This window comes from Methanofollis tationis (genome assembly GCF_013377755.1).
Classification (GTDB): domain Archaea; phylum Halobacteriota; class Methanomicrobia; order Methanomicrobiales; family Methanofollaceae; genus Methanofollis; species Methanofollis tationis.
In genome coordinates this window covers 334,419-783,113 of sequence record NZ_JABXWR010000001.1, presented here as the reverse complement: position 1 = coordinate 783,113, position 448,695 = coordinate 334,419, and the positions used below count along the sequence as shown (strand labels likewise).

Here is a 448,695-nt window from a genome sequence, read left to right as displayed (position 1 = left end):
CCCGAACGCCCTAGGATACCAGGCTACCCCACGACCCCTTACTGGTATGGATTGACGTCGTCTACAGTCTCCTTGTGTGTGAGTAGCATCCGCCTGCAGCAGTAGCGTTTTAAACCGAGATCGTCGAGGATCTCTTTTGGATCCTCGCCGGCTTCCCGACGCCGTTTGAACGCCTCCCATGCAGGGGAGATCACTTTGCCGCATGTAACGCATCGAACCGGGATCATATCTCGATTTACCTCTCTGTAATCTCTCTGTCTTAACGGTACGATTTCTGGAACTTCTTGCGTGCACCGCGGCCGTGCGGCTTCTTCGCTTCCTTCTGACGAGAATCGTTCACCAGGAGGGTGCGGTCATAGGTGATGAAGACGTCCTTGACCCTTGGATCGTTATGCCACTTCAGGATGCCGCGGGCGAGTGCGGTCCTGACGGCCTCGGCCTGTCCCATATAACCGCCGCCATTCACCTCGATCGCAATGTCCACGCCGTCAACCGAACCCGGAACAAGGAGCAGGGGCTCGGAGACCTTCATGCGGGCGAGTTCGGTGCCGTAGACCTCGAGAGGGACGGAGTTGATGCGGATCCGTCCTTTCCCTTCCTTCAGGGTCGCCCGTGCGATTGCGGTCTTTCTTTTTCCACTAGTATTTACGACCTTTACCATCTCTCTTCACCTCTAGAACCTGGATCCGAGTTTTGTGCTGATCTCACCAAGGGTTACGAACCTGGGGTTGTTCAGCCTATCGATCCCTGCCTTCTCGATGGTTTCGAACGCTTTGCCCTGGAATTCAAAGGGCACGCCGACGTAGACCTTCACATTCCTGAATGCATCCGCGCCGCGCTGGCGTTTGTACGGGAGCATGCCGCGAATTGTCCGCTTCAGAATGTGGTCGGGTCTTCTCGGGAAGAAGGGGCCGCCCTCAACAGAGCCGCGTGCCCGCTTCGTCTGGTAGTGCTCGATCACCATGGCACGGCGCCCTGAGACGATTGCCTTCTCGGCGTTTAAGATTGCGAACTCTTCGCCCTGAAGTGAGCGCTTTGCGACGTTGCTTGCAAGCCGACCGAGCAGCAATCCCTCAGCATCAATTATCGTCACCATGATCTCACCTCAGTATCCTCACACCCGAGCCCTTCGGGTTTGCTGCCACCAGTTCTTCAATGGTCAGGCAGCTGCCCTCAAGACCGGTGATCTTGATGATCGCAGACTCCGAGAAGTTCAGTGCGGCGACCGATACTTTCTGGTCGAGCACGCCACTTCCGAGCACCTTGCCGGGCACAATGACGGTCTCTCCGTCCTGTGCGTAGCGGTTGATCTTTCCGATGTTCACCTCAGCATAATTGTTGCTGGGTGCTTCCAGACTTTGTGCGATGACCCGCCATATCTTTGCATCGTTCTCGCGAGCGGTATCCTTCAGCATCGCGATGAGGTTGGAGAGACGGGGGTTCGTCTTCTGGTTTGTCCTCTTTGCCATCTAATTCACTCCGGCTATCTCGCTCAACGTATCAGCCAGATCCGTTGATTGATTCCTGATGTATTCCAGTCCTTTCTCTATGATCGTCGGAACAGGCAGCGAACCGTCGCTTTCCACGACAAATATGAACCGTGAGGTGTCGGAGCCGATTGATATCGCAGGCTCCAGGCCTATGCCGGTGGTCAGGCATGCCTTCTCACAGAGCTTGCAGAGCGAGCACTCCTCAAGTTTCCCATCGACTATCCGGGCTTTGCGGCCTTTGAGTTCGAGCACGCCGCGCGGGCATTCATCGATACACATGCCGCAGGCGTCACAGTTCTCCGTGATGGTGATGACCGGGTAGGTCTTGTAACCGCAGGCAGTGACGGCCTGCCACTTTGCGTGTTCTGTGCCTGTGTTCAGGACGGCGCGCGCTTCGAGAACGACTTTCTGACCCTCGAAGAGTTTGACGATAGGAATATCGTCGTGGACCGGTCTGGTTTCGGGGTCGTCTGATATGAGGTCGCCTGAATAGACGATCCCCGGCCCCTCGACGCTCATGGTGAAGGTCACCGAGCAGAGGGGACAGCCCGCGCCTTCGCACGAGCATCTGTCCTGTTTTACGAAACGGGTCAGGTCGGTCTTTATCGGGATGAGTCCGAGCCTGTGTGCCAGAATCTCATCGAAGAGTACGCTGGAGTTGTCATAGATCCTCAGGTCTTCGATGGCAAGCGTCGGCACCTCGCCGATCATGGCGCGGCGCAGGGTGTTGGCGAACGCTGGCGTGGCTCCGGAAAGCACGAAACGTGCGGAGTCGCTGTCAATTCTGGCGAATTCGATCTGCATCAGACTCTCCTTCCACGTCTCCCGCCCTTCTGGCGAATTGAGTCATGGGGGACCGGGGTGACATCCTCGATCTTACCGATGCGCATGCCTGCGCGGGAAAGGGCGCGGATTGCTGCCTGGGCGCCGGGGCCGGGGCTGCGCTGTTTGCCCTGTCCGGGAGCGCGGACCTTGACGTGGAGCCCTGAGATCCCCTTTTCTCTGGCCGCGTTGGCGACGTTGATCGCCATCTGCATGGCTGCATAGGGTGAGCTCTCGTTGCGGTCCTGCTTGACGACCATACCGCCGCTGCTCTTGGTGATTGTCTCAGCCCCGGAGAGGTCGGTGACGGTGATGATGGTGTTGTTGAACGAGGCAAAGATGTGTGCCACGCCCCATTTCTCCTTCTCTGCTGCCATGATTATCTCCCGGTGATCCTGGTGCGCTCAGCGTGCGATACGGTGGCGAGTGGCGAGTGGCCGTAGTAGCCGATGCTGCCCTCTTCGCTCTTTGGAACGAGATAGCCGGGGATGTTGACGCGGCGGCCGTTCAGGGCGATGTGCCCGTGGGTAATGAGCTGACGGGCCTGCTTTGGCGAGCGGGCGAGGCCTTTGCGGTAGACAAGGGTCTGGAGTCGGCGCTCGAGTTCCTGCTGGACCTTCAGGGCGAGGATGTCGTCGATATCGACGTCGCCGCTTTCTGAAACGAGGCCGTAGCGGGCGAGGTGGTTGATCAACTGCTCCCTCTTTGCTTCGGCACGCTTCGGGTCGGTGCCCGCGGACTCAAGGGCGAGGATCTCACGGGTGGCCTTACGGTACTTGCGGAGCACGCTCTCGGCTTTCCAGAGCTCGCGCTTGTTCCGGAGACCGTACTCGATAACGATCTTTACCTCGTCCTCCATGCGCGTTTTTTCGAACCGGCGCTTGGGGGTTGAGTATTGCTTATGGTTTTTTCCTGGATATCCCATGGTCTCACCGCTGCAATCAGTTCTTCTTCCTCTTCACGCCGACGGTCGTTCCCGTTCTGCCGGTGGACTTGGTGCGCTGACCGCGAACCTTCTGGCCGGTCTCATGACGAATGCCGCTGTAGGAACGGACCTTACGCATGATGTTGATATCCTCGTCGAGGGTCATCGGGACCTCACTTGCAAGGAGGTGCCTGGACTTGCCCGAGTAGATGTCTATTGGCCGGTTCAGCATCCAGGTGGGGACGCTTTCAGCATAGTTTTCGACCGCTGCGCGGATCCGCTCGATCTCCTCGTCTGACATTTTGCCGAGGATGGCGTGGGAATTTACGCTGGCCTGCTCTGCGATAATCTTCGCAGCGTGCCGTCCTACTCCCGTGATGCCGGTGAGGGCGATCTGCACCTGCTTGGTGCCGTCAAGGTCGGTTTCTCTAACCCGGACGAAATACTTGATCTCTTCTTCCTGATCCATCCAATCTCCTCATTAGATGTGGTCAAAGCGCTGAGGGAGGGATTTGAACCCTCGAGTCCCAGGGGGACACAGGTTTAGCAAACCTGCGCCATACCAGGCTTGGCTACCTCAACCGATAATGTTCGCATCCATTGACACTCGCAACGCACAGCGCTGCTCCATGAATGATGTTCTACTCTATATGTGGGAATCTGTAATAAGGGTTGTGGTCAGCCCTTGAAGGGCTGTGCCCGTTCCAGTCCGCTCCCGATCAGCGCCGACGTGACGATGGGCAGGGCGATGGTGGCGTCGCAGAAACACTGGACCTGCCTTGTCCGTGGCGATTCCTTGCCCCATGAGATCGCCTCTTCAAAGGTGCACCCGGAGAGTCCGCCCCAGTGCGGGGCGTCGGTGGTGTACTGAACGGCATAGGCATGCCCGCCGAGGTCGAGGTCGTGCATCGAGGCGATCACCTGCGTCTGCTGGATGAAGTTTTTCGGCACCCCTCCGCCGACATAGATGACCCCGGTCTTTTTCGAGTTCTCGACGATCCGCGTCAACTCGTCGGCGTCGGCGATCTGGTCGATGCCGATATCGACGCCCCTGCGACGGGCCACGGTCAGGGCGATGCCGATGGATGAGTCGCAGAGGGCGGGAACGAAGATCGGCACGCCCATGGCGGCGGCTGTGGCGGTGATCGATCGCCCTTCCGGGGCTTTTTCCGTGATAAAGCCTGCGAGCCTGCGTATGAACTCGGCCGAAGAGGCGTGGAAGGGTGCGATCGTCCCGGCGAAATCTGCGACCCGCCAGTCCACGCTCCTGAACTCTTCTTCGTATGCAAAAACATCGTAGATGCGGTCGATCCCTTTTGTATACAGGGCAGCGTCATCGACGACATGGTGGCCGGCATAATGGCGGATGCCCAGGTGTTCGACGATGTCGTGGAAGATGTTTGCGCCGGTGGAGACGATCGCATCCACGTAGCGCCGGCGTACGATCTCGATGATGCACTCCTGCATGCCGGCCGGGATCATGGCGCCTGAGAGGCCGAGCAGGATGGTGCACCCGGGGTCCTGGACCATCTCAGACCATATTTTTACGGATTCCCCGAGTTTTCTCCCCTGAAATCCGCTCTCGCTCATTTCGCCAAGGAGGGACGATACGTCGTTTGTCGGCATGACCGATCGGCGTGGGTTCATATGCATGACTCTCCTCCCGATAGTTATCTGGGCTGAGATGTGATTAATTGACTGGTCTGGTTTATTGTGCGGGTGGGCGTGTTTTTTCGGTCAGGGCGGGGCAGCGCCTGGCCTGTTCTTTCGGTTTTGCCGGACACTCCCTGGATGGTAATACTGGCGTGGGAATAGTCGTCGGGGCACTTTGCATTACAGTGAACTACCGCGCCCTGAAGGGCGGGGCTTCCTGCTTCATGGACAACACGTGCATCACAGAGATGTGATGGAGAGGTATCGTCTCCACAGGCTCAAAGGGCTGTTCCATCCCCACGCGGTGAATATTCACCGCTGCGTTGTAATCTCGATCGGCAACAAACCCACAGTATGGAGAATTTCGAACAACCCCACCTCACCCAAAGTACTTTATAGTCCCGGATCGACCTTTTTCCCATGAGCACGTTTACCAATTTCGCGATCCACCACGAATATGCCAGCCTTGCAGCTCTGGGTGATCGGCTGGGTGAGGTCAGCGGTCTGATCGACTGGGATGCCTTCCGCCCTCTCCTTGCTGACCTCTACACCAACGCCGAGGGGCGAGGCGGCCGTCCGAACTATGACGTCGTTCTGATGATCCGGCTGCTGGTGCTTCAGCAGTGGTATGGCCTGTCTGACCCCGAACTGGAGCGTCAGGCGACCGACCGGATCTCGTTCCGTCACTTCCTGGGATATCCGGAAACCATTCCGGATCGGTCGACGGTCTGGCTGTTCCGGGAACGCTTGGCGCAAACCGGGAAGGATACCGCGATCTGGGATGAGTTCCAGCGGCAACTCGAAGTACAAGGGCTCGCCATCAAACGCGGTGTCATGCAGGACGCGACGTTCATCACCGCCGATCCCGGGCATGCTCCTGCCGGCACGCCCCGGGGAGATCAGGCAGAGACGCGGCGCAGCCGCGACGGCACCTGGGCCAAGAAGGGCTCGAAGTCACAGTTCGGGTACAAACTTCACATCCTGCTCGACAAGGACAGTCAGCTGATCCGCCGGATTGAGACCACCACGGCGTCACTCCATGACAGCAGGATCGATCTCTCCCGGGAAGGTGAGACGGTCTATCGCGATAAAGGCTATTTTGGGGTGAAACCGCAGGCATCTATGGACAAGACCATGCACCGGGCCGTTCGCAACCATCCCCTCTCCATCAAGGAGAACCGGCGGAACAAGGCCATCAGCAGAACACGATCGCTGGTGGAACGACCGTTTGCCGTGATCAAGCGGGTGTTCCATGCAGGCCACCTCATGGTCACGACGGTTGCCAGAGTGCACGTCAAGAACATCTTCTCCTGCATGAATTTCAACTTCAGGCAACTTCTTACCCTCAAAGCGCAAGCTGCCGAGCGATAGCTCTCGAGAAAATCCAAAAAACCCTCTAAATGCAGGGGTTCAGGAAGGAAACGGCTGAACAGCGAGGGGAAGAGGGCAGTCGGGAGCGAGTATCTGATGGCAGGGAGGAGTTAATCGCAATTCTCTATGGACATTCGTGGACTCTCTCGGAGAGCGTCTTTTTCACGATGCTACCACAGTTTGAGCACATCTGCGACGTATTCCGGGGATCAACTTTGACGAGTTTCGTACCAGCACTTTCAGCCTTGTACGAAAGATAAGAATAGAATCGACCCCACGAAGCATCATGGATGCTCCTGTGCAATCCTGTAGCGTTGCCTTTCTCCTTCAGACTTTTGATATTCAGGTCTTCGACGCAGATCGCCGCATAGGTATCAACATACTGACGGGAGAGTTTGTGCAGGAAATCTTTTTTCTGGTTCGTGATATGATCATAGACCTTCTCCAGCCTGCTTTTTGCCTTCTTCCAGTTCTGTGAAAATCGCTTCTTTCGGGCAATGCTCTGCTGTAACTTTCTGATCTGGTTCAGCGAGTGCTCATAGAACCTTGGATTCTCAATCACCGCACCCTCGCTATCGACGGCAAACGAGTTCAGACCGACATCGATCCCGACAGACCGTCCTTCCCGCTTTGACGCGGAAGCCTCCTGCTCTGCCTGAATGATCACGTACCATCCATCACCGGAACGAGTGATCAGAACACCCTTCACCTTTCCCGTGTATGGTCGGTGCATCGTGAACGGAATTGCCCCGATCTTTGAGAACGTGATCGTGCTCTGTTCGCGGTCGATCTTGAACCCGGACTGGTTGTAGTTGAGCGTCCGGTATCGGAATGCACTCTTGAACCTGAGTTTGCCGATTTTCCGTCCTCTCCTCTTCGTCTGCGAGAGTGCAGCGATGTTACTCCAGAGGGTATAGTTCACCATCTGAAGCACCCTGGAATACACGCTCTTCAGAGACGGATTCTCATCCTTCAGCGTGACGATCCGCGCCTGCATTCCTCGCATCGTCGGGGAGATCCCACCCTCCCTTGCTGTGGTGCATTCTTCGAGGAGTTTGTTGTAGAGCCACCTACAGGTATCAAGTGTCTCGTGCAATCGTGTTTCCACGGTTGCATCCGGATACGCCCGATACTTGTAGGAAATGATCATTCACTTCTCCAATTGAGAATCGACGTACTCTTTCAGGGCGTCAAGGCTTACCTACCCCGATGTTGCAAGGAAATATGACGGAGACCACAAGGAATCTCCCCACAGTAAATTCTTTGTTGCAGGAAACTCCTGCCGCAGTCTCCGCGCTGATACCCCCTTGATCACATTGACAACATTGACGAGGTTGGTTTTTGGAGTCGCCTTGAAGAGAAGATGATAGTGATCTTCGGCGGGCTCATGAGCAACAACCTCTATACCCAACTCGTCAGATAGGTTCCACACAATATCTTTCAGACGTTCCCGAATATCGTCAGAATACATCGCTTTCCGGCGATACTTCACTACTATCACTAGATGATAGTAGAGAGCAAAGACTGAATGCGCTGACCTATCAAGTTTATACTTCATGTTGGGTATTCCATAATACGTCACCCAATAAGATCTATCTATCGCAAGGAAAAAGGGCGGCTCCGTTTTCATCCCCGGCCTGAAGACCGGGGACTTCCCGCTCCGCCCCCTTTACCCCCGCAAGTTAAAAAAAGTTAAATTAGTCTGTTTTCTCACATCGCTTTGATCAGCGACGACCTGGTGATGATGCCGGCGATCTTTCCGTTGCCGCTGGCGACCGGGAGGGAACTGATCTTCTTTGCGATCATCAGGTCGATGATCTCGGCGAGCGGTTTCTCTGCATCGACCGAGATCAGCGGGGTCGACATGATGTCGCGGACGATGAGGTTTCTGATCCGGTGATCCTGGTGCTTCCCTTCGACCACCTCGCGGAAGGCCCGCATGGATCTGGCAACATCGGTTTCGGTGACAATCCCGACCGCACCGTTATCGGCAGCGACGATGAAGCGGGAGATCCCCTCGTCGACCATCCTGCGGCGGAGGTGAACCACTCTCTCCTCGGCGTTGATGGTGTATGCCGGTTCCATAACATCTTTTACCGCCGCTGACGGCTGCATGATCTTCAGCAGGTCACCATAGGTGACCTGGCCGATCAAATTGTGCTCCTGATCGAAGACCACAACGATCTTTGCGTGCTGGAGGAGGTCGGGAAGGATCTCGACGCCCTGATCCGGGTAGGCCGCGGTAAATTCTTCTGAGACACTGTTTGAAACATGGATCTGTGTCGGCGGCATGTCGGCGTTCCTCTTTTTGCCGAGCGTCTCCGCTATCGCCTGTCTGGAGATGGTGCCGACGACCGCCCCGTTGTCGGTGACGATCAGGGGGTCGATGTTCTCGGAGAGCATTTTGTCGAGGGCGTCGGTGATTGGTGCAGACTTTGAGATGGTGAGGGGTTTTGCCATCACGTCTCTGATATAGATGTACATCTCTTCGCTCATTTTGCCACTTCCTGTAAGATGTTGTCTCTCTTTACGATCCCGAGGATCTCGGATCCTCGCGCGATGACCATACTGTTGATGTGGTGGTCGATCATCATCTTCACCGCTGCTGCGGCGGTGGTCTCGGGGCCGGTGGTCACGACAGGATGGGTCATTACGTCTTCGGCGACCGCAGAGACCTCCAGAATATATCTGAATGACTTCCTGCCGCCAGATGTTTCTTTTCTCAGCATTTTAATATCTTTTTCGGGTATCTCTCCGGCTTCGTTTGCATACTCGTAAAAGGCGAGGTTTGTTTCGGTGATGATTCCGGCGAGCGTTCCGTCATTGTTGACGACGATCAGTTTTCCTCCGCTCTCAGAGAAGAGATCGACGACGTGGTCAAGCGAATGATACCGGCTGACCGTGATCGCCTCCTCCATGAGGGCGGTGACCGGGACGTCGAGTTTTTGAACCGATGCTGACCTCAGGATGTCTGATTTCGTAACGATGCCGATCACTTCGTCGCTGTTGACGACGGGGATGCCGCTGATCATCCGGTCGAGCATGAGGGCAGCGAGATCCCTGATGCTCGTCTCGGGGTCCACGACAATCGGGGCCGGCGTCATCAGTAAGGAAACAGGGATGCGGTCGATTGGCCGTCTCCGCCAGACCGGATCGGTATTTCTGAGGCGGTAGGCAAGATCCTTCTTGGTAATGATGCCGGCAAGGCGGTCTCCCTCCATCACCAGGACGCGCGAGATCTTGTGCTTGATCATCTGGTTTCTCGCATACGCAACGGTGTCTTCAGGCGCTACCACTCTGACCGGTGATGACATCACATCCTCTGCTTTCATCTGTATCACTTCCCGGAAAATGCTTTCACAAGGTCAAATTCGGTTACCAGGCCGATCAGTCTCCCGTCTTCGATGACCGGAAGCGCACCGACCTTCCTCTGCAGCATCTTCAGTGCTGCATCGTTGATATTTGCGTCAGGGACGGTGGTGATGAGTTCTCCTGACGTGAGGCTCCTCACCGGGAGGGCCATTACCTCGGCAACGTCGCCGGTCGAGAGGCGCTTGAACACTTCGCCGGTGCCGAGATACTTCATGATATCCGATGCCGAAACGATCCCGTAGAGGACGTCGTCCATGACCAGAGGGAGACGCCTGAACCCGTGCGTGATCATCTCCCGCGTCACCGTTCCGATCGGTGCCTCCGGGCCGGTGACCCGCAGCCCCGTGCTCATGATCTCTTCGACCATGATATCGGTCTCTTCAGTGGCAAGCGCCTTCATCACGTCCCGCTCGGTGACGATCCCGGTGAGGACTTCCTCCTCGTCAACGATGGGCAGGCCGCCAATCTTTTTTGTGACGATGATCTCGGTGACGTCGGCGATCGATGCGGTGTGCGGGATGGTCGTCACCCGCTGGGTCATGATCTCTCTGACACTCTCGTTGATGGCTGCAAGCAGGTTGCCGTTGTGCTTGACCCTGACCAGATTGAAATGATCGCCGCCGCCCAGGAAGTCAATGCTGTCCCGTGCCGTGACGATGCCGAGGAGCCGTTTTGTCCCTGCGTCGGTGATCGGAAGCCGGCGGAAGCCGTACTCGGTCATCGTCTCGATGGCGCTGATGATGCTCATCGTCGGCGGTACCGATATGACCTCACGCGTGGCGATCGCCATCACCTCGCCTTCGGACTCGACGATTCTGGACTTGAACTCGATCGGGCCGCGGTCAAGTTTGCCGGGCATTTTCAGGAGCTTGTCTCCCTGTTTCATATTCTGGTTGTTCTTATGCATACCATCATTCCTTTGTATGAAGCCCGTTCAGCACGCCATGTCTGTCGATCATTCCAACAAGGAGATCGCCGTCGACTACAGGCAGCTGGGAAAGATCGTGGCTGACCATCAGCTCTGCAGCGGCGCTGATGCTCTCGTCCTTTTCGATGGTGATGACCGGTGTCGTCATGACGCTTTCGACCGGCACTTTCCCCCCGCTCTCCAGGCTCTTTCTCACCCTTCCGTTATTTAAGATATCCCTCCGTGACAGCATTCCGATCAGGCTCTTTTCTTTTATGACTGCAAAGGCCGAAATGCCGGTTTCTATCATTTTCGAATATATCTTGCCCAGATTGTCCTCTGCATTGCATACCGGCGGCCGGTTCTCCATGCAGTCTCTGACCATTCCCCGCAGGTCCTCACGCGTGCAGAGGATCGGGAAGATCTCTGAGAGCAGGACGCCGCCGAGCACATGGTTTTCATCGTCGACGACGACGGCGATGTCGGTATTTTTCTCCATGATCGCCTGTGATACGGCGATCAGCGATGCGCCGGGCGGCACGGTTGAGCCCGCTCTGACAAAGCCTTTGATGAGGATGTCGGACTTTGTATCAGTGACCCGCAGGGCATCGGTTATGTCGATGTAGCCGACATACCGTCCCTTTGGATCGGTGACCGCGATTTCGCGAAATATGTCGTCCCGTAGCACCTGGCGTGCCCGGGTCATGTGTTCGTCTGTGGTAAGGACGGGGATCCTCACCATTACGTCTTCGGCCCTTTTCATCTCAAACGCTCCTCCTCCCTGCATTCTTTACACAGCATGACCGCGTCCATAGGAGTAAGGTCATCGCTCATCTTTCCACACCGGTCGCAGATGCCCATGGCATAGTTTTCCTCCCGGTTGATGACGATGAGATCCGACATGATTTCGTTGAGTTCGTTTGCAACGCCGAGAAGATCTCTGACCGTGACCATGCCCAGGACTTTCCCGTTCTCAACCACCGGAAGTCTGCGCACCCGGTGTTTGATCATCATCTGTGCCGCCTCCCCCACGGTTTTGTCCAACTCGATGGTGATGAGGGGAGTGCTCATGATGTCTCTGACATAGACCGAGCTCGGTTTGAGATCCCGTGCAACGACCTTGCAGTTCATATCCTGTTCGGAAACGATGCCAATGGGTACGTTCCCCGAAAGGACGATGCAGCTCCCGACTTCATCTCGGCACATGTGAGCCGCGGCTTTTGCGACCGTTGCTTCAGCCTCGATGGTGGTAGGGTTGACCCTCATCACTTCCTTCAGCGGAACCCTGGTTTCTACGTACATTGTTTCTCGTGTGCCGGACATGAGTTCACCCCAAGAGGGTCGCTTTACTCCGGATTTAATCCAGATACCTCTACCTATGAGATTCCCCTATAAAAGAATACTGTAGGAAATTCATGAATTCCTGCCTGTATGCGCCGGGGTTATATCCGGGACAATATGGGGGAGTATTTATACCGGGTGGGGCAATCTTCTACTGAGTAGCTGTATACTCTGGAATAGGGGATGAACGATGAATTTTCTGGTTCGGGCAAGACAACGGGTATCTACATTTCTCAATGCGTTTTTTAGAAGAAAGCGGTCAAGAATTGGTATTTATGGTCCTCCCAATGCTGGTAAGACCACACTTGCCAATAGGATCGTGAGGGACTGGACCGGCGACGCCGTCGGTCCGGTTTCCGAGATTCCGCATGAGACGCGGCGGGCCCGAAGGAAGGAAGACATCACGATCACGGGCACGAACGGCAGCTCGGTGATCATCGATATCGTCGATACACCCGGCGTGACGACGAAGATCGATTACAACGAGTTCCTCGAGTACGGCCTTGAGAAGGAGGAGGCGATCAAGCGGGCACGGGAGGCGACTGAGGGTGTCGCCGAGGCGATGCACTGGCTCCGCGATGATATCGACGGCGTCATCTACATGCTCGACTCCACCCAGGATCCCTTCATGCAGGTCAATATTATGATGATCGGGATCATCGAGAGCCGGAAACTCCCGGTGATCATCGTTGCCAACAAGATTGACCTCCCTGACGCCACCCCTCAGCGCATCAGGAGCGCCTTCCCGCAGCACCCGGTGATCCCTATATCTGGGATGGAGGGGAGCAATGTTGAGCAGCTCTACGAGAAGATGACCGAGATGTTTGGGTGAACAGGATGATCCAGGGAGTTCAGATCGATTTCCTCTCGGCAGAACGGCTTGATCGGCTGACCATGATGGAGAAGATCAGGCTGATCCTCGACGATGTGCGTTCAGGCACCATTGTCGTGCTTGAGAAGGGGCTGTTGCCCGAGGAGCAGAGCAAACTCATCGAGCTGACGATGATGGAGATCAAGCCTGACGGCTTTTCCGGGATCGAGCTGGAGACCTATCCTGCAAAGGGCGGAAACGAAGGGTTTGGCGGTTTACTTTCACGTCTGATCGGGAAAAAGTCCGAGTCGCGGCTGACGGTGATCGGGCCTGCAAACCAGCTCAAGACCCTCAAGAAGGACCAGGATCTGATCAGTGCCTGGGTTTCGTCACGGTGAGAGGCAATGCCGCATAAGTGCACCAGATGTGGAAGAGAGTTCGAGGACGGTTCGACCGGGATCCTGAAGGGCTGCCCGAGCTGCGGGGGGAAGAAGTTCCTCTACATCAGGGAATCGACGCGGCACGAGGATGTGCTCGAGGAGAAGACGATCGAGGAGATCGCCGAGGAGACCGGTGAGGAGGAACTCGAGGTCAGGGAGGAGGAGGAGGCCCCGAAGCGTGTCGAGTGCTATGACCGCGTCGAGTCGATCCGTATCGTCGGGCCTGGTTCGTATGAACTGAACATCGAGAAACTCGCACAGAGCGAGGAGATGGTCGTCAGCCTGGGCAGAGAGGGGAAATATATGGTGGATATCCTCTCGATGCATAAAAAGGACAATAAAAAGTCTTCGAAGAAGTAGTGATCCCCTTTTTCCCCTCTCGTCCTAATTTTTTTATGTTGGTACCGCTATAGTGTAACCTGTTATCCTCTGGCAGTGCCCTTCTTCGTACGGGGGCGCTGCTGGCATGCCCGGTCAATAGGTCTTACCCCCCCTTCTGGAATTTGAGGGACCCGGGTTTAAGAGGAGGTGAAAATAGGATGAAACTGCGATACCTGACAGGCGTCGACCAGATCGATGCATTGAGCCCTGAAGAGAAGATCATGCTGCAGAAGGTGGAGGAGAAATTCGCTTTCCGCTCGAACGATTATTATGTTTCCCTCATCGATTGGGACGATCCGGCCGACCCAATCAGGCGGATCGCCGTGCCTGACCCGATGGAGCTGGAGGAGTCGGGTGTCCTTGACCCCTCCAGGGAGTCGAACTATACGGTTGCTCCGGGTCTCCAGCACAAGTACCGGGAGACCGCCCTCTTACTGGTATCGGACATGTGCGGGACGTTCTGCCGCTTCTGCTTCAGAAAACGCCTGTTCATGGACCGGGGCGCCGAGGTGACGCGGGACGTCACAGAAGAGATCGAGTATATCAGGCATCACCCCGAGATCACGAATGTGCTCCTGACCGGCGGGGATCCCCTGATCATGGCGACCGCGAAGCTCGAACCGATCGTGGCGGCGATCAGGGGGATCGAGCATGTGGGGATCATCAGGATCGGGTCGAAGATGCCGGCCTTCAACCCGTACCGGGTCCTGGACGATCCCTCTCTGTCCGAGATGATCAGGAAATACTCGACGCCCGAGAAGCGGATCTACATCATGGCGCAGTTCAACCACCCGCGTGAGCTCACGCCGCAGGCGGTGGAGGCGCTCGGCCTCCTGCTCTCTGCGGGTGCGATCGTGGTGAACCAGACGCCCATCCTGCGCGGGGTGAACGACGATCCGGCGGTGCTCGCCGATCTGTTCAGGAAACTCTCGTTCATCGGGGTGCCGCCGTACTATGTCTTCCAGTGCCGCCCGACCCTGGGGAACCGGATGTTCCAGGTGCCGGTGGAGGAGAGTTATGCGATCATCGAGGCGGCGAAGGCGCAGGTCTCGGGGCTCGCGAAGAGGGCGCGGTTTGTGATCTCCCATGCGACCGGGAAGATCGAGGTCGCCGGCCTCACCGACGAGTATGTCTTCTTCAAGTACCATCAGGCGGCCGATCCTGAGAAGATCGGGACGTTCATGGCCTTCAGGCGGAACCCTGATGCCCTGTGGTTCGACGATTATACCGAATCGGTGGTCGATGTGCCAGTGCCGCCCGAGATCGGGGAGGCGTCGGGGTGATCCGTCTCCTCTTTCCGTCGGGGGATGGGTGAGTCGATATTCCGCAACCAATTTTTTTCTATGAGTAGTATTTTTGGTCTTCTGCCCAGGGCATCCTCAAAATATTCTAAACCCTCACGCTCTCAACGTGAAGAGAAGATATAAAGAATGGCGAAGTTCGCCTCTGTCCGGGGGCTCGTACCCCCCGGACCCCTGCACCGCGAATTGCCCCGGATCTGCGGGGGACGGCCGGGCGGTGTGGTTGCGATGGCACTTTTGCACCTCGTTTGCACCGAAGTTGCACCGAAAAAGTGCAAAGATCGGGAACGGAGGATCGAGCCCGGACTGTATATTCTAAAGAGAAGAGAGAGATCTCTCTCTCTCCTATAATAGTAGTTTGCACCAGAAAAGAGAAACACACACCCCACCCGATCCCCCCGGGTCTGCGGGGGGGTGTGTGTGCGATCCGTGCCAGAGTGCACATGGCCGGGAATATGGGGGTTATCGGGGCGGGATCGAGTATCCATCCCCTATGGGTCGTCCGTTTGTTTGCACTTCCGAAGTGCACGCCAGTGCAAACAGGTGCACAGGTGCACATGTGCCGCTGATCCTCCCGGGCGTTCTGGACCACCAGGAGTTTTCGCGGGCGATGACCGATCTCTGGCGCTGTACCTGGTGTGGGGAGGGGGGCGGGGTGATCCCCATGGATCCCCTGCAGACGCCGGCGACGATGTCGCGGCCGTTTGAGACTCATGAGAATTTCGAACAACCCCACCTCACCCAAAGTACTTTATAGTCCCGGATCGACCTTTTTCCCATGAGCACGTTTACCAATTTCGCGATCCACCACGAATATGCCAGCCTTGCAGCTCTGGGTGATCGGCTGGGTGAGGTCAGCGGTCTGATCGACTGGGATGCCTTCCGCCCTCTCCTTGCTGACCTCTACACCAACGCCGAGGGGCGAGGCGGCCGTCCGAACTATGACGTCGTTCTGATGATCCGGCTGCTGGTGCTTCAGCAGTGGTATGGCCTGTCTGACCCCGAACTGGAGCGTCAGGCGACCGACCGGATCTCGTTCCGTCACTTCCTGGGATATCCGGAAACCATTCCGGATCGGTCGACGGTCTGGCTGTTCCGGGAACGCTTGGCGCAAACCGGGAAGGATACCGCGATCTGGGATGAGTTCCAGCGGCAACTCGAAGTACAAGGGCTCGCCATCAAACGCGGTGTCATGCAGGACGCGACGTTCATCACCGCCGATCCCGGGCATGCTCCTGCCGGCACGCCCCGGGGAGATCAGGCAGAGACGCGGCGCAGCCGCGACGGCACCTGGGCCAAGAAGGGCTCGAAGTCACAGTTCGGGTACAAACTTCACATCCTGCTCGACAAGGACAGTCAGCTGATCCGCCGGATTGAGACCACCACGGCGTCACTCCATGACAGCAGGATCGATCTCTCCCGGGAAGGTGAGACGGTCTATCGCGATAAAGGCTATTTTGGGGTGAAACCGCAGGCATCTATGGACAAGACCATGCACCGGGCCGTTCGCAACCATCCCCTCTCCATCAAGGAGAACCGGCGGAACAAGGCCATCAGCAGAACACGATCGCTGGTGGAACGACCGTTTGCCGTGATCAAGCGGGTGTTCCATGCAGGCCACCTCATGGTCACGACGGTTGCCAGAGTGCACGTCAAGAACATCTTCTCCTGCATGAATTTCAACTTCAGGCAACTTCTTACCCTCAAAGCGCAAGCTGCCGAGCGATAGCTCTCGAGAAAATCCAAAAAACCCTCTAAATGCAGGGGTTCAGGAAGGAAACGGCTGAACAGCGAGGGGAAGAGGGCAGTCGGGAGCGAGTATCTGATGGCAGGGAGGAGTTAATCGCAATTCTCTGCCGTTTATCTATTATGGCCAGGGCGTGGCCGATTATTATGACGATTTCCTTGAGCGCCTGATGTCGCGCCTCGCACTGGAAGGGACCGAGATCACCGGCGAGCAGCGACAGGACGGGAAGACGACGATGGACGTGCGCCACACCGGAGAGGGGGGGAAACTGGAAGTGACGGTGTCAGGGAAGAACGTAAAGGTCGCCTATACCGTCGCCCGGGAGAAAAAAGAGGTCGGCAGGGGCGTGATGGGCGCTATTGCCGGGGCAGGCGTCGGGAGCATCCTCGGCGGGATCCTGAGACGGGACACCGGCGAGATCGGGGACCGGATCGGAGACGCCCTTGGCGGCGCGGCGGCCGGAGGGGCCTACGGCGCATACGGCGGATGGGAGGAGTCGAGAGAAGACCGGACGGCGTTTGCAGCCCTTCTTGCATCCTGCGTCAAAGAGGTCGAGGACGAACTCCAGGAGATCATGCGTGCGCAGGAGGAGGCGAGAGAAGCACTGAGGGAGCGGGGGCGGCAGAAAAAAGCCGAAGACGACGGGAAAGAGGAGGAAGCCCGCGGCGAACTCGAAGACGTCCTCGGCGACCTGCTCGCCGTGCAGGAGGAGATCGACCTCCTGGAGAGCGAGGGGCAGGAGGTGGGCCGGGCAAAGAACCGTGCCGAACGCGCCGAGAAACTCTATCACGAGGCCGAAGACGCCTGTGACGAGGGGAAATATACCGCGGTGCGGACGAAACTCAGGGCGGCACGGGCGATGATCGACGCCGCCCGCGAGATGCTCGATGCGTGAGATGCCCGGCGCTGCTGAGCGGCGCCCTCAGCCTCGTCACCCCTACAGGGTCGATCCGCACAGACGGGGGTGAAACCCCGGGTGCGTGATAGTGGGAGGGCGAGGTTAACGAAAAAAGGCGCCCAGGTCCGGTTGAGCGATGAAATCAGGGGAGAGAAAAAAAGATTATCTGTTTTTGATCGTCTTTTTTGCTGCCTCGGCGACCTCGTTGATCGCCCGCTCCAGTTCAGCACCTGCGGCGCGAGCCTTCTTCTCGATATGCTCCCGGCCCTCCTTCGTCCCGAACAGGTTCCTGCCGAGCACGACCACGTCGTCGATCGCCTTCTTCACGGACTTCGAGGCTTCTCTGGCGAGTTCCTCGACCTGGGGCGCACTCTGCTCCTCTTCAGGCGCTTCGTTCTCTGCCCCGGATGCGCTCTCCTCTTCCACCGGCTCGGGGTCCAGAACCCAGCGCCCCTTCTCATAGTGTCCCTTCTCGTCGGTCATAGCAATCAGAGATTTTCCATCCTGAGAGGATAAATATCCTTTTGTTGCCCGGGATATCATGAAATCGAGAGAGAATCTGGCACCGGGAAAAGGGAAGGGGAGGCCCTCACTGGATATTTGCAAGCCTTCCCTTGATCTCCTCAAGGCTGCAGTGCTTCAACTCCATCATGGCCGAGAGCACGGCGTCGGAGAAGACGAGGGCAGTCATCTCAAAGAGGGTGCCGAAGGGGGCAAAGGCGGGAGCAACAGACCGATATTGCCCGGTGAGCTGGCGGACCTCATACCTGCCCGGCATCCCGCCGATCCGCGGGGCGTGGTTTCCGAGGTTCACGGTGCAGTTCGCCATCCGTCCTATCCTTGAGGCGGGCGTGGCAGTGATCAGGCAGATCCGCCCGCCGATCTCCCTCACCATCTCGCAGTAATCGACGATCGAGTTCGTCTCGCCCGAGCCTGAGAAGGCGACAAGGGTATCGCCCTCCTGCAGCGCCGGGGTGATCGTCTCGCCGACCACAAACGACTCCACCCCGAGATGCCGCAGACGCATGGCAAACGCCCGTGCAACAAGCCCGGACCTTCCGGCGCCGGCGACATAGACGCGCCGGGCTACAAGGAGTTCGTCGACGAATGCCGCGGCGTCGTCCCCGTTTAAGGAGCGGGCGGCCTCACCGATCCGCTCGGCCATCATTTCCATGAGGTCGACAATGCTGTAACAGGCTGGTTGCTGCATCGCAAGATCGGTTGAACGTTCAGGTTCATCAGGGTGCCGGTCGATCAGGCGCCGATCTCCCTGATGATGGACAAACGCCATTCTGTGCGGTGCAATCCGACAGTCGTCCAGTACGCCTCTTTTCGCACGACCGTCCCGTAACCTGCGGCATAGAACGAGTACGTCGTATGGCCAGAACGGTTCTCTGCATACTTGCGGGCGGCATCGAGCACCTCAGGGAAGTCGGCATACAGGGTATCGTTGAGCGTCTCTTTCCCGATCTCTCCGGGGTCTGCGTCATACAGCACCAGACCGCCGGGCTGAAGGGCCATCACCGTATACGGGGTGCCGGCAACCGCGGGCTCCGCATATCTCCTGACGAGCACCTCCGGCTGGAAGGCAAGGCTCACCGCCCCTATGACCTCGCCGTCTGAGGAGAAGACCGGGTGCTCGATCGTCGCCGCATACCCGCCCTCCCTGAGGGCGAAGAGGTCTGACATCACCGGGGCCTCCCGGGTGAAGACCTCCTGCACCACCGCCTGGTCGCTGAGGTCTGCGCCGGCGAGTTCATCGATATAAGGCTGCACCGCGGCGACCGTCCCGTTCCTGGCGATCACCGTGGCGGTGATCACCGAAGGGTCGGTTTCGAGGGCCTCTGAGAGGAGGGCATCGACATCAGGGCCGGCAAGACCGGTCTGGCTCAGGTTTGCGGCGGTCATTTCAGCAGACCGATCGATCGCCGTCAGGGCGCCGTTGATCTCCCCCTGCATCGAGTCAAGGATCACGGTCATTTCGGAATCGGCAGCGGGCGAGTGCACGCACCCGGCAAAGACAGCGCAGCATGCGGCAAGCGCGAGAAGCGGCATCCATTTCATGGGGATGTATCTGGCCCCCTTTCAGGATATGCATTGCGCACCCCTCACTCCTTCTCCCAGACCACCACACCGTCGTAGGCGATCCTTCTTATCCGGTGGTACGGCACCGTCACCGCCCGCTCCTCCCTGAGGACGTCAAAAAAGCCGGGTCCGAGCCGCACAATCTCCCCGCCGCCGACCGAAGAGAGATCGCCCGGCGCGCCGCGGTCCACGTAGGTGACCAGCACCCGGGAGAACTCGAAGGCCGGGTCGTGCCGGTAGCGCAGAAGGAGTGCCTGGCTCGTCCTCACGCCCTCACCTGCGGGGGCCGCGGGGATAAACCTGACGGCGGTCAGACCGGCACGGCGTACCGCTTCTCCAGGTAGTTTGCGGCGATGGTGGTGAAGGTGACGAGCACCAGATAGACCGCGCCGACCACCATGAAGGTCTCGGTGAAGGTGAAATATTTGGTGGCGACGAGTTTTCCGGCCCCGGTGAGCTCCACGACCGTGATCATGTAGGCAAGGGAAGAGTACTTGATCAGGTAGATGAACTCGTTTGTCATCCCGGGGATCGCACGGCGGAGGGCCTGCGGCAGGAGGATGTACCTGATACCCTGGTTGCGGGTCATGCCGAGGGCAAAGGCGGCGGTCATCTGCCCCTCCTTGATCGAGAGGAGGGCGCCCCTGATATATTCGGAGTTATACGCCCCGTTGCAGAAGATAAAACCGATCGCCGCCGCCTCAAAGGGTGAGAACCTGACCCCGACGGCCGGAAGACCGAAGTAGAGGATGAAAAGCAGGAGAAGCAGGGGGCAACCCTTGACAAAGGTGACAAATGCCCGGGCCGTAAAGGAGAGCGGACGGCTGCCGTAGGTGCGCCCCACCGCCAGTCCGGCCCCGAGAAGAAAGCCGAACGGGGCCGAGACCGCGATCAGGGCCAGCGTCAGCACGAGTCCGTCGGCAAGGGCCGGAACAAGAACCTGTATGATAAATGCGACCTGATCCATTCTCCACCATCACCGGTTATATATCCCTGAATTTCCCCACGAATTTCCTCGTCCGCTCGAAGGCCGGGCTCGCCGGGATCTCCGAGGGGGGTCCTCTCTCCACGATCAGCCCGTGCTCCATGAACAGCACCTCGCTCGCCGCCGAAAGGGCAAACCCCATCTCGTGCGTCACCACCAGCATCGTCATCCCCTCGTTCGAGAGTTTCTTCATCACCTCGAGCACCTCGCGCGTCAGCTCGGGGTCGAGCGCAGAGGTCGGTTCGTCGAAGAGGATCACGTCAGGGTCCATCGCAAGCGCACGGGCGATCGAGACCCGCTGCGCCTGACCGCCGGAGAGTTCGGCAGGGTAATGGTCGGCCCAGTCCTCCATCCCGACCTGCCGCAACTCATACAGCGCCTTTTCACGGGCGGCCTTCGGATCCATCCGCTTCACCTTCAGCAGGGCGACCTCGACGTTCCGCACCGCCGTCAGGTGATCGAAGAGATAGAAGTTCTGGAAGACCATACCCATGCGCTGCCGGAAATAATTGATACGGGAACCCGAGTTCGTCACCTCCTCACCGTGCAGGAAGACGCGGCCCTGGTCTGGGACCGTCAGCTGGTTGATGCACCGCAGGAGGGTGCTCTTCCCGGTGCCCGAGGGGCCGATGAACACCTTTGTCTCACCTTTGCGCACAGAAAAAGAGACACCGCGGAGCACCTCACGGTCGCCATACGCCTTGTGGATATCTTCGACCCGCAGGATTTCCATCGGTCTACAGACCCCCCTGCCCGAACCCCGGGATGCTGATCCGCTGCTCGATATAGTGCAGGGCCCTCATCCCTGCGTAATTGAGGACGATATAGAGACAGGCTGCAGCCAGATAGAGCGGCATGGTCACATAGGTCTGCGCCACGATCTGGGTCGTCCTGGTCAGGATCTCGGCCACCCCGATCGCATAGCAGATCGCCGTGTCGGTCAGCACCGTGGGGTACTCGTTCGACCAGCCAGGCAGGGCGATCCTGACCGCCTGGGGCAGGATGATATATCTGATCGCCTGAAACCGGGTCATGCCCAGGGACCGCGCCGCGGTCATCTGCCCCTCGCTGATCGACTGGATCGCCCCCCTGAAGATCTGCGACTGGTAGGCGGCGCCTCTCAGGCCGAGCACGACGACGGCGACGAAAAAGGGGGGAAGGTCGCCCATGCCGAGCTGGGGGAAGATGCCGAAGAAGAAGAGAAACAGGAGGACGAGCACGGGAAGGCCGCGGAAAAACCAGACATACACCCCGATCAGACTTCTGACCGGTTTTGAACCGTATATCTGGCCCAGGGCCATCGGAAGGCCGAAGAGAAGCCCGAGGCCGAGGGAGGCGGCGACAAGACCGAGGGTGGCGACGATACCTGAGAAGAGGTAAGGGAACCATTCCACCAGGATTGATGTGATCTCCATGTTTCAGATCCTATACAAATACACCCATGCAGCCTTCCCCTCTGACAGGGATGGTGCAAATAATCTTAATGCTCACACATTTTAAAAATAGTTTGGGTTTTTGCCCGGCAGAGCGGCAGGGCGCTCATGCAAGGTTGTACTTTTCGAGAAGCTCCTGCCAGTACGGGTCCTTCATGAGTTCGTCAAGACCGGTGTTGATCTTTTCGTGCAGTTCAACATCGTCCTTGCGCATCGCAACACCGTACTCCTCACCGGTATTGATCTCGCCAATGATGTGGATGGGCTTGCCTTCGATCGCTGCAAGGTGCGACGGGCGGTCATAGATGGACGCCTCGATCCGCTTGTTCTGGAGATCGGTGATGACCAGCGGGAAGTTGTCGTAGAGCTTTAAGGTGTCTTTCGGCATGGTCCCGTTCGCGATCAGGTTCTCTTCGACCCAGATCTGACCGGTCGTCCCTCTCTGGGCTCCGATGACGACCGTTCCGGCCATGATGTCTGCCATCGTGATCGCAGAGTCATTGTGGACGGCGACACTCTGGTTGATCCGCAGGTACGGCATCGAGAAGGTGACCTGCTCGGCCCGCTCAGGGGTGATGGTCATGCCTGAGTAGACCATGTCGATCTTTTTCGCGTTGAGCGACGGGATCATAGAGTCCCAGTCCATCGGCTGGATCTTCACCTCAAAACCCATCTTCTCCGCGATCCATTTCACCGACTCGACATCGAAACCGGTGACGCTTCCGTCAGTCTCGATGTAGGAGTAGGGCGCGTAGTTGCCGTCGACACCAACGATGTAGACCTTCGTTCCGGTCACATCTGTCTGATCATTGCCTGTACAGCCGGCGATGCCGACGACCAGCACGATCATGCATCCAAGGAGAACACCAACACTTTTCGCATTCATTCGTGTGTAATTAAGCACAAGGTTAATTTAATTTTTATGACTTGAACCCGGGAGGGCGCTGATGCCAGCGTAGAGCGACATAAAGATGAGAATTGCGATTAACTCCTCCCTGCCATCAGATACTCGCTCCCGACTGCCCTCTTCCCCTCGCTGTTCAGCCGTTTCCTTCCTGAACCCCTGCATTTAGAGGGTTTTTTGGATTTTCTCGAGAGCTATCGCTCGGCAGCTTGCGCTTTGAGGGTAAGAAGTTGCCTGAAGTTGAAATTCATGCAGGAGAAGATGTTCTTGACGTGCACTCTGGCAACCGTCGTGACCATGAGGTGGCCTGCATGGAACACCCGCTTGATCACGGCAAACGGTCGTTCCACCAGCGATCGTGTTCTGCTGATGGCCTTGTTCCGCCGGTTCTCCTTGATGGAGAGGGGATGGTTGCGAACGGCCCGGTGCATGGTCTTGTCCATAGATGCCTGCGGTTTCACCCCAAAATAGCCTTTATCGCGATAGACCGTCTCACCTTCCCGGGAGAGATCGATCCTGCTGTCATGGAGTGACGCCGTGGTGGTCTCAATCCGGCGGATCAGCTGACTGTCCTTGTCGAGCAGGATGTGAAGTTTGTACCCGAACTGTGACTTCGAGCCCTTCTTGGCCCAGGTGCCGTCGCGGCTGCGCCGCGTCTCTGCCTGATCTCCCCGGGGCGTGCCGGCAGGAGCATGCCCGGGATCGGCGGTGATGAACGTCGCGTCCTGCATGACACCGCGTTTGATGGCGAGCCCTTGTACTTCGAGTTGCCGCTGGAACTCATCCCAGATCGCGGTATCCTTCCCGGTTTGCGCCAAGCGTTCCCGGAACAGCCAGACCGTCGACCGATCCGGAATGGTTTCCGGATATCCCAGGAAGTGACGGAACGAGATCCGGTCGGTCGCCTGACGCTCCAGTTCGGGGTCAGACAGGCCATACCACTGCTGAAGCACCAGCAGCCGGATCATCAGAACGACGTCATAGTTCGGACGGCCGCCTCGCCCCTCGGCGTTGGTGTAGAGGTCAGCAAGGAGAGGGCGGAAGGCATCCCAGTCGATCAGACCGCTGACCTCACCCAGCCGATCACCCAGAGCTGCAAGGCTGGCATATTCGTGGTGGATCGCGAAATTGGTAAACGTGCTCATGGGAAAAAGGTCGATCCGGGACTATAAAGTACTTTGGGTGAGGTGGGGTTGTTCGAAATTCTCAGATATATTTTTTGGATGGTTGAGTAGTGGGGGACCTGATCAAGCTGAAGGATCTCTTTGACTCCGTCCATTAGATCGATGAGCTCAACGGTCGAGCGATAGTCAGTGCGAAGAGCTTCACGAAAGAGAAGAATAGCCATGAGTTGATGCTGAGTATACATTTTCCGGGAGTATTTGCAGGAATAAAGAGGCAGATGGGAAGATCGGAGTACTGAACAGATGCTTTCGATAAGGTTGATATACCGGTTCGTTGACACTATCTCTGCTCCTTGGTGTTGGTTTGGTCATTAACTCAAGGAGCAACGATTCTTATAGATCTTTGCTTTAGCGCGGAACCGGACTACTGGAGGGTTTCAACGAAGCCATATTTTTTTCAAATTATCTTACTTCATCATACTCTTGTTTCAGCAGGACATTAGAGGCAAATGACATAGAATGCCAGGCTTCATCAAAAATAAGACACAGATATCGGCTTTGTTGAGACCCTCATACCGAGTTTGATGTATTTCCTGTAATCGCAGGGAGGGGGTGCGGATCCCCCGCCTTCCCCATCACCCCCGGACCCCAATTGCGATGGGCCCCGGGAAGAGCGAGCAGGACGCCCGGGGGGGAGCGGGCCGTATCCCCACCTATCCTGTGCGGGGGTCCGGGGGCAGCAGTCCCCCGGTTCAAGCATACCAGAATAGGATCTCTACAAAACCGAAAAATCATCTCTTCGTCCCACCTTTCGCAGGAGCCCATCCACTTCCCCTAATTATCAAACCGCAAGATCCTTGTACTTTCAGGAAAAACCTCTCCTGTGCCCTCCTCTGCTGACTTCATCGAAGGCTCCAACATCTCGATCGGCCATCTCGGGCTCGTTGCCGGTGCCTTCGACACCCTCGGCATCGCCCCGGTTATCGACCGTGCCATCCCCAAAACGCGGCAGCATCATCTCACCCATGGAGATATCGTCAAGGCCATGGTGCTCAACGGTCTCGGGTTCGTCGAACGGCGCCTCTATCTCTATCCGGCATTCTTCTCGGATATCGCCATTGAACGTCTTCTTGGCGAAGGCGTGACCACCGCGCATCTTAACGATGACGTCCTGGGCCGGACGCTCGACGCGATCGCCTTATTTGGCCCGACCGAACTCTTCAACCAAATCGTCGCGGAGTGCCTGCTTGCCAGCGATTACGGTACGCACTGCATCCACGTCGATACCACCGCGTTCAGCGTCAGCGGCGACTATGACGTTGATTTCGATTCCCGTGACATGAATATCACCTACGGCCGTCCAAAGGACGGCCGGTGGGACCTCAAACAGTTCGTTCTCGGGATGGCAACCGATCAGCATGGCATTCCCCTCTTCGTGCAGACGTTCTCCGGGAACGAGTCGGATAAGAAAACGCTGATGGCGATCATCACCCAGCTCACCGAAAACCTGCAGCATCCGGGCAAGGTCTACCATATCGCTGACGCAGCGTTCTATACCGCCGAGAATCTCACCACCCTCGGCACCCATACCTTCTGGATCAGTCGGGTTCCGGCGACCCTGAACGAGGTCAAGGAGCTTGTTGCCGCAGAGGACCTCGCCCTGCAGCCGTGCGCGGACGAGCGCTACCAATATGCGGAGCATACATCCGAATATGCCGGCATCCCTCAGAAGTGGGTGGTATATCACTCGGCACCGATGCAGGAACGGCAGGAGAAGACGTTTGAAAAACGGCTGGAAAAAGAGAAGAAACAGGCAGAAACGTCGCTGCGGAAACTCGGTGCACGGGAGTTCGCCTGCGAACCGGACGCCCGCATGGCCGCCGAGAAGTGGCTGCAGGAGCACCAACAATTCTGCTTCAGCTCTCTGGACATCAGGACGATCACCCGGAAGAAAGAGAAGAAACCGGGTAGGCCGAAGGCAGATGAGCCGGTGGAGTTGGCCTATACGGTCGTTGCAGAGATTGAGCACGACCCCCGTGCTGTTGAAGAGAAGCGGCAGAAACTCGGGAGGTTTATCCTGGCGACGAATGACCGGGATCTCTCTCCCGATGAACTCCTGACGAACTACAAGGAGCAGGGCGCGGTGGAGCGGGGGTTCCGGTTTCTCAAGGATCCCTCGTTCAGGGTGGCGGAGATCTTTCTGAAGAAGCCGTCCAGGATCCAGGCACTGGCGATGATCATGGTGCTCTGCCTGTTCATCTATGCGATGACAGAGTTTCGGCTGCGCAGGGAACTGCAGAACGCCAGCGAAACGGTGACCGGACAGACGAAGAAGCAGACCCAGAACCCAACCCTGAAATGGACCTTCTTCCTCTTTCGGGGAGTCAGGGAACTGAGGTTTGGGGCAATAGATGGGGTAAAAGTGCTTGTTACCAATATGACCCCGGAATTGTGGAAGATACTCCGGTTGCTTGGGAAGGAGTATGAAAATTACTACTCATGAAAAAAGTGGTGCGGAATGTGGGGTTAATGCTTCCCGCATCGCAAAAAATACTGCATGTTCGCCTGCTCTGCAGCAGGTGTACGCGGGGTGGTAATCTGAAAAAAATATTCATGGTTCTTGGCGTTCTGACCCTTCTGATCGTCCCGGCGGCCTCGGGAGAAGAAATGGCCGGCCCTCTCTGGAGCATTGCCGTCGGCGGGGGTGTGACATCGACAGCAGTGACGACAGACGGCAGCCTGACCGTCGCGGGAACCCGTGATGCAGGAAGCGTCAGGATCTTTGACGAGAACGGCACTGAGGTCTGGAACTATCCGACCGGATGCCCGGTCTATCAGGTCTCGATATCGGGCGACGGCCGTTTTGTCGCCGCCGCATCTGATAAAGTCCGCCTTTTTGACAGAAACGGACAGATCATATCAAACTTTGATACGGGTTTTTTTGCCTACAGCACCGCCCTCTCTGCCGATGGAAACTATCTTGCCGCCGGGTATGACGACAGCACGATCGCCCTCTATACCGCAGGAGGTCAGGAGTTCTGGACCGCGGAACTCGACGACGATGCCGTTTCCCTGTCGCTCTCATCGGACGGGTCGTACCTGGCCGCCGGGTCCAAGGACGAGCGCCTGTATTTCTTCGACAACCGGGGCGTCCCCCTCTGGTCGTACGAGACCGGAAAGACGGTGATGGGGGTCTCGGTCTCACCTGAAGGCGAGTATGTGGCGGCCGGTTCGCTCGACAAGGTGATCTACTTCCTCGATCAGGAGGGTGTCCTGCTCTGGCGCTACATCGTCGGCGAGCGGGTATTCGATGTCTCGGTATCGGCCGGGGGCAAGTATGTGGCGGCCGCCGCCGGCACCGGCCTGCTCCTCCTGGACCGGGAGGGGAACCTGGTCTGGCGCTATGACGCCGGGAACACCGTCCAGGGAGCGGCGATCACCCCGGACGGGAGGAGGATCGCCCTCGGCGTCGGTTCCGGCGCCCCGGCCGTTCATTTCCTTGAGGGAGCAGATGTGCCTGACCTGGCAGAAGGTTCTGAATCTCCGGACGCCTGGAGCCTGAGGGCCGCCTCTGATCCCTATCTCATGCGGGCGTTTATCATGGCCGATACCGGCGAGGTCCCGACCATCGCCCACGACTTCGACGGCGTTTCGATCGCCGGGATCGTGCGTGAAGAGGCCGACCCGGCGACGCCGGTCACGGTTCGGCTGACCGTCGGGCCCGAGTGGACGGCCGCACACGGCGGTCAGGAGGGCGTGGTGATCGTGGCGGCACGCCCGGACTCCCTCGACAGCGTCCCCTCTCTGGTCGAGACGATCCCCACCTCGTTTGTCGGCTACGACCCCGAAGGCCGCCTGGTCTTTGAGGGTAGGTCCCCCTATGCCCTGACGGCCTACGGGATCATTGCGGCGTCTGAAAAGGAGGAGGGGAGGACGCCGGGCGGCGGCCTCGTTCCCCTGATCACCGGAGACGGTATTTTCCGTCTTCCTCTGCCACAAACCCCTCCGCGATCAGCTTCTGGAGGATAGCCCCTCCTTTTTCCGGCTCCACCCCCGCCTCCCTGAAGAGGGAGCGGGGATCGTGGCGGCCTTTTTCAAGAAGGATCCTGAGCACCTTCCCCCGGATCTGCCGGTCAGATCCCTCGAACTTCGTCTGCTTTGCATAGGAGGCGCTCCGCCGGTTCGGGTTTGGATACCGTTTCTTGAGCATCGTCCCGTAGTCCATCATGCCCCAGTAAAACTCTCTCGGGTGCTTCTGGTCGAGGGTCATCGCCACAAGCGGGAGGATCTCGGCGTCGGTGACGTCCGTGCTGTCCCTGAAGAAGAAGTGGATGCAGACGCGGCGGATGTTCGTCTCGATGAAGACCGTCGGGGCGTTGAAGGCGAAGGCGGCGATGGAGGAGGCCGTGGCCCGTCCGATGCCGGGCAGGGTCTGGAGGTCCGCGACGGTGCGGGGGAGTGCGCCGCCAAAGATATCGACGACCATCTCTGCCGCCTTCCTGAGGGAGAGCGCCCTCCTGTTGTAGCCCATGCCCTGCCATACCGCCAGGAGGTCTTCTGTCCTGGCCGCCGCAAGCGAGGCAAAGTCAGGGAACCGCTCGATGAAGAGGGGATACTTCACCTGCACCCTTTCCACCTGTGTCTGCTGGAGCATCACCTCTGACACAAAAATATGATAGGGATTCTCCGTCTCCCGCCATGCCATCTGCCGTCCATGATGCCCAAAATAGTGGCAGATCACCTGGCGGAGGGCGGCACAGGCCTCAGGGCCCCGCCCGTGCACCGCAAGCGCCCGCTCGAACTGCCTGATGTAGTCGGCATGCGTATCAGAAAACGGCATGGTACCCTCCCTCATGATCAGGGCAGAGCGCTGTAAAATAGGTTGAGGTGGCCGCATGCCCGGACTCTGGGGAAACTTATATATGCTGGACTGTTGCCAGTCTCTCTGCCCGTACGGGGGGATTGTCATATGGACATGGAAGAGTACAAACAGATCATTGAGCAGGCGATCGACAAAGAGGTCGAAGCCTATGTGTTTTATCAGTCGGTCCATGAAAAAGTGAAAGACCCAAATGTTAAGAAAATCTTTCAGGAACTTGCCGAGGAAGAGAAAAGCCACAGAAAACTGCTCGAAGACTCTCTCGCAGGCGGAGCAAAGAAGCTGAAATTCAATGAGGCCAGGGATTACAAGGTCTCGGAGACGATCGAGAGACCAAAACCGACCGTCAACATGAAGCCGATCGAGGGGATCGAGCTCGCGATAAAGCGGGAAGAGGACGCCATGGAAATGTACGAGCAGTTCGCCGACCTCTGCATCGACGCCGACCAGAGAAATGTCTTTCTGGAACTGGCGAAGATGGAGCGGGCCCACAAGGCGCAGCTTGAAGATCTCTATACCGAGATGGCCTTCCCCGAGTCCTGGTAGAGTTCCGGGGGATTCCTGCATTCATTTTTTCTCAGCCAGGCGGGAACGCCTGCACATAAAGGTCAGCGTCAAACTTTCTCTTCAGCCCGTTCGCATTCATGTACCGGATTTTTCCGAAGATTGCACGCTCTTTCCACGGACGGTCGTGCTTCCCGAAGCACCATGCGACGCCGGCATAACCGTTCGGGTCCCGCCCGTCGATCTCGTAGCGGTTGTTCAGGGAGAGCGCCGCCCTGTATGCGTCTTCGGGCGTCTCCGACCATTCCAGGATCTTTTTTCCCCAGTACATTCGCATGTAGCCGTGCATTTTGCCGGTGACCACCATCTGCCGCTGGGCCGCATTCCAGTAGGGGTCATGGGTCCGCCCCTCTTCAAGCTCCCGGGGTGTGTAGATGTACTCCCTGCGGTCGCGGGCATGCTCTGCGAGAGTTTTTTTTGCCCACTGCGGCAACCCCTCGTAGGTGTCATATCCGGGATTGTACCTGACTAAATTCACCGCAAGCTCCCGGCGGACGATCACCTCCTCAAGATAGGCCCGGGCCGCCGGCATCCCGGTCGCCCTGACGGCGAGGGCGATCTCCACCGGGGATATCTGCCCAAAATGGAGATACGGGCTCATATCTGAGAGCACATCCCTGTTTGGATCGTTTCGCCCGTCTTCATACGCGGAGAGGCGCTCGGAGCAGAAGATCCCCAGGTGACGGCGTGCCTCTGCCGTCCCGCCGCCAAACATGCCTGCAGGGACGCTTCCGTCGACGAGAAGGCGATCGACCGCCGGCACGCCTGCATCCGCAACATCGTCTGGCTGGAGAGGCACCCGCACCCGCCGCTCTTTCACCGGGACGAGGAAGCGATCGAGGTGGCGCAGGATCTTCGGCCTGAACGTCGCCGCCGACCACTCCTCCTTCCCCGACGCCACCTCCACCGGGACGACGACACCGGATTCGACGGTGATGACCGGGCAGGTGACCGCCGCTGCAACCCGCTCCCGCCACGCATTGAGGTGGCGAAGGTAACCGCGGTCGGTGACGACCAGGCAGGCCGCCTCGCCGAACGCCGCCGCCACCTCGTACGGCGGCCCCTCGCGTACGAAGAAGGGGATGCCCCGCACCTTCAGGTCCTCGCCGGTCTCCCGGAGACCTTCGAGCATGAACGCAAAGGAACGGCGGTTCGCCTCGGGATACGAGACGTCCAGGCCGAAGCAGACATAAACCGGCTTATTGATGCTGTTCGCCCGTTCGATGGCATATTCGAGCGCAGGGTTTTCCCCCGCCCGCTGCGAGGATTGCATCCAGTAGAGCACGTAATCCCCTGCAACGGCCTCGCGGCCGTTTCCGGCGCTGATGCGTTCGGGCTGGACCATGCTCCTCACTCTGGCGCCTGCGCACAAAAAGTGTCCGGCCCTGAGCGACCGCCATCAGATCTCGCTGTCCCTCACCCGCAGGGAGAGGAGGAGCGTGGCGAGAGATAGGACCGAGATCGCCGCGAACACGAGGTGGAACGCCTCCGTCGAGGGCATCGCCGCCGTCCACCCGGGCACATTCACCGCAAAACTGGTGAGGAATGCGCCGGCGATCACCGGCCCGGTCATTCCGCCGATGTTCTGCGAGGTGTGGTAGACCGCTGTCCACGCCCCGGTATCGGCTGCATCCGCCGCCCTGATGACGATGATCGTGTTGCCGGTGAGGGTGACCGACATGCCGGCGTTGAAGAGGACTCCGGCAATCACCAGGACTGCAACCGATGGGCTGGCGAAGAGATAGAGGAGGGCGCCGACGAGAAGGAGGGCCGATCCCAGGACCATCGCCGGGCGCACCCCCCACCTGCCGATCATCGCCCCGGTCGCAGGGCCCGAGATCATATCGGCGACCGAGCCCGGCATCAGGATCAGCCCGACAGCCAGTGCCGGGAGGCCGAGGCCGGTCGGGCTCTCGATCAGGTAGGGGAGGGTCTGGATGAGCATGAAGGTCGCCATGACGACGATGAGCCCGATCACGAGGGCGATGAGCACCGGAAGTTTTTGCACCATGGAGAGGTCGAGCATCGGCTCCTCGGCCACGGCCTCGACCCGTACGAAGAGTGCGCCGAACACGGCCGTCATGAGGAGGAGGAGCAGAATGCCCGGTGACGACCATCCCGCAGTCCCTCCCATGGTGAGGGCGAGGACGAAGGAGAGGAGGGTGAGCGTGAAGGCCGCCATCCCGGCACGGTCGATCGGTGCGCCTGCCCTGGGCGGGGAGGGGATGATCACGATCGCCGTCAGCGCCAGGAGGATGAATACGGCCGGTGCGACGAGGTGGAAGGTCATCCGCCAGCCATACAGCCCGACGATCCAGGATCCGACAAAGATCCCGAGGAGGGTCCCGGCCCCGAACATGGCGGCGATCGTCCCGACGGCGACCGGCACCCGCTCGGGCGGGAACTGCTCCCTGATCAGGGCATAACAGAGGGGAAACATCCCGAGGCCGGTGCCCTGGAGGGCCCGGAAGAGGAGGAGGCTTCCGATGTCGGTGGCCCACCCGCTGGCGACGACGCCGGCGGCGTAGATGGCGATGCAGATGAGCATCATCCGTTTCTTCCCGAAGATGTCGCCGCATTTACCGATGACCGGCGTGATGATCGCCCCGACGAGGAGGACGGCCGTGAGGATCAGGGAGGTCCAGACGCCCGAGATCCCGAATTCCTCCTGGATCAGGGGGAGGGCCGGCGTGAGCATTGCCTCGGTGAACATGACGGTGACGACGACGGCGCTCAGGACGACGAGGGCGCAGAGGTGGTAGCGTGGGTCTGTTACATTGAAGGGGGATTTCACGGTATCTGCCTGTTCAGGTTCTCTATTCTTTTCTGCTCTTCTCGAGCATCAGTGTGACGGCTCCCGGCAAAAAAGGGGGGCCGGAGGTTATAACCCCGCGTGGAGCGCCCAGACATTTGTCCGGGTTCGGCGCATCTCTGGGCGGCAGGACTGCAGGCCCTCGAGAGGTGCGGCGCATGGTCCGGGATGGGCGGCAGAGCGCCCCGGATTCACGCGTTTTCCGCCTGTTTTCACAGCATGTACGCCTGTTCTTCACCATACATCCGACCAAAACCCTTCGAACCCGCAATGGCGACCTGAAAATCCACAGGAATCGATGTTATTTCCACTCTATTCTCCCCGCAAAGGCCATACTATCCAGATCTGTAACGCGGCCCAAAACATCGGATCTTGATCACGCTACATCTGAAATAACGCTTAAAGGGGCCACATTTATCCGCGGAGGAGGAGTGGGGATGGCGCCTCCCCCGTCAGCCAGAGCCCGGACGATGAGGAGGATCGCTTCGGCCAGACCGGGGCAGAGCACGCCGTTCAGCCCACCGCGTCACCACAGCGATTGCAGAACGGTGCCGGCCCTTCTGGCGCGCATGCACCCCGGAGATCGCCCCGACGAAGCGGCGGACCGAGGGGTTTATCTCTTTGCGTGCTGATGTCGTGTTGGCGGTCCTCCCTGAACTTGTGTTGGCGCACGATTCAATCCGGGGGCTGCCGTTCATCAGGCCGATGCCTGGCATTTCTGTAACCCCTTGTTCTCTATCTTCACGCTCTCTGTGCCATCCTTGATCCGCGTCCGCCAGACCGGCTTTCAGATAGGGCCGGGCATGCGGTCGAATATCTCCAGAGATAATCCTCTCAGGGTCTGTTTTCTCCTGTGCAGGCCGCTGCTCGTCAGAAGATGGTTGGGGAGGACGGGCGACACTGCACCGGGAGAGAGGAGGAGTCCGGATGTTATAATGGCGAGCAGCGCTGGGAGAATAAGGCAAAATTATAGTATTATGGGCCCTGGTCAACTACCCCGCCCTGAAGGGCGGGGCTTGAGACTCTATCTTATCGATAGTTCTCGTATGGGTGGCTGACCGCACCCCTGCACCTCTAAGGTATACCTATAGGTGCGTGCTCTGGATTCGATGTTTTGAGCACCGATCAGATCGGCATGAAGCGAATGCCCACAACATTCGCAGACAAACGACCTTCCATTCCGATTGTTCTTGCTGATATGGTTGCACCGGGGACAGGTCTGCGAGGTATAGGCCGGATCGAGATAGATCGTCGATATACCCTTCTCTCGTGCCTTGTACTCGATGAACGTCTGGAGTTCAAAGAACGCCCAGGAATGATGGGTGTATCGCTGCTTCTTCGAGGTCTGTGTCCGATCTCTGATCCCGGAGAGATCCTCCAGCCCGATCACATCCACGTTGTTCTGAACGGCAAAAGAAACGATCTCCTTCGAGACGCGGTGGTTCATATCAGTCATCAGCCGTCTCTCCCGGCCAGAAAGATGCTTCAGCATCCTCTTTGCCGACCGGGTGCCCTTAGACTGTAACCGTTTCCGCATGGTAGAATAGATGTTTCGGAGATCCTTTGCTTTCCCGCCACAGAAGAACCGACATTTCCTGTCGGTCGTCGATGCAACGGCAAGGAAGTTCTGGCCGATATCCACACCCATGAAAGTCGAAGACTTCGTGACCTCGCGGGTTTCTGTCTCCCTCTCGCAACAGAGGTGGAAGTAGTATGTGCCGTCGTGATGTTTTACCAGTTTTGACGCTCCAAACTTCCATGTTCCGTCGAGATACTGCTCCATGTGAGGGTATCGGAAGAACCGATACCTTCTCCGGCCTTCGAGAGTTGTAAGGCCGATCTCGTCTCCGTCGAGGGAGAAGTCCCGCCCGAAGGAGAAGGTCATGGAGGTGGGAGCGTACATGATCTGTTGCCACACCGTCTTTTTCGCCCTGACCTGCTCCTGAAGTGTCCGGTAGGTTCCCGTGACCTGCCTGACGACATTGCAGGACATCTGGGACTTGAGGCCGATCTCTTCCCGGAGAGCGGAATAGACGATCTTCTGGAGGGCGGCAGAACCCTTCGGTTTCCCGAGATTGTACACGACCGCAGAGACGTAGTTCATCCCATCAGTGTAGGTCTGCACCGTCTGATCAAGGGGATCAGGGTCAGAGCAGTCCATCTTGAGGATGATCGTCTTTGTGGTGAGCACAGAGGCCTATTTCACTCAACAGTATTTAGCGTTGTGCTTGTGAACCGCAATTCCTCCCCGGCCTGAAGTCCGGGGACTCCTTGCGGAGTTAGTTGAAACCATCTGATAGACTGATCCCGGGATATAGCAAAGATCTATGAGAATCGTTGCTCCTTGAGTTAATGACCTAATCAACACCAGGGAGCACAGATAGAGTCAACGAACCGCTATATCAACACCCTTCAGCTTCAGCAGGTAGACGAGCTTCTGGGCGATGAACCGGTGCTCGAACCGGTCCTTATCCATCCGGAACCCTGCTTCTATCGTTCACAGGCATCACCTTCGCAGCCCGGGAGTTTGCAGAGCCAGCCCCGGACACGCCGCCACTCAAGAAGTCCTTCCGGGGTGATCGCATAGAGTTCGAGGTCCTTCCCCTCAAGCGTCACTTTCTCGGAGCGGAGGTACCCCATCTCAACGAGTTTCTTGAGGTTTGCATAGAGCACGCCGTCGCTCAGGTTCAGCGCGGCCTCGAGCTGCCGTGCAGTGGCCCGTCCTCGCCGAGATCGGAGAGCGCCCAGAGTATCTCCAGGCGCACACGGGAGATGAGGGTGCTGTTCACATCCTGAGATTCTTCCACGATTGCTATCAGATCATCCGGCATAGGCGACTTTCAACTTTGAGTAGATGTTGGAGCGGGAGGTGATACATGGTTCGAGCGGCGATGCCCCCGGCACCACGCTGGAGTTCGGGCTGCCGGTGACACCTGATCCAATCAGTGATATGGTCGGCGGACCCATCATCTGCGCAGTGCGAGACGATGGCCAGAACTGAAATATATCCTGTTATTCGGTGCTCTTCGGGCGCCGCTGCATTCGATCGCCCTCCGGGGCGTCTCGATCTCATAGCGCTCTTCACAGGGCTCACACCGGTGCACAGACAGAAGGACGAACCATGCAACACCTCTCATCTGATCCCCCTGCCCCCTATGAAGGCGATCGGCCCGAGGGAGCACCGACACACCATGGAGATGATGCAGGTATGAAAACAATCTCCCGCAATGCAGAGCAGAAGACGGTACTCGCCGAGACCCTCACAGCCACCCGCTGGACCGAGACCGGGCAGGTCCGCGTGATCGCAGGGGCAGGAGCATGCTGATACCCGTTGACCTCCCTGATCGCCAGCGGATCTGGATCGACCTGGCCGTCTCGTGCGAGGTTCATGCCGACTCTCAACATACCCTCGCAAAATACATCCTGAAATACGCCCACGTCCGGGGGACCTATACCGACGAGCAGGTCTCGAGCATGGTCAGGCGCTCGTTTGCCGGCATGATTCACAATGGCGTGCCGCGCGATGAGGCGCTCCAGGAGATCTCAGAGGCGTACGGGATCTCGCCGGCGTCTGTGAGGGCTCTCATCGGAGACGCCGCCGGGGAACCGACCGCCACATCCTTCTAACCCTCTTTTTTGTGACTGATGTATGTACCCGACACCCCGGCGCGGCCTCATCGGCATGGCAGGTAAGGCCCGCAGGCATGGCAGGTAACCGGCGCGATGCAGACGGAAACCGCCGTACAGAGGCGCGACAATCAGTGAACCGGGAAAAACGCGTATCTCCTCATGAGACCACTATCGCAATCAGAAAGTGGCGGGCACAATGGTGATCTGGACCCTCGAAAGATGCGGCAGATCACGAATGCGCGATCTCGAAGGAAAAAACCGTTCTCTTCAAAATTCGAACTCAAAAAAACTCCACAAAAGATGCTGCGAGGGGGCTTTCAAATAGAATGTTTGAAATCCAACAATGTTTTTATAAAGGATAGGTCAACGGAGATCTATGGCAAAAGGAGTACGGACAGGAACATCGTTCCATAAGTCTGATGCAACCTATCTCAGGAACACCCAGGAGATGATTGCACGGAAGACACATAACGGCGAGATTACACCGCAGGATGCGGGTCTTCTCAGGGAGTATCTCGCCGAGATCACCGCCGAGAGCGGAATAAGCGCCGTACGCCAGTACAAGATCGCCATCCAGATCGTCGGTCTCCGCCGTTTCCTCCCACCGTTTGCCGGGGCGACCGCTGGCGACCTGTATACCGCCGTCAACAAGATCAGGGCCGCCACCGGAGAAGACAGTGCACCCCTCTTCAAGCAGAACACGGTCTCCGATATGGTCCGGTTTCTCCGCCGTTTTTATCTCTGGATGATCGAGAACGGCTATAGCGCCATTCCTGAAGCGAAGGTGAAGAAGATCAAACCGCCGGCCTATCAGCGGATGACCAAGACCGCCGAGGAACTCCTGACCGAGGACGAGATCAGGGCAATGCTTGAGGCGGCCCGCACCCCGAAAGACCGGGCGCTGCTTGCCACCCTCTATGAGTCGGGCTGCCGGATCGGCGAACTCGGCACGCTCACCTGGGGACAGGTGAAGTTCACCAACTGGAATGTCACCCTGAATGTGGACGGCAAGACCCAGAAACCGCGATATGTCCCTCTTGTCATTGCCCGCCCGTATCTTGCCGCATGGAAGGCAGCGTATCCGAAGAAAATTACCCCGGAAGCACACGTCTTCCTGACCGCAACCACCCAGCAGCCCCTGCAATATGCAGGCGTTGTCAAGCAGTTCAGGGTCATCGCACAACGGGCCGGGGTCAAGAAGCATATCAATCCCCATCTCTTCAGACATTCCAGGATCACGCACCTGATCCAGCAGGGGATGCCTGAGTCGGTGATCAAACTGATGATGTGGGGGAGTCTCAACACCGGTATGTTCCAGACCTATGCCCATCTCACCAACCGGGATATCGACACGGCCATGGCCAAGCTCACCGGTGTGACGACCGAGGAGGAAGAGAGGAGCGTGGCTCTGGAGGCCAAACAGTGCCCGCGGTGCCACTCGGTAAACGGCCCGACCTATCACTTCTGTGCGACCTGCGGACTTGCGCTGGACCAGGACGCAGAGATTGAACTGAGGGGGGCACAGGAGGCCACCGACGAGTATTATATCAAAAAGATCCTGACCAATCCTGCCATGCTCGAAAAACTGACCAGAACCTTGCAGAATATTACAGAGGCATCGGGGTCGACGAGGACCTGAACCTCTCCCCTATTTGAGAACGTGACATTTTTTCTGGATAAATTTCTGGCAGTAGACCTTCTCACCCCAACAGGGGAGCGCGGTGCCCCCTGGAGAACGCCGGGGTTCTTCAGAGGAATATTCAAGCCGCTTATTTTGCTTCGATCGTGATAATGGCCATTTTAATGTGACATTATGGACTTTTGTTTATATGCTGCTCCCTCCGACTCTCCCTTGATGACCCAGAAAGAAGACAACTCATCATCCAGAGGATGGAACCATGAATCTGGCGGAGAAGCCTGCCTGTATGACGTGAACAGAAGGATCGGGGACGGCCCCCTACACCTTCTTTCAGGGAGAGGAGTGAGGGCATGAAACCGGTTAAAACGCTGAGGAGGGACGTCTTCGACCAGCTCCCTACGATCAACAAGGCAGTGGCCCTTGTCATGGTAGAAAAAGGGGATTTGAGGCTGATCGATGAGCCAGAATATTTCAAAGGGTATAGACAGGGTGATGGAGCATCCTGATGGGGTGCTGGAGGTTCAGCGATATCATTCGCTCGATGCAAACATCGTCGTCCTCGTATCAGTCTGCCTTTAATGTTTGGGTTCGGTATATCGGGATCCCTATTCGTGGATCGTCTCGGTCTGAAGGTGGGGGCAATTGACCAATGATCCTGTCAATGCCGCATAAGCAAAGACCATCAAAACTTTTCTGACAGGGTGCGTCCTTTTCCTGTGAGCCGATATTTTTGCTTGCTGCTCTGTGGTTTATCGGGGAGCGTCATTTCGATCAGGTTTTCCCGGAGGGACGGCAGCAGATAGGCTTTCCTGAAGTGTTCTTTGTCCTTCAGACCGAGAGCGTCCTGAAGATCCTGCCGCGACATTTCTCCCTCAAGGACACCGAGCATCTTTCTGACTTCCGGGGTGACTTCCGGGGTGACTTCCGGGGTGACTTCCGGGGTGACTTCCGGGGTGACTTCCGGGGCATAGAAGGTTAATGTGACACCACGATCGTCTTCCGACCACTTCGGCGGAGGTAAACCGCGTTCGTCACAGGCCTTCCTGATCATCACACTGCCACGGCCTATCATCTCCATTAATCCTCGCAGATAAAGCACATGGGCAATGTCCGGATTGCGCAGCACCGAGATATGCCCGGACATGAGGTTATCGGGCGTCACACCTTCAGGAAACCTGCCGGCGTTCCTGATCTCCAGACGGTCCGGATAGATGTGAATGCTAATCCCCCCGGAAAAATCGCTGTAATCCCGGTGGACAAACGCATTTACCAACCCTTCCCTGATCGCGGCTATAGGGTAGAGAGGCTCGTCCTGCCGGTTCAGGCTCTCCCTGTCAAAACGTGAGATTGTGGGTGTATTTCGTTGAATAAAACGGTAAACTTCCTCTAAAACCGGTACCAGTGGGCCTTCATAGGATTTCAGATCCCGGTACGTGTCATCTGCCCTGTTTGTCGTAAAACAGGCAGCACGGACCCGTACCTGCGGATAACGCATGGCTGGATTGGCTCCAAAAAGGACATCGCCGCCATTGGTCAGGCGCCCATAGCGACACACTCCGAGGTCTTCAAGAACCCTGATCGGATTTTTGCTCTCTCTAAACTGGAGCCTGGCCCTTTCGGTCACTGCATTCACGGTGGAGCGGACTTCATCTTCATCCATATCCTCCTTCATGTCTGCAGAAGAAAAACGGCGCTCCCATCGTTCGGGTTCCACCTGTTTCCGGAGCACCATATCGCGGATCGTATCGATATCGGCTTTTTTTGTGGTCTGACCGTCACGGATATAGATCACATGCTCAAAGGCGTACGGTAGATCTTTGCCGGCCGGCACCTCGACGATCAGCACCCTCTTTTCTCCGACCGGATGGACCTGAACAGATACCAGTGCCCCAGGAGAAACACCGTGGAGCAGTCCTTGTTCGAGATTCTTCGCTACAGTATCGGCGTCGTCGATGCCGATGATATCCCCCCTGCCATTCACACCACAGACGAGAGAGCCACCGGACGTATTGAGAAAACCGCAGACCACAGAACCGACGACCTCAAGATCCTGGCACTCCGGCAGAAATTCAATGCTCTGGTCATCTCCAGGCAGCAGAGCCTCATCTATATTCTCCGGTTTCATAGCCGCCCTCCCCTGTCCTGGATGATTCGAGAAACACGGGCACTATCTCGTAAGTTCTCGTGCACAAACGCCTCGACTTCCTGATAGCGAGAGAACTGTGCCATAGCGAAAAGAGCAGCGTCATCATCAGAACCGAACTTCTGGACCCAGTTCCCCTGTCGGTCCTGCAGGGGTTTCTGAGAGAGAATGGCCTCTTCGTACATGTCAATGACACGGAGATCATCCAGGATCTGGTTTTTCTCCAGTGAAAGTTTTTCTCGGCCGCTCTCTCCTTTATAACCCAGATGGTTCAGCAGCGATCTGGCGAAAATTACATGATCATGGGCCAGAAGCCAGCGCGGTTTATTGAGTTCGATGGCTTTTCTCAGTTCAAGGTGGGTGATGGAAAGTCCGTCTGCATCTTTTCCACTACCGTAATGAGGGGTGATCAATCCGAGAAAGAGGTCGCAGTTTGTTACCCCCGCTATACAATTCTCAAACGCTGAGTGTTGTGAAAAGACCGGCATGGTTCCCTTGTGCGACATCCAGACTTCATACCCGAATTCAGTTAAAAGCGTGTAGATCCGGTCCAGAAGCTCTTCGATGCCATAGACTGTAGATGAAACCATGATCGTGAGTTTTTTGTTGCTCTTCATCTTTCCTCAGTTGAGTCCTGCTCTGATCGATCCAGTTCGGAGAAAGAAAATTAAAGCCTTTCTGAAATTTCCCTGATCATTCGGCCACGTCACGAACATATCCGATGTCTAACCCCCCGGGCAGACTTTTTTCTGGTTATAATGATGATGCCTTGCCTGGTTTTCAAGCGAGACAGTTCTTTGAGCAGATTTTCTCCTCTGTTGTGATTGCCAGGAAATACTTACTGAACACCCAATCGATGACTTCTTTATTCGATTTGATGGATATAATCTCGCTCAGCCTCTCTTTAGACTTGTCGGTTCGACTGAAACAGTTCTATGACCTCACCGTATGATTCGGCAGTGGTGGCACCTATCATGATCCGAGCCAGGCCCTGACATCTTCTCGCTTCTGCCGCTCAAGCCGATCCCGTTCCTTTCCCACCCCTTCAAACCTGATCCCGATCCTGGTCCTCCCCGACGCCGACCTCTCCTCGGTGAGAATATGGTTGACCGGGAAGAACTCTCTCACTTCTGTACCGATATTATGTCCCGAGCAGATGATCTGGACGTTGTTGCGCTCAAGGATCGACCCGATCTTCTCCCAGAGATAATGTGCCCCCGTCGAACCGAAGGGATTGTCGACAATAAGCACCTTTGCGGTCTTCATATCATACCGGTCGACGACGACCTCCCGGATCGCGGACATGATGACCACGAGGAAGATGATATACATCGTATTCTCCTGACCTTCGGAGGCCTTGATCTGGTCCCACTCCTGTAAGGGGTGAGAGGCTATGTCGATCTTGCGTATCTTGACGGTGAGCTGCCCCATGTCCAGCACCCTGCCCACCAGCTGGTCGGGCATGAGCGCTTTTTCCAGTTGTTCCCGCCCGCCCCTATATACCCTCCCGTTCACCCCTTCACCATGAGACATCCCTCCCTTATGAGCGACCAGACGCTCTTTCGCGACCCGGCGATCTTCGAGACCACCCACCTCCCCGAGGTCTTCAACTACCGCGACGCCCAGATGAACGACCTCGCCTTCGCCCTGCGGCCGGCCGTCCAGGGCTTTTCGCCGTTGAACACCGTGCTCCGGGGGCCGCCGGGCACGGGCAAGACCACCGCCGTGCGCCGGATCTTTGCCGAGGTGCGGGAGGTGACGCAGCGGGTCGTGCCGGTGCTCGTCTCCTGCCAGACCGAACGGGCGCCCAACACGATCTACAGCCAGATCTTTTTCGCCGTCTTCGGCCATATGCCGCCCAGGTCAGGGGTTGCGAACGAGCGGATCCTGGAGAAGGTCGCCCTGCGCCTGATCGAGCGCAAGGCGGCGCTCGTGGTCTGCCTGGACGACGCCCACTACCTGATCCCGGACGGGACGCTGAACCGTGTGCTCTCGGCGATCCTCAGGATGTACGAGGCGTGGCCGGGCACCCACACCGGGGTGTTTCTGACGATATCCGACCTGGCGACCGATTTCTCCCGCACGCTCAACCCGGCGACGCTCTCGGTGCTCCACGCCGCGAACGTCTATTTCATGCCCTATGGAGCGGCGGAGATCCGGGAGATCCTCCTCGACCGGATCAGGATGGGGCTGTACCCGGGGGTGGTGCCGCCGGCGGCGCTGGAGTATCTGGTGGAGCGGACATATGCCTGCGGCGATCTCCGGATGGGTCTGGACCTGGTGAGGCGGGCGGCCACGACGGCCGAGCGGGAGGCGCGGACCGAGGTGACGGTGGGGGACCTGGCGGCGGCGTTCGAGGTCTCCCGGCACCTGGAGGTGGCGACGGTGGTGCGCACGCTCTCTTCGAGTGAGCGGGCGGTGCTCGATGCGGTGCTGGCGGCCTGGGTGGAGGGCGATGGGCCGGCGACGGCGGGGGCGGTGTATAAGCGTCTCGGCGAGAGGGAGCGGATCAGTTATTCGACGTTCCATGAGCGGCTGGGGAAGCTGGAGTTTCTCAGGCTGCTGGACCTGAAGGTGCGGCATGAGAAGGGGCGGACGCGGGAGATTTTTGTGCGGGAGGGAGTGGAGGAGGTGCTCCAGGTCCCGGCAGGTTCATCGGGGGCGTCGTTGAAATGTGCTGCAGGAGTGTGCGACGATGAAAAATGTCGATATGAAGGTGGAGGGGGATAGGCTGGTGATCACGGTCGATCTCGCGCAGGAGTTCGGGGTGTCGAAGACCGGGAAGTCGATCACGATCGCCTCGACTGAGGGGAATGTGTCGGTGCCGGGGCATGAGGAGATCACGATCGGGGTGAATGTGTACCGGAAGAAGTGAAGGTGCCTTTTTTTACGGGGCGGGGGAGCCATTATTTCTCTCCCTCTGCGGCAATCACCGCCCGGCCCTTCGCCGTCAGCCGGTACTTCTGGGTCGGGCTGGTGGGCGCATCCGGCCGGGTCATCCCGGCGAATCCCGCCCGTATTGCCGGCTGCAGATAATCATACAGGAACGTGGGCCGATGGCTCAGGCCAGGACAGTGCATGGCCTCCTGCCGCCCCAGTGGCCCCGACGTGAGGCAGAGGAGGAACCGCCTGACCTGTTCGGTTACTTGTTCGGTTACTTGTTCGGTGGCTCCCCTGGCGGCGTCGATGGTGAGGGGCTCTGCCAGATACACGGTGAAAAAACTATGAAAAATGCCGGTTCAGTGCCGGGCCAGGAGGTCAGGCGCTTTCCTGTGCCTCTGCATCGAGCAGTTCGAGGGCGGTCCGTTCGGTTGGGGTGAGGCCTCTATTATGGGGCAGGGGAGCCCTCACTCGATCACCTCCGGGTGACCGCCCCTGGCCAGACTGATGCGCCGGATCCTGCCCTCTTCGCGCATTCTGGCGATCTGCTTTTCAACCGCTCTCCGGGAGATACCCAGCCTTTCTGCCACTTCTCTGGCCGGCAGTCCGGGCTCGGCCTTGAGCAGATCAATAATTTTCTCCGAACTTTTCTCCGAACCTTCCCCCTCCCTCCGGTGCACCGTGGCGGTGAAGAGGCGGGCAGAGCTCATTTCGTACTCGTTTGATGGAGCGAGAGGCTCTTCTCCTCTATGTCCTCATTTCCTGATCTCAGATGTGCAGAACAATACCGAAAACGGCATTAATCGTGAAGAGATAACAGACCATGTCCTGATCCCCGATTTCATGGAGACTGCACATGAAACACCTCTCGGCATATGAACTGGAATATCTCGAACACCCGGAGCGTTTCACCTATGACCATTTCAGGGAGCAGACGCTCGACCCCCATCCCCTCCCGGTCGCCCTCAGTCTGGCCGATGAGGAGCTCCTCAACCATTACGATAACGAATACCACCACCGCAATTTTCATCGCACCCTCTTCTTTCCCAGGCTCGACACCGCCGGGCCCGACTACCAGCTCCTGGAGGATTATGTCGCAGAGACTGCTGCTGCCGTGCTCTCAGAGCGGGTCATCGAGGGATCTGACGCAGACTACGCCTGGGGAGAATTCTCCGGGTTCAGAAAACACCTGGTCACCGCCCTCCACACCTACCCCGAGATCCAGAAGGTCCAGATCCTCAAGAAGATCGCCGTGAAGATCGCGTTGCCGCCCTCACCGATCGACGAGAGCGCCCGGCTCTTCTCGGTGGGGAGTTCGCTCTTTGCGATGGAGTTCTACCTCGGCCTGAAGAACGCAAAAAAGTGGGGCGATTACCTCGGCGCCTGGCCCCCATCCGACGAGGGCCTCCGCGAGATCGCCGGGACGCCCGAGGTCCTGCTCTCACTCTGGAAGCACCAGGTCCAGGCCCGCGACCGCTGGCTCGGTGCCGGGGGGAAAGGGGTGCTGGAGATGGCAACGGCGACCGGTAAGACCCTGGTCGGTCTTGCCACGGCTTATCATCTCTTCAGAGTCCACCGCGCCCTGCGGGTGCTGGTGCTCTGCCATTCGCGGGCGATCCTGAACCAGTGGCGGCGGGAGGCGATCGAGAAACTGGGGTTTCTGGGAGACCCGGACGAGGAGTATACGGTGCCGGTCTCGTATAAGGGGAAGTTTGAGATCTCGTTCAACACCTTCCAGATGGTGATGAGGGATCCGGGACAGTACAGCACCGACCTCCTCATCGTCGACGAGGTCCACCACGGGGCCGGGCCGCAGTTTCGGAATGCGCTGACCGTTCCCTGCAAATGGAAGATGGGACTCTCGGCGACGGTGGAGGGGCGCGGGCGGACCGATGTCCTGGACGGGTGCCTCGGGAGGACGGTCTATACCTATACGCTGGCCGATGCACGGCGGGACGGGATCATCCCGGAGTTCAACCTTGTGGTCCACAAGACGTTCTTGGATATCATGGAGGAGGAGGAGTTCGCCTCGATCACCGAGAGCATCAGGAAACTCCTGAACTACATCAACGCCACCCAGAAAGAACAGATCAGGGTATTGTCGAGGAACCGGTTTGAGCGGTTTGAGAGCCTCTCTGACTTTGTCCGCCTGATGACCGATCTCCGGTACCGCAGCGTGGAGATCCCGGACGAGTGGCTCCAGATGATCGGCCTGATCAACAAACGCCGGTGGGTGATCCACCGGTCGTCGCCGAAACTCGAGGAGGCGATCAGGCTGGCGCGGAACCTGGGCGGGGCGAAGAAGTGCGTGCTCTTTGCGATGGATATTGCGACCTGCGAGCGGGTCTATGAGCGTCTCTCCGGGACGGTGCCGGCCTTCATCGTCCATTCGAAATTGAAGGACGGGGAGGCGAAGCACGCCCTCCAGGCCTTCAGGGCGGCGAGGACCGGCGTGCTGATCGCCCCGCGGATGCTCGACGAGGGTATCGATATTCCGGACGCGGAGGTCGGGATCAACGTGGCTTCGTCGAAGACGAAACTCCAGCTGATCCAGCGCCTGGGCAGGATCCTGCGGAACCGGCCGGGGAAAAAGCCGGTCTTCCACCACTTCGTGGCCGTTCCCCGCAATTATATTGTCTCGGAGGACTCGTTTACCTACCAGAACGATCTCGCATGGATCACCGATGTGGCCCTGAAGATGGGGATCCCGATCACCGAAGAGGCGGCCGATGAGCCCGAGGTCTTCTCTGCCTTTGAACAGGCGTCCGAGGAGGCGGTCCGGACATATTATGCCGGCCATGAGGGCATGGCGACCGATGACTTCGGCGTGATCAAGGTGAGGAATATCGTCGAATCGATCCTGCCCGAGGCGCGGGCGCGGCTGGTCGGCCTGCTGGAGGGGATGACCGGCCCCCTGACCGATGAGGGGTGGGCGCGGGTGCTGAGGTCGGCGTACAGGGATGAGCAGATGGTGGAGGTGCCGAGCCAGCGCTGGCTGCTGGTCATCGCCGGGAGGGAACCGGCGGCGATCAGGGAGTTGATCCTGCGGTATGGGGGGGATAGTGCCAGGGAGGGAGAAGTGAGGAGAAGTTCCCGGCCCGGTGCAGGTGACGATCCAGATGAGATGCCGGGCCTGGCGACCGAGGACTTCGGCGAGATCAAGGTCAGGAATATCGTCGAATCGATCCTGCCTGAGGTGCGGGCGCGGCTGCTCAGTTTCCTGGAGGGGATGAGACCACCGCTCACCGATGAGGGGTGGGCGAGAGTGCTGAGGTCGGCGTACGGGAATGAGCAGATGATGGAGGTGCCGAGCCAGCGCTGGCTGCTGGCCATCGGTGGGAGGGAGCCGGCGGTGATCAGGGGGTTGATCCTGCGGTGTGGGGGGGATAGTGCCGGGGAGAGAGAAGTGAGTGGAAGACCCCGGCCCGGTGCAGGTGGCGATCCAGATGAGATGCCGGAGTCGATGGGTCAGAGCAGAGTTGAGCAGTTGATCGTATTACTGAAAGAAAACACATCTCCGAAGGATCGGGGCAGGATCGTCCAGCTCCTTGTCAAGGAAGGACCCGAGGCAATCGATCCCCTGATCGCCCTGTTAAAAAATAAAGACCCGGGGGTCCGTGAGCGGGCGATCGAGGCGCTTGGTCTGATCCGGTATCGACGGGTGACAGAGGTGCTGCTTCCCTGTCTCAAAGACCCGGCGGCAGGGGTTCGGAAAAAGGCGGCATGGGCCCTGGGTCTCCTCAGGGACACACATGCCCGGAGCGATCTGATGAAACTGAGGCGGCGTGAACCCGATCCTGAAGTGAAGAAGGAGATGGATCGGGCGCTGGGGAGGTTGCAAAGCCCTTACTCTGCTTTCCGGGGTCGGTGATCTCGAGGATCGTGATCCAGGCTTCCAGAAAGATAATGATCTTTTGATCCGATCCACCCTTCCAGAAACCCTCCAGTGTACCGGCTGCGGTCAGGAGGCGGGCATGCCATCGCTGAAAAAAGGAATGATTTCGGGTTATGGTCACTGATACAGCAGTTCAGAGAGGGCGTTGATCCATCTGTCCTCTTCATCCCGGTATGATATGGCAAAGACCGTGTAGCCCATCAGGTCCAGTCGGTCCCTCTTTTTCTCATCGTCGCGTCTCTGAGCGTCTGTGTCATGGTCAGGGCCGTCGACAAAGATCGCGATGGTGTGCCCGCTGCTTCTGTAGATAAAATCTGGGCGGGCGACGATCTCATCGCCTTCTGCGATGGGCTCCTGCCCGCCATCAGGAAGGGGAAGGCCTGCCTCGTATATCTTCTCCAGAATCTCTCTCTCAAAGGAGGATTCACAGGTAGCAAGGAGTTTCTCAAGCGCGGCCTTCGTCGAAGGGGAGGAGTCGGCGACACGGCGGACATCTGCGGTCAAGATCCTGCGGAGGAGGGGGAGCACAAGTTTTCTGTCGAACTTGTCATGGTCGTACTGGTTGTAGTAGTTGCACAGGCATTCATAGCATGCCCGATCGCATTTTTTCTCGTCGTATTCATGGAGGATGGTCAGCGCCTGCCTGATTACCTCGTGGAAGGCGGAGCGGTTGAAGATCGATTCGAGAATCCCTGCCCCGCCTTCTGAGGTCTCATAAATGATGATGCTGGACTTTGTTCTGTCCCCGGGATCGGGCATCAGGAAGTAGCGCACCTCGTCCATATCGACATTCATGCTGATCTGGACGCCTTCGATGATCGCCTGCGCGAGTGTGGCAAAGAAGGAGGTGTACAACTCTTTATCAAGAGGGTTGCCCTCGCTGTCAGGAGGGACCGGCACATCGATTTTGATCACGTCATGCCGGGTGTCGGTGTAGAGAACGATGTTTCTGATGATGTTCTCCTCTGTGCCGCGTCTCCAGCACCGCTTCGTCTCGTTCGTTGAGTCCAGGTGTTCTTGCACGCCGTTTTTCCCGAAAATCCAGCGGTTGCAGGCAGTGCAGAGTGTAAATCCAGATACAGGCTCGTCCCTGTCTGAGGGTATGGGGCCATGGTTGACGCTGATGATCTTGCCTGCATGGTCATAGGAGATGCAGATCAGGGGGGCTTCGAGATCCCCGGCCGCGAAGAACTGGCGGGTTGTTGAGGGCGTGTAGTGGCGGGTGACCTGATAGCCGAGGCGCTGGCGCTCCTCCTCGTCGCTGGTGATCATCGAGCGCGACTCTGCAAGCTGGTCGGGCATCTCGATGGCGGCGTGGTTGGGGTCCACGTGCTCGAGCGAGGAGCCGCAACTTCTGCAGGCGCCCCCGGTCATGGCGATCTCGCGCTCATCGAGGTAGACCGCTGAGCAGGACGGACAGATGAGGATCGAACTCATCGCGGGCTGGTTGTTCTCGGTTCTCAGCCGCGGGGTTCTGATGGAGTACCGGTTCCCGCTGAAGTATACACTGTTTCCAGGGGCGTATTCAACCAGGGCGATGTTCCGGTCTCTCTTCAGTTCTGCTTCTTCTGCTCCGAATATACCCTTATAGTTGATAGCGAGAGATGTGACCTGGGTGGGGAAGCCATAGTTTGGAAGGAAACCCTGTGAGGCGAGGTAGCGGTAGGTTGTGAAGTCTCCGCCACCGTTTCTCATGTTATCGAGTTTTCTCTCGATGGAGGCCCGTCTCCGTTGGTACGCCCCCCGCTGCCTGTCGGTGATCCGCCCTCTCTGCATGAACATGTTGATCTCTTCATGTTCGCGGAGCAGCGCCGAATATTCGCTCCTGAAGAGATTGAATGCGCCATCGAATGAGATGATGAACGAATCGACGGTCCGTGTGATGAACGGGGTGTCGAGCCATTCGAGGGACTGCATCTCTTCTGCCAGGACGTTTTCCACGGCGGTGAGGATGCGGTCTCTGTGTGTTTCGACCATCTCAGACAGACGGGTCTTGCTGAGGTTTTCGGTGTCGGCGGGGGTGTCGGCGTCCTGGAACATCGGGAGGTTTTCTTTCTCGAAATCGAGGATGCCATCGATCTTCTGCGGGATTTTGAGGGTGATGATCTCAAGGATGAGGGCGTGGATATGGGCCTGGATCAGCATCCGGTTGTCCATCAGGAAACGAGGTGGAGATATTTTTCCCGAGATCATCTTGGCCGGGTAGCGGTAGAAGTACTGGTCGTGCGGGCCGCGGTGGGATCCAACGCCACAGAAGGTGAGGATCATGGATGCCTGTGATTTTCGGCCGGCACGCCCGGCGCGTTGCGCATAGTTGGAGGGAGAGGGCGGGACGTTTCTCAGGTAGACCGCTGAGAGGGTGCCGATGTCGATCCCGAGTTCCATTGTGGGGGTGCATACGATCACGTTGAGGTTGTTGTTCTGATCCCTGAAGCGTGTCTCCAGTTTTTTCCGGGTTTCCCCGTCGATCTGGCCACTGTGCTCCTCGGCGTGGAGCGGGACCGCCTCGCGGAATGGCCGTGTGTATTCGATCCCGAAGTAGTTTTCAGAGAGGTCGCGGGTGATGAGGTCGGTGCAGTTGGGGTTTATGCAGAGGTTGAGTTCGTTGAAGTGGTGTACCTGACCGCATTTCCGGCAGACGTTTGCCTGTTGAGGGTCTGCAAGGTTGAGGTCGATGATCTCCGGGTTGATCATGGTTATTGTGCCGGTCCAGTGGATTTTCTCTTTTTTCAACCCTTTTTCGTTGCAGAGTGTTTCTTCAACGAGCGAGATGATCTGCTGCGCCTCTTCGGTGTTGTCGATTTTCAGCGCTTTTTTTGTCCATTTGACCAGTGAGCCGCCGGGGTGACTGAGGCGGTAGACGGTGGCGTAGGGTGTGTTTCTGCTGGCGTCGTCGCTGTAACCGGTCGGGCGCGTCGAGAGGAGTTCGTTGTGGAAGAGGATGTCCGGGTTGAGGAAACGTTCTATGCTCTCGGCGAATTCGTAGGGACGTGTGAAGAAATCGGATGAGATCGCAAGATTGTGGCGCATGATGTCCAGGAAGCCCCTGAGGTAGTCTTCCCGCTGTTCTGCGAGGATCGAGGAGAGGGCGGGGTTCGTCTCCCAGAGGGAGGTGTCGGCGGCGATCTCGTTCAGACCGGCGTAGGTTACCTTGAGGAGCCCGACGTCCTCGAGGTTCGGCTGGTTTTTCTGCCGGGTTGAGCCCATCTCGAGGAGGGTGTTCATCAGGAGGTATTTCCGGTATATGGGTTCGGCCCGGGAGTTTCTCCGCATCCTGCCCGAACCGGGATCGTTCTCAAAGGCAGGCAGCGCTCCGTCTGAATGGTGTCTGGAGAGGGTGTTGAAGATCTCGTCCCCTGCTTCGAGGAGGGGGAGGGGACCGCCGGTCTCTTTGAGGGTGTGGTAGAGACCTCTTCTGAAGTGGATCCGCTTCTGGATGTTGTTCATGTGGGCGGCCTGGAGGGCGGTGTCCTGCCGGTTGTCTGAGAAGGCGATGACTTTCTGCTCGGATTCAGGGAGGGTTGTGAGCATGTTTGAGACGAGGATGTCGGTGGCGGTCGATCGCCCGACGGTGCCGAAGGAGAAGAGTTTGTTGAACTCTCGCCGCGTTCTCAGGTCATAGGAGACACCGCAGCCTTCGCCTGGACAGAAGCGGAAGGGCATGGGGATGAGGGTGACGCGGATCTTCTCGGCGCAGAGGCAGGGGTCGTTCTTTTCCCCGTCGATATAGAGGGTGTTGCAGTCAGGGCAGTAGGTGCCGGTTCTGGGGGTGACGAAGGTGCGGTATCTCTCCTTTACCTCACCGGATTTGTCACACCACCATTCAGGCGGGGCTGCTCTGTCTTCCCCGAACTCCCCTTTGTAGAGGTAGAGGGCTTCACCTTCGCTTGCAGGGGTGTCGAGGTCGCGCGGTCTGAGCGTGTTGTCGGGGAGGAGTTCGACCGAGTAGTATTCCTGGCCGCATGCCCGGCAGAATACCATGGGAAAGGTGATACGGGTTCTGTCTCTCTCTGCACACCGCGGGCAGGTGACTTCGCCGGCGTCGTGGAGGTGCGGGCCGTCGCGGGAGAGGCAGGTCTTGATCTCTCTGCCCTGGGAGAAGTACATGTGGACCTTCGGGATGAAGCGTTTCTGGAGGGTGTTGCCGACGGGGATCTCACCGTACATGCCCATGATGAAGGCGGCCATGATCTCACGCGCTGCCTCTTCGTAGGTGGCGTTCTGCCGGACCTCGGCGCGGTAGGTGCGGATCAGGTCGGGGATGCTCCTGGGTTCTTCGGCGAGCTGGTCTTCGATGAACTGGATGGTCCGCTGGGAGCCGAGGGTTTCACCGAGGTATGCGGGGGATGGGTTGCCGATCCCGAGGGGTTCGCCGGTGAGGTCTTCAGCGAGGTCTTTGAGGTACGCGGGGTTCAGGTCGTGTACCCGGTCGAAGGTTTCGGGGACCAGGACGCGGTCAGGGAGTTTGCTGCCGGTGCCGCGGGGGGGGCGGAGAAAGGTCTCGGCGATGACGGCGGTGCGGTCGAAGGGTTCGCCGAAGAGTTTTGCGGCGAAGAGGGCGATGGCTTCGCCTGATTTTTCGCCTTCGCCTTCGCGTACGGTTGCACTGGTGCCGATGCACCTGAGGGTGCCGGCGGTGCCTGTGTGCTCTTTGAGACGCCTGATCAGGTATGCGGTGTCGGCGCCTTTTTTGCCGGTGTAGGTGTGGATCTCGTCGAGGACGAGGTATTTGAGGATGCCGAGGTTCTCTTCGGGGAAGAGGATTTTGTCCTCGAACCGGGTGAGAATGTACTCGAGCATCACGTAGTTGGTGATCAGGATGTCTGGCGGGGAGCGTTTGATCTCTTCGCGGGAGATGAGTTCGCTGTCGTAGGGGGCTGTCCTGCCGGTGCGTTCACGGTAGGAGATGAGGGCTTCGTCGCGGGTGTGCGGGGTGTCGCCGGTGTATATGGCGATCTTCAGGCCAGAGCCCCTGAGTCTGAGGGCGAGGTCGTCGTACTGGGAGTTGGCGAGGGCGTTCATCGGGTAGACGAAGATCGCTTTTATGCCGGTGAGGCCCTGGTCCTGCATCGTAAGGGCGGTGGAGACGACGGGGATGGAGAAGCAGAAGGATTTGCCAGATCCGGTGCCCGAGGTGATGACGGTGTTCTGCCCTTTGATGATCGAGCGGATGGCATCGCTCTGGTGGCGGTAGAGGTGGACGGGAGGGGCGTCAGGGTCTTCGGGGTCTCTGGAGAAGCAGCGCGGGGTGGCGGGGTGGATGATCTCTTCCCTGACGAGGGTCTCGAAGGTGTCGCCGGGGGCGTACCTGCGGGCCAGTTCGATGTATGGACCTTTATAGAGGAGGGAGCCTTCTGTGATCCGTTCGTCGATCCAGTCTTTGATGACGGGATTTTTGAATTTCTGGAATGAACTGACAAATGTGCGGTATGCCCAGGAGATGGTATCCAGGGCCTGCATCGGGTCGAATCTGGAAGGGGTCATGGAAGATAGATAATGGTTATTGTTCTATACGATAAGGGTTCTGAATAATGCCGTGATTATATGGCAAATGGATGACCTGTTCTAAAAAATAGGGTTATTTTTTGCTGCTCTTTGCAGCCGAGGACATCGCCCTGGACTTGAAGCCCTGGTTGGTGCCGCTCCGGTCGGCCGAGGACTGGATCCGGCTTGCCGCACCGGGGGTCATGGAGCCTTTCTTTCCCATCTGTTCACCTCCTTTATTGAGGGTTGGGGGGAGGTGCCGGTAATGGTACCCTGAAATAGTTTCAAAAAGTTGCAAATATATCTGTTCCGGGGTACCATTTCCGCCTTCGGCCCTGAGCATCTTCTGCGCAAATTCGCCGTGGGGTGTCAGGCGGTACTGTTTTGCCTTTTTGCTCTTATCGCAGAACGACTCTTCGATAAGCCCCCAGTCGATGAGTTGCTGGAGGATCCTGGTGATGGTCCCGCGGTTCGGGGTCCGTTTCGTCTTTTCGTCGCCAGGGAGACGGGAGGGTTTGTATTTAAATGCCCTGGCAAAATTCTGGCGGGTCATCCATTCGCCCGGGGCGACGGAGAGTGTTTGGAGGGCTTCAGGGTAGTTGGGGTTCCTCCTGATCTCGTCGAGATGCATCTGTGGGATGAGGATCTGCTCGATCTGGTCGTTTCTCGGCGTCAGGTAGACCTGCGCGTCGAGCCAGAGCGCCATGATGAAGAGGGAGAGGGAGAGCATCTTTGTCCCGCCGCTCAGGTTGAAGGAGATGCGCGCCGCCGGGTATTGGCGGGTGACGGTGAGGACGGCGTCACGGATCGCGTTGATCCGGGTGTCTTCTGTCCTGATCTCGCTGAAGGCGATGTTCATCGAGTCGCAGATCGCCTGTACTCCCTGGATCGCCTCCCTGATCTGGGGCTTTACCGTCTTCATATGCACCTGGTCTCCCTGGAGGTCGTGATAGACGCTCTCCTCCACAACGACGACGGCGTGGGTGATCTCTTTCAGGTTTTTGATGCAGGCTGGAAATGTTTCGTGGATGTGCTCCCCTGCGCTGATGAAGAGGAGGTGCGGTGCGGGCATATCCAGAAAATGCACAGGCGGAGATAAATTGTTTCCGATTTTTGAAACAATTTCGGATTACCCTGATGGTTTTCCTGATAGAACCACAGTATATGCTCGCGCCGTCTACGATCCGGTCTGTGAACTGGCATCTGATCTCTGCCTGCAACTATTCGTGCAGGTTCTGTTTTGCGCGGAACCTGGGGGAAACACCGGTCTCTTTCTCTGAAGGAGAGAGGATCCTCACCCGTCTTGCCGATGCAGGGATGGAGAAGATCAATTTTGCCGGGGGGGAACCGCTTCTCCATCCGCGGCTCTTTGATTACTGCCGCGCCGCCCATGACCTGGGGATGACCGTCTCGATCACGACGAACGGGTCGCGGCTGACACCGGAACAGGTCAGGATGGAGAGGGGGTATATCGACTGGATCGCCCTCTCGGTGGATTCGGCCTCTGAGGAGACCGAGGTGCGCCTGGGCCGCGGAGACGGTCGGCACGTCGGTCACTGCATTCGTCTCTCGGATGCGATCAGGGAGGCCGGGATCAGGCTGAAGATCAATACGACGGTCACCGCCCTCTCCCGGGAGGAAGATATGACCGGGTTCATCAGGAGGACCGATCCCGACCGCTGGAAGGTGTTGCAGATGCTCCATATCAGGGGGGAGAACGACGGGGCGGTGGCCGATCTCTCGGTGACCGACGCGGAGTTCAGGGCTTTTGCCGACCGTCATACTGGTGTCGTCCTGCGCGGCGGTGTCCTGCCGGTGTTTGAGTCCTCGGCGATGATCGAGGGGTCGTATTTCATGGTCACACCGGGTGGCCGCGTGAAGACCGATACCGGGCGGGTGATCAGGAAATATTCCCTGGATGAGGTGCTTGAGTCCGGGGTTTCGGCATATGTTGACGAGGGGCAGTACCTCGGGAGGGGAGGGGTGTATGCGTGGTGATGATGATTTTTGAGTTATCCTGGATTTTAAAGCATATGAGATCCTTTTTTTCGTATCAGGAGGTTTATTCGATTACTTTATGAGAACAGACGTTGTTGATGAAGATATGACGATCAATATATCTCCGGTCCGTGATTTTCTCTGGGAGTCGTATGCTGTCCGGGCGGACAGGGAGTTTCTCTGTTCGGTGCAGGATCTCTCGCATGAGGAGAAGCGCGACCGGTTCATCGATCATGCCCTGGATAACCTGATGCTGGTGAGACTGAAGCGCGATCCAGGGTTCGCGCAGTACGTGCTCGAGAGAGTGCAGGAGAGTCCTGCTGTCCTGGAGCGTGTCAGGCAGACGATTCTCCTGATCTTTGGTGAGACGGCAGAAATCGCGTATTCTGATCCGGATTTGCCCGGACCAAAGGGTCTGGTTGAGGTGATGGAGAGGGCCGTTGAAAACGGGGGAAATCCCCTTGAAGAGGTCATGCAGTTTTCTCAGGATCCTTCCACGGTCTCCAGTTATACCAGTGACCGTATCAGGCGGGAGAGGGAAAGCAAGCTCAGATACCTGCAGGCATGGCTTGAAGTGGCGGAGGGGAAGATCGAGAACGATCTTGAGATCCTTGCAATCCGCAGACAGATGAGTGATCAGGGGAGCGGACTTTACTACGGTCCAGGTATGGGTGTGGACGATACGCTCTTTCCGGCGGCGGGATTTACGGCCGACATTTTCTATGCAGCACACAGGTTCGTGGTGCAGAACCTCAGGTTCAAGGGGAGATTTTCTGCATCCGGGGACCCGCAGTTGCCTGATATGTCCCTGATGGAGTGTGTCGGTCTGAACCTGCCGTTCCAGGCTACCCTTGAGAGAGCGCTGTTCGGGAGGAGCGTCGTTGATCCTCATCCGGACATTGAAGCGGCCCGCGAACTCTGGAAGTTTGAGGCGGACAGCGCCACGATCGCGGCATATGAATGGTTTCTGTCCCTGTCACGCGATGAGAAGGTCAGGGTTCTCAACGGCAATTACCCGTTTTCTATCGGTGAGCAGTACCTCTCTGACCTTACGCAATGCTCTCCTGAGGCGCATCTTCACCACCTAAAGATGACCCAGTTGTTTTATGCCGGGTTCTACGAGCACGCGGCAAAGGTCGGGGAATATCTCTTCTCGCGTGAGAAGAAGGGGGAGGAGAAGTATGTTCTCGCTGACGGCATTGCGACGGCGTACCGAGAATACGAGGACTACCGTTCTGCCCTGAAATGGTACGAGATTGCGCTGAAACTGACAAAAAAACTGGAGCCCGGGATGCGCCAGCACAAGGAGTTTGTCGAGCGGAAGAACTGCGCGGAGATGCGGCATCATGTCAGCGGCAGCGACTGGTTCAGGCGGGAGGTTGCCAGGATCGCCGCCGATGCCGGACGCTTTCCGGCAGAGTTCAGGAGCTCGATCGAGTACAATCTTGCAGAGGCATGTCGGCGGACCGGCGAGTATGCCCTCGAATACGAGCACCTGAACGGGTATGTCGAACTGGTCAGTCCAGAGGACCCGCACCTCACCGTCGCCCTTGCGAGGCTTGGTCTCCTGACCCGGACGATGGATGAACCGGACTTCCGGACGGTCCGCGGGATCGATCTGGAAGAGCGGAAAGAGAAGTATAAGCGGAGGCTGAAAACCGCAGCACTGTCGTATCAATACGCGGATGCACTCCGCTGGATCGATCGCACTCTCGAAATATATCCCATACCCGTCCTCTACTCGGAGAAGTCCACCCTCTGCAGGCATTTCGACAGGAGCGCGGAGGCGATCGATCTCCTGCAGAAGGCTGCGGAGTTGTCCCGTGAGGGTTCATATACAAAGGTATTCTCCTGGATCTCCCTTGCCCTGCTGAAGGCCAGGGAGTCCGGGGATGTTGACGGCGATGTTACGGAGGCGATCCGCCGGGCCCTCAGGTCCACTCCTGCAGAGGATAAGGCCGGGCCCGATAACGGCTATATCGGCATCATCCAGCCGATCATCTACGAGACGGTGGGATGGGGCGACCCGGAGCTTCTGGCGCGGTTCTGGGAGGTATTCGAGGGAGAGTTTATCTCTCTGGGCCTGCCGGGAGATCCGGCCCGGTTTATCGGGGAGGCATATCTCCAGAATAGCCTGAGCGAGGAGGCGAGGGTCTGGCTCCAGAGGGCCGCCGGGCGTGCGGGTGCCGGGCCGGAGCGGGCGGCGGTCTCCTCCATGGTCGCCGCGTCGTATCTTGCCGACGGGGATCCCCGGGAGGCGTGCGAGTGGTATGCCCGCGCGGCGGAGGATGACCCGGCGTCGGCGCTGGCATATGCAGGGATGGCGCAGTGTCATGCCGCCCTGATGGAGTACGAAAGGGCGCGTGCGGATCTCAAGAGGGCGTCTGAACTCGATCCCGGAAACGCAGATTACCAGAGGATGGAGGAGGAGGTCGCCGGACTCGCCGCCCATGTGATCACCCTGCCGCGGATCAATTCCGAGGAGGTGCGGTCGGTCTTCAGGACCGGCGACTGGCTGCTGTACAGCGTGTTTACCGGGCCTGAACGGGCGTCCTATGATATCGGGCCGGTGGTGGTCCAGTACGGGAAAGGGGTGGAGAAGATGCTGTACGAGGAGGTCCTCCACCCGGTGCGGGAGCGGATCCGGCAGGACGCACGGTTCTGCCCGGCGCCGGGGTCAGGGGTTGAGGGGCGTTTCTGGAATGGGTTGAAGGAGGAGAAGATCCAGCCGCTGCCGTTCACGCTGAAGGCGGTGCTCGGAAATGCGGAGAAATCGCTCTCTCTGGGGCAGTGGGCAAACCTGGTCTCTGATATCAAAAAAACAGATTGCAACCCGGTGACCCGGGCGTTCAGGGACCTGATGGAGGAGAGGGGATATTCAGAGGGGGTGATCGGGCGGATCGGCGGTCTCTGCAGGACGCTCTCGCTGGAGCGGAACGGGGCCGCCCATATCTCGTTCTATAGCAGGGACGAGGTGATGGAGAAGAGGGGGGAAATGGTGGGAGTGATCAATGAGGTGATCGGGATCCTGTCGAACGCTCGGGATCTCCAGGGTTCAGGGGAAAAATAGATCTTTTTTTGGGCCTGGGTTTTCCGGGTCCTGCTGTTCTGCCGGTGAGGATCTATGAGAAGTCTGCAAGAGTGGTCGGTCTTGAGATATGGTGCTGCTTCTGCGTGAAGTAGTGGAGGAGATCGAGGGGTGATTCGATGGATGTTGCGGAGATGGAGATCAGCGCGGTATGCCCGGCCATCGCTTCGGCGTTTGCGGGATCGGGTTTTACGGAGTAGAGTGGTTTTCCCTGTTTCCGTGCAATTTCAGCCTGCCTGATGGACCCGCCAGATTTGCCGGTCTCGATCACGATGACAGCATCGGAGAGCGCACTTGTGATCCGGTTTCTCTCGATATACCGCCCTTTGTGCATTTTTGCGAGGTCGGTCACCTCGCTCACGAGGGAGCCTGAGGTGACGATCCGCTGCGAGAGTTCCTGGTTCTCTTTTGGTATGATGTGGATGAGGTCTCCGGGGAGGACGGCGATCGTTTCGCCGCCGCAGTCCAGTGCTGCGGCGTGGGCATGGGCGTCTGTTCCGCGGGCGAGTCCGCTCACGATCACGTAGCCGCGGGAGACGAAGAACTCCACGATCTCCCCGGTCTTTTCGATGCTTTCCGGGCTGATGTTTCGTGTGCCCACAATGGCGACAGCGGGTTTTGAGAGGGGATATCCGCTCCCTTTCTCAAAGATCATGAAGGGGGGGTCGTTGAGGTCGAGGAGTTTTTTTGGGTAGTTGGGGTCGTACACCGGGAGGATACGGATGCCGCTCTGCTGGTAGTTCCTGATGATGTCGATGTAGAAGTCGAGCAGGCCGCGGGTGCGGATCTCTATTGCCTTCTGGAGGAGCGGGGCAGGGAGATCGGGATGCGCTGCGGTTGTGTCTGCGCCGCTCTCAAAAAAATCAGTATAGAAGGTATGGAGGGTGGTGCGGTCGCTGAAGCGCCTGACGTACTCTCGCTTTTTTAAGGCGTGGACGTCGTTGAGGCAGGCGAGGAGCGCCAGTTCCTGTACGGTGGTATCACCCATTGTATCTCCTTAATACTCTCAGATGCTCCCTGGTGACCATTCTGCCGAGGACGAGCGACCAGATCTCGCCGGCGCCGTGGGCCCGGAGTACGCGTGCGCACTCCCGTTTTGTTACCATATTGATGCAGGTGTCATCGATGAGAAGGACCGACTCACCATTAAAGGTTTGGGTACAGCCGATTTTTCCTCTGATCTCCTCTTCTTTCTCATGGAGATCGTGGATCTCGTGCAACGGGCGGTAGGGTTCTGTTTTGTAGAGGACGTCCAGATATGGTTTGTTGTAGCGTCTGGAGATGCCTTCTGCAAGGAGGGCGGAGGGGTTGTATTCTCCATCACCTGATCCCCGCATGACCGGGATGACGAGGTCGAGGTCCTGCAGTTCGGGATACTGGTGGTCCATGGCGTGGTACAGGCATTCCAGAAGGTGCGGGATGAAGGCGGGGTCGGTTTTTGCCCGGCGGATCTCGTTGCTGAGCGTGTCGTCGGGAAACTCATTGTGATACAGGTATTTCCCGAATGCCCTGACCCGGACCGGCGGGTCGGATCTGTCGGGGTCACTGTTGCATGCGCCGCAATAGGGGTGGGATCTGGCGAAGGCGTCCGGGATGGGGTTGCCGCAGACCTCACAATGGGGAGGGTAGAGGATCTCCAGGTCTTTCCCGTCCGAGCGTCTGAATATCTTTTCCATGTGATTTACCTCTCTGACGATGGAGCACTGAACCGGCCCCTGATGTACTCGACAGTCTCGCGCACCGAGAGTTTCCGCGACGACGCTGTCCCGCGGACCCAGAACTCCTCGTCGCCGTTGTTCGTCACGTACACGGGGTCGTCGGCAGGCCTGACCTCCACCGCCCAGTACCTCTTCCCGTCGCCGTCGAGGGGGTGGACGGTCACCTGCGGGAGGTGGGCGTTGCCGAGGTAGGTCCGGACCAGGTCGTCGAAGCGGAGGCGGAGGCCGTCCTCGTTCTGCCGTCTGGAGAGGGAGATGTCGCCGTCGAGGCCGACGATCCCGCTGCTGTCGTCGAGGCCGAGGAAGAGCACGCCGCCGCGGGTGTTCATGAAGGAGGCGAGGGTGCGGGCGATGGTGTGCTCCAGCGCCTTGTTCCGCCGCCCGGTGGCCGCGTCCCATGACATCGAGGTCTTGAACTCGACCCCCTCGTTCTCGCCGCCCCGGATCAGCGCCGCCCAGTCGGGTGCGCCGTCCCTCTCCGGGAGATCGGCACGCAACACCCGCACGAACTCGCCGGCGAGGGCGTCGTACTTCTGGAGGATCACCTCCTTTGTGCGGTAGCGCCCGTAGGCGGCCTCGTCCTTGCGCCGCACGATCGGGAAGGTCTCCATGATGTAGTCGGCATCCTCCCGCGAGATCCCGTAGAGGTGGAAGTACAGGGCGTCGAGGTCGCACCGCAGGTCGAACCGCCGCTCCTCGTCCCAGACAAAGGGGGTCGGCCTGCCGTCCTTCCCGACCGGGTTTGCCGGGAACCACCTGTTCCAGGTCTCTACGCCGACCTCGGCGAGGACGTCGGAGGCGAAGGCTTCGAGGTCCCAGGCGGTGTAGGTGAGTTCGACGACGCGGGGGGCGATGAAGTCGGTGAGGGCGGGTGTGTAGGTGGAGGGGGGGAGGACGGGGAGTTGTTTGAAAATAAAATAGGTTAGATGTGTTCCACCCATTTTCAATCTTATACAATAGTCATATGATGGGCAATTAAAATTCGAGATTATCAATAGAATAAGTGTTGGGGGTATACTTGATAGGATGATTAGGGGAGATGTATTCCCAACACCAGAATAGGGAATGATTGAGTATACACCTGTTCTTTCATTCGTTGAGTTTGTTATATCTCTAAAACCAATATACCACTTGAAATCTTCGTTAATTTCTCGAACTGATATTTCACTCACCCAATACCATGGCATCACAATAAAATTCGGATCAGCATGTTGTTCAGTAGTAGGCGTCGGAATATGCGTATTCCCCCGGTCATCAACTCCTTCAAACGTCCCAAACCGATGATCATACTGATGGAACATCTTCGCCTCATACAGCGGCAGCCACACCTCATCCCCCTTCACAAACCGGTTCCCCTCAAGCACGAACCCCGCCTCCTCCATCTCCTCCCGCGTCCTGAAGAGGTGGGAGTCGTTGGACATATGGAACATCGCCTGAAACGAAACATCCCATAGGTTGCCGGCGTCCCCCTTCGCCTCGTCCACGAGCACCGGCACCCGGCGGTAGACCGCCTTCGTGATCTCCGCGTCCCGCTTCGACCTGAAGATCGGGCAGTTCTTCGTGTTCGGGTTGATCAGCCCGATCTCCTCGGGCGTGAGGGTGAAGTGCCGGTCGTCGTCGTGGAGGTCCTCGATCCGGTGGAGGAAGAAGGCGAGGTCGAAGGCGCCCGCCCCCGCCTCGCTCCCGGCCATCGTGAGCAGGCAGAACTTCATCCTGCTGTCGATCGGGAAGAGTTTCTGCCGGTTCTCGAAGTCGTAGAGGCTCACGAGCGACGCCGACTCCACCAGGTCGCCGAAGAAGGGGGCGGTCGTGGCGTCGGTGGCGATCCCGGTCGGCACGATGATCCCGGCCCGGCCGCGGGGTGCGATCACCCGGCGGGCGAGTTCGGAAAAGACCGTATAGGTGTTGATGTCCCCCCGCCCGGTCAGCGGGAAACGCCCCGACGTCCGGATGAACAGGCTCTCGCGCTCGCTCGCACGCGTGGCGTCCAGGAACTCGGCGTGCAGCGCCGGGTTCGCCTTCTTCAGCGCCGTGATCATCCGGTTCCGCTCGGCGGCGTTCCTGGCCCCGGCCACAGCGGGATCGCGGAAGGCAAAGAACTCCTTCTCCTGGATCTTGATCCGCTCCCACGGCGGGTTCCCGAGCACGCAGTCGAACCCCCCGTCGGCGAAGACCTCGGGGAAGGCGATATGCCAGTGGAAGAAACGGTGCCTGGCGGCGATCCGCTCCACCCCGGCACGCGTCGCCGGGTCGAGCCCCTCCCCCCCGTGCGCCAGCGCCATCCGCACCGTCTCGGTCGTCGGCGCCGTCCCCGCATGCTCAGCATCCATCGGCCAGAAAAAGGCCGCGCACCAGCAGTCCGCCGCCAGGCGGTCGCGTGCCACCCGGTCCGAACAGACAAGGCGCTCGTACGCCTCCCGCTTCCTCGCCACCGCCGCCGGGTCGTCCTCAGCCGACTCAGCAAGGGCGGCAAACTGCCTCACGCACGCCTCAGGGATCCCCGGCGGTTCAGAGAAGGCGGCAAACGTCCTGTTCGTCCGCTGCTCCTTGTTCGCCCGCTTCACCTCTCTTGCGGCATCCCGCGACTCCCCCTCCGCCGGCGTGTAGGCCTCGTCCGGCACACCGTCCGCCACCAGATCCGGCGTCGCCCCGACGAGCGAATTGCCGCACCTGACATGGTGGTCCAGGAACGAGAGCGGCCGGTCGGCCACCAGCGCGTTGATCCAGAGCGAGACCTTCGCCAGCTCCACCGCCATCGGGTTTAAGTCCACGCCATAGATGCAGTGCGAGAGCACGTCCCGCCTGGCCGCATGCACCTCAGCCGCTGCCGGCAGTTCAGTCCCGCTCCGCACCTTTGCCAGTTCCCTCCCCAGCCGGTTCGCCGCCGCGATCAGGAATGCCCCGCTCCCGCACGCCGGATCACAGACCCGGATCGAGAGCAAAGCCCGCTCCCGCGCTGCAGGCTCCGGCCCGGCCCGCGAAAGCCGGTCGGCGATCACCGGGTCCAGCGCGCTCCTCACCAGCTCCGCGATCAGGTCCGGGTTCGTATAATACGACCCCGTCGTCTTCCGCTCCGACCCCCGCGGGTCCAGCATAAACACGCCCGGCCGATACTCCCGGCCCTCCACCTCCTCAAACCCCGCCGTGATCCGCGGCGTGTAGTCGAGCAGACTCTCGTAGATCGCCCCGATCTCCTCCACCGAAAGATCGGCGTAACTGATCCGCTGGCGGCCGTACGCCCCGTTCCGACGCCTCCCCTGCCCCCCGTTCTCAGGCTGCGTCCAGGTCAGCGCCCTGATCGCATTCATCAGGGCCGTATTCCGGCAGCGTACACCCTTCAGGAACCGCTCATTCCCCCGCGAGAACAGCACCCCGTCAAAGGCGTTCACCCCCAGCGCCGGCACGCCCTCCTCCATCATCCTGAAGGTCACGCACAGCCCCTCCCAGAGATCGGTGTGCCGGTCGTCCCGCTCTGCAAACGCATCCACCCGCTCCCGCAGGGACGTAACCGAATACTCCTCCAGGAACAGGCTCCCATGCTCCCCGCCGCCGAGCACCCCGCGCTGCTCAGCAAAGAGCATAAAGATGATCCGGTACACCACCGCCAGGATCTCCTGGTAATACGCCCGGCACGCCGCATCGTCGCCCCGCAACCGCTCGATCAGCGCCCCGTCCAGGAACCCGTTCCCCAGTTCCTCGATCGCCAGGACCACATTCTCCCGGAGGCTTTCCCCGATCCGCTCGCCAGCCTGGCGGCTCACCTCATAATACTCCTCCAGCGGCTCCTTCCCACTCGCCGGACTCCGGGCAAACCTGCTCGCATGGCAGAACCGGTACAGAGCGAGAAACTCCGGAAAACTCCGGTTCAGGAAAATCCCTTCGAGATCGAACTCCACATACCCAGGCACCGTCGTGTGGTGATAATCCCGCAGGATCCGGATCACCGTCTCGTTCATCAGCATCGCCCAGGTAGCGTCATGCCGGTTCAGGCAGTCCTGCAGGGCGTCCTGCGGCGACGGCTCACCCCGCGACGGGCGGACATCCGGGTCCGCACCCGGCGGCAGGATATGGATCACCGGCGGCCTCGCTATACCCTGCCGGGCAAACCAGCCGCGGTGAGAGAAGCGGTACTTCAACCTGTCGCTGATCACGATCTGCCGGTTCGTCGAGACCGGGTCAAACCCCAGCGCCTTCAGCACCGGTCTCTGCCAGAGACGGCGTGCATCCTCCGCACTCACCCTCCCGGCATGGATATCCCGGTACTTCTCATCGAACCTCCCCCGCAGATCGTCCCAGACCTCACGCACCCGCCTCAGGAACTCCTTCTCATCCTGCGGGGCGGCATCCTCCTCCTCCCAGGGACTCACAAAGGTCTCGGGCCGTGCATACTCAAACCCGTGATCCTCGTCCTCCATCAGCGAAACAAAATGCGAGGTAATAATCCCGCCCGAGACCCGGACAAAGGACTGCTCCTCTCTCCTCATCTCCGCACCCCCGCCGCAGGCACCGGCTCAAGCAACCGCAGTGAGATCAGGTCATGGGACGCAACCGAGACCTCCGCTGCACCGGCCAGCCACGCCGCATCCGGGCACACCGCCGCCAGCTGCTCCTTCAGCGCCTCACGTTCAGCCACCAGCTCCTGCCGCCGTCTCTCCACCCGCTCGGCAAACACCGGCCGCCACATCTCCTCCGCAAGCGCCCGTCTCAGATGGCCCTTCACGCTCCCCTCTCGTCCGGCAGGCAGGGGCACCTTCTCCACCCGGTCCAGCGCCGCAGTCTCCTCCTCACCCGGATACGTCCCGGTCACCAGATCGCACGCCACCGGCACAATCTCCTCGATCACCGACGGCCTCACCCCTCTCACAGTATACCGCACAAGGAAATGGTACAGCGCCGTCACATGACTCACATCAGGCGTCGCCGCCACGCACGCCCGCCCGTACACCTTCGTCTCCGGCGAGAATACATCCCTCTTCACCAGTTCGATCAGACGGCGCACCACCGGATGCGCCGTATTCAACTGCTCGATCCCCGGTTCCTGCAGGGCAATACGCTCGTCAAACGTCGCTTTCTCGATCACCGCAGGCATTCCCGGCACCACCAGTTCATCAGAAAGAACAATACGCAGCGTATGGTTCCGGTCTCGGTTCTCCGTCACCGTACAGCCGTACCGGGAAAACCCGACCAGAACAAACTGTCGGAAATCCTCCTGTGTCCCTAGCACCTCCTCGGAGACCCGCATCCTCGCCCGAACATCCGCAAGGTCGATCGCCGTCTGGCCGTAGAAACTCTCGTTCTTGATCCTCTCTACCGTCTCATCAGAGAACGGATCGGCACGCGGCCCCGCCGGCCTATCAGACGAAAACGAATCAAACAGGGTCCGCTGCGTCGGCGGCAGGTCCACCACAAGCCCCATATCCCCGATAAGCGAGATCACATCCGCCTCATCCCCGAAGAACGCCGGCGAAAACCCATAATCCTCCCGGATCTTCTGCGCCTTCTCGTACAGCACCTTCAGGATCTTCACATCCAGCGTCTCGCGCATCACAAACGTCCTGATATGCACCTCACGCTCAGGCTGGCCGTACCGGTCCACCCTCCCGTTCCGCTGCTCGAGACGGTTCGGGTTCCACGGAAGCTCATAGTGGATGACCTGATTCGCCATATGCTGCAGGTTCACGCCCTCGCTGATACAGTCGGTCGCGACCAGGACCCCCTTCTCCGCCTCGATAAATTTGTCCATCACCTCGCGCCGGCTTTTATCGTTCAGGTCCCCGTACACCCTAAAAATATCCGACGGCGCAACAGCCTTCAGCCTTCTCGGGATCTCATCCGCAAGATAATCCAGCGTATCCTTATACCGGGTAAAGATCAGCACCTTCCGCGGCCCGAACTGCCCGCGCATCGCACGGTCCAGATACCCGTCCTTCTTCGTCAGTTCTCTGAGTTTGCTATCCTTCGCCGGCGTCACACCCCGCGCGTGATCGATCAGGACCCGGAGACGCTCAGCCTCCGCCTCCAGCGCCGTCAGGCTCCCGTAGATCACCCGCTCGACCCGCTCCGACGCCTCCTCCTCGGAGAGATCCTCGGCGCCCTCTTCATCCAGCGTGACCGCCTTCGCCTCCGCCTCAGAGATCGCCTGCTCCGAACCGGCATCCTTCTCCGCGATCTTCTCTTCAATACGCTTCAACCGGTTCGAGAGCGACTTCCTCAACGCATAGGGCGACGAAAGCCCGCGGCGGTGCAGGTGCAGCACCACCCAGCGCGCCATCGTCCTGACCGTGAACCGGTCGTCCTTCTGCGCCAGTTCCAGCAACCCGGTCCCGTAATCCCCGAGTTCCTCCATGATCGTCCGCTCCTCCGGGAATGCAATATCCACCAGGACCTCTTTCTGGTCGCGTTTCGGGAACGGGTTCTCTTCGACCGCATGGACAGAGAACCACTCGACCACGTCCTTCCGGCGCCGCTGGCAGACATGATATCTCGCCGCCGCCCGATCAATCACCGGCTCCTGCACCGGCCCGCTCACAATACCCACATCAAGCATCGCAAGAAGACTGGCAAACGTATCGGTGTAGCCGTTGTGCGGTGTCGCTGTCAGCAGCAGCAGGTGATTCGCCTTCCCCGCGATCTCCCGCGCCAGCGTATAGCGGAGCATCGAAACACTCTCTTTCTGACCGGTCTGGTGCGGTTTTGCGGCAAGATGCGCCTCGTCGATGATCACGCAGTCCCACTCTGCACTGAGGGCAAAAGGCCGGATACGTTCGGACTTGATATAATCGATCGAGGTAATGACGCACGGATAATATTCCCAGGGGTTCATCCCCGGCGGGATGTTCTTTTCCAGACCCCGCAGGTGCACCGACGAGAAGATCTTTGCATCAAGCCTGAAAAAGTAGCGGAGGGCGTCCTGCCACTGCTCACGAAGGTTCTGAGGGCAAATAACCAGTATTCTCGATGCCAGTTTCCTGGCCCTGAGTTCGGAGACGATAAGCCCTGCCTCGATCGTCTTGCCGAGCCCGACATCATCGGCGATCAGCATCCGGACCCGTGCACCCTGGTTCAGCGCCATAATCACAGGTGCAAGCTGGTATTCGGTCGGGATCACTGCGCTCGTCCGGAGGCTCATTAGCGGCGCAGTCCCATGCAGCATCGAGTAGCGGAACGCCTGCACAAGCAGGCGGTTGGTCGCGACATCCCCGATCCTCTCCGTATCCGGGGGAGCAATGCAGCCGCGACTGACCTGCTCGAACGGTATGAAAAAACGGTGTTCTTCTCCGGCATCCCCGTCGATACAGGTCGCGGAGAGGACGTCCCCTTCGACCGTATCGACCCGCCACAGGCGGTTTCTCAATGATACAATATCTCCTGAACAAAATTCCATAGGCCCACCGGATTAAAGCCCCTGAGGGGTATTACAATCAGATAACGGTATTTTCTCAGACACTATAAGCAATTCCCTTTTATCGTATGACTGACTAGTTTTCTCTCATGACCCGCTGGCTCGCCATCTCCAACCGCACAAACTCAGACGTCACCGTCAAAAAACACCTCTGGGGCGTCCCGAAACGCGCCATCAACCAGATCAGCAAAACCCGCCCAGGCGACACCCTCCTCGTCTATGTCGGGCAGCAGGTGATCGACAGGGACACCACCCTCCCGCCGGCGATCACCGGGTGCTTCGAGATCACCTCTGAGGTCTATGAGGACGCGAAACCGATCTTCACCGCCCCCCCAAAACTCGGGAACGAGGTCTTCCCCCTCAGGATCAAACTGAAGACGGTCGAGATCTTCGACCCCCCGGTGGAGTTCAAGCCTCTCATCCCACGGTTGCAGTTCATCACCAACAAAAAGCAGTGGTCAGGGCATATCAGGGGGCAGGCGATGCGCGCGATCCCCGAAGAGGACTACACGTATATCATGAAAGCGGCAGAGACGCCGCGGGGTTAAACACCCCCGCAGAGGTCCACCACCACCGCATCAGGGACCGCCGCCGTCAGGCTCTCGAGCGTCTCCGGGTGGCAGGTGAAATAGAGGACCTGGCAGGTCTCCGCCAGATCGGCGATCGCCAGACAGGCATTCTGCCGGCGGACCGGATCGAAGTTCACGAGAATATCATCAAAGATCACCGGCACCGCCAGGGACGAGGTCGCATAGTCCCGGATATACCCGAACCGCAGCGCAAGATAGAGCTGTTCCGCCGTCCCCCTGGAGAGTTCGTCGATCCCTTTCCGCCCCCCGCTCCGCTCCTCGACATACATCTCAGAACCGTCAAGCGGCCTGACCACCCGCGTATACCTGCCATCCGTGATCCGGGAGAAGAACGCCTGCGCCTCCCTCAGAATCTCGGGCTGACGCTCCCGCTCAAAGGTCTCCACCGCCATTCCGAGGAGCCCGGAAGCCGCGGTATAGACCGCCCACTGCCTGGAGACCTGCCGGATCTCCTCCTCCAAGGCGGCCGCACGGGAGAGGAGGAGGGTGAGTTCCCCATCACTCTCGATCCCCGAACACCGTTCTGTCAGGATCCCGATCTCATGGTGGTAATGACTGATCCGATCGCGGACCGCCGCCAGCTCCGCCTCCTTCTCCTGACGATACACCGGCATCCCGACGGGATCATAGGTCTCAAGCGCAGCCATGAACGCAGGGTAGCGCTCCTCCCCGCTGATCCGCCGGATCGCAGATTCGGCGTCCTTGATACCCCTCGCAACCTCCGCCCTCTGACGTGAGAGGGCCTCCAGCCTGCGGAACTCCTCCAGCGTCTCTGCGCCCTGTCCCCTGAGCAGGGCTTCAAGGTCCGCCTTCTTCGCATCATATCGGACAGATGTCCTCTCCAGTTTCTCGCCCTTCTCCTTCAGCTGTCTGGCCAGGGCAGCATACTCTCTCCTCGCCTCTTCCTCGACGTTGAGCACCCGGATCAGCCCCTCCAGGACGGTGTCAGGGGGCCCGTCCGACGGTTCGTTGCAGGCATCTGCCACCGAGACGACCTCCTCTGCAAAGGAGCGAATGTCCCCGGACTGTCCCGCCATCTTCCTCTTCACCTCCTCGATCCCGGCGCAGAGAGTGGCGGCCTGCCCGATCCCGGCGATGAGGTCAGGGACCAGATCGGGGTCTGTCGTCTCCGGGAGGGCCCGCTGCCGGCACCAATCCTTCCAGGCGTCCAGGGCGGCCAGGCGTTCGGTGCGGGCCTGTGTCAGGGCCGCTTGTGCCGCCTCACGCGATACCTCCGCCCGCTCTGAGGCCTCCGCCGCACGGACGATATCCCGATCGAGGGCAGACACCTTCGCCGCCTGGGCGCTGGCGTCCTCCATAAGACGGATCAGTGTCTCGGCCGCCCGGCGGGTGGCATCACCGCCGCGGTCTGACTCAACTCCAGCGATAGCTCCCGGGGCCTCCGTTGAACCGTCCGCAACCTCCCTGCAGATGGCGACGACCCCCTGCACCTCCTCTTCAAAGCCCCGGACCTCCGCAGCCTGGATCGCCTCTCGCTCCCTCATCTCCTGGATCCCGGCGGCAAGGGCGGCCGCCTGCCGGATCAGGGCGATGAGGTCTGGCACAAGATCCGGGTTCATCGTCTCCGGGAGAGCCCGCTGCCGGCACCAGCCCTTCCAGGCGTCCAGGGCGGCCAGATATTCGGTGTGGGCCTCTTCCAGGGCCTGCCGCCTCGTTTCAAGCGTTTTGCCCGCCCGCTCTGAAACCTCAGCCGCATGGGCGATATCGCGATCGAGATCAGATGCCCTGTCCGCCGCAGTGACCGCATCCTCACATGCGTGCAGGACCTCGCCGGCCTCCCCCCGTGAGGGGAGGGGACCGACGCCGAGCATGGCGGCACGGGACCGTATCCGTTCCTCCAGGTTCTCCCGCTCCTCCTCGACATGCCGCCGCTGCCCGGCAAGCGTTTCTCTCTCCCCGGCATACTGCTCCGCCGCTCCCTCCGCGCCAGGGGCAGGAGCCCTGCCGTCTCTTGCACGGAAAAGGGCGGCTGCAGCCACGAGCAGAAGAACAGCGACGACCCCGGCAGCCTGGAGCGCCCCGCCAAGATACCCCCATCCGACGACCACAACGGCCGAGAGCACCACCAGCACGGCGGGCCATGCGGGGAGCGCCGGGGCGGCGCCGAGCGAGGCGACGATCTCCCGGGCCCTCGCCTGCTCCTGCAGGATCGACTGACGCCGCCCCTCCAGGTCCTGGAGCTGCTGGACCCCATCCACCATCTCCCGGCACCAACCTAACCGTGTGCGGGCCGTCGCCGGGTCCGGAACTTCGCCGAATGCGTTCCTTTGTTTCTGCAGGTCCCCCAGATGCTCCCTCTTCTCAGCGACGTCCTTCTCTGCCGCCTCACACCGGGAGCCCTCGAGGTCACGGGCCTGTGCACTCACACTCAGGCGATCGCGGAGATTTTTGTGGTCTTCCCTGGCAGGAACCGAGGCATCAAAACCGGTGACCCGCTCCACGTCCCAGTCGCCGCCGAGGTCCCGGAGCATCCTGTCGAGTTCGCCCTGTTTCTGGCGCAATTCGCTCTGAAGCCCCCCCAGGTCCTTTCCCTGGACGAGGTAGCGTTCAACGGTACGCTCGATCGTGCGGATCCTATCGGCCTGGTCCAGCACCGCATCCCGTAGCGCACTCGGAGGGATCGCATCCCGCTGCCGCTGCAGCCCCTCACGATTCTCCCTTTTCTCCCTGGCCTCCGCCTCTGCCGCTTCATGGCGTGACTGCGCAGCAGCACAGGCGGTTGCACTCCCTGCCAGCCGTTCCCGGAGTGCCTTCGCCTCCTCCCTGACCGGGACCGAGGTATCAAATCCAAGGACACTCTCCGCGTTCCAGCCCTCACCGAGGTCCCGGAGCGCCCGATCGAGGTCGTCCTGCTTCTGCTCCAGTTCAGCTGCGGTGCTGGTATGTTCCTTCTCCTGCGTATGGTAGCGTTCGACCGTCCGTTCGAGTGCACGAATGGCGTCGGCCCGCTCCAGCACCTCATCCCTCAGCACGACGGAGCCAATATCTCCCTTCAGCCGTTCGCAGTCCGCCTTCTGGTCGTCACGCTCCTCTCCGAGCCGCTGGAGATCGGTCTCGATCCGGCCCAGGTCCTCCAGGGCACCATCAGGGAACGGTTCGATCTCTGGGATGGAGCGGAGGCGATCACATCCCTCCTTTCGTTCGGCAAACGCCTCCCAGGCCTGCCCGAGGGCGGTGCAATAGGCGATCTCATCTTCGATCCTCTTCCGTCTCTTCTCCTCTTCGGAAACGGCCTCCCTCTTCTGGAGGATTGCGTCGTTGATCGGATCGTAGTCCTGCTGGCTCTTCTGGATGCTGCGGACCTCTGTCTCGACCGCTTTCAGGTCTTTGACCAGGGTATTGATCCGCTTCTTCTTCCCCTTGAGCGTATAGATCTCGGCCGCAGAACTCTCAAGAGCGTCCGCAACCGCACGGACCGGGAGGTTGCCGGCACCCGCTGCGGCCAGACGCTCTCTGATCTCGTCCCGACTGAGCGTCGAGACCTCCTGCAGTTCGCCGAGCCCGATCGCACACACATTCTCATAAAATACCTGGTCACACGGCCCGAGCAAGGACGACGGCGACATCCCCCTTACCGCCGTGCCGTCGGGACGGGTGAGGAGGGGATCCCCCCGGACGCCGCTGCGGGAGAGGACGTACTCCTGACCGTCCTCTCCCCGAATCTCCAGCCTGCCGCCGATCGTGCCACCGTTGATCGGGGAATAATGGTTCAGATCTTTCCTTCTCCCGTCGGGGAACCCATAGAGCATCCGGCGGATGAAGGCGAGCAGGGTCGTCTTCCCCGCCTCATTCGGGCCGTGGATCGCCGTCAGCCCCTCGCCGAAGGGGGCGGGGGGTTTCCAGTCCCGGAACTTTCCAAATCCGTCGATATAGAGGGATGAGATCTTCATGGTCTCCCCCCTTCAGACAACCAGGAGAGGAGGAGGGCCTCGGCCTCACGGATGATGGTGTCGACCTCCCCGTCGTCCGGCTCGCTCAGATAAGGGCGGGCAGTGGATGAGGATATGGATGACAACTGCTCTTTCAGGTAGTCCCGCACCTCCGTGTCCTCAAATGCCGCATCGCTCTGTCTGCAGATCTCCCCCAGCACATCGTCGCGGGCACGCACCGCCTCACGCTCGACGACCGGGAGGGTGCGGCAGATGATCCGTTCCGGATGCACCGGGTACCTCCCGATCGGAGGATCTTCGATGAAACGGCCGGCAAGGGCGGCGGCACCGTCCCCTGCCACCAGGTCGTGGTGAAGTGCCGTCGCCCCGGTGAGGATGATCCGGCCGATGATCGCACACCCCGCCCTCTCGGAGACGACGGAGAGTTCGTGCCTGATACGCTCCTCCAGATCCCCGAGGTCCCCGCACTCTCCCGTATCGATCTCGATCTCCTGCCAGAGGTATCCTCCGGTCCTCACCACCTCGACCTCGACGGCGCCGTCGGCACCGACTGTCACAAGACGGCAGCCACGTTCGCCGGTCTCCCCCATATCTCGCCCTTGGGGGTTGCCTGCGTAGACGATATGGGAGTCACCATTATCGAGGACGGTGGGCTGATGGATGTGCCCCAGGGCCCAGTAGTCATAGCCGCACTGCCTGAGGTCCTGGATGGTGCACGGGGCATAGGGTTCGTGCCCCTGCCCGCCTCCGACGCTGCAATGGAGAAGACCGATCGTATAGGGCCATTTCTTGTCCCGGCGGGGAAAGCGTTCGGCAAGGTTCTCGCGGATGTGGGCGGATGCAAAACTCATCCCCACTATCGCCGCACGGGGTTTATTTTTCGAATCATGATGGATGAAGACCTCCGGTTCCAGGGAGGAGAAGATGACGGCATTCTCTGGCATGGCAATCGATCTAGACCATGCGTCGTCGGGATCATGGTTTCCGTGAACGATATATGCGGTGATGTTGTTCTGTTTGAGCCGATTGAGCCCCTCTTTGAACTGGAGCTGCGCCCGGATGTTGCCGTCTGCACTCTCGTAGATGTCGCCTGCGATCAGCAGGAAGTCAACCTCTTCCCTGATACAGAGGTCGATGATCGATCTCCAGGCGGCATAGGTAGCATCGATAAGGTCGGCGGCGGTCTCCAGTTCCATACCAGGGGGGGGCGAGACCCGGCTTCCGAGGTGGATGTCGGCGGCATGCACAAAGCGAAGGGGGCGGCGAGAGGCCCGGGGGGGATTGGCCATATGAAACTATTTATTCGGGGTTATTGATAAATCCATGCGCTGGATAATAATGGAACCCGTGTTCGGGCACTCATCGGAATTTTTCCATGGATTGGTTCGGGGCAGTGCGTTTTTTGCTGATTTTGGGGCTCTCAGGGATCGTGAACGCCAGATTTATGGGTGGGCATGAAAAACAGAGAATCTATGACCGAGATCACCGGCGTCACCTTCCCCATCCCAAAACCCTACATGGCCCGCTTCTTCGAGGATGGCAAGACCGTCTTCATCAAACCGGCCACCGTCTTCAAAGAACTCAAGCCCGGCATGCGACTCGTCTTCTACCAGTCCCACGAGGACACCGGCTATGTCGGCGAGGCCAGGATCAAACGGGTCATCATCACCGACGACCCCCTCACCTTCTTCGAGACCTTCGGCGACGCCGTCTTCCTCACGCGGGAGGAGGTGAAGGCATACGTCCAGAAACAGGAGCGCTGGAAGGATGTCCGGGTCAGGAAGGGGGAAGAAAAAAAGAAAGCCTGGATAGCCCTCGAACTGGAGAAGATCCGCCGGTATGAAACAGTCCAGAAACCCAAGAGGTTCGTCCCGATCGGCGGAAAGTATCTGAGGGAATAGGCCCCATCCTTTCTCCTCGCATGAAGATCTTCAATATTGTCTCTTCGGGCGACCTCCGCCAGAGCGTCCCCTTCCAGCGGCTGCCCGAACTCCCCGCCGGGAGGTACCAATACGACCCCGAGCGCTACCACGGCGCCTACATCCTCCTCACCGCCGGCAAGGCCACCGTCTACCGGAACACCCCTGTCTTGAAGACATGGCCCCGGGGAGAGGCAGAAAATAAGAATCTGGTTTTTGCAGTAAATTGTGGATAAAATATACCCTGATTATTTTTAGAGATCGTATTTAGATCGGCCATCTGAGATCGGTACCACTCGGTCTTCGGTTCAAGTGCATGTATGGTGTCGGCTTGATCGACAACCTCTCCCCTGACCACGCAGTGGCCAATCTCTTCTTTTAAACCGGTGTGCTCTTTAGTCAGGTCATCATACTCCGTTTCAAGTCTCCGGACCTCATTCTCTGCCTGATTGATTTTCTCCAGGGCATCGCCCGGAAAAGGCTCGGTCTCTGGAATTGTGCTCAGAATGTTGCGGGCATCTTCTCGTTCGGTAAATGCCTCCCATGCCTGCCCGAGAGCCTTGAAGTACGTAATCTCTTCTTCGACAGTTTTCTGCTTCCTCTCTTCCTCTGCAACCGCCCCTCTCATCCGGTTGATTTCCTCGTTGATCTGATCGTACTCCCTCTGATTCTTCTTTACGGTGCTGATATTCGCCTCGACCTCTTTCAGGTCTGATACCAGGGCATTGATCCTTTTTTTCTTTCCCCGGACCGCATAGATCTCATCTGCAGAGGTCTGAAGGGAGGTTGCAACATCCCGGACAGGGAGGTTTCCGGCACCTGCAGCAGCCAGTCTGTCCCTGATCTCATCTCTTCTGAGTGTCGAGATCTCCTGCAACTCCCCGAGCCCGATCGCACAGACGTTCTCGTAAAAGATCTGGTCACAGGGGCCAAGAAGGGAGGAGAGTGTCGAGCCCCTCGCGGTGGTACCGTCGGCATAGGTGAGAGAGGGACTGCCTCTAATACCGGTGCGGGATAGGATGTACTCCCTGCCGTCTTCTCCCTGGATCTCCAGCCTGCCCCCGATCGTCCCACCATTGATCGGGGTGTAATGGTTCAGATCTTTCTTCCTTCCATCTGGAAAACCATAGAGCATGCGGCGAATGAAGGTGAGGAGAGTTGTTTTTCCTGCCTCATTCGAACCGACGATCGCTGTCAAGCCGTCGCCAAAGGAGGTGGAGGGCTTCCAGTTTTGGAATTTCCCAAATCCGTCAATGTATAGGGATGAGATCTTCATTCTTTCCCTCCTTCAGACAAACATGAGAGGAGCATGGCCTCGGCTTCACCAATGATCGTGTCGAATTCCTCGTCATCTGGTTCGCTCGTATATGACTGGGCATAGGATCTATAGAGGGAGGATATCTCCTCTCTCAAGCGGGTTCGTTCTCCCCCTTTTGATACCGCCGCGTCGCTCTGCCGACAGATCTCTCCGAGGATATCGTCACGGGCAAGGGCTACATTGCGGTCGATGACAGGGACTGTCTGGCAAATGATCCGTTCTGGATAGACAGGATACCGGCCGCCTGGCTGATCCTCTCTCAGCCGACCTGTGAGTGCAACAACCCCGCCTCCCACGACGAGTTCGTGGTGAAGAACTGTCGCACCGGTGAGGACGAGTCGACCAACAAGAGGGACTCCTTCTCTGTCAGATAAAATGGAGAGATCCATTCGGATATGGTCCTCAAGGATCCCGAGATCTTCACACCCGCTGGCATCGATCTCGATCTCCTGCCAGAGATATCCGCAGGTCCTGACAACCTCCACCTCTATGGTGCCATCAGCACCAACCGTCACGAGACGGCACCCCCGCTCGCCAGTCTCTCCCATGTCTCGTCCCTGTGGGTTGCCGGCATAGACAATGCGCGAGTCACCATCATCGATGACTGTGGGTTGATGGATATGGCCCAGTGCCCAGTAGTCGTACCCGCAACGTCTGAGATCCTGAATACTGCAGGGGGCATATGGTTCATGGCCGTATCCTCCTCCGACGCTGCAGTGGAGAAGGCCTATCGTGTAAGGCCATTTCATCTCCCGTCGGGGGAAGAGTTCTGCAAGGTTGTCGCGAATATGGGCTGTTGCAAAACTCATTCCTATGATAGCAGCGATGGGTCTGCCTTCCTTGTCACGATGGATGACGGACTCCGGTTTTTTGGATGAGAAGATGACGGCATTCTCTGGCATTGCGATCGATTTTGACCACGCGTCGTCGGCGTCATGGTTGCCATGGACGATGTATGCGGTGATGCCGTTCTCACCTAACCGTTTAAGACCCTCTTTGAACTGGAGTTGCGCCCGGATGTTCTGGTCTGCACTATCGTAGACATCGCCTGCGATCAGGAGGAAGTCGACCGCTTCCCTGATACAGAGGTCTATTATCTCTTTCCAGGCACTGTAGGTTGCATCGGACAGGTCCCAGTACTTCTCTAATTCCTTCCTCCCTCTCATTTCATTCAACGGCGTTTCTCGCTCCCTTTCCTAAACAGGATACCTTAACACAGGAATGGCTCTGGCACCCCTCATCGATGTGCGGATCGCCTCCCAGATTATGCACATGAAGGAGCTGAACCGGAAGCCGCGCACCTCAATGGTTTGTGGTCCCTGTTTCGCGGGGGAAAAGTGCTTCCAGAGTATATCGATCCAGATATTCTTGAGGAGGAACGATATTATGGCGTAGAGATACCGGATGACCGGGTTTTTTGTGCTCGTACGGGGTTTCACCTGGTTGCGCATCCGATAGGACGATTCAATCGAGAACCTGGACCGATAGGTCTGATGGACCCGATGGGGATTCCACCGGAGGTTTCCCACGACGTAACCCAGATTCTCAACGCCGCGCTTACCCCGTTTTCCTTTTGCATACTTCACGGCAATCGCAATCTTCAGGACCAGCACCGGTTTTCCGTGCATCCGATATTCAGCATACCGGGAGTGTGTTCCCTGGAGGACTTGTTTCATCCTTTTCCCGTGTTTCCTGACAGGAACGATGAACGGCACCTGGACGTCCATCAGAAACCCGAGCACCTTCCGGGTGTAGAACTCCCGATCCAGGCAGAGAACTTCGATGCGAAGACCGAGTTCAGTGATCCGATCGAGACATTGCGCGATGTATCCGACCTTCGAGGTATCCCGGCGCACCGGGAACACGGCCAGCGTCATCTGCCGGTTCCTGGTGGTCACATACAGAGTGATGTAGGAATAAAACTCATTTGTTGACTTTTTACGCTTACTTCGCACGATATAGGCCTCATTCTCCTCATCGGTTGACCCGTAGTACGGATCGTTGGTAAAGTCAATCGCAAACTGATAGGCGTACCCAGGTTTGAGGACGTGGTGCATATGGGTGGTGAGGATCGAGGTGTTATTCTGTTCCAAATCGGCCATATCGAGTTTTTTGAGGTGGTAGCGAACGGACGTTTCGCACGGTACCCGATCCAGGATGTGGGTGATTGAGTGAACTGACTGATTCATTACAGCCATGCCGACCAGAGAAGAAATCAAGTCCGTTTGAGTGAGTTTTCCCTGAATGGGAATGGTTAGATGCTGATCCAGTGCCGAAACAACAGGGGCGCAACAGTCTTTAGGTTTCAGAATGTTGCTCTTTCTGCAGGTCACCCTCGATTTAGGTAAAGGCATGAGGGGAAGCCTGCAATCTATATAGATCTTTCGATTTTGGGCGGGCTTCGGGCGGTAGAGGGGGATTTGGGGTCTCTAAAATTAGCGAAGTACTGGGTCCGTAGAGTTCTCCGCATTCATTCCTGGGAGACGCAGGACCCGGCTTCCAAGGTGGAGATCGGCGGTATGCACAAAACGAAGGATTTGAGGAGAATATTTGGGCGGGAGAGGCATAATGAACTATTTATTTGTTGATATTGATAAATCCACGCTCCGTATTATAAATAGAATCATTTCTTCTCTCTCTTTTCAGATAGTGTCAAACATTTCCAAGAAATATTTCAGATTTTAGAAAACTTGAGATAAATGAAACTAAAATCTTTCCATGTTTGTTTTCAAAGATAGACCCCACATGATATAATATTAGAAAACCCGAGGTTTCTTTTTCCTAGATAAGGAAAATGTCAGGCATGTACTTACCCACCAATCATCACCCTGCTCTAAATCAACCTCTGGAAATTGTGTTCACTGCCCACCCATGACTATCCAAGCGCAGTATCCGATCAGCCTCCACCTCATCAAATGGCACCCCCCTGCGCGCCACCGATCAACCCCCACCCCCACCATCGACAGGGTTATATAGCTCGACCGAAGATCAAGATATCAAATGGAGCCTTCTAAAAGTCGCAATTCAAAATTGGAACTCAAAAATGCCGTAAAAGTGCTGCGAGGGGGATCCGAACCCCCGACCTCCAGATGTCTCAGATCCGGGCGCTTCGTTTTTTGCTCAAAACCCTATGAGTCTGGCGCCCTAACCAGCTAGGCCACCGCAGCGCGGTTGTTTGCACCTAAGTGCAGTATAACAATGATGGATTCACTAATAAAGGTTGTTGTGGCCGGGAGCAGATCAGCGCTTCCGGCTGTTGATGTACACGTTCACCGCGGCGGAGATCGCCGCCATCTCCTTCCCCTGGCGCAGAGAGTCGGCGAGCGTGGCCATCCTGGTCTCCTCCTCGCGCAGGGAGCGGCGGAGGCTCTGGGCGATATGCTCCTCCTGGAGGAAATGGGTATGCGTCCGGCCCTGCGCAAACTCTCGGTTGTGCATGAGGGCATGGTGCAGGGGCAGGGTCGTCTTCACCCCCAGGACCACGTACTCGTAGATCGCCCTGCGCATCCGCTCGATCGCCTCCATCCGCGTCTGGCCCCAGGCACAGAGTTTCGAGATCATCGAGTCGTAGTTCGGCGGGATCGTATAGCCCATATGGATCCCGGAGTCTACCCTGATCCCGGGACCGCCGGGCGAGCGGTACCGGACGATCTTGCCGGTATCAGCCTGGAAATTGTTCATCGGGTCCTCGGCGTTGATCCGGCACTCGATCGCGTGCCCGCGGATCGAGACGTCCTCCTGCCCGAAGGAGAGATCCTGCCCCGATGCGATGGCGATCTGCTGCTTCACCAGGTCGATGCCCGTGATCATCTCGGTGATCGTGTGCTCCACCTGCAGGCGGGTGTTCATCTCCATGAAATAGTATTCGCCACCCGAGTAGAGAAACTCCACCGTGCCCGCGTTCCGGTAGCCCGACGCCTTTGCGACCGTCACCGCCGAGGCCGACATCCGCTCCCGCAGTTCGTCGGTCATGATCGGGCAGGGCGCTTCCTCCACCAGTTTCTGGTGGCGGCGCTGGATCGAGCACTCGCGGTCGTAGAGGTGCAGGGTGGAGCCGTAGTTGTCGGCCAGCACCTGGAACTCGATATGGCGGGGTTTGACCAGGTACTTCTCGATGAACACCGTCGCATCCCCGAAGGCCGACTCGGCGATCTTCATGCTCCCTTTGATCGCCTCCTCGAGCTCTTCCGGGCTGTTGACGATGTGCATCCCGATCCCGCCGCCGCCGGCGCTCGCCTTCACGATCACCGGGTAGCCGATCTCCTCGGCGACCCGCGCCGCCTCGTCGATGCTCGCGATCCCGCCGGGCGTCCCCGGCAGCACCGGCACGCCGGCCTCCCGCATCTTCTGCTTGCTCTCGATCTTCGAGCCCATCATCTCGATGGTCCGCCACGACGGCCCGATGAAGGTCAGTCCCTCGTCCTCGACCATCTTCGCAAACTTCGCGTTCTCGGCAAGGAAGCCGTAGCCAGGATGCACCGCCTCGGCGCCAGACTTTCTGGCGATCTCGACGATCCGCTCCATGTTGAGATAGCTCTTCTGCGGCGGGGCCTCGCCCACAAAGAACCCCTCGTCCGCATACTTCACATGAAGGGCGTTTTTGTCCGGCGTCGAGTAGATGGCGACCGTCTCGATGCCGAGCTCGCGGCAGCCCCGCATCACCCTGATCGCGATCTCGCCGCGATTTGCGATGAGTACCTTCTCAAAATATCTCATAGGACCACAGAAAGAGAGAGCATCATTCGACCACCATCAGGACATCCCCGTTCTGGACGACATCCCCTGAGTCCACGAAGATCTCCTTGACCTTCCCATCCGTGGGGGCATAGATCGGGTTCTCCATCTTCATCGCCTCAAGCACCAGAAGGACGTCGCCCTTCTTTACCTGCACGCCCGGGCTCACCCGCACTTCGAGGACCATGCCCTGCATGTTGGACTTGATCCCGCCTGCAATCTCCCCTCTGGGCAGCTCGGTCCCGGCGGCCCTGGAGCCTGAGTCGACCGCACTCCCCTCCACCGAGACGATTCTGACCGAGAAGATCTCGCCGTCGACCTCGACCTCCATGAAGCTCGGGATATCGGCAGAGGAGGTAGTGGCGGCCGCCCTTCTCTCCGGGATCCCCTCGGGCTTGCGCTCCCCTTTCAGGAACGACGGGGCGATCGCCGGATAGAGGATGTAGGTGAGGATATCCTCCTCCTTGCGGACAAGCCCGTCCTTCTCGGCCTGCTCGCGCATCTTCTGATAGGCCGGCTCAAGAAGGTCGGCCGGGCGGACCGTGATCACGCCCTCAGTCCCGATGATGATCCCCCTGATCTCATCGGAGATCGGTGCCGGAGACCGCCCGTACAGCCCCCGCACATAGTCCTTGACCTCCTTTGTGACGTTGCCGTAACGCTTCCCGCCCATCAGCACGTTGAGCACCGCCTGCGTCCCGACGATCTGGGAGGTCGGGGTCACCAGCGGGGGGTAGCCGAGGTCCTGGCGCACCCGCGGGATCTCCACAAACACCTCTTCGAGGCGGTTAAGGGCGTCCTGCTCTTTCAGCTGCGAGACCAGGTTCGAGATCATCCCGCCGGGCAGCTGGTAGATGAGCACGTCGGAATCGACGCGCTCTGAGATCGGGTCGAGGAGCCCCTGATATTTCTCCCGCAGCCGCATGCAGAGGTCCCTGACCTTATGAAGGGCGTGCAGGTCGATCCCGGTCTCGCGGTCGGTCCCCATCAGCGATGCGACCACGCTCTCGGTCGGCGGCTGCGAGGTGCCCAGAGCGAAGGGCGACATCGCCGTGTCAACGATATCGACGCCGGCATCTATTGCCGCCTGGTAACTCATCGGCGCCACGCCGCTCGTCGAGTGGGAATGGAGACAGACCGGCAGATCGATGCGCTCCTTGATCCCGGCGATGAGGTCGCGGGCCGCTCCGGGCATGATCAGCCCGGCCATATCCTTGATGCAGACCGAGTCGCAGCCGCGGGCCGAGAGGTCCTCGGCCATCTCGATGAACTTCGCCGTCGTGTGCACCGGGCTCGTCGTATAGCAGATCGTCCCCTGAAGATGGGCGCCGGCCGCTTTCACGCTGGAAAACGCCTTCTCCATGTTCCGGACGTCGTTGAGGGCGTCAAAGACCCTGAAAATATCCACGCCGTTTTTATATGCGGCGTCCACGAACCGCTCCACGACGTCGTCTGGATAGTGGCGATAGCCGACAAGGTTCTGGCCCCGCAGGAGCATCTGGATCGGCGTCTTGTCGAGTTCGGCCTTCAGATCGCGAAGGCGATCCCAGGGGTCGTCGTTCAGAAAGCGGATACAACTGTCAAAGGTCGCCCCGCCCCATGCCTCAAGGGAGAAAAAGCCCACATCATCCATCTTACGAGCCAGAGGGAGCATGTCCTCTGTTCTCATTCGGGTGGCGATGAGCGACTGATGGGCATCCCTGAGCGTCGTATCGGTAATATGAACTCGTTTAGGACTGGCAGCACTCATCTGAATACCTCGGGGCTCTCAAATATCCACAAGCCTCTCAATTTTTCATTCTGATCATATAAATACATCACTAAGAGGTACAAAAGAGAGAAATACAACGATTCCTGCGAGAACAGTTGCAGCGCAATCGGCTCGCGTGCGGGTGAAAGAAGGGCAGATCGAACCCCCGCCCCGGTATCCCCGAACGGCCAGAAGAGCAGCGCGCTCAGCCGACCGCCGCATCTGTGCGTGCAGGATCGCACGCCCGAAGGGGACGATCATGCCCGGGCCCCATCGTTTACCTTTGAGCTCGAGGGCCATGCGTATCCGGGCGATATCCTCTTCGAGCGAGGCGAGGGCCTCCATGCCCATCTCCCCGGCAAGACCGAGATCGAACCCGATGCGGTTGCCGGCGAGAGACGCCCCTGCGCCGAGCAGCTCGCCCTGCACCCGTTCGCCATATGCCCAGAACGCCACGAGAAATACGGCCGAGAGCCGGAAAAGATAGGAGAGCCCGCCCCCCGAGGCGATCTCGGTGGCGACGGCGGCAACGACGAGGGGGACGGCGACGAGGGCGATGGTTTTCGGGGCGGGCAGGGACTCCCGGCGCCGGCTGAAAAGGACCCACCAGAGGCCTACGAGGGCCGCCCCGGCCACCGAGGTAAAGGCGGCAAGCGAGAGGGCGAGGGTGCAGAAGACTCTCAGCCGTGCATCTTTCATCTCGCCTCCCTCACGTCCTCGAACCTGATGTTGGCAGGCCTGCGCCCCTCTTCGAGTGCACGCTTCAGGTACGGCGGTGCATACCGCCAGCGGCCGATCGCCCCGGGCACCGGGCCGAGACACGCCGCCCTGCCGTCTGCGACCTCCCAGATATAGTCGACCCGCGGGAGCACCTGGCGTTCATGGGTGAAGATCACGGTGATGCCGGCATCGCCCTCCTCCAGCCAACGGCAGAGATGCCGTTTCTGCACGCAGTCGAGTGAACTGAAGGGCTCGTCGAGGATCAGCAGATCCCATGCGCGGGCAAAGAGGCAGGCGAGGTGAAGCCGCTTGAGTTCGCCGCGGGAGAGGTGGAACGGGTCGTCGTCGACACGGTCGGCAAGACCGCACCGTCCGGCAACGGCGTCCGGGTCCGCACCATAGGATGCGATCTCGGCCCTGACCGTCGCCTCGGTGACATGGTACTCGGGGTTCTGGAAGGAGAGGGTCATCGTCCCGACGCCTTCGCGCCGCACGCTCCCGGCGTCTGGCTGCAAAAGGCCGGTGAGGAGGAGAGCAAGCGTCGTCTTCCCGCTCCCCACCCTGCCGGTGACAAGATGGATCCCCTCTTCAAAGACGCCAGAACAGGCGAGGGTGAACGCTCTGCGGGAGAAGGCGATCTCTTCAAGCGCCACCTGCACGACCGCACCTCCAGAGGTCAGGGTAGAAACAGGTTTTTTCAAGTGCCAGAAACACCTCTGCGGGCGGACCGGCATGGACGACCGACCCTTTCTTGAGGAAGACAACCGTATCGGCGCGGGACGCCGCCTCCATGTCCTGGGTGCACCTGACGACATACGGGCACCGGCAGGCGCCGATCGCCCGCTCCACCGCCCGTGCCGTCTCTTCGTCAAGGTGCGAGTCGAACTCATCGAGGATCAGCACCTCAGGGCGGGAAGACAGGGCGGTTGCAAGGGCCACAAGGGCCCGCTCGCCGCCAGAGAGATCCCTGACCGTCCGCGTAAGCAGCCCCTCGATCCCGACCAGATTGGCGGCCTCGCGGACACGCCGCTCCGTCTCCCCGCAGGAGAGGCAGGCAAACCGGGAGGGGCCGGCGATCTCGTCGAAGACGCAGGTGAAGAGGATGCTCTGATCAGGAAACTCGTCGACCCATCCGATCTCGACCTCCCTGGGAGACTGACCGTCGAAGCGGACGCTCCCCTCCTGCGGGAGATGCAGCCCGGCAAGCAGGGAGAGCAGCGTGGACTTCCCGCTCCCGTTCGGGCCGATGAGTGCGGTCGTTCCCTCAGGAAGGATGAGGGAGGGGATGGCGAGGATCTGGTGGCGAACGTCCGTAAGTGCGATCATTGCAACCGTCTGGCGACATAAAACACCGCTGCCGCCTTGACGGCGTCGCCCGGCAGAAACGGAGCCATGCCAATCACGATCGCCGCCGCGATCCCCATCCCCGTCGAAAAGGCGAGCCAAGAGACCCCGAAGAGATAGATCAGAAGCGATGCGGCGGCAAGCCCTGCGATCCTGATCCGGTCGGACCGATGTTCATAGGCAATTCCCGCCACGAGGCCGGCAGCGATAAAACCGAGAATAAAACCCCCGGTCGGCCCGAAAAGAACCCCGATTCCCGCCGTCCCGTTGTGGAAAAGCGGGAGGCCCAGGGCGCCGAGCAGCACATACAGCCCGACCGGCACGACCGCCCGCCACTTCATCACCGCACCGGCGAGGAGGACAAAGAAGGTCTGAAGGGTGAGCGGGACCGGGAAAAAAGGGATGGAGACCCAGGATCCCGCGGCAATCAGGGCGATAAAGCCTGCCGACTCTGCGATCATCCGGGAACGCCGCTCGTCTCCGTACATCAGCAACCCTTACAGATGCACACAGTCCCCTGCGATCACTTTTTCGATGCGCCCGTTGTCCCTCCGGATGATCAGGGCGCCGTGCTGGTCGATATCGATCGCCACGCCCTCGAAGGACTTGCGAGCCGTCCGGATCGAGACGCGGTTGTCCAGCGTCAGGGAGAGGCTCTTCCACTCCCTGATGATCGGTTCATACTCACCGCTCTGGACGATCATATACCGGCTCTCAAACTCCCGCAGGATCATGGCAAGCAGGGAGGCGCGATCGATATCGTGGCCGAGTTCGGCCTTGATCGAGGTGACGCTCTTTTGCAGTTCCGGAGAGAGTTCCCCGACGTCCACGTTTGCGTCGATGCCCATGCCGAGGAGACAGTAATGGATCTCGTCGCCGTCGGCCGAGAGTTCGAGCAGCAGGCCGGCCACCTTTTTATCCCCGATATATACGTCGTTTGGCCACTTGATCAGGGCGCCGAGATCGTATTTCCGCCTGATCGCCCGGGCCACCGAGATCGAGGCCGCCATCATGATCATGAAGAGCGAGTCCACCGGCATCTTCGGCGTTAAGATGATGCTTGCCCAGATGCCGCCTTTCGGTGAGGCCCATGCCCGCCCGAGCCTTCCAAACCCGCCGGTCTGCTCTTCGGCGACCACCACCGTCCCGTTGAGGAGGGCGGGATCGGTTTCCATGCAGAGTTTTTTCGCCGCCCAGTTCGTGGACCCCACGCTCTCGTAGTAGCGCGTGTCGATGCCGACAAAGGAGGTCCTGAGCACTTTTTTGATCGCCTCAGGCGTGATGGGGCCGGCGCTCCTGACAAGAAGGTATCCCGCATCGAGGGATGACTCGATATCATGGCCGCTCTCCCTGAGCTCCTTGATATGGTGGGAGACCGTCGATCTGGGGATCCCGAGCTCCCTGCTGATCTCATCGGCCGTGATCGGGCCCTCGGCAGACTCAAGAATTTTGAAGACCTGCTGTATCGTGTCGTTCATGGCTATTACCTTCTGGCAGAGACAGACTCTGTCGGGAGAGGACAGGGGTCCTTCCCGCAGACCTGCTGGAGGATCGCTGAATGGTGCTCCATGAGTGTGGCAAGGTCGAAGATACCGGTGATGTCCACGACGCCGATGGCGCCGATCGCTGCACCCGATCCGTCCCTGACCGGGGCGACGACCACAGGCACGCCGCGATACGGCCCGGAGACCGGGACCGTCTTTTTCATGGCGTTCTCAGCGATGGCATCCTCGAGCACCGGACCGGTGTAGCGGTCATCGACCACCCGTCCCTCCTCGACACGAATGCCGGGCCGGTCCCGGGAACGCGCTGTCACCGGAAGGCGGTTGAGAATGGAGTGAACCGCCATAACGACCGGCACAAGATCCTCGGGGGTGGAAGAGGCAGCGATGATATACTGATCCATGATTACACCTGTACACTCCATCTCTCTTCTCTAAAATAAGGTTTCTCTTTCCGCAGTGCAGAAAGCGCCCATAAATTTTGCCGACGGGTATTCGTGGGTTGCGGCGACAACAATCACACCATCGCCGATCTCTTTTGCGATGATGACCGCCTCGCCCTCAGGCGTCTCGGCGACCGTCTCGCCGCCGTGGACAGGAAAGATACCGTCGGTCTCGACGGCCCCGGCATCGTAGCCGTCGATGAGAGAGGCATATGGCGTGTTGCCCGGGAAACAGAGTGCTCTCTCTCTGTACTCGTGCCTGTACTCCACCGGGAAGGGCAGCCAGTCGTAGGCGCCGGGCCGCTCGTCTGCGGCGCCGAAGACCAGGAGACGCCCGCCGTTCTCGACAAATCGTCTGATCCGCGGGGCCGCCGCCCGCAGGCCCGGGAGCAGGCGGCAATAGCGCGGGTTTCCAAACCCCGTCGGGACGACCAGCGCCACATAGCGCCCTCGATAGAAGGGGGAGGCGATCAGGTGCTGGTTGACGTGATCGCAGCAGATCCCGCAACACTCGTTCACAAACCGGTTGAAGGTCCCGGGCTCGTCCCAGAGGATCGCTGCCTTTGCTATCATCCCTTGATCACCCCGATCGGGCGGAGGCGCACCACCGGCAGCGAGAGGCCGGCGCGCCGCACCACATCCACCACCTTGTAACTCTCCTTGTAGGCATCAGGGGCCTCTTCTGCGATTGAGGCGTCGCTCGTCGCCCTGACGATGATCCCCTGTTTCAGCAATTCTTTCCTGACCTCGCTGCCCGGCGTCGCCTTTTTTGCTTTCGTCCGGCTCATCACCCTGCCAGCCCCGTGGCAGGTGCTTCCGAAGGTCTTTTCCATGGCGGTCGTCGTCCCATGAAGGACATAGGACGCACTTCCCATGCTCCCGGGTATGATCACCGGCTGGCCGACGGCGCGGTAGTCCTGCGGGACCTCAGGGCAGCCCGGCCCGAACGCCCGTGTCGCCCCTTTCCGGTGGACACAGAGTGTCTGGCGACCTTTATCGGTGGTGTGCCTCTCCATCTTGGCCACGTTATGGGCGACGTCGTACACCAGCGGCATCTCCTCGTAGTCGATCCCGTACATCCGGTTCAGCACCGTCCTGACCTGGTGGGTGATCACCTGCCGGTTCACCCACGCATAGTTTGCGGCCGCCGCCATCGCCCCGAAGTACGCCTCTCCTTCAGGCGAATGCAACGGGGCGCAGGCGAGTTGCCGGTCAGGGATCTCGATCCCGTATCGCCGCGTGGCCGACTCAAGCGTCCGGAGGTGGTCGGTGCAGATCTGGTGGCCAAGGCCGCGTGAACCGCAGTGGATCATGAAGCAGACCTGCCCTGCGCTCAGGCCGAAGGTCTGCGCCGCTTCGTTGTCATAGACGGCGTCCACCGTCTGGATCTCAAGGAAATGGTTGCCCGATCCGAGGGTCCCGGCCTGGGGCATTCCCCGCTGGCAGGCTTTTTTCGATACCGGCGCAACATGTGCGTCCGGCATCTTCCCCCCCTCTTCGCAGTGGGCGGCGTCCTTTTCGGTGCCGTAGCCTGCGGCAACCGCCCAGTCGACGCCCTCGACCATGATCTCCTCGAGGTCGTGCGGGGATATGCGCATCTCGCTCTCCGCACCCACCCCTGTCGGCACGGTGGTAAACAGCGCTTCGATCAGGGCGCGGGGATTTGTAATGTCGTCAGGCGTCAGCGGGGTGGCGATCAGGCGCACACCGCAGTTGATGTCGTAGCCGACGCCCCCCGGCGAGATCACCCCGGTCTCCTGCTCGAATGCCGCGACCCCTCCGATGGGAAAACCGTATCCCGAATGGATATCAGGCATGGCAAGGGAATAGCGCACGATCCCGGGAAGGACGGCCACGTTTGCCAGCTGCTGGACGGCCCCGGCCTCAAGGGTTTCGGATAGGTCTTCCGAGAGAAAAAAACGGCCTGGAACCCGCATGCCAGGGACGTAACCAATCGGTACTTCCCACTCAACCTCATCGATCCTCTCAATCCCCGCAAGCATCAGCACACCTCACACATCAAAGAGTATCTCACTACAAAATTCTTCCCCGTCACGGAAGATCCTGAGCCCGGAGTAGGAAACTCCCTTGATCTCCATCCCGCCCCGGTGCCGGTCGGGGTCGAAGGCTTCGCCGCGGGCCACGGCCTCAAGCGCGGTGCCCTTCACCGTGACCTCGAACGACGAGAAGACCACCCGTTCGACCTCCGCGATAAAGAGCAGCTCTGAGAGGAAGTCGACCATCATCTGGGGCATGTCGGGGGCGCTCACCGAGACCCGGCGCTCGATCCCGCCCTCCTCACAGGCGACGTACATGATAGAAAACATTGCTCTGGCTGCCTCTGCAAAGAGAGCGTCGCAGGAATCTGCCGTGACGCGCACACGGACATCGGCCTGATGGGGCAGTTCTTCAAACGGCATGGTCAGTCATGCTCATAGAATGGAATAAGCGCCATGTCGATCGTATCGAGATACGGCGCCTGGTACATCGAGACATAGATGCGGTGGCGCCCGGCCCTGATCTGCACGTCGGTGTTTTTCGGCGGTTTCAACGAGACGGGCATGAGGATCGGGCCGCCGCAGGATGTGGAAACCCTGAAATCCGAGTTCTTTTTTTCGATATACGTGATAACATCGTCTGAAACCGTGATCTTCTCAGAAGAGAAATCTCTCCGGGGCCTTATCATCCTTTATATCTGGACGCCGGAAAAGGTAAAATAGTTCTGATCGTCGAGTCAGCCGCATTTGAGCAGACGGGCGACCATGCACACATAATCTTCCTTGATCTGATAGACCGCATTTGCTCCGTCCATATCTCTCTTCACGTGCAGGATGCCCATCCGCGAAGCGATGATACCAACCATCGAGGCCACAGAGTGGTAACTGATCGCAAAGGTCTCGGAAAGCCGGGTATAGAGTTCAGGTGATAGTGTAACGAATTTTCTGTAAAAATAATTTGGCCCTGAATCCAACCTAGATTTGCAGAAAGGAGAAACAGGGCCATGGATCCCTTAGCGTTAATCGAAGATTATCTTTCCGATAATGAGAATGGCATGAAGACCCTCATCACCTGGTTCCTCAACCAGGTGATGCTGCTCGAAGCCCTCCACCAGGCGGGAGCCGAGCAGTATGAACGAACCGATGCGCGGAAGGCTCACCGAAACGGCTACAAGAAGCGCTCTCTAAAAACCCGATATGGAGAAACGATCCTCCAGAAACCACAATTCCGAGAGTTCCCCTTCGAAACACAGGTATTTGGACGCTATTCCCGGGTTGAGAAGGCTCTTGAGAATGCTATCTTTGAATCCTACCTTCAGGGAGTCTCAACCCGCCGGATCCAGGAGATTGTTGCTCATTTTGGCATCGAACAACTCTCTCCTGCTTCAGTATCCAGGATAGCAAAGGACCTCGATGAACAGGTCCATGCATTCCTTCAGAGGCCTATTGAACAGGAGATTCCCTATCTCTTTGTGGATGCTTCGTACTACAAAGTCAGAGAGGGACCACGCTACATCACCAAAGCTCTTCTGGTGATCGCCGGTGTTCGAATGGATGGCTACCGGGAAATCCTGGGAGCTAGAATCACTGATTGTGAAAATGAGATGTTCTGGTCGGGATTGTTCGAAGACCTCAAAGAACGAGGATTGGTGGGTGTCAAGATGGTTGTCTCAGATGGTCATGCCGGGATCCAGAAGGCGGCGGAAGCCGCCTTCCTCGGCGCATCGTGGCAGATGTGCTCGGTCCATTGCACCCGGGCGGTTTTAAAGAATATTCCACGGAAACATCAGAAAGAAGTTGCTGAGTCCTTGAAGGAGGCATATGGGGACGAGGAAAGACTTCAGCAGCTTGCAGATGATCTGAACGAACGAGGATATCGGAAAGCGGCCAATACGATCGAGAGATTCATCCCGGGACTTATGAGTTACACGGCGTTCCCGAAAGAGCACGCAAAGCGGATCCGAACGACGAACATGATGGAAAGAGTCAACAAGGAACTGAAACGGAGAACCAAAGTTGTAGGGGCCTTTCCCAATGAAGAGTCACTCCTCAGGCTGGCAGGATCCATCCTGATGGACATCAATGAGGAGTGGGTGACCGGCAGAAGATATTTGACGATGGAGGGGGAATGATCAAACAAGGAGACAGGGCTCAGACGAATTACAGAAGATCTGAAACACTACCGTTCAGGTATCGTCGCTGACTTTATCCTGACAAAGAAGGCAAGCACCTCGTGGCGAATACCCGTGCTGTCCCGGGAGAGATATTTCTTCAGGCGGGCCTCAATCTCCTTCTTGAAATCGGCCGGGGACCGCATGACGGAGTGTAGAATAGTACAGTATAAATAGGTTTTTATTTCGTCTCAATCCTTCCGGGCCCCGGAACGTAAAACAACCCAAAACCTGAATAATGCCGATCTGATCTTCTGGAATTCCTGATAATAACGGTTCAACAGAGGTTATCCAAATATTTAATCCCCTATACGGCAGAGTACGTAGATATGGGTTTTGCTACCTATGATGTCAATAAATATCCCCCGAAGCAGATGGTGGCGGTTCCTCTCATCGTGCTTCTGCTGGCCCTCGGCCTGCTCGCCGTAAACTGGGCGATCACCGGGATGCCGATTACGCCGGGCATAGATTTCGCCGGCGGCACAGCGGTGACGATCATAACGGACGACGGTGTCGCAGAGATCGAGAGCTATTTTTCCGGGTTCCCTCTGGAAAGTGTCGGTGAAGGACTGGGCGGCGGCAAATACCTCAAATTCGGCCCGATGTCCGATGACCAGTACAGAGCTCTCAGCCAGATGGTGAGCGACCGCTACCCCGAGGCGAAGATCGACCAGATCGGCGAGGCCTTCGGCGCCGCGCTCCAGCAGCAGGCGCTCATTGCGCTCGTTTTCTCGTTCATCGGAATGGCACTGGTCGTCTTCATCGCCTTCAGGAGTTTCGTCCCATCGGTCGCCATTGTGCTCTCGGCCTTTTCCGATATCGCCATCACGGCAGCGATCATGAACGTCGTCGGCATTCCGCTGACCCTCTCAACGACCGCTGCGCTCCTGATGCTCATCGGGTATTCTGTCGACAGCGACGTCCTCCTTACAACTCGCCTGTTAAAGCGACAGGGAAAGATCGAAGAGAAACTTTCAGGCGCCTACAGGACCGGGATCATCATGACGACCACGACCATCGCCGCCGTCATTGCGATGCTGGTCGTCACCGCCATCGGTCAGGTCGAGGTGATCTTCCAGATCGCGGCGGTCCTGCTGATCGGACTCTTTGTTGACCTGATGAACACCTGGGTGCTCAACGCAGGCATCCTCAAGGATTACGCAATGAAACAGGGGAGACGCACATGAGCAACGATACCCTCAGAAAACTGATGAGTGACTGGCGTGTCATCCTCGTCGTCATCCTGGTCGCCGCTTCCATCGTCGCCATCGGACCCCACTTTGAGGACGGGAAATTCACGACCAACCTCCAGTACGGCCTCGACCTCCAGGAAGGCTCCTGGCTCCAGATGGAGTTCCAGGCAGAGGTGCTCACCGTCCAGACCGACCGGTCCATCGACCGTCTGGCAGAGAACCTCAGCCGGACCCTGGACACCGAGGTGATCGTCGCCGCAGACGATCAGATTGAGATCAGAAAGAAATTCTCTCAGGAAGAACTCCAGCCAATCCTCCTGGCAGAGGGTGCGACGATCGTCACCTACAACCCCGGCGTCTCAAAGGAGACTGCTGAGGATGTGAAACGCATCCTTGAAAACAAGGTCAACAGTCTCGGCACCAAGGACGCCCGGGTGAACATCCTGACCGGCCTCAACGGGGTCACACGCTATGTGCGCGTCGAACTTGCAGGCGTCGACATGGCGACGGCGAACGAAGTCGTCGGCCAGCAGGGCAAGTTCGAGATCAGGGTCCAGACCACAGGCAGCGAGAGCCAGCATGTGCTCTTCGGCGACGCCGTCACCAGTGTGTCGGTCCCGACCGTCTACCCGCCGGGATCGGATATGTGGGGCGTCGGGTTCACTCTCAGCGAAGCAGGAGCAAAAGCCTTCAGAGAGGCGGCGATCTCCTCTAACGCCGTCAACGACCCGGAGAACCACGAGTTGATCATGCTCCTGGACAACACCACGGTCTACTCGGCGCCGCTCTCCCCGAACCTTGCCGCAAAACTGAAAGCGGAACCGATCCGCGAACTCCGCGCCTCCACCGGCACCGGGGATGCGGGTATGCAGGACGCCCTGAACCTCGAGATCCACCTGCGTGCCGGCGCCCTGCCGGTGGATGTGACCGTGGCGGGCTCGGGCTCGGTCTCGGCCACGCTCGGGGACTACTTCAAGATCGTCGCCTTTGCCGCGGCGGCCCTTGCGCTGATCGTCGTCGGTGTTGTGGTCTACTTCAGGTACCGCGAGCCGAGCATTGTGTTACCGATGATCGCGATCAACCTCGCCGAGATCGTGATCCTCCTCGGGATTGCCCGCTATATCCAGCAGCTGGACCTCGCCTCGATTGCCGGTATCATCGCCGTGATGGGCACGGGCATCGACCAGCTCGTCGTCATCACCGATGAGGTGCTCTACGAGGGACGGGTGCCCTCGCCGAGCGTCTATCTGAAGAGGCTGGCGCGGGCCCTCGGGATCATCGTCGTGGCCGCGTCGACCACCTTCATCGCCATGCTCCCGCTTGCTCTGATGGACCTCTCGACCCTGCGGGGCTTTGCGATCATCACGATCCTGGGCGTGCTCATCGGCGTGCTGGTAACAAGGCCTGCATACGGAAAGATCATCATGGCGATCCTCTCGAAATAGATCTGATACCTTTATCTTCTCTTTTTTCCCACCCGGCAGATCATGGGAAGGCCGGTGCTCATCGATTTCTTCTCGGCATGGTGCGAGCCCTGCACAAGGCAGACGGCGATCGTCGACGAACTGGCGGCTCGCATCGGGGATGCAGTTGAATTCAGGAAGATCGACGTCGGCGAGAGGCGGGACCTGATTGCGAAATACCAGCTGGTGACCGTCCCGACGATCGTGATCGAAAAAGACGGACAGGTCGTGAAACGCTTTGAACGCCTCACCGACGCCGGGACCCTCGAAACAATTTTAACTTCTCTGATCGATGATCATGCATAACCGAGGGAGAATAATGAGCAAACCAGTACTGACGGACTTTTTTGCGACCTGGTGTGGGCCGTGCAAGATGCAGACGCCGATCCTCGAGGAACTCGGACAGAAACTCGGTGAGAGCGTCGAGATCAGGAAGGTGGACGTGGACCAGAACATGGAGGCGGCGACGAAGTACGGTATCAGGGTGGTCCCCACGCTGATCATCGAGAAAGACGGCATTGTCATGCATAAACTCGAAGGAGTTACCCGCGCCGACACCCTCGAGCAGATCCTCAAACCCCTGATCGAAGAGTAAGGACCGGACCGCGACGGCCGGAAAAACCTGTTTATTTTTTATATGAGCCCGGAAGAGCGCGTATCGGTGCTTCTGGATCTTCTTAGACGGCGCTACGGCAGGATCGTCTGGTGGGACGCCTCTCCTGAAGAGGTGATCATCGGTGCGGTGCTCACCCAGCAGACCCGCTGGGAGAATGTGGAGCAGGCGCTTGAGAACCTCGGGAAGGTGGGTATCTGCTCGACAGAGGGGATTACCGCCGCCGATACTGCCGTGATCGAGGAGCAGATCCGCCCGGCAGGGTTTTACCGGGTGAAAACGCGGCGTCTCAAGGCAGTCTCTTTGATGGTGCAGGAATCGGGCGGCATCCGGACGCTTGGAGAGATGCCGACGGCAGACCTGCGGGAGGCGCTTCTTGCGGTGCACGGTGTCGGCGAGGAGACGGCGGACAGCATCCTCTGCTATGGGTTTGGCCGGGCGTCGTTTGTGATCGATGCATATACCAGACGCATCTGCGGGTGCATGGGGATTTCAGGATCGTACCGGGATCTTAAAGATCTGTTCGAGCGGGTGCTGCCGGCAGAGGCGACTGCCCACGCACAGGCGCACGGCTGGATCGTCGAGTATGCAAAAGAGTTCTGCGGAAAAAAGAGGTGCGAAGAATGCAGGATAAAGATTTTGTAAGAATTGGCGTGAGGCTCTTTACCGAAGGGCTTGTCGGTGGAAATTTCGGGAATATGAGCAGGAGAGAAGAGGACGGGTTTGTGATCACCGGGACCGGGACCTACCTCGACGATCCGGGCGACCTGGTTCTTGCACCCCTTGAGGGGCCGGCACCGGCCGGAGCATCGAGCGAGTACCGCGTGCACCAGGCGATCTACCGTTGTTCACAGCACCGGGCGATCGTGCATGCCCACCCACCCTATGCGGTGGCGGCTTCCCTTGCCCTTGACCGGGTGGTCCCGCGTGACTCCGAGGGGCAGATGCTCTGTCCGGTGATCCCGGTGGTCGGCGGTGCGCCCGGCACGCAGGAGCTGGCCGACAACGTGGCGGCGGCGCTCGGCAGGGACGGCCGTCTCGTGATCGCGCGCGGTCACGGCACGTTTGCTACAGGAAAGAGTGTGGAAGAGGCGTATCTCTATACCTCCCTTGCCGAGCACGCCTGCCGCGTGATCGCCTATTCAGGTTTTTTCGGCGGCTGCATCCGCTGAATCTCCCTGACCACCTCGCGGTGAAAGGCGAGGAGCATGTCGCCGATCACCCCGAACATGAAGATCTCGATCCCGACCATGATTAAGAGGACGGTGAGGATGGTGAGGGGGATGTGCTCGATGTGGTTGAGCCACTCGACGAGCACGTAGATCGCCAGCACCCCGCCGGCAAGGGTGAGGCAGGCGCCGATCAGGCCGAAATAAAAGAGCGGGTTGTTCGTCTTTGCGAACCGGTAGATCGCCGAGAGGATCCGCATGCCGTCCTGGAGGGGATGGAGTTTGGTCGGCGTGCCCGGCCGCTCCTGGTATCTCACCGGGACGACGGCGATCTGCTGGTTGAGGTTCACGGCCTGTACCGCCATTTCGGTCTCGATCTCGAATCCGGCTTCCCGCAGGTTCATCTGCCTGAGTGACCCGAGGGTGAAGGCCCGGTAGCCTGAGAGGATGTCGCTGAGATCGCGCCCGTGGGCGAGTCTGAAGAAGTGGTTGATGAGGTGGTTTCCGGTCAGGTTCAGGCGAGTGAAGGCGCGCGAATCCGGGAAGGCCAGGCGGTTGCCGATGACATGGTCGTAACCTGAGAAGAGAGGGAGGAGCATCTTTTCGGCATCTTCGGGAAGATAGGTGCCGTCGCCGTCGAGCATGAGCACATAGGGGAGATCGATGATCCCGGCGGCTTCAATGACGGCGTTGCCCTTTCCCTTCCCGCTCTGGAGCCGGACTTCTGCCCCGGCTTCTTCGGCACGCGCGGCCGTGCCGTCGGTGCTGTTGCCGTCCATCACCAGGATGCGGCGGTAGCCCCGGTCGCGAAAGGCCCGGACAAGGTCCCTGATCGTCGGCGCCTCGTTGAGGGTGGGGATGAGGATGCACACCTGATCTTTTTCGATCTCCATTGAGGTATTATTAAAAAATCCATAATCATAAGTGCTTCCATGCATGTCGCAAAGAAAGGGCTGCGCGTGCTCGGGATCGCGGAGAGTTTCAGGGGACGGGACCGATCGGTGCTGGCCGGCGTGGTGATGCGCAGGGATCGTGTGATCGATGGCGTCGAGATCGGGGAGGTGACGGTCGGCGGCATGGATGCAACGGCAGCGGTGATCGCCCTTTTTTTCGCCTTCGAGCGGGAGGACGTCAACCTGATCATGCTCTCGGGCTGCATCATCGCCTGGTACAATATCATCGACCCGGCAGCGGTGCATGCGGCCACCGGGGTGCCGGTCGTGGTGGTGACCTACGAGGATTCGGAGGGGCTGGAGGAGGAGATCGCCGCCCATTTTCCAGGCGATGAAGAGAGAGTGGCGGCATACCGCCGCCTCGGGGGGAGGCTGCCTCTTCACCTTTCAAACGGGTATACCGCGTATATCAGACCGGCCGGGATCGACGACGATACGGCAGGAAGAGTTGTCGATGCGTTCACCCTGGAGGGAAGAGTGCCCGAGCCCCTGCGGGTGGCGCGCCTGGCCGCCCGTGCCGTCATGCGGTATACGTGTCGGCCGAGATGAGCCGGCCGTCGGTGTTCGAATAGATTTCGACGCGCACGACATCGCCGGGTCTGAAGGTGCCGTCGGTGAAGTCGATGGTGATAGGTCGGCCCGGATACCAGCGGCTGCTCTCGCCGTTCATGGTCTGGACGCCGTAGTGGTGCGTCGATATAAACTCATGCGCATACATCGTCGGAATGCTGGCGGATATCGGCTCGCCGTTCCTGAAAAAATGCGCTGAGAGGTCGCTCTTGTCGTACTCTCTGGTCCGGTCGGCGTTGTCCTCGGGGGTTCCGAGGTACCACCGCATCAGATCGATGGGATCGCTGATGTCCATGGAGGCCGGTGTGCTGTTGTACCTGAGGGTGACGCGGCTATCGTAGTTGAGCGTATGTGTGCCATCATCGATATGGTTGATCGCGACGATCTCGAAGATGCAGGGCGCTCCTATCATGTCGAGATCGAGGGACGGGAGATGAAACATGAGAAGAACAAGGACCGCAAGGATCATCGCAAGGGCGACGAGAAGCAGGTTTGCCTGCAATGAGGAAACCGCCCCGTCAGAATGGTCAGACCCGCTCATTTGCAGAGGATTATACCTGAAGTAATATAATTTTTCGCCCGCTCCGGATTTCACCGCCGGAGATGAGCCCGGTAGATCCATCCTCTCGCGGGGTATGCCGGGGCCGACCCATGTGACATAAAAATCTTGTACAGATGAAAGGGGTAAAGGGGGCACTATATGGGATTTTTTTTCAAAAAAACCGAAAAATGACCCATGAAAGGAATATAGAAGGCTCTTCGCACCTGGTCGGTGAAGACGTGGACGATGCCTTCGCGGAACTCGCCGGCGTGGACCTCGGCCGGACCCGGGAGAACGAGGATACCGAGCCGGTGCAGTGCGAACAGTGCCACTTTGTCAACCCGCCCGGTACCCGCTTCTGCGGCAAGTGCGGGATCGGTCTCACCGCCGATGCCCAGGACTCGGCGCAGGGGATCCTTGCAGAACTGCGGGTCATTCCCGCCGAGAACCCGGCCCTTGCCCTGGAGACCTTACAGAAGGCCCGGCGGTGAAAAGATGTAGCCGGGGGACGCGGTGATCGCCCGGGCCGGGATATGGGTGGTCCAAGAGAAACCTATTTTTATGTGCCCCGGGATATTATACGATCAGGAGGGAAGGAAGATGGCAAAACCGATCGAACTTGGGCTTGTCCTGGAGGGGGAAGACGCCCGGCGGTTCCAGCGCTATCTGGACCACCCCACCGACACCGATGACGGCCGCGAACTGATCCGCGAAGCCGCCATCCTCGCCCGCGAGATGCGACTTTGAACACGAAAATACCCTTCGATAATCTATCTTTTTCTCTTCTCAACGAAGACACCGACGTTTCATCGTTCCAGTGCAGAGAGCCGGACCTGACCGAGTTCCTGATCGAGGACGCACTCGATAACCAGGCCACCCGGTTATCTGTCACGCGGATCGTCTCATACGAGGGACGCATCGCCGGGTTTTTCACGCTCACCAATGACTGCATCATCAGGAAAGGCATCAGCGAAGATGACGGTGAAAGAGTGGTATCCCTATCCGCATTATCCGGCGCTGAAGATCGCACGCCTGGCAACACATCAGGAGTACGAGGGCCGGGGCATCGGGCGAGCGATGTTGCTGAAGACAGTGGCGATCGCCATGAGGCTCTCCTGCTATGTGGGGTGCCGGATGATCACGGTCGATTCCAAGCCGGACTCCGAGAGGTTCTATCTGAAATACGGTTTTCAGAGTGCCCTGCTGAAAAAGAAAAAGGATACGATCCCGCTCTATCGTGACTTTTACCGGTCCTACCAGGAGGCCGAGAGGGGCATGAGCCCGCCCCTGTCCGCCTTCAATGAAAGCAAAGAGCGCTGAAGGACATCAGGGATCTATAATGGCTCTTCGCTCCTTTGTGTGGGTAGCCATGATACCTTCATCCGACTCCCTCAGATGACCGGGGAAATCATACGCGAAAGACCGCGATTTTTAGAGGCGGGAAGCATCTCAAGAGGAACATGTCGACGGGTTGATCGGCGTGCCGGTTTCGGGGGGCCAGCTGCCCCGCAGAACTGCGATCGGGAGAGATAGCGGTGATCCATTCGGACTCCTTGTGCTGCCTTCCCGGTCCAATCCGCTCAGCTGGGCAGAGCCCCCGGCGCGGGATGCAGGAAGGCGGTCGATCGGTTCGCTGTGTTCGGGAAGGAGGATCGGCATGCCGGTGTCGGGGGGCCTGCTGCCCCCCGGTCCCCCCGCAAAATACGATTGATGCAGGACGGCAGACCTCCTCTTCTGGACATCGCCTCCCGCCTTCCCGGTCCAATCGTGCGCGGGGGTCCGGGGGCAAAAGCCCCCGGCGGGCAGCGTGGGGAAGGCGGGGGACCGGTACGCCAGGATGGAGAGAGAACCTGAACACGGCATGCCGGGGACTGACTGCAGGGAGGGGATCATGTCGGAATCACCCACATGAAACAGCGAAGAGCCTCTATAATCTTTTGCCTAACTACTGCGCACCCATTGTGCGGGCCGTAGGGCGATCGAGGCATTTAGAGATACATTTTTAAAATATCACTTGTGGTGGGCGGATACTTCAGCACCGCGTTTGCAAAAGGCAATCTCCCTACGCACTCAAAATATATTAGACCAAAAGAGAAAGGTGCGGTCTTTTCCAGCAGATCGCACCGTCCACACACCACAAAGATGCGATGTGTCTCCCCCACACAGGGATACTCATCCCCGCCGGCGAGCCGCTCCCGGCCGACGCGAAGAAACTTGACACCATCGGCCGCCGGCGCATCCGAAATCTCACCTATGCGAAGAAGCCGAAGTGGAACCCGACCCGCAGCCGGTGCGCCCAGGCTCTGCGGGCAGGGAGAAACGAAGCAAAACGCTTATTTTTCTTGGCAGGTATCACCCCATGTTCAGATATCCCCGGCAACAGCGGAATGATCACACGACCCCGGGCCGCCGAAGAATCGCTGGCGGTTTACGGAACAGATAAAGACGCAGGGCACAAACACCACGAAAACTTTGCAAAATAATTGGTTCACAAAAGAGGACTAATCTGGACTTATTTTTTATGCGGGAATGATAACTTAGATCCTTTAAGCCTCGGGCGGGCGCAAAATCACTTTTGTTTGAGTCCTACACGGCAAAAACACGATTTTTTGCCGCTTGCCCCGTTTATTGCGCCTCCCGTTCAAGGAGGATGGAGAACAACGATGGCAAAAATAGTCAGTTTCGGAAAGACCGCCGAGGAACTTGAGATATATGCCGAACGCGGCATACAGCGCCGGATTGACGCGGGAGATATGACGCCGGAAGATGCCGACTTGATCCGGCAATTTGTCGCACACCAGAGGGCGAACGGCAATATAGGCGATGCGCGGGCATACAAAACCACCAACTCATTGAGCAACATCACCAGGTTCTGCAAAACGCCGCTGGTAGAAAACCGCATCGGGGATATTTACCTTGCCGTTACCGCCATAAAACGCGGCAAGAAGATTGCGGCAAAAAACGGGAACAACGGCGGCGGGATGCTATCGCCGGACACACAGCGGGATTATATCACGTTCCTGAAGCGTTTCTACCTCTGGTTGATTGAAGAAGGATATGTAACCCTCCCCGCCGACAAAATCGCCAAAATAAAGCCTCCAGCGGCAAAACGAATGACAAAGACCGCCGAACAGATGCTTACCGAAGACGAAATCCGGGCGATGATCCATTCATGCACAAGTAGCACGGCGGCGCGGGACCGGGCGCTTATCAGCGTGCTTTATGAATCCGCAATGCGGATTCACGAAGTGGCGGCGCTGAAATGGTCAGACGTTCAATTCGATACGCATTTCGTGAAGATAAACACGGCCGGAAAAACCGGCACGCCGCGATATATCCCGCTCACCGCGTCCCGCGGCTATCTTGCCGAGTGGCGAAGCGCGTATCCCGGCGAGGCATCGGGGGCGAATTTTGTATTCATCACCGCCCGGGAAAAACCGCTGACTTACAACTACACGAAAAACCTTCTCCAGCGGATCGCAGAGCGCGCAGGCATACAGAAGCACATCACGCCGCATCTGTTCCGGCATTCTCGCATCACAAACATGATCCGGCAAGGGTTCGGGGAAAGCACCGTTAAAATGGTTGCGTGGGGAAGCCTGACCTCAGAACAACTTGCACGATACACGCACCTGGTAAACGCAGATATCGACGCCGAGTATGCCCGGCACGCCGGAATAGACCTTACCGAAACGCAAACCGCCGCGGAACCGCTCGCAAACCGGATATGCGCGCGGTGTCATGCCGTAAACCAACCGGACCGCAACTTTTGCGGCGTGTGCGGTCATCCTCTGACAAAAGAAACGGTCCTCGAACTTGATGAGATGAAAGCGGAGATTCGCGCCGACGAACGGTTCATGAAAATGATTGCGGACCTCGAACGGAAGATTGAGGCGCTACAATCACTTTCCTGATTTTTTCTTTTCGTTGTGGAAGTCATAGCGGCACTTGTCCGAACAGAAGCGCGCCGTGATAGGCCGGTCCTCACCGATGACACCGCCGCAATGTGCGCACCGCGGGCGGAGGATCTTCATCAACTCAATGCCCGGCACGCCGAGGTCATGCAGGAGTTGTAGGTTTTCCGTTAAATCGCCCGATTCGGCCAATTTTGAGTAATGCCGCTCGAAACTTCTAAATCGTTGCTTGCAGGTGTCAGAACAGAAAACACGCTTCCCCGTTTCCCGGGGGCCGAGGCCGTCCGCAAACGGACCGCCGCACCATTCGCAGATCGTTTCTTGAATCTCGCCGCTGGACAACGGCACGCCGAGATCGCCGTCTCTGGAAAGGTTGATGACCCGGGCGCGGGCAAGTCTCAGTTTCACAAGTTCAAGGTGTTGTGGGTTTTTAAACCGGCTAACGGTTATTTTGCCGTCCTGTAGGGCCGCGAAAAACGGATACTCGATAATCAGGTATTGCCGCGATCTCTCGCGCTCCCACACTTCAGGAGAAACGCCGATAGGGCACTTTTCGTAAATCCAGAATGTTTCATCCCGGACCCGGGCCAAAAACGCCTCTTCAGCATTTACACGGCGCATACACTATTTTGATCGGATTGCTATGTTAATATTTCCACGCTTCGATGTGTTTGTATGGGTGGCAATCATCCGAACAGGCCGATCATCGGCCTGAGCATCGACCGCGCACTTGTGGCGCGCATCGATAACGAGCGCGGACTTATCCCACGCTCACGGTATGTAGAAGAACTCATTAAAACGGGATTCGAGAATGGCGCACCGGCGAATCGTTAAACCAGAAATGATTGCGGCGCTCGATCCGGTTGAAAGGATCGTCGCTCAGTGCTTCATCGCTGAAGGCCGCTGGACGCTTCAGGGTGACGCGGAAGCGCAGGGGTCCAAATGTCGGTAATTCCGCAAACGCTCGCCGGTTGTCGGTTCAATCTTGTCGGGAAGGCCAGCAAACGGGCGATTGAAAAAGATTGGCCGGATGTCGCGAATTACGCTATCGACGACCCGAAACTCTTGAATTGGATTGAGAACGGCGGGAATTACGGCGTCATGGCGAAAAACGGCGTCTGTGTTATCGATTGTGACTCTGAAGAGTTGTGGGATGCAATCCCGGAAGCGTGGAAAAGATCGCTTGTCGTCAAGAGCGGCCGCGACGGTCCCGGGGGGTTCCATGTTTACGTCCGGTGTCCTGACGCGCCCGCCGCGAAATTCGTTTTCGGGAGCCGGGGCGATATGCGCGGGCCGGATTCGCACTTCTTCGTCGTGGGGCCGGGCTCGATCCACGAAGCAACGAACCGCCGCTATGAGGTTCTCAATGACCCGGGCGAAATCGTTGATGTGTCATGGGACGACCTTCACGCGTGGATCGCCGCACAGGAGGGCGAAGCCGAAATCCAGCGGCCGCGCAACGATGCCGGGACTCAAAAAGCAATTGCGACCGGGAAACGGCTTTCTGACGAATGCGGGCTTACCGTTGAAGAATTCCTGATGCCAGAGAACCCGAAACGGTCAGGAAATGAAATCTTCGGCGTTCATCCGATACACGGCTCCCGCACCGGCCATAACCTCTATATAAACCCATCCGCCGGGACATGGCATTGTTTCCGGTGTAATAGCGGCGGGGATGCACTTCTCGCCTTCGCCGTGACCCGGGGAATTGTTCGATGTGAGGAGGGGCGGCCCGGCGTGTTAAATAACGACCGGATAATGAGCGAAATATTAACCCAACTCGAAAAGGAGGGGCGCAGGCGCATCTATGGTGAAGAAATCGCTTCAGTGCTTCTGGCCGGGGAAGAGGAGCCCGGCGAAACGGACGAAGAACCCGACAACGTCGCACAGGCCCGCCGGGTTCTCAAAAGGCTCACGAAGGCGGCATATGGAGGTCAGCGCGGGATTGCCGAACTCTATACAGGGTTGTATCGCGGGACTTATATATTCGACGCCTCGGAACAGCAATGGTATCGCTTCGGTGGTGTCGGGTGGGTCAAACAGACGATCGCCGAGCAGATCAAGGCGCTTGACCCGATCCAGAAAGAGATCAAAAACGCCGCTATCGCCGTTGATAGGGAGATTGCAGAGATCACCGAGGCATGGGATCCGACTGGACAGAGCGAGAAGGAAATAGAAGCGTTCAAAGAGCGCAAAAAACGCCTCAATGCTGATTCTAAGGCGTTGTATGCAATGGATAGAAATCTATCGAACCTCGGCTTTCGTAAGTCCTGTGTTGAATTCGCCGCTACAAGTGGCGAGTGGCTCGCGATCACCGGAAACGAATGGGATCGCGATCCGTGGGTTCTTGGATGCGCCAATGGCGTTCTCGATCTTCGGACCGGCACGCTTCGGCCCGGGGCGCCGACTGACTACTTACAGGCCGTCTGCCCGGTCCCGTTCAACCCTGAAGCAAAAGCGCCGCGGTGGGAACGGTTCTTACTCGAAATCTTCGACGGTGACGCCGAGAAGGTCGCATACCTGAAGCGCCTATTCGGTATGACGCTCATAGGAGACGCCGCACACAAGCAATATCTCGTTTTGCTTGTAGGTAAAGGGCGCAATGGCAAAGATACGCTCTTGAAAGTCCTTAACCGGGTTTTAGGCGGCGATTTGTGCGGCAAGGTGGGGGCTGGGCTTTTACTTGATTGTGGATTCATGCGGTCCGCCGGCGCGCCAAGTCCCGAAATCATGGGCCTTCGAGGAAAACGGCTTGTCTATGCGGCGGAAAACGGCGACGGACACGCGTTTGACGTTGCACGCATCAAGGATCTTTCCGGCGGGGCCGATCTGACGGGGCGTGCGCCGTATGGCCGCTTCGAGGTGCAATTTGCGGCTTCACATATGATTGTTCTCGAAACGAACACACCGCCGGTCGCGGATGCGGCGGATAAGGCGTTTTGGTATCGCGTCAGGTGCATCGAATTTCCTCTATCCTTTGTCCCAGAACCGACGTTCGACAATGAACGCAAAGAGGAGAAAGGGCTGTCTGACGCGCTTCTCGCAGAAGCCGAGGGCATCCTTGCCTGGCTTGTCGCGGGTTGCCTTGAATATCAGCGCGGGGGGCTTCAAGATCCGCCGTGCGTGCAGGTCGCCGCCGAAACATACCGGCGATCGATGGACCAGATGCGGGATTTCATCGACGAATGTTGCATCGAGTCGCGGCAATCTTCCGCGGGGGCATCGGTGCTCTACGAGGCATACACGCTGTGGAGTCGTTTCAGGGGGCTTCACCCGGTCACAATTCAGAAATTCGGCCGTGATTTAGCCGCCGCAGGATACATCAAGGAAATGGGCGCCGATGGGTGCATGGTGTATCACGGACTCCGTTTAAGGTAGGAAATAGGAAAATGCATCAAAAAATCAAATATTTTTTGAAAATGGAAGAAACCAGAGGATACAGAGGATATTTGCCACATGGAAATGGGCTCCCCTCCGTTACTTCTCTCTTGAATACCATTTCAAAAAATTTTGATACTATGTGTACCACAGGAGCCCATTTTGATATGGGCTAAATCCTCTATATCCTCTGAGAATTCTCAGAATCTAAATAAAGGAGAAAATAAATGTCTAAACTGAAAAAAACTGATAAAATGGACTCTGGTATTACCATTGTCCTGAACTTCGATCCGTCCGGCAACGGGAAAATTGAAGCGTTCGGATGCTCGTCCATCTGGAGCGAAATAAGCGACGTTAAGCCGTATTACGACTATCAGCGCCTTGCAGGAACGACGACACACACAGATTACCAGAAGGCACTTGCGGCGGTTAAGCGTGCGTTCTGGACCTGGTACGGCGTCGCCGGATGCGTTCGCATGTATCGGAAGAAAAACGCCGAGGAATGGACGTTTGATATTATCGTGCGAAAGCCGCGGCGAGAGGATCTTCTTCCCGGGGCGGTCCCGGTGACTGCTGATGAATTTGCGGCGGTTGCCCGGGGCGCGGATGCGTTCATGGACCGTCTGATTCGCGAAGGGTGGCCGGGAGAACACAGAGATGAGGTAAGAAAATGAAACGGATTGAAATTATCCCGGGATACAACCCGCTCGATGGCGGCGAAGCGATAGATGATATGTGGTGTTCGACTATGGTGCATGATTACTATCTTGCGCCGGAACCGACCGACCGATTCCAGATTGTGGCGGGACGGATGTCATACAAAACCTTCGATGCCGCGCGGCGACATACGCGTAAATTTGCGTTTACGCTTGCCCGACCGCCCGGAGTAGAACCACACACAATGGCGGCGTTCAAGAGCAAAGATACCGGCGTGTGGTCGTTTTTGGTGATAAGCCAATTGCGGGACGACGCCCCGCCCATACCAGGCGCAACGGTCATTTACCGACCCGAAGCGGACGTATGCGCCGAATGGGTACAGATGCGATATACCCTGATGTGTGATCGCTTTGATGCGTTTTGCCGCTTAGCGAAGAAAGAGCGGATGTTGAAAAACCTAATGCGGCGAAAATACCAATCGAAAATGCAGGGGGCTTAAATCATGACGAAACCAGATTTATTAACCCGGGGCGAACTACTCGCCGCGGTGGGCGAGATTCTCAGAAAAATGGGGCTTCGTTTGAGCGCTGAGAGATTCCAGCCTTCGATGGTCGATTCAGAATTTCTCTCGTATTGTCGCGCATTCACGCACCTTGCGACCGCGTCAAACGCGATCCTCAGGGATGCCGACCTTGCGGAGATCCTCGAACGTCTCGAAGCACTTGAAGCGGAGGCGAAACATGGCCGTCAGTGAAGCCATAAAGCGACGCATTGCGGCGGTTGAAGAAGGGCGCAACGGTACCGGGGTTGTGTGCGTGGCGATCAGCGCCGTGTATCCCGATTCCGCCGTGCCGCCCACCGAAACGATCTTCAGCACGCCCGCGGAGGCGAGGGCCGCGGCGGTTCTCAGGAAAGCGGGCCGCCCGGTGCCCGGAGATCGGGTGATCTGTCTGAACGCTATCAAATTCGCGAAGGGCGCCCCTGAGCCACGTGGGTGGATTGTCAGCAACCTTTAACGCTCTTTTTTTCCGCCGCCTGACCGAATCTACAGGCCGCCGCTATGGTCGCATTGTGGGCCGTCTATATCGCTTAGAAATCGCTTCTTTTCCCCGGGGGCGCAACGCCTGACCCTGCGGCGGTAAATTGTGGCGATGATAGACCGAAATGTTAATCATTTTCGCGGTCGAATAAAAGCACTAAGGGCATGAGGACTCAAATAAAGGTGAGATTAAGCCTCGGGCGGGAATCGAACCCGCGACCTCTTCCTTACCAAGGAAGCGCGATACCGCTATGCCACCGAGGCGTTCATACACACCGGGCTGCGTCCGGAAAACTCCCTGCCCATTTCAAGGCCGGGTTCTGCCGACGGAACCACAGATGCATTACAATAGTGAGTGAATCCTCTATAAAAAAGATGTTGTTCGTGCCGGAACGGCCAGAAATAATCTCAAAAGTATATTTGTCAAATATCTCTCAGCAGATCTGGCCAAGGACGATAAGGCTCTCAATCGCCCCTTCGATGCTCCCCACCTCGATCACCGGGTCGATGCCGCTCATGCCGACCGCCTCCATCACCGCGGCGAAATCGATCGTGCCCGCCCCCACTGCCTGATGGGTATCAGACCGGCCGTCGTTGTCATGGAGGTGGAAATGATCGATCCGCTCCTTCAGGAATAGGGGGAGGCAGCCCATGATATGCGCATGGCCGACATCGAGAGCAAACCCCGGGCCCTCGGGCAGGGGGAGTTCGTCGGGCGTCCTGAGCAGGAAGTATTCCCAGGCCATATTCTCGACATAGTACCGGATCGAGCGCTCCTGCGCCATCCCGGAGAGCTCCTCGATGGAGCGGTGAAACTGGCGCCGCGCCCGCTCTATGTCGGCCTCCCATGCAAAATACCCCGGGTGGATGACCACATCAGCGCCGACCTCTGCGGCGATGGCAAAACAGTCGTCGATCACCTCAACGCTCGCCTTCCTGATCGGTTCGAGCGTGCTTGCGATATTGACGCTGCGCGAAGGGGCGTGGATGGAATAGCGCAGGCTGTATGACTGGAGGGGTTCGGAACTCTCGAGAAAATGGCAGCCTTCGTCCATGACCTCCGCATATCCGGTCAGCCCGGAGATCATCTCGAGGGCCTCGGTGAGAGGGCGGGTCTGGAGCGCATAGGTGGAGATGCCGTACATGGGAGAGGGATAGTGCAGGAGATCAAAAAAAGGTGTGGCCCTGCTCACTCCGGTCCGGCACCCCGGTCGGGCGGGCCGCCTGCCCCGAAACGGCACCCTCCGCCGCCCCTCCTGCCGCATCCCTCGATGATGATGGCCCTGCCGTGGACAATCGCCCCGGCCACCTTCTGGCGTGCTTCGTGGAGGTCACGCCAGAGGGTTTTCCTTGAGACCCCCATCGCCTCCGCCGCCGCCTCCTGCTGCATGCCGAGCAGGTCGACGAGCCTGAGCACCTCGATCTCCTCGGGCCTCAGGATCACCTGCTCTGCAGCATCAGGGGCGCACTGGGGGAAAAAGCAGGAGCACCCCGGCGGGCCGCGGATGATCCGCTCGGCCCGTCTCCGCCCCCGCCGGCAGACCCCGTCCCCGGTCATGGCAGGCCCATCCCGTCTCTGATCACGGCCCAGATCGCGGCGACCGCATCAGACGCCGGAGAGGGCGTCCGGGTGAGCGGCTGATGCGAGCAGACCGCACGCTGGACCGCATCGTCGAAGGGTATGAGCCCGGCGACGGTGATCCCCTTCTCGGCGCAGAAGGCCAGGATATCGGCAGTGATCCCCTCTTCGAGGTCTGAACGGTTCACCGCAAGGAACATGCGGACGCGGAACCCCTCGCAGACCCTGACCAGCCGTTCGAGATCAGACCGACCTGACATGCTCGGTTCGGTGACGATCAGGACGGCGTCGCACCCGGTCACCGTGGCGATGAGCGGGCAGCCGATGCCGGGCGGGCCGTCGATGAGGAGGAGGTCGCGGTCGGCCGCCGCCTCCAGCGCACGCTCCTTCACCTCGGTGACCAGGAGGCCGCTCGTGCCTGAGCCCGGGATCAGGCGGGCGTGGAAGAGGGGGCCGAGTTCGGTCGTAGAACAATATATCTCGCCGTTTTTCCGTTCGACAAACGTCACCGCCCCGGCCGGACAGACATGCTCGCAGACACCGCAGCCCTCGCAGTCGGCCTGTTCAACGCGATAGATCGCTTTTTCTTCCCGGATCGCACCGAACCGGCAGTGCTCGGCACAGGCGCCGCACGAGATGCAGATGTCGGGATCGATCTGTGCGCACTTCATCCCGTAGTACGGGATGGTCTCCTGCACATTCGGGCTGAAGAGGAGTTCTAAGTTGGCGGCGTCCACGTCGCAGTCGGCCATGACCAGGTCAAGGTCCCGGTGGGCGAGGTCGGCGATCGCCGCCGTCACCGTCGTCTTTCCGGTGCCGCCCTTTCCGCTCACCACCGCAAGCCGCTTCATCGCTGCACCTCCGCGAGCGCGATCACCTGTTCGTACAGCCCGGCAAAGGCCGCCTGCCAGTCCGGGAGGTCCCGGCTGATCAGCCCGCCCCTGTTCTGGACGGCGGCAATCTCCCTCGAAAACGGGATGCGCAGAAAGACCGGGAGCCCCTGCTCCCTGCAGAAGGCCTCGGTCTCATCCTCGTCCCCGCAGCTCCGGTTGATGACGACGCAGGCCGGCACCCCGAGAGAGGAGACGACCTCGGCCGCCAGCTTCAGGTCGTGCAGCCCGAAGGGGGTCGCCTCGGTGACCAGGACGCATACGTCGGATCCCTTCACCGTCTCGATCACCGGACAGGCCGTGCCGGGCGAGGAGTCCAGGATGATCGCGGCATCGCCGGCGGCCGCCTCTTTTGCGGCCTGGATCACCGGGATACCGACCGCCTCCCCCTCGTTCATCACGCCCGAGATCAGCCTGAGTTCGGGCAGGGGGTGGCGCTCCTCGATCCGCCCGAGAGAGATCGGCCGCTCGGTGATCGCCGCATTCGGGCAGACGAGCGCACAGCCGCCGCACGAATGGCAGATCTCAGGGAAGAAGAGCACGCGGTCTTTGAGGACGGCGATGGCGCCAAACCGGCAGAACCGCCCGCAGTCGCCGCACCGGGTGCAGCGTTCGCTGTCGAACGCCGGCACCAGCCTGGTCACCGGGGTGTCGGTGTGGCCGCCCGGGAAGAAGAGGTGGAGGTTGGGCTCTTCCACGTCGCAGTCCACCAGCGTGACCGGCGCCTCCTGAGCGCGGCTCCAGGCAAGATTGGCCGCAACCGTGCTCTTCCCGGTCCCGCCTTTGCCGCTTGCAATCACGATCTGCATGGGATGCGTCCCTTTAGAGGATTCGCTGGAGTGTTCCGGCCTGGTATGCCGCAACGGCGTCCTTCACCGACCCGCCGGCGCGGTACGTGTAGACCGCGATACCGGCGGCTGAGAGGGCGCTGTTCGCGTTCCCGCCGACCTGCCCGGTGATCACGACCTTTGCCCCGTTGTCGACCATTATCTGGGCAGACTTGATCCCGACACCGCCCGCGCCACCGGCGCCGGTGTTCAGGACTGTCGCGGCGTCCCCGGTCTCTTCGTCGATGAAGACGAAATAGGGTGCACGACCGAACCGCTCTTCAACCTGGGCATCGATGCCGCTTTCTTTTGCAGTTACACAGATTTTCATGATATCTACAGGGTTATTACTCATATGCGCAGATTATTCTTTTGGCAGTGACAGATCAGATCGATCACGGCTTCCGGTTCGCCGCGGCAGATCACCGGAGATAAAAAAAATTTGCAGGACTGGAATCTATGGCATACCATCATCTCTTCGGCCCGGTGCCCTCGCGCCGGCTTGGCATCTCCCTCGGCATCGACCTGGTGCCCCACAAGACCTGCTCGTACAACTGCATCTACTGCGAGTGCGGGAAGACGACGGACCTCACCACCGACCGGCGGGAATACGTGAATACAGTTGAGGTCATCGAAGAGTTGCGGGAGTACCTCGGCGCCTCGCCCGAACTCGACTATATCACCCTGGCCGGTTCGGGGGAGCCGACGCTCCACTCCGGGATCGGGGAGATCATCGGGTTCCTCAAGGCCGAGTTCCCGGCGTACCGCGTCGCCGTCCTCACCAACGGGAGCCTCCTCTCCGATCCAGGGGTCAGGGCCGACCTGATGGAGGCGGACCTCGTGATCCCGACCATGAACGCCGTTTCAGAACCTGCGTTCAGGAAGATCAACCGGCCGCACCGGGATATCACCCAGAAGGCAGTCATCGAAGGGATCACAGCATTTGCCAGAGAGTTTCAGGGCGCCATCTGGCTGGAGGTCTTCATCGTGCCCGGCATCAATGACAGCGACGAGGAGATAGGGTTGATCAATGCGGCGATCACGGCCATCGGGCCGGACAAGGTCCAGTTGAACACCCTCGACCGCCCGGGTGCGGTGGCGTGGGTGGAACCGGCCGACGAGGCCACCCTGAAACGGATCGCCGCCCTTATCACCGGCGCCCCGGTGGAGATTGTGGCGGCGCTCCCGTCGCGCGACACGGTGGCGAGCTTCCACGAGGAGGTCGCCGACTTTATCATGGCGATGGTCAGGCGCCGTCCGGCCACGGCAGACGATATCGCCCGCGCTACCGGACTGCACAAAAACGAGGTGAACAAGTACATCCAGTTTCTGCTGGAGTCGGGAGAGATCACCAGAAAAACCGGGGAACGGGGGGTATTTTTCCTCCCGAAACATGACTAATCTTTTCTGATGTGGATGTCCATCTGGTTGAACGGGATCTCGATCCCCTCTTCCTTGAAACGCTCGTCGATCCGGGTATTGATGAAGTCCTGCACGTCCCAGGCCATATTGAATGCCCTGGCCCAGACCACGAGGGTGAAGTTAAGGCTCGAATCGGCAAATTCGAGGAAGTAGACACTCGGGGCCGGGTCGTTGAGCACATAGATCGAACTGTCCACCGCCTCACGGGCAATTTCGAGGAGGATCTCCTTGACCCGTTTCACGTCTGAGCCATAGGCGACCGAGACCGGGATCTTGATCTTCAGGCGCACCTCAGGGAGGGCGTAGTTGATGATCACCGAGCTTGCGATCTTGGAGTTCGGGATGGTCACGAGCTGGTAGTCGAGGGTCTGGAGCCGGGTGGACCGCGGCCCCACGCTGACGACGTCGCCGAGATAGTCGTCGATCTTGATCCGGTCGTTCACCTTGAAGGGTTTGTCCATCACGATGAGCGCCCCGCCGAAGAAATTGGAGAGGAGGTCCTGGGCGGCGAGGGCGACGGCGACGCCTGCGATGCCGGCGCCGGCAAGGAGCGGCGTGATATCGATCTCAAGGGTGCTGAGGATGAGGAGGAAAGCGATGAACCAGACGACGTATTTCACGGCAATCTCGAGCACGTCGATGATCCGGTCGTCCACCTCGCTCTCGGTCCGCACCGCCATCCAGCGGCCATAGAGATGGATGAAATTGTACGTGAAACTCGATACGATCCATGTGCCGAGGAGGATATAGAACGCCGTGAGGTATTTTGAATCGAGGACGTATGCATAACGGTCAGGGATGAGTCCGGAATAGACGATGGAGAAATAGACCGTTACGACGAGGACGGCGATGATGAGGGGCTTTCCGGTCGCCGCAATGAGGATGTCGTCGATCTTCGATTCGGTGGATGCCGCCCGCTTCAGCAGCCAGTGATAGAGCCAGTAGAGAGCGACCGATCCAAAAACTCCGGCAAACAGGAGGAGAAGGGAGTAGGGGATGTTTCCCATGGGGTATACTTATGCCATGGAACTTATATTAACTATAAGGATTGCATGGCGACAGGAGACGAACTGAAGGAGGCGCTCCGCGACTCTGTGGACCGCGATTACACTTTCATGCATATCTGCGGGACGCACGAAGCGGCGATTGCGCGGACCGGCCTGAGGAGCGTGCTGCCTGAAGGGCTGAAGATCGTGATGGGGCCGGGGTGTCCGGTCTGCATCACCCCGCAGGGCGAGATCGACGCGGCGATCGAGTTCGTGGATAAGGGCTGCATCGTCGCCACCTACGGCGACCTGCTCAGGGTGCCTGGCACGAGGGGCTCGCTCGAGTCGAGCGGCGGCGATGTGCGCGTGGTGCAGGGGGTCCACAAGGCGGTGGAGATCGCGGAGAAGACCGATAAAGAGGTGGTCTTTATCTCGGTCGGTTTCGAGACGACGGTGCCGACGGTAGCCGCCACCCTGCTGACCGAACCACCTGAGAACTTTTCCATCCTCTCCTGCCACCGCCTGGTCCCGCCGGCGATGAAATGGCTCCTCGAGCAGGGAGAGGCCTCGCTCGACGGCTTCATGCTGCCGGGGCACGTCTGCGTGGTCGCCGGCTATGAGGACTACGAGCAGTTCCCGGTCCCGCAAGTGGTCGCCGGATTTGAAGCCGAGGATATCCTGCTCGGCCTGCTGATGCTGGTGCGGCAGGTGAACGAGGGGCGCCACGAGGTCGAGAACGCCTATCCGCGCGCCGTGAACCGCACGGGAAACCAGAAGGCGAAGAAACTGATGTACGAGGTCTTCGAACCGGCCGACGTCGAGTGGCGCGGCTTTCCGGTGATCCCGGCGTCGGGGCTGCGGCTGAAGCAGGAGTTCGCGCGCTATGACGCGAAGGAGAAGTTCGGGATCGAGATCAAACACGTCGAGAAGACGACCGGGTGCATCTGCGACCGGGTGCTGCGGGGGATCGCGCAGCCGACCGATTGCCGCCTTTATGGGAAAGTCTGCACGCCCAGGACGCCGGTCGGGCCATGCATGGTCGGCCACGAGGGCGCATGCAAGATCTGGAGCCTCTATCACCTCCGCCGCCCCTGAGAGGCACAATCCTTTTTAACCTCTCAGGTTAATGGGTATAGGCAGGTCCCGGTAGGGTAGTGGATATCCTGAAAGCCTCCGGAGCTTTCGACCCGGGTTCGAATCCCGGCCGGGGCGTATCAAAAGGGAACAATTCTGTTCCCTCTCACTTTTGTTCGTGTGATTGTCACAGCAGTCGCTCTGGTGCATATCACATACCCTGATCCAGGAGAACGTATTTCTCCCACCGCCCACAAAAACCAGAAGGATTCAATGAAACTCGGCGTACTCTGTTCAGGCGGGAAGGACTCGCTCTTTGCGTGCTGGCGGGCGATGCAGAAGGAGGAGGTCGTCTGCCTGATCACGGTCGTCCCGGCGAACCCGGAGAGTTACATGTTCCACACGCCAAATGTCCGCCTCGCCGCCCTGCAGGCCGAAGCGGCAGCACTCCCCCTCGTCGAGGTGGAGAGCGGCGGCGTGGAGGAGAAGGAACTCGACGACCTCAGGCGGGCGATCGAGATTGCCAGAGAGCGCCACGGGATCGAGGGGATCGTCACCGGGGCGATCCTCTCGGTGTACCAGGCGACGCGGGTGCAGCGGATCTGCCATGACCTCGGGCTCTGGTGCTTCAACCCGCTCTGGCACGCCGATCAGGAGGCGTACATGCAGAGCCTGATAGAAGAGGGCTTTGCGGTGATCGTCGCCGGGGTGTACTCGGCGCCCTTCGACGAGCGATGGCTCGGGCGCCGGATCGACGCCGCCGCCGTCGCGGAGTTGAAGGCGATGGCGGCGAAGTACCGGATCACCCTCACCGGGGAGGGCGGGGAGATCGAGACCTTCGTCACCGACGCACCGTTTTTCAAACGGCTGATCGAGGTCAGGGAGGCGTCGAGCGAATACCGGAACTATAACGGCACCTATAGAATAGAAAAAGCCGTGCTGGTGCCGAAATGATCCTGATCGTCGACCTCTGCTGGAAAGAGGAGTCCCTGAGCCGGTACGAGTTTGTCTCGCCGATCGAGGGGATTGTCAGGGGGGCGGGATTCCCCTCGGTCACGCGGCACTTTGCCGGGATCGAGGAGGGCGATCTCGACGGCGTCTCGGCCGTCATCCTCTGCGGGACCGCCCTGCAGGACAACCGCTTCGCCGGAGAGGTCGAGCGGTTTGCGTGGCTCCGCACCTGCCCGGTCCCGGTGCTCGGGATCTGCGCCGGGATGCAGGCGGTCGCCGCCGTCTTCGGCGGGCGGATCGAGCCCGACCTCAGGATCGGGATGACAGACGTCAGCGTCCTCAGGCCGGACGGGATCTTCGCGGGGAAGGAACTGTTCCAGGCGTATGAACTCCACGCCTTCGCCGTCGCCCCGCCGGCGTGTTTTGAGGTCCTCGCCGTCTCGGAAGGGGGCGTGCAGGCGATCCGCCACGTATCCAGGCCGGTCTACGGGGTGCTCTTCCACCCCGAGGTGAGGAACGAGTGGGTTGTGACCCGGTTCCTGGAAGAGCACGCCGGACCGGCCTGAGGGGCCCCCCGTCCACCCACTTATTTTAGGATCCAGACCGAAGATCAATAGCGCGCATGCCCCGGCACAACCTGAGCCCCTCCCTCATCGCCCGATTCTTCCATCATGAATGCCAGCGTTTTCTCCGGTATTCGGCGGTCCCCGTGGCGGACCGGCGGGCGCTCGGCATCCCGGACGCCGTCGAGGAGCACACGCAGGTCTCAGAACTCCTCACCGCAAAGGGGCTTGCATGGGAGGACGAGGTGGTCGGGAGAAAGATACCGGGCCTCGTCCATATGGCGCCGGGCGTCGGTGCCTATCACGACCGGCGTTTCTCCGCGGAGGAGAGCCTTGGAGTGCTCTCGTCGATGGAGGCGGGATCGGGGGCGTACCAGGTCACCCTGATCGTCCCGCCGTCGTTTTACCGGCGCTACGGCCTGGACCCTGAGGTCTGCTCTTTCCACGAGTGCCGGCCCGACCTGATCTGGTGCCTCCCTGACAGGGAGGAGCGCCTCCTCAGGGTCATCGACCTGAAGGCGACCGACAGTTTAAAAACGTCCCACCGGATCCAGGTGGGGCTCTACGCCCTGATCCTGGACGCCACCATCGCCGACGAAGGGATCCCGGCCGTTGCAGACCGGAATTCTGCCGGGATCTGGCTCCAGGACGCCGACACCCCCGAGATCCTCAAGATCGGCACCGACCTGCAGGTGCTCGAACACTTTCTCGCCGACGACCTCGGGGCGATCATGGCGGCGCCCCCGGCGTCGCTGCCCTGGCATCTCCAGCCGAAATGCGAACAGTGCCCGTTTTATCTATCCTGCAGGAGAGAGGCCGAAGAGACCGGGTCGGTCTCCCTCATCCCGGGCCTCACCGCGGGAGGGAGGCAGTTCCTCCGGGAGGGTGCGGGCGTGGACACCCTCCAGGACCTCGACCGCTTTCTCTCCTCGCCGGGCGCCGACGAGGCCCTGGAGACGTGCGGGTCCCTGAGGGGGAAGGGCGAGGTCCTCCGCAGACAGGTCCGCGCCGTCCGCGAGGGGAAGGTCGTGCCGCTCGACGGCGCCTCGCCCTCGCTCCCGGTCAACGAGTCGGTCGGGGTGATGATCACCCTCCAGCGCGAACCGGTCGGGGGCAGGGTCTGCGCCGCCGGGTTCAGGCGATTCAAGGGAAAGGACGTCTACGACGCTCCGTCCAGGGAGTGGATCGGCGTCGCCGCCGGGGAGGAGGAGTGCGGGGCGGTCACCGGAGGGTTCGTGCAGGCGCTCTACGACGAACTCGCCGTCCTCTCTGCCTATAACGAAGGGAAGGCGTTTGCCGAACAGCGGTCGCTCCAGACCTATGTCGCCGACCGGCGGGAGCACCGCCTCTTCCTCGAGATCCTGGAGGAGTGCGCCGGGGGGAGCGGGGAGGCGGCGGCGCTGCTCAGGCACTATACCGGCGAGGGCAGGGAAGGGGGGCGGACGAAGGTCCCGGTCGTCGTCCTCTCTGAGACCGCACACGAGTATGCCGCCTTCCCCGACCCGATATTCTGCAGGATGCCCGACGCCCTCGCTGCCCTCAAAGGGCCAGGCCACCCCCCTTCTGATCTCTTCTGGCCCGCCCTGGGCAACGGGATGAAGGCCGACGCCGTCTACCGCGCCTGGTACAGCGGCCATGCCAATGCGGTGCAGTGGGTCCAGGACGAGATCCAGAGGCGCCTGCGCATGGGCAGCGACCTCCTCACCGCTCTGCGCGAGAGGATGACCCCGCGGCGCTGGCCTGACCGCTTCCGCCTCACCTCGCCTGAAGCGATCGAGCACCCGGAGTATGCAGCCCTCATCGCCGCCCTGCGGCGGTCGGCGGCCGCGGCGGCGGCAGAGGCGCAACGCCTCAGGTGCCTCCCGGCAAAGGAGGCCGAGGATATCGGCGGCAGGATCTGCATCAGGTGCCTGGGCGGGGACGAGTGGAACGTCCTCTCCCGCACCGATCCCGCAGCGCTCGGCCAGCCAAACGGCCTGTTAAACTTCCTTCTCGTCCCTGACACCCCTGAGGGGGTCGCCGCGGCGCAGGCCTTCGACGACGGGCTCTACGCTTCGAAGACCGCACCGCCGGGCGGGGAGATCAGGTTTGCCGGGATCGCCGGAACCACGGAGTCCCGCGGAAAGGTCACCCGCCTCCGTCTCGCCACGCGCGCGACCGGCGACCAGGACGCCTTCTCGCCCGGGGATCAGGCCTTTCTCTTCCCGCGGGCCATCGATTTCACGACGGCGACGATCGTCGAGCAGGTCCTCGAATGGGACCGGCGGCCAGACGGCGACCTCCTGGCCCTGATGAGGGAGCCGCAGGGCTTCGCCGGGCAGGGGGCGGCGGCGGTGCCGGACGGCGAGGCTCATGCAGGGTTCACCCCGAGCCAGCAGGAGGCGTACCGCCACATCCTGGCGAACAGGTTGACCCTCGTATGGGGTCCGCCGGGAACGGGCAAGACCCACTTCCTCGCCCATGCGATGCTCGGGCTGGTCTCGTCGGCCGACGGGCCGGTCAGGATCGCCGTCAGCGCTCTCACCCATGCGGCGATCGAGAACCTCCTCTTCGAACTCCAGGACGCCGCCGGGTTCTCGATGGCCCTCCGCCTCACCGTCGGCAAACTGGACCGGACGACGACGCCGAGAGGGCGGAACCTGCACGTGCTCTCCCGCGACGTCCTGACGGCGGCGACCCGCCTCCCCGACCGCTTCGTCCTGGGCGGGACGGCGAAGGCATTCCATAAACACCGGACATACCTCCCCTCCTTCGACGTCCTCGTCCTCGACGAGGCCTCGCAGGTCACCTTCGGGGAACTCGCCCTTCTCCTGCCCCTCCTGAAGCCCGGCGGGAAACTCGTCTTCGCCGGGGACGACCTCCAGCTCCCGCCCATATGGGGGGAGGGCGCGGGTGAGGGCGCCGAAGGTGCTGACGACGTCTTAGACTCGGTCTTCGGGTGGCTGCGAAGACGCGACCTGGGGCCGGCGCCCTACACCTGCCAGCTCCTGGAGAACTGGCGGATGAACGCCACACTCTCAGCTTTCTCGGCCGAAACGCTGTACGGCCCGGGCTACCGGCCGGCGAACCCTTCGGTGGCCGAGCAGCGTATCAGGCTCGCCCCACAGCCCTCCCCTGACCCGTTCATCGAGGCGGTGCTCGACCCGGACCATCCCCTCACCGTGGTGGTGCTCGAAGAGGTGAGGGCGAGCGTGAAAAACAGCGCCGAGGCGGCCCTTGTCGCAGGGGTCGCATCGGCCCTGCGCGAGCGGATGCTCGAACCCGGTGGAGACGGCCCCTACCCGGGGGGCCGGGCCGGCGACGAGGCGTTCTGGCGGCGGGGGCTCTTCATCGTCAGCCCCCACCACGCCCAGATCAGGGCGATCAGAGACGAACTGGCAGGGCGACGGGCCTGGGAGGCCGACCCCTTCGTGGAGACGGTCGAGAAGATGCAGGGGCAGCAGTGCGAGGCGGTGATCGTCTCCTACGGCGTGAGCGATCATGAGACGGCGTTGCGGGAGGCGGCGTTCATCTACAGCAGGAACCGCCTCAATGTCTCGGTGACGCGGGCCCGTGCAAAGTGCATCGTATTTCTCCCCCGCCCCCTCCTCGAACCCTCCTTCGACCTGCTCCAGAACGATAGGGCGGCAGAGGGGCTCAGGCACATGCTCGATCTCATTGCCTTCTGCCGAAGAGATGGTGAAGCGAAGACCTTCACCCTCGATCAGGCAGGCCGCGTGACCGTATTCAGGACGGCGTAGACCAACTGAAATCTTCAAGTGAGAAGTATCACCCGGCAATATCTGTAGAACAATTAATATGCAGCCACAATAATAAAATAAAGATATTCTGGAAACAACAAAAATATAAATCTTTATAATCTTTCATGTAAAATTCACATATCAGGGTGAGACCATAACGCGTATTGCATTTGCCCATCACAAGGGGGGAACAGGAAAGACATCGTCCTGTCTTAATATTGCAGGCTATCTTCAAAAGTCCGGAGAACGCGTCCTGGTCGTGGACTGCGATCCCCAGGCAAATGCAACCTCGGGTCTTGGCGTCAGCCCGACCGGCCTGGAGACCAGCATCTATGACCTCTTTATGAGCAGGTTCGAAGGGTTTCCAGAAGTATCCATCAGGGATCTGGTCGTCAGGACGGCATCCGGGATCGACCTTGTGCCCTCCACCCTGGACCTTGTCGGTGCCGAACCCTATCTCTACCAGTCTGAAGGCCGGGCAACTGTTCTGAGAGATGCGCTCGATGAAATCTCTCCTGAGTATGATGTGGTCCTGATAGATACTCCCCCGAGCATGGGTCAGTTTGTGATCAACGGTCTCGTGGCGGCGGATCACACGATAGTAAACCTTGACCAGGGCATCTTCGCCCTCGAAGGGATCGAGACGATGAACGCCATCTTCCAGGACATCCGCGAGAACGTCGGCGGGGATGTCAGGGCAGAGATTGCAATCATGAGCCAGGAAAGCCCTGTGCAGGGGCAGAGAGCGGGGCTTATCGACGCAATTCTCGGGCTCCTATCTCAGCGGGAAAAGAGGATAGAGCCGGAGGCGATCGATGAGCGCCTCTCGGCGTCATTTATGATGGTTGAAACAGTGCCCTTCTCTGCAGAGGTTCCGGCAGCACAGCGCAAGGGTCTCCCGATATCTCATTATGCACCCGACTGTCCGGCCGGTCAGGCCTACAGGAAGATTGCATCGACCGTCGGGCACTGGAAGAAATGAGGGGATGATGATGACAGAGAAACTGGGCAGAAAGGCATTGTTCGCCGCCCCTGCGGCACTGAACGGGAATGGTTTTGAGAAGGCTGCAGAGGTGCCGGGAAGAGAGTTGGAGATCGCAGAAATTGCGGCAGTTTTGCAGGACGCCATTGCAGGCGGCAGTCCGGCCGGGATCGATCCCGAGATCTATCCGGCCGGCCTCAGGGACCTGGCCGAAGCGGTCAACCGTGCCGCGAGGGCGATCCACGAACACCGGGCAGCGCAGGCCGGGCAGCAGATCGTCTTTGCCGAGAACCCGATGGCGATGGTGATGGTGGACAGCGACCTGAACACCCTCGATCTCAACCAGGCGTATTGCGACCTGATCGGAGACTCCCGTGAACGCCTCCTCGCCGGGACCGGGAGAAAGGCAGAGATCAAACTGCTCTCAGGGGACAAAACAGAGGTTTTATTCTCAAAAGGCAGAAAAACCCGGAGCGTGCTCCAGATCGTCGTCGGCAATGCGAAGAAGATCCTCGAGCAGTACGGCATTCCGATGCCTGACGAGACCGGGGAAGTCACCCGGGCACTGTTCGTCTTCAACGACATCACCGAGGTGCGGGAAAAAGAGCAGGAGTTAAAAGAGGAACAGGCCAGGATCGGCGAACTGCAGAGCCGCTCCCAGACCATCGTGGACCAGAACCCGATGCCCATCCTCCTCCTCGACGCCGATTTCACCATCACCTCTTCAAACGAGGCCTATGCCACGATGTCGGGGATCGCCCTCGAACGTCTGAAGGGCATGAGCGCTCGGTCCTTCAGGATCCTCGAACAGCGGGGTGAGGGGCTCAAGCAGGCGGTCCAGCTCAAGAAGCGCTGCTATGGCGAGGTGACCGTCGATCTCCCGTCAGGGGTCCACATCCTCGAGCAGTACGGCATCCCCTTCGTCTCCGAAGACGGAAACCTGGAGAGCCTCCTTGTCGTCTATAACGACATCACCGAGGAGCGGAAGAAGGAGGAGGAACTCAAAGAGGAGATGGACACAGTCCAGCAGCTCCAGCGCCGCTCCCAGGTCATCGTGGAACAGAACCCGATGCCCATCCTCCTTCTCGATCCCTCTTTCACGGTCACCTCTGCAAACGAGGCCTATACCTCGATGTCAGGGATCAGGCTCGAACGCCTGGTGGGCATGAACGCACGCTCCTTCACGATCGTCGAGCAGAAAGGTGAGGGGCTCAAACAGGCGGTCCAGCTGAAAAAACGCTGCTACGGAGAGGTGACCGTCGAGCTCCCTTCGGGGATCCATATCCTCGAACAGTACGGCATCCCGTTCATCTCCGAAGACGGAAATCTGGAGAGCCTCCTTGTCGTCTATAACGATATCACAAAGAGGCGGGAAAAGGAGGACGAGATCAAGCGTATCCTGGCGGAAGTTGAGGCGAGAGGGAAAAAACTCGAAGAAAACGCCGCCGAACTGGGAGCCGTGATGGAGATTGTGGCGCAGGGCGATCTTTCGCAGGAGGCCAGGATCGGAAAAGACGACCTGCTTGCAACGGTGAAGAGGGACTATAACAGTTCTATCCAGAGGTTTAAGGAGACGATCGAGGAGGTAAACAGCGTGGCCTCAATCGTCGAGAAAAATGCGCGGGAGACCAGCAGAGGAGCCGCCGATATCGGAAAGGCAACAGAGCAGGTCGCTCTTGCAACCCAGCAGTCCTCCGAGGCGACCCGCAACCTTCTCAGCAACATCGAATCGGTGACACGAGGGATCTCCGACCTTTCGGCGTCGATCGAGGAGATCGCCAGCACGACACAGGAAGTGATGAAGAAAGCGGTCAATTCATCGCAGGAGGGTGCTGCAGGTGCTGAGATCGGGAAGGTTGCCTATAATAAGATGGAGTCGGTCGGCACCATCTCAGAGCAGACGGTGGCGGATATTGTGCACCTGAACGCCCAGATGCACGAGATCACCAAGATCGTCAAACTCATCAACGAGATCTCGAACCAGACCAATCTGCTCGCCCTGAATGCGGCCATCGAGGCGGCGCGTGCGGGCGAACACGGGCGGGGCTTCGCCGTCGTCGCCGGCGAGATCAGGAACCTTGCAGGAGATTCACGGAAGGCAAGCCAGCATATCGAAGAACTGATCGCGGCGATCCAGAAAGAGAGCGAGAAGACCGCCGATTCGATGCGTTCCTCCCACAAGGAGATCCGGGAGGGGATCGACAGCGTCAAACAGGCGATCAATGCCCTGACCAAGATCAGCGCCGATATCAACGACGCCGCAAACGCGATCACCGAGATCACGCGGGCCACCGAGGACCAGGCACATGCGACCAATAATGTGATGGATATGATGGAACAGGCAGCCTCCAGGACGAAGGAGAACCTTGCGCGGGTCGAAGACATGGCCGCCCTCGCCGAGGAGGTCAGCGCCTCGACGCAGGAGGTCGGGAGTGCCGCACACGAACTCGCCAGCCTTTCCGCCGATCTGAAGCGCAAGATGGACATGTTTAAACTAAACTGATATGGACGATTTCACCTCGTTGAACAGGACGATCGAACGGGTTGTCGGGATCAGGACGTCCCAGTATAAGGAGGACTACATCAAGCGCCGCGTCCTCTCCCGCATGCGTATCTCGGGCAAGGAGACGTTTGAGGACTACCACCGCTTCCTCATTCTGGATAATGGGGAGAAAGAGAGCCTCAAAAACGCACTCACGATCAACGTGACGGAGTTTTTCCGGGACCCCGACGTCTTCAGGGCCGTCGGCCAGAAGGTCCTCCCGGACGTTCTGGGGACGAGGAAGAAGATACGGATCTGGTGTGCAGGGTGCGCCACCGGCGAGGAGGCCTATTCCTATGCGATCCTGGTCAGGGAATATATGCGCATGAACCCTGTCGACGCCACGATCTATGCCACCGATATCGACAGGGTCGTCCTGGACAGGGCACGGGAGGGGGTCTACGATATAAAAGCCCTTAAAAATCTCACCGAGCAGCAGATCCGCAGGTACTTTACGCTCAGGGAGGACGGGAAGTACGAGGTGAAGCCGACCCTGAAGGAGATCGTCCGCTTTTCCCACCATGACCTGATGTCGGGCGTTCCTGCAGCGCGTTTTCTGGATCTGGTCTCGTGTCGGAACGTGACCATATATTTCAATGAAAAACAGAAGAAAGATCTTGCAACTCTGTTTTATCAGGCTCTTTCGCAGGGGGGCTATTATGTGATGGGGAAGACGGAGTACCTCCTGCGGGAGAGCGAGGGGCTGTTCACCCCGGTAGATTCGATGCAGAAGATCTACGGGAAAAGCCCGGCGCAATAATCCCGGTGCCGGCGCACCTCGCACAAACTATTTTTGGCTCTTCGCTCTTCTGTGCGGGTGTCTCTTGACAACGTCGTCTGATCTCCGCTCGGCGGATCGGGATGAAGGGGATGGTCTCACCGGGTAGGCTGCGAAGGTATAGGAATCGGATCAGGGCTTCTTTTTCTTCGCGGCTTTGCGTGATTTTCCAGGAGAGTCTCACGCGAAGCTGCGAATTTAAAGGGAATGTTTCAGGAGTTTCGGCTCTTCGCTCCTTTGTGTGGGTAGCCACGACACCTTCATCTGACTCCCCTCAGGCGACCCGGGGAATCATACACGAAAGACCGAGATTTTAGAGGCGGGGAGTATCTCAGGACGAACATGTCGACGGGTTGATCGGCGTGCCGATGCCGGGGGGCCAGCTGCCCCGCGGACCTGCGATAGGGAGAGAGAAGGACCACTCACTTCGGGATCGCGTGGGTGCCTTCCCGGGCCAATCCGCTCCAATGGGGTGAAACCCCCGGCGGGCTGCGTGGGGAAGGCGGTGGACCGGTACACCCGGATGTGGAGAGAACCTGAACATAGCATGACGGGGACTGACCGCAGGGAGGGGATCAGGAGGGGGCCAACCCACATAAAAGGAGGAAGGGCCATATTTTTCCCCTGAAAAATGATGAGTAAAACCGCGCTCCGGGCGTTTGCATGCCCGGCGTCACTTCTGACCGATCGCGGATGCCGGAGGTTCGATCTCTGAAAGGCGCTTCATGATCTCCCTTTTTTTGGCATATTTATGGATCTCTGCAAGAACACAGACGCAGTTCGTCCCGATCACCAGAAGGACCAGAAGAACACTCACCCAGAGCATCAAACCCTGTGCAGAGAGAAATGCTGCCCAGAGAAGAGCGACTGATGAGATCAGGTAGAAAAATACCCAGGTCCTGAATTCGGGGAGATCCATATTCATTAAAGTTACATCATTTAATAAATAGATTTTCATATATTCAAAATTTAAATACTAATCTTTTCAGGATAAATGATATTATGGCAAGAATATGCAGCATATTAGCCCCAATATGACATTTCAGAGTGCGGTGGCACCATTCCGGACAGGCGGCCCCCCCTCCGGAGGTCGAGAGAATAAGATTTTGACAGAACGACACCCGGAAAAGGGCGTGATAAATCTTTCAGAACAGGACAATAACTGAGAGTATATCTATCAACATCGCCATAGAGTGATCATGAACTCAGGCGATATCCTGAGCTTTGCGGCGGCGATCGGGATCGTCGTGATCATGGTCTGCATCGTGCATCCGCCATGGGCCGCTCCCGACGCCGCCGCGGGCGAGACAGCGCCGACGCCGATGACGACGCTGCCCGTGACCACCCCTGCAGCGCCGGCACCGATCAAAACGTTCGTACCCGTCAGGATCGAATATGCACACCAGCCGGTCATAAAATATCAGACCTATATCATCCCGGACAACCTCACCACATTCGGGATGTCGGATCCGCCGTGGAGAGGAGCGAACATTACCTCTTTTGCCTATCTTGAAGGATCATACGGCGGTGTGACCGATCCCTTCTCGGTCTCCTATCCGGTCTGGAGGCTCAACTGTAGCGTCAGCAAGGGGGAGCAGCCCGAGAATGCACGATTCAAAATGATGCTCATCGAAAAAGAGACCGGCATCATCATTGACGGTGCCGAACTGAAAGGGCCGGGAAAGGTCATTAAAAATCAGGAAATCTCGGGAAAAGAATTTTACCTGGTCATTCAGAGCAGTTACGCGGCGTTCAGGGTCGACCTTGAAACCAGAGACGAGTATCTGGACTCCTATCCCGGCGTGGTCGTGAAAAAGGCGTAGATCTGAGAGAGAACCTGGAGATCAGAGAGAAAACGCATTATTAAAATAGCATCCGCATCACGATCTTGATATAATGCGCGGCGAGATGCTGACCGATGCGATCCAGTACGAGAAGCTCGATCAAATGAGGCTGGATTTCTCCGGGTACATCGAGAGCAATATCTCCAAAATAGAGGATAAATTACCTGTTTTTTACGGCCATGTCATCTCGGCGCTCGATTCTTCGTTTCCTGATCTCGATGTGGAGTCCTATGATGCCTTTATCGACGCCATCACCTTCAAACTCCTCGACGCCGCGACGAGAACCAGAGAGTCAGGATACACGGAAAAAGTAATCGAGAGCGCGTTGCGACTGAAAAAAGGGAAGAATCCGCAGAGGGGCCTTGAGATCAGCGTGGGGCTGAAAATGATGAAGTCGGGCGACTTCGTCCATGCGATCCCCTATCTGAAAAAATATCGCTCTGAGGATATCCTGCTCCATACAGGTCTTGCCTATTGCTATTATGCCCTCTCGCTCAATGAGGTTGCAAAGTTCAGGGACATGAAGGCGCCAAGCGATATGGAGCTGCGGGCGCGAGAGCAGATGATCGAACTCGCCCGCATCCACGCCGGCGTTGCGCAGAACCTCCCCTTCAAGGCAGAACCCTGGCTGGACCGGACATTCTGGCTGATGATCTCGTGCGCCATCGAGTGGTTTCCAAGCCAGCCTGCATTCATACGCATCGGGTTGATGAAGGCGAAGGCCGACAAAAATCGCGAGATGAGACGGCAGATCCTGGACGTGGCCCAGAACCGCTTCTACAATGAGATGGTCTTTCTCAGGGAGGCGTTTCTTTTCGCCCTTGAGGAAGGGAACGGAACCGACGCGGCCGGGGTTGTGAAACTGATGATCCAGCAGTACCCCCAGAGCGTCGAACCGTTCTACTATGGGATGCTCCTCTCCTTTAGAACGGTGACAAAATCCGGCTATCACACCTTCAGAAAGCAGGCGGCGGAGAACGGGATGCCGCCCTATGTTCTCGGTCTCCTTGATCTCTCGTTCTCCCTCTTCTCAGGGCTCGAAAGCGAATCGTTCGCGAGGCTTGAGGACATGAAACGAAAATATCCCTCAAGTGCATACTACCTGGACCTTCTCAGGTATCTCGCCCACGACATCTATTCTGGGGAGAAAACCCGGGCAAACAAAGCAAAAAAAGCCCTCCTCGATTCTGTCGACGATTACGTCAGGCAGATCATGAAATGCGAGTAGGGCGTGACGCTTCAGGATCAGGCGCCCGGGGCGGCGATGGGGATCCGCACCATCGTCTGGTTCTCAGGCCGGTAATACCCGATCGCAGACTGGGTTGAAAACCAGCAGCGCCCTGTGGCGTCCAGATATACGCTTTTGATCACGTTCGACCAGATGCCATGCGCACGGTAGATGTGATCCTTCACTGCCCCGTCGGCCCAGCAGAAGATCCCGTAATCGGTGGCGATCCAGAGGGAACCGTCAGGGGCGGCGCTGACGTCGTTGATCCATCCGACATGGAGGCCGAGATCCCCGGCAGAAAGGATGTGTTCAAGACCATCGGGCACCCGGTAGTGCATCACCGACTCCCGGTTAAAGAGGTAGATCCCGCCGAGCGGATCGGTTTCTGCCTCACTATATCCCTTCAGCGGCAGACCGTTGTCGGCGACCATGCAGAAACCGGCGGTCTGGTTTGCATCGATCGCCCATACACCGTCCTTATCGGAAACGCAGTAGAGGACCGAGGATTCAGGGTCCAGCACCATGTCGTCAACGGCATAGCACCCTGGCCCATCGCAAAACGGCCTGTACCACTGCCAGGCGTCTCCCTCGATCCGGTGCACATTCCCGTTCGGCGTTGCGGCCCAGATCGCATCGTCCCAGCGCTGCAGTGCGATCACCGAGGGGTTTTTCAATGCAGCCTGCGTCCCGACCGTCTCAAACCCCGACCCGGTAAAACGCTGGAGGCCCATCGAGGTGCCCACCCGGAGCAGACCGTCCGGCCCGAACTCCACGGAAAGGACGGTGTTCGAGAGGAGGGTTCCGGGAACGTCTTTGAGAGGGGCCTGGTAGACCGTCCAGGTGCCGTTATAGAGCATCAGCCCGGCAGACGTGGCGAAAAATACCTCGCCTTCAGGGCCGCTCGCGCAGTCGTTAAAAGATGTGGTGGCGATCCCGCCTGTTCCCGGTTGAAACAGGACGATCGATGCAGATGCCGGCGAGAGCGCCGCCAGAAGGAGAACGATGGCGATCAGAGATCGGTGCATGACCCGTCAGCCCGCCGTATCGTAATCTTGCCGTGGTTCTGCGGGTCGTACACGACCGAGCGCCCGATTCTCCCGCCGACGTCCTCCGCCCGTATCGAGACCCGCTCTTCTCTCAGTCTCCGGCGGACCGCATCGATGTTCCGGTCGCCGATGTTTAAGTGGTTGTCGTTGAACCAGAACATATTCGCACCGCCGATCAGTACCGCACAGAGACTGCCGTTGCGCGATCCGTAGTTTCCGATCTCGTGAAGAAGCGCGGTCACGGCGGTATCGGCGAATTTTCCCGGGCATTCGACCTGGCCTTTGCTCTCAGGGAGCATGATATGGGCCATCGCTCCGACGGCGAAGCGCTCGTTGTGGAGGACCAGCGCCACACACGATCCAAGCCCGATCGTCGTCATCGGGTCGCGGCCCACATAGTAGTCGCCGATCCCGATAAAGCGTGCATTCATGCCAAGCGGTCGAAACTCCACCATTATTCCTTCTCCCTCTTATCAAACCGGGGTCTGTGCCGTGAGTGCGTCAAGGAGGCCGAGGATTTCAGAGATCAGGTCAGGGTCAGGGAACATCAGGAGCGCCCCGTCGATCGAGTACTGGTCGCTGGTCAGGTTCGTTTTAAAGATGACGACATCGTTGGTCTTGACCGCCACTTCGGCAATGACGGCCTCGATCCCGGCATGGGCCATGTCCATGCAGAGGGATGGCGGGGAGGGGAGCATCACGATACCGAGGAGTTCCGCGGTGGCGTCGAGGAAGGCGGAGACCATGATGTTGCCGATCTCGATGATGGCGCTCTGGTCCATCTCGTTCATCTCGCGGTCCATCTCGGTCATGCCGAGCATCGTGTTGGTGAGGCGTATCGCCGAGGTCTGCGGCATATACAGGACGATAAAACCCTCGCCCTTTACTTCACCCTTGATGCCGAAAGCGACAAGCGCAGCACGCTCTTCCCCGATACAGCGGTAGCATTCGGCGATATCGATGATGGAAATTTTCGGGACGTCCATATCGATCTGGGTCATCAACATCTGCGAAAGTGTCGTTGCTGCGTGCGCTGCACCAATATTGCCGAGTTCGCCAAGTGCGTCCGACTGGATATCTGTTAATTTCATGAGAACTCCTTAGATCATCGTGTTTACATCAAGAACCGGGACCACTTCGCCGTCGCCGGGAATGGTGACGCCGCTCACACCCGGACAGATCCCGATGAGAGAACTGAGCGGTTTGACCACAACCTCCTGCTGGCCCTCGACCACATCAGAGACGATACCGCACTTCTTATGCCCGTTCTGGAGCACGACAAGGACGTCGCCACCGTTCGAACCGCCGAACATATCGTCCAGCGTAAAAAGGGGCAGCACCTCGTCCCTCAGGAGGATCACCCGGGTGGCCCCCACCCGGTGGATGGCGTCCCTTCTGATCATGGCGACCTCGACCACGTTGTTGATCGGGATCGCACACCGTTTGCCGTTGATCCTGACCATCATCACGTCGACGATCGCCATGGTGGGGGGCAGGACGAGTTCAAAACAGGTGCCCTTTCCCGGCGTCGACGAGACCTTGATCGAGCCTTTCAGGGATTCGATCGCCGACCTGACGACGTCCAGCCCGACGCCGCGGCCGCTGATGTCGGTGATGGCGTCGGCGGTCGAGAAGCCCGGGTTGAAGAGCACCTCGATGAGGTCGTCCTCGCTGAGGGCGTCGGCGTCCTCCGCGGTGTACAGACCCCGAGAAACGGCTTTTTTCCTGACCTTCCCGTAATCGATCCCGGCGCCGTCGTCCTCGATCCTGATGAGGACGTTGTCCCGGTCGCGCCGTGCCGAGAGACGGAGCACACCTTTCTCGGGTTTTCCCGCCGCTTTTCGCTCGGCAGGGAGCTCGATCCCGTGGTCGACGGCGTTCCTGATCAGGTGGAGGAGCGGGTCGTTGAGGCCGTCCATGACGCTCCGGTCGAGTTCGGTCTCGCCCCCCTCGATGATGAACTCCACCTCTTTGTTGTCGTGCTGGGAGACGTCCCTGACGACGCGGGGGAACCTGTTGAAGATGTGGTTGAGGGGGATCATCCTGATATGCATCATCAGGTTCTGGAGATCCGAGACCGATCTCCCGACCATATTGAGGGCTTCATCGAGTTCCTTGATCTGATTTTTCTGTGCAATCTGCTTCAGGCGGCCGCGGTTGATGACGAGGTCCTCCACCAGGTTCATCATCTGGTCGAGGAGGTGAATGTCGACCCTGATGTTTTTGATCTCCCGGCTCTTTTCATGGTGTTCGACCTTCGGCACCGCGCCCTCGGCCTTCCGGTTCTCTGCCGCGCCGGTCCAGGGCCTGACGGCGACCTCCTGGATGTCGGTGCCTGATGCCGCCATCCTGACCGCATCGGCCCCGGCGGCGCTTTCGAGGACCACCTCGAAGGTGCGGTCGAATTTTCCGTTCTCGATCCCGTCTTTGTCCGGGTTTGTCGAGAGGATGCGGCCGATCTCTTCGAGGTTCGAGAGTGAGATCATCGCCCTGACATCTTTCATCGATGAGTCGGGGACGAGCGTGACAAGGACCTGGTAGCAGGGGCCCCCGGCAGGAGCCTGAGCATCGTCCTCAGATGAGGGCAGGTCGCCCGAGACCGGCAGGTCTTCAGACGACGTCTCGTTGACCCAGACTTCCAGTGCCGAGACGAGTTCCTCGATGGTCCCCCCGTCGTCGCTTCTGCCCGCCTCAATGGCATCGAGGATCGCATCGATCTGGTCGGTGCAGGCCAGCAGCAGATCGGTGAGAGCGGCGTTCGCCCGCAGTTCACCGTTCCTGATCAGGTCGAAGACGTCTTCCATCGAATGGCAGAGCTGCTCGAGCCTCATGAACCCCATCGAGGCCGAGGCGCCTTTTATCGTATGAGCGGCCCTGAAGATCTCGTCAACAATTTCACGGTCTTCGCCCCCTTCGAGGGTGAGAAGAGCCCGGGCAATCGCCTCGTTGTTCTCCCGCGACTCGACGGCAAACAGACCCCTGTATTCCTCCATATCTGACACGATGTTACCCCTCCATTGCAGTGATCGCCCGTTGCACCTCGTCGGGAATCCTCCGGAGAGGAACGACCCTGTCGACACTATTTTTTTTCATTGCGGAGCGCGCCATCCCGTAGACCAGACAGTCCTCCTCGCTGCATGCAAACACCTGGCCTCCTGCCGCTTTGACGGCTGCGGCGCCGTCGCCGCAGTCGTTGCCCATGCCGCTCAGGATGACCGCAAGTGTCCGCCCGCCGAAGATCTTTGCCGCGGTCGAGAAGGTCACGTCGATCGCCGGCCTGACGGCGTGGACCGGAGGGGCGGTGGAATGGACGATTTTTCCTCCGGAGTGACCGTCCCGCGTGAGGAATGTCGAGACGATCGAGTGGACGCCGGACCTGGAGATCACGACCTCACCGGCATTCAGGATGCACCCGCTCTCAGACTCCTTTACCGGGAGCGGACAGATCCGGTTGAACCGATCGGCGAGGGCCGCGGTGAACCCCTCGGGCATATGCTGGGTGATGACGACGGCGGCGTCCAGGTCAGGGGAGATTGTCGAGAGGATGAGGTCGAGCTGCTGGAGCCCCCCGGCCGAGGAGCCGAAGATCAGCAGCCTGCGGGCAAGACCGCGCGAGGAGACGTCCTGTTTGACCGCCGGGCCGATATGGATGAGATGCAGGATCTTTGCGACGAGTTCTTCCTGGATCCCGCGCACCCTGAAGATCTCCTGCGGTTTGAGCATGAAGTCGTCTGCCCCGAGGGCCAGGGCCGTTCTCGTATGGCTGGCGTCTTTCGAGGTGAGCGAACTGAGCATCAGCACTTTCGGGCGGTGGCTCAGGTCCGGCATCTTCCTGAGCAGATCGATCCCGGTCATCCTGGGCATCTCGATGTCGAGCGTCATCACGTCGGGTTTGAGATCGTCGATCAGGGAGAGTGCCTCGACACCGTCGGACACCGTCCCCACGACCTCGATGTCAGGAGATTTGCTGAGGAAATCTTTCAGTATTGTGCGAATAAATATTGAATCATCGACGATGAGTACCCTGATCATGATCAAGCCCCAAGGACGTTTTTCACCTCCTCGAGCACCTTTGGAGCCTGGAACGGTTTGACGATATACCCTCTGGCGCCGGTCTTGACGGCGAGTTTTACCATCTGTTCCTGGCCGACCGCGGTGCACATGATCACCTTTGCGTTCGGGTCGATCGTTTTGATGCCCTTTAAGGCGTCGATGCCGTTCTTCTTCGGCATCACAATGTCCATGGTGACAAGGTCGGGATTCAATTCCTGATATTTTGCGATGGCGTCATCGCCGTTCTCAGCCTCTCCCACGATCGTATGGCCCCCCGAGAAGAGGATATTTTTCAGGAGGGTCCGCATGAACAGTGTGTCGTCGACGACAAGAATTCTACCCATAATGCGCTCTAAAAATAATTGATCAGTTTAGAATAAATAGATTATTATTTTCACATCATCGAAATTTTATAAATTTGGCTTTGTTGAATTCCTCGACCACTACAAGAACCACGATCGCCTGAATCGCCTTCGTGAGGTTATGGAGTATCAGTTTGATCTTGATCTCCTTGATCTGGTACCAAAATATTCGTGCTTTCAGCCCCTCTCCAAACTTTCTTTTCATGACCGAGAACGCTGTTTCGACCTTGTTTCTCTCAGCATACCGTTCAGCGTCAAAGGAAGCATACATCTCTTGCCTATATTTGCCCGAATAGATCTTTCCGTTCCATGTTCTGACTGGTATCACTGAATCAGCCCCAATCTCTTCCCGGATCTGGCGATGAAGTTCCTCTGAATCGTATCCTTTATCCATCACATAGCACCCGGTCTTTCTCGTCCTCCGGCACTGCCTGAGAAGTGGCTCTGCATGTTTTACATCATGTACCGGTTTGAGCGAGATCTTGAAGGAGATGATCACTTGCTTGAGCGTATCTATCGCTATCGTGGTTTTCACGAAGTTTTTCCGCATCTTTCCAGTCCGCCAGGAATAATAATGGCTGGCGTACGAACTGGTGAAACCTGAAGAATCGATGGCGGTTATTGGAATGATTTCACCCCAGGAATAGAAGAGTTTCAGAGTTTTATTCAGGAGTATCGAGAAGAAAACAGAAGGAATACGGGCCATGAACTTATGGATGGTTGAGTAGTGGGGGACCTGATCAAGCTGAAGGATCTCTTTGACTCCGTCCATTAGATCGATGAGCTCAACGGTCGAGCGATAGTCAGTGCGAAGAGCTTCACGAAAGAGAAGAATAGCCATGAGTTGATGCTGAGTATACGTTTTCCGGGAGTATTTGCAGGAATAAAGAGGCAGATGGGAAGATCGGAGTACTGAACAGATGCTTTCGATAAGGTTGATATACCGGTTCGTTGACACTATCTCTGCTCCTTGGTGTTGGTTTGGTCATTAACTCAAGGAGCAACGATTCTTATAGATCTTTGCTTTAGCGCGGAACCGGACTACTGGAGGGTTTCAACGAAGCCATAAATTTTATACTTTTGTCGCATCTGTGATATATCTGACTCCTTTCGTGGTCAGTTTAATCTCCCTGCGTATTACCACGACCTCTGCGAGGCCAAGACCGATCAGGGCATCGTAGACGCGGTCGACCTCTTTATGCGAGATGGCGAGCATGTTCTCGATCGCCGCGGTGTCCATCCCGCTGTAGACGAGCATGGCGACCTGCGCAGATTTCGGGTCGAGTTCGGCACCGTCCATGTCCATGCTTTTCGTGGATTCCTTGAGGAAATTATAGAGCACCTGGAGTGTCGTGAGCGGACAGAGCACAAAACTGGTGACGACGTCGGTATCCTCAATATGGTCGATCTTCACGACATCGAGGTCTTTGCCCTGGACCTCACGCGTTGTCAGTTCGATCGAGGCGACGTCGGAGAGAGGGACACAGATCTGGTGATCCTGCGAGAAGAACCAGATCCCGGATTTTAGTACGGCGATCCCTCCTTTTTCCCATACGGCGTTCTGGACGAGCACGCCGCCCCTGATCGCCGGGGACATAAAGAAGGTGCTGAGACGGTACGCGCTGCAGGAGAGGAGGATCTGCCGCTTGAGCACGTTCAGCACTTTTTCCACCGATGCAAGCCTGTAGGGCTGATTCTCCCGCTCTTTTGTGGTGATGATGAGGACATTCCCTTTTGCTTCCAGATCGATGATGGACCTGTACGGGATGTCCAGCGTCACGTCGCCAGATGCCTTCAGCCCGTCTTTCTCGATCGAGACCTTTGCTACGGCCCACCGATCCCCGTCTTCAATTTTTACCGGAACGCTAGCCATGTTTCTTCACCGTCGATCCGCCCTCAAGCGCTTTCAATGTCTCTTCAAGTTCGTCGACCAGATCGTCCGCGTTGATCTTCATCCCTTTCATGCCCCGCAGAAGACTGTTGTAATCTCCTTTTTTCCTCTGTTTGACATCGCTCTTGAGGATGTCCATGAGTGAGTCGGAACCGCCGCCCGATGCAAACGCCACCAGGTTCTCCTCTTCAGGGGCCTCCTCCTCTTCTGGCTCCTCGGGGATTTCGGGAAGGATCGAGGCGTTGTCGGCCAGGGCATCCTCCGGGGCGTCGTCTTGGGATCCGGTATCAGGCGTGATCTCCGAGAGATCTTCCTCAGAAAGATCGAGAGCGTCGAGATCGACACCGCCGATCTCCCCGAGCGTTTCGTCGAGTTCGCTGATGTCCCCCAGCTCTGAAAATTCTTCAAGTTCGGCGGCATTCGCCCGGAAGATCTCGGAGACGATCGAATCGTTCGAGGCGAGCGACGGGATCTCATCGTCCAGCGTTATATCGACGGGAGATCCAGTCTGGTCGATTTCCTCGCCGTCCAGCGTGAGGTTTTCAAGGTCTTCCTCGCTGATGTCGAAGAAGGGATCGGCCGCACCTGAAAGTGGGGCCGGAGCGTTCTCTCCGCCCTGAACCGCCGCAGAGGTATCGGGCCCGTTTGATGCGGCACCGCCGGCGATCTCTGCGTCAAGGATCGTATCGATTTTCTTGAAGGTCTCGTCTTTGTGGAACAACGAGGCCTTTAACCGCCCTGCACCGCCGTGGACGACGCCTGAGAGTGAGGCCAGTGCGGCACGCACTCTCCCGCCTTTTTCTTCCGGGGCTGCAGTGGTTCTGCTGCCGATCTTTTCTTTCGGGGCGTCTTTCTTTTGCGGCCGCTGTTTTCTCCCGGCAACCCACGCCTTCAGCCCTTCCCTGATGTTCTTCGGCCTTAAGTCAGAGAGTCTGATCGCACCGAAGGCGAGGAGGACGATGCACCCCGCGGCGATCGTCCCTCCCAGCAGGTACTCTGTGGGGAGGTCGTAGAGGATGAGGAGGGAGCCGGCGGCGACGGTCACCAGAAAGATCAGCGTTCGCCGGGTTTTCGGACTTATCGATGGAAGTTCTGGTTTTCTCATGCTTACACCGCTCCGAACTGGGGGATCTGGAAGAAGCTGCTGATGAGCGGCGGGACGATCAGCACCAGCAGTCCTGTGAGGGTAAATAGGACGGCCGAGAGGAAGAAGTACATGTAGCGGTCGCCGCCCATCACGATCTTGCCGGCGAAGATGTTCGCCACCGTGATCATCAGGGAGATGGTCATCACATAGGGGACCATCTTGTCCTCAGGAAAGTTGACGAAGAGGTTCATCGACCCGGTCATCGATCCCGCAACCGATCCGGACCCGCTCAGCGCCGCCCCGCTCTCCCCGAGGGTCGACATCACGCTCTCGATCGCCTCGGACATCGTGTGCAGCACCTCGTAGAGCGTCAGGAAGATGCCGATCATCGCGATGTGCATCGGGATCAGGAGGACGATAAAGCCCGTCGCCACCATGTCCCTCTTTCTGCGCAGGAGCACCTGCGAGAGCATGGAGGAACCGACGATCTTTCCGATGACGCCGGGAGCGCCGCCAAGGGCGACCGAGTCCCGAAAGATGTTCATGTACTTTGCAATCAGGTTTGTCCCGCAGTCTCCGATGAATTTTTCCCAGACGAGCGCTTCGTCGAGGCCGAGGTTCAGCTTCGTATAGACCGAGTTGATCAGGGGTTCAAGGGTGACAAGCGATTTGCGGTCGATCTCCCGGATCGCCTCGACCACCGTCGTGCCCTTCCCCTCCATGATCGAGCCGACGCCCCTGATAAAGGCGGGAAAGTCCTCGTCCCGCATGACGACGTTGTAGTTGTCCACGTAGGCGATGATCCCGATGGGAGCGAAGAGGAGGCCGATCAGGAGAAAGACCATGCCGGTGTTCACGCCCATGAGGAGGAGGAGGAGAGCGGCCACGGCGGTGATCGCAAGCACCGGTGTCTGGAGGCGGCGGATCATCGCCTGCTCCCGCGAACACCAGCCGTTCATCGAGCGGTCGAGGGTCTTCTCGTCGACCGGGACGGCCTTATACATCAGGCCGACGCCGAAGCCGGCCGTCAGGAGGACAAGCGCATACGAGGTGTTCAGGGCGGAGTCGATCCCGCTGGGCGCATAGATGGCGACCGAGATCATGATGATGATCGCCACCAGCATGGAGGAGAAGAGCAGGGCGATATAGGCGTCGCCCCACTTCTTCAGCATCTCAAAGCCCTGCTCGAAGGTGTTGCGGTACATGCTCCTGGCGGTGTTCAGCTCCATTGCCAGGAACTCGCCGTCAGGGACGCCGGAGTCGATCGCATTGGCGAAGCGGTTGAACATGTTTCTGAGCATGGGGTTTTCGACCCGCTCGCCCACCATGGTGAGCCCTTCAGAGTAACTGTAATGCCACTGGTTGACAAAATCGACGACCCGGCGGATATATTTGGTCGAGATGTACTCGTGCCTGCGGGCGGTGTACTCGAAGAGTTCAGGCCGCGAGACGTTGGCGGTCATCGCCGAGGCCATATAGGTGGTCATGAAGACGAGGTCGCCCTCCATCTTTTTGTTATCCGAGAGCGTCTCGATTTTTTTTCTGACGCCGTCGATCTGGTCCTCAAAGGGGATTTCGCCCCCGTTCGCCTTGCTCACCCTGTCCTTCAGCGATTCGAACATCTCAGACCTCGATAGTGAGAAGACCCTGCTTCTTGATCTTGGCGATCATGTGGAAGAGGTCCCAGAACCTGATGTATCCGGCGTTATGCAGTCGTTTGAGGATGTTCGCCCGCTTCTCGACTTCATAGTAGATCTCGTTCCTCTTGCTTTCCGGGATGCCGAGCATGGTTGCGATCTTGTTTTCCAGGAGGAAACTGCTCCCGTTCCCGGTGAAGACGTGCTGGTCGGTGACCGGGTCCCAGTGGAACATCTCGACGAAGGAGAAGCCCTGCGTCTGCGGGTCGTAGCCGACGAGTTCGTTGATGCTGAGCATCCGTCGTACCGTCCCGCCGCCGGGGCGGCGCACGGCGCTCTGGATGATGACGATGTTGAGGTTGTCCACGTGCGTTTTCGGGATGTTGATCGGGTCGCCGCAGAGACGCTGGATCAGTTTCTCGACCGAGGCGGCGTGGAAGGTGCTCATGACCGGGTGGCCGGTCTGCATGGCCGAGAAGGCGACGCTCCCTTCGACGCCACGGATCTCACCGACCAGGATCTGGTTGGGGCGCTGTCTGAGGGCCGCCTTTAAGAGATCGAACATCGTCACTTCTGAACCGTCGCCCTCGCTCTTTCCCTTCGCCTTTGCGACCTCCCGCGTCCAGTTTTTATGGGGGACGGTCAGCTCGGGGGTGTCCTCGATGGTGACGATCTTGTTCTCCGGCGGGAGGAAGGTGGTGATGGCGTTGAGGCTCGTCGTCTTTCCGCTGGCCGTTTCCCCGCTCACGAAGAGGGACATGCCGAACTCCAGGCAGATCCAGAGGTAGGCGGCGACCGTGTAGTCGCAGGTGTTCGACTCGATGAGGTGGAGGACGGAGAGGGGCTCTTCGTTTACCTTACGGATCGTGAAGTTGCTGCCGTGGCGGCTGATATCGGTGCCGTAGACGATGTTGATACGGGAGCCGTCAGGGAGGGTGGCGTCCACGACCGGGTTGCGGTAGGTGATCGGCCGTTTTATCCGCTCGGCCATCTTGATGACGAAGATGTCGAGGTCGTGGGTGTTGGTGAAGCCGACGACTGACTTGAGCCCGCTGAAGATCTTGTGCTCGACGAAGATCGGGCCGACGCCGTCGCAGGTGATATCTTCGATGTACGGGTCTGAGAGGAAAGGCTTGAGAACGCCCATCCCGATCTTGTCCCGCAGCAGCATGTACTCGAGGGCGCTGTACTCCTGCTGGCTGACGACGATCCGGCCGTCAGAAAGCCTGGTGATCCCGGCGTCGTCGTCCCCTTCGCCCTGTTTTTTCTTTGCGGTGAAATCGGTGTTTAAGAAGGTGACGACCCGCTCCTTCAGGGACCGGCCGCCCCCGCCGCCGAGCAGGCTTCCGATATCTTCCCCCTCTTTTTTGACATAGATGATCTCCCCGACCAGCCGCTTGAGGACGACGATGCGCTCCTCCTCAGTGCCCGGGTTTTCTTCGAGGGCGTCCAGGAGGTCGATGAGGCGGCGCTCGACGGCCGGCATCAGGGAGGTGACGCTGTGGAGAAAGGAGGGCTCGATCGGGATGTAATAGTTCCGGACGTCGTTTGGGTCCTGGAGGATGTGGATGAAGGTGTCGGAGCCGGCCGGGTAGATCAGGTTTAAGTTTTCCATTTTTTTGGCTTCGCGCGTCAGTTCCGGGAAGAAGAGCGGGATGCCGTAGGTGTTCACCGGCAGGATGTTGAGGTACTCGAGGAGGTGAGGGCTGTTGCGGACATATTCCCGGGCGTTGTTCGGGAGCATCCGAAAGAGGGAGGAAGATTCGAGATCGGCCAGGCATCCGCTCAGGTCCTCGTTGGGCTCGGGCTTGAAGGGGAGCATGATCGGGATGGACAGTGTGGAGGCCATAATTATACCCGCGCAAAGGTCATCGGGATGATCTTCATGCCATAACCGGGGTGCACCTCGAAGCTGATGATGTTGCCCGTCGTCTTCTGGGCGCCGCGCACCTTCCCCACCTCGAGCATCATCACGTATTTGCTCCCGACGAGGGCCTTTTTCATGAAGAGGTGGGCGTCGCAGATGGAGCGGATCCGCACCAGGGTCTCGGCCTCGAAGGCGTAGGTGTGGAGGGTGACGAGGATCGTCTTGCCGTGGTCGACGAGGTTTTTGCAGTTGGTGAAGAAGGCCAGGATCATGTCGGTGGAGGCGTACTCGGTGAAGAGGGTGAGGGAGTCGATGACGATCACTTCGGCGACGCTTGTCTGCATATGGGTGATGAGCGCCTGCAGGACGCCCTGCATCTCGTCCTTCTTCCACTCGAAGCCGACGCTGTGGAGGGGGAAGATCCGGAGGTAGCCCCAGGCGAAGTAGTCGGAAATATCCAGACTCATCGATTCCATCTGGGTGAGGAAACTCTTGCTGGTGTTCTCGGTGGTGAAGAGGTCGGCGTTGAGCCCCTGGCGCATGGCCCCCCAGATGATCTGCTGGGTCAGGACGCTCTTGCCGGTGTCGTTCTCCCCCTCGATGAGGGTGAGCGACTCGAGGGGGAGGCCGTCGGCGATCTTTTTGTCGAGCTCTGAGTTGCCGGTGGAGAGGATCTTCTTGCCCTCGTCCCCGGTAACGCCGCCTCCTTTGTCCTCTCGTTCGTTCATGTTCACCTCAGAGATATGCGGAGTCGTACACCCCGTTCGGCGTGGTCACCTGCGCCCATTCGGGCGCCCCGCCTGCGTACCTGACCGAGATGTTCATCACCTCGCCGGGGTCGAGGGCGTGGGGGTGGACGGTGTCGGGCTCGATGGAGAGCCACGACCATGTCCCGCTCCCTTCGCCATAGGCGTAGTAGACCGGCGCCGAACCGCCGGCCAGGGTGAAGACCGCCATCTCGTCGAAGGCAAGGATCGTCTCGCTGCCGGTGTTCTCGACGTCGAGGTAGAGGGTCGAGGCGCCGGCGTCGAGGGTGTGCCCGACGATGGCGACGGCGGTGTGGAGCCGCGCCTCCTGCTGGCGGACCTGGTCTGACTGGGCGCCGGCGACCACCTCGGCGGTGACCAGGGTGCCGCCGATGACGGCGTAGGCGGCGACGACGATCATGATGATCGCGACGGCGGAGGCGATGAGGGAACCTGCACTCATCCCGTCAGCCCCCCACCGTGAATTCGGTCGATCTCACCGACCCGCCCGGAAGGACGATCTGGAAGTAGACGGTGTCGCCGGTGCCGGTCGGGATGATCGCCGAGTCGATCTCGATGTGCACTGTCTTGCCGGTCGTCCAGTAGTCGGTCCCGCCGTCCAGGATCGTGTAGGTCCAGTCGGTGCCGTAGGAGACCCGTTCAAAATTCCCCGGGGCGCCGATGAAGATGTCGGCGCCGGCGATCTCGTTCGCCGAGATCCTGGCCGAACCGATGTTCTTGAGCCAGATGTCGGCCGAACCGCCCGAGGCGAAGGTGTTGATGATCTTGATGTCGGTGCGGATCCGCTGGTCCGCGGCGTGGGCGGTGGAGCCGGCGGTGTCAGAGACGGTGTAGATGATCGGAAAGATGGCGTTCGCCAGCACCGCCGCCGCTATTACTGCGGTGATCAGGAATATGGCGGTGGTGATGGTTTCGCTCGACATTCATCATATCCTTTCCAGGGATTCGAGCCAGTCCTCGCCAGGCTCCCTCTCTTTGCGCCCTTCTTTTGCCGGGGTCCCCTTCGCCCGTTTGTTGTCCATCAGGACGGCGATCATGTCGCGGTCCAGGGAGGTGTCGGTGGGGTCGAGGATCCGGTTCAGGACATAGAGCTCTGAGACGAAGTCCTCGGCCTTCATCTCGTCGGCCTCTCCCAGGGAGGCCGGCATCAGGCGGGCGATCTCCCTGACCTGCGCCACCTCGTCGCGCTCTAAGTAGCCCATCGTGGCATAGGAGTCGAGCATCATCTCCAGGCGGTCGAAGCCGTATTTTTTGACCGCCTTCCCGGTCCACTCGAAGAGGTTGTGGACCTTCTGGAGCCGGAGCTTCTCCGCCTTCGCCGGCGCCTTCGGGACCAGGGCGTCGGCGGCGGCGATCTGGGCCTGGAGGCCCGCGAGGAGATCGGCCGGGATCCCCTGCTGGGGCTGCGGGAGGGGCGCCGGCGTCTTCGCCGCCGGTTGGGTGAGGGCCGCGGGCTCTTCGATCTTTTCCTCCTCAGGGGAGGCGGGCGCCTCCTCCACGGGGGCAGGCCGGAACCCTCCCTGCACGCCCAGGGTGAAGGGGTTCTCCATCTCGTTCATCCGCTCCCGGATATCGATCAAGAGTTTCTTCACCGAGGCCTTGAGGACGTCCACCTCCCGCTCAAGGTTCTCGAGCTTTGCCTCCGGGTCGTCGGCCGACGCCGCCCCGAGGATCTGGTCAACCTGTGACTGATTCACCGACATTCCACGTCACCATTCCCTGTTTCAGAGTTTGACCTCAAAAAAAAGGGGGTTAGTAGAGGAGGTTCACCGCGTCGATCTGGGCCGGGACGGTCCTCTTCAGACCGAGGGCTGCACCGACATCGGGGCGGATCTCAATGCTGAATGGCATGTTAGCAGGGAGATAATAATTAGTCGGGAGGTATGCTTTGATCACAAACTGCTCGCCACTATCAAGGAGCCAGTCAGTGTCTGCGTTCTGTTTCTCGGACACTGTCCAGTTACCCTCTGTAGTACTCACAGATGTCGCAGTACGATTAAGGGTCGAAACTACATCAGCAGTCATATAGGTCAATACCGTCTTGTTGATATCGACCGGGGATCCGCCTGCAGTGAGGGCAACTGTGAACTGAATCGCCGAAATATCACCAGTGGTCGAGTTCTTCAGACCATAGACATCACCGCGGATTTCCATGCTGGAACTGGCCTGTACCACGCTGGTGTGCACAACCTCCTGGCTCTTCTGGGAGGTGAAGAACCCGGCGCCGAGCATCACATATGAGAACACAGCGGCCACCACGACGAATGCGATCAACACGATCGCAGCCTCGAGACCGGTGAATGCCTCATCGTTCTTTCTGTACTGTTTCATAATACTTCACCCAATTGTAGATCAGTGAACGCTGGACCCATCCAACATTCCTGATAATGTACTTATTGTCATACTATATAAATTAACTTATTTTGTCGATAACGGGTATGCCATGTTTATTCATAATATCGAGAGATATAATCAGATATTCGAGGATGGAAGCATATTTATCCCCATGGCAGAAATACTGGTTGGAAGATGGAGAGGGAAGACCTGATCAGCCTGATCGCCGCCGTGGCGATCGTGGTCGTCGTGGCGCTCGTCGTAAAACCGGCGCTCTCTGACGGGCCCGTCCTGTTCCTGGCGCCGGAGGAGGGGGCTGCGGCGACGACGTTCTCGACCACGGCCATTCCGAGGACGACAGCCGTCCCGACACCCGAACCCGTCCCGGCCTGGGACGGGCGGGCGAAGACGGTCGGTTTCGTGGACCCGGCTTCGTACGGGATCAATGCTTCGGCGCCGCAGGCGGCGATGTCGGTGCCGCCGTCTGAGGGCGCCCCCTCAAAGGCGATGGCGGTCTATGCCGTCGTCAGGGGGTCGGGGAGCGGGACGACCGACATTATCTCCATCCCGTACCCCTACTGGGAGCTCGCGTACGACGCCGAGGCCTACAACACCGAGTTTTCCCTTCTGAACATCCAGGTGATGGATGCGACCGACCCGAACCGCTTCGTCAGGATCGTCACGAAGAGAGACTCTGACTTTATTACGGGTAAGGACTTCGATCCGGCGATTCGGAGGGAGGCATGGAAGGAGCGGTTCTTTGAGGGTGGCCGCGACTACTGGCTCGTGATCAACACCAGGTCGATCAAGTCCTATACCCTCCAGATCCTGGTGCCGGAGCGGTATGTGACCGGTGCCTGAGGATAGAATCTTTTTTTTCCCTTTCCGCATTCTTGGCCGGGGGCTCTTACCCCCGGACCCCCGCACACGATTGCCCAGGACCTGAGGGAACGGTCGGACCGGAGAGGCGAACATCCATCATCCCCTCAATCGCAATCGGCGGGGGGTCCGGGGGGCGGCAGGCCCCCCGCCAACGGCATGCCGATCCTCTTCCCGAACACAGCGTACCGATCGACTGCCTTCCCCACGCTGTCCGCCGGGGGCTCTGCCCCCGGACCCCCGCGTGCGATTGGGCCGGGAAGGCAAGGGCGAAGTCCAGGGGAGGAGGTCTGCCATCTCCGCACCAATCGTATTTTGCGGGGGGTCCGGGGGGCGGCAGGCCCCCGCCAACGGCATGCCGATCCTCTTCCCGAACACAGCGTACCGATCGACTGCCTTCCCCACGCTGCCCGCCGGGGGCTCTGCCCCCGGACCCCCGCGTGCGATTGGGCCGGGAAGGCAAGGGCGAAGTCCAGGGGAGGAGGTCTGCCATCTCCGCACCAATCGTATTTTGCGGGGGGACCGGGGGGCGGCAGGCCCCCCGCCACCAGCATGCAGATCAACCGCCCGCCCCGCATCCCCGCGGGTATTGGACCGGGAAGGCCTGGGCGAGATCAGGAAAAGGGAAACCGGCCATACCTGCCCCGATCACAGTTTTGCCAGCATAAAACCACCTCCTGTCGAAGATATATCTTGAGAACAACCAGTCTTCCCATCAGCACAACAAAAACAACCCGTTCCCATTGCGCGAGCGTATCGCAACCCTACAGCACCGGAGACCGCCCGAGAGCGGCGATCGACCTGAGGTACCTCCGCCGCCGCCCCTCATATGCCGCCCGCTCCTCCCCGAAGGGGACGTACTCCGCCACCCGCCACCCCTCCCGGGCCATGCGGACCTTCGCGCCGTCTGCAAGCCCCATCAGAAAACCAAACTCGACCAGGCGGCGATCTGCGGTCTGGACGATCCGGCCCAGGAGATCGGGGTCATGGGTGCCGACCGAGAAGGGCCGCCCCGACTCCAGGGCGATGGCGGCGAGGTCGAGAAACCGCCGTTGAATATCAGAAAAATCGCCGGTGTCCCCGAGATAGGCGCCCTTCACCAGCCGCGGGGTGATCCCGGCCCGCAGGATGCGGCTGAGATCCTCCGGCGACCGGTCCAGGTAGGCCTGCACCGCAAGGCCGGGCGGGGCGCCGGAGGCCGCCGCCGCCTCTGCCGAGGCGATCGCCGGGCCCACCAGGGCGGCCCCTTCCATGTCGATCTCGATCCCCACATGCCGCCGTCGCCCCTCGTCCACGATACGCCCGAGGCGGTCGTCCCAATCCTCCAGGCCCGCACCGAGGGCCGAGAGTTTCACGGCGACGGCGGCATCGAGGCCCTCCGCGGCGATCAGCCCTATCGCCGCACGGTACGCCACCCCGGCCCGGTCGGCCACGGCCCCGTCCCCGGCATACTCCCCCAGGGGGGAGAGGATGCACCTGATCCCGGCGGCGTTGCGCTCCCTGCACCGCGCCGCGGCGGCCTCGAGGTCGGGGAGCGCCCATCTCTCCGGGGGCGTCATGCAGGGGGATGGGCACCGGAAGGGAAAAAGGTGACGCGGGGATCACAGCCTGGTCTGCGCCTGCTCCCTGAGATACGAAAACAGGTAATACGGCCCGTCGGCCCCCCGGCCTGTCGAGCCGCTCGCCTTCCACCCGCCGAAAGACTGTCTGCCCGGCCACGCCCCGGTCGTCGCCCCGCCCTGCCGGTTCGCATAGCAGACGCCGAAACGGATGTGATCGAAGAAGTAATCGACCTCCCCTTCGTCCTCGGAGAAGATCCCGGCCGTCAGCCCGAACTCAGTCTCGTTCGCGAGGCCGACCGCCTCGGGGAGCGAGGCGAAGGTCCTGAGGCAGAGGAGCGGCACAAAGAGTTCGTCCCGCATCAGGGGATGGTCCTGCGCCAGCCCGGCGACGATCGTCGGGCGCACGTAATGGCCCCGCGCGCGGCTGCCCTCAGAGCAGACCCCCCCGCCGGTGATCACCCGGCCGCCGTCCTTCAGGACGAGCGCCACCGCCGCCTCATAGGTCCGTTGCGCCGCCTCCGAGATCAGGGGGCCGACGGAGACGTCACGCTCGCGGGGGTCGCCCACCTTCAACTCCTCGGTGCGCGCAACAAGCGCCCTCGCATACGCCTCGGCCACGTCCCGGTGGACGTAGACCCGCGAGGTGGCGCTGCACTTCTGCCCGCCGTAGCCGAACGCCGACCGCACCACCCCATCAACCGCCTTATCCAGGTCGGCCTTGTCGGTCACGATGCAGGGGTTCTTGCTCCCCATCTCGGCAATGAACGGTTTCGGGTAGGGCTGCTTCACCGCAAAGGCGCGCTGGAGCCACATCCCCACCTCCCGCGATCCGGTGAAGGCGATCCCGTCGACGTCAGGGCTCGAGGTCACCGCCTCGCCGAAGGGGGCGCCCGGGCCGGTGATGAGGTTTACCGCCCCGGCAGGCACGCCGCCCTGGATGAAGGCCTCGTAGAGGCGGATCCCGGTCAGGGGGGTGGCGCTCGCCGGCTTCATCACCACCGTGTTCCCGGTGAGGAGGGCGGCGGAGGCCATCCCCGCGGCGAGGGCGAGCGGGAAGTTGAAGGGGGAGATCACCGCCCAGACGCCGTGCGGGCGCATGACGCTCCGGCTCACCCCGCCCGGCGCCTCGGGCTGCAGCCTGATCGTGAAATGATCGCTCTTCTCGTAGAGCGCGGCGTAGTAGCGGATCATCTCCACCGCCTCGCCGACCTCGGCCACCGCCTCCCCCCTCGTCTTCCCGGCCTCGATCGTGATCAGGGCGGCAAGATCGAAGACCTGCCGCTCGAGGAGATCGGCCGCCTTGCGCAGCGCCCCGATCCGCTCTGCGGGGTCGGTCCCGCTCCAGGCGGGAAACGCCTCCTTCGCCACGCGGATCGCCGCGTGCGCCTCGTTCTCTCCGGCCTCCTGGAAATACCCGATGACGATGTCCCTATCGATCGGCGAGCGCACCGCGAAATCCCCGGCCGGCTCAAAGCCTTTCCCCCCGATATAGAGCGGATACCGATGGCCGAAGTTCCGTTCAAACCCGGAAAGCGCCGCCTCGTACGAGACGTGCATGCTCGCATCAGACTCAAGGCTCACGTACGTGATCTTCTGTTTCATTTTCCAAACCTCTCTTTCAGTATCCCTCCATCGCCCGGTCGAGGACCCGGAGCCCGGCATCGATCTCGGCCGGCCGGATCGTCAGCGGCGGAGAGAACCGGATCGCCGACTCGCCCGCGGGCAGGAGGGTGAGCCCGGCCTCGAACGCCCGCCTGAGGATCGCGTTCCGCTCCTCGCGGGCGGGCTCTTTCGTCTCCCTGTCCCGCACCAGTTCTATCGCCGCCATCAGCCCGATCCCCCGCACGTCGCCGACGATCCGGTGCCGGTCCATCAACCCCCGCAGCCCGGCGAGGAGGTGCTCCCCGGTCTCTCTCACCCGCTCGCCAAACCCCTCCTCGCGCATCACCGAGAGCACGGCCAGCCCTGCGGCGCAGGCGGCGCAGTTCCCGCCGAAGGTGCTCGCGTGCGAGCCCGGCGGCCACGTCATCACCTCGTCGGAGGCCACGGTGACGCCGAGCGGAAGCCCCCCGCCGAGCGCCTTGGCAAGGCAGACGATGTCGGGCACCACGCCCGAATGCTCGGAGGCGAGAAACCGCCCGGTCCGGTAGCACCCGCTCTGCACCTCGTCGGCGACCAGGAGGATCCCGTGCTCGTCGCAGAGGTCCCGCAGGGCCCGCAGGAATGGGCGGGGCGGGACGATGTAGCCCCCCTCCCCCTGCACCGGTTCGACGACGATCGCCGCCACCTCCTCGGGCGAGACCTCGGTCCTGAAGATCTCCTCTTTAATGTACCTGATCGCATCGAGGGCGCACTCGTCGCCCGCACACGGACAGAGCGGACGGTAGGGGTCGGGATAGGGTGCATGCACCACCGGGAGAAACGGCCCGAAGTGTTTCCTCTGGATCACCTTCGCCGCCGTCAGGGAAAGCGCCCCGTAGGTCCGGCCGTGGAAACCGCCGTAAAAAGAGATGAAATACTTCCGCTTCGTATGGTGGCGGGCGAGTTTGAGGGCGGCCTCCACCGTCTCGGCCCCGGAGTTGGAGAAGTAGAGGCGGTCGAGCCCGCCCGGAAGCATCCCGACCAATTCCTCGGCAAACCGCACCGGCACCTCGGAGCAGAAATCCAGAAAGGCGGCATGGGAGAGGCGGCCGACCTGCTCCCGCACCGTCCCGACGACCGCCGGGTGGTTCCAGCCCACGTTCATCACCGAGATCCCGGCGGTGAAGTCGAGGTAACGGTTCCCGTCGACGTCCCAGAGGTTCGTGCCCTCCGCACGCTCGAGGACCAGCGGGTAGGCCCGCACCATCGACTGCGAGACCACCCCGGCGTCGCGCTCAAGGACGGCACGGGCGCGTGGGCCCGGCGGCGTGACCTGGATCAGAGGGTCCATGATGTGAATGCCGGCCCGAGATATATAAAAATACCTCATATATTTCCCGGAGGCGGCACCGGGAGAAGGGATCGTCCATAACCGTAGAGATCAGAATGTGAGATATGCGTCTGCCGGCATGCAAACGCGGACGCCGCCTCTCTCGAACCTTCAGCACCACCGACCTGCGCACCGGGAGATGCCGGCGGGGCGTCCCATCTCCCGGACTACTCTTCCCCCTGGCTCCGGCACCCGCCCTGCATCTCGCGCGTGATGATCAGGACAGGCACACTCGATCGCCTGAGCACCTCCTCCGAGACCGAACCCACCACCACGCCGGCGAGGTTGCTCTTCCCGTGAGAGCCCATGACGATCAGAGACGCCCTCTCCCGCTTTGCAATCGCCAGGATCTCGACGGAAGGGACACCCTTTTCAATTGCTGTCTTCACCTTCATGCCCGCCCCCCGCAGCACGCCCGCCATCCCGTCGAGGCGCTCCTGCATGTTCTCGCGCATCCGCCTCTCGATCCCGGCGTCGTATTCGACCATGCGGTCCCCGCTCAGCCACCCGATCCCGGTCGTCACCAGGTCGGTATCCCGCTCGTCAAGGACAGAGACGATCACCACCTCCTCCACGCCCGCACCCCGCATCTGCCTGACGCACTCGAGGGCCTTATACGAGCAGTCGGAGAAATCCGTGGGGAACAGCACCTTTCGAAACATTGCCAGCACTCCAGATAAGGAATGATCGCAGGGCGCAGGAGATAATGATTGGCATCGCCGCCCGGCGTCCCTGAGGGGCAGACCGGCGCCTGAGACCTTCAGGGGCGTGAGGGGAGGAGGCATGAGCGGACGCGTTCTTTCACCCGCTCCTCCAGCCCCTCGACCAGCCTCACGTCCCTCACCCGATCGATGCCGTCCGCCAGCACCGCACCGGCCGGCCTGATCCCGAGGTTGCCCATGAACGCCTCCATGACCGAAGTGAGGCACACGAAGTTGGACCTCCCCTCTCTCCCGCAGACGGCGAGCAGGAGGCCGGCAGGCATCGCCCTCCTGGCGCCGAGCGTCCGTGCTGCATGAAGCGCCTGGCAGCGGTCGATGACGACCTTCAGCCCGCCGGGCACCGTGTTCGTGTAGACCGGGGAGCAGACGACCAGGAGGGAGGCGTGGACGATGAGGTGGATCACATCGCCCATATCGTCGTCGAAGGTGCAGGTGCCGGTATTGTAGCAGCGGTAGCACCCGATGCAGGGATGGATGTCGAGGTCGTCCGGGTACACCACCCTGACGGTTTTTCCAGCCGCCTCTGCCGCCTCCACCGCCCATCCGGCCATGATGCTGCAGTTGCCGTCGGCCCGCGGGCTCCCCTGGACCACCACAACGTCTGCGGGCTGGAGGGTGAAGGGGCGCCTCGGCATTCTTTTTCCGACGACGGAGAGGAACCGCTCCCGGTTGGTCCGCAGTTCGCGCTCCCATGCCGCCGCCTTCTGCAGCGCCACCGTTTCCGCATCGAGCGGGACCGTGGGTGAGTACTCGTAGGTATTGGTCAGGAAGGTGCCGACGACCTCGTCCCCCTTCGCCAGGTGGAGGAGATAGCGGACCATGCCGGGATAGAGAGAAGAGAGGTCCTCGGCCCTGAGGGTGAGGGTGTAGACACCGTCCGGTGTCTCGATATCGGTGCGGAGGAGGGAGCGGACGTTCCCGGCCATTACCATGAACCGGGGTTTTTCCCCCTATAATTCTCTTGCGGTGCACCGACGGCGCCGGGGAGACTTCTCAATTGCCAGATCACAATCCTCAAAATATCATACAAACAAGGATGTATCAGAATACAGGGGCACAGGATGGCTGGAGAGGGGAGAGACGGTGCGAACGAGGACTATCCGCTCAGCGCGGTGCCCCTCTCAGACCGGCGGGGGCTCCTGCCCACCACCATCATTCTTCTGGGGTTCACCTTCTTCTCCGCAACCATGTGGGGCGGCGCTGCGATCGGCGTCGCCTTTCCCCTCTGGCCCGACCTCTTCGCCGTCATCGCCTGCGGAAACCTCCTGCTCGCCCTGTACGTGGCGGTGCTCGCCTACGTCTCCCAGAAGAGCGGGCTCAACACGGTGCTGATGGGGCGGTTCGCCTTCGGAACAATCGGGGGCAGGTGGGTGGACCTCCTCCTGGGCGTCACGCAGGTCGGGTGGTACGCATGGGGGACGGCGACGATCGCGATCCTCTTTTCCACCCTTTTAAACCTCGACACGGGCTGGCAGGCCCCGCTCATGCTCCTCTTCGGGTTCACCTTCTGCTGGACCGCATTTATCGGATACCGGGGGCTCGAACGCCTCTCCACCGTCTCGGTCCCCCTGATGTGCGCCCTGATCCTGGTGAGCGCGGCGATCGCCACGGGGGACGCCGGCGGGATCAGCGGGGTCCTGGCCATCGCCCCCGCGGCGACGATGGGCTTTGGGGAGGCGGTGACCATCGTCGTCGGGACGTTCATCGCCGGGGGCACGCAGGCGACCAACTGGACGCGGTTTTCCGACACGCCGAAAAACGCCGTCATCGCAACAATGATCGCTTTTTGTGCCGGGAACGGCCTGATGGTCTTTGTCGGGGCGTACGGCGCTGTCGTGTACGGAGAGCCCGACATCGTGCAGGTCCTTGCCCTGCAGGGCCTGCTCTTATGGGGCGTGGTGATGCTCTTCGCCAACATCTGGACCACGCAGGACAACACGATCTACAACGTCTCGGTCGCTGGCTGCGACCTTTTCAGGACAGAGCGCCGGCGGCTGATCACCCTGGCCGGAGCCGGCCTCGGCACCTCCCTCGCCCTGCTCGGGATGTACACCTGGCTCGTCCCGTATATGGAGATCCTGGGAACCCTGGTGCCGCCGATCGGCGGGGTGATCGCCGCCGACTTCTTCCTGAAGCACCGGGGCGCCTATCCGCCGCTCGAACGGGCGGACGCCTGCGCCTTCAACATCCCGGGCATCGTCGCCTATCTCGGGGCTTCGGCGGTCGCCGCCTTCACGCCGGGCATCCCGCCGGTCAACGGGATCGTCGCCGCCGTGCTGATCTACCTGGCAGGCGATCGCCTCTCCCGCCGCCTCCATGCCCGGCGCTCCTGAGAGTAGAGGAGAGTTCCTTCAGGTAGTCCTCATTGACCCGCCCTTTTTTTCCGACGACATCGGCGCTCCGGATCGTGGTGAGATATGACGGCAGCACATAGCTCTCCTCGAAGAGGTCGAGCCCGCCGGTGGCGAAATCGCCGATGTCCAGGGGCACCGACAGGAGATCAGGGGAGGCCCGGCTTGTCACCGGGCAGACCCGCAGGCGGCCGCCGTCCTCCCGGGCGACGACGATCGCGGGGCGGCGCTTGACGTTCCCGCACCCATCGAAGAGAACCGGGGCGAGGACCACGTCGCCGATGAAATACTCACCCATTGCCAATCAGTTTGACGCCGGAAACCATAAGGGGGACGGATCCCGCCTTTCAGAGTTCAGGCGACGGGCCCTCCTTCTTCTCCTCATACTCTGCATTCAGGTAACGCCTGGCCCGCGGGTAGAGAAGGCGCTGGTAGACGTTGAACGAATGAAACGACCTGAGATGTTTCAGGGGATCCCTGACGCTCTTCAGCCGCTCGAAGAGGAAGGCATAGTTTCTGACCGCATACCGGTCCCAGAGATACCGGTTCACGGTGCCGGCCCGGATCAGGTCGCCGAACGCCTCAGACGCCGCCCGCTCGTAGTCGGTGCCCTCGATGATGCTCTGCGCCGCAAGATAGCCCGACCGCACGGCAAACCGCATCCCGAACCCCCACATCGGATCCTGGAGGCCGGCCGCCTCCCCGACGTACAGGCGGTCGCCGTCGCGGTACCTGGTCGCCGTCCTGAAGCTCCCCACCCCGCCGCAGGGTGCAGGGTCGCGAATATCGAGGTCAGTCATCCCGGCGAAGAGCGCCTTCGCCCGTTCCAGGCAGGCGCCGGCGTCCTGGAAGTTGTCCATCAGCACCGTGGCGATGCAGCCGCGGCCGTTCATCGCCAGCAGGTAGGCATAGCCTTTGCGCGAGGCGGTCTGGTCGATGATCCCGACGGCGGTGTTCTCCATCGAGGTGGAAAAGGTGAATCCCTTTGCAATCGCCACGAGCCCGTCCCTCACCGGCCCGGTGGCGACGATATCGGCCTCCTCTTCGGCGCGCCGCCGGAAAAAATGGATCTCTGCCCCGGCGTCGAGCGCCCGGTCCCTGAGCGCCGTGTCAAGGCTGCCGCCCGAGGAGCCGCGCCTGACAAGGTAAAACGCAGGTCGCCCGCAGGAGAAGTCCAGCACCTCCTGCCCGTTCGAAACAGAGAGATCGCGATAGGGGGCGTACTCGAAGCCGGTCCCGATCCCCATCCCCCTGAACTCTTCGAGGACGTCGGTCTCGCTCGACCAGTTCTCAAGCCCCTGGAGGTCCCCGTGGAAGCGCGTCCCGACATCGCCCCTCGCCTCGAAGATATCGACATCGCAGCCCGCGCGGGCCAGCGTGATCGCCGCCGAGAGACCCGCAGGGCCGGCGCCGAGGATCCGCACTCTCTCCATAGAAGAGCGGATATATGCCGCAGTATTTAGACCTTTTCAACTGCATTCAGGCACCGATCACCGGCAGCGCCCTGCTCGCCCCCCTGCCTGGACCGCACCATGAAGGATAAGGGGGAGGGAGCACAACCATAGAACGAGTTTATCACTGACCCCGGCCGGGGTCGAGGTGCCACATGAGAGCAAAAAGACGCAACCATATGATAGGGGGGCTCTGCGCCCTCATCCTGATCAGCCTCCTCATCGTATCCGCGGGGGCCGTCTCTATCGACGAGACTGCTGGACTGAACCTCACCTTCCACAAAGGAGCATATACCGATCTCTTCGCCCTCAGTCAGGCGGCCGACGGCGGATACCTGCTCGGCGGGTTCGGCTACGGCACCGCCGGGGAGAGCGCCCTCCTCATCAAGACCGATGCAGACGGCGTCGAGGGGTGGAGCGCCGCACCCGGCGGGGACAGCGTCGCCGCCCTCCTTGCGCTGGAGGACGGCGGGGCCGTTGTTGCGACCTACACCGTGGACGGCGGATTCCTGGCCGTCACCGACTGGGAGAACGCCACCGGTTCGTCTGACCTCGTCGGCCTCGACGCCGCCGGACAGACCCTCTGGCGCACCACCCTGGACGGGGTGCGCCTCACCGATCTCGCCGCCCTCCCTGACGGGGCGATTGCCGCCGCCGGGTGGATCTGGATAGCAGGCGGAGAGAGCGATGCATTCCTGGGCGTCTATGAACCCACCGGCGCCGAGCGCTGGACGGCGACCTATGGCGGCAGAGCGGCGCACACCCTCTCACCCTCGCCTGACGGTTCGTTCCTCGTTGCAGGCACCTACCGCCCGGTCATCGAGACGACCGGCGCCTCGTGGCTGATGAAGGCGGACGCCTCGGGAACGAAACTCTGGACGAAAGAGATGGTCAACCGCACAATCCTCACCTCCCTGCCGGTGAGCGGCGGGGGATACCTGGTCGGTGGAACAATGACCGAGCCCTATGGCGAGAACGGGACCATGATCGCCACCTATGCGTGGGCCGCGGCGATCGACGGTGACGGCAGCCTCGCATGGGAGCGGCAGGTGCCCGGCGCCGAGATCGACGCGATGGCCGAAGTGCCCGGCACCGGCTATGCGCTTGCCGGCCGCTGGGGCTCGGCCCCGCAGGTCCAGGTCATCGACTATGACGGCAACGTGCTCGACGGGCTGGTCCGGGACGCCTGGAAGGGCAGGCTCACCTCCGTGGCAATCTCGGCATCAGGAGAGGTCGCCGCCTCCGGGTGGACCGGGATGAACGGGAGCGCCGAAGGCTGGCTGGTCTCGTTCGCCCTCCTGCCCGATGGCGGGACGCCTGCGCCGACCGGGGCGCCGGGCTTTGTCATTGCAGGGGCATGCGCCGCCCTCGTCGTTGCCGGGTTCCTGAGAAAAACCAAAAAATAACCGTCACTTTTTTTGGGTGCTTCACTCCTCTGTGTGGGTGGAGAGGACACCTTCGTCTAACTGCTCGCCGGGCGGATCTGGATGATGGAGATGATCCTGCACGGCATGATGTGGAGATGCGGGGCGCGTTCCTGGACGGTCGCAGGGTTTTTGGGGAGATTCTCACGCGAAGCCGCGAAAAGACGCTAAATTACCGGAGAGTGGATCAGGACCTTGTTTCTTCGCGGCCTTCGCCTCTTCGCGTGCAGGAACGGAAAATCAGGTGTGCCTGTGCCGGAGGGACCTGCTGCCCCACAAAACTGCGATTGAGGGGATGACGGATGATCGCCTCTCCGACCCGACCGATCCTTCATGTCCGGGGGCAATCCTCGTGCGGGGGTCAGGCGGTAAGAGCCCCCGGCGCCGAGGACAGGAGCCTCGCGGAGAACTGCCAGGAGAGGGACAGAGGCTCGCCTGAGGGATAAGATAGTATCAGCCTGCAAAGGACAACGAACCAAAAAAATGTGAGGGATCAGCAGGTTTTATCGAAGACGTACACCGCCATCTTCCCGACCTGGTGGACGGAAACGTTCCCCATCCCCTTGAGCAGGTGTTCCAGTTCGGCCAGATCCACCGGCGCAAAGGCATCGCCGCCGTGCAGTTCGGCAAAACCCGCAGGCGTGAACTCGGCGATCACGAAGCGCTCGTACGAGACGCGGGCGAGTTCTGAGATCACCTGCTCCCGTCGTTCGGCCGGGACATGGTGAAGAGCGCCGAAACAGATGCCGATGTCAAAGGCGTCGTCGCAGTACGGGAGGTTAGACGCATCGGCCACCTCGAAACTGATCTTCTCGGCCACCCCGGCATCCGCGGCCAGACCCTCAAACTCGGCCAGTTTATCGGCATCCAGATCGACCGACGTGACAAAGCAGTCGTAGTCCTGTACGGCCATGATCGCAAGAGGGCCCGCCCCGATGTCGAGCACCTCCTTCTCGTTCACGTCCGCCAGAGAGAGAACGGCCTTACGCTCCTCACCATGCCGCACTTCGTTCATTCTTCCCTCAGCATCCTGTCAATGGCGGCCGCCGCCTTCTTCGCAGAGCCCATCGCCCAGATGACCGTGGCCGCGCCGGTGGCGACGTCCCCGCCCGCATAGACGCGGCCAAGGGTCGTCAGTCCGTCGGCGTCCACGACCAGGTTGCCCCGCCGCTCCCGCTTCAGGTCAGGGAGCATCGAGACCAGCAGGGGGTTGGGGCCCTGCCCGATCGCCTCGATAAAGACGTCCGCCTCGATCAGGAAATTGCTCCCCTCAACAGATGAGGGTTTCGGCCTCCCGCTCTCGTCGAGATCGCACATCGACATCTGCACGCACTCGACCGCCTGCACCGTCTTCTCGCCGATCACCCGGACCGGGTTGGCGCAGCAGACAAGCTGCACCCCCTCGGCCAGGGCGTTCTCGACCTCGACGGCCCGGGCCGGGAGGTCCTCCTCACGCCGGCGGTAGACCAGGGTCACCTTCCCGCCGAGGCGCCGCGCCACCCGCGCGGCGTCCATCGCCACGTTGCCGCCGCCCACGACGACGACGTTGCAGCCGCGCTTCACCGGGGTATCGAACTCGGGGAAACGGTCGGCGTGCATCAGGTTCACCCGGGTGAGAAACTCGTTCGCCGAGTACACGCCGTTCAGGTTCTCGCCCTCTATCCCCATGAAGTAGGGGAGGCCGGCGCCGGTGCCCAGGAAGACGGCGTCGTACGAGAGGAGTTCCTCGGTGGAGAGGCTCCGGCCCACCAGGTGGTTGAGCCTGATCTCGACGCCGAGGCGCTTCACCTGCTCGATCTCCGCCCGCACGATCTCTTTTGGCAGGCGGAAGTTCGGGATCCCGTAGGTCAGCACCCCGCCGGCCTCGTGGAGGGACTCAAAGACCGTCACCGCATGGCCAAGGCGCGCCATCTCGGCGGCGGCGGTCAGACCCGCCGGGCCGGAGCCCACGACCGCCACACGCTTCCCTGACGGCGGCGCCACCTCGGGCAGGGTCATGCCGTGCTCGCGCTCATAGTCGGCAACAAAGCGCTCGAGTGCGCCGATGGCGACGGGCTTCTCCTTCTTCGCAAGAATACACGAGCCCTCGCACTGGTTCTCCTGCGGGCAGACGCGGCCGCAGATCGCCGGGAGCATGTTGTCCCGCTTGATCGTCGCCGCCGCACCCGCGAAATCCTGGTTTGCAATCTGCTGGATGAACGCCGGGATATCGATCCCGACCGGGCACCCCTTGACGCAGGTCGGCCTGACGCATTCCATGCACCTGAGGGCTTCGAGAACGGCGTTCTCCGCCGAAAGACCCTTATTGACCTCGTTGAAGTCCCGCACCTCTTTCCCCGCAGGCGACCCCGTCATCGGTGCTCGCCCCCGCAGCACCCGCACCCGCCATGATGATGGTAGTGCTCGACCGAGGCCTTCTCCTCGTCGACGTACATCCGCTGCCTCTGCATCAGGCTGTCGAAATCGACCTGGTGGGCGTCGAACTCAGGGCCGTCGACGCAGGCGAATTTCGTCTCCCCGCCGACCGTGACCCGGCACGACCCGCACATGCCGGTGCCGTCGACCATGATCGGGTTGAGGGAGACAAAGGTCAGCACCCCGTACGGCCGGGTCACGTTCGAGGTGACCTTCATCATGATCGCCGGGCCGACGATCCAGACGCAGTCGATTTTCCGCTCCTTGAGGAGCTGTTCGAGCACCGAAGCGGCAAAACCGTGGATGCCCTTGCTCCCGTCGTCGGTCGTGACAAAGAGTTCGTCGCAGACCGCTGCCATCTCGTCCTCCAGGATGAGCAGGTCCTTGTTCCGCGCCCCGATGATCCCGATGACATGGTTCCCGGCCTCTTTCGCCTCGCGGGCGATGATCGGGGTGCTCGCAATCCCCACGCCGCCGCCGATGACGACGACGGTGCCGTAGTTCTTGATCTCGCTCGGCTTTCCGAGGGGACCGGCGACGTCTGAGAGGGCGTCGCCCTTTTTCATCGTGGAAAGGTACTCGGTCGTCTTTCCGACGGACATGAAGATGACGCGCACGGCGTCCCCGCGCACCGCCGAGATGGTGAGCGGTATGCGCTCGCCATTCTCGTGGGCCCTGATCACCAGGAACTGCCCGGCCCGCGCGTGCCGCGCCACCTGCGGCGCGGTGATCCACATCTGAAATACCCTGTCAGCGAGCTGCGTTGCCTCCTCAACCTGATACAAATTATACCACTCCAGTTCGGATCATTCTTCTTCTCTCAAGGTTGGCGCTCGGTGCTCTTTACTTTACGCACCTTTACCGCCACGCCGCGGTGCGACCGCGTCATCTCGGCGGCCCCCATCATCGCCCGTCCGGTCGCCGATGCCGCCGGTCCGACGACCAGCACCTCGTCACCGGCACGGATCCGGGGATCGGCGCCGATGACGCCGGGGGCGAGAACGTCGCCGTGCGGGACGAAATTGTCGATCTCCACGCGGTAGCCGCTGAGGTACTCCCAGCCTTCAAACGTGGGCTTGTACAGCCCGGTCCCGGCATCGATGTTGAAGAGGATGGTCTTTCCCTTGAAGACAGCCTGCCGGCCGGGTTTTCCCTTCACCTGCATTCCCTTCGTCGCCACCGTCTCGCCGAACTGCCATGCGAGCATGCCGGCGATCGGGGGGGGGCGCATCGCGCGTTCGCCCGCGAGGGCCTCGTCGAGGGAGCGCAGGGAGGCCGGCGAGGTCGGGTGGGCGGTGCAGGTGCGTTCGAGTTCGATCCCGCACTCTTTCGCCGCCATCTCCGCCACAGCCAGCGCCCCGCCCTCGAGATGGGCGATCACACGCCCGTAGGGATGGGCCTTCAGGTAACGGACGAGGATGTCTGAGAGGAAGGCGCACTCCTCCCGGTCCCAGTAACCGGTCACCGGGACGTCGTAGTGCCCGGCAGGATAGACCGCTTCGAGTTCTCTCGGGACGACCCCGATCGGCGAGGTGATGATCACCTCGTGGGCGCGCCCCGAGACCGTGGCGATATATTTCTGGTGGCTCTGCGAGGCCGAGTAGGGTTTGCGGGCGGCGCACGGGAGGAGGACGACGACGTCGCTCCTCGGCGGGGCGTAGCGTTCGACGACGCGGTCGGCGAACCGTTTGATCTCCGGCCTGTACATCGACTCGGAGGAGTTCGCGAGCATCCGCACCGAACGGGCGATCGGCGCCGCCGCCTCGGCCATGTGATACTCCTGGTCGAGGAAGCGCATGACCGAGACGGCGTTTGCGTCCATCCGGCACCGCATCTCCATCAGTTCGCGCACCTGTCCCCGGGCGATGAACCGGCGGACCGTGGCGCACTCGGCGAGGAGGGCCAGGCGGTTATGGAGACGGAGGTCGCCGCTCTCGCAGCCGGCGCACCGGCACGCCCCCTCCTCGATCTCTGCTGCCGGGAAGACGCCTTCGGGCGTGCAGAAGAGCCCACGCGCCGCCATGAGGTCGACCGCCGTGAAATCGAAGAGGTCGAAGCCGGTGCAGGCAAGGAGGCAGGCGTTCGACGGGAGGGCGGAGGCCGGGGCGTACCACGCGGCGTCCGGGGCCACCCGCTCCCTGAGGGACGAAAGATAGTCCACGTATTTCCGCGGGTTTGCAAGCGTGGTCTGCCAGTTCGCAACAAGGGCGCACCCGCCCGACTCGCCGCCGCCCTGCAGCGGGTGGACGAGCGTCGGGCCGCCCCCGGGCTGGACGAAGTACTGCGTCACGAACTCCGCGTCCGCAGAGAGCGGGACGTTCGCATGCCCGAGGACGGAGAGCGAGGGAAACACCTCTCCCATCTCGACCGGGCAGGGGGTGGCAAAGGAAACGTCGCTGATGGTGACGGTGCCGGAACGGGCGAGCCCGTCCCTTCCCCTCACATCAAACTGCATGCTCATCCAGCACCTCGATCTCCGGGAGTTCGTTCCTGACAAAGGCAGTCCATTCAGCAGGGCACAGCACGGTGATCGCGCTTTCCGGGTGGCTCTCTGCGAGCCGGGCAATACCGCGGCACCCGGTCCGCACCATATCGTCGTCCCAGTAAGGGATCTCGGACTGGCCGATGGGGAAGGTCTCGGAAAGCCCCTGCGGGTACGGCCCGAACGGGGGCTTGAAGAAGAGCACGTCGTCGTAGCCGCCGGGCGACGAACCGGTCAGGGTGACGAGGACGCGTCCGCCGAGCGAGACGCGGTCGAGCGTCCGCTGGTAGTGGACGACCTCGGTGCGCATGCAGCTCTCAGAGCCCTGGTAGAAGAAGCGCCGCTTGGAGACGTTGTCATTACGCTCCAGCTCCCCGGTGTGCCGCAGAAACTCGCGGTAGGCCTCGAGGAGGCGGGGGTGGCTCCGGCAGCGGATGTCGAGCAGTTCCCAGAGCGTGCCGTCGGTGATCGCCTGCCTGATCCGCGCGATCTCGGCCAGGGTGACATAGAGGTTGTGAAGGGCGAGCAGCCGCTCACGGTCAGGGCTCCGTTTCAACTCATCCGCGGTATGGTTCCGGCAGACGGCGCAGGGGCAGGGGAGCTCGCTGAGCTCTTCCACCTTCAGGCTCCCGTAGGTGGTGAGGTAGCGGCCGTCCTTTGCAAAGAGGGCGTAGGCGGCCGAGTCGAAGATGTCGCAGCCCATGGCGACGCCGAGGGCGAACATCGCCGGGTGACCGGCCCCGAAGAGGTGGACGCAGGTCGAGGGCGAGAGGCCGCGCTTTGCCGCCAGCACCACATCGACCAGATCCTTGTAGCGGTAGTTCTCCATCAGGGGGACGACCGCACCGATCGGGCAGAAGTCGAAGCCGATCTCCTGCACGGCGCTGCCGGCATACTGCCGCAGCTCCGGGAAGAGGGCACCCTGCACCGGGCCTGCCAGCTGGGCGTCTGGCCCCAGGAATGCCCGGGCCTCCCTGATCCTGCCCAGGGTGATCGCAAGTTCCTGCTCTGCCCGCTCCCGGTCGGCGTCCGGCGTAGTCGGGATATCGAGAGGGACGATGATGTCCGAGCCGATCGCCTTCTGGAACCCGAGGGTCTGGAGGTTGGTGATCTCCACCTCGCCATAGACCATCAACTGGAAGGAGCCCGAATCGGTCATGATGATGCCATCGAAACCGAGGACCGAGTGGAGCCCTTCTGAAAGGGCGCGCTCCCTGAAGTCGGCGCTCTTCGAAAAGATGTAGGCGTTGGTGATGATCGCCTCGACCCCCATCTCCTGCATCTCGCGGGGCGTGATGATCGGGAGGTGCGGGTTGACGACCGGGAGGAGGGCCGGTGTTTTCACCGTCTTCTCTCCTACCCTGAGCCGACCGATCCTGCCGGCGATGTCCTTCTGGAGGACTTCAAACGAGATGCCCATTCACGCCTCCTCCTCATGGAAGATCTGCCCTTCGAAGGTGAAGACTTGAACACTCTCCTGCCGCCAGCACCCGGGCGGAAGCCCGGCCTTGGTGCAGGTGTGGTCGAGAAACGCCAGGGCGTCCCAGCCGTATTCCGTCGCCACCTGCGGGAGCAGAAGCCCGCTCCTGCCGGCCCCGGAGAGGATCAGGCCGTGCCGCCCGACCTCCACGTGGTCGGGCCGTTCAGACGGCGGACAGGTGAGAGGCTCGGGCTCTGAGAGGACGGTCACCTCGATCCTGATCCCGGAGAGTTCTTCTGCCCGGACCGGCAAAAAACGCGGGTCTTCAAGGGCTGCGGAGAGTGCCGCGTGCACGATCCCCTCGCCGAGGGGCATCACCGGGTACGGCAGGCCGATGCAGCCCCGCAGATCGCCGTCCTCGGTGAGTGTGACGAATACGCCCCGCATTTCAGAAAAGATCCGGGGGAGGGGAGGGAGGGAAAATGTCCCTCCCCTGAGTTCTGTTTCGAGGGCGGTGCGTGCAAGGTGCACAGCAGTCCCGCCCTCCTCACTGGTCAGCGCAATCATTACTGATATATTCACGTGCGTCTATACTATTAAGAGGAGAGGGAGAGTGCGGCCGACGGTGGCCTTCGGGCTGCTGAGGAAAGTCCCCCCACCGACCAGGTACGCAGCCGCATGCAAGTGCGGGTGGCGAGAGTCACGGCAATGACACAGAAACGACACGCCCCGCCGTCAGTGATGAAACGGCCGAGCCTTCGGGCGAGAAGCGCACATAGGTTGCGCGAGTTAACCCGTTGAACGTAGCGGCGGGAACCGATGAAACGGTGAATCCCTGCGGGTGCAAGCCAAGAACAGGGCATAAGGGCGCCTGGGCCTGTCCGGGTATGGCGCGTAGCTGAATGCCGCACAGAACAGAAGGGGGCTTACTCCTCCGACTCCACATCTTATTCTTCCCGAATTTCAGACCTGAAAAATGGTCGAAGCATCGTTCGGCTGACGGCGCACCCTCCAGATCGTCGCAGAATTGCAGGTTTTTTCATGTACCTGACGGGCCTGCATAGTTTATATCGGATCCAATCACCTTGAGTAATACGATGTATATCCCCACGCCCGCGGAACTCAGGGCAAAGCGGATCATGCTCGGCCTCCGTCAGGCAGACGTCGCCAGAAAAGCCGGGATATCCCAGTCGATGGTGGCCAGGATCGAGGCCGGAACCGTCGACCCGCGGGTGAGCACCCTGAACAAGATCATCCAGGTGCTGAAGGTCGCGAAAAGCCCGTCGATCACCGCGGAACAGGTGATGCACGCCCCGGTTCACGCCGTCTCCCCGCAGGACGCCATCACCACGGCGGTGGGGATCATGAGACAGGAAGACGTCTCACAACTCCCGGTGATCGAAAACGGTATCCCCATCGGATGCGTTTCCGAATCGACGATTGTGAATGCCATCGAGCAGACAGGGATCGCGCGGGCGCATACCCGTAAAGTGAAAGACTTTATGGAGTCGGGTTTCCCGACCATCCCGCCGGATATCGATATCGAGACCGTCGTCCACCTGCTCCAGCAGCACCATGCCGTGCTGGTCGTCGGGGAAGGAAGGGTGAAGGGTTTGATCACCAAACACGACCTGATCACGCTGATCGTCTAGATCAGGGAGACGAGGTCCCGCAGCACAGCGGCGGGGTCTTTCGCTTTTACGACGCCCGATGCGAGAAGGACGCCATCGGTTCCGAGTTCAAGGGCGATCCTGACGCACTCGCCGGTGCTGATCCCGGCACCGGTGAGCACCCGCACCCCGGGATTCACGTTTTTTGCGGCCATAACAGATCGCTCGATGATCCCGGGATCGGCCTTCGAGACAGAGACGCCGCTGCCGATCAGCTCGGGCGGCTCGATTGCCACATAGTCTGGAGAGAGCGCCGCAGCCGCCGCGGTCGTCGCGGCGTTGTTCGTGCAGATCACCGTCTGAAGGTCTGACTTCCGGGCGGCAGCACAGCTCGCCTCGATCGCTGCAAGGGTGAGCCTCCGCTCAGAATGGTTGATCAGCGTCCCGAAAGCGCCGGCCGCCCTGACCTGCTCTGCGGTCACGTGGCCGGTATAGGCGCCCGGAGCGACGCCGTCGATATGCTGCGCATAGACCGGGACCGCATAATGCATCGCAATCGGGTGGAGATCGGTGTACGCCGGGGCGACGCCGATCGTGACCCCGCTCTCCTCGCCGATCTCCTCGGCGGCGGCGGCGATGATCCCGGCGCCCTCGCCCATCCCCTCGGCATATGCCTTCAGGTTGACGATGATAAGAGGCTCAGCCATAATGGTCACTCCCTCTTGATCTTTATAATATCTCCGAGAGTCGTTGAGATTTTGCCGCCCTTCCGGGATGTGATCTCATCGTCTGAGACGTCAAGAAGTGAGATGCCGAGCGCCTTCTCGAGTTTGACACGGACCTGGTCTTCAGGAATGAGGTCCGCCTTCTCGATCTTTTTGATGAGGATCTCACGCTCCTTGATCTCGTTTGCAAGGTCCTTCTGGGTCCAGTTTCTCTCAATACGGGCCTTTTTTATCCTCTCGCCGAAGTCGTCGACGACCTCGCCGACCATCAGGTCAAAGACATCGCGGCCTTTGCGTTGCGGAGCGGCAGGTGCAGCAGGTGCTCTCCGCCCTGGTGCAGCCGGGCGGGGCTGTGCCACTTCTACACCCAGACGTGCGCACTTCAGGCACACCTGAAGCACCGCACCCTCGATGTTTACTCTTTTTGGGGATCCATGTATCGTATCCCCACATAATTCGCACTGCATACTACTCGCAAACACATTTAAGTCATTTTATACTATATACCTATTCGAGGAGGAGCGATGGGGGACAGCGGCTGTGATATAACGGAACCGCAGAACAGCGAAGAACTCTGCAAGTACCTGCTGGAGCGGATCACCAACCTTGAAAACCGCAACCTGGAACTGCGAGAGCGGATGCGGCAGATGGAGTCTGAGAAGCGGTACGTGGAGACGCAGAAGATCCGGTACGAACGGGAGATGCGGAAACTGCGGAGCGAGATCGAACAACTCAGAAGCCCGCCCCTTGTCGTGGGGGAGATCATCGACATCATCGACAACAACCGCGTTGTGGTGAGAAGCAGCGCCGGTCCCAGGTTCCTCGTCCGGGTATCGCAGTTCATCGATCCAAAGGATCTCCGTTCAGGGAGCCGCTGCACCCTCAACCAGCAGTCTCTCGCCCTGATCGAGGTGCTCCCGAACAACTACGACCCCCAGATCTACGGGATGGAACTCGAAGAGCGGCCCGGGGAGATTTACTCCGATATCGGCGGGCTCGAAGCCCAGGTCCAGGAGTTGAAGGAGGCGGTCGAACTCCCGCTCACAAAGCCGCACCTCTTCGAGCAGGTAGGGATCCGCCCGCCAAAAGGCGTTCTCCTCTACGGCCCACCCGGCACCGGCAAGACCCTGCTCGCCCGCGCCGTCGCCCACGAAACGAACGCCCACTTCCTCAGGGTCGTCGGATCAGAACTGGTGCAGAAGTATATCGGCGAGGGGGCGCGCCTGGTGCGGGAGCTCTTCGGGATCGCCAGGGAAAAGGCGCCTGCAATCATCTTCATCGACGAGATCGACGCCGTCGGAGCGCACCGGACCGAGTCGGTCACCTCGGGCGACCGCGAGGTGCAGCGGACCCTGATGCAGCTCCTGGCCGGGATGGACGGCTTCGAGGCGCGGGGCGACGTGAAGATCATCGGCGCCACGAACCGGATCGATATCCTGGACCCGGCACTCCTGCGGCCCGGAAGGTTCGACCGGATCATCGAGATACCGCTCCCGGACATAGAAGGACGGTATTCGATCCTGAAGATCCACACGAAGGGGATGAACCTCGAATCGCAGATCGACCTCCTCGACATTGCCAAACAGACAGAAGGCCGTAACGGCGCCGACCTCCGGGCGATCTGCATGGAAGCCGGGATGTTCGCCATCAGGGACGAACGTTCGCAGGTCAGCGGCGAGGACTTTGTCAGGGCGCTCCACAAGGTCTCCACCGGGTTCAACCGCCAGACCCTCAAGAACACCTTCGGCGAGATGTTCGCCTGAAGGGAAAAATAACCCTTTTTTTCTGGCTGTTCTTTATTCGCCCGGCGGTTTCCGGGAGCATACGGGTGATCAGTGCACCTGTACCGGGGTGCCTGCTTGCCCCATAGATCTGCGATTGGGGCGGGGAAGGGCAAACAACCCCAGCACGCCCATCCATTATTTCTCATCGGCAACCGCTCCACCCTGCCAGTCCCCACACATCCAGGAGCAATCGTGTGCAGGGGTCCGGGGGCAGAGCCCCCGGTCAAGAATGCGGAGAAGGCCCATCTCACCGCTCGCCGATCGTCTCCCCGGGAAGCGCCCACACCTCAAGGTCGCCGTCCGGCCCCTCCGTGACCACGGGGCGGCCCTCCTGAAACCTGATATAAAGGCGCCGGTCAGGTGGACGGTCGGGATCGACCTCCCGCTGTTCAATCGCATGCGCACAGGCGAGAGTACAGCAGCGGCCCGGCGCCATCTCGAAGAGGGCGAGGGCGACATAGCGTTTGAGATACCACCGCAGCTCCGCCGCAAGGGCGAGGGCCGCACCGAGTGAGATGACACGGACGGACACGCCATACGGCGTCTTTTCAGGACGGTAAAAGCGGAGGATCTCGCGGCTCGTCTCAGACGAAAAAAGGGTTGTGTAAAGGTCAGTCCCATCCCGCTGGACGAGGATGAGGCGCATACCTCAGATATACATCCTGAGGTCGGCAGGCTTTTCCTTCCGGGCGACCTTCCTGACCGCTTCAAGGAAATCGTCGTTCCCTGCCGCATCCGAGTTCCGGCGGACCGCCCGCATCCCGGCCTCCCGGCAGATCGCCTGGATCTCCGCACCGGTCATCCCGCCGGTGAGCGGCACCAGGGCCTCGAGGTCCACGCCAGAGAGGTTCATCTTCGCAGTATGGATCTTGAAGATCTCCCGGCGGGAGTCGTCGTCTGGCACCGGGATCTCGATGATCCGGTCGAACCTTCCGGGCCGCAGGATCGCCGGGTCCAGGATATCGATCCGGTTCGTCGCCGCCATGATCCGCACGTTGCCGCGGTTGTCAAAACCGTCCATCTCCGCCAGGAGCTGCATCAGGGTCCGCTGCACCTCGGCGCTCCCTGACGTCCCGTCGTTTGTCCGCTGGCTCGCGATGGCGTCGACCTCGTCGATGAACACGATCGCCGGTGCGTGCTCCCTGGCAAAGGTGAAGAGTTCGCGGACGAGCTGCGCCCCCTCGCCGATGAACTTGTGCACCAGTTCGGCCCCTGACATCCTGATGAAGTCTGCATGGGCGTTGTTCGCCACCGCCTTTGCGATGAGGGTCTTTCCCGTGCCGGGCGGGCCGAAGAGGAGGATTCCCTTGGGGGGTTCGACGCCGACCTTCTCGAAGATCTCGGGACGGGTGAGCGGGTACTCGACCGCTTCCCTGACCTCCTCGATCTCTCCCCGGAGCCCGCCGATCTGCTCGAAGGTGATATTCGGCGCGGTCTCGAGTTCCATCACCCTCACGCGCGAGTCATAGATGGTGCCGACGGTCTTGACGATGGAAAGAGCGTTGTTCACCGCCACTTTCATCCCGGGCTTGATCGTGTCGTAGAGCTCAGGGCTGACCCTCGTGATATACTCCTGATTGTTCCCCTGCTGCCTGAGATATACCTCGCCGTCACCGAGTTTATCGACGATGGCAGCGACAAAAAGAGGCACGCGTTTGAGCTGGTTGTTCTCTCTCCTCAGCTGATTGACCTCTTTCTGGAGCAACTCGTTCTGCATCTTCAGATCCAGAACTTTCGCCTTCATCTCCTGGACCTGGAGTTTATACAGATCATTGTCATTGCTGACGTTAATCACGGAGTCTTCCATGTCACTAATATAGTGGATTCTTTATACATTTATTAGGTGTGGATGTGATAATCAAAGGACGTGGGATTGCACGGGGATCAGCGACCGGAGCGTTGTTGATATCCGATGCACCGCTATCATTCCTCTCAGGGGTCGATGCTGAGAGCGGCGTGATCATCGAGGAAGGGCACCCCCTGAAGGGCGAGTCGATCGCCGGCCGGGTCTTTGCCTTCCCGTACGGGAAAGGCTCCACCGTGGGCTCATACGTGATCTACGCCCTTGCCAGAAACGGAAAGGCCCCGGCGGCGATCATCAACAGGGAGGCCGAACCGATCATCGCCACAGGGGCAATCATCGCAAAGATACCGATGATCGACCGGCTCGAGGCGCCGCTCCCTGCGCTCAAAGCGGGCACAGAGGTAACCGTGGACGCCGATGCCGGCACGGTCTCATGGCAGGAATGAGGGGCAGACATCCATGCAGGTGAACTGGCGGGAGATCACTGCTGCGAAGAACTCGTTCGCCGCGCTGTACGCCGCCTGCGAGACCGAAGGCTACGCTCTCCGCCCGGTGAAGGAGCCTGAGGGCGATGTCACCTGCTACAGCCTGAACTCGATCAACGCCCCGGCTTTTATGGAGGAGATCGCAAATGCGCCCTGCACGACGATCGTCGGCGGGCCCCATGCGACCGCCTGCCCGATGGAGATGGCGGCCTGTGCCGATTACGTCGTCGTCGGCGAAGGGGAGTACACCCTCCCCCGCCTCCTCAGGGCGATCGAGAACCGGACGCCCGGTCCGGTACCGGGCGTTGCGACCCGGGAAGGGCTCTGCCCCCGGGACCATGCGGTCTTTCTCCCGGCGTACCCGCCGTTCTCGCAGTTCAAGGGATATATCGAGATCTCGCGGGGGTGCCCGCACGGCTGCGCGTACTGTCAGACCCCGAATCTCTTCGGCCGGAGGATGCGCCACCGCCCGGTGGACGAGATCGCGCGGGCCGCGGCGCATTTCCGGGATGCCCGGTTCGTGACCCCGAACGCCCTCGCCTACGGCTCCGACGGGATCAGGCCGCGCCCGGAGAAGATCGAGGCGCTCTTCCGCGCTCTTCACCGGAACGAGATCTACTTCGGGACGTTCCCGTCAGAGGTCAGGCCCGAGTTCGTCACCGGCGAGGTGCTGGACCTGATCACCACCTACTGCGCCAACCGGAGGCTCCAGTTCGGGGCGCAGTCCGGAAGCGACCGGGTGCTGAAGATGCTCCGCCGGGGCCACACGGTTGCGGACGTGGAGGGGGCCCTCGACCTCTGCAGGGACGCCGGGCTGACACCGGTCGTCGACTTCATCGTCGGCCTCCCGTGCGAAGAGGACGAGGACGAACGGGCGACGCTCAGCCTCGTCCATGAGGTGACGCGCCGCGGCCGGGCGCATGTCCACCTCTTCATCCCGCTGCCGGGCACCCCCATGGCCGGCATGAAAGCACGGGATCTCCTGCCGGAAACGCAGCGCGATCTCGGGAGACTCGCTCTTGCAGGCAAAATTTCAGGCTCCTGGAACGATCCCGAGAGAAGATTTTATAGGAATCGCTAGAGAATTTTCTATCATGATTGATGTGCTTTTGCTGGCAGATCTCCACGGCCAGTTGGGCAAGATGGAGGCATTCCTTGATCTCCAGCCCGACATTGTCATTATTGCCGGCGATCTCACACAGTTCGGGCCATGCGACATGGTCAGGAAGATGAGTGCGCTCATCGACGTACCGTGCTTTGCGGTACCGGGCAACTGTGATCCATGTGATATCTGCGATGCGCTTGAACACTCGGACTGCGTCAACCTCCACGGATCGAGTTTCTCGATCGGAAAGGTGTCCCTCGCCGGGATCGGCGGCTCAAATCCGACGCCATTTGATACACCGTTTGAACTGCAAGAACCTGAAATTGAGCGCCTGATTGTACGGGCCACATCACATATGGACAAAAACGTCCATAATGTGCTGGTCTCCCATGCGCCGCCCCACGGGGTCCTGGACCTCGCCGGGGAAGAGCATGTGGGGAGCACCAGCGTGAAAAACCATATGAAGGAGTTCGACCTCGTCTGCTGCGCCCATATGCACGAGCAGAGGGGCGTGGAAGAGGTTGACGGCGTCAAGGTCGTCAACCCGGGCCCGGCATCAGAGGGCTACTGCGCCATGATCCACTTCGGCGACGAGCCGAAGGATATCGGGATCGAGCTGCTCAGGGTCTGAGCAGTTCGAGATATGACTGCGGGATGTGGTCACCCTCTATCCCGAGTTCCCCTTTTATCCATTCGATCTGTTTCTCCGCGTCCCCGCCCAGTTCATGGGCCATCACCTCGATCTCGACGAAACTCCCGAGACCCTCGACGACATCGAGAGCGACATGCGCCGTCCCGAGGGCGAACTCCTCCCGGTATTTTCTGACAGAGGCGTGGAGACGGAACCCGAGGCGCTGCAGCACGTCCTCCATGATCTCGCCGGATTCGACGACGACGTTGAACTCCTCGCGCGTCTTCGAACCTCTGCCGATCATCTTCGGCCCCTTGTAGGTCACGGTGCACCGGTCACCCTCATAGCGGAGCCTGAGGGCTTCGTCGGTCGTGCCGAAGTCCCTGACCGGATGGTTGTAATAGACGTCGCGCTGATCGGTCGATACCGGGGAGGCCGCGCCGATATGGACGAGACGCGCACGTATTTTCGGAAGATCCGGAACCCGGATCTTTGCTTCGACTTCAAACATCCAATCCCACCAATTTAAGTATTTTCGTCGAGACTTAATATAGACAAGGTGTATCTCATGGTAATTAACGAAGGAGACATCATCAGACTCAACTATACAGGCCGGGTGGAGGGCGAGATTTTCGACACCACCATCGGGGCTGACGCTGAGGAAGCAGGCATCAAGAACCCGCAGAAAGACTACGAAGCGATCGTTGTCCGGGTCGGGAGCAACCACGTCATCCCGGGCCTCGACGAGGCGCTCGTCGGCAAGGAGATCGGCCAGCAGTACGAGGTCGAGGTGCCGGCCGAGAAGGGCTTTGGCCCCCACGACATGAAGCTCGTCGAGTCCGTGAACACCAACCAGTTCAGGGAGAAGCCGAAGTTCGGCATGCGCATCCAGTCGGGCGACCGCGAGGGTGTCGTGGTCAACGTGCTCGGCAAGAAGGCGGTCGTCGACTTCAACCACCCGCTCGCCGGCAAGACGCTCACCTACACCTTCACGATCGAGGGCATGGTCGAAGCCGTCGAGGAGAAGGCGCAGGGCTTCATCAAGCTCTTCTCAGGCCGCAAGATGGACCTCTCCTTTGCAGAGGGCACGCTCACCCTGAACCTTCCGGCCGGGATCAACTACGACAAGCGCTGGGTCATGGCCCGCGGCATCGTCGTCCACCAGATCTTCGAGTACATCCCCGAGGTGAAGGACATCGTCTTTGTCGAGACCTTCAAGCGCCCGGAGATGCCGGCCGAAGTGAAAGAAGAATAAACTCATCTTTTTTTTCAGTCACATTTCTGGTTTGGCGTGCTTGAGGCCATCGCCGTGCCATACCATCCAATCGCCCGCCCGGTCAGGGGAGCACCGGTCGATGAAAAATGATGGGTGATCAGATGGCGTGGGCTGCCCGTCCCTGCCCCTATCGCAGGTCTATGGGGCGGCAGGCCCCCCGGCAGAGGCAGAACCCCGATTCCCGTACACTCACGCAACGCCAGCCCCGCGCCGGGGGTTGCACCCCCGGACCCCCGCACACGATTGCCCCGGACGTGCGAGGGCGGTCGGGCCGGAGAGGCGATCATCCATCATCCCCACCAATCGCAATTCTGCGGGGCGGCAGGCCCCCGGCAAGGGCTGCTCGGTTATCAAGAACCCTCACGTTCTGGATGCGAAGAGACGATAGAACGAAGAGCGAAGTCCGCCTCTGGCCAGGGGGTTGCACCCCCGGAGACGAGGGAACGGTCGGGCTGGAGAGGCGATCATCCATCATTCCTCAATCGCAGATCTTTGAAGCAGCCGGCCACCCGGCACCGCCCCTCTCTTCAACCGTCTGCTCACGCAAAGGCGTGAAAATCCCCCACACCTTCGTGCCAGCGTGAGACACACCCACAATCCCGATTCGTCCAGGCAGGATCAGACGACGATCCGCAGATAAGGAGACCCGAAAAAAGAGAGCGCCGCCCCTCACCCGAGGGGATAGCGGAGGAGCGCCGCGATCCCGCCGAGGGCGTTGAGCCGGTCCCCGGGCTCGAACTCTGAGCTGAATACTACGACCCGTGCGTTGATCCGCTCGGCCTCTTCGAGGAGGCGGGCGATGCCGGGGTCCCGGATCAGGGCGTCGGAGACGAGCACCTCCTCTGCAGCGCCATAATCGATCGCCTTTCTCACCTCAGCCTTCCCGTAGGCCACCGCCCCGCCGGTCCCGATCCGTTTGAGCACCTCGTCCATCCTGGTCACCTCGCGGGCGAGCTGGAGGTCGCCGACAAGCCGCTCGAGCACGCCCTGCCCGATCACCTCCTGCACCGCCCCGCGGCCGATCCGCCGCGTCTCGACGGTGACGACCCGCTCGCCGAGGTCGGGATTCTTCGCCTTCAGGAACCTGACAAAGTCGTCTTTGACAAAACCCGGGCCGGCCACGACGACCGGGCCTGTCACGTCCCTGAGGGTGGCCAGGGCGTCTGAGAAGAACGCCGCTTTTCCATCGATCTCCGCACCCTTCCCGCTCCCGGCGGTGATGGTCACCACCCGTTCGGGGCCGTACTGCCTGATCCTGAAGAGCTCGCCCTCCCCCTCCTCGATCGTGATCACATGCACGACATTGTGGAGGGAGGCCCCGACCGCCCGCTCCACCCGTTCGAGATCGATGCCGCGCCAGTGCCTGACGACCGAGATCTCGTAGCCGGGCTCGACATTGAGGGTGTGATACGAGGAGACGTCCACCCCGGACTCGATCACCCCGCCGACCCTGAGGCGATTCGCATAGGGATGGAACTCCACCCGCTCCACCCTGATCCCGAGGCGGACCGGCCGTTTCTCGGCCTTTTCAGGGCGGAGTTTGTCGGTCGCCATATCGACGGTCCGCAGGGTCGTCGCAAACACGAGGTTGCCGGGGGTGATCAGGTGTTCCAGGTGCCAGAGGTCGTCGAGGGACTCGGGGAAGAGCCGGATCTCGCCGTACGGCCCCTTGAGTTCACCGTATTCAGCCTTCATGCTCGCCCACGATGTCCGACTCGCCAGGCGGGACGAAGGCGGCGATCGCCTCGGTATTCAGCGCCGCCTTCATCTTCTTCCAGATCTCGTCGCCGACCTGCTCCCTGAAGACGCGGCCGATCTTTTTCGCGACGTCGTTGGGGCCGAAGGTGCCGGGCATGAGTTCGACAAGGTGATCGGTACGGGCCCTGACCGCCGCGGTCGGGCCGCCGATGACCGTCACATCGGGCTTCAGCTGCACCCCGATCGCCACGCCGAGCGGGACGTCCCTGACGTAATGCCGCTCGCCCCTGACGATAAACGCACCCCTGGAAACGTACTCGCCCGACTCCGGCGTCTTGCTCACCTGGTCGGGACGGGCGATATAGACGTCGGCGGCGAAGTGCCCGGCCTTCCAGGCATTCGAGTACGAGGCGGCAAAGCAGGCAACCTCGTCCTCAAGGTGTTCGGTCGGCCCCTTGACGATGACCACCGAACCGCCGTGGACGTCGGCGTGGACAAAGGTGTCCTTCCCCTCCATGTAGCGCTTGACCAGTTCCTCGTTCTGGGAGGCGTCCCGCCCGCCGAGCACCAGGGTGCCGTCGGTGGTGTAGAACCACCTGAACCGGTGGAACCACTTCTTCTTCAGGAGGTGGAGTGTTTCCTTCGGTTTCTCTTTTTGTTTCGGCACACCGCGCTCCATCGCCGCGAGCGCCCCTTCCTTCTTCTTCCTGAACTTCTTGATCTGGTCGTAGTAGCGCTCGACGTTCGCCTCCACACTCTCGTGGACATGGATCGTCACCTGTATCCCGACGTCGACATCGACGGCGGCATCGGCCGGATGAACCGAGACCACCGCTTTCGCTGCCGGAAGGTCGCTCGACTTGAGGATTTTTTCGATCTCCTGCCAGGACATACTCCGGCTCGCCCGCTGGAGTGTGGTGATCACCTCCTGCACGAGGGGATAGTTCGTATAGATCGCCTCGACGGCCTTCTCGGCCCTGGCGATCTTGCCCTCGAACTTCTTGATCGCGGTCTCCTGCTGAAGCCGGATGACCTCCTCGCGGCTGAGTTTCGGCCTCTTCTCCTCCGCTTTTGTGACCGAGGCCGGCACCTCGGGATAGAACGACTCAAGTGCGGCGTTGTAGGTGTCAAACGCCTGCTGCACCGTGCCGAGGCCGCGGACAGGCCAGCACCCGCTCTCCGTCACCACCGGCGCGGGATGCGCCTCCACATCCCGGATCAGCCCCTGGAACGCTGCATAGACCGCACCCGCGTCGGCCGAAGAGGCAGGGATATCCTTATCGACGCCGGCTCTGCTGCAGACGAGCTCCGCATAGGTGCCGCCGAGCAGGCAGCCGACGGCGAGTGTCCTGACCAGATCGCGATTCGAAGCGGCGAGCATGCCTGCAAACGCCCCTTCGTCCATCTCGCTACAGTCCGCTCCCTCGGGGAGGAGATAGGCCTCGCCCGGAACGACCGCCCGGTCCTTGAAGCGGTGGTGCCAGAGCGGCTTGAGGATCACGCCGCCCTCGTCGAGAAGGACGGCGTTTCCTTCGTCGAAGAGTTCGATCACCAGCCTCAACACGCCTGTTTTCTTTCCGATATCGATATAGAATATTCGCTGGAGGCCGTACTGGCCGATCCCCCTGACCCGTCCGCCCTCCAGGTGCTTTCGCAGGAACATCGCATATCCCAGGGGCGTTTTCGGGGATTCGGGAAGAGAGGCGACAAGGTGCGCTCTCCTCCCGGTCTCTATGAGAAACTGGCGCTTCACCCCTCCTTCGCCGTTGAGCCTGATGCCGAGCGTTTTTGTATCGTACTGGTAGATCTTTCCGATCCAGAGGGGGAGGTGGCCGCAGAGTTCTGTTACCATCGCCCTGACGTCAATCCCGCTCATCCCCTGTTTGTTTGCCATTGATTATACCAAATTAAATATGGCTCAAGCACTAAAAATACTCCACTGATGCATGATGAGCGAGGAGGAGCACGTACAGATCAAACCTGATGCACCTAAAGAGAAGGGTGAAAAGAATCAGGCACAGAAACGGACCGAGCATATAGAGCGCATACACCGGACTCTTGTGGCATGTTTTATGGGTATCGCCGCAGGAATGCTCTCATATTATCTCTCGGGTGCCGTTGACCCTGCAACAGGGATGCAGCAGAACCAGATCATCGGCGTCCTCTTCCTGATGGCCGCGGTCGTCTTCCAGAAGCACATATTCATGCTCATGAAGATCGACTACACCGAACTGGGGGGAAAAGACTGGTTTTATCAGGCGTTTATGACCTTCTCCTTCTGGTTAATCGCGTGGGCCGTCATGCTCACCACATCAGCGGTGTGATCAGTCATGCGTATTGCCGTCGTTCATAAAGACAACTGTCATTCAAAGAAGTGCGGGACCGAGTGTATTCTCTACTGCCCGAGGGTGCGGAGCGGCGACGAGACCATCGCCCTCGGCGAGGATGAAAAGGCGGTAATATCCGAGGAACTCTGTGTGGGGTGCGGGATCTGCGTTAAAAAGTGCCCCTTCGGCGCGATCGATATCGTGAACCTTCCCGAAGAACTCGAACAGCCAACGCACCGCTACGGCGTGAACGGGTTTGCCCTGTATGGTCTTCCCATACCGGTCGAGGGAAAGGCCACCGGCATTCTCGGCCCGAACGGTATCGGCAAGTCCACGTCCATCCAGATCCTATCAGGGCAGATGCGGCCGAACCTGGGCATTTTTGAGAGCACGGTCTCATGGGACGAGATATTCAAACAGTTCGCCGGGACAGAACTCTTCGATTACCTCAAGCACGTCTCAGGAAAAGAGATCAAAGTCGCTCTCAAACCCCAGTATATCACCTACATCCCGAAGGCCTTCTCAGGCACGGTGAGGGACCTCCTCTCGAAGACAGACGAGCGCGGGGCGCTGGACCACCTGGTCGACGAACTCGCCCTCGGATCCATCCTGGACCGCGACATCAAGAACCTCAGCGGGGGCGAGCTGCAGCGGGTGGCAGTCGCCGCCTGCCTTGCCCGCGACGCCGATTTCTATTTCCTCGACGAGATCACGCCATACCTGGACATCTACCAGAGAATGGCGGCAGCAAACCTCATCAGGGAGGTGGCAGAGCACCGTCCGGTGGTGATCGTGGAGCACGACCTCGCTATCCTGGACATGCTCGCCGACACCGTGCACGTCGCCTATGGCCGGCCCGCCGTGTTCGGCGTGATTACCGGGCCGAAGGGCGTGCGGGTCGGGATCAACGATTATCTCGAAGGCTACCTCCCTGAGGAGAACGTCCGTTTCCGGGATTACGCCGTCGTCTTCGAGAAACGTGCGCATACCAAAGAAGCCGTCAGGGAAGAACTCTTCACCTTCCCGCAGATGTCGAAGACCTACGACCGCTTCAGGCTCTCGGTCAGGGGAGGGGAGATCAGGAAGGGCGAGGTGCTTGGCCTGGTCGGCCCGAACGGCATCGGCAAGTCCACCTTTGCAAAACTCCTCGCCGGCGTCGAGGAGCCGGACGGCGGGCCGCTTGCGGAGAAGGTCACGATCTCGTACAAACCGCAATACGTCAGCGCCGATTCGTCCGACACCGTCGAGTTCATGCTGCGGCGGATCACCAGACGCTTCGACTCGTCGTACTATCAGCACGAGGTGATCGAGCCCCTCGCCCTCGGCCCGATCCTCCAGTCGCCGGTCGACACCCTCTCGGGCGGCGAACTGCAGCGGGTGGCGATCGCTGCCTGCCTCTCCCGCGACGCCGACCTCTATATCATCGACGAGCCGAGCGCCCACCTCGACGTGGAGCAGCGGATGAACCTGGTGCGGGTGCTCAAGCACCATGCCGAGGGGAAAGAGTGCGGCGTCCTCGTCATCGACCACGACATCTACCTCATCGACATGATCTCCGAGAGGATCGTGGTCTTCGACGGCGAACCTGGCGTGGCGGGCGAGGCGAAAGGGCCGTTCTCGATGCGCGACGGCATGAACCTCTTCCTCTCCGGCCTCGGCGTCACCTTCAGGCGGGACAAGAGCGGGCGACCGCGGATCAATAAACCAGAATCCTTCCTGGACCGCGACCAGCGCTCGAAGGGCGAGTATTATTACGCCGGGGCCGAGGAATAACCCCGCACTTTTTTCCTGCTCTTCTGCGTGAACGTGCATGATACCGTCGTCTGGCGCCGCTCAGGGAAACCGAGACGAAGGTCTGACGCCATAGGCTGACGATTCGGCTCTTCGCTCCTTTGTGTGGGTAGCCATGATACCTTCATCTGACCCCCTCAGGTGAACGGGGGTATCATACGCGAAAGACGACGATTTTAGAGGCGGGAAGTATCTCAAGACGAACATGTCGACGGGTAGATCGGCGTGCCGGTGCCGGGGGGCCTGCTGCCCCCTGGTCCCCCGCAAAATACGATTGATGCAGGACGGCAGACCTCCTCCCCTGGACATCGCCTCCCGCCTTCCCGATCCAATCGTGCGCGGGGGTCCGGGGGCAGAGCCCCCGGCGCGGGCTGCAGGAAAGCGGTCGATCGAAAAAGAGGATTGCCGCCCTGGTGCCGGGGGGCCTGCCGCCCCATAGACCTGCGATTGGGGCAGGGATGGACAAACCACTCTGGCCCGATCATCCATCATTTTCATCGATCGATGCTCCGCCCAGCCCCTCCTCGCATATCCAGGGCAATCGCATGCGGGGGTCCGGGGGTGCAACCCCCGGAGAACACCCAGCAGAACGTGGTTGATTCCAGACACCATCAATGACCTGAGCGATTGGATCAGGATGGGGGCCACTCAGGTGAAAGGGTGAAGAACCGATAATGTCGGTGGAGCCTGAATGAGCATCAGGCAAAAAGAGTATTGGGATAAACTTCCACACTATGCGTTTAGAAGTCCAGTTTCCTCTTGCCGAGGGCCTCGATGTACTGGACCTCGGCTCCGGCCACCATCGCGGCGATCTGGTCCTCGGGAACCGCAATCTCAAACATCGTGAAGTCCTTGACGTCCATCAGCTGCGCGACGTTCCCGGCGATCGAGATGACCTGCGCCATCTTCCGCTCGACAACCGGCACATAGACCTTGGTCGAGACGGGCTGCACGATCGAACGCTTCTGGCCGTCGAAGATCCCGACCACATCGATACGGGCCTTTGCGGCACCGTGTTTGCCCGGCTTGGAGGTGGCAATCGTGAGGATCTTGCAGGGTTCGTCATCGACCACAACGTAGCGGCCTTCCTTTAATTTTCCAGTCTCAGTCTGTTCCTTCATTGAGTTCACGCTCGCAGTAGTAATTTATCTTTATGGCAATAGATAAATACAACGCAAAGGCGTATTCATGGACTTCATCAAATGGTGCGGAGACCTTGCCGATCAGGTCGGGGAGACGGTGAAAGATCTTGTCGACAGCCCTGAGGGTGCACAATATATCAGGATGGGCGCAGACGGGACGCCGACTGAACGGATCGACCAGGCTGCAGAGGAGTGCGTGGTGGCGGCGCTGCGCGAGAACCCATTCTGCAGCCGCCTTATCTCCGAGGAACTCGGGATCGTCGATATCGGCGGGGAAAAAGGCGCCGTCTACCTCGACCCGATCGACGGCACCTACAACGCAGTCCACGGCATACCGTTCTATGCGATCTCGATCGCCTACGGCGAGGACGGTGTTCTCCAGCAGGGTTTTGTCCGTGACCTCTGCAACGGGGAGACGTTTTCGGCCGTGCTGGGCAGGGGCGCATACCTGGACGGACAGCCGATCAGGGTTTCAAAGACCGCACTCCTCGAGGAGAGCGCGCTTTCGATATACGGGCGAAAATTCGATCCCTCGACGGTGCTGCCCCTCGGAGAGAAGATCCGGCGCTGGCGGCTGCTCGGCGCCTCCTCCCTTGAACTCGCCTATGTGGCCTGCGGGAGACTGGACGGTTTTGTCGATACCAGGAACACCCTCCGCGTCATAGACGCCGCGGCCGGCATCGTGCTCTGCGAGGCGGCCGGAGGAAAAGTGAGCGGAGTCGACGGCCTGCCGGTGAAATTCTCCGACGACGTGAGCGCCGGCCGCTGCCTGATCGCGACGAACGCCGTCCTCCATACAAAGATCATCGAATACCTGAGGTGAAAGAGATGAAGGCGCTCCTGATGTCAAGGATCGATACCCCTGAGGTGCTCGCCTATGCGGACGAGATCAGGCGCCTTCTCCTCTCCCTCGGCTATACCGTCACCCTCGAAGAAGGGACCGCAGACGCCCTCGGCGAGACAGGCGAGTCTCTCGGCGAGACCGACGCCGGGATCGTCGTCGCCGTCGGGGGCGACGGCACGGTCCTCCTCGCCGTCCAGATGATGACGCGCCAGATCCCGGTGATCGGGATCAACAGGGGACACGTCGGATTTCTTGCCGATCTCGAAGACCGAGAGGTGCCGGCATTTTTCGCGAATCTTCGCGAAGGGATGCGCCTCGATCGGCGGATGCGCATCTCGCTCTTCCATGAAGGGGAACACCTCGGCGAGGCCCTCAACGAGGCGGTGATCGTTACCGCCCGCCCGGCGAAGATGCTCAGGTTCACGATCATCATCGACGGCATCGAGGTCGAGGAGTTCAGGGCCGACGGCCTGATCATCGCCACGCCGACCGGTTCGACGGCCTATGCGATGAGCGGCGGCGGACCGATCGTCGACCCGAAGTTCGACGGATTTCTGCTGGTGCCCCTCGCCCCCTATATGCTCTCCTCACGCCCGCACCTCATCGACAGCGGGAGGAACCTGAAGATCAGGCTCGAAAGCACAAAGCCGGCCCAGCTCGTCCTCGACGGCAGAGGGGATTTCACGCTTGGCAGCGGGGCGGAGATCTCGGTGCGGAGATCCGACGCTCCTGCCATCTTTCTCGATGCCGGCAAGAATTTTTTCCTGAAAGTGCGGGAGAAACTCCACAACCTCTGATCCTTGCGGAGAACCACAGATTTATCTTTTCTGCAGGAGAGCATACAGGAGTGGAGGAATCGAAAATGAGTGATATAAGAACTCCAATCAATTATGCCGAAGTCTCGGAAACGCTGAAGCACTATCTCGGCCTCTCGGGCTCGCCGGTGGCGGTCAAGTTCGCACAGACAAAAGATCAGATCCCCGAGGGCATGGAGGCGCTCGACGAGGCCGCCCGCCACTGCCAGATGGTCAGCTGGGCGCGCAAGGACGGGAAGATCTTCTATGCGACCGCCGATAAGCACACCTGCCAGGGCGGGGCATGGGCGCTCGGCCTCAAGGAGATCACGCCGAGCCTGAAGAGCGGCGAGTTCTACTATAAACTCGGCAAGTTCGATACCTGGGCCGGGTGCAAGCGCACCATCGACCGTGTGCCGCACGTCGAGTCCGGGACCACCTATGCGACGATGTATGCACCACTGGAGAAGACGCCCTTCACCCCGACGGTCGTCCTGATCGTCACCACGCCGCGGGCGATGCTCAAACTCGCACAGAGCGTGCTGTACAAACTCGGCGGGAGGATCGAGGCGAACTTCGCCGGGATCCAGTCTATCTGCGCCGACACCACCGCACAGACCTACCTGAACGGGCGGGTGAACTTCTCGCTCGGCTGCGACGGGTCGCGCAAGTTCTCAGGGATTGCCGAAGAAGAGATGGTCATGGGCATCCCGGTAGAGCTCCTCCCTGAGATCGCCGAGACGATCAAGATCGTCACTTCGGCGCCGGGTTCGGTCTGAACCCTATTCTCTTTTTATTTCTTCGAGCACCTTCAGGCACGCGAGCGGTACGGCCGCCCGCACTTCCGGGCTCATCTCCTGTGAAAACGCCTCGATCTCTCCCCCTTCGATCCCGACAATGACAATCTCGGCATTGATGCCGGTCTCGCGGGCAACGGCGATCGCCTCCGCGATCCCGAAGTCATGGAGCGACATAGGAAAGAGCGACGACGGCGGCACCTCGTGAAAGACTCTCACCTCGCCGATCTCCCCCATGCCGGTCGTGGCGTCCACGATGACGACGCGGTCGCACCCCTCCATCAGGGAGATGAGCCCGAACCCGCCCAGGCCCCCGTCGACGATATCGAGATCAGGGTGGTCAGCCGCAAGCCGCGCCATCACGGCAGGGCCGACGCCGTCGTTGCCCATATAGGGGTTCCCGCATGCAATGACGCGGACATTCATGGGAAAAAAGAGGATGTTCTTCTGGTTATGCTTTGCCGATCCAGGCATCGACCTGGTCCTGGTGCTCGTCGACCCACCGCTTCGCGGCGTCGTCCACCGGGGTTCCGTTCTCGATATCGAGCATCACCGACTCCATGTCGGCAGTGGTCCAGTGGAAGCGCTCCAGGATCGCATAGGCCTCGGGCTTATCCTGCTCCAGGCCCGCGCGGGCGAGCGTGGCAATGTACTCCTCGCCGCCGTACGCTCCCTTCGGGTCGTCGAGGTACTTCAGGTCCCAGCGGGCGAACATCCAGTGTGGCGTCCATCCGGTGACCACAACCCACTTCTCCTCGTTGATCGCCTTGCGCAGGGCCGAGGCCATGCCGGCGCTTGAACTGTAGATGAGTTCGTAATCCAGGCCGTAATCGGCGATCGCCGTCTCGGTGGCGGACATGATGCCGGCACCGGGTTCGATACCGACGATCGTCCCGTCGAACTGTTCTGAGACGCTATTGAGCTGCTCAATCGAGTCGATGGTCACATAGGCCGGAACGACAAGACCGATCTTCGCCCCTTCAAGGTTCTTCCCGACCATCACGATCGAATCGCCATAGGTTTCCATGTAGGTCTTGTGTGTGGCAGGCAGCCACGACGAGACCGTGCAGTCGAAATTGCCGGCCGCAAGCCCCTGGTATAGGGGCGCTGCATCGACAGCGGTGATCTCCACCGTATAGCCCGCCCCCTCGAAGGCCTGCTTGAGCACATTGGTGCTCGAGATCTCAGAGTCCCAGAGGACGTAGCCGATGCTGATCGATTTATCCTCGGACGGTGATGCACCGCCGTCGGATCCGGTGCATCCTGCCGTCAGGACAAAACACACTGCAACAATTCCTAAAAGGACAGTTCCTAACAAATTTTTTCGCTTCATATGAATACTCCGTTTCATTGGTTACCCTCTCGCCCGGCGATGAGGCTCTGGGTCAGGCGGTCCAGGATGATCGCCAGGATCACGATCGCAAGCCCGGCTTCAAAGCCGGTGCCGATATCGAGACGCTGGATCCCTTCGAGCACCTTGTAGCCGAGCCCCCGCGCACCGATCATGGCGGCGATGACCACCATCGAGAGGGCCATCATGATGCACTGGTTTACCCCGGCCATGATCGTCGGCATGGCGAGGGGGAGCTGTACTTTGATGAGTTTCTGCCGTTCGGTCGTCCCGAACGCCTCGGCAAGTTCGATCAGGTCGCGAGGCACCTGCAGGATGCCGAGCGCCGTGAGCCTGATCACCGGCGGCATCGCAAACACGACCGTGGCGATCATGCCGGGGACGTTGCCCAGGCCGAAGAAGATGACCGCCGGGATCAGATAGACGAACGCCGGCATCGTCTGCATCAGATCCAGGACCGGCTTGAGCGCCCGGTTCGCCATCTCAGAGTGCGCTGCCAGAATCCCGGTCGGGATCCCGATGAGAAGGGCGAGGAGCGTCGAGGCGATCACGAGCGCCAGCGTCTCCATCGAGAGATCCCAGAGGTGCAGGTCCCAGACGAGCAGCAGCCCGAGGGCCGAACCGACGGCGAGATGCGTGTTCCGGCGGCTGATAAACCAGACCAGGACAGCGGCAACGACGATGAAGACCGGCGGGGGCAGGACGAGCAGGGCGTCCCTGAGGAGGGAGATGACAAAACCGAGGGCACCGCTGATCCCGTTCAGGAGCCAGCCAAACGTCCCCTCGATCCAGGAGACGAGCACCTCCACGGCATCGCCGATGGGAACCTTCGGGAGGTTCATGTACTCTCCTCCTCATCCGGCGCACCCGAGATCGCCAGGGCTCCAAGGAGCGAACCCCTGATGATGACGCCCCTGAGGCGATGGCAGGTGTCGACCACCGCAACCGGGTACTGGCTGGTGGCCACCGTCCCGATCAGGTCGCGCACCGGCGTCTCGGGCGCCGTCACCGGGGTCCCGGTGATGAGGATCTCCGCAAGGCTTTTTTTCTCCTTTGCAGCCTTCACAGCATCTTCCACGACGATCAGCCCCTTCAAGACTTTGCCCTTTCCGACCGCAAAGATTGAGGAGATGCCATGCTCCTCCATCAGTTTGAGCGCGACCCTCGGCCCGGACTCAATCCAGACGGTAGGTTCAGGGGGTTTCATGACGCCCTCTGCCGTGAGCACCCGGGTCATATCGACGCCGGCAACGAACCTTGCCACATACTCGTCCGCCGGGGCGGTCAGGATCTCCTCTGGAGTGCCGACCTGAATGATCCGGCCATCCTTCATCAGAGCGATCCGATTCCCGAGCTTCAGGGCCTCGTCGAGGTCATGGGTCACAAAGACGATCGTCTTGTTCAGGGCGTTCTGGAGGTCGAGGAGTTCGTCCTGCATCCCGGCCCTGATTATGGGATCGAGGGCGCTGAACGCCTCGTCCATGAGCAGAATATCGGGATCGCTCGCAAGCGCCCGGGCGAGGCCGACACGCTGCTTCATCCCGCCGGAGAGGTGGTCGGGCATGCTCTCCTCATAGCCGGAGAGCCCGACCATTTCAAGGGTCTGCCGCGCTTTTTCCAGCCGCTCGCTCTCCGGGATCTCCTGGACCTCCAGTCCAAAGGCGACGTTCTCGACCACGCTCCGGTGCGGCAGGAGGGCGAAGTTCTGGAAAACCATGCCGAGTTTCTTCCGCCTCACCTCGCGGAGCGCCGCCTCGTCCAGGGAGGCGATATCGATCCCGTCAAGAAGGATCTTCCCGGAGGTCGGAGGAATAAGACGGTTGAGGCACCTGAGCAGGGTAGATTTCCCTGAACCCGAGAGCCCCATGATCACGAAGATCTCGCCCTCGAGGATCTCGAGGTCGATCGCCTGAAGGCCGACGGTCTGCCCGGTTTCCTCCAGAATCTCTTCTTTTGAGCGGCCCATTTCAAGAAGAGAGAGGGCCGCTTTCGGGCGGTTGCCAAAAATTTTATACAGAGAATGAATAACGAGTTTCGGTTTTTGTATTTCCTGATCCATGAACGCCTCCGCTGAGGGCTGATCGAGGGGTCCCAAGACAGGACGACAACACTGTCGACGATGCAGGTGCACTGCCAAACCCCATCCAAATCAGAGGGACACCCGTTTCGGGTGGCCATAAACAAGACAATTCTTGCATTCGGACGGTAAGCAGGGACCACTTAACCTGATATACCTGATCGTATGCGGCCACATTATAAATATATTATACCTTTGATACACCCGGGGAGGGGTTGCCGTCAGCGGTCGGTCTCTGACGCCCCAGAACGATAAAAGGCTTATCTTGCCGGCGTGAGAATACTACACAGGTGGTTTGTTGCAGGTTTCCATGAAGATCGAGGTGAAGGACGCCCCGGGTCAGCTGGTGGCGGCCCTCAAGCCGATTTCCGAGGCTGGCGGAAACATCATTGCGGTCATCCACGAGTGGGACCCGACCCTCCGCTCGAAGACCAGAATCGTCCAGGTCGTCCTCGACATCCCTGAGGACCGGGTCGACGGCCTTGTGGAGAGTCTCACCTCCAGAGGCGTCTCCATCCTCAGGATGGGCGAAGAGCGGCTTTTGATGAAGCGGAGCGTCATCATGATCGGACACCTGATGCACACCGACCTCTCCGACACCGTGGACCAGATCGACTGCACCGGTTTTGCCGAGGTGGTCGAGATCCATATGACCATGCCGGGGATCGCCCAGCGTTCCTCTGCCCTGCTGACCGTCTCTGCAACAAATGCGGCGCACATGGAGACGGCGATGGAGATCCTCAGGGCAGTGGCGAAGAAGAAAGATCTGCTCCTCGTCGAACCGATGGAGGAGAGCATATGAAAGTAGCAATTCTCGGGCTCGGATCGGTCGGAAGAGGTGTCGTCTCGATGCTCGCGAAGAAGGACCTGGGCATCGTCGTCACCGGGATCGCCGATTCCAGGGGGGGCGTCATGGACCCGGCGGGGCTCGACCTCCAGGCAGTGCTGGAGCAGAAGGCGAAGACCGGGTTCTGCGGCGATCCCTCAATTCGGGGGGAGGATATCGTCAAAAATGGAGACTACGACGTCCTGGTCGAGGTGACGCCGACCGATATCAGGACCGGCGAACCCGCCCTCACCTCGATCAGGACGGCCCTCTCGAGGCGGAAGCACGTCGTCACCTCCAACAAAGGGCCGCTCGCCCTCCACTACACCGAACTGATGCACCTTGCCGCGGAGAACAGCGTTCAGCTCCGCTATGAGGCGACGGTCTGCGGGGCGATTCCGATCATCCAGACGCTCCAGCATGGCCTTGCCGGCAACGAGGTCCGCGCCGTCTACGGCATCCTCAACGGGACCTGCAACTATATTCTCACCAGAATGGCGGACGAAGGGCTCACCTACGATCAGGCCCTTGCCGAGGCGCGGGAGATGGGCTATGCCGAGGCCGACCCGACCTTCGACGTAAAAGGGATCGATACCGCCCTCAAACTGGTCATCCTTGCAAATACTATCTGGAAAAACGGCATCACCCTCAGGGACGTCGACTGCACCGGCATCGATCTCCTGACTGCCGAGGCCCTGACCCTGGCCGGGAGCCAGAACTGCACCATCCGCCTCATCGGTGAAGTCATTCCAGGGAGAAAACTCCTCCGCGTCTCGCCCCGCATCCTGCCGAAAAAACATCCCCTCGTTGTCAGGGACACCCTGAACGCCGTGACCGTCGTCACCGACATGGCCGGGGCGATCACGCAGGTCGGCAAGGGTGCGGGCTCGGTCGAGACGGCGAGCGCCGTGATCGGGGACCTCCTCTTCATCAGGGATTGTCATGTCAAGGGTGATTGAGCGGCGGCGCGAGATCCTCGCCGAGATGCGAAGGGCGACCATCGATAAGGGATACTTCACGATCCCGGAGATCGCGGAGCGCTGCTATCTGCCGCGGAGCACCCTTCAGGACTGGGTGACCCGCCTCCTCGACGAGGGATGCATCCTCCAGAAGGAGGAGCGGCACGGCCGGCACCCGGCGACCTTTGCGGCGCGGTCGGCCCTGCCGGTCTCGGCGTGCCGGCGGATCTTTACAACGGTCGATGGCGACCGCGTCGAATGCTATCACGAGTGCCTGAGCAGCGGGTGCGCCGCCTTCTGCGAGTATCACCATACACTGGCCGGCGGGGCGCTCGTCCATGTCCAGCGCGACGGTACGCTCCTGCGGGAGTGCGGCGTGCTGACCGAGAGCGAGGTCGAGATCGGGCTTCCGCCAAAATCCGCCGTGGGTATCGCCGCCATCAGGCGGGAAGGGGACGAGATCGTCCAGACGATCCGGTGCATCGGCGGCCCGGCCTATTCCCTCACCGACCAGATGGCCGAGGCCGAGGGCGTCTGTTCGGTGGCGGCACAGAAGACCGACGGGATCATCGAGGGCGAGGTGCGGACGCGCGCCCTCATGCACGTCGGGATCGGGATCGACGACACCGACGCCCCCGGAGGCGGGGCGACCTTCGCCCTCGCTCTCGCCCTCCTGCAGCACCTCAGCACCGGCGAGGGGATCATCCCGATCGGTCACCGGGTGGCGATGCTCAAGCCCGACCTTCCCGAGCGGACGACCGGGAACTCGTGCAGTTATATCGAGTTCGCCGCCGAACCCGGATCGTTATCCGAGATTGCCGGGAGGGCGCAGCGCTTCGTCTCGTCAGAGGCGCTCTCTCCAGAATGGGGGATCGCCGTCAGGCAGGGCTTCAGGATCCTGCCCGAGCTGAGCTCCTACGGGATCAGGGCGCGCAGCGAGGCCTTCAGCGAGGATGAGGCGCGTGCAGTCGCCGAAGGGAGCGGGGTCCTCCTCTGCGGGGGCCGCGGCGTGATCGGCGCCCTTGCGGCGGTGGCGCTCCGGGGCCTGCCGAACCGTATCCTCCTCGATCCCTATGCGAAGGTCGAAAGTGGCGCCTCATGAGAGGGCGATGCCGGGGACGACGCGGGGCGGTTTGATCCCCTGGCGGGCGTACTCCGCCCATGCCCGTCCGGTCACATCTGACATGAATTCAAACTCGAACCTGAGGTCGGTGACATAGCCCTTCGCCCGGACACGGAGGTACCAGGGGAAATCCTCAATAAGGATCGTGTACGGGTGCTCTTCTGAGATATAGACATATTTTGAGGTGACGAGGGCGTCCCTGAGGATCGCGCGCGCACCTTCGGGATCGCTTTCCGTGTCGACAAAAAGGTCGATGACAACCATCATCGCCAGGCTTCCTGCATTTGCGCTGGAAACTGCGCTCGATAAGATCAGGGAGTTGGGGAGAGAGACCTGACTGTCGTCCGGGGTGATGATCCGCGTCGACCTGATCCCGATATCGACCACCTCGCCATACTTATCACCGACGGCGATCTTGTCCCCGATCTGGAAGGGCCTCTCGAACGTGATGACGAGGGCGCCCATGATATCGGCAAAAAAATCTTTGAGGCCGAAACCGACGCCGACGCCGAAGAAGCCTGCAAAGGCGACGAGTTCTGAGAGGGAGGGCTCCACGAAGGCGGTCACCACCAGATAGAAGGCAACGGCGTAGACGACCACCTTTGTCAGGGGGATCAGGGTGACGACCCCGATCCTGTACTGCCCGCTCCGCTCTGAGAGGCGGGCGAGGAGATAGGCAGCGATTCTGATAATGAGGTACGCGGCAACAACGACGTAGACCACGTAGAGAACAGTCACCGGGTCGATGGTTTTGAACGGAAGACTGAATGTATCAGCCATCTACCACACCATCCGCATTTTTTTCAGATGGTCAGTCGCCGTTCCGAGGGCGCCGGGCAGGACGGCGATGCCCTGGCGGTCCTCGCTGATGATGCCAAGCGATTTCATCCTGAACAGGGATGGGGCAGGGTCGATCTCGGGCTCCAGGACGCGCGCAAGATCGCTCCGGGCGATCTGCTCCATGGAGAGGATGATGAGCAGGATGAACGACTCGTCGACCGTCAGTTTGATGTCAGGAGAGGGATCCAGGATGGTGCTGACCCTCACCTCGTCCCTGTCCACGCACCGCTCCCAGACCGCCCGTGCAACGCCGATGTTGCCGCGGGCGATCTGGACAAGCCGCTCGAAGACCAGGTCTTCCACCGCAACCTTTTCCTCCTTTTTGCCGGAGAGGCGGGCCCGCAGGGGGGCGAGGTTGATATCGGGCCAGGGAACAGCGGTCGTGCCGCCGCCGAAGGGGAGCGTGAACTCTTTTTCCCCCAGGGAGAGGAGGACAGGCGTTCGTGTAGGGGCGTCCTCCACAAACCTGATCTCGCGGGAATAGCCCGAGAGTATGGCCTTCTTTATCGCTCCGGCGCCGAGGCGGGGGAGGGCGATCTGAACCGGAAAATAGGCGCCGATCGAGCGCGCCTGCACGAGATAGTTCCAGGCATGGATGTTCCAGGTGGTGATCAGCATCCGGTCGGTGCGGGCGGCAAAGGCAAGGAATGCATCGAGGTTCTCGAACCCCCCGATCCGCCTGAGAAAGAGGTTCTGGCAGTCGCCGAGGACGATGATCTCCGGGCCCCGGCGGATGTCGTCGAGAAAACCCGTGTCGTACGCCACCGAGTAGAGGGGCATGAAGGCGATGCGGTCGCCATACCCGGGGATCAGCGCCTGCACGAACGGGGTCCTGCCGGCGAGGTATTCGGAGACGACGGCGACATGTGAGGGCTCTGCTGGAGAGAACGAGGCGATTGCCTCTTCGAGGCGCACCTGTTCCTCAGGAAAGAGCGTAGCGTCCCCGGCTTCCATGGATAATCTCTGATGGAGCGGGGGACAGATGAAGATATCCATTCGGGGAGGGGTATTATTCCCTCGATCCCCGGACGTGCCGCTGCCGCCGCTTCAGGAGCAGGGCCGCCACCACCATGACGAAGAGGGCGTACAGGACCCCTCTAACCACCGGGTGGACGAGGTCGGTGCCGATGAGCACGGCATGGACGAGGCCAAGGGCGAGGGCGACGTACATCAGCATGTGGACCGGACGCCATGCGGCAGGGTAGCGGTTCCTGAGAGCGGCCGCGGCCACGGCGACCAGGATCAGGTAAAAAGCAACGCGCCCGCCCAGTGCGAGGAACGCCTGGAGGGAGGAGAACACCGGGATGAAGCCCGAGAGGCTGCCAGCCATCACCGCCGCCGCCACCGGGTGAAGAAGGATCGCGGTCAGCCCGAAGGCGGCGAAGGTATGGTGGACATAGATGAACGGGCGGCCGAAGACCTGCCTGATCTCACGGAGAAACGGCGACATGGAGGCGGCGAGGGCGAGGGCCACAAAACCGTTGAGGGCGAAGAGGCGGACAGCGAGGTCAAGGGGTGCGCCGCCGCGCATGACGGCCGCTACCGAGACGATCACAAAGAGCGCCGCCATGCAGGAGGCAAGCAGGTATCCCTTACGGTCCATTGCAGATCACCCCTTACAGGGGGCGCCGGCACATCAATCTTTCCCGGGGGCGAGCGCCTCGCGCCAGATGCGAACTTTTTCTTCCAGGCTGAGGCGTGCGTGCGCCGGGCTCGTGGATGGGAGGACGGCGACGGCGACGCCAGGAAAGTTCCAGAGGCCGGGATGAACCCGCCGCAGCCAGGACTCTGCCGCCCTGCCGTTCAGGGCGACGGTTCTGACCGTGGGGTGCTCACGCAGAAAGCCCGGGATGTCGTTCGCCCTGCCGTCCCTGATAGAGGCGTCGCTGCTCCCCTGCCGCCGGCACGCCGAGAGGACGTCCCAGAGGGCGACGCCGCGGGCGGTCAGGGCGGCGGTCCGCTCGCCGTAGGAGAGGTGCGCGGGCACCCCGAAGACCGCCTCCATCACCCGCCAGAAGGCATTTCTCGGGTTCGCATAATATTCGCCGGCCTGGAGGGAGAGCGTGCTCGGGTAACTCCCCAGGATCAGTATGGTCGGGACCTCGCCCGCGACCGGCGGGAGCCCGCCGCTCATCGCGCCGGGTACCTCCTGAAATAGCAATCGCCCTCTGCCCGGCTTTCGCCCGGCGCAAGGGCAAGGAGGGACGGGTGGGCGTGGGCGGCGCAGACCTCGGCGGCACAGCAGCCCATCACCTGCGTCCCGATCGCAGGCGCCCCGCAGACCGCACATCTCTTCTCCCGGTCATCTGCCATGTACCACCTCTGTTGGGCTGCAGGGGAATAAAAGTAGGGCGGGAGCGTGATCCCGGCGCCGCCGTTCCTCACGCCCAAACACTTTCATGCCACGGTCCGCAGGCATATTAGGGGCGGCGACAGAGGATCATGCAGGATGAAAAACCTCGTGATCAAAGGTGCCCGGGAGCACAACCTCAGGGACATCACGGTCGAACTCCCGAGGGACAGACTCATCGTCTTCACCGGCGTTTCCGGATCCGGAAAGTCGACCCTCGCCTTCGACACCATCTACGCCGAAGGGCAGCGGCGCTACGTGGAATCGCTCTCCGCCTATGCGAGGCAGTTTCTTGGCCTGATGAAAAAGCCCGACGTCGACTCGATCGAGGGGCTCTCCCCTGCCATCTCCATCGAGCAGAAGACGACCTCGAAGAACCCGCGGAGCACGGTCGGGACGGTCACCGAGATCTACGACTACCTCAGGCTCCTGTACGCCCGCATCGGGGTCCCGTACTGCCCCGAGCACGGCACCAGGATCGAGTCCAGATCCCCCGAGGCGATCGCCGACTCGATCGCCGACTCTTTCTCCGGGCAGGTGACGGTCCTCGCCCCGATCGTCCGCCAGAAGAAGGGGACCTACGGGCAGCTCCTCAAGGACCTGGACGCCGACGGCTACACCCGCGTCCGCCTGGACGGCGCAATCGTCCGGACCGACGAGGAGCACCCCCTCGAACGCTATGTCAAGCACGACATCGAGATCGTCATCGACCGCCTCGACCCGGCCGAACGCTCCCGCCTCGTCGAAGCGGTGGAGGCGGCACTCGGAAAATCGGGTGGACTCGTCATCGCCGTCGGCGAGGACGGGCGGGAGGAAACCTGGTCGGCCACAATGGCCTGCCCGGTCTGCGGCCTCTCCTTCGAGGAGCTTCAGCCCAGGATGTTCTCCTTTAACTCCCCCTTCGGCGCCTGCGAGGAGTGCAACGGCCTCGGGATAAAAATGGAGTTCGACCCGGACCTGATCATCCCGGACCGGAGCAAGAGCATCGCCGACGGCGCCGTCGCCCTGTACCGCAACTTCGTCGACGGATACCGGGCGCAGTTCCTGGGCGCCGTCGCCCGCCACTACGGGTTCTCGATCTTAACCCCGATCCGCGACCTCACGCCCGGGCAGTACCATGCCCTGATGTTCGGCTCGACCGAGCGGATCAGGTTCTCGATGGAGTCGAAAGGCGGCGATGCGAGCTGGTCGCACACCGGGACGTGGGAGGGGCTCCTCCCGCAGGCCGACCGCCTCTACCACCAGACCCAGTCCGAGTACCGCCGGCAGGAACTCGAGAAGTTCATGCGCGTCTCGCCCTGCCCGAAGTGCGCCGGGAAACGGCTGAAGGAGAAGGTGCTCGCCGTGCGGGTCGGCGGGAAGAACATCGTCGAGGTGACCGACCTCCCGGTCTCCGGGGCGATCCACTTCTTCGAGGAACTCGAACTCACCGAGAAGGAGGCCGGGATCGCCAGACAGGTGCTCAAGGAGATCAGGGCGCGGCTCGCCTTCCTCGAGGAGGTCGGGCTCGGCTACCTGACGCTCTCGCGGGGCGCCGGCACCCTCTCGGGCGGCGAAGCCCAGAGGATCAGGCTCGCCACCCAGATCGGCTCGAACCTCACCGGGGTGCTCTACGTCCTGGACGAGCCCTCCATCGGGCTGCACCAGCGCGACAACCAGCGGCTCATCGAGACGCTCATAAAGCTCCGCGACCTGGGCAACACCCTCATCGTCGTCGAGCACGACGAGGAGACGATCAGGGCGGCCGACCACGTGGTGGACATCGGGCCGGGTGCGGGCGTGCACGGCGGTCACGTCATCGCCGAAGGGACGCCCGACGACATAGCGGCAAACCCCGCATCGATCACCGGGCGCTACCTCTCGGGCGCCCTCTCGATCCCGGTGCCAGAACAGCGGCGACAGTCTGAAAACTCTATCAGGATCACCGGCTGCCGGGAGAACAACCTCAAGGGCATCGACATCGCGATCCCGATCGGGACGTTCACCGTCGTCACCGGCGTCTCGGGCTCGGGCAAGTCCACCCTGATCTACGACACCCTGTACGGGGCGATGTCCAGGGAGATCTACGGCTCCAGAACGACGCCCGGCGCCTACGACACCCTCACCTTCGACACACCGGTGGACAAAGTGATCGTCATCGACCAGAGCCCGATCGGCCGGACGCCCCGCTCGAACCCGGCCACCTACACCAAGGTCTTCGACGAGATCAGGAAGGTCTTTGCCGAGACAAAGGAGGCGAAGGTCCGCGGCTACAAACCCGGTCGGTTCTCCTTCAACGTCAAGGGCGGGCGGTGCGAGGCCTGCCAGGGCGACGGCGTCATCAAGATCGAGATGAACTTCCTCCCCGACGTCTACGTGGAGTGCGACGAGTGCAAGGGGAAACGGTTCAACGCCGAGACGCTCGAGGTAAAGTACCGCGGGAAGTCCATCGCCGACGTCCTGGACATGACGGTGGAGGAGGCAAACGACCTCTTCGCCAGCATCCCGTCGATCAGGAACAAACTCGAAACCCTCTCGCGGGTCGGGCTCGACTACATCAAACTCGGCCAGAGTTCCACCACCCTCTCGGGCGGGGAGGCGCAGCGGATCAAACTGACGCGCGAACTCGCCAAACGGGCGACCGGGAGGACGCTCTACCTCCTCGACGAACCGACGACCGGCCTCCACTTCCACGACGTGAAGAAGTTGATCGGCGTCCTGGACGACCTGGTGGCGAAGGGGAACACCGTGGTGGTGATCGAGCACAACCTCGACATCATCAAGTCGGCAGACCACGTCATCGACCTCGGCCCTGAGGGCGGGGACGCCGGGGGCGAGGTGATCGCCACCGGCACGCCCGAAGAGGTGGCGGCGGTCGAGGAGAGTTACACCGGCCAATTCCTCCGCCCCCTGCTCGAACGGCAGAGAGCGGCGCCGGCAGTACTCGCCTATGCAGTGGCGGACAGCGGCGGCGAGGTGAAAAAACCCATCAAATGATCCGATGATCGACTACTCCGTCTTTCCCGAAGCGCCGGGCTGCTACCTCTACCGGGACGCCGCCGGCACGGTGATCTATGTCGGCAAGGCGAAAAACCTCAGGAGACGGGTTTCCAGTTACTTCCAGAAGCAGGACCACGATCCAAAGACCCTCCGCCTCATCGCCGCCATCGCCGCCGCCGACTACATCGTCACCGCCTCCGAGGCCGAGGCCCTGATCCTGGAGAACGCCCTGATCAAACGGCACCAGCCGAAGTACAACATCGACCTGAAGGACTCGAAGAGCTATGCCTACATCCACCTGAGCGCCGGCCCCTACCCGCGGATCGGGATCGCCCGGAAGGCAGGCGGCGGCGGGGAGTTCTTCGGGCCGTTCGTCTCGGCGAAAGAGCGCGACTACGTGCTTTCGGTCGTAAAAAAGAGTTTCGGCCTCCGCTCCTGCCGCCGGATCCCGAAACGGCCGTGCCTGCGGTCGCACCTCGGGACGTGCTCGGCCCCGTGCGCCGGGGCGATCGACGAGGCGGCCTATGCCGAACGGGTCAGAAGGGCGCGGGCCGTGCTGAAGGGGCAGGCGAAGGAACTCGTCGCCGCCCTCAGGGAGGAGATGGAAGAGCACGCCAGAAACCTCAGGTTCGAGCAGGCGCTCGAACTCAGGGACGAGATCGCTGCCATCGAGCACCTCCCTGACCGCCAGCAGATCGTGCGGAGGCCGGAACACAACGAGGACATCATCACCTATATGGCAAAAGAGGGGAACGTCTACCTGATGATCTTCTCCGTGGTGAAGGGGACGCTCGCCGAGAAGCAGGAGTTCGTCTTCGAGGCTTCGGACGGGTTCTTCGAGGAGTTTCTCGTGCAGTACTACGGCGAGCACGAACCCCCGAAGGAGGTGGTCCTGCCCGAGGAGGTCGGCGAGGCGGTTGCCGAATACCTCGCCGAACGGCGGGGGTCGCGCGTCGCCGTCACCGTCCCGCAGCGCGGCGACAAGAAAAAACTCCTCGACCTGGCGGCAAAGAACATCGAACTCACCTTCTTCGGCGACCGCATGAAGATCGAGGCGCTGCAGCGGGCCCTGCACCTCCCCGAACCCCCCGAGGTGATCGAGTGCTTCGACATCTCCCACCTCTCAGGCACCGCCATGGTCGGGTCGATGGTGATGTTCAGGGGCGGGAAACCTGACCGGCGGAACTACCGGCGGTTCCGGATCAGGAGCGTGGAGGGCGTCGACGACTTCGCGGCGATCGCCGAGGTGGTCGGGCGCCGGTACAAACGGCTCAAAGAGGAGGGCGGCCCTTACCCCGACCTGGTGATCGTCGACGGCGGGAAGGGGCAACTCTCGGCGGCGATGGACATGCTCAAAGAGATCGACGTGCGGATCCCGGTGATATCGATCGCAAAGCGCGAGGAGGAGATCTATGTGCCGGGCTTCCCGCACCCGATCCCGGTCGGCCGGGATGAGAAGGCCTCCCTCTTCGTGCAGGAGATCAGGAACGAGGCCCACAGATTTGCGATCACCTACAACAGGCTCCTGCGCGGGAAGGCGATGACGGCATGACAGCATTTCAATTGAAGGCGGATTTCAGGCCGAAGGGCTCGCAGCCCGCGGCGATCAGGGGGCTCGTCGACGGGCTCGCGGCAGGCGAACGCTTCCAGACCCTGCTCGGCGTGACCGGGTCGGGAAAGACGTTCACGGTCGCCAACGTGATCGAGGCGGTCCAGAAACCGACCCTGGTGCTGGCGCACAACAAGACCCTGGCTGCCCAGCTCTACAACGAGTTCGCCGGCTTCTTCCCGGAGAACCGGGTGGAGTACTTCGTCTCGTACTACGACTACTACCAGCCCGAGTCCTACATCCCGGCGAAAGACCAGTATATCGAGAAGGACGCCGCGATCAACCCGAAGATCGAGCAGATGCGCCTCGCCGCCACCGCTTCGGTGCTCTCGCGGCCCGACACCGTCATCGTGGCCTCGGTCTCCTGCATCTACGGCCTGGGCAACCCCGCAAACTTTCAGGGGATGGGCTTTGAGGTGAAGGTCGGCGACCGGATCAGGCGGGGCGATCTCCTCGAACGCCTGGTGGAGATCCTGTACCAGCGCAACGACATCGAACTGATGCCCGGACGATTCAGGGTGAAGGGCGACACGATCGACCTGATACCCGGGTACTTCAACGACATCATCAGGATCGAACTCTTCGGCGACGAGATCGAGCGGATCACCGAGATCGAAAAACAGAGCGGACGGCGGAAAGAGGCGATGGACTACTTCTACGTCTACCCGGCCCGCCACTTCGTCGTCCCGGAATCGGAGATGAAGCGAGCGATCGCCTCGATCGAGAAAGAGCTCGCCGAGAGCCTGCCCGGCCTCGGGATGCTCGAGGCGCACCGTCTCGAGCAGCGCACCCTCTTCGACATCGAGATGATCGAGGAGACCGGGAGCTGCAAGGGGATCGAGAACTACTCCCGCCACTTTGACGGCCGGAAACCCGGCGAGAAACCCTACTGCCTCCTCGACTATTTCCCTGACGATTTCCTGATGGTCATCGACGAGAGCCACCAGTCCCTCCCGCAGGTGCGCGGGATGTACAACGGCGATCGCTCCAGGAAGGAGACACTCGTCAAATACGGTTTCAGACTGCCGTCGGCCTTCGACAACCGCCCCCTGAAGTTCCACGAGTTCGAGGGCTACCTGCGAAACACGCTCTTTATCTCGGCGACGCCGGGCGACTACGAGCTCCGCCACTCGTCGCGGGTCGTCGAGCAGATCATCAGGCCGACCGGCCTCGTGGACCCGAGGGTCGAGGTCAGGCCGATCGCGGGGCAGACCGCGGACGTGATCCGGGAGATCCAGGCGACGATCGGGCAGGGCGACCGGGTGCTGGTCACCACCCTCACCAAGCGCCTCGCAGAGGAGATGACCGACTACCTGGCAGAGCAGGGGATCAAGACCCGCTACCTCCACTCGGAGATCAACGCCCTGGAGCGGACCGAGATCATCCGCCGCCTCCGCCTGGGGACGTTCGACGTCCTGGTCGGGATCAACCTCCTCAGGGAGGGGCTCGACATCCCCGAGGTCGGGTTCATCGGCATCCTGGACGCCGACAAGGAGGGGTTCCTCAGGGACGCCCGCAGCCTCATCCAGATCATCGGGCGGGCGGCGCGGAACGCCAACGCCCATGTGGTGCTCTACGCCGACACCCTCACCGACTCAATCAGGGCGGCGGTCGCCGAGACCGAGCGCCGGCGGCAGATGCAGGTCGCCTACAACGAAGCGCACGGGATCGTCCCGCAGACGATCAGAAAACCGGTGGCGGCAAAAGAGGTCGAACTAACCGACATGAAGCACATCCCGAAGGCCGAGATCCCGAACCTGATCATCGAACTCGAGGCGCAGATGCACGAGGCCGCGGAGGCCCTCGAGTTCGAGCGGGCGATCCAGCTGCGGGACCGGGTCATGAAACTGCGCGGCGAGGCGGAGCGGTTCTGAAGAGAGGGCCGCTGGAGGGATCGAAAACCGCACGCTATAGACAGGAACCCCTCACACCGAGGGCTGCTGCTGGCTGATGCAGTGGATGGTGCCCAGGCCAGAGACCATCGCCCGGCAGTCGATCCCGACGACGTCTCGATCCGGGAAGAGTCGCTTCAGGATGGAGAGCGCCCGCCCGTCATTTTTGTCCCTGAAGACCGGGACGAGCACCGTCCTGTTCCCGATATAGAAATTCGTGTAACTCGCAGGCAGGCGCACCTCGTCGTCGCCGACGCGGCCGGGCATCGGGACCTGGACGATCGTTAAGGGGTTGCCGTCCTGGTCGGTCGAACGCCGCAGGATCTCCAGGTTCTCCTGCAGGATCGCGTAGTTTTCGTCTTCAGGATCCTCCTCGACGGCGCAGACGACCGTCCGCACGTCGACAAACCTGGCGACGTCGTCGATATGGCCGTCGGTGTCGTCCCCGGCGATCCCCTGGTTCAGCCAGATCGCGTGGGAGACCCCGAGGTACTCCTTCAGGTACTCCTCGATCTCCTCCTGCGAGAGATCCGGGTTCCGGTTCGGGTTCAGGAGGCATTGCCGGGTGGTGAGCACCGTCCCCCTCCCGTTGACCTCGATCGATCCCCCTTCCAGGACGATCCCTGGCGAGAAGATGGGCAGGTGCATCCATCGGTTCAGCGTGGAGGGAACGCCGGAGTCGCGCATCAGTTCCTCATACTTCTCCCCCCAGGCGTTGAAGATCCAGTCGACCATCGCAAGGGCGCCGCCGGCGCGGTCCACCACGAAGACCGGGCCGTAGTCCCTGAACCAGACATCTGCATACTCGGCCCGGTGGAAGCGGATCCGGGCGAGGTCGAGGCCGGCAGCGGCGAAGAGAGCGGTCACCTGCCCCTGCATCGGTTCGTCGGTGACGAGCAGGTTGACGATCTCGTCCCGGTGGAGGGCCTCGACAATGCGGAGATAGGACGCCTCCACCTCCTCGAGATCCGGGAAGGTGTCTGGGTCGTGGGGCCACGAAAGCCAGATCGCCTCGTGCGGTTCCCACTCGGCGGGCATATGATAGCCGCACTTCTTCGGGGTGGCCGGGCGGCGCCCCGCGGGGCAGCGGTAGCCCCCCGAAGATGCCGCCACCGGGCGGACGAGGGCGCCATAGGTCTCGGGCCGCCGGTTGCGCAGGAACCCCCAGCCCTCCCGAACCTCCCGGTTCTTCAAGAGATCGATCGTGGCGACGAGCACCTCCTCTCCCTCCCCGGCGCGGGCGACGATGTTCCCAAACGAGTCGCAGACGAACGAACTCCCCCAGAAGAGGATCTCCCCCTCCTCTCCGACCCGGTTCACGGCGGCGACATGGACGCCGTTGGCGATCGCGTGCCCGCGCTGGACGGTCTCCCAGGCCTCGCGCCAGTCCCCTTCGGCGGCGTCTTCCATGCCGCGGATCCGCCCGATCGCCGTCGGGTAAAAGATGATCTCTGCCCCGTCGAGGGCAAGCGAACGCGCAGCCTCAGGGAACCACTGGTCGTAGCAGATCAGCACGCCGATCCTGCCATAGGTCGTCTCGTAGACCCGGTAACAATCGCCCGGATAAAAATACTCCTTCTCGTAGAAGAGCGGGTCGTACGGGACGTGGACCTTGTGGTACGGCGGCATCAGAGAACCATCAGAGTTGATGACGGCGGCGGCGTTGGAGAACCGCCCGTCCTCCCCCTTCTCGAAGACCGGGACAACGACGACGACATGGTGCCGGCGGGCAAACGCCGCAAAGGCCTCTGTCGATTCGCCCGGTATCGGTTCGGCGTAACAGGCTGCATCGGCGCCCTGCGACTGCGGGAAGTAGGGGGAACGGAAGAGTTCCTGCAGGCAGATGATGCGGGCGCCCCGCGCCGCGGCCGTCTCCGCCGCTGCAAGCGTGCGCTCCAGGTTCCATGCCGGGTCTTCCGAGACCGCCGTCTGAACGAGCCCGATTGTTACGCTGCGATCGTCCATGCTCCTCCACCTGTATGACGGTACTGGCACATTAGCCCATCCCTGGAGAGGGGACCGGCGCGACGAATTTCCCAAAAAACTTATCCAGCCACGCCGACTCTCAACGGGGATATCAACCTATGAGCCGTCTATCAGAAATGCGAGAAACCAGGAACTATCTTCTGGCCGCGGCGATCTTCCTCATTCTCATCATCGGAATGCAGATCACTGCGTATATCGTCAATCTCCTGGTCATCTCACTTATACTCACGATCCTGACCCTGCCCGCGATGGATCTTCTGAGAAAAAAGGGTATGCCGGACGGGATCGCCGTCGGGATGATCACCGCCGTCTCGGGCATTGCCATCCTGGGCCTGCTGCTGCTGACGATGCACTCCTTCCAGGTTCTGATCGAGGATCTCCCCATGTACCAGGCTGAACTGAACCAGAGACTTGCCGAACTGCTTCTTCTGCTCGACACGATCGGTATCGACCCGGCGTCCCTTTCGCCCTCGTCGATCAGCCTCGGCAGTGTGGTAACGGCTATCGAGCCGTATGTCCTCAATTTCGGACAGATAGTGCTTTATCTCTTTTTCATCATGATGACGACCTGCTTCGCCCTCCTCGAAGCGCCGAACATACCAGGGCGTCTTGAACGGATCCTGGGATCGAGTATGGAGAGCCGGTTCGGCATCGGGAGAATGAGCCGGCTCATGATCGAGTTCGTGATCGTGCGCACCGAGGCGAATATCATCCACGGCACCCTCTTCGGCCTCGCCCTCTGGGCGATGGGGATACACGCCGCTCTCCTCTGGGGCATCCTCACGTTCATCCTCGCATTCATTCCCTATATCGGGCTCCTGATCGCCGCAATCCCGGCAATATTCTTTGCATGGCTCCAGTACGGCGCCCCGGGAGCGGTTGCGGTGATGATTATCGTCGTCATCCTCAATGCCCTGGTTGAAAATCCTATCTTCGCCTACATCGCATCGAGACGGTTCGATCTTCCCCCTCTGGTCGTCATCATCTCCCTCATCGTCTGGGGATGGATCCTGGGTATTCCCGGCATGATCTTCGCGATCCCGATCACGCTCATCCTCCTGATCATGGTCCAGTGCAGCGACGAGACGCGCTGGATCAACACCCTCCTCGGCGTTGACAAACTCTTTGCCGAGGAGAGCGGGACGACAGGAAAGAATTAGAGGGACTGCCCCGGCCAGCCATTCGCCGGTCCGGCGGGATCTTTCCTCCCTGATGCTGCGGATATCCGGGGCCTCTTTTTTGATTCTGTTATATAATGCTACCGAATATATCAAAATGAGAAATCCAAATTATTTGTTAAAAAGGACATTCAGAATAACCCCAGGGATATACATTTATCCCATATGGGAGGAGAGGTATTCAGGATGCCTGATCAGGATGAAGACCTCCCGCAGATACCGATCCTCTCCGGGGGCGACGAACCCGGATGGACCATCAGGCAGATCGGCGAACACTGCACCGACCTGATCCTCGTCACCGACCGGGATGGAGAGATCATCTATGTCTCCCCCTCGTCCATGACCCTGGTCGGCTATGCGCCCGAAGAATTTCCCGGCGCCGTACTGGACGACAACCAGATCACCGGCAGGGAGATCGCCCGCAGGGCTGGAGACGGGGAGGAGGAACGCGAGCGAGTACACGAAGCCGGCAGGGAGATCAGGGTCAGGAAGAGAGACGGCGCATATGCGACCCTGGACATACGGGGTTCCCCCCTCTATGCCGGCGGCGCGTTCCAGGGCACCCTGGTGATCGCACGGAATGTCACGCACCTGAAAAGAGAGGAGGAAAGGCTCAGGGACGTCAATAAAAGACTCGCCCTCCTCTCCTCGGTCACCAGACACGACATCCTCAACCAGGTGGCGGTGCTGGTCGGCTATATCGAACTCCTCGGGGAAGACCTTGAGGACCGGCCCGAACTTGCCGACGTCCTGAAGATCATCGAGACGGCGACCAGAAAGATCGAGCAGCAGATCACCTTCACCAGAGACTACGAAAAACTCGGGATAATGGCGCCCTGCTGGCAGAGTGTCAGGGACGTTCTCGGCATTGCTATCGGGTTCCGGAGAATAGATGGAGCGGAGGTTCTCATCTCCACCGGCACCCTTGAGGTCTACGCCGATCCGATGCTGCACAAAGCCTTCTCCAGCCTTATCGACAATGCCGTCAGGCATGCCGGCGCGTTCACCACGATCTCGGTCACCTTCAGGACGGAGGGTCCTGAGGGGATTATCACCTTCAGGGACAACGGCGTCGGCGTGCCCGATGCGATCAAGGAGCGGATCTTCTCCAGAGGCTTCGGATCAGATGCCGGTTTCGGGCTGTATCTCACACGGGAGATCCTCGATATCACCGGGATCTCGATCGCGGAGAGAGGTGAGGCAGGAAAGGGAGCATGCTTTGAAATCCGCCTTCCTGAAGGGACATGGCGGTGCTGATGTCCGAAGACCGCTGACAAAAATATCTATACCAGCCCCGGCGTATAGAACTTCCAGAGCCAATGGAACCGACAGAGATTCCCGTCACCGCCGTCATGTCGGGTGCGCCGTCCACCATCCCCCCAGACACGCCGCTGCCCGAAATATTTGAACAATTTTCCCGAACCGGGTGCACCGATCTCGTCGTATCGGGACCTGAAAACCGTTTTCTCGGCTTTATCACCGCACTCGACCTCCTCACCGCCGTCGGGCACGTCATCGGCGTGCGGAGCCGGAAAAGGATCACCTGCATCGACTGCCTCCTGAGAGGGGACGCAGCGGTCGCTGCAGACATCATGACCAGAGGGCATATCACGATCCCCCATACCGCCACCGTGCGGGAGGCGATGGAGGCGATGGAACGCTACCGGTATCCCGTCCTCGTCGTCGTCGACAGTACCGGCGCGGTCGTCGGGCGCATCGAGGTCTGCATGATCATCGCGCACCTGCGGATCGCCGGCCACCTCTGACCGCCAGACGCCGGTAGCCCCAGGCCATCAGGGCCGGCGTGACCAGGACAGAGACGAGCGCCACCACGGTGAAGGCCGAGAAGAGTTCTTCCGTGATCAGCCCGGCGAGCAGCCCGATCTGCCCGACTACCAGCGTGATCTCGCCGCGGGGGCAGAGCCCGATCCCGACGACGAGGGCTTCAGTGTGTGTTGCCATGAACCTGACCGAACCGAGCCATCCGCCCAGGATCTTACCGGCGAATGCGACGAGGAGACAGTGTAACGAATCTTCTGTAAAAATAATTTGGCCCTGAATCCAACCTAGATTTGCAGAAAGGAGAAACAGGGCCATGGATCCCTTAGCGTTAATCGAAGATTATCTTTCCGATAATGAGAATGGCATGAAGACCCTCATCACCTGGTTCCTCAACCAGGTGATGCTGCTCGAAGCCCTCCACCAGGCGGGAGCCGAGCAGTATGAACGAACCGATGCGCGGAAGGCTCACCGAAACGGCTACAAGAAGCGATCTCTGAAAACCCGATATGGAGAAACGATCCTCCAGAAACCGCAGTTCCGAGAATTTCCCTTCGAAACACAGGTATTTGGACGCTATTCCCGGGTTGAGAAGGCTCTTGAGAATGCTATCTTTGAATCCTACCTTCAGGGAGTCTCAACCCGCCGGATCCAGGAGATTGTTGCTCATTTTGGCATCGAACAACTCTCTCCTGCTTCAGTATCCAGGATAGCAAAGGACCTCGATGAACAGGTCCATGCATTCCTTCAGAGGCCTATTGAACAGGAGATTCCCTATCTCTTTGTGGATGCTTCGTACTACAAAGTCAGAGAGGGACCACGGTACATCACCAAAGCTCTTCTGGTGATCGCCGGTGTTCGAATGGATGGCTACCGCGAAATCCTGGGAGCCAGAATCACTGATTGCGAGAATGAGATGTTCTGGTCGGGATTGTTCGAAGACCTCAAAGAACGAGGATTGGTGGGTGTCAAGATGGTTGTCTCAGATGGTCATGCCGGGATCCAGAAGGCGGCGGAAGCCACCTTCCTCGGCGCATCGTGGCAGATGTGCTCGGTCCATTGCACCCGGGCGGTTTTAAAGAATATTCCACGGAAACATCAGAAAGAAGTTGCTGAGTCCTTGAAGGAGGCATATGGGGACGAGGAGAGACTGCAGGAGCTTGCAGACGATCTGAACGAACGAGGATATCGGAAAGCGGCCAATACGATCGAGAGATTCATCCCGGGACTTATGAGTTACACGGCGTTCCCGAAAGAGCACGCAAAGCGGATCCGAACGACGAACATGATGGAAAGAGTCAACAAGGAACTGAAACGGAGAACCAAAGTTGTAGGGGCCTTTCCCAATGAAGAGTCACTCCTCAGGCTGGCAGGATCCATCCTGATGGACATCAATGAGGAGTGGGTGACCGGCAGAAGATATTTGACGATGGAGGGGGAATGATCAAACAAGGAGACAGGGCTCAGACGAATTACAGAAGATCTGAAACACTACCGACGAGGATCAGGAGGAGAACAAAGGGGGAGAGGAGGATATCGAGCGTGATCGCGGCGAGCAGCCCGATCGAGGCGAAGAAAAAGGTCACGAAGAAACCGAACGAAAAATCTGCTATTCCTTCGAAAAGGGTGCGGTCGTCCCTGATCTGGTCCCCGAGGAGCAGTCCGGCAAGGAAGGCGCCCACCGCGTAGTGAAGGCCGGCAAGATGGGAGAGGTACGCCATGAAGAGGGCAATGGCGATCGCCGCCGTGTACAGTACTTCTCTAATTCCTTCCTCCCTCTCATTTCATTCAACGGCGTTTCTCGCTCCCTTTCCTAAACAGGATACCTTAACACAGGAATGGCTCTGGCACCCCTCATCGATGTGCGGATCGCCTCCCAGATTATGCACATGAAGGAGCTGAACCGGAAGCCGCGCACCTCAATGGTTTGTGGTCCCTGTTTCACGGGGGAAAAGTGCTTCCAGAGTATATCGATCCAGATATTCTTGAGGAGGAACGATATTATGGCGTAGAGATACCGGATGACCGGGTTTTTTGTGCTCGTACGGGGTTTCACCTGGTTGCGCATCCGATAGGACGATTCAATCGAGAACCTGGACCGATAGGTCTGATGGACCCGATGGGGATTCCACCGGAGGTTTCCCACGACGTAACCCAGATTCTCAACGCCGCGCTTACCCCGTTTTCCTTTTGCATACTTCACGGCAATCGCAATCGTCAGGACCAGCACCGGTTTTCCGTGCATCCGATATTCAGCATACCGGGAGTGGGTTCCCTGGAGGACTTGTTTCATCCTTTTCCCGTGTTTCCTGACAGGAACGATGAACGGCACCTGGACGTCCATCAGAAACCCGAGCACCTTCCGGGTGTAGAACTCCCGATCCAGGCAGAGAACTTCGATGCGAAGACCGAGTTCAGTGATCCGATCGAGACATTGCGCGATGTATCCGACCTTCGAGGTATCCCGGCGCACCGGGAACACGGCCAGCGTCATCTGCCGGTTCCTGGTGGTCACATACAGAGTGATGTAGGAATAAAACTCATTTGTTGACTTTTTACGCTTACTTCGCACGATATAGGCCTCATTCTCCTCATCGGTTGACCCGTAGTACGGATCGTTGGTAAAGTCAATCGCAAACTGATAGGCGTACCCAGGTTTGAGGACGTGGTGCATATGGGTGGTGAGGATCGAGGTGTTATTCTGTTCCAAATCGGCCATATCGAGCTTTTTGAGGTGGTAGCGAACGGACGTTTCGCACGGTACCCGATCCAGGATGTGGGTGATTGAGTGAACTGACTGATTCATTACAGCCATGCCGACCAGAGAAGAAATCAAGTCCGTTTGAGTGAGTTTTCCCTGAATGGGAATGGTTAGATGCTGATCCAGTGCCGAAACAACAGGGGCGCAACAGTCTTTAGGTTTCAGAATGTTGCTCTTTCTGCAGGTCACCCTCGATTTAGGTAAAGGCATGAGGGGAAGCCTGCAATCTATATAGATCTTTCGATTTTGGGCGGGCTTCGGGCGGTAGAGGGGGATTTGGGGTTTCTAAAATTAGCGAAGTACTGGTGTACGGCATCTCGTGGGTGTGGGTGGCGCGGGCGCGCCTCATCACGGCGGGCAGCAAACGGCGCCCCAGGATCAGGCTTACCGCAAGGAACGCTCCCCCGGCCGTGATGGTGTAGAGCGCCGAGCTCCCGCTCCCGGCCGCAACAGCCGTGAGCACAGCCAGCAGGAGGATGCCGATGATGTCGTCGATCACTGCCGCCCCGACAATGGTTGTCCCTGACGGCGTGTTCATCTTTCGCAGGTCGACGAGCGCCCGCACCGAGACCCCGATGGAGGTGACAGAGAGGGCGACACCTATAAAGAGCGTTTCAAGAAGGGAAAAACCAGCCACGACGCCGACGCCGGCGCCCATCAGAAAAGGGACAATGATACCCATAAGCGCCGTCGCAGCCGCCGAACGTTCTGAAGCGACAAACGACCTGATGTTCATCTGGATCCCGCTGATGAAGAGCAGGGCGATGATCCCGACATCTGCAAGAAACGCCAGCGTGCCGTCATAGGCGACCAGCCCGAAGAGGGACGGTCCGAGGACGATGCCGGCACCGATCTCGCCGATAAGGGCGGGAAAGCCGGCCCGTTCAACGGCCTCCCCGGCGATCTTCGCGGCGGCCAGGATCAGGACGACCTGCAGGATCGGGTCCATCTGCTGGAGTTCGCCGCCGGACTTCTTATGCCTGACGCTTCAGGGCTCCTGGCAGGGAGGGCGTTTCAGGGTGAACCTGACCGCCGCTCCTGCCCCGGAGACACCGACCACACGGTCTTCCACCCAGACCCTCCCACCATAATGCTCTACAAGAGAGCGGACGATATAGAGGCCAAGCCCTTTACCGCTGACGTTTTTAGATCCCCGCTTGAAACGACCGAATACCGCTTCCTTCATATCGTCGGGTATGCCCGGCCCTGTGTCCTCCACCGAGACCAGCACCTCGTCCTCTCCCTCTTCGACCCTGATGGTCACCTCGCCTTTTCCTCCCATGAACTTGAAGGCGTTTCCGATCAGGTTGGAGAAGACCTCGGGAAGAAGGGAGTCTGCACAGACCAGGACCGGGTCGCCCTCGTAATGGATATCGCCAGGGTGATTCCCGGCGATCTCCGCCCTGATCACCAGGTTCAGATCGACCGGTTCGAGCGGGAGGTTTTGCATATGGATCGTCCTGATGGTGGAGACGTTCTGGATGATCTGCGAACTCCTTAAGATGCTGTTTCTGACGCACTCGGCCAGGTCTCTTTCCCGCCCGTCGAGATGGTCCATAATCATCTGGAGATAGCCGAGGCCGATGGTGTTGGTGTTGTTGATGTCATGGGACATGATGTCGATGTAGAGGTTCGCCTCTTCGTTCGAGGCTTTCAACTCGGCCGTCCGCTCTGTGATGATCGCCTCGAGGTTTTCGTTGTACTCGCGGAGCGCCCGTTCAGACTCCTGCGCGCGCCCGAGGCTCGTCTTGAGAGCAACAACCATCGCATTGATGCTGTTTTCCAGGCGGGAGAACTCGAGACCCTGCGTATGCCTGATCCGGTGGTCGAGGTCGCCCTGAGCGATCCGGTCGATGTCCTCGACGACCTCGGAGATTGGCCGGGAGACGTGGCAGATGCCCACAAAAACGAGCAAGCCGCTGAGGAGCACCGCAAGGAGGGCGATCATGATGTGCGAGAATAAGAGGGACGTAAGTTTCTGGTCGAGGGATGCGGTAGTATAGGTGAGCTCGATCACCATGGACAGATCAGATGCATAGGCCGGGTCCCGCAGGTCCACAAAGAGGTAATGGGTCTCGGTGCGGTTCACCAGGTCCGCGTACACCGCCCCCTGCCGCTCCTCGATCACCGAGGAGATCCGTTCTTTCTGGAGGTCGTCCCCCACATAACTCTTATTCCCGACAATATGCCCGAAAATATCATAGATGCGTATGCTCAGGAGGTCCTGATTGAGCGTTTTGAGGTTTTCAGCAGTCTGGATATAGGAAAGACCGAGTTTCCTGTTTTCGAGCAATTCGGGGATGAGACCAAGCTCCAGGAGGTAGCGGTGATCGGGCGTCGGCATATAGGCGTACTTTCTGATCACCCCTGACGTCCTCTCGCGCACCACACGATCGGCCGAGAACGAATCGCCTTCACGGATCTGTGTTATATAGGCAAAGAAATCCGGGATGCCGCTGAAGTCGACCCCGATCTCGTGCTTGACGGTGCTATACTTGATGACCCCGTCCTGATCGATGATGTAGAGGTCCATCGTGCCGCCGAGGTCCTCTTTGAGGCGTTCGAGGTCCATCTGTGCGGGGTCATTGCCCGCCTCTTCGTACGCCCGCAAAAACTCCTCAAACCCGGTCCGCATGCGGGCGTTGAAGGTGTCGTCATACATCTCCAGACCAGCGTCGACGAGGATCATCCATTCGGTGATGCTTTTTCCGGTTTGCTCCTGTAATAGGTCGTTCTTCTCGACGATCTCGTTTCTTGCCTCAAAATACGAATACGAGGATAAAATAGCGATGACAAAAACAATGATCAGGATGACATAGATCATCAGGTGCGCGTTGAACGAACGCCCCTTACCAATTTCACGTGAAAATTGCTTCATCTCCTCTTATTATCCAGATGCATGCCCCCTGTGCAGACCGGGCAGGCAGAACGAAATGCACTGCATAGGGATTCACTCTCTACATGATATTCTTTTTCTTTTTTACACCGCATTTCGAGCCACTTAAATAACTATAGAGAAAGAAATAGACCGATTCCAAATCAATCTGCTTTTCGAAGCGAGATTTCAGGCCGGGCCCCGGGCATGAGAGGGCAGAGCGCCACCAGGGCCTTCTTCTGATGGTGTGGTGGTCTCCAGGAAAAGGGCCCGCCCGGGCCGGGGCGCCGATCTCAAAAAAGGGGGGGGAAGAATATCCAGACCCGGGATCTCCATGCGCGAGGGCCTGCTCAGCCCATGCCGACCATGATGTAACCGGAGCGCGCCTCGTAATATGAGTCCCACTCCCGGTTGATCGTGAGCCCGACGTCATAGGTGCCGTTTGCGGCGTAGATATGGACCGGGTGCTGCTCCTCAGAGGTGTTCCCGTCGCCGAACTCCCAGAACCATGAGGTGATGTTCCGCACCGTGCTCGTATCGGTGAACTGCACGGTAAGCGGCGCCTCGCCCGCGGTTACATTTGCGGTGAAATCGGCGTACTCTTCTGACGCATTGACGGTGATGTATCCGGGCTTTTCCTCCCAAAACGTGGCATTCCAGACATCGGTCACCATGAGTGAGACATTGTACCGGCCCGGTGCCATATATACCCATACCGGGTTTTGCTCATCCGAGGTGCCGCCGTCCCCGAACTCCCAGGACCATGCGGTGACATTCTCGATCGTCCCGGTGTCGGTGAACTGCACGGCCAGCGGCGCCGGTCCCTCTGTGACATTGGCAATAAAGTCGGCCTCTCTCACGGTCCCATCGAGAATGGTGATGAAGCCCTCTTTCGCCTCGGTCCAGGTGACATTTCGGGCGTCGGTCAGGGTGAGGGTGACGGTGAAGGAACCGGTATCGTGGAAGGTGTAGAGCGGGTGCTGCCGCGTCGACATGAACCCGTCGCCGAAGTCCCAGAACCAGGAGGTGACGTCCTCAACCGTGCTGGTGTCGGTGAACTGCACGGTGAGCGGTGCGGTGCCCCAGGTCACGTCGGCGGTGAAGTTGACCGCCCCGTTCACGGCCTCCCCCACCGCGAAGGTCGCCGGTGCGACGTCCAGGAGAGAGGGCAAGCCCCCGTTCCGGTCCTCAACCACCCCTTCCAGCACGACAACGCCAGTCGACCCGGCGGCATCGCCGCGGAGGGTGAGGGTCATGAGCGTGATATTCTCGGTTCCGGCGCCGCCGGCGAGGTCCACCGCCGTGCACCAGACCTCATCTGCCGGCAGGGTGCCGTTGCTCTTCAGCCCGGCCCATAGGGGGAAAGTCACGGCGACGATCTCACCGACCGATCCGTCGGTCAGGCCGACCGAGATATTGTAGCCTGCAATGCCGGCCGGGAGGTAATCCAGGACCAGATCATAATCGGCCGTCTCCCCCGGACCGACCTCAGCCAGGGCAGGCAGGATTGTGATGGTGATGTTCTCTGCATCCGCTCCGTCCCCGACCGCAACGGCCAGGGCCCCCTGCACCATGAGGGCGCAGAGGAATAGGGTGCCGATAAAGGGCACCAGATCTTTGATTTTCATCAGATTTCACTCCATAACATCGATCAGGGCACCATACCATACAGGACGATCACATCGTTGAACCCGATCCGGCCGTTCCTGTCATAGTCAAACGCTTCCAGCGGCTGGTTATCCTCAACGAACTGCAGGTTCGTGTAATATACTACCACATCGTTGAACCCGATCCGGCCGTTGCCGTCGACGTCCTCGTACAGGCCGTCGCCGTCCGGATCGGTGGGGGCGGGATAGGCGGTGCCGTCGGGCTTCGGGAAGGGAAGGACCGCCGCAGCCCCGACGGTCAGGGTCGCCGGCACGGTGGCCAGTTTGTAGATGCCGCCCTCCCTATCCTCGATGGTTGCGTTGTCCAGGATCGAGAGCGTCGTCGTCCCTTCGGTGTCGCCCCGCACCGTGACGGTGCAGAGCATGATGTTCCCGGTCCCGGCATTCCCTTCGAGATCGACCGCCCGGATCCAGACGGAGTCTGCGGGAAGGGTGCCGTTGCTCTTCAGCCCGGCCCATGCAGGGAATGAAACGGCGGTGATCTCGCCGATCGCCGGGTCGTCGAGGGATAGGGTGATCGTGTAGCCAGATATGCCAGCCGCTGCCCTGTCCATGAGAATGGCGAACGCGGTTTCCGTGCCGGGTGCAAGCGTTGCCCCTGCGGGGACGAAGGTCAGGTTCGCATCGACCTCACCGTCGGACTGCACCGAGATGTAGCCCTCGCGGGTGAGCGTATCGCTCTTGCCGTCGCCGGTGACCGTCAGTGAGACGGTGTAGATGCCTGCCTGCAGGTAGGTATGCTCGGGGTGCTGTTCATTCGAGATGCTGCCGTCGCCGAAGACCCATCCCCACGCCGTAACAGGCCCGGTCGAGCGATCGGTGAACCGGACGGTCAGCGGGGCCTGGCCCGAGGTGACGTCGGCCGTAAAGTCTGCGGTGACGTTCTCTATCTGGGCAGCAGAGACGTTGATGTGGTCGGTCATCACAAGGGTGTCGCTGTTGCCCTGCCCGTCGGAAACCATGAGGCTGACGGTATAGAGCCCCTCGGCCGCGTAGATGTGTTCGGGATGCTGTTCACCCGAGGCCGCGCCGTCGCCGAAGTCCCATCCCCACGCCGTAATCGTTCCCGTGGAAAGATCGGTGAACCTGACGCTCAACGGCGCAGGGCCGGAGAGAGGAGAGGCGGTGAAGTTAGCCGAAAGAGGCGTCACTGCCATGGCGTCGGCCCGTCCATAGCCGAAGACAGGATCCCATCCGGCCTCGCCGAGGTCGACAGCCCCGGCGTAGAGCGCCTCCTTGATCGTATCGGACGATTGCCCGGGATCAAGCCCCCAGACCAGTGCGGTCACGCTGGCTACAGTCGGGGCTGCGGCGCTGGTGCCGTAAAATGTGCTCGAGAACCCGCCCGCACCGGTGACGCGCACCCCGTCGATGCCGCAGATGTCGGGCTTGTCTCTCACCTCAGGCGCAGGGTTGGAGATGGTCACCCTCCCGCGCGAGGAAAACGGCTCGATCGTGTCGTTGCCCGGATCTGAGGCTTTGATCGCCCCGACACACACCACACCTGGAACCGCAGGGTGGCCGAAGATCGTGTCCTCGTCCGAGGCGACCGGGTCGTTGAATTTCCCGCCGCTGAAGATGAAGATCTCAAGGTTCCGCGGCGCGGCGCCGTCTGAAGCCTTAACCGCCAGGTACACCTGCGAGACTTCCGTGCCCCTGTATGACCCCTGGATGATCTCCATCGGCTGGTCGTCGCCGTCCTGCACCTTCGAGCTGTTCATGATCTCATAATACCTGCCCTCGTCCTCTCCCACCAGATAGAGATCGTAATCATTTGACGACTTTCCCCAGATATCGTCCCACTGGAGGACGATCATGAAGGAGTTTGACTGCCCCCCCGATGCCGGATTGATCTGGGTGAGCAGGAGATTACTCCCGGCGGCAAAGGAGTGCCAGTTGTTGCCGTTGTTCTGGAACGCCCCCTGGTAGTGGATGCCGCCGGCATCGTTGCCTGCCGCCGAGACGTAGATCAGGTCCCTTTTCTCCAGCAGGTTCCGTACATGCGAGGCGACATACCCGTCCTCAAAGAAGGGCTCGGTCAGCCAGCCGATATCGTCGCAGATCACCTGGCAGCCCGCATCGGCGAGGGCGGTGATCCCGGTCGTGAAGGTGACGGCGTTGGGATAGGCGGTGTGGAAGTAGAGTTCGGCCTCAGGGGCCAGGTCGTGGACGATCTCGAGCATCGCCGTGCCTTCGTCGTCCCCGTTATAGTCGGCAAGGATATGCACGTTCGCGGGCAGGTCCCCCTTTGCGGCGGCCTCCTGCCACTGGTCGGCACTGTCCGAGAGGATCCCCACCTTCATCCCGGCACCCGCGTAGCCGGTTTTTTCGCGTAACTGTTTTGCCCTGAGAATGGTGTCGGCCTCGCACTCGACCGATCCGACCCTCGGCGCAACGCTGCTGTAGACGACCGGTGGGTAGACGATCTCCACCGATCCGATCTCGGGCTGCGCCGCAAGATCGGCGATACGGTCCGCTTCCACCCATGCGACCGCCAGGTGCGCCTCCTCGTCGCGGTCGGTCACTTCCACGGCGTAGGCGTCGATCACCGTCGTCGACGCCGGCGGCACGACCTGCACATAGACGTAGACCTTCGTCTTCCCGCTCTCATCGGTCATGACCGACGACGCCGGTATGCTGCGGCTGTACGACGCGTCCGCCAGATCCCCGATCGCGATCCCCTCGGGGCCTGAGACATACGCTCCCCTCATGAGCAGGACCAGATCGGTCGATACCTTCTCTTCATAGTCGGTCAGCGCCCCTTTGAACGCCGCCGGCCCGGACCCCATGATCTCTGCGGCCGATACTTCCCCGGCAGTGTCCGGGTTTTCGTACTGCCCTGCAGAGACGCCGGCCGCACAACCAACCGCGGTGAAAAGAATCACCATGAGGACGAGCGCCGCTCTCCTCATACCCCCCATCAGACATATCTGTAGCATAAAAATTTCTCCGTTATCAGGGAGCGCCCTGATCCCCACGCCGTCCAGCACGATTGTGCACATCACAGAGCGAATACAGAACAAAGATTAAATGAACCATAATAATACATCCTGCGCGTTATTTGCTCCCTGATTCATGGCATGTACACCAAAAATATTTAATAATTTCTTCAAATATGTCATACGCCATAATATTAATTTTACGCCATGCGCCAATTATCCCGGCACTGCCCCAATATTTTTCACCACGGCCCGATCACAGAGATCACAGGAGTATTCAGACATCAAGGGCAGCAGCGATGGAAGCATCACGGCACCTCCCCGTACAGCACGATCACGTCGTTGAACCCGATCCTCCCGTTGCCGTCGTAGTCGAACGCCTCCAGCGGCTCGTTCTCCTCAACGAAGCGGAGATTTGCGTAATACACCACCACATCGTTGAGCCCGATCACGCCGTCCCCGTCGACGTCCTCGTAGAGGCCGTCGCCGTCGGGATCGGTCGGCATCTCTTCATAGCCGGGGAAGGGCACGACCGGTAGAGGCGGGTCCTGCAGCCAGATGTAGAGGCCGTATATGCCGTAGTCATGGCCATTGTCGTCCCCGGCGAGGAGTGTGTACATCCCACCGGTCTCGAGGATCTCATCCATCTCGGTTGAGGTATAACTCCATGTCCGGTTGATCTCCGCCCCGTCGGGGCCGAAGAGGATCAGCATCGGATCCAGAAACGAAGATCTTGTGCCCATCCTGACGAAACATCTCTTTCCGGCAGCCGCTGCGAAGCGGTAGGTGTCCATCCCGCCGGGAACGGTGATCGCGGCCGTCGTGTTATCCCCGCTCTGGAGCAGAGTGGCATTCACGGGATCGGTCGTCACCTGAGCAAAGATGCCGAACGCCCCGGTGTCATAGCCGTTGTCGTCCCCGGCGAGGACAGTGTACGTCCCGTCGGCCCCGAGGAATTCGTGGATCTCGGTCGACGTATAGCCCCATGTCCGGTTGATCTCAGCACCGTCAGGCCCGAAGAGGATCAGCATCGGATCCAGAAACGAAGATTTTGTGCCCATCCGGACATATGCCGCATCCCCGGCCTCGGCAGTGAAGACAAACGTCTGCATCCCCCCGGTCGTTGAGATTGTGCCGTTCAGGCTCTTTCCAACGACATCCACGGTGTTCCCCGGGTTTTTCGTACGCTGAAGGAAAAGACCGTACGCCCCGGTGTCGTAATCGTTGTCGTCCCCGGCGAGGATCGTGTACGTCCCGTCGGCCCGGAGAACTTCATGAAGTTCGGCCGACGTATAGCCCCACGTCCGGTTGATCTCCACCCCATCGGGCCCCCTCAGGATCAGCATCGGATCCAGAAATGAGGATTTTGTCCCCATCCTGACATACACCTGATCGTTCGCCTCCGCCTGGAAGGTGTAGGTGCCCATATAGCCGGCCGATGTGATCTCGCCGTCCAGGCTCTCGCCAAACCCGATCGGTATCGCAATCGCCCGCTGTTCAAAGAGTCCTACAACCTCAGATCCCGCCGCAGCCCCCGAAATCCCGATGACGGCGAGGAGAAGCACGACGGCGCACGCCGATCCGATACGTTTGCTCAGAGATTTACCTCTCATGATACGCTCCCTCCAGACAGGAATGCCTCACTGAATGGTGATCTCTCTGCTGCGGCCGATCTCTTCTGCCCTTCGCCTGAGTATTTGTTCACTATTGTTTGATACGGTCAAATCGGTTATAACGGAAATTGCACGGTATTGACCGGCACCACTCCTGGAGTTCGACAGAATCGTTTCATGAGTATAAATAGATATTCTGACGGCGAGTTGCCTGGCAGATCGTACACAGGTAAAAACAGACTGATTGAGAAAATCAATGATTCAGGACAGAGATAGTGGAAAAGATCACCGGCACCTCGATGCAGAAAAAAAAGAAAATTTACAGGAACCGCGGCCGCACCGAAAGGTGCTTTGCGGTGTACATCGGGCGGAAGGGCTTGCCCGCGCACTCCTCCTTCACGGCGGCGACGAGTGCGTCGAAGGTCATCTCCTCCTTGTGCGGCTTTTTTGGATCAGAGAGGCTGCGGATGGTGACGGTCAGCTTCCCCTCGTCCATCTCGCGGTCGCCGATGACAGCCACATAGGGCACCCACTCGGTCCCGGCCTCGCGGATCTTCTTGTTCACCGACTCGTCGCGGTCGTCCACGTCGGCCCTGACGCCGGCGGCGTTCATCCGGGCGCAGAGGTCGATCGCATAGGGAGCGTGGCGCTCTGAGACCGGGACAAACCGCACCTGCGTCGGCGAGAGCCAGGTCGGGAGGCGGGGCACCGACTGGTAGGCGGTGTTCTCCAGCATGGCGCAGATCACCCGCTCGATCGAGCCGGTGGGGGAGCAGTGGAGGATCGGCGGGTGGACCTCCTCGCCGTCCAGGTGATACGAGATATCGAACCGGAGGGAACTCTCAACGTCGATCTGGACGGTCGGGTTCTCGATCGGCCGGCCCTGTCCGTCGATGGCGGCAAGGTCCACCTTTGCGATCCAGTAGTGGACGCGATCCGAGAGGATCTCGATGAGCATGGGCACGCCCGACTCGCGGACGATCGCCTTCACCCAGTCCTCGTACTGCTCCCAGAAGTCCTGGGTGCAGCGGAACGCTCCGACCAGAGGCGTGCCGAGATCGACGCCGCTCTGCCAGCCCATCCTGAGCTGCTCCTCAAAGCAGCGGAGGGCGTTGTCCATATCCTTGCAGAGGGTGTGCATATCAGGCATCGTAAAGGCGCGGAGACGCTTGAGCCCGATCACCTCGCCAGACTGCTCGTGCCTGAACGAGTAGGTCGAGAGCTCATACATCTTCATCGGCAGGGTGTTGGGCGAGATGTGCATGTCCCGCATGAAGGAGAACATGCCGAAGCACGCCGCAAACCGCAGCATCATGTTCCGGTTCCCGCTCTTGAAGCGGTACTGCCGCTCCCCGAACTTGGCGGCGTGCTCGGAGATCGCCGGGTCGTCGAGGTCGTACATCACCGGAGTCTCGACCGGCATGCCGCCGTAGTTGAGGACGAGCCCCAGGACGTAATCCCCGAGCAGGTCGCGCACGAGCCTGCCCCTGGGCATCCAGCGGAGGTGGCCGATATCGGAGGCGGGCTCGTAGTCGACGAACTCCTTGGAGCGCATCAGGTCCACGTGGATTGGTTCGCCGCCGGCCTGAACTGGGAGGCCGAGCTCCTTCTTGATGAGCGAGCCGAAGGGTGAGTCGTCGGCGCATGCCTCGGCTTCTTTCCGTTCGCCCTCCGGGGTGAGGACAAAGAAGGTGTGGGTGACGGTCTTTTTGGCAGGCTTCGCCGCCTCTTCCTCGCCGCCCGGCACGATGGTGCGGGAGAGTTCGGAGAGGGGATGGCCCTTGCACGAGAGGGTGAAGGCCTTGTACCAGCCGAACGGAGCCCGCCGGACGGTCAGCCCTCCAGCCGCATTGAGCCCTTCCTCGATGGCCCTGAGCGCCTTTTTGGCGGCCTCGGGTGCGGCGAGGTCGGAACTGAGGTGGGCGTACGGGTAGACGAGCACCCGGTCGGTCTTCAGTTCGCCGGCGGTCTTGAGGACCTCGGCCACAGTCCGGTCCACGACATCGTCGATATCTTCTTCGTCGGCCGATTCAACGGCGCAGAAGGCGACGAGCGCTTCGTCGAGCTCGTCCTGGAGGACGGCGCCCTCCTCGGCGACCGGCGTCTTCTTCTGTGCCTGATAGTCGATATGATCTGAATGAATTAAGAGAAGCCGCATTGAAAACCCCTTTACCTGATAAGATATCCCTTATAAAATTCTCTGTTCCTCTATATATGCCTTCAAATCTCGCGTGGATTCTCGTGGTAACGCGAGAGGGTCGCCTGGCGCTGATCCATATATTTCGCGTCTTTCTTGAGATTATACGGATGATCGGCGCGCTCGGTCGTGTAGAAGACCAGCTGACCGATCGGCATCCCGGCATACATGCGCACAGGGCGCTGGTTCACGTTGCACATCTCGAGGGTGATGGAACCGCGGAACCCGGCGTCGATCCAGCCGCCGGTCTGGTGGAGTTCGATCCCGAGGCGGGCGATGGAACTCTTCCCTTCGATGCTCGCCACGATATTGTCGGGGAGCGTGACCGCTTCAAAGGTCTCGGCGAGCATAAAGGCACCGGGCGCCATGACGATCGAGTCGGTGCGGGTCTCCTGCACGCGGGAGGCGACGCTCGCCCGGTCGTACGGGTCGATCACATCGTCGCAGGGTTCGTACCAGACAAAATGGTCCCCGAGCCTGATATCCAGCGAGTTGGGCTGGATAAGACCAGGATCGAAGGGATCGATGCCGATCTGCCCCCTCCTGATCCGGTCCTCGATCTGCCAGTCGACAAGAATCATCGATTTAACATTCTCCCTGCAGGGAGTTAGTTATTGTCCTTCTTCGCCGTCCGGGTGATCGAGATGCCACTCGGCCCGCCGCAGCAGGCCGTGGAGCGTGGAGACCTCCCGCGTGGTCAGGGCCGTGCGCCCGAAGATCCGGCGCATCATCAGGAGGGTGTTGGCGCGCTTGTAGTCGGGGTGCTCGATCCGTTCAAGGAACTGGCCGAAGTGCTGGATCAGGCTCTCGCGCTCGGTTTTCCCCGCAAGGCGATAGGTGCCGCGCGGCAGGTGGGCGAGCTCGTGGCAGACGACCGCCACTGCGTGCGAGAGGTTCATGATCGGGTAGATCTCCGAGGTCGGTATGGTGCAGATCAGGTCGGCGCGGGAGACCTCCTCATTGTTGAGCCCCCAGTTCTCCCGCCCGAAGAGGATGCTCACGGAACCCCCGGCCTCCTCAAGGATCGTCCTGATCTCGGCCGGCGTAAAATAGGGCATCCGCATCGAGGTGCAGACTGACTTGGAGAGTTCGCCGGTCGTCGCCACGACCAGATCGCTCTCCGCATAGACCTCTTCGAGGCTCATTCTAGCGGCGCCTTCCAGGACGTCGCGGGCATGCGAGGCGCGGGCCAGGGAATCGTCGCCAAGGGCGCAGGGGTTCACCAGGACGAGGCGGGTGAACCCGAAGTTCTTCATCGCCCGCGCCACGAAGCCCACGTTTCCCTCATAGAGGGGTTCGACAAGGACAATGGAAATCTCGGGCATGGACCGTTTACTGGACCGCTTTCACCGTCGCCTTCAGGGTCTCGACGCCTTTTTCGTAGACGGCGTTGCCGACGACGATCGTATCGGCGTACCGCCCCATCTCCGCGGCGCGCTCGGCCGAATCGATCCCGCCGCCGTAATAGAGGCTCGCACCGGTGATCGCTTCCGAGGCGGCCCGCACCACCGCCGGGTCCCCGTAGGTCCCCGAATATTCAATATAGACGATCGGGAAGTGGAAGTAGTGCTCGGCGCACCTGGCATAGGCTGCAACCTCCTCGGGCTTCAGATCGCAGACCGCCCGCGTCACCCGGCCCACGGCCGAAGCAGGGTTCAGGACAACGTAAGCCTCGGGGACGACCTGCTCCCAGGGAATGTCAGGGCAGGCGAGCGCCCACTGCTGGTGTTTGCCGACGACCCAGCGGGCGTCCGGGGTGTTGAGCACACTCGGGACAAAGAGCAGATCAACGCCTTCGAAGACGGCGCCCTCCGGATCGGCGGGCTCGACAACGAGAGGGACACCATAGTCTTCGACCTGTTCGCGCAGGTCGGCGAGGTTCTCACGCGTGACGTTCAGGGTGCCTGAGAGGAGAATCGCATCGGTCCCGCTGGTGGCGACGGCCTCGACCGCCGCGGCGTCGAGGTACTTGTCGGGGTCAAGTTTCGTCACATGCGCCCAATTTTTCCATTTGAGGTGCGTGCCAGTCATGTGCGTACTCTTTCTTTTTTGTCTTCCGCCGATATAGATGCAATGCAGGAGCGGATCTTTGCCGCCGGGATGCCCGATGCCGCCGAAGCCCGTTCAGGGTCGGCGGCGGCAAGACTTGCGGCGTCGACGATGCCGGCCCGGTAGAGTTTCTCAAGCGTCGGTTCTCCGATGCCCGGCAAGGCGAGGAGTTCTTCCCGCCCCTTTTCAAGGCGCTTCTGGGTGATCTTCGGCGGGGTGTCGAGGCCGGCGCTGCTGCAGGCGGCCTCTGCATGTTTGCAGACGGTCTCCACCCGCACCCCGCTCTTCGCGCTGATATAGGCCGGGTGAAGTGCGGCGAAGTCTTCGGGACCGGCGATCCCGGCCTCGAGGTATTTCTTGACGCTCACCGCCGGAAGACCGGCCTCGCGCAGCCGCCGTTCGCTCCGGATCGCCTGCGCCTTTGCCCTGAGGCCCTGTGTCTCCTCATCCGAGAGACCGACCTCCTTCAGGACGTCCACACGGGCAGATCCGAGCGCCGCTATGTCGTCGATCCCCGCTGCGGCCATTTTCTGTGCGATCTTCGCATGGCTCCGGCCGCGGCGCGGCGGGACTTCGGCGCGGATGAACTTCTTCAGTTCAGACCGGCGCCTCAGGAGATCGAGGACGTCGTTCGCCTCCTGAACGAGTCTCTCCGCCTCTTCTGACCCGATCGAGAGGCGGGCGGCAAGGTCTGCCGCCGACGAATGGACGATGTCGGGGACCGTGTACATGTGGCTTGCATGCAGGCGTTGGAGGAGGGCATCGGTCATATGGGGGATCAGCCGAAGGGTCGCGGCATTTGATTCGATATGCGAGCAGAGGGGGCAGCCGATGTCCCATGGCCGCGCACCCTTCCTGATCAGCCTGATATGGTTGAGGCGGTGCTGCTCGCAGACCTGATCCAGGCGGATCGCCTTGCCCCACTGCACGCCGGGAAGGCTGATATTGAAGGTGCACTCAGGATACCCGGAACAGCCGATGAACTGGGAGGCGCCGTGGACCTGCCTGATCTGGAGGTCTTTCCCGCAGACCGGGCAGGGGCCGACCGTCCGCTCCTCGACGGTCCGGTCCATGATCTCCGCACCGATCTGCTCTTCATGCGCTTCGAGATCGTCGAAGACCGAGTGGAGCATGGCGCGCGACTCGCCAACGACATCGTCGCGCGTCCGGGTGCTCTCCTTGATCTGCTGCATGGACGCCTCAAGGGTGCGAGTCATGTCCGGCCTGGTGATCGTGTCGGCGTGTTTTTCAAGGGACTCAACGACCGCCCGCCCCACGAGCGTCGGCCGAAGGGGGTTGCCCTGCACGTAGCGCCGGGAGACGAGTTTTCCAATCACCTCGTGGCGGGTGCTCTTTGTGCCCAGGCCCAGTTCTTCCATCGTCTGGATCAACCGGCTCTGGGTGTAGCGGGGTGGAGGCTGGGTCTCTTTCTCCTCGAGGTTCACACCAAGGATCGGGAGACGTTCGCCGACGGTGCAGGCCGGGATCAGCCGTTCGGCCGCCTCGCTGTACGGGTAGACGCGCCGCCACCCCTCCTCTTTGAGCTGCCCGCCGGTGACCGTATAGGGCTCGCCCCCGGCGTCGAAGTTCACCTTCATGGTGAGCCATCTCGCGTCCGGTGAGAGGGTGGCAAGGAAACGCCGCACCACGAGTTCATAGAGTTTCCAGCGCTCTTCGCCGAGCTGTGCAGGCGTCGCCGCCCCGGTCGGGTGGATGGGCGGGTGATCGGTGCTCGATTTCTTGCCGCGGGTGGGTTCTGGACGCCTGTGCCGCTCCACCCATGCGACATCTCCCGAGAAGGCGGTGGTCTTCAGCACGCCGAGCACCTCGTCGAGGTTGAGGCTTGCCGGGTAGACGGTGTTGTCGGTCCTCGGGTACGAGATGAAACCGTTCATGTAGAGGTCTTCTGCGACCCGCATCGCATTTGCCGCGGAAAAGCCGAGCCGTCCTGCGGCGACGAGGAGGGAGGTGGTATCGAAAGGTGTGGGGGCGCGGTCGTTCTTGACGCCCTCCTTCACCTCGGTGACGGTGAGCGGCTCTGTCGTCCGTTTCCTGGCGGCGAGGGCGTCGTCATGATCGACGAACCGGCCGTGGGTATGGCGGAGTTCAAGAGGCGTGCCGTCTTTTTTCGTGTCGAGGGTGAGCATCCAGTATTTCTGCGGGACGAAGGACTCGATCTCCTTTTCCCGGTCGGCGATCATCGCAAGGGTCGGGCTCTGCACCCGGCCCACCGAGAGGATGTTCGCGCCCCCGCGCCGTGCCGCAATCGAGATGAAGCGGGTCAGCGACGCCCCCCACATCAGATCGATGATCTGGCGCGACTCCCCGGCGGCGGCGAGGGCGAAGTCGAGTTCGGTCAGTTCGGAGAAGGCCCGTTTGATCTCCTGCGGGGTGATCGCCGAGAACCTGGCCCGCAGGATCCGCACATCCTTGTTCACCGCCCTGACGAGTTCGTATGCCTCCTTGCCGATCAGTTCCCCCTCGGTATCGAAATCGGTGGCGATGGTAACGAGGTCGGCCTTTTTCGCGAGTTTCTGAAGAAGAGAGACGATGCGCTTTTCGGTCGGGCGCTTGACGATCCCGGCGTCGATGAGGGAGCGGGGAGGGCGCTCCTCGCTCCGCCAGTTCGTGTAGCCCTCTACGAAATCGACCTCGACGACGTGCCCCTTCAGGCCGACGAGGACGGTGTCGTCGAAGGCGTAGGTGTCGACCCCGCCCTCTTTTTTATTCGTGACGTGGTTGTTTCCCGCAAGCATGGCGGCGATCCGCCGGGCCGAGATATTCTTCTCTGCGACGATCAGGTGCACGGCTCAGGCTCCCTCCTCCGGGGTGATACGGGCGGCGATCAGAGGAGTGATCTCTTTTGGATCGGCCTTGCCCCGCGTCTTCTTCATCACCTGGCCGACCAGGAAGTTGAGCGCCGCGCCCTTCCCTTCGCGGTAATCGGCGACCGCCTGCGGGTTCTCGGCGATCACCTCGTCGATGACGGCGGCAAAGGCGTCGGCGGCGCCCTTGCCGAGGTTGTGCTGCTTCACGTACGCCGAGGGTGTTACCGGCGTCTCGCCGGCGATGACGGCGTCGAGCAGCGCCCGCAGGACATCGACGGCGACCCGGTCGGTGACCTCGCCGCGGCCGACCAGGCCGACGAGATCGGCGAAGTGGTCGAGGGGCACCGTCGTCACCGGCATGTCCCGGTAGTTGAGTTCGCCGAGCAGGGTGTCGGCCGTCCAGGTGGCGGCAAGCGCCGGATCGGCCTTTGCAGCGAGCGCCTCGTAGAACTCGGCGAGCCTGAGGTCGCCGGTGAGGGTGCGGGCGTGGTTGAGGGAGATCCCGTAGGTCGCCATGAACCGGTCGCGCCGGGCGTCAGGGAGTTCGGGGAGGGCGATCGCCTCGACCCAGTCCTTTACCCTGAGGGGCCGGAGATCGGGTTCGGGGAAGTAGCGGTAGTCGTTCTCCGTCTCCTTGGACCTGGCCGAGGTGGTGATGCCGCGGCCCTCCTGGAAGTGGCGGGTCTCGCGCTCGACCCGAAGGCCGCGCCTGATCAGGTTTTTCTGGCGGGTGATCTCGAAGGTGAGCGCCTTTTCCACCCCCTTGTACGAGGAGATGTTCTTCACCTCTACCCGCTCTGAGCCGCGGATCGAGATGTTGGCGTCCACACGCAGACCGCCCTCGCGCTCGCCGTCATAGACGCCGAGGTACTCGAGGGTGGCGCGGAGTTTGTTGAGGAACCGCCGGGCCTCCTTCGGCGACCTGAGGTCGGGCTCGGTGACGATCTCGATGAGGGGGATGCCAGAGCGGTTGTAGTCGACCAGGGTATAGGCGACATGGCCGGCGCCGGCCTTGTGCACCAGCCTCCCCGGGTCTTCTTCGAGGTGGATGCGGGTGATCCGGATCTTCTTCTCGCCCTCGTCGCCCTCGATCTCCAGGTAGCCCCAGACGGCGAGGGGGCGGTCGTACATCGTGATCTGGTAGCCCTTCGGGAGGTCGGGATAGAAGTAGTTCTTCCGTGCGAATTCGGACTCTTCGGGCACCTCAAGGTTGAGGGCCTTTGCGACGCAGAGACCGTACTCGACGGCCTTCCGGTTGATCATGGGGAGGGCGCCGGGCAGGCCCAGGCAGACCGGGCAGACATGGGTGTTCGGGCCGTCGGTCTTGTAGTCGGTCGAGCAGCCGCAGAAGAGTTTTGTCTCTGTGTTCAGCTGGCAGTGGATCTCGAGCCCGATGATTACGTCGGTGTGTTCGCTCATCGCCGCACCTCCTCGTAGGCATAGGCGGTATCGATGATCCGCTCCTCCTCGCAGTGCCTGCCGATGAGCTGCAGCCCGACGGGCAGACCGTCCACGCTGCCGCAGGGCACCGAGATCGCCGGGACGCCGGCGAGGTTGGCCGGAACGGTGAGGATGTCGGCGAGGTACATCGAGAGCGGGTCGGCGGTCTTCTCGCCGAGGGCGAAGGCCGTTGTGGGCATGGTCGGGCCGGCGACGACGTCGACGTCCGCAAACAGGCGGGCGAAGTCCTCACCGACATTCTTGCGGGCCGCCTGCGCCTTTGCATAGTACTTCCCGTAGTAGCCGGCCGAGAGAGCGAAGGTGCCGAGCATGATCCTGCGCCGCACCTCTTTGCCGAAGTGCTCCCGACGGTGCTCCTGGTAGGCATCGTGCCACGAGCGCTTCGACTCGATGTCGGGGCCGTAGCGGATGCCGTCGAACCGGGCGAGGTTCGAGGAGGCCTCTGAGGTGCAGGTGACATAGTAGGCGGCAAGAGCGAAGGCCATGCTCGGCATCGAGCACTCCACGATCTCGGCGCCGAGGTCGGCGAGAGAGTCGATCGCCGACCTGACCTTCTCTGCGACGGCCGGGTCGACGCCGGCGCCGAAGAACTCGGCCGGGACGCCGATACGGAGCCCCGCGATTCCATCGGACGAGGGCGTGTGGGCGTACGGGCGGTCGATGGAGGTGGCGTCGCGGGCGTCCGGGCCGGCGATCGCCGAGAAGAGGCTGGAGACGTCAGTCACGTTCCGGGCCATCGGGCCGATGCCCTCCAGGGAGTTCGCATAGGCGATGAGACCGTACCGGGAGACCCGCCCGTAGGTGGGCTTGAGCCCGACGATCCCGCAGAACGCCGCCGGGCAGCGGATCGAGCCGCCGGTGTCGGTGCCGAGGGCCATAGGCACCATGCCGGCAGCGACGGCTGCGGCGCTCCCGCCCGAAGAGCCGCCGGGGACGCGCGATGGGTCGACCGGGTTGGTGGTCGGCCCGAATGCGCTTGATTCGGTGGTGGTGCCCATGCCGAACTCGTCCATGTTCGTCTTGCCGACGACGGCGGCGCCGGCGGCCCTGAGCAGTTCGACGACGTGGGCGTCATACGGAGGGATATAGCCCTGCAGGATCCGCGACCCGCAGGTGGTCTGGACGCCGGCCGTCGAGATATTGTCCTTGACCGCCACCGGGACGCCGGCCAGAGGGCCGTCGCCGTGATCGGCCTCGCGGCAGAGGGTGATGAAGGCGTTCCAGCGGTCTTCCGCATCAAAGGTGATCAAACCCATCACATCACCTTCGGGGCGCGGATATAACCGGCCTCAGACTCTCCGGCGTTTTCGAGGACGGCATCCAGAGAGAGGGACGGGACGACGGCGTCGTCCCTGAAGATGTTTGTCGTTACCGCCGCGGGCCGCCCGCTCTCCTCGACCTGATCAAGGAGATCGAAATATTCGAGGATGGCGTTGAACTGCCCGGTAAACTCGGCGAGTTCGTCGCTGCCGATCCCGATATCGGCAAGTATTGCGATATGTGCTACGTCTGATTCAGTGACCATGCATGTCCCTACCCATGTCAGTTAAGTACCCTTGTACCGACTTTTTATAACCATTCGCACGAGACAGGTGCCCGATCGCCTTCCAGATCCCGCTGCCGTACTGCATCGCCTTCTTCTCTCCGCGGGCGAATTCGAGGGGCAGATGCCGTTCTGCGACCTTTCTGAGGGGCAATTTCCTGACCCCGCCGCACACCTTCTCAGCAGGAGGGATGGCGCGGGCCGCCGCCACGACGCGCAGATCCAGGTACGGGAGGGAGAACGCGGTACCATAGAGAGAGGCAACGGCGCTGTCGCGGGCGACCTGCCGCGGGATATCGTCGACGCCCGCCGCAAGCGAGGCCGCAAGGTCAGGGCTCTCCAGGTAGCGCGCGTAGCCGCCGAAGAGTTCGTCCGCCCCCTGTCCGGCCAGGATCCGGCGGTAGCCGCGCTCCCCGGCCCAGCGGGCGACAAATGATTCGGTCGTTGCGATGGAGGCGTCGACCGGGTTCGGGTCTCCCAGGACGCCGACCACCTCCCGCAGCGCCGCCTCAACCTCCCGTTCGGTGACGGTCACCGCCTCGCAGGAAAGGCCCAGCGCTTCGGCGAGGGCGAGGGCGCGCACCAGATCGTGCGATCCCTCCAGGCCGACGACGACACAGGGGAGGCGGGCGACGGCGGCGACAAGGGCCGAGTCCACCCCACCGGAGAGGGCGACGGCGGCGCCGTCCACCGCCCTGAGCGCCACCGCCTCGATGATCGCCGCCTCCAGGTCGCCGGCCGGGTAGCCGGGGTCGATGCGCCCGATGAACGCACCGTTGCGGGTGAGCGTCCCGGCCGGTCCGTCGCCAGGGGCGATCCCGAAGTGGTCGCGCCCCTGCCACTCGCCGCAGGTGAATGAGAACTCGCCGCCGAAGTGCAGGGCGGCGCAGGGATCCTCCCGGAGAAGGGACAAAATCTCGTCGCCTGAGAGGCGCCGCCCACCGTATTCGACCCACCCGCTCAGGGCGAGGTCGGGCGTGCCTTTCCCGTGCGGCTGCTGCATCTCCGTCATATCCAGAAGAGGGTTTGGGGCTGAACGCTAATGATAGGCTCGATCCCGGACACCCTGCTGCACCGCAAAAGGCTAACCCTTTCCTGTGCCATTCAGTACCGATGTTTCTCAGCGACAAGACGCGGGAGGCCGTCGTCAGGACGATGTACGCCTACGCCGCCGCATACAACAGGAAGGACGCCGACGGCGTCATGGAACTGATGGCGCCCGAGATCATTGCGATCGGGACAGAGCAGGACGAGTGGGCCGAAGGGCAGGAGCAGATGCGGGCCAGTATGGAGCGGGACTTCGCCCAGTGCGACACCCTCTCGATCGAGTACGGCGACCTGCGCATCGCCGCCGACGGGATCATCGCCTGGGTGGCAGCGCCCTTCGAGATCACAGCGATCGCCGGCGGGAAGATGCAGGCGCTCCGCGGCCGCATGACCGTTATCCTGATGAACACCTGGGACGGCTGGCGCTTTGTCCAGATGCACTTCTCGCTCCCTGCCGCCGACCAGGAAGAGGGGCGGTCGTTCCCGGCGCTGGAGTGACGATCCGGAAAAGGGGCTATTCACCCCTTCAGGTGCGTAATCCCCATCATCCAGATCATCCCGGGGCATATTTTTTCTCGACAGCCCCGGCACCGGCGCACTGACCAGTTCTCGCGAAGAACAAAATCCCTGATCCTCTCTTTCGCGGGCTTCGCGTGAGATGTGCGTGAGATTCTCCCGGAAAATCCAGGCGAGAGCGCCTGCTACCCCCGCACGTTAAAGAGCCAAAAAAAGAGGGCGATCAGGCCGCGAGCGGCGCAAGTTTTGTGATCACCCGCTCGACCTGCTCGACCGCCGTCCCGATATAATTCTCCGGGTCGAGGAGAGCGGCGATCTCTGCACCGTCAAGGACGGCGGCGACCGTCAGGTCCTCCCCGAGCACGCCGGCGATCGGCCGCTTCTCGGCGAGGGCGGTCATGCTGGCGACCCTGACAGCCTCATGGGCCTCCTGCCTTCCCATGCCCCGCTTCGTCAGCTCGATCATCACCGACTCGGCGAGGTTGACGCCGTGGAGGAGGTCCAGGTTCTTCCTGACGTTCTCCTCGCGGATCGTCAGCCCCTCCAGCACCTTCACCATCAGGGCGAGGATATGATCGGCGAGCACCGAGGCCTCGGGGAAGACCACCCGTTCGCAGGAAGAGTTGGTGAGGTCGCGCTCGTCCCAGAGGGTGTTGTTCTGCAGCGCCGGCTCGACCATCGCCCTGACGATCCGGGCGAGCCCGCAGACCTGCTCGCTCTTGATCGGGTTCCTCTTGTGCGGCATCGTCGACGACCCGACCTGTTTTTTCCCGAAGGCCTCCTCGACCTCGGCGATCTCGGTCCGCTGGAGCGATCGGATCTCGACCCCGATCTTGTCGAGGGTCGTCGCCACGTTTGCGAGGAACATGATATACTCGGCATAGCGGTCGCGGGAGATGATCTGGTTCGAGACATCGACCGGAGAGAGGCCGAGATTCGCCATCATCGCAGGCTGGACCTCAAGCCCCTTCGCCCCCAGGGCGGCCTGCGTCCCGACGGCGCCGGTGAGCTGCCCGACCGCCACACGCGGCCGCATCTGGCCGAGGCGCTCGATATGCCTGCCGACCTCGCTCGCCCAGATCGCAAACCGCAGCCCGTATGTCGTGGGCACGCCGTGCTGCCCGTGGGTGCGCCCCACGCAGACGAGGTGTTTTGTTTCCCCGGCCCGACGGAGGAGGACGGCGAGGAGGGCCCGGAGTTTCGCCTCGATCAGGTCCATCGCCGCCTTCATCTGGAGACCGGTCGCCGTGTCCAGGATATCGTTCGAAGTGGCGCCGAAATGGATCCAGCGCCCCGCGTCGCCGCAGACCTCGGTGACTGCCTTCACGACCGCCATCATATCGTGGTTGATCTCGGCCTCGATCTCGTTCGCCCGCGCAAGGGTGGCCATCCCGGCGCACCGCGCGATCGTCTCGGCGGCATCGGCCGGGATCACGCCGCACGCCGCCTCGGCCTGCGCAAGGGCGACCTCTGCCGCCACTATGCACCTGAACCGGTTCTCTTCTCCCCAGACGGCCTTCATCTCCGGAGTGCCGTACCGGTAGTCTATCGGGTGGATCGCCATATGTGGATATGATGGGTTTCTGGCAGTAAAAAAGGGGCGGCAGGGATCACCGCCGGTCGTTCTCAACCGAGAGGCTGCCTGAGAGGGTCATCGTGGAGGACCCCACCTCAATCGTCTCCGAGGAGGCGATCCCGGCCAGGATCCGGCGGCTGATCAGGTCCCTGACGGCCCGGCGCTCCCCCACGGCGGTGACATAGCGGAGGGTGAGGCTCACCCAGTTGTCGGTGAGGGCGGTAAAGACGGTGGGCTCGAATACCCGCTGGAGCAGATAATATTTCCCGCCGGCAGCCGCGATCTCTTTCTCGGCCTGCACCGCGCTCTCCCGCGTTTCCTCCCGGGCAATGCCGAGGAAGAGTTCGATCGCCGCGGGAACATCGCTTGTATAGGTGATCGGGACGGTTATCTCGTCCCAGATGAAGTTATAGTCCCGGGTGTAGTTCATCACCGTTTTCGTGAGGATATGCCCGTTCGGGACGATCGCCATCCGTCCGGTCGGCTGATCGCCGTCGACCCATCCCCTGATCTCCATCAGGGTGGTGTTCATCAGGCCGATGTCGATCACGTCGCCGGTGGTCTCGTCGATGGCGATCCGGTCCCCGACCACATACGCAGCGCTGAGGAAGAGGAGGATGCTCCCGACAAAGTTCTTGAAAAAATCCTGGAGCGAGATGGCGACGCCTGCAGCGATGATGCCGTAGGCGACAAGGAGACTCTGCGGATCATCGACCCAGATGCGCACAGCGACGACGGCGACGGCGACGACGTACAGGACCGAGACCGCTTTCCTGAAGGAATACCGCGTTTTTGCGTCTTTTATCGTCCGGGACACTCCTTTTTGGAGGACGATCCTGAGTACGGCGTAGAGGATCGTGACGACGAGGAGGGTGAGGGCGAGGCGCGAGAGGGTGACGTCCGGGTAGAAGAAGGAAGCCGCCCACGCCGCAAGGGTCGCCACACAGAGGATGAAGAACTGAAGGAAGTCGCCCACCGCCATGCATGGGAGACGCATATGCTCGTACTTAAGGCTATCTCTCCAGCGGCGCCGCACGCCACCGCCCCGCGAAAGGGGGAGGGTCGGGCACGATGTCCACGTCCGCCCCGCGACCCAACATTCCATATTTGTCGGGGGCATAGAATACTGCAATGGACCGTCTTGAAGCGTGGTTCCCGTACCCGGGCTTCCGCCCGAACCAGCGGGAGATGCTGGAATTCGCCGCAGAGACGGCGCGCGAAGGCGGGATCGCCATGATCGACGCCCCGACCGGCAGCGGGAAGTCGAGCGTGGTCTCGGCGCTGCTGGCGGAGAGCAACGGCAGAAAGGTGATCGTCGCCGTGCGGACGATCTCGCAGCTCTCGACCTTTATCAGGGAATTGGCGCTCGTGAGAAAGGTGCAGCCCGCCCTGACCTTCTCGTACCTCGTCGGGAAAGGCTCGATGTGCCCGCTCGGCGGGGAGGGCGATCCCTACCGGCGCTGCGAGGGCGTGAAGGCCTTCTCATCGTCGCTGATGCGGGAGCGGGCCCAGAAGGGTTCGCTCGTCCCGACCGAGGACCGGGTGATCAACGAGCAGATCAGGAAGATGGACCGGGAGCACCCCCTGCTCTGTCCCTATTTCATTAAGAGCCGGGTGTTTGTCCGGGGCGAGGAGGAGAGCGGCCTCAGGATGGCACCCTCGCAGACCCTCCGCACCAGGGCCGACCGGGTGAAGAAGGAGGCGATCGCACCCGAAGATCTCGCCGGGTTCTGCAACGGGCTCTGCCCGTACGAGACGATGATGCAGGCGGCGCGGGGGGCCGACGTCCTGGTCTGCAACTTCCACCACCTCTTCAACGACGAGATCCGCGACCAGCTCTATGCCTCCCTCGACGTGGAGCCCAGAGACGTCCTCCTCCTCATCGACGAGGCGCACAACTGCGGCGACGTCGTGACCGGCATCCAGAGCGTCGTCCTCGAAGACCGCACCCTCGAGGCGGCGATGACCGAACTCTCCCATCTCTCCAGGTCGATGAAGGACGTGAACGCCGTGCGGCAGGTGCTCCCGAACGTGGCCGCCTTCATGGAGGCCCTGCAGCGTTCCCAGAAAGGCGAGGACTGGTTCGACCCGGAGCAGTTCCACCGGATGGCGGTGCGGGGAACGCTCTACAAGGGGCTCGAAGAGATCGTGGGCGACCTCTCTAAGATCGCCGAGCGCGTCTCCGAGAAGAACAAGAGCGCCGGGATCTACAAGGAGAGTGCGGTCGAGAGCCTCACCGAGTTCATGTACCGCGTCTACCGGGCCGGCAGCGACATGACCTTCCTGCCCCTGTACCGTTCAGCCGAAGGGCATGTGGAACTCGAGGTCCGCAACATCGACCCCGGCGAGAAGATGCAGGCGATAGGCAAAGCACACGCCGCCTGTGTTCTGATCTCGGGGACGCTCTCGCCTCTCTCCGCCTACCAGAAATACTACTTCGGCGACCTCCCGGTCAGGACGATCTCCCTCCCGAACAGTTTCCCGCGGGAAAACCGTCTGGTCGTCTGCGCAAAAGACGTCACGACCGCCTACCGGATGCGCCAGAATAAGAAGAACACCGACGCGATCGTCGGCTATATCAAAACCTTCGCACGGGTGAGGGGGAATCTGGCTGTTTACTTCCCGTCGTACCAGATCCTCAACACCTACGCACAGGCCTGCGGGATCCGCATCAACGGAAAGACCGTCTACACCGAGCCCAGAGAGGCAGCCGAGGCGACCGCTGCCCTGCAGGAGTTCATCTCACTTCCAGAGCGGGGCAAAGCCGGGATCATCTTTGCGGTCTGCGGCGGGAAATGGAGCGAGGGGCTCGACTACCGCGGCGAGATGCTGCAGGGGGCGATGGTCGTCGGCCTCCCGCTCGCCCCGTACAACTCGGTCAGGAAGATGACGATCGAGTACTACGTCCACAAGTTCGGGCGCGACGGCGAGTTCATCTCGTACACCCTCCCGGCGATCAACCGCGCCCTCCAGGCCCTCGGACGGGTGCTGCGGACGCCCGAGGATACCGGGGTGCTCGTGCTCGCAGAGGAGCGGTTCCTCGAACCGGGGGTGCGGATCGGCCTGCCGCCCTGGATGCAGGACGAAGCCGAGATCTGCGACCTCGACCGCTTCTCCCGGCTGGTGATGAAATGGGCGTAGCGACCGGTAGTTGCCCGTTCGGGCTCTGGCACGTCCACATGGTCTGGAGCGGCGACCTCGTCATGCAGGTGCGCTTCCTGCGCGAACCGGCTGAAGGGCCGGCCCACCCCGCCTTCCGGCGCTATCTTGCCGGCGACCAGGACGCCCTTGCCGGGCTCTCGAGCGTTGCGACCGAGGGCGATTCTGTGTATGCACGCATCTACCGGGCCGTCCGGGCTATCCCGTACGGGCGGACGGCGACCTACGGCGAGATCGCCGTCGCCGCAGGGACCGTGCCGCGGGTCGTGGGCAATGCGATGCGCGCGAACCCGACGCCCCTCGTCGTCCCCTGCCACCGGGTGGTGGCAAAGGGCGGGATCGGCGGGTTCACCCCGTCGATTGAGGTGAAACGGGCCCTGCTCGCTCTGGAGGCCAGAAGGGGATGATCTTTATGGATTCAGGGAGCGATACGTATGCTATGAAGGTGCTGATACTCGGTGCAGGAGCGGTCGGCCTCTGCCTTGCCGCCCGCCTGTCCCCCCATTGCGAGGTTCATGCTGTCTGCAGAAAGCGTCATGCCGATGCGATCGCACAGCGGGGCTTTGTGATGACCGGGCTCTGGGGCGAGGGGACGTATCGGTTCCCGGCGTCCGAAGAGGTGCCCGAGGGCGAACACTTCGACTATATCTTCATCACCGCAAAGTCTCTCGCCACCCGGTCGATCTGCGAGCAGTTCGCCGGGGTGATCCAGGGGGCCGATACGGTCAGCCTCCAGAACGGCCTGGGCAACGAGGAGATCATCGCCGAATATACCGACCGCGTCATCGGGGGCACGATCATCACCGGGTTTGAGTGGAAGGGCGACGCTGGCGTCCACGTCTCGGTGGTCGGCGGGCCGATGAAACTCGGCCGGTTCCCGGACGGCGCCGATCCAGCGGTGGACGCCCTCGTCGACCTCGTGGGGCGGGCAGGCATACCGGTGGAGGCGAGCAGCCATATCAGGGGCGATCTCTGGGCGAAGACCCTGTACAACTCGGCCTTAAACCCTCTCGGGGCCCTGATGAACGTCCCGTACGGCAAACTCCTCGACCCGACGGTCTGGGGCGTCATCGAGAACGTCATCCGCGAGGCGTATGCGGTGATGGCCGCGGAGGGTGTGCATGTCCCCTGGCCGACGGCCGATGACTATCTCGCCTTTCTCCGCGATGTCCAGATCCCGAGCACGGCCGGGCACCACGCCTCCATGCTCCAGGACATCCTGCACGGGAACGCCACCGAGATCGATTTCATGAACGGGGCGATCGCCGCCCGTGCGGAGAAACACGGCCTATCGGCACCGTACAACGACTGCATCACCCGCCTGGTGCATTTCCGCGAGACGCTCCGGGAGCCGTAGGCATGCGCTCGGGTATCGTGCTGGTGGGAGGGGAGGCGCGCCGTGCAGGCGGAATGGAGAAATATTTCTTCGAGATCTGCGGCCGTACCTTTATCGACCGCCTCCTCGAGACGCTGCGCGGTGCCGTCGACGAGATCATCATCGTCGCCAGAGACGAGGAGCAGTGCCGCCGGTTCGACCCCTACCCGTATGTCCGCTGCATCCCTGACATGCGGCGGGGGATAGGGCCGATCGGCGGCCTTCACGCCGGTTGTCTTGCCGCACAGGGTGAGGCCGTCTTCGTCGTCGCCTGCGATATGCCCTGCATCAACGGACAGGTGATCGAGGCGCTCTTCGAGAGGCTGGACGACCGGGACGCTGTCATCCCATGCTGGGACGGTGATATGTACGAGCCCCTCCACGCCGTCTACCGCCGCGCCGCCCTGATCGAATACCTGCAGGAGCACGAGTCCCTCTCCCTGCGGGCGATGATCAGGAACCTCGATGCCCGCTTTGTCTCAGTCGAGACCTTCAGGACCTTCGACCCGGATCTTCTCACCTTCACGAACATCAACCATGTCGGCGACCTCGAGCGGGTCAGGGAGGCACTGGAAGGGGGTTGTGGGGGAAAGAAGGAAGAAAAATCGCTTTGAATACGTTCTGCCGCCCTCCTCTCCTGCCAGGAATCGCCTCTCTCCCATGCCGACGGCCACGGGTCATGAGAGGGCACACACGCTCTTTTCAGGCTTCTCGCATCTATGACGGCGAGAATGGTTCTGGCTGAGGGAAAAATGGCCCTTCGCTCCTGTGCGTGGGTGGCCGCACCACCCCCGTCTTACTTCCCCCGGCAATCTGGATCGACCTGATACGCCGGTGCCGGGGGGGGCCGGTTGCCCCGCCAAACGGTGGTTGGATGGAGGTGGGCGTAACCCCGTCTGGATCTCACCCTGCCTTCCCGGCCCAATCGTGAGGGGAGGGACGACGTCTCCGGCACAGGCACGCCAGATCAGAATATCTATGGCGTTTCCTTCGTGAAGTGATCGCTCTTCCGCGAGGGATACTAGAAAGCCCAAAAAAGGGCTTTGTAGAAATTCTGGCGCTTTTGAAACCCTTGTACCGGGTTTGATGTCTCTCCTGTAATCGCAGGGAGGGGGTGCGGATCCCCCGCCTTCCCCCTACTGCCTGCCGGGGGTTTCACCCAATTGGAGCGGATGAACCCCGGGAAGAGCGAACCGGATGTCCGGGGGGAGCGGGCCGTATCCCCACCTATCCTGCGCGCGGGTCCGGGGGCGTAGTCCCCCGGTTCAAGCATGCCAGAATAGGATTTCAACGAAGCCCAAAAAAGAGATTATTTCCAGGAGAACAACGGAAACATCGGCTGGAGGGGATCGTTCTCTTCGAGCGACGAGAGTTTGTATGAGCGGCCGAATTTTTTATCCTCGCTGTCCCTGTAGGTGACGACCACCTTGACCTCCTCGATCATGGCAGGGAGTTGATAGGCATACGCTTCGTCGACGCCGAGGGTCCGGATATCGAACTCGACGTTCATCGGGACAAGGGCGACGTGGATCCAATTCGCCAGGCCGGTCCCGGTATTTTTGATCACGATGGACTTGGCGTCCTCTGCAAGGCGGCATTCGAGGTCTGGCAGGTTTTTCGTGTCGTTCATGATATGAAGGGACATGGCGATCGTCGCCAGGACGATGAAGATCGACACACCCATGAATACCTGGCCGGTGACGGCGATGCCGCCGCCTATGATGACGCCGGCCGCAAGAATGGCGATATGGAGCCGTTCCATACTGATGAATTGGCGTCCTACGATATAATAGGATAAGAAACGGCTCTGATGGATGGGGGCGCCGGCACCATTCTGACCGGCGGAACAGAAATACCTGCGATGCAATATACTAATCGGATCCCCCAATCAATAGAGTAGAGGAGATCCGGCGCCTCGCCGACGTGCATGCGGCGTGACGGTGCACCACGAGAAAGAAGGGATACATCCATGCTTGAATTGAAGTTCATTCGCGCAAACCCCGAGATCGTCCGGGCAGACCTTCTCAAGAGGGGATATACGGAGAAAGTCGCCTGGATTGACGATCTGCTGGAGAAGGACCAGAAAAGCCGGGAGATCACGATTGAGGTCGACCGGCTGAGAAACCGGCGCAACGTGATCGGCCGCGAGATCAACGAGACCAGAAAGGCGGGCGGAGATATCGCCGGGCTTTTGAAGGAGGCCGCCGCAATTCCGGGCGAGATCAAGGAGGCCGAGGCCGAACTCCAGGCGATCACCGAGCGGGTGCACTACTACCTGATGCGCCTCCCCAATATCCTCCACGAGAGCGTGCCGGTGGGGAAGGACGACACCGAGAACGTCGAGGTGAAGCGGTGGGGCGAGCCGAAGGTCCCGTCCTTCGAACTCAGGAACCACGGCGAACTCGCGGCCGAGCAGGGCTGGGCCGACTTCGAGCGCGCCGCCAAGGTCGCGGGCTCGGGGTTCTACTACCTGAAGGGGAGGCTTGTGCTCCTCGACATGGCGCTCCAGCGCTTTGCCCTCGACCTGCTGGTCGAGCGCGGCTATGTCCCTCTCTCGCCGCCGTACATGATGAACCGGGCGGCGTACGAGGGCGTCACCGACCTCGCCGATTTCGAGGACGTGATGTACAAGATCGACGGCGAGGACGCCTACCTGATCGCCACGAGCGAGCACCCGATGGCCGCCATGTACAAGGACGAGATCTTCGAGGAGAAGGACCTGCCGCTGAAGTTCGCCGGGATCAGCCCGTGCTTCAGGAAGGAGATCGGATCGCACGGCATCGACACGAAGGGACTCTTCCGCGTCCACCAGTTCAACAAGATCGAGCAGTTCGTCTTCTGCCGGCCCGAGGAGTCCTGGGCCTTCCACGAGGAACTGCTGGCGAACGCCGAGGCGATCTTCCAGGGCCTCGGCCTGCCCTATCATGTGGTGAACATCTGCACCGGCGATATCGGGACGGTGGCGGCGAAGAAGTACGATATCGAGGTCTGGATGCCGCGCGAGAATATGTACCGAGAGGCGGTCTCGTGCTCGAACTGCACCTCGTACCAGGCGGTCAGGCTGAACATCAAGGTGCGCGACCCTGCGGAGTTCAAGGAGAAGCAGTACGTGCACACCCTCAACAGCACCGCCATCGCCACGTCGCGGGCGATCCGGGCGATCCTGGAGAACAACCAGCAGGAAGACGGATCGGTCGTCATCCCGGAAGCGCTCAGGCCGTATATGTACGGGGCCGAGACGCTGTAAGGAGAAACAGATCTTATTTTTTTGAGGGCGCCGGGAGCAGCACCCTGACCTCTCCCTTCAGCACCCCGGCGCTCTTCTCTGTCAGGCTGATCCTGCCGCCGGTCTGTTCCAGGTAGCCCTGCTCGATCAGATCAAGGATCCAGATCCGGTACTGCTTTTTGCTCTGCTCCGTGCCGGTTGCGTAGACCTGAAGGAGGTCGAGGCGTTTCTCCCTCACGCGTGCATTTTTCGAGCCCCTCAGGACGTCGACGATGAGGTCGATCCCGGCGCTCTTCGGCACCTGCTCCACGCACCCGAGGATCCTTCGTGCGTATGCGGTGCCGTCGATCGTCTCCCCCTGGCGTTCGCAGGTGTCGCACATGCCGCAGGTCTCCCCGGCATACGCCTCCCCGAAGTACCTGAGAAGATACTTCCGCCTGCATTCGGTCGTCTCGCAGTATCCGATCATCTCCTGCAGCTTGCGGATCTGACGCCCGTCCGAACCGTCGTGTTCGAGCATGGACCTGAGCGTACCGTAGTCTTCCGGGCTGTAGAGGAGGAGGCACTCGCTGTCCAGACCGTCCCGCCCGGCGCGGCCGGTCTCCTGGTAATAGGACTCGAGGTTCTTGGGGAGGTCGTAGTGGACGACATAGCGGACGTCGGGTTTGTCGATGCCCATGCCGAAGGCGACGGTGGCGCAGACGACCTGGACGCGGCCGGAGAGAAAATCGTCCTGGACCTTCTCCCTGACCGCGGCCGGGAGGCCGGCATGGTAGGCGGCGGCGCTGTAGCCGTATTTCCGGAGGTCTCGGGCGAGGTCTTCGGTTTTTTTCTTGCTGGAGCAGTAGACGATCCCTGACGCTTTCCGGTGCCGGTTGATGCAGGCGAGGAGCAGGGCCATCGGTTTCTCCTTCGGGACGACGGCGTACCGAAGGTTTGTGCGGTTGAAGGTGCCGACGAACTCCCTGGGCTCGGAGAGCCCGAGGTGCCGGGCGATGTCCGTCCTGACCTCGGGGATGGCGGTGGCCGTCAGGGCCACGATGGGGACGTTTCGGAAGTGCCTTTTCAGGCCGGAGAGCTGGCGGTATTCGGGCCTGAAGGTGTGGCCCCATGCAGAGATGCAATGCGCCTCGTCGATGGCGATGAGGCGGACCGGGAACTGACCGAGGAATTTGAGGACGCCGGGCTGCATGCACTTCTCCGGCGAGAGGAAGAGCAGCCTGAGGGTGTTGTCCTCGAGCTGCCTCTCTATCTCCGCCCTCTGCCGGTGCGTAAGGGCGCCGGTGCAGGCGGCGGCCGATATCCCCCGCAGGTTCAGGTCGTCGACCTGGTCTTTCATCAGGGAGAGGAGGGGGGAGATGACCAGGGTGAGGCCGCCGAGGGAGAGGGCCGGCACCTCGTAGCAGAGGGACTTTCCGCTCCCGGTCGCCAGGATCCCCACCGTGTCCCGCCCTTCGAGAACCGATGCGATGATCTCCCGCTGGTGCGGGCGAAAAGAGGTGTAGCCCCAGTATTTTTTCAGGAGGTCGTCGATGGCGGGCATGAGGAGGTTCTCTTCAAGAGTGGGGGAGAGGAGGGGTTGAAGGTTCGGGTGGGGGACGGTTGTTAAATCCCTTGAGGCTCCGGGCCACGATAGGCGCTCTCCTGAATCTGGCGGGCCCCTCTGCCGTCTCGATGAGGCAGAACGGTTCGGCCTACAGGAGGAGAGGACGGGGCGCCTCCCGGTCCTCCCTGATCTGAGCCTCACAGATCCGCACCCTTTTTTAAAACGATGAACTCCCATCTTTTCAGAAACCCTTCGATACATTTTTCCAGACACAAAATAGATTGCCATTCCATGATACGCTGGCTCGCCACTTCCACCCGTGAGAACGCAGACGTCGTGATGCGAAAGGAAGTCTGGGGCGTCCCAAAGAAGGACCTCAACCAGATCAACAGGATCAGGCCGGGCGACACGCTGCTCCTCTACGCCGGGCATGAGGTGATCGATCAGGACATCACCCTGCCCCCCGCGATCCTCGGGTGCTTCGAGATTGTCTCCAGCGTCTACGAGGACACGGAACCGATCTTCACCGCCCCCAGAAAACTTGGAAACGAGGTCTTTCCGCTGCGGTTCAGACTGAAGACGATCGCGATCTTCGAGCCCCCGGTGGAGTTTCGGCCCCTCATCCGCGACCTGAGGTTCATCACGGAAAAAACGCGGTGGCCAGAGCATATCGGGGGGCAGTCGATGCGGGCGATCAACGAGGAGGACCATGCATTCATCATGAGGGCGGCGAGGACGCCGCGGGGTTGATCCTCGTCATCAACGCAGACGACATCGAGGGGCATCCCTCACCCGAAAAAAATCCCGGCGGTCCGACACGCCGGGGAGAGACCCTTGCAGCACATACCCCCCTATTCCATCCGGTTTCAAAAAGCCGCGGTAAAACTGCCGTGATGATGTAAGGATTGTCGTCCTGGCCAGATCGCTGCATGAACAGGAGCGATCAAGAAAGAACCACACAAACAAAATCTCAAAAAGGAATGGGCCCGATGAGGCTCGAACTCATGACCTCCCGGTTATCAGCCGGGTGCACCACCGACTATGCTACGGGCCCTAATACACTCGTATTAGTGCCTGTAAATGTTGTACCGTCCCTGATTTAAAGGTTGCGCCAGAAACCCCGCTCCGGGGCCGTCCGGGAACGGCACCCTTAAAGAGCACGCAGGAGCAAATAGCACTGGGACGCATTCCATGGCAAAACGATATCTTCTTGGGAACGAGGCAATCGCGCACGCCTGCATCGAAGCCGGCGTCGATTTTGCGAGCGGCTATCCTGGAACCCCCTCCTCCGAGGTGATCGACACCCTCAGGGCGCAGCGCGAGCGGGAGTTCTACATCGAGTGGTCGGTGAACGAAAAAGTGGCGTATGAGAACGCCCTCGCCGCATCATGGTGCGGCCTGCGGTCGATCGTCACGATGAAACACGTCGGCCTCAACGTCGCCGCCGACCCCCTGCTGACGAGCGCATATACGGGCGTGGAAGGGGGCTTTGTCGTCCTCTCGGCCGACGACCCCTATGCCCACTCCTCCCAGAACGAGCAGGACACCCGCCGCTACGCCCACTTCGCGAAGATCCCCTGCATGAACCCCTCCTCGGTGCAGGAGGCCCACGACATGCTGTGCGACGCCTTCGCCCTCTCCGAAGAGGTGGGGCTGCCGGTGATCTTCAGGCCGACGACCAGGATCTGCCACTCCAAAGGGGACATCGACCTCGGCGAGGTGAGCAGCGAGCACCGCACCGGCGCCTTCGTCAAAGACCCGCGCCAGTACGTCGTCATCCCGGCCCATACCCGCGTCCTCCATAAAATCCTGAACGAAAAGCAGCCGATGGTCAGGAAGGCCGTCATGGACCTCGGCTACAACACCGCCGAGGTGCGCGGCGATATGGCCGTCGTCGCCAGCGGGATCGCCGCCTCCTATGTGCAGGAGGTGATCCCGGACAACGTCTCCTTCATGAAGATCGGGTGCTTCCCGATCGACGGCGACTGGATGCAGGCGTTCGTGCAGCAGCACCGTGTCGTCCTCGTCGTCGAAGAAGGGGCACCGATCGTCGAGGAGCGGCTCAGGCAGCTCGCCTGCGGCGTCGAGGTCTTCGGCCAGATGAACGGCGCCGTCCCGAAAGAGGGCGAGTTCTCCCCGGCCACGGTCGCCGCCTCGATGGTGCGGGCCGGCATCCTCCCCGCTTCCCCCTTCGAGAGCCCTGCGCCGGTCGCCGGCCTCCCGCCGCGCCCGCCGATCCTCTGCGCAGGCTGCGCCCACCGCGCCATGTTCTACGCGATAAAGCGGGTCTTCCCCGACGGCATCTTCCCCTCAGACATCGGGTGCTACACCCTGGGCCTCCAGCTCGGCACGGTGGACACCACCATCTGCATGGGCGCCTCGGTGACGGTCGGCAGCGGGATCGCCCATTCAGGCGAGACGCACCCGGTCGTCGCCACCATCGGCGACTCGACCTTCCTCCACACGGGAATACAGGGGCTGCTCAACGCCGTCTACAACGGCGCCGAGATGACCCTCGTCATCCTGGACAACCGGATCACCGCCATGACCGGTCACCAGCCCAACCCCTGCACCGGCGAGACCGCCATGGGAGAACCGAGCGTCCCGATCTCCCTTGAGGGGATCTGCCGGGCCTGCGGGGCATCGTTCGTCGAGACCGTCGACCCCTACGACCTCACCGGCACGCTCCAGACCCTGAAGGCGGCAAAGGCGAGGAGCGGCACAAAGGTGATCATCGCCAAACAGGCCTGCGTCATCACCGCCCGGAGGAGCGGGGTCAGGCGCGGCCGCTACGCCGTCGATCCCGAGGCCTGCACCGCCTGCGGCGCCTGCCTGCGCTTCGGGTGCCCGGCCATAGGCCGCGACGCCGACGATAAAGCGGCGATCAACGATCTCTGCAGCGGGTGCGGGGTGTGCGCCGAGATCTGCCCGTCCGGTGCAATCGTAAAGGAGGGACGGAAATGAGCAGTTTTGACGTGCTGATCGTCGGGATCGGCGGACAGGGGACAATCCTTGCATCGAACGTCATCGGCGAGGCGTGCCTGGTCGAGGGGATACCGGTCCGCGGCGTGGAGACCCACGGCATGGCCCAGCGCGGCGGATCGGTCGAGAGCCATGTGCGGATCGGCGGGGTCCACGGCCCCCTGATCCCGCCGGGCCGGGCAGACCTGATGATCGCCCTCGACCTTCTCGAGGGGGTGCGCTACCTGCACTACCTGAAGGCGGGCGGCTCGATCGTCGCAAACGACCAGACCGTCGTCCCGACGCCGGTCTATACCCAGAAACTCCCGATGCCGGCGCGGGACGAACTCCTCGGGTCCCTCGGGGAGAGAGACCTCTTCCTCATCGACGCCGCCGCCCTCGCCGCGGAGGCCGGCAACCCGATCGTCCAGAACGTGGTGATGCTCGGCGCCGCATCCCGGTACCTCCCGCTGAAAGAATCGTCCATGCGCGAGGCGGTCGCCCGCTCGGTGCCGGCGAAAACTCTCGACCTCAATCTGAAGGCCTTCGACCTCGGCAGAAACGCCGTACGGTCTGAATAACCCCATTTTCCGCCGCATCTTTATAGGATGGAGGGCGACTGATCGGTATGACCGCCCTCCAGATCGTCTCCGCATGGGACGCCGACGAGATCGTCGCCCTGTACCGGGCCGGCGGGTGGTGGAAGGAAGCGTGGACGCCAGAGGGGATCGCCCCCCTGATCGCCGGGAGCTTCTGCTTCATCGTCGCAACCGAGGGCGAACAGGCGGTCGGCATGGGGCGTGCAATCTCTGACGGGTGCTCCGACGCCTACCTGCAGGACATCGTCGTCCTCCCGGCCTGCCGGGGGAGGGGCATCGGCGCCGCCATCTTAGAGGCGCTCGTCGCCTTCTGCAGGAAGCGGGGGCTGACCTGGATCGGGCTGATTGCACAGCCCGGCACCGCCCCCTTCTACGAGCGCGAGGGTTTTGCCGTCATGGAGGGCCACGTCCCGATGTTATTAGAGGAATACCATGCTCACGATCGATGATTTTTCCCCGGTCACGCTTGACGACCGGGATTTTTTTCTGGACCTCTTACGGAGATATCCGCAGCAGCATTCGGACATGAGTTTTACGACGATGGCCTGCTGGAACCATTATGCGAACTACGCCTGGGCCCGCCTCGGCGAGGGCGTCGTGATCATGAGCGTCATCGATGGGGAGCCGACCTTCAGGGGGCCGATCGGACCGCGCGATCCCGCCGCCCTCGAAGAGACGCTCGACCTTGCCGTCAGGGAAGGGTGCCCCTCTCCCTATTATGTCTTCGACGAGGAGACGCTCGCATGGGTGCGCTCCCTCTATCCGGGGCTGCCCTTCAGGTCAGACCGGGACTTCGCCGATTACGTCTATCTCTCCTCAGACCTCGACGAACTCCCGGGCAAACACTACCTCACCATCCGCCGGCACCTCAACCGGTTCAGGCGGGAGTGCAACCCGATCGTCGAGGAGATCGGCCCTGAAGACCTGGAGGAGGTGAGCGAGTTCCTCGCAAAGTGGTGCGAGTGGCGGCACTGCGAGGAGTCGCCGGTGCTTGCCCGCGAGAAGGAGGCCGTCCTCTATGCGATGGAGCACTTCGCCGCCCTCGGGCTCTCCGGGCTGATGATCCGGGCTGAGGGGACGATCAGGGGTATCAGCATCTACGACGCCCTCAACGACGATGTCGCCCTGATCCACTTCGAGAAAGGGCTTCCCGAGTGCGACGGGGTGTACAGAGCAGCGAACCAGGAGGCGGCGCACCGGCTTGCGGCCGACTACATCTACATCAACCGCGAGTCCGACGTCGGCGTGCCCGGCTTGCGGGAGGCGAAGCTCCGCTACCATCCCCACCATATGGCAAAGGTATATATTGCGCAAAAAGAGGATCTGGCAAAGAGAAACGAAGGAGGGCAGATCAATGGTTGAAAACGTGAATAATCGGATTCTTGTTGCCTATGCGAGCCGCTACGGCTCGACGAAGGAGATCGCTGAGGCGATCGGTCGGACGCTCGAAGAGCAGGGGTATGCGGTCGACTGCATGAATGTCATGGACGTCTCTGAGGTCTCGCCCTATGCGGCCGTCGTCGCCGGCAGCCCGATCTATATGGGCAAATGGCTCGTCGAGGCGGTGGACTTCATCAAGCGGTTCAGGATAGACCTTATGAGACGCCCTCTTGCAATCTTCGCCGTCGGCTACTCGATGAAAGAGGAGAGCGACATGATCAGACGGTCGGCCCGCGCCTCGATGGCCGAGGTCCTGATCTACGTCAACCCGCAGGCCGAAGGGCTGTTTGCCGGGAAGTTCGTGACCGAGGGGATGAGCGAGGCCGATCTTCAGTTGATGAAGATGGCCGGGGCCGTTCCCGGCGACGCCCGGAACTGGAGCGTGATCAACGGATGGGCAAGAGCGCTCCCCGCGATCCTCTTCACCGTGACCGAGTGACGGTTTTGCGTGTCGGCAAAAACACCCTATTTTTTTAAGCCTGAGCGGCCCGGGTCCTGCTATTTTCCGGCCGGTACTCCCCTGTTTGCAGGAGAAAAAAAGGTTTTTCAGGGGAGACGATACCACCCGGCTCACTCGTCGTCGGCAATCACGGCGGCTGCAGCCGGGGCGCACCGCAGGATCGCGGCGAAGAGAGAGGTGCCTGCGATCCCGATGAGGCCGCCGGCGTAGAAGACCCATTCAATGGAGACGAGGTCCATGATCGCGCCGCCGAGGAGGGGGGCGAGGATCATCCCTGCCGACATCGCCATATTGTAGATGCCCATCGCCGACCCCATGCCATGCTCTTTCCCGGCGATCACGGTCATCGCCATGATCGACGGCTGCTGAATAGCGCTGCCGATCCCGATGACGGCGGCGATCGCCAGCAGTATCGTAAACGAGCCCGAATGGGGGAGGGCAATCAGAGCGGCCGACGAGACCGCCGAGCCCAGGAGGACGAGCAGTATCTTGTTCGTCCGGTCGGCGAGGTCGCCGAAGGGCGCCTGCAGGAGGGCGATTAAAAAGATGTTCACGGTGAGAAGGATGCCGGTCTCCGAGGGGGAGACGCCGACATGAGGGGCGTAGAGCGGGAGAAAAACCATCAGCCCTCCCCGTCCGGCGGCGTTGAAAAGCGTGAAGGCGAGGACACCGACGACGGCCGGCGTTCTGATGAGCGAGCGGAGCGGTGCACTCTTCGTTCCAGCCGGCAGCGCAGGGCCGTTCCTCCCCTTCGGGAGAAAGACGAGGATGATGAGAAAGGCGATCCCGGTGAACACGGCCATCGTGATGAAGGCCGAAGAGAAGCCGAAGGTGTCGTTGAGAACGCCGCCGAGGAAGGGGCCTGACCCCATGCCGAGGAAGAGGGAGATCTGGAACCGGCCCATCAGCCCGCCTTCATGCCCGCTCTTTGCCATATCGCCGACGTAGGCCATGGCGATAGGGACGACCATCGCGGACGCCGCACCGTGGAGGAAGCGGACCATCGTGAGGGAGAGGATGTCCGGTGCCCAGATGTAGCCGAGGGAGAGCACGGTATAGGCGAGGAGGCCGACGGCGATGAAAGGTTTTCTGCCGTGGCGGTCAGAGAGGCTGCCGACGATCGGCATGAACACCGCACGGGAGAAGGCAAAGGAGGAGAAGATCACCCCCATCCAGATCCCGGTCGCCCCCAGGTTTTCGGCGTAGATCGGGAGGAGGGGGGCGACGATCCCGAGCCCGAGCATCGCTGCAAAGACCGAGACGAAGAGGATCGTAAAGAGCCGCCGGTGTGCATCCATGGAAGTGCCGCCCCCCTTCAGGGGATTTTCGTGGGAGTTTTGTGCCGATGAGCAAAGAAATTGCCGGATTCAAGAGATGAAGCACGGGAAAAGAGAGGTGCAACCCGGAGAGGTGAAAGGCCGGGGAAGGGTGCGAGCCCCCCCTCACTCCCCGCTCTTCTCGTCCTTCTTCTCCGGGTGAAGCGGCGGGAAATGGACCCGGCTCCCGGTTGCGTCGCGGGTATATTTCCCGAACTCGGTCTCCAGCAGGTCGATGCCCGTGAAGACCGGGCCGTCCCGGCAGACCCGCAGCCCCCGCGGGTCCATCGAGCACGAACCGCAGATCCCAAGCCCGCATTTCATATAGCGGTGAAGGGAGAACTGGCCGCGTTCGGCCACGCCGGCCTTGTTCAACCGCTCGAGCACCTTCACCATCATGATCTCGGGGCCGCAGACGCAGATGTGATCGTAGTCGGCAAGGTCGATCTCGTCCATCAGGTCGGTGACAAAACCCTGCCGACCGGCGGTGCCGTCGTCGGTGGCGATGCGCAGACTGCAGGCCGACACGATCACCGGGGCGAAGAGGAGTTCGGCTATCGTGCGGGCGCCGAGAAGGAAGGTGCTCACCTGCCCGGCCGTGACCAGGTTGAGGAGGGGGGCGACCCCGACCCCGCCGCCGATGGCGAGCGTGCGCCCGCTCACCGCAAAACCGTTGCCGAGCGGCCCCCTGATCCCGAGTTTGTCCCCGACCACGAGGTTGAACATCGCCGTCGTGGCGTCGCCGACCCGCTGGACGGTGATCGAGTGGGTCGACGAAAGGGCCATCGGGATCTCGTCGACCCCGGGCACCCAGACCATCACGAACTGCCCGGGAGAGGAGGGGATGCCGGGGTCGAAGTAGAAGGTCCTGATGGACGGCGTCTCCTCGACGATCGCCTTGATCGTCACCGGGACCGGCATCATGGGCAGGTCAGTCATGGGCCACCCCCACAATGCTGGCCGGATCAGCACCGTCCTTTGCATAGAGTATCCGTGCGATCCGATCGAAGACCCGCACGTCGTCCATCACCGCCGTCCCGATCTCCACCGCCTGCGCACCGGCCATCATCATCTCGATCACGTCCTCTGCCGTCGAGACGCCGCCGCACCCGATCACCGGGATCGTGCACGCCGCATACAGGTCCCAGACACATTTCACCGCAACCGGAAAGATCGCCTTTCCCGAGAGCCCGCCGGTCCGGTTCCCGAGCACCGGCCGCCGCATGGCGGTGGAGATGCGCATGCCCCGCACGGTGTTGATCGCCACGATCGCACTCGCCCCCCCTTTCTCGGCGGCGAGGCCGATGGTGGTGATGTCGGTCACGTTCGGCGTGAGTTTCACCCAGACCGGGACGCCGTACGACGCCACCGCCCGCGTGCACTCGAGCACGGTCTCGGGATCGGTGCCGATCGCCGCCCCGTATCCTGCGGCGTGCGGGCAGCTGACATTCAGTTCAAAGGCCTTCGCATGCTCTGCAAACCATCCGGCCACTTCCTTGAACTCCTCCGGGTCCTTGCCGAAGATGCTCACGATCACCGGCTCGCCCTTCAGGGGGGCGAGCTCCTCGACAAAGTTCTTCGAAGGGTTGGGCAGGCCCATCGCATTGAGAACGCCGCACTCCGTCCTGATCAGGCAGGGGCCGTGATGGCCGGCGTTCGGCTCCGGGCCGATGGACTTCGTGACCACGCCGCCGGCCCCGAGTTTCAGGAGCCGCTGGAGCGAAGCGCCGGTCGTCCCGAGCACCCCGGCCGCAAGGAGAAGGTGGTTGCGCAGGGTCACCCCGCCAACGTCGATATCGCCAGGCTGAAGGGTTATCATCCAGAAGAGATTGCAGTTATTTATTATTAGCATACCCATAGATGGGATTATATGACGAGCCTCGCTGTGATCGGCACCGGGCGGATTGGCGGCGAAGTAGCCTTCCTCGCCGCTGCAAAGGGACTTATTGACGATATCATCATCTGTGACGCCGTCAGGTCTCTCGAACACGCGCAGGCGCTCGATCTCGCTCATGCCTCCTTCGGCGTCGGCATCGAGACCGACACCCTCCTGGTGAGGGACGCCGACGTCTGCGTCTTTGCGGCAGGCCGGCCCAGGTCGCCGGAGACAAAGACCAGGGCCGACCTGCTCAACTCCAACCTCCCGGTCCTGGACGAGTGCTGCGATCACCTCCCGTCCTTTGGCGGCATCATGATCACCGTCACCAACCCGATGGACGTGAACAACTACTATCTCCACCGGTGCCTCGATATCGAGCCCTCCCGGTGCATCGGCTTTGGCGGCCAGCTCGACAGCGCCCGGTTCGCCCTGCGGCTCGGAAAAGAGGGGATCACCGGGCCGGCGAGCGTCCTCGGGGAGCACGGCGAGCACCAGGTGCCGGTCTTCTCCCGCCTGGAGACGGCGGTCCCGGCCATAAAGCGCGAGGAGATCCTCGCCGACCTGAGGGGCGCAAGCATGGAGGTGATCAGGGGCAAAGGCGGCACGGTCTTCGGCCCGGCGGCCCATATCATCAGGCTGATCGAGGCGGCCCTCGGGAAGAGACAGGACGAGGTCATCCCCTGCTCGTGCATCGTCGACGGCGAATACGGCCTCTCCGACCTCTCCATCGGGCTCCCGGCGCGGATCGGCAGGGACGGGATCAGGGAGATCGTTGAGTGGGACCTCGACGCCTGGGAGCAGGAAAAACTCACCGAAGCGGCGTCGTTCATCGGAGAACTCTGCAGGGGCCTGGATGTCTGATGCACAGGCGACCCTCTTCTCCGGCGAGGCAGGGGGCCTGAGGATCGGGATCAACCAGGTGGAGTACACCGTCGCCGGCACCGGGGCGGTGGTCCACATCTTCGGCCGCGAGCCCTCGGGCCGGGCGGTCCACCTCCAGGTGACCGGGTTCAGGCCGTACTTCTACGCCCCCGCGGACGAGGTGGACGGCCGCCCCCTTCCGCCGCAGGTGACGGGCGTGGAAGAGGCGGCGTTCACCTCGATCAAGGGCGAGCGCCTCCGCCGCCTCTACACCGTTCGCCCGACCGACGTGCGGGACATCCGCGACCGTTACCACCACCACGAGGCCGACATCCCGTTCGCCACGCGCTACATGATCGACGCCGGACTCACCGGCGGCGCAGAGGTGCCGGCCGAGACGGTGGACTACACCGAGGTCTTGCCCGCCGAGGTCGACGCCCCGGCCCGCCTCTGCTTCATCGATATCGAGTGCGAGGACCTGCGGGGCTTCCCCGACCCCGCACGCGAGCGGATCATCTGCATCACCTGCTGGGACTCCTTCGACGACGAATACACCACCTTACTCCTCGCATCGGCCGGGACCTCGCCGGGTTTCTCCGACGAGTGGACGGCGAAGAACGGCTGCCTCTGGAAGGGGAAGAGCCGGCATCAGGTCTGCACCTACGAGACCGAGGAGGCGCTGATGCGGGCGTTTGCGGCCTATATCAGGGAGAAAGATCCGGACATCCTCTCGGGCTGGAACTTCACCGACTTCGACCTCCCGTACATCACGCGGCGGATGGAGGTGCTCGGGCTCAACCCGTCCGACCTCTCCCGCCTGCCCGGCATGACCGAGCGGACGCCCGTGCGGGGTCGGGCGGTCTTCGACCTTTTGACGGCCTACAAAAAACTCCAGCCGAGCCAGAAGGAATCGTACAGGCTCGACGCCGTCGCCGAGGACGAGATCGGCGAGCGGAAGGTGCGCTACGCCGGGACGATCACCGATCTCTGGCTGGAAGACCCCGAGCGCCTGGTGGAGTACAACACCACCGACGTCGAACTCTGCGTGCGGATCAACGCCAAGAACAGCATCGTCGATTTCTACCGGATGATCTCCCGCTACGTCGGCGTCCCCCTGGACCGGACCCTCAACTCTTCGAACGTGATCGATATCTACATCCTCAGAAAGGCGCGGGGGCGCTTCGTCCTCCCTTCGAAGGGGAACGTAGCCGCCGACGAGTTCGAGGGGGCGACGGTCTTCGAGCCCTCCCTCGGGGTGCGGGAGAACGTCGTCGTGCTCGACCTCAAGTCCCTGTACCCGATGGCGATGATGACCCTCAACGCATCGCCCGAGACGAAGGACCCGGCCGGGGAGCTGCGGGCCCCGAACGGCATCCGCTTCAGGAAGAGCCCTGACGGGCTGACCAGGAGCATCCTGGCCGAACTGATGGAGGAGCGCGACGCCCTCAAGAAACGGCGCAACGAATACGCCTTCGGCTCGCCTGAGTACACCCTCCTCGACCTCCAGCAGGGCGTAATGAAGGTGATCATGAACACCTACTACGGCGTCTCGGGCTACGCCCGCTTCAGGCTCTACGACCGGGAGATCGGCGCCGCCGTCACCTCGGTCGGCCGCGCCATCATCACCCACACCCGCGACGTGATCGCCGGGATGGGCTACCATGTGCTCTACGGCGACACCGATTCGTGCATGGTCGCCCTCCCGAAGGCCGACCTCGAGGAGACGATCAGGATCGCCCGCGAGATCGAAGCGCGGCTGAACGAGAGTTACGCGGAGTTTGCCAGGACGGCGCTCAACGCCGACCGGCACTTCTTCTCGATCAAGTTCGAGAAGGTCTACGAGCGCTTCTTCCAGGCCGGAAAGAAGAAGCGCTATGCCGGCCACCTCGTCTGGAAGGAAGGGCTCACCGTGGACAAGATCGATATCGTCGGCTTCGAGATGAAGCGGAGCGACTCGCCCCAGATCACCCGCGAGGTGCAGGAGCACGTGATCGAGCTGATCCTGAAGGGGGCCGGCCTGGCCGAGATGAAGGCCTACCTGGGCGGGGTGATCAGGACCTACCGGCGGGGCGGCTACCCCTTAGACGAGATCGGGATCCCGGGCGGGATCGGCAAGGCCCTCGAGGAATACGGGGTGCAGGATGCCCACATCAGGGGGGCGATCTACTCGAACGCCAACCTCGGCACCGATTTCAAGCGGGGCAGCAAACCCAAGCGGATCTATATCAGGTCGGTGAAGGCGAAGTTCCCGCAGACCGACGTCCTCGCCTTCGAGTACGCCGACCAGGTGCCGCCCGAGTTCGTGGTGGACTGGGAGACGATGCTGGAGAAGACGATCAAGCAGCCGATCGAGCGGATCATCGAGGCCCTCGGCTGGACCTGGACCGACGTGGACCCGTCGAGGACGACGCTCTTCGATTTCGGATGAGGCCCCCCGGTACAGACGTATCCGATGTACCGGCCCTCACGCGAGAGCCCGCGAAAAAACGAATAACCTAAAAATACGGCCGGCCCCATAATCACATAGGAAAAGTCCCCCCCAGAGGATTGATCACCATCGATATCACAGCCGTTATCCTGCTCGCATATGCCCTCTTAAACGTCTGCGCCTTTCTTCTCTACGGCCTCGACAAGAGAAAGGCAGAGAAAAACACCTGGAGAACCCCCGAGCGCACGCTGCTCTTATGCTCCCTCCTCGGCCCGTTCGGGGCGTGGGCCGGCATGCAGCGGTTCAGGCACAAGACTACAAAATCGAAGTTCAGGCTCGTGCCGGTGTTCATGGTCGCGCACGCCGCGGCGATCGGGCTGGTCGTCATGCACCTGACCGGGTGAGAGGGCGCACCCCCCACCAAGTACTTCCTCTCCCTCAGCAGGGAGGGGATGAGGCAGCCCCTCAGCCCTCGTTCTTCTCCCCGATCAACTCAAGCGTCCGCCCCAGGGCGGCCACCGTCTCCTCCTCCCCGGCAAGGTACTCCCGCAGCGCCCGGTAGAGCATCAGCATCGCCTCGTCGCCGTAGATCTCGACGGCGTCGGTCGGCGAGAGCGGGCAGGCATACGAATCGACAATCTGGCCGTCAGAGGAGTACATCACCTCGAAAAACTCACCCCGCTCTGAGAGGGTGCAGTACTGGTCGATCACCTTCTTCTGCGCATCGTCCGGGCGGTACGGCACCGGATCGGTCTTGCCCAGGATGATCATTTTTTCGCGGTAGTATTCGGCGTTGAAAATCTCGCCTTTCGTGTCCTGCTTCCCCTTTTTGAGCAGGTTCATCCCGATCTGCCCGATAAGGGGCGCCGCCATCGCTCCCATCTTCGCCAGAAGGTCGGCCCGCCTTCCGGCGACCTCGTCGGTCAGGCGCTTCTTCTCTGCGTCCATCTCCCCTATCCGCCTGACCAGCGCCTCATATCCAGTCTCAATCTCGTCCATATTCATGCTCCGTACTTCAACGGTTGGCCGTGCCGGTATTTGATGATGTAGCCCGGCCGGTCAGGTACACCGTCCTGTTCCCGGTGATCCTGACATTCAGCCGCTCGCCCGGCAGAAAATTCCCCGGGACCACGATCTCCCGGTACGCCCGGTCCCGCGCCACCACCGATCCCTCCTTCTTCCTGCCGGTGACCACCGCCTCGACCCTCTCCCCCACCAGGGCGGCGTTCTGCTCCCGGTAGATCTCCTTTGCCGCTGCGTCCAGGATCCTGGACCGGTCCTTTGCGATCCGTTCGGGCATCGTCTTCAGGGCGGCGGCCGGCGTCCCGGGGCGGGGCGAATACCTGGTGACGTTCACCTTCTCCGGCCTGATCGCCCTGAGCAGGGCCATGCTCTCGGCGAAGTCCTCCTCGGTCTCGGTCGGATACCCGACGATAAAATCGGTGCAGATCCGCACCTCAGGGCATGCCTTCCTGAAGGCGGCGACCATCGCCTCGAACTCCCCGGCCGTATAGCCACGATTCATCTCCGCGAGCACGGCTTCCGAGCCCGACTGGACCGGGAGATGAAGAAACGAGAAGACCTTTGCCTCCCCGAGGAGGTGGGCGAGAGGAACGGCGATTCCCTGCGCCGTCGCCGGGTTCATCATCCCCAGGCGGAGCAGGAAATCGCCAGGCAGACCGGAGACGGCATCGATCAGGGCAGGCAGCCGTTCGCCCAGGTCCATCCCCCAGGCGCTCACGTCCTGCCCGGTGACCTGCACCTCATAGGCTCCCATCCCGACCAGGGCCTCCACCTCGCGGCAGATCTCCTCCTTCGGCCTGCTCCGTAACGGCCCCCGCGCCGCCCGGGTAATGCAGTACGCGCACCGTCCGGCGCACCCGGCGGCGACCTGGACGATCCCCGCGCCCCCGACCACCCCGGTGCACGCCCCGCAAAACCGCTCCGAGATCTCCTCGGGGAGGAGGAGCCGCGCAGACGGCGCCGCCGCCAGGATCTCCACCGCCTGCACGACCGGCATGCACCCGGTGACATAGAGGTCGCGGTCGGCAAACGCACGGATCCGCCTGAGCATATGCCGCTCGGTCTTCCCGATCACCGTGCAGGTGTTGATCACCACCGCATCGGCCTCGTCCGGACCGGCGACGATCCTGCACCCCTGCCCCTCCAGGATCAGGGCCAGCTTGCGCGTGTCCGCGTGGTTGTAGGTGCAGCCGTAGGTCTCGATGTACACCCGTCTCTCCCTGAGCCCTTCCATTACCCACACACTATGTCAGTCCCACCATATCAGTCTGCAGAAGGGGGAAGCGTGCGGTTCGTGGATGGAGCCGGCGCGAATCGGAATTCCAGAATGTTTCAGCAAAACCCTTAACACCCAATCCGCATATGATATATGAATGCTCACGATAGGTCTGCTGGGGTGCGGCAATATCGGGAATATCATCGCCAAAAATCATGTCGGCGTTGAAATTGTCGCCCTTTTCGACCAGATGCCCGAGCGTGCGGAGGAGATGGGGCGCCTCTGCCACGCAAAAGCATTCGGCGATATCGAGGAGTTTCTCAGCGAGGATTTTGATCTCGTTGTAGAAGCGGCATCGGTTTCAGCCGCCCAGGAATATGCCCTCTCCGTGCTGGAGCACGGCAAGGATCTCGTCGTCATGAGCGTGGGAGCGTTCGCCGACGAATATTTCAGAGAAGAGGTCACGAGACGCGCAGCGGCGCTCGGGCGCAGGATCCACATCCCGAGCGGCGCGATCTTCGGGCTGGACAACCTCAAGATCGGGCAGATCTCCGGGATCACAAAGCTCCTCCTCAGGACCACCAAAAACCCCCGTTCCCTCAATATGGAATGCACCGAGCGCATGCTCCTCTTTTCCGGGCAGGCGAACGAGTGCATCAAGCACTACCCGAAGAACACCAATGTCTCGGTCGCTCTGGAGCTGGCAGCCGGGCGCGCCGTCGAGGTCGAACTCTGGGCCGACCCCGATGTCGATAGGAACGTCCACGAGATCTTCATCGAGGGCGACTTCGGCGAGGCGACGATCACCGTGCGGAACCGGCCGAGTCCTGACAACCCCTCGACCAGTTACCTTGCGGCCCTCTCCATCATCACCCTCCTCAAAAACCTCAGCGAACCGATGAGGATCGGGACATGATCGCCGACGAGATCAGGAGGCTCGCCGCAGAGCAGGGGGCGGTGATCCTCGCCCACAACTACGAGAGGCCGGAGGTGCAGGACGTCGCCGACTTCCTGGGCGACAGCCTGGAACTCGCGATCAGGGCGAAGGAGACGACCGCAGACGTGATCATCTTCTGCGGGGTGGACTTCATGGCCGAGACGGCGAAGATCCTCAACCCGGGCCGAAAGGTGATCCTGCCGGTGCAGGATGCAACCTGCCCCCTGGCAGAGGCCCTGACGCCGGAGATGGTGCGGGAGGCGCGGGCCTGCCACCCCGGGGCGGCGGTCGTCCTGTACGTGAACTCGACCGCGGAGTGCAAGGCCGAGGCCGACATCACCTGCACCTCGGCAAACGCCGTAGCGGTGGTCAGGTCCCTCGCCGAGGATGTGGTCCTCTTCGGGCCCGACGCCAACCTCGCCCATTTCGTCCAGCAGCACCTCCCGGAAAAGCAGATCATCCCCCTTCCCCCTGAAGGGCACTGCCCGCTCCATGTTCGGTTCAGCCTCTCTGACGTCGAGGCAGGACACGCCCGGGGCGACACCGTCGTCTGCCACCCTGAGTGCAACCCTGACGTCCAGGCGGCCTCAGACCTCGTCGCCTCGACCGGCGGGATGGTCAGGGAGGCCCCGCACCACGCCGCCTGGACCGTGCTCACCGAGGAGGCGATGACCTACCGCCTCAGTTGCCTCTACCCTGAGGCGGCCTTCCACCCGGTCGAGGGTGCGGAGTGCGAGGACATGAAGAAGATACGGCTTGAAGACGTCCTCCACGCCCTCAGGACCGGCGAGTACGAGGTGCAGGTGGAGACGGCAATCGCCGCCCGGGCGCGGCACGCCATCGAGCGGATGATCGCCCTGCCGAGATGATCCCATGATCGATCGCGACCAGTTGATCGGGTTTCTCCACGAAGACGCTCCATACGGGGACATCACCTCAGAAGCCCTCGTCCCCGCAGACCTCCAGACGCGGGCGGCGATCCGGGCGAAAGAGCCCTGCGTGATCGCCGGGCTCGAAGAAGCGGCGTTCCTGTTCACCCACCTCGGCGTCGCCGCCGTCGCCGCCGTCGAGGACGGGGCGGCAATCCCGGCGGGCACCGTCGTGATGACCGTCGAAGGCCCGGCGCGCGCCGTCCTCAGGGCCGAACGCCCGGCACTCAACCTCATCGGCAGGATGAGCGGGATCGCCACCGCCACGCGCGCGGCGGCAGAGTCGGCCCGCGCCGCAAACCCGGCCGCACGGGTCGCCCCGACACGAAAAACCGCCCCCGGCCTCAGGGCCCTCGACAAGAAGGCGGCGATGATCGGCGGCGGCGAACCCCACCGCTTCTCCCTCTCCGACATGTTCCTCATCAAGGACAACCACCTCGCCCTCGTCGGCATCGAGGAGGCGGTGCGGCGGGCAAAGGCATATTCCCGCTACCACAAAATCGAGGTCGAGGCCGAATCCGCCGATGACGCCGTCCTGGCGGCCAGGACCGGGGCCGATCTCGTCCTCCTCGACAACATGACGCCGGCCGGCGTGGCCAGAGCCGTAGACGCCCTCAGGGCCGCCGGGCTGAGGGACCGGATCATGATCGAGGTCTCAGGCCGGGTCACCGCGGAGACCGTCGCCGCCTATGCAGGGGCCGGCGCCGATATCATCAGCATGGGCGCACTGACCCATACCGTCAGAAACATCGACATCGGTCTGGACATCACCTGATCGGTGCTCCTGAATTCTGATCAGGCCCTCCCTTTTCGCATTTCCCGGGCCTCGGGAAGGTTCTTATGATCTCACACCGTACTTCTTAGGTCATCTCAGGACCGTAGTCATGCCAGCCGATATTCAGGAGTGCCCCATATCCGACGGGGAAGAGGAAATAGAGGGCCTTGATCGGGAGCTTGCGGACCTTGTGCTGTCCCTTGGCGATTCCAGCCTTGTGGCGCGATGGGAAGCGATCGCTTCCCTGATCCGGGCCGGCGCCCCTGCCGTACCCCGCCTGATCGGCGCACTGAAGGACGCAAACAAATATGTGCGCTGGGGCGCCGCAGAGGCCCTCGGCAGAATAGACGATCCGCGCGCCGTCGAGCCCCTGATTGCGGCGCTGCGTGACCACGACAAAGATGTCCGCTGGAAAGCGGCGATCAGTCTCGGTTCGATGCGGGCAAACGAGGCGGTCTGCCCCCTGATCCGGACGTTGAAAGACGATGACACCGATGTGCGCTGGGGTGCGGCGACGGCCCTCGGGGAGATCGGCGACCCACGCGCCGTCGAGTACCTCCTTGCAGCCCTGGACGAGAAGGGGAGCCATGAAAACCGGGACGGCGTGATCATCGCCCTCGGTGAGATCGGGGACTCCCGCGCTGTGGACGCCCTCGTCGCCGCCCTCGATGACCGCAACTACGAGATCAGGTTCGAAGCGGTCAAGGCCCTCGGAAAGATCGGCGATCCGGCGGCGATGAACCCGCTCCTGAATCGACTCAGGGACGAGAACTGGGAGGTCAGACTGGTGACGGCAGAAGCGCTCGCCCACCTTAAGGAAGGCGGGGTGACCGGTTCGCTCTTCGCCCTCCTCACCGACACCTCCTCAGACGTGCGCCGGACAGTCGCCGGGATCCTCGGGGAGACCGGCGATCAGCAGGCGGTGGAGCCGCTCATCGCCGTTCTGCGGCACGACGAGGAATGCCGCTACGAGGCTGCCGAAGCCCTCGGCAGAATAGGAGACCCCCGCGCCATTACCCCTCTGCAGCAGGTCTACGAGTTCTGCGACCCCTGCGTCAGGGTCGCCATTCTCAACGCCCTCTCCGCCATCGCGATGAAAAACAGGGGATCGCCGGGATCCTTTCAGATCAGCGGACAATAAACAGGGGCGTCGTGATCTCGCCGGCGATCTCGCCGAGACAACTACCGGGGTGTGACGTCCCGCTCTGGCCGAAAGCGCCCATCACCACAAGGGAGTAGTCATTCTCCCTGATCTCGGCCACAATCTCCTCCCGTCTCGCCCCCTCGCGGATCTTTATCGTACAGACGCAGCCTTCCTGACTGTAGTACTCCCTGATATTTTCAAGTTCGGCCTCGATGGAGCGGTGCATGTCCTGCCAGATGTTCTGCTCGTAGGTCCCGATGATCTCGCACTTATCGCTCTGGGTGCAATAGTTGAATGCCATCGTCCTCGCCTCGCGTTTGTCGAGGACGGAGAGGAGCACGACCTCCGCACCTTTCTTCTTTCCAATGGAGATCGCATGCAACGCCCCCATATGGCTCCACTTTGATCCGTCGATTAAAACCAGTATCTTCATCGTGATCACCAGATATACCGCAGCCACAGGATGCCAACGCCGATCGCCACGCTGATGACGAGAACGGCCATTCCCATCTTTAGGAAATCGACAAACCTGATATTTATGCCTTCCCGCTCGGCGATCCCGATGACGACGACATTCGCCGACGCCCCGATAGCGGTGCCGTTCCCGCCGAGGCACGCACCCAGGGAGAGCGCCCACCAGAGCGGCCCGACATCCATCGAGGCGCCCATATCGTTGATGAGCGGGATGAGGGTGGCGGTCAGGGGGATGTTGTCCACGATCGCCGAGGCGAAGGCGGCGAACCAGGCGATCAGGATCATCGCCTCCCCGGTGGTGTGGACGTGGGCGACGACGAAGGCGGCGACCTGGGCGATCAGCCCGGTCTCGACCAGGGCCCCGACGATGATGAAGAGCCCGCCGAAGAAGAAGAGGGCGGGCCACTCGATTTTCTCAAGGATCTCGTCAGGCTGCACACGGGTCCATAAGAGGATGATCGCCGCCCCGGTGAGGGCGACGACCGCTGGTTCGAGGCCCAGGCTGGAGTGGATGAAGAAGAGGAAGACGACCAGGAGTATGGTGACGATCGACTTGATGAAGAGAGACCTGTCCGTGATCGCCGCCCGCTCGTCAAGGGCTTCGATCGTCCGCACGATCCGCTCCTGTTCAGCGCCTTCGACCTGCATCTTCTTCCTGAAGACGATCACCAGGACCAGCAGGACCACCACGAAGTCAACGAGCACTACCGGCCCCATATTGACAATGAAATCGTTGAACGAGAGTTTTGCAGCAGAGCCGATCATGATATTGGGGGGGTCGCCGATGAGGGTTGCCACACCGCCGATGTTCGAGGCGAAGATCTCGGAGAGGAGGTACGGCACCGGGTCGAGTTCCATCACCCGTGCAATGTAGAGGAGCATCGGGGTGAGGAGGAGGACAGTCGTCACGTTGTCGAGAAACGCCGAGACGGCAGCGGTGACGATCGAGAAGAGGATCAGCACCTTAATGGGGCTCCCGTGGGCCAGTTTCGCCGTCCTGATTGCAATATACTCGAAGAGCCCGCTCGTGCGCGCCGTGTTGACGATGATCATCATCCCCATTAAGAGGAAGATCGTCCCGAGGTCCAGGTATTCGGGGATCTTCTCCCAGGGGACGATCTGCGCAAAAACGATCACCGCCGCACCGGCCATCGCCGCAACGGCACGGTGGATACGCTCGTCGATGATCAGAGCGTAGGTGAAGAGAAAGACCGCAACGGCGATCACCTCGGCGTACATTTCCCGTCCCCTGAAAAATCGTTGTCCTGTATGCGCGGCACCACTGCTATACGCCTTCTGTTAAGAGAATTACAGGAGGAAGTGTTGCCTTCCAACCCATTTCAGGCTTATGCAACCGGGCAGGGGTGCGGGGCCCCCCTCACCACCCGAAGAAGAGGAGGAGCATGCCGACACCGACGCCCACGGTCACGAAGAGGATGAGCATGCCCATCTTCAGGAACTCCATGAAGCTGATGGAGATGCCCTCGCGCTCGGCGATCCCGATGACGACGACATTTGCAGAAGCGGCAATGGCGGTGCCGTTCCCGCCGAGGCATGCACCCAGGGAGAGCGCCCACCAGAGCGGCTTGATGTCCATTGCCATCCCCATATCCTGGATGAGCGGGATGAGGGTGGCGGTCAGGGGGATGTTGTCCACGATCGCCGAGGCGATGGCGGCGAACCAGGCGATCAGGACCATCGCCTCGCCGGTGGTGTGGACGTAGCTGATCACGAACCCGGCGATCTGCGCGATCAGCCCGGTCTCGACCAGGGCGCCGACGATGATGAAGAGCCCGCCGAAGAAGAAGAGGGCGGGCCACTCGATTTTCTCCAGGATCTCGTCGGGCTGCACCCGGCTCCAGAGGAGGATGATCGCCGCACCGGTGAGGGCGATGATCGCCGGTTCAAGGCCGAGACTCGAGTGGATGAAGAAGAGGAATACCACGAGCAGGATCGTTGCGATGGACTTGTTGAAGAGAGAGCGGTCGAGAATCGCCGCCCGCTCGTCAAGGGCGCCGATCGTCTGCACGATCTTCTGCTGCTCCTCAGGGCGCACGCGCAGCCCTTTCCCGTAGATGAGATAGAGCATGACGAGCATGATCACCATGTCAACGAGCACGATCGGCCCCATGGTCATCAGGAAATCGTTGAAGGTGAGGCCAGACGCCGAGGCGATCATGATGTTGGGCGGGTCGCCGATGAGAGTCGCCGCACCGCCGACGTTCGAGGCGAAGATCTCGGAGAGGAGGAAGGGCACCGGGTTGAGCTTCATCAGCTTCGCGATGTAGAGGAGCATCGGGGTGAGGAGGAGGACGGTCGTCACGTTGTCGAGGAACGCCGAGACGACGGCGGTGACGATCGAGAAGAGGATCAACACCTTAATGGGGCTCCCATTGGCCAACTTCGCCGTCCTGATTGCGATGTACTCGAACAGCCCGCTCTTGCGCGCCGTGTTGACGATGATCATCATCCCCATTAAGAGGAAGATCGTCCCGAGGTCCAGGTATTCGGGGATCTTCTCCCAGGGAACGATCTGGGTAAAAACGATCACTGCCGCGCCGGCCATCGCCGCAACGGCACGGTGGATCCTCTCGTCGATGATCAGGGCATAGGTGATGAGAAATACGGCGATTGCCAGGAGTTCCGTGTAGAGCATTGCTTTCCTCAGTAGATGATGATGGGTTTTTCCACCGTCTGCGCCAGCCTCAGGGTGACCGGGCTGACCGCTGCGACCTCGGTCAGGGACGCAGCATATTTCTTCGATACGGCGATCAGGTCATAGCTCTCTGCGACCTCGACAATATTCTCTAACTTCTTGCCGGAAAACATCCGGCTCTTCACCGGGAGACCGACCGCTTCGAGTTCTGCGGTCGTCTTCGGTAGTGTTTCAGATCTTCTGTAATTCGTCTGAGCCCTGTCTCCTTGTTTGATCATTCCCCCTCCATCGTCAAATATCTTCTGCCGGTCACCCACTCCTCATTGATGTCCATCAGGATGGATCCTGCCAGCCTGAGGAGTGACTCTTCATTGGGAAAGGCCCCTACAACTTTGGTTCTCCGTTTCAGTTCCTTGTTGACTCTTTCCATCATGTTCGTCGTTCGGATCCGCTTTGCGTGCTCTTTCGGGAACGCCGTGTAACTCATAAGTCCCGGGATGAATCTCTCGATCGTATTGGCCGCTTTCCGATATCCTCGTTCGTTCAGATCGTCTGCAAGCTCCTGCAGTCTCTCCTCGTCCCCATATGCCTCCTTCAAGGACTCAGCAACTTCTTTCTGATGTTTCCGTGGAATATTCTTTAAAACCGCCCGGGTGCAATGGACCGAGCACATCTGCCACGATGCGCCGAGGAAGGTGGCTTCCGCCGCCTTCTGGATCCCGGCATGACCATCTGAGACAACCATCTTGACACCCACCAATCCTCGTTCTTTGAGGTCTTCGAACAATCCCGACCAGAACATCTCATTCTCGCAATCAGTGATTCTGGCTCCCAGGATTTCGCGGTAGCCATCCATTCGAACACCGGCGATCACCAGAAGAGCTTTGGTGATGTACCGTGGTCCCTCTCTGACTTTGTAGTACGAAGCATCCACAAAGAGATAGGGAATCTCCTGTTCAATAGGCCTCTGAAGGAATGCATGGACCTGTTCATCGAGGTCCTTTGCTATCCTGGATACTGAAGCAGGAGAGAGTTGTTCGATGCCAAAATGAGCAACAATCTCCTGGATCCGGCGGGTTGAGACTCCCTGAAGGTAGGATTCAAAGATAGCATTCTCAAGAGCCTTCTCAACCCGGGAATAGCGTCCAAATACCTGTGTTTCGAAGGGAAATTCTCGGAACTGCGGTTTCTGGAGGATCGTTTCTCCATATCGGGTTTTCAGAGATCGCTTCTTGTAGCCGTTTCGGTGAGCCTTCCGCGCATCGGTTCGTTCATACTGCTCGGCTCCCGCCTGGTGGAGGGCTTCGAGCAGCATCACCTGGTTGAGGAACCAGGTGATGAGGGTCTTCATGCCATTCTCATTATCGGAAAGATAATCTTCGATTAACGCTAAGGGATCCATGGCCCTGTTTCTCCTTTCTGCAAATCTAGGTTGGATTCAGGGCCAAATTATTTTTACAGAAGATTCGTTACACTGTCCGTCTTCCGCAGGATCTCCTCGCCATACGCCTCGCGTTTGCGTTTGAACTCGGCCACCGTGTCGGCGTTGAGGCTGTCCTCGACGATCCTGATCACCTCGAGGTCGATGATATAGACGAGCGAGACCGTGGCCCCCTCATAGCTGGAGAGGGTATCATACAGCACGGGCGGGATCTCTTTCACAAAATAGTCCAGCGGCATCAGGATGGACCGCACCTCAGGAACCTTCCGCTCCTCCTCGGTGAGAAGGAACTCACGATACTCCTTCATGACGGTGTCGTACCTGGTGCCAGCCACGTCCTTGAACTTTCTCTGTATCAATGAAGTGAAATAGCCCATCGTAATCCAGAGAAGTATAGGCCGGAATTTAGTAACTCTTTTCGCGGAACCGCTCACCTGAAAACGGCAGCAAGGGCCGCCCTGCAGGAGGGGCAGAGCGTCAGTTTCTTCCGGTCGAGCTCGGCGAGCGTGGCGGGCTTGAACATGACGCATTCGGGATTGGTGCAGTGTTCAAGGCCGAGGAGGTGTCCGATCTCGTGGGCCCCCTCTTTTCCGGCGCGGTCGGCAAGGTCGTCGAAATCGTCTTTCCTGCGGTAAAAAGCGTTGTCGAGGCGGGCGATAGAAATGACCGCGCAGCCGGTCTGGGGACGGGCGAGGCCGAAGACAAAGTCGCAGCCGCCGGCATAGAGGTCGTGGGTAACGACGAGGAGGGCCGGCCCCTGGCATCCCATCCTGCCCTTCATGAACAGGACGCGTTCGAGGATGGCCGCGGCGTCGTACTGGTTGCGCTCCGGGTGAAAGCCATTGATGAGCACGTCGGCATCAACAAGCGTCACCGGGAGGCGGAGGACCGTCTCGATCCGTCGCCCTACCGGGAGACGCAGACCGGCCGGGACCTGATGATCCCAAATAATCGTAACGCCCATTGTATCTAGATTTTCGTGGTGTTCGCGTATAAACGTATTGAGGCCCGGATCGGCGAATATATCGCTGCACATTACCATAACGTCGTTGAAGTCGGGATCGGCAGGAACGCCGATGCCGCCGCCCTGTGCGCCCGGGCCGGACTGCGGGTGCGGGCGACCGATATCCGGGAACCGCCTGAGGTTCCCGGCGTCGAGTCACGCGTGGACGACGTCTATGCCCCTGACCTCCCCTGGTATGCGGGCGCCGATCTCGTCTATGCGGTGAGGCCGGGGGTGGAGATGGTGCCGCCGCTGATCGATCTGGCGCGTGCGATCGGCTGCGATCTCATCGTCTACCATCTCGGCAACGAGATCTACGAGCACGGCGGGGAGATCATCGACTGCGGACCGGTTCTCCACCGCTACTATCGACCCTAGAACGAGTCGAAAAGGGTCGCCTGGCTCCGGGGGGTCTGCCGCTCCTCGCGCACGGGCGGTTCCTCTGCACGAGGGACTTCCTCGATCTCCACCGGTTTCTCCTCCTTCTTTTTCGGCGCCTTCTGGAGGTCTTTTAAGGCCTTCATCACAGTTTTGACCCGCTCTTTATCGTGGAGGAAAAAGTTCAGCTCGTCGGCGTCGAGCCCGATCTCCCTGACGCATTCGAGGGGGCGCTCCTCGACGAGAAGGGTGATGAGGGTGAGGTACTCCTCCCTGATCGTGTGCTGCGGGAGGTCCAGTTTTCTGGAGAGTTTCTGCATCACCGAGGTGCGCACCGCCTTCTGTTTGCGGGCGCCGCCCATCCGCTTCCAGCGGGCCGGGGGCATGATCCGCTCATGGATCCCCGACCCGCCGGCGGCCTCCTTGACCCCGATGGTCATCATGGCGCCGGCGTATTTCCAGAGGGCATAGTACTGCCGCCGGTAGGTGAGCCCGACCCACTCGTCGGCCCGCGATACGGCGGCGTAGGCGCGGGCGGTCCGTTCAGGATCCCTGAGCACGTGAAGGTTCCCCTCGATCCACTGGACGATCGTGTCCGGGGTGTCCTCCACCGCTCTGGAGAGACGGATGAGGTCGGCATCGGGTTTTCCCGAGAAGATCGCCGCGATGAGATCGAAGATCGTCGCCCGAAGATCTTTCTGATTGGTGTGAACGTCCGCCTCCCCAACGTCTTCTCTGCCGATGGCGGCGGCATAAAGCATATTGACCGCCGAGCGCATGTCCCCGCCGGCGCTCTCGGCGATGGAGGTGAGGGCCTCGGGGCTGCAGGCGAGGCCTTCGTCCCTGCAGATCTCACGCAGGCGCGGCACCATGGAGCGGGCCTGGATCGCCCTGAAGAGCACCGGTTCGCCGAGGGCCTTGATCTCCTTCGCGAGGCCGTAGATGTCGTTTGCGATGAGCACGATGGGTTGCCGGGCGTTTTTGATGATCTCCATGATCGCCCGTGCGCCCCCGCGGTCGGCGGTGCCGTGGAGGTTATCGGCCTCGTCCAGGATGATCAGTTTGCGTTCGGCCCCGCTGAGGCTGGTGGTGGTGCTGGAGGTGCCGGCGACCCGTTCGATGATCGCCTTGGTGCGCTGGTCGCTGGCGTTCAGCTCGACGATCTCCCATGCCATGTCGCGGGCAAGGGCGTGGGCGGCCGAGGTCTTCCCGACGCCGGGTTTGCCGTAGAAGATGAGGGGCGGACTGCCCCGCCGCCAGGACCGCGCCCATTCGTAGATCTGCCGGACGGCCGGGCCGTTGCCGACGATCTCCTGCAGGCTCTGCGGGCGGTACTTCTCGGTCCAGTCCTGCATCTTTTGTGATAAATATTCCGACGCCACGGTCCGCTCTCCCTCCTGATGATCAATAGGACAGGATGCTATTTGATGGTTGGGAACGGCGTCCGGGACCGACCCAGAACGCCCGGCATACCGGGCAATAGAGGCGTTCGAGGCCCGGGAGAGCGTTGAACGCACGGGGTTTTAGAGGGAGGGCGCACCCCGAGAGACCCCGGGAGAACGAGCTGCTTCCGGGCCTGAACGGCGCCTGTGCCATACCACCGATCACCGATTCTTTCACCAATCAATCACATACCTTATCATTTATGAGAAAAAACACCATACAAGCTGATAGAATGTTGGTGTTACCGTGGTAGACAACTGTTCCCCGGACTCGGTCGCGCGATCGGTCAGGGAGTACGAGGGGGTGACGAGAAAACGCGGGATCGGCGAACTGATCGAGTGCCTCAGGATCAACGACCAGCCCAATGTCGTCGCCTCTTTCGGCGAGGATGCCGCGGTGATCCGGCAGGACGATAACGCCCTCCTCCTTGCTGCAGATGGCATCTGGAGCAAACTGATGGAGGCCGATCCGTTCTGGGCCGGCTACTGCGCCGTGCTCGTGAACGTCCACGACATCGCGGCGATGGGCGGCACGCCCCTGGCCATGGTCGACGTGCTCTCCTTCACCAGCAGCACCCTCAGAAACGAGGTCACGCGGGGGATGCAGGCAGCGTCTAAGCAGTTCTGCGTGCCGATCGTCGGCGGGCACCTCCACCCTGACACGCCCTACTCAGTCATCGATGTCGCAATCCTGGGGACGGTGAAGATGGACGACGTGATCTATTCGAGCACGGCAGAGGCAGGAGACCGTGTCGTCGCCGCCGTCGACCTCGACGGCCGGGTCCACCCCTCCTGCATCTTGAACTGGGACTCGGTGACCATGAAATCAGCCGAGACCGTCAGGAAACAGATCGGTGTCATGCAGGAACTCGCCCGGCGCCACCTGGTCACGGCGGGCAAGGATATCTCCAACCCGGGCGTGATCGGCACCCTGGGCATGCTCCTCGAGGTCTCGAAGAAGGGGGCCGCGATCGACCTGGACAAAATCCCGCGGCCCGATCTCGGGGCCCACTCGATCACCTTCGAGCACTGGGTGCGGATGTACCCGGGGATGGGCTTCATCCTCACCTGCCGCGACGAGAACACCGCCGAGGTCTGCCGCCTCTTCGAGGAGGCCGGCATGACGGCGCGGGCGATCGGCGAGGTGAACGACTCTTCCTCGCTCTCGGTCTCCTATCGCGGGGTCACCACCTCGGTCTTCGACCTCAGGCAGGAAGGGATCATGCGGATCATCGACGGTGCAAAGATCGTATGATCGTCGGGATCGGCGCCGGGGGCGAACCAGATAAGGTCGCCCGGACGGTGGAGCGGGCGGGGTCGCAGGTGCGGATCGTCTGCTACTGCCGCCCCGGGGCGATGGACGCATACCCCCTGGTCGAGAAGCGCGAGAGCGAATGCCCGTGGGAGGCGCTTATTGCCGATCTGATGGCCGGGAGGATCGATGCGGCAGTGCGGGGCACCCTCCCCGCGAACGAGACCCTCAGATGCCTGAAGAGGGCCTGTGGCGTCGATCATCTTGAGCGGATCGCCCTGCTGGAGACTGCCGACGGCGTGCGCTTCCTGCTTGCGCCGGTAGGCGTCGACGAGGGGTGGACCGTTCAGGAGAAACTTGCCCTGATCGAAAAAGGGCGGGCGATTGCCACCTCGTTCGGCCTCTCCGACCGGGTGGCCGTGCTCTCGGGCGGGCGGTTCGGCGACCTGGGGCGGCACCCGGCGGTGGACCGCTCCATGGCCGACGCCGAACTCGCCGCCCACCTCGGAAACGCCGAGCACCGGGAGATCCTCATCGAGGACGCCGTGAAAGAATGCGGCGTGGTGATCGCCCCGGATGGCATCTCAGGCAACCTGATCTTTCGGACGCTGACGTTCCTGGGTCGGGGGGCGGGGCATGGGGCGCCGGTGGTCAATATCAACAGGATCTTTGTGGATACGTCGCGCGCCTCGCCAGATTACACCGGTGCCGCTCTCCTCGCCGCATCGATGGCCAAAAAGAAAAACCCTTAAATTATTGTTTATTTTTTAAAATAGGCCCTTTAAAATTAATCTAATTTTTTATCGAAGATGCTTGGTGCAAACAGCATGTGCACGATGCATCCCTTCTGGATATGGCATCCAGAGCCGTTCTGACGAGGCAAATGAGAAAGATTTAAATAGTCTTCGAGAAAGTGTTATTTTAGAGGTAATTAGACATGGCAGACTTACCAATTGCAGCGGTTGTCAGAATCGCCAAGAAGAACGGTGCAGAGAGAGTCGGCAGCGATGCAGCAGCGGCACTTGTCGCAAAGGCCGAAGTGTACATTGCCAACCTGACCAAGGAAGCAAACCGCCTCGCCCAGCACGCTGGCCGCAAGACGATCAAGGAAGAGGATGTAGAACTCGCGGCAAAGTCCGCCTGAACTCACCTCTTTTCTCAGACGACATTCTCACAATCGTTGATGATCATTCTGTTTTGATGTGTTTGTGCCTGAGCTGAGCGCACGGAACTCTGTTCAGGCGAGCGGAGAGAGGACGGGACCCTACGGAACGGCATCCCCTTCAGGAGATCTGGAGAAAATCTCACCCTATGGCTCTTCGCTGTTTCATGTGGGTGATTCCGACATGATCCCCTCCCTGCAGTCAGTCCCCGGCATGCCGTGTTCAGGTTCTCTCTCCATCCGGGCGTACCGGTCCCCCGCCTTCCCCACGCTGCCCGCCGGGGGCTCTGCCCCCGGCGGGCAGCGTGAGGAGCGGGAAATCAGGTGTACCTCTGCCCGGGGACCGGCGGCGACGACCCGGGGAGGGCGATAGGACCGGGACGCACGGTGAACAGGATCAGAAAAGAAAAAAGGGATTATATTCAGAGCGTTCCTTTCGTGCTCGGCACCCCGGTCTTCCGGGGATCGACGGCGACCGCACGCCCCAGGGCGACCCCGAAGGCCTTAAAGACCGCCTCGGCCATGTGGTGATCGTTTCGGCCGTAGAAGCGGATGTGGGCCGTGATCCCGGCGCGGCTGCAGAGGCTCCCGAAGAAGTGCTCGAAGAGGCTGGTGTCGATCCCGCCGGTTGCGGGAGTGTTGAACGACCCGGAGAAGACCAGGTAACCGCGGCCGCCGACGTCGATCGCCACCTCGGCGAGCGCCTCGTCCATCGGTATGGCGGCGTTCGCGAACCGGGCGATCCCGCGCCCCTCGCCGACCGCCTCGCGGATAGCCGTGCCGAGCACGATCCCGACGTCCTCGACCAGGTGGTGGGCGTCGACCTGGAGGTCGCCCGCCGCCTCCACCCTGAGAGAGAAACCGCCGTGCTTTGCAAACGCATTGAGCATGTGGTCCAGGAAGGGAAGCCCGGTCGAGACCGCGATCTCCTCTTCCCCGTCCAGCCCGATCACGAGACTGATCGCCGTCTCCTTCGTCTTACGCTCCACGCTTCCCGTCCTCATCGCGCCGCCTCCAGTGCCTCTTCAATCGTGATCTTCCCGCTGTACAGCGCCGACCCCAGCACCGCCCCCGAAACCCCGAGGTCCCGCAGGGCCCGGACGTCGGCGGCGCTCGACACCCCGCCGGCCACTACGACCGGCAGGCGTGTCCGTTCGAGGAGCCGCGCCACCGGCCCGGCCTCGATCCCGCGGCAGAGCCCCTCCACCGTCACGTTGGTAAAGAGGAGCGAGCCCGCACCCAGGAGTTCGAAGCGCTCGGCCCAGGAGAGGTAGTCGCCCGCCTCCTCCTGCCAGCCCTCGATCACGACCCGCCCGTCCCTCGCATCCACGCCGGCCATAACATGCCCGGGGCCGAACTCGAGGGAGAGGTCGCGGACCACCTCGGGCTCGCGGATGGCGACCGTCCCCAGGATCACCCGGCCCACTCCGATCTCCAGCCAGGCGCGGGCGTCCTCCCGACTCCGGATCCCGCCGCCGAGCTCCACGAAGACGCCGGTCTCCCTGATCAACTCCCTGATCATCTCCGCGTTCGCCCCGGCGCTGCCGAACGCCCCGTCCAGGTTGATCACGTGGAGGGCATCGGCGCCGGCATCGAGCCATTTGCGGGCGTTTTCCAGGGGAGTGCCATAGGACGTCGCCGTCTCCCGCCGCCCCTGCACGAGCTGGACGCACCGGCCGCCGAGGATATCCACCGCAGGAAAGATCATCATAGGCATCAGGGGATCATCCGTTCGATCGACATCACCAGAATGTCGCGGGCGCCCGAGCGCTTCAGCTGGGTGATCAGCTGGTAGACGCACTCCTCGCGCACGACGGCGTGCACCGCCACAAGCCCCTCGTGGGAGGCGACGTCCATCACCGTCGGGCCGCCGAGGCCAGGGAGGATCCGCTCGACCTCGGGCAGGGCGTCCCGGTTGACGTTCATCATGATGTAGCACTGGCCCTTCGCCCTGACCACGCTTTCGAGGGCGAGGACCACTTCCTGGATCTTCTCCGCCTTCTGCTCAAGCGAGGCCGGGTTTGCGATCACCTCGGTGTTCGTGCTGAGCACCTCGCCGAGGATGCGCATCCGGTTTGTCTGGAGGGTGGTGCCGGTGCTTGTCAGGTCGACGATGGCGTCGGCGATGCCGAGATAGGGCGTCGCCTCGCAGGCCCCCCCGACCGGGACGATCGTCACCGAGACGCCGAACCGCTCAAAGTACGCCCGGGTGATGTTCGGGAACTCGGTGGCGATCCTGGCGCCGTCGAGGTCTTTCACGCCGGCGACAGAGGCGTCCTCGGGCACGGCCACCACCAGGGTCGCCCGCCCCATCTTCAGGTCGAGGAGCTCCTCGACGACCGAGCCGCGCTCGTGAACCATATCCAGCCCGGTGATCCCGATATCGGCGGCGCCGTTGGCCACGTACTCGGGGATGTCGATAGGGCGGGCAAAGAGCACCTCGATATCGGGGTCGACGGTCTTTGCAACGAGCTTGCGCTCTCCGGTCTCCCTGAGGTGGATGCCGCTCTTCTCCACAAGGTCGCGGATGGGCTGTGCGATCCGTCCTTTGTTCGGGATCGCAAGGCGGATTTTAGTGGTGCCGGTCATATCCTCTCTTCCTGCGGGCATGGAAATACTATCTTAGAAGGTCTTCAGGTCGCCCCTGATGACCTTCTCGGTGATGCTGCCGATGTTTTCGAGCCCGGTGTCGATGATCGCATCGATGGCAGGCTTGATCGCTGCCAGTTCCACGCCGGCCTTCGGGATCACCTGGACACCGGCAACGAGGGGCTGGTCGATCGGGTGGCCGATCTGGGAGAGGAGCCTGATGTAGATCTCATCGATGTCGTCGATCTCGGCGACGCAGGTGTTTGCGAGCTGGGTGGAGAGGAGGTTGTATATCTTGCCGATATGGTTGATCGGGTTCTTGCCGCTCGTCGCCTCCATGCTCATCGGTCTGCACGGGGTGATCAGCCCGTTGCAGCGGTTGCCGCGGCCGACCGAACCGTCGTCGCCCATCTCGGCCGAGGTGCCGTTTACGGTCAGGAAGACGACGCCGTTCGAGATGTCGTCGGCGGTGTTCACGTCGATGTGCACCTTCCGGTCGGTGAACTTCGGGGCGATGCCCTCGATCGTCTCCTTGAGCCTGGCAATCGTCTCGACGTACTCGCCGATGTCGGCGAGGTAGCGGTCGACCATCGCCACCGCAAGGGTGAGGGTGATGGCGTCGCCGTCACGGAGTCCCATGACCTTGATGTCGGTGCCGATCGCCGGGTTCCGGGGGCGGTAGACCTCGTCGATATAGTCGGAGACGCCCTTGGTCAGGCTCTCGGTCTCGCTGAAGGGGGCGTGGCCGACGCCGAAGGAGGTGTCGTTCGCCCGCATCATGGCCGAGCCGCCGCAGGTCTTGAAGACGTCGCGCAGGTCGGTCGAGCCGGTCCCCATGCGGCAGTCGACGATGATGTCGCGCTCAAGGTTCATGATGGGGATGATGCTCTTGACATAGGAGCGGGCCGCTTCGACGGCGATAGAGTCTGCCGGGATATTGATGCCGTCGAAGGTCTTGGTGGCGCGGCCGGTGAGGAGGGCGTAGATCGGCCGGACGATCTTGCCGCCGCCGAAACGGGGAAGGGATTCGCCGGCGACGATCTCGCCCTGGTCGGTGTTGTGGTGCAGGTAGACCCCGCACTCCTCGATATAGGCCCGGCAGAGCGCACGGGATATCGCTTCGGCGATGCCGTCGGCAATGCTGTCCGGGTGGCCGATGCACTTCCGCTCGACCAGTTCGATCTGCTGCTGTTCGATAGGTGTCTGCGCGATCCGCTCTACCCTGATGTTTCTGATCATCTCATCCCTCATGTCAAAGAATAATTAATTACAACGATCGGGTCTCATTTAACCGTTTCTATAATTACCTCTACCCGGGGTTGCTGCTCCTAAAGCGGCCCGGGCAGGGCGTTAAAGGAAAATGCGTATTTCTCCCGTGAAAAGGGTGAGGCCCCGTATATTCGTAGGAGTAATTTTTTGGCCCCTCTGGACCGGGGCATTTCTCGCGCGAGGGGTTAGTTCCCCCTGACCTTCGCACCCTATATCCCGCTGGAGACGACCCGATCGGGGTGAGGGGCCGGGCGGCGGTCAATCGCTACTGGGACGAGGTGCTGGGCGGAAACAAGTGAGGGTTCAGGGCAACCGGCTGGGCCTGGAGAGGAAGGAAGGATCGCCCCCCTCAACTCTCCTCCGTGTAGAGCCAGCTCCGGTATTCGGGCGCCATGTCCTTCATGTCCTCGTACAGCCAGACCATCCGGTCCAGGAACCAGAGTTTGCTCAGGTAGACGACCGCAGCGCCGAAGAGGGGGGGCCAGACTTCGAGGGCGTAGACGCCCCAGATCACAGAGAGCATCCCGATACCCGAGCACGCCGAGAGGATCTTCGGCGCCCTGCGGTGGCGCCCGGGCACCGGCACCGCCTTCCGGTTCAGCCAGACCCGTTCGCCGAGCACCGCCTTCGATGCCCAGTTCTCCGTCGATTCGGGGCGGACAAAGAGCCGGGGGTTGATCCAGGTCCAGATCCCCGCAACGGCGATCGGGAGCAGAGACCACAGGCCCAGCCACACACGGCTCCAGAAGGCAAGGATCAGGAGCGGGAGGACGGTGTTCCTGGTCCAGACGCTCCACGGGTTTGCGTGCCTGGCCCAGGTCTCCTCGTCCATCTGGAAGGCCGAGGCGATGGTTCGCTCTATCGTCACGAACGAACTCTTGACGATGGCGAGATTTACAGGTTGCGCCCGCGCTCAGGGAACGCCACCCGCGGCCGCCTGACCACAAAGGAGGCGTCGAGGTTCTCGACCATGCGCCTGGCCACTGTGACCGGGATGCCGATGGCCAGGACCTCGGGCGGCAGGGCATGGTTTACCGTCGGGTCGGTGGGGCCCATGAAAGCAGCGTCTCGCGGGGCTCCGGCGGCCATGCCGGCCGGATAGGAGACGAAGGTCGCACATGCCGGCCCCCAGGGGGCGAGTACCGGGGAGAAGGGGTCGGGGCGGTCGAAGTGGACGAGGGCGGCGATGTTCCTGACCGCCTCGGCGGTGCCGAAGAGGCAGATCGACCGCACAGGGGTGTCCCCCAGAACGCTCAGGCAGGGCCTGATCACCAGGTAGCGCCCGGGCGGGGTGACCGGCCCGGCCCGCTCGAAACAGGCGCCGACGAGTGCGGGGTCGGCCTTCAGGTACTCGGCCGCACCGCCCCGCACGTCAGACCGTCCGGTGGAGACAAACCAGCGGATATCTTCTGAACGTCCGGCAAGCCCCATATGGGCGAGGCCGCCAGGGCAGCACCCCGCATTCGCCTCTTCGCCAAGATAGAATGCAGGGGCGTCCGTCCTGCCCGTTGCCATGCGATACATGGCGACGGCGATGCAGCGGTGGACCGACGGGAGGGGGACGGCGTCGGCCGGCGCCTCCTCGGAGCCGCATATGGCGAGGGGCGCTGCCGAGAGCCGAAACGCCCCGGCAAGCCGCCCGCCGATCTCAGAAACGGCTGAGTGGGTCATGCATATTCACCTCTCATGGAGAGGGGGTGGGCGGCCCGGAAGAGAAAGGTATCGACGGCCTTCTCATTTCAGCAGGGCGGAGAGATGCTCGTCCATGACCACGCCGTCCTTTGTGATCGCCGAACGGTGGACGGCTTCGAGGCAGAAACCGCACTTCTCCAGCACCCGCATCGACGCCGGTTTGCTCTCGAAAACGCCTGCCTGGAGACGGACGATCGGGAATAGGTCGAAGGCGAGCGGGATCATCGCACGAACCGCATCGGTGGCGATCCCCCTGTCCCAGTGCTCCTCTGAGAGCCAGTAGCCGATCTCGGCCGTCCCGCGGTAGACGTCGGCGAGGGGGTGAACGCCGATGCCCCCCACCGCCTCGCCGTCCACCTCGATTGCCAGCAGGAGGGCGGAGCAGTTCTGCGTCGCCATCGCAATGAACCGTTCAGCATCGCCCGGCGTATAGGGGTGGGGGAATGCGTCCCGCATGCAGCGGGCGATCCGCGGGTTGTCGGCATGACGGCAGAGGGAGACGGCGTCATCGGGGGTCCAGTCGCGGAGGACGGATGTGGGGGTTGGACGATGCATGGGAGCCACCTGATCGATCTGGCATCTGCCGTCCGATAAAGAGATCTGCTGCAGGCGCCTGCATAGTCTAAAAAAAGGAGAGGGGACCGTCACTCCAGCATGGCCGTCCCTTCAGGCGTCCATGCCGGGTCGACGAAACTCAGGAGCGTCGCGTTCGACGCTGCAACGTTCCGGTAGCCCTTCACCTGACCGGGGGGAACATAGGCGGCGCTCCCGGTCGGCACCCGGACCGATCCCGCATCAGGGGTGAAGACCTCGACCTCGCCGCCGAGCACGACGATCACCTCGGACGACCGGTTGAGCCGGTTGAACCCGATCGAACCGCCGGGGAGAAGTTCGACATATGCGACGCTGTACGGGAGCGGGAAGCTGATCTCGTCCATCAGCACCGAGTTTGCAAGGGTGTAGATCATCATCTCAGACCCGAGGTCCCACTCGATCCCCTGCCGCGGGTCAGGGATGACGACCGGCACGCAGGCCGTCGTGACGGTGAGCGCCGCCAGTCCCTCCCCCGAGACCTCGTTCGCCGCCGCAAAGGGCGGAGAGACGGCGTCGATATACCGGAGTTCGCGATCGCCGGCGGCGGCGATCGACTGCAGCACCCCTTCGGACAGGAGGACGGTCTCGCCCTCGCGGGCGACGACCGTGCTGTTGTCGCACCTGATCTCCGCCGCACCGGCGATCACGTGGACAAACTCCGCGCTCCCGATCAACCGGTGCGGGGACGTTGCATTGCCCGCCGGGATGGCGACCAGGCCCATGCTGTAGTTTGTCCGGATATCGGGCGTCTCGTCGCCGATGATCCCGGTGTAAGTGCCCTGACCGCCGAAGATGGCAAAGCCTTCCGGCGGCGTGATCAGGCGGACGCCCTCTCCCTCCTCTGCCTGAGGGGGGCTCGCCGTGAGGCACCCCGCAGAGAGGAGGACGCAGGCGAAGATGAGAAAGAGAATCCTCTGCATGGGTAGATACTCTGCACCGGGAAAAATAAATCAGTTGTCCGCGGTAGCGGTATAACCGCGGGAAGGGCTCTGCCCGTTCAGATCATCATCCCGATCTCAGGTGCCCCCTCATCCCCGGCGTCGAGATAATCGGGATGAACCTCCTGCCGTGCAAGGAATGCAAGGACCAGCACCACGACGGCGACGATGAACGCACCAAAAAAGGCGATGTCAAAACCTGCAGATAACAGGTGCATCTTCACCTCTACGGGAGACTGCATGGTGATATCCCGGTTCTCGGCGATCCGCAGCACGCCCTGGACGAAGATCAGGTTGAAGATCGCGATCCCGATCGTCATCGGGGCGAACCGCTCCAGGCTCGTCAGGCTCGAGACCATCCCCTGGTATCTCTTCGCGACCGAGTTCATGATCATATTCGAGACCGGGGTGACCATCAGGCCGAGACCGAACCCGATGACGATCAGGGCGGCCACGACATAGGCGATGGTGGTATTCGCCTGGAGATGGGTCATCATAGAATACCCGGCCGCGATGATCGCCGCCGCAGCGATGGCGAGTATTCTGCCCCCGACACGGTTGTACAGGAGCCCGGCCGCAAGACCCGAGACCATCATCGCAAACGAGAGGGAGGTGAGGACCATCCCGGCCGCGGAGATCTCATAGCCCAGGACGTACTGGAGGTAAAACGGCAGCAGGTAGTTGATGCCGGAGAAGCCGAAGAAGACCAGCACCAGGATCAGGTTGGTGAGGAGGAAGTTCCTCTTCCCAAAGAGCCCCAGTTCAAGAAGGGGTTCAGCGGCGTGCAGTTCGCGCCAGACGAAGAGGCCGAGCGAGACCGCCGCCACCGCACCCGAGACCAGGATCGCCGGCGAGGTCCATCCCAGCACCTCGCCCTCCGACACGGCAAAGAGGAGGGCAGCAAGGCCGATGAAGATGAATGCCGCACCTGACCGGTCGAAGCCTGAAAGTGTTGCATTCCGGTCGCTCTGGCCCGGGATCGCCTTCATCCCGACGATCACGGAGAGGATGCCGATCGGGACGTTGATGAAGAAGATCCAGTGCCATGAGATATACTGGGTGAGCAGACCCCCGATCGTGGGGCCGATCGCCGTGCCGAGCGCTGCGACGGTCATGATAATGCCCATCGCTTTTCCCTTCTGCTCCATCGGGATGAAGGCCGTGACCATCGCGGGGGCGATCGCCGAGATCATCGCCCCGCCGATGCCCTGGAACGCCCGCGACCCCACGAGGACGTAGAACGAGTCGAGCAGTTCGGGGAGGAAGCCACAGGCAAAAGAGCCGAGGGTGAAGACGACAAAACCGGAGAGAAATATTCTCTTATATCCGATGAAATCAGAAATTTTGCCGAAGATCAGCACGCACCCCGCCATGACGAGGAGGTATGCGGTGGCGACCCAGGTGACGGCGCTCGTCGAGACGCCGAAGGACTCGGAGATCGTCGGGAGGGCGATATTGACGATCGTGCCGTCGAGCGACGACATGAAGATCGCAAGGGAGATGGAGAAAATCAATAAAAGGTAACTCTTCGACGAGGTAGTGTTCGTCTTTCCCATATGACGAACGGTATGAGATTCGCCGGTAATGAATCATCTGGTTTTTATCGTGCAGGGCGGAGGGGGAATATCCCGGCACCCCCCCCGCCCCTGCGTGAAGGCGTGCGGGATCCCCTTCAGGCGGGGGGTGCAGGGAGACGACGCCCGGAGCGCTCCCTGCATCTTCGCCTCTCTGGGGTGATGCCCTCCCCCGTGCGAGGAGGGCGGAGGCCGTCGGGAGGGACGCGATGATTCCCGCCACCGCGGGAGCGTATTTCTCGATGGCCGTCTCTTTTGTCAGGCCGGGTTCGGTGAACGCCCCGTCCCGGTAGCAGTGGATGCCTCTTAGAGGCTTAAAGAGTGAGTGGGGGAGGGAGGGCCTGATGATTTCAGCGGCAACGATGGTATGCGAGCCTCCCAACAGATCTGTGCTCAATTGTGCGGCATCGGGACCGGGGTGGGGAGCATGCCGGCGGGCATGGTCTCCCGCGATCCATGATCCTCGTTCATCCAGATCTCGATTGTCTCCGGCGAGGCAACCGATCAGGCGCTCTTCAATCGTGGTTCGTGGTTCTCAGGGCCGAAATGCCCCAGCTCACAGCGAGCAGAACGCCGCCGTCATAAAAAAGGAAGAGGGGGCAAACTCATTCAGGAAGTCCGCCACCCGGCGAAGGCACCCTCACCCCGAGATCCTGATATCCGACCGGATCGTGATCGTGCACGCCCCGTCCCGGAACACCCGCACCAGCCCACCGCTCTCCGAGACCGTCACCCCGACGGCCGGCATCACGGCGGTGATCGCCGCCGTCGCCCGGTGGCGCCCGCCAAGCCCGCCGGGGAGGTGGACGTCCTTTGCGTTCACGTCCATGTAACTCCCGGCCGTGGCGATCATCCCGCTCTTATCGACGATGAAGATGCCGTCGAGCTGGGCGAACTCCTTGACGCTCTCCCAGTTTTCGCGGTTCTTGATATCCCGGAGAGCCGCCGGGTGCCCCAGGTACGGGTTGAGGATCGCCTGGTGCGAGTGAGAGGCGATCGCCGCGGCGTCGCCGATGATAAAGGCGGTCCCGATCTTCCGGCCCTCCCGCCCCTCGACGGCGATTTCCATCGCCAGCTTGAGGACGGAGTACATCACGTCCTTATCGACGATGTCCTCATAACTCGTGAGGTCCACGAAGTTCCGCACCCGCTCCAGGTCGAAGATCAGGACCGCATACTGGAAGACGGCGACCACGGTCCCCTCCTCAAACCGCTTCGTCAGGTAGATCTGGACGGCGGCGTCGAGCATATGGTGCTCGCAGACCGAGACGATCTCGTACATCGTCAGGTCCCGCAGGATGTCGAGTTTGAGGTCCTGCACCCAGATCAACGGCACCTTCGACTGGCAGGTGCACGGGCGGGTGAAGGAGACGATCGCCCGCGCCCCGATCTCCTCGGCGATCTGGATCCCGGCATGCATCAGGAGTTCATCATTCATAGGAGGTCACGCAGCATACCAGGGATCTCCGACGGCCTGGACGCAACCGGGACTCCCAGGGTCTTCAGCCGCTCGATCTTCGAGCGGGCATCGCCCTCGCCACCCTCGATGATCGCTCCCGCATGCCCCATCCGCTTGTTCGGCGGGGCGGTGACGCCCGCGATATAGGATACAATCGGAAGGTCGGTCGAGCGGACACCCTCCTCCTCCAGGTTCCCGCCGACCTCGCCGATCAAGACGACCGCCTCGGTCTCCGGGTCCTCCTCGAATTGGGCGAGGACATCGGCGAAGGTCTGGCCGATCACCGGGTCGCCGCCGATCCCCACGATCGTCGACTGCCCGATCCCGGCCCGCGTCAGTTCGTCGACGACCTCGTAGGTGAGGGTGCCGCTCCGGGAGATCACCCCGACATGCCCCCTGGTCGCCAGGTGGGCCGGCATGATCCCGAGTTTCTGCTCGCCAGGCGAGAGCAGCCCCGGGCAGTTGGGGCCGATCACGGCGCACCCGCAGATCTCTGCATAGGCGATCGCCCGCATCGCGTCGTGCACCGGGATATGCTCGGTGATCGCCACGGCAAGGTCCAGGCCCGCATGGGCGGCCTCCATGATCGCATCCCCGGCCGCTCCGGCCGGCACGAAGATCACGGCCGTCTCGGCGTCCTGCTCGGCGAGCGCCTCCTTCGCCGAGGTGTAGACCGGCACGCCGCAGACCTCCTGTCCGCCCTTGCCGGGCGTCACGCCGGCGACGACCCCGCGCCCGCCGACCGAGCGGGCGTACTCGTTCATCAGGTTGATGTGGAAGGAGCCCTGCCTCCCGGTGGCCCCCCAGACGATCGTCCCGCTGTTCTTATCCCCGTAGATCATGCTGTCGCCTCCACGGCCGCCCTGACGGTCTCGTCCATGCTCCCGAGCATCCGGTATCCCTTCTCCGCGAGGAGTCGTCGTCCCTCCTCCTCGTTCGTCCCGGCCAGGCGGACGATCACCTCCTGCGAGACCCCGGCCTCGATGATCCCGCGGGCGACCTCGTCGCAGCGCGTGATCCCGCCGAGCAGGTTGACGATGATCACCCGCACCGAGGGCATCCCGGCGACCAGGCGGACTGCATGCTTCACCCGCTCCTGGTCGGCACCGCCGCCGACGTCCAGAAAGTTCGCCGCCCGGCCCCTGAAGTGGTCGATCAGGTCGAGGGTCGCCATCGTAAGCCCGGCGCCGTTGCCGATCACCCCGATCTCGCCCTCGAGTTCCACGTAGGAGAAGCCATGCTTCTCGGCCTCCTTCTCCCGCTCGGTGAGGTCGCGGTTGACCGCGATCCCCTGCCGCGCAAGGCTGTTGTCGTCGATGATCAGCTTCGCATCGGCGGCATAGATCCCGTTCGGTGTGGTGACCAGGGGGTTTATCTCGGCGAGCAGGGCGTCGTTCTTGCAGAAGACCCGGTAGAGCCGGTTCACGGCGTCCCGCACCCCTGCCGGGGCGGTGCCGGTCAGCTCCCGCAGGAGAAACGCCGGGACGTCAGCAAACAGGGGGGAGACCGCAACCGTCCTGATCGCGTCCGGGTTCGTCTTTGCTGTCTCCTCGATGTTTACCCCGCCGGTATCGGCGAAGAGGATCACCGGCTCTTTCTTCGAGCGGTCGATGGCGATCGAGACGTAATACTCGTGCTCGATCGGGAGGCGCTCCTCGATGAGGACGCTGTTGACCGGAACGCCCTTGATCGTGGCCCCGAAGAGGTGCTGCACCGCCTCGCCCGCATTCCCGGCGTCGGCCATCAGGACACCGCCGGCCTTGCCGCGGCCGCCGACGTCCACCTGCGCCTTGACGACGACCCGGTCCCCGATCTCCTCCAGGTGGGGGGGGAGGCCCTCGCCCTTCCTGACGACGACGCCCTTCGGTATCCTGATCCCTTCCCTGGCAAACACGTCTTTCGCTTCAAACTCAAGCAGTTTCATCCTTCACGCTCCTTTCTGCCGAGGTCGAAGCCGAGCCTCAGCGCCCGCATATTGAGGTCCTCGGTGCCCTTCGGGACCGAGTCGAGAACGGCCTTCTCGATCGCCGCCTCGGATACGACACCCGTCGCCGCGACCAGCGCCCCGAGCATCACGATGTTTGCGACGATCACCTTTTTAAGGGTGTTTTTCGCCTCGTAGGTCGCCGCCACCGCGTAATACTGGCATTTCGGCCGGTCCTGCACCAGTTCGGCGTCGAGAAGCATCACAGCGCTCTCCGGGGCGCCGGCGCCGTATTTCAGGAAACCTTCCTGTGACATGATCACGTAGATGTCAGGGCTCGTCACCTCAGGGTAGAGGATCGGGTCGTCGTCGATGATCACGGCGCTCATCGAGGCCCCGCCGCGGGCCTCAGGGCCGTAGACCTGCGTCTGCACGGCGTATTTGCCGTCGTGGATGGCGGCGGCCCGGCCCAGGATCACCGCCGAGAGGATGATCCCCTGCCCGCCAAAGCCCGAGAACCGCACTTCATGCCTCATTTCGGCACCCCCATTGCAGGCCTGTTCCGCCGCACGAACTCGCCAACCGGGAACGCTCCCGGCGGAAGGGGCGTGCCCTCATCCTGCATCCGCTGCCACCGCTGCCTCAGGACGGCGTGGTCGCGCATCCAGCCGACCATCGCCGCAGCATCGCGCAGTTTGTTTTTCCGGCCATATCCGGTCGGGCACTGGACGACCGCCTCGATCAGGGAGAAGCCCGGCGTCTCGAGCCCGTCATGGATCGCCTTCGTCAGTTCCTTCACGTGGTACGAGGTCCAGCGGGCGACATGGTTCGCCCCGGCCGCCACCGCAAGGGCGGCGAGGTCGAACGGGGGCTCGTTGCAGCCGTACGGCGTCGTCGTCGAGACCGCCCCGAGGGGCGTGCACGGGCTCCCCTGTCCGCCGGTCATCCCGTAGATGAAGTTGTTCATGCAGACCACCGTCAGGTCGATATTCCTGCGGCAGGCGTGGATGAAGTGGTTGCCTCCGATGGCGGCGAGGTCGCCGTCTCCGGTGAAGACCACCACATGGAGGTCTGGGCGGGAGAGTTTCACCCCGGTTGCAAAGGGGATCGCCCGCCCGTGGGTGGTGTGGAGGGAATCGGTGACGATATACCCGGGTGCACGGGACGAGCACCCGATCCCTGAGACGAAGACCGTGTTCTCCGGCGTCCAGCCCATGGCGTTCACGGCATTGAGGGTGCAGTTGATCACCGTCCCGTTCCCGCAGCCCGTGCAGTAGATATGGGGCAGGCGGTCCTGGCGGAACCAGTCCTGGTAGTTCATAGATATCCCTCCGCACAGGCGATCAACCGGTCGGGCGTATGCAGTTCGCCCCCGATCTCCGGGACCGAAACGACCGGGACAGTCGTGTGCCTGGCCGCCTCCCGCGCCATCTGCCCGAGGTTCAGTTCTGGCATCAGGAAGACCCGTGCGGATTTGAAGACGGCAAGGGCGAAGTCAGGGAAGGGCCAGACGACCCGCAGCCGCAGGTGGCCGACGCGTTCGTCGTCCATATCGTGGATCGCCTGCGCCACCGAGCGCACCGGGGCGCCGTACGAGATGAACACGACCTCGGCGTCCGGGTTCGTCACCGCGAAATCGGCCATCTCCTGGCGCGCCCCCTCGACCTTATTGACCAGGCGGGAGACCAGGCGCTCGTGGACGTGCGGGTCGGTCGACGAGGGGTAGCCGCGCTCGTCGTGGGTGAGGCCGGTCACGTGGACCCCGTAACCCTGGCCGAATGCCGGGAAACCCGGCACGCCGTCCTCGCCGGCGGCGAAGGGGAGCGAGCCCTTTTCGAGGGGCCTGCGGGGCACGATCTCGACGGCGTCCGGGATCTCGATCCGCTCGCGCATGTGCCCGATGATCTCGTCGGTCATCACAAAGGTCGGGACGCGGTAACGGTCGGCGAGGTTGAAGGCCTTCGCCGTCAGTTCGTACATCTCCTGCACCGAGGCCGGGCTGACGGCGATGACGCTCACGTCGCCGTGCGAGCCGAAACGGCACTGCATCATATCGCCCTGCGCCGCCCGCGTCGGCTGGCCGGTGCTCGGCCCCCCACGCTGGACGTCGACGACCACGCACGGGGTCTCGGTCATGATCGCATACCCGATGTTCTCCATCATCAGGGAGAACCCGGGGCCCGAGGTCGCCGTCATGGCGCGCGCGCCCGTCCACGACGCCCCGATCACCGAAGCGATGCTGGCGAGTTCGTCCTCCATCTGGATGAACGCCCCGCCGACCTTCGGCATCTTGCGCGCCATCAGTTCGGCGATCTCGGTGGACGGGGTGATCGGATACCCGCCGAAAAACCGGCAGCCGGCAGCGAGCGCCCCTTCTGCGCAGGCGGTGTTCCCCTGCATGAATTCAAGCCGCGTCAATACTCAATCACCACCTTTTCAGGGTTGTAGGGCTTCTCTTCCACCCAGCGGATCGCCTGGTCCGGGCAGATCATCTGGCAGACGCCGCAGAGCACCCGCCCGTAGAGTTTCTGCAGGCGGGAGTTCGTGCACCGTTCGGGCCGGTCGAGAACCGGCACCACGACGCCCCTCCGGTTCGGCGTCGTGCCCTCCTGGAAGATTTTATACGGGCAGACCAGGGTGCAGAGGTTGCAGCCTTTGCACCTGGTCTCGTCGATCATCAGCTTCATGTCAGGGATCCTTCTTTATGTATTGAACCGCTGTTCAAAATGTATCTTCGCCTCCTGTCCCACGTCGGCAAAGAGGTCTCCTCCGCAGGCGTCGATCCCGACGATCAGGGGCAGGTGGTCGAGTTCGATCTGCCAGACCGCCTCGGCCATGCCGAGATCCTCGTAATAGACGCCCACAAGACGCATGCGTGCGGCGGCCAGGGCGGCGCACCCGCCGGTGAAGGCAAGATAGACGCCGCGGCCAGAAAGCCCCTCCCGCACCGCCGGCCCCATGCCGCCCTTCCCGATGAGGGCGCGCACCCCTGCGTCCAGGAGAAAACCCGAGAGATCGTTCATGCGCGCCGAGGTGGTCGGGCCTGCGGCAACGACCCGGCCATCGGCGATCACCGGGCCGCAGTGGTAGACAGCAGCCCCCCGCGGATCGAAGGGGATGCCATCCTCCATCATGCGCAGGTGCGCCTCGTCCCGCGCCGTGTACACCGTGCCCGAGAGGGTGACCGCATCCCCGGCCCGCAAGGAGAGCACCTCGTCGCCGAGGGGCGTGGTGAGATGGATCATACTGCCACCCTCCTGGTCGCCCGCCGGTGCGCCCAGCACTGGACGTTCACCGCCACCGGCAGGGATGCGGTGTGGCAGTGCCCCTGCCGCACCTTCACGGCAAGGGCGGTCACGTCTCCGCCCAGCCCCATCGGCCCGATGCAGAGAGCGTTGACGGCGTCGCAGATCTCCTGTTCGTACGGCGTCATCGTATCGATCGAGAGAAGGAGCGCCTCTTTCGCCCGCGCCGCCGCCCCGTCGAAGGTCGAACCGATCCCGATCCCGAGCACCACCGGCGGACAGGGTTTTCCGCCCGCGAGCAGGACGGTCTCGGTCGCAAACCGTGCGACAGACCCGACCTGCGAGGGGAGGAGCATCGCGATCCGCGAACAGTTCTCGGCGCCCGCCCCCTTGGGAAGAACGGTGATCGTCAGGTCGTCGCCCGGCGTCACGTGGACGGCCGGCATCCCGCCGCCGGTGTTGTCCCCGGTGTTCTGCCGGGTGAGGGGATCGACCACGTTCGGGCGGAGGGGGACCGCCACCGTCGCCCGCCGCACCCCTTCGGCCACCGCTTCACGAAGTTCAGGGGTGAACGGCACCGTCGGCGGCAGGGTCAGGTAGACGACCGGCACCCCGGTGTCCTGGCAGATGGGCAGCGCATGCTCGCCGGCATAGCGCACATTCTCCAGGATGTTCTCGATCTGAGTGCGGGCGATCGGGTTTCTCTCCCGTTCGAGCGCCCCTTCGATCGCCCCCAGCACGTCGGCCGGAAGCGTGGTCTCTGCTTCCTCAAGCGCAGATGCGGTCGCAGAAGCCACCGCTTCTAAAAGTCTGGATGCCCCTCTCTCCATCATCGCTTATAATGGATGACAGGGCTAAAAAATATGCTGTCCCTCTCCCTTTTCCCTCCGAAAAGAGAAAAAAGAAGGGAAAGAAAAACCGTTTAGTTCTGATTTTTCTCTGAGATAACAATGCGGATGGGCGTCGGGAGCTTGTAGCCGCCGTGCTTGAGGGCGTCCTTCGCCTTCTCGAGGTACTGCGGGCTGGTGTAGACGGTAAAGACCTTCTGACCCGGGATCACCCGGGCGGCCGTACCGACCGCCTTGCCGAACGCAAGCCGCATCCCTTCTGAGACACGGTCTGCACCGGCGCCGGTCGCCTGTTTGTTCTCACGCAGCACATGGTGAGGGTAGGTGCGGAGCTTGAGGTGATAGTTCGCACGCCCCACATCCTTCATCAGGCGCCTGTTGATGTTAATACGCGCCGCTTCGAGAGCGGTGTGACGGATCTGACAGCCCTCGACAACCTGAAGGGTCGCTTCGGCCGGGAACTGCGCCCCGGGGTTGCCCATTTCGAACTGAACAATCTTGCTGCCGGGCACACCGCCCATATATTCTCGCCTGGTGTATGCCTTCTTAGCGAGATTCCTGTACATTACTCCTGGTTTTCGTACCATATCTCACAACGCCTCGCCGTAAGTTAGTGCTTTATAACATGGAGATTTTTCGTAATAAAGGTTACTGGGAGGATTCTCCCGTGTTCTGGATCAGAGCGAGGACATATCTCCTCACCTGCGCGAACTCGACGCTCGTCCGGTCTCGCGGCCTCGCGAGGGGGACGTCGACGATCTCCCTGATCTTCGACGGACGGGTCGAGAGGACAAATATGCGGTCAGAGAGGAAAACAGCTTCGTCCACCGAATGCGTCACGAAGATCACGATCTTCTTCGTCTTCTCCCAGATCTCGAGGAGTTCGGTCTGCATCGCGTTCCTGGTCTGGGCATCCAGCGCCCCGAAGGGCTCGTCCATCAGGAGCACCGCGGGCTCGACGGCGAGCGCACGCGCCACCGCCACCCGCTGGCGCATCCCGCCGGAGAGCTCGTACGGGTACGAGGTCTCGAACTCGTCGAGGCCGACGAGGTGGAGATATTTCCGTGCGGCCGCATAGCGCGCATCTTTCTCCACCCCCTGGACCTCAAGGCCGAAGGCGATGTTGTCCAGCACCGTCCGCCAGGGATAGAGCGAGTACTCCTGGAAGATCATCGCCATCTTCGGCGAGGGGCCGACGATCTCTTTCCCACCGAGTTCGGCCTTTCCGCCGGTCGGCGTGTCCAGGCCCGCGATGATCCGGAGAAGCGTCGTCTTGCCGCACCCCGAGGGGCCGACGATGCAGACGAACTCCTTATCCCGTATGGTGAAGGTGACGTCGCCGAGGGCGTCGACCCGCTCGCCTTTGCTCGTGACAAAGGATTTGCTGATGTGCTCGACGTTCAGTTCCATCTGCTCTTCCTCCTCACTGGTACCGCCCCTGCCACGCAAACATCCGCACCTCGACCTCCCTGAAGAGGGCGTCGAGGACGAGGGAGATGAAGCCGATCACGATCATGCCGGCGATGATCACCTGCATCTGGCCGAGGTTGTAGGCGGCCATGATCATGTAGCCGAGGCCCGAAGTGGTGCCGGGCAGCATCTCGGCCGCCACCACGCACTGCCATGCGATCCCGAGGCTGACGCGCAAGCCCGTCCAGATCGTGGGGGCGGCGGCCGGCAGGACGACCTTCGTCATGATCTGCCGTCCGCTTGCCCCGTAGACCGTCGCCGTCTCAAGCCAGGTCCGGTTCACGCTCTTGACCCCGGCGATCGTGTTGAGCACGATCGGGAAGAACGCCCCGATGAAGATGATGAAGACGATCGAGGTGAGCCCGATCTTGAACCACGCGAGGGCGACCGGGAGCCAGGCGAGCGGGGGGATCGGTCTGAAGACCTGGATCACCCCATCGGCAAGGTCCTGCACCATCGGGTACCTGCCCATCAGGATGCCCAGGGGTATGGCGACGGCGGCGGCGGTCAGGAAGCCGAGGAGGACGCGGTACAAACTGAGCCCGGCGCCTTCGAGAAGACTGCCGCTCCCCAGGATGTTTTTCGTCGGCTCGAGCAGGACGGCAACGACCGTCTCGATCCTGGGTAGAATAAACGGGTTGTTCAGGAGGATCGCAACGGTTTCCCATCCAAAAATGAGGATGATGGGAAGGACAATTTTCAGGTACTTTCTCATTGCGCTTCGTTCACCACCACATTGCTGTCTCCGAGTGCGGCGCGGAGCTGCACGTCCTGGATCGAGCCCTTGGGCGGTGACGCAATCTTCAGAGGCTTACCTTCAGCCGCACGCTGTTCTGCCCATGCGATGAAACTCTGCCAGTCGTTGGCAGGTGCATCGGCTGAAACAACAAGGCCCGATCCTTCCGTCTGTAATGGGTGGAGAATCTTTATAGGTGTTCCTTTGTCGATAGCGGTGATCGCTGGCGGGGTGCCGACGAAGGCGAACTGGATCGTGTCCTGGGCGGCCAGGGTCATCAGCTGCGAACCGCCCTCGCCCTTCACGAGTTTGACGGTGGCGACCTTCGCGCCGTTGACGATCAGGTCGGCGGTATCGACGGCGCCCGAGCCTTCGGATGCGGGCTTGAGGGCGATGCCGTAGGTGTCGTTGAAGTACTGCCAGTCCTTGACGGCAACGAAGAGGGCGGCGTGGTGGTCAGAGGGCAGGTAGCCCAGAGCAATCGTGCCGGCGCTGGCCGGGGTCGTGATCGAGCCGTTTGCAAGCATCGCCTTCGCCTGTTCATAGGGGCTGAAGTCGTAGAGTTCGCTGTGGACGGTGGCGGTGTCCGCATCCTTCAAGGAACCGGTGATGTAGCCGAGTTCGCGCAGCGAGACGACGAAGTTGTCGTTGCTCTGGATCCAGGCCTCCGAGGGGTCGCTGGTGAACTTCAGGGTCGGGATCGAGGCCTTGAGCACGTCCACCGAGTTCACGGTCACGTTGCCAAAGGTCATGTCGTCCTTGCCGTAGAGCCAGTCGGCGCTGAGTTCAGCGGCTTTGTCCGGGTTCTGCTTGATATAGTCGTTTGCAGCGATCGTGAGCGCCGAGAAGGCGTTGACGAGATCAGGGCGCTCCTGCATGATGTCGGTGCGGGCCGCGAAGGCGCAGCAGGTGTGGTCGGTCCACATGCCTGCGGGCGGCATGTCCTGCGAGTACGAGACCACTTTGCCGATGCCGCTCACGGTGGCGACGGCGACGAAGGGCTGCCATGCCATGTAGCCGTCGATCTGGTCGGTCGAGAGGAGCATCGGCATCGGGCCGGTGGCGGCGTAGATCACGTCCACCGTGGTCTCTCCACCGGTCGAGGGCCCCTCGCCGGTGCATCCGGCGACAAAGAGCACCGCGATGATCGCAGAGATCAGGGCGGCGACAAGAATCTTTCTGGTCATGGGGAATCGTTCTTCCCTGCTGGTATTTAAAAATCCTTATTGGGCATCCCGATTGCGGACGATGCGGCACGATTTTGACACTTTGTGCCCTCATGTACTGGAACTTTTCCCCGATGTCGTCACCCGGCCTGGACAGGAGAACCTATATCCTCAAGGAATTGTCACATCTGTACCCATCCATGATCCAGGCAAACCCCCTTGACCGCCTCTTCCACGCCGCCCTCCTGTCGGATGAAGAGTTCATACAGACCCTCCAGCACATCCTCAAAAACGACCTGCGGGTGAGCGTGCGCGAACTCTCCGAGAAGAGCGGGATCGCACAGAGCACCCTCTATAAGATCCTCAACGGCAAGCGTTCCCCGACCCTCTCGACCCTGCGGATGATCCTCAACGCCGTCCGGGCCTTCTCCCGCCCCTCGGAGGAGGCGTTCATCGGGCTGATCGCCGCCCGCTACGTGCTCGAGTCCATCCAGGAGAGGACGGCGGTGATCGACGGCCAGCAGGTCAGGGTCCGCGAGTACCCGGTCCACACCTTCGAGGACGCCATCGTCGCCGCCGTGCGCGCCGAGCGGGAGGGGGCGATCGCCGTCGTCTGCGCACCGATCGCCTCCTCCACCATCGAGCAGGTGGTCAGGATCCCGGTGACGACGATCATCCCGAAAGACAGCGTGCAGCGCGCCATCGAGGCGGCGGCGCGGAAGGCGTGGCTGTGAGGGGCTGGCGGCCCTGAGGGGAGAGCACGCCATCCCCATCGCCCCCTCACGCCATTCCGTTCATCCCCACAGATTCATTTCGTCTGAAACCTCAACCCTATATACAATGCAACGAGATCTGGTGCGGCGGGGCAGGCTCAGCGACGACCGGACAGGCGAGGTGATGCATTTCCTCTCCTCGATGGCGGCCGATCGCGAGATCGCCGATATGGACGTGCTGGTGGATATGGCCCACCTCCTGATGCTCTCCCGTCAGGGGATCATCGACCGCGCGGCGGCCGAGGCGCTGATGCGGGCCCTCATCGGCTTCTACCGTGACGGTATCCCGGCAGAAGCCTACGACGAGCGTTTCGAGGACATCCACGCCGGCAAGGAAGCGGTGCTGATCGGACAGGTCGGCGAGGCCTTCGGGGGGCGCCTCCATATGGCCAGGTCCAGGAACGACGAGGTGGCGACCTGCATCAGGATGCGCCTGCGCGACGACCTGATCGCCCTGGTCGAGGAGACCTGCCGCCTTCGGGGGCTCCTGCTCGACCTCGCCGGCGAGCATACGGAGACGATCATGCCGGGCTTCACTCACCTCCAGCATGCCCAGCCCACCACGCTCGCCCACCACCTCCTCGCCTACGAGGCGGCGCTCGGCCGCGACGGTGGGCGGCTTCTTGGCGCCTATGACCGGGCAAACGAGTGCCCCCTCGGTGCGGCCGCCTTCGCCTCGACGGGGTTTGCGATCGACCGGGAGATGACCGCCGCCCTCCTGGGATTCGAGCGGCCGATGGGCAACTCAATGGACGCCGTCTCGACGCGTGATTTCGCCCTTGAGGCGCTTTCCGCCTGCGCCGTCCAGATGGCGACGGTAAGCCGTCTCTGCGAGGAGATGGTCGTCTGGAGCACCGCTTTTGTCAGGTTCGTCACCCTGGCCGACGGCTACTCCTCGACAAGTTCGATCATGCCCCAGAAGAAGAACCCGGACACCGCCGAGATCATGCGGGCGAAGGCCGGGACCGTTGCGGGCTCGCTCGTCGCCGCCCTGACGATCACGAAGGGGCTGCCGATGAGTTACAACCGCGACCTGCAGGAGCTCACCCCGCACCTCTGGCGCGGCGTGGAGGCGGCGCACCAGAGCCTCGGCGTCCTGCGCGGGATGCTGGCGACGGCGACCTTCCACCCCGACCGGATGGCGGCGGAATCGGGCTGCGGGTTCTCGACGGCGACCGAACTCGCCGACGTGATGGTGCGGGAATACGGCCTCCCCTTCAGGACGGCGCACTCGATCGTCGGGCGGGCGGTGAAGATGGGCGCACTCGACCTCGCCACCCTGGAAGCGGCGGCACAGGAGGTCGCCGGGCTCTCGCTCTGCGGGCAGGGGCTGACGGCCGAGCGCGTCGCTGCGGCGCTCGATCCCGCGTTTTCCGTCGCTGAAAGAAAGGCGATCGGCGGGCCGGCGCCCTCAGAGACGACCAGGGCGATCGCGGAGCGGCGGCGCCTGCTCGCCGGGGACGAGGCGGCGGCGGCCGCACGAAAAGAGGCGGTCGCAACGGCGATCGCCGGACTGATTGTGGAAGCCGGGAGGCTTGCAGAGCATGAGTGAAGCATTTTCGACCGGCGACATCGTCGCCGCCTCCTGCCGGGGCCACCCGGTGGAAGGGATCTATATCACGGACCGCGACGGCATGGCCGTCCTCAAACTGGGCAGCGGCTACAACATCGGGGTGGACCCGGCGACCTGCACCCTCGTTCGGAAGAACGGGGGAACGGCGGTGCCCACACCCGTTGCGGTCGAGCAGGACGAGAGCCTTCCCGGGTTTGCGATCATCTCCACCGGCGGGACGATCGCATCGAAGATCGACTACCGGACCGGAGCGGTGACGAGCCAGTTCACCGCCGACGATATCCTCAGGGCGATCCCGGGCCTCTCCTCGATCGGCCGTTACCGCGCCGAGGTGCTCGCCACCATCCTCTCTGAGAACATGACGCCGGCGATCTGGCAGGATCTTGCCCGCTCCATCCACGCGGCGGTCAGGGGCGGCGCCCGCGGCGTGATCGTCACCCACGGCACCGACACGATGGCCTACTCGGCCTCGGCGGTCTCGTACATGCTCGAAACCCCGGTGCCGGTGGTCTTCGTCGGCTCGCAGCGTTCGGCCGACCGCCCGAGCTCGGACAACATCATGAACGCCATGTGCGCCGCCGCCGCCGCAGGCTCAGACCTCGGCGAGGTCGCCGTGGCGATGCACGCCACCACGAACGACGATTACTGTGCCCTTCACCGGGGGACGCGGGTGCGAAAGATGCACACCTCACGGAGAGACGCCTTCCAGAGCCACGACATGGCCCCGATCGGGCGGGTGGACTTTCCCTCACTTGCCGTCACCCTCTCCGATGACGCGGTGCGCCGGGGCGCCTCAGCCCTCGCGCTCCGCGACCGCCTCGAAGAGCGCTGCGGCCTGCTCGCCTTCTACCCCGGCATGGCAGCGGAGATCGTCAGGGCCTACGAGGGCTACCGCGGCCTGGTCATCGCCGGCACCGGCCTCGGCCATGTCTCGACCGGGTGCATCGGGGCGGTGCGGGACCTGATCGACGCCGGCACCACCGTGGTGATGACCTCGCAGTGCCTGCACGGCCGCGTCTGCGACCGCGTCTACGACACCGGCCGCGACCTGCTCGCCGCCGGCGTGGTCGAGGGCGAGGACATGCTCCCTGAGGCGGCGCTCACCAAACTGATGTGGGTGCTCGGGAACGAGTCCGACCCCGAAGAGGTGCGGAGGCTGATGGCGACCGACCTGAAAGGCGAGATCCGGAGGAGGTCTGAACATGGACTATAAGGCGCTCGGGCTCAAGGCCGGGATCGAGATCCACCAGCAGCTCGACACGGCCGAGAAACTCTTCTGCCGCTGCCCGACGGCCTTGCGCAAGACCGAGGAGCACACCGGCGAGTTCTTCCGCTACCTCCATGCGACCGTCTCGGAGATGGGCGAGATCGACCGGGCGGCGGCCGAGGAGATGATGGACCTGCGGCAGTTCCACTACCTCACCTACGACACCACCTGCCTGGTGGAGAACGACGAGGAGCCCCCGGCCCCGATGAACCAGGAGGCCCTGGGGATTGCCCTCACCATCGCCAGGACCTTTGCGATGCACCCGGTAGAGCAGGTGCACACGATGCGAAAACTCGTCATCGACGGCTCGAACACCAGCGGGTTCCAGCGGACGGCCCTCGTCGCCATGGGCGGCGTCCTCCCGAACGGCGGGGTCATCGAGACGATCTGCCTTGAAGAAGAGGCGGCGCAGCGGGTCGAGGGGAGCACCTTCTCCCTGGACCGCCTGGGCATCCCGCTCGTCGAGATCACCACCGCCCCCTGCATGTTCACCCCCGAAGACGTCCAGGGGACGGCCGAATACATCGGCATGGTCCTCCGCTCCACCGGCAAGGTGAAGCGGGGTCTCGGGACGATCCGGCAGGACATCAACGTCTCGATCAGGGAGGGGGCGCGGGTCGAGATCAAGGGCGTGCAGGAACTCGACCTCATCGCCGAGGTCGTCCGCCGGGAGGCGCAGCGGCAGATGAACCTGCTCGCCATCCGCGACGAACTCCTCGCCCGCCATGCTGCGGTCGGCCAGGAGACGCACGACGTCACCGCCCTCTTCGCGGGGACGAAGTCCTCGATCCTGAAGAAGGCGAAGGCGATCCTCGCGGTCGTCCTCCACGGCTACGCCGGGATGGTCGGCCGCGAGATCCAGCCCGGCCGCAGGCTCGGCTCGGAGATCTCGGACTACGTGAAGAAGTGCGGGCTCGGCGGGATCTTCCACACCGACGAACTCCCGGCCTACGGGGTGACCGCCGACGAGGTCGAGAGCCTCCGCCGCCACCTCGGCGTCGCCGACGAGGACGCCGTCATCCTGATCGCCGGAGACCGGAAGAAGACCGAGTGCGGCGCAAAACAGGTCAGGCACCGCGCCCGCCTCGCCCTCGAAGGGGTCCCCGAGGAGACCAGGAAGATGCTCGAAGAAGGGAGCACCGCCTATATGCGCCCCCTGCCCGGCGCCGCCCGGATGTACCCGGAGACCGACGTCTTCCCGGTGGCGATCACCGGCACCCTCTGGGATGCAGTCGGGGTGCCCGAACTTCTCTCTGACCTTGCGGCCCGCTTCGAGACCGATTACGGCCTCGACGCCGCCCTTGCACATCAGGTGGCGTACTCTGAGAGCCTCCCCCTCTTCAGGGCGGCGGTCGACGCCGGGATCAGGCCGAACCTGGCCGCCCGGACGGTCCTCGCCACCCTCAAGGAGCTGGGGCGGGACGGCGTCGCCGTGGAACGGCTCGCCCCCGCCGAGATCCTTGCGGTCCTTCAGGCAGTCGAAGACGAAACGGTTGCAAAGGAGGCGGTCCCCGAGATCCTCACCGGGATCGCCGCCGGCACGCCGGTGGCCGACGCCATCGGTGCGCATGCGGGCGGGATGAGCGACACCGATCTCGCCGCTCTTGTACAGACGATCGTCGCCGATCGCATCGAGTTCGTCCGGGAGAAAGGGATGCGCGCCCTCGGCCCCTTAATGGGGCTTGTCATGGAGGAGGCCCGCGGCAAGGTCGACGGGAAGAAAGTGAGCGAAGCCCTGCGGCAGGAAATTTCCCGGGTGATCTGAGCAACATCTTTAAACCCGGTACTGAGTAAATATATAGGGAGTCTGATTATGGGAAAAACAGGAACCACCACCTGGGCACAGGTGAAGAATGTCGCAGGCAAGATCCGCCTGGTTAGAGCAAAGGAGTCAACCACAAAGAAGCCGGGTCCGAACCAGCGCTTCAAGCCCTCGTCGACACTGAGGAAGATCGCAATCCAGGCCGAGCGCCAGCAGGGCCGGGGCGGCAGACCCCAGCAGCGCCGCAGCGGTGGACGCGGCGGTGCACGCGGCGCCCCGAAGATCAACGACCCGCGGGTCCGCAGGCGCATGCCGCGGTCCAAGACCACTGCGATGGGCGTGAAGCAGAAGTCCAGATAAGGCGTGATATCCCCCTCCAAATCATCTTTTATATCTTCTGCATCCATTCAATGTATGGATCCGAAGACGGCCGTTTTGCAGTATCAGTACGGTGAAAAAGCAAAATCCGAACTGATCCGTGCGTCAAAACTGATCGCCGCCCTGACCGGCTTTTCAGATGCCGAAAAGGCCGGCGGGAAGAAGATGCTTCTTCTCATGCTCGAGGACGTCCGGGCAGATCTCGAGTTCGCCCACAGGAGCACCGGCCATGCCTCGTTTAAGAAGGCGATCGAGACGCTGAGTTCCGTGATCGCCATGGTCGAGGGGGGGAACTACGACGAGGCGGTTCCGGCGGTTGCCGGTGCGGTCTCGGCGGCGACCACCGCAGCCCAGGAGGCATGGGAGGCGCTCAGCAGCCATGGACTCCTCTGAGTTCCTTGCGTTTCTCGAAGCCCGGCAGTCGGTCCGCGAATACGACACCGACACGGGCGTCACCGACGAGGAGGTCGCCGCTATCCTGAAGGCCGCCTCCTCGGCGCCGAGCGCAGGCAACCTGGAGGCATGGGACGTCGTCCTGGTGAGGGCGGAGGACCAGCGCGAGGCGCTGGCCGGGGCCGCCTACGACCAGGAGCACATCGCCGCCGCGCCGGTGATCCTCGCGGTCTGCTCGAACTACGTGCGTTCGATGTCCAGATACGGCGAGCGGGGTATTCTTTATGCCCTTGAGGACGCAACGATTGCGTGCACCTATATGATGCTCGCAGCACACGCCCTGCGTCTCCACTCCTGCTGGACCGGCGCCTTTGACGAGGACGCCGTCAGGGAGGTGCTCGGTATTCCCGCGCACATCCGCCCGGTGGCGCTGCTTGCGGTCGGGAGGGGGGTCGTGCCGGCGGCGCGGACCGGACGTATGCCGGTCGGCGAGCATATCCATAGAGAGACCTGGTAAATTTTCTGGAACTGTGAGATTTCATGACCGATTACAACGTATCACTTGAATCAGCATGGGTCATCAAGGACGTCAAGTCCCTTGACGACGCCATCGGGATCGCGATCAGCGAGGCCGGAAAACGGCTCAATCCCTCGGCGAAGTTTGTTGAGATTGAAAGCGGGTTTATCCAGTGCCCGTACTGCGAGAACGACCTGAACTGCGCTCTTGTCGTCGCCAACACGGCGCTGGTCGGGCTGTCCCTTGACATGAAGGTCTTCAACGCCGAGTCGGGCGAGCACGCTTCCAGGATTGCAAAGTCCGTCATCGGCCGGGCACTCGGCAACGTCCCGCTGAAAGTCACGGACGTCCAGGAGTTATGAACATCCCCGGTGCGGCGGAGCCGATCAGCGTCGTCGGGCACACGGCAATCGACCATATTTGCCGTGTGTCGAATTTTCCTGAACGGCACACCTCGGTCCCGACCATAGACCACCAGATCTTCTTCGGCGGCGGGGCGGCGAACATCGCCGCCGGGATCGCCACCCTGGGCGAGCCCTGCACCCTGGTGAGCGCCGTCGGGTCTGACTTTCCCGGCAGCGCCTACGAGCGGCACATGGAAGAACTCGGGATTTCCCGGCAGTTTTTTTATGTCGATGACCGCCCGACGGCCACCGCCTTTATGTTCAACGACGAGGGCGGGGACCAGATCACCTTCTTCGACTGGGGGGCGTCCAGGGTCTTCGAGACCGCTGAGGCGCCTGCCCTTGATTTCGTCCACATGGCGACCGCCGACCCGTCGTTCAACGTGAGGGTTGCGGAGAAGAGCGATTTCGCCTCGTTCGATCCCGGGCAGGACATCTCGAAATACTCAAAGGAGCAGTTCGAGACGATCCTGGACAATATCACCGTCCTGTTTGCGAACCGGCACGAGGCGGCGCAGATGGCCAGGACGCTCGGGATATCGGTCCACGACCTCGCAGCCCGGGTGGAGATCGCCGTCTTCACGATGGACGCAGAGGGATGCATGCTCTGTATCCGCGGCGAACGCCAGACGGTGCCGGCGGTGCGCGTGAAGGCGGCCGACCCGACCGGGGCCGGGGACGCTTTCCGGGCCGGATTTTTGACGGCCTACCGCCGGGGCTACGCCCCCTTGCGCTGCTGCACTATCGGGACGGTGACCGCCTCGTTTGCGGTCGAAGAGATGGGCTGCCAGACGAACCTGCCGACCTGGCAGCGGATGGCAGAGCGGCACGAGCAGCATTTCGGTCGGCTCGGATAAGATTGGCAGCGTACATGGAGAGAGAACCGATGACAGAGCAGAGCGATGGCAGCGACGTCAGGATGGCCGGGCTGTCGAAGTACATCTTCACGGCGCCGTCATGGCCCCGTTCCCTTGCGATCATCATCATCCTCGGGATGCTCATCGACGCCGCAAGCATGCGGTCGGAGAGCATCGTACTCTTTTTCGGCACCCTTGCCTTCTCCGTGCCCGGCATCCTGACGACCCTCCTGACGCGGCCCCTGATCCGCACCCGGGGACGGATGATCACCTGGAACCGCTCGGCCCTGCTGGCGGCGGCGGGAACGGTCTTTGCGGTGATCGTCGCCATATTCCCGGTGGCGCTCGGGCTGGCGGCCTACCTCCCGCTCAGCTTTGCGATCGCGATGGGACTCGTCTTCGGGATCAGGATGCTCGTACTGGCGGCGATCGCCGATTACCACCTTTCCCGCGTCGTTCTGCCGGCCCTGCCGCAGAGCGTGCTCGGGATCGCCGCGGCGTCCCTCTTCTTCGGGCCGGGCTATATCGCCCTCGGGGCGGTGCTGCACCTGGTCTTCGGGTTCGGGTGCCTGCTCTTCATCTGGTTCGTCGAGCGCCCGCTGAACAAGGGCTTCCACATCAGCGCCCTGAACTTCATCAACACGTTTATCGAGCATATGACCGACGGCTCGAAGCGGATGGAGGACTTTTTCCGGGAGATCGGCGAGGAGGTGACGGTGCCGCAGGTCACCCTGGCGTTTGAACGCGAGGGGAAGGACGGCATCATCTTCACCGTCCCGAATGTCCACCCGGGCCCGATGGGGGAGATCGGCGGCGGAAACCTGACAAAGCGGATCCACGACGCCTTCCCCGAGGAGGTGCTCACCACCCACGGGTGTTCGACGCACGACTTCAACCTGGTCTCGGAGTCTGAGTCCGAGAAGATCGTTGCGGCGATGCAGGACGCCCTCGACGGCGTTTCGTTCGTCCCCAGGGCCGGGCGATCGCAGCGCCTCCAGACCGGTTCGGTGAGCGTGCTCTGCCAGCCGGTGGGGGACGCCCTGATGATGGTCTCGACGCGCTGGCCAAAGAAGACCGAGGACCTCGATTTCTCGATCGGGATGACAATCATGGCCGAGGGGCACAGCAGGTTCTCGCACTGCGCCTTTGTCGACGCCCACAACTGCATGGCCGACGTGGCCTCGCCGGTCGCCCTGGGCTCGAAGGTGGGCAACGAGTATCTCTCGGCTGCGGCCCGGGGGATCGCCGCGGCGGCGGGCGGCGCCGTGCACCCCTTCAGGGCCGGGGTGGCGCATGTGCCGGTGCCGTTCTCCCGCGAGGAGGGGTTCGGGGATATCGGGGTGCAGGCGCTCGTGATCGAGGTGGACGGGCAGCGGACGGCCTATGTCCTCTTCGACGGGAACAATATGGTCGAGGGCCTGCGCCCGGCGGTGCTGGCGGCGGTCGCCGGCCTGGTGGACGAGTGCGAGGCGATGACCTCAGACTCCCATGTGGTGAACACGATCAGCGGGAAGAACCCGGTCGGGATGCATGTCCCGCCGGAGCGGATCGTCCCCTATGCGGTAGAGGCGGTGCAGGCGGCGATCGCCGACCTCGCCCCGGCCAGGGTGGGGGCGGCGTCGGCCTGCTGCCGGGACATCATGGTCTTCGGCTCGAACCGGATCTCTGAGCTGGCGAGCACGGTGAACGCGATGCTCGTCTTTATCCCGCCCCTTTCGCTTGCGATCCTGCTGGTGGCGTTTTTGTTGTCGGTGATCGCGTATCTGGTGATGGGATGAGGGGGGCTTTCCCCGACACTTTTTTTGTTTTGAGGAACAACTCGGGATCGGTCAGGCACCCCTGCGGGCCGTTTTTTCTACCGATTCAAACCACTATATTAATGGTTCAGGAAAAAAAGTGTTGTTAGTGCCTGCATGGAGACAGCGAGGACTGTTTGATGCATAGGTGCATGGCGCTCCCCTCTCCTCGACAGAGCCCATAAAGGACGAATCCGATCTTTGCGCCTCACCGACAGAGCCGGCTGAAGGTTGCAATCACCTCTCCCACGAGATAACCGGACCAATCATTCCCCTCTGGAGTTGGACATGAGACGACCATACCTGAACACCTGCAAACTGCAGCCGATACGAATGTTGGAAGAGATCCATACCGATGTGCTTGCGAGACGGAAAGGTTACAAGGGGCTGCTGGATGAGATCCTCGAAGGGGGTGCACGATGAGAGATGCGCAGAAGCTCGACCATATCAGCCTGAACTCCCTCACCAGCCGGTTATAAGAAGGTCGCTTTGTTATTCCCGACTTCCAGCGAGAATTCGAGTGGGAACCACGGGACATCAAGGAGTTAATGCGTTCAATCTTTCTCGATTACTATATCGGTAGCCTGCTGCTGTGGAAAGGCAAGGAGGAAAACTTCGATGCACTTTCCTGCGAACCGATTTATGGCTATAATCTGGGTGGCAGGCCAGAATACATCGTACTGGACGGGCAGCAGCGGTTGACGGCGATGTATTATGCCTTCTTCGCCCCAGACGTCACACTTCCCCGGCGGACAAAACGCGCCTACTATTTTTTGCGCGTGGATCTCTTCATGGCTGAGGAATACGACGAGGCATTCTACTACGACTGGCTCTCGCAGCGTACCTCAAGGCTGATGAACGATCAGGCGATCCAGTTCGAGGAACATATCTTTCCACTCTCCATCATCGGTTCTGGAGGCTGGAAGTTGCCGAACTGGGTTCAGGGCTACGAGCAGTTCTGGAAAGATCGGACAAGGAAGATGGAAGAAGAAGGCGATCTGGCCGGTGCCAGGGAGGCAGCCCAGCACGTCACGAACGCTCGGACCTTCGGCGAACACCTGAAGGAGATCACAGAGCAGTACCAGATCTCCTACATCGAACTTGATCGCGACCTTGCCATCGATAAAGTATGTGACATTTTCACCCAGATCAACAGCCGCGGTGTTCGTCTGGACGTCTTTGACCTGATGAACGCGCTGCTCAAGCCAAAGGGGCTTCAGCTCAAACAGATGTGGCGCAACGCAAAGCCTCGCCTGGCATTTGTCGATACCGAGAAGATGAATGTCTACATCCTCCAGGTGATGTCAATCCTCCGTCAGGCATACTGTTCGCCCAAGTACCTCTACTTCCTGATGCCTGGTCAGGACAAGCCAGTGCGAGGGCCGGACGGTACCAGGCGGAGAGAAGTGCTCGTGCAGGATACTGCAGATTTCGAGACGCACTGGGATCACGCAGTTGAAGCGATCGAGACGGCAATAAAACTCCTGCGCCACCCCCAGGAATTTGGGGCGATCTCGCCCAGATATCTCCCCTACGTCTCAATCCTTCCCGCGTTTGCTGCACTACAGGCGCATGTGAAGACACTTCCAGCCACTCGCCGTCTTGATGCCCAGCGGAAGATCCGGCACTGGTACTGGGCGAGCGTCTTCACCAACCGCTATTCGGGTTCTGTGGAGTCAACCAGTGCGCGTGACTTCCTGGATATTAAAACATGGTTTGATGATGATAGCGCGGCGCCCTCACTGATCCAGGAGTTCAAGAGCCGTTTTACCACCCTTGACCTGCGCCGGGGGGTGAAACGGGGCAGTTCAGTCTATAACGGGATCTTCAACCTGCTGGTGTTGCAGGGCGCCCGCGACCTGACGACAGGCAATGTTCCGCAACACGATGATCTCGATGATCACCATATCGTTCCGGTAGCGTGGGGAGATGTATACCTGCAAAAAAATCAGGTCCACACCATCCTGAACCGTACGCCGCTCACAGAAGATACTAACAGGAACGTCATCAGAGATCGGCTTCCGAATGCCTATCTCCCCGAGATGATCGCAGAGAACGGCGAGTCAAATGTGCGCGCCATTCTGGAGTCACATTTTATCTCTCCTGCTGCTATGGCGATCCTCCTGCGCGATCCTTTCACACCCGAAGATTTCGAAGCGTTTATCACAGAGCGGCAGCGGACCATCCAGCAGGCTGTAGAGAGTCTGCTCATTAAGGAACGGCTGGATCTGCCTCCTCACCTGCGCGATCTAGATGAAGATATTGAGCAAGTGGAACTCGGTCTGCGCAACGTCATTACTGCGGCACTGGAGGACGATTCGGCACGGGTGCCGCTTCAGTTCCTGCAGAAGGCAGACGAGCGTATCCTGAGCGCTGCCAGAAAGAACCCGGCGGTGGACATTGAGCAGTATGGGAGGCTTGCGGGAAAGTTAGAATACTGTGATCTCCGCGAGGTGCAGGGAATCATTGTGAGCAAGGCTCTATGGCCGGTTTTTGAGCAGCGCTTTACCAATAAGGATATGCTGATCGGCAAATTTAACCAGCTTGCAGAACTTCGCAATGGTATCCGCCACAGCCGTAGCGTGGACGAGATCACACGCAAGGAAGGTGAGGCCGCCATACTCTGGTTTGGGCAAGTATTGAGGAAATAAGGCGGTGAATCGCGCAGGGTTATAGGGCGATTGTCCAGCAGCATCTCAGGTATCCGGGTGCATTCCTGACCTTTAAGCCAGGACTGGACCGCCCATCCGCCGTGCGGGCAGGACCAATTCACTCTCCGGACGGTGGAGGCGCACCGTCCCGCCGATACATCTATCGAAGATATTTTAGGAGAGAAGACAAAAACCTCTCGACAATGGGACAGGGCCAGCACCTAGAGAACGTGCCTTGCGGCGGTTGGGAGATGACCGTTCAGGAGAAAAGGATGCATCGATCATGAATGAACCAATATTGAAAGAACTCCACCTAACGAACTTTCTATCCTTCGGGCCGGAAACCGAACCAATTCCGCTCGGTCCGCTGAACGTGCTGATCGGCCCGAACGGCTCAGGCAAATCCAACCTGCTCGAAGCGATCAGTGTACTGCGTGCGGCACCCAGAGATCTTTCAGCACCAGTGAAGGAGGCCGGCGGCGTGCGCGACTGGTTGTGGAAAGGTGCGCAGAATCCCACTGCAACTATCGAGGCGATTATCCACAACCCGGATCGCCCCGATATGCCAATACGGCACAGTTTTTCCTTTGTGGAGCACGGCAGGCGGTTTGAAGTCACTGCAGAGCGGATCGAAAACCGAGACCCGTACGCAGGCTACCAGTATCCCCTCTATTATTACCAGAACGAGAACGGGCGGATCAGGTTGAGCGAGAGACCGGAGTTCAAGACCGGTGTCTGTTCAAATGCAGGGGAGAGCGAAGAGCGGCACCTGGCGAGGGACTGGATCGATCCTGAAAAATCAATTCTGTCCCAGATCAAAGATCCAGAGCGTTACCCGGTGCTCTCCTATCTGGCAGATCATTATAGTCAATTCCGCCTGTATCGAGAATGGACGTTCGGCCGCTATACCCCTCCAAGGCAACTGCAAAAGGCCGACCTTCCTACCGGGTACCTGCTGGAGACATGTGAAAATCTGCCTCTTGTTTTAAATTCACTGCGCCCTCACGCAAAACAGGAAATTCTTGAAGCGCTGAATTACCTCTTCCCTGAAATCGACGATTTCAACATACAGATCGAGGGCGGATGGGTCCAACTGTACCTGGAAGAGGGGGCGTTCAGCATCCCGGCAACCCGCCTCTCTGACGGTACGTTGCGCTACCTCTGCCTGATCGCAATTCTCTGCCACCCAAACCCCCCGCCGCTGGTCTGCATCGAGGAGCCCGAACTGGGTCTGCACCCCGACGTCCTGCCCCACCTGGCAGACCTGCTGATAGCGGCATCGGAGCGCTGCCAGTTGATTGTGACGACGCACTCGGATATTCTGGTGGATGCCCTGACCGGGACGCCGGAATCGATTGTTGTTTGCGAGAAAAGTGATGGCAGAACCAGGGTGCGGCGCCTGAACCGTGATGATCTTGCAGCATGGCTGGAGCGGTACCGCCTTGGCGAACTCTGGCTCAAGGGAGAAATCGGGGGAACACGCTGGTGAAGGCGAAGATTTACCTGGAGGGTGGTGGTGATTCCAAGGAATTGCATAGCCGTTGCCGTGAGGGCTTCAGAAAATTGCTGGAGTCTACAGGATACAGGGGGAGGATGCCGCAACTTGTCGCTTGCGGCAGTCGGGATTCCACATATCATGATTTTTTGACGGCGCACGCAAACAGCAACGCAGATTACATCGCCATGCTGGTAGACAGCGAGGATCCAGTGAGGGATCCGGAAAAGACCTGGGACCATCTCCAGGAGCGCGACGGGTGGGAGCGACCAGATGGCGGCGATGACGGGCAGGTGTTGTTTATGACCACCTGCATGGAGACCTGGATTGCAAGCGATCCCGATACTCTCAGGCGGCACTATGGCGGTTGTTTCAGAGAGTCGGCGTTGCTGCCACTGAAGAATATCGAGCGGCGTGAACGCCGTGAGATTCAGGAGAGCCTGAAAGATGCAACTCGTGGCTGCTCGAATGCCTATCAGAAGGGGCAGCGCTCTTTTGAGGTGTTGGGTGCACTCAACCCCGCGGCCCTGGAGGATCGTCTGGCGGCGTTTCGGCGCATGAAACGTATCATGGATGAGAGACTCTAATCGACACCCCAGGCGGTCGACCATCTCCCTCTGACCCATGATCTTCGACAGGAGGCACCAGACCGGAGAAATACTTGATGACCACACCTCCGAGCGCCGGCCCGGCAAGATCAAGACTGGTGCGATCGCCGGCAATCTCCAGATTCCCTGAGATATGCCCTGGTTTTGTTACGTGATGGGTACTTGATGAACCTCTTCCCGGAGGCATGGCCGCCGACGCCGCTCCTGATCTACACCGCCCCCCTCAGACCCGACCCCCCCGCACGGAATAAACAAAGCGTATATAATCAATTTTACATACTACAGCATAGCGATGGAAGAGTATCAGGAGAAACTCATTGCCGTTCGGGAGTATCTCAGGGAGAAAAGCCCGCAAAAAATGTCTATTTCGGCCATTTCCAGAAATCTTGAGATAAACCGGGGGACGGTAGCCAAATACCTGGACATTCTCAGGATCAACGGCCAGGTGACAATGGCGCATTACGGCAAATCAAAATTATACACCATTTCCGAACGAATCCCGACGGCATCCCTCTTCGATTATACGACAGACATCATCGTCATCATGGACGCCGGTGCCCGGATCCTGATGGCAAATAAAAGTTTTTTTTCCAAATTCGACGTATTAAAAGAGAGAGAACTGGTAGGAACCAATATTTTTAACATGGGGATCGATATTTTTTCCGATCCCTCGATTCAAAAAAATATCAATCGAATGATCCGGGGAGAACGATTTCTCCGCGAGATGGAGCATATCGACGAGAACACCAACCAGATCTATTCGATCAAATTCATTCCGACCGTTTCTCTGGACGGAAACAAGAACAGCATGATCGCCCTGAGGGACATTACCGATCAAAAACAAACCGCAGAGGCCCTCTCCATCAGCGACGAGAAGTTACGGACTATTTTTAAAAAAGTCCCGAGCGGCATATTGTTCTTCAACGAATCGGGAAACATCACCAATGCAAACGGCGCCTCCCTCAGGATGCTCGGCGTGGACCATTACCAGGATCTGATGCAGACGAATCTCTTCGATCTCTTCTGCCGAAAAGAACGGATAAAAAGTGCCCTGATCAACGGAGAGATCGGGGAAATAGAATTCATCTGCGATTTTGATCGTTTAAAGCGAGAACGGATTATGCCCACCTCAAAGTCGGGAATTGCATATTTTGAAGCGTCATTCACTCATATCTCCAGTGAAACCGGATTTCAGGAGTATGCCATCCTCTTTATGGACGCTACGGCAGAGAGACTGGCAAAAAAAGAGCTTAAATTCAACGAAGCACGCTATCGTTCATTCTTTAACGACACCTGCACCGGTGTCCTGATCTACCAGCCTGTTGACGGCGGCGACGATTTCGTCATCAAAGACGTCAACCAGGCCCTCGAAATTATTTTGCAGGTGAAAAAAGAGGAGGTGATCGGGAAGAAACTCTTCGTCACATTCCCCGACCTCCCGGTCAGGAGCGTGCGTCAGGCGTTGAACCGGGTGGACAGCACCGGGGTTCCCGAGGTTGTCCCGCCCCTCCAGTATATCAGGAACGAAACATCCCCATGGCTCACGCATTTTATCTTCAAACTGCCGACCGGGGAGATCGCCTCGTTTATGATGGATCTTTCCGAGGACGTGAGAGAAGAAGTGACGTATCGAAAAATGCTCTGCAACGAAAATTGTTAGTCGATCGTCGTCCCGGCGTGCACCCCGAAATATGGTGCTGCAGACAAAAGGAAGATCCTGGTGCTCGATTCAGGATATCTTCCCCTGATAACGCCTCCGAGCGTACGATCATATTAAAACATTCTGTTTATTGCTCATCATAAGGTCGGGTCACAGGGGCGTTTTCGATCCCGGAGACGGGAAGATCAGACGGAAATCATGTACCGGGTCAGGAAGCACCGGAAGATCCGATCAGATCGCTCGTCCGGCCGGCGCAGCACCATATAAAAAGATCGCATTTGATCCTATTGACCACCAATAAAAGAGAGAGTTATAACCACAGGAGATAAGTCATATCTGTGTAGGTCAGAATCCTGCACAAAACACGGCAGATGGCGTACCGCCCGCATGGACAGGGAACATCTGAAATTCACTCTTGAAAAGTTGTGAGTTCCTGAGTGAACATCAGGTCCGGCCCCATCCAAATAGATTAGAATACCAGCAGTATTTTAACTTTTGGTTAGCGATCCATGCACCGGTTCCCCTCTCTGTCAGAGAGACGATGAACATGGAGACAAAAGTTGGCTACTTCGCGTCTCTGGAGCAATACAAACCCAGAGATGCACTGGAACAGACTATAAGAGCAGAAAATGTCGGCTTCGACTCGGTCTGGGCTGACGACCACTTCCACCCCTGGTACCACACCAATGCTCAGTCCGCACAGGCCTGGGCCTGGATGGGTGCGGCCCTTGAAGCAACGAAGAAGGTCTTTATTTCCACCTGCATCACCTGCCCGATCATGAGGTACAACCCGGCGATCGTTGCGCAGACATTTGCAACCCTGAGGCAGATGTACCCCGGCAGAGTGGGCATCGCCGTCGGCGCCGGTGAGGCGATGAACGAAGTGCCGGTGACCGGCGAATGGCCGAGCGTGCCCGAGCGCCAGGACATGACGGTGGAGGCCATCGGCGTGATGCGCCAGCTCTGGGGCGGTCAGGAGCCCGTCACCTTCAAGGGGAAGTATTACACCCTCGACAAGGCGTTCCTTTACACCAAGCCCGACGACGAGGTACCCCTCTACTTCAGCGGCATGGGCCCGAAGGGAGCACGCCTCGCCGGCAAGTACGGCGACCACCTGATGACGGTGGCGGCAGACCCCTCGGTGCTGAAGAACGTCACGATCCCGAACTTTGTCAAGGGTGCAGCCGATTCTGGAAAGGACCCGAGCAAGATGGAGCGTGCGATGCTCATCTGGTACTCGGTCGATCCCGACTATGAGAAGGCAATCGAAGGCCTCCGCTTCTGGGCCGGGTGCCTGGTCCCTGCCATGTTCAAGTACAAGGTCTACGACTCCAAGGAAGTCGAGGTCCACGCAAACCTTGTCGGGCATGACATGATGAAAGAAAACTACATGGTCGCGACCGATGCGGAAGACCTCATCAAGGAGATCGAGAGATTCAAGGCCGCCGGCATCACTCACTTCTGCCTCGGGAATTCAAGCCCCGACGTGAACCTGGGCATTGATGTCTTCAAGGACGTCATTCCGCACGTCAAGGACTAAGATCGGCGGTGAAATCTCTTTTTTTTGATACATCGCCGTCTGGAGGACGAAATCATGAAAGAATCGCGAATCGTCGATCTGTTTGATGAAGCAAAGATCATCTATCCGGAGAAGGAGGTTGATGCAAAGGAAACGGCATGGTATGAACATCCGGCTTTCAAGGGAGTATTTCTCAAAGACCTCATCAGAGGAAAGGATACGGGAGGCCAGTTCAGCTGCCATATCGTGATGATTGAAAAAGGATGCGAAGTGGGCAATCACTCCCATAACGTCCAGTGGGAGTTCAATGAGGCCATTGACGGAAAAGGAGTCTTTATTCTCGGGGATAAAGAGATCCGGTTCAACGCCGGGTACTCCTTTGTCACCCCGCCGGGGGTGGAGCACACCGTCATTGCCGAAGGGAAAGACCTCTATATATTGGCGAAATTCGTCCCCGCCATCTAATGCAATAGGCCGCGTGTGACCCATCACGACGCAGCGAAGCAGCAGTGCTGTTTGCCTGCGGCGTTGAGCCTCAATCCAGAGAGGCGGCACAGAGGAGGATTCTCCCTGATGCACCGCTCTGGATCCCATCACCTTTCTTTTGACCCATCGAACGTCCCTGGCACCGGTTCGCACACCATCACGTATTCCGCCGGTGTCTCCTCCTGATCCCGAACGTCGCAGACGGCTGAAGGCCGACCCTCTGGCAATACCGCCAGTGCCCCCGCCCTCCCTACTTCATCACGATCCGGTGCATCAGGGTCATGACGCCGGGCTTCGCAGGTTTTCTCCGCCGCGGCCCGAAGGGGTTTGCATCCATCATGGAGGGTGCGTTGAACATCTCGTCATTCAACCGGTCGTTAATCTCGTCGAAGATCCGTTTATACGCGACGCAATGTGGGTCGACGTCCCTGATCTCCCCGCCGGTCGGGGTGATCGCATTGTACGGGCACCCGCCCCGGCAGTACCTGATGTGCGCACACTCCTTGCAGTGCCCGTCCACGAACTCCTTATAGGCCTGCATCAACTGCCCGGCCGGCGAGGCGGCGAGTTCTTCGGCGGTCGGGCGGTCGCGCACATGCCCCATCACGTAGGCCGGCATCCCGATGAAGCGGTAGCAGGGGTAGATGCTGCCGTCCGGCCCGATGGCAAAGGTGTTGCCCATGCAGTCGGCGAAGGTGCAGACAGTGCCGCGGCGGGTGAACACGCATCGGCAGAGGTCGTTGATGTTCATCACGTCGATCTCGCCCATATGCTCGAGGGCCTGATCGAGGAGGTAGACGAGCAGTTCGCCGTATTTTTCCGGGGCGAGCGCCCATTTCTCCGGTTCTGAGCCGCGAAGGGAGGGCAGGGCCGGGTGCAATTTGAGGGTGAACCCATTTTCCAGGAAGAACTGGAAGATCTCCTCCCGGCGCTCCACGGAGTGGCGCGTGAAGGTGCAGATGAAACTGACGTCGAGGCCGTGGGCCCGTGCGACCTCGTAGCCCCGCATCGTCTTATCGAAGTAGCCGTCCCCCCGCTGGAGGTCGTTGAGGTCCCGCGGGCCGTCGATGCTGGAGCCGATGGGGACGCGGTATTCGGCCAGCACGTCGGCCATCTCCGGGGTCATCCGCCAGAGGTTGGTCTGCAGCGCGAAATAGCACCCCTGGCGGCTCAGCGCTTCGGCGAGCATCGGCAGCGCCTGCCGGTAGAACGCCACGCCCGCAAGGAGGGGTTCGCCGCCGTGGAAGGTGACGGTGGCGGGGTCGTCCCTGAACTCCCTGAGCCATTCGGCCACTTCCCTGAGGGTCTCTATGCTCATGACCGGGGATCCTTCCTCAGAACTCCAGCAGTATGCGCAGTGGGCCGGGCACCCGAGCGTCGGCACGAGCATGATGTGAAAGGGCGTTTTCATTACGGCGTTGTTTCTCTTTCTTCAATGAATAAGGTTGCTGAAGGGGCGAGACGTCATCTGGCTTCACAGCACGCAGTCCCGGCAGTCCTGCGCCCCGCAGGCGAGGTTATCGATCTTCCCCTTCAGCGCCCAGCGCTTGATCTCCCTCACCACCCCGATGATCTCCATGCCGGTCAGTGCAACGACTGCTACTCCCTCGTGGTGATCGCACAGGCGCTCGCGGAGGCCTTCGGCGTCGGGATCAACGACCTGCCCATCTCGTACACATCGCCTGGTACGAGCACAAGGCGGTGCTCATCCTCCTCGCCCTCCTGCACCTCGGCGTGAAGAAGATCACCCCCGGCCCCCGCCTCCCGGCCTTCGTCTCGCCGGGCGTCCTGGACGTCCTGGTCGAGAACTTCGGGATCAGGAAGAACACCACCGTCGCCGAAGACCTGAAGGTGCTGCCCCCAGAAAACTGAGAGGAAAACCACTCACGCTCTTTTTTCATCGCCCGGCAGAGAAACGCCTCTCCACCTGAGGAAGGTCACGTCTGCGGAGCGATCGGAGGCGCAACGCCCGGGCACTCAGATGCCGGCCGGTATCCTCCCGGAGGTGCGGCGATCACGAACCGCGCCCCTTTCCCCTCCTCTCCGGTCTCTGCGATGGATATGCCGGTGATATCCAGGATCTCGCGCACAAGGAAGAGGCCGTGGCCGGTGTGCCGCCCATACCCGCTCTCGAATATCCGCTCCTTCAACGCCTCCGGGATCCCGATGCCGTTGTCTTCCACGACGATAACGCCGCTCCTGTCGTCCTGTTCATGGAACGAGATCCTGATCGCCGTCACCCTCTCCCCGTGCCGCACCGCATTGTCCAGGAGGTTCGCAAACACCCTCTGGAGCATCGGATCGGCGAAGACCTCCACCGCTGCCGTCTGCACATCGAGGAGGACGCCCTCAAGGGGGATCGATGCCGCCGCCTTGACCACCTCATCCAGGCGCTGCCACGCCGGGGCCTTCATCCCCATGTCCTGATAGTCTTTTGCAAATACAAGCCCCTTCTGGATATTCACCACGGCCGTATGCGCACGCTCGATCTGTGCCCTGACCTCCTCATCAGGGATCTGTCGTGAGGCCAGGGAGAGCGATCCCAGCGCCACGGTGATCTGGTTGAGCATGTCGTGCCTCGTGATCCCGGAGAGGAGGTTGAGTTTTTTGCTGGCCTTTTTCAGGGCGTCACGGGTGTTATTCTGATCGGTGACATCCATCCCGTAGACTGCAAGAGACTGGACATCGCCGTCCGCATCGGTGACCGGACAGATCTTCACGTTGACGTACCTGCCCTCAAATGAACACTCCTCATCGACGAATCTCTTTTCCCGTATCGCCCTTTCGAGAGGCAATTTCAGAACAGTGAACGCTTTCGGAAAGAGATCGTGGAGAGGGCCGCCGACCGTCGCCCCTTCCCGCCGACCGAAGGCCTCGACCATCGCATCGTTTGCAGCGAGGACAACCCCGTCTGCGCTCAGCAGGAGGGCCGGTTCGGGCAGGGCGTTCATGAAAGAGCGGAGGTTCTCCTCACTCTTCCGGATCGCCTCTTCAGCCTGTTTGCGCTCGGTGATATCGAGATATGAGGCGATCCTCAGGGTCGTCCCGGGGATCATATCGACCACGGCGCTGTACGACCTCACCGTTCCGTATCTGTCGACGACCCTGAACTCATAGCACCTGGGGACAGAACCGCCGGGAACCCCTCTCAGCCGGTGATATTCCAGCAGCCGTTCCCGGTCCTCCTCCACGACAAACTCCGTCCAGCTCCTCTTCCCCACCAGCTCGCAGGCAGGATACCCGGAAAGACGCTCAAACTCTCTGTTCGCCATCACAATGATGGTATCTTCATTGAAGACCGCCGTCGCCTCCCCCGATGTCTGGAAGATCGCCTGGTTCATCACGTCAGAGAGACGCGCCGCCTCCTGTGCTTTCTTTTTCCCGCTGATATCATGGGCAAAGGCGCACATAAACTCCTTATCGCCCATCCTGTGATGGGCCAGCGAGACCTCCACGGGATAGACGGTCCCGTCTTTTTTCCGGTGGGCCGATTCGATCCTGAGGTGGCGTTCCTCTTTGAGCCGCTGCCAGAGGGCGCGCCACTCGTCCTCTCCATAGAGGGCGTCGACGTCCATCACCCGCAGGCGCGGGAGTTCCTCGCGCGTGTAGCCGAGGGAGGAGCAGGATTGCTCGTTGACGTCGAGGAGATACCCGTCGGGATCGATCCAGTAATACTCCTCAGGAGAGTGTTCGATCGAGAACCGCGTCCTGACGAGCGCCTCTTCGGCTCTCTTCCGCTGCACGGCCTGCCTGATCTTGGACGCCAGTTCGATGAAGAGTGCCTCCGGGTCCCCCCCTTTCTGGAGGTAGAAGTCGGCGCCGCTGTTCAGGGCCTCGATCACCACCGCCTCGCGCCCTTTTCCCGTGAAGATGATGAAGGGTATATCCATCCCGCTGCCGCGGATCTCCTTGAGCAGTTCTATCCCATTCATCCCGGGCATCTGATAATCGGAGACGATCGCGTCATAGGGGGAGGTGGAGACCTGCTCCAGCGCCGCTGCTCCCGAGGTGACGGTGTCGCACGAGAATCCGCCCATCTCTTCCAGAAATATCTGGCAGATCTCGCCGAGGGAGGGCTCGTCGTCGACGATCAGAATACGGATGGGGGGGTCTTCCACGAATGCACCACAGGAAGATAGATCCATTCACCAAAATAAATAATTTGATATTTTATCTTGCGGGGCGTTCGGGGCGGAGCGGAAAGACCCCGGTCAACAGGCGCAGGACAGTTCACCCCAGGGGCATCTGGACGTTCTCCGACCCCGGCGCCATCGACCGACATCTCACCGGTACACCGTATACCCTGCTCCTTTCAGCAGCAGGATCACCTGCTCGTCCCAGCGGTCGATATCGCCCTCTCGGATCCCGGCGATCTTCTCCTCCCAGAACGCTTTGAGCGCCGGATCGTCCGCCGCCAGGTGCCGGCGCTCCATCACGCGGCCCGCCCGCACCCCGGCGGCGTCCAGGACGAGGAGGCGCCAGCACCGGTACTCCCGGCAGATCTCAGGCCGTGTCCGGTGGACGATGCAGACGATATCGCCGGTTTCGGGATCTTCCCGGAGAAACGGGCAGGCCATGGGCCACCGCTCGAAGAGGCGCCGGTCCGGAGAGAGGCGGCTGAGCGCCGGGTCGATCTCGACCTCGTCGCGCTCGCCGGTGTAGCGGTTCGCCACCAGGAACCGCCCGCCGCCGCGGTCCTCCTCCACAACATGAACGTCGCCCATCTGGCTGCAGCACTCGCCGCACCTGATACAGAAAAACGGCATGGGAATCCTTTCAGGGAGGTCGCATGCAGGAGGCATATACCTGTCCCTCAGGGGGACGAAGGTTCAGATACTCCCGCCGCCAGGCCGGTGGTCTCTGAGTGGTGGAAGGGGCCCTACAGCACCTCGACCTCGTCCTCCTGCATCAGGCGCATCCGCTCCTCGTAGGCGGCAGGTTCGCGCCCGTACTCCCGGATCTCCCCGATGTCCGCGGCCGCCCGCGTCTCCCCCATGGACGCCTGCAGGGCGGCGAGGTCGGCATCGTGGCGTCTGAGCATCGCCGCCATCGCCGGCTGAATATAGTCCTCTTTTTTCACCCTCTCGCCGTCAAAGCAGGGGGCGTCATACGCGAGCTGCTCGATCGCCAGCGGGTCGCCCATGCAGGCGAGGAGGCCGACGGCGTGCCTGACCGCCGCCCGCCCCTCCGGGTCGTCGCGGACGCCCTCGAGGAACGCCCGCACGCGCCCGACCGCCGCCTCCCTCTCCGCCGGCAGCGTCCCTTCCCGCACGGCGGCGACGTACAGCACCTGGAGGGCCGTCTCAGCCGCCCGTCCCCCGCGATCCATCACCCCGGCGACGGCGTCCAGGTCAGCCGGTGCAGGGGGATTCACCGACTTGAAGAGGAGCATATCGTGCAGGGCTGTCAGGACCGCCTCGTCGTCTCCCGAGGCCAGAACGGTTGCCGCATCAGGGATATCCATCAGCATACCCGCGCGCTCAATCCAAAAAAACCCTCGTACAGGGACGAAAAACAGAGAGGGAGTCCACGGCAAGCACCGGGAGCATCGTGAAGACGAACGGCGGTCCGGGCGCTGCTCATCCTGCCGATCACCTACCGCGGGCAGGGCGACTGCACCGAAAAAAAGTCAGGTGAGGGGATGGGTGTGCGGGCCCGCACCAGCCGCTTCAGCGAGATTTTCCGTCTCGTTAACCTGATGGACATGGCATACGCCCACAACGTTGCAGAAGGGCAGGGTCTCTTTTGCACCCTCGCACCAGACATGCTGGTGGGCCGGCGCCCCGGAGGATGTCCCGATCGTCAGAGTGCCCCGGCCCGGCCGGGCGGGAACGACTCTTTTCGTCCGGGCGCCGAACAGTGATCCCGATGAGAGAGGCGGCAGACCTGAGAGCGACACTCAGGAGGATCGACGGTCCGGGCTACGGCGCCTACGCCTTCGAGGACTACCGGACATTGCAGGCGGCGCTCCCGGAACCGGGGATCGTCGCCTTCGTCGCCGACAGGGCGGTGCCCTTCAGGTCGCCCCCCTCCCTCCGGGTCTGGCAGAAAGAGTGACGAACCGGCGGTCCCCCGGAACGCTTATTGCGCCCCCGGAAGACCGGAGGGTATGGAAGAGAAGGTACTCGTCGCCTACGCCACCCGGTACGGTTCCACCCGCGAGGTGGCCGGGGCGATCGCGGCAGCGCTCCAGGAGGAGGGGGCGACGGTGGATCTCATGCGGGCAGACGAAGTCACCGATACGGCGCCCTATTCGATGGTCGTCATCGGAAGCCCGGTCTACGCCGGAAAATGGCTTGATGACGCCCTCAAACTGGTGACACGGCACCAGAAGAACCTCGGCCGGGTCCCTGTCGCCCTCTTTGCGGTCGGGATCCTCATCGCCGAGGACACCCCTGAAAACCGGCAGAAGGTCGAGGCGGCGCTCGACCCCGCGGTGCACCTCGTCACCCCGGTCTCCGTCGGTCTCTTCGCCGGCAAGCTCGACGCCAAAGCGCTCTCCTTTCCCCTGCGCATGATGCTGAAGGTGATGAAGACGCCTGAGGGCGACTACCGGGATATGGACGCGATCAGGCGCTGGGCGAAGAGCCTTCCGGTCAGGAACGGGTAGGGGGCATTCAGAGTACGGCCTGACGCTGCACCGCCCGCACGGCCGCGATCTCCGGGCACTCCATCCCGCCGAGGAGGGCGACGATCGCCCCCACGTACGGCTCCTGCCGCGTCATGCTCGGGGAGGCACGGGGGTCGGTGCGCCGCCCTTTCCGCCCCATCCCCGCATGCCCGGTGGCGATATAATAGAGAAAATCCTCTTTTGGGAGGCCCCAACGGCAGTTCACCTGCAGCCGGACGATATTCGGGTTTTTCGGGTTGGGGGAGAGAAACGCACGGGTCCCGGGAAGCGGGACCGCATCGCCGCCATGAGACCTGGCAAGGGCGACCACCCGCCCCCACAGCCGGTCGCAGGCGGTGACAGGACAGTGCCTGCAGGAGCGGTTCGATGGCGGCGTGCCGTCGCCGGCATAGTGCCGGCAGAAGTTCACGTCCATGATCGGTTGTTGGGTAGAGAGGGCGATGAAGGGATCGGTCTTCGCCCCCCGTCACGGTTTCCTGCCGCAGATCATCAGCCCGTAGGGGTGGGCGATCACCTGCCAGACTGAAAGCCGCAAACGCCCGAGCAGGTCCGTCACCTCCTCGCGGGTATAGGCCGCCCGCACTGAGGTCTCAAAACCGGGCCTGATCTCCGGGGGGTCGCAGGACTCGCACATCGCCCGGAAGATCTCAGGGGAGAGATCGCGCCGGGGATCGGTGATGCAGACCCGGCCACCCGGTTTCAGGACCCGGGCGATCTCGTCGAAGACCATTCCCGCAGGTTCCCATTCGTAGAGGGAGCCGTTCGAGAAGACCGCATCAAAGACGCCGTCTTCAAAACGGAGGAACAATGGCGAAATGTCGATGTGCGCAAGCGATGGGCCCGGATCCGTTTCCGACCCCGGTCGAAGGGTATCGAAGGGAGGTGAAAAGGTGAAACGACGCTCCGGTGTGCTGCCCCTCCCCGGCGTGCTGGACCACACCGAGTTTTCGCGGGTGAAGACCGATCTCGGGCGGTGCTGCGTGTGCGGGGAGGGGCGGGCGGACGAGCCTCTGCGAGGGGCGTTATGGCCGGCTGGTGCGGACGTGGGAAGAGGAGAAGAGGGCGGGGCGATCCCGCCCCCTCTCCCGGCGAAAAAAATACCATATAGGTCGCTATTTTAGAAAAACCGGACTGTAATCTACCCGATATGGGCGCCGTTCAGAAAACAACCATATCAAGGGCAAAACCGGGATTTGAGGAGAAAACTTACCGTTTCCCGTGGGCCTGCATGCCCGGCCGGAGGGGAGATATACCCGAAGAAGGGGGTCGCCCGGCAAGGGGGGGGCATGGCCCGGGAAAACCGGCAAAAATCAGCCCGATTTTCCCGCCCTCAGCATCGCAAACGCCACCACAAACCCGATCGCCGCCAGCCCGAGCACCCAGGGGAAGACGCCGAGATAGTCCCCGGTCGTCGTCCTGATGTAGCCGGCCAGCTGCGGCCCGGCGATCGCCCCGGCCCCGTATGCGAGAAAGACCAGCCCGTAACACCGCGGATAATCGCAGGTGCCGAAATACCGGGCGGTCGCCGTCGGGGCGATGGCGAGCCATCCGCCCAGGCACCCCCACAGCACCGCAAAGGCGGCGATATAGGTCAGCGTGGACGGCGCCTGCCACATGAGGAGGGAGGCCGCCCCGATCAGGGCGAACGAGATCATCGCCGTCCTGCCCGGGTCCAGGCGGTCGGTCAGGGCGCCGAAGAGCGGCCGCCCGCCGCCGTTGAAGACGGCGAAGAAGCCGACCAGGGCGGTGGCGACCGCCGGGGAGATCCCAGCCGCCTCGGTCCCGACCGGCTGGGCGATGGAGATCGCCATCAGCCCGGCCAGGCAGCCGACGAAGTAGCAGACCCACAGCCCGTAGAAGGTCGGGGTCCTGACCATCGCGCTCCGGTTGCACTCGCACGCCGGCCCGGCCGCCCCGCCGCCCGCCGCCATCCCGGCCGGCCGCCACCCGTCGGGCGGGAACGAGAGCGGGAGGGCGAAGAGCGTGACCAGGAGGATGAAGGCGACGCCGAAGAGCCTGAAGGTCGCCATCACCCCGAGGGCGGCGATGAGCATCCCGGCGAGGTTCGCGGTCACAAAGGCTGAGAACCCGAAGCCGAGCACGGTCAGCCCCACCGCAATCCCCCGGCGGTCGGGAAACCACCGGGTCGAGACCGCCACCGGCACCCCGTAGGCGATCCCGACGCCCACGCCCCCGACAACGCCGTAGAGGACGTAAAGCATTTCCACCGAGGCCGCCGTCGAGGCCAGCAGCCAGCCAAGCCCGGTCAGCACGCCCCCGGCGATGGCGGCGTTTCTCGGCCCCCAGCCCTCGATCAGCCTGCCTGCAAGGGGCATCGTCACCGCGAAACATGCCAGAAAGACGGAGAACGGCATGAGCACCTCGCCCGCCGTCACCGTCCTGCCCAGCGTCCCGGTGAAATACGCGGTGAGCGGGGCCACAAAGACGCTCCACGAGTAGATGCTCCCCAGGCAGAGGTTGATGAGCATGCCGGCGAGCACCAGCAGCCACCGCCCCCGTTCGGCCTCCATACCGAAGAGCCTGACCTCCTCCATCTCCGCTCCCCTTTCAGTCCTCCAGCGTCGAGATGTCGCCGGGGTCCATGCCCATCTCCTTCGCCTTCAGGACGCGGCGCATGATCTTGCCGCTCCGCGTCTTGGGGAGCGAGGTGACGAACTCGATCTCCGAGGGCATGGCGATCGGCCCCAGGCCCATCCTGACATGGTAGATCAGGTCCTGCTTCAGCTTCTCGCCGGGCTCAAAGCCCAGGCGCAGGATCACGAACGCCTTCACTGCCTGCCCCTTCAGGGGATCGGGCTTGCCGATGACGGCTGCCTCGGCTACCGCCTCGTGCGAGACGAGGGCGCTCTCCACCTCGGCCGTCCCCAGGTTATGCCCGGCCACGATGATGATGTCGTCCGAGCGCCCGAGCACCATGATATACCCGTCCTCGTCCCTGACCGCCAGGTCGCCGGCCGTGTAGCAGGCGTCGATCGTGTTCCAGTAGGTGCGGTAGCGCTCGTCGTTGCCGTGGACCGTCCGCATCATCGAGGGCCACGGCTCCTTGATCACGAGCAGCCCGCCGATCCCCGGCGGCACCGGGTTGCCCTCGCGGTCCACCACGTCGACGACGACCCCGGGAATCGGCCGCCCGGCAAACCCGGGCTTCATCGGCTCGCCCACCAGGGTGGCGATCATGTGCATCCCGGTCTCGGTCTGCCACCAGGTGTCCAGGACCGGGCAGGCCGACTTCCCGATGACATGATAGTACCACTCGAAGGCCTCGGGGTTGAGGGGCTCGCCCACCGACCCCAGGATCCGCAGGGAGGTGAGGTTGTAGCGGCCAGGCCACTCCTCCCCGAACCGCATGAACATCCTGATCGCGGTGGGCGCCGTGTAGAAGATGGTGACCCCGAACTCCTCGACGATCTGCCACCAGGTGCCCGGGTCAGGGTAATCGGGCACGGTCTCGGTGATCAGCACGGTGGCGCCGGCGGCCAGCGGGCCGTAGACGATGTAGCTGTGCCCGGTGATCCAGCCCGGATCCGCCGTGCACCAGTAGATGTCGTTCTCCTTTAAGTCGAAGACGTACTTGCTCGTGTAATACGTCCCCACCATATAGCCCCCGCAGGTATGGACGATCCCCTTCGGCGTCCCGGTGGTGCCGCTCGTGTACAGGATGAACAGGGGGTCTTCGGCGTCCATCACCTCGGGCTCGCAGGCCGGCGCCATGCCCTCCATCACCTCGTCGAAGTCCACCTCCATCTCAGAGATCAGCTCCAGCAGCGGTTTTGTCCGCCGCAGGACGATGACCTTCTCGACGCTGGAGGCGTTGATCACCGCTTCGTCGACGATCGTCTTTAAGGGCACGCGTTTGCCCCGCCTGAACCCCACATCGGCGGTGATGACGATCTTTGCCTTTGCGTCTCTGATCCTGGTATGGAGGGCGGCCGCCCCGAACCCCCCGTAGACGATGCTGTGGACGGCGCCGATCCGTGCGCAGGCCAGGATGGCAACGACCTGCTCGGGCACCAGGGGCATGTAGATGCAGACGGTGTCCCCCTTCTTGATCCCCATCTTCTTGAGGGCGTTGGCGAAGCGCATCACCAGCCGGTGGAGCTGGCGGTAGGTGTACATCCGCTCGGTGCCCTCCTCCTCCCCCCGCCAGATCAGGGCGACCTTGTTCCGGCGGTCCCCGGCGGCGTGGCGGTCAAGACAGTTGTGCGTGATGTTCAGTTTCGCCCCGGTAAACCAGCGGGCATACGGGTGCTTCCACTCCTTCACCCGGTCCCATGTCCTGAACCATTCCAGTTCCCCGGCGATCCCGGCCCAGAAGCCCTCGGGGTCGTCCATGAAACGGCCGTATGCAGTCTCCCAGTCCCCCATGCTTGACCCCTCCAGGTAGGACGGATCAGGACGGTAGGTCTTTTTCTCCAGTTTTACGTCGAATGTTTCTGGCATCGGGCCTCTCCTGCATGACCTATGGCGCCAGCCCGACCTGACCCGGGCGGCGCAGAATATGCCATGCATTTACCCATGATAATCCCGGTGAAATAGTATAAATCCTGGGTATGCACAACAAATATGCAGTGCATTATCCCATGGGAGAGACCGGCAGATGAATGGTAATTTTCAGGACATCGTTGCGATAAAGGAACTGCTGAAGAAATATCCGAAAGGACTGAGCATCACCGAGATCTCCAGTGCACTGCACCTTCACCGCAACACCAGCGCGAAGTACCTGGACATGCTGAAGTTGAAGGGCGATATCGACAGAAAAGAGATCGGGGCGGCGAAAAACTACTCCCTGGTCCGCCGGATGCCGGTTTCCACCCTCCTCCATTTCTGCCTCCACCCGGCGATCGTCCTGGACGGCAGGTCTGAGGTGGTGATGGTGAATGCAGAGGCCCTTTCCCTCCTTGCCTGCCCGCTCGACGTGATCTACGGTGCGGGCGTGAAGGACATCCCCCTCGCCCTCTTCAAGGACCCGGAGGTCGGGACACGCTGCCACGATGCGGTGCAGGGTGTGCGGTCACGCGCAGAGGTGCAGACGTTCGTCGGCGGGAAACGCCTCCACCTCACGGTCCACTACCTCCCGGTCGTCTTCGACACCGGAAGGGACGGGTGCGCCCTCGTGCTGGTGGACGAGACGGCGTGCAGGCAGGCGGCGGAAGAGCGGGACCTCTGCCGGAAACGATATCTGGCGCTCATCGCCGACCAGACCGAGTTTGTTGCCCACATCAGGCCGGACATGACGCTCTCCTCGGTCAACGAGGCGCTGTGCGCTCATCTCGGCAGGGGCCGCGATCAGCTGGCCGGTTTCCGTTTTCTCTCGCTCTTCTCGCCTGACGACCGGGAGGGGATCAGGCGCGGCATCTCCTCCCTCTCGCCGGCCGCCCCGGCCTTCACCACGGACGTAAGGACGGTCGGCCAGGACGGATCGGTCTGCTGGGAGCGCTGGACCTTCAGGGGGATCTTCGGCGAAGACGGAACGCTCCTGGAGTGCCACGCCCTCGGCCGTGACATCACCGAGATGAAAAACGATAAAGACCGGCTGAAGCGCTACCACGAGAACCTTGAGGCCCTGATCAGGGAACGGACGCAGGAGATGCAGCAGGCGAACATGGCGCTGGTCACCGTGATCAGGGAGAAGGAAGAACTCGAACAGGAACTGCTCTTCACGCAGTTCGCCTTCGACAACGCCTCGGACTCGATCATCCTCTTCGACGAGGCCGGCCGGGTGTACAAGGCCAACAAGACGGCCGGCGAACTCCTGGGCTATACCGCAGAAGAGTTCCAGGGGATCTCGGTCATCGAGATCAACCCGTCGATCTCAAAGGCGCAATGGGACCGGATGCAGGCCGGGGCCTCACCCGGCGTGAAAGAGCGGACGCGTTCGACGCATAAACGGAAGGACGGGAGGATCATCGAGGTCGAGGTATCCCGGACCTTTGTTGCGTTCGGGGAGAGGATGTATTTCTGCTCGATTGCACGGGAGGTCCTGCCGGAGAGGTGAGGCCGGTCTCCTCCTCGAGTGCGTCGGCAAACCGCTGCAGGAGGGCGTGCCGCCGTTCGGCGATCGCCGCTGCGGCAGGGGTGGAGATCAGGGCCGATAGGTTCAGCAGTTTTTCATGGATGTGCCGGTCGGCGTCCTCGATCCCGCCGCCGCGTTCGCCTGCCTGGAGAAACGCCCTGGCGATCCCGACCGCTCCCATCGCGTCGAGTTTGTCGGCGTCAGAGAGGATCCGCGCCTCCAGGGTTTCTGGTTTTGCGCCGGTGCTGTAGCGGTGGGTGCGGATCGAATGGGCGATCGTCGGGATGCGCCCGGCGTCGTAGCCGATCGACCGGAGGTATTCTTCAGCGATCCGCGCCCCCTCCTCCTCGTGCGGGACGCCGCTCTCCTCCTCCAGGGGGCGGGCGATGTCGTGGAAGAGGGCGGCCGGGATCAGGACACGCATATCCGCACCCTCGACCAGGCCGATCTCCTCGCAGAGGCGGGTGACGCGGAGGACGTGGTCGAGGCCGTGGGCGCCCGACTGCCTGAAGAAGGTCTCGACATAGGCCAGGAGTGTGTCCATCTCTTCATCCGCACGCTGCATGATACAGGAAAGGTTTGCACGGGGTGCAGATAAGGCGCCCGGTCGTATGCGGTGCACTCCCCACCGGAAAAGAGCAAAAAAACAGAACTATTTTCAAATCAGAACTTTTTTGAGCAATCCGCAGAAATTATCCACCATGAACGATCATCTGCCCGCCCTTCTCCTGATCGCATCCGCACTCCTCCTCTTCACGGCCGGGTGCACGGCCGCGCCCGACGAACAGACCGGGGCCGTCACACCTGCTCTCTCCGCCGCCGACGAGGCCTATGCCAGAGGAGCGGCCGCATACGCCGCCGCATACTACCGGACCGCCGAAGAACACTTTGCAAAATCCCATACCCTCTCCACCGAAGCCGGCGATGCGGCGTCGGCGCGGCAGGCGAGGGACGCCATGCTCCGGGCGAGCTGGACGGTCATGGAATATCCCCTCAATGCCACAGCCGCAGAGGGGGCGCTGCGTGAGAGCGTCCCCGGCATCACCGACGACGAGGTGAGCGACTGGCTCGAACACCGCGCCCAGCGGATCGTCTCGGATAACGAAACGCTCTACTTCTACGATGTCGCACAGAACTACCTCTATGCGCACCCTGAGGAGATGCAGAAACACACCGCATCCACGCTGGACTTCGATTTCGTCGCCCGCTATGTCTTCTCAGAGGACCAGCCCGCGGGCGAAGGGCCGTACGTGAACCCGATACACTATGCAGGGACCGAGCGACTCGAGATCCCGCGGGACCTCCTCCCGGCAACCGGCACGATCAGGATCTGGTACCCCCTCCCGGTCGAGACCGAATCGCAGACGAACGTCACCGTCGCCAACCTCTCTTATGCCGACGCCATCGTCAAAGGCCCGGTGACAACCGGTCCCATCGGGTATGTCTACTACGAGATCCCGGTCGAGACGGTCACCGGCGACCTGACGATCGCCGCCGATATCACCTTCACCTCATATGAGCAGCGCTTCGAGATCGATCCAGAGCAGGTCGGGGAGTATGATACGAGCGATCCCGAGTACCTCCTCTACACGGTGTCCGAACGCAACATCGAGATCACGGACGCGGTCCGGGCGAAGGCGCGGGAGATCGTCGGGAACGAGACGAACCCGCACCTCCAGGCAGAGATGATCTACGCCTCCATCATCGAGACCTATCCGTACAGCCACGTCCCGCACCTGTCGCTCGACGCCAGGGTGCCGAAGGTGGCCGAATCCACCCATATGTTCGAGACCGGGCACGGCGACTGCGGCACGCAGAGCATGCTCTTCTCGGCCTTCTGCCGGTCGCTCGGGATCCCTGCCCGCGCCATCGGGGGCTACCAGATGATCCTTGCCGATGCGCCGGGCGCGCACTTCTGGGCCCAGTATTACCTGCCGGGATACGGGTGGGTGCCGGTCGATCCGACGGTCGCCGATGCTGCCGACTGGGTCCCCATCTCCGACGAAAAACGCTCGATCTTCAAGCAGTATTACGCCGCAAACCTCGACCCCACGCGGCTGGTGATCCAGAAGAACGTCGATGCACCACTGGACCCGCCCCTGCCGGACGACGACGCCGTCTTCAGGATCGTCAGGCAGTACCCGGCGATCGTTGCCGATACGGCAGACGGCGAGATCAATCTCGCCGGCATGGAGGGCTTCAGCATCACACTCAGGGCCGTTGAGCGCTGAACGGCCCCTGCTGCAGGGCGTCCCCCTCGCAGCCACTTTTGCATCAGGCCGTAGAACGCCAGGACAAAACTCTTCTCAGGAGGGCACGGATGAGACCTCCCCCCCCCCACATTTTTGAAAAGATGATTCTGTGAAACTCCGCCCCATCCTCATAAAAACCGAAGACGGAGAGGATCCCATTGTCACAAAAAATATCCCGACAATTATATTAATGCAGATGACCCAGTCCGTCCCTGATCCGTTCATGAACGTGTGTCCGACGTCCCGGAGTGGAGGAGACCGATAGACATGCCGGATGGCACGCGTCCTGGGATCACACCAATCACAAAAGAGGTATGAAAAAATGCGCGCACTAAAAATCCTGGGCCTGTGTATTCTTGTCATTCTGGCATCGACAGGCATTGCAGCCGGAGAGGACGAACCCCTCCCGCCTGACGAAGAGGCAGGCAACCTCACGATCTACGACACGCTCCTGAACAACGGCACCTTCACCCTGATGGTGACCGCCCTCAACCAGACCGGACTGAACGAAACGCTGAGCACCGGGGCGGCGTACACATTCTTTGCACCGACCGACGAGGCGATCAACGCCTACTCCGGGGACATCCTGAACCTCCTCTTGAGGCAGCCTGATATGCTAAAAATACTGCTCAACTACCATATCGCCGATGGGACCTATTCTGCCGCAGACCTCGAAGAGATGGATACGCTGCAGACGCTCCTCGGGATGTACGTGGCAATCACCGTGACCGAAGAGGGGATCAGGGTGAACGAGGCCCTGATCACCCAGAGCGATATCACCTGCACAAACGGCGTGGTCCATGTCATCGATGCCGCCCTCGAACCGCCAGGCACACCGAAATACACGATCTACCAGACCCTCAACAGGACCGGGAACTTCGCCACTCTGGTGACGGCCCTTGATGTGACCGGCCTGAACGAGACGCTGAACGGGACTGAGGTATACACCGTCTTCGCCCCGACCGACGGGGCATTCAATAACCTCCCTGAAGGCACGCTCGACGCCCTGCTCAACGACACGGCGGCATTGAACGAGATCCTTCTCTACCATGTCGTCGACGGCTTTACAACCAGAAACGGCCTTGTAGATGCGGGCAAGATGTGGACCCTCCAGGGCAAGACCCTGATCATTACCGAGACCGACGAGGGGGTGATGGTAAACGATGCACGGATCACGATCGCCGACCTCCTCTGCCGCAACGGCCTGATCCATGTGATCGATGCGGTCCTGGTCCCGCCCGAGGAGAAGGTGGTGGACGTTGTGGCCGAACCGACACAGGGTGAATTGCCGCTCACCGTGCAGTTTGCGGTGAACGGCACCGTCGAGAACATCACCTCATGGTACTGGGACTTCGGCAACGGGTTTATGTCCACGCGGGAGAGCCCGCTCTTCACCTACCACGAGGCAGGGGTCTACACCGTGAGCCTCACCGTCACCGATGAAACAGACCGGACCTACACCGCGGTGAAACCCGATTTCATCGTCGTGGAAGAGGCGGCGCCTGAAGAGATGAGCATCTTCCAGACGGCGGCGGCAGACGAGAGTCTTTCAACGCTGGTGACGGCCCTCGAGATGACCGGGCTGGACGAGACGCTGAACGGTACGGAGATCTTCACGCTCTTCGCCCCGACGGACGAGGCGTTTGCAGCCCTCCCGGAGGGTGCGCTCGACGCCCTGCTGGACGACACGGAGGCGCTCAATGACATCCTCCTCCACCATGCGGCCGGCGGCGAGTATTGGGCCGCAGACCTGATAGGGCTGGAGGCGCTGGAGATGCTCTCCGGAAAGAGCGTCAGGATACTCTGGGACGAGGCGAACGAGACCCTGATGATCGACGATGCTCTGGTGACCGTCTCTGATGTCGGATGCACCAACGGGGTCATCCATGTGATTGACGGCGTCCTTCAACTGCCAGAGGAGGTACCAGAGGAGACCCCTGAAGAAACGCCAGAGGAGGAGGTATAGGGGGCACGGTCGCCTCCGCCTGATCTCCCCTTCCCTTTTTTTCTCTCGCCCGGTTGCCGGATCGTTTTTCATCTCTCTGCCCCTTGATCTCCCTGTCCCATGTTCGAGCAGTACGACCTGACCAGAAAAGTGAGCGATGAGGACTATAAACAGATCCTGCCGGACCTTGCAGAACGCTTCGGTCGCCTCCAGCGTGAGGCCAGAGACCTCGACCTCCCGGTGATCATCGTCGCCGACGGCTGGAACCTCTCAGGCATATCGACGATGCTCCACCAGTTCGTCCTCGCCCTCGACCCGCGCCTGTACGCCTATCACGCCGCATCGTCGCCGAGCCGCGAGGAGGAGGAGCGGCCTTTTCTCTGGCGGTTCTGGCTCCGCACCCCGACCGCCGGGAGGATGGCGATCTTCGACCGTTCGTGGTACTCGCGGATGGTGGCCGAGCGGGTGCGCCCGGAGGACGGCGGCGCACCCGAACGCTCGCTGCGCGAGATCGTCAGGTTCGAGCGGCACCTCACCGATGCGGGCGCCGTCGTCGTGAAACTCTTTCTCCACATCAGCAGGGACGAGCAGGCGCGGCGGATCGAGCGGATAAAAAAGCAGCCGTCGGCGGCGTTTCTGATCGACGGGCACGAGGATGTCAGGCTGGAGCACTACGACCTCTACCTCCCGATCTTCGAGGAGGTGATCGCAAAGACCGACACCCCGAACGCGCCCTGGACGGTGATCGAGGCGCACGACCGCAATTTCACGGTGGTCAGGGGAATGAGCGCGGTCGTCCACGCCCTCGAGCATGCGATCGAGGAGCGCCGAACGACGGTGGTGCCGCGCTATCCGGCGCCGCTGCAGCCGCCGTCAAAGAAACGTCTCAACCTCCCTGACCCCGCGAAGCATTCGCTCTCAAAGGACGAGTACCAGGAGGCGCTCAAACGCTACGGCGAACGGATCACCGACCTGCAGTACTCCCTCTACCGCGAGCGCGTGCCCCTGGTCGTGGTCTATGAAGGCTGGGACGCCGCCGGGAAGGGGGGTGCGATCATGCGGCTCACCCGCCGCCTCAACCCCCGCATATGTCAGGTCGAGCCGGTCGGGCCGCCAAACGAGGACGAATCGCGCCACCATTATCTCTGGCGGTTCTGGCGTGACCTCCCGAAAAAAGGGCATGTCGCCGTCTTCGACCGGAGCTGGTACGGCAGGGTGCTGGTCGAGCGGGTGGAGGGATTCTCCTCCCCGGCCGAGGTGGAGCGGGCCTACAACGAGATCAACGAGTTCGAGGAGGCGGTCGTCGACTGGGGTGCGGTCCTGGTGAAGTTCTGGCTGCATATCGACCGGAAGGAGCAGCTGCGGCGGTTTATCGACCGGGAAGAGGACCGGGAGCGGCAGTGGAAGATCACGCCTGAGGACTGGCGCAACCGGAGCCGGTGGGAGATCTATGCGGCCCTGGTCGCGGAGATGCTGGAGCGGACCGACACGAAGGCCGCACCCTGGACGGTGATCTCCTCGAACGACAAGCGGTATGCACGGGTGGAAGGCCTGCAGACGATCGTGGAGCGGGTGGAGCGGGCGCTGCGGTGAAAGCCCCCATCATCTTTTTGTCTGCAGGCTGCCATGTAGTAGGAGAGCGAGGGTAGCCAAGCCAGGCCAACGGCGCTGGACTTAAGATCCAGTCCCGAAGGGGTCCGTGGGTTCGAATCCCACCCCTCGCACTATTCTATTGATACTGTTCAATTCGGAAAATTAAGGCCGGGGTGTCCTCCGGTAGACCATACCCTGGAAGATGGCGATCTTTCTTCCCTCCTCATCGGTGATGGTGACGGTATAAGAGGCAAGTTTCGGGTTGAGCGCGAACTCCTCAGCCTCGGCCGTAAGAACCCCGTCCTTTGCAGCGGTCATATAGGTGATATGGGCATTTATCGCCGTAGCATCGATCCCGTGGGAGTTGGATGCAAGTGCAAACGCACCATCGGCAAGAGTGAAGAGAGCGCCGCCATGGACCGTCCCGTGGCTGTTCCTGTGACGAACAGCGACCCGCATCGAGACCGTGGCCCGCCCGGGGGAAACCGCGACAAGTTCAAGACCGTTCTCCCTTGCGAATGAATCGGCGGCGAAGAACTCCCGGCCTTTTTCTTCTATATCGGATGGTGCCATAGGGACAGATTTCAGGCGGCGGATAAAAAAGGTATTCCGGATCTGCGCCCAGGACTATTCCCTTTTACACCCTGGAGATAATTTATCCATAAATAAAGACGGGGGTTCGTCTTCACTCGCTCCGCTCCTCTCCGCTCGCTTCAGACCAGCACCCCCCCCTGTTCTGTACGCCATCCTGCATCACAGAGCGCCCGGTCCTCGCTCCCACTCAGGCCGTGCCGCTCGCCGTCCTTCATCTCTGTCCGTTCTGTCCGCGATCCACATCTCCCTGCCTGTCTTCGCGCGCGGGTCCGGGATCTGGTCGGGGGTCTCCTGAGCTATCTCTCTCATGGCCTCTGTTCTCCTGTGCAGGCCGCTTACGCGTCAAAAGAAGGTTCGGGGGACGGGCGGCGCTGCACTGAGGGAGAGAGGAGGGAGCAGGGAGCATAAAGGCAGAGAGCGCGTGATGCATAAGGAAAAATAGAGTATTTAGGTGTGCCTTATCCTCTCTTTCATCTTCCCTATATCCCTGGCATCCCTCCCGATCTCCCTCCAGCGCTTCTTCTCCAGCCTCGCCAGCCCGATCTCCGCTTTATCCCGTTCGAATTCGAGTTCCCGGACGAGCCGGTGGAAACTCTCCAGCCGCGCTGCAGAGAGGGATCCCTCCCGCACGGCCGCCTGCACCGCACACCCCGGCTCCCGTTCGTGGCGGCAGTCCGAGAACCGGCACCCTTCGGCCAGTTCGAGGATATCCGGGAAGGTATCGGCGATGCCGGCCGATGCCGTCCTCCCGCAGGCCCGGGTTGTCGATCATCAGGGCCCCGCCGTTCAGGACGAAGAGCTGGCGGACGGTCGTGGTGTGCCGCCCCCGGTCGTCAGAGGCCCGGGTATGCGAGGTCTCCTGCACCTGACCGCCCATGAGCCGGTTGATCAGGGTGGACTTGCCGACGCCCGACGAACCGATGAGGGCGACCGTGCTCCGCGGCAGGAGGTACGGCCCGAGCCGGTCGATCCCCTCCCCGCTCACGGCGCTGATGGGAATGACCGGTATGCCGGGGGCGACCGAAGCAAGGTCGTCGGCGAGCGAGGCGGGGTCGTCAGCCAGATCGGATTTGTTGATCACGACGACCGGGCAGGCGCCTGATGCGTGGGCGATCGCCAGGTAGCGTTCGATCCGGCGGGCGTTGAGGTCATGACCGGCGGCCGTGACGATGAAGACCGTATCGATATTCGCCGCGATGACCTGGTCGGCGCCTTCCAGTCCGGGACTCGCCCGTGCAAAGCGGGTCTTTTGCGGGAGAATATCAACGATCGTCGAGGTGCCGGCCTCACGCTGGTCGAGCACCACGACGAAATCCCCGACAGCGGGAAAACGGCCGAGTTTCCGCAGCGCCCCGGAGAGCCCGGCCGTGACCGACCCGCCGTCGACGAGCACCTCCCATACGGTCTTCTGCCGGCAGGCCACCCGGCCAGGCACATACGGCCCGGTGTACTTTGAGAATGCAGCGTCGTGCTCTTCCGTCCAGCCGAGGGCTTCGAGCACAGGGCGATGCGGGTCTCCGCACCAGGAAGTGGACTGGTTCATCTAAAAGGGGTGGCATACACTGCGCCAAGTGCTTTGTGGTCGCGATCCACCGACCGCAGTCTCTTCTGCGCGGCGGTCGCATGCGAAGGCGGGGGCGGGGGCAGCCGTTCCAGAGGGGCTGCCGGGTTGCGGCGTTCGAGAACGGCAGACAGATCGCATGGCGAACCACCGGTGAATATTTCAACACACAATCTGGATACACACCCAATCGGTTCAGGACCATGACGCCGACCATCGCCGCGAAACTCCGCGCCGCCGCCGAACTCATCCGCCTGGATCTCGCACTTGGAGCCGGTTTTTTCTTCGTTGCCGGCGAGGTGCTCGCCGTCGGGGGTTTGCCGCCGGTGCACCTGGTGGTCGCCGGGTTTCTGACGCTGTTCTTCATCTCCGGGTCGGCGAACATCTCCAACGATTATTTCGACCGGGATGTCGATAGGATCAACCTGCCGTCACGGCCCCTTCCCTCCGGGCGGATCTCCGTCACTGAACTCTGGATCCTCTTTTCCCTGTTCACTGCGGCCGGGATGATCGGCGCTGCACTTCTCGGGCCGCTCGTGCTGGCGCTGGTCGTTCTCTTCTGGTGTATCGCCCTGGCCTACAACATCAGACTCAAGGACGCGGGTTTTGCCGGCAACCTCGTCGTGGCGGCCTGTATCGGGATGACCATCATCCTCGGGGCAATAGCGGTCGGGACGGTGAACGGGGTGGTCCTGACCTTTGCGGCGCTGGCATTTTTCTTTGACCTCGGCCTGGAGGTCGCCGCCGATGCCATGGATGTAAAGGGCGACGAGCGGCGGTCCTCGCGGAGCCTCGCACACCGATGGGGCCGGGCCTCCGCGCTGCGGGTGTCCGCCGTATGGTTGACGATCTTTTTTCTGGTGACGCCGGTGCCGTTCCTGATGGGCTGGCTCGTTTACGATTATCTGCTCCTTATTGCCGTGACCGATCTCTGGATGATCTATTGCACCGTGCACCTGGTGATGAGCCCGACGATAGAAGAGGGACGACGCCAGATCAGGCGGCTGTACCTCACCTGGGGGCTGTTCGTGATTGTGTTCACCCTCACGCGGCTCCTGTGAGGAGAGATTTGATGCTTTCGCCGGGGTGCACCAGTATTTATGACCGGCTCCTTCCTCTGCACCCGTATCTTATAACCGCAATCGACGGCAGGCGATTGCCTTCACTCGTCCAGCCTGCTTCAGACCAACGCCCTCAGGGAGGCGCTCCCCCGAGAGCACCGCCCATTCCGCCGGGCCCCAACCATTATCCCCTCTCCAGCAGAGGGGGGACCGATGGAGCCTGCCGATCTCTTAAGAGACCTTGCCTTCCTCAAGGCCGAGAAGGACCTTGCCGCACGGTTCGGCCTCCCCTCCGAGGCCCTCCTCCCGCTCATCTTCTCGCTCAGGTTCGGGGGCGACTGGAGTTACGCCCTCGAGGATCTCAGGACCGTGTCGGTGATGAAGAAGACGTCGGTGTACGACGAGGAGACGAAACTGGGCTCCTCCCTGGAGGAGATCTATCTCCTTGCAAACCCGGCGATCACGGAGAGGGAGGGGACTGTCCGCAGGCTCGAAAAATGCGGAGACCAGCCCACCCGCCTCCTTGTGGAACGGCCGTACCGGGTCAGGGCCAGGGCAGACCGGATCCTGAAGATGACGATCGACCCCCGTGCCGGAGAGATCAGGGTCGAGGATCTCGACAGAAGGGAGATCTGCTTCGAGGGCTCACCCGCATACGGCATCGCCCACGAAATCGAGCACCTGGAGAAGAAAGAGATCGCGGGAAGGGACCTGAGCGAGCTCAGGTTCGTCTGATCCCGGTGAATGCTATCGGGTCCTTCGCTGTTCCATGGGGGTAATTCCCCCAGGATCCCATCCCTCAGGTCAGCCCCTGACGTGACGATCCACGCACGCTATAGACGCGAAACCCGGAAACGCTCGCCACCCCTTCGCGTCTTTTCGCGGCTTCGCGTGAGATCCTCTTGAAAAATCACGCGAAGTCGCGAAGAAACCAAACGCCCACCGCCCCCGGAACATGTGTACGGTCTTTTCCCCCTATCCCTCGCAAAACAGGGACCCACAAACGGAGTACCCGATCACCCGGCCAGCTCCCGGTACCCCCATCCCGATCTTTAAGAGGGGACGGGGTACACGTGATCCCATGGAAACACAGAGCGGCGGTCTGGTCGGGCTTGAGGCCGCCGCCCGCCTGTTTGCCGGCGAGATCGGGCTGACGACCCGGATCGGGGGCGGATCCTTTCTCTCCCCGACCGGCGCCGCGGGCCGGCGGGTCTTCTTTGCCGGGGCGCTGACCTCGGTCTCGTCAGGGGGAGGCAGGGTTTTTGCCCGGATCGCCGATCCGACCGGCAGCATCACCGTTCTTGCCGGGTGGCGCGAGGCCGCCGCCGCCTCGGCGCTGCAGGCGATCGAGGCGCCGGCCTTTGCGGCGGTGAGCGGGGCCCTTGCCTCCGCCGGGGGTGAGACGGTGATCGTCCCGGAGACGGTCGTCAGGGTGGAGCGGAGCGTCCGGGACCTCTGGGTTTTGCGGACGGCCGACCTCACCCTCTCGAGAATCGAGCGGATGATCGACGCTCCCGCCGACCCCGGGACACAGGCGGCGGCCACCCACTATAAGACCACGCCTGAAACCCTCGCCGGCCTTGCGCAGATGGTCCGGGCCGCCCTGCGCACGGTGCAGGACGCGGGCACACCGGCGGCGCCCATCGACGCACGCACCGTGCTGGTCGCCCTGCTCGAAGAGGCGCCGGGCCGCCGGGCCGCCGAGGAGATGCTCCTTGCGGCGGTGGCCGAGCGGGGGATCGGCCGGGATGCGGCAAAGACCGCCCTTGCGGCGTTGATGGAAGAAGGCGAATGCTATATGCCCTCGACCGGGCAGGTGAAACTGATCTGATGCGCCCGACGTTTTTTCCCGACTGCCCGGCCCTCCTGATGGAGAACACGATCCGGGTGCTGGTCGTCGCCGACCTCCACTTCGGGATCGAGTCGGGGCTGGCGCGGGCCGGGGTGCATGTGCGGAGCCGGAGCCGGGAGCGGGAGGGGCGGGTGCTCGCCGCCATCAGGGAGACGGCGCCCGACCTCGTCGTCCTCCTCGGCGACGTGAAACACTCGGTGCCCCTGACGAGCCGGCAGGAGTACGACGAACTCCCGGGCATCCTGGACCGGATCCGCGCCCTCGCTCCCCTCAGGGTGGCGCCCGGCAACCACGACGGCGGGATCGGACGGTTTCTCCGGGATGACGAACTCCTCCCGGCAAACGGTGCGGAAATCGACGGCATTGGCTACCTGCACGGCCACACCTGGCCGGCCGAAGACCTCGCAGGGCGCCTGCTGGTCATCGGCCACCTCCACCCGGCCGTCTCCCTCTGCGACGAGGTGGGGTGCTCCCTCAGGGCAGAGCCCGCCTACCTCTACTCGCCGGCAGTGGACGGAGAGGGGGCGCGGCTCCTCGCCGTCCCGGCGGCATGCGAGTTCGCCGGCGGGGTGGACGTGCTGGAATTGGGGCGGAGCGGGCTCGGGCCGCTCTCGCGGTGCATCGATCAGGAGAATGCCGAGGTGTGGCTTCGTGACGGGACCTATATCGGACGGCTCAAAGAGATCAGGGAACAGCGCTGCGCGTGACCTCCTCGACCCCCGGGTGCGGGCGCTCATCGACGAACGGGGGTTTACCGACCTCTCAGAGGCGCAGCAGCGCGCCATCCCGCCGCTTCTCGCCGGAGAAAACATCGTCCTCATCGCCCCGACCGGCACCGGAAAGACCGAGAGCGCCATGTTTCCGGTCTTCAACGCCCTCCTCTCCGAGGGGGGGACCGGGTTTCGGGCGCTCTACATCACCCCCCTGCGCGCCCTCAACCGCGACATCCTGGGACGCCTGGAGTGGTGGTGCGCCAGACTCGGGCTCACCGTCGGGGTGCGCCACGGCGACACCCCGCAGAACGTCAGGCGCAAACAGGCGCTCTCCCCGCCCGACCTCCTGATCACGACCCCGGAGACGGTGCAGGCCCTCTTCATGGGCAAACGCCTCAGGGCACACCTTGAGGGGGTCAGACACGTCGTCGTCGACGAGATCCACGAACTCGCCGGGAGCAAACGCGGGGCGCAGCTCGCCGTCGCCCTCGAACGGCTGCGCGAGCACGCCGGGGAGTTCCAGCGGATCGGGCTCTCGGCGACGGTCGGCAACCCGGAGGATATCGGCCGGTACCTCTGCGGCGACCGGCCCTTCACCCTGGTCGAGGTCCCGGTGGCAAAAGGGCTCGACCTCGCGGTGCGGTTCTGCGGGAGCGAATTTTCAAAGCAGACCCGCTGCGTCGAGGAGATGATCGACGCCGAAGACTCGTCCCTGGTCTTCGTAAACACCCGGGTGACCGCCGAGGCCCTGGGCCACGCCCTGATCGAGCGGGGGGACATCGAGGTGCACCACGGTTCGCTCTCGAAGGAGGTGCGGGTCGACGCCGAGGATAGGTTCAGGGCCGGGGCGTTGCGTGCCCTCATCTGCACCTCCTCGATGGAGCTCGGTATCGATATCGGGCATATCGGGCACGTGGTCCAGTTCGGCAGCCCCCGCGAGGTCGCACGCCTCGTGCAACGGGTCGGGCGGGCCGGTCACCACCTCTTCTCGATCTCGCGGGGCACCGTGCTTGCCACCGGGTTCGACGACCTTCTGGAGGCCCTCGTGATCATCAGAAGGGCACGTGCAAACGAGATCGAGCCGGTGCGGCCCTATACGAATGCGGCCGATGTGCTGGCGAACGCCGTCGCCGCCATCGCCGTGGAGTACGGCGAGATCGCGTTCGCCCGGACCCTCGAGATTGTCCAGCGCTCGGGCTGCTTTGCCGGGGCCGAAGACCTCCTGCGGGCCGTCTGCGAGCAGATGGTGCAGCACCGCCTCATCAGGCTGGAGGGGGAGGGCGAGGCCCTGCGGATCGTCACCACCGGGCGGGCCCGCGTCTATCTCTCGGCGAACCTCTCGATGATCCACGACGAGCGGAAGGTGCCGGTCTTCGATATCGTCACCAGGCGGACGGTCGGCACCCTGGACGAGTCCTTTGTCCTGGGCTTCGTCCAGACCGGGGCGGTCTTCGTCACCAAGGGGCAGCTCTGGCGGGTGCTCGACTTCGAGGAAGGGCGACTCACCGTCGAACCGGCAAAGGAGGCGAAAGGGGAACTGCCCTCATGGGAGGGCGAGCAGATCCCGGTGCCGTATGCGGTGGCGCAGGAGGTGGGGGCATTGCGGCGGAGCCGAGACCTCGCCGCCTATACGGAGAACGCCGACGCGGTCAGGTATGCCGAAGGCTACCTGCAGGAGATGGACAGGAACAGGACGCCGGTCCCGACCGACCGGCTGATCACCCTCGAGAACGCCGACGACGGCGTGGTCTGCAACATCTGCGCCGGTCACCGGGCAAACGAGACGATCGCGCGCGTCCTGTCCATCCTGATCTCGGCGCGCCACGGCACCACGGTCGGGATCGAGACCGGGGCGTACCGGGCAATGCTGCGCCTGCCGCGGCAGATCCGGGCGGCCGATATCAGGGACCTCCTCCTCGCCACCGACCCGGCCCACATCGGCGGGATCCTCCGCCTCGCCCTCAGACGGACGGCGCTCTTCAAGTGGAAGCTGGTGCAGGTGGCAAAGAAGTTCGGGGCGATCGATGCCGACGCCGACTACGAGCGCATCAGCCTCCACCGCCTTCTCCAGACCTTCGACGGGACGGTCGTGCAGGACGAGGCCTACAGCGAACTCTTCAGGGACTACATGGACGTGGAGGCCGCGGGCGAGGTCTTCAGGGCCGTGCAGGCCGGCGAGGTGGCGATCCATCTCGGCCCCCTCTCGGTCCTCGGGGCCGACGGCCTCTCCTCCTCCCGCGACATGATCCCGCCGCCCACCGCCGACCAGGCGGTGATCTCGACCCTGAAGCGACGCCTCTCGGGCGACGGCGTGGTCCTCTTCTGCATGCACTGCAAGAACTGGAAGAGCAGGACAAAGGTGGAGCGGGTGCCCGACCCGCCGCAGTGCCCCCTCTGCTCGGCGCGGCTTGTCGCCGCCCTCAAGCCCTGGGAGGAGGAGCAGATCGCTATCGCAAAGAAGAAGGAGAAGACGGCCGAGGAGCACGCCGTCGAGGACCGCATGCTCAAGAACGCCAACCTCGTCTTATCCTACGGAAAAACGGCGGTCACCGCCCTTGCGGCGCGGGGGGTCGGCCCTGATACGGCGGCACGGATCTGTGCAAAAGCGAAAGATGGGGATGCGTTCTACCGGGAGATCCTGAAAGCGGAGAGGAACTACGTCCTCACCCGCCGTTTCTGGTGATCCTATCACAGAATGCTTTCGAGTTTCTGCTCGAGGAAGTCAAGCCCGCGCTTGATATCCTCAATGGTCTTCCCGCCGGTGAGGATGATCTTCCCGGATGAGAAGAGAAGGGCCACGATCTTCGGGTCTTTGATCCGGTAGACGAGACCGGGGAACTGCTCGGGCTCGTACTCGATGTTCTCGAGGTTCAAGGTGATGACGACCTTATTGAGGTTGATGTACCGGCCGATGTCGTACGAGCAGACGATATTGGTGATCCCGACCTTCGGTTCGTCGAAGGTGTCGACGCCGGCCTCCTTTAAGGACTGGACAATGAGACTGAGGCCTTCGTAGAGATCCTCTTTCTTCCGGATCCCGGTGAGGACCACTTTTCCTGAAGAGAAGATGAGCGAGGCGATCTTTGGCTTTTCGATCCGGTAGACGGCGCCCGGGAAGCGCTTGGTATTCAGTTCACAGTTGGGGATCTTTTTGGAAACCTCACCAAGGTCGATGGAGTCGGCAATAACACCCGATGCAACGATATTTTCGACCTTAAGCGACTCGTACCTTGAATCATCCATTATATATACGTGCATCTCGCCGGACTATAATACTAACGGGAAGCCTTTATGATACGAAGTATCCTCCCCAATTGCTCATATTCCCGGCGCTTTTCAGGAGAAAACAGGATCTCCATCCCGATCCCGTGCGCGGGGGTGTCCTGTGCGGCCGGAAACCCGGGTGCCCGATGGCTGGCGGATAACCGCCGATCTCTCAGGGAGGGGGCATATCTTTATTTCAGAGGAGTGCCAACTGTTATAGGCGCAAGGGTGCCCCAAACACAGGGCTCCGCTCTCAAGACGCACCACCTACACGCGAGGATTGCCGAGCCAGGTCAAAGGCGATAGGTTCAGGGCCTATTCGCGCAGGCGTTCGCCGGTTCGAATCCGGCTCCTCGCACTTCTTCTTCAGAGGGTTTTTCTGCGATCGATACTATCAGCCCGGGCATCATGACGGCACCGTTCAGTCGCCACGCATCCACCCCCGGCACCGAAGGGGCGCGTCAGAAAAGGCTGTGCCCCCTATTGCGCCTGCTCTGGCGATTTTTTCCCGTGATCCTGCATTTCCGTACTCACCCGCCGCGCAATTTCCCTGATGATGCCCGGCGACGAGGGGTGGATCGCCAAAAATTATTTTTAATTTAACTTTGAATTGACCATACCGGATAAATAAAAAAGAGAATATTTAAATTCTGACTGCGATAATAACCCTGCATGGATGGAATGGCCCGGACAGGTACGGCGGAGAGGAGTCTGACACTCCAGATCCCCATATTCTACAAGCTCTTCGTGAGCATGCTCTTTGTAGCGGTGATCCCGATCGCCCTGATCGGTCTCATGGCGGCCGGCGACACAGGCGGCATCGTGTCAAGCATCGGTCTGCCAGCGACGATCTTCCTCCTGACGCTCGTGACGCTCTCCATCGTGGTGATGTGGAGCTTCTTCCTTGCAAGCAGCATCACAAGCCCCATCACCCAGCTCTCAGAAGTCGCACGCTCGGTCTCCATGGGCGACCTGAAGAACTCCGAGGTGCACGTGATGACCAACGACGAGATCGGGGATCTTGCCTCCTCGTTCAACAGGATGATCAACTCCTACAAGATCCTGGATGCGCTCTCGCGGGAAGAGGGCGAGTGAGAGGAGACGGCATGGCGCTGAACGAGCGTTTGACTGCGGTCCTCAGGGAAGACCTCGGCCCTTCGGCCGGGATCGTGCTCTCCAGGTGCACGAAGAAGTCTCTGGGCAAAAGCCCCGCAGACCTCACCCCCGCCGATCTGCCGGCGCTTGCGGAGGCCTGCCATCGGGCGGTCGGACCGGCGCTCGGCGAGAACGTCGCCGCACGGATCAGGCAGGACATCCTCGCCCTGCAGGCATAGGACGGTCGGTATGCTCACCTTCGCACTTGGCAAACTTCTGATTGCAGGGGCAATCGGCGCCTGCGTCGCTGGACCCGACGGCCGGGTGCGCGGGGAGGCGGGCGCCGCCGACTGGAAAGCGGCGGCCCCCCTCATCCCGGCGGCGTCGGTCTCCTGGAACGGCCTTGCAGGAGACCTCGGGGCGGACGGGTTTGCTGGCGTCCTCATCGAGGCGGGCGGCGGCGTCCTGCTCATGATGCCCCTCCCCGGCGACGACGTCCTCGCCGTCCTCCTCGAACCCGGCGCCAATCCCGGGCGTGTCCGCTACGAGATGAAGAAGAACCTCGACCTTATCGCATCGGTGATATGACAGCCACACTCCCCGAAGGGACCAGCCTTGGCATGATGGAGGCCCCGCTCTCATGGGTCTACTCGCATACTGCACGGTTTCTCGGAAAAGTGCGGATTTTCGTCCAGGAAGGCGAGGGGTTCATGCTGATCAGGCGGGGCGAGGCGCTGGCGTACTGTTTCAGGCACGGGAGCATCACCCTTCGCGGCAACGCAGCAAAGGAATACCTGCTCTCGCAGGACGCGGTGAAATTTTCGCTCTGCAAATACACCGAAGAGGAGTTTGACCGGGCGGCGGCATGGTGCCGCGACCACGGCGTCCCGATCCACGACCCGGACAGGCCGACCCGGGACATTCCCCCGCCCCCGACCAGGGCGCCTCCTGCCGCGCCCCCGGTCTCATCCCCGCCGGCCCTCAGGCCAGAAGCAGGCGTTTTGATGGTGGCGGAGTGCCGGGGTACAGACCTCCACGTCATCTCGGGCTCCCGCCCTGCCGGCCTTGCCTGCAGCAGGGTTCTCGCAGCGATCGAATCAGCCCGGACCCTTGCCGGGGCCATGCACGCCGGGGCGTTCTCCGGCGTGATCCTCGAAACACCAGATGGAGTACTTATCGCCGCCCCGACTGAGGAAGGGGCGGTCTGCGTCCTTGCCGAGGGAGGCATCCCGATCGGCCGGGTCAGGTCGATGCTCGCCGCCATCATGCCGGAAAGATAATCCGGTATCGGGGCCTATTCTGACTTGAAACCGATGACACGCCTTTTCACATATTATCCTGAAGATTTTGGAGAACTACCGGTCGACGTCATCCATATGGACCTCACCTTCTCGGTCCGGGACGACCATACCGAGGTCGCCTCGCGGATGCAGGTGCGGGTGAAGGACGCACCCATCTCCTCCCTCGACCTCAATGCCCGGAGCCTCGAGGTGCTTGCCGCACAGTGCGAGGACTACCCGGCGGCGGTCAGATATGACCGAAAAAATCATCGCCTCTCCTTTACCTTCGACGCACCCCTGCTTCCCGGCACCGAACTCCACCTCGCCACCCGCACCCGCTGCCACCCGTCCAGCCATATCCTCGAAGGGCTCTACTATGACGAGACCCCGGCCGGTGCGCCGCCGACCCAGATCACCCAGTGCCAGCAGTGGGGGTTCCAGCGGATCGTCCCGTGTTTCGACGATATGACGGCAAAATGCACCTATACGACGACGATCATCGCCGACGGGCGCTATACGAATATCATCTCAAACGGCGACGCCCTCTCCAAGAGAAAACCGTGCGGGAACGGGCGGGTCGCCATCACCTACGACAACACCACGACCCCGATGGCCCCGTACCTCTTTTTCCTGGGCGTGGGTACCTATGCAACGTTCTCCCGGCCCTTCGAGTACCCGGACGGCCGCACCTTCACCCTCGAACTCCTCGTGCCGCCGGGATCAAACGAAGGGATCGCACGGCAGGCGCTGGAGGTGCTGGCAGACGGCGTCCTCTGGGTGTACCTCTTCACCGGGCCTGAACGTTATCAGGACACACCCCTGCGCCAGAAATTCTGGGACCTCTGCCACGAACGCGATCGGGCGAGAGACGCCGGGGATGCAGAGCGCCTCGCCGCCCTGAGGGAGACGCTCGCGGAGGGGGTGCGGGCGATTGTGCCGGGCTACGCCTACACCGGGACGGTCTACCGCGAGATCGGGATGCAGAACTCGGACTACGGCGGGATGGAGAACGTCGGCAACACCACGATCACCACCAACCGGATCATGCCCTTCCCGGCGATGACCGACCATGCCTACGAGTATATGGTGCGGGTGAAGGTCCACGAGTATTACCACAACCTCAACGGCTCTGAGGTGACCGGAAAGAGCCCGTTCGAGCTCTGGCTCAACGAGGCGGTGACCGTGCACATCGAGAACGCCCACTTCGGCTTCCTCTTCGGGGAGGACTATGCCCGCATCCAGACGGTTATCGACCTGATCTCGCCTGAGGGCGGGACGTTCGCCCTCGACGCAGGGGCCGCCGCCATGCCGATCGAGCCTGACGGCTTCAACGACCCGAACGAACTGATCACCGGCGTCACCTATGTGAAGGCCCCGGAGTTCGTCAGGATGATCGAGACCCTCATGGGAAAAGAGGCCTTCGCGCGGGCGCTCGATCGCTACCACCGACGCTTCGCCCACGGCAATGCCTCGCGGCAGGACTGGCTCGACGCGATTGAGGAGGTCGCGGGCCGGCGTTTCGACGATATGGCAGGGGTCTGGCTGAAACAGACCGGGTTTCCGGTCGTCAGGATGACACACCAGTATGACCCGGACGCCCGGACCTGCAGGATCGCCCTCGAGCAGGAGACACCCGCAGGCGCTGAGCCGTGGACGTTCCCGTTTGTCGTGGCACTCGTGGACAGGGAGGGGCGCGACCGTGCCGAAACGACGCACCTGGTCACCGGGCGGCATGAGGAGATCCTCTTTGAGGACGTCGACGCACCGGCCTTTGTCGCGGCAAACCGGGGCTACTCGTTCTATGGTCGGGTGATCGACGACGCAACCCCGGACGAGCGGCACCTCCGGGCCCGGCACGACACCGACCTCGTCGGGAGGTTCTGCGCCTTCCAGTCGCTTGCCGGGGCCGAGATGCTCAGGCTCCTCGAGGATCCGGGTGCGGTCCCGTCGCCGGCGTTCTGCGACCTGTACTATGACCTGATCGCGGACCGGTCCCTGATGTCAGCCGCCGGCGGGCAGTTCCTGACGGTCTTCGAGTCGGTGGAAGAGCCGCGTTTTGCCCACCGCTACACGCTCCTCCACACGGCTCGTCGGCGCCTCCTGCAGGGGATCGCCGGGCGGCACCAGGAGGGGCTGGTCGATCTTTACCGCAGGTACGCCGTCGCTCCTGAGGGGCGGAGCCCTGCGGCGATAAAGGAGCGGCAGGTGAAGAACCTGATCCTCCAGACGCTCGCCCCCCTCGACACCCCGCCGGTCCGCACCCTGATCAGGGAGCAGTTCGAGACCGCAACGAATGCCACCGATCGCCTCGCGGCGTTTTCGGCCTATATGAACTCTTCGGCACCTGACAGGGATGAGGTCTTCGAGATCTTCAGGGTGCGGTCTGAGGGCGACCTGGTCTCATGGGAGACCTTCCTTGCCGCCGTAGCCGGGATCAGGGCGCCCGACGCCCTCTCCCTGATACGGAAGGCGGCGGCATCCCCCTCCTTCAGGATCGAACAGTCCAACGACCAGCGTGCCCTTTTTGGACGGTTTGCCCGCAACCGGGTGCTGTCCCTGGAGACCGCGGAGGGGAGGGAGTACCTGGGCGAGGTGCTCTCCGGGCTGGCCGTGGTCAACGAGTACAACACCGTCGGGGCGCTGGAGGTCTTCGGCGCCCTCGATCAGATGGGAGAGGACGATCAGGCCCCCCTCGTCGCCGTCCTCCTCCGGATCATGCGGGCCGCAGACCCGCAGGAACAACCGAGCGTGTACAACACGGCGCGGCGTCTCCTCCATGGAGCACCGCATGCGGTGGCGGCGTATACCCGGTCCTTCGGCCCGGCCCCTGAACTCGCCGACCTGCCGCACCCGGGGCCAGTCGGGGACATCACAGATGAACAGATGTGATCTTTGATGCACACATATTTTTTATTATATTTTTCACACTCAATTCAATGCTGTCGAGGCCGATTTCAATTTAAACAGAATCTGACAGGAACAAACGTATTATCCCCAAAAATTGATTCATGAATCTCTTTTTGCCCAATTAAAACAGAATCTGTCAATTTTGGCCAAATTAAACTCTCTCTTTCCTTTTTCTTGCGCGTTTAATCAATTCAAATTGAAATCTGACCAATTATAGAGCGCAGAACTAATCGAGGGCATAAGAGGGGCGTACTGCAGTTGGGAGGATTAAAATCGGTTTAAATCGGGCTTCGTTGGATTTGGACGGAATTTAAAAGATATTGTATAAATTTGACGATTAATTGACATGATAAATTGATTCAGGACACAATTTGAGGTTTCTATTATGATTGAGGAGAGGTGTCCCGATAGAAATTTTTAAATCCTGAATACGTGTTGTAATTACATCAATGCCTCCAGAGATCTCTCCGGAGGGGGTTGTGATAAAAATGACTGAGACCGATATCCGCAATCAGGCTGACATGCTTAACGTGAACGAGACCGTGAACTACTGGGACTCTCTCTCTGACGAAGAGATCATCAAGAAATACAATGAGCAGGGCTCCTGGGGGCTTTACACCAGCGTCGATCTCAAGGACTGCGACCCGGCAGCGATCAGAGACGCCGACCTCATCAAGCGGTTCATCGTCGAGCTCTGCGACCTCATCGACATGAAGCGCTTCGGAGAGCCGACCGTCGTCCACTTCGGCCCGTGCGCCAAGGTTGCCGGCTACTCCATGACCCAGCTCATCGAGACCTCCCTGATCTCCGGTCACTTCGCCAACGACACCAACGCCGCCTACCTCGACATCTTCTCCTGCAAGGCCTACGGCCCCAAGCAGATGGCCGAGTTCTGCAAGAAGTTCTTTGGCGCCGGCTCGATGACCACCCACGTGCTCTTCAGAGACTGAAGATCACACCCCTTCCCTTTCTTGTTCTTTGCCCGTTCGGGCCTGTTTCTCACACCGCCGCCGGTCAGGCAGGGCGTCTTTTTGCGTGAGGATCTCCGGAGAAGCAGACCGACCTCACGCGATAGACGGCGACGGTCATAACCGGATCAGGATCGACCGCTCCTCGGTATAGCGGTCGAGCGCCCGCGGCCCGTTCTCTCTCCCGATGCCGCTCCCCTTCGTCCCGCCGAACGGCGCTTCCGGCGGGATCTTCAGGTGCTGGTTCACCCAGACGATCCCGGCCTCAAGGTCCCGACAGCCGCGTTCTGCCCGCTCCAGGCTTTTCGTCCAGATAGAGGCGCCAAGGCCGTAATGCGTTGAGTTCGCCCCCTCGATCGCCTCGTCGATACCGTCCACCTCGACCACCGGCAGGATCGGGCCGAATACCTCCTCGCGCAGGGGCAGGGCGTCCGCGGGCAGGTCGGTGACGACCGTCGGCGCAAAGAACCAGCCCTTCGTACCGGTCGCCGCACCGCCGGTAAGGAACCGCGCCTCGCCAGAAAGATCCTCTGCGATCTGCTGCATCCTCTCGTAGCCTGCGGCATTGCTCAGCGGGCCCATCCCGACACCGGCCTCCATGCCGTCGCCGACGACGATCCGCTCCGTCTTCTCCTTCACAAGGGCCCTGAACCGGTCGGCAACGCTGGAAAAGACGTACACCCGTTTGACGGCGGTGCAGACCTGCCCGCAGTTGTAGAACCGCCCCCTGACCACGCCGGCGGCGGCCTCTTCGAGATCGGCGTCGTCGCAGACGATCGCAGGGTCGCTCCCGCCGAGTTCCAGGGTCAGGTGCTTCATCGTGGGAGCCGCCGCCTCGGCGACATGCCGCCCGGTTCCGGCCTCGCCGGTGAACGAGACTTTCCTGACGGCCGGGTGGGTGACCAGCGCCTCCCCGAGGCTCTCCCCGGGTCCGGTGACGATATTGAGCACGCCCGGCGGCAGCCCGGCCCTGACAAAGAGTTCGCCGATCTCGAGGGTGGTGAGCGGCGTCGTGCTCGCCGGTTTGAGCACCATGGTGTTGCCGGCAAGGAGCGCCGGCCCGATCTTCCACCCGGCGATGATCACCGGCATGTTCCAGGGCACGATCCCGACGCAGACACCCAGAGGCCTCTTCTCGATGACGATCCGCCCATAGGCCTTCGTCGCCATCGTCTCGCCGTGGAGAGACGAGGCAAGCCCGGCATAGTACTTCAGGATATAGGCAAAACCCCTGACCTCGTCGGTCGCCTCCCTGAGGGGTTTACCCTGCTCGGCGACAAGAAGGGCCGCCAGCCTCTCCGCCTCCCCGCGCACGAGGGCAGCGGTCCGGGCGAGCACCCTGCCGCGCTCCAGCGCCGGCACTTCGGACCACCCGGCGAGAGCGCCCTCGGCCGCCTCCACCGCCGCGCCGGCGTCTTCGGGCCCGCCCAGCGGGACGCTCCCGATCTCAGTCCAGGTGGCGGGGTTGACGACATCCATCGTCCGCCCGGACGAGGCGTCAGTCCATGCACCCCCGATCAGCATCTTCATCATGGAAAAAACCTATCTTTTAAGAGAAATAGACTTTTCCCACGATCGGCGTCCCATGAACCGATCATCCACGGAGCATCCGGATGGACTGGAAACGAAAAACAACACTCCAAACATTTCTCGCGCAACCGCAGATCGGCGTCACCGATATCCCGGACGACGTGCTCGAACGCTATAACCGGGCGTTCACCCATCGCTCCTATGCCCATGAAAACCCCTGCGGCCTCCTCCCCTGCCCGGACTACGAGCGCCTCGAATTCCTGGGGGACCGCATCCTCAATTTTATCGTCGCCGAGTACCTCCTCTGTACCTTCCAGTGCTCCGAAGGAGCCCTTTCAAAGAGGATGGAGGCGACAAAGAACGAGCACCTTGGCACGATCGTCCCGGGCACCGGCATCGGGCTCGAAAACCTCATCCTCCTCGGCGTCGGTCAGCCCCTCATACCCTCAATCATCGCCGACGTCTTCGAGGCGTTCATCTGCGCCCTGTACCTCCATATCGGCCTGGACAGGACACGGTCGATCGTCCTCGGGCTTGTCGCCGACGACATCCTCCACTTCGACCCGAGCGGAAACACGATCGGCCGCCTTCAGGAGCGTCTCCAGCAGGAGCGCCTCGGCCTCCCGGAGTACCTGATCGTCTCCAGGGACGGCCCTGACCACGACCCGACATTTGTCAGCGCCGTCACCGTTGCCGGGCACTTCTCCGCCTTCGGCAGCGGCGGGAGCAAGGCCGGCGCAAAAAAAGAGGCTGCACGGGTCGCCCTCGAGGTGCTCGAAACACCCTCGTGAGCAGTTCACTCGAGGACGTCGGGCTCTTCAAAGTCCTGGAGCTCGTCCAGGAAGGGCATCAGCCCGGTGAGGTAGGGCGTCCCCTCGATCTCGCCCACCATGACGATCTCGATCATGATCGGGAGCTCCTTGAGCCTGATATCAAAGGCATACGGGTCGTACTCCCGGGCGAACTTCAGAAACGCCTCGACGGAAACAAACGGGCGGTCAGACTCGGGAAAGCCCGCATACTCCTTCTCATCGCCCTCAAGGTCTCCTTTTCGCGCCATCTCATCCTCGAAGTAGATGATTGAGCGCAAGGAATAGCAGCGCGAGAGCCGCTGGAGTTCAAGGATATCAATACTCGCCCCGGGCTCGATGCCGAGGGCGGCAAACTTCTCCTGGACGGTTTCGCCGTTCAGGTCCAAAAATGCGCATTTCTCTGACATAATCTCTCCACATTATGATTCCAGATAACACCGGCACCGCCCGATCGTCACGGCCATCAGGGCGGCAAGGATCGCGGTAACGGCGAATGCCGCAGAAAAACTCTCCACTTCGGCGACCACGCCGGCAGCGAACGGTAAGAGCGTCATCCCGGCATAGCTGGAGGCGTTGAAGAGTCCCATGATCGCTCCCTGCTGTCCGGGATTCGCTGCAAGATAGTTGATCTGGGCGATCATCACCACACCGGCGATCCCCCCGATGAACACAAACGCCGCCGGCGTAAAGAACGAGAGCGCCACCGCCGCCGCCATCAAAACGGCGGAGACCCTGATCGTCGGGATCGGGGCAAGGTGAAACCGGGACGCCGTAAGAGAGGCGACGATCGTCGCCACGTTCATCAGTCCGAGCTGCACCCCCAGGTTCGCCGCCGATTCGCCGCTGAAGTCGGGGTACAGGGTGGTCACCACCCCGGTCGCCCCGACCAGCACGATCGCCGAGATGTACAGCCAGAAATTCTCTCTGCCAACGCCGAGCAGGTCGGCCCGCCCCCGCCCCGGCCCGGCCGTCTCCCCCACAAAGACCGTCATCAGCAGGGGAACTGCCGTGAAGGTGGTAAAGACGATGACCCCGCCAAGCACCCCCACAGGCACGGTGAGCCAGCCTGAGAGGACAAGCCCGGAAACCAGCCCGAGGTTCAGGGCGGCGATGAAGTTGCCGCTCATCCGCTCGTGATCGGGCTGGAGATTGATCCAGGACATCGCCGCAGGCACGAAGAGGCCGGCGGCGACCCCCTCCACCGCACGGATGGCAGGCAGGGCGACGGGATCTGATATGGCCAGGATCAGGGCCCCGCTCAGGAGGGTGAGAACAAGCCCGGCCCGGAGCAGCGGTACCCTCCCGATACGATCAGAAAGGATTCCGGCCGGGATAACCGTCAGCATCGCCCCGAAAAAATACGCCGAATAAATGGCGCCCTGCAGGGCGGTGCCCTCGGCCAGCGAGGGCAGGACCGGCACCACGGCGTTTGAAAGCGCCATGACGACAAAGACACCGAGCAGGAGGGGCAGGCGCTGCTTCATCTGAATTATACCATACGGTAGGTCTCAAGGTTCAGGGGCGAGCGCGTCTCGATGTGGAAACGCTTGTAGATCGAGCTGGCAAGGTCGATGGTGCTGTTCTCGTCCCCGTGGATTGTAAAGATCTTCTCAGGCCGCGGCTGGATATGCTGGATAAAGCCCATCAACTGTTTCCGGTCTGAGTGGCCGGAGAAACCGTCGACCGTTTCAATCTCCAGTTTCACGACCATCGTCTCCCGGTTGCCGACCGGGATCTCGCGCCAGCCTTTCTGGAGGCGGCGGCCGAAGGTCCCTTCGGCCTGGTAGCCGACGAAGATAAGCGTGTTGCGCTCGTCAGGGGCGAGGGCGTAGAGGTACTCCATCACCGGACCGCCGCTGAGCATGCCGCTGGTAGTGACGATGACACAGGGGTCGCCGCCGATCACCTTCTCGCGCAGGTCTGACGAGTCGACCTGAACAAAGCATTCTGCAAGGAAGGGGTTCATGCCGTCCCTGAAGATCTGGTTGCGGAGGTCCGCATTGAGATACTCCGGGTAGGTGGTGTGGATCGCCGTCGCCTCCTTGATCATGCCGTCGAGATAGACCTTCACCCGCGGGATCTTCTCCTTTCTCATCCCCTCTTCGAGGGCGAGCATGACCTCCTGGGACCGACCGACGGCGAATGCGGGAATGACTACCTTGCCGCCCCGCTCGATCGTCCTTGTCACGATATCGTAGAGCTTTGCCTCCGCGTCCTCGCGGTCTGGCTGAAGGGCATTTGCCCCGCCGTAGGTACTCTCCATGAACAGGGCTTCGAGGCGGGGGAAGGTCGAGACTGCCGGGGAGAAGAGACGGGTCTTCTGGTAGTTGAAGTCCCCGGTGAAGGCGATGTTGTAGAGGCCGTCGCCAAGATGGAAGTGGGCGATCGCCGAACCGAGGATATGACCGGCATTATGGAAGGTGAGTTTGATATCAGGCGCAATGTCGGTGACCGAACCATAGTTGAGCGTGATCGAGTGCTTGATATACTCTTTCACCTCGTTTGAGGTGTACGGCTGTCTCCCGCTCTCTTTTTTGACGACGTCGAGGTAATCTAACTGGAGCATGGCAGCCAGGTCGCGTGTCGGGGGGGTCGAGTACACCGGGCCGTCATAACCGTATTTAAAGAGGAGCGGGACGAGTGCGCAGTGGTCAAGGTGAGCATGGGTGAGGACGACGGCGTCGAGCGACGAGAGGGGCGAGATCTCGGGGACATAGATGTACGGCGTGCTCGTCGTGCTCCCGGGCTTTTCGCCGCAGTCGATGAGGACACGGCTCTCAGGAGTCGTTAAGAGGAACGCCGCCCGTCCGACCTCGCGGCAGCAGCCGAGGGTCGTGACCCGCACCCACTGGTCCTTTGCAATTACGTCCCGGTGGATCCGCCGGCCGATCGTGCGCAGGAAAGTCTTGCGCTCGTCCTTGACCGACCTGAGGTACTGACGGACCTGTTTGACGGTCGAACTCTCGATCGGCGGGGTGCGGACGACTTTGGGGGTCCAGCAGGTACTCTTGGTGATATCGCGCAGCGTCGCCCCGTTTTTTCCGATGACGATGCCGGGCTTTTCCGCTTCGATCAGCACCTCGCCGGTGTCGGGATCAAAAAAGATATCGGAAATGCCGGCGTTGTCAGGGACGACCGATTTGATCTTCGTTGCAGCCGTCTCAGGGTCTTCAAGGATGTTCGGTCTCACGACGATGCGTTTGCGCAGTTCCCGCGCGAGAACCCTGATCAGATCCTCCTGGTCGGCGAACTTTTTGGGGTCATCGGTGTAGATGACCAGCTCGGGGCCTTCAAATTCAACATCAGAGATGGTGATCCCGGCCGGGACCTTGGTATTGATCTTATCCCTGAGTTCCTTGAGTCTGTCCTCAATCAACATTAATATCGTCCTAAAAAAAGTTAGCGGGTAAGTTCTGGTTTCCTCTGGGTGACCTGAACGGCCGTTTCCTCGTATTTATCTCTGGTGATCACAACGATACTGATATTCTCGCCAGATGCGGAGTCACGGCGCATCGCGGCCTTGAGGGAACGGGTGGCAAGGTCGACCGCCTCGGTCTCCTTCATATCAGCGTGGTACCGGTCCTCAAGCACGCCGTAGGCCATCGGAGAGCCCGAGCCGGTCGAGACGATGTCGGTCTCCTTCGAGGCGCCGCCCATCGCATCGACCGAGTAAACGCTCGGTCCATTGCGGTCCACGCCGCCGACGAGGAGCTGGACATAATACGGGTAATAGCGGTTCTGCTGCAGGTAGTTGGAGAGCAGGGTCGCCGCAGCACCGACGGAGATCGGTTTGCCATGGCGGACCTTGTACAGGCTGCACTCCACCTGCATGAGGCGGGCGAGCGACTGGGCGTCGCCAACGCCGCCGGCGGTTGTCATACCGATGCGGTCCGCTATCTGGTACACTTTTTTTGCAGTTTTGCTGGCGATAAGAGTTCCCATCGTCGCACGTTTTTCAGTTGCGAGAACGATACCCTCATCGAATACGAGCCCCACTGTCGTGGTGCCTTTCATAATCTCCTGATTAATCTCAGGCATTGAAATACCCCCATTAAAATTACACGCTAAAAATTTTGTAAAAGCGTTATCTGTATTAGAGATATCAATAAATTTAAAGGTTATTGATCCTGGCCCCTGCAGAGCACCCGGATCAACTCGCGGTCAAAGAGCATGGCGATGAGTCTTTTGTCCCCATTGACCACCGGCAGCTGGTCGACACGGGAACGCTTCATGAGAAGGGCACACTCAGAGACACCGGCGTTCTTCGGGACGGTGACGACATTCTTCACCATCGCCGTCCTGACCGGCCGTTCAGGGAGCTGGACCTTGGAGACCCCATAGCTGACCGTGTGCATGTCCCTGATGCTCTCCCAGGTCCATTCGTCGTCGTCGGTCCCGTTGGAGAAATCTGAGACCTCGACCGAATCCTCGATGTGGGAGTTCCTGATCAGGTCGCGCTCAGAGATGATCCCCGATACCACGCCACGCTCGTCCATGATCGGAACGGCCTCGACATCGGAGATCTCCATGATCCGACCGACAAGGGGGAGCGGCGTCTCCTCCCAGAGGGCAAAGGTGCTGCTGAGGTAGTAGTCCCTGATCTCATCCTTGATCCGCAGCTGGGCAATCGCCGCAATGAGGTCGGCCACGCTGAGCAGCCCGACAAGGCTACCGTTGTCGTCGACGACCGGCAGTCTCCGGTAGTTATGCCTGACCATCACCGCCGCTGCATCAGAGAGCGGGGTATCAGGCGTTACCACAACGGGATTCTGTGACATCAGGAGCGCCACCTGCGTCTCCTCGGACTTGCGGAGGAGATCTTTTCGGGTCACCACGCCGACGACCTTGCCCCGTTCTCGTACCGGGATGCCCGAGATACCGGTCCTTTTCAGTATCTTGAGGATATCATCGCGGTTGCTCGGGATCTCAACGGAGACCACATCCTTTGTCATGTAGTCCTGGACGAACATCTCGGTGACGTCAACGGGAATTATCTCACCACCATCGTCGTACAGCTGCTGTTCCGAACAACATGCTCCGAAACGCTGCCAAGGAGGAGGCGATCGATATTGGTCTTCCCACGCGAACCGATCACGATCAGGTCGGCGTGCAGATCTTCGGCAAGGGAGACGATCTCGTTGCCGGCATGTCCGTCCTTGAGGTGCGTGATGAGCGAGACTCCGTCCTGTGCGGCACGTTCCTTGCTCTTCTGGAAGACCTCTTTTCCTTCGCTTTCAAGGAGCGAGTAGATAATTTCCCAGGTGTTGTCCATGGGGATGGAGGAGAACATGCTGGTTTCGACGACGTAGATCACATGGAGTTCAGCATTCCAGATCCGGGCCTCAGACAGAGCAACCTCAAGCGCCTTCAGGCTGATATCTGACCCGTCGATAGCGACGACGATTTTTTTAAACATGGCTACACCTCACAAAACCGGAATCTGCTATTTTATTCAATCTATCAATTTATAACAGTTTGCAGTATGGATCGCTCTCCAACTCGTTTTACCATGGAAGCGACCGGGTCCGGGCTGAACCCAAGACCCGCCCTTTCAGGGTTTATTATGATAAAATTCGCCCGGCTGCCTTTTTTTATCAGGAAAGACCTGCCGGCGAGCGCAGCACCGCCGACAGCAGCGCGCAGGATCTCTTCGGGAGGCATTCGAGTGACGGTTTCGCAGAAAGACATCTCTCTGAGCATATCGGGCTGGACAAACATCACGTTGTCGGTGCCGATGTACCAGGTGCAGCCGCACGCTGCCATCTCTCTGACCGGCGGCCTCCCGGCATCGCAGGTGACGCCGAGGGTCCAGTTGGATCGGATACAGACGGCGATGGGCACGCCGGCATCGGCGATCGCCCTGAGCTGCCCTCTGGTGGCGTGGGTGCAGTGGACGAGGAGGTCGGGGTCATAGCAGAGGGCGGCGTCGATGTCGTCCGGGTCCTTCTCGCCGGCATGGAATGCCACCAGCCTGCCGGCGGCCCTGGCCCGTCTGACCTGCTCCTCGGTGTCAGGGATATCCCGTGCACTGCTGATGCCGATCCCGTCGGCGATAGTCTCGCCCCCTTCTCTGCCGAAGATCAGCGGGAGGATCGGTTCCCCCTGAACCGCTTCGCGGAGTGCCGTAACGCCGTCAGCCCCCCCCTCCCTGAAGTCGGCGAAACCTGCTGTTCCGGTGGCCTGCATACCCCCGATGCTGGAGCGCATCCCCTCGATCAGGCGGGGGCGCGGCGTTGCCGCCAGGATGCGGTGTTTGAGCCCGTGGGGAGGGGTGACCAGGGCCTCAAGGTCCCCGCCGGTGGCGCAGTCCATGGCGACCGTGTCGCCGAGGTGGGTATGGGCATTGAAAAATGCCGGGCAGATCCAGCGATCAGGGGCCGACGAATCCTCTTCGATCGCCGTGATCACGCCGTCCTCGACGATCACCGCCGCCCTGATCGGTTCGAAGTCGTCGCCGGCGAGGACCGATCCCCGGTACACCTGGTCTGGCATATCCACCCGTTGACGCCGATTTTATATATAGTGAATGCGAAAGTTTATGGATATGGCGAAGAAGAGTGGTGGGCGACTCGTTTCGTCCGCGGGTCTCGTGAATTATTATGACAGTGAGGACCGCAGGGCTGTCCACATCAACCCCGTGCATGTGATCGCCATTTCGGTCGCGATTGGCGTGGTCATTTTTCTGTTGAATTCCTTCTACTGAAATCTTTTTTTATCGTCGGCCAGGAGGGGACGAGGAGGACGAAGGCACGCCTTCGAGGCTATGCCGGTCTCCTGCGTGATACAAAAATGAGCGCTTCGCTCCTGTGCGCGGGTAACCATGACACCATTATAAACACCGCTCAGGCGATCATGACGATGGACTGCAATTGAGATGGAGCGAGTGTTTGGGGGACGAACATTGGTCCACCCATATGTCGGTGCCGGGGGGCCTGCCGCCCCCCGATCCCCCTGCCGATTGCGATTCAAGGGGAGATGAGAGCGGTACATTCTGGCTCCTGTACTGCCTTGCGGGTCCAATCGTGTGCGGGGGTCCGGGGGCAGAGCCCCCGGCAGAGCATGCGGAGAAGGCGGGTGATCGGCATGTCAGCACGAATGTGCCACCCGCGTGAAAGGCAAAGAGCCAAAAAAAGGGCGCTGTTGAATCGCACATGAGTCCGGGAGGGGGACTCAAGCATACTCCATGAAATGTTTTTCATGGTAAACCCTCGTGCCGGGTTTGAGGTCTCTCCTGTAATCTCGGTAGTGTTTCAGATCTTCTGTAATTCGTCTGAGCCCTGTCTCCTTGTTTGATCATTCCCCCTCCATCGTCAAATATCTTCTGCCGGTCACCCACTCCTCATTGATGTCCATCAGGATGGATCCTGCCAGCCTGAGGAGTGACTCTTCATTGGGAAAGGCCCCTACAACTTTGGTTCTCCGTTTCAGTTCCTTGTTGACTCTTTCCATCATGTTCGTCGTTCGGATCCGCTTTGCGTGCTCTTTCGGGAACGCCGTGTAACTCATAAGTCCCGGGATGAATCTCTCGATCGTATTGGCCGCTTTCCGATATCCTCGTTCGTTCAGATCATCTGCAAGCTGCTGAAGTCTTTCCTCGTCCCCATATGCCTCCTTCAAGGACTCAGCAACTTCTTTCTGATGTTTCCGTGGAATATTCTTTAAAACCGCCCGGGTGCAATGGACCGAGCACATCTGCCACGATGCGCCGAGGAAGGCGGCTTCCGCCGCCTTCTGGATCCCGGCATGACCATCTGAGACAACCATCTTGACACCCACCAATCCTCGTTCTTTGAGGTCTTCGAACAATCCCGACCAGAACATCTCATTTTCACAATCAGTGATTCTAGCTCCCAGGATTTCCCGGTAGCCATCCATTCGAACACCGGCGATCACCAGAAGAGCTTTGGTGATGTAGCGTGGTCCCTCTCTGACTTTGTAGTACGAAGCATCCACAAAGAGATAGGGAATCTCCTGTTCAATAGGCCTCTGAAGGAATGCATGGACCTGTTCATCGAGGTCCTTTGCTATCCTGGATACTGAAGCAGGAGAGAGTTGTTCGATGCCAAAATGAGCAACAATCTCCTGGATCCGGCGGGTTGAGACTCCCTGAAGGTAGGATTCAAAGATAGCATTCTCAAGAGCCTTCTCAACCCGGGAATAGCGTCCAAATACCTGTGTTTCGAAGGGGAACTCTCGGAATTGTGGTTTCTGGAGGATCGTTTCTCCATATCGGGTTTTTAGAGAGCGCTTCTTGTAGCCGTTTCGGTGAGCCTTCCGCGCATCGGTTCGTTCATACTGCTCGGCTCCCGCCTGGTGGAGGGCTTCGAGCAGCATCACCTGGTTGAGGAACCAGGTGATGAGGGTCTTCATGCCATTCTCATTATCGGAAAGATAATCTTCGATTAACGCTAAGGGATCCATGGCCCTGTTTCTCCTTTCTGCAAATCTAGGTTGGATTCAGGGCCAAATTATTTTTACAGAAGATTCGTTACACTGTCGTAATCTCAGGGAGGAGGTGCGGATCCCCCGCCTTCCCCATACTGCCTGCCGGGGGTTTCACCCCATTGGAGCGGATGGGCCCCGGGAAGAGCGAACAGGGCGTCCGAGGGGAGCGGGCCGTATCCCCACCTATCCTGAGCGGGGGTCCGGAGACAGCAGACCCCCGGTTCAAGCACCCCAGAATAGGATTTAAACAAAGCCAAAAAAAGGGTTATTTTTTGCAGAGCGCCTTTCTGATGATGTCTTCTTCCCTGTTGAAGTGCAGGTTGTCGTGGCCGGTCCACCGGGTGCAGTTTCTGAATACGACGGCCGGAACACCGTTGTTGCTCTCGCCCATGATGAAGTTGGCAAAACCGGCGACCTCATCGACGACCGCTTCCTCGGTGATCTCGAGGACGTGGCCGAAGAGGTCGTGATCGCCCCTGAAGTCGCGGATCGCCGTCATCCCGCTCCACCCGATGGCGACGCCGGTCTGACCCCGCCTGAAGGAGCGCCCGCAGGTATCGGTGATGATCACGCGGACCTCTTTGCCGGTAATCCGTGCGATCTCGTTCTGGAGACCGGCGGCGGCGCCCATCGGATCGGGCGGGAGGAGGATGATCATGCCGTCCTCGATATTGGAGTGGTCGACGCCCGCCCGAACCCCCACATGCCCGGTGACCGTCTCCGAGAGGATGAAAGGGTCCTCGAGGATCACGTCGGTGGTCTCGTCGAGAATGGCCTGCACAAACCTGGGGTCTTCATGGGTTTTTTGTGCGATGCGGACGGCCTCCGCAGAGGCTACGATCTCGTCCTGTTTTCTGATATATCCGTTCGCCTTGGAGTAGACCGATGAGGCAAGACAGAGGATGTCCCCGTCCTCGAAGGTGACTCGCTCGCAGATCATCTCCGTCAGAAGATCACCCGGATGGATGATCGGCAGCCCCTCAACCGGGATTACCTGGATATGCATAAAGGATGATCGGCGTGGCACTGACTAATAGCCATCGGTTCTCGCATGGACGGCAGTAATATCATGGGGGATATCAAAGGGCACCTGCGGGCGGGCAGTGCCCGGTCCGCGGGGGGGAGCGATAATGAGAGGACAGAGCGTCGGGCTCGCGGGAAAAGAGAGACTCGCCAGGAGGAAATACGGGCCCTGCGTTGCAGGGAGGATACGGAGACCTGAAACCGATGAGCCGTGTCTGGAGACAGGGGTCGTCGTCCTGGCCCCGTGCCCTGAGCGGCGCTGGAAATGGCGCTGGCACTGGCAGGGGTAAAAAACAGGGCGACGGACAGGGGCCGGACCACACCGGAGGGTCCACCTGATCCGGACAGGGAAAACCGGGCGAAGAGGGGAAGAGAGAGCGCTCTCTTCGGGTTCTTATTTTTGTGCCGACCATCTTTGCCCGATAGGCAGAGTTTATCTATTAATGCGCATATGAGCAATAATTGCAGGTGGAGGAATTCCTCCTCCTGGATGTGATTGACAATGCCAGGATTTGATGGTACCGGGCCCAGAGGCGCGGGTCCGATGACAGGAAGGGGCTTTGGGCGGTGCAGGCCGGTCCCCCAGACAGATGTACAGCAGGCTGCAGAGACCACGGGCACCGCACCGGTCCAGCAGGAGATCCCGGTCCAGCAGAACACCGTCTACGGTGTCGGGCGGGGCGGCATCCCCAGGGGATGCGGAATGGGTTTCTGCGGTGGCCGCCGGCGCCGATGCTGGTGACCTTCTTTTTTGTATTTTGACCTAAAGACTAATCAGGGATTCCCACAGAGATAAAGTGAGAGGTATATACATGAAGATTGGCGTTGCAAAAGACGGTAACCAGGTTTCACAGCACTTCGGCCAGTGCGAAGGCTATGCGATCTTCGAGATTGCAGACGGAAAGATTGTCGGCCGGAAAGACATCATAAGCCCGGGCCACACGCCGGGTGCGCTCCCGGCCCTGCTTGCCGAACACGGAGCAAGCATCGTCATCGCAGGCGGCATGGGCCCCAAAGCAGTGGATCTCTTCTGTGCACGCGACATCCAGGTCTATCTCGGGGTCAGCGGGAGCATCGAAGGCGCTGTAGAGGCCTACCTCGAGGGCGCACTCGTCAGCGGCGGCAATGTCTGCAGCCACGACGACCATGATTGCAACCACGAACACTGAATCTTTTTTTCTTTCCCGGAGAAAAGAGCAATCTTTTTCAGAGAGCAGCGCGCATCTCCGCATAATGTACCGCGTCATCCGCTGTCCCGGGTGCCAGACCTTCACCTATGTCGATCCCTATCAGCACTGGAAACTCTGCCATATCTGCGGCGAGGTGATCGATGCAAGCCGCGCCCCGGTCTATCTCGAGGTGCTGGACCACAGGGACGCGGACGACCTCATCTGCAGGCTCGAATCTTTTTTGAACGATGTTGGGCGGGAAGACCTGGACGAGGATGAAAAAAGTAAACTCCGCTCAGAATATACCCGGTGGGTCAGAAGCTGGATGACCTGATCTCCTACCAGCGCTTGCCGCATTGCGGGCAGAGGATCGTGACCCGATGCCCGCAGTTGGGGCAGTAAATGCCGCGGCGTTCGGTATACTCAAGGGGTCTGCCGCATTTTTTACAGTAGGCCGGCTCTTCGTAGCCGCACTCATGCCTGATCATCTATTTCAGGTATTGATAGCGCCTGACTAAAAGGCTTCCCTTTCCTCTGTTTGCAATATCTCCGGTAAATGCACTGATGTTTTTCCCGTCCGGGCCGTTTGTCTCGCCTTTTGCCTGGAACGTCGGGATCATCCCATAGGCGCACCCGAGAACGGTGCAGGTTCCCCCGGTCATGTTCCCGCAGGGACGGGTACAGTCCCCGCCGATGGAGAGGGTGCCGCCGTGCATCTCGACCCCGGGCATATCGCCGCAGTTTCCGTGGATGACCACCTCGCCGCCGGCAAGGTGCTCGGCTGCAAAGTCGCCGGTGTTCCCGAAGACCTCGACCCTGCCCCCGGTCATCCCCTTTTTCTCGCCCCGGTATCCTGAGGCGCAGTAATGACCGGCATCGCCGCGGCAGACGACCGTCCCGCCGCAGAGTTCGCGGGCGAACCACCCGGCGGCGTTGCCCATCACCTCGATGGTCCCGGCCTTCATGAAGTTCCCGCAGTGCATCCCGATATCGCCTTCCACGGTGATCCTTCCGCCGTCCATGTACTCCCCGATCCGTTTGAGGCGCGAGGTGTCGCCGCGGAGCACGACCTCCACCTCCTCGACCGTCGCCGCCTCCCCTTCGACGGCGACCTCGAAGACCTCGTCAAGCCGCCGCTCCCGGTTTCCTTCCCAGACAGTGATCTCGGCCCCGTTCATCAGGATAGACGGGACGATCCCTTCGGCCTCGACCGGGATGAACGGGTTTTTTCTCGGGCGCATCGTCAATATGATCCTCATATCGCCGCCTCGGTCTCCATCCTCAGGTTCCTCTTCAGGTACTCGTCCTGCACCGGATAGTTGCTCATCCTCACCGAGTACCAGTGGTTGAACATCTCGACAAACCGCGGGTTTCTGGAGATATCGCGCTCGGGCCTGATCTTCGGATCGACCCAGATGGTCGTGTTCTCCCCGTGGACCAGGATCTCGCCGTCCCGTGACACCGGTCTCCCCCGCTTCACCGTCCACTTCGTCTGTGCAAACCCGTCGATCACCCGCTGGTACTCGGTCGAGGGATCGATATCGTCGACCTTCAGGGGATAGACGGCGATGTCGGCCTCGGCGCCGATCCCGAGGTGCCCTTTCCCGATCCCGGTGATGCCGAGAGCTTTTGCCTGCCCGGCGCGCGTCATCACGGCGATCTCGTTCCAGTCCAGCTCGCGCTCGAGGGCCGGGAGGACGACCTTCGATCCCGTATCTGGATGGACCGTCGCAAACTCGGCGTCCCGGTATTTTTTGCTCATCAGAAGGGCGATGATCTCAGGGTACTTCACGAACGGCGCCCCGTTCGGGTTGTCGGTCGTGAGCATGCACTGCCAGGGGTTCTTGACCAGCAGGGCAAGTTCGAGCCCGATCGCCCACATGATCGAGTTGACCAGGTTCTTGCGCCGGTAGAGCACCGGGATGATCCCTGACCCGGTCTCGAGCTCCACATCGTGGTTGCTCCACTTGTCATGGTGAAGACGATAGAGATTGAACTCCATCGGGCCGTCGGCGGTCATCGTCGTCGTCTTCCCGAACATCACCTGCCCCATGTCGATGACGATCTGGGGGCGGTTGTTCACCGTATCTGCCACCGGTTCGGCCTTCGAGCAGAAGGTCTTCCAGTCCGACCCGCCATAGCTGTGGAACTGGACATGGGTGGCATAGAGGGTCTGCCTTTTCTCGTTGAGGTCAGGGACGAGATTGAGCGTCTCGATGGTGCAGGCATAGTTGCCTGGTTTGCCCAGGTTGTTGCAGTGGAGGTGGACCGAGTGCGGGAGGCGCAGGAGCTCGCAGGAACGGATCATCGTCTCGATGATCTCGGCCGGGGTGACCTCGAAGTAGGGGACTTTGTCCCTGATGCAGGTCACGTCCTTCCCATAGCCCCATGCCTCGGTGCCGCCGGGGTTGGTGAGTTTGATCCCGAACCCCTTTACCGCCGAGAGCGTCCACCCCACGATGGCTGCCGCACGCTCGAGGTCGCCGTCACGGATCGCCTCCATCACTCCCCAGTTCCCGTCGAAGAGGGTGTTCGCCATCACGTCCTGCAGGGGCGTGGCCGAGAACTCCTCGTGGGTGTGCCTGGCCTCGAGGGGCGCCATCGCCCCTTCAAGCAGGGTGGTGTAGCCCATGATGGCGTAGCGGTAGGAGTTTGCATAGGTCGTCGGCACCGAGTAGCCTGAGATGGAATGCTTCACGCCCCGGCGCGCCTCCCTGCCGGCCCGCATGTCCTCAGGGCTCATATAACGCCCGAAATTCACCTTGGTGCCGCATATATGGGTGTGGGAGTCGATCCCTCCGGGGAGGGTGAGACAGCCTGCAGCATCGATCACCTCGGCCCCCTGCCCGACGTCCTCGACGATCCGCCCGTCCCGGACGGCGATGTCCATGATTTCGCCGTTGATCCGGTTGATCGGGTCGATGACGAAAGCGTTTTTGATCAAAAGGTCGCTCATGGGTGTTTTACCTCCTTTATCTGCTCGAAGATCCGGCCGATGACCTCGGTGTCGCTCGGGTAGCCGAGGTCCATGAACTTCTTTACGTGAATGGGCACGCCGTCCATCCGGTAGGCGGTGCCCCCCGCATCGATCCCGTTGACCGCGGTCGGGATCTGGCACCGGCAGAGGGGCGTTGTCACGGTGTGCATCGGGTCGATCAGCACGGTCGGGATTTTAGCAAGGTGCTCCAGACAGGCCTTCGGGAAGTGGGCGCCCGGGTCGGACGCCACGATCAGGCAGGCGTCGCACTCCTTTCTGGCCAGGATATCGACGGCCGTCGTCTCTCCTGGATTGTAGAAGGCGATCTGCCTGGAGAAGTCCACGGCGTACGGGTAGCCGGTCATCCAGGTGAAGACTTCGTTGGAGCCGTGGACGTTGTAGTGGCCCCGCAGGGGCGTCAAGGTCCACTTCGTGTAGCGGTTGAGTTCGTCCACGAGTTCGATGGCGTTCCTGATGTTTTTGTATTTCCCCGGCGCCATCGTGAGCCCGACGCCGAAGAAGAGCGCACCGAACTTTGCCTCTTTGCACATCTCCCCGATACGCACGAGCTGCTCTTTTGTGACGCCCGCGACCGTGTCAGGGACGACGTCGGCCCGGCCCCTGACGATCGCCCGCAGGGCGGCGAAGACCGCATAGTCCCCTCCCGGTTTCACCTTCACGAACTCGTCGGCGATCGAGGTGGTCTCGCTCTTCCTGACGTCGACGACAATGAGTTTTCTGTCTCTGAAAGCGTTTTCGAGGAAGAACCCGTCGGCGTAGGTGGTGTAACGGCTCATATGCCGCGGGTGGGCCTCGGTCGGGTTGCATGCCCAGTAGATGACGAGATCGGCGCGGTTCTTCACCTGCCCGAGGGTGCAGCCCGGGTGGCCCACCTCCTGGATGGCGAGAATCGAGGGGCCGTGGCAGACCGAGGTGGTGGAATCGATCACCCCGCCGAGGAGTTCGGCCATCGAGACGCCGAGCCCCTGCGCCTCGCCCTGCGTGCTCGACCAGCCGTAGAGGAGAGGGCGGTCGGCGTCCAGGAGAACGCCGGCGGCATACTCGATCGCCTCCTCGTAACTGGCGTCCCGCCACCCGCCGCCGTTCCGCATGATCGGATTTTTCAGCCGGTTCTTCCAGGCCCCCATGAGCTTGTGGGTGCCGAGCGTGCAGGCGTTGTCCACCTGCACCACCTCGTTCCCCTCAGTCGTGATCACCAGATCGTCGCAGAGACAGCCGCAGAACGGGCAGATCATATCCCGGTGGATCATCTCTTCTCCTCCTGATATGCGAGGCCGCCGACCGCCTCCATCAGCTGATCGATCGTCGGCACGGGGTCGTCGGTCGGTTCGATCTCGACCTCGACCGATTTGTAGTCTGGCACCCCGGTCCCGTGCGTCTCCTCGCCGATGACCGCATTCGCATACGGCCCGAGCGGCACGAAGACCGTTCCCTGCGGTATATCGTCGCTGGCCGCAACCTGCAGGACGACAACGCCCCCGGGCCCTGCAGCGCGGATCCGCTCGCCCGCCTCGATCTCCAGTTGCATCAGATCCACCGGGTTCATCCGGCAGACAGAGGTCGCCTCGCGGTATTCAGGACCGCTCTTGTGTTCCAGTCCCGCACCCTGCGCCGACGTCCGCCCGGTGTTGAAGAGAAACGTCATTCCTCGACCCCCTGCCGCCCTTCGGCGACGCGGGCGATCTTGATCGCGTCCGTCGGGCAGACGGTCTCGCAGGTCTTGCAGCCGGTGCACTTCTCGTTGTGGAGCACCCAGAGGTTGCCCCGTTCGATGCGCATGATCACCTCGTCGTTCGCCGAGGTCCCGGAGGCGCCGAGCTGCGGGTCGACCTCCTTGTTCACCGGGCAGGCGACGACGCAGTTGCCGCAGCGCACGCAGGTGTCCGGGTTCACAGTCACCTGGTAGCGGACCGAGATGGAGGTGCCGTCCCGGTGTTGCGTCTCCAGCACCCGCCCGGCGTCCAGGACGTCCTCGGGGCATGCCTCGACACAGAGCCCGCACCTGATGCAGTGGCCCGGATAGATCTTCGGCACCCACTTCTCGCCCTCGCGCAGCACCTCGATTGCCCCAGGCGTCGGGCAGATCATCATGCAGGAGAGGCAGCGGGTGCACTCCTTCCCGGTCAGCGCCGGATACCCCCGGAAGTACGGGGGATCGACGAGCGGGGCGGTTTTTGCAAAGAGGAGGGTTTTGATCCATTTCCCCCTGCAAAATTCTTTCAGATACCAGATAACCGACAGACCCATCTCCTTACCTCTCAGTGCATGCCACGCACGGATCCGAACTGATGAAGGTCGCCGTCACGTCGGCGATGGACAGGGCTCCCTTCAGCATATAGTGGGCGCATGCGTCGATGTTCATGATGGAGGGCGTCTGGATGGCGATCTCCTCCACCCTCCCGTAGCGATCGGCCTTTACCACATAGGTGAGTTCGCCCCGCGGCGCTTCGCCCGAGTAGCGGGTCTCGCCCCCCTTGCAGATGCCCCCGCTCCTGACCGGGCCTTCGGGCATCATTGCAAGCGCTTTCCTGATCAGGCCGATGGACTGGAAGAGTTCCCCGAACCTGACCATGATCCTGGCATAGTTATCGCACTCGGTCCTGACGACCGGTTCGAAGCCGAGTTTCCGGTAGGTCGGGTGTTGTGATCTCAGATCGGTTGAGATGCCGCTCGCCCGCGCCGTCGGCCCGACCGCATGCGCCCGCAGGGCGTCTTCCTTCGTGAGCACCCCGACGCCGCGGCTCCGCAGGGCGATCATCGGCCCGTCCTCAAAGATACCCATGTAGCGGGTGATGTTCGCCTCAAGGAGGTCGAGCGTCTCCTGAACGGCAGCGGCGTCCTCGGGCCTGAGGTCGTAGCGGACGCCGCCCGGGATCATATAGGCGGTGTTCACCCGGTTGCCGGTGATCCGCTCGATTAAGTCCATCACGTGCTCACGTTCGTTGAGGAGGTACATCGCAAGCGTCTCGTGCTCGATCGTATAGCAGTACGAGAAGTTCGCGATGAGGTGGCTCTGCATGCGGTCGAGCTCGTTGACGATCACCCGCAGAAAGGCCGCCCGTTCGGCCGGTTCGATCCCGGATATCGCCTCCATCGTCTCGATGAAGACCATGTTGTGGACGACCGAACAGATCCCGCATACCCGTTCGGCAAGGAACATCACCTCCTGCCATGGCCTGCCCCGCATGATCCGCTCGATCCCTTTCTTCATGTAGCCGAGTTCCACCTCGGCGGAAAGCACCTGCTCTCCTTTCGTCGCGCACTTGATCCTGATCGGCTCTTTCCAGCAGGGGTGGACGGGCCCGATCGGCACCGCCACATCGACCGTCTTTTTCATTGTTTTTTCTCCTCGTAGTCCTCGAATACTATCGGTGCAAGCGAGAGGATTGCCCTGATGATCTCGGTCGGCCGCGGCGGACAGCCCGGGACCGAAGCGGCGATCGGGATATGCTTGGAGGCAGGCGGGTTGACATAGCTCCCCTCCCTGTTGAATACGCACCCTGAAATCGGGCAGTTCCCGATGGCGATCGCCACCTTCGGCTCCGGGATCTTTTCCCAGATGTTCTTGAGTTTGTCCTCCCACTGCGGGGTGCAGCACCCGATCACCAGCAGGACATCGGCTTCCCGGGGGTTGTTATGGACGTAGATCCCGTACTGTTCGAGATCATAGCGCGGCGAGAGGCAGGCGAGCACCTCGATATCGCAGCCGTTGCACGAGCCCGTGTCCACGTAGGCCACATGGATCGAGCGTGATCGGACGTTGTTTTTGAGTTTCTGGAGCATCCCTGTCATGGTGCCACTATCTCCTTCAGAACCGCTTTTCCCCCGGCGATTGCTTCTTCAAGCGGCGTCCCCCCCTCGGCGAGCGTCCGGGCCCTTGCATATGCGGCCGCCATCTCTTCTGCGGTGAACACCCCGATGGACCTGACAAACAGGTCGCGCCCGAGGGCGTCGGCCACCTGGTCCTCACCGGTCATGGCGGCAACACCTGCCTCGAAACGTGCGGGCATGTTCTCCATGTCTGACATGTCCAGGCGCTCGATAAGATGGAGACGGAGTTTCTGGATCCGCACACCCAGGCGCAGGGCGATCTCCCTGACCGTCCGGTCCTGTCTGGACCCGGTGAGGATGTTGTACTTCAGCGGACGCAGGTCTTTTTCATAGAGATAGCCGTCGTTCATAGCACACCCCCGGAGGCGAGGAGACCATAGACCAGAAACAGGGCGACACAGCACCAGAGGAGCGCCATCTCGACCGTTTTAAGCCGGTGCTCGTCCGTCGACCAGAGAACGAGCCCGGCGGCCGCAAGGAGGAAGGCCGCCGCGATCGCTCCCGCAGCCGTCGACGGGCGCTGCAGCGCCTGGACAACCATGATGGCGCCATATATGACTGCGCCGCCGGCGATTGCATTGCGTATCATGCTCACAGGAACACCCCCATCAGGAGGACGTATGCCACGATCAGCCCGGCCGCCCCGATCTGGATGGTGACGGTGTCGAAGGGGGAGAGCATCGGGGTGATGGCGCAGATGAGCGAGAGGGAGAGGAGCAGGAGGAGCATCACCACCGCCATCGCAAGGAGGGAGATCGGCCCGATGAAGAGCAGGATGAAGGCGTAGAGGAGGACAAAGGTCTTGAGCCCGAAGGCGACGTCGAGACCGGCCCGCCAGACGCCGAAGTGCTCGGTCATATTCCCGCTCACGATCTCCTTGCTCTCGATGACGGCGAAGGGGCTGTAGTGCATCTTTGCAAGGACCACGATGTAGAGGGCTGCCGCCGCCGGCGGGACCGCGAGCAGGAGCGGCCCGTTCGCCACCTGCCAGGCAAGGATGTCGGAGATCATCAGGGAGTTGGTGACCAGGTAGATGGCGGCGATCGTGGCGAAGAGCGGGATCTCAGAGGCCGCCGACATCACCGACCTGATGGCGCCGAACTTCCCGTACGGCGAGCCCGAAGAGAGGCCGAGACCGTGCTCCACGATCTTGTGGAGCATATAGACGCCGAAGAGGAGGAGAAGGCTCTGCCCGGTGAGGAGCACCACGAGAGCGGTGCTCCAGATACCGATGGCGATGAACACGACGGCGACGAAGAGCGTTCGGCTCGCCGTCCATGGGATCCAGGTCTCCTTGAAGGAGAACTTCAGGACATGGAGGATCTCCTGCCAGATCGGGGGGCCGGGCCGGCCCTGTATCCGTGCGATCGCCTTCCGGTGGATCCCGTGGAGGAGAAGGCCGGCAAAGACTGCGACGATGAGATATTCGATCATGTCAGTACCCTATGAATGGGGTGTCCCCCTCTTTTTCTGCTGCATTCCACCACAGGCCAAGGGCGACAAGGAAGAACGGAAAGGCGACGACGTTCAGCACGATCGCAAGCCATGTCTCCAGGAGGCCGAGCCGCCACGCCGCCGAGGCGGCGACGCAGACCACGCCCGCCGCCACCGTCACCGCACCTGCTGTCTGTTTTTTCATTGTCATCACACCGTCAGGACGATCTCCACCACCCGGAGGAAGAGGAGAAGAGAACTCACATGGATCATCAGCACGTAGGGCGCGCCCGGCGCACGGGTGATCTCGGCTTTTCCGATATAGAACGGCGCCATCCCTTCCCCCATCACCCCGAGGACCAGGAAGATTTTGGCGAGGAGAGGGACCGCAGCCGCACCGGCGAGCGCCCAGATGGAGAGGGTGCCGGTCGATGCGAGGACGATCGCCGCACCGCCGAAGAGGGGGACGGTGGCGACCATCGCCACGATCCCGTACTGGTAGGCGGCCTCCAGGACGTGCCTGTTCTTCACCGCGGCGACGATCCCGATATTCGTGATCCCGATCATCGAGCCAAAGAGGGTGAAGTTGAAGATGTCGCCGGAGACCACCGCCCCGAGGGTGGCGAGCCCGCAGGCGATCGCCATGAACCGCTGGAACCGCAGAAGATCGAGCGGGATCTCCTTGGTGTAATAGGCGTCGCCGCCAAAGACGATGTCCATCGGCCGTTCAGGGAGGCTGACTATCGCGAGCACCGTGAAGAGCAGGGCGAAGGCGAAGAGCGTGCCTGTATAGACGCTGAAGTAGGCGACGATATCGCCGAACTCGACCGCCATCAACTGCGCCCCCTCGATCGGGAGATCAAACATCGCGACCACCTCGCATGGTCCCGACCAGGGCCATCTTCGCCATCACCTTCAGGAGGATCCCGCCGCCGGCAAGCATCACCGCAAAGAGCCAGTACGCAGGGGCGATCATGAAGACGAAGAAGGCGACGATCCAGAGCGCCCAGGCGTAGCCCGAGGCGGTCTCTATGATCTCGAAGGCCTCGTCATGGCCCTTGCAGAAGAACCAGAAGAGGAGACCGCACCCGGCGACGGCGCCCCCGGAGAAGCCCGAGAGCACGATACCGTAGATGACGAGGGCGACCGCCAGAATCGCCGGGGCGCTGTCCATGACCTCGATGTGCATCAGGCGTTCGGGCACTGACCTGAGCCCTTCTTTCACCAGGTAGACCTCGGACAGCGCCATCAGTTCGGAGATTCCGACGACCAGGCCCGGGAGGATGAGCGCCTCGGCAAGGTCGGTGGCGACGAGGGCGATGATCGCCAGGGCGACGATCTCGGCGAGATCGGTGAGGAGCAGGCGGTGGAGGTCGTCGCGTTCGCGCACCAGGGCCACAAAGGCGATCGCCATGGCGACCAGGACGACAGCGAGGACCGTCCCGTACGGGCTCATCCTTCACGCCTCCTGAAGAGGAACGAGGCGATCGCAAATGCTACAAAGAGGATGCTCGTCTCGACGACGGTATCGAGCCCCCGCGTGTTGTAGAGGATCTCGTCGATGATCCCGCCGGGATGGGCAACGATCGTCGTGCCCAGGTGGGACGTGGTATCGGCGAGGAACTGCGAGAGGGGCGTGAGGTACGCCGTCACGTAGCCGAGATAGGGAGAGTTCTCCGGGTACTGTGCGGCAACGCTCGTGTTCCCGAAGGGTTCGCCGCCGCGGTCGTAGGGGTCGAGGGCGCTCGACGGGTCGAGCGTCTTGGGGTAGAGGTTGTCCCCGTGATAGACGATGCCGGGGATGGAGACGAGGCCGATCACGATGCCGACCAGGACGAGCACCGCATAGAGGAGGGAGAGGTTCTCGTAGCCGGCAAGGATCCGCGAGATCCTGCTGATGATCATGGGACCATCCTCCTCTCGACCACCCGCACCATGACAAAGGTGGAGATGGCGGTGACGGCAATAAAGGTAAGCAGGGCAAGTGTCTCGTTGTAGGCGAGCATGATGAGCAAAAGCCCCCAGGCCGGGATTTCGAGGCTGATGATCCGGGAGAGATAGGTCTTTGGCCGCGGGAACGCCGCGGCGAGCGCTCCGATGATCAGCACCAGAAGTCCGAGGATGAGTTCAGACTCCATCGCCGTCCCTCCCGGTGATTGCAAGCACGAATATTGTGGTCATAGGGGCGATCAGGGCGACGGCGACGGCGACGTCGAGATAGCCGCCGGCGACGATGAACGGGAAGACCCCGCCGATCAGGACGCCGAGGCAGATCAGTTTGTTGAACGGGTCGCGGCTCCACGCCGTCGCCGCGGTGCCGAGGATGACGATGGCGGCGAGTACCACCTGCAGAAATTCAATCATTGCCCATCACCGCCGCGCGTGCCGAGGCGATCGCGTTCGCCTCCAGGGTGGAGCCGACGAAATAGGCGGCCGCCGCAAGGATGGAAAGGGGGTGAGAGAGGACGAGGACGATCAGACCGGCGATGGCGAAGTTCATCACGTTGAGGTAGGGGAGCTTCCGGTAGGGGTGGGGCTCGATCACCGTCCTGACGGCGGCGAAGAGGGCGATGAGGCCGCAGACGTACAGGGCGATCAACTCCGCCACCCCCAGATGCGGGTGAGGAGCCGGCTCGCATAGGGGTGAGAGAGCCCCTGTATCGTCAGGATGGCGATGACCATCCCTGCGATGAAGTTTTCGGGAGCGAACCCGAGAACGGCGAAGCCGGTGACCATAATGCTTGCAAGGACGGCGCCGGTCGTCCCGGCATACCCGGGGTCGTGGCAGATCCGGTTGCCGATAAAGACGAGAGCGGCTGCCGCAAGGCCGCCGGGAAGCCCTGCGACATATACGCCGCAGGCGGCGAGGAGCGTGCCGGCAGAGGCATCAGGGGAGGAGACGATATTCCCCATCATGGTGCCGCCGGGAAGGCTGCCGCCGTCCTCCCGGATCTTCCGACCGATCGCCGCCGCCCCTTTTACCCCGCCTTTCTCCGGGAGCCTGAAGACGATATCGACGGTGACGAAGAGGATCCAGCAGAGGGCGGCCGCGATCGGGATCTGAATATAGTCAGCAAGCATCTCCGGTCTCCTGGTTATTCAATGAGGTTCATTTAACTCTGTCCCTAACATAAACGTTTGTATTCCAGCAAATCAACCTATTTCAAACTCTTTTTGCCTATGCACGTGCTATTTGCTTTCCATCCTATAAGAAAATTGATATTGGGGCGGCATCGCCTTCCCACACCTTTCCGCGTGCCGTGATCCCGGAAGGCCGCAAGTATTTATCCCGGCAGAACCCGCACTCTTCTATCGTCCATGGCGCACGATCTCTCCCTCCCGGACCGCCTCACCGTCCTGCTGGTCCTCGGCATCCTTGCAGCCGCTGCGATCGCTTTCTGGAACCTGCTCTGGGTCGTCGTCCTCTCGGCCTCCCTGGCGATCGTGATCATGCCGGTGAAGCACTATCTTGGCCGGTCGATGCGGGAGGGCACGGCGGCGATGCTCACGACGGTGCTCGTCTTCTTCGCGGTCGTCTTTTCGGTCGGGTTTACGATCGCAGTCCTTGCCCAGAACGCCGATTATCTGGCCCAGATCGTGCAGGGGATCCTCGCATGGATCGAGTCGGTGGAGATCGGCGGCGCGGAGGCAGGGATCGCCTCCACCGACCTTGCCGCATGGACAGACGAGCAGATCGCCTCCTTCGGGGACTGGGCGACCGGACTTGCCTCGCAGGTGCCGATGCTCATCATCGACCTGATCGTCTTCTTCCTCTCCCTGTACATGTTCATCTACCAGGGGGACGCCCTCGCCGCTGAGGTGACCGCAGCCCTCCCATCCCGCCTCCGCGCGGCGGTGGAACGACTGACCCGCACCTCGGTCGACACCCTGTACGCCCTCTATATCGTCCATGTGGCGACGTCGGTCGTCACCTTCGTCCTTGCCATTCCGTTTTTTTACGTGCTGGGCTACGATCACATCGTCTTCTATGCGTTGATGGCGGCGATCTTCCAGCTCATCCCGATCATCGGCCCTTCGGTGATCATGCTCTTTCTCGGCGTGTACTCCCTCTCCCTGGGGGACATCAGGGGCGGGCTTCTGGTGGCGTTCGTCGGGTACCCGATCGTCTGCGCCCTTCCCGACATCTACTTCCGCCCCATGATGATGGGGCGCCGCGCCAGCATCCACCCGGTGATCATGTGGATCGGCTTTTTCGGCGGGCTTGCGGTGATGGGGATCGTCGGGTTCGTCCTTGGCCCGCTCTTCCTGGCGCTGGCGATCACCGGCTACCATATCCTGCTGGAGGAGCTGAAAGAAGTGAAAGAGGCCGCACAGGGGACGTGATCCGGGGCAAAAAAAGGCTGGAACGTAGATATTTTTTAGACCGGTCCATTCTCGCGAAGATGGCGCCGGGCTCTGGTTCTTCACGTGAGCGTTCTATCCTGTTCTCCCGGAGCATCTCACGTTATAGCCCGCGAAGCGGGGCCCCTCAGGGCCCGGTCTCCCTGATCTTCGCCTTCACCAGGTCGTGTCGTGCATCCGTCTTCACAAGGATCTCGTCGAAGACGCCGGGCGCCCCCTGCCTGATGACATCGACGCCCATCCTCGTGATCCCGCCTTCGGTCGCCACCCTGGCGATCACCCCCTCGAAATCAGTCCCTGATGCCGCGAGCAGGCCGGCCGTCCCGGTGAGGGTCTCCCTCACCAGGCGTTCGGCAACGGCAGGGGCGATCCCTGACCGCCTGACGGCCGCGGCCGCAAATTCCTGCATGAGAGCGGCGATGAACGCCGGCGCACAGCTGGTCAGGGCGGTCATCACCTCGACGTGCTCCTCGGCGATTTCGACCGGGGAACTCATGGCGCCGAAGAGGGAGAGGACGAGGTGCCTGTCTGAAGCGGAGGCGGTATCTCCGAAGGCGACCAGGGTGACCCCGCCCCCGCACTCAGAGGTGATGGAAGGGATCGCCCGCACCGCCCGCGCCTTTGACCATGCCGAGAGGTTGTTGAGCGTGACGTCCGATGCGACCGAGACGAGGAGTCTGTCCGGGGTCAGCACGCCCCGGAGGTCCAGGAGGACGCCCCGCACCTCCAGGGGCCTGACACAGAGGAGGAGGACGTCGGATTCTTCGGCGACGTCCCGGGCGCTCGGGGCGATCCGGACGCCGGTCTCGCCGGCCAGGCGAAGCGCCTTCTCGGCCGACCGGTTATACGCGATGATCTCGTGCGCCCCCGCCTGCCCGGTCTCCACCATCTTCCGAACAAGCATGCTGCCCATGCTGCCCGTCCCGATCACGCCAAAGGTCGTCATGGTTCCTGATCCTGTTCGGTGCGTGAGCACAAATAAGCAGGGTGAGCGGGCACGATCCCGGCCTGCAAAACAAAAGCGGTATGTGCCTGTTTCTCGAACATCTATAGATAATAATCCAGTATTGAGGCAATTATGATGAAAGGAGCACTGATATCATCTGCAACGGTCATCGTCGCCATCTGCCTGATAGCAACGGCAGGGTGTAGTATGAGAACCTCTCCGGGATCACAAACGACGTGCTGCTGATTGCCGGGACCGCCGACGTTCTCACCCCCGAATCGGTTACCGTCCAGATCGCCGGAGAGATCAACGGTTCGTGGCTGGTGCGGTTCAAGGGTATCCCGCCGCTTCACTCCCCGTCCTGGATCCTCCGCGTCCTGACGACGATATAATAACCGGCCGCAAGCGCCATCAGCAGGAGGGCCATGCCGATCAGGGGGAGATCGGCCGCTTCAGAGGACTCGAGGAGGATGATCTTCCGGGCGATGGCGATGATGGCGACGAGCATGATCACCTCGACGTGGACCTCGTGCTTCTCGATATACGCCCGCATGGTGTCAAGGAGTTCTATGCCGATGAGAACGAGAAGAAATGCCCCGAACACACCGAGAAGTTCGTGGTTTTCGAGCCTGAACATACGGTCGTCCACGAGACCGTAGGCGACCAGGATCGCCAGTTCATAGACGGAAAAGGCGATGACGACGGCAAGGAGGGCGGTGAGGATCCGATAGACCCATCGTTCGAATGTATTCAGGTACTCAAGCATCGTTTTCTCCGTATTTCTCTTTCTCCGTGTTTTATTTATTTTCGTTGAATACCATCGCCGTCTCACGCGGCGATCCGGAGAGGGGGGGGCACCGGTTCAGTCGGCAGGGGCGGGGCGCCATGTTCTTGTGGCCGGAGAGGCCACCTCTACCCATGACAGAGGCCCTTCTCCTCATCGACATCCAGAACGACTATTTTCCCGGCGGCGCGATGGAGTGCGCCGGCATGGAGTTGGCTTCCGGCGCCGCATCCCCCCCCTCGAACGGTTCAGGCTGGAGGGAAAGCCCGTCTTTTTCATCCGCCACATCTCGATGCGGGAAGGCGCCGGGTTTCTCCTGCCGGGGACGCGCGGCTCGGAGATCCACGAGCGGGTGGCGCCCGGTCCGGGCGAGGCGGTGATCGAGAAGCATTTCCCGAACAGTTTCTTCCAGACCGATTTGCTCGCTGCGCTCAGGGAGAAGGGGGTCAGCGAGTGCGTGATCTGCGGGGCGATGAGCCACATGTGCATCGACGCCACGACGCGGGCGGCCCGCGAGGCCGGGTTCGCCTGCACGGTCGTCGAAGACGCCTGCGCCACAAGGGACCTGGTCTTTTCGGGGGAGAGCGTCCCGACCGCATCGGTCCACGCGGCCTTCATGGCGGCGCTGAACGGCGTGTACGCCCGGGTCGTCACGCTGGAGGAGTATGTCGCGGGCCGGAAGCAGGAGAGGTAAGACGGCACCGTGCGGTGCCCGCCGCTCCAAGATATAAATACCGGGCAATCGTATGATTGAGTGCATTTTTCATCTGAACGCGAGGGTTGCCGAGCCAGGTCAAAGGCGATGGATTTAGGGTCCATTCTCGCAGGAGTTCGGGGGTTCGAATCCCCTCCCTCGCACTATAAATCCGGGTTATGTATTATAGAAAAATCAGACCCGTGTTAACAGGCAACCGTTTTTCAGTGACATCATATCTTGAGTGGTGAAAAACGTCTCCCCCTCTCTCGTCCGACCTCCCACTCCCCGCATCATATAATTCACTCGATATATCTCCCTCTCCCATGCTGAAATGCCCTGAGAGTGGATGAGGTGAACGATGCTTTTCATTGCGCTTGCGAAATTCAAAAAAACCTGACGGGAGAAGTGATCGCCGAGAACCTGAAGGATATCGAGGACGACACGAAAGAGGAGGTCAAATACCCGGGCATGTACTGGACGCTCGGAAGGTACGATACCGTCGTGATCTTCGAAGCCCCGGAGGAAAAGGCGGCGATGAACGTGGTCCTGAAGCGGGCCGACCGGATGGATAGAGAAACGCTTCGTGGCCGTGCCGGCAGATGAAGAGAGTCCGGGCGGACCGGTCTGACCGGGTGCTGCCGCCATCTCACCGACCATCACTCTTTTTGCGCGATCTCATCGTGTGCCCGCCGCTCCGGGGGCATACACTCAAGCAGCTCTCTTGCGCCAGCTGTTTACCGAACGCAGCCCGCGCGTCCGGTTACCTCATCGACGACGATCCCCTCAAACGATGAGAGGGCATGAAGAGCCGCACCCCTGACGGCGGGATCGGCGTCCTCGCTTGCCGCGATGAGGTGCGGGATCGCATCCCTTCCGCCGATCGAGGGAAGGGCCTGCACGAGCATGACCCTGATCTTCGCTGCCGGTTCTGAACTGAGGGCAGCGGCAACCGCCTCGAACGCCCGCAGCGGACGGCGGATGCGGAGGTAGCGTGCAGCCCTGTATCGCACCTCCTCATCAGGACTGGAGAGAGAAGCGATGGCTTTTTCGACATCCTTGCTTTCTGCACCAGATATCCCGGGTTGAACGCGGTTTTTTTCGTGGAGAGCGATAAGATGATGGAGAATATAGATCCCCGGATAGCCCGAGGTGAAGGAAAGATATTCAATGCGCCTGCGGGGATTTTCCCAGACCTCATCGTTCAGGGTGACAGCGGATCCACATGCAGAACACCTGAGATGGGCTTCTCCCTCTTTTTTAAGATATCTGAACGAAATTTTATCGCAGAACGGGCATACGTAAATGCCATCCGGAGGCGCGAGAGCCGCATCGGTCTCATTCAGAGCGGAGAGCATTCTTTTATTGAATTTCTCAGCTTCAAAGGCATCATATCTCCGCGCTGCTCTCCACTGCTCCTCTATATCAGAGACATCTCTGTATCCAAGAGCCATGCAGAACGCTTCCTCGGGCACGTTCCATTAAATGACAATATAATATTTAAATATTCCCTGCGTTTCAAGGATCGATAATGAGATTAAATTAATTATAAATGGGCAGTGTCCGGATCAGGGAGACCATAATAGATATTCCAGTATCCGTCCATATTCCGGGAGGAGTACCAGCACGCACGCACATGCAGCCCCTATCCAGGAATCCGCGCCGAAATCTGGAGATAGAAAAAGTCCCGGCAGGAAGAGAAATACAAAAAATCCCGGAAGTGCGATCCAGACGCCTCACCAAGAAAGGTTTTACATCAGAGAATTTCGAACAACCCCACCTCACCCAAAGTACTTTATAGTCCCGGATCGACCTTTTTCCCATGAGCACGTTTACCAATTTCGCGATCCACCACGAATATGCCAGCCTTGCAGCTCTGGGTGATCGGCTGGGTGAGGTCAGCGGTCTGATCGACTGGGATGCCTTCCGCCCTCTCCTTGCTGACCTCTACACCAACGCCGAGGGGCGAGGCGGCCGTCCGAACTATGACGTCGTTCTGATGATCCGGCTGCTGGTGCTTCAGCAGTGGTATGGCCTGTCTGACCCCGAACTGGAGCGTCAGGCGACCGACCGGATCTCGTTCCGTCACTTCCTGGGATATCCGGAAACCATTCCGGATCGGTCGACGGTCTGGCTGTTCCGGGAACGCTTGGCGCAAACCGGGAAGGATACCGCGATCTGGGATGAGTTCCAGCGGCAACTCGAAGTACAAGGGCTCGCCATCAAACGCGGTGTCATGCAGGACGCGACGTTCATCACCGCCGATCCCGGGCATGCTCCTGCCGGCACGCCCCGGGGAGATCAGGCAGAGACGCGGCGCAGCCGCGACGGCACCTGGGCCAAGAAGGGCTCGAAGTCACAGTTCGGGTACAAACTTCACATCCTGCTCGACAAGGACAGTCAGCTGATCCGCCGGATTGAGACCACCACGGCGTCACTCCATGACAGCAGGATCGATCTCTCCCGGGAAGGTGAGACGGTCTATCGCGATAAAGGCTATTTTGGGGTGAAACCGCAGGCATCTATGGACAAGACCATGCACCGGGCCGTTCGCAACCATCCCCTCTCCATCAAGGAGAACCGGCGGAACAAGGCCATCAGCAGAACACGATCGCTGGTGGAACGACCGTTTGCCGTGATCAAGCGGGTGTTCCATGCAGGCCACCTCATGGTCACGACGGTTGCCAGAGTGCACGTCAAGAACATCTTCTCCTGCATGAATTTCAACTTCAGGCAACTTCTTACCCTCAAAGCGCAAGCTGCCGAGCGATAGCTCTCGAGAAAATCCAAAAAACCCTCTAAATGCAGGGGTTCAGGAAGGAAACGGCTGAACAGCGAGGGGAAGAGGGCAGTCGGGAGCGAGTATCTGATGGCAGGGAGGAGTTAATCGCAATTCTCAACCGTTTCCCCGAACTCATCGCCGGCTACGACGGGGATGAGGAGAAAACCTACATACGAAGCATAAAACAGAGCGGAGGGGGATTGCAGCACTCTGAACTGCGGATCGCCCCGGTCACCGATCGCCGCTCCAGGACCATCGGCCACACCCTGATCGTCCGCGATATCTCTCAACTAAAGCAGACTGAGGATGCCCTCGTCTCGGCGCACACAAAACTCTCCATCCTTTCCGAGATCACCCAGCACGACATCAAAAACCATCTCGGCGTGATCAGGGGCTACGCCGGTCTGCTGGTGGACATCACACCTGAGGGCTCTGACGAACGGGTCTATACCGAACGGATCATCAGCGCCTCGGAGATGATCGAGGAGCAGATCGCCATTGCCAGGGACTACCAGAGCCTCGGGGTGAAGGCGCCCGTCTGGCAGGGCGTCGAGACGGTGGCGCGGCAGTCGGCCCGGATCGTCAGGTTCAACAACATCTGCCTCTCGATCGATCTCGGCCGCCTGGAGGTCTATGCAGATCCCCTCTTTGGAAAGGTCTTCTACACACTCTTTGAGAATGCGGTCAGGCACGGCGGAGGCGTGACATCGATCCGGATCGGATTTACCCCGACCGGCGAGAGCGGCATCCTCTGGATAGAGGACGACGGAAAAGGCGTGGACCCTAACTTAAAGGGCAAAATATTCAGCAGGAGCGTCGGGAAAAACACCGGCCTCGGGCTCTTCCTCATACGCGAGATTCTTGCGATCACCGGGATCGCCATCAGGGAGACGGGCGAGGCCGGGAAAGGCGCCCGCTTTGAGATCGTCGTCCCGGCCGGGAGCTACCGCTACGGCGACGCCGGGGCTGAGCAATAGAGATATAGTATGGGGTCGATCCCCCCCTTCGAGAGAGGGGGATCATGTCAGGAGAGATTCATTCTTCAGGGGACGAAGGCGTCCGGGGCGAGCAGACGGTCGCCGAAGTGATCATCGGGGAACTCGTCAGGTGGGGCGTCGGTGTCGTCTTCGGTATTCCCGGCACCTCGTCGCTGGGTGTCATCGATGCCATCAGAAAACATCCAGAGATACGCTTTTTTCAGGTCCGGCACGAGGAGACTGCGGCGATGGCGGCGTCCGCCTATCACAAACTCACCGGCAGGGTCGCCGCCTGCGTCACGATCGCCGGGCCGGGGGCGACAAACCTTGCCACCGGGCTGTACGACGCAAAAGAGGACCGGGCATCGGTGATATCCCTCAACGGGCAGGTGAAGGCCCAGTACGCCGGGCCGGGGGGTTTTCAGGAGATCGATCAGGACGCCTTTTTCCGGCCGGTGACGGTCTATAACAACACGCTGCACGAGAAGACGATGGCGGTCCGCCTGGTCGACGCCGCCATGCGCCACGCGATCGTCCACCGAGGCGTCGCCCAGCTCTCGATTCCGAACGACGTCCAGAAGGAGCACGTCGATCTGGCCTGCTGCCCGGCCGAGGGGATGCCGCCGTCCGTGGAGATCGCACCCTCGGACGCCGGGATCGACCGGGCGGCCGGGGTCGTGAACCGGGCAGAGAGGCCCGTGATCATCGCAGGCTGGGGCGCTCGCGACGCCGTGCCGGTGGTCCGCGCCATTGCAGAGAGAATCGCCGCCCCGGTCCTCACCACCTTCAGGGCGAAAGGGCTGATCCCCGAGGACGACCCCTGGCACCTGGGCATCCTGGGCTCGGTGGGATCGGCGCAGGCGAGAAAAAAGGCGGAGGAGGCCGATCTCCTCCTCGCCTTCGGGGTGGGGTTCTCGAAGCAGACGAACGTCCCCGGAGAAAAAGCGCTCGTCCAGGTGGACCTCGACCCGATCAAGCTCGGGCGGCATCGAGAGACCGTCTCACTCTGGGGGGACTGCGGGCTGGTGCTGCCCCGTCTCCTCGAACGCCTGGAGCGGCGGGAGGATGCGGCGAGGAAGGAGACGATTGCGCAGGACCGGGCGGCATGGAGGGCGCAGATCGATAACGAGGCCGATCCCGCGGCGGTACCCGTCAGGCCCCCCTTCATCATGCAGGTGCTCTCCGAGATCCTGCCAGACGACGCTGTCATCACGGTCGATGTCGGGGAGAACGGGTGGTGGTTCGGGCGAAACTTCAGAATGAAGGGGACCCAGCAGTTCGCGATGTCGGGATATCTCGCGACGATGGGGTTTGCGATGCCGGCGGCGATCGCGGCGAAGATCGCCTATCCAGAGCGGCCGACCGTCTGCATCACCGGAGACGGCGGGTTTTCCATGGCGATGGCGGAGTTTTTGACTGCGGTGAAATACGACCTGCCAATGACGGTTGTCGTGCTCAACAACCACGAACTCGGGATGATCCGCGTCGAGCAGCGGATGGAGAACTACCCGAACTTCGGGACCGAACTGCACAACCCGGATTTTGCGGCGTATGCCCGGGCATGCGGCGGCGAGGGGTTTTCGGTGGAGAGGCCTGACGAACTCGCCCCGGCGGTGGCGAAGGCGCTGGAGAGCGGACGCCCGGCGATCGTCGATGTGGAGACGGATCCGAAGCGGTTCTGAAGACGAACGCGGCCGGGAGGGCGACCCATAAACCTTTATACCGACACTCCGAAGGGGTAGTTGTCAGAGAGGGGGACGGCAGCCATGGAGCAGATCTTCGCCATACGGACGGAGCCGCATATCGATGCGCTCACCATGCCCGAAAACCTGAGGATCGGGCAGATGATCGCCAGGCAGAGGAATGCCTGCAGCCTTGCGGGCTGCAAAGAACGGTATTACAACTTCGCCCTCGGGCAGTCGCCCTTTCCGGTGCCGCCGGCACTGGTAAAAGCGCTCGCGAGCGCGGCCGATCGCGGGGAGTACGCCGCCGCCGAGGGGATCGATCTCCTGCGGATGGCCGTCGCCGCCTTTTACCGGAGGCATTTCGGGCTGGCCGTGGAACCCGACCGGGTCTTCATCGGGAACGGGACGAAAGAGTTGATCTACATCCTCTTTTCATCGCTCGATGCGGTTCCGATCATCCCATCGCCCGCGTGGGTGGGCTATGCACCCATCCTGAACCTGATCGGCAGGCCGTACCTCACCCTCCCGCCCGAACGGGAGAGGGGGTTCCGGATGGACCCGGAGGCACTCAGGGCGGTGCTCGCCGCCGACCCTGACCGGCGCCATATCCTCGTCCTCACCAACCCGAACAACCCGACCGGCGCCCTGTACTCCCGCAGCGAACTCGAGGAGATCGCCGCCGTCTGCCGCGATTACGGCTGTCTCGTCCTGGCCGACGAGATCTACGCCCTCACTACCTACACCTTCGAGCACTTCACCTCCATGGCGGCGGTGTACCCGGAGGGGACCTTCGTGACCGGCGGGCTCTCGAAGGACCGATCTGCCGCGGGATACCGCCTCGGTGTCTGCGTCCTGCCTGAAGGCGGCCCGGAGAACCTGATCGCCGACATGACCGCCATTGCGGCGACGATCTACACCGCGGTCTCGACGCCGGTGCAGATGGCGGCGGTGGCCGCCTACTCGCCGAACCTCGAGATCGAGGAGTATATCAGGACGATCAGAGCGATCCACGGGATCATGTGCCGGTACGTGAGTCGGGCGTTCGCCATGATCGATGGGGTGGCGGCGACAAAACCCGAGGGCGGATTTTATTTCCTGGCCGACTTCAACGCCCTCACCGACCGCCTCGGCCGGGCCGGGGTCGCGCAGTCGAACGACCTCTCCGCCGCCCTGCTCGCCCACCCCTACCACGTCGCCACCCTGAGCGGGGATGCGATCATGCTCCCGCGGGACACGTTCGCCGCACGGATCGCCTGCGTGGATTACGACGGTGCGGCGGCGCTCGACCTCTACCGGCGGGACCGGCCGAAGACGAGTCTTGACGAGGTGGCGTTCGTGAACGAGGCGGCGCCCGGTATGGTGGCCGGGGTGACGGCGGTGCGGAAGTTCGTCGGGGACCTGAAGAGAAAAAGGTGAAGGCTGGAGAAAAAGCCCGGCTCTCGCCATACGTGGGCGAATCCCAGGCATCTGAGATCAAAAGCGCCTGATGGTCCAGGGCGTGCCGACAAATATTCACACTATTTTTCAAACAGGCAAACACCAAAAAACCCCATTAAATGGGTTGAACATCCACACGTGATGTGGTATCACAGATAAGCGGATCCCGGACAACATACTTATACCATAGAATATCTGCATAGTGACCAGAGGGGGAAAACATCATGGACAACCCGGTTGTAGAGATTGGCTTCACCACCTTCCCGGAGCAGCACACCTGCGACGGCGAGGACAGTTCACCCGAGATCCGGATTTCAGGATTGAAAGCGCCGTATTTTGCGATCATCCTGAGCGATCCGGGAGCAAAGGTCGATCACTGGTTGATATGGAACATCAAAGCGACCGATGTCGTACCCGCGGGGATCCCGAAAACAGCTGAGGTGCACGCTCCCGTCCCGGCACGCCAGGGAAGAAACGATCTCGGGCGGATCGGCTACAGCGGGCCCTGCCTGTCGAAGGGATCGGCCCATGAGTATTACTTCAATCTCTACGGGACCGATGGGCCGCTCGATCTTCCGGGCGGTGCCAGTGGGGCGGAGTTGAAAGAGGCGCTGAAGAAGCATGCCATCCAGTACAGCGGTACGGCGGTGGCAGGCTACAGGAAGGACTGACGCCCGGTCGATCCGGCCCGTGCGGATCGTCCCGGAGACGGCTGAGAGATCAGCACCCGGCCTGAGCGAAGGCGCCGCCGGGACGAGCTGCGTTCAGTCCGCCGTTTCCTGTTTGTCCCCGTAGCCGCGGAGGAAACGGGCGGTGATCACGATCTGCCAGACGAACATCACCAGGATCAGGAACCAGAGCACGTAGAGGGCGATCGAGTAGGCGATGTAGTTGCCGGGGTAGAGGGGTTGGGCGAGCCAGACCACGAAACTGAGGATGGAGAACCGAAAGAACCACTCCATGGGGTAGAGGAGATTCCTGAGCTGGGGGAGGGTGACTTCCATGGGGTAGTCTTTGCGCCAGGGGTGTAATAACCGCTTTTATTCGGGGAAGGGGGCCTGCTTCCCCCCGACCTCCCGCAAATATGATCGGGGCAGGGATGGGAAAACAACTCCAGCACGCCCATTCAGGGGCAATCGCATGCAAGGGGTCAGGGGGTGCACCCCCCGGCGCGATGTCATCTCCACCCTGAGCGATGATCGCATCTTCGCGTCGAGAACGTGAGGGGTCCTGAAGATCGAGCAGACCCCTCCCGGGTGGTGAAGTAAAGAGAGTCCGGGTCCAGGGGCGGCAAAACTCATCCAGCCAACCCTCACCAGCACATCGAAGAGATCATGAAAAACAAAATGTTCTGGACAAAGTCAAAACGGAGAAAAGTGCGCCGACCGGGACTCGAACCCGGGTTTAGGCGTTGGCAACGCCTAGTGATAACCACTACACTATCGGCGCCCTGCATTTTACCGCAGCGCTCTACAATATTCGCACTTCTCGCATATAAACATTATCCAGACCCGGGGGGTCCAATATGGTCATCGATCCCCCGCACCTGCCCCCTGATGGCCTCGACCGGTGCGCCGGCGCTATTCGGACCGGCAGGAGAGGTCCATGCAAAGGGCGATCGCCGGGACGAAAAAGAGCGATAAAAGGCGCTCATTCAACAATAAAACCCACAAAATAAGATATTTGTTCGCCCGGGGGGCGGTCGCCGCCAGGGCACGCGGGCCGGCGCCGGCAGGGGGTGGGAGCGCGGGGGCCGCGCAGGATCAGTCGCTGACCGCGCCGGACCCCTCAGGCCGCGCCAAGAGGTCGTATTCAGGCGAAAACCGGCCGAGAACCCCCAGGCTGTAGTACCTGAGGAAGGTCGCGAACGGCACCTGCACCAGCAGGAGCACCGGCACGGCAACGACGATCCCGATGAGGAGGAGCAGGAGGTAGACCGGCACCGCCGCATTCCCCAGGGCGATCCCGGCGACCACGCCGACGGCCACGAGCGGCACAGCGATCACGGCCGCGGCGATGAGGGCCAGGACCAGGGCGATGAGCCCGAGCACGATCCCGAGCAGGAACTTGAAGACGACGTACGCGGCGGCGTTCACCAGGTCGGGGCGGAGGAAGGCGAGGGCGTGCCGCCACCCGTCGATGACGCCGCAGTCCGAGCGGATCATCACCGGGACGACGAAGTCTATGGTGAGCATCAGGACGATACCGATGATCACCAGGATCAGCAGCGCCGCCGGGACAAGGATGATGAGGGCGAGGAGGTTGGGTGCGCCGACGCTCTGCACCGGGAGGAAGATGGTCAGCAGGACGACGATCATCGCCGCCACCATCAGGAGGGCGAAGAGGACCTGGAAGAGAAAGAGCCTCAGGCCCTTCCCGCTCCGCATCCCGAAGGTGCGCGAGAGGGAGACCTCACCCGTGGTCAGGCAGTCGACGAAGACGAACTGGAAGATCGACCCGATGATCCCGAAGAACAGGGCGAGGAGCAGGATGACCCCGATGAGGAGGAAGATAAAGCCCGCACCCGGTGCGAAGAGGTCCACCGGCATCCCCGATCCCGCGTGCCCCCCGCCGTCAGGGAACGAGAAGAAATTGAACCCGCCCCCAAACCCGCCGATGAAGAGGGAGATCACCGCAAGCCGCAGCCACACCCCGGCCCTGAACGGCCAGAGGAGTGATTTTGTGTGAGATACCGCACCGTCGATGGCGGTGAAGGCATGAATCGCAGAGCTCATGCCCATGCATGGGAAGAGGAGAGATATATAGCCGGGGGCGGCGGGCGGGTGCTACAAACACCCCACAGAAGTGATACAGAATCTTAAAGTACGCCCGCCGCCCACAGATCAGTGATGATACCGCTGATGATCGACCTTGCGGCCAGGCACGTCGTCATATTCGGCGGCGGTGCCGTGGGGGCGCGTAAAGCGGCCTTCTTCTCCGGGGAGGCGCGGGTCACCGTCATCAGCAGGTCATTTCTGCCGGCGCTCTTGAGGCCGGGCATCGAGCGCATCGAAGCGGAGTGCGCGGGCATGGACGAGGCCGGGCTCAACCATTTGATCAGGGACGCCTTCCTCGTCGTCGCCGCAACCTCAGACCCCGGCTTAAACGACCGGATCGGCCGTGCGGCAAGGTCTGCAGGCGCCCTCTTCAACAACGCCGACGGGGAGGCGGGCGACGTCCTCATCCCCTCGGTGATCCGGGGGGAGCGGTATCTCGTCGCCCTCAGCACCGGCGGGGCGAGCCCTGCAGTCCCCCGCTTCCTGCGCGAGCACCTGGAAGAGAGATTCCCCCACCTCGATACGATGATCGGCGTCCAGGCGCGCCTCAGGGAAGACTTAAAGGAGTGCATCGGGTCGCAGGAAGAACGGCAGCGGATCCTGCGGGCCGTCCTCCGCGACCCCGAGGCATGGGCCTGGCTCTCCTCGGGCGAAGAAGGGGCATACCAGAGAATATGGGAGCGGTATATCAGTGGAAAAGATACTCCGTACTGACCTGGCGATGGCCGGCCTCAACCACCATACGGCAGGGCTTTCAGACCTTGAAACGTTCAGGTTTCCCGACGAACAGATATTTCTGCTGGCGGCGCGGGAGCGCTTCAGGGGAGTGCTCCTCCTCCAGACCTGCAACCGGATCGAGGTGCTCGTCCAGGGGAGCGCCGCCTCGCTCACCGACTTTCTCCATGAGCAGGGGCGGGAGCGATTCGAGATCAGGGAAGGCGTCGACGTCCTCCGCCACCTGCTGCAGGTCGCCGCGGGCATCGACTCGATGATCGTCGGCGAAGACCAGATCCTGGGCCAGTTGAAGCGCGCCTGGGCCGCCTCGCAGGAGGCCGGCGCCTGCAGCCAGGTCATCGACCTCTGCATGAAAAAGGCGGTGCATGTGGGAATCGAGGTGAGACAGCAGACAAAGATCAACCGCGGCTCGGTCTCCATCGGTTCGGCCGCCGTGGCCCTCGCCGAAAACCTCCTCACCACCCTCAAAGGGCGGCACATTCTCGTCATCGGCAGCGGCGAGATGGGAATGCTCGTGGCGCAGGCGCTCGCCGCAAAGAACCTGACCGCCATCTATGTCGCAAACCGCACCTATGAACGGGCCGTCATGCTCGCCGGGAAGATCGGTGGCAAAGCGGTCCACTTCAACGAGCTTCGACGCTACTTCACCCTCTCCGACGTCGTGATCACCTGCACCTCGGCCCCGCACCCGGTGATCACAAAGGAGATCCTCATTGACGTGATGAAAGGGCGGTGCTGGCCCCTCGACGGCCATCCAAGACCCCTCGTCCTCATCGACATCGCCCAGCCGCGCGACGTCGAGGAGGGAGCGGGCGAGGTCGACGGGGTGAACCTCTTCACCATCGATAACCTCAGGGACGTCAACGAGCACAATATGGAGGCCCGGCGGGAAGAGGCGGCGCGGGCAGAGGCGTTCGTGGAGGCCGAGATCGACCGGTTCATCACCATGCTCAACGGGGCGTCGGCCGACGAGGTGCTCGGCGGCCTCTTCACCTGGGCCGAGGCGATCAGGCTCAGGGAACGCGACCGCGCCTGCGCGCGGCTGCAGGGGTGCAGCCCCGAGACCGCCGCCGTCATCGACGACCTGACAAGGGTGCTGACGAAAAAACTCCTCATCGATGCGACCTACTCGATCAGGGCCTGCGCCCAGAACGGCCGGATCGAAGAGGCCGAACGTCTGGTAGATGCGATCACACGGGGTGACCAATCATGTTTCCGGAAAGAAGACTGAGACGACTGAGAAAACGAACCTTCCAGCCCCTCTTCAAAGAAACGAGGCTGGCAGTGAGCGACCTTGTGATGCCGCTCTTTTTCGACGAGACGATCGAAGAGGCAGTGCCCATCGGCTCGATGCCCGGGCAGTACCGCTATCCCCTCGGGGATGCGGGCGCCGTCGCAGAGCGGCTGCAGCGTACCGGTCTTTCGGCGGTGCTGATCTTCGGCATCCCGCGGGAGAAAGACGCCGTGGCCACATCGGCCTACGACGGGGACGGCGTGGTCCAGCGGGCCATCGCCGGCATGAAAGCGGCCTGCCCGGACCTCGTCGTGATCACCGACGTCTGCGCCTGCGAGTATACCGACCACGGCCACTGCGGGATCGTCGGGGAGACCTGCAACGGCGGGAGGGACCTGCTCAACGACCCCTCGCTCGCCCTGATGCAGAAGATCGCCGTCTCGCATGCCAGGGCCGGGGCCGACATCGTTGCCCCCTCCTGCATGCTCGACGGCATGGTGCGGGCGATCAGGACCGCCCTCGACGGTTCAGGGTTTGCAGAGGTCCCGATCATGTCCTACTCCACGAAGTTCGCGAGCGCCTACTACGGCCCCTTCAGGGAGGCGGCAGACTCGGGCTTCTCCTTCGGCGACCGGACCACCTACCAGATGGACCCGGCCAATGCACGCGAGGCCCTGCTGGAGTCAGAGGAGGACGCCGCAGAGGGTGCGGACATCCTGATGGTGAAACCCGCCGGGCTCTACCTCGACGTCCTGGCAGAGATACGGGAGATCGGCCTCCCGGTCGCCGCCTACCAGGTCTCAGGCGAGTACGCCCAGCTGAAGGCCGCTTCGGCCCTCGGCTGGCTCGATGAGCGGAAGTGCGCCCTCGAAGCCCTCACCTGCATCAAGCGGGCCGGGGCCGACCTGATCATCACCTACTATGCCGAAGACGCTGCGAGGTGGCTGCATGAAGAGCAGTGAGCTCTTCGATCGGGCAAAAGCCTTGATGCCGGGCGGCGTCTCCAGCCCGGTGCGGGCGATCCAGCCCTACCCCTTCTACGTCGCCGGGGCTGCGGGTGCGTACCTGAAGACCGTCGACGGGGAGCGCCTCATCGACTGCTGCCTGGGCTACGGCCCCCTGATCCTGGGCCACGCCCCTGAAGCGGTCAGGGTAGCGATCGAGTCCCAGCTGGCCGACGGCTGGCTCTACGGCACCCCCTGTCCCGGCGAGGTCGCCCTCGGGGAGCGGATCGCGGCCGATCACCCCTCGATCGATATGGTCAGGTTCGTATCCAGCGGTTCAGAGGCGACGATGGCGGCGATCAGGCTTGCCCGCGCCGCCACCGGGCGGCAGGACATCGTCAAGATCGAGGGCGGGTTCCACGGTGCCCACGACGCCGTGCTCGTGAAGGCCGGGTCGGGCGCCACCACGATGGGCGTCCCGGACTCGGCCGGCGTCGTCGCCGACCTGGTGGCGCACACGCGGCAGGTGGCCTACAACGATCTCGAAGGGCTCGACGCCCTGCTCTCCTCCTCAGAAGATATCGCCGCCCTGATCATCGAACCGGTGATGGGCAACGTCGGCCCGATCCTCCCGGAGCCCGGCTACCTCCAGGAGGTGCGGGCCCTCACGCTCGACTACGACGTCCTGCTCATCTTCGACGAGGTGATCACCGGCTACCGCCTGGGCATCGGCGGGGCGCAGGTGCGCTACGGCGTCACCCCCGACCTGACCACTCTGGGCAAGATCATCGGCGGCGGCCTCCCCATCGGGGCCTTCGGCGGACGGCGCGACCTGATGGCAATGGTCGCCCCGCAGGGCCCGGTCTATCAGGCCGGCACCTTCAGCGGAAACCCCCTCACGATGGCGGCAGGCAATGCCGCCCTCGGCTGGCTCCACGAGAACCCGGGGATCTATAGCAGGCTCGAAAAGGGGACGCGCAGGATCGGCGAGACCTGCGCCGGGGCCGGCGGCTCGTTTGTCTCCCTCGGCTCCATGTTCAAGTACTTCTTCAGGCCGGCAGCCCCGAAGAACTACGCCGAGGCCAAAGAGAGCGACACCGCGGCGTTCAGAGTATTCTGGGAGAAGATGCTCAAGAGGGGCATCTTCGTCCCGCCCTCACAGTTCGAAACGAACTTCCTCTCGGCCGCGCACACAGATGAGATCATCGAACACATCGCAGACGCATACAGCACATGTCTCTCAGAATAGGAACACGAGGAAGTCAGCTCGCCCTCGTCCAGACCGAACGGGTCTGCAAGGCGCTGACGAAGATGGGCATCGAGGTTGAAACCGCCGTCATCAGGACGAAAGGGGACACGGCGACAGGCGTCCCCCTCCACCAGATCGGCGGGCAGGGCGTATTTGTCCGGGCCCTCGACGAGGCGATCATCGAGGGGACGATCGACGCCGCCGTCCACAGCATGAAGGACATCCCGGCCAAACGCCCGCGGGGCGTCGCCACCGGGGCAGTCCTCTCCCGCGACTCGCCCGCCGACTTCCTCGCCTATGAGGGGGAGATCGGCGACGTCGGCATTGTGGGCACCGCCTCGACGCGGCGGCGGGCGCAGATCCTCAGGCACGACCCTGAGATCACGGTGAAACAGCTCCGCGGCAACGTGGACACCAGGATCAAGAAGATGCGGGAAGGGGAGTACGACGCCATCGTCCTCGCCGAGGCCGGACTCGACCGCCTGGGCTACCACCTCCGGGGCCAGCGCCTCCCCCTCTCGCAGTTCGTCCCCTCGCCGAACCAGGGGGCGATCGCCGTGGTCTGCAGGAATACTCCAGAGATCACCGACGTCATCAGGAAACTCGATGACCCGCAGACCAGGATGGACGTCGGGATCGAGCGGATCATCATGGAAGAGGTGGGCGGCGGTTGTTTCACCCCGCAGGGAATCTACTGCAGGGACGGCCACGTCATCGCCGAGATCCTCTCCCTCGACGGGAGTGAGGACGTGCGGATCGAGGACGAGATCACGACGCCCGAAGAGGCGCGCGCCTGCGGGCAGCGCCTCCGCAACGATGCGATCGACCTGATCAAAGACGCCTACCGCCAGCTGGGGATCGCACCATGAGCGGAAAGGTCACCCTGGTCGGATCAGGGCCGGGTTCGATCGGTCTGCTTGCACCCAGGGGCAGAGAGGCGATCGAGGCGGCAGAAGTCGTGCTCTACGACCAGTTGCCAGGCGAGGAGATCATCGCCGTCCTCCCCCAACATGCCGAACTGATCGACTGCGGGAAGTACGGCGGCGACCATACCCTGGAGCAGGACGAGATCGAGGCGCTGATGATCGACCGTGCACGGGCAGGGAAGAACGTCGTCAGGCTGAAAGGTGGTGATTCCTTCCTCTTCGGGCGCGGCGGGGAGGAGATGGAGAGTCTGCGGGCCGCCGGGATCGAGGTCGCCGTGGTGCCGGGCATCACCTCGGCGATCGCCGTCCCCGAGGCGGTCGGCATCCCGGTGACCCACCGACGCTTCGCATCGCAGGTGACCGTCATCACCGGCCACGAGGACCCGACGAAGGGTGAGTCGGCCCTTGACTGGCGGCTGCTGGGGCAGAGCCGCGGCACGATCGTCGTCCTGATGGGAGTAAAAAACCTCCCGCAGATCGCCGCCGCCCTCGTGGAAAACGGCCGCAGCCCCAAAACCCCGGTCGCCATCATCGAGCGCGGGATGCGCCCTGACCAGCGCGTGACCGTCGGCACGCTCGGCGACATCGCCGGGATCGCCCGGGCGCAGAGCGTCAGACCGCCCGCCGTCATCGTCATCGGCGACGTCGTCAGCCTTTACGACGGGACGACGCTCTTTCGCCCCTGAATATCCGTCCAGATATCGAGGGCAAGGCTCTCGGGCAGGTCGAGGTCGTCCATGGTAAGAACCGACCCGGCCGCCACCCTTCTTTTTACCCCGGCGTCGTACAAAAGCCCGATCGGGACGTGGTCAGGGCAGTCGGCGATCGGCACACAGCTCCCCCGCACCACAAAACTCCCGATGCCGCGCTCGATCCGCTGACCGGGTTCGAGATCGATCTTTGCGATCGCCGCCACCGAGACCGTGGGGCGAGTGCCATTGTTGAGCAGAACCCCGCCGCCGGCGGCCACGCGCCTGACCGTCTTTGCGATCTCCAGGTTGCAGAGGTGGAAGTTCCGCACCAGCGTATAGACCGGACCCTCCCCCATCTTGTAATACCTGAGATACTCCCTGAACCGCTCGTCATGGCGGGCGGCGATGAAGACACCCGCAGGGGCGCCGGGCGAGAGGACGTAATCGCTCACCGGACGGCCGAGACTGGCCGCCCCCGCGGCAAGGAGTTCGGCCCCGGCCGTCAGGTCTGGCGTCGCCGGGCCGAGGAGCCCGGGCCTGAGGATCCCGGCGCCAAGCCCATTTGCCACCAGCGCCTGCTCGATCTGGACCTTGGTGCCGTCGGTGAACGCCGTCACTTTGTCCAGACTGATCCCCTGCTTCTTCGCCCAGAAGGCCATCTCGTCCGGGACCGGGTTATGGTTGAGGAACCCCTTGATGTTCCCGTAGACGAGGGGAAGAAAGCCCATCTGGACGGCCTCTTCCCGCAGTGCGGCAAGGCACCCGGGCTGATCGCCCTCGGCCTCGGTGAAAAGACCTTTTCCGGCAAAATACGATCCGGTGGTCACCTGCACCTCGGCGTCCATCGTGACGACCGGGATGGAGGCCGCCATCACCTCCTCGATCACGGCGGTCGCATGGATCACGTCGCCCGAGCACTCGACGACGATATCCGAACCCTCGATCAGGTCGGTGACATCGTTTGACGCCTTTATGCCGGTCGGCAGCCCGGAACCGCCGAGTCGGGGTCGACGCGTCAGCACCGGCCCCAATGCGAGGTCAGTCTGCCCCTCCAGCGCCATCATCAACCCTCGCGCAATAAACCCGGTCCCGACGATGCCGACCCGGACGCGGTCGCTCCTCTCTTCCCCCCGATACATTGCGGGGCTTTCTCAGGGGGATAATATATAAAGTTTTTCAATATCCGAAATGGGCGGCGGCGTCACCTGCAGGGCAGCGAGCATACAGACATCGCCAGAAACCTCAGGCAGGCCCGATCGGGTCAGGGAAATGGATACCCTTATATGCTGCGGCGTATCCCTGACCGATGGGCAGAACCACCTGCCCGGAGAAGAGCGATGATAGACGGCGTTCAAACGAAAAGCCTGCGGGTGATCCCTGACGAGCGGGGGCGGCTGATGGAGATCCTTCGCTGCGACGATCAGTTATTCAAGAAATTCGGGCAGGTCTACATGACCACCAATTACCCCGGCGTTGTAAAGGCCTGGCACTACCACAGGCTCCAGACCGATAACGTCTGCTGCCTCTCCGGGATGATCAAGGTCGCCCTGTACGACGCACGGGAGCATTCCCCCACCCACGGCGAGGTGAACGAGTTCTTTATCGGCGAGCACAACCCCATGCTCGTCACCATCCCGCCGGGAGTCTACCACGGCTGGAAATGCATCTCGGAAAAAGAGTCGATCGTGGTCTCTGTCCCGACCGAGGCCTACAACTACGAGCGGCCAGACGAATACCGCCTCCCGCCCGACACCCCGGAGATCCCGTACGACTGGGTGCTCAGACAGGGACTGCGCCACGGATAGCGAGGATTCTTATACTCTCCTGTTCCCCTTTTTCTGGATAGTATGAGAAGCGATCTCGTCAAGAAAGGATATGCCAGGGCGCCGAACAGGTCGCTCCTGCGCTCTCTCGGGGTCACCGACGGCGAAATGGACCGGCCGTTTATCGGCATCGCAAACGCCTACAACACCATCGTCCCCGGCCACCTTAACCTTCGCTCCCTCACCGAACGGGTAAAGGAAGGTGTTGCGGCAGGGGGAGGCGTTCCCTTCGAGTTCGGCGTCATCGGGATCTGCGACGGGATCGCCATGGGCCATACCGGGATGCGCTACTCCCTGCCGTCGCGGGAGAACATCGCCGACGCCATCGAACTGATGGTCCACGCCCACCGCTTCGACGGACTCGTCTGCGTCGGTACCTGCGACAAGATCGTGCCCGGCATGCTGATGGCGGCGGCGCGGTGCAACATCCCGGCGATCGTCGTCACCGGCGGGCCGATGCTTCCCGGTAGCCTCGGCGGAAAAGACCTCTCCCTGACCGACGTCTTCGAGGGCGTCGGGAAGGTTGCGGCCGGAACGATGAGCGAGGCAGAGCTCCACGACCTCGAATGCGCCGCCATGCCGGGCTGCGGGAGCTGCCAGGGGCTGTACACGGCGAACACGATGGCCTGCATGACCGAGGCGATGGGCATGTCCCTGCCCGGGTGTGCGGCGATGCCGGCGGTCGACGCCGGCAAACTCAGGATCGCCTACGAGAGCGGCGAGGCGGTGCTCAGGCTCGTCCGGGAGGGCAGAACAGTCCGGGAGATCATCACCCACGCCGCCCTGAAGAATGCGGTCAGGGTGGACATGGCGCTCGGCGGTTCGACCAACACCGTCCTCCACCTGATGGCGATCGCCACCGAGGCCGGCGTGCCCCTGGTGCTGGACGACTTCAACACGATCGGCGAGGTCGTCCCGCATATCAGCCACATGCAGCCCGGCGGTCCCCATCCGATGGTCGCCCTCCACCGGGCCGGCGGGATCCCTGCCGTGCTCCACGAACTCATCGACCTGATCGAAGACGCTCCCACCGTCTCGGGCAGGAGCATCAGGGAGATCGCCGCGGCAGCGCGGGTGCTCGACCCCGCCGTGATCAGGCCGGTCTCCGACCCGGTACACGCCGCCGGCGGGCTGAAGATCCTCAAAGGCAGCCTTGCACCTCTGGGATCGGTGATCAAGTGTTCGGCCGTCGACGAGGCGATGTGGCGGCACACCGGCCCTGCCCGGGTATTCGACGGAGAGGACGAGGCGATGAAGGCGATCCTGGAGAAGGAGATCAACGAGGGCGACGTCGTCGTGATCCGGTACGAGGGGCCGAAAGGGGGGCCGGGTATGCCAGAGATGCTCTCCCCGACCTCGGCCCTCGTCGGCCTCGGCTACCACCGGGTGGTGCTCGTCACCGACGGTCGGTTCTCCGGCGGGACGCGCGGGCCGTGCATCGGGCATGTGGCCCCGGAGGCGGCGGCCGGCGGCCCGATCGGGCTTGTCCAGGACGGCGACCTGATCGCCGTCGACCTCTTCGAAAAAAGGATCGACCTGATCGTCGATGGGAAGGTCCTGGCAGAACGCAGGGCGGCGTGGACACCAGAAGAGCGCGAGATCACCGGGATCCTCAAACGCTATGCGGCAACCGTCGGCGGTGCCGACATCGGCGCGGTCCAGCGCTGAGTCGAACATTTTTTCGGAGGATTAAAATCCTCTTCAATCCATTTCTCTCCTGTGGTCTGCCCGCAGCGGGTGGATCAGAGAGGATCTGATATGATTGACCATATTCTTGAAGGCAACAAAGAGTTTATCAAGGGCGATTTCACCGAAAACCGTGACTATTACCGCGCACTCGCATCGGGCCAGAGCCCCACCGTGCTCTGGATCGGATGCTCAGATTCAAGGGTCGCCCCCGAGCGGATAAGCGGGGCAAAGTCCGGCGAGATCTTCGTCCACCGCAACATCGGCAACATCGTACGGTAGTGTTTCAGATCTTCTGTAATTCGTCTGAGCCCTGTCTCCTTGTTTGATCATTCCCCCTCCATCGTCAAATATCTTCTGCCGGTCACCCACTCCTCATTGATGTCCATCAGGATGGATCCTGCCAGCCTGAGGAGTGACTCTTCATTGGGAAAGGCCCCTACAACTTTGGTTCTCCGTTTCAGTTCCTTGTTGACTCTTTCCATCATGTTCGTCGTTCGGATCCGCTTTGCGTGCTCTTTCGGGAACGCCGTGTAACTCATAAGTCCCGGGATGAATCTCTCGATCGTATTGGCCGCTTTCCGATATCCTCGTTCGTTCAGATCGTCTGCAAGCTCCTGCAGTCTCTCCTCGTCCCCATATGCCTCCTTCAAGGACTCAGCAACTTCTTTCTGATGTTTCCGTGGAATATTCTTTAAAACCGCCCGGGTGCAATGGACCGAGCACATCTGCCACGATGCGCCGAGGAAGGTGGCTTCCGCCGCCTTCTGGATCCCGGCATGACCATCTGAGACAACCATCTTGACACCCACCAATCCTCGTTCTTTGAGGTCTTCGAACAATCCCGACCAGAACATCTCATTCTCGCAATCAGTGATTCTGGCTCCCAGGATTTCGCGGTAGCCATCCATTCGAACACCGGCGATCACCAGAAGAGCTTTGGTGATGTACCGTGGTCCCTCTCTGACTTTGTAGTACGAAGCATCCACAAAGAGATAGGGAATCTCCTGTTCAATAGGCCTCTGAAGGAATGCATGGACCTGTTCATCGAGGTCCTTTGCTATCCTGGATACTGAAGCAGGAGAGAGTTGTTCGATGCCAAAATGAGCAACAATCTCCTGGATCCGGCGGGTTGAGACTCCCTGAAGGTAGGATTCAAAGATAGCATTCTCAAGAGCCTTCTCAACCCGGGAATAGCGTCCAAATACCTGTGTTTCGAAGGGAAATTCTCGGAACTGCGGTTTCTGGAGGATCGTTTCTCCATATCGGGTTTTCAGAGATCGCTTCTTGTAGCCGTTTCGGTGAGCCTTCCGCGCATCGGTTCGTTCATACTGCTCGGCTCCCGCCTGGTGGAGGGCTTCGAGCAGCATCACCTGGTTGAGGAACCAGGTGATGAGGGTCTTCATGCCATTCTCATTATCGGAAAGATAATCTTCGATTAACGCTAAGGGATCCATGGCCCTGTTTCTCCTTTCTGCAAATCTAGGTTGGATTCAGGGCCAAATTATTTTTACAGAAGATTCGTTACACTGTCTCGTACGGGTCGGCGACTGGAACTTCGCCACGATCCTCGAGTACGCCATCAAGCACCTGAAGGTCTCAGACATTGTGATCTGCGGCCACTCGGACTGCGGCGCAATTAAGGCTCTTACAGCAGACAAAGAGTCGGATGAGGCCTATATCCCGCTCTGGCTCTCCAATGCCAGTCAGGCGCGCGCCGAGCTCGAGCGGGAAATGCCAAAGCCCGCCGATCCCGTGGCCCAGAAAGAGTGGCGGCGCAAACTCGAGGAGGAGAACGTGAAACTCCAGCTGAAGAACCTCAGGACCTACCCGATCGTCCGCGAAGCAGAACGGAGCGGCAAGGTCGAGGCGCACGGCATGTATTTCGACCTTGACACGGGCAAACTCGAAAAAGTTGCTTAATCGAGGACAGCCTCGATCTCTTTTTTTATCTGCGGAAGAGAGATCCGCCCGATCGGCGTGACCTTGCCGTTGACCAGGATGATCGGAAGGGGCGGGTGGTGCTTCTCGACGATCGCCCTGACATAATCGGGAACGCCGTCATCGAGCAGGGTGAGTTTTACCCCGACCTTCCCGCCGTACTCCAGAGCAAGCGCCTCTTCAAGGGCTTTTACCGCTTCGACCAGTTTTTCCGTCGGGCAGCACGCAACAAGCCCGCAGGTGCGGTCCTCATTGCAGGGGAAAGGACTGCACGACCCATAGGAAAACCCGATCACCTCGATCTCAACAGATTCTGCCATAGGAGAAAGGTTGGGGCCGGTAAAATATCAGGGTTTGTTATCTGGCAGGGCCATGGTGGCGAGCAGCGCACCCATCTGGTCCCGCAGATCCTTCTCCCGATCGGGATCGGCGCGGATATCGGCCATCTCGTCCACGTCAGGCACGAGGACGTTGCCGAGCTGGCGTATGCCGAGGCGGGTGAAAAAGGCGTGGACCACCCGGTGGACGCAGGTGAAGTCCTCGGCGCCGGCCGAACAGAGGAGACCCCACTGCACCGGGGTCTGACCCGAGAGCGCCCGGGCGGCGGCCAGGGAGAGGGAACGGTCGATGAGCGCTTTTAAGGCTGAGGGAACGGTGCCGGCGGCGACCGGGGTGCAGACGACGATCAGGCGCGCCGCCTCTATCGCCCCGATCACCCCGTCCATCTCGTCGTCAATCACGCACCGCCCCGTATTGAAGCAGCGGTAACAGGCGGTGCAGTGACTGATCGCACGCTCGGCCGGATACACAAATGTGGTGCCAAGACCCGCAGCGGCGCAGGCGTCCGCAGCCCACCCGGCAAGGGTGGCGGTGTTGCCGTGGCGGCGCGGGCTGCCCTGGATGATGAGCGCGCCGTCACGGGGTGCCGCGGGAGAAGGGCGCACGCGCGGTTCGGGCGGGTGGAGAAGAAAGGTGTCGGGCCGTTCGGGCAGGGCGTTTGCGAGCAGGGAAAAGGTCGTCAGGGCTACGCTCTCTGCACTTTGCGGGCTTCCCGGCGGGTATTCGTGGGTGTTGGTGTGATAGGTGTACAGCGCCTCTCCCCCCCTCCGAAACTCGACGGTGTATCGCCCCATTCCGGGACAGGCATCGCTGAGGTCTTCATAGAGCAGCACCAGCTCACCGGGCTGCCCCTCTACCGTGATCTCGGCCGAACGTACGGTCCAGGCGCCATGCATTCTCTTCCTCCGGCCGATTTAAGGCTGGCCAGAGATATAAGATTTTGTGAGCGGGCCTGACCGGAACGGTCACTACCGTTAAAAAGGTTCGTAGCGCAATAACTATGGTAATTCATGAAGGCGGTTCTGGGTCTTGAAGACGGCGAATTTATTGTGGGAGAAGGGTTCGGTGCTGAAGGGTCCAGTTCCGGAGAACTGGTCTTTTCCACCCAGATGACCGGATACATGGAGGCGCTCACCGACCCCAGTTACGCGGGTCAGCTCCTCATGTTCACCTTCCCGCTTATCGGCAATTATGGCGTAGACGGACAGAATTTTCAAAGTCCGATGGTGCATGCCCTCGGCTGTGTTGCCCGGGAGGTGTGCACCACACCATCGGCAAATCCATCAATCATCGACTTTTTTGAGAAAAACGGGCTTTTGGGGATATCGGGCGTCGACACCAGGAAGCTCACCATCAAGACACGAGAGCACGGCACGATGCGCGCGGCGCTCATCGTCGGCAGCGACGACGGTGAGGAGGCGGTGCGCATGGCCCGCGCCGTTCAGAACATCAGCGAGCAGGACCTGATCGCGCAGGTCTCGTGCAAGGAGTCCTACCGCATCCCCGGGAAGGGCAAGAGGATCGCCGTGATAGACCTCGGGATCAAGAAGAACATCGCAATCAGCCTGCGCAGGCGCGGGGCCGACCTGCACATCTTCCCGCACAATGCAAAGCCTTCGGAGATCGAATCCTACGAGCCCGAGGCAATATTCATCACCAACGGCCCGGGCGATCCCAAACGCGCCACCGACGCCATCGCCGCGGCAAAACACTTCATCGGCAAACTGCCGGTCTTCGGGATCTGCATGGGCAACCAGATCTGCGCCCTCGCCCTCGGCGGCGAGACCTATAAGATGAAGTTCGGCCACCGCGGCTCCAACCAGCCGGTGCGCCACACCGACGGGCAGATCTACATCACCACCCAGAACCACGGTTTTGCAGTGGACGGCAACTCCCTCCCCGAGGGCTGCACGGTCGCCTACACCAACGTGAACGACGGCAGTGTCGAAGGGTTCTGCAACGACGACCTCAATGTCCTCTGCGTCCAGTTCCATCCAGAGGCGCACGGCGGCCCGCACGACACCGAACGACACATATTCAACGAAATGTACAGGAGGATTGCCTGATGCCGAAAAACCCCCGTATCAAAAAGGCGCTGATCATCGGATCAGGCCCCATCCAGATCGGGCAGGCCGCCGAGTTCGACTTCTCGGGCTCACAGGCCTGCCGCGCCCTGCGTGAAGAGGGCGTCGAGGTGGTGCTGGTCAACTCCAACCCCGCCACGATCCAGACCGACCCCGAGATGGCCGACCGGATCTATATCGAGCCCATCAACGCCGGGATCATCGCGAAGATCATCGAAAAAGAGCGGCCCGACGGCATCCTCTCCGGCATGGGGGGCCAGACCGGCCTGAACATGACCGCAGAACTCGCCGAGATGGGGGCGCTCAAGGACGTCGAGATCCTGGGCACACCCTTGGAAGCGATCTACCAGGGCGAGGACCGGGAGAAGTTCAAGGACCTGATGACCGCGATTGGTGAACCCGTCCCGAAGAGCATGATCCTCGAACATATCGAGGACCTGGACCGTGCCCTCGAACTGGTCGGGCTGCCTGCGATCATCAGGCCGGCATACACCCTCGGCGGGGCCGGCGGCGGGATCGCCCACACCCCCGAAGAGTTAAAGCGCATCGTCGATGTGGGCCTCAACCGCTCGCGCATCCACCAGGTGCTCATCGAAGAGAGCGTCATGGGCTGGAAGGAGATCGAGTTCGAAGTGATGCGCGACGCCGCTGACACCTGTCTCATCGTCTGCGGCATGGAGAACGTCGACCCGATGGGCGTCCACACCGGCGAGAGCGTCGTCGTCGCCCCGATCCTGACCCTGCGCGACGACGAGTTCCAGATGATGCGCTCGGCGGCGATCAAGATCATCAGGGCGCTCGACGTCCAGGGCGGCTGCAATATCCAGTTCGCCTTCAAGGACGGCGACTACCGCGTCATCGAGGTGAACCCGCGGGTCTCTCGCTCCTCGGCCCTCGCCTCGAAGGCAACCGGCTACCCGATCGCACGGGTCGCCGCGAAGATCGCCATCGGTCTTCGTCTCGACGAGATCACAAATACCGTCACCGGCAAGACGCCGGCCTCCTTCGAGCCGGCGATCGACTACGTCGTCGTCAAGGTGCCACGCTGGCCCTTTGACAAGTTCAAGACCGCCGACCGGACCCTGACGACAGCCATGAAGTCCACCGGCGAGGTGATGGCGATCGGCCGGACCATCGAAGAGGCCTTCAAAAAGGCGCTCCGCTCCCTGGACAACGACCAGCGCGAGCACACCAACCTCAACGAGATCAGGATGATCCTGACAAGCCCGACCGACGAACGGTTCGGCTGCCTCTTCGACGCCTTCAGACAGGGAATGACCGTCGACGAGATCGCCGGGATGACGAAAATCACCCCCTTCTTCCTGGAGAAGATCCGGCACATCGTCGAGATCGAGAAAAAGCTCAGGGAGAACTGCGAGGAGGGCGACATCAGGACGGCCAAACGCTTCGGCTTCTCCACGACGGAGATCGTCGAACTCACCGGCCTTTCGGCGGATGAGATCGACCGGCAGGGCGGGAAAGTGACCTACAAGATGGTCGACACCTGCGCCGCCGAGTTCCCGGCAAACACCCCCTATCTCTACTCCACCATGGAAGACGAGAACGAGGACGTGCACGACGATCGCCGGAAGGTGCTCATCCTCGGTTCGGGCCCGATCAGGATCGGGCAGGGGATCGAGTTCGACTACTGCACCGTCCACGCCGTGAAGGCGGCGCGGGAAGAGGGCGTGCTCGTCCACATCGTCAACAACAACCCCGAAACCGTCTCTACCGACTTCGACACCTCCGACCTCCTCTTCTTCGAGCCGATGCAGCTCGAAGACGTCATGAACATCCTGAAAAACGACGAGTATTACGGCGTGATGGTCCAGTTCGGCGGGCAGAACTCGGTCAACCTCGCCATCCCGATCGAGAACGAGATCAGGAGGCTCGGGCTTCCGACCCGGATCCTGGGGACGTCGCCGGACGCCATGGACGTCGCTGAGGACCGGGACCGCTTCAGCGTCCTCCTGGACCGGCTCGGCATACCCTCGGCACCGAACAGTTCGGCATATTCCGAGGACCAGGCCAGGGCCATTGCCGAGGAGATCGGCTACCCCGTGCTCGTCAGGCCCAGTTACGTCCTCGGCGGCAGGGCGATGGAGATCGTCCACGACCAGGTGGAACTGGAGGGATATATGAAGGAGGCGGTGAGGGTCTCGCGGCAGCACCCGGTGCTCATCGACCGGTTCCTCCAGGACGCCTACGAGCTCGACGTCGACGCCGTCTGCGACGGTGAAGAGGTGCTCATCGGCGGGGTCATGGAGCATATCGAGGAGGCCGGCGTCCACTCGGGCGACTCGGCCTGCGTCATCCCCACCCAGTCCCTCTCGGCGTCGGTGATCGAGCGGGTGAAAAACTACACCCGGCAGATCGCCATCGAGATGGGCGTGGTCGGGCTGATCAACATCCAGCTCGCGGTGAAAGACGATATCGTCTACGTGCTCGAAGCAAACCCGCGGGCGAGCCGCACCGTTCCCTTCGTCTCGAAGGCGACCGGCATCCCGCTCGCAAAGGTCGCCGCCAGGGTGATGATGGGACGCAAACTCTCCGAACTCGGCTACCAGGAGAAGACCTTGAAGCACGTCGCCGTCAAGGAGGTGCTCCTCCCCTTCAACAAACTGCCGGGCGTCGACACCGTCCTCGGCCCTGAGATGAAGAGCACCGGCGAGGTAATGGGCATCGACTACGACTTCGGCCGGGCCTATTACAAGGCATGCCTTGCGGCCGACAACGACCTCCCGCTCGAGGGGAGCGTCTTCATCTCGGTCCCTGACGAGCAGAAGGAGGCGATCGTCCCGATCGCACGGAAACTCAGCGATCTCGGCCTCGTCCTCTATGGCACCGGCGGCACGGCTGAGTGCCTCCTCCAGGCCGGCATCGACATGAAGATGGTCAGGAAGGTCCAGGAGGGATCCCCGAACGTCATCGACATGATGCGCAAAGGCGAGATCAGCCTGATCATCAACACGCCCTCGGACAAGCAGTCCAGGCAGGACCACTACCAGATCATGCGGGTCGCCGTGGACTACTCGGTACCCTACATCACCACCCTCTCCGCGGCCGAAGCTGCGGCCGGGGCGATCGAGGTGATGAAGCACGAGGAGATCACCATCGAGCCGCTGAGCCATTACCACGCCGGGCTCTGAACCGGCCATCCTCTTCGTTTTTCTTCGATGCAGGGCCGAAATCCCGGCGGCGCCGAGCGGGACGATGAAACCGGGCCCGGGCCCTGCACCACCTTTTATGGTATGAATGCAATATCTGTACCGTCATACAGGAGGGCCGGCCGGACAAGGACCGCCGGATCCTCTCAATAACAGAGGGAGCATCACCCATGGGAAAAGGAAAAATTGTACTCGCCTACTCGGGCGGCCTTGACACCTCGATCTGCATCCCGCTCCTCAAGGAGCACTACGGTTACGACGAAGTGGTCACCGTCGTCGTCGACGTCGGTCAGCCCGCTCACGAGATCGAAGAAGGGGCAAAGAAGGGCGAACGGCTTGCCGACCGCCACTACACGGTGGACGCGAAGGACGCCTTTGTTCGGGAGCACATCTTCCGTGCGATCAAGGCGAACGGGAGTTACGAAGGTTACCCGATGGGCACCGCCCTCGCCCGCCCCCTGATCGCCGAGGAGATCGTCGCCATCGCAAAGAAAGAGGGAGCGACGGCAATCGCCCACGGCTGCACCGGCAAGGGCAACGACCAGCTCCGCTTCGATTTCATCTTCCGTGCGAACGGGTTCGAGGTCGTCGCCCCGATCAGGGAGATGAACCTCGCCCGCGAGTGGGAGATCGAGTACGCCGAGAAGCACGGCGTACCGGTCCCGGTGAAGAAAGAGAAGCCCTGGTCCATCGACGAGAACTTCTGGTCCCGGAGCATTGAAGGCGGAAAACTCGAGGACCCCGCATACCACCCGCCCGAGGAGATCTTTGCCTGGACCCTATCTGCACAGGACGCACCCGCAGAGCCCGAAACCGTCACGATCGGCTTTGAGCAGGGTGTCCCGGTATCCCTCAACGGGAAGAGGATGGAAGGCGGCGACCTGATCCAGGAACTCAACGCCATCGCCGGGCGCCATGGTGTCGGCAGGAACGACATGATCGAGGACCGCATCCTCGGCCTCAAGGCCCGCGAGAACTACGAGCACCCGGCCGCAACCGTCATTCTCACGGCCCACCGCGACCTCGAACAGCTGGTGCTCACCAGGGGAGAACTCTCCTTCAAGCACATCGTGGACGAGAAGTGGTCAGAACTCGCTTACATGGGCCTGGTCCACGAGCCCCTCTATGCCGCCCTCAACGCCTTCATCGACACCACGCAGGAGCGGGTCACAGGCTCGGTGGACTGCGTCCTCTTCAAGGGAAGCGTCCATGTCGCCGGGCGGAGTTCGCCGATGGCCCTCTATTCGAGCGACCTCGTCTCCTTCGACTCCCACACCATCGACCAGTGCGATGCGGTCGGGGTCTCAAAGTACTTCGGGATGCAGGCGCGCCTTCTCAAGCAGATCAGAAAAGAATAAACTTTTTTTGTGGCGGGGTCACGGTGGAGGAGGGAACGTTTCCCACCGCCCTGACATAACTCCCCCCCTTCGTCTGTACTTCCCGGGCAGACCCCGGATGGCGGGGATTCGCACATGAAAGAAGACATGCGAAGTATCCGGGAACGATTGCATCGATGAAAGGACGGTAGATCGGCATGCCGGTGGCGGGGGCCTGCCGCCCCCCGGTCCCCCCGCCCATTGCGGGGGGAAGATGGCGTGGTTCATTCTGGCTCCTGTGCTGCCTTCCCGGCCCAATCGCGCGCGGGGGTCCGGGGGCAGAGCCCCCGGCGGGCAGCGTGGGGAAGGCGGGTGATCGGCATGCCGATTGCAATTGGGAGGGGACGAAGCCGGGCAGATCTGAATTCCGGCCCCTGCCTTCCACGCAAATCGGCAAGAAGGATCCGATCCTCATGAGATAGCAGGCCTATCTGTTCAGCATGATGTCATGGATCTCTCCAGGGTCCCGACCTAGGGCAAACTCCTCTGGTGACGTCAACAACATGGTCCCAGAACCCCAAAAAAAGAGGGAAAGAAGAGATATTACAGGAGTCTATCGCCAGCCCCGGCGCCGGGCGCACACGAATACACATCGGTGATCGTGATCCTGATCAGCGACTTTGCCGGGTACTTATCGGACTTCGCCTTCACGTCCGCACGCATCTTCTCGTACTCGGGCCCGGCGGTGAGGATCTCGACGTCGCCCTTGATCTGGATGCACCCTTTCGTCTCAGGCCCCCAGATATAGATCGCTGCCCGCGGGTTCTCCTGCATATTCGCAAGGCTCTTGTTCATGTAGTTGTCTGCAACCCAGATCGTCCGGTCGTCGATGAGCCATACCGATTTCATCGGGGCGACGTTTGGAACGCCGTCCTTCGAGGCGGTCGCGAGCGGATAGACCGGGGCCTTTGCAAACATCTCTTTCATCTCAGGCGTCAGTTCTGCCATGGTGATCATCACAAAATACAACGCCCTGATAAAAAATACTGCCGGGCAGGAGGTAATTTTATGATGTCATACGCACCTCATTCAGCCATGACCAACGTCGATCCCTATATCACCATGATTAAAGCGAAGATCGAGGAGCTGGATGCCGAGCTCAACGTGATCAAAGCAAAGGCAAAAGGCAGGGGCGCCGAGGCCGAGATCCAGCTCAACGAGATCGCCTCTGAATATGCCGGGAAACGGGATGAAATGGAGAGAAAGGTGAAAGACCTCCAGGCATCAGGCGGAAGCGCCATGCAGGACATGAAAGAAGGGGCCGGGCGGGCGCTCGACGAACTCACCGCAGCGCTTGAAAAGGCGAAGTCACGATTCTCCTGAACCCTCCTCCCTCATCAGGGCGGAAAAAAAGGCGAGGTCTCCAGGAGCGGAGCAGTTCCTTCTGTGGTCTGCCCCCTCTCCTCAGGTTCACTGCCCCATCATCGGAATGCGGTCGCCCGCACCGGGCCCGGGCGTGCAGGAGAACACTTCGGTGATCGCGACGACGATCAGGCTCTTTGCCGGGGCCTGCGACATCTTGGCAAGGACGATCTCCCGCATCTTCTGGAAGTCCTCCCCCTCGGTCACGATCGAGACGTCGCCCTTGATCTGGAAACACCCCTTCGTCTCCGGCCCCCAGACATAGATCGCAGCCTTCGGGTTTTCCCTGAGGTTCGCGAGACTCTTTTTCATAAAATTGTCGGCGATCCAGATCGTATCGTCGCCCACAAGCATGCAGAACCCGATCGGCACAACATTCGGAATGCCGTCCTTCGAAGCGGTCGCAACGGGAAATACCCTGACCGACGAAAAGGCGGCCTTCATCTCTTCTGTGAGTTTGACCATGGTAATCAGATACCTTTGCATCCCGCAATATATACCTGTGCGTCACACACCAAAAAAGGCCTCAATTAGGAGATACCGGAACATCACCGGAGATGATGGGGTGAAAGACCCCTGCAGGAGCGTATCACACGGCAATGCAGGAACCTGCACCGCCATCCTTTCCTGAGGGAGGAGGAAATGGGAAGATAGAAAGGTATAAAGTATTCAGGGGGTGAGATTGGTATATGTGCGCCAGTTTTATGGACCGCTTTTTCAAACCGAAGCCGTATATCGTTGAAAGTGTTCCCCCACCATCAATCAGCCACGGCGCAGGGATGGTGATCCCCGAATATAAGGTGAAGCCGTACTTCATCGTTGCATCGGTCGAGATGGGAAATACCACGACAAAGTGCATCCTCACCGGCACAAACCTGGAAACAGGCCACACCTATATCATCAACAAGACGGTGAAGATGAGCCGGGACGTCCGAGCGCCAAAACCCGGCGAAGAGGTCTTCGGTGAGACGCTCGACGGCACGCAGCTCACCAAGGAGTCGGTCACCGAACTTGTCAGGGACACGCTGATCCAGTGCCACAAGGATGTGGGCCTCTCAATCCAGACCGATCTCGATTTCGTGGTCAGGAGCACCGGCGTCGTTGCCGCCATGGACTCTCCCGATCAGGTCGGCGATTTCGTCATCGCCCTTGCAAACGGCTGTCTTGCTGCCGGTGTGCCGCCAAAGAAGATGACGCCGCCCATGTCCAAGGAGAACCTCACGAAAAAACTCCAGGCCCACAGTTTCGCGGACAAAGTGGTCTTTGTCGGGGCGGTTGCGGGCGTTATCCCGCCACTGGGAAGTTCAGGTGTGGAGATGGTCGCAAACGAGATGGAGGGCGAACTTGCGATGGCCGGGATCAAAGAAGGCGCAAAGGGCACCCCGGTGGACTTTCGCAATCCCTGCATCTCCATCGACTTCGGCACCACCCTTGACGGCAGGATCACCTCTGACGTCCCGGCCGGCGATCCAAACCCCTTCGCCAAGACGATCGGAAACTTCTGCGGTCTTGCCGGCGCAGTTCCCGACGCCATTGTCAGGGGGACCGGACAGGTCGAGGGGCGGACCGGCACGGCCCTGGACATGTTCGGCGACCAGAGCGTCACCGAGGGGCTTTCACGGATCGGCAGATCGGCGTCGATCATCGAGGATTATGTCAGGCGCATCCACAGCCACATCGATATCGGCATCGTACCGCCTGACCGGGAGCGCTTCGGTCGTGTGCCGGTCAGTTCAAAGGTCGCCCACGATTCCGGCGTCGCCCTGATCGGCTGCGACGTGGGCGTGAACGGGAGCGAAACCGGAGAACTCAATACCATCGGTGCCGAAATATATGAGAAGTACGGCAGGGGCGTGCTTGTGGACGTGATCGACCATGTCTGCGCAGAGATGGCCCTCCGTCTCATAGATATAGCATCCGACCATGGCATGGTCCCTGAAAATTCGTCCATCGGTTTCACCGGGAGAGCGGCAATCTCAGGTCGCAAACCTCAGTATATCCTCGACGGCATTGCAAAGCGGGGCTATTACAAAGATCCGCAGAACCATGTCGTCTTTGTGGACGACGGCCTCGCACGGGGCGCCGCCCTGATGGGGAGGTGCATGAACTCCCTTGGAAAACCGAAAAATCCGCTCGGAGGCGTACGCGGCGGCCCATGCATCATGGCCAGACGGATAAAAATTGGCAAGTGAGGAAGCATATGGCAGAAGAAGAAGAGTTATTTGATCTGGTGATCCCGCCGGGCGTGCCGAGAAGCGTTATCAGGGCCATCATCCAGAAATATGACGTAGAACTGGTGGAACGAAGCCAGCCGCTCTATTATGCAAATATGAGCGGTGACGTCCGGGATCTCCTCGCCTTCAGGGGCAAAAAAGAGGTGGTCCTGGAGGCCGAAAAAGAGATGCGCACCCTTGTCCTTGCGTTTATCGGCGAGGACTGACCTTTTTTTCTCTCCAAAAAAATATTAGTGGAGCAGCCGCACAAGAAGGGCTTTCTGGGCGTGGAGCCGATTCTCGGCCTGGTCCCAGACGACGCTCTGCGGCCCTTCGATCACCTCGTCGGTGATCTCCTCGCCGCGGTGTGCAGGGAGGCAGTGCATCACGATGGCGTCGGGTTCGGCACGGTTCACGATCTCGGTGGTGATCGTATAACCCTGGAAGGCACGCAGCCGCGCCTCGCGCTCGGCTTCGTTGCCCATCGAAACCCAGACATCGGTATAGAGAGCATGGGCCCCATCGGCGGCCTCTTCGGCCGTTTTACAGAAGGTCAGATGGGCCCCGTGGGAAAGGGCCTCCTCAACGATCCGTTGCGGGGGCTGATAGCCTGGCGGGCAGGCGACACGCAGGTCAAGGCCGGTATGGGCCGAGGCCATCAGAAGCGTGTTGCAGACATTGTTCCCGTCACCTATCCAGGCGAGCCGCAGATCCTTCAGGGATGAGAAATGTTCCTTCAGGGTCATGAGGTCGGCGAGCACCTGGCAGGGATGGGCGATATCTGAGAGCCCGTTGATCACCGGTACAGATGCATATCGCGCGAATTCCTCGATGGTCGTGTGTTTGTACGCCCTGATCATCACCGCCGAGACATAGCGGGAGAGCACCCGCGCCGTGTCCCGCGCCAGTTCGCCGCGGCCGATCTGCAGATCGCTCGGGTTGAGAAAGAGGGCATGTCCCCCGAGGTCGTGCATGCCCGCCTCAAAGGAGACACGGGTCCGGGTGGAGGCCTTCTCGAATATCATGCCGAGGCTTTTGCCCTGCAGAAGGGCATGAGAGCGCCCTTCCCTGCGCAGGGCCTTGAGCCGCTCGGCCTCGGCAAGAAGCGCCTCAAGTTCGCCTGCATCTACATCCAGAAGTGTAAGAAAATCCTTCTTCATCGTATTTCCTTCATATGTTTGATCCGTTTGTCAAGGAGGGCAGGTTTGCCGATGTCGTGCCGGTACCATACGCCTCCTCTCACCGATGCCGCCGCCCGCTCGGCAGTCTCCTCGGCCTCTGCAAGGGAGTCGCCAAGCCCGACAAACGCCATCGTTCTTGACTGAAGGGTCACCATCCGGCCGTCCTTCTCCCCGACATTCGCATAGTAGAGGATAGCGTCGCCATAGTCCCCGACGGCGATCGGCGCCCCTGACACCGGGGCGTCCGGATACCCTTCGGGAACGAGATATTTGCAGACCGTCGCTTTCGGCGCAAACTGCACGTGGGCCCTGGAGAGGCTGCCCTCGACGATCCTGCAGAGAATTGCGGCAAAATCGCTCTCCAGAAGCGAAAGAACATTCATCGCCTCGGGATCGCCGAACCGGGAGTTGAACTCCACAACCTTCGGGCCGTCCCGCGTATTCATGAATTGACCATACAGGATCCCGCGGTAGGGCTGCCCCTCGACGGCCATCGCCGCCACCGTTCCCCGCATGATCTCGAGGGCAGCCTCGTAATCGGCATGCGTGACAAATGGGAGGAGATGATCTTCGAGGGAGTAGGTGCCCATGCCGCCGGTATTCGGGCCGGTGTCCCCCTCAAAGGCGCGTTTGTGGTCCTGGACCAGGGGCATCGGCACCAGATGGTTGCCGTCGACAAAGGCCTGAAGGGTGAACTCCTCGCCGATGAGCCGTTCCTCAAGAACGACACCACCGTCAAGGGTCCTGGCATACGCCTTCGCCCCTTCGCGGTCGACCTGCTCGCCCATGATCCTGACGCCCTTGCCGCCGGTGAGGCCGATCGGCTTTACAGCAAGGTCGCCGTCATAAGCGTCGATATAGTCGCAGGCGGCAGCGGTGTCATGGAAGACCCGGTAATGGGGGCGACCGGGAATCCCGTGCCGTTCCATCATATCCCTGCAGAACGCCTTGTCGGTCTCGAGGCGTGCGGCCAGACGGGTGGGGCCGACACAGGGGATGCCCTGCTGCTGGAGAGCATCGGCGATACCTGCCTCAAGGGGCGCCTCAGGGCCGATGATCGCGCAGTCCACGCCACATTCACGGGCAAAATCAGCGACTTTTTCGACACGGGTCTCTTTTTCTATGAGGTGACGCTTCGAAAGAGCGGCAATACCCGGGTTTTTTCTGGCCATTACCGAAAAAATCGTGGCTTCACTGTTGCAGGAGAGGGCACGGGCTATGGCGTGTTCCCTGCCTCCTCCGCCCACAACAAGAATCTTCATGTCCATAATTATATGCCTCTCCTAAATAAATTGGTTACAGGTTCATTATCTCCGATACCGTCGCCAGGGGAATAAGGGAGAGCCCTTCACCTGCAAAAACCTCAGTCGCGCCGCTTTCACGGTCCACAACCACACCGACGGCGACGACCTCGGCCCCGGCGTCCCTGAGGGCGCGGGCACCATAGAGGGCCGAACCGCCTGAGGTTGTGACATCTTCGACGAGGAGAACCGCCTTTCCCTTTACGTCACCGATAATGACGCCGCTTTTTCCATGGGCCTTCTCCTCCTTTCTGATGATCGCATAGGGTTTTCCCGCTGCGAGAGAGGTTGCGACCGCCAGGGGCACTGCCCCGACGGCGACGCCGGCCACCACATCGAAGGTAAACCGGCCTGCAAACTCCCTGCCGATCCGGCCGAGAAGGGCGGGATCCGTAATCGCCGTCTTGATATCCAGATAGTACGTGCTTCTTGCCCCTGAGGCAAGAACAAAGTCCCCGAACTCGATTGCCCCGTGGTCCTTGAGCAGTGATGCAATTGATGCTACCATGGTACGTCTTTAACTCCTGCAAAATATCCGATGATGTTCGCGGCACGGTGGAGAAGAGGGGTGATGATGATGATCCAGAGCAGGATCAGGAGGGTGAGGTTCTGGAAAAGCCATCCAGGCTGGAACACGGCCGCGAGCGCAAATGCTCCGATGACAAGATCATACTGGTCAAAAATACGCCATTCTTCGCCGCGGTCCATCCCGAGCCGCCGCTTGAAAAAGCTCTTTGCCATGTCGCCGAGAAGCGCCCCTGCCGAGAAGAGAACAACAGAAACGACGGTATGTTGGGGGAGAAATGCAAATCCCGGGGTACCCTGGACCCATATCTGGAGAAGTCCGACGGCGATCCCGGCGGCAACGCCGGCGAAAAAACCCCGGAACGTTTTTCCATCGCCCAGGATCCGCCGACCGTCCAGCCAGTTCTTCCCGAAATCAACCGGAGCGCCTCCGCCACATGCCGCAGCCACAGGATTTGGCACATAGGCCGGCATCATGATCCAGATCGCCGCAATAAGGGCAGAGAACACCGAGACGATACTATTAATACTAATCCCCTCTATTCCTACTTAAGTTTAAATTTCAGACAGGCAAACACTGTGATAATCTGCAAAGATTCAGGTACCAATATATGAAACGCTATTGTATAGAGATGCCGGTGGATGAGATATGCTTCTAAAAAAAACCCGGGGCCTTTGCCCCATCTGTAGAAAAGTTCTCGATGCCGAGATATTTGAGGAGGATGGGAAAGTATGGATCAGACGTACCTGTCCGGAACATGGGGAAGCAAAAAATCTGTACTGGTCAGATGCAGAGATGTACAGGCGGTTTGATGCCTTCGAGAGGATCGGTACCGGCGTTGCAAACCCGCAGCGGGATGCGACCACCGACGCCTGCCCGACGGCATGCGGCCTCTGTTCAAACCACCGTTCAGGGACGCTTCTCGCAAACATCGACCTTACAAACCGTTGCAACCTTAACTGCTCTTTTTGCTTTGCTAATGCCCGGGCCTGCGGTTTTGTCTATGAACCCTCGTTCGATCAGATCGTCGAGATGATGGCGATGCTCAGGAACGAAAAACCTGTCCCGCCACCGGCCGTCCAGTTTTCAGGCGGCGAGCCCACGATGCGCGACGACCTCGTCGAGATCATCAAAAAGGCAAAGGAACTGGGTTTCTCCCAGGTGCAGGTCGCCACCAACGGGATAAAAATCGCAAAAGATCCTCAATATGTCCAGAAACTGAAGGATGCCGGACTGAGCACCATCTATCTCCACTTCGACGGCGTGACCGAGGAGACGAACCCCATCCTCCAGACGAGCCAGAAAGTTGTGGAATATTGTGAGAAAACCGGCATGGGCGTGGTGCTCGTCCCGACGGTGATCAACGGCCAGAACGACCATGAGGTCGGGGCCATCCTGAAGTACGCGGCCGAGCATATCAAGGTGGTGCGGGGCGTCAATTTCCAGCCCGTCTCATTCACCGGTGCCGCTTCTGAGGAGAACCTCAAACAGGAACGGGTGACCATCCCTGATCTTGCCGATCGGATCGAAGAGCAGACCGGCGGGATCATCAAGAAAGAATATTTCTACCCGGTTCCCTGTGTGATGCCCATCTCAGACCTCGTTGAGGCCTATACCGGCAAACCGGTTGTGCGGTTCACCACCCACCAGCACTGCGGGGCAGCGACCTACGTCTTCGTCACCGAGAAGGGACTGGTGCCGATCAACGAGATGGTCGACGTCGACGGTTTCTTCGACGCCATCGGGAAAATGACCGAGACGATGAAAAACGGCGGCACCATCAACAAATACCGGGCCCTGCTCGAAGGTGTGAAGGACATGGGCCTCTCCGCAGCGAAGGGCGATCATGCGAACGGGAGCCAGTTCTATAAACTCCTCGGAAAAACGCTGATCTCCCAGAATTTCGATGCGCTGAGAGACTTCCACTGGAACGCCCTGTTCATCGGGACGATGCACTTCATGGACAACTACAACTACGATCTCTCCCGCGTGCAGCGCTGCTGCATTCACTATGCCACGCCAGACGGGCGGATCATCCCCTTCTGCACCTATAACTCAGGTCCGGTCTACCGCGAACAGGTCTGGAAAAAGTTCGCGCGGGACCGGGTACAAAAAGAGTGAGTCAGGGGAAGGGGAGATCGATGTATTCTCCCCGTCCCATGACGAGGGAGGCGATCGCGAGGTCCTGGATCGCAAGGCCCGTCGAGTCAAAGATGGTGATCTCATCCTGGCTCTCCCTTTTTTTTCTGCCGCAGACGACGTCGCCGAGCGTGCCCGCGATCTGATCGGCCCGAAAGAGCCCCTGTGAGAACGGAAGATTGATCTCACCGGAATGAAGCGCCTGTTCGGGATCGTCAACAAAAACACGGCCCCGCACCAGGAGAGCAGGGTCGAGTTCCTCTTTTCCCGGGGCATCGGCGCCGATGGCGTTGATATGCGTCCCCTTCTGCACCCACTCAGACCTGATCAGGGGCGTCCTGGAGGGAGTCGTCGTCACGATCACATCGGCGTTGCAGGCAGACTCGACCGATCCTGCCCGGCACCCGATCTCCCCGAACTGCCCGCAGAACTCCACGGCATTCTCTGCTGTACGGCTCCAGACCAGGATCTCCTCGATCTCCAGCACGTCGGCGATGGCATGTACCTGTGCGATTGCCTGCCGGCCGCTGCCGACCACACCGAGGGCGATACGCTTTTTCCGTGAGAGATACTGTGCGGCAACGGCCCCGGCGGCGCCGGTCCGCAGATCGGTGAGTTCAGTCGCATTCAGGACGGCCTGCGGCATCCCGGTATCGATATCAAGGATTATGGTGAGGGCCATCACCGTCGGCAACCCGGACCGCGGGTTTTCCGGGTGAACATTCACGATCTTCACACCGGCGATCCCCATCGACGGGAGATATGCGGGCATGGTCCGAAAGTCGCCCTTCGGAAGGGTCACATACACCTTCGGCGGCATCTGGACCTGGCCTTCCCCGTACTCCCTGAACGCCGCTTCGACCGCATGGTTGACCTCGTGGGGAGAGGGAAGACCGATCTTTCCGGGATAATAGCGCATGTGCGGATCATCGACACGCGAGAATAAAAACCATTATGACCGGCTTATCCTGCCCGGCACCCGGATTCTGGAAGAACGAGTATCTGCGGAATGCTTATCTGGAGTGAGACCTTCTAAAAGGTACGGGGGACGTATAGTGCCATATATCTACTATGCACGGAGCCTGGCCAGTGCATATCCAGCATTCCTCGCCTATCTGGTAAAAGGTCTTACCGGAATCGGAGCATCAGTCGCAGAGAACGGATCGCCAGAACGGGGATCCCTGCTGATCAGCCACAACGGGGAGTCCGGCATCCTGAGAGTCGTGCGTCGGGGTGCGGATATCGAGGTCACCTACGCGCCTGAAGGCAAGAATTCTCCTGCAAAAAAGAGCCCCTTGTGCCTGCTCATCGATGAAAAAGTGGGCGATATCGATGCGGAGATGAAAGCGCTTCTGGAGGAGGGGGAGGTGCTGCCTGCCACAGAAACGGGCGGACCGGACGACGAGGAGCAGATCAGGCAGAGCCTTGAGGAGATGTACCAGGAACTCTTAACAGTGCGTGAGGAGATCAACCATCTCAGAGAAGAGGACCGGGATGTTTCCAGACCTGAACGGCGGGCGAAAAGGGCGCACCAGCTCTATGAAGAGGCGGTTTTCGAGCTGCAAAAGAGACATACTCCGGTTGCACGGGCAAAGGCCAGGGCGATGCAGATCATGATCGAGAAGGCCGAGGCAAGCCTTGGCGAGATCGGGGAATGAGGCCTCAACCGATAGGTTCATCCCTGTTCGCCCCTGACCTCTGGGAGTACACAGGCGACCAGAGACCACAGGGATGAGAGCATGATACGGATCGTACCCAAACCGACCGACACACCGGGCGACAACTCCACCGGCGCCGTGATCAGAGAACTCCGGCGCGAAGGCGCAGCATTCAGCCTCCTTGACCTTGACACCATCGACCCTCTGGCTTCACCGATCACCGGGGACACCATATGGGTCTGCGGCATGAAGCAGGATATCCACCAGTTCGAGTGCCTGGACGTCCTCTCCATGGAGAACAACGTCGTCAACTCCCCTGACGCCATCGCCACCTGCGCAAGCAAGGTGAAGACGACCGCCCTGCTCCTCAGGTCGGGAATACCCTCGCCAGAGACCCTGTTCACGGCCTCACGCCCTCTTGCCGAGGCGTTCCTTGCACGCCACGGGAGCGTGGTGTCTAAACCCGTGTACGGCTATGACGGGATCGATGTCAGGATGGTTTCGTCGGTCGATGACCTCCGCGACGCGCCCTATTATCTCCAGGAATATGTGGAGAACGACCGGGACTACCGCGTCTTTGTCATCGAGGGCCGGGCTGTCGGGGCGATCTGCAGGAGGTCGCCGCATCTCACCCATAACATCCACCAGGGAGGGATCGGAACGCCGGTGGAGATCGACCCTGCCATGCAGGAGATTGCAGCCGGAGCCGCCGAGGCGGTCGGTGCCGACTACTGCGGTGTCGACCTCCTTCCGCTCGACGGCGGATATACGGTCCTCGAAGTGAACGGGACGCCGAACTGGCACTGCATGGCGGCGCCGATCCCGAGTCTGATGGCGCGCTACCTCATCGGAAAAGAGCAGGAATTTGGAAGGTAATTTTTTCCAGCGATACAGAGCAGGGGTCTGCCCCTCTCACTCCATATCTCGTTCGATCTCTTTCACCGTTCTTTCCGCAAGTTCCTTCATGCGGGCAGATATCCGGGCAGATCCCGTAAATTCAATATCCTTCATGGCATTGGCAAGCTCCTGTCCAAGCACAAAAATGGCGTGCTTATGCTCGAGTTTGCTCTTGTGGATCTGTGAAGGGTTGATTTTGAGTGCGTAGTACTGCGGGAACTTCAGATCCGGATTCATCATCTCAAAATAATCCTTGATCTCAACAAGGATCTGATGCAACGTAATCAATTCTTCCTTATGCATGTCCAGACCGGGAAAGATAAATAGGAAATTTTATAATATATAGATTTCCTCAGTGATCGCTCTTTCGTATTTTCATGAGCCTCAGGGACAACGGCCGCTTGACGATATTGCGAAATTCCGGAGCGGCAACGAACTCGAGCCCGCGGGACAGAAAAGCATCGATCAGTTTCTGATCCACCGGACGGTCAAGGATAATCCCCGAAACATCGGCGTCGATCTTTTCGAGGGCCTGCTCGACGTCGCCGGCCCTGACCTCACCGACAAGGGCGTAATCAGAGGTGAGAAAGCGTGCGATACTCTGCCCCTCGACGCCGCGGATCTGCTGCTCGAGCGTCATCGAGCCATCAGGAACAGTCTTTTCAGGAACGCTCTCCTCGATCGCCCCGTTCGTTTCGCTGACAATCACCTGACTTTCCTGCACCGGTATCTCAGGTTCAGGGGCAGGACTGTCCTTGCCCTCAGCGATCTGCTCCTTGAGATATTCCACCGGCACCTTGTTCCGCAGGGACTTGATGATCTCTTTTCTGGTGATCTCTTCGACGCTCTTGCCGCGGGGGCAGAACGCCACATAATCAATGTCCGCGACCTGCAGGAGCTCCCTGAGGATCAGGTCGCCGCCCCGGTCGCCGTCAAGGAAGGCGGTTGCCGTCTTTATCTCGGAGAGTTTGGTGATCACGGCGGGCACCTTTGTCCCCTCGACCGCAACGGCGTTTTTAATGCCGTAGCGGAGGAGGTTGATCACATCGGCCCGCCCTTCGACGATGATGATCGCGTCCGAGTCAAGAACGTTCGGACCGGCCGGCACCCGTTCGTCACCCAGAACGCCGATTTTTTCGATACGCATCGACTCCCTGACATCGTCGAGGAGTTCGGTGGAGTCGATGGAAGCCTCGTCAAAATGGTTGAGCAGCAGCTCCTTTGCACGGTCCACAATCTTCTTTCGTTTGGTGACCCTGATGTCCTCGATCCGTTCGACCGATGCATGTGCGATGCACGGGCCGACACGGTCGATCGTCTCCAGAGAGGCCGCAAGAATTGCAGTCTCAGCTCTGTCAAGGGATGAAGATATCAGTATCTCGCCGCGCGTCTCTCCTTTTTTGCTCGTTATGTGGACGTCTATCCGTCCAATCCGCCCGGTGCGCTGGAGATCGCGCAGGTCGAGGTCTTCGCCGAGCAACCCTTCAGTCTGGCCGAATATAGCGCCGACTACATCAGGTTTCTCGACCACCCCCTCTGCATGAAGATTGATGTGAATGAGATACTTGGTCGTATCTGATGAATACATAATAAGCCTCCAGGATATGTCATACCAGTAATACTATGACAGCCCATAGATAACAATAGTAGATATATTCCCCAAGTACTTATACATGCACCCCACGGGAAAATCTGCAAAAACCGAGGATATTCCAGTATTAAACAGAAATGCAGCCTTTTAACACTGTGATGGCCCGGAGCCTCGATAGACCCGTGATCTCCACTCTTTTGACTGTCGAGGTGGCGCCCGAAAGGATATGCACCGCCGATTTCTGTACCCCAAATGCCTCTGCTACAAGGCCGATGATTGCTTTATTCGCCTTTCCGCCGACGGCCGGGGCTGAGACATGACACTCGACGGCACTGCGCCAGGGATTATAGCCCGACGGAAAAGAGTCTTTTTTCGAACCGGCCGAAACGTCGAGCGTTATCACGGCATGGTCGTCTGAACCGGAAACGGCATCTTCAAGAAGAGGCATCGGTCATCTCCGTGTCGCCCGGCGCTAACAACCGTTGTTCATCGGTGGCTTGTGCCGTACCTCACCGGTATAACCCATGCGCCGGGCGCGCCTGTCGCACATCCGGGTTGTCCCGAAGCTCATATCCAGGCTCTGCCAGTCGATCGCCCGGGGACCTATGGATGTGCATGTATCGGCACAGATCTATTGGGCGCTCAGGGATAAATAGCCCTTCCCCGGGATCCACCGCCCGCGGGAGGAGAGGAGATCATCGCCTCTCACGGCACAGCGCCCGCCCATCACCACGATCTCCGGGAACGACGCCGGCATACCCTCGAACGGCGTCCACCGGCATTTCGCGTGGAGCGCATCGGGATCGATCCGCACCGTCTTTCGGGAATAGAAGGCGAAGTCCGCCCGGTCGCCGGGCTCAAACCCGGCCTTCGGGATGCCGAGGATCCGGGCCGGGCTGGAGGAAGTCTTCTCGATCACCGATTCCAGCGTGATCCTCCCGGCAAAAACCTCCGCGATGAGGAGGGGTAGCATCGTCTCGACACCCGGCATGCCCGAGGGGGCATCGGGGAAAGGAGCGCCCTTCTCGGCAGCTGTGTGGGGCGCGTGGTCGGAGGCGACGGCGTCGATCCTTTCCCAGCGGCTCCAGAGTGCTTTTCGCTCCCGCTCTGTGCGGAGAGGAGGGTTGACCCGCGCCAGGGTGTCGTCCCGGTCGAAGCGTTCCCATGAGAGAAAGAGATGGTGCGGCGTCGCCTCGACGGTGCCGCAGGCGGCGTCCACGGCTGCGGCGGTGCTCATATGGCAGAAGTGGACTCGCCCGCCCGGGGACAGGAGGGCACAGACCGCCCTCACGGCCTCCGCCTCGGTCAGGGCCGGCCTGAGGCGGTCGTGGTCTGGCAGGTCCGCGGGCGCTCCGGGCAGGGGATCCTCGGCATGGACCGTGGCGAGGGCGCCGAGGTCACGCAGGGCGATCAGCGCCTCACGAAGGATATCTGGGGGCACGGCGGCGCCATAACTGGAAGGGCCGGCAAAGATCTCGCCGAAGGCAAGGGCCCCGGCATGCCAGAGGCCGGCGAGGTCTGCGCCGGGAACGACGCCACCGTTGATCCCGAAGGCGCAGACGGCCTCCTCTTCTGCCTCTCGCACCCGCGCGGAAAAGACGTCGGGCGTCGTCAGCGGCGGGACGGTGTTCGGCTGGTCGACAACGACCGTCACCCCGCCGAAAAGAGCGCTCGTCGTCCCGCTCCGCCAGTCTTCCTTCTGGCGCTGGCCCCCGCCCCTGAGGTGGGTGTGCATATCCACCGCCGCAGGGACGCAGACCAGACCCGCGGTGTCGATCGTCTCCTCGGCCCGGCCCGGCGCACCGGCATGGAGCACCTGCCCTCCGTCGAGGGTGAGGTCGGTCACCCGCCCGCCCGGGAGGGTGACGTTTTTCAGCACGCACGATGGCCGAACGTTCATATGACCGGCCTTCAGCAGACCCGGGGGACCGGGTCGCCCACCGGCGGTTCGATATAGCGCTCGCCGCCGATCTTTGTCTTCATCACGACATCACGCCCTTCAACGACTCTCCCGATGATGGCGGCGTCCCGCCCATAGGGATGGGACCGCAGGGCGGCGAGGATTGCTTCGGCATCCTCCGCGGCGACGCCCATGATCGCCTTGCCCTCGTTGGCGACTTCGAGCGGGTCGATGCCGAGCATGGCGGCGGCACTCCGGACGCTCGTCCTGATCGGGAGGGCCTCCTCCTCGATCTCGACATGCACACGGCTTTTGCTCGCCATCTCGTTGATCGCGTTTGCAAACCCGCCGCGCGTCGGGTCTTTCATCGAGTGGATCTCCCCGGCGGCGAGCGCCCGTTCCACCATCCCCCAGAGAGGGGAGACGTCTGACCTGATCTGCTCGCCGAGATCGAAGCCTTCCCGGTGGGACATGATGGCGATGCCGTGATCGCCGATGGTGCCGCTTGCGATGATCACGTCGCCGGGCAGGAGACCGTTGTCCCGCACGATCTTCTCCGCGACGCCGATCCCCGCGGTATTGATCACGATCCCGTCAAGAGCGCCCTTTTCGAGGACTTTGGTGTCGCCGGTGACGATCGAGGCGCCGACCTCTCCCAGGGCGCCGTCCATCGAGGCGACGATCCGCTCGAGGTCGGCGACCTCAAACCCCTCCTCGATGACCATGCCGCAGGAGAGGGCGATGGGCCGGCCGCCCATCATCGCCAGGTCGTTGATGGTGCCTGAAACGGCGATCCTGCCGATGTCACCGCCCGGGAAAAAGATCGGCTGGACGACATGGCTGTCAGTCGTGAACACGATATTCAGGCCTCCAATCGGGATCACTGCGCCGTCGTCCAGGGATTCGAGACCGATCCCGCCGGCGTTTTTGTGGGTAAATTTAGTAAGAACGCCGAGGAGTTCGCCCATCACCTCGCCGCCCGCACCATGCATCAGGTTGACTTTCATGACTCATCCACTTCTATTTCAATGTTGGAAACAACGATCTCTTTTCCTCCGACGATCCTGGGAAGGCCGCCGCACTGCGGACAAACAAAACGTTCATTGCCTTCATACCCGCAGTCACACCGGCTTGTAACTTTTATCTCACGGCAGACCATCACAACGCCTTTGAAGAGGGGATCGTCCTCGATAATGGCATCAAAAAGAAATTTCACCTGGTCGGGGTTGACCATGGCGATCTCGCCGATGTCGACCCAGACCTTTTTCACCTGCGAGGCGTGGTTTTCAAGAGCGGCACGCCGCGCCGTGGCGGCGATGTCGTATGCGATGCTATACTCGTGCATTATTCTTCCATCGCCGCGTAGACTTCCTTGAAGAGTTCTCTGGTGGACAGACCCTCCTCACGACTCAGCTTCTGGATGGCAAAGCCGACATGAACAAGGACGAACTCGCCGATCTCGACATCGACCAGGTCGAGCCTGACCTCCTGTCTGAGATCGCCATAATCAACGACGCCGATATTGCCGTCCTTGATCTCGATTACTTCAGCCGGAACTGCAACACACATTCAGCATTCCCTCAGGTAGGGAGTTTGTGCGCTGAAAGTAAAAACACCTTCCGAAATTACATATGCACGGCTTCGTTGAAACCCTCCAGTAGTCCGGTTCCGCGCTCAAGCAAAGATCTATAAGAATCGTTGCTCCTTGTGTATGTGACCAAACAAAACCCAAGGAGCAGAGATAGTGTCAACGAACCGGTATATCAACCTTATCGAAAGCATCTGTTCAGTACTCCGATCTTCCCATCTGCCTCTTTATTCCTGCAAATACTCCCGGAAAACGTATACTCAGCATCAACTCATGGCCATTCTTCTCTTTCGAGAAGCTCTTCGCACTGACTATCGCTCGACCGTTGAGCTCATCGATCTGATGGATGGGATCAAAGAGATCCTTCAGCTCGATCAGGTTCCCCACTACTCGACCATTCATAAGTTCATGGCCCGGATTCCTTCTGCTATCTTCTCGATACTCCTGAATAAAACCCTGAAATCTTTCTATTCCTGGGGTGAAATCATTCCAATAACTGCCATCGATTCTTCAGGTTTCACCAGTTCGTACGCCAGTCATTATTATTCCTGGCGGACTGGAAAGATGCGGAAAAACTTCGTGAAAACCACGATAGCGATAGATACGCTCAAGCAAGTGATCATCTCCTTCAAGATCTCGCTCAAACCCGTGCATGACGTAAAACATGCAACACCACTTCTCAGGCAGTGCCGGAGGACGAGAAAGACCGGGTGCTATGTGATGGATAAAGGATACGATTCAGAGGAACTTCATCGCCAGATCCGGGAAGAGATTGGAGCTGATTCAGTGATACCAGTCAGAACATGGAAGGGAAAGATCTATTCGGGCAAATATAGGCAGGAGATGTATGCCTCCTTTGACGCTGAACGGTATGCTGAGAGAAACAAGGTCGAAACAGCGTTTTCGGTCATGAAAAGAAAGTTTGGAGAGGGGCTGAAAGCACGAATATTTTGGTACCAGATCAAGGAGATCAAGATCAAACTGATACTCCATAACCTCACCAAGGCGATTCAGGCGATCGTGGTTCTTGTAGTGGTCGAGGGATTCAACAAAGCCATATGCACAATAATAGGGTGTGAACGGGTCGATACCACTATTCTCCGGCAAAAAATCGCCGGTACGCCTCAGGGATCTCTCCGTCAGAGCGAGCGACGGCGCGATCGAGATCGGCGAGATTCCGGGCGATCTGGTCGAGATGAGTTTTCTGGACCTTCAGGATAGCGACCGCCTCCAGGGGCGTGATCGCTCCCCGGGCAAGGAGGGCGGTCACCCGGTCAACTTCCTCTGAAACGGCGCCGAGCGGGACCTTCATCCTCAGCGACGCCTCGGTCACGTACGCCACAAGGGCGCGTTCGGCCCTCCGCTGCGCCGACAGATCGTGGATTATGAAGGAGATGCCGCCGACAACTCCTCTCTCATCGAGGACACGAGATATTCCGACCGATATATCCAGTCGTTCTCCGCCGACGACGATCTCGGACTCGAAACGCTTTCCGGCATCGCCGCCGATCACCCGCGAAATCGCCGCGTTCCACTCGTCTTTTCGTGTGTCAGGAACGAAATCGGTGACCTGCTGGCTTTCTGCCCCATCAAAGCAGAAGAGACGTTCTGCCGATGCATTCATGGAGAGGATCCGCCCGTCCAGGGCGGTGCCGACGATGGCGTCCTCGCTGGTCTCGAGGATTGCGGCGAGATGTGACCTTAACTCATCGATCCGTTTGATCTCGCTCAGATCGGTGATGATATGGATTGCCCCCACGACGTTCTGTTTCGCATCGAGGAGGGGATCGATGGTGACCCGATACCACCGTTCATGCATGAAGAGGGTGTAGCTCTCCCTGCAGCGCGACGCCCATGACCTGACAAAAGGGCACCCTTCGATGAAGCTCGCCGTGCCATGGACGACCTCATAGCAGAACCTGCCGACAAGTGCTTCGGCAGACAGTCCCAGCAGGGCGCCGGCAGCCCGGTTGGCCCGGAGGATGACGCCACTGGCGTTCTGGATAAAAATGGGGTCCTCGATCGCATCGAAGACCCTCTGCCAGAGGTCTTCCCCGGATCGCTCCTCAAGTGCCTCCAGAGATCTGCCCTCATCAATCGCGCGCATGCGTCTCTGTTAAAATAACTCCATTTAAGTACTTAATACATTTCTTTTTTGATCCTGAGAATAGAGATGGAAAAAAAGAAAACAAAAGTGTTTCAAAGGATGGGAGGGAGAGACATCAGCATCCCGAGCAGCAGGTGCCTTGCATCTCCAGGATATGGTCGAGGGCCCATGCCGCCCACCACCTGACATCTGGATCCTCGTCGTCCACCATCTGCGCGAGTGCCCTCTCGGCCCTGCAGCCCCCGATGAACCCGAGCGTATAGACTGCCCATTTTCTGATGATGGCGTCTTCGTCTGAGAGAGCAGCGACAAGTCCGCCGACGGCCGGCGCACCGATGGCGTTGAGGCCCCAGGACGCCACCATCCTGATCTCGGGGTCGTCGTGGGCAAAGAGACCGATAAACGGCTCAATGGCGTCGTCCCCCATCAGAATCCCGATCGCGAGGGCGGCGTCCTCCCGTACGTTTCTGGACCCGCCATTGAAGAGGAGGTCGACGAGGCCATCAAGGTCCTGTTCCACGCACCGCTCCATCACTTCTGTGGGGGGCGCCTCTTCTGTCACATCATTCACCGACTTATCAGGCACGCTGGTTCACACTCAGGGAAGGTATTCACGGATGGCGGTATAGGTGTGCCGGTCTGGCGGGCCTGCCGGGTTCGATGGCGAGGGAGTGGGTGCAACCCTTCCCGGTCCAATCCTCACGCGGTGGTCAGGGAGTGCGGGCGCGTGAGTGTGGAGAAGGCAGCGGATCAGTGCGCCCGTACCGGGGGGCCTGCCGCCCCCCGGACCCCCTGCCGATTGCGATTAGAAGGAGATCGGTGCAGCCTCTTAAGGATCGCACCTCTGCCATCCCGGATCAATCCACACGGTCGGGTGCACCGCCGGCACGCGGACACCGAGAAGGCGGTGGATCGGCAGGACTTTGCTCCGCGGCCGGGTGCAATAGGAAGTGAACGGGATCACTTCTTCGGAGTCACGTGTTATCTTCTGACCCAATCGACACGGGCAGGGTGAATCGCAGGTGAGTCCGGAAGGGTACGGGAACATACCCATGAAATATATTTCATGGTAACCCCCGGGTGAAAAGAGATGCATAACGGGCGCGATTGAAATCGACCCCAAAAGAATTGAACTTGAATTCTTAACGCCGAGAGGGAGATTTGAACTCCCGAGGTGCGAGCACCAGCGGCTTTCAAGGCCGCCGCCTTCCCGGACTAGACTATCTCGGCACGCCATAAATAATTGTTCTGGCGCTTAAAAAAGATGTGGGATATACCGTTCAGCGCCGCCGCAGCAGGAAGAGGGCCCCGAGCGCCGCAGGCACGACCCAGAGGGGAAGAGGACTCGCCGGTGTCGTCGTCGGCACCGGATCCCCGAACTTCGCCGCCACAGAGGCATCGACAGCCACCGACGCCACATTGCTGGCCGTGAGGGTCACACGCCCGGAATCGGTATAGAGCTGCGGGGCCACCTTCACATAGACCGTGCCACCGCCAGCCGGGAAGGTGACGCGTTCGGGCGCCGATGTCCCCTGGTTGTTTACCGTCGTCCGCACACCGTTCTCATCGATGTACTCGAGCACCCAGTCGATCCCCGAGGAGGTGGTGATCGTCACCGCCCCGCCGAGGGTCGCCACCGCAAAATAGGCAGGTGCAGTCCTGGACGCCGTCGCTGAGGCTGAATAAGTCCGACCCTCGTCGACGGACGGTTCTGTGGTCGCCGTCGTCGCCACGCCGCCGGTCACCGTGTACCTGATCGTCCAGACATAGCTGGTGTTGTCCATGATCTCGGCGACATACTGACCCCCTGCATGGATCGGCACCTTCTGCGAGAACGCACCGTTTGATGTAGAGATATAGCGCGGAGAGAAGACGGAGTCCCCGGCCGCGGTCTTCACCGTCAGCTGCACGCCCTCACTGCCATAATTTTTGATCGAGCCTGCGACCAGAAGGGTGCCGTCGTACGCCTGGGTCAGTGGGGAGGATACGGTAAGATCAGCCGTCCTGTTCACGATCTTAAGGAGCACCGGTTTTTTCGTGCTGCCAAAGATGCCGTCGCCCTGCTCCTGGATCTCGATCGAGTACTGGCCGGCAGTCAGGCCGTCGGTCGAGAACGTCGCCGAAAATGTTCCGTCCTTCTGCAACACCACCTGCTGCCGGGCAAGCTCCGTCTTGGTGTACGTGGCGTCGTAGAAGACGAGATCGAACGCATACCCAGGATTCGCACCTGAGGTGGTCCCGGTCACCTCAAGGGGCTGGCCGGCGTTGACCGAAGCCGGAACATTCAGATACACCTGTGCTGCCGAGGCCTGCCCTGCAAGGAGGAGGCAGAGGAGGCAGAACAGGGATAATCCAATCCTTTTCATACTGAGGAGATCAACGAATGAGGTGTTAATGATATCTGTTGCACCGATCAAACCACTGGCTTCATGGACCGGAAACGACCGGTACGAGGGGGAGGTCCTGGGTTCCCTCACCATCATCTTCAAAAGCGGCGGGTGCTCGTACCGCCGGTGCCTCATGTGCGGCTACCGTTTCGACGGCTCGTTCGGGGCCTCGCCTGACGAACTGCTCACATCCTTGCGCGGCCAGCTTTCGTGGGTGCTCGACACCTTCGACCTCACGCAGATCGGCATGGTGAAGATCTTCACCTCAGGGAGTTTCCTCGACCCCGTCGAAGTGCCGCCGGCGTTCAGGGAAGACGTCGCCCGGGCGTTCGCCGGGAAGGTCGTCATCGTCGAGACCCGCCCCGAATATGTGGATGGAGATGCGGTGGAGGCGATGGTCACTGGACTCGACACCGGAGCGATCGACACCCCCTTCCACGTCGCCATGGGGCTTGAGACCACGGACGACGCCATCAGGGAGAAGTCGATCAGAAAGGGCTTCTCCTTTGCAGACTACATCGCCGCATGGCAGCGCGCCTCTGCCGCCGGTGCAGGCGTCAAGGCATACCTGCTCTTAAAACCCCTGTTCCTGACCGAACAGGAAGCAATAGACGATATGAAACAGTCCATCGCTGCGGTGGCGCCATACTGCGGGATGATCTCCATGAACGCCTGCACCGTCCAGAAACGGACCGAGCTCGAACGGTTCTGGCGGGACGGGGCCTACCGGCCGCCGTACCTCTGGAGTATTCTTGAGGTGCTCGGCAACGTGGACCCGGGTGTCCCGGTCTTCTGCGATCCGGTCGGCGGCGGCTACATCAGGGGCCCGCACAACTGTGGAACCCACGACCGCGAGATCGTCGCGGGCATCAACGAATACGCCCTGACCGGCGACGTGGAACTGATCCGGGCCCTGGCCGAGATCGAGTGCGGCTGTAAAAAAGAGTGGGAGTTCGTCCTCGCGAACGAGCGGCCCTGGTGCATGCCCCTCACTCGCTGACTTTTCTCGAGAGAATCTCGAGTTTTCTGGCAAGCATCGGGAAGAACGTCCCGGCATCGGAGACGATCCCGATCGCCTGCGACGTCCCGCGGTCCATCAGTTTGGTCAGGGAGGCCGGGTTGATGTCCACGCAGATCGTTTTTACCGAGGAGGGCAGGCAGTTGCCGACCGCCACCGAGTGGAGGAGAGTGGCCACCATCAGGACCATCTTCACGCCCTTGAGATGTGAGCGCATCGCATCCTGGGCCTCCATCACGTCGGTGATCACGTCAGGGAGCGGGCCGTCGTCCCTGATCGACCCTGCGAGCACGAAAGGAACATCGTGCCTGACGCACTCATACATCACCCCGCCGGTGACGACACCCTGTTCAACGGCGTTTTTGATCGATCCCGCCCGCAGGATCTCGGAGATGGCAATGATGTGATGCTTGTGCCCGCCCGTGACAAGTTTTGCGGTCTTGATGTCCATTCCCAGGGAGGTCCCGAAGAGGTTCGACTCGATGTCATGGGTGGCGAGGGCATTGCCGGCAAAGAGGACGTGAATATACCCGTCCCGAATGAGCCGGGAAAGCGCCGGGCCCCCGCCGGTGTGGATGATCGCCGGACCGCCAACGAGGACGATCCTGCCGCCTGACTTTTTAATCTCAAGGATTTCTGCCGCAATCTGCTCTATCAGGGTTTCTGATGGGCGTTCAGGCGAGACCGTCCCGTGCATGAACTCAAACTCGCTCTTCTCCCGCGGGCGCTCGGGGTAAGCGACCCTGACGCCGTTTTCACCGACGACGACGAGGCTGCCCTTTTTCAGTTTGAAGATCGGCAGGCAGCGCGCCCGCCGCGCCTCCGGGTCCACGACGAGGAGACAGTCCATCTCAATGTCCTCGACCGGGATCCACTCGCCCTCGTATTTCACCCAGGTCGGGTGGTTGGTCGTCGAGTAGAACCCCTTCGGGACGATCCGATCCCCCTCTGCAGGGGCCAGCGTTGCGTCGGCCACCACCGGGAGGTGAGCGCCAAGGCGGTAGAGTTCGCTGAGGATCCCCTCCAGGCGGGATTCGTCAGGGGCGTTCACACTGAGTCTGGCATAACTCGGATCCGTCTTCTTCTTCCCGACCTCGAAGATCAGGATCTCGAAATTCCCGCCCATATCCATGATCCGGTCAAAGACGAGCGTCATGATGCCGGAGTCGATGATATGTCCTTCAAGTTCGATCTCGCGGGACGTTTGCATAGAGAAATGTCGGTTTAAGAGGATAATATGATTTCGTCGGGATAAAAATCAGGATCAGTGCCCCTGACCGCCACCCGGTCCGCCAGCACCCGGGCAGAGGATGCGCGCCGCAAGGGCGAGGTCCTCCGGGGCGTTCACATTGAGGGCGAGGGCGGGTTCTTGAAGAAGGAGCTGGTGCTCTGCCTGCTCCTCTTCGATCAGGTCGCCCTTGAGGATGTTCACCCCTGCAGGGCATGCGGGCACGCCCAGGATGGATTCGCGGTACGAACACCTGAGGGCCGAACCGCGGCAGAGGGAAGACGGCACCCAGGTTGAGAGCGCAGGTGTGCCTGCCTCCAGATAGGCAGCCATGATACGCCCCACAATACCGGGATCGATGCAGGGTATATCTGACACCGAGGTGCAGACCGGCCCGTCCTCGCCGATCTCGGTGACGGCCTCCACGATGTCCTCCACATATCCCCGGCCAGAAGCGGGATAGATATCGATGCCATGCGCCCGGCACCAGTTCCGGGTGAACGGGGTCTTTGGCGAACTGACGACGATCACCCGGTGCCCGCCGCCCGAGAAGGCCCTGATCACGTACTCGATCATCGGCGTCCCACAGACCTGGACCAGGGGTTTTTCCCCCATATTAAGACGTGAACCAAGCCCCCCGGCAAGGATCAGGGCAAGCATGCAGGGAGGGCCTCCATCAGAATCCTGTTCTCCTCACGGGTCCGCACCGCCACCCTGATCGCCTGCGGAAGCCCGAACGAGGCGCAGTCCCGCACAAGGATCCTGTGTGCGGAGAGAGCGGCACAGACCGCCGCCGCCTCGCAGGGCAGGGGAACGAGGAGATAGTTCGCCGAGGAGGGGAGAGGTGAGAGACCGATGCGCTTGAAGGCGCCTTCAAGCCATGCACGTTCGATGCGGATCAGGCGCCTCGACTCCTCGAGGTCATGGTAATGCGCGAGGGCGGCGATCGTAAAACTCTCTGCGCATGCGTTCACCGTCCAGGGGAGACGCCTCGTCTCCATCTCGGCAACAAGGTCGGGGTCGCCGAAACCGAAACCGAACCGAATGCCAGGGACGGCAAAAGATTTGGTGATGGAGCGTGAAACAAAGAGGGCCGGATCTCTGATGTCGGAGACGCTCGCCGCGGGGTCGGAGAGTTCGATGAAGGCCTCGTCCACAAAAAGCCTCTGGGCCGGTCCAAGTTCGTCGAGAAGGGCCAGCACAGCCGTGCGCGGCGTGAGCGCACCGTCAGGATTGTTGGGATTGCAGAGGAACCTGACCGCAACACCGGCAGGATCTGATGTGACCTCGCCCCCGCAGAGGCGGACGGCCATCCCGTACTCGCCAAACGTCGGTTCAAAAATGGCTGCACGGTCCCCCGCGCCAAGTGTCGAGGTACAATAGGTGCGGATCACCTCCACCGATCCGTTTCCGACGGCGATCTCTTCGACATCGCGCCGAAATACTTCGGATATCGCCTCTTTGAGGGTTTCATACCGGTCGTCGGGATAGGCGCCGATGGCACCTGCATCAAGCTCGAGAGGGACATTGGGAGGAAAGGGATTGAGGTTCGCACTGAAATCGAGGATCTTTTCCGTGGAGTGCCTCTGATGCCAGCGCACCGTACCGCCATGGATCACCTTGCCGGGGTTATTTCTGGACATAGAATCAGTATATCGCAAATTTGCGAGTCCATCGCATATAACAATACTCTTTCATAGAAAATAAAATAGTAATATTTATAAACAATACAGGAGTTAGTTGATTAGTCTGGCGCACCGATCAGACAGAAGGCATCATTCTGTCTGACAATTGGCAGACAATTGCCAGCCATTTGTCAGATCCCCCGAGGCAGAAGATGGAACGGATCACGATCAGACTCCCCCGGCAGCAGGTCGAAATGCTTCAACGACTTGTCGATAGTGGCGAATTCCCCACCGTGTCAGAGGCGGTACGACACGCGGTACGTGAGTTAGTCGAGAGGCGCGGAGATCGGGCGATGAGGGAAAGCGACCAGGTGTCATTCAAGGTTTAGGAGGCAATGAATGCAGACCATCATAAACGAAGCGATGAAAAACGCAGAGATCGAACGAGGAAAGAACAGGGACGGCATCATTGGCGATGAGGACGATTTCCTCGGCCAGCCGCGCATCGTCATCGTCGGCTGCGGCGGCGCCGGCAACAACACGATCAACAGGCTCTATCACATGCAGGTGTCAGGAGCGGAGACCATTGCGGTCAACACCGATAAGCAGCACCTGGACATGATCCAGGCCGACAAGCGCGTGCTCATCGGCAAGTCCCTCACCAAGGGCCTTGGTGCCGGCGGATTCCCCGACGTCGGCAAGAGGGCGGCCGAGATGGCACGGCCAACTCTGGAAAAGCTCCTCGAGACAGCAGACCTCTGTTTCATCACGGCAGGCATGGGCGGCGGCACCGGCACCGGCGTTGCCCCCGTTGTGGCGCAGATCGCCAAAGAGCAGGGCGCTATCGTCGTCGGCATGGTCAGTTACCCCTTCCAGGTTGAGAAGGCCAGACTCCTCCGTGCAGAGGAGGGGCTCCAGCAGCTCAGCAGCAGCGCGGACTCGGTCATCGTCCTGGACAACAACAGGCTCATCAACTATGTCCCCAACCTCCCCCTCGGGCAGGCATTCTCGGTGATGGACCAGCTCATCGCCGAAACGGTCAAGGGCATCTCAGAGACGATCACCCAGCCCTCCCTGATCAACATCGACTATGCAGATGTCAGGGCGATCATGAGCAAGGGCGGCGTCGCCTGCATGCTTGTGGGCGAGAGCAAACAGCAGAACAAGGCTGAGAGCGTCGTCCACGAGTGCCTCTCCCACCCGCTCCTGGACATCGACTACCGCGGGGCGACCGGCAGCCTGATCCACATCACCGGCGGCAGCGACCTCACCCTCCAGGACGCCGAGGAGATCGCAAGCTCGCTCACCTACGAGCTCGACCCGCACGCCGACGTGATCTGGGGTGCGCGCGTAAACAACGACTACGAGGGCAAGGTCAGGGTGATGGCAATCATGACCGGCGTCAAGAGCGCTCAGATCCTCGGCGGTCACCGCGGCAATTATCAGCCCGTGGCACAGCCGATGGCGACAGGACGCGGCGGTCAACAGCGGAACATGGCAGGCGATCGCACCAGCGGGCACCTGATCGACTTCCTCTGATCTTTTTTTGAGAACAGGGTTTTCTCCCGGGCGCGGCAGAGAGCGTAGGCTCATGCCCGCAAAACCCCGCTGAGACGGCCGGATCGCCCGGGGCCCTGCGAAAACATTAATACGTAGAAAACCCCAATTTGTTAGAAATCCTGGTATAACCCATCGCGGATCACCACGGTGCAATTGGACACGCCGGCTTCGCCGGTCGCCTCCTGAGGGTATCGGAGTTGAACACTATGAACAGCGTTGTGACCACACGAATCAGAGGATACACACCCCTGGTCCGGAAGGTATCTTTTGTTGTATCATTTTCCTCTGTATTACCTCATCTTCCTGCAGGTGTTCCCGTGCATCAGAGCCCGATGGCGCATATACACTGGTATTGAAATTTGAGGATTGGTAGAGCATGTTGGACGAACTGATCGAAAAGAGAAAAAAAGCACTTTCTGAGTCTGAACAACACAAAAACAGGCGTAATGAACTGAATGCTGCGGCCAGCACCCACGCACGAGAGCGAAATAAACTCAACGGTCAGACCCGGGAGTTCGTCGAGGAAGCGCAGAAAAACAAGGAGCTCCGCGACCAATACAACAACGAGGTCCAGGCGCTCAAGGAGAAGAGAAACGAACTCAACGCGAAGGCCAACGAATATTTTGAAGAGATAGAGTCTTTTAAAAAGGACCACTCGGCCTTTCAGAAGAGTTCAAGCATCAAGGAAATCCAGCGGCAGATCGAATTGATGGAATTCCGGCAGCAGACCGAAGTATTCTCCACCGACAAAGAGCGCGAGCTGATCGACAAGATCAAGCACATGAAGGCCGCCATCAAGGAGCAGGAAGACGAACTTGAGCAGAATAAAGAGCTCAAGACCAAACTCCAGACAGCCCGCGACCTCAGAAAAGAAGCGTCCGACATCCACGACACCGTCACCAATATCGCTGAACTCGCACAGAAGCATCACGACCTGATGGTGGAGTTCTACCGCAAGGCAGACCAGTCGCGCGAGGCGGCCGACGCCGAGCACAAGAGTTTCGTAGAAGCACAGGAGGCGGCTGACGAAGAGCACCAGGCCTTCATCACCTGCCAGAAAGAGCTGCGGGACTATGACAAAGTCATCTCCGGACTGCGCAACAAGAAGAAGAAGAAGACGAAGGTCACCAAGGAGCAGCGGGAAGTCCGCCAGGAAGCCGAACGGATCTTCCAGCTCTTCAAGGGCGGCGAGAAGCTCACCACCGACGACATCCTTCTCCTGCAGCGCTCCAAACTTCTTTAATAATCTTTTTTTCGACCTTCTAGCAATTATTTATTAGTTTGAAGATAATTTCTAATCAGATGGTTATCGGCAGGACTCTTATCCTCTGTATCGATCGGGACGACGACCTCGGCTACAAGGCAGGCGTCAGGAGCCCGATAATCGGGCGAGAGGCATGTCTCGATGCAGCAAGCACGCTCGCTCTGGCTGATCCAGAGGATTCAGACGTCAATGCCATCTTCCAGGCCGTAAAGACCCACGACGAACTTGCGGGACGGGGAGAAGAGGTCGAGGTTGTCATCCTGACCGGAAACCACATGCATATGCTCGAAGGCGATCGCAAGATCGGCGACGACCTCGACAGAATCCTGGAAAAGACCCGCGTTTCATCCTGCATCCTCATATCAGACGGCGTCGAAGACGAGTATGTCCTGCCGATCATACAGTCGCGCCTTCAGGTGAGCGGGATTAGGCGGGTGATCGTCGCCCAGATGCCAAACCTCGAAGGCACCTATTATATCATAAAAAAACTCCTCGACGACCCGAAGGTCGCGCGGACGGTCCTGATCCCGGTCGGGCTCGGCATGCTCATCTACGCGATCGCCTACCTCATCGGTTATCCAGAAGGAGCGACGATTGTCGTCGTCGGGGCGATTGGATTCTACCTCCTCTTCAAAGGTCTCGGCTTCGACGAGTTCTTCGGCTACACCATCACCTCCCTCCAGGTCGCCCTGCGCCGGGGCAGGGTCACCTTTGTCTCCTATATCACGGCGATCCTCTTTGTGATCGTCGGCATCATCATCGGGCTCTATAGCCTCCTTGTCTACTATTCTGACGAAGGGCTCCTTTTTTACGTCCTTACCTTCGCCTACGGGGCGATTGGGTGGTTCACGGCGGCCGGGCTCATCAGCTCGATCGGGCGGATCATCGACGTCTACCTCAACGAGACCCACGACCTTGGCAGGGTGATCGTCCTCCCCTTCTTTATCAGCGCCATCGGGATCATCATCTATGGGATCAGCATCTACATGCTCTCCCTTTCAGATATCGAAAATTTCCCGTTCAAGGACGTGATCGGGATCCAGTACGCCGTCTTTGCGATGATCGGCGGACTTGTCCTTGCCTTCGCCGGCGTCTACATCCAGTCGGTCGTCAACCGCTGGATTGAAAAGAAGGAAAAAGAGGAAGAAGTTATCAGAAACGCGTTTACGCCCTGAAATACCCCATTCCCCGGGGGAACGCGCTCATGTTGACAAAAGTGCGGGAGTCCTGAGGCGAACTCACCGTCATAAGGGGGATTACCGCGCCGAAATCATGCTTCGGGAACCAGTACGCCCCGTCGCCGTAGTCGAGGCCTGCCCCGGCCACCCGGATGACGGCATGATCCATATCGATCGCCATGATCTCGGCGTTCTCGAAGTTTGCGATCGAGAGCACCTTCGTGCGGAGATCGCTCATGCCAAGGAACTGTACAAGGAGCTGGACACCCTCGTCGATCGTGTAATTCAGCGTCACCGTGGCATCCTGATTGGCAAGCGCGATATCGACGCTCTGGACTGTGATATAACCGTACCTGTTCTCCGCAGCAGCCGCAGGAACGGCAAGTGCCGCGATGAAGAGCAGGATCACAAAGCAGCGCGTCAGATGTTGCATATACGATCTTCTCTGAAGGAGATCATATATCCTTTCTGGTCAGGAAAAAAGGGTCGGTTTTCTCCCCTCAGCGGAGCTGCTGGGAGAGCACGATCTCAATGCTGGACACATTGGTCTTTCCGGTGTCAGTGTCGATCATCTCGGTCCCGGTAAGAATCTCTTTTTTTGCAACTCCCTCAAGAAAACGGTTGATTGCTATCTCGGCCGTGTCGACAGCCCGGGAGATTGCCTTGCCCCTGGCTTTTATGGCCACTTCATCTGCGCCGTTGTTGAACTGGGTGACGACTGCAAGCACATAGTTCATGACCGGTTTGTTTCCAACGAATACTGTGTTGTCCTTCAACATTGTCCACCTCTCTCTGCTGATAGTCTATCAGAGATACTTCTTCATATAGATTAATTCAGCGTTCAGGACCGAGGCCCCGGCCGCGCCGCGGATGGTGTTGTGGCCGAGCGCCGTAAAACGCACCCCTTCACGCAGCCTCCCGACAGAAACCGTCATGCCCCTGCCCCGGTTGCGGTCGAGCCTGGGCTGCGGGCGGTCGGGCTGATCAAAGTACTCGACCGACTTTGCAGGCTGTGTGGGCAGCCCTGAGAACGGGGCCGCATACTCAGAGAACGCCTTTCTGACCTCTTCGAGGGGGCGGTCGATATCCACCCACACGGAAAGGGTATGGCCGTCGATCACCGGCACCCTGTTGCAGCATGCACTCACCAGGAAGGGTGCCATTTCCACACCTGAGCCGTCAAAAGAACCCATGATCTTTCGCGGCTCCGTCGCCATCTTCTCCTCCTCGTTTCTGATGAAGGGGACGACGTTGTCATAGATATCCATCGCGGCCACGCCATTGAAACCGGCGCCTGAGATCGCCTGCATCGTCGCCACCTGAACCGACGAGAAGCCAAACTTCCGCAGGGGCTCGAGGGCGAGGGTGAGCATGATCGTCGAGCAGTTCGGGTTGGTCACGATGAAACCGTCCCGCCCGCGGTCATGCTGCACATCGATGAGCCCGAGATGATCCGGGTTCACTTCCGCGATGACGAGCGGCACATCAGGATCCATGCGATGCGAACTTGCGTTCGAACAGACGCCGACACCTTTCGCGGCCACCTCCTCTTCAATGCCCTGCGCCACATCGGCCGGGAGTGCAGAGAAGACGATATCACAGTCCTTCACCGCGTCGGCGGTGGTGGGGCTTATCGTCAGATCGCCGACCGATTCAGGAAACGGGACGTCGAGCCGCCAGTTCACCACGTCGGCATACCGCTTGCCGGCGCTGCGTTCTGAAGCGGTCAGGGTATGGAGGCAAAACCAGGGGTGATCTGCAAGGAGATGGACAAATCTCTGCCCTACGGCTCCGGTGGCACCAAGAATACCTACATTAATCATGGATAGCATTACTATAGCCAGAGGTTTATTAAAAGGTTGCTTTCACGAATATGCCAGTTTCTTTCACGGATCAAAGGGAGCATCGCGCGATACCGCGCGCGCGATCAAAAACCGGTCGAAAGAGCAGGAAGAAGTGGCTGGAGAGGATCGTAAGGGGTTGAAAAAGCACAGACGCGCGTATGCCTGCAGCAACGGTCCAGGATGGAAAAAATAAAATCAGGGCAGAGAGGCCGGCTCCATACCCTTTCGGTCAGTCTTCACTCCATATGGATGGCGGCCGAGGGACAGACATCGACACAGGTCCCGCAGTCAACGCACTTATCCTTATCAACCACGGCGATGCCGTCCTCCATGGTGATTGCTTCAGACGGGCACTCATCAACACAGGTTTCACAACCGACGCAGAGATCAGGGTCAACAACTGCTACCATAGTAGTTCTCCTTCCCATGTATTTCTAAAAAAAAGAGAAATAGGTTTCGATACAGGCAAACTCAGGAGAGATTGAGAACGTCGGCCATCCCATAGACCCCGGGCTTGCGGCCGATCACCCATGCCGCCGCCCGCACGGCCCCGCTCGCAAAGACAGCGCGGTCATAGGCGCGGTGCGAGAGTTCCAGCACCTCGTAATTCCCGGCAAAGAGCACGGCATGATCGCCGACGATGTCGCCGCCGCGGATCACGTGGACGCCGATCTCGTCCCCCCGCTCCGTCATCCCCTGACGCCCGTGGAGATGGGTGCGGGGTCCGACCTCCTCGTCGAGGATCTCGAGGATGGTCTTTGCCGTCCCGCTCGGGGCGTCCTTCTTGTAGCGGTGGTGGGCCTCGGTCACCTCGATATCATAGCCCTCTGGAAGGCGCCTGGCGGCCTCCCTGATCAGGGTCCAGAAGATGTTCACGCCCACACTGTAGTTGCTCGATATCACAGCCGGGACGTGCCCCTCCACGGCCAACCGGATCTCCTCGCGCTGCTCAGGAGAGAACCCGGTCGTCCCGACGACGAGCGCCACGCCGTGCGCGGCCGCCGCCTTGATGTTCCCGACCGAAGCGTTTGCGATGGTGAAGTCGATCAGCACGTCGGGTTTTGTCTCTTCGAGGAAGGCGTCAAGACGCGCCGCCTCGACGACAGGGACGCCATAGAAACTGCCGGCCTTGACGTCGACGCCCCCAACCAGATCCAGATCCGAAGATTCCGAAACAAGGCGGCCGATCGCCGTGCCCATCCGCCCGAGCGCCCCGCAGACCGCGACCTTAATCATAGCCCCTGAGCACCTCCGCAAGCGTTGCCGCCTTTGCGGCGTCCAGGGCGTCGAGGGGGAGGCGGACCGGGCCTGCGGCCATACCGCGCAGGGCCGCAGCCGTCTTTACCGGGATGGGATTCGTGTCGATGAAGAGCGCCCTGAAGAGCGGGGCGAGCTCATAGTGGATCCTCTGAGCCTCAGCCAGATCGCCCTCCATAAACGCTCCATACAGGGCCACCATCCGCGCAGGCTCGATATTGGCGGCAACCGAGATCACACCTCCCGCACCAAGGGCGAGCATCGGCAGGGTGAGGGCATCGTCGCCAGAGAGCACCACAAAGTCCTTGTCACGGGTGCCTTCGATGATCCGCGAGACCTGCTCGAGGTTCCCGCTCGCCTCCTTGATCCCGACAATTCCCGGGTGGTCGGCGAGTTCGATGACAAGGTCGGGCTGAAGATTCTGCCCGGTCCTCCCCGGCACATTGTAGAGCACGATCGGGAGGTCGAGGTCGGCAAGCATGGTGAAATGCTTCACAAGCCCGGAACGGTTCGGCTTGTTGTAGTACGGGCTGATCACCAGCGCACCGTCGGCACCGAGATCCGAGGCTGCACGAGTGAACCTGATCGCTTCAGCAGTGTTGTTCGAACCGGTCCCGGCAAGCACCGGCACACGGTCGCGGGCCGCATCGACCGCCACGCCGATCACCTGCTCGTGCTCCTCAAAGGTCAGCGTCGCAGATTCCCCGGTAGAACCACAGGGTACGATACCGTCAACTCCCCGGGAGATGAGGTACTCGATATTGGAGCGGAGACCGACGAGGTCGAGACCGCAGTCCGGACCCCGCATAAAAGGAGTTATTATCGCTGGGTAAACACCCTCAAACATGAGTAAGGTGTTTACACCAAAGGCTTTTTAGTATTTTGCTTTCTGGTGATGTAGCCGGCAACTCTGTTCCGTACGCGCTTGGATTCAATGACGGCAACCTCAGAGACGACCAACTTGTTCTCGGTAAAGTCTCCGGTGAAGTGTTTCGGGTTTTTCGTCATCAGTTCCTGACCAAGGCTTTTAATATACGTCGGTTTTATTCCCATGTGCACCTTTCCCACGAATTTGTATTTTTAATGCGTCCTGACAGTTTAAGAATATTGTGTGCGACCTCAGAGGGATTTTCACCGAGGATCCTGATCATCGGTTCCTTGCCGAGATCGCCGCGGTCATAGATCACGTCGGGTACGCCGGTCTTGCAGCAGGATGCGACCCCCCAGTCCATCGTCCTGATCCCGGGCGGTTCCTGCGCCCGGTCGAAGTACCTGATGTCGAGCATCATCTCCTCCAGCGCTTCCAGGATCGGATCGGCAAACCTGATGTTCGCGGCCGACCTGACCCTCCGGTCAAAGCGCATCGCCGTCAGCACGATCCGCGCCACATGGTCGCTCGCCCCAAAGGCCACCCCGCCGACCGCGTGCGCCCTCCCGCCCACCCGGACGATCCGCCCCTCGACGGCCGCAACGTCAGATGGCTCTTTCGCCTTTTCGAGGGCATAGGCGATGTTGGTGCCGACCTCAGGAATGAGGCGCGGATCCATCTCCCCGACCAGGAGATCGACGGCGGCCCCAAGACCCTTGAGCACCTGCTCCCGCTCATCATCACTCATGGCAGATCCACTCACCCGGAAGAGGCATAATCCTAACGCAATCCAAGCTCATCCCTTCTACCGGCAAGCGACGCAATCGCAATCTCATAAAACAGCGTCGGATCGATAAGCCCGTTCACCGATGCGATCCGGTCCCGCTCGCACCCGGCAGCAAAGGTGCGGTCTTTCAGTTTCTTCTTCACGGTTCCGGGCGTGACATCGGTGATCGCCCCGCCCTTGACAAGGGCGCATGCAATCAGAAAACCGCTGATGCTGTCGGCCGACTGGAGAGAGCGATCGACCGTTTGCGTGTACGGCCCGGAGAGCAGATGGTTGTGCCGCTCCACCGCGCGGCAGATCTCCTCAGGAAATCCCTCTCGCCTGAGGAGCGCCGCCCCCTCGACGCCGTGCCTGGTCATGTCTCCGCCCACCGTCTCGTAATCGACGTCATGGAGGATCCCGATCGCCTCCCAGAGATCGACGTCCTCCCCGAAATGCACGGCAAGACCCCGCATGATCGCCGCCGTTGCGATGCAGTGTTTTCTCAGGGAGTCGGACTCGACATATCGTCTGAGAAACTCACATGCGTCCTCCCGGTCCATAGCGGATGAAGGACCCCATGCCGGAAATACGTGACGGCGAGGGAGAAGAGATATAGGGGGAGGGCAAAAGAGAATACTACATGGATTCACGCGTACTTGACGTGCTGACCGGCGTTGCAAGCCTGCTGGTCTTCATCCTGCTGCTGATCGTCCTGCCCGATCTGATGAAGGAGAGCATCGGCATCGCGTATATTCTCGCCTTTGTGCTCTTCCTGATCACGATGAGCGGCGCCGGCTACATCATCAATAAAAAAATCGCGTGAGTCTCGATTCACTCACGCATCTTCTTTTTTCTTTTGTAATAGGTGAGCGGGTGGTTGACCTTCTCGCAGATGGTGTCCCGGCGGACACACAGGCCATGCGTCCGCATCGTGGCGCAGGCAGGAGCGGTGTACTCCGTTCCCGACCGTCCTGAGATATGTTCGACCTGGTACATCGTCATCGAGAGGTCGAAGTCAGGCGCCCGCTGGAAGACCTCCACGATCTGGGTGGTGGAGAGGCCGATGTTGTTCAGGAATGCGGTGAGCGCGAACCGCCCGACATGAGGGAGGTTGGTCCCGGCCGTGACCGCCGTGATCAGGGCGGAGATGCAGGGAGGGAACGATGATTCATCCACCGCCCCGAACTCCTCGAGCGCCTGCTGCTGGGCGGCGGCGGCGATCGCTTCGGTATAGGGCAAAAACTGCCTGCAGACCTCTTCAGGGACAGAGAGAGGGAGGCGCTCCCTGATGATCTCCCGCATCCGTTCCCTGATCAGTTCTTCCGCTTCGATCCTGAGCAGAAGGACACGACCGCCCTTCACGCTCCGGTTCACCAGTTTCCACCGGTCCTCGTGCAGCCCGCTGACCAGAGGGACATAGGTCAGGACCGGCAGGGAGCGCTCACCGATATCAATGCCCAGCGCCCGCGCGATCTCCTCTTTCTCCGCTTTTTCCTCTTCGATAAACGATAGATAAGCCTTCTGCGCCTCAAATTGTGATAAGCGCTCGATAAGCAGGCGATCGTTGAGGCAGGAGACCAGCATCCGGGCGATGACGTACGAAAAGAGATCTTCCTGGGCATCGCGGCCGTAGGTCCGGCACTCCTGAGGGTTTTTTCGAGAGAGGGCATCTACGACCCGGTTGGCGGCAGCATCAGAGAGAGAACGGCCCCTTTCCGATTTCAGAAGGATGTCCAGCGTTCCGGACTCACGTCTCACATAGTCCTGGGCCTCTTCAAGAAAAGGGTATTTTGCAAGGTCCTGGACATCGACCATGCTTAATCCGCTTCAATGCGCGGGGCTAACAGGTACTCGACGTGGCCCTTTCCTTCAGCGAGATCGAAGATGAACTTCACCGGGTGGTCGACCCCGATGGCGATGGTGATCCGATCGGCGCGCCCCATCACCTTTCCCATATCCTTGAGATAGTCCAGCGAGAAGAGCGAGCGCGCTTCGGCGGCATCGAGTGCGATGAGCTGGTCCCGGTTGAGCTCCAGCTTGATATGATCGGTGTCTCCTTCGGCAGCCATAAAGAACAGGTCGGCCTTTGAGTCGATGCCAAGAGCGATCTTGTCGGAGATCACGTCGGCGGCCTTGATCGCAGAGGAAAGGGCGCTGCCTGCAAGTTCCACCCTGCCGGGGAGTTCGATGGTGGGCGGGTTCGGATCTTTTCTGATGGTGTTGACATCAAGAAGGGTCACCGAGTACTGGTAGCTCCCGAAGGAGAGTTCCAGTTTGTGACTGCCTTCGGCAAGGCTGAGGGAGAGGAGATCGTCTTTGCCCATCATCCCGATAATATTCTTCATCTTTGCGATATCAAGACCGATATCCTCAGGGGTTGCCTCGTAGGTCTCGAACGCATCCCGGTCCAGCTGGAGGGACACCATGGCAACATTCGCCGTGTCCACGGCGCGGGTCCGCACCCCGTTTCCGTCGATGTGGAGCCTGCATTCAGTCACCAACGCCGCCACAGCATCTATAGACTCCCTGAACGTCTCTGTATCAATCGTTGCTTTTAACATTACAAACCCCTTATAAGACTCTATTATACATTATATCATGATATTTTTTATTCTATCTGGTATGCAGCAAAGCCCTGTCGAACATAACAGGAACAGAACATGACATCACAGTGGACACGGGACAAATACTCCAATAAGGCGAAGAGAGAGGGCTTCAGAGCCCGGGCCGCCTACAAACTGCTTGAGATCCAGAACCGGCACCCGGTGATCAGGGAGGACGACACCGTCGTCGACCTGGGTGCGGCACCAGGGAGCTGGCTGCAGGTGCTCAGGACACTGACGAAGGGGACGATCATCGGTGTCGACCTCAACCCGATCGCATCGCTGGAAGGAGTCACCACCGTCGTCGGAGATTTTACAACCCCTGAAGTACAGGAACAGGTGAAGGAGCTCGCCGGAGGGACGATCTCGATCGTGACCTGCGATGCATCCCCGAAACTCTCTGGGGCGACAACCTATGACCAGGCGCGGGCGATCGGCCTCGGGGAGGAAGCCCTCAATTTTGCAGTCTCCGTGCTGAAAGATGGAGGAAACTTCATCTGCAAGACGTTCCAGGGAGAAGATTTTCCCGAGCTTTTTGCAGACGTGAAAAAACATTTCCTCTCGGTCAAGACGTTTCGGCCCGTCTCCTCCCGCCGGGGAAGCCGGGAAACCTACATTATCGCAAAAAACTTCAGGAGGGAGAAAGATGGTGCTCTGTGACGACTATGGGCGGCCGGTGACAAACCTGCGGATCAGCCTCACCCCGCGCTGCAACCTCAACTGCATCTACTGCCATGCCGAAGGCGAGGTGGCTCCCAGAGATGAGATGAGCCTCGATGAGATCAGGGAGATCCTCAGGGTCGCTGCAAAACTCGGGATCAAGAGCGTGAAGTTCACCGGCGGTGAGCCCCTGATGCGCCGGGATATCCTTGATATCGTCAGGGCCGTGCCACCGGGGATCGAGTCCTCCCTCACGACCAACGGCACCCTGCTTGGCGGCCTCGCCCAGGGCCTCAAGGAGGCAGGGCTTTCCCGGGTGAACATCAGCCTCGACACCTTAAGAACGGAGCGCTACAAGGAGATTGCAGGCAAGGATCTCCTCCCGAAGGTGCTCGACGGGATCCAGGCCGCCATCGACGCCGGTCTGACGCCGGTGAAACTGAACATGGTGCTCCTGAAGGGCATGAACGAAGACGAGATCGACGAGTTTCTCGCCCTTGTCCGGGAGAACAAGAACCTGATCCTGCAGGTCATCGAACTCATGGAGTTCAACGAGTGCCAGATGCACGGCGATGTCGACAGGCTTGAGAAAGAGATCGCAGAGCATTCGCAGGAGATTATGACCAGGCGGATGCACCACCGCAAAAAATATTGTATGGACGGTGCCGAGGTCGAGGTCGTGCGCCCCCTGCACAACACCGAGTTCTGCGCCTATTGCAACCGTCTCAGGGTGACGTCTGACGGATACCTGAAACCCTGCCTCCTCCGTACCGACAACCATGTCGATATCAGGGGCAAGAAGGGCGCTGAGCTGGAGGCGCTCTTCGAGCAGGCAGTGAAGGCCAGGGAGCCCTTTTTTAAATAACACCCTATACTGTTTTTATTGCAGCCTCGACCGGGCCCTCTGTCGGCGCCGCGGTGCCAGAATACAATGATATATCTGGAGGACGGGCAAACAGGATGATATGAACGCCCTCGACGAAGACGAATATTTCAGGGTGCTGAAGAGCTTCTACGGAAAATCCATCATCCTTGAAGATCCCGCCGACTTTCATCCCGTTATCTACTTTTATTTCCTTGACTCGCTTGCGCATATCGAGTACACGCTCAACTCCTTCGCCTTCAATTACCAGTCGCCAAAGAACATCATGAACCGGGAGTACATGCGGTGGCGGATCGATGAGGAGAAGAAGGACGAGCGACCACTCTTCCCGGGTTTCATCAACTGGCTCAAGAAAGAGAACCCGGAGAAGTTCGAAAGCCTGCCGATCCTCTGGAGGGTCATCTATGACAGAGAGAATCCGGCCAGTTACCGGAGTTTCAGGATCTCGCTCGACCCTACCAGTCTCAGTCCGATCCCGGCCTCGTTCTTCCATGACGCCCTTGAGGAGTTCTTCACCCCGGCATTCTTCAAGAGCATCTACAACGGCGCCTCTCTCGCCTCCCTCTTCGAGGAGTACAGAAAGAGCATCGGCGCCTGAAGAGGCCTGCCATGGATGTTGCCGCTCTCTGCAGGGATCTGGTGCGGATCAGGAGCGAGAACCCGCCAGGCGACACGCGGGACGCCGCCGAGTATATCGGGGCCGTGCTTGCAGGGATCGGGATCAGGAGCGCCGTCGTCTCCAGGGACGGGCGCCGGTGCAACCTGATCACCAGGCACGAGAACCCGTCCCTCCTCCTCTGCGGCCATATCGATGTGGTCCCGGCGATCCCTGAGGGGTGGCGCCATCCCCCCTTTGAAGGGGTCGAGGAGGGCGGCTACATCTGGGGGCGGGGGAGCAGCGATATGAAAGGTGGGTGCGCCGCTCTTCTTGCCGCCCTCGGAAAGGTCGTCGACGCCGGAGCCGAACCCCGGGCAGAGGTTGTATTTGTCTGCGACGAGGAGACCGGGACCGGGCACGGGATCGAGTATCTGCTCGCAAAAGACGTGCTGCGCCCCTGCGACACCCTCATCGCCGAACCGACACCGCCGCTCTCCCCGTGCATCGGCCAGAAAGGGCTTGCACGGATATCCTTCACCTTTCATGGCGAGCCCGGCCACAGTTCCCTCTACCCGGCGGTCGGGAGGAGCGCGATCATGGAGGCGCACAATCTCATCTCTTTCCTCCAGGAGATCCACGAGCGGGAGTATCGGGTCAGCCGCGAGATGGAGGGGATGATCGCGCGCTCTTCTCTGGTGCTCGAGGATCTCTTTGGCATACAGGGGCTCAACCACATCCTCAGGAGGGTGATGTTCAACCCGGGGGTGATACGGGGCGGTGAGAAGGCGAATATCGTCGCCGAACACTGCGACCTCGACCTCGACCTCAGGATCCCGTGGGGGTGCAGCGCGGGGGAGATCGTCTCCGAGATCGCATCGCGCGTCCCCTCGGCCGGGATGAAGGTAACGGCGGTCTCCGATCCCTCCTGCACCTCGCCCTCGTCGGCGATCGTACAGCGGCTCTGCGGTGCGATCAGGCGGGTGTACGCGGGCGACCCCGTGCCGATCTTCCAGTGGGCGGCAAGCGATGCCCGCCACCTCAGGAAGGCCGGTTTTCCGGCGGTGGAGTACGGGCCAGGAGAGGTGACGACGATCCACGGCATCGATGAGCGGGTCTCGATCTGCTCCCTGCAGTGCGCCGAAGAGATTTATCAGGATGTTATCCTCTCCTATTGCTGATCAGGCACGATCGCAGTGTGAGAAATCTATATAATTTGAAATCCGGGAAGATGAACCAGATATATAAACAATCCGTTTTTTGCATCCCATAAACCAATAAATATCTGAAGGATATATTGGTATTTGATGAAGTTTCTGCAGGTGGGCCTCGTAATATTCGCCGGCATCGCCCTGCTGGCGGCAGGGTGCGTTGAGGCGACGCCAGGAGAGGGAGGTTCGGACACTCCCTTCTGGGTCAAAGAGACGACGGCACCGGTCGGCACGCCAACGACCACGGCGATACTGGATAGCGAGTATGTGAGCCCGGCAACGCCCTATCCAGCGACAACGACACCGGCCACAATCCCGTCCACCCGCCAGGTGCCTGAGAATATCCAGGATAAACCGGTGTACCCCGAAGTGCTTCGTGAGACGATCGATCTGAAGGGTGAAGCCCACGCCTGGACGATCAATGCCGCATATCCCCCCCTGATCGTAGATTTCGTTGTGAAGCCGGAAACGCAAACGAGGACGATCGTCTATCAGAGCAGTTACGGCGACAGGGACGAAGAGAAATCGACGGTGACGCGCATCAGCCCGAACAGTCATCTCGAGGTGACGATACGGGACGCAGACGGGAATATTGTAGCACAGGACGGTTTCAACGGGAAGTACACGGTCGGGAAATCCAAACAACTGCTGGTGCTCAGGGGAGGGGTCTACCAGGTAGACCTGCGCGGCACTGCGATTGTTGCCGACATTTCCATCAAAATCGGTAAGATCGAGGGTGAAAACGCCGTGTCCGCCTGACCCCGGCGGCAGGGAGGATGAGGAACGATTATATGGGATGAACACCTATTTTTTTAGGCACAACCATTGTGTCCCGGTAGGGTAGTGGACATCCTAGAAGCCTGCGGAGCTTTTGACCCGGGTTCAAATCCCGGCCGGGGCGTTTTCCTTTTTTCATGTTCTTTCAATTCAAGGAAATTTTATCGGACCTCGCAGGCAGTTAGGGGAACCCAATTGACATCAAAATTTGAACATATTTATAAGAACTCAAAATTTCATTTCTGGATAAAAAAAGGATCATTTAAATAAGAAATAATAAAATAAATTACATCAACCTGACCCTGCCCGATCAGGGGGAAAAGGTCAGACCACCGCTGTCGACCCTCACGCTTCAAGCAGCACGCCGGCACCAGACACAGGATCCGATACAAAATGAAACTGCTCACGCATGTCGTTCTTGTTATGATCCTGGTGGCTTCTGCCCTGATCGGCGGCGTCTTTTTCGCCTCAGACTATCTTCTCATCCAGAATCTCAAAAATACCGAATATAACGCCGTGACAGAGTCCTGCAATCTGGTGAACCACACCATCCAGCGTGAGATCAACACGCTGGGAGTCATCGGCAGGGACTGGGCGACGTGGGACGACACCTATTTCTTTGTCCAGAACAGGGATCAGGCATATATCGACTCCAACCTCGTCGACGAGACCTATATCAATGCCGGCCTGGACTGTTTCCTCATCCTGAACAGCACAGGGCTGCCGGTCTACGGGAGGATATTCGATCACGAAAACCAGACCGCCGTTCAAATCCCGGAGAGTTTCCTCACCCGGATCGAAGAATCCCTGGGGGCTCAACGCTCCGACACCGTCGAGGGGATCATCGTCTTCCCCGAAGGGCCGATGATCGTCGCCGCAGAACCCGTGCTGCAGAGCACCGGCGAGGGGCCAGCCGTCGGCACCCTGATCATGGGGCGGTATATCGACGACGATCTGACCGGAGCGATCTCAGACATCACCCGGATGCCGGTCACGATCCTGCCTGCAGGAGACACCTCCATCTACAACGGCCTCTCCCAGAACCCGGGGTCAGAAGAGGGCACACCGATCATCATCGCACCCTCGGAGAACGGGACGATCGTCTCAGGGATCATTACCATCCCCGATATCAATGGAATGCCCGCCTTCACCACCAGGATCGACCTCACGCGCGGCCTCTACCTCCAGGGCCTGGAGGCCGTCTATTCCTATATTTTCATTATCATCGGGATCTGCGCGGCGGCAGGGATCGTCCTCATCATCTCCCTCAACAGAACCCTCATATCCCCTCTCGAGATGATGAGCGGCACGGTCACCGCCATCAGGAGGGATCAGGATTATTCCCGCCGCATGCGCAAAGGAGGAGTCGCCGAGATCGAGACTCTTTCAACATCGATGAACGCTCTGTTTTTGTCTCTCCAGTCTTCGATCGAGGGGCAGAAAGAGTACGAAGCACGCCTCCGGGAATCGGAGGAGAAATATTCCACGCTCTTCCGCTCGGCAAACGACAGCATCTTCATCGTCAGAGGGGACCGCTTTGAAGACTGCAACGCCCGCGCCCTGGAGGTCCTCGGACGCACCCGGGAAGAGATCGTCGGGGCGCCGATCGAGATCCTGTCCCCGGCATACCAGCCCGACGGCCAGCGCTCTGCCGACCTTATCAGGGAGTACATCAGGAGGGCGTATGCCGGCGAGTCCCTCAGTTTTTCGTGGGAGTATCAGATCGCAGACGGAACGCACCGGAACGCCGAGATCACGGCGAACAGGTTCGACCTGGGTTCGGGAGCGTACCTGCTCGTCATCGGGCGCGACATCACCGAACGGCTCGAGATGGAGAGGCTCAAAAACGAGGCGTTCGGCCAGATCGAGCAGAACCTCGAACAGTTCGCCATATTAAACGACGAGATCAGAAACCCCCTCCAGGTCATTCAGGCCATTGTCGAGATGGACTCCTGCAAAGAGGCAAAATCCGTCCTGACGCAGGTCGAGATCATCAACGACCTCGTGAACCAGCTCGACCGGGGCTATATCGAGTCCGAGAAGGTCAGGGAGTTCCTCAAAAAGCACTACCGGATCGGCGAGAAAAAGTAGGCGTCTCAGAGGCGCCTGAGCATGTTCCCGAACTGGGGGAGAAAATCCTTCTTCCGCGACATCACGCCGTCGAGCCTCTTCGGCTGCTCGGCCATGCCCATTTTTGCAAGGTTCACCTCGTCCGCCGCCGCAAAGAGGTCGCTTGCATTTTCAAAGACGTTGGTGAAGAGGGCGACGAAAAAATCCGCGGCGGTCTCTTCGCGGAGCGCCCCCACTTTTGCCCTGATCTCCTCTGCATGGGCGGCGGAGAACTCAAAGGAAGGGACGGTGACCTGCGATATGACCACGCTCTTCTCGAAGAGGTTATAGTGCTTCGTATCCCTGAGCAGGAGTTCGTGGAGGGGCACGTTCTCCAGCTCGATCCCCTGCTGGACAAGTTCGATCCCGAAGGCGATCGGATCGACGCCGGCGATGCCGGCGAGGTAGTTCACCGCCCGCTCGTCTTCAGGCGTGGTCGTGGACATCTTCAGGGCAAGGGTATCTGAGAGGACACCCGAGAGGAGAAGGCCTGCCGTCGAGGGCGTCGGCTCGATCCCGCTCTCTATGAACTTGCGGGTGATGATCGTCGATGTCGAGCCTACCGGGTCGTTGAGGAAGCGGATCGGCTTCAAGGTGGTGATCGCCCCCAGGCGGTGGTGGTCGACGATCTCGATGACGTCGGCCTTCTCGATCCCGTCCACGGCCTGCGAGTACTCATTGTGATCGACCAGGATCACCGACTTGTGGATGTCGTCGACAAAGGTGTTCCTGGAGACCATGCCGAGGAGACGGTTGTCCCCCTCGACCACGCAGGCCGTCCTGTACTTGGAGTTCGAAACGACGTCCTTGACATATTCCAGCGGGTCGGAGATCGCGATCCGCGGAACATCGGTCGCCATCACCATGCTCGCCGGAAGGGAGAGGTTGATCATCTTGCCGACGCCGAAGGCGTCGAGGGACGTGGCCAGGACGGCGACGTTCCTGGCGACGGCGGCGTTGATCGTCCGGTCGCCGATCGGCGAACCGTCGGCGATGATCAGGGCGGCGATCCCCGCGGAGATCAGGGCCAGCTGCGCCGGTTCGTTGTCGCCGACAATGGCGACGTCGCTGGAGGTGAGGCGGGAGAGGGAGACATGGAGGGCGTCGATGGCGATATGCACCCTCCCTTCCAGGAGGTCCTTGCCCGGGACGACGATCCGGGCATCCAGGATCTTTGCAAGGGTTTCGAGTTTGATCGGCGTGATCGAGAGCTGCTGGATCTTCGTACGCGTCACGTAGGCGCGTGCAAGGCCGTGCTCGCTCACCAGACCGAGAAGACGCCCTTCGTCATCGACGATCGGCATGTTCCGCACGCCGTGCTCGTCCATCATGGCGACGACCTCGATCGTCGGGACGTCGGCGCGCGCGCTCAGCGGATAGGTGAAAGGGAGATCAGAAACGTTCGGCTCGACGCTCTCGATGAAGAGAGGGGCTTCGACGCCGAACCGTTCCAGAACGAACCTGGTCTCCGGGTTTATATCGCCGCACCGGGCCGGGACATATTTTCCTGGCTCTCTAGAGTTGAGGAGTTCGGCATAGCCGATTGCGCTGCAGATGCTGTCGGTATCAGGGTGCCTGTGCCCGATCACATAGACCTTATTCATGATGGATCCTCCGCGGGGAAGTTGGGGTGCCGCTATAGACTTGCCCTTCTGCCCTCTTATCCCCTTGCACCAGGGAAGGGGGGAGGCCCTGATCTCCGCGGGGCCGGAGCACCAGACCTTACTTCTTGAGGGTGAGTCCAGCCGAAAAGGCGCGTGCGATCTCTGGCCCCACCGCACGGTAGGTCCGGGCGGCAGAGTCGTAGATGAAGGGGGCGATTTTCTCGACGTCTGGTTTCCCGTCAGATCCGAGGGCGGATCCGTCCACTTTCACGTCGAGGATCTCCCCGATGAACTGGGTGTGGATGCCGATCTCGGCGGTCTGCGAGACCCTGCATTCGAGCACCACCGGGAACTCTTCGATAAAGGGGGCGTCCACCACATCGCTCTGCACGGTGGTCAGCCCTGCGGCCCTGATCTTGTCGACGTTTCTCCCGGACTCGATCCCGAAGTAGTCCGCCTCGGCCACATAGCGGGCTGGCGGGATGCAGACGGTGAAGGCGGATCTCGCCATCAGGTTCTCGTAGGTCTTTCGCGCTTTCTGGACCGATACGGCAACTGAGGGAGGGTCGGACGAGCAGATGCCGCCCCAGGCGGCGGTCATGGCGTCCGGGGTGCCCGCGGCGTCGTACGTGCAGACGATCAGGACCGGGTGCGGGTAGAGGAGCGTTTTTGCGCCTATCGATTGCTTCATGTCCTTCAATAGGGGCGGCGGGCGGTAAGTCAGTTGCGATCATCGCCGGAGGAGGCCGGAAACCAGTTCGCCAGGCCCCCCGGATGAAACAGGAAGAATTTCTCAAAAACACCAGGATAAAAGATGAACATCCATCCTGTCGGCAGGAAATCGATCCGACAGGGCGCCCCAGGCACCCCGATCAAAAAGGATCAGGGGCATGAGGCGCGGAAAATCCCGGGGGCTACTCGTTGACCTCGTTTATTGCGAGCTCGTACATCCAGTCGAGGAGCAGAGGGCACTGCTCCACAATGCAGTCGAGTTCGCAGGCGATACAGGGGATCAGCTCTTCGCCGGCCATCAGGAGCGCCGGGTCGACCGCCTGCTGCCGGGCCTTCAGCTGATAGGTCTTGATGCCCTCTTCCCTGAATTCAATCCGGTCGATGAGGCTGGCATCGAATAATTTCTTAACGACGCGCGAGCACTTCCGGCTGTCGATGTCGAGGAGTTTCCAGAGCTCGCTCTGGAGAACCCCGTCGGGCCTTGACTGGATGATCTTCAGGGCTTCGTCTTCAACGGACGGCATAATCCTATCAGACAAGAGGCGAGATCGTCAGAATATTGTTCCCTCTGATAACGACCGTGCCAAGGCTGCGCCCGCGCTGCTCGCCGGTGTACTCGATCGTCTCTTCCATATGCAGGTTCAGGTGTTCGTCCACCGCAACAAGCCTGCCCTGCAGCTTCCTTCCCTCGTCCTTGATTTCAACATTAATCCTGGAATCAACAAGAGAATATACCTTTTTGACCGGCAGAACAATACTGTTGACCATCTGAGGTTATGTGGCGGTCGAAGGTATTGAATCTTTCCATCAGCCCGGAATCCTTCAATCAGCCACGATCCTGCAGATACCTCATCGATCTCCGGCCTTCTGCGGCAACGCAGCTTCTCTGTCAGCGGCCAAAGACCGGGTCGTCATAGAGGTCGGCAGGCCCGATGAGCATGCCGTCATGGATACTGAAGCCCAGGCACGCCGTTTTCGGATAAATCGGACTCATATCGCAGAGGCTGACTGCCATGAGGCCATTTCCGGCCGCGGCGGCGAGGACCTCCCCGACGACCGGCAGCCCTTCCCCTGCCCTGAGGACGAGCGCCGGGTCAGGGCCGCGGCCGGCCGCGGCCGCCGGCAGGCGGTCCTGCCGTTCGACCCTGACCGGAAGGCGCCCGCCTTCGAGGTGACTGAGGAGACCGCAGGTCTCAGCAGGAGTGGCAAAGACCGACCCGTCGTCGCAGATGAACGAAAAACCCTCGCGCATCAGGGGTTCCCTGACCAGAGCCGGGGAGGTGAAGGGGTCGGCAAAGATCCGGCAGAGGGGCATGCACCAGGCGTTCGGGGCGGCACCGGCAGAGAGGAAGACCAGCACCGCCTCTCCGGGCCGCTCTTCAAAGGTGAGGCTGACCGTTTCGACGCTGCCGCTCCCGGATAGTCCGATCTCACCTGAAACGCCCCTGCATGCCGCACAGAGGTCGTCAAGGAGAGGAGCGGCTTTGCCCTCCCCTGCTGAGGTGAAGACGCAGGCAACTCTCCCGCCCGCCCTGGTGGTGAACGAATCGATGATCCGCTTACCGTGCTCGGCCCTGAGCAGTTTTGCCGCCTTCTCCACGACGAGAGGGTGGGCCCGCAGTCCTGCAGGGAAACCGCCGAAATCGGCCGTCAGGACCGTGAGGGTGATCATGCCCCTGACCGTTCGAAAGTCTCCTTCACCAGGCTGATCATGTTCATCGACCCGACATAGATGGGCGTGCGCTGGTGCGGTTCGGCCGGTTTGAGGTCGAGGAGATCTATATGGCCGTCGGTGATCGCACCGCCGGCCTGCGCCGCGATAAAACCGATCGGGATCGCCTCGTACAGGAGCCTGAGTTTTCCCTTCGGTTTTCCCTTCAGGGCCGGGTAACAATAGATCCCGCCGTATTTGAGGATCTGATGGAAATCGGCAACGTAGGATCCGGTGTACCGGAGTTTTGCCCCGTCCGCCTCGACGGTGGTGATGAAGGCGGCGTGCTGATCGATCCAGTCAGGTCTCCCCCCGCCGGTGCCATAGAGGTTTCCGTCAGGGATCCGCACGTCCCGTTCGAGGAGGCGGTAGATGCCCCCATGGTCCATCGCAAAGATGCAGACGCCCTTCCCCACCGTCAGGGTGAGAGTGGTCATCGGGCCGTAGAGCATATAGAGCGCCGCCTTCAGGTCCCGCCCGGGCTGGAGGACGTCGCCGCCGCCGAAGATGCCGACGATCGTCCCGACGGCGAGGTTCGTCTGGATCAGGGACGACCCGTCCATCGGGTCCATCACCACGGCATACTCGGCTTTCGCCCCGGGAAATATCCTGACCTCGTCCTGCTCCTCGGACGAGAGGGCGCGTACAAGCCCGGATTCCCCGAGGACGCGGGTGATCAGTTCGTCAGACCAGGTGTCCATCGCAGCCTGCCGCTCGCCATAGACGTTCTCGGATTCGGCATATGCCTGATGGGTGATGAACGCCTCCCTGATCGGCTGCGCCTGCTCTGCGATCAATTCTATCAGTGTGCAGAGGTCGGTTTCACAACCCATAGACTCCAGATACTCATTCAATGTCGTCATAATATCCTCTCCCTGTGATTCTCAACTCCGTCCCTTATAGAGTGCGCCCCCTCTCTTCAGGACGGAAAAATATGATTCAGTTGCCCTTCAAAAGGGCCAGGGCATCCTCAAGGGACGCACCATCGATGGTGATCGCCGAGATCGCGTTGCACATCCGCACCGCTTCCTCAAGGGACTTCTGGTGGATGTTTCTCCCGGTGGCGTTTCCGGAGCAGCCGCCGGTGTGAATCTGCTCGTAGAGTTCCTTGAGGAATTTCCCCTCGTCGACGCTCGATCCGCCAGCACAGACGACCTTCGTCCGCCCTGCAGCGAGGGTGGCTTCTTTGAGAAGGACAGCCGACGCCGTCCCCTCTTTCTTCGGGGCATTGACCTTGACGAAGTCCGAGCCGAGACATGCGGCGACGCCGGTCGCCCCGGCGATCAGGTGCGGGTCCTTCTCGTCCTTGACTGCCGCACCGCGGGGGTAGATCCAGAGCACCGTGACAAGACCGTGCTGGTGCGCCTCAAGCACCGCCTGTGCAGCCTCAGTAAGCATCTGGGCCTCAAACTCCGACCCGAGATAGATGGTATAGCCGACAGCGGCGATCTTCAGCCCGGTCTGCTTCCTGAGGGCGACCACCTGGGCCACCGTGGTGATCATCGGGCTGGCCGGGTCTTTCTGGGCGGTCTTGACCAGGTGCGTCTTGGAGTTGAGTTTGACGAGGTACGGCACCTCGGGATAGTCCCGGCCGTAGCGGGCGACCAGCCCGATCTGGGTCGCAAAGACACCGATGCGCCCCTGGCTTGCGATCCTGAAGAGGTGCTCGGGTTCGGCGTCGTCCGGGTGGATCCCGTCGCCGTAGAAATCGTCGTTGAGGTGTTCGATCTTCTGGTCGCCGGCAAAGAGCATGAGACGGCCCGTTCCCCTGGTGATGGTCGAAAAGTTATCGATATAGGTCTCCCTTACCTCGTCAGGGACGTCGGCAGGGACAAATACGGAAACGTTCGCAGACATACAGACTCAATCATTTCACCCGGTACTTATGTTTTACTGGAAAGGCGTCGGGGGACGGTGCAGAAACAAAAACAGGGGGGGGTGGCGATCAGGCCGGTTCAGAGGTTTTCCACGATATCCTGACAGGTATTGATCGTCATCTGAGACCTGGCGATCATTCTGGTCGCAAGCATGGGCGCAACCATCGGGTCAAGGCTGATGGCGCGGTTGTAGCACTCCATCGCCTCCATATAGGGATCGATATTCAGGGTGCCCATCGTCGCACCGGGTTTCCCCAGGGTGGAGAATCGTGTTTTCATCTCCTCTTCCATAAGAATCGAGATGGAGAGGAGGGCGTCTCCCCTCCTGATCCATGCAGCCGCATCGCCGGGCCTGAGCGTTACAATCTGGTCATAATAGTCTGCAGCCTCCGCATAATTGCCGAGGTTGAGGCTGGCAGCACCGGCACGTTCAAGGGCGGTAAGATCGGTGCCGTCGATCGCGAGTGCGTCCATCGCATACGCATACGAACTCGCCATATCTCCCATCCTGAACAATGCCGTCGCCTTGCCGGCAAGAGCGCCGGCGGCGTCCGGGTCTTTCGCGAGGATCAGGTCATAGCAGGCCGAAGCCTCCTCGTTTCTTCCCAGCGCCGAGAGCGCCTTCCCCTTCTCCATGAGAAGATCACAATCGGCCGTCGCAACCGGGAGGGCCAGGTCGGCAAAAACGATCGCGGCGTCGTACTGACCCACCGAGATCAGTGCGCCGGCGGCGGCAGTGCTGGTGTTGGCGATCGCCGAGTCGATGAACTCCGGGTCTTTTGAGGTTTTGTCCGAGATATAGACCCAGGAGGCGGCGGCGACCAGCAGGATCAGGATGATCCACTTCAACTTCATCGAGACACAATATGTCGCTCAATGATAAAGGTATTCTTTTTTCACTCTGCCACATTGTGGCGAATACGAAATCGAATGGCACCTCAGGGACAATGACAGCATTTGGGCGCATCCGGACAGGGCGATTCGCTTCAGGGGCATCGCCGCAAAAAAAGAAGGAGGTCAGCTCCCGTGCATGGGCGCGGGAATGGTTGCCGGCCTCTTCTTCTCGAGTGCTGCTTCAAGTTTTTCTGAGAGGGCCCTGATCCCGGCGAGATCTTTTGTTCTCGCGTAGACCGCCTTCCTGAGATCTCCTGCGAGGGTTGCGACCTCATCGCCACCTTTCCCTGCCGCAAGTCCGGCCCGTTTGACGAGGGCGGCGGCCTTTTCGAGGGCCGAACGCTGTTCGTGGGAGTAGAGGATCTCCCAGGAGAGCCGCTCGAACTCTTCGAGGCTCTCAGGCGAGAGCGAGCCCTTCACCTTTCCGAAGGCGGTGTCGAAGTGCTTCTTCGTGACCCTGACATTGCCGATGGCATCGGTGCGCTCCTCGGCAGTCTTGCCCTTCATCGCCGCGATGAACTCCCGCATCGCCGCGAGTTTCGCCTCCCTGACGACCGCTTCGATGTCGGCGCCGACGTAGCCGTCACTCCGGGCGACAAGATCGTCGATGCCGACGTCAGATGCCATCATCTCCTCGGTGCCCTTCAGGTACACCTCGAAGATCTTCTTCCGGCTCTCCAGGTCAGGGGGAGGGACATAGACGATCCGGTCGAGGCGGCCCGGGCGCAGGAGGGCGTCGTCGAGCATGTCAGGGCGGTTTGTGGCACCGAGGACCATGACGCTTTTGAGCTCCTCAAGCCCGTCGAGCTCGGTGAGGAGCTGGGAGACGACGCTTTCGGTCACGTGCGAGGAGTTCGCATACGAGCCGCGCTTTGGCACGAGGGCATCGATCTCATCGAAGAAGATGATCGACGGAGAGGCCTGCCGCGCCTTGCGGAAGATCTCGCGCACGCCCTTTTCAGATTCGCCGACCCACTTCGAGAGGAGCTCAGGCCCCTTTACCGAGATGAAATTGCACTCGCTCTCGTTCGCCGTCGCTTTGGCGAGCAGGGTCTTCCCCGTCCCGGGCGGGCCGAAGAGAAGGATGCCCTTCGGCGGTTTGGTCTGCATCCGGGTGAACACCTCGGGGTACTTCAGCGGCCATTCCACCGCCTCGGTGAGCTCTGCTTTCACGTCTTCGAGCCCGCCGACGTCCTCCCAGGAGACGTTCGGCACCTCGACGAGCACCTCGCGCATCGCCGAGGGCTCGACGTGCTTTCTGGCCTCGTCAAAGTCTTCGCCGGTGACCCGCAGTTTCTCGATCAACTCGGCCGGGATCTCCTCCTCGATCTTGATCTTCGGGATCACCTGCCGCAGGGCGTGCATCGCCGCCTCCTTTACGAGGAGGGAGATGTCGGCGCCGACGAAGCCGTGGGTCACATCGGCGAGGTGCTGGAGGTCGACGTTCTCCGCGAGGGGAACGCCGCGGGTGTGCACCTGGAAGATCTCGTGCCGCCCCTTCCGGTCAGGGATGCCGATCTCGATCTCGCGGTCGAACCGGCCGCCGCGGCGCAGGGCCGGGTCGATGGCGTCAGGGATGTTCGTCGCCGCGATGACGACGACCTGCCCACGGGTCTTGAGCCCGTCCATCAAGGAGAGGAGCTGGGCGACGACCCGCCGCTCCACCTCGCCCTTCGTCTCCTCGCGCTTGGGGGCGATCGAGTCGATCTCGTCGATGAATACGATCGTCGGGGCGTTCTCCTGCGCTTTCTCAAAGACCTCGCGCAGCCGCTCCTCTGACTCGCCATAGTACTTGCCCATGATCTCTGGGCCTGAGATGGAGATGAAGTTGGCATCCACCTCGTTTGCGACGGCCTTTGCGATCAGGGTCTTGCCCGTGCCCGGCGGGCCGTAGAGGAGCACGCCCTTCGGGGGCTCGATGCCAAGCCGCTCGAAGATCTCGGGGTGCCTGAGCGGGAGTTCGATCATCTCCCTGACCATGTCGAGCTCGCGGCCGAGGCCGCCGATGTCCTCGTAGTGGACGTCGGAGACTTCCTTGCGCTTCCCCTCCTCGGGTTTGTACGGCGTCTCCTTCAGCTCGATCTCGGTCGAGTCGTTGATGATCGCGATGCCCCTGGGCGAGACCTTTGCGACGACGAAGGTTAAGGGGTTGCCCAGGACGTTGATCCTGAAGGTCTGCCCCTCGACGACCGGCCTGCCGTTCATCAGTCTCTTGAGGTACTGTTCGCCGCCGACGAGACGGATCGGCTGGGTCGGCTGGAAGACGACCTTCTGGCCGTAGCTTGCCTCTACCTTCCGGATTTTGACAGTGTCGTCGATGCCGGTATGGGCGTTGCCGCGGATGTTGCCGTCGATCCTGATGATGCCTTTCCCGATGTCCTCGGGATAGCCGGGCCAGACGATGGCCGCGGCCTTCTGCTTGCCCTGGATCTCGATCACATCGCCGGAAACGAGGTTGAGGGCCTTCATCACGTCCATGCCGAGGCGTGCGATCCCCCGACCGGCATCCTCGTGGTAGGCCTCCTTCACCGTTACTTCAATCTGATCTTTCTGCATGAGTATATCTCCAGTGAATGGGATTTACTCAAAGTTAGTGATACCAATATATAAAAGATCACAATGCGGCACTAACAGGTGCAGGCGATGACCTCGTCCTCGGTAACGACAAGGTCCATCCGGCGGTCAAAGGCTTCGCAGGGGACGGACGGCACTTCCTGGCACGAAAAAGCAGCGCCGACCACCGGGACATCGGGCGCCCGGGAGAGGAAGCGGTCATAATAACCGGCGCCGTAGCCGATGCGGCTGCCGGTCCGGTCGAACCCGACGACCGGGACGACGATCAGGTCGAGGTCGTCGGCGGAGGCCGGCACCTCACTGCCGATCGGTTCGGGGACATGGAAGGTGCTCTCGACGAGGACCGACCTATCGGTCAGATAGGAGAGGCGAAGCGTTCGCCGCTCCTTCTCGATGATCGGGATGACAACCCGCTTTCCGGCGGAAAGGAGGGCGTCGATCAGCCCGGCAGTCTCGACCTCAGGGGGCTTTGAGACATAGACCATCACCGTCCCCGCGCCGTCGGCGAGGGCGAGGAGGCGGCCGGTGATCGCCCGGCTTTTCTCCTCGATCGCTTCGGGGGAGAGGGCACACCGGCGGGCCTTCGCCTCAAGCCGCATCACCTGCTTTATCTGGGCCTTCCCTACGGGCGCGGTATTCATCACGATCTATTCTTCGGACTCGTGGATAAAGAATCCGTCTCTGGCAGCCTGTCCCTGAATGCCCTGAGGGCCGGGGCGAGCACGCGGGTCTTGCCGATGATGCCGGCGATGAGGATGGCGTCGAGGATCTCGTCTCTGGTCGCCCCTTCCTTCAGGGCCGTCCCGATATGCACCCACACGCAGCTGTCGGCGCCGGCACCTGCGGCGGCGGCGATCGCCACCAGTTCCGCGGTCTTCGGGTCGAGGCTTGCCGGGCGGGCGGTGTGGTAATCGCCGAGCACGGAGAGGGCGAAGGCTTCGGGGCGTTCGCGCATCAGCGTGAAAATAAAGGGCACGACGCCGAGCCACTCCTCTGTCTCTGCGATGATGTCGTCCCCCATCTCGTCTGCATGAGAGAGGAATTCATCGATGGTCTTCTGGTTTTCGGGTTTCACAGGAGGATTTTCGACCGCCTCCCATATGGGCCTATCCCTCTCTCCTGCAGGGGAGATTTACGGTACAGGGCGGTGAAAGAACTGCGCCGGGCCACCTTCGTCTGAAGCCGCTCAGGCGACTCGGGATGGGAGGGCTGATCTCACAGGATAGGCTGCAAAGGGGGGAGGGTTTTCGGGCTTCGTTTCTTTGCGTGAGGGCATCGGCCAGGATATCGCGAGAATCTCACGCTATTTACGCGCGAAGGGGGCTGACTCAAGAGAGGGAATTTTCGGGGCGAAAGGAGGAAGAACAAAAAAGATTTAGAAGTGGAAGTTCTTGTTCACGATCTTCAGCGCACAGTAGTCGCCGCACATCGTGCAGCCGTCGGTGTCGGCGGGCATCCGCTCGTCCCTGATCGCTTTTGCGCGCTCGGGGTTCATGGCCACGGCGAACTGGCGGCCCCAGTCGAGGTCGCGGCGGGCATGGCCCATCTCGAGGTCGGCGTCGCGCTTCTTCAGTTTGATCATGTCGCCGACGTGGGCGGCAATGCGGGAGCTCATCACGCCTTCATAGACCTCCTCCGGGGTGGGCAGGGCAAGGTGCTCGGCCGGCGTCACATAGCAGATGAAGTCGGCGCCGTAGGCCGAGGAGAGGGAGGCGCCGATGGCGGCGACGCGGTCGTCGTAGCCCGGCGCGATGTCGGTGACCAGGGGGCCGAGCATATAGAAGGGCTTCCTGTTGGTGACCCGCTTCTGGACGATGACGTTCGCCTCGATCTCGTCGAGCGGGATGTGGCCGGGTCCTTCGATGATCGTCTGGACGCCATAGTCGTTCGCCTTATCGGCGAGTTCGGCGTTGATGATCAGTTCCTGGAGCTGCGCCCGGTCGGTGGCGTCATGGACGGCGCCTGAGCGCATGCCGTTCCCGAACGAGAGGGTGACCTCATGCTCCTTGAGGATCTCGAGCAGGTAGTCGAACTCAGCATAGAGCGGGTTCTCCTGCTCGTTGTGCAGCATCCACGCCGTCATGAATGCGCCGCCGCGGGAGACGAGGCCGCCGTGCCGACCCTGGTTCCTCAGCCGCTTCATCGTCTCCAGGTTGATGCCAGTGTGAATGGCCATGAAGTTCGTGCCGAGCTTCGCCTGCTCCGCGGTGATCCTGAAGAGGTCGTCGGGGTTCATGAAGACAACGCCGCCCTTGTTCCTGGCCGCCTCGATGAAGGCCTGGTACAGGGGCACCGAACCGACCGAGAGCGAGGTGTTCTCGATGACGCGGCGCCTGATCTCGAGGAAGTCGCCGCCGGTCGAGAGCTCCATCAGGGTGTCGGCGCCGGCCTTCTCGGCCATCCGCACCTTCTCAATCTCCTGGTCCACGTCCACGATATCGGTCGAGGTGCCGATGGAGGCGTTCACCTTGGTACGCAGGCCTTCGCCAATCCCGCAGATCTTGACCTTGCGATACGGCGAGACCGGGATGGTGATATGGCCCTCGGCAACGCCGCGCCTGACAAACTCCTCGGTGACCCCTTCCTGTGCCGCCACGATCTTCATTTCTTCGGTGATGACGCCACGCCTGGCATCCTCTAAGAGACTCATACCTATCTCGTAGGGAAAATAACCAGATAAAGGCTTGTATTTCCATTTTTCGGCACAAATGTGCTTGATCGCCCCACAAGTAAATTTGTTTACGTTTGTGCAAGAGGGATTTATCAGATGGCTCAGGCCGTTTTTGCCGGGTTTATTCGCCCATTCACATTGTTAGCCTCCCCGGCACCTGCCGGTCTCCAGCAGCCTTTCCTCATGCTGCCCGCCTGACCCCCGCGTGAGGATTGGATCGGGGAACGTAGAGGTACGATACCAGATGGGCTGCACCCATCCCTTCTCCAATCGCAGTTTCGCGGGGCGGCCGGCCCCCCGGCACGGCATGACCTGCAACCATCCGTTCACCCACGTCAGGGCAAAATCATCACCTACCCCCCGCTCACATGTTCCTGCAAGATAGATTCTATAAAACTCCTCACCCAAGATATAACGACGGTGGGTTTTTGAAGGCGAATTTCGGAGGATTTATACCACTCAGCACCGTGGACTGGCGAGGCAGGGCAGTCTGCACGATTTTTCTGCGCGGCTGCCCGGTCAGGTGCCATTACTGCCAGAACGTCGCCCTGCAGGAGGGCCGGGACGAGCGCGATATAGAAGAAATTCTCGCCATGATCAGGGACACCACCCTCCTCACCACCGGGGCGGTTTTTTCAGGCGGAGAGGCGACGATGCAGAAAGAGGCCCTCGTCGCCCTTGCACGCGGCGTACAAGAGATGGGGCTTGGCGTCGGGCTCCAGACGAACGGCGTTTTTCCCGGGACCATCCGCGCCCTTCTGGCAGAGCGCCTCGCCGACAAGATCTCCCTCGACATCAAGACCCGGTGGAGCCATTACCGCAACCTTTTCAAGGTGGACTATGCAGACCGGGTGAAAGAGTCGCTTGCGCTCTGCATCGAGGCGCATAAGACCGGCGTTCTCCCGGAGTTCGAGGTTGTCGTGACCGTATTCCGGGGGTGTGAGGATGATATCCCCTATATCTCAAAAGAGACAGAAGGTGTCGATCTGGTCCTCCAGCAGGGGATCGTCAGGGGCGTCTCTCCCCTCACGTTCGGGGAGTTCTCAGAGATCGCCGACCGGATCGGACGGACGGTGAAGATCCGCACCCGCGAGAACGGCGAGGTGGTCTATGAGGGGCGGCGCATTGTGCGCGGGGGGAGCATCGATATGAGCAGGATTGAGCAGGAGCGGCGCATATGAAAGTCATCGGTGTTGTCGGCATGCCGGCAAGCGGGAAAGGCGAGTTTTCACGGATAGCAGCGGACCGGGGCATCCCGGTCGTGGTGATGGGAGACATGATCAGGCGTGCCGTTGCCGGTGCCGGCCTCCCGCTGACCGACGAGAATATGGGCAGAGTTTCAGCCGAACTGAGGGCGACCTACGGCATGGACGCCGTCGCTCACCTCACGGTCCCGGCGGTGGAGGAGACCGGCGCACCAGTCGCCCTCATCGACGGGATCAGGGGCGGGGCCGAGGTGGCGATCTTCAGGGAGCGTTTTCCCGCATTTCTGCTTGTCGGGGTCAGGGCCTCCTTCGAAACACGGCTCCGCCGCCTCGGCAGCCGCGGCCGCTCGGACGATCCGCACTCGGCCGAGGACCTGAGACGGAGGGACGAGCGCGAACTCGGGTGGGGGCTTGGCGACGCCCTTGCCACGGCAGACATATATATCGAGAATGAAGCCACCGTAGAGGAGTACGGCAGACGGGTCGCCCGTCTCCTCGACGCCGTCGGAGGGTGCGAATGAGCGTCAAACCGTATTTTTCCTCATCGTCAAAGGTATGGGAATCGCCCGAATGGGTGTTTGGAATAGAAGAGGCAGGGTTTCCCGGCTGGGAGATCTCGGCGGACGGCAAGTACCGCCTGGAAAAACCGGCGAACAAACAGGTAATCAGTGACGTGATCGAGAGCACGGGCCTTGCCGTGACCGTGCACGCCCCGTATGCCGATCTCAACCCCGCCTCCATCAACGACCCCATCTGGCGGGAATCGGTCAGGCAGATCTGCTCCTGCATCGAGCACGCCGCCGACCTCACCGATCGGGTCACCATGCATCCGGGCTACCTCTCCCCGGCCGGAAAACTCCTGCCCGAAAAGGTATGGGAGCAGCAGAAGGAGGCGCTGCGGGTGATCGGGCGGTGCGCAAGCGATCACGGCGTTGTAGCCTGCCTGGAGAACATGATCAACATTCCGGAATTCCTCTGCCACGACCCCTTTGAACTCCTCGGGATCACCGAGGGGATCGAGGGGATCGGAATCACCTTCGATATCGGCCATGCAAACACCGTGAGGAAAGTCGACAGTTTCCTCGCCCAGATCAAAAACGCCAGCCACCTCCATATCCACGACAACCATGGCAGCTCTGACGAACACCTCGCCCTCGGCGACGGCACCATCAACTGGAAAAAAGTCGGCCATGCCATTGCGGCGGGATATCAGGGCGAGGTGGCGGTGATCGAGGGACGGAGCATCGAAGAGGCAAAAAAGAGCCTCGATGTCTTTAAGAGGTGGTTTGTATAGCCGGAGAGACATTGCAGGTGTACTTCCTCGGAACGGCCGGGGCCCTGCCCACGCCGAACCGAAACCCCTCCTGCGTCATGATCAGGCGGGGCTCCGACACCCTGCTCTTCGACTGCGGCGAAGGGGCCCAGCAGCAGATGATGCGGGCGAGGACCGGGTTTCTCGTCGACGCCATCTTCATCACCCACTGGCACGCCGACCATTTCCTCGGCGTCCCCGGTCTTGTCCAGACCCTCGCCTTCAACGGCCGGACCGAACCCCTTCCCGTCTACGGGCCCGAAGGGGTCCATGATTTTGTGGATTACACACTCAAGATCGGCAGAACCCGACTCAGCTTCGACCTCCAGCCGGTCACGCTGGCGCCGGGATCGATCGTCCGTTTCGACGGCTATGGGGTAGAGGCGTTCGCCACCTGCCACGGCATGACAAGCATCGGCTACGTCCTCAGAGAGGACAGCCGTCCGGGGCGTTTCGACCGGGAAAAGGCGATCTCCCTCGGTGTTCAGCCAGGCCCGCTCTTCGGCCGCCTCCAGCGGGGCGAGGCGGTCACGGTTGTGCGGGACGGAGAGGATGTCACCGTCACGCCCGACGAGATCCTCGGCCCGCCGCGGCGCGGCCGGATGGTCATCTACTCAGGCGACACCAGGCCGCTTCATCACGGCCCGATATCAGGGCTCGAAGACGCCGATCTCCTCATCCACGACGCCACCTTCGACGACACCGAGCTGGACCGTGCCGGCGAAGTCTTCCACTCCACCGCCGGCGAGGCAGGAGAGGCGGCGGCGGCGCTCAGAGCACAGACGCTCGCCCTCGTCCATATCAGCTCGCGCTATACGTCCACGGCAAACCATATACAGGATGCAGGGCAGAGATTTGAGGGAGAGGTACTCGCACCGTCCGACCTGACGATGGTCGAGATCCCCTTCAGGGAGTGAAGTGAGCATGACAGGGGAGTGTGACGATGAGTCAGGCGGGTGTACAGGGGCGCGAGAGGCGCCTCTTTCTGACCGGGCTTGTTGCACTCCTCATCAGCACGGGCGTCGCCGTCGTTGCAGGCTCGTATCTCTCCTCTATCAGTGACCTTCTCACCCTCATCCCCGGGCTGATGGTGCTCGTCCCGCCGACGATCAACATGCGCGGGAGCATCTCCGGCGTGCTTGCGTCCAGGCTCTCCTCGTCCATGCACCTCGGCGAATTTTCCGGCACCTTCGAACAGGATGGGGTGCTGGCCGGGAACCTCCATGCCTCCTTACTCCTCACAATCGCCACCGCAGCGGCCCTTGGGGTCATCGCCCCGCTCCTGAGCGCAATAACAGGCCTCCCGGTGATCGGTGCCGGCGACCTGGTGCTCATCTCCCTGGTGGCAGGAATCCTGTCAGGGCTGGTCCTGATGGGGTTCACCGTCCTGATCTCGGTTCTCTCCTACCGGCGGGGCGTCGACCTGGACATGATCGCCGCCCCGGCCGTGACGACCCTTGGCGACCTGGTCACCATCCCGGTGCTTGCCATGACGGCGGTTGCGGTCCTTGCCATCCCATCTTCGATCTGAGTGGGGCTCTCCGGCATCATCCTCGCCCTTGCGGGGGTGATGAGCATATACGCGTGGGTCGCGGGGCGACGGGGACGGGGCATTGTGCAGGAGGTCCTTCCTCTTCTGATCCCCCTCTGCGTCCTCGGGGCCTTCGCCGGCATCGCCTACTCGGCCTCTCTCGACCGGTTCGTCAGTGTCGGGGCTCTCCTCATCCTGATACCGCCGTTTGCCGGGATCTGCGGTTCTATTGGGGGGATTCTCTGCTCGCGCCTGGGTACCGGCATGCACCTCGGCGTCATCACTCCGGCGATCGCACCGCAGGGGAGCGTGACCGTACACTTCGCACAGGCCTACCTCTTCACCCTGATTCTCATGCCCCTGATGGCCGCCCTTGCCCATCTCGCCGCCATCGTCCTCGGCGTGTCGTCTCCAGGACTCCTGGCGATGGTCACGATCGCCACTGCCGCCGGCCTCGGTGTAATAACAATGGTCAACGGCATTGCCTACCTGACGGCGACGCTCTCATTTCGCTACGGTTTTGACCCGGACAACTTCGGCATCCCGGTGATCACCTCAGCGATCGACCTCCTCGGCGCCGTGGCGCTCATCACTGTCATTGAGATCGTCCTCTGAAAAGACGCACAGGGAGGTGCCAAAGGGCCACCAGGCGCCAGGAGAAAGGCGGGTTCCTCTCCCACAGGCAGGGGCCCGCAATATTTTATAAGAATTCGTATCCGCAGGGATACCACATTTCAGATATTAACCTCTGATTTCACAGGGGGATAGCATATTCTAAAGCGTGAAATTTATTCAAATTTTTATACAGATCTGTATTTATGATAATGTGGCGCCCTGAAAATTCAAACATATATCTGACAGATCCACAAATAAAATGTGTAAAAACAATTATATAGCATAATGAATATCACACATAAAATACACGGTAGAGGTACAACCGCCATATAGGCAATATTCCACGAGCATACGGGGGGATGCATCTTTGTTTAACGATTCAGTCATGTACGAGAGGGGGCGGTGACCGCCATGGCCGCAGGGGTCTCAGCAGTTGTATCGGCGAAATCAACGACGAAAACTCTGCCGTTCAAAACCGCTGTTGAGGAACCAGATTACCGTGGAAAACGAGTCGCCGTGGTGGTGCCGGCATATAACGAGGAGGAGCTGATCGGCGAGACGATGGGTTCGATCCCCGGGTATGTGGCGCGGGTGTACGTTGTCGACGACGGCTCAAAGGACCGGACCGGGGCGATCATTGACGCATATGCCAGGTACGACGCCAGAGTCGTCCCGATCCACCACCGCCCGAACCGGGGCGTGGGGGCGGCGATCACCTCAGGATACCTGCAGGCCGTTGAGGATGGCATGGACGTCGTGGCGGTGATGGCCGGGGACAACCAGATGGATCCCACCTATCTACCCTCCCTCCTCGACCCGATCGTTGATGGGAAGGCCGATTATACCAAAGGGAACCGTCTGATCAGCGACACATACCGAAAGGGGATGCCGGGGTGGCGGAGTTTCGGCAACTCCGTCCTCACCTTCCTCACCAAAATCGCCTCGGGCTACTGGCAGATGATGGACCCGCAGAACGGCTACACGGCGATCTCGGGGAAGGCCCTCTCCGAGCTCCCCCTCACCGAGGTCTACCAGGGGTATCAGTACTTCTCTAATTCCTTCCTCCCTCTCATTTCATTCAACGGCGTTTCTCGCTCCCTTTCCTAAACAGGATACCTTAACACAGGAATGGCTCTGGCACCCCTCATCGATGTGCGGATCGCCTCCCAGATTATGCACATGAAGGAGCTGAACCGGAAGCCGCGCACCTCAATGGTTTGTGGTCCCTGTTTCACGGGGGAAAAGTGCTTCCAGAGTAGATCGATCCAGATATTCTTGAGGAGGAACGATATTATGGCGTAGAGATACCGGATGACCGGGTTTTTTGTGCTCGTACGGGGTTTCACCTGGTTGCGCATCCGATAGGACGATTCAATCGAGAACCTGGACCGATAGGTCTGATGGACCCGATGGGGATTCCACCGGAGGTTTCCCACGACGTAACCCAGATTCTCAACGCCGCGCTTACCCCGTTTTCCTTTTGCATACTTCACGGCAATCGCAATCTTCAGGACCAGCACCGGTTTTCCGTGCATCCGATATTCAGCATACCGGGAGTGGGTTCCCTGGAGGACTTGTTTCATCCTTTTCCCGTGTTTCCTGACAGGAACGATGAACGGCACCTGGACGTCCATCAGAAACCCGAGCACCTTCCGGGTGTAGAACTCCCGATCCAGGCAGAGAACTTCGATGCGAAGACCGAGTTCAGTGATCCGATCGAGACATTGCGCGATGTATCCGACCTTCGAGGTATCCCGGCGCACCGGGAACACGGCCAGCGTCATCTGCCGGTTCCTGGTGGTCACATACAGAGTGATGTAGGAATAAAACTCATTTGTTGACTTTTTACGCTTACTTCGCACGATATAGGCCTCATTCTCCTCATCGGTTGACCCGTAGTACGGATCGTTGGTAAAGTCAATCGCAAACTGATAGGCGTACCCCGGTTTGAGGACGTGGTGCATATGGGTGGTGAGGATCGAGGTGTTATTCTGTTCCAAATCGGCCATATCGAGCTTTTTGAGGTGGTAGCGAACGGACGTTTCGCACGGTACCCGATCCAGGATGTGGGTGATTGAGTGAACTGACTGATTCATTACAGCCATGCCGACCAAAGAAGAAATCAAGTCCGTTTGAGTGAGTTTTCCCTGAATGGGAATGGTTAGATGCTGATCCAGTGCCGAAACAACAGGGGCGCAACAGTCTTTAGGTTTCAGAATGTTGCTCTTTCTGCAGGTCACCCTCGATTTAAGTAAAGGCATGAGGGGAAGCCTGCAATCTATATAGATCTTTCGATTTTGGGCGGGCTTCGGGCGGTAGAGGGGGATTTGGGGTCTCTAAAATTAGCGAAGTACTGAGACTGCATCGCTTGATTCCAGGCGCCAAAATGAGTGAAGTACTAATCCCTGACAGAATGAACTACCTGAAGCAAAAATCTCTAAAATATCTCAATGGAAAAGAGCCAGGAACAAATAAGGTGGACATCTTACATCAATCGACAGGCATATCTCCACCCCCCCTCCACTATTCACCCATTCCCATGCGCTACATCGTCACCGGCGGAGCCGGATTCATCGGCTCCCATATCGCCGAGGCGCTCTCAGGAAAGCACGAGATCGTCGTCATCGACGACCTCTCGTCCGGGCACTGCGAGAACCTCAAGGGCATCGACTGCGAGTTCGTCGAAGGGAGCATCACCGACCTCGCCCTCCTGCAGGAGACCTTCGCCGGCGCCGACGGCGTCTTCCACCAGGCGGCGATCGCCTCGGTGCCGCGATCGGTCGAAGACCCCCTTGCAACGCACGCGGTAAACCTGACCGGCACCCTCAACGTCCTCATCGCGGCCAGGGACTGCGGCGTGCGGAAGGTCGTGATGGCATCGTCCGCCGCGGTCTACGGCGAAAACCCCGAACTCCCGAAGAGGGAGGAGATGGCGCCCGACCTCCTCTCCCCCTACGCCGCCCAGAAACTCTCGGACGAGCATTACGCCGCCGTCTTTTCGAAGCTCTACGGACTTTCGACCGTCTGCCTCCGCTACTTCAACGTCTTCGGCCCCAGACAGGACCCCTCCTCGCCGTACTCGGGCGTGATCTCGATCTTCGGCTCCCGGATTCTGGAGGGCGAACCGATCACCATCCACGGCGACGGCGGCCAGACGAGAGACTTCGTCTATGTCAGGGACGTCGTGCAGGCGAACCTGCGTGCGATGGCCTCAGACGCAGAAGGAGTCTTCAACATCGCCCGCGGCGAGCAGACCGACCTGAACACGCTTGCCAGGACCATGATGCAGGCGGCCGGAAAGGGTGTAGAAATACGCTACGGGCCGCCAAGGGGCGGCGACATCCGTCACTCGCTTGCGGAGATCTCGCGATCTCGCGAGGTGCTCGGTTGGAGGCCGGAATATGCAATCCAGACAGGACTCGCAGAGACGATGCGCTGGATCGAGGAGGAGACGACATCGAGAAAGCAGATCAGCCGTGCCTGAAGAGAAAGGGCAGCCACTTTTTCGCCCCGAAACCGATCAACACCCCCTGGATCTGCCGGTCTGTCGTGATCAGGTAGAGGTAGTAGAGGACGCAGGAGAGCGATCCGACCAGGACCAGCACCACCGGATCGAGACCCCAATATTTCAGAGAGAGCAGGACGATCCCGACCGGCATAAAGAGGAGCAGATTTTTCGAGACAATCGCATAAACGGCAGACCACGGCACCCTGGCAAGGGCCAGCATCTTCCAGCAGAGATAACCGTAGGTGAAGACTCCAGAGAGGGCAAAGAGGGCCAACGCCATGGTCGGACTGCCCAGCACCCCTCCAATGACCAGAGAGACGAGGCGGGAGATCATATTCAGCAGATTGAAGGTGAGGCCAAATCCCTGTTTTTCAAAGACCACGTACAGCGTGCTGAGAGGTGACGATATAAACCACACAAAGGCCCATATGCTCAGGATCTGGGCGTAAAGCCCTGCTTCAGTCCATGTCTCACCAAAAACAACTCCAAAAAGGTCGCTCCCGAAGACGGTGACCAGAAGGATCGGGAACATCCCGGTGACGACCAGCATCCGGAACACCTGCGTCACAAAAAGGGGAAACCGCTCATCTGAGCGAAATTCAGCAGACCTCTGAAAAAATACCTGCGATATTGCCTTTCCTATGAGACTCATCGGGAACTGGAGCATGCGCATGCCAAGGGCGTACCATCCCACCACAACCGGAGAAAAATAGAATGCAAGAAGAAATACCGGGAGCTGCCAGGAGAGCGTGTTCAACAACGCCGACCAGGTGTCGATCAGCGGAAATTTTTTATATCGAATAAATCCGAGATAGATCTCCTTTTTTCTGACC

The 448,695-nt window shown here is 60.8% G+C and carries 451 protein-coding genes, 12 tRNA genes, 1 other RNA gene and 4 pseudogenes (2 of these 468 running past the window's edge); 191 read left to right on the top strand and 277 right to left on the bottom strand.

What is annotated here, in order from left to right; genetic code table 11:
* The 11 genes from HWN36_RS04035 to HWN36_RS03985 form a co-directional block, all read right to left on the bottom strand.
* Positions 1–38 (bottom strand) — tRNA-Pro (locus HWN36_RS04035); it reaches 35 nt to the left of the window's first position.
* Entirely contained in the window at positions 39–227 is a 189-nt protein-coding gene (locus HWN36_RS04030) for a DNA-directed RNA polymerase subunit N (protein ID WP_176788184.1), read from the bottom strand.
* A 32-nt stretch (positions 228–259) separates the two neighbouring features.
* On the bottom strand, positions 260–661 hold the full coding sequence (locus HWN36_RS04025) for a 30S ribosomal protein S9 (protein ID WP_176788183.1): 402 nt from the start codon (positions 659–661) through the stop codon (positions 260–262).
* A gap of 12 nt (positions 662–673) precedes the next feature.
* A complete protein-coding gene (locus HWN36_RS04020; RefSeq protein WP_176788182.1) occupies positions 674–1,096 on the bottom strand; it encodes a 50S ribosomal protein L13 in 423 nt (140 codons plus the stop codon).
* A gap of 4 nt (positions 1,097–1,100) precedes the next feature.
* On the bottom strand, positions 1,101–1,469 hold the full coding sequence (locus HWN36_RS04015) for a 50S ribosomal protein L18e (protein ID WP_176788181.1): 369 nt from the start codon (positions 1,467–1,469) through the stop codon (positions 1,101–1,103).
* Positions 1,470–2,294 (bottom strand): DNA-directed RNA polymerase subunit D, encoded by an 825-nt coding sequence (locus tag HWN36_RS04010; RefSeq protein ID WP_176788180.1) that lies wholly within the window; start codon positions 2,292–2,294, stop codon positions 1,470–1,472.
* Positions 2,294–2,689 (bottom strand): 30S ribosomal protein S11, encoded by a 396-nt coding sequence (locus tag HWN36_RS04005; protein ID WP_004037916.1) that lies wholly within the window; start codon positions 2,687–2,689, stop codon positions 2,294–2,296. The genes HWN36_RS04010 and HWN36_RS04005 overlap by 1 nt, the downstream gene beginning before the upstream one ends.
* A 2-nt stretch (positions 2,690–2,691) precedes the next feature.
* Complete coding sequence (locus tag HWN36_RS04000; protein ID WP_004037917.1) at positions 2,692–3,237, bottom strand: 30S ribosomal protein S4; 546 nt, start codon at positions 3,235–3,237, stop codon at positions 2,692–2,694.
* A gap of 16 nt (positions 3,238–3,253) precedes the next feature.
* Entirely contained in the window at positions 3,254–3,706 is a 453-nt protein-coding gene (locus tag HWN36_RS03995; RefSeq protein WP_004037923.1) for a 30S ribosomal protein S13, read from the bottom strand.
* Between the two features lie 28 nt (positions 3,707–3,734).
* Positions 3,735–3,819 (bottom strand) — tRNA-Ser (locus HWN36_RS03990).
* Between the two features lie 96 nt (positions 3,820–3,915).
* Positions 3,916–4,890, bottom strand: coding sequence for a deoxyhypusine synthase (locus HWN36_RS03985; protein WP_176788179.1), 975 nt, complete (start codon positions 4,888–4,890; stop codon positions 3,916–3,918).
* A 420-nt stretch (positions 4,891–5,310) separates the two neighbouring features.
* Between HWN36_RS03985 and HWN36_RS03980 the strand changes: the two genes are divergently transcribed.
* Positions 5,311–6,261, top strand: coding sequence for an IS5 family transposase (locus HWN36_RS03980; protein ID WP_176787388.1), 951 nt, complete (start codon positions 5,311–5,313; stop codon positions 6,259–6,261).
* 124 nt (positions 6,262–6,385) lie between these two features.
* On the opposite strand, the gene HWN36_RS03975 is transcribed toward HWN36_RS03980, so the two are convergent.
* From HWN36_RS03975 to HWN36_RS03945, 7 genes are all read right to left on the bottom strand, one after another.
* Positions 6,386–7,411 (bottom strand): RNA-guided endonuclease InsQ/TnpB family protein, encoded by a 1,026-nt coding sequence (locus tag HWN36_RS03975; protein ID WP_246269844.1) that lies wholly within the window; start codon positions 7,409–7,411, stop codon positions 6,386–6,388.
* Positions 7,412–7,462: 51 nt separating this feature from the next.
* Entirely contained in the window at positions 7,463–7,819 is a 357-nt protein-coding gene (gene tnpA / locus HWN36_RS03970) for an IS200/IS605 family transposase (protein WP_176789571.1), read from the bottom strand.
* 152 nt (positions 7,820–7,971) lie between these two features.
* Complete coding sequence (locus HWN36_RS03965) at positions 7,972–8,757, bottom strand: CBS domain-containing protein (RefSeq protein ID WP_176788178.1); 786 nt, start codon at positions 8,755–8,757, stop codon at positions 7,972–7,974.
* Positions 8,754–9,593, bottom strand: coding sequence for a CBS domain-containing protein (locus tag HWN36_RS03960; RefSeq protein ID WP_176788177.1), 840 nt, complete (start codon positions 9,591–9,593; stop codon positions 8,754–8,756). The genes HWN36_RS03965 and HWN36_RS03960 overlap by 4 nt, the downstream gene beginning before the upstream one ends.
* Before the next feature lie 5 nt (positions 9,594–9,598).
* A complete protein-coding gene (locus HWN36_RS03955) occupies positions 9,599–10,540 on the bottom strand; it encodes a CBS domain-containing protein (RefSeq protein WP_176788176.1) in 942 nt (313 codons plus the stop codon).
* 4 nt (positions 10,541–10,544) lie between these two features.
* Positions 10,545–11,303 carry a CBS domain-containing protein gene (locus tag HWN36_RS03950; protein ID WP_176788175.1) on the bottom strand — a complete coding sequence of 253 codons (759 nt, stop codon included), beginning with the start codon at positions 11,301–11,303 and terminating at the stop codon, positions 10,545–10,547.
* Complete coding sequence (locus HWN36_RS03945; protein WP_246269842.1) at positions 11,300–11,842, bottom strand: CBS domain-containing protein; 543 nt, start codon at positions 11,840–11,842, stop codon at positions 11,300–11,302. Before HWN36_RS03945 ends, HWN36_RS03950 begins: the two co-directional genes overlap by 4 nt.
* A 229-nt stretch (positions 11,843–12,071) precedes the next feature.
* Between HWN36_RS03945 and HWN36_RS03940 the strand changes: the two genes are divergently transcribed.
* From HWN36_RS03940 to HWN36_RS03915, 6 genes are all read left to right on the top strand, one after another.
* A complete protein-coding gene (locus HWN36_RS03940; RefSeq protein ID WP_176788173.1) occupies positions 12,072–12,713 on the top strand; it encodes an Era-like GTP-binding protein in 642 nt (213 codons plus the stop codon).
* Between the two features lie 5 nt (positions 12,714–12,718).
* The gene (locus HWN36_RS03935) at positions 12,719–13,090 is read left to right on the top strand and encodes a DUF2073 domain-containing protein (RefSeq protein ID WP_176788172.1); all 372 of its coding nucleotides are present in this window, start codon (positions 12,719–12,721) and stop codon (positions 13,088–13,090) included.
* Between the two features lie 6 nt (positions 13,091–13,096).
* Complete coding sequence (locus HWN36_RS03930) at positions 13,097–13,492, top strand: Zn-ribbon domain-containing protein (protein WP_176788171.1); 396 nt, start codon at positions 13,097–13,099, stop codon at positions 13,490–13,492.
* 179 nt (positions 13,493–13,671) lie between these two features.
* On the top strand, positions 13,672–14,796 hold the full coding sequence (locus HWN36_RS03925; RefSeq protein WP_176788170.1) for a KamA family radical SAM protein: 1,125 nt from the start codon (positions 13,672–13,674) through the stop codon (positions 14,794–14,796).
* A gap of 796 nt (positions 14,797–15,592) precedes the next feature.
* The gene (locus HWN36_RS03920; protein WP_176787388.1) at positions 15,593–16,543 is read left to right on the top strand and encodes an IS5 family transposase; all 951 of its coding nucleotides are present in this window, start codon (positions 15,593–15,595) and stop codon (positions 16,541–16,543) included.
* 151 nt (positions 16,544–16,694) lie between these two features.
* Positions 16,695–17,456 (top strand): hypothetical protein, encoded by a 762-nt coding sequence (locus tag HWN36_RS03915; protein ID WP_343044921.1) that lies wholly within the window; start codon positions 16,695–16,697, stop codon positions 17,454–17,456.
* Positions 17,457–17,621: 165 nt separating this feature from the next.
* Here the strand turns inward: HWN36_RS03915 and HWN36_RS03910 are convergent, their stop codons facing one another.
* The 10 genes and pseudogenes from HWN36_RS03910 to HWN36_RS03865 form a co-directional block, all read right to left on the bottom strand.
* The gene (locus HWN36_RS03910; RefSeq protein WP_176788169.1) at positions 17,622–17,942 is read right to left on the bottom strand and encodes a hypothetical protein; all 321 of its coding nucleotides are present in this window, start codon (positions 17,940–17,942) and stop codon (positions 17,622–17,624) included.
* Positions 17,943–18,048: 106 nt separating this feature from the next.
* Positions 18,049–18,750: an SIS domain-containing protein gene (locus HWN36_RS03905; protein ID WP_343044920.1), complete on the bottom strand. Its 702-nt coding sequence runs from the start codon at positions 18,748–18,750 to the stop codon at positions 18,049–18,051.
* Positions 18,714–19,523, bottom strand: a complete 810-nt coding sequence (locus HWN36_RS03900) for a cache domain-containing protein (RefSeq protein ID WP_176788167.1) — start codon at positions 19,521–19,523, stop codon at positions 18,714–18,716. Before HWN36_RS03900 ends, HWN36_RS03905 begins: the two co-directional genes overlap by 37 nt.
* Positions 19,524–19,567: 44 nt before the next feature.
* Positions 19,568–19,813 (bottom strand): RNA repair domain-containing protein, encoded by a 246-nt coding sequence (locus HWN36_RS03895; protein WP_176788166.1) that lies wholly within the window; start codon positions 19,811–19,813, stop codon positions 19,568–19,570.
* A gap of 41 nt (positions 19,814–19,854) precedes the next feature.
* The gene (locus HWN36_RS03890; protein WP_176788165.1) at positions 19,855–20,511 is read right to left on the bottom strand and encodes an amino acid ABC transporter permease; all 657 of its coding nucleotides are present in this window, start codon (positions 20,509–20,511) and stop codon (positions 19,855–19,857) included.
* Positions 20,512–20,527: 16 nt separating this feature from the next.
* Positions 20,528–21,262 carry an amino acid ABC transporter ATP-binding protein gene (locus HWN36_RS03885; RefSeq protein WP_176788164.1) on the bottom strand — a complete coding sequence of 245 codons (735 nt, stop codon included), beginning with the start codon at positions 21,260–21,262 and terminating at the stop codon, positions 20,528–20,530.
* 4 nt (positions 21,263–21,266) lie between these two features.
* Positions 21,267–21,944 carry an amino acid ABC transporter permease gene (locus HWN36_RS03880; RefSeq protein WP_176788163.1) on the bottom strand — a complete coding sequence of 226 codons (678 nt, stop codon included), beginning with the start codon at positions 21,942–21,944 and terminating at the stop codon, positions 21,267–21,269.
* A gap of 124 nt (positions 21,945–22,068) precedes the next feature.
* Positions 22,069–22,848, bottom strand: coding sequence for an ABC transporter substrate-binding protein (locus HWN36_RS03875; protein WP_176788162.1), 780 nt, complete (start codon positions 22,846–22,848; stop codon positions 22,069–22,071).
* Positions 22,849–23,060: 212 nt separating this feature from the next.
* Positions 23,061–24,011, bottom strand: coding sequence for an IS5 family transposase (locus HWN36_RS03870; RefSeq protein WP_176787388.1), 951 nt, complete (start codon positions 24,009–24,011; stop codon positions 23,061–23,063).
* 59 nt (positions 24,012–24,070) lie between these two features.
* A pseudogene (locus HWN36_RS03865) lies at positions 24,071–24,331 on the bottom strand (IS5/IS1182 family transposase); the annotation flags it as partial.
* Between the two features lie 563 nt (positions 24,332–24,894).
* Here HWN36_RS03865 and HWN36_RS03860 point away from each other — a divergent pair.
* Together HWN36_RS03860 and HWN36_RS03855 are read left to right on the top strand one after the other, a co-directional pair.
* Positions 24,895–26,493, top strand: coding sequence for an IS1634 family transposase (locus HWN36_RS03860; protein ID WP_176789535.1), 1,599 nt, complete (start codon positions 24,895–24,897; stop codon positions 26,491–26,493).
* Positions 26,494–26,603: 110 nt separating this feature from the next.
* On the top strand, positions 26,604–28,019 hold the full coding sequence (locus tag HWN36_RS03855) for a WD40 repeat domain-containing protein (RefSeq protein ID WP_176788161.1): 1,416 nt from the start codon (positions 26,604–26,606) through the stop codon (positions 28,017–28,019).
* On the opposite strand, the gene HWN36_RS03850 is transcribed toward HWN36_RS03855, so the two are convergent.
* A complete protein-coding gene (locus tag HWN36_RS03850) occupies positions 27,952–28,830 on the bottom strand; it encodes an HhH-GPD family protein (protein ID WP_176788160.1) in 879 nt (292 codons plus the stop codon). The two genes, HWN36_RS03855 and HWN36_RS03850, sit on opposite strands and share 68 nt — an antisense overlap.
* A gap of 129 nt (positions 28,831–28,959) precedes the next feature.
* On the opposite strand from HWN36_RS03850, the gene HWN36_RS03845 reads away from it, so the two are divergent.
* Complete coding sequence (locus HWN36_RS03845; RefSeq protein ID WP_176788159.1) at positions 28,960–29,415, top strand: ferritin family protein; 456 nt, start codon at positions 28,960–28,962, stop codon at positions 29,413–29,415.
* 31 nt (positions 29,416–29,446) lie between these two features.
* On the opposite strand, the gene HWN36_RS03840 is transcribed toward HWN36_RS03845, so the two are convergent.
* From HWN36_RS03840 to HWN36_RS03825, 4 genes and pseudogenes are all read right to left on the bottom strand, one after another.
* Complete coding sequence (locus HWN36_RS03840; protein WP_176788158.1) at positions 29,447–30,778, bottom strand: deoxyribodipyrimidine photo-lyase; 1,332 nt, start codon at positions 30,776–30,778, stop codon at positions 29,447–29,449.
* 54 nt (positions 30,779–30,832) lie between these two features.
* Positions 30,833–32,227 (bottom strand): MFS transporter, encoded by a 1,395-nt coding sequence (locus HWN36_RS03835; protein WP_176788157.1) that lies wholly within the window; start codon positions 32,225–32,227, stop codon positions 30,833–30,835.
* A gap of 1,042 nt (positions 32,228–33,269) precedes the next feature.
* Positions 33,270–34,436, bottom strand: coding sequence for an RNA-guided endonuclease TnpB family protein (locus tag HWN36_RS03830; protein ID WP_176788156.1), 1,167 nt, complete (start codon positions 34,434–34,436; stop codon positions 33,270–33,272).
* Positions 34,437–34,735: 299 nt separating this feature from the next.
* Positions 34,736–35,076 (bottom strand): annotated as a pseudogene (locus HWN36_RS03825) (transcriptional regulator).
* A gap of 487 nt (positions 35,077–35,563) precedes the next feature.
* Between HWN36_RS03825 and HWN36_RS03820 the strand changes: the two are divergent.
* The 3 genes from HWN36_RS03820 to HWN36_RS03810 all read left to right on the top strand — a co-directional run bounded on the left by HWN36_RS03820 (position 35,564) and on the right by HWN36_RS03810 (position 38,020).
* The gene (locus HWN36_RS03820) at positions 35,564–35,872 is read left to right on the top strand and encodes a hypothetical protein (protein ID WP_176788155.1); all 309 of its coding nucleotides are present in this window, start codon (positions 35,564–35,566) and stop codon (positions 35,870–35,872) included.
* Between the two features lie 379 nt (positions 35,873–36,251).
* Positions 36,252–37,514 (top strand): tyrosine-type recombinase/integrase, encoded by a 1,263-nt coding sequence (locus HWN36_RS03815; RefSeq protein ID WP_176788154.1) that lies wholly within the window; start codon positions 36,252–36,254, stop codon positions 37,512–37,514.
* Between the two features lie 350 nt (positions 37,515–37,864).
* On the top strand, positions 37,865–38,020 hold the full coding sequence (locus HWN36_RS03810) for a hypothetical protein (protein ID WP_176788153.1): 156 nt from the start codon (positions 37,865–37,867) through the stop codon (positions 38,018–38,020).
* Positions 38,021–38,196: 176 nt separating this feature from the next.
* Here the strand turns inward: HWN36_RS03810 and HWN36_RS03805 are convergent, their stop codons facing one another.
* From HWN36_RS03805 to HWN36_RS03795, 3 genes are all read right to left on the bottom strand, one after another.
* Positions 38,197–39,639, bottom strand: coding sequence for a Fic family protein (locus HWN36_RS03805; protein WP_176788152.1), 1,443 nt, complete (start codon positions 39,637–39,639; stop codon positions 38,197–38,199).
* On the bottom strand, positions 39,636–40,274 hold the full coding sequence (locus HWN36_RS03800; protein ID WP_176788151.1) for a DUF4062 domain-containing protein: 639 nt from the start codon (positions 40,272–40,274) through the stop codon (positions 39,636–39,638). Before HWN36_RS03800 ends, HWN36_RS03805 begins: the two co-directional genes overlap by 4 nt.
* A gap of 355 nt (positions 40,275–40,629) precedes the next feature.
* Positions 40,630–41,190, bottom strand: coding sequence for a hypothetical protein (locus tag HWN36_RS03795; protein WP_176788150.1), 561 nt, complete (start codon positions 41,188–41,190; stop codon positions 40,630–40,632).
* On the opposite strand from HWN36_RS03795, the gene HWN36_RS03790 reads away from it, so the two are divergent.
* Together HWN36_RS03790 and HWN36_RS03785 are read left to right on the top strand one after the other, a co-directional pair.
* Positions 41,182–42,387 (top strand): ORC1-type DNA replication protein, encoded by a 1,206-nt coding sequence (locus HWN36_RS03790; protein ID WP_176788149.1) that lies wholly within the window; start codon positions 41,182–41,184, stop codon positions 42,385–42,387. The two genes, HWN36_RS03795 and HWN36_RS03790, sit on opposite strands and share 9 nt — an antisense overlap.
* Positions 42,353–42,532 (top strand): hypothetical protein, encoded by a 180-nt coding sequence (locus tag HWN36_RS03785; RefSeq protein WP_176788148.1) that lies wholly within the window; start codon positions 42,353–42,355, stop codon positions 42,530–42,532. Before HWN36_RS03790 ends, HWN36_RS03785 begins: the two co-directional genes overlap by 35 nt.
* Positions 42,533–42,563: 31 nt before the next feature.
* On the opposite strand, the gene HWN36_RS03780 is transcribed toward HWN36_RS03785, so the two are convergent.
* Both HWN36_RS03780 and HWN36_RS03775 read right to left on the bottom strand, forming a co-directional pair.
* A complete protein-coding gene (locus tag HWN36_RS03780; protein WP_176788147.1) occupies positions 42,564–42,869 on the bottom strand; it encodes a Fic family protein in 306 nt (101 codons plus the stop codon).
* Positions 42,870–43,004: 135 nt separating this feature from the next.
* Positions 43,005–43,247 carry a winged helix-turn-helix domain-containing protein gene (locus HWN36_RS03775; protein WP_176788146.1) on the bottom strand — a complete coding sequence of 81 codons (243 nt, stop codon included), beginning with the start codon at positions 43,245–43,247 and terminating at the stop codon, positions 43,005–43,007.
* A 146-nt stretch (positions 43,248–43,393) separates the two neighbouring features.
* On the opposite strand from HWN36_RS03775, the gene HWN36_RS03770 reads away from it, so the two are divergent.
* Positions 43,394–46,408, top strand: coding sequence for a HEAT repeat domain-containing protein (locus tag HWN36_RS03770; RefSeq protein WP_176788145.1), 3,015 nt, complete (start codon positions 43,394–43,396; stop codon positions 46,406–46,408).
* A 141-nt stretch (positions 46,409–46,549) separates the two neighbouring features.
* On the opposite strand, the gene HWN36_RS03765 is transcribed toward HWN36_RS03770, so the two are convergent.
* Both HWN36_RS03765 and HWN36_RS03760 read right to left on the bottom strand, forming a co-directional pair.
* Positions 46,550–51,892 carry a DEAD/DEAH box helicase gene (locus HWN36_RS03765; RefSeq protein ID WP_218133188.1) on the bottom strand — a complete coding sequence of 1,781 codons (5,343 nt, stop codon included), beginning with the start codon at positions 51,890–51,892 and terminating at the stop codon, positions 46,550–46,552.
* Positions 51,893–52,010: 118 nt separating this feature from the next.
* The gene (locus HWN36_RS03760) at positions 52,011–52,988 is read right to left on the bottom strand and encodes a hypothetical protein (protein WP_246269841.1); all 978 of its coding nucleotides are present in this window, start codon (positions 52,986–52,988) and stop codon (positions 52,011–52,013) included.
* A gap of 119 nt (positions 52,989–53,107) precedes the next feature.
* On the opposite strand from HWN36_RS03760, the gene HWN36_RS03755 reads away from it, so the two are divergent.
* Both HWN36_RS03755 and HWN36_RS03750 read left to right on the top strand, forming a co-directional pair.
* Positions 53,108–53,914: a viperin family antiviral radical SAM protein gene (locus HWN36_RS03755; protein ID WP_343044919.1), complete on the top strand. Its 807-nt coding sequence runs from the start codon at positions 53,108–53,110 to the stop codon at positions 53,912–53,914.
* A 106-nt stretch (positions 53,915–54,020) separates the two neighbouring features.
* Positions 54,021–56,984 (top strand): tetratricopeptide repeat protein, encoded by a 2,964-nt coding sequence (locus tag HWN36_RS03750; protein WP_176789569.1) that lies wholly within the window; start codon positions 54,021–54,023, stop codon positions 56,982–56,984.
* A gap of 52 nt (positions 56,985–57,036) precedes the next feature.
* On the opposite strand, the gene HWN36_RS03745 is transcribed toward HWN36_RS03750, so the two are convergent.
* Genes HWN36_RS03745 through HWN36_RS12130 form a run of 4 tightly spaced genes read right to left on the bottom strand, consistent with a single transcriptional unit; the run spans position 57,037 to position 66,074 of the window.
* Positions 57,037–57,990, bottom strand: coding sequence for a DNA-processing protein DprA (locus tag HWN36_RS03745; RefSeq protein WP_176788142.1), 954 nt, complete (start codon positions 57,988–57,990; stop codon positions 57,037–57,039).
* On the bottom strand, positions 57,983–58,678 hold the full coding sequence (locus HWN36_RS03740) for a ComF family protein (protein ID WP_176788141.1): 696 nt from the start codon (positions 58,676–58,678) through the stop codon (positions 57,983–57,985). Before HWN36_RS03740 ends, HWN36_RS03745 begins: the two co-directional genes overlap by 8 nt.
* Positions 58,679–58,683: 5 nt before the next feature.
* Complete coding sequence (locus tag HWN36_RS03735) at positions 58,684–63,204, bottom strand: AlbA family DNA-binding domain-containing protein (protein ID WP_176788140.1); 4,521 nt, start codon at positions 63,202–63,204, stop codon at positions 58,684–58,686.
* Entirely contained in the window at positions 63,201–66,074 is a 2,874-nt protein-coding gene (locus HWN36_RS12130; RefSeq protein WP_176788139.1) for a helicase-related protein, read from the bottom strand. Before HWN36_RS12130 ends, HWN36_RS03735 begins: the two co-directional genes overlap by 4 nt.
* Before the next feature lie 137 nt (positions 66,075–66,211).
* Here HWN36_RS12130 and HWN36_RS03725 point away from each other — a divergent pair, with 137 nt between their 5' ends.
* Positions 66,212–66,670 carry an EVE domain-containing protein gene (locus HWN36_RS03725; protein WP_176788138.1) on the top strand — a complete coding sequence of 153 codons (459 nt, stop codon included), beginning with the start codon at positions 66,212–66,214 and terminating at the stop codon, positions 66,668–66,670.
* On the opposite strand, the gene HWN36_RS03720 is transcribed toward HWN36_RS03725, so the two are convergent.
* Positions 66,667–70,623 carry an AAA family ATPase gene (locus HWN36_RS03720; RefSeq protein WP_176788137.1) on the bottom strand — a complete coding sequence of 1,319 codons (3,957 nt, stop codon included), beginning with the start codon at positions 70,621–70,623 and terminating at the stop codon, positions 66,667–66,669. The genes HWN36_RS03725 and HWN36_RS03720 overlap by 4 nt on opposite strands.
* Positions 70,620–71,912: a metallophosphoesterase family protein gene (locus HWN36_RS03715; protein WP_176788136.1), complete on the bottom strand. Its 1,293-nt coding sequence runs from the start codon at positions 71,910–71,912 to the stop codon at positions 70,620–70,622. Before HWN36_RS03715 ends, HWN36_RS03720 begins: the two co-directional genes overlap by 4 nt.
* Positions 71,913–72,095: 183 nt before the next feature.
* On the opposite strand from HWN36_RS03715, the gene HWN36_RS03710 reads away from it, so the two are divergent.
* Entirely contained in the window at positions 72,096–72,524 is a 429-nt protein-coding gene (locus tag HWN36_RS03710) for a DUF365 domain-containing protein (RefSeq protein ID WP_176788135.1), read from the top strand.
* A 169-nt stretch (positions 72,525–72,693) separates the two neighbouring features.
* Here the strand turns inward: HWN36_RS03710 and HWN36_RS03705 are convergent, their stop codons facing one another.
* The 17 genes from HWN36_RS03705 to HWN36_RS12125 all read right to left on the bottom strand — a co-directional run bounded on the left by HWN36_RS03705 (position 72,694) and on the right by HWN36_RS12125 (position 87,324).
* Positions 72,694–73,818, bottom strand: a complete 1,125-nt coding sequence (locus HWN36_RS03705) for an AAA family ATPase (protein WP_176788134.1) — start codon at positions 73,816–73,818, stop codon at positions 72,694–72,696.
* Positions 73,815–75,026, bottom strand: a complete 1,212-nt coding sequence (locus tag HWN36_RS03700) for a metallophosphoesterase family protein (protein WP_246269947.1) — start codon at positions 75,024–75,026, stop codon at positions 73,815–73,817. The genes HWN36_RS03705 and HWN36_RS03700 overlap by 4 nt, the downstream gene beginning before the upstream one ends.
* A 30-nt stretch (positions 75,027–75,056) precedes the next feature.
* Complete coding sequence (locus HWN36_RS03695) at positions 75,057–76,214, bottom strand: ISH3 family transposase (protein WP_176788132.1); 1,158 nt, start codon at positions 76,212–76,214, stop codon at positions 75,057–75,059.
* 701 nt (positions 76,215–76,915) lie between these two features.
* A tRNA-Met gene (locus HWN36_RS03690) sits at positions 76,916–77,027 on the bottom strand.
* Between the two features lie 73 nt (positions 77,028–77,100).
* Positions 77,101–78,576: an acetyl-CoA carboxylase biotin carboxylase subunit gene (locus HWN36_RS03685; RefSeq protein WP_176788131.1), complete on the bottom strand. Its 1,476-nt coding sequence runs from the start codon at positions 78,574–78,576 to the stop codon at positions 77,101–77,103.
* A 22-nt stretch (positions 78,577–78,598) separates the two neighbouring features.
* Positions 78,599–80,344 (bottom strand): sodium-extruding oxaloacetate decarboxylase subunit alpha, encoded by a 1,746-nt coding sequence (oadA, locus tag HWN36_RS03680; protein ID WP_176788130.1) that lies wholly within the window; start codon positions 80,342–80,344, stop codon positions 78,599–78,601.
* Positions 80,345–80,398: 54 nt separating this feature from the next.
* Entirely contained in the window at positions 80,399–81,043 is a 645-nt protein-coding gene (locus tag HWN36_RS03675) for a hypothetical protein (protein WP_176788129.1), read from the bottom strand.
* A complete protein-coding gene (locus tag HWN36_RS03670; protein WP_176788128.1) occupies positions 81,040–81,723 on the bottom strand; it encodes an ATP-binding cassette domain-containing protein in 684 nt (227 codons plus the stop codon). Before HWN36_RS03670 ends, HWN36_RS03675 begins: the two co-directional genes overlap by 4 nt.
* On the bottom strand, positions 81,707–82,390 hold the full coding sequence (locus HWN36_RS03665) for an ATP-binding cassette domain-containing protein (RefSeq protein ID WP_176788127.1): 684 nt from the start codon (positions 82,388–82,390) through the stop codon (positions 81,707–81,709). Before HWN36_RS03665 ends, HWN36_RS03670 begins: the two co-directional genes overlap by 17 nt.
* Positions 82,387–82,896 (bottom strand): biotin transporter BioY, encoded by a 510-nt coding sequence (locus HWN36_RS03660; protein WP_176788126.1) that lies wholly within the window; start codon positions 82,894–82,896, stop codon positions 82,387–82,389. The genes HWN36_RS03665 and HWN36_RS03660 overlap by 4 nt, the downstream gene beginning before the upstream one ends.
* 9 nt (positions 82,897–82,905) lie before the next feature.
* Positions 82,906–83,886 (bottom strand): biotin--[acetyl-CoA-carboxylase] ligase, encoded by a 981-nt coding sequence (locus HWN36_RS03655; protein WP_176788125.1) that lies wholly within the window; start codon positions 83,884–83,886, stop codon positions 82,906–82,908.
* 5 nt (positions 83,887–83,891) lie between these two features.
* Entirely contained in the window at positions 83,892–84,314 is a 423-nt protein-coding gene (locus HWN36_RS03650) for a DUF2111 domain-containing protein (RefSeq protein WP_176788124.1), read from the bottom strand.
* A gap of 30 nt (positions 84,315–84,344) precedes the next feature.
* Positions 84,345–84,926, bottom strand: a complete 582-nt coding sequence (locus HWN36_RS03645; RefSeq protein WP_176788123.1) for a hypothetical protein — start codon at positions 84,924–84,926, stop codon at positions 84,345–84,347.
* Positions 84,923–86,356, bottom strand: a complete 1,434-nt coding sequence (locus HWN36_RS03640; RefSeq protein WP_176788122.1) for an RtcB family protein — start codon at positions 86,354–86,356, stop codon at positions 84,923–84,925. The genes HWN36_RS03645 and HWN36_RS03640 overlap by 4 nt, the downstream gene beginning before the upstream one ends.
* Before the next feature lie 9 nt (positions 86,357–86,365).
* Positions 86,366–86,773: an archease gene (locus HWN36_RS03635; protein ID WP_176788121.1), complete on the bottom strand. Its 408-nt coding sequence runs from the start codon at positions 86,771–86,773 to the stop codon at positions 86,366–86,368.
* 2 nt (positions 86,774–86,775) lie between these two features.
* Positions 86,776–86,916, bottom strand: a complete 141-nt coding sequence (locus HWN36_RS12240; RefSeq protein WP_343044918.1) for a hypothetical protein — start codon at positions 86,914–86,916, stop codon at positions 86,776–86,778.
* Positions 86,917–87,087: 171 nt separating this feature from the next.
* The gene (locus tag HWN36_RS12125) at positions 87,088–87,324 is read right to left on the bottom strand and encodes a DUF2551 domain-containing protein (RefSeq protein ID WP_218133187.1); all 237 of its coding nucleotides are present in this window, start codon (positions 87,322–87,324) and stop codon (positions 87,088–87,090) included.
* A 30-nt stretch (positions 87,325–87,354) separates the two neighbouring features.
* Here HWN36_RS12125 and HWN36_RS03620 point away from each other — a divergent pair, with 30 nt between their 5' ends.
* Positions 87,355–88,482 (top strand): IS256 family transposase, encoded by a 1,128-nt coding sequence (locus HWN36_RS03620; protein WP_176787304.1) that lies wholly within the window; start codon positions 87,355–87,357, stop codon positions 88,480–88,482.
* Positions 88,483–88,529: 47 nt separating this feature from the next.
* Here HWN36_RS03620 and HWN36_RS03615 read toward each other — a convergent pair whose 3' ends face one another.
* Positions 88,530–88,667, bottom strand: a complete 138-nt coding sequence (locus HWN36_RS03615) for a DUF2551 domain-containing protein (RefSeq protein WP_176788119.1) — start codon at positions 88,665–88,667, stop codon at positions 88,530–88,532.
* A 183-nt stretch (positions 88,668–88,850) separates the two neighbouring features.
* Here HWN36_RS03615 and HWN36_RS03610 point away from each other — a divergent pair, with 183 nt between their 5' ends.
* The 6 genes from HWN36_RS03610 to HWN36_RS03585 are packed head-to-tail and all read left to right on the top strand — an operon-like array spanning position 88,851 to position 92,962.
* Positions 88,851–89,708 (top strand): protein translocase subunit SecF, encoded by an 858-nt coding sequence (locus tag HWN36_RS03610; protein WP_176788118.1) that lies wholly within the window; start codon positions 88,851–88,853, stop codon positions 89,706–89,708.
* On the top strand, positions 89,705–91,159 hold the full coding sequence (locus HWN36_RS03605; protein WP_176788117.1) for a preprotein translocase subunit SecD: 1,455 nt from the start codon (positions 89,705–89,707) through the stop codon (positions 91,157–91,159). The genes HWN36_RS03610 and HWN36_RS03605 overlap by 4 nt, the downstream gene beginning before the upstream one ends.
* A gap of 42 nt (positions 91,160–91,201) precedes the next feature.
* The gene (locus HWN36_RS03600; protein ID WP_176788116.1) at positions 91,202–91,483 is read left to right on the top strand and encodes a thioredoxin family protein; all 282 of its coding nucleotides are present in this window, start codon (positions 91,202–91,204) and stop codon (positions 91,481–91,483) included.
* 13 nt (positions 91,484–91,496) lie between these two features.
* Positions 91,497–91,772 carry a thioredoxin gene (gene trxA / locus HWN36_RS03595; protein ID WP_176788115.1) on the top strand — a complete coding sequence of 92 codons (276 nt, stop codon included), beginning with the start codon at positions 91,497–91,499 and terminating at the stop codon, positions 91,770–91,772.
* Between the two features lie 42 nt (positions 91,773–91,814).
* Positions 91,815–92,435 carry an endonuclease III domain-containing protein gene (locus tag HWN36_RS03590; protein WP_176788114.1) on the top strand — a complete coding sequence of 207 codons (621 nt, stop codon included), beginning with the start codon at positions 91,815–91,817 and terminating at the stop codon, positions 92,433–92,435.
* The gene (locus HWN36_RS03585) at positions 92,414–92,962 is read left to right on the top strand and encodes an aldolase (protein ID WP_176788113.1); all 549 of its coding nucleotides are present in this window, start codon (positions 92,414–92,416) and stop codon (positions 92,960–92,962) included. Before HWN36_RS03590 ends, HWN36_RS03585 begins: the two co-directional genes overlap by 22 nt.
* On the opposite strand, the gene aglJ is transcribed toward HWN36_RS03585, so the two are convergent.
* Positions 92,929–93,852: an S-layer glycoprotein N-glycosyltransferase AglJ gene (aglJ, locus tag HWN36_RS03580; RefSeq protein WP_176788112.1), complete on the bottom strand. Its 924-nt coding sequence runs from the start codon at positions 93,850–93,852 to the stop codon at positions 92,929–92,931. The two genes, HWN36_RS03585 and aglJ, sit on opposite strands and share 34 nt — an antisense overlap.
* Positions 93,853–93,891: 39 nt before the next feature.
* Here aglJ and HWN36_RS03575 point away from each other — a divergent pair, with 39 nt between their 5' ends.
* Entirely contained in the window at positions 93,892–94,461 is a 570-nt protein-coding gene (locus HWN36_RS03575; RefSeq protein ID WP_176788111.1) for an endonuclease dU, read from the top strand.
* Here HWN36_RS03575 and HWN36_RS03570 read toward each other — a convergent pair.
* On the bottom strand, positions 94,433–95,023 hold the full coding sequence (locus HWN36_RS03570; RefSeq protein WP_176788110.1) for a hypothetical protein: 591 nt from the start codon (positions 95,021–95,023) through the stop codon (positions 94,433–94,435). The two genes, HWN36_RS03575 and HWN36_RS03570, sit on opposite strands and share 29 nt — an antisense overlap.
* Before the next feature lie 188 nt (positions 95,024–95,211).
* On the opposite strand from HWN36_RS03570, the gene HWN36_RS03565 reads away from it, so the two are divergent.
* The 4 genes from HWN36_RS03565 to HWN36_RS03550 all read left to right on the top strand — a co-directional run bounded on the left by HWN36_RS03565 (position 95,212) and on the right by HWN36_RS03550 (position 98,937).
* Positions 95,212–95,514, top strand: coding sequence for a hypothetical protein (locus tag HWN36_RS03565; RefSeq protein ID WP_176788109.1), 303 nt, complete (start codon positions 95,212–95,214; stop codon positions 95,512–95,514).
* Between the two features lie 109 nt (positions 95,515–95,623).
* Positions 95,624–95,770 (top strand): hypothetical protein, encoded by a 147-nt coding sequence (locus HWN36_RS03560; protein WP_176788108.1) that lies wholly within the window; start codon positions 95,624–95,626, stop codon positions 95,768–95,770.
* 195 nt (positions 95,771–95,965) lie between these two features.
* Positions 95,966–96,343: a GNAT family N-acetyltransferase gene (locus tag HWN36_RS03555; RefSeq protein WP_176788107.1), complete on the top strand. Its 378-nt coding sequence runs from the start codon at positions 95,966–95,968 to the stop codon at positions 96,341–96,343.
* 1,343 nt (positions 96,344–97,686) lie between these two features.
* On the top strand, positions 97,687–98,937 hold the full coding sequence (locus tag HWN36_RS03550) for a tyrosine-type recombinase/integrase (RefSeq protein ID WP_176788106.1): 1,251 nt from the start codon (positions 97,687–97,689) through the stop codon (positions 98,935–98,937).
* Here the strand turns inward: HWN36_RS03550 and HWN36_RS03545 are convergent.
* Complete coding sequence (locus HWN36_RS03545) at positions 98,926–99,558, bottom strand: hypothetical protein (protein ID WP_176788105.1); 633 nt, start codon at positions 99,556–99,558, stop codon at positions 98,926–98,928. The two genes, HWN36_RS03550 and HWN36_RS03545, sit on opposite strands and share 12 nt — an antisense overlap.
* Before the next feature lie 321 nt (positions 99,559–99,879).
* Between HWN36_RS03545 and HWN36_RS03540 the strand changes: the two genes are divergently transcribed.
* The 5 genes from HWN36_RS03540 to HWN36_RS03520 all read left to right on the top strand — a co-directional run bounded on the left by HWN36_RS03540 (position 99,880) and on the right by HWN36_RS03520 (position 103,988).
* Entirely contained in the window at positions 99,880–102,315 is a 2,436-nt protein-coding gene (locus HWN36_RS03540) for a phage/plasmid primase, P4 family (protein WP_176788104.1), read from the top strand.
* Between the two features lie 227 nt (positions 102,316–102,542).
* Positions 102,543–102,989 carry a hypothetical protein gene (locus HWN36_RS03535; RefSeq protein ID WP_176788103.1) on the top strand — a complete coding sequence of 149 codons (447 nt, stop codon included), beginning with the start codon at positions 102,543–102,545 and terminating at the stop codon, positions 102,987–102,989.
* A complete protein-coding gene (locus tag HWN36_RS03530) occupies positions 102,986–103,471 on the top strand; it encodes a hypothetical protein (RefSeq protein WP_176788102.1) in 486 nt (161 codons plus the stop codon). The genes HWN36_RS03535 and HWN36_RS03530 overlap by 4 nt, the downstream gene beginning before the upstream one ends.
* 108 nt (positions 103,472–103,579) lie before the next feature.
* Positions 103,580–103,726, top strand: a complete 147-nt coding sequence (locus HWN36_RS03525; protein ID WP_176788101.1) for a hypothetical protein — start codon at positions 103,580–103,582, stop codon at positions 103,724–103,726.
* On the top strand, positions 103,713–103,988 hold the full coding sequence (locus tag HWN36_RS03520; RefSeq protein WP_176788100.1) for a hypothetical protein: 276 nt from the start codon (positions 103,713–103,715) through the stop codon (positions 103,986–103,988). The genes HWN36_RS03525 and HWN36_RS03520 overlap by 14 nt, the downstream gene beginning before the upstream one ends.
* 215 nt (positions 103,989–104,203) lie before the next feature.
* Here the strand turns inward: HWN36_RS03520 and HWN36_RS03515 are convergent.
* The 6 genes from HWN36_RS03515 to HWN36_RS03490 all read right to left on the bottom strand — a co-directional run bounded on the left by HWN36_RS03515 (position 104,204) and on the right by HWN36_RS03490 (position 107,638).
* Positions 104,204–104,275 (bottom strand) — tRNA-Thr (locus HWN36_RS03515).
* Positions 104,276–104,445: 170 nt separating this feature from the next.
* The gene (locus tag HWN36_RS03510; protein ID WP_176788099.1) at positions 104,446–105,156 is read right to left on the bottom strand and encodes a sugar phosphate isomerase/epimerase family protein; all 711 of its coding nucleotides are present in this window, start codon (positions 105,154–105,156) and stop codon (positions 104,446–104,448) included.
* Positions 105,157–105,200: 44 nt separating this feature from the next.
* A complete protein-coding gene (locus HWN36_RS03505) occupies positions 105,201–105,569 on the bottom strand; it encodes a DUF134 domain-containing protein (protein ID WP_176788098.1) in 369 nt (122 codons plus the stop codon).
* The gene (locus HWN36_RS03500) at positions 105,566–106,441 is read right to left on the bottom strand and encodes an ATP-binding protein (protein ID WP_176788097.1); all 876 of its coding nucleotides are present in this window, start codon (positions 106,439–106,441) and stop codon (positions 105,566–105,568) included. The genes HWN36_RS03505 and HWN36_RS03500 overlap by 4 nt, the downstream gene beginning before the upstream one ends.
* Positions 106,438–107,289, bottom strand: a complete 852-nt coding sequence (locus HWN36_RS03495; RefSeq protein ID WP_176788096.1) for a nucleotide-binding protein — start codon at positions 107,287–107,289, stop codon at positions 106,438–106,440. The genes HWN36_RS03500 and HWN36_RS03495 overlap by 4 nt, the downstream gene beginning before the upstream one ends.
* 13 nt (positions 107,290–107,302) lie before the next feature.
* Complete coding sequence (locus tag HWN36_RS03490; protein WP_246269836.1) at positions 107,303–107,638, bottom strand: NifB/NifX family molybdenum-iron cluster-binding protein; 336 nt, start codon at positions 107,636–107,638, stop codon at positions 107,303–107,305.
* A 128-nt stretch (positions 107,639–107,766) separates the two neighbouring features.
* Between HWN36_RS03490 and HWN36_RS03485 the strand changes: the two genes are divergently transcribed.
* Complete coding sequence (locus HWN36_RS03485) at positions 107,767–108,708, top strand: radical SAM protein (RefSeq protein ID WP_176788094.1); 942 nt, start codon at positions 107,767–107,769, stop codon at positions 108,706–108,708.
* On the opposite strand, the gene HWN36_RS03480 is transcribed toward HWN36_RS03485, so the two are convergent.
* On the bottom strand, positions 108,705–109,736 hold the full coding sequence (locus HWN36_RS03480) for a mechanosensitive ion channel family protein (RefSeq protein ID WP_176788093.1): 1,032 nt from the start codon (positions 109,734–109,736) through the stop codon (positions 108,705–108,707). The genes HWN36_RS03485 and HWN36_RS03480 overlap by 4 nt on opposite strands.
* Before the next feature lie 45 nt (positions 109,737–109,781).
* On the opposite strand from HWN36_RS03480, the gene hypD reads away from it, so the two are divergent.
* From hypD to HWN36_RS03440, 8 genes are all read left to right on the top strand, one after another.
* Entirely contained in the window at positions 109,782–110,810 is a 1,029-nt protein-coding gene (hypD, locus tag HWN36_RS03475; protein WP_176788092.1) for a hydrogenase formation protein HypD, read from the top strand.
* A 45-nt stretch (positions 110,811–110,855) separates the two neighbouring features.
* Positions 110,856–110,927, top strand: a tRNA-Arg gene (locus HWN36_RS03470).
* Between the two features lie 135 nt (positions 110,928–111,062).
* Positions 111,063–111,743 carry a diphthine--ammonia ligase gene (locus HWN36_RS03465; protein WP_176788091.1) on the top strand — a complete coding sequence of 227 codons (681 nt, stop codon included), beginning with the start codon at positions 111,063–111,065 and terminating at the stop codon, positions 111,741–111,743.
* Entirely contained in the window at positions 111,740–112,306 is a 567-nt protein-coding gene (locus HWN36_RS03460) for a type 1 glutamine amidotransferase (protein WP_176788090.1), read from the top strand. Before HWN36_RS03465 ends, HWN36_RS03460 begins: the two co-directional genes overlap by 4 nt.
* A gap of 143 nt (positions 112,307–112,449) precedes the next feature.
* Positions 112,450–116,043 carry an AAA domain-containing protein gene (locus HWN36_RS12235; protein WP_176788089.1) on the top strand — a complete coding sequence of 1,198 codons (3,594 nt, stop codon included), beginning with the start codon at positions 112,450–112,452 and terminating at the stop codon, positions 116,041–116,043.
* A gap of 109 nt (positions 116,044–116,152) precedes the next feature.
* Positions 116,153–117,025 (top strand): ParA family protein, encoded by an 873-nt coding sequence (locus tag HWN36_RS03450; RefSeq protein WP_343044987.1) that lies wholly within the window; start codon positions 116,153–116,155, stop codon positions 117,023–117,025.
* A gap of 10 nt (positions 117,026–117,035) precedes the next feature.
* Positions 117,036–119,528 carry a methyl-accepting chemotaxis protein gene (locus HWN36_RS03445; RefSeq protein WP_176788088.1) on the top strand — a complete coding sequence of 831 codons (2,493 nt, stop codon included), beginning with the start codon at positions 117,036–117,038 and terminating at the stop codon, positions 119,526–119,528.
* A 1-nt stretch (position 119,529) separates the two neighbouring features.
* Complete coding sequence (locus tag HWN36_RS03440) at positions 119,530–120,327, top strand: CheR family methyltransferase (RefSeq protein WP_176788087.1); 798 nt, start codon at positions 119,530–119,532, stop codon at positions 120,325–120,327.
* Positions 120,328–121,018: 691 nt separating this feature from the next.
* Here HWN36_RS03440 and HWN36_RS03435 read toward each other — a convergent pair.
* Positions 121,019–121,264 carry a hypothetical protein gene (locus tag HWN36_RS03435; RefSeq protein ID WP_246269835.1) on the bottom strand — a complete coding sequence of 82 codons (246 nt, stop codon included), beginning with the start codon at positions 121,262–121,264 and terminating at the stop codon, positions 121,019–121,021.
* A 280-nt stretch (positions 121,265–121,544) separates the two neighbouring features.
* Here HWN36_RS03435 and HWN36_RS03430 point away from each other — a divergent pair, with 280 nt between their 5' ends.
* Positions 121,545–122,168 carry a hypothetical protein gene (locus HWN36_RS03430; protein ID WP_176788086.1) on the top strand — a complete coding sequence of 208 codons (624 nt, stop codon included), beginning with the start codon at positions 121,545–121,547 and terminating at the stop codon, positions 122,166–122,168.
* A gap of 73 nt (positions 122,169–122,241) precedes the next feature.
* Positions 122,242–123,417, top strand: a complete 1,176-nt coding sequence (locus HWN36_RS03425; RefSeq protein WP_176788085.1) for a hypothetical protein — start codon at positions 122,242–122,244, stop codon at positions 123,415–123,417.
* Positions 123,418–123,434: 17 nt separating this feature from the next.
* Here the strand turns inward: HWN36_RS03425 and HWN36_RS03420 are convergent, their stop codons facing one another.
* The 16 genes from HWN36_RS03420 to HWN36_RS03345 form a co-directional block, all read right to left on the bottom strand.
* The gene (locus tag HWN36_RS03420; RefSeq protein ID WP_176788084.1) at positions 123,435–124,442 is read right to left on the bottom strand and encodes a ligand-binding sensor domain-containing protein; all 1,008 of its coding nucleotides are present in this window, start codon (positions 124,440–124,442) and stop codon (positions 123,435–123,437) included.
* The gene (locus HWN36_RS03415) at positions 124,427–124,918 is read right to left on the bottom strand and encodes a chemotaxis protein CheD (protein ID WP_176788083.1); all 492 of its coding nucleotides are present in this window, start codon (positions 124,916–124,918) and stop codon (positions 124,427–124,429) included. The genes HWN36_RS03420 and HWN36_RS03415 overlap by 16 nt, the downstream gene beginning before the upstream one ends.
* A gap of 18 nt (positions 124,919–124,936) precedes the next feature.
* Positions 124,937–125,554 (bottom strand): chemotaxis protein CheC, encoded by a 618-nt coding sequence (locus HWN36_RS03410; RefSeq protein ID WP_176788082.1) that lies wholly within the window; start codon positions 125,552–125,554, stop codon positions 124,937–124,939.
* 9 nt (positions 125,555–125,563) lie between these two features.
* A complete protein-coding gene (locus HWN36_RS03405) occupies positions 125,564–127,456 on the bottom strand; it encodes a chemotaxis protein CheA (protein ID WP_176789565.1) in 1,893 nt (630 codons plus the stop codon).
* Between the two features lie 13 nt (positions 127,457–127,469).
* Entirely contained in the window at positions 127,470–128,495 is a 1,026-nt protein-coding gene (cheB, locus tag HWN36_RS03400) for a chemotaxis-specific protein-glutamate methyltransferase CheB (protein ID WP_176788081.1), read from the bottom strand.
* 2 nt (positions 128,496–128,497) lie between these two features.
* Entirely contained in the window at positions 128,498–128,860 is a 363-nt protein-coding gene (locus HWN36_RS03395) for a response regulator (RefSeq protein WP_004038891.1), read from the bottom strand.
* A 55-nt stretch (positions 128,861–128,915) separates the two neighbouring features.
* The gene (locus tag HWN36_RS03390) at positions 128,916–129,836 is read right to left on the bottom strand and encodes an IS5 family transposase (protein WP_176788080.1); all 921 of its coding nucleotides are present in this window, start codon (positions 129,834–129,836) and stop codon (positions 128,916–128,918) included.
* A gap of 114 nt (positions 129,837–129,950) precedes the next feature.
* Positions 129,951–130,751, bottom strand: a complete 801-nt coding sequence (locus tag HWN36_RS03385) for a CheF family chemotaxis protein (RefSeq protein ID WP_176788079.1) — start codon at positions 130,749–130,751, stop codon at positions 129,951–129,953.
* The gene (locus HWN36_RS03380; protein ID WP_176788078.1) at positions 130,744–131,874 is read right to left on the bottom strand and encodes a hypothetical protein; all 1,131 of its coding nucleotides are present in this window, start codon (positions 131,872–131,874) and stop codon (positions 130,744–130,746) included. The genes HWN36_RS03385 and HWN36_RS03380 overlap by 8 nt, the downstream gene beginning before the upstream one ends.
* Before the next feature lie 2 nt (positions 131,875–131,876).
* Positions 131,877–133,478 carry an archaellar assembly protein FlaJ gene (gene flaJ / locus HWN36_RS03375; protein WP_176788077.1) on the bottom strand — a complete coding sequence of 534 codons (1,602 nt, stop codon included), beginning with the start codon at positions 133,476–133,478 and terminating at the stop codon, positions 131,877–131,879.
* Between the two features lies 1 nt (position 133,479).
* Positions 133,480–135,342: a type II/IV secretion system ATPase subunit gene (locus tag HWN36_RS03370; protein WP_176788076.1), complete on the bottom strand. Its 1,863-nt coding sequence runs from the start codon at positions 135,340–135,342 to the stop codon at positions 133,480–133,482.
* A gap of 2 nt (positions 135,343–135,344) precedes the next feature.
* Positions 135,345–136,088, bottom strand: a complete 744-nt coding sequence (locus tag HWN36_RS03365) for an ATPase domain-containing protein (RefSeq protein ID WP_176788075.1) — start codon at positions 136,086–136,088, stop codon at positions 135,345–135,347.
* Positions 136,089–136,095: 7 nt separating this feature from the next.
* Positions 136,096–136,569, bottom strand: coding sequence for a hypothetical protein (locus HWN36_RS03360; RefSeq protein ID WP_176788074.1), 474 nt, complete (start codon positions 136,567–136,569; stop codon positions 136,096–136,098).
* Positions 136,570–136,573: 4 nt separating this feature from the next.
* A complete protein-coding gene (locus HWN36_RS03355; protein WP_176788073.1) occupies positions 136,574–137,050 on the bottom strand; it encodes a flagellin in 477 nt (158 codons plus the stop codon).
* Between the two features lie 3 nt (positions 137,051–137,053).
* Positions 137,054–137,830, bottom strand: coding sequence for a hypothetical protein (locus tag HWN36_RS03350; protein WP_176788072.1), 777 nt, complete (start codon positions 137,828–137,830; stop codon positions 137,054–137,056).
* Positions 137,831–137,879: 49 nt separating this feature from the next.
* Positions 137,880–138,458 (bottom strand): archaellin/type IV pilin N-terminal domain-containing protein, encoded by a 579-nt coding sequence (locus tag HWN36_RS03345; RefSeq protein WP_176788071.1) that lies wholly within the window; start codon positions 138,456–138,458, stop codon positions 137,880–137,882.
* Between the two features lie 198 nt (positions 138,459–138,656).
* On the opposite strand from HWN36_RS03345, the gene HWN36_RS03340 reads away from it, so the two are divergent.
* Positions 138,657–139,322 carry a hypothetical protein gene (locus tag HWN36_RS03340; protein WP_176788070.1) on the top strand — a complete coding sequence of 222 codons (666 nt, stop codon included), beginning with the start codon at positions 138,657–138,659 and terminating at the stop codon, positions 139,320–139,322.
* A 782-nt stretch (positions 139,323–140,104) separates the two neighbouring features.
* On the opposite strand, the gene HWN36_RS03335 is transcribed toward HWN36_RS03340, so the two are convergent.
* The 5 genes from HWN36_RS03335 to HWN36_RS03315 form a co-directional block, all read right to left on the bottom strand.
* Positions 140,105–140,899: a proline dehydrogenase family protein gene (locus HWN36_RS03335; protein WP_176788069.1), complete on the bottom strand. Its 795-nt coding sequence runs from the start codon at positions 140,897–140,899 to the stop codon at positions 140,105–140,107.
* 42 nt (positions 140,900–140,941) lie between these two features.
* Complete coding sequence (locus HWN36_RS03330) at positions 140,942–142,504, bottom strand: aldehyde dehydrogenase family protein (protein ID WP_176788068.1); 1,563 nt, start codon at positions 142,502–142,504, stop codon at positions 140,942–140,944.
* Between the two features lie 16 nt (positions 142,505–142,520).
* Entirely contained in the window at positions 142,521–143,834 is a 1,314-nt protein-coding gene (locus HWN36_RS03325; RefSeq protein ID WP_176788067.1) for an acetyl ornithine aminotransferase family protein, read from the bottom strand.
* Between the two features lie 206 nt (positions 143,835–144,040).
* A complete protein-coding gene (locus HWN36_RS03320; protein ID WP_343044916.1) occupies positions 144,041–144,523 on the bottom strand; it encodes a universal stress protein in 483 nt (160 codons plus the stop codon).
* 110 nt (positions 144,524–144,633) lie between these two features.
* Positions 144,634–145,521 carry a flavodoxin family protein gene (locus tag HWN36_RS03315; protein WP_176788065.1) on the bottom strand — a complete coding sequence of 296 codons (888 nt, stop codon included), beginning with the start codon at positions 145,519–145,521 and terminating at the stop codon, positions 144,634–144,636.
* A gap of 135 nt (positions 145,522–145,656) precedes the next feature.
* Between HWN36_RS03315 and codB the strand changes: the two genes are divergently transcribed.
* Positions 145,657–146,928 carry a cytosine permease gene (gene codB / locus HWN36_RS03310; protein WP_176788064.1) on the top strand — a complete coding sequence of 424 codons (1,272 nt, stop codon included), beginning with the start codon at positions 145,657–145,659 and terminating at the stop codon, positions 146,926–146,928.
* Here codB and HWN36_RS03305 read toward each other — a convergent pair.
* Both HWN36_RS03305 and HWN36_RS03300 read right to left on the bottom strand, forming a co-directional pair.
* The gene (locus HWN36_RS03305) at positions 146,849–147,244 is read right to left on the bottom strand and encodes a type II toxin-antitoxin system PemK/MazF family toxin (RefSeq protein WP_176788063.1); all 396 of its coding nucleotides are present in this window, start codon (positions 147,242–147,244) and stop codon (positions 146,849–146,851) included. The two genes, codB and HWN36_RS03305, sit on opposite strands and share 80 nt — an antisense overlap.
* A gap of 49 nt (positions 147,245–147,293) precedes the next feature.
* Positions 147,294–148,379, bottom strand: coding sequence for an NAD(P)/FAD-dependent oxidoreductase (locus HWN36_RS03300; RefSeq protein WP_176788062.1), 1,086 nt, complete (start codon positions 148,377–148,379; stop codon positions 147,294–147,296).
* Positions 148,380–148,552: 173 nt separating this feature from the next.
* Between HWN36_RS03300 and HWN36_RS03295 the strand changes: the two genes are divergently transcribed.
* Positions 148,553–149,803, top strand: a complete 1,251-nt coding sequence (locus tag HWN36_RS03295) for a hypothetical protein (RefSeq protein ID WP_176788061.1) — start codon at positions 148,553–148,555, stop codon at positions 149,801–149,803.
* Positions 149,804–150,314: 511 nt separating this feature from the next.
* Here the strand turns inward: HWN36_RS03295 and HWN36_RS03290 are convergent.
* Genes HWN36_RS03290 through HWN36_RS03265 form a run of 6 tightly spaced genes read right to left on the bottom strand, consistent with a single transcriptional unit; the run spans position 150,315 to position 156,705 of the window.
* On the bottom strand, positions 150,315–150,836 hold the full coding sequence (locus HWN36_RS03290) for a class I SAM-dependent methyltransferase (RefSeq protein WP_176788060.1): 522 nt from the start codon (positions 150,834–150,836) through the stop codon (positions 150,315–150,317).
* On the bottom strand, positions 150,833–152,176 hold the full coding sequence (gltA, locus tag HWN36_RS03285) for an NADPH-dependent glutamate synthase (RefSeq protein ID WP_176788059.1): 1,344 nt from the start codon (positions 152,174–152,176) through the stop codon (positions 150,833–150,835). The genes HWN36_RS03290 and gltA overlap by 4 nt, the downstream gene beginning before the upstream one ends.
* A complete protein-coding gene (locus HWN36_RS03280; RefSeq protein WP_176788058.1) occupies positions 152,173–153,021 on the bottom strand; it encodes a sulfide/dihydroorotate dehydrogenase-like FAD/NAD-binding protein in 849 nt (282 codons plus the stop codon). The genes gltA and HWN36_RS03280 overlap by 4 nt, the downstream gene beginning before the upstream one ends.
* A gap of 35 nt (positions 153,022–153,056) precedes the next feature.
* A complete protein-coding gene (gene arcS, locus HWN36_RS03275) occupies positions 153,057–154,697 on the bottom strand; it encodes an archaeosine synthase subunit alpha (protein WP_176788057.1) in 1,641 nt (546 codons plus the stop codon).
* Complete coding sequence (gene tgtA / locus HWN36_RS03270; RefSeq protein ID WP_176788056.1) at positions 154,681–156,138, bottom strand: tRNA guanosine(15) transglycosylase TgtA; 1,458 nt, start codon at positions 156,136–156,138, stop codon at positions 154,681–154,683. The genes arcS and tgtA overlap by 17 nt, the downstream gene beginning before the upstream one ends.
* Positions 156,139–156,705: a TIGR00296 family protein gene (locus HWN36_RS03265; RefSeq protein ID WP_176788055.1), complete on the bottom strand. Its 567-nt coding sequence runs from the start codon at positions 156,703–156,705 to the stop codon at positions 156,139–156,141.
* 36 nt (positions 156,706–156,741) lie between these two features.
* Here HWN36_RS03265 and rnpB point away from each other — a divergent pair.
* Both rnpB and HWN36_RS03255 read left to right on the top strand, forming a co-directional pair.
* Positions 156,742–157,079, top strand: an RNA gene (gene rnpB / locus HWN36_RS03260) — RNase P RNA component.
* 156 nt (positions 157,080–157,235) lie between these two features.
* Complete coding sequence (locus tag HWN36_RS03255) at positions 157,236–157,790, top strand: CBS domain-containing protein (protein ID WP_004038862.1); 555 nt, start codon at positions 157,236–157,238, stop codon at positions 157,788–157,790.
* Here the strand turns inward: HWN36_RS03255 and tpiA are convergent.
* Together tpiA and HWN36_RS03245 are read right to left on the bottom strand one after the other, a co-directional pair.
* The gene (tpiA, locus tag HWN36_RS03250; protein ID WP_176788054.1) at positions 157,787–158,455 is read right to left on the bottom strand and encodes a triose-phosphate isomerase; all 669 of its coding nucleotides are present in this window, start codon (positions 158,453–158,455) and stop codon (positions 157,787–157,789) included. The genes HWN36_RS03255 and tpiA overlap by 4 nt on opposite strands.
* A gap of 5 nt (positions 158,456–158,460) precedes the next feature.
* Positions 158,461–158,940, bottom strand: coding sequence for a multiprotein bridging factor aMBF1 (locus tag HWN36_RS03245; RefSeq protein ID WP_176788053.1), 480 nt, complete (start codon positions 158,938–158,940; stop codon positions 158,461–158,463).
* Positions 158,941–158,997: 57 nt separating this feature from the next.
* Between HWN36_RS03245 and HWN36_RS03240 the strand changes: the two genes are divergently transcribed.
* Positions 158,998–160,236 (top strand): proteasome-activating nucleotidase, encoded by a 1,239-nt coding sequence (locus tag HWN36_RS03240; protein ID WP_176788052.1) that lies wholly within the window; start codon positions 158,998–159,000, stop codon positions 160,234–160,236.
* A 268-nt stretch (positions 160,237–160,504) separates the two neighbouring features.
* Here HWN36_RS03240 and HWN36_RS03235 read toward each other — a convergent pair whose 3' ends face one another.
* Positions 160,505–160,903 (bottom strand): DUF5804 family protein, encoded by a 399-nt coding sequence (locus HWN36_RS03235; RefSeq protein ID WP_176788051.1) that lies wholly within the window; start codon positions 160,901–160,903, stop codon positions 160,505–160,507.
* 3 nt (positions 160,904–160,906) lie between these two features.
* Positions 160,907–162,064, bottom strand: coding sequence for a proteasome-activating nucleotidase (locus tag HWN36_RS03230; protein WP_176788050.1), 1,158 nt, complete (start codon positions 162,062–162,064; stop codon positions 160,907–160,909).
* A 44-nt stretch (positions 162,065–162,108) separates the two neighbouring features.
* Between HWN36_RS03230 and HWN36_RS03225 the strand changes: the two genes are divergently transcribed.
* From HWN36_RS03225 to HWN36_RS03215, 3 genes are read left to right on the top strand one after another with little or no spacing between them, the layout of a single operon-like run.
* Positions 162,109–162,507: a DUF126 domain-containing protein gene (locus tag HWN36_RS03225; protein ID WP_176789564.1), complete on the top strand. Its 399-nt coding sequence runs from the start codon at positions 162,109–162,111 to the stop codon at positions 162,505–162,507.
* 13 nt (positions 162,508–162,520) lie between these two features.
* Complete coding sequence (locus tag HWN36_RS03220; RefSeq protein ID WP_176788049.1) at positions 162,521–163,627, top strand: TIGR04013 family B12-binding domain/radical SAM domain-containing protein; 1,107 nt, start codon at positions 162,521–162,523, stop codon at positions 163,625–163,627.
* Positions 163,628–163,640: 13 nt separating this feature from the next.
* Complete coding sequence (locus HWN36_RS03215; protein WP_176788048.1) at positions 163,641–164,282, top strand: metallophosphoesterase family protein; 642 nt, start codon at positions 163,641–163,643, stop codon at positions 164,280–164,282.
* Here the strand turns inward: HWN36_RS03215 and cyaB are convergent.
* Positions 164,272–164,793, bottom strand: a complete 522-nt coding sequence (cyaB, locus tag HWN36_RS03210) for a class IV adenylate cyclase (RefSeq protein ID WP_176788047.1) — start codon at positions 164,791–164,793, stop codon at positions 164,272–164,274. The two genes, HWN36_RS03215 and cyaB, sit on opposite strands and share 11 nt — an antisense overlap.
* 57 nt (positions 164,794–164,850) lie before the next feature.
* Between cyaB and HWN36_RS03205 the strand changes: the two genes are divergently transcribed.
* The gene (locus HWN36_RS03205) at positions 164,851–165,537 is read left to right on the top strand and encodes a peptidylprolyl isomerase (protein WP_176788046.1); all 687 of its coding nucleotides are present in this window, start codon (positions 164,851–164,853) and stop codon (positions 165,535–165,537) included.
* A gap of 690 nt (positions 165,538–166,227) precedes the next feature.
* On the opposite strand, the gene HWN36_RS03200 is transcribed toward HWN36_RS03205, so the two are convergent.
* Entirely contained in the window at positions 166,228–167,253 is a 1,026-nt protein-coding gene (locus HWN36_RS03200) for an mRNA surveillance protein pelota (RefSeq protein WP_176788045.1), read from the bottom strand.
* On the bottom strand, positions 167,243–169,150 hold the full coding sequence (gene rqcH / locus HWN36_RS03195) for a ribosome rescue protein RqcH (RefSeq protein ID WP_176788044.1): 1,908 nt from the start codon (positions 169,148–169,150) through the stop codon (positions 167,243–167,245). Before rqcH ends, HWN36_RS03200 begins: the two co-directional genes overlap by 11 nt.
* A gap of 55 nt (positions 169,151–169,205) precedes the next feature.
* On the opposite strand from rqcH, the gene HWN36_RS03190 reads away from it, so the two are divergent.
* Positions 169,206–169,580, top strand: a complete 375-nt coding sequence (locus tag HWN36_RS03190; RefSeq protein WP_246269834.1) for an EMC6-like membrane protein — start codon at positions 169,206–169,208, stop codon at positions 169,578–169,580.
* A gap of 6 nt (positions 169,581–169,586) precedes the next feature.
* Complete coding sequence (locus HWN36_RS03185; protein WP_176788042.1) at positions 169,587–171,356, top strand: ribosome biogenesis/translation initiation ATPase RLI; 1,770 nt, start codon at positions 169,587–169,589, stop codon at positions 171,354–171,356.
* A gap of 758 nt (positions 171,357–172,114) precedes the next feature.
* Here the strand turns inward: HWN36_RS03185 and HWN36_RS03180 are convergent.
* Entirely contained in the window at positions 172,115–172,495 is a 381-nt protein-coding gene (locus HWN36_RS03180; RefSeq protein WP_176788041.1) for a translation initiation factor IF-5A, read from the bottom strand.
* A 67-nt stretch (positions 172,496–172,562) separates the two neighbouring features.
* Here HWN36_RS03180 and HWN36_RS03175 point away from each other — a divergent pair, with 67 nt between their 5' ends.
* The 3 genes from HWN36_RS03175 (at position 172,563) to HWN36_RS03165 (ending at position 174,933) form a co-directional block, all read left to right on the top strand.
* Entirely contained in the window at positions 172,563–173,339 is a 777-nt protein-coding gene (locus HWN36_RS03175) for a bifunctional fructose-bisphosphatase/inositol-phosphate phosphatase (RefSeq protein ID WP_176788040.1), read from the top strand.
* A 5-nt stretch (positions 173,340–173,344) separates the two neighbouring features.
* Complete coding sequence (locus HWN36_RS03170; protein ID WP_176788039.1) at positions 173,345–174,157, top strand: NAD(+)/NADH kinase; 813 nt, start codon at positions 173,345–173,347, stop codon at positions 174,155–174,157.
* A 65-nt stretch (positions 174,158–174,222) separates the two neighbouring features.
* Complete coding sequence (locus HWN36_RS03165; protein ID WP_176788038.1) at positions 174,223–174,933, top strand: DUF169 domain-containing protein; 711 nt, start codon at positions 174,223–174,225, stop codon at positions 174,931–174,933.
* 3 nt (positions 174,934–174,936) lie between these two features.
* Here HWN36_RS03165 and HWN36_RS03160 read toward each other — a convergent pair whose 3' ends face one another.
* The 4 genes from HWN36_RS03160 to HWN36_RS03145 all read right to left on the bottom strand — a co-directional run bounded on the left by HWN36_RS03160 (position 174,937) and on the right by HWN36_RS03145 (position 178,361).
* Positions 174,937–175,377 (bottom strand): hydrogenase maturation protease, encoded by a 441-nt coding sequence (locus HWN36_RS03160; protein ID WP_176788037.1) that lies wholly within the window; start codon positions 175,375–175,377, stop codon positions 174,937–174,939.
* A 25-nt stretch (positions 175,378–175,402) separates the two neighbouring features.
* A complete protein-coding gene (locus HWN36_RS03155) occupies positions 175,403–176,236 on the bottom strand; it encodes a glycine betaine ABC transporter substrate-binding protein (protein ID WP_343044914.1) in 834 nt (277 codons plus the stop codon).
* 62 nt (positions 176,237–176,298) lie between these two features.
* On the bottom strand, positions 176,299–177,144 hold the full coding sequence (locus HWN36_RS03150; protein ID WP_176788035.1) for an ABC transporter permease: 846 nt from the start codon (positions 177,142–177,144) through the stop codon (positions 176,299–176,301).
* Positions 177,141–178,361, bottom strand: coding sequence for a quaternary amine ABC transporter ATP-binding protein (locus tag HWN36_RS03145; RefSeq protein ID WP_218133186.1), 1,221 nt, complete (start codon positions 178,359–178,361; stop codon positions 177,141–177,143). The genes HWN36_RS03150 and HWN36_RS03145 overlap by 4 nt, the downstream gene beginning before the upstream one ends.
* A gap of 328 nt (positions 178,362–178,689) precedes the next feature.
* Between HWN36_RS03145 and HWN36_RS03140 the strand changes: the two genes are divergently transcribed.
* From HWN36_RS03140 to HWN36_RS03130, 3 genes are read left to right on the top strand one after another with little or no spacing between them, the layout of a single operon-like run.
* Positions 178,690–179,181: an amino acid-binding protein gene (locus HWN36_RS03140; protein ID WP_176788034.1), complete on the top strand. Its 492-nt coding sequence runs from the start codon at positions 178,690–178,692 to the stop codon at positions 179,179–179,181.
* Positions 179,178–180,164, top strand: a complete 987-nt coding sequence (locus HWN36_RS03135) for a homoserine dehydrogenase (RefSeq protein ID WP_176788033.1) — start codon at positions 179,178–179,180, stop codon at positions 180,162–180,164. The genes HWN36_RS03140 and HWN36_RS03135 overlap by 4 nt, the downstream gene beginning before the upstream one ends.
* Positions 180,148–181,266: a sugar-specific transcriptional regulator TrmB gene (locus HWN36_RS03130; RefSeq protein ID WP_176788032.1), complete on the top strand. Its 1,119-nt coding sequence runs from the start codon at positions 180,148–180,150 to the stop codon at positions 181,264–181,266. The genes HWN36_RS03135 and HWN36_RS03130 overlap by 17 nt, the downstream gene beginning before the upstream one ends.
* Here HWN36_RS03130 and HWN36_RS03125 read toward each other — a convergent pair.
* From HWN36_RS03125 to HWN36_RS03105, 5 genes are read right to left on the bottom strand one after another with little or no spacing between them, the layout of a single operon-like run.
* Complete coding sequence (locus tag HWN36_RS03125) at positions 181,261–182,067, bottom strand: mechanosensitive ion channel family protein (protein WP_176788031.1); 807 nt, start codon at positions 182,065–182,067, stop codon at positions 181,261–181,263. The two genes, HWN36_RS03130 and HWN36_RS03125, sit on opposite strands and share 6 nt — an antisense overlap.
* On the bottom strand, positions 182,068–183,081 hold the full coding sequence (locus HWN36_RS03120; protein ID WP_176788030.1) for a hypothetical protein: 1,014 nt from the start codon (positions 183,079–183,081) through the stop codon (positions 182,068–182,070).
* 55 nt (positions 183,082–183,136) lie between these two features.
* On the bottom strand, positions 183,137–183,730 hold the full coding sequence (locus tag HWN36_RS03115) for a hypothetical protein (RefSeq protein ID WP_176788029.1): 594 nt from the start codon (positions 183,728–183,730) through the stop codon (positions 183,137–183,139).
* Positions 183,731–183,763: 33 nt separating this feature from the next.
* The gene (locus HWN36_RS03110; protein ID WP_176788028.1) at positions 183,764–184,261 is read right to left on the bottom strand and encodes a DNA-deoxyinosine glycosylase; all 498 of its coding nucleotides are present in this window, start codon (positions 184,259–184,261) and stop codon (positions 183,764–183,766) included.
* The gene (locus tag HWN36_RS03105) at positions 184,258–184,440 is read right to left on the bottom strand and encodes a hypothetical protein (RefSeq protein WP_176788027.1); all 183 of its coding nucleotides are present in this window, start codon (positions 184,438–184,440) and stop codon (positions 184,258–184,260) included. Before HWN36_RS03105 ends, HWN36_RS03110 begins: the two co-directional genes overlap by 4 nt.
* A gap of 136 nt (positions 184,441–184,576) precedes the next feature.
* On the opposite strand from HWN36_RS03105, the gene uvrA reads away from it, so the two are divergent.
* The 3 genes from uvrA to uvrB are packed head-to-tail and all read left to right on the top strand — an operon-like array spanning position 184,577 to position 190,939.
* Positions 184,577–187,453: an excinuclease ABC subunit UvrA gene (gene uvrA, locus HWN36_RS03100; RefSeq protein ID WP_176788026.1), complete on the top strand. Its 2,877-nt coding sequence runs from the start codon at positions 184,577–184,579 to the stop codon at positions 187,451–187,453.
* Between the two features lie 4 nt (positions 187,454–187,457).
* Complete coding sequence (gene uvrC / locus HWN36_RS03095; RefSeq protein WP_176788025.1) at positions 187,458–189,008, top strand: excinuclease ABC subunit UvrC; 1,551 nt, start codon at positions 187,458–187,460, stop codon at positions 189,006–189,008.
* Positions 189,005–190,939 carry an excinuclease ABC subunit UvrB gene (uvrB, locus tag HWN36_RS03090; RefSeq protein WP_176788024.1) on the top strand — a complete coding sequence of 645 codons (1,935 nt, stop codon included), beginning with the start codon at positions 189,005–189,007 and terminating at the stop codon, positions 190,937–190,939. Before uvrC ends, uvrB begins: the two co-directional genes overlap by 4 nt.
* Before the next feature lie 51 nt (positions 190,940–190,990).
* On the opposite strand, the gene HWN36_RS03085 is transcribed toward uvrB, so the two are convergent.
* Complete coding sequence (locus HWN36_RS03085; protein ID WP_176788023.1) at positions 190,991–192,922, bottom strand: agmatine deiminase family protein; 1,932 nt, start codon at positions 192,920–192,922, stop codon at positions 190,991–190,993.
* A 119-nt stretch (positions 192,923–193,041) separates the two neighbouring features.
* Between HWN36_RS03085 and HWN36_RS03080 the strand changes: the two genes are divergently transcribed.
* The 3 genes from HWN36_RS03080 (at position 193,042) to HWN36_RS03070 (ending at position 195,887) form a co-directional block, all read left to right on the top strand.
* Entirely contained in the window at positions 193,042–194,103 is a 1,062-nt protein-coding gene (locus HWN36_RS03080; RefSeq protein WP_176788022.1) for an AI-2E family transporter, read from the top strand.
* A 204-nt stretch (positions 194,104–194,307) separates the two neighbouring features.
* Positions 194,308–195,378, top strand: coding sequence for a PAS domain-containing sensor histidine kinase (locus tag HWN36_RS03075; RefSeq protein WP_176788021.1), 1,071 nt, complete (start codon positions 194,308–194,310; stop codon positions 195,376–195,378).
* A gap of 62 nt (positions 195,379–195,440) precedes the next feature.
* Positions 195,441–195,887 carry a CBS domain-containing protein gene (locus tag HWN36_RS03070; protein ID WP_176788020.1) on the top strand — a complete coding sequence of 149 codons (447 nt, stop codon included), beginning with the start codon at positions 195,441–195,443 and terminating at the stop codon, positions 195,885–195,887.
* Here HWN36_RS03070 and HWN36_RS12120 read toward each other — a convergent pair.
* Positions 195,853–196,218, bottom strand: a complete 366-nt coding sequence (locus HWN36_RS12120; protein ID WP_176788019.1) for a cation:proton antiporter domain-containing protein — start codon at positions 196,216–196,218, stop codon at positions 195,853–195,855. The two genes, HWN36_RS03070 and HWN36_RS12120, sit on opposite strands and share 35 nt — an antisense overlap.
* On the opposite strand from HWN36_RS12120, the gene HWN36_RS03060 reads away from it, so the two are divergent.
* Positions 196,217–197,344, top strand: coding sequence for an IS256 family transposase (locus HWN36_RS03060; protein ID WP_176787296.1), 1,128 nt, complete (start codon positions 196,217–196,219; stop codon positions 197,342–197,344). The two genes, HWN36_RS12120 and HWN36_RS03060, sit on opposite strands and share 2 nt — an antisense overlap.
* A gap of 28 nt (positions 197,345–197,372) precedes the next feature.
* Here the strand turns inward: HWN36_RS03060 and HWN36_RS03055 are convergent, their stop codons facing one another.
* The 16 genes from HWN36_RS03055 to HWN36_RS02980 all read right to left on the bottom strand — a co-directional run bounded on the left by HWN36_RS03055 (position 197,373) and on the right by HWN36_RS02980 (position 218,845).
* Entirely contained in the window at positions 197,373–197,666 is a 294-nt protein-coding gene (locus HWN36_RS03055) for a cation:proton antiporter domain-containing protein (RefSeq protein ID WP_176789562.1), read from the bottom strand.
* Between the two features lie 47 nt (positions 197,667–197,713).
* A complete protein-coding gene (locus HWN36_RS03050) occupies positions 197,714–198,871 on the bottom strand; it encodes an ISH3 family transposase (protein WP_176788018.1) in 1,158 nt (385 codons plus the stop codon).
* Positions 198,858–199,610 carry a cation:proton antiporter gene (locus HWN36_RS03045; RefSeq protein ID WP_176788017.1) on the bottom strand — a complete coding sequence of 251 codons (753 nt, stop codon included), beginning with the start codon at positions 199,608–199,610 and terminating at the stop codon, positions 198,858–198,860. Before HWN36_RS03045 ends, HWN36_RS03050 begins: the two co-directional genes overlap by 14 nt.
* Before the next feature lie 39 nt (positions 199,611–199,649).
* Entirely contained in the window at positions 199,650–201,539 is a 1,890-nt protein-coding gene (locus HWN36_RS03040) for a sensor histidine kinase (RefSeq protein WP_176788016.1), read from the bottom strand.
* 347 nt (positions 201,540–201,886) lie between these two features.
* Entirely contained in the window at positions 201,887–203,164 is a 1,278-nt protein-coding gene (locus HWN36_RS03035; protein ID WP_176788015.1) for a PKD domain-containing protein, read from the bottom strand.
* 23 nt (positions 203,165–203,187) lie between these two features.
* Positions 203,188–206,142 carry a PKD domain-containing protein gene (locus tag HWN36_RS03030; RefSeq protein WP_176788014.1) on the bottom strand — a complete coding sequence of 985 codons (2,955 nt, stop codon included), beginning with the start codon at positions 206,140–206,142 and terminating at the stop codon, positions 203,188–203,190.
* A 308-nt stretch (positions 206,143–206,450) separates the two neighbouring features.
* Positions 206,451–207,755 carry a hypothetical protein gene (locus tag HWN36_RS03025; protein WP_176788013.1) on the bottom strand — a complete coding sequence of 435 codons (1,305 nt, stop codon included), beginning with the start codon at positions 207,753–207,755 and terminating at the stop codon, positions 206,451–206,453.
* A 319-nt stretch (positions 207,756–208,074) separates the two neighbouring features.
* Positions 208,075–209,913: a threonine--tRNA ligase gene (locus tag HWN36_RS03020; RefSeq protein WP_176788012.1), complete on the bottom strand. Its 1,839-nt coding sequence runs from the start codon at positions 209,911–209,913 to the stop codon at positions 208,075–208,077.
* Between the two features lie 62 nt (positions 209,914–209,975).
* Entirely contained in the window at positions 209,976–210,533 is a 558-nt protein-coding gene (dcd, locus tag HWN36_RS03015) for a dCTP deaminase (protein ID WP_176788011.1), read from the bottom strand.
* 30 nt (positions 210,534–210,563) lie between these two features.
* Positions 210,564–211,277, bottom strand: a complete 714-nt coding sequence (locus HWN36_RS03010) for an RNA methyltransferase (protein ID WP_176788010.1) — start codon at positions 211,275–211,277, stop codon at positions 210,564–210,566.
* A 7-nt stretch (positions 211,278–211,284) separates the two neighbouring features.
* The gene (locus tag HWN36_RS03005; RefSeq protein WP_176788009.1) at positions 211,285–211,983 is read right to left on the bottom strand and encodes a phosphoglycerol geranylgeranyltransferase; all 699 of its coding nucleotides are present in this window, start codon (positions 211,981–211,983) and stop codon (positions 211,285–211,287) included.
* Entirely contained in the window at positions 211,980–214,808 is a 2,829-nt protein-coding gene (locus tag HWN36_RS03000; RefSeq protein ID WP_176788008.1) for a DNA topoisomerase I, read from the bottom strand. Before HWN36_RS03000 ends, HWN36_RS03005 begins: the two co-directional genes overlap by 4 nt.
* A gap of 3 nt (positions 214,809–214,811) precedes the next feature.
* The gene (gatB, locus tag HWN36_RS02995; RefSeq protein ID WP_176788007.1) at positions 214,812–216,248 is read right to left on the bottom strand and encodes an Asp-tRNA(Asn)/Glu-tRNA(Gln) amidotransferase subunit GatB; all 1,437 of its coding nucleotides are present in this window, start codon (positions 216,246–216,248) and stop codon (positions 214,812–214,814) included.
* Entirely contained in the window at positions 216,245–217,546 is a 1,302-nt protein-coding gene (gene gatA, locus HWN36_RS02990) for an Asp-tRNA(Asn)/Glu-tRNA(Gln) amidotransferase subunit GatA (RefSeq protein ID WP_176788006.1), read from the bottom strand. The genes gatB and gatA overlap by 4 nt, the downstream gene beginning before the upstream one ends.
* A complete protein-coding gene (gatC, locus tag HWN36_RS02985; RefSeq protein WP_176788005.1) occupies positions 217,546–217,815 on the bottom strand; it encodes an Asp-tRNA(Asn)/Glu-tRNA(Gln) amidotransferase subunit GatC in 270 nt (89 codons plus the stop codon). The genes gatA and gatC overlap by 1 nt, the downstream gene beginning before the upstream one ends.
* Complete coding sequence (locus tag HWN36_RS02980) at positions 217,805–218,845, bottom strand: asparagine synthase C-terminal domain-containing protein (protein ID WP_246269830.1); 1,041 nt, start codon at positions 218,843–218,845, stop codon at positions 217,805–217,807. Before HWN36_RS02980 ends, gatC begins: the two co-directional genes overlap by 11 nt.
* A 101-nt stretch (positions 218,846–218,946) precedes the next feature.
* Here HWN36_RS02980 and HWN36_RS02975 point away from each other — a divergent pair, with 101 nt between their 5' ends.
* Positions 218,947–219,378, top strand: a complete 432-nt coding sequence (locus HWN36_RS02975; RefSeq protein WP_176788004.1) for a nuclear transport factor 2 family protein — start codon at positions 218,947–218,949, stop codon at positions 219,376–219,378.
* Positions 219,379–219,619: 241 nt separating this feature from the next.
* On the opposite strand, the gene purB is transcribed toward HWN36_RS02975, so the two are convergent.
* Together purB and HWN36_RS02965 are read right to left on the bottom strand one after the other, a co-directional pair.
* Positions 219,620–220,960, bottom strand: a complete 1,341-nt coding sequence (purB, locus tag HWN36_RS02970) for an adenylosuccinate lyase (protein WP_176788003.1) — start codon at positions 220,958–220,960, stop codon at positions 219,620–219,622.
* 46 nt (positions 220,961–221,006) lie between these two features.
* Complete coding sequence (locus tag HWN36_RS02965; RefSeq protein WP_176788002.1) at positions 221,007–221,954, bottom strand: mechanosensitive ion channel family protein; 948 nt, start codon at positions 221,952–221,954, stop codon at positions 221,007–221,009.
* Positions 221,955–222,103: 149 nt separating this feature from the next.
* On the opposite strand from HWN36_RS02965, the gene HWN36_RS02960 reads away from it, so the two are divergent.
* From HWN36_RS02960 to mobA, 4 genes are read left to right on the top strand one after another with little or no spacing between them, the layout of a single operon-like run.
* Positions 222,104–224,113, top strand: a complete 2,010-nt coding sequence (locus HWN36_RS02960) for an ATP-dependent DNA helicase (RefSeq protein WP_176788001.1) — start codon at positions 222,104–222,106, stop codon at positions 224,111–224,113.
* Entirely contained in the window at positions 224,104–224,538 is a 435-nt protein-coding gene (locus HWN36_RS02955) for a methylated-DNA--[protein]-cysteine S-methyltransferase (RefSeq protein ID WP_176788000.1), read from the top strand. The genes HWN36_RS02960 and HWN36_RS02955 overlap by 10 nt, the downstream gene beginning before the upstream one ends.
* Positions 224,539–224,570: 32 nt before the next feature.
* Complete coding sequence (locus HWN36_RS02950; protein ID WP_176787999.1) at positions 224,571–225,488, top strand: ketopantoate reductase family protein; 918 nt, start codon at positions 224,571–224,573, stop codon at positions 225,486–225,488.
* 2 nt (positions 225,489–225,490) lie between these two features.
* A complete protein-coding gene (gene mobA, locus HWN36_RS02945; RefSeq protein WP_176787998.1) occupies positions 225,491–226,120 on the top strand; it encodes a molybdenum cofactor guanylyltransferase in 630 nt (209 codons plus the stop codon).
* A gap of 695 nt (positions 226,121–226,815) precedes the next feature.
* Here the strand turns inward: mobA and HWN36_RS02940 are convergent.
* The gene (locus HWN36_RS02940) at positions 226,816–227,268 is read right to left on the bottom strand and encodes a hypothetical protein (protein WP_176787997.1); all 453 of its coding nucleotides are present in this window, start codon (positions 227,266–227,268) and stop codon (positions 226,816–226,818) included.
* A gap of 207 nt (positions 227,269–227,475) precedes the next feature.
* Between HWN36_RS02940 and serS the strand changes: the two genes are divergently transcribed.
* Positions 227,476–228,753 carry a serine--tRNA ligase gene (gene serS / locus HWN36_RS02935; RefSeq protein ID WP_176787996.1) on the top strand — a complete coding sequence of 426 codons (1,278 nt, stop codon included), beginning with the start codon at positions 227,476–227,478 and terminating at the stop codon, positions 228,751–228,753.
* Positions 228,754–228,766: 13 nt separating this feature from the next.
* Here the strand turns inward: serS and HWN36_RS02930 are convergent, their stop codons facing one another.
* A complete protein-coding gene (locus HWN36_RS02930) occupies positions 228,767–230,275 on the bottom strand; it encodes a RecQ family ATP-dependent DNA helicase (protein WP_176787995.1) in 1,509 nt (502 codons plus the stop codon).
* A gap of 294 nt (positions 230,276–230,569) precedes the next feature.
* Here HWN36_RS02930 and HWN36_RS02925 point away from each other — a divergent pair, with 294 nt between their 5' ends.
* Positions 230,570–231,028 (top strand): EVE domain-containing protein, encoded by a 459-nt coding sequence (locus HWN36_RS02925; RefSeq protein WP_176787994.1) that lies wholly within the window; start codon positions 230,570–230,572, stop codon positions 231,026–231,028.
* A gap of 231 nt (positions 231,029–231,259) precedes the next feature.
* Here HWN36_RS02925 and HWN36_RS02920 read toward each other — a convergent pair.
* Positions 231,260–231,332, bottom strand: a tRNA-Ile gene (locus HWN36_RS02920).
* A 137-nt stretch (positions 231,333–231,469) separates the two neighbouring features.
* Here HWN36_RS02920 and iorA point away from each other — a divergent pair.
* The 5 genes from iorA to HWN36_RS02895 are packed head-to-tail and all read left to right on the top strand — an operon-like array spanning position 231,470 to position 235,717.
* Entirely contained in the window at positions 231,470–233,242 is a 1,773-nt protein-coding gene (gene iorA, locus HWN36_RS02915; RefSeq protein ID WP_176787993.1) for an indolepyruvate ferredoxin oxidoreductase subunit alpha, read from the top strand.
* A complete protein-coding gene (gene iorB, locus HWN36_RS02910; protein ID WP_176787992.1) occupies positions 233,239–233,820 on the top strand; it encodes an indolepyruvate ferredoxin oxidoreductase subunit beta in 582 nt (193 codons plus the stop codon). The genes iorA and iorB overlap by 4 nt, the downstream gene beginning before the upstream one ends.
* A 47-nt stretch (positions 233,821–233,867) precedes the next feature.
* A complete protein-coding gene (locus HWN36_RS02905) occupies positions 233,868–234,287 on the top strand; it encodes a GNAT family N-acetyltransferase (protein WP_176787991.1) in 420 nt (139 codons plus the stop codon).
* On the top strand, positions 234,271–235,200 hold the full coding sequence (locus HWN36_RS02900) for a DUF2156 domain-containing protein (RefSeq protein ID WP_176787990.1): 930 nt from the start codon (positions 234,271–234,273) through the stop codon (positions 235,198–235,200). The genes HWN36_RS02905 and HWN36_RS02900 overlap by 17 nt, the downstream gene beginning before the upstream one ends.
* Complete coding sequence (locus tag HWN36_RS02895) at positions 235,193–235,717, top strand: flavodoxin domain-containing protein (RefSeq protein WP_176787989.1); 525 nt, start codon at positions 235,193–235,195, stop codon at positions 235,715–235,717. The genes HWN36_RS02900 and HWN36_RS02895 overlap by 8 nt, the downstream gene beginning before the upstream one ends.
* 131 nt (positions 235,718–235,848) lie before the next feature.
* Here HWN36_RS02895 and HWN36_RS02890 read toward each other — a convergent pair whose 3' ends face one another.
* The 3 genes from HWN36_RS02890 to HWN36_RS02880 all read right to left on the bottom strand — a co-directional run bounded on the left by HWN36_RS02890 (position 235,849) and on the right by HWN36_RS02880 (position 238,873).
* The gene (locus tag HWN36_RS02890) at positions 235,849–237,036 is read right to left on the bottom strand and encodes an MFS transporter (RefSeq protein WP_176787988.1); all 1,188 of its coding nucleotides are present in this window, start codon (positions 237,034–237,036) and stop codon (positions 235,849–235,851) included.
* Between the two features lie 144 nt (positions 237,037–237,180).
* Positions 237,181–237,993 (bottom strand): dihydroorotate dehydrogenase electron transfer subunit, encoded by an 813-nt coding sequence (locus tag HWN36_RS02885; RefSeq protein ID WP_176787987.1) that lies wholly within the window; start codon positions 237,991–237,993, stop codon positions 237,181–237,183.
* The gene (locus HWN36_RS02880; RefSeq protein ID WP_176787986.1) at positions 237,986–238,873 is read right to left on the bottom strand and encodes a dihydroorotate dehydrogenase; all 888 of its coding nucleotides are present in this window, start codon (positions 238,871–238,873) and stop codon (positions 237,986–237,988) included. Before HWN36_RS02880 ends, HWN36_RS02885 begins: the two co-directional genes overlap by 8 nt.
* 51 nt (positions 238,874–238,924) lie before the next feature.
* On the opposite strand from HWN36_RS02880, the gene HWN36_RS02875 reads away from it, so the two are divergent.
* The 3 genes from HWN36_RS02875 to HWN36_RS02865 all read left to right on the top strand — a co-directional run bounded on the left by HWN36_RS02875 (position 238,925) and on the right by HWN36_RS02865 (position 242,626).
* Positions 238,925–239,794 carry a malate dehydrogenase gene (locus HWN36_RS02875; protein ID WP_176787985.1) on the top strand — a complete coding sequence of 290 codons (870 nt, stop codon included), beginning with the start codon at positions 238,925–238,927 and terminating at the stop codon, positions 239,792–239,794.
* Complete coding sequence (locus HWN36_RS02870; protein WP_176787984.1) at positions 239,787–242,222, top strand: DNA-directed DNA polymerase; 2,436 nt, start codon at positions 239,787–239,789, stop codon at positions 242,220–242,222. The genes HWN36_RS02875 and HWN36_RS02870 overlap by 8 nt, the downstream gene beginning before the upstream one ends.
* A gap of 119 nt (positions 242,223–242,341) precedes the next feature.
* Complete coding sequence (locus tag HWN36_RS02865; RefSeq protein WP_246269829.1) at positions 242,342–242,626, top strand: DUF1294 domain-containing protein; 285 nt, start codon at positions 242,342–242,344, stop codon at positions 242,624–242,626.
* Between the two features lie 61 nt (positions 242,627–242,687).
* Here the strand turns inward: HWN36_RS02865 and HWN36_RS02860 are convergent, their stop codons facing one another.
* Entirely contained in the window at positions 242,688–243,221 is a 534-nt protein-coding gene (locus HWN36_RS02860; protein ID WP_176787983.1) for a hypothetical protein, read from the bottom strand.
* A 16-nt stretch (positions 243,222–243,237) separates the two neighbouring features.
* Positions 243,238–244,479, bottom strand: coding sequence for a MiaB/RimO family radical SAM methylthiotransferase (locus HWN36_RS02855; RefSeq protein ID WP_176787982.1), 1,242 nt, complete (start codon positions 244,477–244,479; stop codon positions 243,238–243,240).
* A gap of 139 nt (positions 244,480–244,618) precedes the next feature.
* On the opposite strand from HWN36_RS02855, the gene nadX reads away from it, so the two are divergent.
* The 4 genes from nadX to HWN36_RS02835 all read left to right on the top strand — a co-directional run bounded on the left by nadX (position 244,619) and on the right by HWN36_RS02835 (position 248,243).
* Complete coding sequence (gene nadX / locus HWN36_RS02850; protein ID WP_176787981.1) at positions 244,619–245,377, top strand: aspartate dehydrogenase; 759 nt, start codon at positions 244,619–244,621, stop codon at positions 245,375–245,377.
* The gene (gene nadA, locus HWN36_RS02845; RefSeq protein ID WP_176787980.1) at positions 245,374–246,267 is read left to right on the top strand and encodes a quinolinate synthase NadA; all 894 of its coding nucleotides are present in this window, start codon (positions 245,374–245,376) and stop codon (positions 246,265–246,267) included. The genes nadX and nadA overlap by 4 nt, the downstream gene beginning before the upstream one ends.
* 4 nt (positions 246,268–246,271) lie before the next feature.
* Positions 246,272–247,102: a carboxylating nicotinate-nucleotide diphosphorylase gene (gene nadC / locus HWN36_RS02840; RefSeq protein WP_176787979.1), complete on the top strand. Its 831-nt coding sequence runs from the start codon at positions 246,272–246,274 to the stop codon at positions 247,100–247,102.
* A gap of 109 nt (positions 247,103–247,211) precedes the next feature.
* Positions 247,212–248,243: a HEAT repeat domain-containing protein gene (locus HWN36_RS02835; protein ID WP_176787978.1), complete on the top strand. Its 1,032-nt coding sequence runs from the start codon at positions 247,212–247,214 to the stop codon at positions 248,241–248,243.
* Here the strand turns inward: HWN36_RS02835 and HWN36_RS02830 are convergent.
* The 7 genes from HWN36_RS02830 to HWN36_RS02800 all read right to left on the bottom strand — a co-directional run bounded on the left by HWN36_RS02830 (position 248,230) and on the right by HWN36_RS02800 (position 253,781).
* On the bottom strand, positions 248,230–248,679 hold the full coding sequence (locus tag HWN36_RS02830; RefSeq protein ID WP_176787977.1) for a universal stress protein: 450 nt from the start codon (positions 248,677–248,679) through the stop codon (positions 248,230–248,232). The genes HWN36_RS02835 and HWN36_RS02830 overlap by 14 nt on opposite strands.
* Positions 248,680–248,684: 5 nt before the next feature.
* A complete protein-coding gene (locus HWN36_RS02825) occupies positions 248,685–249,959 on the bottom strand; it encodes an ArsB/NhaD family transporter (RefSeq protein WP_176787976.1) in 1,275 nt (424 codons plus the stop codon).
* 139 nt (positions 249,960–250,098) lie between these two features.
* Entirely contained in the window at positions 250,099–251,376 is a 1,278-nt protein-coding gene (locus HWN36_RS02820) for an ArsB/NhaD family transporter (RefSeq protein ID WP_176787975.1), read from the bottom strand.
* A gap of 8 nt (positions 251,377–251,384) precedes the next feature.
* Positions 251,385–251,654, bottom strand: a complete 270-nt coding sequence (locus tag HWN36_RS02815; RefSeq protein ID WP_176787974.1) for a hypothetical protein — start codon at positions 251,652–251,654, stop codon at positions 251,385–251,387.
* Positions 251,651–252,778, bottom strand: a complete 1,128-nt coding sequence (locus tag HWN36_RS02810) for an IS256 family transposase (protein ID WP_176787296.1) — start codon at positions 252,776–252,778, stop codon at positions 251,651–251,653. Before HWN36_RS02810 ends, HWN36_RS02815 begins: the two co-directional genes overlap by 4 nt.
* Before the next feature lie 53 nt (positions 252,779–252,831).
* Positions 252,832–253,176, bottom strand: coding sequence for a hypothetical protein (locus HWN36_RS02805; protein WP_176787973.1), 345 nt, complete (start codon positions 253,174–253,176; stop codon positions 252,832–252,834).
* 71 nt (positions 253,177–253,247) lie between these two features.
* Complete coding sequence (locus tag HWN36_RS02800) at positions 253,248–253,781, bottom strand: archaemetzincin family Zn-dependent metalloprotease (protein ID WP_176787972.1); 534 nt, start codon at positions 253,779–253,781, stop codon at positions 253,248–253,250.
* 15 nt (positions 253,782–253,796) lie between these two features.
* On the opposite strand from HWN36_RS02800, the gene HWN36_RS02795 reads away from it, so the two are divergent.
* Positions 253,797–254,198, top strand: a complete 402-nt coding sequence (locus HWN36_RS02795; RefSeq protein WP_394354398.1) for a UPF0146 family protein — start codon at positions 253,797–253,799, stop codon at positions 254,196–254,198.
* Here HWN36_RS02795 and HWN36_RS02790 read toward each other — a convergent pair.
* Entirely contained in the window at positions 254,195–255,553 is a 1,359-nt protein-coding gene (locus HWN36_RS02790) for a replication factor C large subunit (RefSeq protein ID WP_176789558.1), read from the bottom strand. The two genes, HWN36_RS02795 and HWN36_RS02790, sit on opposite strands and share 4 nt — an antisense overlap.
* A 334-nt stretch (positions 255,554–255,887) precedes the next feature.
* Here HWN36_RS02790 and HWN36_RS02785 point away from each other — a divergent pair, with 334 nt between their 5' ends.
* The 3 genes from HWN36_RS02785 to HWN36_RS02775 all read left to right on the top strand — a co-directional run bounded on the left by HWN36_RS02785 (position 255,888) and on the right by HWN36_RS02775 (position 258,036).
* A complete protein-coding gene (locus tag HWN36_RS02785) occupies positions 255,888–256,895 on the top strand; it encodes a methanogenesis marker 2 protein (RefSeq protein WP_176787971.1) in 1,008 nt (335 codons plus the stop codon).
* Complete coding sequence (gene mtxX / locus HWN36_RS02780) at positions 256,892–257,644, top strand: methanogenesis marker protein Mmp4/MtxX (RefSeq protein WP_176787970.1); 753 nt, start codon at positions 256,892–256,894, stop codon at positions 257,642–257,644. The genes HWN36_RS02785 and mtxX overlap by 4 nt, the downstream gene beginning before the upstream one ends.
* Positions 257,645–257,829: 185 nt before the next feature.
* On the top strand, positions 257,830–258,036 hold the full coding sequence (locus tag HWN36_RS02775; RefSeq protein WP_004038710.1) for a histone family protein: 207 nt from the start codon (positions 257,830–257,832) through the stop codon (positions 258,034–258,036).
* Between the two features lie 440 nt (positions 258,037–258,476).
* Here the strand turns inward: HWN36_RS02775 and hisB are convergent, their stop codons facing one another.
* The 9 genes from hisB to HWN36_RS02730 form a co-directional block, all read right to left on the bottom strand.
* Complete coding sequence (hisB, locus tag HWN36_RS02770; RefSeq protein WP_176787969.1) at positions 258,477–259,058, bottom strand: imidazoleglycerol-phosphate dehydratase HisB; 582 nt, start codon at positions 259,056–259,058, stop codon at positions 258,477–258,479.
* On the bottom strand, positions 259,055–259,765 hold the full coding sequence (gene hisA / locus HWN36_RS02765) for a 1-(5-phosphoribosyl)-5-[(5-phosphoribosylamino)methylideneamino]imidazole-4-carboxamide isomerase (protein ID WP_176789557.1): 711 nt from the start codon (positions 259,763–259,765) through the stop codon (positions 259,055–259,057). Before hisA ends, hisB begins: the two co-directional genes overlap by 4 nt.
* 5 nt (positions 259,766–259,770) lie before the next feature.
* On the bottom strand, positions 259,771–260,643 hold the full coding sequence (hisG, locus tag HWN36_RS02760) for an ATP phosphoribosyltransferase (RefSeq protein WP_176787968.1): 873 nt from the start codon (positions 260,641–260,643) through the stop codon (positions 259,771–259,773).
* 33 nt (positions 260,644–260,676) lie between these two features.
* On the bottom strand, positions 260,677–261,882 hold the full coding sequence (locus tag HWN36_RS02755; protein WP_176787967.1) for a methionine adenosyltransferase: 1,206 nt from the start codon (positions 261,880–261,882) through the stop codon (positions 260,677–260,679).
* Positions 261,883–262,261: 379 nt separating this feature from the next.
* On the bottom strand, positions 262,262–262,780 hold the full coding sequence (locus tag HWN36_RS02750) for a DUF6653 family protein (RefSeq protein ID WP_176787966.1): 519 nt from the start codon (positions 262,778–262,780) through the stop codon (positions 262,262–262,264).
* A gap of 26 nt (positions 262,781–262,806) precedes the next feature.
* The gene (locus tag HWN36_RS02745) at positions 262,807–263,583 is read right to left on the bottom strand and encodes a DUF169 domain-containing protein (protein ID WP_176787965.1); all 777 of its coding nucleotides are present in this window, start codon (positions 263,581–263,583) and stop codon (positions 262,807–262,809) included.
* A 63-nt stretch (positions 263,584–263,646) separates the two neighbouring features.
* Positions 263,647–264,159, bottom strand: a complete 513-nt coding sequence (locus tag HWN36_RS02740; RefSeq protein ID WP_176787964.1) for a GNAT family N-acetyltransferase — start codon at positions 264,157–264,159, stop codon at positions 263,647–263,649.
* An 89-nt stretch (positions 264,160–264,248) separates the two neighbouring features.
* Positions 264,249–265,118 (bottom strand): cupin domain-containing protein, encoded by an 870-nt coding sequence (locus HWN36_RS02735; protein ID WP_176787963.1) that lies wholly within the window; start codon positions 265,116–265,118, stop codon positions 264,249–264,251.
* A gap of 77 nt (positions 265,119–265,195) precedes the next feature.
* Complete coding sequence (locus tag HWN36_RS02730) at positions 265,196–266,692, bottom strand: MFS transporter (protein ID WP_176787962.1); 1,497 nt, start codon at positions 266,690–266,692, stop codon at positions 265,196–265,198.
* 28 nt (positions 266,693–266,720) lie between these two features.
* Here HWN36_RS02730 and HWN36_RS02725 point away from each other — a divergent pair, with 28 nt between their 5' ends.
* Positions 266,721–266,873: a hypothetical protein gene (locus HWN36_RS02725; protein WP_176787961.1), complete on the top strand. Its 153-nt coding sequence runs from the start codon at positions 266,721–266,723 to the stop codon at positions 266,871–266,873.
* A gap of 477 nt (positions 266,874–267,350) precedes the next feature.
* On the opposite strand, the gene HWN36_RS02720 is transcribed toward HWN36_RS02725, so the two are convergent.
* The 13 genes from HWN36_RS02720 to HWN36_RS02660 form a co-directional block, all read right to left on the bottom strand.
* A complete protein-coding gene (locus HWN36_RS02720; RefSeq protein ID WP_176787960.1) occupies positions 267,351–268,148 on the bottom strand; it encodes a DNA integrity scanning protein DisA nucleotide-binding domain protein in 798 nt (265 codons plus the stop codon).
* Positions 268,145–269,011, bottom strand: a complete 867-nt coding sequence (sucD, locus tag HWN36_RS02715) for a succinate--CoA ligase subunit alpha (protein WP_176787959.1) — start codon at positions 269,009–269,011, stop codon at positions 268,145–268,147. Before sucD ends, HWN36_RS02720 begins: the two co-directional genes overlap by 4 nt.
* On the bottom strand, positions 269,008–270,093 hold the full coding sequence (locus HWN36_RS02710; protein WP_176787958.1) for a succinate--CoA ligase subunit beta: 1,086 nt from the start codon (positions 270,091–270,093) through the stop codon (positions 269,008–269,010). The genes sucD and HWN36_RS02710 overlap by 4 nt, the downstream gene beginning before the upstream one ends.
* A complete protein-coding gene (locus tag HWN36_RS02705; protein WP_176787957.1) occupies positions 270,090–270,629 on the bottom strand; it encodes a 2-oxoacid:acceptor oxidoreductase family protein in 540 nt (179 codons plus the stop codon). The genes HWN36_RS02710 and HWN36_RS02705 overlap by 4 nt, the downstream gene beginning before the upstream one ends.
* Complete coding sequence (locus tag HWN36_RS02700; protein WP_176787956.1) at positions 270,626–271,414, bottom strand: thiamine pyrophosphate-dependent enzyme; 789 nt, start codon at positions 271,412–271,414, stop codon at positions 270,626–270,628. The genes HWN36_RS02705 and HWN36_RS02700 overlap by 4 nt, the downstream gene beginning before the upstream one ends.
* Positions 271,411–272,511, bottom strand: a complete 1,101-nt coding sequence (locus tag HWN36_RS02695; protein WP_176787955.1) for a 2-oxoacid:acceptor oxidoreductase subunit alpha — start codon at positions 272,509–272,511, stop codon at positions 271,411–271,413. Before HWN36_RS02695 ends, HWN36_RS02700 begins: the two co-directional genes overlap by 4 nt.
* Positions 272,508–272,780 carry a 4Fe-4S dicluster domain-containing protein gene (locus HWN36_RS02690; protein WP_176787954.1) on the bottom strand — a complete coding sequence of 91 codons (273 nt, stop codon included), beginning with the start codon at positions 272,778–272,780 and terminating at the stop codon, positions 272,508–272,510. The genes HWN36_RS02695 and HWN36_RS02690 overlap by 4 nt, the downstream gene beginning before the upstream one ends.
* Before the next feature lie 15 nt (positions 272,781–272,795).
* A complete protein-coding gene (locus tag HWN36_RS02685; RefSeq protein WP_176787953.1) occupies positions 272,796–273,338 on the bottom strand; it encodes a FumA C-terminus/TtdB family hydratase beta subunit in 543 nt (180 codons plus the stop codon).
* Complete coding sequence (locus tag HWN36_RS02680) at positions 273,335–274,168, bottom strand: fumarate hydratase (protein ID WP_176787952.1); 834 nt, start codon at positions 274,166–274,168, stop codon at positions 273,335–273,337. The genes HWN36_RS02685 and HWN36_RS02680 overlap by 4 nt, the downstream gene beginning before the upstream one ends.
* A gap of 92 nt (positions 274,169–274,260) precedes the next feature.
* The gene (locus HWN36_RS02675) at positions 274,261–274,773 is read right to left on the bottom strand and encodes a 50S ribosomal protein L16 (protein ID WP_176787951.1); all 513 of its coding nucleotides are present in this window, start codon (positions 274,771–274,773) and stop codon (positions 274,261–274,263) included.
* A gap of 61 nt (positions 274,774–274,834) precedes the next feature.
* Entirely contained in the window at positions 274,835–275,596 is a 762-nt protein-coding gene (locus HWN36_RS02670) for an ABC transporter ATP-binding protein (protein ID WP_176787950.1), read from the bottom strand.
* A gap of 13 nt (positions 275,597–275,609) precedes the next feature.
* Entirely contained in the window at positions 275,610–276,371 is a 762-nt protein-coding gene (locus tag HWN36_RS02665; RefSeq protein ID WP_176787949.1) for an ABC transporter permease, read from the bottom strand.
* Positions 276,368–277,579 carry an ABC transporter substrate-binding protein gene (locus HWN36_RS02660; protein ID WP_176787948.1) on the bottom strand — a complete coding sequence of 404 codons (1,212 nt, stop codon included), beginning with the start codon at positions 277,577–277,579 and terminating at the stop codon, positions 276,368–276,370. The genes HWN36_RS02665 and HWN36_RS02660 overlap by 4 nt, the downstream gene beginning before the upstream one ends.
* Positions 277,580–277,758: 179 nt before the next feature.
* Between HWN36_RS02660 and HWN36_RS02655 the strand changes: the two genes are divergently transcribed.
* The 17 genes from HWN36_RS02655 to HWN36_RS02580 all read left to right on the top strand — a co-directional run bounded on the left by HWN36_RS02655 (position 277,759) and on the right by HWN36_RS02580 (position 295,676).
* Positions 277,759–278,292: a helix-turn-helix domain-containing protein gene (locus tag HWN36_RS02655; RefSeq protein ID WP_176787947.1), complete on the top strand. Its 534-nt coding sequence runs from the start codon at positions 277,759–277,761 to the stop codon at positions 278,290–278,292.
* Between the two features lie 106 nt (positions 278,293–278,398).
* Positions 278,399–279,883, top strand: coding sequence for an argininosuccinate lyase (gene argH, locus HWN36_RS02650; RefSeq protein WP_176787946.1), 1,485 nt, complete (start codon positions 278,399–278,401; stop codon positions 279,881–279,883).
* On the top strand, positions 279,876–281,117 hold the full coding sequence (gatD, locus tag HWN36_RS02645) for a Glu-tRNA(Gln) amidotransferase subunit GatD (protein WP_176787945.1): 1,242 nt from the start codon (positions 279,876–279,878) through the stop codon (positions 281,115–281,117). Before argH ends, gatD begins: the two co-directional genes overlap by 8 nt.
* The gene (gene gatE / locus HWN36_RS02640; RefSeq protein ID WP_176787944.1) at positions 281,107–282,936 is read left to right on the top strand and encodes a Glu-tRNA(Gln) amidotransferase subunit GatE; all 1,830 of its coding nucleotides are present in this window, start codon (positions 281,107–281,109) and stop codon (positions 282,934–282,936) included. The genes gatD and gatE overlap by 11 nt, the downstream gene beginning before the upstream one ends.
* A gap of 48 nt (positions 282,937–282,984) precedes the next feature.
* Positions 282,985–283,293, top strand: a complete 309-nt coding sequence (locus HWN36_RS02635; RefSeq protein WP_176787943.1) for a DUF5350 family protein — start codon at positions 282,985–282,987, stop codon at positions 283,291–283,293.
* A 54-nt stretch (positions 283,294–283,347) separates the two neighbouring features.
* Positions 283,348–283,704 (top strand): hypothetical protein, encoded by a 357-nt coding sequence (locus tag HWN36_RS02630; protein WP_176787942.1) that lies wholly within the window; start codon positions 283,348–283,350, stop codon positions 283,702–283,704.
* Positions 283,691–284,221 (top strand): nitroreductase family protein, encoded by a 531-nt coding sequence (locus tag HWN36_RS02625; RefSeq protein WP_176787941.1) that lies wholly within the window; start codon positions 283,691–283,693, stop codon positions 284,219–284,221. The genes HWN36_RS02630 and HWN36_RS02625 overlap by 14 nt, the downstream gene beginning before the upstream one ends.
* Before the next feature lie 23 nt (positions 284,222–284,244).
* Positions 284,245–284,583: a DUF555 domain-containing protein gene (locus HWN36_RS02620; protein ID WP_004038658.1), complete on the top strand. Its 339-nt coding sequence runs from the start codon at positions 284,245–284,247 to the stop codon at positions 284,581–284,583.
* Positions 284,580–285,482: a carbohydrate kinase family protein gene (locus HWN36_RS02615; protein WP_176787940.1), complete on the top strand. Its 903-nt coding sequence runs from the start codon at positions 284,580–284,582 to the stop codon at positions 285,480–285,482. The genes HWN36_RS02620 and HWN36_RS02615 overlap by 4 nt, the downstream gene beginning before the upstream one ends.
* Positions 285,483–285,511: 29 nt before the next feature.
* Positions 285,512–287,260, top strand: a complete 1,749-nt coding sequence (locus tag HWN36_RS02610) for a DUF2070 family protein (protein WP_176787939.1) — start codon at positions 285,512–285,514, stop codon at positions 287,258–287,260.
* Positions 287,261–287,566: 306 nt separating this feature from the next.
* A complete protein-coding gene (locus tag HWN36_RS12115) occupies positions 287,567–287,701 on the top strand; it encodes a hypothetical protein (protein ID WP_281361627.1) in 135 nt (44 codons plus the stop codon).
* A 71-nt stretch (positions 287,702–287,772) separates the two neighbouring features.
* Positions 287,773–289,929, top strand: a complete 2,157-nt coding sequence (locus tag HWN36_RS02605; RefSeq protein WP_343044986.1) for a GmrSD restriction endonuclease domain-containing protein — start codon at positions 287,773–287,775, stop codon at positions 289,927–289,929.
* A gap of 235 nt (positions 289,930–290,164) precedes the next feature.
* Positions 290,165–291,418, top strand: a complete 1,254-nt coding sequence (locus tag HWN36_RS02600) for an AAA family ATPase (RefSeq protein ID WP_246269827.1) — start codon at positions 290,165–290,167, stop codon at positions 291,416–291,418.
* Positions 291,415–292,011 (top strand): DUF4276 family protein, encoded by a 597-nt coding sequence (locus HWN36_RS02595; RefSeq protein WP_176787938.1) that lies wholly within the window; start codon positions 291,415–291,417, stop codon positions 292,009–292,011. Before HWN36_RS02600 ends, HWN36_RS02595 begins: the two co-directional genes overlap by 4 nt.
* A gap of 313 nt (positions 292,012–292,324) precedes the next feature.
* Positions 292,325–293,692: a PAS domain-containing protein gene (locus HWN36_RS02590; protein ID WP_176787937.1), complete on the top strand. Its 1,368-nt coding sequence runs from the start codon at positions 292,325–292,327 to the stop codon at positions 293,690–293,692.
* Between the two features lie 547 nt (positions 293,693–294,239).
* Positions 294,240–295,232, top strand: a complete 993-nt coding sequence (locus HWN36_RS02585) for a TIGR03557 family F420-dependent LLM class oxidoreductase (protein WP_176787936.1) — start codon at positions 294,240–294,242, stop codon at positions 295,230–295,232.
* A 54-nt stretch (positions 295,233–295,286) separates the two neighbouring features.
* Positions 295,287–295,676, top strand: a complete 390-nt coding sequence (locus tag HWN36_RS02580; protein ID WP_176789555.1) for a cupin domain-containing protein — start codon at positions 295,287–295,289, stop codon at positions 295,674–295,676.
* A 271-nt stretch (positions 295,677–295,947) separates the two neighbouring features.
* Here the strand turns inward: HWN36_RS02580 and HWN36_RS02575 are convergent, their stop codons facing one another.
* Positions 295,948–297,108 (bottom strand): TIGR04083 family peptide-modifying radical SAM enzyme, encoded by a 1,161-nt coding sequence (locus tag HWN36_RS02575; protein ID WP_176787935.1) that lies wholly within the window; start codon positions 297,106–297,108, stop codon positions 295,948–295,950.
* A gap of 159 nt (positions 297,109–297,267) precedes the next feature.
* On the opposite strand from HWN36_RS02575, the pseudogene HWN36_RS02570 reads away from it, so the two are divergent.
* Positions 297,268–297,569, top strand: a pseudogene (locus HWN36_RS02570) (hydroxylamine reductase); the annotation flags it as partial.
* 65 nt (positions 297,570–297,634) lie between these two features.
* Here HWN36_RS02570 and HWN36_RS02565 read toward each other — a convergent pair.
* From HWN36_RS02565 to HWN36_RS02555, 3 genes are all read right to left on the bottom strand, one after another.
* Positions 297,635–299,815, bottom strand: coding sequence for a PAS domain S-box protein (locus tag HWN36_RS02565; protein ID WP_176787934.1), 2,181 nt, complete (start codon positions 299,813–299,815; stop codon positions 297,635–297,637).
* 165 nt (positions 299,816–299,980) lie between these two features.
* Positions 299,981–300,463: a YkgJ family cysteine cluster protein gene (locus HWN36_RS02560; protein ID WP_176787933.1), complete on the bottom strand. Its 483-nt coding sequence runs from the start codon at positions 300,461–300,463 to the stop codon at positions 299,981–299,983.
* 113 nt (positions 300,464–300,576) lie between these two features.
* The gene (locus HWN36_RS02555) at positions 300,577–301,161 is read right to left on the bottom strand and encodes a hypothetical protein (protein WP_176787932.1); all 585 of its coding nucleotides are present in this window, start codon (positions 301,159–301,161) and stop codon (positions 300,577–300,579) included.
* A gap of 404 nt (positions 301,162–301,565) precedes the next feature.
* Between HWN36_RS02555 and HWN36_RS02550 the strand changes: the two genes are divergently transcribed.
* Positions 301,566–301,754 carry a hypothetical protein gene (locus tag HWN36_RS02550; protein ID WP_176787931.1) on the top strand — a complete coding sequence of 63 codons (189 nt, stop codon included), beginning with the start codon at positions 301,566–301,568 and terminating at the stop codon, positions 301,752–301,754.
* Positions 301,755–301,806: 52 nt separating this feature from the next.
* Positions 301,807–302,307, top strand: coding sequence for a flavodoxin domain-containing protein (locus HWN36_RS02545; RefSeq protein ID WP_176787930.1), 501 nt, complete (start codon positions 301,807–301,809; stop codon positions 302,305–302,307).
* A gap of 7 nt (positions 302,308–302,314) precedes the next feature.
* Here HWN36_RS02545 and HWN36_RS02540 read toward each other — a convergent pair whose 3' ends face one another.
* The 4 genes from HWN36_RS02540 to acs all read right to left on the bottom strand — a co-directional run bounded on the left by HWN36_RS02540 (position 302,315) and on the right by acs (position 306,789).
* Positions 302,315–302,743, bottom strand: coding sequence for a hypothetical protein (locus HWN36_RS02540; RefSeq protein WP_176787929.1), 429 nt, complete (start codon positions 302,741–302,743; stop codon positions 302,315–302,317).
* A 51-nt stretch (positions 302,744–302,794) separates the two neighbouring features.
* Positions 302,795–303,136, bottom strand: coding sequence for a class I SAM-dependent methyltransferase (locus tag HWN36_RS11785; RefSeq protein ID WP_218133182.1), 342 nt, complete (start codon positions 303,134–303,136; stop codon positions 302,795–302,797).
* A 502-nt stretch (positions 303,137–303,638) separates the two neighbouring features.
* Positions 303,639–304,883: an L-lactate MFS transporter gene (locus tag HWN36_RS02530; protein WP_176787928.1), complete on the bottom strand. Its 1,245-nt coding sequence runs from the start codon at positions 304,881–304,883 to the stop codon at positions 303,639–303,641.
* 13 nt (positions 304,884–304,896) lie between these two features.
* Positions 304,897–306,789, bottom strand: a complete 1,893-nt coding sequence (gene acs / locus HWN36_RS02525; protein WP_176787927.1) for an acetate--CoA ligase — start codon at positions 306,787–306,789, stop codon at positions 304,897–304,899.
* Between the two features lie 157 nt (positions 306,790–306,946).
* Here acs and HWN36_RS02520 point away from each other — a divergent pair, with 157 nt between their 5' ends.
* A complete protein-coding gene (locus tag HWN36_RS02520) occupies positions 306,947–308,344 on the top strand; it encodes a PAS domain-containing protein (protein ID WP_176787926.1) in 1,398 nt (465 codons plus the stop codon).
* Here the strand turns inward: HWN36_RS02520 and HWN36_RS02515 are convergent.
* A complete protein-coding gene (locus HWN36_RS02515; RefSeq protein ID WP_176787925.1) occupies positions 308,253–308,927 on the bottom strand; it encodes an HD domain-containing protein in 675 nt (224 codons plus the stop codon). The genes HWN36_RS02520 and HWN36_RS02515 overlap by 92 nt on opposite strands.
* 136 nt (positions 308,928–309,063) lie before the next feature.
* Here HWN36_RS02515 and HWN36_RS02510 point away from each other — a divergent pair, with 136 nt between their 5' ends.
* The 4 genes from HWN36_RS02510 (at position 309,064) to HWN36_RS02495 (ending at position 314,283) form a co-directional block, all read left to right on the top strand.
* A complete protein-coding gene (locus HWN36_RS02510; protein ID WP_176787924.1) occupies positions 309,064–310,593 on the top strand; it encodes a transglutaminase-like domain-containing protein in 1,530 nt (509 codons plus the stop codon).
* Between the two features lie 343 nt (positions 310,594–310,936).
* The gene (locus HWN36_RS02505; RefSeq protein WP_176787923.1) at positions 310,937–312,580 is read left to right on the top strand and encodes a fasciclin domain-containing protein; all 1,644 of its coding nucleotides are present in this window, start codon (positions 310,937–310,939) and stop codon (positions 312,578–312,580) included.
* A gap of 99 nt (positions 312,581–312,679) precedes the next feature.
* On the top strand, positions 312,680–314,152 hold the full coding sequence (gene pap / locus HWN36_RS02500) for a polyphosphate:AMP phosphotransferase (RefSeq protein ID WP_176787922.1): 1,473 nt from the start codon (positions 312,680–312,682) through the stop codon (positions 314,150–314,152).
* A 46-nt stretch (positions 314,153–314,198) separates the two neighbouring features.
* Positions 314,199–314,283: transfer RNA gene (locus HWN36_RS02495), tRNA-Leu, on the top strand.
* 31 nt (positions 314,284–314,314) lie between these two features.
* Here the strand turns inward: HWN36_RS02495 and HWN36_RS02490 are convergent.
* Positions 314,315–314,725: a PaaI family thioesterase gene (locus HWN36_RS02490; RefSeq protein ID WP_176787921.1), complete on the bottom strand. Its 411-nt coding sequence runs from the start codon at positions 314,723–314,725 to the stop codon at positions 314,315–314,317.
* 571 nt (positions 314,726–315,296) lie between these two features.
* Positions 315,297–316,289, bottom strand: coding sequence for a GTPase RsgA (gene rsgA, locus HWN36_RS02485; RefSeq protein ID WP_246269826.1), 993 nt, complete (start codon positions 316,287–316,289; stop codon positions 315,297–315,299).
* A gap of 221 nt (positions 316,290–316,510) precedes the next feature.
* On the opposite strand from rsgA, the gene HWN36_RS02480 reads away from it, so the two are divergent.
* The 5 genes from HWN36_RS02480 to HWN36_RS02460 all read left to right on the top strand — a co-directional run bounded on the left by HWN36_RS02480 (position 316,511) and on the right by HWN36_RS02460 (position 322,616).
* Positions 316,511–317,368: a UbiA family prenyltransferase gene (locus HWN36_RS02480; RefSeq protein WP_176787920.1), complete on the top strand. Its 858-nt coding sequence runs from the start codon at positions 316,511–316,513 to the stop codon at positions 317,366–317,368.
* 213 nt (positions 317,369–317,581) lie between these two features.
* Entirely contained in the window at positions 317,582–318,103 is a 522-nt protein-coding gene (locus HWN36_RS02475) for a putative ATP-dependent zinc protease (RefSeq protein ID WP_176787919.1), read from the top strand.
* Positions 318,104–318,449: 346 nt separating this feature from the next.
* Positions 318,450–319,199: a hypothetical protein gene (locus tag HWN36_RS02470; protein WP_176787918.1), complete on the top strand. Its 750-nt coding sequence runs from the start codon at positions 318,450–318,452 to the stop codon at positions 319,197–319,199.
* The gene (locus HWN36_RS02465) at positions 319,199–319,927 is read left to right on the top strand and encodes a metallophosphoesterase (protein ID WP_176787917.1); all 729 of its coding nucleotides are present in this window, start codon (positions 319,199–319,201) and stop codon (positions 319,925–319,927) included. Before HWN36_RS02470 ends, HWN36_RS02465 begins: the two co-directional genes overlap by 1 nt.
* Positions 319,872–322,616, top strand: coding sequence for a DEAD/DEAH box helicase (locus HWN36_RS02460; protein WP_176787916.1), 2,745 nt, complete (start codon positions 319,872–319,874; stop codon positions 322,614–322,616). The genes HWN36_RS02465 and HWN36_RS02460 overlap by 56 nt, the downstream gene beginning before the upstream one ends.
* Before the next feature lie 5 nt (positions 322,617–322,621).
* Here the strand turns inward: HWN36_RS02460 and HWN36_RS02455 are convergent, their stop codons facing one another.
* Positions 322,622–323,176 (bottom strand): TATA-box-binding protein, encoded by a 555-nt coding sequence (locus HWN36_RS02455; RefSeq protein ID WP_176787915.1) that lies wholly within the window; start codon positions 323,174–323,176, stop codon positions 322,622–322,624.
* A 294-nt stretch (positions 323,177–323,470) separates the two neighbouring features.
* On the opposite strand from HWN36_RS02455, the gene HWN36_RS02450 reads away from it, so the two are divergent.
* From HWN36_RS02450 to speD, 7 genes are all read left to right on the top strand, one after another.
* Positions 323,471–323,555, top strand: a tRNA-Leu gene (locus HWN36_RS02450).
* Positions 323,556–323,869: 314 nt separating this feature from the next.
* A complete protein-coding gene (locus tag HWN36_RS02445; protein ID WP_004038548.1) occupies positions 323,870–324,292 on the top strand; it encodes a HAMP domain-containing protein in 423 nt (140 codons plus the stop codon).
* A gap of 11 nt (positions 324,293–324,303) precedes the next feature.
* Positions 324,304–324,531 carry a hypothetical protein gene (locus tag HWN36_RS02440; protein ID WP_176787914.1) on the top strand — a complete coding sequence of 76 codons (228 nt, stop codon included), beginning with the start codon at positions 324,304–324,306 and terminating at the stop codon, positions 324,529–324,531.
* Positions 324,532–324,541: 10 nt separating this feature from the next.
* Positions 324,542–324,880 (top strand): roadblock/LC7 domain-containing protein, encoded by a 339-nt coding sequence (locus HWN36_RS02435; protein WP_176787912.1) that lies wholly within the window; start codon positions 324,542–324,544, stop codon positions 324,878–324,880.
* A complete protein-coding gene (locus HWN36_RS02430) occupies positions 324,877–325,572 on the top strand; it encodes a hypothetical protein (RefSeq protein ID WP_176787911.1) in 696 nt (231 codons plus the stop codon). Before HWN36_RS02435 ends, HWN36_RS02430 begins: the two co-directional genes overlap by 4 nt.
* 33 nt (positions 325,573–325,605) lie before the next feature.
* Positions 325,606–328,461 (top strand): M1 family metallopeptidase, encoded by a 2,856-nt coding sequence (locus HWN36_RS02425; RefSeq protein ID WP_176787909.1) that lies wholly within the window; start codon positions 325,606–325,608, stop codon positions 328,459–328,461.
* A gap of 506 nt (positions 328,462–328,967) precedes the next feature.
* Positions 328,968–329,429 (top strand): S-adenosylmethionine decarboxylase, encoded by a 462-nt coding sequence (gene speD / locus HWN36_RS02420; protein WP_246269825.1) that lies wholly within the window; start codon positions 328,968–328,970, stop codon positions 329,427–329,429.
* Between the two features lie 135 nt (positions 329,430–329,564).
* Here speD and HWN36_RS02415 read toward each other — a convergent pair whose 3' ends face one another.
* Entirely contained in the window at positions 329,565–330,980 is a 1,416-nt protein-coding gene (locus HWN36_RS02415; protein WP_176787907.1) for an aldehyde dehydrogenase family protein, read from the bottom strand.
* Positions 330,981–331,060: 80 nt separating this feature from the next.
* Between HWN36_RS02415 and HWN36_RS02410 the strand changes: the two genes are divergently transcribed.
* Positions 331,061–331,768 (top strand): ribonuclease III family protein, encoded by a 708-nt coding sequence (locus HWN36_RS02410; protein WP_176787905.1) that lies wholly within the window; start codon positions 331,061–331,063, stop codon positions 331,766–331,768.
* Between the two features lie 5 nt (positions 331,769–331,773).
* Here HWN36_RS02410 and HWN36_RS02405 read toward each other — a convergent pair whose 3' ends face one another.
* The 7 genes from HWN36_RS02405 to HWN36_RS02375 all read right to left on the bottom strand — a co-directional run bounded on the left by HWN36_RS02405 (position 331,774) and on the right by HWN36_RS02375 (position 338,281).
* Positions 331,774–332,196 carry a hypothetical protein gene (locus HWN36_RS02405; RefSeq protein WP_176787903.1) on the bottom strand — a complete coding sequence of 141 codons (423 nt, stop codon included), beginning with the start codon at positions 332,194–332,196 and terminating at the stop codon, positions 331,774–331,776.
* Positions 332,197–332,208: 12 nt separating this feature from the next.
* A complete protein-coding gene (locus HWN36_RS02400; protein ID WP_176787902.1) occupies positions 332,209–333,273 on the bottom strand; it encodes an MFS transporter in 1,065 nt (354 codons plus the stop codon).
* 5 nt (positions 333,274–333,278) lie between these two features.
* Positions 333,279–335,168 carry a beta-CASP ribonuclease aCPSF1 gene (locus tag HWN36_RS02395; protein ID WP_176787900.1) on the bottom strand — a complete coding sequence of 630 codons (1,890 nt, stop codon included), beginning with the start codon at positions 335,166–335,168 and terminating at the stop codon, positions 333,279–333,281.
* 20 nt (positions 335,169–335,188) lie between these two features.
* Positions 335,189–335,827: an archaeal proteasome endopeptidase complex subunit beta gene (gene psmB / locus HWN36_RS02390; protein ID WP_176787898.1), complete on the bottom strand. Its 639-nt coding sequence runs from the start codon at positions 335,825–335,827 to the stop codon at positions 335,189–335,191.
* A gap of 80 nt (positions 335,828–335,907) precedes the next feature.
* On the bottom strand, positions 335,908–336,759 hold the full coding sequence (locus HWN36_RS02385; protein WP_176787896.1) for a CBS domain-containing protein: 852 nt from the start codon (positions 336,757–336,759) through the stop codon (positions 335,908–335,910).
* A gap of 20 nt (positions 336,760–336,779) precedes the next feature.
* Entirely contained in the window at positions 336,780–337,205 is a 426-nt protein-coding gene (locus tag HWN36_RS02380) for a universal stress protein (protein ID WP_176787891.1), read from the bottom strand.
* Between the two features lie 44 nt (positions 337,206–337,249).
* Positions 337,250–338,281, bottom strand: coding sequence for an amidohydrolase family protein (locus HWN36_RS02375; protein WP_176787889.1), 1,032 nt, complete (start codon positions 338,279–338,281; stop codon positions 337,250–337,252).
* Between the two features lie 52 nt (positions 338,282–338,333).
* Between HWN36_RS02375 and HWN36_RS02370 the strand changes: the two genes are divergently transcribed.
* Positions 338,334–338,492: a preprotein translocase subunit Sec61beta gene (locus HWN36_RS02370; protein ID WP_174269591.1), complete on the top strand. Its 159-nt coding sequence runs from the start codon at positions 338,334–338,336 to the stop codon at positions 338,490–338,492.
* 590 nt (positions 338,493–339,082) lie between these two features.
* Here the strand turns inward: HWN36_RS02370 and HWN36_RS02365 are convergent.
* Both HWN36_RS02365 and HWN36_RS02360 read right to left on the bottom strand, forming a co-directional pair.
* Positions 339,083–340,210 carry an IS256 family transposase gene (locus HWN36_RS02365; RefSeq protein WP_176787304.1) on the bottom strand — a complete coding sequence of 376 codons (1,128 nt, stop codon included), beginning with the start codon at positions 340,208–340,210 and terminating at the stop codon, positions 339,083–339,085.
* Between the two features lie 289 nt (positions 340,211–340,499).
* The gene (locus HWN36_RS02360) at positions 340,500–341,240 is read right to left on the bottom strand and encodes a coenzyme F420-0:L-glutamate ligase (protein WP_176787884.1); all 741 of its coding nucleotides are present in this window, start codon (positions 341,238–341,240) and stop codon (positions 340,500–340,502) included.
* A gap of 124 nt (positions 341,241–341,364) precedes the next feature.
* On the opposite strand from HWN36_RS02360, the gene HWN36_RS02355 reads away from it, so the two are divergent.
* From HWN36_RS02355 to HWN36_RS02340, 4 genes are all read left to right on the top strand, one after another.
* Positions 341,365–341,547 carry a hypothetical protein gene (locus HWN36_RS02355; protein ID WP_176787882.1) on the top strand — a complete coding sequence of 61 codons (183 nt, stop codon included), beginning with the start codon at positions 341,365–341,367 and terminating at the stop codon, positions 341,545–341,547.
* Positions 341,548–341,759: 212 nt separating this feature from the next.
* Positions 341,760–341,999: a DUF5320 domain-containing protein gene (locus tag HWN36_RS02350; protein ID WP_176787881.1), complete on the top strand. Its 240-nt coding sequence runs from the start codon at positions 341,760–341,762 to the stop codon at positions 341,997–341,999.
* A gap of 70 nt (positions 342,000–342,069) precedes the next feature.
* Positions 342,070–342,426: a NifB/NifX family molybdenum-iron cluster-binding protein gene (locus tag HWN36_RS02345; protein ID WP_176787879.1), complete on the top strand. Its 357-nt coding sequence runs from the start codon at positions 342,070–342,072 to the stop codon at positions 342,424–342,426.
* A 64-nt stretch (positions 342,427–342,490) separates the two neighbouring features.
* On the top strand, positions 342,491–342,760 hold the full coding sequence (locus tag HWN36_RS02340; protein WP_176787877.1) for a DUF1922 domain-containing protein: 270 nt from the start codon (positions 342,491–342,493) through the stop codon (positions 342,758–342,760).
* A 4-nt stretch (positions 342,761–342,764) separates the two neighbouring features.
* Here HWN36_RS02340 and HWN36_RS02335 read toward each other — a convergent pair whose 3' ends face one another.
* The 19 genes from HWN36_RS02335 to HWN36_RS02245 are packed head-to-tail and all read right to left on the bottom strand — an operon-like array spanning position 342,765 to position 353,770.
* Positions 342,765–342,914, bottom strand: coding sequence for a DNA helicase PriA (locus tag HWN36_RS02335; protein ID WP_176787874.1), 150 nt, complete (start codon positions 342,912–342,914; stop codon positions 342,765–342,767).
* The gene (locus HWN36_RS02330; protein ID WP_176787872.1) at positions 342,915–343,685 is read right to left on the bottom strand and encodes a formylmethanofuran dehydrogenase subunit C; all 771 of its coding nucleotides are present in this window, start codon (positions 343,683–343,685) and stop codon (positions 342,915–342,917) included.
* Positions 343,682–345,382, bottom strand: a complete 1,701-nt coding sequence (locus HWN36_RS02325) for a formylmethanofuran dehydrogenase subunit A (RefSeq protein ID WP_176787870.1) — start codon at positions 345,380–345,382, stop codon at positions 343,682–343,684. Before HWN36_RS02325 ends, HWN36_RS02330 begins: the two co-directional genes overlap by 4 nt.
* Positions 345,379–346,674 (bottom strand): formylmethanofuran dehydrogenase subunit B, encoded by a 1,296-nt coding sequence (locus HWN36_RS02320; RefSeq protein WP_176787868.1) that lies wholly within the window; start codon positions 346,672–346,674, stop codon positions 345,379–345,381. Before HWN36_RS02320 ends, HWN36_RS02325 begins: the two co-directional genes overlap by 4 nt.
* Complete coding sequence (locus HWN36_RS02315) at positions 346,671–347,069, bottom strand: molybdopterin dinucleotide binding domain-containing protein (protein ID WP_176787866.1); 399 nt, start codon at positions 347,067–347,069, stop codon at positions 346,671–346,673. Before HWN36_RS02315 ends, HWN36_RS02320 begins: the two co-directional genes overlap by 4 nt.
* A complete protein-coding gene (locus tag HWN36_RS02310) occupies positions 347,066–347,671 on the bottom strand; it encodes a 4Fe-4S binding protein (protein ID WP_176787864.1) in 606 nt (201 codons plus the stop codon). The genes HWN36_RS02315 and HWN36_RS02310 overlap by 4 nt, the downstream gene beginning before the upstream one ends.
* Positions 347,672–347,675: 4 nt before the next feature.
* Positions 347,676–348,761: a hydrogenase large subunit gene (locus tag HWN36_RS02305; RefSeq protein WP_176787863.1), complete on the bottom strand. Its 1,086-nt coding sequence runs from the start codon at positions 348,759–348,761 to the stop codon at positions 347,676–347,678.
* A complete protein-coding gene (locus tag HWN36_RS02300) occupies positions 348,758–349,216 on the bottom strand; it encodes an NADH-quinone oxidoreductase subunit B family protein (protein WP_176787861.1) in 459 nt (152 codons plus the stop codon). Before HWN36_RS02300 ends, HWN36_RS02305 begins: the two co-directional genes overlap by 4 nt.
* Positions 349,213–349,605 carry a DUF1959 domain-containing protein gene (locus HWN36_RS02295; protein WP_176787859.1) on the bottom strand — a complete coding sequence of 131 codons (393 nt, stop codon included), beginning with the start codon at positions 349,603–349,605 and terminating at the stop codon, positions 349,213–349,215. Before HWN36_RS02295 ends, HWN36_RS02300 begins: the two co-directional genes overlap by 4 nt.
* Positions 349,602–349,844 carry a hypothetical protein gene (locus HWN36_RS02290; RefSeq protein ID WP_176787857.1) on the bottom strand — a complete coding sequence of 81 codons (243 nt, stop codon included), beginning with the start codon at positions 349,842–349,844 and terminating at the stop codon, positions 349,602–349,604. Before HWN36_RS02290 ends, HWN36_RS02295 begins: the two co-directional genes overlap by 4 nt.
* 2 nt (positions 349,845–349,846) lie before the next feature.
* Positions 349,847–350,689 carry a respiratory chain complex I subunit 1 family protein gene (locus HWN36_RS02285; RefSeq protein WP_176787855.1) on the bottom strand — a complete coding sequence of 281 codons (843 nt, stop codon included), beginning with the start codon at positions 350,687–350,689 and terminating at the stop codon, positions 349,847–349,849.
* Between the two features lies 1 nt (position 350,690).
* Entirely contained in the window at positions 350,691–350,894 is a 204-nt protein-coding gene (locus HWN36_RS02280; RefSeq protein WP_157203217.1) for a hypothetical protein, read from the bottom strand.
* A 5-nt stretch (positions 350,895–350,899) separates the two neighbouring features.
* Entirely contained in the window at positions 350,900–351,556 is a 657-nt protein-coding gene (locus tag HWN36_RS02275; RefSeq protein WP_176787853.1) for a hypothetical protein, read from the bottom strand.
* Positions 351,549–352,145 (bottom strand): EhaG family protein, encoded by a 597-nt coding sequence (locus HWN36_RS02270; protein WP_176787852.1) that lies wholly within the window; start codon positions 352,143–352,145, stop codon positions 351,549–351,551. The genes HWN36_RS02275 and HWN36_RS02270 overlap by 8 nt, the downstream gene beginning before the upstream one ends.
* A complete protein-coding gene (locus tag HWN36_RS02265) occupies positions 352,142–352,594 on the bottom strand; it encodes a DUF2106 family protein (protein ID WP_176787850.1) in 453 nt (150 codons plus the stop codon). The genes HWN36_RS02270 and HWN36_RS02265 overlap by 4 nt, the downstream gene beginning before the upstream one ends.
* Complete coding sequence (locus tag HWN36_RS02260) at positions 352,591–352,827, bottom strand: DUF2107 family protein (RefSeq protein ID WP_004038488.1); 237 nt, start codon at positions 352,825–352,827, stop codon at positions 352,591–352,593. Before HWN36_RS02260 ends, HWN36_RS02265 begins: the two co-directional genes overlap by 4 nt.
* Positions 352,817–353,053 (bottom strand): DUF2108 domain-containing protein, encoded by a 237-nt coding sequence (locus HWN36_RS02255; RefSeq protein WP_176787848.1) that lies wholly within the window; start codon positions 353,051–353,053, stop codon positions 352,817–352,819. Before HWN36_RS02255 ends, HWN36_RS02260 begins: the two co-directional genes overlap by 11 nt.
* Complete coding sequence (locus tag HWN36_RS02250; RefSeq protein WP_176787846.1) at positions 353,046–353,297, bottom strand: DUF2109 family protein; 252 nt, start codon at positions 353,295–353,297, stop codon at positions 353,046–353,048. The genes HWN36_RS02255 and HWN36_RS02250 overlap by 8 nt, the downstream gene beginning before the upstream one ends.
* A complete protein-coding gene (locus HWN36_RS02245) occupies positions 353,285–353,770 on the bottom strand; it encodes a hypothetical protein (protein ID WP_176787844.1) in 486 nt (161 codons plus the stop codon). Before HWN36_RS02245 ends, HWN36_RS02250 begins: the two co-directional genes overlap by 13 nt.
* A gap of 237 nt (positions 353,771–354,007) precedes the next feature.
* On the opposite strand from HWN36_RS02245, the gene HWN36_RS02240 reads away from it, so the two are divergent.
* The gene (locus tag HWN36_RS02240) at positions 354,008–355,033 is read left to right on the top strand and encodes an AI-2E family transporter (RefSeq protein WP_176787842.1); all 1,026 of its coding nucleotides are present in this window, start codon (positions 354,008–354,010) and stop codon (positions 355,031–355,033) included.
* A 145-nt stretch (positions 355,034–355,178) separates the two neighbouring features.
* Here HWN36_RS02240 and HWN36_RS02235 read toward each other — a convergent pair whose 3' ends face one another.
* The 3 genes from HWN36_RS02235 to HWN36_RS02225 form a co-directional block, all read right to left on the bottom strand.
* Positions 355,179–355,997: a pyrroline-5-carboxylate reductase family protein gene (locus HWN36_RS02235; RefSeq protein WP_176787840.1), complete on the bottom strand. Its 819-nt coding sequence runs from the start codon at positions 355,995–355,997 to the stop codon at positions 355,179–355,181.
* A gap of 101 nt (positions 355,998–356,098) precedes the next feature.
* Complete coding sequence (locus tag HWN36_RS02230) at positions 356,099–356,350, bottom strand: hypothetical protein (protein WP_176787838.1); 252 nt, start codon at positions 356,348–356,350, stop codon at positions 356,099–356,101.
* Positions 356,347–356,763, bottom strand: a complete 417-nt coding sequence (locus HWN36_RS02225; protein ID WP_176787836.1) for a phosphate-starvation-inducible PsiE family protein — start codon at positions 356,761–356,763, stop codon at positions 356,347–356,349. The genes HWN36_RS02230 and HWN36_RS02225 overlap by 4 nt, the downstream gene beginning before the upstream one ends.
* A 214-nt stretch (positions 356,764–356,977) precedes the next feature.
* Here HWN36_RS02225 and HWN36_RS02220 point away from each other — a divergent pair, with 214 nt between their 5' ends.
* From HWN36_RS02220 to HWN36_RS11925, 3 genes are all read left to right on the top strand, one after another.
* Entirely contained in the window at positions 356,978–357,475 is a 498-nt protein-coding gene (locus HWN36_RS02220) for a cysteine hydrolase family protein (RefSeq protein WP_343044909.1), read from the top strand.
* Between the two features lie 79 nt (positions 357,476–357,554).
* Positions 357,555–357,639 (top strand) — tRNA-Leu (locus HWN36_RS02215).
* A 244-nt stretch (positions 357,640–357,883) separates the two neighbouring features.
* Positions 357,884–358,081 (top strand): GYD domain-containing protein, encoded by a 198-nt coding sequence (locus HWN36_RS11925; RefSeq protein WP_343044908.1) that lies wholly within the window; start codon positions 357,884–357,886, stop codon positions 358,079–358,081.
* Between the two features lie 131 nt (positions 358,082–358,212).
* Here the strand turns inward: HWN36_RS11925 and HWN36_RS12230 are convergent, their stop codons facing one another.
* On the bottom strand, positions 358,213–358,488 hold the full coding sequence (locus HWN36_RS12230; RefSeq protein ID WP_176787835.1) for a HEAT repeat domain-containing protein: 276 nt from the start codon (positions 358,486–358,488) through the stop codon (positions 358,213–358,215).
* Positions 358,489–358,578: 90 nt separating this feature from the next.
* Here HWN36_RS12230 and HWN36_RS12225 point away from each other — a divergent pair, with 90 nt between their 5' ends.
* From HWN36_RS12225 to HWN36_RS02175, 6 genes are all read left to right on the top strand, one after another.
* Positions 358,579–359,007: a hypothetical protein gene (locus HWN36_RS12225; RefSeq protein WP_176787834.1), complete on the top strand. Its 429-nt coding sequence runs from the start codon at positions 358,579–358,581 to the stop codon at positions 359,005–359,007.
* A gap of 290 nt (positions 359,008–359,297) precedes the next feature.
* Complete coding sequence (locus HWN36_RS02195) at positions 359,298–360,248, top strand: IS5 family transposase (RefSeq protein WP_176787388.1); 951 nt, start codon at positions 359,298–359,300, stop codon at positions 360,246–360,248.
* Between the two features lie 29 nt (positions 360,249–360,277).
* Positions 360,278–361,234 (top strand): sensor histidine kinase, encoded by a 957-nt coding sequence (locus HWN36_RS02190; protein ID WP_176787833.1) that lies wholly within the window; start codon positions 360,278–360,280, stop codon positions 361,232–361,234.
* A 44-nt stretch (positions 361,235–361,278) separates the two neighbouring features.
* Positions 361,279–362,916, top strand: coding sequence for a thiamine pyrophosphate-binding protein (locus HWN36_RS02185; RefSeq protein ID WP_176787832.1), 1,638 nt, complete (start codon positions 361,279–361,281; stop codon positions 362,914–362,916).
* 84 nt (positions 362,917–363,000) lie between these two features.
* A complete protein-coding gene (locus tag HWN36_RS02180) occupies positions 363,001–364,335 on the top strand; it encodes a pyridoxal phosphate-dependent aminotransferase (RefSeq protein ID WP_176787831.1) in 1,335 nt (444 codons plus the stop codon).
* A 245-nt stretch (positions 364,336–364,580) separates the two neighbouring features.
* Positions 364,581–365,027 (top strand): YbhB/YbcL family Raf kinase inhibitor-like protein, encoded by a 447-nt coding sequence (locus HWN36_RS02175; RefSeq protein ID WP_176787830.1) that lies wholly within the window; start codon positions 364,581–364,583, stop codon positions 365,025–365,027.
* 93 nt (positions 365,028–365,120) lie between these two features.
* Here the strand turns inward: HWN36_RS02175 and HWN36_RS02170 are convergent, their stop codons facing one another.
* The 3 genes from HWN36_RS02170 to HWN36_RS02160 all read right to left on the bottom strand — a co-directional run bounded on the left by HWN36_RS02170 (position 365,121) and on the right by HWN36_RS02160 (position 367,091).
* Complete coding sequence (locus HWN36_RS02170; protein ID WP_176787828.1) at positions 365,121–365,360, bottom strand: hypothetical protein; 240 nt, start codon at positions 365,358–365,360, stop codon at positions 365,121–365,123.
* A gap of 373 nt (positions 365,361–365,733) precedes the next feature.
* Positions 365,734–365,805: transfer RNA gene (locus HWN36_RS02165), tRNA-Gly, on the bottom strand.
* Positions 365,806–366,119: 314 nt separating this feature from the next.
* Positions 366,120–367,091, bottom strand: coding sequence for a DUF7544 domain-containing protein (locus tag HWN36_RS02160; protein WP_176787826.1), 972 nt, complete (start codon positions 367,089–367,091; stop codon positions 366,120–366,122).
* A 114-nt stretch (positions 367,092–367,205) separates the two neighbouring features.
* Here HWN36_RS02160 and HWN36_RS02155 point away from each other — a divergent pair, with 114 nt between their 5' ends.
* The 6 genes from HWN36_RS02155 to cobA are packed head-to-tail and all read left to right on the top strand — an operon-like array spanning position 367,206 to position 372,907.
* Positions 367,206–367,847, top strand: a complete 642-nt coding sequence (locus tag HWN36_RS02155) for a precorrin-2 dehydrogenase/sirohydrochlorin ferrochelatase family protein (protein ID WP_176787824.1) — start codon at positions 367,206–367,208, stop codon at positions 367,845–367,847.
* A gap of 7 nt (positions 367,848–367,854) precedes the next feature.
* Positions 367,855–369,099: a glutamyl-tRNA reductase gene (hemA, locus tag HWN36_RS02150; protein WP_176789552.1), complete on the top strand. Its 1,245-nt coding sequence runs from the start codon at positions 367,855–367,857 to the stop codon at positions 369,097–369,099.
* Positions 369,078–370,064 carry a porphobilinogen synthase gene (gene hemB, locus HWN36_RS02145; RefSeq protein WP_176787821.1) on the top strand — a complete coding sequence of 329 codons (987 nt, stop codon included), beginning with the start codon at positions 369,078–369,080 and terminating at the stop codon, positions 370,062–370,064. Before hemA ends, hemB begins: the two co-directional genes overlap by 22 nt.
* A complete protein-coding gene (hemL, locus tag HWN36_RS02140; RefSeq protein ID WP_176787820.1) occupies positions 370,051–371,295 on the top strand; it encodes a glutamate-1-semialdehyde 2,1-aminomutase in 1,245 nt (414 codons plus the stop codon). The genes hemB and hemL overlap by 14 nt, the downstream gene beginning before the upstream one ends.
* Positions 371,280–372,164, top strand: coding sequence for a hydroxymethylbilane synthase (gene hemC, locus HWN36_RS02135; protein ID WP_176787818.1), 885 nt, complete (start codon positions 371,280–371,282; stop codon positions 372,162–372,164). The genes hemL and hemC overlap by 16 nt, the downstream gene beginning before the upstream one ends.
* Positions 372,161–372,907: a uroporphyrinogen-III C-methyltransferase gene (cobA, locus tag HWN36_RS02130; protein WP_176787816.1), complete on the top strand. Its 747-nt coding sequence runs from the start codon at positions 372,161–372,163 to the stop codon at positions 372,905–372,907. The genes hemC and cobA overlap by 4 nt, the downstream gene beginning before the upstream one ends.
* Here cobA and HWN36_RS02125 read toward each other — a convergent pair.
* Positions 372,877–374,052 carry an NAD(P)-dependent oxidoreductase gene (locus tag HWN36_RS02125; protein WP_176787814.1) on the bottom strand — a complete coding sequence of 392 codons (1,176 nt, stop codon included), beginning with the start codon at positions 374,050–374,052 and terminating at the stop codon, positions 372,877–372,879. The two genes, cobA and HWN36_RS02125, sit on opposite strands and share 31 nt — an antisense overlap.
* 198 nt (positions 374,053–374,250) lie before the next feature.
* Between HWN36_RS02125 and HWN36_RS02120 the strand changes: the two genes are divergently transcribed.
* The 3 genes from HWN36_RS02120 to HWN36_RS02110 all read left to right on the top strand — a co-directional run bounded on the left by HWN36_RS02120 (position 374,251) and on the right by HWN36_RS02110 (position 376,704).
* The gene (locus HWN36_RS02120) at positions 374,251–374,718 is read left to right on the top strand and encodes a dTDP-4-dehydrorhamnose 3,5-epimerase family protein (RefSeq protein ID WP_176787812.1); all 468 of its coding nucleotides are present in this window, start codon (positions 374,251–374,253) and stop codon (positions 374,716–374,718) included.
* 42 nt (positions 374,719–374,760) lie between these two features.
* Entirely contained in the window at positions 374,761–376,404 is a 1,644-nt protein-coding gene (gene ilvD, locus HWN36_RS02115) for a dihydroxy-acid dehydratase (RefSeq protein ID WP_176787810.1), read from the top strand.
* A 90-nt stretch (positions 376,405–376,494) separates the two neighbouring features.
* Positions 376,495–376,704, top strand: coding sequence for a carbonic anhydrase (locus HWN36_RS02110; protein WP_176787808.1), 210 nt, complete (start codon positions 376,495–376,497; stop codon positions 376,702–376,704).
* Between the two features lie 47 nt (positions 376,705–376,751).
* Here the strand turns inward: HWN36_RS02110 and HWN36_RS02105 are convergent, their stop codons facing one another.
* On the bottom strand, positions 376,752–377,879 hold the full coding sequence (locus tag HWN36_RS02105) for an IS256 family transposase (RefSeq protein ID WP_176787296.1): 1,128 nt from the start codon (positions 377,877–377,879) through the stop codon (positions 376,752–376,754).
* Here HWN36_RS02105 and HWN36_RS02100 point away from each other — a divergent pair.
* A complete protein-coding gene (locus HWN36_RS02100) occupies positions 377,878–378,345 on the top strand; it encodes a carbonic anhydrase (protein ID WP_246269822.1) in 468 nt (155 codons plus the stop codon). The genes HWN36_RS02105 and HWN36_RS02100 overlap by 2 nt on opposite strands.
* Here HWN36_RS02100 and HWN36_RS02095 read toward each other — a convergent pair.
* Entirely contained in the window at positions 378,342–378,683 is a 342-nt protein-coding gene (locus HWN36_RS02095) for a hypothetical protein (protein WP_176787806.1), read from the bottom strand. The genes HWN36_RS02100 and HWN36_RS02095 overlap by 4 nt on opposite strands.
* A 27-nt stretch (positions 378,684–378,710) precedes the next feature.
* Positions 378,711–379,598 carry a flavodoxin family protein gene (locus HWN36_RS02090; RefSeq protein ID WP_176787804.1) on the bottom strand — a complete coding sequence of 296 codons (888 nt, stop codon included), beginning with the start codon at positions 379,596–379,598 and terminating at the stop codon, positions 378,711–378,713.
* 114 nt (positions 379,599–379,712) lie between these two features.
* Here HWN36_RS02090 and carA point away from each other — a divergent pair, with 114 nt between their 5' ends.
* The 3 genes from carA (at position 379,713) to HWN36_RS02075 (ending at position 385,311) form a co-directional block, all read left to right on the top strand.
* Positions 379,713–380,768 carry a glutamine-hydrolyzing carbamoyl-phosphate synthase small subunit gene (gene carA / locus HWN36_RS02085; RefSeq protein ID WP_176787802.1) on the top strand — a complete coding sequence of 352 codons (1,056 nt, stop codon included), beginning with the start codon at positions 379,713–379,715 and terminating at the stop codon, positions 380,766–380,768.
* Positions 380,768–383,935, top strand: a complete 3,168-nt coding sequence (carB, locus tag HWN36_RS02080) for a carbamoyl-phosphate synthase large subunit (protein ID WP_176787793.1) — start codon at positions 380,768–380,770, stop codon at positions 383,933–383,935. The genes carA and carB overlap by 1 nt, the downstream gene beginning before the upstream one ends.
* Before the next feature lie 188 nt (positions 383,936–384,123).
* The gene (locus tag HWN36_RS02075) at positions 384,124–385,311 is read left to right on the top strand and encodes an argininosuccinate synthase (RefSeq protein ID WP_176787787.1); all 1,188 of its coding nucleotides are present in this window, start codon (positions 384,124–384,126) and stop codon (positions 385,309–385,311) included.
* Positions 385,312–385,872: 561 nt separating this feature from the next.
* On the opposite strand, the gene HWN36_RS02070 is transcribed toward HWN36_RS02075, so the two are convergent.
* Positions 385,873–386,277: a pyridoxamine 5'-phosphate oxidase family protein gene (locus HWN36_RS02070; RefSeq protein ID WP_048104066.1), complete on the bottom strand. Its 405-nt coding sequence runs from the start codon at positions 386,275–386,277 to the stop codon at positions 385,873–385,875.
* Positions 386,278–386,337: 60 nt separating this feature from the next.
* Between HWN36_RS02070 and HWN36_RS02065 the strand changes: the two genes are divergently transcribed.
* Complete coding sequence (locus tag HWN36_RS02065; RefSeq protein ID WP_246269821.1) at positions 386,338–386,652, top strand: sll1863 family stress response protein; 315 nt, start codon at positions 386,338–386,340, stop codon at positions 386,650–386,652.
* 87 nt (positions 386,653–386,739) lie between these two features.
* On the opposite strand, the gene HWN36_RS02060 is transcribed toward HWN36_RS02065, so the two are convergent.
* Complete coding sequence (locus tag HWN36_RS02060) at positions 386,740–387,156, bottom strand: pyridoxamine 5'-phosphate oxidase family protein (protein WP_176787786.1); 417 nt, start codon at positions 387,154–387,156, stop codon at positions 386,740–386,742.
* Positions 387,157–387,380: 224 nt separating this feature from the next.
* Between HWN36_RS02060 and HWN36_RS02055 the strand changes: the two genes are divergently transcribed.
* Positions 387,381–388,883: a methanogenesis marker 14 protein gene (locus HWN36_RS02055; protein WP_176787785.1), complete on the top strand. Its 1,503-nt coding sequence runs from the start codon at positions 387,381–387,383 to the stop codon at positions 388,881–388,883.
* An 8-nt stretch (positions 388,884–388,891) separates the two neighbouring features.
* Positions 388,892–389,131, top strand: a complete 240-nt coding sequence (locus HWN36_RS02050) for a hypothetical protein (protein ID WP_176787784.1) — start codon at positions 388,892–388,894, stop codon at positions 389,129–389,131.
* 24 nt (positions 389,132–389,155) lie between these two features.
* Here HWN36_RS02050 and argF read toward each other — a convergent pair whose 3' ends face one another.
* The 4 genes from argF to HWN36_RS02030 are packed head-to-tail and all read right to left on the bottom strand — an operon-like array spanning position 389,156 to position 392,388.
* On the bottom strand, positions 389,156–390,064 hold the full coding sequence (gene argF, locus HWN36_RS02045) for an ornithine carbamoyltransferase (RefSeq protein WP_176787783.1): 909 nt from the start codon (positions 390,062–390,064) through the stop codon (positions 389,156–389,158).
* Positions 390,061–391,353 (bottom strand): phosphoribosylamine--glycine ligase, encoded by a 1,293-nt coding sequence (gene purD, locus HWN36_RS02040; RefSeq protein ID WP_176787782.1) that lies wholly within the window; start codon positions 391,351–391,353, stop codon positions 390,061–390,063. Before purD ends, argF begins: the two co-directional genes overlap by 4 nt.
* Before the next feature lie 28 nt (positions 391,354–391,381).
* Entirely contained in the window at positions 391,382–391,894 is a 513-nt protein-coding gene (gene pyrE / locus HWN36_RS02035; RefSeq protein ID WP_176787780.1) for an orotate phosphoribosyltransferase, read from the bottom strand.
* A complete protein-coding gene (locus HWN36_RS02030; protein WP_218133179.1) occupies positions 391,888–392,388 on the bottom strand; it encodes a CDP-2,3-bis-(O-geranylgeranyl)-sn-glycerol synthase in 501 nt (166 codons plus the stop codon). Before HWN36_RS02030 ends, pyrE begins: the two co-directional genes overlap by 7 nt.
* A gap of 172 nt (positions 392,389–392,560) precedes the next feature.
* Between HWN36_RS02030 and tes the strand changes: the two genes are divergently transcribed.
* On the top strand, positions 392,561–394,033 hold the full coding sequence (gene tes / locus HWN36_RS02025) for a tetraether lipid synthase Tes (protein WP_176787777.1): 1,473 nt from the start codon (positions 392,561–392,563) through the stop codon (positions 394,031–394,033).
* 1 nt (position 394,034) lies between these two features.
* On the opposite strand, the gene HWN36_RS02020 is transcribed toward tes, so the two are convergent.
* Entirely contained in the window at positions 394,035–394,970 is a 936-nt protein-coding gene (locus HWN36_RS02020; protein ID WP_176787775.1) for an ornithine cyclodeaminase family protein, read from the bottom strand.
* A 136-nt stretch (positions 394,971–395,106) separates the two neighbouring features.
* Here HWN36_RS02020 and HWN36_RS02015 point away from each other — a divergent pair, with 136 nt between their 5' ends.
* Together HWN36_RS02015 and HWN36_RS02010 are read left to right on the top strand one after the other, a co-directional pair.
* The gene (locus HWN36_RS02015; RefSeq protein WP_176787774.1) at positions 395,107–395,709 is read left to right on the top strand and encodes a hypothetical protein; all 603 of its coding nucleotides are present in this window, start codon (positions 395,107–395,109) and stop codon (positions 395,707–395,709) included.
* Between the two features lie 81 nt (positions 395,710–395,790).
* Complete coding sequence (locus HWN36_RS02010; protein ID WP_176787772.1) at positions 395,791–396,585, top strand: ATP-grasp domain-containing protein; 795 nt, start codon at positions 395,791–395,793, stop codon at positions 396,583–396,585.
* Positions 396,586–396,621: 36 nt separating this feature from the next.
* Here the strand turns inward: HWN36_RS02010 and HWN36_RS02005 are convergent, their stop codons facing one another.
* From HWN36_RS02005 to HWN36_RS01975, 7 genes are all read right to left on the bottom strand, one after another.
* Entirely contained in the window at positions 396,622–396,909 is a 288-nt protein-coding gene (locus HWN36_RS02005; RefSeq protein ID WP_176787770.1) for a UPF0058 family protein, read from the bottom strand.
* Positions 396,910–396,958: 49 nt separating this feature from the next.
* Positions 396,959–398,194, bottom strand: a complete 1,236-nt coding sequence (gene dnaG / locus HWN36_RS02000; RefSeq protein WP_176787768.1) for a DNA primase DnaG — start codon at positions 398,192–398,194, stop codon at positions 396,959–396,961.
* A gap of 130 nt (positions 398,195–398,324) precedes the next feature.
* Positions 398,325–398,645 (bottom strand): DUF167 domain-containing protein, encoded by a 321-nt coding sequence (locus HWN36_RS01995; RefSeq protein ID WP_176787766.1) that lies wholly within the window; start codon positions 398,643–398,645, stop codon positions 398,325–398,327.
* Between the two features lie 183 nt (positions 398,646–398,828).
* Entirely contained in the window at positions 398,829–400,097 is a 1,269-nt protein-coding gene (gene pyrC / locus HWN36_RS01990) for a dihydroorotase (protein ID WP_176787764.1), read from the bottom strand.
* A gap of 11 nt (positions 400,098–400,108) precedes the next feature.
* Positions 400,109–401,104: a hydrogenase expression/formation protein HypE gene (gene hypE / locus HWN36_RS01985; protein ID WP_176787761.1), complete on the bottom strand. Its 996-nt coding sequence runs from the start codon at positions 401,102–401,104 to the stop codon at positions 400,109–400,111.
* Entirely contained in the window at positions 401,101–401,442 is a 342-nt protein-coding gene (locus tag HWN36_RS01980) for a hydrogenase maturation nickel metallochaperone HypA/HybF (protein WP_176787759.1), read from the bottom strand. Before HWN36_RS01980 ends, hypE begins: the two co-directional genes overlap by 4 nt.
* The gene (locus HWN36_RS01975) at positions 401,442–401,666 is read right to left on the bottom strand and encodes a HypC/HybG/HupF family hydrogenase formation chaperone (protein WP_130646558.1); all 225 of its coding nucleotides are present in this window, start codon (positions 401,664–401,666) and stop codon (positions 401,442–401,444) included. The genes HWN36_RS01980 and HWN36_RS01975 overlap by 1 nt, the downstream gene beginning before the upstream one ends.
* A gap of 175 nt (positions 401,667–401,841) precedes the next feature.
* Here HWN36_RS01975 and HWN36_RS01970 point away from each other — a divergent pair, with 175 nt between their 5' ends.
* On the top strand, positions 401,842–402,906 hold the full coding sequence (locus HWN36_RS01970; protein ID WP_343044905.1) for an IS5 family transposase: 1,065 nt from the start codon (positions 401,842–401,844) through the stop codon (positions 402,904–402,906).
* A gap of 133 nt (positions 402,907–403,039) precedes the next feature.
* On the opposite strand, the pseudogene HWN36_RS01965 reads toward HWN36_RS01970, so the two are convergent.
* The 4 genes and pseudogenes from HWN36_RS01965 to HWN36_RS01950 all read right to left on the bottom strand — a co-directional run.
* Positions 403,040–403,792: pseudogene (locus HWN36_RS01965) on the bottom strand (PAS domain-containing protein); the annotation flags it as partial.
* A 115-nt stretch (positions 403,793–403,907) separates the two neighbouring features.
* Positions 403,908–404,354 carry a HEAT repeat domain-containing protein gene (locus HWN36_RS12220; protein WP_176787756.1) on the bottom strand — a complete coding sequence of 149 codons (447 nt, stop codon included), beginning with the start codon at positions 404,352–404,354 and terminating at the stop codon, positions 403,908–403,910.
* Positions 404,355–404,938: 584 nt separating this feature from the next.
* A tRNA-Ser gene (locus HWN36_RS01955) sits at positions 404,939–405,022 on the bottom strand.
* A 50-nt stretch (positions 405,023–405,072) separates the two neighbouring features.
* Positions 405,073–406,158 (bottom strand): hypothetical protein, encoded by a 1,086-nt coding sequence (locus HWN36_RS01950; protein WP_176787754.1) that lies wholly within the window; start codon positions 406,156–406,158, stop codon positions 405,073–405,075.
* A 28-nt stretch (positions 406,159–406,186) separates the two neighbouring features.
* Between HWN36_RS01950 and HWN36_RS01945 the strand changes: the two genes are divergently transcribed.
* Entirely contained in the window at positions 406,187–407,179 is a 993-nt protein-coding gene (locus HWN36_RS01945) for an archaeosine biosynthesis radical SAM protein RaSEA (protein WP_176787752.1), read from the top strand.
* Here HWN36_RS01945 and HWN36_RS01940 read toward each other — a convergent pair.
* Genes HWN36_RS01940 through HWN36_RS01930 form a run of 3 tightly spaced genes read right to left on the bottom strand, consistent with a single transcriptional unit; the run spans position 407,169 to position 410,068 of the window.
* Positions 407,169–408,407 carry an ornithine cyclodeaminase gene (locus tag HWN36_RS01940; RefSeq protein ID WP_176787750.1) on the bottom strand — a complete coding sequence of 413 codons (1,239 nt, stop codon included), beginning with the start codon at positions 408,405–408,407 and terminating at the stop codon, positions 407,169–407,171. The genes HWN36_RS01945 and HWN36_RS01940 overlap by 11 nt on opposite strands.
* 54 nt (positions 408,408–408,461) lie before the next feature.
* Positions 408,462–409,085, bottom strand: coding sequence for an NTP transferase domain-containing protein (locus HWN36_RS01935; protein WP_176787748.1), 624 nt, complete (start codon positions 409,083–409,085; stop codon positions 408,462–408,464).
* On the bottom strand, positions 409,073–410,068 hold the full coding sequence (locus HWN36_RS01930; RefSeq protein ID WP_176787746.1) for a pyridoxal phosphate-dependent aminotransferase: 996 nt from the start codon (positions 410,066–410,068) through the stop codon (positions 409,073–409,075). The genes HWN36_RS01935 and HWN36_RS01930 overlap by 13 nt, the downstream gene beginning before the upstream one ends.
* Positions 410,069–410,262: 194 nt before the next feature.
* Here HWN36_RS01930 and HWN36_RS01925 point away from each other — a divergent pair, with 194 nt between their 5' ends.
* From HWN36_RS01925 to HWN36_RS01910, 4 genes are all read left to right on the top strand, one after another.
* The gene (locus HWN36_RS01925) at positions 410,263–410,439 is read left to right on the top strand and encodes a ribbon-helix-helix domain-containing protein (protein WP_004038369.1); all 177 of its coding nucleotides are present in this window, start codon (positions 410,263–410,265) and stop codon (positions 410,437–410,439) included.
* A 10-nt stretch (positions 410,440–410,449) separates the two neighbouring features.
* A complete protein-coding gene (ftsZ, locus tag HWN36_RS01920) occupies positions 410,450–411,589 on the top strand; it encodes a cell division protein FtsZ (protein WP_004038368.1) in 1,140 nt (379 codons plus the stop codon).
* 397 nt (positions 411,590–411,986) lie between these two features.
* The gene (locus HWN36_RS01915) at positions 411,987–412,853 is read left to right on the top strand and encodes a coiled-coil protein (protein ID WP_176787745.1); all 867 of its coding nucleotides are present in this window, start codon (positions 411,987–411,989) and stop codon (positions 412,851–412,853) included.
* A gap of 59 nt (positions 412,854–412,912) precedes the next feature.
* Entirely contained in the window at positions 412,913–414,049 is a 1,137-nt protein-coding gene (locus tag HWN36_RS01910; RefSeq protein ID WP_176787743.1) for a DUF373 family protein, read from the top strand.
* Here the strand turns inward: HWN36_RS01910 and HWN36_RS01905 are convergent.
* The 9 genes from HWN36_RS01905 to HWN36_RS01865 all read right to left on the bottom strand — a co-directional run bounded on the left by HWN36_RS01905 (position 414,039) and on the right by HWN36_RS01865 (position 419,350).
* Positions 414,039–414,485, bottom strand: a complete 447-nt coding sequence (locus HWN36_RS01905) for a hypothetical protein (RefSeq protein WP_176787741.1) — start codon at positions 414,483–414,485, stop codon at positions 414,039–414,041. The two genes, HWN36_RS01910 and HWN36_RS01905, sit on opposite strands and share 11 nt — an antisense overlap.
* Before the next feature lie 67 nt (positions 414,486–414,552).
* Entirely contained in the window at positions 414,553–414,831 is a 279-nt protein-coding gene (gene albA / locus HWN36_RS01900; protein ID WP_004038364.1) for a DNA-binding protein Alba, read from the bottom strand.
* 27 nt (positions 414,832–414,858) lie between these two features.
* Complete coding sequence (gene asd / locus HWN36_RS01895) at positions 414,859–415,875, bottom strand: aspartate-semialdehyde dehydrogenase (RefSeq protein WP_176787739.1); 1,017 nt, start codon at positions 415,873–415,875, stop codon at positions 414,859–414,861.
* Between the two features lie 257 nt (positions 415,876–416,132).
* Positions 416,133–416,306, bottom strand: coding sequence for a DUF362 domain-containing protein (locus HWN36_RS01890; protein ID WP_176787737.1), 174 nt, complete (start codon positions 416,304–416,306; stop codon positions 416,133–416,135).
* Between the two features lie 61 nt (positions 416,307–416,367).
* Complete coding sequence (dapB, locus tag HWN36_RS01885; RefSeq protein ID WP_176787735.1) at positions 416,368–417,132, bottom strand: 4-hydroxy-tetrahydrodipicolinate reductase; 765 nt, start codon at positions 417,130–417,132, stop codon at positions 416,368–416,370.
* Positions 417,125–418,000 carry a 4-hydroxy-tetrahydrodipicolinate synthase gene (gene dapA / locus HWN36_RS01880; RefSeq protein WP_176787733.1) on the bottom strand — a complete coding sequence of 292 codons (876 nt, stop codon included), beginning with the start codon at positions 417,998–418,000 and terminating at the stop codon, positions 417,125–417,127. Before dapA ends, dapB begins: the two co-directional genes overlap by 8 nt.
* Before the next feature lie 11 nt (positions 418,001–418,011).
* Positions 418,012–418,206, bottom strand: coding sequence for a 30S ribosomal protein S17e (locus HWN36_RS01875; protein WP_176787731.1), 195 nt, complete (start codon positions 418,204–418,206; stop codon positions 418,012–418,014).
* Positions 418,197–418,769, bottom strand: coding sequence for a thiamine-phosphate synthase family protein (locus HWN36_RS01870; RefSeq protein ID WP_176787730.1), 573 nt, complete (start codon positions 418,767–418,769; stop codon positions 418,197–418,199). Before HWN36_RS01870 ends, HWN36_RS01875 begins: the two co-directional genes overlap by 10 nt.
* Positions 418,770–418,801: 32 nt before the next feature.
* On the bottom strand, positions 418,802–419,350 hold the full coding sequence (locus tag HWN36_RS01865) for an HD domain-containing protein (RefSeq protein ID WP_176787728.1): 549 nt from the start codon (positions 419,348–419,350) through the stop codon (positions 418,802–418,804).
* A gap of 80 nt (positions 419,351–419,430) precedes the next feature.
* On the opposite strand from HWN36_RS01865, the gene HWN36_RS01860 reads away from it, so the two are divergent.
* On the top strand, positions 419,431–419,613 hold the full coding sequence (locus HWN36_RS01860) for a hypothetical protein (RefSeq protein ID WP_176787727.1): 183 nt from the start codon (positions 419,431–419,433) through the stop codon (positions 419,611–419,613).
* An 8-nt stretch (positions 419,614–419,621) separates the two neighbouring features.
* On the opposite strand, the gene HWN36_RS01855 is transcribed toward HWN36_RS01860, so the two are convergent.
* Both HWN36_RS01855 and HWN36_RS01850 read right to left on the bottom strand, forming a co-directional pair.
* A complete protein-coding gene (locus HWN36_RS01855; protein ID WP_176787725.1) occupies positions 419,622–420,605 on the bottom strand; it encodes a DNA primase large subunit PriL in 984 nt (327 codons plus the stop codon).
* A gap of 2 nt (positions 420,606–420,607) precedes the next feature.
* A complete protein-coding gene (locus HWN36_RS01850; RefSeq protein ID WP_176787723.1) occupies positions 420,608–421,351 on the bottom strand; it encodes a DNA polymerase sliding clamp in 744 nt (247 codons plus the stop codon).
* A gap of 99 nt (positions 421,352–421,450) precedes the next feature.
* Between HWN36_RS01850 and HWN36_RS01845 the strand changes: the two genes are divergently transcribed.
* From HWN36_RS01845 to HWN36_RS01815, 7 genes are all read left to right on the top strand, one after another.
* Positions 421,451–422,053 (top strand): RlmE family RNA methyltransferase, encoded by a 603-nt coding sequence (locus tag HWN36_RS01845; protein ID WP_176787721.1) that lies wholly within the window; start codon positions 421,451–421,453, stop codon positions 422,051–422,053.
* The gene (gene moaA, locus HWN36_RS01840; protein ID WP_176787719.1) at positions 422,040–422,918 is read left to right on the top strand and encodes a GTP 3',8-cyclase MoaA; all 879 of its coding nucleotides are present in this window, start codon (positions 422,040–422,042) and stop codon (positions 422,916–422,918) included. The genes HWN36_RS01845 and moaA overlap by 14 nt, the downstream gene beginning before the upstream one ends.
* A 100-nt stretch (positions 422,919–423,018) precedes the next feature.
* Entirely contained in the window at positions 423,019–423,534 is a 516-nt protein-coding gene (locus HWN36_RS01835; RefSeq protein ID WP_176787716.1) for a hypothetical protein, read from the top strand.
* Between the two features lie 11 nt (positions 423,535–423,545).
* Positions 423,546–424,712 carry a M20/M25/M40 family metallo-hydrolase gene (locus HWN36_RS01830; protein ID WP_176787714.1) on the top strand — a complete coding sequence of 389 codons (1,167 nt, stop codon included), beginning with the start codon at positions 423,546–423,548 and terminating at the stop codon, positions 424,710–424,712.
* Between the two features lie 126 nt (positions 424,713–424,838).
* The gene (locus tag HWN36_RS01825) at positions 424,839–425,501 is read left to right on the top strand and encodes a hypothetical protein (protein ID WP_176787712.1); all 663 of its coding nucleotides are present in this window, start codon (positions 424,839–424,841) and stop codon (positions 425,499–425,501) included.
* Between the two features lie 70 nt (positions 425,502–425,571).
* A tRNA-Arg gene (locus HWN36_RS01820) sits at positions 425,572–425,643 on the top strand.
* Positions 425,644–425,912: 269 nt separating this feature from the next.
* Entirely contained in the window at positions 425,913–427,610 is a 1,698-nt protein-coding gene (locus HWN36_RS01815) for a CHASE4 domain-containing protein (RefSeq protein ID WP_176787710.1), read from the top strand.
* A gap of 5 nt (positions 427,611–427,615) precedes the next feature.
* On the opposite strand, the gene HWN36_RS01810 is transcribed toward HWN36_RS01815, so the two are convergent.
* The 12 genes from HWN36_RS01810 to thiC form a co-directional block, all read right to left on the bottom strand.
* Entirely contained in the window at positions 427,616–429,232 is a 1,617-nt protein-coding gene (locus tag HWN36_RS01810) for a putative manganese-dependent inorganic diphosphatase (protein WP_176787708.1), read from the bottom strand.
* Between the two features lie 118 nt (positions 429,233–429,350).
* Positions 429,351–429,923: a flavin reductase family protein gene (locus tag HWN36_RS01805; protein WP_176787706.1), complete on the bottom strand. Its 573-nt coding sequence runs from the start codon at positions 429,921–429,923 to the stop codon at positions 429,351–429,353.
* Between the two features lie 223 nt (positions 429,924–430,146).
* Entirely contained in the window at positions 430,147–430,488 is a 342-nt protein-coding gene (locus tag HWN36_RS01800; RefSeq protein ID WP_176787704.1) for a helix-turn-helix transcriptional regulator, read from the bottom strand.
* Positions 430,489–430,495: 7 nt separating this feature from the next.
* Positions 430,496–430,732 (bottom strand): LSM domain-containing protein, encoded by a 237-nt coding sequence (locus HWN36_RS01795; protein WP_004038344.1) that lies wholly within the window; start codon positions 430,730–430,732, stop codon positions 430,496–430,498.
* A gap of 121 nt (positions 430,733–430,853) precedes the next feature.
* Complete coding sequence (locus HWN36_RS01790; protein ID WP_176787702.1) at positions 430,854–431,636, bottom strand: fructose 1,6-bisphosphatase; 783 nt, start codon at positions 431,634–431,636, stop codon at positions 430,854–430,856.
* The gene (locus HWN36_RS01785; RefSeq protein WP_176787700.1) at positions 431,633–432,538 is read right to left on the bottom strand and encodes a class 1 fructose-bisphosphatase; all 906 of its coding nucleotides are present in this window, start codon (positions 432,536–432,538) and stop codon (positions 431,633–431,635) included. Before HWN36_RS01785 ends, HWN36_RS01790 begins: the two co-directional genes overlap by 4 nt.
* A 76-nt stretch (positions 432,539–432,614) precedes the next feature.
* Positions 432,615–433,532, bottom strand: a complete 918-nt coding sequence (locus tag HWN36_RS01780; RefSeq protein ID WP_176787698.1) for a beta/alpha barrel domain-containing protein — start codon at positions 433,530–433,532, stop codon at positions 432,615–432,617.
* Between the two features lie 98 nt (positions 433,533–433,630).
* Complete coding sequence (locus HWN36_RS01775) at positions 433,631–434,407, bottom strand: tetratricopeptide repeat protein (RefSeq protein WP_176787696.1); 777 nt, start codon at positions 434,405–434,407, stop codon at positions 433,631–433,633.
* Positions 434,408–434,569: 162 nt separating this feature from the next.
* Complete coding sequence (locus HWN36_RS01770; protein ID WP_176787693.1) at positions 434,570–437,002, bottom strand: CDC48 family AAA ATPase; 2,433 nt, start codon at positions 437,000–437,002, stop codon at positions 434,570–434,572.
* A 71-nt stretch (positions 437,003–437,073) separates the two neighbouring features.
* Complete coding sequence (locus HWN36_RS01765; RefSeq protein WP_176787692.1) at positions 437,074–437,661, bottom strand: 5-formyltetrahydrofolate cyclo-ligase; 588 nt, start codon at positions 437,659–437,661, stop codon at positions 437,074–437,076.
* The gene (locus tag HWN36_RS01760; RefSeq protein WP_176787690.1) at positions 437,661–438,095 is read right to left on the bottom strand and encodes a carboxymuconolactone decarboxylase family protein; all 435 of its coding nucleotides are present in this window, start codon (positions 438,093–438,095) and stop codon (positions 437,661–437,663) included. Before HWN36_RS01760 ends, HWN36_RS01765 begins: the two co-directional genes overlap by 1 nt.
* 300 nt (positions 438,096–438,395) lie before the next feature.
* A complete protein-coding gene (gene thiC, locus HWN36_RS01755; RefSeq protein ID WP_176787688.1) occupies positions 438,396–439,670 on the bottom strand; it encodes a phosphomethylpyrimidine synthase ThiC in 1,275 nt (424 codons plus the stop codon).
* 389 nt (positions 439,671–440,059) lie between these two features.
* Between thiC and HWN36_RS01750 the strand changes: the two genes are divergently transcribed.
* The 7 genes from HWN36_RS01750 to HWN36_RS01725 all read left to right on the top strand — a co-directional run bounded on the left by HWN36_RS01750 (position 440,060) and on the right by HWN36_RS01725 (position 445,461).
* The gene (locus tag HWN36_RS01750; RefSeq protein WP_176787686.1) at positions 440,060–440,872 is read left to right on the top strand and encodes an anaerobic ribonucleoside-triphosphate reductase activating protein; all 813 of its coding nucleotides are present in this window, start codon (positions 440,060–440,062) and stop codon (positions 440,870–440,872) included.
* Positions 440,869–441,417 carry an AAA family ATPase gene (locus HWN36_RS01745; RefSeq protein WP_176787684.1) on the top strand — a complete coding sequence of 183 codons (549 nt, stop codon included), beginning with the start codon at positions 440,869–440,871 and terminating at the stop codon, positions 441,415–441,417. Before HWN36_RS01750 ends, HWN36_RS01745 begins: the two co-directional genes overlap by 4 nt.
* Positions 441,414–442,190, top strand: coding sequence for a sugar phosphate isomerase/epimerase family protein (locus HWN36_RS01740; RefSeq protein ID WP_176787676.1), 777 nt, complete (start codon positions 441,414–441,416; stop codon positions 442,188–442,190). The genes HWN36_RS01745 and HWN36_RS01740 overlap by 4 nt, the downstream gene beginning before the upstream one ends.
* A complete protein-coding gene (rnz, locus tag HWN36_RS01735; protein ID WP_176789550.1) occupies positions 442,187–443,125 on the top strand; it encodes a ribonuclease Z in 939 nt (312 codons plus the stop codon). Before HWN36_RS01740 ends, rnz begins: the two co-directional genes overlap by 4 nt.
* A gap of 26 nt (positions 443,126–443,151) precedes the next feature.
* Positions 443,152–443,739: a magnesium transporter gene (locus HWN36_RS11910; protein WP_246269820.1), complete on the top strand. Its 588-nt coding sequence runs from the start codon at positions 443,152–443,154 to the stop codon at positions 443,737–443,739.
* 84 nt (positions 443,740–443,823) lie between these two features.
* A complete protein-coding gene (locus HWN36_RS11905; RefSeq protein WP_343044903.1) occupies positions 443,824–444,354 on the top strand; it encodes a magnesium transporter in 531 nt (176 codons plus the stop codon).
* Between the two features lie 411 nt (positions 444,355–444,765).
* Positions 444,766–445,461, top strand: a complete 696-nt coding sequence (locus tag HWN36_RS01725; protein ID WP_246269818.1) for a glycosyltransferase family 2 protein — start codon at positions 444,766–444,768, stop codon at positions 445,459–445,461.
* Here HWN36_RS01725 and HWN36_RS01720 read toward each other — a convergent pair.
* Entirely contained in the window at positions 445,458–446,615 is a 1,158-nt protein-coding gene (locus HWN36_RS01720) for an ISH3 family transposase (RefSeq protein WP_176787674.1), read from the bottom strand. The genes HWN36_RS01725 and HWN36_RS01720 overlap by 4 nt on opposite strands.
* A 278-nt stretch (positions 446,616–446,893) precedes the next feature.
* Here HWN36_RS01720 and HWN36_RS01715 point away from each other — a divergent pair, with 278 nt between their 5' ends.
* Positions 446,894–447,838 carry an SDR family oxidoreductase gene (locus tag HWN36_RS01715; RefSeq protein WP_176787673.1) on the top strand — a complete coding sequence of 315 codons (945 nt, stop codon included), beginning with the start codon at positions 446,894–446,896 and terminating at the stop codon, positions 447,836–447,838.
* Here the strand turns inward: HWN36_RS01715 and HWN36_RS01710 are convergent.
* On the bottom strand, positions 447,825–448,695 hold the 3' portion of the coding sequence (locus tag HWN36_RS01710) for an oligosaccharide flippase family protein (protein ID WP_343044902.1). Its footprint extends 611 nt past the window's final position; only the last 871 of its 1,482 coding nucleotides appear in the window; the start codon falls outside the window, past its right edge; the stop codon is at positions 447,825–447,827. The two genes, HWN36_RS01715 and HWN36_RS01710, sit on opposite strands and share 14 nt — an antisense overlap.

Bases quoted from the DNA above. Each gene is read 5' to 3' on its own strand.
- HWN36_RS04030 (WP_176788184.1), bottom strand. From the start codon at position 227: ATGATCCCGGTTCGATGCGTTACATGCGGCAAAGTGATCTCCCCTGCA.
- HWN36_RS04025 (WP_176788183.1), bottom strand. From the start codon at position 661: ATGGTAAAGGTCGTAAATACTAGTGGAAAAAGAAAGACCGCAATCGCA.
- HWN36_RS04020 (WP_176788182.1), bottom strand. From the start codon at position 1,096: ATGGTGACGATAATTGATGCTGAGGGATTGCTGCTCGGTCGGCTTGCA.
- HWN36_RS04015 (WP_176788181.1), bottom strand. From the start codon at position 1,469: ATGGCAAAGAGGACAAACCAGAAGACGAACCCCCGTCTCTCCAACCTC.
- HWN36_RS04010 (WP_176788180.1), bottom strand. From the start codon at position 2,294: ATGCAGATCGAATTCGCCAGAATTGACAGCGACTCCGCACGTTTCGTG.
- HWN36_RS04005 (WP_004037916.1), bottom strand. From the start codon at position 2,689: ATGGCAGCAGAGAAGGAGAAATGGGGCGTGGCACACATCTTTGCCTCG.
- HWN36_RS04000 (WP_004037917.1), bottom strand. From the start codon at position 3,237: ATGGGATATCCAGGAAAAAACCATAAGCAATACTCAACCCCCAAGCGC.
- HWN36_RS03995 (WP_004037923.1), bottom strand. From the start codon at position 3,706: ATGGATCAGGAAGAAGAGATCAAGTATTTCGTCCGGGTTAGAGAAACC.
- HWN36_RS03985 (WP_176788179.1), bottom strand. From the start codon at position 4,890: ATGCATATGAACCCACGCCGATCGGTCATGCCGACAAACGACGTATCG.
- HWN36_RS03980 (WP_176787388.1), top strand. From the start codon at position 5,311: ATGAGCACGTTTACCAATTTCGCGATCCACCACGAATATGCCAGCCTT.
- HWN36_RS03975 (WP_246269844.1), bottom strand. From the start codon at position 7,411: ATGATCATTTCCTACAAGTATCGGGCGTATCCGGATGCAACCGTGGAA.
- tnpA (WP_176789571.1), bottom strand. From the start codon at position 7,819: ATGAAGTATAAACTTGATAGGTCAGCGCATTCAGTCTTTGCTCTCTAC.
- HWN36_RS03965 (WP_176788178.1), bottom strand. From the start codon at position 8,757: ATGAGCGAAGAGATGTACATCTATATCAGAGACGTGATGGCAAAACCC.
- HWN36_RS03960 (WP_176788177.1), bottom strand. From the start codon at position 9,593: ATGAAAGCAGAGGATGTGATGTCATCACCGGTCAGAGTGGTAGCGCCT.
- HWN36_RS03955 (WP_176788176.1), bottom strand. From the start codon at position 10,540: ATGCATAAGAACAACCAGAATATGAAACAGGGAGACAAGCTCCTGAAA.
- HWN36_RS03950 (WP_176788175.1), bottom strand. From the start codon at position 11,303: ATGAAAAGGGCCGAAGACGTAATGGTGAGGATCCCCGTCCTTACCACA.
- HWN36_RS03945 (WP_246269842.1), bottom strand. From the start codon at position 11,842: ATGTACGTAGAAACCAGGGTTCCGCTGAAGGAAGTGATGAGGGTCAAC.
- HWN36_RS03940 (WP_176788173.1), top strand. From the start codon at position 12,072: ATGAATTTTCTGGTTCGGGCAAGACAACGGGTATCTACATTTCTCAAT.
- HWN36_RS03935 (WP_176788172.1), top strand. From the start codon at position 12,719: ATGATCCAGGGAGTTCAGATCGATTTCCTCTCGGCAGAACGGCTTGAT.
- HWN36_RS03930 (WP_176788171.1), top strand. From the start codon at position 13,097: ATGCCGCATAAGTGCACCAGATGTGGAAGAGAGTTCGAGGACGGTTCG.
- HWN36_RS03925 (WP_176788170.1), top strand. From the start codon at position 13,672: ATGAAACTGCGATACCTGACAGGCGTCGACCAGATCGATGCATTGAGC.
- HWN36_RS03920 (WP_176787388.1), top strand. From the start codon at position 15,593: ATGAGCACGTTTACCAATTTCGCGATCCACCACGAATATGCCAGCCTT.
- HWN36_RS03910 (WP_176788169.1), bottom strand. From the start codon at position 17,942: ATGACCGACGAGAAGGGACACTATGAGAAGGGGCGCTGGGTTCTGGAC.
- HWN36_RS03905 (WP_343044920.1), bottom strand. From the start codon at position 18,750: ATGGCGTTTGTCCATCATCAGGGAGATCGGCGCCTGATCGACCGGCAC.
- HWN36_RS03900 (WP_176788167.1), bottom strand. From the start codon at position 19,523: ATGAAATGGATGCCGCTTCTCGCGCTTGCCGCATGCTGCGCTGTCTTT.
- HWN36_RS03890 (WP_176788165.1), bottom strand. From the start codon at position 20,511: ATGGATCAGGTCGCATTTATCATACAGGTTCTTGTTCCGGCCCTTGCC.
- HWN36_RS03885 (WP_176788164.1), bottom strand. From the start codon at position 21,262: ATGGAAATCCTGCGGGTCGAAGATATCCACAAGGCGTATGGCGACCGT.
- HWN36_RS03880 (WP_176788163.1), bottom strand. From the start codon at position 21,944: ATGGAGATCACATCAATCCTGGTGGAATGGTTCCCTTACCTCTTCTCA.
- HWN36_RS03875 (WP_176788162.1), bottom strand. From the start codon at position 22,848: ATGAATGCGAAAAGTGTTGGTGTTCTCCTTGGATGCATGATCGTGCTG.
- HWN36_RS03870 (WP_176787388.1), bottom strand. From the start codon at position 24,011: ATGAGCACGTTTACCAATTTCGCGATCCACCACGAATATGCCAGCCTT.
- HWN36_RS03855 (WP_176788161.1), top strand. From the start codon at position 26,604: ATGGTTCTTGGCGTTCTGACCCTTCTGATCGTCCCGGCGGCCTCGGGA.
- HWN36_RS03850 (WP_176788160.1), bottom strand. From the start codon at position 28,830: ATGCCGTTTTCTGATACGCATGCCGACTACATCAGGCAGTTCGAGCGG.
- HWN36_RS03845 (WP_176788159.1), top strand. From the start codon at position 28,960: ATGGACATGGAAGAGTACAAACAGATCATTGAGCAGGCGATCGACAAA.
- HWN36_RS03840 (WP_176788158.1), bottom strand. From the start codon at position 30,778: ATGGTCCAGCCCGAACGCATCAGCGCCGGAAACGGCCGCGAGGCCGTT.
- HWN36_RS03820 (WP_176788155.1), top strand. From the start codon at position 35,564: ATGCTGATACCCGTTGACCTCCCTGATCGCCAGCGGATCTGGATCGAC.
- HWN36_RS03815 (WP_176788154.1), top strand. From the start codon at position 36,252: ATGGCAAAAGGAGTACGGACAGGAACATCGTTCCATAAGTCTGATGCA.
- HWN36_RS03810 (WP_176788153.1), top strand. From the start codon at position 37,865: ATGAAACCGGTTAAAACGCTGAGGAGGGACGTCTTCGACCAGCTCCCT.
- HWN36_RS03805 (WP_176788152.1), bottom strand. From the start codon at position 39,639: ATGAAACCGGAGAATATAGATGAGGCTCTGCTGCCTGGAGATGACCAG.
- HWN36_RS03800 (WP_176788151.1), bottom strand. From the start codon at position 40,274: ATGAAGAGCAACAAAAAACTCACGATCATGGTTTCATCTACAGTCTAT.
- HWN36_RS03790 (WP_176788149.1), top strand. From the start codon at position 41,182: ATGAGACATCCCTCCCTTATGAGCGACCAGACGCTCTTTCGCGACCCG.
- HWN36_RS03795 (WP_176788150.1), bottom strand. From the start codon at position 41,190: ATGTCTCATGGTGAAGGGGTGAACGGGAGGGTATATAGGGGCGGGCGG.
- HWN36_RS03785 (WP_176788148.1), top strand. From the start codon at position 42,353: ATGAAAAATGTCGATATGAAGGTGGAGGGGGATAGGCTGGTGATCACG.
- HWN36_RS03775 (WP_176788146.1), bottom strand. From the start codon at position 43,247: ATGAGCTCTGCCCGCCTCTTCACCGCCACGGTGCACCGGAGGGAGGGG.
- HWN36_RS03770 (WP_176788145.1), top strand. From the start codon at position 43,394: ATGAAACACCTCTCGGCATATGAACTGGAATATCTCGAACACCCGGAG.
- HWN36_RS03765 (WP_218133188.1), bottom strand. From the start codon at position 51,892: ATGCAGGCCCTGGATACCATCTCCTGGGCATACCGCACATTTGTCAGT.
- HWN36_RS03760 (WP_246269841.1), bottom strand. From the start codon at position 52,988: ATGCCCGCACCGCACCTCCTCTTCATCAGCGCAGGGGAGCACATCCAC.
- HWN36_RS03750 (WP_176789569.1), top strand. From the start codon at position 54,021: ATGACGATCAATATATCTCCGGTCCGTGATTTTCTCTGGGAGTCGTAT.
- HWN36_RS03745 (WP_176788142.1), bottom strand. From the start codon at position 57,990: ATGGGTGATACCACCGTACAGGAACTGGCGCTCCTCGCCTGCCTCAAC.
- HWN36_RS03740 (WP_176788141.1), bottom strand. From the start codon at position 58,678: ATGGAAAAGATATTCAGACGCTCGGACGGGAAAGACCTGGAGATCCTC.
- HWN36_RS03735 (WP_176788140.1), bottom strand. From the start codon at position 63,204: ATGAGGAGAGAGGAGCAGTCCTTTGTCCGGGTCTCGGGCGGGATTATT.
- HWN36_RS03725 (WP_176788138.1), top strand. From the start codon at position 66,212: ATGACCCGCTGGCTCGCCATCTCCAACCGCACAAACTCAGACGTCACC.
- HWN36_RS03720 (WP_176788137.1), bottom strand. From the start codon at position 70,623: ATGAAGATCTCATCCCTCTATATCGACGGATTTGGAAAGTTCCGGGAC.
- HWN36_RS03715 (WP_176788136.1), bottom strand. From the start codon at position 71,912: ATGGCCAATCCCCCCCGGGCCTCTCGCCGCCCCCTTCGCTTTGTGCAT.
- HWN36_RS03710 (WP_176788135.1), top strand. From the start codon at position 72,096: ATGACCGAGATCACCGGCGTCACCTTCCCCATCCCAAAACCCTACATG.
- HWN36_RS03705 (WP_176788134.1), bottom strand. From the start codon at position 73,818: ATGAAGATCTCATCCCTATACATTGACGGATTTGGGAAATTCCAAAAC.
- HWN36_RS03700 (WP_246269947.1), bottom strand. From the start codon at position 75,026: ATGAGAGGGAGGAAGGAATTAGAGAAGTACTGGGACCTGTCCGATGCA.
- HWN36_RS03695 (WP_176788132.1), bottom strand. From the start codon at position 76,214: ATGCCTTTACCTAAATCGAGGGTGACCTGCAGAAAGAGCAACATTCTG.
- HWN36_RS03685 (WP_176788131.1), bottom strand. From the start codon at position 78,576: ATGAGATATTTTGAGAAGGTACTCATCGCAAATCGCGGCGAGATCGCG.
- oadA (WP_176788130.1), bottom strand. From the start codon at position 80,344: ATGAGTGCTGCCAGTCCTAAACGAGTTCATATTACCGATACGACGCTC.
- HWN36_RS03675 (WP_176788129.1), bottom strand. From the start codon at position 81,043: ATGAAAGATGCACGGCTGAGAGTCTTCTGCACCCTCGCCCTCTCGCTT.
- HWN36_RS03665 (WP_176788127.1), bottom strand. From the start codon at position 82,390: ATGATCGCACTTACGGACGTTCGCCACCAGATCCTCGCCATCCCCTCC.
- HWN36_RS03660 (WP_176788126.1), bottom strand. From the start codon at position 82,896: ATGTACGGAGACGAGCGGCGTTCCCGGATGATCGCAGAGTCGGCAGGC.
- HWN36_RS03655 (WP_176788125.1), bottom strand. From the start codon at position 83,886: ATGAACGACACGATACAGCAGGTCTTCAAAATTCTTGAGTCTGCCGAG.
- HWN36_RS03650 (WP_176788124.1), bottom strand. From the start codon at position 84,314: ATGGATCAGTATATCATCGCTGCCTCTTCCACCCCCGAGGATCTTGTG.
- HWN36_RS03645 (WP_176788123.1), bottom strand. From the start codon at position 84,926: ATGATAGCAAAGGCAGCGATCCTCTGGGACGAGCCCGGGACCTTCAAC.
- HWN36_RS03640 (WP_176788122.1), bottom strand. From the start codon at position 86,356: ATGCTTGCGGGGATTGAGAGGATCGATGAGGTTGAGTGGGAAGTACCG.
- HWN36_RS03635 (WP_176788121.1), bottom strand. From the start codon at position 86,773: ATGCCGTTTGAAGAACTGCCCCATCAGGCCGATGTCCGTGTGCGCGTC.
- HWN36_RS12240 (WP_343044918.1), bottom strand. From the start codon at position 86,916: ATGCCCGTCTCGTTGAAACCGCCGAAAAACACCGACGTGCAGATCAGG.
- HWN36_RS03620 (WP_176787304.1), top strand. From the start codon at position 87,355: ATGGATCCCTTAGCGTTAATCGAAGATTATCTTTCCGATAATGAGAAT.
- HWN36_RS03615 (WP_176788119.1), bottom strand. From the start codon at position 88,667: ATGCGGTCCCCGGCCGATTTCAAGAAGGAGATTGAGGCCCGCCTGAAG.
- HWN36_RS03610 (WP_176788118.1), top strand. From the start codon at position 88,851: ATGGGTTTTGCTACCTATGATGTCAATAAATATCCCCCGAAGCAGATG.
- HWN36_RS03605 (WP_176788117.1), top strand. From the start codon at position 89,705: ATGAGCAACGATACCCTCAGAAAACTGATGAGTGACTGGCGTGTCATC.
- HWN36_RS03600 (WP_176788116.1), top strand. From the start codon at position 91,202: ATGGGAAGGCCGGTGCTCATCGATTTCTTCTCGGCATGGTGCGAGCCC.
- trxA (WP_176788115.1), top strand. From the start codon at position 91,497: ATGAGCAAACCAGTACTGACGGACTTTTTTGCGACCTGGTGTGGGCCG.
- HWN36_RS03590 (WP_176788114.1), top strand. From the start codon at position 91,815: ATGAGCCCGGAAGAGCGCGTATCGGTGCTTCTGGATCTTCTTAGACGG.
- HWN36_RS03585 (WP_176788113.1), top strand. From the start codon at position 92,414: ATGCAGGATAAAGATTTTGTAAGAATTGGCGTGAGGCTCTTTACCGAA.
- aglJ (WP_176788112.1), bottom strand. From the start codon at position 93,852: ATGGAGATCGAAAAAGATCAGGTGTGCATCCTCATCCCCACCCTCAAC.
- HWN36_RS03575 (WP_176788111.1), top strand. From the start codon at position 93,892: ATGCATGTCGCAAAGAAAGGGCTGCGCGTGCTCGGGATCGCGGAGAGT.
- HWN36_RS03570 (WP_176788110.1), bottom strand. From the start codon at position 95,023: ATGAGCGGGTCTGACCATTCTGACGGGGCGGTTTCCTCATTGCAGGCA.
- HWN36_RS03565 (WP_176788109.1), top strand. From the start codon at position 95,212: ATGACCCATGAAAGGAATATAGAAGGCTCTTCGCACCTGGTCGGTGAA.
- HWN36_RS03560 (WP_176788108.1), top strand. From the start codon at position 95,624: ATGGCAAAACCGATCGAACTTGGGCTTGTCCTGGAGGGGGAAGACGCC.
- HWN36_RS03555 (WP_176788107.1), top strand. From the start codon at position 95,966: ATGACTGCATCATCAGGAAAGGCATCAGCGAAGATGACGGTGAAAGAG.
- HWN36_RS03550 (WP_176788106.1), top strand. From the start codon at position 97,687: ATGGCAAAAATAGTCAGTTTCGGAAAGACCGCCGAGGAACTTGAGATA.
- HWN36_RS03545 (WP_176788105.1), bottom strand. From the start codon at position 99,558: ATGCGCCGTGTAAATGCTGAAGAGGCGTTTTTGGCCCGGGTCCGGGAT.
- HWN36_RS03540 (WP_176788104.1), top strand. From the start codon at position 99,880: ATGTCGGTAATTCCGCAAACGCTCGCCGGTTGTCGGTTCAATCTTGTC.
- HWN36_RS03535 (WP_176788103.1), top strand. From the start codon at position 102,543: ATGTCTAAACTGAAAAAAACTGATAAAATGGACTCTGGTATTACCATT.
- HWN36_RS03530 (WP_176788102.1), top strand. From the start codon at position 102,986: ATGAAACGGATTGAAATTATCCCGGGATACAACCCGCTCGATGGCGGC.
- HWN36_RS03525 (WP_176788101.1), top strand. From the start codon at position 103,580: ATGGTCGATTCAGAATTTCTCTCGTATTGTCGCGCATTCACGCACCTT.
- HWN36_RS03520 (WP_176788100.1), top strand. From the start codon at position 103,713: ATGGCCGTCAGTGAAGCCATAAAGCGACGCATTGCGGCGGTTGAAGAA.
- HWN36_RS03510 (WP_176788099.1), bottom strand. From the start codon at position 105,156: ATGTACGGCATCTCCACCTATGCGCTCCAGACCCGCCCTCTCACCGAG.
- HWN36_RS03505 (WP_176788098.1), bottom strand. From the start codon at position 105,569: ATGACCGGGGACGGGGTCTGCCGGCGGGGGCGGAGACGGGCCGAGCGG.
- HWN36_RS03500 (WP_176788097.1), bottom strand. From the start codon at position 106,441: ATGAAGCGGCTTGCGGTGGTGAGCGGAAAGGGCGGCACCGGAAAGACG.
- HWN36_RS03495 (WP_176788096.1), bottom strand. From the start codon at position 107,289: ATGCAGATCGTGATTGCAAGCGGCAAAGGCGGGACCGGGAAGAGCACG.
- HWN36_RS03490 (WP_246269836.1), bottom strand. From the start codon at position 107,638: ATGAAAATCTGTGTAACTGCAAAAGAAAGCGGCATCGATGCCCAGGTT.
- HWN36_RS03485 (WP_176788094.1), top strand. From the start codon at position 107,767: ATGGCATACCATCATCTCTTCGGCCCGGTGCCCTCGCGCCGGCTTGGC.
- HWN36_RS03480 (WP_176788093.1), bottom strand. From the start codon at position 109,736: ATGGGAAACATCCCCTACTCCCTTCTCCTCCTGTTTGCCGGAGTTTTT.
- hypD (WP_176788092.1), top strand. From the start codon at position 109,782: ATGGCGACAGGAGACGAACTGAAGGAGGCGCTCCGCGACTCTGTGGAC.
- HWN36_RS03465 (WP_176788091.1), top strand. From the start codon at position 111,063: ATGAAACTCGGCGTACTCTGTTCAGGCGGGAAGGACTCGCTCTTTGCG.
- HWN36_RS03460 (WP_176788090.1), top strand. From the start codon at position 111,740: ATGATCCTGATCGTCGACCTCTGCTGGAAAGAGGAGTCCCTGAGCCGG.
- HWN36_RS03445 (WP_176788088.1), top strand. From the start codon at position 117,036: ATGACAGAGAAACTGGGCAGAAAGGCATTGTTCGCCGCCCCTGCGGCA.
- HWN36_RS03440 (WP_176788087.1), top strand. From the start codon at position 119,530: ATGGACGATTTCACCTCGTTGAACAGGACGATCGAACGGGTTGTCGGG.
- HWN36_RS03435 (WP_246269835.1), bottom strand. From the start codon at position 121,264: ATGGATCTCCCCGAATTCAGGACCTGGGTATTTTTCTACCTGATCTCA.
- HWN36_RS03430 (WP_176788086.1), top strand. From the start codon at position 121,545: ATGAACTCAGGCGATATCCTGAGCTTTGCGGCGGCGATCGGGATCGTC.
- HWN36_RS03425 (WP_176788085.1), top strand. From the start codon at position 122,242: ATGCGCGGCGAGATGCTGACCGATGCGATCCAGTACGAGAAGCTCGAT.
- HWN36_RS03420 (WP_176788084.1), bottom strand. From the start codon at position 124,442: ATGCACCGATCTCTGATCGCCATCGTTCTCCTTCTGGCGGCGCTCTCG.
- HWN36_RS03415 (WP_176788083.1), bottom strand. From the start codon at position 124,918: ATGGTGGAGTTTCGACCGCTTGGCATGAATGCACGCTTTATCGGGATC.
- HWN36_RS03410 (WP_176788082.1), bottom strand. From the start codon at position 125,554: ATGAAATTAACAGATATCCAGTCGGACGCACTTGGCGAACTCGGCAAT.
- HWN36_RS03405 (WP_176789565.1), bottom strand. From the start codon at position 127,456: ATGGAGGAATACAGGGGTCTGTTTGCCGTCGAGTCGCGGGAGAACAAC.
- cheB (WP_176788081.1), bottom strand. From the start codon at position 128,495: ATGATCAGGGTACTCATCGTCGATGATTCAATATTTATTCGCACAATA.
- HWN36_RS03395 (WP_004038891.1), bottom strand. From the start codon at position 128,860: ATGGGTAGAATTCTTGTCGTCGACGACACACTGTTCATGCGGACCCTC.
- HWN36_RS03385 (WP_176788079.1), bottom strand. From the start codon at position 130,751: ATGGCTAGCGTTCCGGTAAAAATTGAAGACGGGGATCGGTGGGCCGTA.
- HWN36_RS03380 (WP_176788078.1), bottom strand. From the start codon at position 131,874: ATGAGAAAACCAGAACTTCCATCGATAAGTCCGAAAACCCGGCGAACG.
- flaJ (WP_176788077.1), bottom strand. From the start codon at position 133,478: ATGTTCGAATCGCTGAAGGACAGGGTGAGCAAGGCGAACGGGGGCGAA.
- HWN36_RS03370 (WP_176788076.1), bottom strand. From the start codon at position 135,342: ATGGCCTCCACACTGTCCATCCCGATCATGCTCCCCTTCAAGCCCGAG.
- HWN36_RS03365 (WP_176788075.1), bottom strand. From the start codon at position 136,088: ATGAACGAACGAGAGGACAAAGGAGGCGGCGTTACCGGGGACGAGGGC.
- HWN36_RS03360 (WP_176788074.1), bottom strand. From the start codon at position 136,569: ATGAGTGCAGGTTCCCTCATCGCCTCCGCCGTCGCGATCATCATGATC.
- HWN36_RS03355 (WP_176788073.1), bottom strand. From the start codon at position 137,050: ATGTCGAGCGAAACCATCACCACCGCCATATTCCTGATCACCGCAGTA.
- HWN36_RS03350 (WP_176788072.1), bottom strand. From the start codon at position 137,830: ATGTCGGTGAATCAGTCACAGGTTGACCAGATCCTCGGGGCGGCGTCG.
- HWN36_RS03345 (WP_176788071.1), bottom strand. From the start codon at position 138,458: ATGAAACAGTACAGAAAGAACGATGAGGCATTCACCGGTCTCGAGGCT.
- HWN36_RS03340 (WP_176788070.1), top strand. From the start codon at position 138,657: ATGGAGAGGGAAGACCTGATCAGCCTGATCGCCGCCGTGGCGATCGTG.
- HWN36_RS03335 (WP_176788069.1), bottom strand. From the start codon at position 140,899: ATGACGCCCCCGGAGAGATGGGCGCTCCCCGACCTCGAGGCCGCCGCG.
- HWN36_RS03330 (WP_176788068.1), bottom strand. From the start codon at position 142,504: ATGAAACAGAAGATCACGTACGTGAGCCTTGAGTCTGATGCGAGCATG.
- HWN36_RS03325 (WP_176788067.1), bottom strand. From the start codon at position 143,834: ATGGACCCTCTGATCCAGGTCACGCCGCCGGGCCCACGCGCCCGTGCC.
- HWN36_RS03315 (WP_176788065.1), bottom strand. From the start codon at position 145,521: ATGGCCGGGAACGTCCGCTCCCTCCTCCGCACCGATATCGAGACACCG.
- codB (WP_176788064.1), top strand. From the start codon at position 145,657: ATGGCTGGAGAGGGGAGAGACGGTGCGAACGAGGACTATCCGCTCAGC.
- HWN36_RS03305 (WP_176788063.1), bottom strand. From the start codon at position 147,244: ATGGGTGAGTATTTCATCGGCGACGTGGTCCTCGCCCCGGTTCTCTTC.
- HWN36_RS03300 (WP_176788062.1), bottom strand. From the start codon at position 148,379: ATGGAGAGAGTGCGGATCCTCGGCGCCGGCCCTGCGGGTCTCTCGGCG.
- HWN36_RS03295 (WP_176788061.1), top strand. From the start codon at position 148,553: ATGAGAGCAAAAAGACGCAACCATATGATAGGGGGGCTCTGCGCCCTC.
- HWN36_RS03290 (WP_176788060.1), bottom strand. From the start codon at position 150,836: ATGAACGAAGTGCGGCATGGTGAGGAGCGTAAGGCCGTTCTCTCTCTG.
- gltA (WP_176788059.1), bottom strand. From the start codon at position 152,176: ATGACGGGGTCGCCTGCGGGGAAAGAGGTGCGGGACTTCAACGAGGTC.
- arcS (WP_176788057.1), bottom strand. From the start codon at position 154,697: ATGAGCATGCAGTTTGATGTGAGGGGAAGGGACGGGCTCGCCCGTTCC.
- tgtA (WP_176788056.1), bottom strand. From the start codon at position 156,138: ATGGGCATCTCGTTTGAAGTCCTCCAGAAGGACATCGCCGGCAGGATC.
- HWN36_RS03265 (WP_176788055.1), bottom strand. From the start codon at position 156,705: ATGATTGCGCTGACCAGTGAGGAGGGCGGGACTGCTGTGCACCTTGCA.
- HWN36_RS03255 (WP_004038862.1), top strand. From the start codon at position 157,236: ATGTATATCCCCACGCCCGCGGAACTCAGGGCAAAGCGGATCATGCTC.
- tpiA (WP_176788054.1), bottom strand. From the start codon at position 158,455: ATGGCTGAGCCTCTTATCATCGTCAACCTGAAGGCATATGCCGAGGGG.
- HWN36_RS03245 (WP_176788053.1), bottom strand. From the start codon at position 158,940: ATGCAGTGCGAATTATGTGGGGATACGATACATGGATCCCCAAAAAGA.
- HWN36_RS03240 (WP_176788052.1), top strand. From the start codon at position 158,998: ATGGGGGACAGCGGCTGTGATATAACGGAACCGCAGAACAGCGAAGAA.
- HWN36_RS03235 (WP_176788051.1), bottom strand. From the start codon at position 160,903: ATGCGCCTCATCCTCGTCCAGCGGGATGGGACTGACCTTTACACAACC.
- HWN36_RS03230 (WP_176788050.1), bottom strand. From the start codon at position 162,064: ATGGAAGACTCCGTGATTAACGTCAGCAATGACAATGATCTGTATAAA.
- HWN36_RS03220 (WP_176788049.1), top strand. From the start codon at position 162,521: ATGCAGGTGAACTGGCGGGAGATCACTGCTGCGAAGAACTCGTTCGCC.
- HWN36_RS03215 (WP_176788048.1), top strand. From the start codon at position 163,641: ATGATTGATGTGCTTTTGCTGGCAGATCTCCACGGCCAGTTGGGCAAG.
- cyaB (WP_176788047.1), bottom strand. From the start codon at position 164,793: ATGTTTGAAGTCGAAGCAAAGATCCGGGTTCCGGATCTTCCGAAAATA.
- HWN36_RS03205 (WP_176788046.1), top strand. From the start codon at position 164,851: ATGGTAATTAACGAAGGAGACATCATCAGACTCAACTATACAGGCCGG.
- HWN36_RS03200 (WP_176788045.1), bottom strand. From the start codon at position 167,253: ATGAAGGCTGAATACGGTGAACTCAAGGGGCCGTACGGCGAGATCCGG.
- rqcH (WP_176788044.1), bottom strand. From the start codon at position 169,150: ATGGCAAACAAACAGGGGATGAGCGGGATTGACGTCAGGGCGATGGTA.
- HWN36_RS03190 (WP_246269834.1), top strand. From the start codon at position 169,206: ATGAGCGAGGAGGAGCACGTACAGATCAAACCTGATGCACCTAAAGAG.
- HWN36_RS03185 (WP_176788042.1), top strand. From the start codon at position 169,587: ATGCGTATTGCCGTCGTTCATAAAGACAACTGTCATTCAAAGAAGTGC.
- HWN36_RS03180 (WP_176788041.1), bottom strand. From the start codon at position 172,495: ATGAAGGAACAGACTGAGACTGGAAAATTAAAGGAAGGCCGCTACGTT.
- HWN36_RS03175 (WP_176788040.1), top strand. From the start codon at position 172,563: ATGGACTTCATCAAATGGTGCGGAGACCTTGCCGATCAGGTCGGGGAG.
- HWN36_RS03170 (WP_176788039.1), top strand. From the start codon at position 173,345: ATGAAGGCGCTCCTGATGTCAAGGATCGATACCCCTGAGGTGCTCGCC.
- HWN36_RS03165 (WP_176788038.1), top strand. From the start codon at position 174,223: ATGAGTGATATAAGAACTCCAATCAATTATGCCGAAGTCTCGGAAACG.
- HWN36_RS03160 (WP_176788037.1), bottom strand. From the start codon at position 175,377: ATGAATGTCCGCGTCATTGCATGCGGGAACCCCTATATGGGCAACGAC.
- HWN36_RS03150 (WP_176788035.1), bottom strand. From the start codon at position 177,144: ATGAACCTCCCGAAGGTTCCCATCGGCGATGCCGTGGAGGTGCTCGTC.
- HWN36_RS03145 (WP_218133186.1), bottom strand. From the start codon at position 178,361: ATGGATCAGGAAATACAAAAACCGAAACTCGTTATTCATTCTCTGTAT.
- HWN36_RS03140 (WP_176788034.1), top strand. From the start codon at position 178,690: ATGAAGATCGAGGTGAAGGACGCCCCGGGTCAGCTGGTGGCGGCCCTC.
- HWN36_RS03135 (WP_176788033.1), top strand. From the start codon at position 179,178: ATGAAAGTAGCAATTCTCGGGCTCGGATCGGTCGGAAGAGGTGTCGTC.
- HWN36_RS03130 (WP_176788032.1), top strand. From the start codon at position 180,148: ATGTCAAGGGTGATTGAGCGGCGGCGCGAGATCCTCGCCGAGATGCGA.
- HWN36_RS03125 (WP_176788031.1), bottom strand. From the start codon at position 182,067: ATGGCTGATACATTCAGTCTTCCGTTCAAAACCATCGACCCGGTGACT.
- HWN36_RS03120 (WP_176788030.1), bottom strand. From the start codon at position 183,081: ATGGAAGCCGGGGACGCTACGCTCTTTCCTGAGGAACAGGTGCGCCTC.
- HWN36_RS03115 (WP_176788029.1), bottom strand. From the start codon at position 183,730: ATGGACCGTAAGGGATACCTGCTTGCCTCCTGCATGGCGGCGCTCTTT.
- HWN36_RS03110 (WP_176788028.1), bottom strand. From the start codon at position 184,261: ATGAGCGGCGGGCTCCCGCCGGTCGCGGGCGAGGTCCCGACCATACTG.
- HWN36_RS03105 (WP_176788027.1), bottom strand. From the start codon at position 184,440: ATGGCAGATGACCGGGAGAAGAGATGTGCGGTCTGCGGGGCGCCTGCG.
- uvrA (WP_176788026.1), top strand. From the start codon at position 184,577: ATGAAAAACCTCGTGATCAAAGGTGCCCGGGAGCACAACCTCAGGGAC.
- uvrC (WP_176788025.1), top strand. From the start codon at position 187,458: ATGATCGACTACTCCGTCTTTCCCGAAGCGCCGGGCTGCTACCTCTAC.
- uvrB (WP_176788024.1), top strand. From the start codon at position 189,005: ATGACAGCATTTCAATTGAAGGCGGATTTCAGGCCGAAGGGCTCGCAG.
- HWN36_RS03085 (WP_176788023.1), bottom strand. From the start codon at position 192,922: ATGGACGATCGCAGCGTAACAATCGGGCTCGTTCAGACGGCGGTCTCG.
- HWN36_RS03080 (WP_176788022.1), top strand. From the start codon at position 193,042: ATGAGCCGTCTATCAGAAATGCGAGAAACCAGGAACTATCTTCTGGCC.
- HWN36_RS03075 (WP_176788021.1), top strand. From the start codon at position 194,308: ATGCCTGATCAGGATGAAGACCTCCCGCAGATACCGATCCTCTCCGGG.
- HWN36_RS03070 (WP_176788020.1), top strand. From the start codon at position 195,441: ATGGAACCGACAGAGATTCCCGTCACCGCCGTCATGTCGGGTGCGCCG.
- HWN36_RS03060 (WP_176787296.1), top strand. From the start codon at position 196,217: ATGGATCCCTTAGCGTTAATCGAAGATTATCTTTCCGATAATGAGAAT.
- HWN36_RS12120 (WP_176788019.1), bottom strand. From the start codon at position 196,218: ATGGCCCTGTTTCTCCTTTCTGCAAATCTAGGTTGGATTCAGGGCCAA.
- HWN36_RS03050 (WP_176788018.1), bottom strand. From the start codon at position 198,871: ATGCCTTTACCTAAATCGAGGGTGACCTGCAGAAAGAGCAACATTCTG.
- HWN36_RS03045 (WP_176788017.1), bottom strand. From the start codon at position 199,610: ATGGACCCGATCCTGCAGGTCGTCCTGATCCTGGCCGCCGCGAAGATC.
- HWN36_RS03040 (WP_176788016.1), bottom strand. From the start codon at position 201,539: ATGAAGCAATTTTCACGTGAAATTGGTAAGGGGCGTTCGTTCAACGCG.
- HWN36_RS03035 (WP_176788015.1), bottom strand. From the start codon at position 203,164: ATGAAAATCAAAGATCTGGTGCCCTTTATCGGCACCCTATTCCTCTGC.
- HWN36_RS03030 (WP_176788014.1), bottom strand. From the start codon at position 206,142: ATGCTACAGATATGTCTGATGGGGGGTATGAGGAGAGCGGCGCTCGTC.
- HWN36_RS03025 (WP_176788013.1), bottom strand. From the start codon at position 207,755: ATGAGAGGTAAATCTCTGAGCAAACGTATCGGATCGGCGTGCGCCGTC.
- HWN36_RS03020 (WP_176788012.1), bottom strand. From the start codon at position 209,913: ATGCGGCTTCTCTTAATTCATTCAGATCATATCGACTATCAGGCACAG.
- dcd (WP_176788011.1), bottom strand. From the start codon at position 210,533: ATGATTCTTGTCGACTGGCAGATCGAGGACCGGATCAGGAGGGGGCAG.
- HWN36_RS03010 (WP_176788010.1), bottom strand. From the start codon at position 211,277: ATGCCCGAGATTTCCATTGTCCTTGTCGAACCCCTCTATGAGGGAAAC.
- HWN36_RS03005 (WP_176788009.1), bottom strand. From the start codon at position 211,983: ATGACTGGCACGCACCTCAAATGGAAAAATTGGGCGCATGTGACGAAA.
- gatB (WP_176788007.1), bottom strand. From the start codon at position 216,248: ATGAGCGAACACACCGACGTAATCATCGGGCTCGAGATCCACTGCCAG.
- gatA (WP_176788006.1), bottom strand. From the start codon at position 217,546: ATGGGTTTGATCACCTTTGATGCGGAAGACCGCTGGAACGCCTTCATC.
- gatC (WP_176788005.1), bottom strand. From the start codon at position 217,815: ATGGTCACTGAATCAGACGTAGCACATATCGCAATACTTGCCGATATC.
- HWN36_RS02980 (WP_246269830.1), bottom strand. From the start codon at position 218,845: ATGACGGAGATGCAGCAGCCGCACGGGAAAGGCACGCCCGACCTCGCC.
- HWN36_RS02975 (WP_176788004.1), top strand. From the start codon at position 218,947: ATGTTTCTCAGCGACAAGACGCGGGAGGCCGTCGTCAGGACGATGTAC.
- purB (WP_176788003.1), bottom strand. From the start codon at position 220,960: ATGGCGATCCACCCGATAGACTACCGGTACGGCACTCCGGAGATGAAG.
- HWN36_RS02965 (WP_176788002.1), bottom strand. From the start codon at position 221,954: ATGGCGGTGGGCGACTTCCTTCAGTTCTTCATCCTCTGTGTGGCGACC.
- HWN36_RS02960 (WP_176788001.1), top strand. From the start codon at position 222,104: ATGGACCGTCTTGAAGCGTGGTTCCCGTACCCGGGCTTCCGCCCGAAC.
- HWN36_RS02955 (WP_176788000.1), top strand. From the start codon at position 224,104: ATGGGCGTAGCGACCGGTAGTTGCCCGTTCGGGCTCTGGCACGTCCAC.
- HWN36_RS02950 (WP_176787999.1), top strand. From the start codon at position 224,571: ATGAAGGTGCTGATACTCGGTGCAGGAGCGGTCGGCCTCTGCCTTGCC.
- mobA (WP_176787998.1), top strand. From the start codon at position 225,491: ATGCGCTCGGGTATCGTGCTGGTGGGAGGGGAGGCGCGCCGTGCAGGC.
- HWN36_RS02940 (WP_176787997.1), bottom strand. From the start codon at position 227,268: ATGGAACGGCTCCATATCGCCATTCTTGCGGCCGGCGTCATCATAGGC.
- serS (WP_176787996.1), top strand. From the start codon at position 227,476: ATGCTTGAATTGAAGTTCATTCGCGCAAACCCCGAGATCGTCCGGGCA.
- HWN36_RS02930 (WP_176787995.1), bottom strand. From the start codon at position 230,275: ATGCCCGCCATCGACGACCTCCTGAAAAAATACTGGGGCTACACCTCT.
- HWN36_RS02925 (WP_176787994.1), top strand. From the start codon at position 230,570: ATGATACGCTGGCTCGCCACTTCCACCCGTGAGAACGCAGACGTCGTG.
- iorA (WP_176787993.1), top strand. From the start codon at position 231,470: ATGGCAAAACGATATCTTCTTGGGAACGAGGCAATCGCGCACGCCTGC.
- iorB (WP_176787992.1), top strand. From the start codon at position 233,239: ATGAGCAGTTTTGACGTGCTGATCGTCGGGATCGGCGGACAGGGGACA.
- HWN36_RS02905 (WP_176787991.1), top strand. From the start codon at position 233,868: ATGACCGCCCTCCAGATCGTCTCCGCATGGGACGCCGACGAGATCGTC.
- HWN36_RS02900 (WP_176787990.1), top strand. From the start codon at position 234,271: ATGCTCACGATCGATGATTTTTCCCCGGTCACGCTTGACGACCGGGAT.
- HWN36_RS02895 (WP_176787989.1), top strand. From the start codon at position 235,193: ATGGTTGAAAACGTGAATAATCGGATTCTTGTTGCCTATGCGAGCCGC.
- HWN36_RS02890 (WP_176787988.1), bottom strand. From the start codon at position 237,036: ATGGATGCACACCGGCGGCTCTTTACGATCCTCTTCGTCTCGGTCTTT.
- HWN36_RS02885 (WP_176787987.1), bottom strand. From the start codon at position 237,993: ATGACTGACCTGCCCATGATGCCGGTCCCGGTGACGATCAAGGCGATC.
- HWN36_RS02880 (WP_176787986.1), bottom strand. From the start codon at position 238,873: ATGATAACCCTTCAGCCTGGCGATATCGACGTTGGCGGGGTGACCCTG.
- HWN36_RS02875 (WP_176787985.1), top strand. From the start codon at position 238,925: ATGACGAGCCTCGCTGTGATCGGCACCGGGCGGATTGGCGGCGAAGTA.
- HWN36_RS02870 (WP_176787984.1), top strand. From the start codon at position 239,787: ATGTCTGATGCACAGGCGACCCTCTTCTCCGGCGAGGCAGGGGGCCTG.
- HWN36_RS02860 (WP_176787983.1), bottom strand. From the start codon at position 243,221: ATGGACGAGATTGAGACTGGATATGAGGCGCTGGTCAGGCGGATAGGG.
- HWN36_RS02855 (WP_176787982.1), bottom strand. From the start codon at position 244,479: ATGGAAGGGCTCAGGGAGAGACGGGTGTACATCGAGACCTACGGCTGC.
- nadX (WP_176787981.1), top strand. From the start codon at position 244,619: ATGCTCACGATAGGTCTGCTGGGGTGCGGCAATATCGGGAATATCATC.
- nadA (WP_176787980.1), top strand. From the start codon at position 245,374: ATGATCGCCGACGAGATCAGGAGGCTCGCCGCAGAGCAGGGGGCGGTG.
- nadC (WP_176787979.1), top strand. From the start codon at position 246,272: ATGATCGATCGCGACCAGTTGATCGGGTTTCTCCACGAAGACGCTCCA.
- HWN36_RS02835 (WP_176787978.1), top strand. From the start codon at position 247,212: ATGCCAGCCGATATTCAGGAGTGCCCCATATCCGACGGGGAAGAGGAA.
- HWN36_RS02830 (WP_176787977.1), bottom strand. From the start codon at position 248,679: ATGAAGATACTGGTTTTAATCGACGGATCAAAGTGGAGCCATATGGGG.
- HWN36_RS02825 (WP_176787976.1), bottom strand. From the start codon at position 249,959: ATGTACGCCGAGGTGATCGCCGTTGCGGTCTTTCTCTTCACCTACGCT.
- HWN36_RS02820 (WP_176787975.1), bottom strand. From the start codon at position 251,376: ATGCTCTACACGGAACTCCTGGCAATCGCCGTATTTCTCATCACCTAT.
- HWN36_RS02815 (WP_176787974.1), bottom strand. From the start codon at position 251,654: ATGATCAAACAAGGAGACAGGGCTCAGACGAATTACAGAAGATCTGAA.
- HWN36_RS02810 (WP_176787296.1), bottom strand. From the start codon at position 252,778: ATGGATCCCTTAGCGTTAATCGAAGATTATCTTTCCGATAATGAGAAT.
- HWN36_RS02800 (WP_176787972.1), bottom strand. From the start codon at position 253,781: ATGGGCGTTACGATTATTTGGGATCATCAGGTCCCGGCCGGTCTGCGT.
- HWN36_RS02790 (WP_176789558.1), bottom strand. From the start codon at position 255,553: ATGCAGGACTGGACCGAGAAGTACCGCCCGCAGAGCCTGCAGGAGATC.
- mtxX (WP_176787970.1), top strand. From the start codon at position 256,892: ATGATCGTCGGGATCGGCGCCGGGGGCGAACCAGATAAGGTCGCCCGG.
- HWN36_RS02775 (WP_004038710.1), top strand. From the start codon at position 257,830: ATGGCAGACTTACCAATTGCAGCGGTTGTCAGAATCGCCAAGAAGAAC.
- hisB (WP_176787969.1), bottom strand. From the start codon at position 259,058: ATGAGGACGGGAAGCGTGGAGCGTAAGACGAAGGAGACGGCGATCAGT.
- hisA (WP_176789557.1), bottom strand. From the start codon at position 259,765: ATGATGATCTTTCCTGCGGTGGATATCCTCGGCGGCCGGTGCGTCCAG.
- hisG (WP_176787968.1), bottom strand. From the start codon at position 260,643: ATGACCGGCACCACTAAAATCCGCCTTGCGATCCCGAACAAAGGACGG.
- HWN36_RS02755 (WP_176787967.1), bottom strand. From the start codon at position 261,882: ATGATCAGAAACATCAGGGTAGAGCGGATCGCGCAGACACCTATCGAA.
- HWN36_RS02745 (WP_176787965.1), bottom strand. From the start codon at position 263,583: ATGACCCACTCAGCCGTTTCTGAGATCGGCGGGCGGCTTGCCGGGGCG.
- HWN36_RS02740 (WP_176787964.1), bottom strand. From the start codon at position 264,159: ATGCATCGTCCAACCCCCACATCCGTCCTCCGCGACTGGACCCCCGAT.
- HWN36_RS02735 (WP_176787963.1), bottom strand. From the start codon at position 265,118: ATGCAGAGGATTCTCTTTCTCATCTTCGCCTGCGTCCTCCTCTCTGCG.
- HWN36_RS02730 (WP_176787962.1), bottom strand. From the start codon at position 266,692: ATGGGAAAGACGAACACTACCTCGTCGAAGAGTTACCTTTTATTGATT.
- HWN36_RS02725 (WP_176787961.1), top strand. From the start codon at position 266,721: ATGAATCATCTGGTTTTTATCGTGCAGGGCGGAGGGGGAATATCCCGG.
- HWN36_RS02720 (WP_176787960.1), bottom strand. From the start codon at position 268,148: ATGAATGATGAACTCCTGATGCATGCCGGGATCCAGATCGCCGAGGAG.
- sucD (WP_176787959.1), bottom strand. From the start codon at position 269,011: ATGATCTACGGGGATAAGAACAGCGGGACGATCGTCTGGGGGGCCACC.
- HWN36_RS02710 (WP_176787958.1), bottom strand. From the start codon at position 270,093: ATGAAACTGCTTGAGTTTGAAGCGAAAGACGTGTTTGCCAGGGAAGGG.
- HWN36_RS02705 (WP_176787957.1), bottom strand. From the start codon at position 270,629: ATGAGGCATGAAGTGCGGTTCTCGGGCTTTGGCGGGCAGGGGATCATC.
- HWN36_RS02700 (WP_176787956.1), bottom strand. From the start codon at position 271,414: ATGAACTACCAGGACTGGTTCCGCCAGGACCGCCTGCCCCATATCTAC.
- HWN36_RS02690 (WP_176787954.1), bottom strand. From the start codon at position 272,780: ATGAAGCTGATGATCGACGAGACCAGGTGCAAAGGCTGCAACCTCTGC.
- HWN36_RS02685 (WP_176787953.1), bottom strand. From the start codon at position 273,338: ATGATCCATCTCACCACGCCCCTCGGCGACGAGGTGCTCTCCTTGCGG.
- HWN36_RS02680 (WP_176787952.1), bottom strand. From the start codon at position 274,168: ATGGAGAGAGGGGCATCCAGACTTTTAGAAGCGGTGGCTTCTGCGACC.
- HWN36_RS02675 (WP_176787951.1), bottom strand. From the start codon at position 274,773: ATGGTACGAAAACCAGGAGTAATGTACAGGAATCTCGCTAAGAAGGCA.
- HWN36_RS02670 (WP_176787950.1), bottom strand. From the start codon at position 275,596: ATGGAACTGAACGTCGAGCACATCAGCAAATCCTTTGTCACGAGCAAA.
- HWN36_RS02665 (WP_176787949.1), bottom strand. From the start codon at position 276,371: ATGAGAAAGTACCTGAAAATTGTCCTTCCCATCATCCTCATTTTTGGA.
- HWN36_RS02660 (WP_176787948.1), bottom strand. From the start codon at position 277,579: ATGACCAGAAAGATTCTTGTCGCCGCCCTGATCTCTGCGATCATCGCG.
- HWN36_RS02655 (WP_176787947.1), top strand. From the start codon at position 277,759: ATGATCCAGGCAAACCCCCTTGACCGCCTCTTCCACGCCGCCCTCCTG.
- argH (WP_176787946.1), top strand. From the start codon at position 278,399: ATGCAACGAGATCTGGTGCGGCGGGGCAGGCTCAGCGACGACCGGACA.
- gatD (WP_176787945.1), top strand. From the start codon at position 279,876: ATGAGTGAAGCATTTTCGACCGGCGACATCGTCGCCGCCTCCTGCCGG.
- gatE (WP_176787944.1), top strand. From the start codon at position 281,107: ATGGACTATAAGGCGCTCGGGCTCAAGGCCGGGATCGAGATCCACCAG.
- HWN36_RS02635 (WP_176787943.1), top strand. From the start codon at position 282,985: ATGGGAAAAACAGGAACCACCACCTGGGCACAGGTGAAGAATGTCGCA.
- HWN36_RS02630 (WP_176787942.1), top strand. From the start codon at position 283,348: ATGGATCCGAAGACGGCCGTTTTGCAGTATCAGTACGGTGAAAAAGCA.
- HWN36_RS02625 (WP_176787941.1), top strand. From the start codon at position 283,691: ATGGACTCCTCTGAGTTCCTTGCGTTTCTCGAAGCCCGGCAGTCGGTC.
- HWN36_RS02620 (WP_004038658.1), top strand. From the start codon at position 284,245: ATGACCGATTACAACGTATCACTTGAATCAGCATGGGTCATCAAGGAC.
- HWN36_RS02615 (WP_176787940.1), top strand. From the start codon at position 284,580: ATGAACATCCCCGGTGCGGCGGAGCCGATCAGCGTCGTCGGGCACACG.
- HWN36_RS02610 (WP_176787939.1), top strand. From the start codon at position 285,512: ATGACAGAGCAGAGCGATGGCAGCGACGTCAGGATGGCCGGGCTGTCG.
- HWN36_RS12115 (WP_281361627.1), top strand. From the start codon at position 287,567: ATGAGACGACCATACCTGAACACCTGCAAACTGCAGCCGATACGAATG.
- HWN36_RS02590 (WP_176787937.1), top strand. From the start codon at position 292,325: ATGGAAGAGTATCAGGAGAAACTCATTGCCGTTCGGGAGTATCTCAGG.
- HWN36_RS02585 (WP_176787936.1), top strand. From the start codon at position 294,240: ATGGAGACAAAAGTTGGCTACTTCGCGTCTCTGGAGCAATACAAACCC.
- HWN36_RS02580 (WP_176789555.1), top strand. From the start codon at position 295,287: ATGAAAGAATCGCGAATCGTCGATCTGTTTGATGAAGCAAAGATCATC.
- HWN36_RS02575 (WP_176787935.1), bottom strand. From the start codon at position 297,108: ATGAAAACGCCCTTTCACATCATGCTCGTGCCGACGCTCGGGTGCCCG.
- HWN36_RS02560 (WP_176787933.1), bottom strand. From the start codon at position 300,463: ATGCCGTTTTTCTGTATCAGGTGCGGCGAGTGCTGCAGCCAGATGGGC.
- HWN36_RS02555 (WP_176787932.1), bottom strand. From the start codon at position 301,161: ATGGATATCCCTGATGCGGCAACCGTTCTGGCCTCGGGAGACGACGAG.
- HWN36_RS02550 (WP_176787931.1), top strand. From the start codon at position 301,566: ATGAGAGAGGCGGCAGACCTGAGAGCGACACTCAGGAGGATCGACGGT.
- HWN36_RS02545 (WP_176787930.1), top strand. From the start codon at position 301,807: ATGGAAGAGAAGGTACTCGTCGCCTACGCCACCCGGTACGGTTCCACC.
- HWN36_RS02540 (WP_176787929.1), bottom strand. From the start codon at position 302,743: ATGGACGTGAACTTCTGCCGGCACTATGCCGGCGACGGCACGCCGCCA.
- HWN36_RS02530 (WP_176787928.1), bottom strand. From the start codon at position 304,883: ATGGAGGAGGTCAGGCTCTTCGGTATGGAGGCCGAACGGGGGCGGTGG.
- acs (WP_176787927.1), bottom strand. From the start codon at position 306,789: ATGCCAGAAACATTCGACGTAAAACTGGAGAAAAAGACCTACCGTCCT.
- HWN36_RS02520 (WP_176787926.1), top strand. From the start codon at position 306,947: ATGAATGGTAATTTTCAGGACATCGTTGCGATAAAGGAACTGCTGAAG.
- HWN36_RS02515 (WP_176787925.1), bottom strand. From the start codon at position 308,927: ATGCAGCGTGCGGATGAAGAGATGGACACACTCCTGGCCTATGTCGAG.
- HWN36_RS02510 (WP_176787924.1), top strand. From the start codon at position 309,064: ATGAACGATCATCTGCCCGCCCTTCTCCTGATCGCATCCGCACTCCTC.
- HWN36_RS02505 (WP_176787923.1), top strand. From the start codon at position 310,937: ATGCGCGCACTAAAAATCCTGGGCCTGTGTATTCTTGTCATTCTGGCA.
- pap (WP_176787922.1), top strand. From the start codon at position 312,680: ATGTTCGAGCAGTACGACCTGACCAGAAAAGTGAGCGATGAGGACTAT.
- HWN36_RS02490 (WP_176787921.1), bottom strand. From the start codon at position 314,725: ATGGCACCATCCGATATAGAAGAAAAAGGCCGGGAGTTCTTCGCCGCC.
- rsgA (WP_246269826.1), bottom strand. From the start codon at position 316,289: ATGAACCAGTCCACTTCCTGGTGCGGAGACCCGCATCGCCCTGTGCTC.
- HWN36_RS02480 (WP_176787920.1), top strand. From the start codon at position 316,511: ATGACGCCGACCATCGCCGCGAAACTCCGCGCCGCCGCCGAACTCATC.
- HWN36_RS02475 (WP_176787919.1), top strand. From the start codon at position 317,582: ATGGAGCCTGCCGATCTCTTAAGAGACCTTGCCTTCCTCAAGGCCGAG.
- HWN36_RS02470 (WP_176787918.1), top strand. From the start codon at position 318,450: ATGGAAACACAGAGCGGCGGTCTGGTCGGGCTTGAGGCCGCCGCCCGC.
- HWN36_RS02465 (WP_176787917.1), top strand. From the start codon at position 319,199: ATGCGCCCGACGTTTTTTCCCGACTGCCCGGCCCTCCTGATGGAGAAC.
- HWN36_RS02455 (WP_176787915.1), bottom strand. From the start codon at position 323,176: ATGGATGATTCAAGGTACGAGTCGCTTAAGGTCGAAAATATCGTTGCA.
- HWN36_RS02445 (WP_004038548.1), top strand. From the start codon at position 323,870: ATGGATGGAATGGCCCGGACAGGTACGGCGGAGAGGAGTCTGACACTC.
- HWN36_RS02440 (WP_176787914.1), top strand. From the start codon at position 324,304: ATGGCGCTGAACGAGCGTTTGACTGCGGTCCTCAGGGAAGACCTCGGC.
- HWN36_RS02435 (WP_176787912.1), top strand. From the start codon at position 324,542: ATGCTCACCTTCGCACTTGGCAAACTTCTGATTGCAGGGGCAATCGGC.
- HWN36_RS02430 (WP_176787911.1), top strand. From the start codon at position 324,877: ATGACAGCCACACTCCCCGAAGGGACCAGCCTTGGCATGATGGAGGCC.
- HWN36_RS02425 (WP_176787909.1), top strand. From the start codon at position 325,606: ATGACACGCCTTTTCACATATTATCCTGAAGATTTTGGAGAACTACCG.
- speD (WP_246269825.1), top strand. From the start codon at position 328,968: ATGACTGAGACCGATATCCGCAATCAGGCTGACATGCTTAACGTGAAC.
- HWN36_RS02415 (WP_176787907.1), bottom strand. From the start codon at position 330,980: ATGATGAAGATGCTGATCGGGGGTGCATGGACTGACGCCTCGTCCGGG.
- HWN36_RS02410 (WP_176787905.1), top strand. From the start codon at position 331,061: ATGGACTGGAAACGAAAAACAACACTCCAAACATTTCTCGCGCAACCG.
- HWN36_RS02405 (WP_176787903.1), bottom strand. From the start codon at position 332,196: ATGTCAGAGAAATGCGCATTTTTGGACCTGAACGGCGAAACCGTCCAG.
- HWN36_RS02400 (WP_176787902.1), bottom strand. From the start codon at position 333,273: ATGAAGCAGCGCCTGCCCCTCCTGCTCGGTGTCTTTGTCGTCATGGCG.
- HWN36_RS02395 (WP_176787900.1), bottom strand. From the start codon at position 335,168: ATGTTGATTGAGGACAGACTCAAGGAACTCAGGGATAAGATCAATACC.
- psmB (WP_176787898.1), bottom strand. From the start codon at position 335,827: ATGCCTGAGATTAATCAGGAGATTATGAAAGGCACCACGACAGTGGGG.
- HWN36_RS02385 (WP_176787896.1), bottom strand. From the start codon at position 336,759: ATGTTCGTCCAGGACTACATGACAAAGGATGTGGTCTCCGTTGAGATC.
- HWN36_RS02380 (WP_176787891.1), bottom strand. From the start codon at position 337,205: ATGTTTAAAAAAATCGTCGTCGCTATCGACGGGTCAGATATCAGCCTG.
- HWN36_RS02375 (WP_176787889.1), bottom strand. From the start codon at position 338,281: ATGCCAGACCAGGTGTACCGGGGATCGGTCCTCGCCGGCGACGACTTC.
- HWN36_RS02370 (WP_174269591.1), top strand. From the start codon at position 338,334: ATGGCGAAGAAGAGTGGTGGGCGACTCGTTTCGTCCGCGGGTCTCGTG.
- HWN36_RS02365 (WP_176787304.1), bottom strand. From the start codon at position 340,210: ATGGATCCCTTAGCGTTAATCGAAGATTATCTTTCCGATAATGAGAAT.
- HWN36_RS02360 (WP_176787884.1), bottom strand. From the start codon at position 341,240: ATGCATATCCAGGTAATCCCGGTTGAGGGGCTGCCGATCATCCATCCG.
- HWN36_RS02355 (WP_176787882.1), top strand. From the start codon at position 341,365: ATGAGAGGACAGAGCGTCGGGCTCGCGGGAAAAGAGAGACTCGCCAGG.
- HWN36_RS02350 (WP_176787881.1), top strand. From the start codon at position 341,760: ATGCCAGGATTTGATGGTACCGGGCCCAGAGGCGCGGGTCCGATGACA.
- HWN36_RS02345 (WP_176787879.1), top strand. From the start codon at position 342,070: ATGAAGATTGGCGTTGCAAAAGACGGTAACCAGGTTTCACAGCACTTC.
- HWN36_RS02340 (WP_176787877.1), top strand. From the start codon at position 342,491: ATGTACCGCGTCATCCGCTGTCCCGGGTGCCAGACCTTCACCTATGTC.
- HWN36_RS02335 (WP_176787874.1), bottom strand. From the start codon at position 342,914: ATGATCAGGCATGAGTGCGGCTACGAAGAGCCGGCCTACTGTAAAAAA.
- HWN36_RS02330 (WP_176787872.1), bottom strand. From the start codon at position 343,685: ATGAGGATCATATTGACGATGCGCCCGAGAAAAAACCCGTTCATCCCG.
- HWN36_RS02325 (WP_176787870.1), bottom strand. From the start codon at position 345,382: ATGAGCGACCTTTTGATCAAAAACGCTTTCGTCATCGACCCGATCAAC.
- HWN36_RS02320 (WP_176787868.1), bottom strand. From the start codon at position 346,674: ATGATCCACCGGGATATGATCTGCCCGTTCTGCGGCTGTCTCTGCGAC.
- HWN36_RS02315 (WP_176787866.1), bottom strand. From the start codon at position 347,069: ATGACGTTTCTCTTCAACACCGGGCGGACGTCGGCGCAGGGTGCGGGA.
- HWN36_RS02310 (WP_176787864.1), bottom strand. From the start codon at position 347,671: ATGGGTCTGTCGGTTATCTGGTATCTGAAAGAATTTTGCAGGGGGAAA.
- HWN36_RS02305 (WP_176787863.1), bottom strand. From the start codon at position 348,761: ATGAAAAAGACGGTCGATGTGGCGGTGCCGATCGGGCCCGTCCACCCC.
- HWN36_RS02300 (WP_176787861.1), bottom strand. From the start codon at position 349,216: ATGACAGGGATGCTCCAGAAACTCAAAAACAACGTCCGATCACGCTCG.
- HWN36_RS02295 (WP_176787859.1), bottom strand. From the start codon at position 349,605: ATGAACGACGGCTATCTCTATGAAAAAGACCTGCGTCCGCTGAAGTAC.
- HWN36_RS02290 (WP_176787857.1), bottom strand. From the start codon at position 349,844: ATGATACGCAATGCAATCGCCGGCGGCGCAGTCATATATGGCGCCATC.
- HWN36_RS02285 (WP_176787855.1), bottom strand. From the start codon at position 350,689: ATGATCGAATATCTCATCGTCGCAGTCTTTGCCGGCCTTCTCCTCCAC.
- HWN36_RS02280 (WP_157203217.1), bottom strand. From the start codon at position 350,894: ATGAAAAAACAGACAGCAGGTGCGGTGACGGTGGCGGCGGGCGTGGTC.
- HWN36_RS02275 (WP_176787853.1), bottom strand. From the start codon at position 351,556: ATGTTTGATCTCCCGATCGAGGGGGCGCAGTTGATGGCGGTCGAGTTC.
- HWN36_RS02270 (WP_176787852.1), bottom strand. From the start codon at position 352,145: ATGAGCCCGTACGGGACGGTCCTCGCTGTCGTCCTGGTCGCCATGGCG.
- HWN36_RS02265 (WP_176787850.1), bottom strand. From the start codon at position 352,594: ATGATCATCAGCAGGATCTCGCGGATCCTTGCCGGCTACGAGAACCTC.
- HWN36_RS02260 (WP_004038488.1), bottom strand. From the start codon at position 352,827: ATGGAGTCTGAACTCATCCTCGGACTTCTGGTGCTGATCATCGGAGCG.
- HWN36_RS02255 (WP_176787848.1), bottom strand. From the start codon at position 353,053: ATGATTGAATTTCTGCAGGTGGTACTCGCCGCCATCGTCATCCTCGGC.
- HWN36_RS02245 (WP_176787844.1), bottom strand. From the start codon at position 353,770: ATGCTTGCTGACTATATTCAGATCCCGATCGCGGCCGCCCTCTGCTGG.
- HWN36_RS02240 (WP_176787842.1), top strand. From the start codon at position 354,008: ATGGCGCACGATCTCTCCCTCCCGGACCGCCTCACCGTCCTGCTGGTC.
- HWN36_RS02235 (WP_176787840.1), bottom strand. From the start codon at position 355,997: ATGACGACCTTTGGCGTGATCGGGACGGGCAGCATGGGCAGCATGCTT.
- HWN36_RS02225 (WP_176787836.1), bottom strand. From the start codon at position 356,763: ATGCTTGAGTACCTGAATACATTCGAACGATGGGTCTATCGGATCCTC.
- HWN36_RS02195 (WP_176787388.1), top strand. From the start codon at position 359,298: ATGAGCACGTTTACCAATTTCGCGATCCACCACGAATATGCCAGCCTT.
- HWN36_RS02190 (WP_176787833.1), top strand. From the start codon at position 360,278: ATGCAGGGGTTCAGGAAGGAAACGGCTGAACAGCGAGGGGAAGAGGGC.
- HWN36_RS02185 (WP_176787832.1), top strand. From the start codon at position 361,279: ATGTCAGGAGAGATTCATTCTTCAGGGGACGAAGGCGTCCGGGGCGAG.
- HWN36_RS02180 (WP_176787831.1), top strand. From the start codon at position 363,001: ATGGAGCAGATCTTCGCCATACGGACGGAGCCGCATATCGATGCGCTC.
- HWN36_RS02175 (WP_176787830.1), top strand. From the start codon at position 364,581: ATGGACAACCCGGTTGTAGAGATTGGCTTCACCACCTTCCCGGAGCAG.
- HWN36_RS02170 (WP_176787828.1), bottom strand. From the start codon at position 365,360: ATGGAAGTCACCCTCCCCCAGCTCAGGAATCTCCTCTACCCCATGGAG.
- HWN36_RS02160 (WP_176787826.1), bottom strand. From the start codon at position 367,091: ATGAGCTCTGCGATTCATGCCTTCACCGCCATCGACGGTGCGGTATCT.
- HWN36_RS02155 (WP_176787824.1), top strand. From the start codon at position 367,206: ATGATACCGCTGATGATCGACCTTGCGGCCAGGCACGTCGTCATATTC.
- hemA (WP_176789552.1), top strand. From the start codon at position 367,855: ATGGCCGGCCTCAACCACCATACGGCAGGGCTTTCAGACCTTGAAACG.
- hemB (WP_176787821.1), top strand. From the start codon at position 369,078: ATGTTTCCGGAAAGAAGACTGAGACGACTGAGAAAACGAACCTTCCAG.
- hemL (WP_176787820.1), top strand. From the start codon at position 370,051: ATGAAGAGCAGTGAGCTCTTCGATCGGGCAAAAGCCTTGATGCCGGGC.
- hemC (WP_176787818.1), top strand. From the start codon at position 371,280: ATGTCTCTCAGAATAGGAACACGAGGAAGTCAGCTCGCCCTCGTCCAG.
- cobA (WP_176787816.1), top strand. From the start codon at position 372,161: ATGAGCGGAAAGGTCACCCTGGTCGGATCAGGGCCGGGTTCGATCGGT.
- HWN36_RS02125 (WP_176787814.1), bottom strand. From the start codon at position 374,052: ATGTATCGGGGGGAAGAGAGGAGCGACCGCGTCCGGGTCGGCATCGTC.
- HWN36_RS02120 (WP_176787812.1), top strand. From the start codon at position 374,251: ATGATAGACGGCGTTCAAACGAAAAGCCTGCGGGTGATCCCTGACGAG.
- ilvD (WP_176787810.1), top strand. From the start codon at position 374,761: ATGAGAAGCGATCTCGTCAAGAAAGGATATGCCAGGGCGCCGAACAGG.
- HWN36_RS02110 (WP_176787808.1), top strand. From the start codon at position 376,495: ATGATTGACCATATTCTTGAAGGCAACAAAGAGTTTATCAAGGGCGAT.
- HWN36_RS02100 (WP_246269822.1), top strand. From the start codon at position 377,878: ATGGCCCTGTTTCTCCTTTCTGCAAATCTAGGTTGGATTCAGGGCCAA.
- HWN36_RS02105 (WP_176787296.1), bottom strand. From the start codon at position 377,879: ATGGATCCCTTAGCGTTAATCGAAGATTATCTTTCCGATAATGAGAAT.
- HWN36_RS02095 (WP_176787806.1), bottom strand. From the start codon at position 378,683: ATGGCAGAATCTGTTGAGATCGAGGTGATCGGGTTTTCCTATGGGTCG.
- HWN36_RS02090 (WP_176787804.1), bottom strand. From the start codon at position 379,598: ATGCATGGCGCCTGGACCGTACGTTCGGCCGAGATCACGGTAGAGGGG.
- carA (WP_176787802.1), top strand. From the start codon at position 379,713: ATGAAGGCGGTTCTGGGTCTTGAAGACGGCGAATTTATTGTGGGAGAA.
- carB (WP_176787793.1), top strand. From the start codon at position 380,768: ATGCCGAAAAACCCCCGTATCAAAAAGGCGCTGATCATCGGATCAGGC.
- HWN36_RS02075 (WP_176787787.1), top strand. From the start codon at position 384,124: ATGGGAAAAGGAAAAATTGTACTCGCCTACTCGGGCGGCCTTGACACC.
- HWN36_RS02070 (WP_048104066.1), bottom strand. From the start codon at position 386,277: ATGGCAGAACTGACGCCTGAGATGAAAGAGATGTTTGCAAAGGCCCCG.
- HWN36_RS02065 (WP_246269821.1), top strand. From the start codon at position 386,338: ATGATGTCATACGCACCTCATTCAGCCATGACCAACGTCGATCCCTAT.
- HWN36_RS02060 (WP_176787786.1), bottom strand. From the start codon at position 387,156: ATGGTCAAACTCACAGAAGAGATGAAGGCCGCCTTTTCGTCGGTCAGG.
- HWN36_RS02055 (WP_176787785.1), top strand. From the start codon at position 387,381: ATGTGCGCCAGTTTTATGGACCGCTTTTTCAAACCGAAGCCGTATATC.
- HWN36_RS02050 (WP_176787784.1), top strand. From the start codon at position 388,892: ATGGCAGAAGAAGAAGAGTTATTTGATCTGGTGATCCCGCCGGGCGTG.
- argF (WP_176787783.1), bottom strand. From the start codon at position 390,064: ATGAAGAAGGATTTTCTTACACTTCTGGATGTAGATGCAGGCGAACTT.
- purD (WP_176787782.1), bottom strand. From the start codon at position 391,353: ATGGACATGAAGATTCTTGTTGTGGGCGGAGGAGGCAGGGAACACGCC.
- pyrE (WP_176787780.1), bottom strand. From the start codon at position 391,894: ATGGTAGCATCAATTGCATCACTGCTCAAGGACCACGGGGCAATCGAG.
- HWN36_RS02030 (WP_218133179.1), bottom strand. From the start codon at position 392,388: ATGATGCCGGCCTATGTGCCAAATCCTGTGGCTGCGGCATGTGGCGGA.
- tes (WP_176787777.1), top strand. From the start codon at position 392,561: ATGCTTCTAAAAAAAACCCGGGGCCTTTGCCCCATCTGTAGAAAAGTT.
- HWN36_RS02020 (WP_176787775.1), bottom strand. From the start codon at position 394,970: ATGCGCTATTATCCCGGAAAGATCGGTCTTCCCTCTCCCCACGAGGTC.
- HWN36_RS02010 (WP_176787772.1), top strand. From the start codon at position 395,791: ATGATACGGATCGTACCCAAACCGACCGACACACCGGGCGACAACTCC.
- HWN36_RS02005 (WP_176787770.1), bottom strand. From the start codon at position 396,909: ATGCATAAGGAAGAATTGATTACGTTGCATCAGATCCTTGTTGAGATC.
- dnaG (WP_176787768.1), bottom strand. From the start codon at position 398,194: ATGTATTCATCAGATACGACCAAGTATCTCATTCACATCAATCTTCAT.
- HWN36_RS01995 (WP_176787766.1), bottom strand. From the start codon at position 398,645: ATGCCTCTTCTTGAAGATGCCGTTTCCGGTTCAGACGACCATGCCGTG.
- pyrC (WP_176787764.1), bottom strand. From the start codon at position 400,097: ATGAACGTTCGGCCATCGTGCGTGCTGAAAAACGTCACCCTCCCGGGC.
- hypE (WP_176787761.1), bottom strand. From the start codon at position 401,104: ATGAAAGTCAACCTGATGCATGGTGCGGGCGGCGAGGTGATGGGCGAA.
- HWN36_RS01980 (WP_176787759.1), bottom strand. From the start codon at position 401,442: ATGCACGAGTATAGCATCGCATACGACATCGCCGCCACGGCGCGGCGT.
- HWN36_RS01975 (WP_130646558.1), bottom strand. From the start codon at position 401,666: ATGTGTGTTGCAGTTCCGGCTGAAGTAATCGAGATCAAGGACGGCAAT.
- HWN36_RS01950 (WP_176787754.1), bottom strand. From the start codon at position 406,158: ATGAAAAGGATTGGATTATCCCTGTTCTGCCTCCTCTGCCTCCTCCTT.
- HWN36_RS01945 (WP_176787752.1), top strand. From the start codon at position 406,187: ATGATATCTGTTGCACCGATCAAACCACTGGCTTCATGGACCGGAAAC.
- HWN36_RS01940 (WP_176787750.1), bottom strand. From the start codon at position 408,407: ATGCAAACGTCCCGCGAGATCGAACTTGAAGGACATATCATCGACTCC.
- HWN36_RS01935 (WP_176787748.1), bottom strand. From the start codon at position 409,085: ATGCTTGCCCTGATCCTTGCCGGGGGGCTTGGTTCACGTCTTAATATG.
- HWN36_RS01930 (WP_176787746.1), bottom strand. From the start codon at position 410,068: ATGTCCAGAAATAACCCCGGCAAGGTGATCCATGGCGGTACGGTGCGC.
- HWN36_RS01925 (WP_004038369.1), top strand. From the start codon at position 410,263: ATGGAACGGATCACGATCAGACTCCCCCGGCAGCAGGTCGAAATGCTT.
- ftsZ (WP_004038368.1), top strand. From the start codon at position 410,450: ATGCAGACCATCATAAACGAAGCGATGAAAAACGCAGAGATCGAACGA.
- HWN36_RS01915 (WP_176787745.1), top strand. From the start codon at position 411,987: ATGTTGGACGAACTGATCGAAAAGAGAAAAAAAGCACTTTCTGAGTCT.
- HWN36_RS01910 (WP_176787743.1), top strand. From the start codon at position 412,913: ATGGTTATCGGCAGGACTCTTATCCTCTGTATCGATCGGGACGACGAC.
- HWN36_RS01905 (WP_176787741.1), bottom strand. From the start codon at position 414,485: ATGCAACATCTGACGCGCTGCTTTGTGATCCTGCTCTTCATCGCGGCA.
- albA (WP_004038364.1), bottom strand. From the start codon at position 414,831: ATGTTGAAGGACAACACAGTATTCGTTGGAAACAAACCGGTCATGAAC.
- asd (WP_176787739.1), bottom strand. From the start codon at position 415,875: ATGATTAATGTAGGTATTCTTGGTGCCACCGGAGCCGTAGGGCAGAGA.
- HWN36_RS01890 (WP_176787737.1), bottom strand. From the start codon at position 416,306: ATGGTAGCAGTTGTTGACCCTGATCTCTGCGTCGGTTGTGAAACCTGT.
- dapB (WP_176787735.1), bottom strand. From the start codon at position 417,132: ATGATTAAGGTCGCGGTCTGCGGGGCGCTCGGGCGGATGGGCACGGCG.
- dapA (WP_176787733.1), bottom strand. From the start codon at position 418,000: ATGTTTGAGGGTGTTTACCCAGCGATAATAACTCCTTTTATGCGGGGT.
- HWN36_RS01875 (WP_176787731.1), bottom strand. From the start codon at position 418,206: ATGGGAATAAAACCGACGTATATTAAAAGCCTTGGTCAGGAACTGATG.
- HWN36_RS01870 (WP_176787730.1), bottom strand. From the start codon at position 418,769: ATGAGTGATGATGAGCGGGAGCAGGTGCTCAAGGGTCTTGGGGCCGCC.
- HWN36_RS01865 (WP_176787728.1), bottom strand. From the start codon at position 419,350: ATGGACCGGGAGGACGCATGTGAGTTTCTCAGACGATATGTCGAGTCC.
- HWN36_RS01860 (WP_176787727.1), top strand. From the start codon at position 419,431: ATGGATTCACGCGTACTTGACGTGCTGACCGGCGTTGCAAGCCTGCTG.
- HWN36_RS01855 (WP_176787725.1), bottom strand. From the start codon at position 420,605: ATGGTCGATGTCCAGGACCTTGCAAAATACCCTTTTCTTGAAGAGGCC.
- HWN36_RS01850 (WP_176787723.1), bottom strand. From the start codon at position 421,351: ATGTTAAAAGCAACGATTGATACAGAGACGTTCAGGGAGTCTATAGAT.
- HWN36_RS01845 (WP_176787721.1), top strand. From the start codon at position 421,451: ATGACATCACAGTGGACACGGGACAAATACTCCAATAAGGCGAAGAGA.
- moaA (WP_176787719.1), top strand. From the start codon at position 422,040: ATGGTGCTCTGTGACGACTATGGGCGGCCGGTGACAAACCTGCGGATC.
- HWN36_RS01835 (WP_176787716.1), top strand. From the start codon at position 423,019: ATGAACGCCCTCGACGAAGACGAATATTTCAGGGTGCTGAAGAGCTTC.
- HWN36_RS01830 (WP_176787714.1), top strand. From the start codon at position 423,546: ATGGATGTTGCCGCTCTCTGCAGGGATCTGGTGCGGATCAGGAGCGAG.
- HWN36_RS01825 (WP_176787712.1), top strand. From the start codon at position 424,839: ATGAAGTTTCTGCAGGTGGGCCTCGTAATATTCGCCGGCATCGCCCTG.
- HWN36_RS01815 (WP_176787710.1), top strand. From the start codon at position 425,913: ATGAAACTGCTCACGCATGTCGTTCTTGTTATGATCCTGGTGGCTTCT.
- HWN36_RS01810 (WP_176787708.1), bottom strand. From the start codon at position 429,232: ATGAATAAGGTCTATGTGATCGGGCACAGGCACCCTGATACCGACAGC.
- HWN36_RS01805 (WP_176787706.1), bottom strand. From the start codon at position 429,923: ATGAAGCAATCGATAGGCGCAAAAACGCTCCTCTACCCGCACCCGGTC.
- HWN36_RS01800 (WP_176787704.1), bottom strand. From the start codon at position 430,488: ATGCCGTCCGTTGAAGACGAAGCCCTGAAGATCATCCAGTCAAGGCCC.
- HWN36_RS01795 (WP_004038344.1), bottom strand. From the start codon at position 430,732: ATGGTCAACAGTATTGTTCTGCCGGTCAAAAAGGTATATTCTCTTGTT.
- HWN36_RS01790 (WP_176787702.1), bottom strand. From the start codon at position 431,636: ATGATCACCCTCACGGTCCTGACGGCCGATTTCGGCGGTTTCCCTGCA.
- HWN36_RS01785 (WP_176787700.1), bottom strand. From the start codon at position 432,538: ATGACGACATTGAATGAGTATCTGGAGTCTATGGGTTGTGAAACCGAC.
- HWN36_RS01780 (WP_176787698.1), bottom strand. From the start codon at position 433,532: ATGTCTGCGAACGTTTCCGTATTTGTCCCTGCCGACGTCCCTGACGAG.
- HWN36_RS01775 (WP_176787696.1), bottom strand. From the start codon at position 434,407: ATGAAGTTGAAGTGGATCATCCTGATCCTGCTGGTCGCCGCCGCCTCC.
- HWN36_RS01770 (WP_176787693.1), bottom strand. From the start codon at position 437,002: ATGCAGAAAGATCAGATTGAAGTAACGGTGAAGGAGGCCTACCACGAG.
- HWN36_RS01765 (WP_176787692.1), bottom strand. From the start codon at position 437,661: ATGAATACCGCGCCCGTAGGGAAGGCCCAGATAAAGCAGGTGATGCGG.
- thiC (WP_176787688.1), bottom strand. From the start codon at position 439,670: ATGAGTCTCTTAGAGGATGCCAGGCGTGGCGTCATCACCGAAGAAATG.
- HWN36_RS01750 (WP_176787686.1), top strand. From the start codon at position 440,060: ATGTTCCTGCAAGATAGATTCTATAAAACTCCTCACCCAAGATATAAC.
- HWN36_RS01745 (WP_176787684.1), top strand. From the start codon at position 440,869: ATGAAAGTCATCGGTGTTGTCGGCATGCCGGCAAGCGGGAAAGGCGAG.
- HWN36_RS01740 (WP_176787676.1), top strand. From the start codon at position 441,414: ATGAGCGTCAAACCGTATTTTTCCTCATCGTCAAAGGTATGGGAATCG.
- HWN36_RS11910 (WP_246269820.1), top strand. From the start codon at position 443,152: ATGAGTCAGGCGGGTGTACAGGGGCGCGAGAGGCGCCTCTTTCTGACC.
- HWN36_RS01725 (WP_246269818.1), top strand. From the start codon at position 444,766: ATGGCCGCAGGGGTCTCAGCAGTTGTATCGGCGAAATCAACGACGAAA.
- HWN36_RS01720 (WP_176787674.1), bottom strand. From the start codon at position 446,615: ATGCCTTTACTTAAATCGAGGGTGACCTGCAGAAAGAGCAACATTCTG.
- HWN36_RS01715 (WP_176787673.1), top strand. From the start codon at position 446,894: ATGCGCTACATCGTCACCGGCGGAGCCGGATTCATCGGCTCCCATATC.